340 protein-coding genes, 3 tRNA genes and 4 pseudogenes (2 of these 347 running past the window's edge) are annotated in these 461,373 nt (G+C 43.5%); 169 read left to right on the forward strand and 178 right to left on the reverse strand.

Annotated features, from left to right (window positions below):
- A protein-coding gene (locus H6571_04655; GenBank protein ID MCB9323014.1) for a carboxypeptidase-like regulatory domain-containing protein crosses the window boundary here: on the reverse strand, positions 1–1,043 show its beginning. It extends 1,096 nt beyond the left edge of the window; the window shows 1,043 of its 2,139 coding nt (coding positions 1–1,043); its start codon is at positions 1,041–1,043; its stop codon lies off the left edge, out of view.
- Positions 1,044–1,134: 91 nt separating this feature from the next.
- Complete coding sequence (locus H6571_04660) at positions 1,135–2,829, reverse strand: M14 family metallopeptidase (protein MCB9323015.1); 1,695 nt, start codon at positions 2,827–2,829, stop codon at positions 1,135–1,137.
- A gap of 258 nt (positions 2,830–3,087) precedes the next feature.
- Here H6571_04660 and H6571_04665 point away from each other — a divergent pair, with 258 nt between their 5' ends.
- Positions 3,088–3,282, forward strand: a complete 195-nt coding sequence (locus tag H6571_04665) for a hypothetical protein (protein ID MCB9323016.1) — start codon at positions 3,088–3,090, stop codon at positions 3,280–3,282.
- Positions 3,283–3,350: 68 nt separating this feature from the next.
- On the opposite strand, the gene pnp is transcribed toward H6571_04665, so the two are convergent.
- The 4 genes from pnp to H6571_04685 form a co-directional block, all read right to left on the reverse strand.
- Entirely contained in the window at positions 3,351–5,606 is a 2,256-nt protein-coding gene (gene pnp / locus H6571_04670; GenBank protein MCB9323017.1) for a polyribonucleotide nucleotidyltransferase, read from the reverse strand.
- A gap of 401 nt (positions 5,607–6,007) precedes the next feature.
- Positions 6,008–6,283, reverse strand: coding sequence for a 30S ribosomal protein S15 (gene rpsO / locus H6571_04675; GenBank protein MCB9323018.1), 276 nt, complete (start codon positions 6,281–6,283; stop codon positions 6,008–6,010).
- A gap of 470 nt (positions 6,284–6,753) precedes the next feature.
- Positions 6,754–6,900, reverse strand: a complete 147-nt coding sequence (locus H6571_04680; protein ID MCB9323019.1) for a transposase — start codon at positions 6,898–6,900, stop codon at positions 6,754–6,756.
- Positions 6,897–7,118: a transposase gene (locus H6571_04685; GenBank protein MCB9323020.1), complete on the reverse strand. Its 222-nt coding sequence runs from the start codon at positions 7,116–7,118 to the stop codon at positions 6,897–6,899. Before H6571_04685 ends, H6571_04680 begins: the two co-directional genes overlap by 4 nt.
- 183 nt (positions 7,119–7,301) lie before the next feature.
- On the opposite strand from H6571_04685, the gene H6571_04690 reads away from it, so the two are divergent.
- From H6571_04690 to ppk2, 3 genes are all read left to right on the forward strand, one after another.
- Positions 7,302–10,289 (forward strand): amidohydrolase family protein, encoded by a 2,988-nt coding sequence (locus tag H6571_04690; GenBank protein ID MCB9323021.1) that lies wholly within the window; start codon positions 7,302–7,304, stop codon positions 10,287–10,289.
- A 103-nt stretch (positions 10,290–10,392) separates the two neighbouring features.
- On the forward strand, positions 10,393–11,625 hold the full coding sequence (locus H6571_04695; GenBank protein ID MCB9323022.1) for an amidohydrolase family protein: 1,233 nt from the start codon (positions 10,393–10,395) through the stop codon (positions 11,623–11,625).
- A 160-nt stretch (positions 11,626–11,785) separates the two neighbouring features.
- A complete protein-coding gene (ppk2, locus tag H6571_04700; GenBank protein ID MCB9323023.1) occupies positions 11,786–12,577 on the forward strand; it encodes a polyphosphate kinase 2 in 792 nt (263 codons plus the stop codon).
- Positions 12,578–12,677: 100 nt separating this feature from the next.
- On the opposite strand, the gene H6571_04705 is transcribed toward ppk2, so the two are convergent.
- Positions 12,678–16,019, reverse strand: a complete 3,342-nt coding sequence (locus H6571_04705) for a hypothetical protein (protein ID MCB9323024.1) — start codon at positions 16,017–16,019, stop codon at positions 12,678–12,680.
- 266 nt (positions 16,020–16,285) lie between these two features.
- On the opposite strand from H6571_04705, the gene H6571_04710 reads away from it, so the two are divergent.
- Positions 16,286–17,695 carry a hypothetical protein gene (locus H6571_04710; GenBank protein ID MCB9323025.1) on the forward strand — a complete coding sequence of 470 codons (1,410 nt, stop codon included), beginning with the start codon at positions 16,286–16,288 and terminating at the stop codon, positions 17,693–17,695.
- A 94-nt stretch (positions 17,696–17,789) separates the two neighbouring features.
- On the opposite strand, the gene H6571_04715 is transcribed toward H6571_04710, so the two are convergent.
- Both H6571_04715 and H6571_04720 read right to left on the reverse strand, forming a co-directional pair.
- Positions 17,790–18,746 carry an electron transfer flavoprotein subunit alpha/FixB family protein gene (locus tag H6571_04715; GenBank protein ID MCB9323026.1) on the reverse strand — a complete coding sequence of 319 codons (957 nt, stop codon included), beginning with the start codon at positions 18,744–18,746 and terminating at the stop codon, positions 17,790–17,792.
- A 76-nt stretch (positions 18,747–18,822) separates the two neighbouring features.
- Positions 18,823–19,563: an electron transfer flavoprotein subunit beta/FixA family protein gene (locus H6571_04720; protein MCB9323027.1), complete on the reverse strand. Its 741-nt coding sequence runs from the start codon at positions 19,561–19,563 to the stop codon at positions 18,823–18,825.
- Between the two features lie 313 nt (positions 19,564–19,876).
- Between H6571_04720 and H6571_04725 the strand changes: the two genes are divergently transcribed.
- The 3 genes from H6571_04725 to H6571_04735 all read left to right on the forward strand — a co-directional run bounded on the left by H6571_04725 (position 19,877) and on the right by H6571_04735 (position 22,320).
- Positions 19,877–20,200, forward strand: coding sequence for a tetratricopeptide repeat protein (locus tag H6571_04725; GenBank protein ID MCB9323028.1), 324 nt, complete (start codon positions 19,877–19,879; stop codon positions 20,198–20,200).
- Between the two features lie 101 nt (positions 20,201–20,301).
- Positions 20,302–20,871, forward strand: coding sequence for a bifunctional nuclease family protein (locus tag H6571_04730; GenBank protein MCB9323029.1), 570 nt, complete (start codon positions 20,302–20,304; stop codon positions 20,869–20,871).
- 63 nt (positions 20,872–20,934) lie between these two features.
- On the forward strand, positions 20,935–22,320 hold the full coding sequence (locus H6571_04735) for an aminopeptidase P family protein (GenBank protein ID MCB9323030.1): 1,386 nt from the start codon (positions 20,935–20,937) through the stop codon (positions 22,318–22,320).
- Between the two features lie 37 nt (positions 22,321–22,357).
- Here H6571_04735 and H6571_04740 read toward each other — a convergent pair whose 3' ends face one another.
- Positions 22,358–24,040 (reverse strand): glycosyltransferase family 39 protein, encoded by a 1,683-nt coding sequence (locus tag H6571_04740; protein ID MCB9323031.1) that lies wholly within the window; start codon positions 24,038–24,040, stop codon positions 22,358–22,360.
- A 277-nt stretch (positions 24,041–24,317) separates the two neighbouring features.
- Here H6571_04740 and H6571_04745 point away from each other — a divergent pair, with 277 nt between their 5' ends.
- The gene (locus tag H6571_04745; GenBank protein MCB9323032.1) at positions 24,318–25,421 is read left to right on the forward strand and encodes an OmpA family protein; all 1,104 of its coding nucleotides are present in this window, start codon (positions 24,318–24,320) and stop codon (positions 25,419–25,421) included.
- A 213-nt stretch (positions 25,422–25,634) separates the two neighbouring features.
- On the opposite strand, the gene H6571_04750 is transcribed toward H6571_04745, so the two are convergent.
- The 6 genes from H6571_04750 to H6571_04775 all read right to left on the reverse strand — a co-directional run bounded on the left by H6571_04750 (position 25,635) and on the right by H6571_04775 (position 31,217).
- Complete coding sequence (locus tag H6571_04750; protein MCB9323033.1) at positions 25,635–26,369, reverse strand: RluA family pseudouridine synthase; 735 nt, start codon at positions 26,367–26,369, stop codon at positions 25,635–25,637.
- A 212-nt stretch (positions 26,370–26,581) separates the two neighbouring features.
- Positions 26,582–28,570 (reverse strand): bifunctional riboflavin kinase/FAD synthetase, encoded by a 1,989-nt coding sequence (locus H6571_04755; GenBank protein MCB9323034.1) that lies wholly within the window; start codon positions 28,568–28,570, stop codon positions 26,582–26,584.
- A 53-nt stretch (positions 28,571–28,623) separates the two neighbouring features.
- Positions 28,624–29,112 carry a hypothetical protein gene (locus H6571_04760; GenBank protein MCB9323035.1) on the reverse strand — a complete coding sequence of 163 codons (489 nt, stop codon included), beginning with the start codon at positions 29,110–29,112 and terminating at the stop codon, positions 28,624–28,626.
- A gap of 111 nt (positions 29,113–29,223) precedes the next feature.
- Complete coding sequence (locus tag H6571_04765; GenBank protein ID MCB9323036.1) at positions 29,224–30,168, reverse strand: DUF4340 domain-containing protein; 945 nt, start codon at positions 30,166–30,168, stop codon at positions 29,224–29,226.
- 1 nt (position 30,169) lies between these two features.
- A complete protein-coding gene (locus H6571_04770) occupies positions 30,170–30,751 on the reverse strand; it encodes a non-canonical purine NTP diphosphatase (protein MCB9323037.1) in 582 nt (193 codons plus the stop codon).
- 31 nt (positions 30,752–30,782) lie between these two features.
- Positions 30,783–31,217, reverse strand: coding sequence for a hypothetical protein (locus H6571_04775; protein ID MCB9323038.1), 435 nt, complete (start codon positions 31,215–31,217; stop codon positions 30,783–30,785).
- Positions 31,218–31,355: 138 nt separating this feature from the next.
- Between H6571_04775 and H6571_04780 the strand changes: the two genes are divergently transcribed.
- A complete protein-coding gene (locus tag H6571_04780; protein MCB9323039.1) occupies positions 31,356–32,441 on the forward strand; it encodes a branched-chain amino acid aminotransferase in 1,086 nt (361 codons plus the stop codon).
- Positions 32,442–32,551: 110 nt separating this feature from the next.
- On the opposite strand, the gene H6571_04785 is transcribed toward H6571_04780, so the two are convergent.
- Positions 32,552–32,893: a hypothetical protein gene (locus H6571_04785; protein ID MCB9323040.1), complete on the reverse strand. Its 342-nt coding sequence runs from the start codon at positions 32,891–32,893 to the stop codon at positions 32,552–32,554.
- A 290-nt stretch (positions 32,894–33,183) separates the two neighbouring features.
- Positions 33,184–34,920, reverse strand: a complete 1,737-nt coding sequence (locus H6571_04790; protein ID MCB9323041.1) for a hypothetical protein — start codon at positions 34,918–34,920, stop codon at positions 33,184–33,186.
- 273 nt (positions 34,921–35,193) lie between these two features.
- Between H6571_04790 and H6571_04795 the strand changes: the two genes are divergently transcribed.
- Together H6571_04795 and H6571_04800 are read left to right on the forward strand one after the other, a co-directional pair.
- Positions 35,194–35,781, forward strand: coding sequence for a hypothetical protein (locus H6571_04795; GenBank protein ID MCB9323042.1), 588 nt, complete (start codon positions 35,194–35,196; stop codon positions 35,779–35,781).
- Positions 35,782–35,968: 187 nt separating this feature from the next.
- Positions 35,969–37,324, forward strand: coding sequence for a GTPase (locus H6571_04800; GenBank protein MCB9323043.1), 1,356 nt, complete (start codon positions 35,969–35,971; stop codon positions 37,322–37,324).
- A gap of 232 nt (positions 37,325–37,556) precedes the next feature.
- Here H6571_04800 and H6571_04805 read toward each other — a convergent pair whose 3' ends face one another.
- The 9 genes from H6571_04805 to H6571_04845 all read right to left on the reverse strand — a co-directional run bounded on the left by H6571_04805 (position 37,557) and on the right by H6571_04845 (position 49,144).
- A complete protein-coding gene (locus H6571_04805; protein MCB9323044.1) occupies positions 37,557–40,268 on the reverse strand; it encodes an HYR domain-containing protein in 2,712 nt (903 codons plus the stop codon).
- A complete protein-coding gene (locus H6571_04810; protein ID MCB9323045.1) occupies positions 40,265–40,513 on the reverse strand; it encodes a hypothetical protein in 249 nt (82 codons plus the stop codon). Before H6571_04810 ends, H6571_04805 begins: the two co-directional genes overlap by 4 nt.
- A 995-nt stretch (positions 40,514–41,508) precedes the next feature.
- Complete coding sequence (locus H6571_04815) at positions 41,509–41,844, reverse strand: hypothetical protein (GenBank protein ID MCB9323046.1); 336 nt, start codon at positions 41,842–41,844, stop codon at positions 41,509–41,511.
- Between the two features lie 717 nt (positions 41,845–42,561).
- Positions 42,562–42,768, reverse strand: a complete 207-nt coding sequence (locus H6571_04820) for a hypothetical protein (GenBank protein ID MCB9323047.1) — start codon at positions 42,766–42,768, stop codon at positions 42,562–42,564.
- Complete coding sequence (locus H6571_04825; GenBank protein MCB9323048.1) at positions 42,735–43,085, reverse strand: hypothetical protein; 351 nt, start codon at positions 43,083–43,085, stop codon at positions 42,735–42,737. The genes H6571_04820 and H6571_04825 overlap by 34 nt, the downstream gene beginning before the upstream one ends.
- A gap of 60 nt (positions 43,086–43,145) precedes the next feature.
- Positions 43,146–43,331, reverse strand: a complete 186-nt coding sequence (locus tag H6571_04830) for a hypothetical protein (protein MCB9323049.1) — start codon at positions 43,329–43,331, stop codon at positions 43,146–43,148.
- Between the two features lie 41 nt (positions 43,332–43,372).
- Positions 43,373–45,340 carry an HYR domain-containing protein gene (locus H6571_04835; protein ID MCB9323050.1) on the reverse strand — a complete coding sequence of 656 codons (1,968 nt, stop codon included), beginning with the start codon at positions 45,338–45,340 and terminating at the stop codon, positions 43,373–43,375.
- 622 nt (positions 45,341–45,962) lie between these two features.
- On the reverse strand, positions 45,963–47,366 hold the full coding sequence (locus H6571_04840) for a T9SS type A sorting domain-containing protein (GenBank protein ID MCB9323051.1): 1,404 nt from the start codon (positions 47,364–47,366) through the stop codon (positions 45,963–45,965).
- Complete coding sequence (locus tag H6571_04845) at positions 47,363–49,144, reverse strand: HYR domain-containing protein (GenBank protein ID MCB9323052.1); 1,782 nt, start codon at positions 49,142–49,144, stop codon at positions 47,363–47,365. Before H6571_04845 ends, H6571_04840 begins: the two co-directional genes overlap by 4 nt.
- A 734-nt stretch (positions 49,145–49,878) precedes the next feature.
- On the opposite strand from H6571_04845, the gene H6571_04850 reads away from it, so the two are divergent.
- The gene (locus tag H6571_04850) at positions 49,879–50,322 is read left to right on the forward strand and encodes a cytochrome c (protein MCB9323053.1); all 444 of its coding nucleotides are present in this window, start codon (positions 49,879–49,881) and stop codon (positions 50,320–50,322) included.
- A 164-nt stretch (positions 50,323–50,486) separates the two neighbouring features.
- On the opposite strand, the gene H6571_04855 is transcribed toward H6571_04850, so the two are convergent.
- The 6 genes from H6571_04855 to H6571_04880 all read right to left on the reverse strand — a co-directional run bounded on the left by H6571_04855 (position 50,487) and on the right by H6571_04880 (position 56,853).
- Entirely contained in the window at positions 50,487–51,533 is a 1,047-nt protein-coding gene (locus tag H6571_04855; protein ID MCB9323054.1) for an FAD:protein FMN transferase, read from the reverse strand.
- A gap of 210 nt (positions 51,534–51,743) precedes the next feature.
- Positions 51,744–53,165: a redoxin domain-containing protein gene (locus H6571_04860; GenBank protein ID MCB9323055.1), complete on the reverse strand. Its 1,422-nt coding sequence runs from the start codon at positions 53,163–53,165 to the stop codon at positions 51,744–51,746.
- A gap of 105 nt (positions 53,166–53,270) precedes the next feature.
- Entirely contained in the window at positions 53,271–54,362 is a 1,092-nt protein-coding gene (locus tag H6571_04865) for a hypothetical protein (protein MCB9323056.1), read from the reverse strand.
- On the reverse strand, positions 54,346–55,071 hold the full coding sequence (locus H6571_04870) for an NRDE family protein (GenBank protein ID MCB9323057.1): 726 nt from the start codon (positions 55,069–55,071) through the stop codon (positions 54,346–54,348). The genes H6571_04865 and H6571_04870 overlap by 17 nt, the downstream gene beginning before the upstream one ends.
- A 246-nt stretch (positions 55,072–55,317) precedes the next feature.
- Positions 55,318–55,983: a nitroreductase family protein gene (locus H6571_04875; protein MCB9323058.1), complete on the reverse strand. Its 666-nt coding sequence runs from the start codon at positions 55,981–55,983 to the stop codon at positions 55,318–55,320.
- Between the two features lie 174 nt (positions 55,984–56,157).
- Positions 56,158–56,853 carry an SDR family oxidoreductase gene (locus tag H6571_04880; protein MCB9323059.1) on the reverse strand — a complete coding sequence of 232 codons (696 nt, stop codon included), beginning with the start codon at positions 56,851–56,853 and terminating at the stop codon, positions 56,158–56,160.
- Between the two features lie 263 nt (positions 56,854–57,116).
- On the opposite strand from H6571_04880, the gene H6571_04885 reads away from it, so the two are divergent.
- From H6571_04885 to H6571_04895, 3 genes are all read left to right on the forward strand, one after another.
- A complete protein-coding gene (locus H6571_04885; protein ID MCB9323060.1) occupies positions 57,117–57,863 on the forward strand; it encodes an ABC transporter permease in 747 nt (248 codons plus the stop codon).
- Between the two features lie 54 nt (positions 57,864–57,917).
- Positions 57,918–58,703, forward strand: coding sequence for an ATP-binding cassette domain-containing protein (locus tag H6571_04890; GenBank protein ID MCB9323061.1), 786 nt, complete (start codon positions 57,918–57,920; stop codon positions 58,701–58,703).
- Between the two features lie 340 nt (positions 58,704–59,043).
- A tRNA-Leu gene (locus H6571_04895) sits at positions 59,044–59,127 on the forward strand.
- 268 nt (positions 59,128–59,395) lie between these two features.
- Here the strand turns inward: H6571_04895 and H6571_04900 are convergent.
- A complete protein-coding gene (locus tag H6571_04900) occupies positions 59,396–60,751 on the reverse strand; it encodes an NAD-dependent succinate-semialdehyde dehydrogenase (GenBank protein MCB9323062.1) in 1,356 nt (451 codons plus the stop codon).
- A gap of 673 nt (positions 60,752–61,424) precedes the next feature.
- Here H6571_04900 and H6571_04905 point away from each other — a divergent pair.
- From H6571_04905 to H6571_04935, 7 genes are all read left to right on the forward strand, one after another.
- A complete protein-coding gene (locus H6571_04905) occupies positions 61,425–62,216 on the forward strand; it encodes a serine acetyltransferase (GenBank protein ID MCB9323063.1) in 792 nt (263 codons plus the stop codon).
- A gap of 91 nt (positions 62,217–62,307) precedes the next feature.
- Complete coding sequence (gene cysM, locus H6571_04910) at positions 62,308–63,189, forward strand: cysteine synthase CysM (GenBank protein ID MCB9323064.1); 882 nt, start codon at positions 62,308–62,310, stop codon at positions 63,187–63,189.
- Positions 63,190–63,309: 120 nt separating this feature from the next.
- Positions 63,310–63,732: a transposase gene (locus H6571_04915; GenBank protein ID MCB9323065.1), complete on the forward strand. Its 423-nt coding sequence runs from the start codon at positions 63,310–63,312 to the stop codon at positions 63,730–63,732.
- Positions 63,729–64,613 (forward strand): DDE-type integrase/transposase/recombinase, encoded by an 885-nt coding sequence (locus tag H6571_04920; GenBank protein ID MCB9323066.1) that lies wholly within the window; start codon positions 63,729–63,731, stop codon positions 64,611–64,613. Before H6571_04915 ends, H6571_04920 begins: the two co-directional genes overlap by 4 nt.
- Before the next feature lie 75 nt (positions 64,614–64,688).
- Positions 64,689–65,234 carry a pyridoxamine 5'-phosphate oxidase family protein gene (locus H6571_04925; GenBank protein ID MCB9323067.1) on the forward strand — a complete coding sequence of 182 codons (546 nt, stop codon included), beginning with the start codon at positions 64,689–64,691 and terminating at the stop codon, positions 65,232–65,234.
- A gap of 303 nt (positions 65,235–65,537) precedes the next feature.
- Complete coding sequence (locus tag H6571_04930; GenBank protein MCB9323068.1) at positions 65,538–67,055, forward strand: F0F1 ATP synthase subunit beta; 1,518 nt, start codon at positions 65,538–65,540, stop codon at positions 67,053–67,055.
- Positions 67,056–67,129: 74 nt separating this feature from the next.
- On the forward strand, positions 67,130–67,441 hold the full coding sequence (locus tag H6571_04935) for a F0F1 ATP synthase subunit epsilon (GenBank protein MCB9323069.1): 312 nt from the start codon (positions 67,130–67,132) through the stop codon (positions 67,439–67,441).
- A gap of 65 nt (positions 67,442–67,506) precedes the next feature.
- On the opposite strand, the gene H6571_04940 is transcribed toward H6571_04935, so the two are convergent.
- From H6571_04940 to H6571_04955, 4 genes are all read right to left on the reverse strand, one after another.
- Positions 67,507–68,166 (reverse strand): hypothetical protein, encoded by a 660-nt coding sequence (locus tag H6571_04940; GenBank protein MCB9323070.1) that lies wholly within the window; start codon positions 68,164–68,166, stop codon positions 67,507–67,509.
- Positions 68,167–68,169: 3 nt separating this feature from the next.
- Positions 68,170–68,961, reverse strand: coding sequence for a hypothetical protein (locus H6571_04945; GenBank protein ID MCB9323071.1), 792 nt, complete (start codon positions 68,959–68,961; stop codon positions 68,170–68,172).
- 123 nt (positions 68,962–69,084) lie between these two features.
- On the reverse strand, positions 69,085–69,627 hold the full coding sequence (locus tag H6571_04950) for a hypothetical protein (protein ID MCB9323072.1): 543 nt from the start codon (positions 69,625–69,627) through the stop codon (positions 69,085–69,087).
- Between the two features lie 241 nt (positions 69,628–69,868).
- A complete protein-coding gene (locus H6571_04955) occupies positions 69,869–70,426 on the reverse strand; it encodes a biopolymer transporter ExbD (protein ID MCB9323073.1) in 558 nt (185 codons plus the stop codon).
- Between the two features lie 238 nt (positions 70,427–70,664).
- On the opposite strand from H6571_04955, the gene H6571_04960 reads away from it, so the two are divergent.
- Entirely contained in the window at positions 70,665–71,972 is a 1,308-nt protein-coding gene (locus tag H6571_04960) for an aminopeptidase P N-terminal domain-containing protein (protein MCB9323074.1), read from the forward strand.
- A 376-nt stretch (positions 71,973–72,348) separates the two neighbouring features.
- Entirely contained in the window at positions 72,349–74,907 is a 2,559-nt protein-coding gene (locus tag H6571_04965; protein ID MCB9323075.1) for a T9SS type A sorting domain-containing protein, read from the forward strand.
- Positions 74,908–75,297: 390 nt separating this feature from the next.
- On the opposite strand, the gene H6571_04970 is transcribed toward H6571_04965, so the two are convergent.
- The 4 genes from H6571_04970 to H6571_04985 all read right to left on the reverse strand — a co-directional run bounded on the left by H6571_04970 (position 75,298) and on the right by H6571_04985 (position 79,940).
- Positions 75,298–76,212, reverse strand: coding sequence for a DUF4097 family beta strand repeat protein (locus H6571_04970; protein MCB9323076.1), 915 nt, complete (start codon positions 76,210–76,212; stop codon positions 75,298–75,300).
- A gap of 11 nt (positions 76,213–76,223) precedes the next feature.
- Positions 76,224–76,841 carry a hypothetical protein gene (locus H6571_04975; protein MCB9323077.1) on the reverse strand — a complete coding sequence of 206 codons (618 nt, stop codon included), beginning with the start codon at positions 76,839–76,841 and terminating at the stop codon, positions 76,224–76,226.
- Between the two features lie 65 nt (positions 76,842–76,906).
- Positions 76,907–77,443, reverse strand: coding sequence for an RNA polymerase sigma factor (locus tag H6571_04980; GenBank protein ID MCB9323078.1), 537 nt, complete (start codon positions 77,441–77,443; stop codon positions 76,907–76,909).
- Between the two features lie 103 nt (positions 77,444–77,546).
- Entirely contained in the window at positions 77,547–79,940 is a 2,394-nt protein-coding gene (locus H6571_04985; GenBank protein ID MCB9323079.1) for a Smr/MutS family protein, read from the reverse strand.
- Between the two features lie 167 nt (positions 79,941–80,107).
- On the opposite strand from H6571_04985, the gene ubiE reads away from it, so the two are divergent.
- Both ubiE and H6571_04995 read left to right on the forward strand, forming a co-directional pair.
- Positions 80,108–80,836 (forward strand): bifunctional demethylmenaquinone methyltransferase/2-methoxy-6-polyprenyl-1,4-benzoquinol methylase UbiE, encoded by a 729-nt coding sequence (ubiE, locus tag H6571_04990; GenBank protein ID MCB9323080.1) that lies wholly within the window; start codon positions 80,108–80,110, stop codon positions 80,834–80,836.
- Entirely contained in the window at positions 80,785–81,528 is a 744-nt protein-coding gene (locus tag H6571_04995) for a PorT family protein (GenBank protein MCB9323081.1), read from the forward strand. Before ubiE ends, H6571_04995 begins: the two co-directional genes overlap by 52 nt.
- A 12-nt stretch (positions 81,529–81,540) precedes the next feature.
- Here the strand turns inward: H6571_04995 and H6571_05000 are convergent, their stop codons facing one another.
- Complete coding sequence (locus tag H6571_05000; GenBank protein ID MCB9323082.1) at positions 81,541–82,125, reverse strand: DUF479 domain-containing protein; 585 nt, start codon at positions 82,123–82,125, stop codon at positions 81,541–81,543.
- Positions 82,126–82,204: 79 nt separating this feature from the next.
- Here H6571_05000 and H6571_05005 point away from each other — a divergent pair, with 79 nt between their 5' ends.
- The 7 genes from H6571_05005 (at position 82,205) to H6571_05035 (ending at position 92,840) form a co-directional block, all read left to right on the forward strand.
- Positions 82,205–82,894, forward strand: coding sequence for a DUF4956 domain-containing protein (locus H6571_05005; GenBank protein ID MCB9323083.1), 690 nt, complete (start codon positions 82,205–82,207; stop codon positions 82,892–82,894).
- Positions 82,891–85,917: a CotH kinase family protein gene (locus H6571_05010; protein ID MCB9323084.1), complete on the forward strand. Its 3,027-nt coding sequence runs from the start codon at positions 82,891–82,893 to the stop codon at positions 85,915–85,917. Before H6571_05005 ends, H6571_05010 begins: the two co-directional genes overlap by 4 nt.
- Before the next feature lie 267 nt (positions 85,918–86,184).
- Positions 86,185–88,818 carry an AAA family ATPase gene (locus tag H6571_05015; protein ID MCB9323085.1) on the forward strand — a complete coding sequence of 878 codons (2,634 nt, stop codon included), beginning with the start codon at positions 86,185–86,187 and terminating at the stop codon, positions 88,816–88,818.
- Between the two features lie 133 nt (positions 88,819–88,951).
- The gene (locus H6571_05020) at positions 88,952–89,512 is read left to right on the forward strand and encodes a hypothetical protein (protein ID MCB9323086.1); all 561 of its coding nucleotides are present in this window, start codon (positions 88,952–88,954) and stop codon (positions 89,510–89,512) included.
- 188 nt (positions 89,513–89,700) lie between these two features.
- Positions 89,701–90,747: a ketol-acid reductoisomerase gene (gene ilvC / locus H6571_05025; GenBank protein ID MCB9323087.1), complete on the forward strand. Its 1,047-nt coding sequence runs from the start codon at positions 89,701–89,703 to the stop codon at positions 90,745–90,747.
- Positions 90,748–90,795: 48 nt separating this feature from the next.
- A complete protein-coding gene (gene ilvA, locus H6571_05030; protein MCB9323088.1) occupies positions 90,796–92,067 on the forward strand; it encodes a threonine ammonia-lyase in 1,272 nt (423 codons plus the stop codon).
- A gap of 224 nt (positions 92,068–92,291) precedes the next feature.
- Positions 92,292–92,840 (forward strand): hypothetical protein, encoded by a 549-nt coding sequence (locus H6571_05035; GenBank protein ID MCB9323089.1) that lies wholly within the window; start codon positions 92,292–92,294, stop codon positions 92,838–92,840.
- 50 nt (positions 92,841–92,890) lie between these two features.
- Here the strand turns inward: H6571_05035 and H6571_05040 are convergent, their stop codons facing one another.
- Positions 92,891–94,216 (reverse strand): saccharopine dehydrogenase NADP-binding domain-containing protein, encoded by a 1,326-nt coding sequence (locus H6571_05040; GenBank protein ID MCB9323090.1) that lies wholly within the window; start codon positions 94,214–94,216, stop codon positions 92,891–92,893.
- A 166-nt stretch (positions 94,217–94,382) separates the two neighbouring features.
- On the opposite strand from H6571_05040, the gene cdd reads away from it, so the two are divergent.
- Positions 94,383–94,865 (forward strand): cytidine deaminase, encoded by a 483-nt coding sequence (cdd, locus tag H6571_05045; GenBank protein ID MCB9323091.1) that lies wholly within the window; start codon positions 94,383–94,385, stop codon positions 94,863–94,865.
- Between the two features lie 832 nt (positions 94,866–95,697).
- Here cdd and H6571_05050 read toward each other — a convergent pair.
- Both H6571_05050 and H6571_05055 read right to left on the reverse strand, forming a co-directional pair.
- Positions 95,698–96,141, reverse strand: coding sequence for a 6-carboxytetrahydropterin synthase (locus H6571_05050; protein MCB9323092.1), 444 nt, complete (start codon positions 96,139–96,141; stop codon positions 95,698–95,700).
- Positions 96,142–96,193: 52 nt separating this feature from the next.
- Entirely contained in the window at positions 96,194–96,943 is a 750-nt protein-coding gene (locus tag H6571_05055; GenBank protein ID MCB9323093.1) for a DeoR/GlpR transcriptional regulator, read from the reverse strand.
- 339 nt (positions 96,944–97,282) lie between these two features.
- Here H6571_05055 and H6571_05060 point away from each other — a divergent pair, with 339 nt between their 5' ends.
- From H6571_05060 to H6571_05090, 7 genes are all read left to right on the forward strand, one after another.
- A complete protein-coding gene (locus H6571_05060; protein MCB9323094.1) occupies positions 97,283–100,366 on the forward strand; it encodes a SusC/RagA family TonB-linked outer membrane protein in 3,084 nt (1,027 codons plus the stop codon).
- Positions 100,367–100,385: 19 nt separating this feature from the next.
- Positions 100,386–101,795 (forward strand): SusD/RagB family nutrient-binding outer membrane lipoprotein, encoded by a 1,410-nt coding sequence (locus H6571_05065; protein MCB9323095.1) that lies wholly within the window; start codon positions 100,386–100,388, stop codon positions 101,793–101,795.
- 125 nt (positions 101,796–101,920) lie between these two features.
- Complete coding sequence (locus tag H6571_05070; protein ID MCB9323096.1) at positions 101,921–102,358, forward strand: hypothetical protein; 438 nt, start codon at positions 101,921–101,923, stop codon at positions 102,356–102,358.
- A gap of 230 nt (positions 102,359–102,588) precedes the next feature.
- A complete protein-coding gene (locus tag H6571_05075) occupies positions 102,589–104,001 on the forward strand; it encodes an MBL fold metallo-hydrolase (protein MCB9323097.1) in 1,413 nt (470 codons plus the stop codon).
- A gap of 192 nt (positions 104,002–104,193) precedes the next feature.
- Positions 104,194–105,027: a universal stress protein gene (locus tag H6571_05080; GenBank protein ID MCB9323098.1), complete on the forward strand. Its 834-nt coding sequence runs from the start codon at positions 104,194–104,196 to the stop codon at positions 105,025–105,027.
- Between the two features lie 72 nt (positions 105,028–105,099).
- A complete protein-coding gene (locus H6571_05085) occupies positions 105,100–105,732 on the forward strand; it encodes a DUF3365 domain-containing protein (protein ID MCB9323099.1) in 633 nt (210 codons plus the stop codon).
- A gap of 24 nt (positions 105,733–105,756) precedes the next feature.
- Positions 105,757–105,987, forward strand: a complete 231-nt coding sequence (locus H6571_05090) for a hypothetical protein (protein MCB9323100.1) — start codon at positions 105,757–105,759, stop codon at positions 105,985–105,987.
- 164 nt (positions 105,988–106,151) lie between these two features.
- Here H6571_05090 and H6571_05095 read toward each other — a convergent pair whose 3' ends face one another.
- A complete protein-coding gene (locus H6571_05095; GenBank protein MCB9323101.1) occupies positions 106,152–107,531 on the reverse strand; it encodes a tryptophanase in 1,380 nt (459 codons plus the stop codon).
- Positions 107,532–107,833: 302 nt separating this feature from the next.
- Here H6571_05095 and H6571_05100 point away from each other — a divergent pair, with 302 nt between their 5' ends.
- Entirely contained in the window at positions 107,834–109,249 is a 1,416-nt protein-coding gene (locus H6571_05100) for a peptidoglycan DD-metalloendopeptidase family protein (protein MCB9323102.1), read from the forward strand.
- A gap of 93 nt (positions 109,250–109,342) precedes the next feature.
- Here the strand turns inward: H6571_05100 and H6571_05105 are convergent, their stop codons facing one another.
- From H6571_05105 to folE, 3 genes are all read right to left on the reverse strand, one after another.
- Entirely contained in the window at positions 109,343–109,900 is a 558-nt protein-coding gene (locus tag H6571_05105; protein MCB9323103.1) for a YqgE/AlgH family protein, read from the reverse strand.
- 163 nt (positions 109,901–110,063) lie between these two features.
- The gene (fabD, locus tag H6571_05110) at positions 110,064–110,942 is read right to left on the reverse strand and encodes an ACP S-malonyltransferase (protein ID MCB9323104.1); all 879 of its coding nucleotides are present in this window, start codon (positions 110,940–110,942) and stop codon (positions 110,064–110,066) included.
- 61 nt (positions 110,943–111,003) lie between these two features.
- Positions 111,004–111,600: a GTP cyclohydrolase I FolE gene (gene folE, locus H6571_05115; protein MCB9323105.1), complete on the reverse strand. Its 597-nt coding sequence runs from the start codon at positions 111,598–111,600 to the stop codon at positions 111,004–111,006.
- 158 nt (positions 111,601–111,758) lie between these two features.
- On the opposite strand from folE, the gene H6571_05120 reads away from it, so the two are divergent.
- From H6571_05120 to H6571_05130, 3 genes are all read left to right on the forward strand, one after another.
- Positions 111,759–112,799 carry a histidine kinase gene (locus H6571_05120; GenBank protein ID MCB9323106.1) on the forward strand — a complete coding sequence of 347 codons (1,041 nt, stop codon included), beginning with the start codon at positions 111,759–111,761 and terminating at the stop codon, positions 112,797–112,799.
- A gap of 56 nt (positions 112,800–112,855) precedes the next feature.
- The gene (locus H6571_05125; protein ID MCB9323107.1) at positions 112,856–113,584 is read left to right on the forward strand and encodes a response regulator transcription factor; all 729 of its coding nucleotides are present in this window, start codon (positions 112,856–112,858) and stop codon (positions 113,582–113,584) included.
- 167 nt (positions 113,585–113,751) lie between these two features.
- Entirely contained in the window at positions 113,752–114,618 is an 867-nt protein-coding gene (locus H6571_05130; GenBank protein MCB9323108.1) for a fructosamine kinase family protein, read from the forward strand.
- Positions 114,619–115,760: 1,142 nt separating this feature from the next.
- On the opposite strand, the gene H6571_05135 is transcribed toward H6571_05130, so the two are convergent.
- Genes H6571_05135 through H6571_05145 form a run of 3 tightly spaced genes read right to left on the reverse strand, consistent with a single transcriptional unit; the run spans position 115,761 to position 119,173 of the window.
- Positions 115,761–117,149, reverse strand: coding sequence for a beta-glucosidase (locus tag H6571_05135; GenBank protein MCB9323109.1), 1,389 nt, complete (start codon positions 117,147–117,149; stop codon positions 115,761–115,763).
- Between the two features lie 31 nt (positions 117,150–117,180).
- On the reverse strand, positions 117,181–118,749 hold the full coding sequence (locus H6571_05140) for an FAD-binding protein (protein ID MCB9323110.1): 1,569 nt from the start codon (positions 118,747–118,749) through the stop codon (positions 117,181–117,183).
- Positions 118,742–119,173, reverse strand: a complete 432-nt coding sequence (locus H6571_05145; GenBank protein ID MCB9323111.1) for a hypothetical protein — start codon at positions 119,171–119,173, stop codon at positions 118,742–118,744. Before H6571_05145 ends, H6571_05140 begins: the two co-directional genes overlap by 8 nt.
- A gap of 263 nt (positions 119,174–119,436) precedes the next feature.
- On the opposite strand from H6571_05145, the gene folD reads away from it, so the two are divergent.
- The 5 genes from folD (at position 119,437) to H6571_05170 (ending at position 127,830) form a co-directional block, all read left to right on the forward strand.
- On the forward strand, positions 119,437–120,315 hold the full coding sequence (gene folD / locus H6571_05150; GenBank protein ID MCB9323112.1) for a bifunctional methylenetetrahydrofolate dehydrogenase/methenyltetrahydrofolate cyclohydrolase FolD: 879 nt from the start codon (positions 119,437–119,439) through the stop codon (positions 120,313–120,315).
- Between the two features lie 97 nt (positions 120,316–120,412).
- A complete protein-coding gene (locus H6571_05155; protein MCB9323113.1) occupies positions 120,413–120,925 on the forward strand; it encodes a DinB family protein in 513 nt (170 codons plus the stop codon).
- A 26-nt stretch (positions 120,926–120,951) separates the two neighbouring features.
- Entirely contained in the window at positions 120,952–121,785 is an 834-nt protein-coding gene (prmA, locus tag H6571_05160; GenBank protein MCB9323114.1) for a 50S ribosomal protein L11 methyltransferase, read from the forward strand.
- A 145-nt stretch (positions 121,786–121,930) separates the two neighbouring features.
- Positions 121,931–126,487 (forward strand): hypothetical protein, encoded by a 4,557-nt coding sequence (locus H6571_05165; GenBank protein ID MCB9323115.1) that lies wholly within the window; start codon positions 121,931–121,933, stop codon positions 126,485–126,487.
- Positions 126,488–126,633: 146 nt separating this feature from the next.
- Positions 126,634–127,830, forward strand: coding sequence for a hypothetical protein (locus tag H6571_05170; GenBank protein ID MCB9323116.1), 1,197 nt, complete (start codon positions 126,634–126,636; stop codon positions 127,828–127,830).
- A 67-nt stretch (positions 127,831–127,897) separates the two neighbouring features.
- Here the strand turns inward: H6571_05170 and H6571_05175 are convergent, their stop codons facing one another.
- Positions 127,898–130,195, reverse strand: coding sequence for a TonB-dependent receptor (locus H6571_05175; protein MCB9323117.1), 2,298 nt, complete (start codon positions 130,193–130,195; stop codon positions 127,898–127,900).
- Positions 130,196–130,440: 245 nt separating this feature from the next.
- Between H6571_05175 and H6571_05180 the strand changes: the two genes are divergently transcribed.
- The 4 genes from H6571_05180 (at position 130,441) to H6571_05195 (ending at position 134,164) form a co-directional block, all read left to right on the forward strand.
- Complete coding sequence (locus H6571_05180) at positions 130,441–131,247, forward strand: T9SS type A sorting domain-containing protein (protein MCB9323118.1); 807 nt, start codon at positions 130,441–130,443, stop codon at positions 131,245–131,247.
- A 233-nt stretch (positions 131,248–131,480) separates the two neighbouring features.
- Positions 131,481–131,897 carry an acyl-CoA thioesterase gene (locus H6571_05185; protein ID MCB9323119.1) on the forward strand — a complete coding sequence of 139 codons (417 nt, stop codon included), beginning with the start codon at positions 131,481–131,483 and terminating at the stop codon, positions 131,895–131,897.
- Positions 131,893–132,894: a YihY/virulence factor BrkB family protein gene (locus H6571_05190; protein ID MCB9323120.1), complete on the forward strand. Its 1,002-nt coding sequence runs from the start codon at positions 131,893–131,895 to the stop codon at positions 132,892–132,894. Before H6571_05185 ends, H6571_05190 begins: the two co-directional genes overlap by 5 nt.
- Before the next feature lie 181 nt (positions 132,895–133,075).
- A complete protein-coding gene (locus H6571_05195) occupies positions 133,076–134,164 on the forward strand; it encodes a PorV/PorQ family protein (GenBank protein MCB9323121.1) in 1,089 nt (362 codons plus the stop codon).
- A 12-nt stretch (positions 134,165–134,176) separates the two neighbouring features.
- On the opposite strand, the gene H6571_05200 is transcribed toward H6571_05195, so the two are convergent.
- From H6571_05200 to H6571_05220, 5 genes are all read right to left on the reverse strand, one after another.
- Positions 134,177–140,176, reverse strand: coding sequence for a carboxypeptidase-like regulatory domain-containing protein (locus H6571_05200; protein ID MCB9323122.1), 6,000 nt, complete (start codon positions 140,174–140,176; stop codon positions 134,177–134,179).
- A 171-nt stretch (positions 140,177–140,347) separates the two neighbouring features.
- A complete protein-coding gene (locus H6571_05205; GenBank protein ID MCB9323123.1) occupies positions 140,348–140,686 on the reverse strand; it encodes a hypothetical protein in 339 nt (112 codons plus the stop codon).
- A 9-nt stretch (positions 140,687–140,695) separates the two neighbouring features.
- Entirely contained in the window at positions 140,696–141,340 is a 645-nt protein-coding gene (locus H6571_05210; protein ID MCB9323124.1) for a TerB family tellurite resistance protein, read from the reverse strand.
- A gap of 251 nt (positions 141,341–141,591) precedes the next feature.
- Positions 141,592–142,659, reverse strand: a complete 1,068-nt coding sequence (locus tag H6571_05215) for a beta-lactamase family protein (protein MCB9323125.1) — start codon at positions 142,657–142,659, stop codon at positions 141,592–141,594.
- Positions 142,660–142,772: 113 nt separating this feature from the next.
- Complete coding sequence (locus H6571_05220) at positions 142,773–144,989, reverse strand: NADP-dependent isocitrate dehydrogenase (GenBank protein MCB9323126.1); 2,217 nt, start codon at positions 144,987–144,989, stop codon at positions 142,773–142,775.
- 788 nt (positions 144,990–145,777) lie between these two features.
- Between H6571_05220 and H6571_05225 the strand changes: the two genes are divergently transcribed.
- Both H6571_05225 and H6571_05230 read left to right on the forward strand, forming a co-directional pair.
- Complete coding sequence (locus tag H6571_05225) at positions 145,778–146,380, forward strand: hypothetical protein (protein MCB9323127.1); 603 nt, start codon at positions 145,778–145,780, stop codon at positions 146,378–146,380.
- Positions 146,381–146,614: 234 nt separating this feature from the next.
- On the forward strand, positions 146,615–147,910 hold the full coding sequence (locus tag H6571_05230) for an AAA family ATPase (protein MCB9323128.1): 1,296 nt from the start codon (positions 146,615–146,617) through the stop codon (positions 147,908–147,910).
- Between the two features lie 62 nt (positions 147,911–147,972).
- On the opposite strand, the gene secDF is transcribed toward H6571_05230, so the two are convergent.
- Positions 147,973–151,077 carry a protein translocase subunit SecDF gene (secDF, locus tag H6571_05235; GenBank protein MCB9323129.1) on the reverse strand — a complete coding sequence of 1,035 codons (3,105 nt, stop codon included), beginning with the start codon at positions 151,075–151,077 and terminating at the stop codon, positions 147,973–147,975.
- Between the two features lie 699 nt (positions 151,078–151,776).
- Here secDF and H6571_05240 point away from each other — a divergent pair.
- From H6571_05240 to H6571_05250, 3 genes are all read left to right on the forward strand, one after another.
- Positions 151,777–154,170: an immune inhibitor A gene (locus H6571_05240; protein ID MCB9323130.1), complete on the forward strand. Its 2,394-nt coding sequence runs from the start codon at positions 151,777–151,779 to the stop codon at positions 154,168–154,170.
- Between the two features lie 77 nt (positions 154,171–154,247).
- Positions 154,248–154,320, forward strand: a tRNA-Met gene (locus tag H6571_05245).
- A 756-nt stretch (positions 154,321–155,076) separates the two neighbouring features.
- Positions 155,077–155,565, forward strand: coding sequence for a hypothetical protein (locus H6571_05250; protein ID MCB9323131.1), 489 nt, complete (start codon positions 155,077–155,079; stop codon positions 155,563–155,565).
- Between the two features lie 63 nt (positions 155,566–155,628).
- Here the strand turns inward: H6571_05250 and H6571_05255 are convergent, their stop codons facing one another.
- Complete coding sequence (locus H6571_05255; GenBank protein MCB9323132.1) at positions 155,629–158,745, reverse strand: T9SS type A sorting domain-containing protein; 3,117 nt, start codon at positions 158,743–158,745, stop codon at positions 155,629–155,631.
- Positions 158,746–159,259: 514 nt separating this feature from the next.
- Between H6571_05255 and trxB the strand changes: the two genes are divergently transcribed.
- Both trxB and fbaA read left to right on the forward strand, forming a co-directional pair.
- Positions 159,260–160,204, forward strand: coding sequence for a thioredoxin-disulfide reductase (trxB, locus tag H6571_05260; GenBank protein ID MCB9323133.1), 945 nt, complete (start codon positions 159,260–159,262; stop codon positions 160,202–160,204).
- A 200-nt stretch (positions 160,205–160,404) separates the two neighbouring features.
- Positions 160,405–161,481, forward strand: a complete 1,077-nt coding sequence (gene fbaA, locus H6571_05265; protein ID MCB9323134.1) for a class II fructose-bisphosphate aldolase — start codon at positions 160,405–160,407, stop codon at positions 161,479–161,481.
- Between the two features lie 351 nt (positions 161,482–161,832).
- Here fbaA and H6571_05270 read toward each other — a convergent pair whose 3' ends face one another.
- Both H6571_05270 and H6571_05275 read right to left on the reverse strand, forming a co-directional pair.
- Positions 161,833–163,896 carry a DNA primase gene (locus tag H6571_05270; GenBank protein ID MCB9323135.1) on the reverse strand — a complete coding sequence of 688 codons (2,064 nt, stop codon included), beginning with the start codon at positions 163,894–163,896 and terminating at the stop codon, positions 161,833–161,835.
- A gap of 147 nt (positions 163,897–164,043) precedes the next feature.
- Complete coding sequence (locus H6571_05275) at positions 164,044–164,733, reverse strand: ATP-binding cassette domain-containing protein (GenBank protein MCB9323136.1); 690 nt, start codon at positions 164,731–164,733, stop codon at positions 164,044–164,046.
- A gap of 225 nt (positions 164,734–164,958) precedes the next feature.
- Here H6571_05275 and H6571_05280 point away from each other — a divergent pair, with 225 nt between their 5' ends.
- From H6571_05280 to H6571_05290, 3 genes are read left to right on the forward strand one after another with little or no spacing between them, the layout of a single operon-like run.
- The gene (locus tag H6571_05280) at positions 164,959–165,744 is read left to right on the forward strand and encodes a DUF2520 domain-containing protein (GenBank protein MCB9323137.1); all 786 of its coding nucleotides are present in this window, start codon (positions 164,959–164,961) and stop codon (positions 165,742–165,744) included.
- 14 nt (positions 165,745–165,758) lie between these two features.
- Positions 165,759–166,289 carry a GNAT family N-acetyltransferase gene (locus tag H6571_05285; protein ID MCB9323138.1) on the forward strand — a complete coding sequence of 177 codons (531 nt, stop codon included), beginning with the start codon at positions 165,759–165,761 and terminating at the stop codon, positions 166,287–166,289.
- A gap of 54 nt (positions 166,290–166,343) precedes the next feature.
- Positions 166,344–167,696 (forward strand): RNA methyltransferase, encoded by a 1,353-nt coding sequence (locus H6571_05290; GenBank protein ID MCB9323139.1) that lies wholly within the window; start codon positions 166,344–166,346, stop codon positions 167,694–167,696.
- A gap of 86 nt (positions 167,697–167,782) precedes the next feature.
- On the opposite strand, the gene H6571_05295 is transcribed toward H6571_05290, so the two are convergent.
- The 3 genes from H6571_05295 to H6571_05305 all read right to left on the reverse strand — a co-directional run bounded on the left by H6571_05295 (position 167,783) and on the right by H6571_05305 (position 172,376).
- The gene (locus H6571_05295; protein MCB9323140.1) at positions 167,783–168,463 is read right to left on the reverse strand and encodes a Crp/Fnr family transcriptional regulator; all 681 of its coding nucleotides are present in this window, start codon (positions 168,461–168,463) and stop codon (positions 167,783–167,785) included.
- Between the two features lie 311 nt (positions 168,464–168,774).
- Positions 168,775–169,692 carry a DUF4249 domain-containing protein gene (locus H6571_05300; protein MCB9323141.1) on the reverse strand — a complete coding sequence of 306 codons (918 nt, stop codon included), beginning with the start codon at positions 169,690–169,692 and terminating at the stop codon, positions 168,775–168,777.
- 29 nt (positions 169,693–169,721) lie between these two features.
- Positions 169,722–172,376: a TonB-dependent receptor gene (locus H6571_05305; GenBank protein ID MCB9323142.1), complete on the reverse strand. Its 2,655-nt coding sequence runs from the start codon at positions 172,374–172,376 to the stop codon at positions 169,722–169,724.
- 443 nt (positions 172,377–172,819) lie between these two features.
- Between H6571_05305 and H6571_05310 the strand changes: the two genes are divergently transcribed.
- Both H6571_05310 and H6571_05315 read left to right on the forward strand, forming a co-directional pair.
- On the forward strand, positions 172,820–174,346 hold the full coding sequence (locus H6571_05310; protein MCB9323143.1) for a S8 family serine peptidase: 1,527 nt from the start codon (positions 172,820–172,822) through the stop codon (positions 174,344–174,346).
- Positions 174,347–174,715: 369 nt separating this feature from the next.
- Complete coding sequence (locus tag H6571_05315) at positions 174,716–175,651, forward strand: DUF368 domain-containing protein (protein ID MCB9323144.1); 936 nt, start codon at positions 174,716–174,718, stop codon at positions 175,649–175,651.
- 94 nt (positions 175,652–175,745) lie between these two features.
- Here H6571_05315 and coaD read toward each other — a convergent pair whose 3' ends face one another.
- From coaD to H6571_05330, 3 genes are all read right to left on the reverse strand, one after another.
- Positions 175,746–176,204 (reverse strand): pantetheine-phosphate adenylyltransferase, encoded by a 459-nt coding sequence (gene coaD / locus H6571_05320; GenBank protein ID MCB9323145.1) that lies wholly within the window; start codon positions 176,202–176,204, stop codon positions 175,746–175,748.
- Between the two features lie 246 nt (positions 176,205–176,450).
- Positions 176,451–179,297, reverse strand: coding sequence for a M4 family metallopeptidase (locus tag H6571_05325; protein MCB9323146.1), 2,847 nt, complete (start codon positions 179,295–179,297; stop codon positions 176,451–176,453).
- A 308-nt stretch (positions 179,298–179,605) separates the two neighbouring features.
- Entirely contained in the window at positions 179,606–181,117 is a 1,512-nt protein-coding gene (locus H6571_05330) for a DASS family sodium-coupled anion symporter (protein MCB9323147.1), read from the reverse strand.
- 110 nt (positions 181,118–181,227) lie between these two features.
- On the opposite strand from H6571_05330, the gene H6571_05335 reads away from it, so the two are divergent.
- The 3 genes from H6571_05335 (at position 181,228) to H6571_05345 (ending at position 186,315) form a co-directional block, all read left to right on the forward strand.
- On the forward strand, positions 181,228–182,688 hold the full coding sequence (locus tag H6571_05335) for a CoA-acylating methylmalonate-semialdehyde dehydrogenase (GenBank protein ID MCB9323148.1): 1,461 nt from the start codon (positions 181,228–181,230) through the stop codon (positions 182,686–182,688).
- 230 nt (positions 182,689–182,918) lie between these two features.
- A complete protein-coding gene (locus H6571_05340; protein ID MCB9323149.1) occupies positions 182,919–184,268 on the forward strand; it encodes an aminotransferase class III-fold pyridoxal phosphate-dependent enzyme in 1,350 nt (449 codons plus the stop codon).
- Between the two features lie 295 nt (positions 184,269–184,563).
- Positions 184,564–186,315: an NCS1 family nucleobase:cation symporter-1 gene (locus H6571_05345; GenBank protein ID MCB9323150.1), complete on the forward strand. Its 1,752-nt coding sequence runs from the start codon at positions 184,564–184,566 to the stop codon at positions 186,313–186,315.
- A 59-nt stretch (positions 186,316–186,374) separates the two neighbouring features.
- Here H6571_05345 and H6571_05350 read toward each other — a convergent pair whose 3' ends face one another.
- The 5 genes from H6571_05350 to H6571_05370 all read right to left on the reverse strand — a co-directional run bounded on the left by H6571_05350 (position 186,375) and on the right by H6571_05370 (position 191,180).
- On the reverse strand, positions 186,375–187,868 hold the full coding sequence (locus tag H6571_05350; protein MCB9323151.1) for a tetratricopeptide repeat protein: 1,494 nt from the start codon (positions 187,866–187,868) through the stop codon (positions 186,375–186,377).
- A 297-nt stretch (positions 187,869–188,165) separates the two neighbouring features.
- Positions 188,166–189,212, reverse strand: coding sequence for a hypothetical protein (locus tag H6571_05355; GenBank protein ID MCB9323152.1), 1,047 nt, complete (start codon positions 189,210–189,212; stop codon positions 188,166–188,168).
- Positions 189,205–189,831, reverse strand: a complete 627-nt coding sequence (locus H6571_05360; GenBank protein ID MCB9323153.1) for a hypothetical protein — start codon at positions 189,829–189,831, stop codon at positions 189,205–189,207. Before H6571_05360 ends, H6571_05355 begins: the two co-directional genes overlap by 8 nt.
- A gap of 142 nt (positions 189,832–189,973) precedes the next feature.
- Complete coding sequence (locus H6571_05365) at positions 189,974–190,783, reverse strand: arsenite methyltransferase (GenBank protein ID MCB9323154.1); 810 nt, start codon at positions 190,781–190,783, stop codon at positions 189,974–189,976.
- Positions 190,784–190,859: 76 nt separating this feature from the next.
- Positions 190,860–191,180, reverse strand: coding sequence for a winged helix-turn-helix transcriptional regulator (locus tag H6571_05370; GenBank protein ID MCB9323155.1), 321 nt, complete (start codon positions 191,178–191,180; stop codon positions 190,860–190,862).
- A 179-nt stretch (positions 191,181–191,359) separates the two neighbouring features.
- Here H6571_05370 and hydA point away from each other — a divergent pair, with 179 nt between their 5' ends.
- From hydA to H6571_05405, 7 genes are all read left to right on the forward strand, one after another.
- Positions 191,360–192,742 (forward strand): dihydropyrimidinase, encoded by a 1,383-nt coding sequence (gene hydA / locus H6571_05375; GenBank protein MCB9323156.1) that lies wholly within the window; start codon positions 191,360–191,362, stop codon positions 192,740–192,742.
- Between the two features lie 77 nt (positions 192,743–192,819).
- Positions 192,820–193,686, forward strand: a complete 867-nt coding sequence (locus tag H6571_05380) for an acyltransferase (GenBank protein MCB9323157.1) — start codon at positions 192,820–192,822, stop codon at positions 193,684–193,686.
- Positions 193,687–193,701: 15 nt separating this feature from the next.
- Positions 193,702–195,024 carry an FAD-dependent oxidoreductase gene (locus H6571_05385; GenBank protein ID MCB9323158.1) on the forward strand — a complete coding sequence of 441 codons (1,323 nt, stop codon included), beginning with the start codon at positions 193,702–193,704 and terminating at the stop codon, positions 195,022–195,024.
- A 238-nt stretch (positions 195,025–195,262) separates the two neighbouring features.
- Positions 195,263–196,840: an OmpA family protein gene (locus tag H6571_05390; protein ID MCB9323159.1), complete on the forward strand. Its 1,578-nt coding sequence runs from the start codon at positions 195,263–195,265 to the stop codon at positions 196,838–196,840.
- 282 nt (positions 196,841–197,122) lie between these two features.
- Positions 197,123–198,451: an NAD-dependent dihydropyrimidine dehydrogenase subunit PreA gene (gene preA, locus H6571_05395; GenBank protein ID MCB9323160.1), complete on the forward strand. Its 1,329-nt coding sequence runs from the start codon at positions 197,123–197,125 to the stop codon at positions 198,449–198,451.
- Positions 198,452–198,475: 24 nt separating this feature from the next.
- On the forward strand, positions 198,476–198,838 hold the full coding sequence (locus H6571_05400) for a hypothetical protein (protein MCB9323161.1): 363 nt from the start codon (positions 198,476–198,478) through the stop codon (positions 198,836–198,838).
- Between the two features lie 115 nt (positions 198,839–198,953).
- Entirely contained in the window at positions 198,954–199,334 is a 381-nt protein-coding gene (locus H6571_05405) for a glyoxalase/bleomycin resistance/extradiol dioxygenase family protein (protein MCB9323162.1), read from the forward strand.
- Between the two features lie 97 nt (positions 199,335–199,431).
- On the opposite strand, the gene H6571_05410 is transcribed toward H6571_05405, so the two are convergent.
- From H6571_05410 to H6571_05440, 7 genes are all read right to left on the reverse strand, one after another.
- Positions 199,432–200,982 (reverse strand): hypothetical protein, encoded by a 1,551-nt coding sequence (locus H6571_05410; protein ID MCB9323163.1) that lies wholly within the window; start codon positions 200,980–200,982, stop codon positions 199,432–199,434.
- Between the two features lie 334 nt (positions 200,983–201,316).
- Positions 201,317–202,819, reverse strand: coding sequence for a DUF1566 domain-containing protein (locus H6571_05415; protein MCB9323164.1), 1,503 nt, complete (start codon positions 202,817–202,819; stop codon positions 201,317–201,319).
- 59 nt (positions 202,820–202,878) lie between these two features.
- The gene (locus H6571_05420) at positions 202,879–203,403 is read right to left on the reverse strand and encodes a T9SS type A sorting domain-containing protein (GenBank protein MCB9323165.1); all 525 of its coding nucleotides are present in this window, start codon (positions 203,401–203,403) and stop codon (positions 202,879–202,881) included.
- Positions 203,404–203,715: 312 nt separating this feature from the next.
- Positions 203,716–204,471, reverse strand: coding sequence for a response regulator transcription factor (locus H6571_05425; protein ID MCB9323166.1), 756 nt, complete (start codon positions 204,469–204,471; stop codon positions 203,716–203,718).
- A 12-nt stretch (positions 204,472–204,483) separates the two neighbouring features.
- Positions 204,484–206,331, reverse strand: a complete 1,848-nt coding sequence (locus tag H6571_05430) for a histidine kinase (GenBank protein ID MCB9323167.1) — start codon at positions 206,329–206,331, stop codon at positions 204,484–204,486.
- 3 nt (positions 206,332–206,334) lie between these two features.
- Positions 206,335–207,534 (reverse strand): histidine kinase, encoded by a 1,200-nt coding sequence (locus H6571_05435; protein MCB9323168.1) that lies wholly within the window; start codon positions 207,532–207,534, stop codon positions 206,335–206,337.
- A 180-nt stretch (positions 207,535–207,714) separates the two neighbouring features.
- Positions 207,715–208,485 carry a hypothetical protein gene (locus H6571_05440; GenBank protein MCB9323169.1) on the reverse strand — a complete coding sequence of 257 codons (771 nt, stop codon included), beginning with the start codon at positions 208,483–208,485 and terminating at the stop codon, positions 207,715–207,717.
- Positions 208,486–208,762: 277 nt separating this feature from the next.
- Here H6571_05440 and H6571_05445 point away from each other — a divergent pair, with 277 nt between their 5' ends.
- The gene (locus H6571_05445; GenBank protein ID MCB9323170.1) at positions 208,763–209,200 is read left to right on the forward strand and encodes a nucleoside deaminase; all 438 of its coding nucleotides are present in this window, start codon (positions 208,763–208,765) and stop codon (positions 209,198–209,200) included.
- Between the two features lie 186 nt (positions 209,201–209,386).
- On the opposite strand, the gene H6571_05450 is transcribed toward H6571_05445, so the two are convergent.
- Positions 209,387–211,657, reverse strand: coding sequence for an ATP-dependent Clp protease ATP-binding subunit (locus H6571_05450; GenBank protein MCB9323171.1), 2,271 nt, complete (start codon positions 211,655–211,657; stop codon positions 209,387–209,389).
- A 166-nt stretch (positions 211,658–211,823) separates the two neighbouring features.
- On the opposite strand from H6571_05450, the gene H6571_05455 reads away from it, so the two are divergent.
- The gene (locus tag H6571_05455) at positions 211,824–212,654 is read left to right on the forward strand and encodes a GntR family transcriptional regulator (protein ID MCB9323172.1); all 831 of its coding nucleotides are present in this window, start codon (positions 211,824–211,826) and stop codon (positions 212,652–212,654) included.
- A gap of 131 nt (positions 212,655–212,785) precedes the next feature.
- Here H6571_05455 and H6571_05460 read toward each other — a convergent pair whose 3' ends face one another.
- The 3 genes from H6571_05460 to H6571_05470 all read right to left on the reverse strand — a co-directional run bounded on the left by H6571_05460 (position 212,786) and on the right by H6571_05470 (position 219,188).
- Positions 212,786–213,829, reverse strand: coding sequence for a PorP/SprF family type IX secretion system membrane protein (locus H6571_05460; GenBank protein ID MCB9323173.1), 1,044 nt, complete (start codon positions 213,827–213,829; stop codon positions 212,786–212,788).
- Positions 213,830–213,975: 146 nt separating this feature from the next.
- Positions 213,976–218,805 carry a proprotein convertase P-domain-containing protein gene (locus H6571_05465; protein ID MCB9323174.1) on the reverse strand — a complete coding sequence of 1,610 codons (4,830 nt, stop codon included), beginning with the start codon at positions 218,803–218,805 and terminating at the stop codon, positions 213,976–213,978.
- The gene (locus H6571_05470; protein ID MCB9323175.1) at positions 218,805–219,188 is read right to left on the reverse strand and encodes a hypothetical protein; all 384 of its coding nucleotides are present in this window, start codon (positions 219,186–219,188) and stop codon (positions 218,805–218,807) included. Before H6571_05470 ends, H6571_05465 begins: the two co-directional genes overlap by 1 nt.
- Before the next feature lie 98 nt (positions 219,189–219,286).
- Here H6571_05470 and H6571_05475 point away from each other — a divergent pair, with 98 nt between their 5' ends.
- From H6571_05475 to H6571_05500, 6 genes are all read left to right on the forward strand, one after another.
- The gene (locus tag H6571_05475; protein MCB9323176.1) at positions 219,287–220,240 is read left to right on the forward strand and encodes a threonylcarbamoyl-AMP synthase; all 954 of its coding nucleotides are present in this window, start codon (positions 219,287–219,289) and stop codon (positions 220,238–220,240) included.
- A 243-nt stretch (positions 220,241–220,483) separates the two neighbouring features.
- Positions 220,484–220,573 (forward strand) — tRNA-Ser (locus tag H6571_05480).
- A gap of 631 nt (positions 220,574–221,204) precedes the next feature.
- The gene (locus H6571_05485) at positions 221,205–222,779 is read left to right on the forward strand and encodes a hypothetical protein (protein MCB9323177.1); all 1,575 of its coding nucleotides are present in this window, start codon (positions 221,205–221,207) and stop codon (positions 222,777–222,779) included.
- 507 nt (positions 222,780–223,286) lie between these two features.
- Positions 223,287–224,300 carry a glycosyltransferase gene (locus H6571_05490; GenBank protein ID MCB9323178.1) on the forward strand — a complete coding sequence of 338 codons (1,014 nt, stop codon included), beginning with the start codon at positions 223,287–223,289 and terminating at the stop codon, positions 224,298–224,300.
- 7 nt (positions 224,301–224,307) lie between these two features.
- Entirely contained in the window at positions 224,308–225,411 is a 1,104-nt protein-coding gene (locus tag H6571_05495; GenBank protein ID MCB9323179.1) for a radical SAM protein, read from the forward strand.
- A gap of 31 nt (positions 225,412–225,442) precedes the next feature.
- Entirely contained in the window at positions 225,443–226,060 is a 618-nt protein-coding gene (locus tag H6571_05500; protein MCB9323180.1) for a GrpB family protein, read from the forward strand.
- Between the two features lie 232 nt (positions 226,061–226,292).
- Here the strand turns inward: H6571_05500 and H6571_05505 are convergent, their stop codons facing one another.
- Entirely contained in the window at positions 226,293–226,841 is a 549-nt protein-coding gene (locus H6571_05505) for a 5-formyltetrahydrofolate cyclo-ligase (GenBank protein ID MCB9323181.1), read from the reverse strand.
- Positions 226,842–226,927: 86 nt separating this feature from the next.
- On the opposite strand from H6571_05505, the gene H6571_05510 reads away from it, so the two are divergent.
- The 6 genes from H6571_05510 (at position 226,928) to H6571_05535 (ending at position 233,804) form a co-directional block, all read left to right on the forward strand.
- Positions 226,928–227,362: an Rrf2 family transcriptional regulator gene (locus H6571_05510; GenBank protein ID MCB9323182.1), complete on the forward strand. Its 435-nt coding sequence runs from the start codon at positions 226,928–226,930 to the stop codon at positions 227,360–227,362.
- A 26-nt stretch (positions 227,363–227,388) separates the two neighbouring features.
- Complete coding sequence (gene ric, locus H6571_05515; GenBank protein MCB9323183.1) at positions 227,389–228,105, forward strand: iron-sulfur cluster repair di-iron protein; 717 nt, start codon at positions 227,389–227,391, stop codon at positions 228,103–228,105.
- A 980-nt stretch (positions 228,106–229,085) separates the two neighbouring features.
- On the forward strand, positions 229,086–230,267 hold the full coding sequence (locus H6571_05520) for an alpha/beta hydrolase (protein MCB9323184.1): 1,182 nt from the start codon (positions 229,086–229,088) through the stop codon (positions 230,265–230,267).
- A gap of 299 nt (positions 230,268–230,566) precedes the next feature.
- Entirely contained in the window at positions 230,567–231,736 is a 1,170-nt protein-coding gene (locus H6571_05525) for a serine hydrolase (GenBank protein ID MCB9323185.1), read from the forward strand.
- 533 nt (positions 231,737–232,269) lie between these two features.
- Complete coding sequence (locus H6571_05530) at positions 232,270–233,121, forward strand: hypothetical protein (GenBank protein ID MCB9323186.1); 852 nt, start codon at positions 232,270–232,272, stop codon at positions 233,119–233,121.
- 176 nt (positions 233,122–233,297) lie between these two features.
- Positions 233,298–233,804, forward strand: coding sequence for a hypothetical protein (locus H6571_05535; GenBank protein ID MCB9323187.1), 507 nt, complete (start codon positions 233,298–233,300; stop codon positions 233,802–233,804).
- A 237-nt stretch (positions 233,805–234,041) separates the two neighbouring features.
- Here H6571_05535 and H6571_05540 read toward each other — a convergent pair whose 3' ends face one another.
- Complete coding sequence (locus H6571_05540) at positions 234,042–234,290, reverse strand: transposase (protein MCB9323188.1); 249 nt, start codon at positions 234,288–234,290, stop codon at positions 234,042–234,044.
- On the reverse strand, positions 234,238–234,492 hold the full coding sequence (locus tag H6571_05545) for a hypothetical protein (GenBank protein MCB9323189.1): 255 nt from the start codon (positions 234,490–234,492) through the stop codon (positions 234,238–234,240). Before H6571_05545 ends, H6571_05540 begins: the two co-directional genes overlap by 53 nt.
- Before the next feature lie 184 nt (positions 234,493–234,676).
- Here H6571_05545 and H6571_05550 point away from each other — a divergent pair, with 184 nt between their 5' ends.
- The 8 genes from H6571_05550 (at position 234,677) to H6571_05585 (ending at position 241,745) form a co-directional block, all read left to right on the forward strand.
- On the forward strand, positions 234,677–235,741 hold the full coding sequence (locus tag H6571_05550; GenBank protein MCB9323190.1) for a diguanylate cyclase: 1,065 nt from the start codon (positions 234,677–234,679) through the stop codon (positions 235,739–235,741).
- A gap of 93 nt (positions 235,742–235,834) precedes the next feature.
- The gene (locus H6571_05555) at positions 235,835–237,088 is read left to right on the forward strand and encodes an alpha/beta hydrolase (GenBank protein ID MCB9323191.1); all 1,254 of its coding nucleotides are present in this window, start codon (positions 235,835–235,837) and stop codon (positions 237,086–237,088) included.
- A 152-nt stretch (positions 237,089–237,240) separates the two neighbouring features.
- Complete coding sequence (locus H6571_05560; GenBank protein ID MCB9323192.1) at positions 237,241–237,528, forward strand: hypothetical protein; 288 nt, start codon at positions 237,241–237,243, stop codon at positions 237,526–237,528.
- Between the two features lie 35 nt (positions 237,529–237,563).
- Complete coding sequence (locus H6571_05565) at positions 237,564–238,043, forward strand: RNA polymerase sigma factor (GenBank protein MCB9323193.1); 480 nt, start codon at positions 237,564–237,566, stop codon at positions 238,041–238,043.
- Positions 238,043–238,771 (forward strand): hypothetical protein, encoded by a 729-nt coding sequence (locus H6571_05570; GenBank protein ID MCB9323194.1) that lies wholly within the window; start codon positions 238,043–238,045, stop codon positions 238,769–238,771. Before H6571_05565 ends, H6571_05570 begins: the two co-directional genes overlap by 1 nt.
- 535 nt (positions 238,772–239,306) lie before the next feature.
- A complete protein-coding gene (locus tag H6571_05575; protein ID MCB9323195.1) occupies positions 239,307–240,035 on the forward strand; it encodes a helix-turn-helix transcriptional regulator in 729 nt (242 codons plus the stop codon).
- A gap of 61 nt (positions 240,036–240,096) precedes the next feature.
- A complete protein-coding gene (locus H6571_05580) occupies positions 240,097–240,678 on the forward strand; it encodes a hypothetical protein (GenBank protein ID MCB9323196.1) in 582 nt (193 codons plus the stop codon).
- Between the two features lie 5 nt (positions 240,679–240,683).
- Positions 240,684–241,745, forward strand: coding sequence for an alpha/beta hydrolase (locus H6571_05585; GenBank protein MCB9323197.1), 1,062 nt, complete (start codon positions 240,684–240,686; stop codon positions 241,743–241,745).
- 300 nt (positions 241,746–242,045) lie between these two features.
- Here the strand turns inward: H6571_05585 and H6571_05590 are convergent.
- Positions 242,046–242,559: pseudogene (locus H6571_05590) on the reverse strand (transposase zinc-binding domain-containing protein).
- A gap of 246 nt (positions 242,560–242,805) precedes the next feature.
- Between H6571_05590 and H6571_05595 the strand changes: the two are divergent.
- Positions 242,806–243,255 carry a GNAT family N-acetyltransferase gene (locus tag H6571_05595; protein ID MCB9323198.1) on the forward strand — a complete coding sequence of 150 codons (450 nt, stop codon included), beginning with the start codon at positions 242,806–242,808 and terminating at the stop codon, positions 243,253–243,255.
- 320 nt (positions 243,256–243,575) lie between these two features.
- On the opposite strand, the gene H6571_05600 is transcribed toward H6571_05595, so the two are convergent.
- Complete coding sequence (locus tag H6571_05600) at positions 243,576–243,752, reverse strand: hypothetical protein (protein MCB9323199.1); 177 nt, start codon at positions 243,750–243,752, stop codon at positions 243,576–243,578.
- A gap of 385 nt (positions 243,753–244,137) precedes the next feature.
- Between H6571_05600 and H6571_05605 the strand changes: the two are divergent.
- A pseudogene (locus tag H6571_05605) lies at positions 244,138–245,513 on the forward strand (DUF4435 domain-containing protein).
- 357 nt (positions 245,514–245,870) lie between these two features.
- On the opposite strand, the gene H6571_05610 reads toward H6571_05605, so the two are convergent.
- Positions 245,871–246,149 carry a hypothetical protein gene (locus H6571_05610; GenBank protein ID MCB9323200.1) on the reverse strand — a complete coding sequence of 93 codons (279 nt, stop codon included), beginning with the start codon at positions 246,147–246,149 and terminating at the stop codon, positions 245,871–245,873.
- Between the two features lie 527 nt (positions 246,150–246,676).
- Here H6571_05610 and H6571_05615 point away from each other — a divergent pair.
- Together H6571_05615 and H6571_05620 are read left to right on the forward strand one after the other, a co-directional pair.
- Complete coding sequence (locus H6571_05615) at positions 246,677–247,192, forward strand: VOC family protein (GenBank protein ID MCB9323201.1); 516 nt, start codon at positions 246,677–246,679, stop codon at positions 247,190–247,192.
- A gap of 393 nt (positions 247,193–247,585) precedes the next feature.
- Complete coding sequence (locus H6571_05620) at positions 247,586–249,448, forward strand: gliding motility-associated C-terminal domain-containing protein (GenBank protein MCB9323202.1); 1,863 nt, start codon at positions 247,586–247,588, stop codon at positions 249,446–249,448.
- Here H6571_05620 and H6571_05625 read toward each other — a convergent pair.
- Positions 249,445–249,666 (reverse strand): hypothetical protein, encoded by a 222-nt coding sequence (locus H6571_05625; protein ID MCB9323203.1) that lies wholly within the window; start codon positions 249,664–249,666, stop codon positions 249,445–249,447. The two genes, H6571_05620 and H6571_05625, sit on opposite strands and share 4 nt — an antisense overlap.
- A gap of 117 nt (positions 249,667–249,783) precedes the next feature.
- Complete coding sequence (locus tag H6571_05630) at positions 249,784–250,272, reverse strand: asparaginase (protein MCB9323204.1); 489 nt, start codon at positions 250,270–250,272, stop codon at positions 249,784–249,786.
- A 189-nt stretch (positions 250,273–250,461) separates the two neighbouring features.
- On the opposite strand from H6571_05630, the gene H6571_05635 reads away from it, so the two are divergent.
- From H6571_05635 to H6571_05645, 3 genes are all read left to right on the forward strand, one after another.
- Complete coding sequence (locus H6571_05635) at positions 250,462–251,103, forward strand: response regulator transcription factor (GenBank protein MCB9323205.1); 642 nt, start codon at positions 250,462–250,464, stop codon at positions 251,101–251,103.
- Positions 251,104–251,374: 271 nt separating this feature from the next.
- Complete coding sequence (locus tag H6571_05640; protein ID MCB9323206.1) at positions 251,375–253,237, forward strand: LysM peptidoglycan-binding domain-containing protein; 1,863 nt, start codon at positions 251,375–251,377, stop codon at positions 253,235–253,237.
- 333 nt (positions 253,238–253,570) lie between these two features.
- Positions 253,571–255,232, forward strand: coding sequence for an FAD-dependent oxidoreductase (locus H6571_05645; protein MCB9323207.1), 1,662 nt, complete (start codon positions 253,571–253,573; stop codon positions 255,230–255,232).
- A 186-nt stretch (positions 255,233–255,418) separates the two neighbouring features.
- Here H6571_05645 and H6571_05650 read toward each other — a convergent pair whose 3' ends face one another.
- Together H6571_05650 and H6571_05655 are read right to left on the reverse strand one after the other, a co-directional pair.
- Positions 255,419–255,841 (reverse strand): hypothetical protein, encoded by a 423-nt coding sequence (locus tag H6571_05650; protein MCB9323208.1) that lies wholly within the window; start codon positions 255,839–255,841, stop codon positions 255,419–255,421.
- A gap of 344 nt (positions 255,842–256,185) precedes the next feature.
- Entirely contained in the window at positions 256,186–257,271 is a 1,086-nt protein-coding gene (locus H6571_05655) for a DUF3810 domain-containing protein (protein ID MCB9323209.1), read from the reverse strand.
- 98 nt (positions 257,272–257,369) lie between these two features.
- Between H6571_05655 and trxA the strand changes: the two genes are divergently transcribed.
- From trxA to H6571_05690, 7 genes are all read left to right on the forward strand, one after another.
- Positions 257,370–257,687 (forward strand): thioredoxin, encoded by a 318-nt coding sequence (trxA, locus tag H6571_05660; protein ID MCB9323210.1) that lies wholly within the window; start codon positions 257,370–257,372, stop codon positions 257,685–257,687.
- Positions 257,688–257,929: 242 nt separating this feature from the next.
- A complete protein-coding gene (locus H6571_05665) occupies positions 257,930–258,859 on the forward strand; it encodes a DUF58 domain-containing protein (protein MCB9323211.1) in 930 nt (309 codons plus the stop codon).
- Between the two features lie 45 nt (positions 258,860–258,904).
- Positions 258,905–259,642, forward strand: a complete 738-nt coding sequence (locus tag H6571_05670) for a polyphosphate kinase (GenBank protein ID MCB9323212.1) — start codon at positions 258,905–258,907, stop codon at positions 259,640–259,642.
- 2 nt (positions 259,643–259,644) lie between these two features.
- Entirely contained in the window at positions 259,645–260,040 is a 396-nt protein-coding gene (locus H6571_05675; protein MCB9323213.1) for an RNA-binding S4 domain-containing protein, read from the forward strand.
- Positions 260,041–260,249: 209 nt separating this feature from the next.
- A complete protein-coding gene (locus H6571_05680) occupies positions 260,250–265,313 on the forward strand; it encodes a hypothetical protein (protein MCB9323214.1) in 5,064 nt (1,687 codons plus the stop codon).
- Between the two features lie 17 nt (positions 265,314–265,330).
- Positions 265,331–266,038, forward strand: coding sequence for a mechanosensitive ion channel (locus H6571_05685; GenBank protein MCB9323215.1), 708 nt, complete (start codon positions 265,331–265,333; stop codon positions 266,036–266,038).
- Between the two features lie 191 nt (positions 266,039–266,229).
- Positions 266,230–267,306, forward strand: coding sequence for a DUF2891 domain-containing protein (locus H6571_05690; GenBank protein ID MCB9323216.1), 1,077 nt, complete (start codon positions 266,230–266,232; stop codon positions 267,304–267,306).
- Positions 267,307–267,712: 406 nt separating this feature from the next.
- Here H6571_05690 and H6571_05695 read toward each other — a convergent pair whose 3' ends face one another.
- On the reverse strand, positions 267,713–268,600 hold the full coding sequence (locus tag H6571_05695; protein MCB9323217.1) for a 3-hydroxybutyryl-CoA dehydrogenase: 888 nt from the start codon (positions 268,598–268,600) through the stop codon (positions 267,713–267,715).
- Between the two features lie 243 nt (positions 268,601–268,843).
- Between H6571_05695 and H6571_05700 the strand changes: the two genes are divergently transcribed.
- The 6 genes from H6571_05700 (at position 268,844) to H6571_05725 (ending at position 277,219) form a co-directional block, all read left to right on the forward strand.
- Positions 268,844–269,797, forward strand: a complete 954-nt coding sequence (locus H6571_05700) for a hypothetical protein (GenBank protein MCB9323218.1) — start codon at positions 268,844–268,846, stop codon at positions 269,795–269,797.
- Positions 269,798–269,873: 76 nt separating this feature from the next.
- A complete protein-coding gene (locus tag H6571_05705) occupies positions 269,874–271,505 on the forward strand; it encodes an NAD(P)H-dependent oxidoreductase subunit E (protein MCB9323219.1) in 1,632 nt (543 codons plus the stop codon).
- A 133-nt stretch (positions 271,506–271,638) separates the two neighbouring features.
- Positions 271,639–272,019 carry a GxxExxY protein gene (locus H6571_05710; protein MCB9323220.1) on the forward strand — a complete coding sequence of 127 codons (381 nt, stop codon included), beginning with the start codon at positions 271,639–271,641 and terminating at the stop codon, positions 272,017–272,019.
- A 197-nt stretch (positions 272,020–272,216) separates the two neighbouring features.
- Positions 272,217–274,952: a formate dehydrogenase subunit alpha gene (fdhF, locus tag H6571_05715; protein ID MCB9323221.1), complete on the forward strand. Its 2,736-nt coding sequence runs from the start codon at positions 272,217–272,219 to the stop codon at positions 274,950–274,952.
- A 198-nt stretch (positions 274,953–275,150) separates the two neighbouring features.
- Entirely contained in the window at positions 275,151–276,236 is a 1,086-nt protein-coding gene (locus H6571_05720; protein ID MCB9323222.1) for an aminotransferase class V-fold PLP-dependent enzyme, read from the forward strand.
- Between the two features lie 47 nt (positions 276,237–276,283).
- Positions 276,284–277,219 carry a phosphoribosylaminoimidazolesuccinocarboxamide synthase gene (locus tag H6571_05725; GenBank protein MCB9323223.1) on the forward strand — a complete coding sequence of 312 codons (936 nt, stop codon included), beginning with the start codon at positions 276,284–276,286 and terminating at the stop codon, positions 277,217–277,219.
- A 46-nt stretch (positions 277,220–277,265) separates the two neighbouring features.
- Here H6571_05725 and H6571_05730 read toward each other — a convergent pair whose 3' ends face one another.
- The 3 genes from H6571_05730 to gatC all read right to left on the reverse strand — a co-directional run bounded on the left by H6571_05730 (position 277,266) and on the right by gatC (position 279,110).
- A complete protein-coding gene (locus tag H6571_05730) occupies positions 277,266–277,823 on the reverse strand; it encodes a cob(I)yrinic acid a,c-diamide adenosyltransferase (GenBank protein MCB9323224.1) in 558 nt (185 codons plus the stop codon).
- A gap of 124 nt (positions 277,824–277,947) precedes the next feature.
- Positions 277,948–278,643 carry an ABC transporter ATP-binding protein gene (locus H6571_05735; GenBank protein ID MCB9323225.1) on the reverse strand — a complete coding sequence of 232 codons (696 nt, stop codon included), beginning with the start codon at positions 278,641–278,643 and terminating at the stop codon, positions 277,948–277,950.
- A gap of 176 nt (positions 278,644–278,819) precedes the next feature.
- The gene (gene gatC / locus H6571_05740) at positions 278,820–279,110 is read right to left on the reverse strand and encodes an Asp-tRNA(Asn)/Glu-tRNA(Gln) amidotransferase subunit GatC (GenBank protein ID MCB9323226.1); all 291 of its coding nucleotides are present in this window, start codon (positions 279,108–279,110) and stop codon (positions 278,820–278,822) included.
- 318 nt (positions 279,111–279,428) lie between these two features.
- Between gatC and H6571_05745 the strand changes: the two genes are divergently transcribed.
- Positions 279,429–280,067, forward strand: coding sequence for a deoxynucleoside kinase (locus H6571_05745; GenBank protein MCB9323227.1), 639 nt, complete (start codon positions 279,429–279,431; stop codon positions 280,065–280,067).
- Positions 280,068–280,162: 95 nt separating this feature from the next.
- Here the strand turns inward: H6571_05745 and H6571_05750 are convergent, their stop codons facing one another.
- The 4 genes from H6571_05750 to H6571_05765 form a co-directional block, all read right to left on the reverse strand.
- Positions 280,163–280,420 (reverse strand): HypC/HybG/HupF family hydrogenase formation chaperone, encoded by a 258-nt coding sequence (locus tag H6571_05750; GenBank protein ID MCB9323228.1) that lies wholly within the window; start codon positions 280,418–280,420, stop codon positions 280,163–280,165.
- Positions 280,421–280,506: 86 nt separating this feature from the next.
- A complete protein-coding gene (hypB, locus tag H6571_05755) occupies positions 280,507–281,385 on the reverse strand; it encodes a hydrogenase nickel incorporation protein HypB (GenBank protein MCB9323229.1) in 879 nt (292 codons plus the stop codon).
- A gap of 127 nt (positions 281,386–281,512) precedes the next feature.
- Positions 281,513–281,854: a hydrogenase maturation nickel metallochaperone HypA gene (gene hypA, locus H6571_05760; protein MCB9323230.1), complete on the reverse strand. Its 342-nt coding sequence runs from the start codon at positions 281,852–281,854 to the stop codon at positions 281,513–281,515.
- A 2-nt stretch (positions 281,855–281,856) separates the two neighbouring features.
- Positions 281,857–282,036: a hypothetical protein gene (locus H6571_05765; protein ID MCB9323231.1), complete on the reverse strand. Its 180-nt coding sequence runs from the start codon at positions 282,034–282,036 to the stop codon at positions 281,857–281,859.
- Positions 282,037–282,228: 192 nt separating this feature from the next.
- On the opposite strand from H6571_05765, the gene H6571_05770 reads away from it, so the two are divergent.
- The 6 genes from H6571_05770 to hypD all read left to right on the forward strand — a co-directional run bounded on the left by H6571_05770 (position 282,229) and on the right by hypD (position 290,204).
- Positions 282,229–283,356 (forward strand): hydrogenase small subunit, encoded by a 1,128-nt coding sequence (locus tag H6571_05770; protein MCB9323232.1) that lies wholly within the window; start codon positions 282,229–282,231, stop codon positions 283,354–283,356.
- A gap of 104 nt (positions 283,357–283,460) precedes the next feature.
- Positions 283,461–285,194 carry a nickel-dependent hydrogenase large subunit gene (locus H6571_05775; protein ID MCB9323233.1) on the forward strand — a complete coding sequence of 578 codons (1,734 nt, stop codon included), beginning with the start codon at positions 283,461–283,463 and terminating at the stop codon, positions 285,192–285,194.
- A 161-nt stretch (positions 285,195–285,355) separates the two neighbouring features.
- Positions 285,356–286,123: a Ni/Fe-hydrogenase, b-type cytochrome subunit gene (gene cybH / locus H6571_05780; GenBank protein ID MCB9323234.1), complete on the forward strand. Its 768-nt coding sequence runs from the start codon at positions 285,356–285,358 to the stop codon at positions 286,121–286,123.
- 87 nt (positions 286,124–286,210) lie between these two features.
- Entirely contained in the window at positions 286,211–286,747 is a 537-nt protein-coding gene (locus H6571_05785; protein ID MCB9323235.1) for a hydrogenase maturation protease, read from the forward strand.
- Positions 286,744–289,044, forward strand: a complete 2,301-nt coding sequence (hypF, locus tag H6571_05790; GenBank protein MCB9323236.1) for a carbamoyltransferase HypF — start codon at positions 286,744–286,746, stop codon at positions 289,042–289,044. Before H6571_05785 ends, hypF begins: the two co-directional genes overlap by 4 nt.
- Positions 289,045–289,112: 68 nt before the next feature.
- Positions 289,113–290,204: a hydrogenase formation protein HypD gene (hypD, locus tag H6571_05795; protein MCB9323237.1), complete on the forward strand. Its 1,092-nt coding sequence runs from the start codon at positions 289,113–289,115 to the stop codon at positions 290,202–290,204.
- A 65-nt stretch (positions 290,205–290,269) separates the two neighbouring features.
- On the opposite strand, the gene H6571_05800 is transcribed toward hypD, so the two are convergent.
- Both H6571_05800 and H6571_05805 read right to left on the reverse strand, forming a co-directional pair.
- Positions 290,270–292,003, reverse strand: coding sequence for a tetratricopeptide repeat protein (locus H6571_05800; protein ID MCB9323238.1), 1,734 nt, complete (start codon positions 292,001–292,003; stop codon positions 290,270–290,272).
- 57 nt (positions 292,004–292,060) lie between these two features.
- Positions 292,061–292,747 carry a leucyl/phenylalanyl-tRNA--protein transferase gene (locus tag H6571_05805; protein MCB9323239.1) on the reverse strand — a complete coding sequence of 229 codons (687 nt, stop codon included), beginning with the start codon at positions 292,745–292,747 and terminating at the stop codon, positions 292,061–292,063.
- A 307-nt stretch (positions 292,748–293,054) separates the two neighbouring features.
- On the opposite strand from H6571_05805, the gene hypE reads away from it, so the two are divergent.
- Positions 293,055–294,074 carry a hydrogenase expression/formation protein HypE gene (gene hypE / locus H6571_05810; GenBank protein MCB9323240.1) on the forward strand — a complete coding sequence of 340 codons (1,020 nt, stop codon included), beginning with the start codon at positions 293,055–293,057 and terminating at the stop codon, positions 294,072–294,074.
- An 88-nt stretch (positions 294,075–294,162) separates the two neighbouring features.
- On the opposite strand, the gene H6571_05815 is transcribed toward hypE, so the two are convergent.
- A complete protein-coding gene (locus tag H6571_05815; GenBank protein MCB9323241.1) occupies positions 294,163–297,165 on the reverse strand; it encodes a glycoside hydrolase family 3 C-terminal domain-containing protein in 3,003 nt (1,000 codons plus the stop codon).
- An 88-nt stretch (positions 297,166–297,253) separates the two neighbouring features.
- On the opposite strand from H6571_05815, the gene H6571_05820 reads away from it, so the two are divergent.
- Positions 297,254–298,231: a hypothetical protein gene (locus tag H6571_05820; GenBank protein MCB9323242.1), complete on the forward strand. Its 978-nt coding sequence runs from the start codon at positions 297,254–297,256 to the stop codon at positions 298,229–298,231.
- Between the two features lie 173 nt (positions 298,232–298,404).
- On the opposite strand, the gene H6571_05825 is transcribed toward H6571_05820, so the two are convergent.
- A complete protein-coding gene (locus tag H6571_05825; GenBank protein MCB9323243.1) occupies positions 298,405–304,800 on the reverse strand; it encodes a DUF3494 domain-containing protein in 6,396 nt (2,131 codons plus the stop codon).
- A 607-nt stretch (positions 304,801–305,407) separates the two neighbouring features.
- Positions 305,408–305,626, reverse strand: coding sequence for a hypothetical protein (locus H6571_05830; protein MCB9323244.1), 219 nt, complete (start codon positions 305,624–305,626; stop codon positions 305,408–305,410).
- A gap of 110 nt (positions 305,627–305,736) precedes the next feature.
- Here H6571_05830 and H6571_05835 point away from each other — a divergent pair, with 110 nt between their 5' ends.
- Complete coding sequence (locus tag H6571_05835) at positions 305,737–306,390, forward strand: YggS family pyridoxal phosphate-dependent enzyme (protein MCB9323245.1); 654 nt, start codon at positions 305,737–305,739, stop codon at positions 306,388–306,390.
- A gap of 314 nt (positions 306,391–306,704) precedes the next feature.
- Here the strand turns inward: H6571_05835 and H6571_05840 are convergent, their stop codons facing one another.
- Positions 306,705–307,232 (reverse strand): DUF3575 domain-containing protein, encoded by a 528-nt coding sequence (locus H6571_05840; GenBank protein MCB9323246.1) that lies wholly within the window; start codon positions 307,230–307,232, stop codon positions 306,705–306,707.
- Positions 307,233–307,444: 212 nt separating this feature from the next.
- Here H6571_05840 and H6571_05845 point away from each other — a divergent pair, with 212 nt between their 5' ends.
- A complete protein-coding gene (locus tag H6571_05845) occupies positions 307,445–308,158 on the forward strand; it encodes a hypothetical protein (protein MCB9323247.1) in 714 nt (237 codons plus the stop codon).
- A gap of 110 nt (positions 308,159–308,268) precedes the next feature.
- Here H6571_05845 and H6571_05850 read toward each other — a convergent pair whose 3' ends face one another.
- From H6571_05850 to H6571_05905, 12 genes are all read right to left on the reverse strand, one after another.
- A complete protein-coding gene (locus H6571_05850; GenBank protein MCB9323248.1) occupies positions 308,269–309,735 on the reverse strand; it encodes a RagB/SusD family nutrient uptake outer membrane protein in 1,467 nt (488 codons plus the stop codon).
- A 34-nt stretch (positions 309,736–309,769) separates the two neighbouring features.
- On the reverse strand, positions 309,770–312,760 hold the full coding sequence (locus H6571_05855) for a TonB-dependent receptor (protein MCB9323249.1): 2,991 nt from the start codon (positions 312,758–312,760) through the stop codon (positions 309,770–309,772).
- A gap of 38 nt (positions 312,761–312,798) precedes the next feature.
- Positions 312,799–315,000, reverse strand: a complete 2,202-nt coding sequence (gene bglX / locus H6571_05860) for a beta-glucosidase BglX (GenBank protein MCB9323250.1) — start codon at positions 314,998–315,000, stop codon at positions 312,799–312,801.
- A gap of 49 nt (positions 315,001–315,049) precedes the next feature.
- Complete coding sequence (locus H6571_05865) at positions 315,050–316,459, reverse strand: Tat pathway signal protein (protein MCB9323251.1); 1,410 nt, start codon at positions 316,457–316,459, stop codon at positions 315,050–315,052.
- 199 nt (positions 316,460–316,658) lie between these two features.
- Positions 316,659–319,370: a T9SS type A sorting domain-containing protein gene (locus tag H6571_05870; GenBank protein MCB9323252.1), complete on the reverse strand. Its 2,712-nt coding sequence runs from the start codon at positions 319,368–319,370 to the stop codon at positions 316,659–316,661.
- A gap of 66 nt (positions 319,371–319,436) precedes the next feature.
- Positions 319,437–321,305, reverse strand: coding sequence for a DUF3131 domain-containing protein (locus H6571_05875; protein ID MCB9323253.1), 1,869 nt, complete (start codon positions 321,303–321,305; stop codon positions 319,437–319,439).
- Between the two features lie 97 nt (positions 321,306–321,402).
- A complete protein-coding gene (locus tag H6571_05880) occupies positions 321,403–324,189 on the reverse strand; it encodes a hypothetical protein (protein MCB9323254.1) in 2,787 nt (928 codons plus the stop codon).
- Between the two features lie 14 nt (positions 324,190–324,203).
- Positions 324,204–325,091 (reverse strand): aldehyde dehydrogenase family protein, encoded by an 888-nt coding sequence (locus H6571_05885; GenBank protein ID MCB9323255.1) that lies wholly within the window; start codon positions 325,089–325,091, stop codon positions 324,204–324,206.
- Between the two features lie 160 nt (positions 325,092–325,251).
- A complete protein-coding gene (locus H6571_05890; GenBank protein ID MCB9323256.1) occupies positions 325,252–326,706 on the reverse strand; it encodes an aldehyde dehydrogenase family protein in 1,455 nt (484 codons plus the stop codon).
- A 136-nt stretch (positions 326,707–326,842) separates the two neighbouring features.
- Entirely contained in the window at positions 326,843–327,748 is a 906-nt protein-coding gene (deoC, locus tag H6571_05895; GenBank protein ID MCB9323257.1) for a deoxyribose-phosphate aldolase, read from the reverse strand.
- A 33-nt stretch (positions 327,749–327,781) separates the two neighbouring features.
- The gene (locus H6571_05900) at positions 327,782–328,264 is read right to left on the reverse strand and encodes a hypothetical protein (GenBank protein ID MCB9323258.1); all 483 of its coding nucleotides are present in this window, start codon (positions 328,262–328,264) and stop codon (positions 327,782–327,784) included.
- An 11-nt stretch (positions 328,265–328,275) separates the two neighbouring features.
- On the reverse strand, positions 328,276–331,500 hold the full coding sequence (locus H6571_05905; protein MCB9323259.1) for a PD40 domain-containing protein: 3,225 nt from the start codon (positions 331,498–331,500) through the stop codon (positions 328,276–328,278).
- A gap of 158 nt (positions 331,501–331,658) precedes the next feature.
- On the opposite strand from H6571_05905, the gene H6571_05910 reads away from it, so the two are divergent.
- Together H6571_05910 and H6571_05915 are read left to right on the forward strand one after the other, a co-directional pair.
- Positions 331,659–332,510, forward strand: coding sequence for a hydroxymethylglutaryl-CoA lyase (locus H6571_05910; protein ID MCB9323260.1), 852 nt, complete (start codon positions 331,659–331,661; stop codon positions 332,508–332,510).
- 47 nt (positions 332,511–332,557) lie between these two features.
- Complete coding sequence (locus tag H6571_05915) at positions 332,558–333,607, forward strand: isoaspartyl peptidase/L-asparaginase (protein ID MCB9323261.1); 1,050 nt, start codon at positions 332,558–332,560, stop codon at positions 333,605–333,607.
- A 57-nt stretch (positions 333,608–333,664) separates the two neighbouring features.
- Here the strand turns inward: H6571_05915 and H6571_05920 are convergent, their stop codons facing one another.
- The 7 genes from H6571_05920 to H6571_05950 all read right to left on the reverse strand — a co-directional run bounded on the left by H6571_05920 (position 333,665) and on the right by H6571_05950 (position 345,993).
- On the reverse strand, positions 333,665–334,420 hold the full coding sequence (locus tag H6571_05920) for a T9SS type A sorting domain-containing protein (GenBank protein MCB9323262.1): 756 nt from the start codon (positions 334,418–334,420) through the stop codon (positions 333,665–333,667).
- An 11-nt stretch (positions 334,421–334,431) separates the two neighbouring features.
- Positions 334,432–335,841 carry a DUF1501 domain-containing protein gene (locus tag H6571_05925; GenBank protein MCB9323263.1) on the reverse strand — a complete coding sequence of 470 codons (1,410 nt, stop codon included), beginning with the start codon at positions 335,839–335,841 and terminating at the stop codon, positions 334,432–334,434.
- A gap of 27 nt (positions 335,842–335,868) precedes the next feature.
- Positions 335,869–337,689, reverse strand: coding sequence for a DUF1800 family protein (locus tag H6571_05930; GenBank protein MCB9323264.1), 1,821 nt, complete (start codon positions 337,687–337,689; stop codon positions 335,869–335,871).
- Between the two features lie 480 nt (positions 337,690–338,169).
- Positions 338,170–339,288 (reverse strand): aminopeptidase, encoded by a 1,119-nt coding sequence (locus tag H6571_05935; GenBank protein ID MCB9323265.1) that lies wholly within the window; start codon positions 339,286–339,288, stop codon positions 338,170–338,172.
- A 106-nt stretch (positions 339,289–339,394) separates the two neighbouring features.
- Entirely contained in the window at positions 339,395–343,255 is a 3,861-nt protein-coding gene (locus H6571_05940; protein ID MCB9323266.1) for a gliding motility-associated C-terminal domain-containing protein, read from the reverse strand.
- A gap of 79 nt (positions 343,256–343,334) precedes the next feature.
- On the reverse strand, positions 343,335–344,402 hold the full coding sequence (locus H6571_05945; GenBank protein MCB9323267.1) for a CoA transferase: 1,068 nt from the start codon (positions 344,400–344,402) through the stop codon (positions 343,335–343,337).
- A 25-nt stretch (positions 344,403–344,427) separates the two neighbouring features.
- Positions 344,428–345,993, reverse strand: a complete 1,566-nt coding sequence (locus tag H6571_05950) for a hypothetical protein (protein ID MCB9323268.1) — start codon at positions 345,991–345,993, stop codon at positions 344,428–344,430.
- Between the two features lie 199 nt (positions 345,994–346,192).
- Between H6571_05950 and H6571_05955 the strand changes: the two genes are divergently transcribed.
- The 5 genes from H6571_05955 to leuB all read left to right on the forward strand — a co-directional run bounded on the left by H6571_05955 (position 346,193) and on the right by leuB (position 351,394).
- Positions 346,193–347,356 (forward strand): 2-isopropylmalate synthase, encoded by a 1,164-nt coding sequence (locus H6571_05955; protein MCB9323269.1) that lies wholly within the window; start codon positions 346,193–346,195, stop codon positions 347,354–347,356.
- A gap of 56 nt (positions 347,357–347,412) precedes the next feature.
- Positions 347,413–348,798 carry a 3-isopropylmalate dehydratase large subunit gene (leuC, locus tag H6571_05960; GenBank protein MCB9323270.1) on the forward strand — a complete coding sequence of 462 codons (1,386 nt, stop codon included), beginning with the start codon at positions 347,413–347,415 and terminating at the stop codon, positions 348,796–348,798.
- 70 nt (positions 348,799–348,868) lie between these two features.
- Entirely contained in the window at positions 348,869–349,459 is a 591-nt protein-coding gene (gene leuD / locus H6571_05965; GenBank protein ID MCB9323271.1) for a 3-isopropylmalate dehydratase small subunit, read from the forward strand.
- Positions 349,460–349,500: 41 nt separating this feature from the next.
- Positions 349,501–349,878 (forward strand): GxxExxY protein, encoded by a 378-nt coding sequence (locus H6571_05970; protein MCB9323272.1) that lies wholly within the window; start codon positions 349,501–349,503, stop codon positions 349,876–349,878.
- Positions 349,879–350,341: 463 nt separating this feature from the next.
- Positions 350,342–351,394, forward strand: a complete 1,053-nt coding sequence (leuB, locus tag H6571_05975; protein ID MCB9323273.1) for a 3-isopropylmalate dehydrogenase — start codon at positions 350,342–350,344, stop codon at positions 351,392–351,394.
- A 30-nt stretch (positions 351,395–351,424) separates the two neighbouring features.
- Here the strand turns inward: leuB and H6571_05980 are convergent, their stop codons facing one another.
- Complete coding sequence (locus H6571_05980; protein MCB9323274.1) at positions 351,425–352,258, reverse strand: hypothetical protein; 834 nt, start codon at positions 352,256–352,258, stop codon at positions 351,425–351,427.
- 129 nt (positions 352,259–352,387) lie between these two features.
- On the opposite strand from H6571_05980, the gene H6571_05985 reads away from it, so the two are divergent.
- The 3 genes from H6571_05985 (at position 352,388) to H6571_05995 (ending at position 356,163) form a co-directional block, all read left to right on the forward strand.
- Complete coding sequence (locus tag H6571_05985; GenBank protein MCB9323275.1) at positions 352,388–353,620, forward strand: 1-acyl-sn-glycerol-3-phosphate acyltransferase; 1,233 nt, start codon at positions 352,388–352,390, stop codon at positions 353,618–353,620.
- 250 nt (positions 353,621–353,870) lie between these two features.
- Positions 353,871–355,277: an RtcB family protein gene (locus tag H6571_05990; GenBank protein MCB9323276.1), complete on the forward strand. Its 1,407-nt coding sequence runs from the start codon at positions 353,871–353,873 to the stop codon at positions 355,275–355,277.
- A 166-nt stretch (positions 355,278–355,443) separates the two neighbouring features.
- Entirely contained in the window at positions 355,444–356,163 is a 720-nt protein-coding gene (locus H6571_05995; protein ID MCB9323277.1) for a peptide chain release factor H, read from the forward strand.
- Here the strand turns inward: H6571_05995 and H6571_06000 are convergent.
- Positions 356,138–356,392: a Txe/YoeB family addiction module toxin gene (locus tag H6571_06000; protein ID MCB9323278.1), complete on the reverse strand. Its 255-nt coding sequence runs from the start codon at positions 356,390–356,392 to the stop codon at positions 356,138–356,140. The genes H6571_05995 and H6571_06000 overlap by 26 nt on opposite strands.
- Positions 356,389–356,640: a type II toxin-antitoxin system Phd/YefM family antitoxin gene (locus tag H6571_06005; GenBank protein ID MCB9323279.1), complete on the reverse strand. Its 252-nt coding sequence runs from the start codon at positions 356,638–356,640 to the stop codon at positions 356,389–356,391. The genes H6571_06000 and H6571_06005 overlap by 4 nt, the downstream gene beginning before the upstream one ends.
- A 231-nt stretch (positions 356,641–356,871) precedes the next feature.
- Between H6571_06005 and H6571_06010 the strand changes: the two genes are divergently transcribed.
- From H6571_06010 to H6571_06025, 4 genes are all read left to right on the forward strand, one after another.
- The gene (locus H6571_06010) at positions 356,872–358,515 is read left to right on the forward strand and encodes an AarF/ABC1/UbiB kinase family protein (protein MCB9323280.1); all 1,644 of its coding nucleotides are present in this window, start codon (positions 356,872–356,874) and stop codon (positions 358,513–358,515) included.
- Between the two features lie 20 nt (positions 358,516–358,535).
- Positions 358,536–360,446: a RecQ family ATP-dependent DNA helicase gene (locus tag H6571_06015; GenBank protein MCB9323281.1), complete on the forward strand. Its 1,911-nt coding sequence runs from the start codon at positions 358,536–358,538 to the stop codon at positions 360,444–360,446.
- Positions 360,447–360,504: 58 nt separating this feature from the next.
- Positions 360,505–360,870 carry a hypothetical protein gene (locus H6571_06020; GenBank protein MCB9323282.1) on the forward strand — a complete coding sequence of 122 codons (366 nt, stop codon included), beginning with the start codon at positions 360,505–360,507 and terminating at the stop codon, positions 360,868–360,870.
- Positions 360,871–361,254: 384 nt separating this feature from the next.
- The gene (locus tag H6571_06025; GenBank protein ID MCB9323283.1) at positions 361,255–362,193 is read left to right on the forward strand and encodes a septum formation inhibitor Maf; all 939 of its coding nucleotides are present in this window, start codon (positions 361,255–361,257) and stop codon (positions 362,191–362,193) included.
- Between the two features lie 366 nt (positions 362,194–362,559).
- Here H6571_06025 and H6571_06030 read toward each other — a convergent pair whose 3' ends face one another.
- Entirely contained in the window at positions 362,560–363,444 is an 885-nt protein-coding gene (locus H6571_06030) for a DMT family transporter (protein MCB9323284.1), read from the reverse strand.
- Between the two features lie 188 nt (positions 363,445–363,632).
- On the opposite strand from H6571_06030, the gene H6571_06035 reads away from it, so the two are divergent.
- Positions 363,633–366,233, forward strand: coding sequence for a T9SS type A sorting domain-containing protein (locus H6571_06035; GenBank protein ID MCB9323285.1), 2,601 nt, complete (start codon positions 363,633–363,635; stop codon positions 366,231–366,233).
- A gap of 89 nt (positions 366,234–366,322) precedes the next feature.
- Here the strand turns inward: H6571_06035 and H6571_06040 are convergent, their stop codons facing one another.
- From H6571_06040 to H6571_06130, 19 genes are all read right to left on the reverse strand, one after another.
- Positions 366,323–366,763: a hypothetical protein gene (locus tag H6571_06040; protein MCB9323286.1), complete on the reverse strand. Its 441-nt coding sequence runs from the start codon at positions 366,761–366,763 to the stop codon at positions 366,323–366,325.
- A 29-nt stretch (positions 366,764–366,792) separates the two neighbouring features.
- Positions 366,793–367,410, reverse strand: coding sequence for a lysine transporter LysE (locus H6571_06045; GenBank protein ID MCB9323287.1), 618 nt, complete (start codon positions 367,408–367,410; stop codon positions 366,793–366,795).
- Positions 367,411–367,996: 586 nt separating this feature from the next.
- On the reverse strand, positions 367,997–369,454 hold the full coding sequence (gene ftsZ, locus H6571_06050; GenBank protein ID MCB9323288.1) for a cell division protein FtsZ: 1,458 nt from the start codon (positions 369,452–369,454) through the stop codon (positions 367,997–367,999).
- A gap of 71 nt (positions 369,455–369,525) precedes the next feature.
- Positions 369,526–370,845: a cell division protein FtsA gene (gene ftsA / locus H6571_06055; GenBank protein ID MCB9323289.1), complete on the reverse strand. Its 1,320-nt coding sequence runs from the start codon at positions 370,843–370,845 to the stop codon at positions 369,526–369,528.
- Between the two features lie 87 nt (positions 370,846–370,932).
- On the reverse strand, positions 370,933–371,712 hold the full coding sequence (locus tag H6571_06060; GenBank protein MCB9323290.1) for a hypothetical protein: 780 nt from the start codon (positions 371,710–371,712) through the stop codon (positions 370,933–370,935).
- Between the two features lie 4 nt (positions 371,713–371,716).
- Positions 371,717–373,090, reverse strand: a complete 1,374-nt coding sequence (locus H6571_06065; GenBank protein MCB9323291.1) for a UDP-N-acetylmuramate--L-alanine ligase — start codon at positions 373,088–373,090, stop codon at positions 371,717–371,719.
- A 13-nt stretch (positions 373,091–373,103) separates the two neighbouring features.
- Complete coding sequence (gene murG / locus H6571_06070; GenBank protein ID MCB9323292.1) at positions 373,104–374,201, reverse strand: undecaprenyldiphospho-muramoylpentapeptide beta-N-acetylglucosaminyltransferase; 1,098 nt, start codon at positions 374,199–374,201, stop codon at positions 373,104–373,106.
- Positions 374,202–374,223: 22 nt separating this feature from the next.
- Positions 374,224–375,363 carry an FtsW/RodA/SpoVE family cell cycle protein gene (locus H6571_06075; GenBank protein ID MCB9323293.1) on the reverse strand — a complete coding sequence of 380 codons (1,140 nt, stop codon included), beginning with the start codon at positions 375,361–375,363 and terminating at the stop codon, positions 374,224–374,226.
- Between the two features lie 17 nt (positions 375,364–375,380).
- Positions 375,381–376,700 (reverse strand): UDP-N-acetylmuramoyl-L-alanine--D-glutamate ligase, encoded by a 1,320-nt coding sequence (murD, locus tag H6571_06080; GenBank protein ID MCB9323294.1) that lies wholly within the window; start codon positions 376,698–376,700, stop codon positions 375,381–375,383.
- A gap of 51 nt (positions 376,701–376,751) precedes the next feature.
- Positions 376,752–378,008 carry a phospho-N-acetylmuramoyl-pentapeptide-transferase gene (locus H6571_06085; protein MCB9323295.1) on the reverse strand — a complete coding sequence of 419 codons (1,257 nt, stop codon included), beginning with the start codon at positions 378,006–378,008 and terminating at the stop codon, positions 376,752–376,754.
- Positions 378,009–378,067: 59 nt separating this feature from the next.
- Positions 378,068–379,525, reverse strand: a complete 1,458-nt coding sequence (locus H6571_06090; protein MCB9323296.1) for a UDP-N-acetylmuramoyl-L-alanyl-D-glutamate--2,6-diaminopimelate ligase — start codon at positions 379,523–379,525, stop codon at positions 378,068–378,070.
- 18 nt (positions 379,526–379,543) lie between these two features.
- Positions 379,544–381,706 (reverse strand): transpeptidase family protein, encoded by a 2,163-nt coding sequence (locus H6571_06095; protein MCB9323297.1) that lies wholly within the window; start codon positions 381,704–381,706, stop codon positions 379,544–379,546.
- 9 nt (positions 381,707–381,715) lie between these two features.
- Positions 381,716–382,030: a hypothetical protein gene (locus H6571_06100; protein ID MCB9323298.1), complete on the reverse strand. Its 315-nt coding sequence runs from the start codon at positions 382,028–382,030 to the stop codon at positions 381,716–381,718.
- Positions 382,031–382,066: 36 nt separating this feature from the next.
- On the reverse strand, positions 382,067–382,966 hold the full coding sequence (rsmH, locus tag H6571_06105) for a 16S rRNA (cytosine(1402)-N(4))-methyltransferase RsmH (GenBank protein ID MCB9323299.1): 900 nt from the start codon (positions 382,964–382,966) through the stop codon (positions 382,067–382,069).
- Positions 382,966–383,430 (reverse strand): division/cell wall cluster transcriptional repressor MraZ, encoded by a 465-nt coding sequence (mraZ, locus tag H6571_06110; GenBank protein ID MCB9323300.1) that lies wholly within the window; start codon positions 383,428–383,430, stop codon positions 382,966–382,968. The genes rsmH and mraZ overlap by 1 nt, the downstream gene beginning before the upstream one ends.
- A gap of 689 nt (positions 383,431–384,119) precedes the next feature.
- On the reverse strand, positions 384,120–384,755 hold the full coding sequence (gene queE / locus H6571_06115; protein ID MCB9323301.1) for a 7-carboxy-7-deazaguanine synthase: 636 nt from the start codon (positions 384,753–384,755) through the stop codon (positions 384,120–384,122).
- A gap of 126 nt (positions 384,756–384,881) precedes the next feature.
- Positions 384,882–385,139, reverse strand: a complete 258-nt coding sequence (locus H6571_06120) for a hypothetical protein (protein ID MCB9323302.1) — start codon at positions 385,137–385,139, stop codon at positions 384,882–384,884.
- A 233-nt stretch (positions 385,140–385,372) separates the two neighbouring features.
- A complete protein-coding gene (locus tag H6571_06125) occupies positions 385,373–385,933 on the reverse strand; it encodes a hypothetical protein (GenBank protein MCB9323303.1) in 561 nt (186 codons plus the stop codon).
- A 99-nt stretch (positions 385,934–386,032) separates the two neighbouring features.
- Positions 386,033–387,100, reverse strand: coding sequence for a ketoacyl-ACP synthase III (locus H6571_06130; GenBank protein MCB9323304.1), 1,068 nt, complete (start codon positions 387,098–387,100; stop codon positions 386,033–386,035).
- Positions 387,101–387,513: 413 nt separating this feature from the next.
- Here H6571_06130 and H6571_06135 point away from each other — a divergent pair, with 413 nt between their 5' ends.
- The 9 genes from H6571_06135 (at position 387,514) to recQ (ending at position 399,827) form a co-directional block, all read left to right on the forward strand.
- The gene (locus H6571_06135; GenBank protein ID MCB9323305.1) at positions 387,514–388,140 is read left to right on the forward strand and encodes a response regulator transcription factor; all 627 of its coding nucleotides are present in this window, start codon (positions 387,514–387,516) and stop codon (positions 388,138–388,140) included.
- Positions 388,127–391,270: a hypothetical protein gene (locus tag H6571_06140; protein MCB9323306.1), complete on the forward strand. Its 3,144-nt coding sequence runs from the start codon at positions 388,127–388,129 to the stop codon at positions 391,268–391,270. Before H6571_06135 ends, H6571_06140 begins: the two co-directional genes overlap by 14 nt.
- Positions 391,271–391,856: 586 nt before the next feature.
- Positions 391,857–392,441 (forward strand): Crp/Fnr family transcriptional regulator, encoded by a 585-nt coding sequence (locus H6571_06145; GenBank protein MCB9323307.1) that lies wholly within the window; start codon positions 391,857–391,859, stop codon positions 392,439–392,441.
- Positions 392,442–394,022, forward strand: a complete 1,581-nt coding sequence (locus H6571_06150; protein ID MCB9323308.1) for an amidase — start codon at positions 392,442–392,444, stop codon at positions 394,020–394,022.
- A gap of 190 nt (positions 394,023–394,212) precedes the next feature.
- The gene (locus H6571_06155; protein MCB9323309.1) at positions 394,213–394,794 is read left to right on the forward strand and encodes a Crp/Fnr family transcriptional regulator; all 582 of its coding nucleotides are present in this window, start codon (positions 394,213–394,215) and stop codon (positions 394,792–394,794) included.
- Between the two features lie 89 nt (positions 394,795–394,883).
- Positions 394,884–395,516: a hypothetical protein gene (locus tag H6571_06160; GenBank protein MCB9323310.1), complete on the forward strand. Its 633-nt coding sequence runs from the start codon at positions 394,884–394,886 to the stop codon at positions 395,514–395,516.
- 131 nt (positions 395,517–395,647) lie between these two features.
- Positions 395,648–396,037, forward strand: coding sequence for a hypothetical protein (locus H6571_06165; protein MCB9323311.1), 390 nt, complete (start codon positions 395,648–395,650; stop codon positions 396,035–396,037).
- Positions 396,038–396,931: 894 nt separating this feature from the next.
- On the forward strand, positions 396,932–397,576 hold the full coding sequence (locus H6571_06170) for a class I SAM-dependent methyltransferase (protein ID MCB9323312.1): 645 nt from the start codon (positions 396,932–396,934) through the stop codon (positions 397,574–397,576).
- 133 nt (positions 397,577–397,709) lie between these two features.
- Positions 397,710–399,827 carry a DNA helicase RecQ gene (gene recQ, locus H6571_06175; protein ID MCB9323313.1) on the forward strand — a complete coding sequence of 706 codons (2,118 nt, stop codon included), beginning with the start codon at positions 397,710–397,712 and terminating at the stop codon, positions 399,825–399,827.
- An 88-nt stretch (positions 399,828–399,915) separates the two neighbouring features.
- On the opposite strand, the gene H6571_06180 is transcribed toward recQ, so the two are convergent.
- From H6571_06180 to H6571_06205, 6 genes are all read right to left on the reverse strand, one after another.
- A complete protein-coding gene (locus tag H6571_06180; protein MCB9323314.1) occupies positions 399,916–405,993 on the reverse strand; it encodes a T9SS type A sorting domain-containing protein in 6,078 nt (2,025 codons plus the stop codon).
- Positions 405,994–407,140: 1,147 nt separating this feature from the next.
- Positions 407,141–408,256, reverse strand: coding sequence for a cytochrome C peroxidase (locus H6571_06185; GenBank protein ID MCB9323315.1), 1,116 nt, complete (start codon positions 408,254–408,256; stop codon positions 407,141–407,143).
- 47 nt (positions 408,257–408,303) lie between these two features.
- Positions 408,304–409,362 carry a cytochrome-c peroxidase gene (locus tag H6571_06190; GenBank protein MCB9323316.1) on the reverse strand — a complete coding sequence of 353 codons (1,059 nt, stop codon included), beginning with the start codon at positions 409,360–409,362 and terminating at the stop codon, positions 408,304–408,306.
- A 164-nt stretch (positions 409,363–409,526) separates the two neighbouring features.
- Positions 409,527–410,270, reverse strand: coding sequence for a hypothetical protein (locus tag H6571_06195; GenBank protein MCB9323317.1), 744 nt, complete (start codon positions 410,268–410,270; stop codon positions 409,527–409,529).
- A gap of 89 nt (positions 410,271–410,359) precedes the next feature.
- On the reverse strand, positions 410,360–411,307 hold the full coding sequence (locus tag H6571_06200) for a hypothetical protein (protein MCB9323318.1): 948 nt from the start codon (positions 411,305–411,307) through the stop codon (positions 410,360–410,362).
- An 83-nt stretch (positions 411,308–411,390) separates the two neighbouring features.
- The gene (locus tag H6571_06205) at positions 411,391–412,224 is read right to left on the reverse strand and encodes a 3'-5' exonuclease (GenBank protein MCB9323319.1); all 834 of its coding nucleotides are present in this window, start codon (positions 412,222–412,224) and stop codon (positions 411,391–411,393) included.
- A gap of 230 nt (positions 412,225–412,454) precedes the next feature.
- Between H6571_06205 and gcvP the strand changes: the two genes are divergently transcribed.
- On the forward strand, positions 412,455–415,331 hold the full coding sequence (gene gcvP, locus H6571_06210; GenBank protein ID MCB9323320.1) for an aminomethyl-transferring glycine dehydrogenase: 2,877 nt from the start codon (positions 412,455–412,457) through the stop codon (positions 415,329–415,331).
- Positions 415,332–415,438: 107 nt separating this feature from the next.
- Here gcvP and H6571_06215 read toward each other — a convergent pair whose 3' ends face one another.
- Together H6571_06215 and H6571_06220 are read right to left on the reverse strand one after the other, a co-directional pair.
- Positions 415,439–416,359, reverse strand: coding sequence for a hypothetical protein (locus tag H6571_06215; protein MCB9323321.1), 921 nt, complete (start codon positions 416,357–416,359; stop codon positions 415,439–415,441).
- A 212-nt stretch (positions 416,360–416,571) separates the two neighbouring features.
- Positions 416,572–416,856 carry a hypothetical protein gene (locus tag H6571_06220; GenBank protein ID MCB9323322.1) on the reverse strand — a complete coding sequence of 95 codons (285 nt, stop codon included), beginning with the start codon at positions 416,854–416,856 and terminating at the stop codon, positions 416,572–416,574.
- A 178-nt stretch (positions 416,857–417,034) separates the two neighbouring features.
- Here H6571_06220 and H6571_06225 point away from each other — a divergent pair, with 178 nt between their 5' ends.
- Positions 417,035–418,813: a tetratricopeptide repeat protein gene (locus H6571_06225; protein MCB9323323.1), complete on the forward strand. Its 1,779-nt coding sequence runs from the start codon at positions 417,035–417,037 to the stop codon at positions 418,811–418,813.
- A 96-nt stretch (positions 418,814–418,909) separates the two neighbouring features.
- Here H6571_06225 and H6571_06230 read toward each other — a convergent pair whose 3' ends face one another.
- The gene (locus tag H6571_06230; GenBank protein ID MCB9323324.1) at positions 418,910–419,482 is read right to left on the reverse strand and encodes a dihydrofolate reductase family protein; all 573 of its coding nucleotides are present in this window, start codon (positions 419,480–419,482) and stop codon (positions 418,910–418,912) included.
- Between the two features lie 578 nt (positions 419,483–420,060).
- Positions 420,061–420,675, reverse strand: coding sequence for a threonylcarbamoyl-AMP synthase (locus tag H6571_06235; protein ID MCB9323325.1), 615 nt, complete (start codon positions 420,673–420,675; stop codon positions 420,061–420,063).
- Between the two features lie 198 nt (positions 420,676–420,873).
- Here H6571_06235 and H6571_06240 point away from each other — a divergent pair, with 198 nt between their 5' ends.
- Both H6571_06240 and H6571_06245 read left to right on the forward strand, forming a co-directional pair.
- Complete coding sequence (locus H6571_06240) at positions 420,874–421,617, forward strand: hypothetical protein (protein MCB9323326.1); 744 nt, start codon at positions 420,874–420,876, stop codon at positions 421,615–421,617.
- Positions 421,618–422,019: 402 nt separating this feature from the next.
- Entirely contained in the window at positions 422,020–424,140 is a 2,121-nt protein-coding gene (locus H6571_06245) for an alkaline phosphatase family protein (protein MCB9323327.1), read from the forward strand.
- A gap of 10 nt (positions 424,141–424,150) precedes the next feature.
- On the opposite strand, the gene H6571_06250 is transcribed toward H6571_06245, so the two are convergent.
- Complete coding sequence (locus tag H6571_06250; GenBank protein MCB9323328.1) at positions 424,151–424,966, reverse strand: hypothetical protein; 816 nt, start codon at positions 424,964–424,966, stop codon at positions 424,151–424,153.
- A 723-nt stretch (positions 424,967–425,689) separates the two neighbouring features.
- Here H6571_06250 and H6571_06255 point away from each other — a divergent pair.
- Positions 425,690–426,619, forward strand: coding sequence for a glyoxylate/hydroxypyruvate reductase A (locus H6571_06255; protein MCB9323329.1), 930 nt, complete (start codon positions 425,690–425,692; stop codon positions 426,617–426,619).
- A gap of 435 nt (positions 426,620–427,054) precedes the next feature.
- On the opposite strand, the gene H6571_06260 is transcribed toward H6571_06255, so the two are convergent.
- Complete coding sequence (locus H6571_06260; protein MCB9323330.1) at positions 427,055–428,233, reverse strand: acetyl-CoA C-acyltransferase; 1,179 nt, start codon at positions 428,231–428,233, stop codon at positions 427,055–427,057.
- Between the two features lie 280 nt (positions 428,234–428,513).
- Here H6571_06260 and fabG point away from each other — a divergent pair, with 280 nt between their 5' ends.
- Entirely contained in the window at positions 428,514–429,257 is a 744-nt protein-coding gene (gene fabG, locus H6571_06265) for a 3-oxoacyl-[acyl-carrier-protein] reductase (protein ID MCB9323331.1), read from the forward strand.
- A gap of 209 nt (positions 429,258–429,466) precedes the next feature.
- Positions 429,467–430,234, forward strand: coding sequence for an IS5 family transposase (locus H6571_06270; protein MCB9323332.1), 768 nt, complete (start codon positions 429,467–429,469; stop codon positions 430,232–430,234).
- A gap of 133 nt (positions 430,235–430,367) precedes the next feature.
- Here the strand turns inward: H6571_06270 and H6571_06275 are convergent, their stop codons facing one another.
- The 9 genes from H6571_06275 to H6571_06315 all read right to left on the reverse strand — a co-directional run bounded on the left by H6571_06275 (position 430,368) and on the right by H6571_06315 (position 442,271).
- Positions 430,368–432,263: a propionyl-CoA synthetase gene (locus H6571_06275; GenBank protein ID MCB9323333.1), complete on the reverse strand. Its 1,896-nt coding sequence runs from the start codon at positions 432,261–432,263 to the stop codon at positions 430,368–430,370.
- Between the two features lie 253 nt (positions 432,264–432,516).
- Complete coding sequence (acs, locus tag H6571_06280) at positions 432,517–434,418, reverse strand: acetate--CoA ligase (GenBank protein ID MCB9323334.1); 1,902 nt, start codon at positions 434,416–434,418, stop codon at positions 432,517–432,519.
- Between the two features lie 60 nt (positions 434,419–434,478).
- On the reverse strand, positions 434,479–434,865 hold the full coding sequence (locus H6571_06285; GenBank protein ID MCB9323335.1) for a response regulator: 387 nt from the start codon (positions 434,863–434,865) through the stop codon (positions 434,479–434,481).
- A 108-nt stretch (positions 434,866–434,973) separates the two neighbouring features.
- Entirely contained in the window at positions 434,974–437,700 is a 2,727-nt protein-coding gene (locus H6571_06290) for a histidine kinase (GenBank protein MCB9323336.1), read from the reverse strand.
- Between the two features lie 268 nt (positions 437,701–437,968).
- Positions 437,969–438,190: a hypothetical protein gene (locus H6571_06295; GenBank protein MCB9323337.1), complete on the reverse strand. Its 222-nt coding sequence runs from the start codon at positions 438,188–438,190 to the stop codon at positions 437,969–437,971.
- A gap of 138 nt (positions 438,191–438,328) precedes the next feature.
- Positions 438,329–440,017 carry a cation acetate symporter gene (locus H6571_06300; protein ID MCB9323338.1) on the reverse strand — a complete coding sequence of 563 codons (1,689 nt, stop codon included), beginning with the start codon at positions 440,015–440,017 and terminating at the stop codon, positions 438,329–438,331.
- Positions 440,018–440,062: 45 nt separating this feature from the next.
- A complete protein-coding gene (locus H6571_06305) occupies positions 440,063–440,317 on the reverse strand; it encodes a DUF4212 domain-containing protein (protein MCB9323339.1) in 255 nt (84 codons plus the stop codon).
- A gap of 70 nt (positions 440,318–440,387) precedes the next feature.
- Positions 440,388–441,656 carry a porin gene (locus tag H6571_06310; GenBank protein ID MCB9323340.1) on the reverse strand — a complete coding sequence of 423 codons (1,269 nt, stop codon included), beginning with the start codon at positions 441,654–441,656 and terminating at the stop codon, positions 440,388–440,390.
- A gap of 324 nt (positions 441,657–441,980) precedes the next feature.
- Positions 441,981–442,271 carry a helix-turn-helix transcriptional regulator gene (locus tag H6571_06315; protein MCB9323341.1) on the reverse strand — a complete coding sequence of 97 codons (291 nt, stop codon included), beginning with the start codon at positions 442,269–442,271 and terminating at the stop codon, positions 441,981–441,983.
- Positions 442,272–442,330: 59 nt separating this feature from the next.
- On the opposite strand from H6571_06315, the gene H6571_06320 reads away from it, so the two are divergent.
- The 7 genes and pseudogenes from H6571_06320 (at position 442,331) to H6571_06350 (ending at position 450,743) form a co-directional block, all read left to right on the forward strand.
- The gene (locus H6571_06320; protein ID MCB9323342.1) at positions 442,331–444,265 is read left to right on the forward strand and encodes a CBS domain-containing protein; all 1,935 of its coding nucleotides are present in this window, start codon (positions 442,331–442,333) and stop codon (positions 444,263–444,265) included.
- A gap of 59 nt (positions 444,266–444,324) precedes the next feature.
- A complete protein-coding gene (locus tag H6571_06325) occupies positions 444,325–445,017 on the forward strand; it encodes a 3'-5' exonuclease (GenBank protein MCB9323343.1) in 693 nt (230 codons plus the stop codon).
- Positions 445,018–445,118: 101 nt separating this feature from the next.
- Positions 445,119–448,037 (forward strand): CotH kinase family protein, encoded by a 2,919-nt coding sequence (locus tag H6571_06330; protein MCB9323344.1) that lies wholly within the window; start codon positions 445,119–445,121, stop codon positions 448,035–448,037.
- Positions 448,038–448,130: 93 nt separating this feature from the next.
- Positions 448,131–448,772, forward strand: coding sequence for a polyphosphate polymerase domain-containing protein (locus H6571_06335; protein MCB9323345.1), 642 nt, complete (start codon positions 448,131–448,133; stop codon positions 448,770–448,772).
- A 103-nt stretch (positions 448,773–448,875) separates the two neighbouring features.
- Positions 448,876–449,436 (forward strand): annotated as a pseudogene (locus H6571_06340) (DUF4956 domain-containing protein).
- A gap of 105 nt (positions 449,437–449,541) precedes the next feature.
- Positions 449,542–449,784: pseudogene (locus tag H6571_06345) on the forward strand (hypothetical protein).
- Positions 449,785–450,056: 272 nt separating this feature from the next.
- Positions 450,057–450,743: a hypothetical protein gene (locus H6571_06350; GenBank protein ID MCB9323346.1), complete on the forward strand. Its 687-nt coding sequence runs from the start codon at positions 450,057–450,059 to the stop codon at positions 450,741–450,743.
- A gap of 307 nt (positions 450,744–451,050) precedes the next feature.
- Here the strand turns inward: H6571_06350 and H6571_06355 are convergent, their stop codons facing one another.
- From H6571_06355 to H6571_06380, 6 genes are all read right to left on the reverse strand, one after another.
- Positions 451,051–451,866: an oxidoreductase gene (locus tag H6571_06355; GenBank protein MCB9323347.1), complete on the reverse strand. Its 816-nt coding sequence runs from the start codon at positions 451,864–451,866 to the stop codon at positions 451,051–451,053.
- A 60-nt stretch (positions 451,867–451,926) separates the two neighbouring features.
- On the reverse strand, positions 451,927–452,448 hold the full coding sequence (locus H6571_06360; GenBank protein MCB9323348.1) for a TetR/AcrR family transcriptional regulator: 522 nt from the start codon (positions 452,446–452,448) through the stop codon (positions 451,927–451,929).
- Positions 452,449–452,630: 182 nt separating this feature from the next.
- Positions 452,631–454,304: a T9SS type A sorting domain-containing protein gene (locus H6571_06365; protein MCB9323349.1), complete on the reverse strand. Its 1,674-nt coding sequence runs from the start codon at positions 454,302–454,304 to the stop codon at positions 452,631–452,633.
- Positions 454,305–454,557: 253 nt separating this feature from the next.
- Positions 454,558–456,309, reverse strand: coding sequence for a DEAD/DEAH box helicase (locus H6571_06370; protein ID MCB9323350.1), 1,752 nt, complete (start codon positions 456,307–456,309; stop codon positions 454,558–454,560).
- A gap of 719 nt (positions 456,310–457,028) precedes the next feature.
- Positions 457,029–458,450: an L-serine ammonia-lyase gene (locus tag H6571_06375; GenBank protein ID MCB9323351.1), complete on the reverse strand. Its 1,422-nt coding sequence runs from the start codon at positions 458,448–458,450 to the stop codon at positions 457,029–457,031.
- Between the two features lie 161 nt (positions 458,451–458,611).
- The gene (locus H6571_06380; protein MCB9323352.1) at positions 458,612–459,694 is read right to left on the reverse strand and encodes a substrate-binding domain-containing protein; all 1,083 of its coding nucleotides are present in this window, start codon (positions 459,692–459,694) and stop codon (positions 458,612–458,614) included.
- Positions 459,695–459,926: 232 nt separating this feature from the next.
- On the opposite strand from H6571_06380, the gene nagB reads away from it, so the two are divergent.
- Positions 459,927–461,373: the 5' portion of a glucosamine-6-phosphate deaminase gene (gene nagB, locus H6571_06385; protein ID MCB9323353.1), read on the forward strand. 497 nt of this gene lie beyond the right edge of the window; the window shows 1,447 of its 1,944 coding nt (coding positions 1–1,447); its start codon is at positions 459,927–459,929; its stop codon lies beyond the right edge, outside the window.

The raw sequence follows: 461,373 nt of genomic DNA on the forward strand, positions 1-461,373 counted from the left end.
GTATTGTTGCTTTTTGATTGCCACAGGAGTTTTCCTTTACTATCTATCAGGCTGACCACTGCGTTGGGAATGGGAGTCCCTCTTTCATTTTTCACCACGACGGAATAACGCTTTCCCGGATCCATGTTCCAGATGGATTCCATTGCAGAAAGGTCTTCATTGACCGTATTTTTCCAATCCTCCCAATTGAGGAGGTCGCTCCATTCACCGGCGGTCAGCTGCCCGGCCGACAGGCTTTCCTCTAAAGGTTCTGTCATCTCATCTTTCTCCATCAGGGCAACGGGTTCTTCCATATCTGCGACATCATCAAAAACAGCCGGCTTTTCCTCCCTGGTTTTCGACGCATCTCCAGACTCGCTGCTGGAAGTTCCTGTCAGGATTTCACTCGACTTGGCGACCTTTTTGGATTCAGTTTCGCCAATAATCATCCCCCCATCAATAACATGAACTGCTGACTCCACTCTGCTTCCTCTAACCTCAACGGTTTCCACTTTGCTCGCGGAAATAGATATCCCGGCAACTTTTCCGCTTAAAGCATCCGAAACAGGAACCGACATAGTCTTTAATTCATCGGACTTAATGGCTCCAGCCGGCGATGGTGGCGATGGCCTAACGGATCTTTCCGATTCCACGGAAACTGGCGCATCCGCTATTTTAGATTTAGCAGAAGAACGATTTTTTTCTTTTTTTGCACGTCTATCCGAACCAAGTGACGTAACAACGATTTCTTCAAGGGCGCTGGCGTTTTCTTCAAGCACAATATTATTGTCCCGCCCGGCACAAACTTCAAATTCCTTGCTAATATAGCCCACATAAGAAACAACAAGCACAAGGCAGGAATCCTCAGACGGCAACGAAAAATGGCCGTCAAAATCGGTTACTGTCCCTTTTTTGGTATCTTTAACGACAAGCGCGGCCCCAATAATGGGTTCCCCGCTTGAGTCGGTAAGGGTTCCTTTAATGGTATATTTTTCAAAATGGGTCTGGTTGGTGGCTGCCATGATGGCAACGACCGTGATAAATAGTAAAATCACTTTTTTCATGTTCAATAAGTTTTAGTTAACAGCACCAATTAATTGGCCTTTGGAATGATTTTACTTCCTAGATGCAAAAGCTGGGTGGATTACATAAAGATTATTGCTTTTTTATCTCCATTATCCGCCCCACAGGATAAAGCCGGTATGTGGGTTCATGCCAGGGCGAATTCATATAGATAAATTCAAGCTGTTTATCGGCAGAGCGGGCGAAATCTTCATCCGCTGCCTTTTTTTCGTCGAGTTGTTGTTTTAATTCCGGGTGCTGTTTCAGATAATCTGCCGCAAGGTCTTCGAACACATAATCGGAGAAATACTCTTTTTGCTGGAGGATTCCATCGAAAAAATTCCAGGCGAACCAGGAATCAGGAGCTTGTGGTTCCAGGGTTTCCATGATGTACCGATTGGCTGCCTGGTCGGTAGGGATGATATAATCTCCTCTGTGGTAAGTCCATTTTTTCAGTTCCTTCTCTACCTGAACCTTTGTATGAAGATAATGCCCTTCATAAGCATCCCTCGTTTCGAAATCAATGATCCGGTACATTTCCACCTCCAATTCCGTTTCGGCTTTCAAGCGCTCCATCTTCACTCCATTTGACTGCATTTTTTCAATGATGGAACCATAAGCCTGCGGAATGATATATGCGACGGGCTTTTCAATGCTCAGGGAAGGTTTGTAATACCGAAACCAGGGAATTTCCTTTTCATAGGGCGCCTCCCTGTCGTAATACAGCCGATCCAGTCCTGATACTTCACTGGGCTTATATTTAGCTTCATATCCTTTGAAGCTCCATTTATCCTGGCGGGAAAAATCCAGTTCCCAATTGAGCTCAAAAGTGGATTTTTCCATCGTGGCGGCAATGGCTTTTTGCCTTGCTATTTTCAAAGCCGCCCCGTCCTCGTAAATGGCTTTGATGATACTTTCAGAGAATGCTTTTGTACTGGCCACCCTATCCTTAAAAGGTTTAAGCATGTGAGTTTCAGGCATAAAAGAAATCGTATTAAAAAGTGCAGCATAACCGGATGAAAAACGCGGCAAGTCAAGGAATGCGGCAATGCCCTCATCAGGGGTGTTGCGGGCATAAACATAGGGGGTCATTTCCCAATTCCTGGTTTTCATATCTTCAAATAAAGCCGGCAGCAGCCGCGCACGCATATAAGTGGCAATATTGGGATCAACCTTGTCTTCCTGGGTAGGAATAAGCGTTATGGTATATTGGTAATCGGCACCATTCGAAGTATGATTATCGATAAAAACATCCGGTTGCCATAGGGTAAAGATCTCGTTGAAAGTCTGGGCATTACGCGAATCGCATTTAATGAAATCACGGTTGAGGTCGAGGTTCCGGGCATTTCCTCTAAAGCCATAAGCTTCGGGACCGTTCTGGTTGGTACGGGTGGTGCTGTTGCGGTTGAGTGCTCCACCGATATTGTACATCGGAATGACGATGATGACGAGATTCTCCAGGTATTTATGCAATGCCTTATTTTCAAGGTATTCTCTCAACAGCAACATACTGGCTTCAACGCCGCAGGACTCCCCGGGATGAATAGCGTTGTTGATCATCAGGATATATTTTCCCTTATCGCGCAAAGACTTGGGATCAAAATCTCCATCCATGGAAAGCACGGCCAGGTTTAGGGGAAATCCGCTGTCGGTAGAGCCATAGGATAAAAGTTCCAACTGGGTATATTTTTCATCCAGCTGCCTGTAAAAATTTATCGTTTCCAGGTAAGTGGAAGAATAATTAGGATGCTCTTCAAAGGGAATTTTCAATGTATCATCATTTTTCATAGTGGAGGATGTTTGGCTAAAGCCCGGAACAATAGCGATCAAAAGCCATAAAAAGGGTGCTACAAGTCTCATAACAATTGGATGAATTTATTTTTCAGCGAAAAAGTGTTTGTAAAAACCAATACCGTATTCCAAATCTAAACATACTATCCCTCATTCAGGTAAGAATAAAATAAGAAATTACATGGTGCGCAATCAAAAGTCATAAATGGGCGCTTTTTTACCGAAAATCGTACTTTTGACACTAAAATAAACAAGATGTGTAAAAAAGTTTTCTTTTCCCTCCTTCTATTGGTCTGGTCAGGGATTTTGATTTTTGCCCAGGAAGCCATTGTGGATACGACTGACGTCCGTTACAAAGTGGGTTATAAAATCGGCACCTATCTGCCCATTTCGATCATCCTTTTGATGGCCATCTTTTTTATCCGGAGAGCCTATAAATTCAAGGAATAAAAAAATAAGCGATACCGGTATGACCGATATCGCTTATTGTATTCTTAAAATTTATATCCTAAGGCTTATTAACGCTTATTGCGATCGTTACCCCGGTTATCTCTTCCGCCATGACGATCTCCTCCTCTTCCACGATTGTCTCCTCTGTCACGGCTATCGCTGTCGTCCCGGTCTCTGCGCTCACGCTCAACGTAACCTTCAGGTTTGTCCATCAGGGCTTTACGTGACAAACGCATTTTTCCGGTTCTGTTGTCAATTTCCACTAATTTAACCTTCACTTTATCCCCTTCCGCAAACACCTCTTCGACATTATCGATTCTCGTGTAGGAAATTTCAGAAATGTGCAACAATCCACTCTTGCCATTGAAATCCACAAATGCACCATAAGGCATGATGGTTTTCACAACAGCATCGTACACATCCCCTACTTCAGGAGTAAAGGTAATCTTATTGATCCAGGCCATAGCCTCATCTATGGATTCCTTATTTGAACTGGAGATGCTGACAATACCTTTATTGCCTTCTTCTTCAATGTTAATAATGGTTCCGGTAACCTGCTGCATCTCCTGGATAACCTTTCCACCAGGTCCGATAACGGCACCGATGTAACTTTTATCGATATACATTTTGACCATCCTTGGAGCATGTGGCTTGAGATCCTCTCTTGGTTCAGCAATGGATTCCGCCATTTTATCGAGGATATGAAGACGGCCTTCACGAGCCTGAGCCAACGCTTTTTCCAGCGTTTCATAAGGCAAACCATCAATTTTGATATCCATCTGGCAACCGGTAATTCCTTTTGCTGTTCCGGTCACTTTAAAGTCCATATCACCGAGTGCATCCTCATCACCGAGAATATCGGTAAGAATAGCCACACGATCTCCTTCAGCGATCATCCCCATTGCAATACCTGAAACGGGAGCCGTGATTTGGATACCGGCATCCATCAATGCCAGGGAACCGGCACAAACAGTAGCCATAGAAGAAGAACCATTGGATTCCAGAATATCTGAAACAATTCTGATGGTATAGGGAGAATCTTCAGGAAATACCTGCTTGAGGGAACGTCCGGCGAGGTTGGCATGCCCCACTTCCCGGCGACCAGGTCCTCTATTCGGCTTAGCTTCGCCTACAGAAAAACCAGGGAAATTATAATGGAGGATGAACTTCTCGTAATAATTTTCCAAAGCATTATCGATCATCTGTGAATCGAGCTTGGTACCCAGGGTTAAAGAAACCAAAGCCTGGGTTTCTCCCCTGTTGAAGATGGCCGAACCGTGTGCTGCCGGCAGGTAATCAATTTCCGTCCAGATAGGGCGAACTTCATCCAGCTTACGGCCATCAAGACGTAACTTGTCCTCCAATACCATATTACGGATAACACTCTTCTTGAGTTTATCGATGTAACGGTCAGCGATCTCAGCATTCTCCGCCATATATTCTTCCCCCTTTTCTTCGAGCAGGGTGGCAAGCGTACTCTCTTTTATTTCTGACAGGCGATCCTTACGGTCGTGTTTAGCGAGGAAAGCTTTGGCAACTTCGAGAATTTTAGCCGCAGCCAATGCTTCGATTCGCTTTTTCAGTTCTTCATTTTCGGGTAAAGGAGTCACCTCTCTTTTTACGGTGGCCTTCTCTCCTACCTTTTTCGCCAAATCCAATTGTGCCTCAATTTGCACTTTTATGGCTTCGTGGCCCACTTTGATCGCATCAACGAGGTCTTTCTCCTGCACTTCCTTCATTTCTCCTTCCACCATCATCACATCAGCCATAGTAGCAGCTACAATAATGTCAAGGTCTGCTTCTTTTATGGCCGAGCGCGTTGGGTTGATGACAAATTTACCATCAATCCTTGCCACCCGTACTTCAGAGATCGGACCTGCAAAAGCGATATCAGAAACGGCAAGGGCTGCCGAAGCTGCCAAAGCGGCAAACGCATCGGGCATCGTTTCTGAATCCCCGGAAATCAAATTGATGATCACCTGGGTTTCATTCATATATCCATCCGGAAATAAAGGACGGATAGCTCTATCTACCAGGCGACAGATCAGGACTTCATAATCTGATAGCCGTGCTTCTCTTTTGAAAAAGTTACCTGGAATACGACCTGCTGCAGCAAATTTTTCCTGGTAGTCCACAGAAAGCGGAAAAAATCCTTGCCCTTCTCTCGCTTCTTTAGCAGAAACTACAGAAGCAAATAACATGGTATTTCCCATGCGCACAACAACAGAACCGTCAGCCTGGGTGGCCAGTTTACCGGTTTCGATGGTTACTTCCCTACCATCAGGTAGATTGAAGGAAGTAGAAATTGGAATCTTTTGTCCCATTTTTAATTTGTTTAAGAGTTTGTAGAAAAGGTTTCCACCGGCACCTCCCTCCGGAAAGTTCGATCAGCAATAGCAGTGGGAAAAATTTTGAAATGAATTTCTGATTCTGTCTTGATGCTAAAAATTGCTAACAGTGCGGCGAAAAAAGCTTGTTGCCTTTTCTGATTTAAATATAATTACGCTACTTTTTTTTCTTTTTTTCAACAACGGCATAATACTTATCCCATGCCGTAAAATATGCCTTTTCTTTGCCAACAATTTTCAAATACTAAGGAAAGTAATGATCAGAAAAACGATTCTCAGGCTGAGAAAGTTTTGTGATGTTTATTAGCCATTGATTTACACGGGGTTAAAAATAAGATCGGGGAAGCATTTTATAATAAAATACTTCCCCGAAATTTTTATTTACGAAGACCAAGTTTCTGGATGAGATCACGATACTTCTGGATATCTTTTTTCATGAGATACTGAAGTAAGCTTTTTCTCTTTCCAACCAGCGTCAATAAAGTCCGACGGCAGGAATGATCCTTTTTGTTACTTTGTAAATGATCGGACAACATTTGAATCCGATAAGTGAACAGTGCAATCTGTCCTTCTGTTGATCCGGTATTTTTTCCCGAGCCACCGTACTCGTTGAAGATTTCTTCTTTCTTCTCTTTAGTTAAATAAACTGCCATGATGTTTTTTTTACCATTAGTGATTAATAATATCAGTTATAGCGGGCGCAAAGGTAATAAATAAAGTTTAAAGAGAAAAGACTAAAGGTTAAAATAGTTTTGATATTTTTTTGAGCGATTTTCAGTTTCTATCGAACAACACGGAGCCGTTACCACCTCAAAAGGATTATATTCGTGGGCGATAATATTATAACAAAACAGGGTATTGGCAATTTCGTAAACAGTTATTTTATGCAAGGCTTGTAAGTGGTAAAACACAAAAGGAAGTGGCCAGGATGATCGGGTGTGATGCTTCGAATTTGAGGATGATTGAATTGGGAGAGAAAACCGGGAGCCATGAGTTTGATTAAAATTCCGGGATTTATTGATAAAATAAAGATTGGATATTTCGTGGAACACGAACTTCGCTTCACCAATATTTTTGACCCCATGCCCCATTAAGAGTATGTCTAAAAATTTAAATTTGTAGATCATTCCAAGCGATATAAAATTGTTTGGCAATTCTGCCAAAGTACCCACGCTTCGGAACTTTCTGTTGTTTTTTCGTGATCCTTGTCCAATCGGCGAAAGTCTTTGAACCGCCCGAAGGTCTGTTCGGTAACCCAGCGCCACTTCACAGGAACAAACCCTTTTGCCATTTTTGAAAATAATAATATACACTTTTCCAGGGAGGAAATTCTCCCGGAAGATTTCTCCATTGGCTGCCAATTCTTAATATCCAAAAAATTGCGTCTACCACATCTCGCAAATCATATTTGCGTTTTCTTTTGATAGGTAAATATTCTTTTATAATTTCCCACTGGGAATCAGTTAGTCGCTCATATTGAGTTTGCATAGACTTGGGTTTTAGTCTACCACAAGTTTAATAACTGGTTCCCATTTTTCCAAAGACTTCAATTTTTAGACATACTCTTAATCAATTGCACAATAATTTATTTTATTTAATTTTATTCGGCCTTGGCAAACGAACCCGTTTTTTTAATTTCCATTTGACCGGCAATACAATAAAAAATTTACAATGAAAAAATTAAGACTAGTATTCATTTGGAGTGCTCTTTTTATCCTGCACTCTGTCTTTATCAGTGCGCAGGAAACCTTTCCACGCAATGGCGTTTACGATGAACGTGAAGGTTGTTATGCATTCGTATACGCGACTATTTATCAGACTTTCAATGAAAAGTCAGACCAGTCCACCCTCATCATCCGGGATGGAAAAATTGAAGCCGTTGGTTCCAAAATCCCTATTCCGAAAGATGCCGTTGTTATTGATCTTAACGGAAAATTCATTTACCCTTCTTTCATTGACATGTACACAGATTATGGCCTTCCCAAAAGCAAACCCGCGGAAAGGTCAGGAAGAAGCCGTGAAAATGTACAGGACCTCACCAATAAGGAGGGTGCCTATGCCTGGAACCAGGCCTTAAAACCGGAAAACAGGGCCCATGAACATTTTTCGGCGGATGAAAAATCTGCTGCTGAATTTTTAAAACAGGGATTCGGCCTGGTGCTCACCCATGAGCAGGATGGCATTTCCAGGGGAACCTCTACGCTGGTCAGCCTCGGAAAAGGCAACGCGCATGAGCTCATTATTACAGAAAAAGCTGCCCACCAATTATCATTTGACAAAGGCTCTTCTTCTCAATCCTATCCCTCTTCCCTGATGGGGAGCATTGCCCTGATCCGACAAACTTACCTGGATGGAGAATGGTATCAAAAACAAAATGAAGAGGTAAACATTTCCCTCGAAGCCTGGAATAAGATCCAGGATCTTCCACAGATTTTTGAAACAAGGGATCACCTTGAAGCCCTGAGAGCCTATAAAATTGCCTCCGAATTTGGTAAAAAATATATCATCAAGGGAAATGGAACTGAATATCGCCGGCTTGAAGCCATCAAAGCTACGGGCCAGCCCTTTATCCTCCCCCTTGATTTCCCCGATGCTTTTGATGTCGAAGATCCTTATGATGCCTTGGTGGTTTCGCTCACACAGTTGAAACATTGGGAACTCGCCCCGGAAAATCCCGGACGAATGGCAAAAGCCGGCATTGAGATCGCTTTGACTTCAGACGGGCTGGCTAAAAGAAGTGATTTCCTGAAAATGCTCCGCAAAGCAGTCGAAAACGGTCTGTCCAAAGAAGACGCTTTAAAAGCACTCACCTTCACTCCGGCCAATATGTTGGGCGTCTATGACAAAACCGGCAGTCTTTCCCCTGGCAAAATGGCCAATTTTATCATTACTGATGGTGATATTTTCAAGGATAAAACAACTATCCTACACAATTGGGTACAGGGGAAATCCAATATTTTCAAAGACCTTTCGCCTGCCCTTACTCAAGGTAAATACACCCTGAATATCGATGGGAAGATATTTGATCTCCTGGTGGGGGAAAAGGATAACGTTGAAATTATTTTAAATGACACCACTAAAATTAAGGTCAAAAGTACTTTCAGTAATGATGCCGTTACGCTGGCCTTCAGCCTGCCTGATCAAAAGGAAAAAATTCGACTTTCCGGGATTACGGAAGGAAATAAATGGTCTGGAAAAGGCCAGCTGGAAGATGGCCGCTGGGTAAATTGGGAATCAGCATTTAAAGTCTCCGAGCCCCCTTCTGAATCAAAGGAAGGGCGCAAGGAAAAGGAAAAAGAAGCTTCCAAAGAAGTCGGTCCCGTCATTTATCCTTTTGTGGCTCATGGCTGGGAAACGGCTCCTAAAGCTAAAAATTACCTGATCAGAAATACGACCGTGTGGACCAATGAAGCAGAAGGCATTTTACCTGATACTGATGTTTTGATAGAAAACGGGAAAATTGCCAAAATCGGGAAAAACCTGAAAGCGGCCGGGCATGAAATCATTGACGGCACCGGAAAACATCTGACGGCCGGAATCATTGATGAACATACCCACATTGCAATCACAAGAGGGGGCAATGAAGGCACACAAGCCAGCTCTGCCGAAGTGAGAATCGGAGATATCATCAATTCCGAAGACATCAATATCTATCGCCAGCTGGCAGGGGGCGTTACGACGGCACAGGTGCTGCATGGCTCAGCCAACCCAATCGGAGGACAAAGTGGTCTCATAAAATTGCGCTGGGGATATGAACCTGAGCAAATGAAATTTGAAGGCGCTGACGGTTTTATCAAATTTGCCCTGGGAGAAAATGTCAAACAATCCAACTGGGGAGACAACTTCACTTCCAGGTTTCCCCAGACCAGGATGGGCGTGGAACAGGTATTTGTGGATCATTTCAACCGGGCCCGGGAATACGGCATAAAAAAAGCTTCAGGCAAATTGTACCGAAAGGATCTCGAGATGGAAGCCCTGTTGGAGATCATCAACGGTCAACGATTCATCACCTGCCATTCCTACCGTCAAAGTGAGATCAATATGCTGATGAAGGTGGCCGATCAATTCGGGTTCCGGGTCAATACTTTTACCCATATCCTTGAAGGGTACAAAGTGGCAGAAAAAATGAAGGACCATGGAGTGGCCGGATCGACATTCTCAGACTGGTGGGCCTACAAACATGAAGTATTGGAAGCCATTCCCTACAATGCCGCCATTATGCATGAACAAGGCGTACTCGTAGCCATAAATTCTGACGACGCGGAAATGGGCCGCAGGTTAAACCAGGAAGCCGGAAAAACCGTGCTTTATGGCAACGTTCCTGAGGAAGAAGCCTTGAAATTTGTCACCCTAAATCCTGCGAAAATGCTGTATATTGACAACAGGGTCGGCAGTATAAAAGCTGGCAAGGACGCCGACATAGTCCTTTGGTCGGATCATCCTTTATCTATTTACGCTACGGCAGATAAGACTTTCGTGGATGGTATCCTTTTCTTTGACCGGGAGACCGACAAGGCCACTCAGGTTTCCATCGCAGCAGAGACGAATCGCATCATACAAAAAATGTTGAACGAAAAACAGGAAGGTAAACCTACGCGCCCCGTTGCAGGAAGAAGTGAGAACAAACTTTATCATTGCGATGACCTTGAGGAAGAATAAAGGGTATTACCTGAATGATTTTACTTTGATTTAAAAACAAAATAATATGAACCATTTCAAAATAGCCTTAACGGCCACCATCATATTTTTCACTTTTAGCCTTATGGCTCAAAACCCGGTACCCGCGCCTGCCCAGCCAAACCCCATTTGCATTGTCGGAGCAACGGCCCACCTGGGGAACGGACGTGTAATAGAAAACTGCCTGATTGCCTTTGATAAGGGGAAAATTACCCGCGTGGAAGCCAACAAGGGCACCGAAAACCTGGACGCATATGAGGTGATTGAAGCAACCGGGAAACATGTTTATCCGGGTTTTATTGCGGCCAATACAGACCTGGGGCTCGTTGAGATCGGAGCTGTTCGTTCCACAAGGGATTCCCGGGAAGTCGGTGATCTGAATCCTAATGTTCGTTCGATCATTGCCTATAATACCGATTCAGAAATAATTCCTACGGTTCGCAATCATGGTGTGTTAACGGCCCAGATTTGCCCGGAAGGCGGGTTGATTTCAGGGAGTTCCTCGGTGGTCCACCTGGATGCATGGAACTGGGAAGATGCCGCCCTAAAGACTGACGATGGCATTCATTTGAACTGGCCGCGTCCGTTCTCCTTTAACTTCAGGGCCGGAACCGTAAAAAAGGATGAAAAATACGGAGAGCAATTATCCGCTTTGGAAAGCCTTTTTGCAGAAGCCAAAGCTTATGCTCAGAAAACGGCCCATGATCCTCAAAATTTAAAATTTGAAGCGATGCGGGGGCTTTTTAACAAAAGTCAGTCCTTATTTATCCATACTGACGATGCGCAGTCCATTTCACTGGCCGTTTTATTTGCAAAGAAATACGGTCTAAACGCAGTCATTGTCGGAGGATACGAAGCCTGGCGGGTGACTGATCTGCTCAAAGAAAATAATGTTCCCGTCATACTGGATCTGCCCCATAGTCTGCCGCAGAGAGCTGATGACAACATAGACCAGCCCTTCAAAAACCCTGCCATGCTGGAAAAGGCAGGCGTTTTGTTTTGCCTAAGCATTGGAGGTGACTGGCAAGTTCGCAATCTGAGTTACCAGGCTGGCCAGGCCGTTGCTTTCGGACTCGACTATGAAAAAGCCCTTCAGTCCATAACGCTGAATGCTGCCCGCATTTTAGGGGTCGAAAACCGATTGGGGACCATTGAGGTCCGGAAAGATGCCACCCTTTTCATCAGTTCGGGTGACGCGCTGGATATGCGCACCAGCGAGGTGGAAAAGGCCTTTATCCAGGGCCGTCAGATCAGTCTGGAAGACAAGCAAAAATACCTCTACCGGAAGTTTAGCGAAAAATACGAACGAGGAAAATAGTTAGCCCCTTGATTTATCATATAAAAACCGGGGGATCTTAAACTTATATGCTCCTCCGGTTTTTATTTTTATTGATTCTAAATTTCTCTGTATTTTTTTATCCCAACCTTCTATTCCTTATCTTTGATATTTGTAAAATACAGAAACAGACCAATCAACAATGAATACAAAAAAGAAAACACTGGCAAAGAGAGTTTACGAAAAGGAATTGGCAAATCTCCAAATAGAATTGGTAAAACTTCAACAGTGGGTCCATGAAAAAGGGCTTCGGGTGGTCGTGCTTTTTGAGGGCAGGGATGCTGCAGGAAAAGGGGGCACCATCACCCGGATTACACAAAATCTGAATCCCAGGGTTTGCAGAGTGGTTGCCCTGGCCACACCTACTGAGAGAGAGAAGACACAATGGTATTTCCAACGTTATGTGGCTCATTTGCCTGCCGCCGGCGAAATGGTGCTTTTCGACAGGAGTTGGTACAACAGAGCCGGCGTGGAACGGGTTATGGGATACTGCACCAATGAGGAATACTGGGATTTTTTAAGAGCCTGCCCCAAATTTGAAAGGATGCTGATCCATTCCGGGATCATCATCATCAAATACTGGTTTTCAGTCAGCGAAAAAGAACAGGAAAAGCGATTCCAAAGCAGATTAAAAGACCCGACCAAAAGATGGAAATTAAGCAACATGGATATTGAATCCAGGAAAAGATGGGTCGAATATTCCCAGGCGAAAGACGAAATGTTCTCTTATACTGACACCAAATATTGCCCATGGTACGTCGTCGAGGCCGATGATAAAAAGAGAGCCCGGCTGAATTGCATCGCCCACCTCCTGAGCCAGGTTCCCTATAAGGATGTGAAACAGAAAATCGTCGAACTTCCTCCACGGGAGAAAGGCAAAGGTTACGTGCGTACACCGATCGAGGAACAGAATTTCGTTCCTGAGGTGTATTGAATGGAGTGTTGTTGCAGCTTAATTCGTTTAAAATAGGACATCCCGAATTTCATCTTATCAGATAAAATTCGGGATGTCTCATGTTTCCAACCTGCCAAAGTTAGTGGACCAATAATTTTCCTATAAATCCTTTGCGCCCGTCTATAATGACTTCATACAAATAGGCCCCTTCTTCCAGTCCTCCTCTGACTAAGGTAAAATACTCAGTATCAAAAGATTCCTTTCGCAACAGGATTCCCAGGGTATTGTAAATGAAAATTTCACCTTTTTGAAAATCCATCCCCGAGAATTCGAAAATCGTTGATTCAGAAACCGGGTTTGGTGCAACGGTGACCTTTAATCCGGGAATCATCAGCTCCGGAACAGCAACCACTTCCAGGTAATTTTCTCCCAACTTATGGGTTACGGTGTTGGTGATGACGGCTTCATTAAAATCAAAAAATATGGCCGCCGTGTTTTCAATCACCGTTCCCAAAGGCAGGCCAGGTTTTTGGCTGACCCGAAATTTAAGGAATCCATGTGACCCGGGTTCATTGGCGGAACTATCCGGAAGAAGTATATTGTTAAAGGTGAACTCCAGGGTGTCAACTCCATGAATTTCAAGGCTATACGGATGACTACTTGAACCTAGCCTCAAACTAGAGATATCCAATTCAGGGGCTAAAACGTCCTCTACGACAACGGTAAATGCTGTATCCGTTCCGGTATTTTGAAAGCGTACGTGGTACTCAATGTCCTGCCCTCTCTCGATGTAGTGTTCCTCCCCTACTCCCTTGGGATAGCCGTGTTTGTCATTAGGATCGTAAGAACCAATCACCTCCTGACAATCGATGGACAAAAACGGGGCATGGTCATCCTCTGGAAACTGTGTTGCATATCCTGTACTGAAGGCTCCCTCTTCATTGGTTCCGCAGGCTTCTATAAAAGCGGAAGGCATGAAACTCACAGGATGATTGTCCACCTGGGTAGCCTGGCAAATATAAGTCGAGCCGTTGGCTTCAAAACTTATCTGAAAATCCTCCCCACTTGGCAGGGAAAACGGTTCCGGTTCCGAAAACAAAATGATGCCGTCTTCAATAACGATATAGGTTTCATCCATGAGCATATCTCCGGTTCCTGTGTTTTTAATGGTAAACTGAACCTCATTCCCTTCACAGCTTCCCTTCACCTCAACCGTGGCGCCCGACCAGGAAGGGGCTATTTCCTGACACAAAGAATCCGGAAAGATATGCGCCTCAGCACAGATCGTCTGATCCAGGACCGCATCACAGGACAAAGTGTAATAAATGTAAAACGAACCACATTCATTGACCCCCACATCCCCCAAATTGAAAGTAACAGTATTGCCCACCTGGCTAGTGATATTGATCGAGGAGGAATCTATGGTGACCAAATCATCAAAGGTCACTTCTACATAAGCATCTGCTGCGACCAAAGTTCCAGTGTTGCAATAATTCACTACGGAAGTATTGTTAAAACATCGCCTCACAAAAGGACTGGAAATATCTACCGTTAGATACGGACAATCAATGAGTGCCTCAGGAAAAAAATCGATGGTCTCAAGTTGAACTTCACCTGTAATGAATACAGGCGCCACCCCGGTACAGCTTTCTTGCCAATACGGCCCCCCGGGCAACACCTCTACCCCGTAAGCCCCCGGCGCCGGGTAAATTTCATAACGCCCATCAACATCTGTCCACCCAAAATAGTCCCCGTTCGGAGCACCGGCTTTGACCATCCTGTTCTGAAGCAATATTTCTGAAGGCTCCCCAAGGCAATTTTGGTTTTCATCGTAGATCACATGGCCGGTGATGGAGTAATCGCAGTTTCCGGCGCCTAAGGTGCAAAAGGCTTCAAAATCCCCTCCTCCCGGCAAACCCGGGTTTCCAATGATATTGAGACTCCGGCCTGGAGCGCAAAACACCTCATACTCAGGCGGAAAACAACCTGTAAATTGATTATTAGCCAAGACAAGTAAAAAAAGGTTGGGCATATTGGCCAACTCTGGCGGCAAAGGGCCCGATAGTAGGTTGTTGCCTATTTGCAACTGAGATAAAAACTCCAGGCTGCATAATTCTACCGGTATGTTCCCAGTCAAGTGGTTGGTGTTTAACAACAGGTATTGTAATTGTGTAAGGTTGCCGAGTTCAGGAGGGATGGACCCCGTCAGGTCGTTATTGGTCAAAAAAAGCTGGGACAAGTTTGATAGATTCCCCAATTCAGTAGGAATACTCCCGGTCAGATTATTGTAGCTCAAAAAAAGCACCGAAAGATTGGTCAGGTTACCCAGTTCCGGCGGGATCGTTCCTGAAAATGAATTATGGCTGATCCGAAGCTCCGACAGGTTGCTTAGGTTGGCCAGCTCAACGGGAATAGGCCCGTAAAGATGGTTATTGTAAATATTAAGTTCATGCAGTAATTCGAGGTTACCCAGTTCCGGCGGCAAAGTTCCCGTCAATGGATTTGCGGAAAGATCGAGCCGTTGTAAAGTATTCAGGCTACCTATTACCGGGGGAATAATCCCCGTCAGTTCGTTTCCTTTGAGGTCCAGCACTTTTATATTGGACAGGTTACCAATTTCTACTGGAATTTCCCCTGTAAGTAAATTATACCCCAGGTTCAATTGACGCAGATGAGTAAGGTTCCCCACGGAGGCAGGAATCGTTCCTGTAAAATCATTTTCTCCAAGCAGCAAAAATTCAAGATTGGTCAATTCCCATATTCCCGCAGGAATATCTCCTGTCATATTGTTAATGGACAAATCCAGCGATTTCAAGTTCATAATGCTGGACAGATCCTCAGGAATCGTTCCGGTGAGTTCATTATCGGACAACAAAAGGTCCGTGAGGTTTTCAAAATTCCATATCGCCTGAGGAATTTCCCCCTGGAAACCATTTTTTGCTAAATTCAAATAAACCAATTCAGATAGAGTTCCCAGCCCGTCAGGTAACATCCCATTGAACTGGTTCTCGCCCAGGCACAAATGAGTCAGGCTGGTGAGACCGGCAATGGCTTCGGGAATCTGCCCCGTCAACAGATTTCCGCAAAGACTTAACTCGGTCAATTGAGGGAGTTCCCAAATGGATGCAGGAATGGTGCCGGTCAGCTGGTTATGTCCGAGGTTCAAGACCCTCAGCTCCGATAAATTACCCAGTCCTTCGGGAATGAATCCCTGCATAGTGTTGTATACCAGGTTGAGTTCCGTCACACACCCTTCTTCATTAACCGTCACGCCCTCCCACTGGCTGATTGGCGCAATAGGATCCAGCCAATTGGAATTAATCGTCCAAAAGTTGCCATTGGTGGCGTAATAAAATTCAACCAAAACCAGGGAATCCGCCTCTGGATTACATTGTGTCCTCGCTTTCATTGGCAAAAGCAGAGTCACCATGAAAAAGAACCATGTTAAAACACCTTTTAGCGCTTGTGTAAGTATAGTCATATTTATTACTTTTTTGCTCGAGATTCTTTACCGGCTCCACCACCCTTCCTGGCGGAAGAACCTGATTTCTTATTTTGTCTGAACAAAAATTGGGCTAAAATACGAAGCATACAAGAACATTATTTTTAATTTGTACAATTAAAATAATATTTTTTTGTCAATAAATAAGTATATAATAATGTATAAATAATTGAAATAATATATTTTATGAAAATTTTAATTTACTTTCATAAATCATTTTGTACAACACAAACCGATACATTTAGATGAAAAAATCACTCGTCTGGGATATTTATGCTTGTTTGTCAAAAAAAGAACTGAAATCATTTGAGCAATTCCTTGCCTCTCCTTTTTTCAACTCCCGTCAGGACCTCATGCTTTTGAATAAGGTGTTGACCCGGTCAATCCAACAATCAGTGGAGGCTCCAATTAAGGAAGATATTTTCAAGGCAGTATTTCCGGAAGGACCTTTTGATGATCAACACTGGCGACTTACGCTCAGCCGGTTGTATAAACAACTGGAGACTTTCCTGGCCGTAACCAGCCTTCAAAATAGCGACGAGTCTGAAAAGCTTTTGATCACTACATTCAGGGCAAAAAAGCTCGATCGAAATTTCACCAGAAGCCTGAAGAAGGTCAACCTGCAAATGGAGCAACAAACTATTCGAAATCCCGACTATTATTTCACGAGATTTCAAATGGAGTATCAACAATACCTTTCCCTTTCAGAGACGGGGCGATCAAAAGCCCTGAATCTTGAAAAAGTCGAACAATACCTCGATATTGCCTACATCAGCACCAAACTGCGACAGGCTTGTTTCACCCTTTCCCACCAGGCCGTTTATAACGTAGTTTACGATTCCATTCTTTTCGATGATATTATGGCCCTGGCTCAAAAGGAACCTTACAAAAGTATTCCTCCGATCAAGTTGTATTTTAGTTTTATTATTCTTTTCAAAACAGGAGGCATTCGGGAACTTGAGCACTTCAAAAAACAGCTATTCCATCAGAGCAGTCATTTTACACGGGAGGAGTTCAGAGACATTTACCTTTTGTCCCTCAATTTTTGTATTAAAAAAATCAATGAAAACCAACCGGCCTTTTTCCTCGAAACCCTTGATATGTACAAAAAAGGACTGGAAATGGAACTGCTTTTTGAAAATGGAAAATTGTCCCGGTTTACATACAACAATATCGTAGCCATTGCCTTACGAAAGGACGACCTGTTGTGGGTAGAGCACTTTATTCATCATTATAAAGACTACCTGGATCCTTCCTACCGGACTGCCGCTTTCAGTCTGAATATGGCTCGTCTGGCATTTTTCAAAAAAGATTTCAAAACAGCTTTATCGCATCTTCAAAATGCCGATTACGAAGACCTCATCAGCCATATGACCGCAAAGATCCTGCAATTGAAGGTCTATTTCGAACTAAAGGAATCTGACAGTCTTGATTCTCTCCTCCAATCTATGCGTGTATTTATCCAACGCAAAAAAAGGATAGGCTATCATTACCAGATATGGAAAAACATCCTTTTTTATGTTCACAAGATTCACAAGATCAACCCTTATGATAAAAAAGCCGTAAAAATCCTTGGCGAGGAAATCCAAAAAGAAACGGTGTTACCCGAGCGCGAATGGCTATTGGAAAAAGTAAGGGAAATAGAAAATTATTAGACCATTTTGATCGTTGAGAAAAACCGGGTCGTTAAGTTAATGAAGCTTAAGAAGATTCAAAAAACTTGATTGACGACCCGGTCTCACTTATTGGTTAAGCCTTGAATTTTTTGAAGGCTGCTGTTAATTTGGGGACCACTTCAAACAAATCGCCCACCACGCCATAATCAGCGGCTTTAAAGAAAGGCGCTTCAGGATCCTTGTTGATCACCACGATTGTTTTGGAGTTGTTGACTCCTGCGAGGTGCTGTATGGCTCCGGAAATGCCGACGGCGATATACAAATTCGGGCGAATAGCCAGGCCGGTTTGTCCAACGTGCTCATGGTGAGGGCGCCAGTCAGAATCCGACACCGGGCGGGAGCAGGCGGTGGTAGCACCGATCACTTCAGCGAGTTCTTCGATGATTCCCCAGTTTTCAGGGCCTTTCATTCCTCTGCCGGCGGAAACCACCAGGGAAGCTTCTGGCAGCGGCACCTGACCGCCGTCCATCATACTGATTTCTTTTAAAGTAACTTTGGATACCGGAACCGGTACATCCAGGGGCTCCACAACACCTGCACTACCGGATACTTCCACCGGAATCGAATTGCCCGTTACAGAGATCAGTTTGATAGCTGTTTTGATTTCAAAATCGGCAAATGCCTTGGCAGAATAAACGGATTTTTTCACTTTAAATCCACCGTCCACCACAGGAAGCGCAATAGCCCCTGCTACCGAGCCGGCATTGAACCTTGCAGCAAGCCTGCCAAGCAATGCTTTTCCGGTAGAATTGTGGCTCATTATGACCACATCGGCGCCCAGCTTTTCAACCGCCGCCGCAATGATCGCTGCATCGGCCTGGCTATCCACTCTTTCAGCAGAAACCCCTGCTACATTATATATTTTTGATGCACCGTACAATCCCAGTTCTCCTCCATTATCATTATCGCCCAGGGTGAGTGCTACACAGTCCGTTCCCAACAATTGGGCAGTTTTATATCCATAGGTTACCGCCTCAAAAGCGGTTTTTTTGAATATTCCTTTCTGGCTCTCCGCGAATACTAATACCATTATTCAGATTTTTAATTTTTTGAAATAATTACCTGCCACCAGGCGTGTGTTCTCCGGCTCCTCTTTTATCGCTTCATCAGATCACTTTAGCTTCTTCATGAAGCAGGCGAACCAATTCATCCATATTTTCCGGATCTACCAGCTTCACGGCTGATTTTTCAGGAGGCAATTCGTAATGAACAGCCTGAACGGGATCCTGAAAATCCACCGGGGGAACCACTTTTAAAGGTTTGCTTTTTGCCATCATGATGCCACGCATATTGGGAATGCGCTGTTCTGCCATACCTTTTGCGGCGCTGATCACAAAAGGCGTAGATACTTCGACGATTTCAGTTCCGCCCTCAATATCCCGCTCAATGGTTGCTGTATTTCCGGCAAAATCCATTTTTACTCCAAAAGAAATAAAAGGCATGTCCAGGTATTCTGCCACCATAGGACCTACCTCAGAGGCATTGTAATCAATGGATTCTTTCCCAAGAAAAATGAGATCATAATTTTCATTGTCCGCATAAGCAGCGATCTGCTTGGCCACGTAAAGACTGGAATTCGGCTCGGCATCGATACGCACCGCATCATTGGCCCCAATGGCAAGTCCTTTTCTGATCACGGCATCATTAGCTGCCGGGCCTACATTGAGGAGAGTGACCGTACCTCCGGCAGCTTCCGTAAGTTCCAGGGCTCTGACCAATGCATACCACTCGTCGTAGGGATTCATGATAAACTGAACTCCACTGGAATCAAAAGCCGTCCCCTCTGCATTGAAGGAAATCCTGGCTGTAGTGTCCGGCGTCTTACTAATACAAACTAATATTTTCATTTATAGTAATTATTATGAATGGTTAGAACTTTGTGTGCAAAGATAAGTAAATCCAAAACAAAAAAAAACCTCATTAGCGAAAATTCGCTAATGCATTTCAACATCAACATTCTATTTGTCGGATAGAAGCAGAAGTAACATTTTTAGCAAGGCTTTTTATGTGTACGACAACCTAAAAGAAATTCATGTGTTTTTTTTTAAAAAGTTTTTCCTTTATTGCGAAAGGAAATCGAAACACTTTCTTTTTTGATCAAATTTCCTAAAATCAGTTAGAATCAATGATATTCTTTTTACCAATTTAAAAATCTGACTTATGGCACGCCTTGAACAATTACTCGATCTGTTGGAGCAAAACCCTAAAGATTCCTTTGTTCGTTTTGCATTGGCGAAAGAATATGAAAACGCTGGAGAGGTAGAGAAAGCACTGGAATATTATTCCACTCTCCTGCAAAATAATCCTGATTATGTAGGAGCTTATTTCCATCTGGCCCAACTCCATGCCGACAGACATCAAAATGAGGAAGCATTCAGAGTTTATGATCTCGGTATAGCCGTCGCCAAAAAACTGGGAGATCAGCACGCGCTGAGCGAACTGTCCTCTGCCAGAATGAATTTGGAAATGGAGGATCTGCTTTAACGGGTATCAATGAGTTTGGCTGACCTTTAATTGAGTAAAAAGTTTCATTTTCCACAGAACCTTTGTATCTTCAAGTCTCAAGGTAATCAACCTCATTTCTGATGGATAAAATCTTACTCAACATTGCTGCCATAGCAACCAGTGAAATCCAAACCAACAGTTTTGTGATTATTCTGAAAGAAGAAAAGGGAAATCGCCAGTTGCCCATTGTTATTGGTGCTTTCGAAGCCCAGGCTATCGCCATTGCTATCGAAAACATCCCTCACCACAGGCCGCTTACCCATGATCTTTTTCGGGATTTCATTCTTAAATTGGGAGCAACTTTAACAGAAATCATCATATCCGACATCAGGGATGGTGTATTCCACGCTACCGTTTATTGTGAAACCAGGGACGGCAATTCCTTCACCATTGATTCCAGGACTTCCGATGCTATAGCATTGGCGGTGAGATTCAAATGTCCTATTTATGCCATCCCCAAAGTAATGGACGAAGCCGGTATTGTTTTTAACCCTATGCCGGAAACCACAGAGGATCGACCCGGACGAACAATGGGGCTTTCCAACCTTCCCATCAGTAAACTTCAGGAAATGCTTGATAAGGCCCTTGAGCATGAAGAATATGAAAGGGCTGCCTTGATCAGGGATGAATTAAAAAAAAGGCAGGGATAATTTGCTTTACAGAAACCACTATTTACCATAATAGATATTCAATAACTTAACCAATTAATAGAAATGTTCAAGACACAGACCTATACAACGCGCAGAGAAAGGTTGGCGAAAGAGGTACAATCCGGACTCATTTTAATCCTGGGAAACGAGGAAAGCAGCATCAATTTCAAGGACAATGTTTATCCATTTCGCCAAGACAGTAATTTCCTTTATTTTTTCGGAATTGACCGACCGGATTTGGCCGCTATCATTGATATTGACGAACAAAAAACGACTATTTTCGGTGATGACCTCAGCGTGGAGCATATCGTCTGGATGGGAGCTCACCCAGCCCTTGCCGACCAGGCCGCTGCGGTGGGAGTAAGTCATACTGCCGCTTATTCCGCTTTAAAGCCTTATCTCGCCGAAGCTTCCAAAAAAGAACGCAAAGTACACTACCTGCCTCCTTACCGGCCTGAAAATATTATCAAATTGCACCAATGGCTGAATATTGACCTGAACCAGGTAACCGATAAGGCGTCCGTAGTGCTGATTAAAGCCGTTGTCGCCCAGGCTTCCATCAAAAACGAAGAAGAGATCCACGAATTGGAAAAGGCAGTGAATGTCACTGGTGCCATGCATGTTGCGGCCATCAAAGCCGCCCGGCCGGGGATCAAGGAAGCCCGGCTCGCAGGCATCGTGGAAGGCATCGCCTCGGCTTTTGAAATGAGAACAGCTTACCCGGTGATCCTTAGCGTAAACGGTCAAATCCTTCACAATCATTATCACGGGAATACCCTTCAACCCGGCCAGTTGGTGTTGGGTGATTTCGGCGCTGAATCAAAAATGCACTATGCCGGCGATCTGACCAGAACCTTCCCGGTAGACAAAAAATTCACCGCCCTGCAAAAAGAGGTGTACAATATTGTATTGGAGGCCGAAGTCAATTCCATCGCTTCCCTTAAACCCGGCGTTAAATATATGGACACTCATTTATCCGCTGCAAAAATAATCGCTGACGGCTTGAAAAACATGGGCATTATGAAAGGAGATATGGATGAAGCGGTAGCTGCCGGGGCTCATGCACTTTTCTTCCCACACGGGCTGGGGCATATGCTCGGACTCGATGTGCACGACATGGAAGATCTCGGCGAAAATTATGTAGGCTATGCCGAAGGCCAAAAAAGAAGCGAACAATTCGGTTTACGTTCCCTCAGGCTGGCCAAAGCGCTTGAACCCGGGTATGTCCTCACCGTGGAGCCGGGCATCTATTTTATTCCTGAGCTGATTGATATGTGGGAGTCGGATAAAAAACATGCCGCATTCATCAATTACGATAAGCTCAAGGCGCTCCGGAGTTTCGGAGGTATAAGAGTTGAGGACAATGTACTCATCACCCATGATGGTCACCGGGTGCTCGGCGATCCTGTTCCCAAAACGGTGGAGGAGATCGAAGCGCTGAGAGGCTGAGACAAAAGAAAGAGATGAGCCGGAAAGGGCCGCAAAATTACTTTACCGCACTTCTCTTATAGAAAACAAAACCATTTTTATGCCCGATCAGGACGATATCGTCCCTGACGGGCATAAATTTTTTCTTGTGAATTTTGGTGATAAAATAAACGTCTTTATCAATATCTCCTTCCAGCAACCAGTTTTCATCATTGCTTTTAGGGTTAACGGGTACTTTTTTTCTAGTGTAAAACAACTGGGCATAGGATTTATAGGCAAAATTGTGCACATAACAATCCTCCCCTATTTTATCTTCAAAAAATGAAATGGCGGCCCTTTGGGAATATCCTTCAATTCTGCCCACGAAAAAAATAAGCATAGAAAAAACAAAAACGGAGGTTCCGCCAAAGAGAATCTTAAAGGCCAACTCTTTTCTTTTTTGACCCCAAAGCACAAAAAAAGCAATCACCACTGCCATCAGGATAACGCCGGGTAAAACCTCCCACCCTGTCCAATAAACATCCGCCTCAAGATTTCCCAGGGCAAAAGGATCATCGATTAAAGGTCTTATTATCTGTAAATTTCTGCCCAGGTATGGCAAAAAGAAGGTTGCCGCAATATATGGAAGGGCTACCAGGGCGATTCCCGCCTTCATGCCTTTGCCAAACCTGACTTCTCCATTGAGCAGTTTATCCACCACCACTGCAGCGAGATAAGTTATCGGGAAATAGGCCAGGGAAGAATAATGGACAATTTTGGATTTTACAATCGTAAAAAGAAGGACCACCACCCAAAACAGGATTTTCATCCAAAGCCGGTAATTCTCCTGTGCGGGGGATTCTTTTTCTTTGGGCAGTTTAAAAAAGGCGCGGAAGGCAAAAACAGAGGCCGGAAAACACCCCACCAGTAAAACGATAAAATGATAGCCGGGAAATCCTCCATGTCCTGCATCGGGGGTACTGAATAGCCTGTATTGGTATTTCACAAAAGCCTGGACGAACCAGGGGCCGTTCTTTATGGTTTCCGGTCCGAACCAAAGCCCGAGAGTGAGTACCGCCACCCCACAAACGGCAAGAAATTGCAAAGGGGTCACAAAAAACCTGAACCGCACGAATAACCAGTAAACCCCCAGGCAAAGAGACAATATTATGAATGCCGCAGGGCCTTTTGTCAGCATAGCCAGGCCTATAAAAAACCCCGCCAGCAATAAATATTTCCACCCTTTTTTTTGAGTTTGGACTTCCTCCTTTGGGTCACGTTGCCATGATCCTTTGATAAAATAATGCAAACTCAAAAAGATCAGCAGGTTAAACAACGGATCAATGATTCCTGATTTAAAATAAAGGAAGGGAAGCACACTGCCAAAATAGGCGACGGCCCAAATAAACCCAAACCGGGCATCCTTAAGGCGTTTACCGATATTAAATAAGATGAGTAAAGTCGCGATACCGATCAGGGCATTAGGTAACCTTGCAGAAAATTCATTGACCCCGAATGCCGCCATGGAAAGAGACTGCAACCAGAAAAACAAGGGAGGTTTTTCCCAAAAAGGAAGAAAATTGAGCTTTATCCGGAAATATTCCCCGGTCAGCAACATTTCCCTGCTTATTTCAGCAAAATTGATCTCATCCCAGTCAAACAGATGCACACCTCCCAAAAAGGGAATAAAAAAAACAGCCCCAAGTATCGCCAAAACCAGGAAATAATACCAATTTTTCTGCTGATGCGTCTGTTCAATCATGTTTCAATTTATACTAAAAACTATTGCTGCAAAGATAATAGCCCTGAAATATCAATGGCTAATTTTTAAAAAAATTATGATATCCTTGGCATTCTTTAATTTGAATATTAACTTTGCATTGCATTTTGAGTCATCACTTTATGATGGCTATCCCAACCTTACATTATTGCACCTTACTCATAAGAACATTTCACCTGATTTGCCATAAAATCCATATTAAAGATTATTTATTCAATCTTTATTAAATAAAAAATTTTAATCAAATCAAAAACGTAATATGAAGAAATTAGTGATTTTAGTCTTGATCCTATTGGGAGCAGGGATGGTAGCAACTGCCCAGGATCTGCCCTCTAACCCTCAGGAAAACTCTTGTTGGGTTCGGTGCGTAACTCCCGACGTTTTTAAAACAGAAGAAGTTTCTGTAATGGTCAGACCAGCCTACAAGCGCCTGACTATCGTACCGGCAGAATATAAAGAGGTCAAAGAAAGAGTTATGGTAAAGGAAGCTTCTGTTCGTTACGAATTTTCCCCTGCTGAGTATAAAACAGAGTACGTGGATTATGATTCAAAAGACGGTTTCAATAAACTTGCCATCACCCCTGCTTCCTTTAAAGACGGGGAAGAAGTGATTGAGATTTATCCAAAGGTAACCCGCTGGGAATCTCAGGTATTCGAAGGCTGTGAATCTGACAATCCCGCCGATTGTCAGGTATGGTGTTTCAGAGCATATGATCCTCAATCTACTACCGTAGGCATCAGAACCCTCGCCAAAGATGCGTCTACCAACCCTACTCCGGTAAAGAAAGAAACAGCAAGATACGCCAGACAAGTCATTGTAAAACCTGCAGAGGTCAAGGAGATTCCCATTCCCGCCGAATATAAGGAAATCACAAAAACGGTTCTGGTTAAAGATGAAACTGTTGTCGAAGAAACGGTAGCCGCTGAATATACCACCGTATCAAAAACGGTTCTCGTTACTAAAGGCGGAACTACAGAATACAAACCCATTGATTGTGAATTGTTGGAGTACAACGTCCTTCCTATCAACTTTGATTTAGGTAGTGCAGCCCTTACCTCAACTGCCCGATCAATCATCGATACAAAGTTACTGAAATTGATGGTTGATAACCCCGGTACAAAAATCGAACTCAACGCACATACGGATTCAAGAGGTAGTGCAGCTTCCAATAAAGACCTTTCTGAAAGAAGGGCTAAATCAGTGGTAAACTACCTGATCAGCAAAGGAATTTCTCCTGACCGTCTTGTTTCCAAAGGTTATGGTGAAGAAAGACTTAAGAACAACTGCTCTGACGGAGTTGAATGTACAGAAGCCCAGCATGCCATTAACCGTCGTGTTGAATTCAGGGTTTTGAATTATTAATCCCGTTAATAATAAAATATACCTGAATTATTGCTGAAGCATAAAAAAAGCCGTTAACCTAAGGTCAACGGCTTTTTTTATGCTTATCCCAAGAGAAAACGCCTTCTTTTAAATCTCCAAAAAAGGCCCGTTTTGGTTTTGTAACAACATCGCCCTCAGGATATTCCCATTATTTATTTACAATTCCTCCCATCCAGTCCGTACTTCGGCGCATCAAACTCTTTTGACACCCCATTTTCTGAGCTGATTCATAACTGCCCTGAAATCTTTGGGCATCGGGGCCTCAAAAGTCATTTCATTTCCTGTAGTCGGGTGAAACAAGGTCAATTTTGCTGCATGCAGGGTATTGCGCTGCATCAAAGGCCGCACCTCCTCCTCCTGGCCCGGACGGTATCCACGTGTCTTAATATCGGAAAGGAAAAGCGCATCTCTTTTTCCATACAGGCTGTCGACCACCAGTGGATGGCCTATAGACTGAAAATGAATCCTGATCTGGTGGGTACGTCCTGTTTTGATGTCTGCCTCCAAATAAGTGAAGTTCCTGAACCGCTCCACTACCTTGTAGAAGGTCAGTGCCTCTTTGCCTTTTGGTGCGATGGTCATTTTTCCGGCAATGGTTTTATGCTGGCCTATAGGTTTGTTGATCTCTCCTTCATCCTGATCAAGGTTCCCTTCTACCAACACCTGGTAGATCTTTTTCACTCTTCTTTCCTGGAACTGCATGGAAAGATTCTGGTGGGCTTCTTTGGTTTTTGCAAAACAAACCACCCCACTGGTAAGTTGATCAAGCCTGTGTACCGTGTAACATTTTTCGAATTCGCTATTCAACAACTCCAGTAAACTATCTCCTGCCTCAAGAGACCTGCCGGGGATAGTCAGCGTTCCCGCTGGCTTATTCACCACCACCATATCTTCGTCCTGGTAAATAATGTCTGCTTTTTTTTGCATATAATTTTAAAATTTAACCCTCTGCAGGCGACTGATTATTGAAACCTTCTTAGAGCTTGTCTAAATTTCCATGATTGAGCGAAAGTGAGCAAATTTTATTCTGATCAAGGCAAAAAACGCAGGCATACCTGGAAGGTAAGGCGAGGCTTTTTAACGCAGAGCAGGATGAAATTTGCCGCTTGCAGCCAATTGTTGGAATTTTAGACAAGCTCTTAAAATAATTCTGAGAACTTCTTTTTGTTCCGGAAATAAAAATTCCATATCACACTTCCCCGATAAAGCCCTTTTTTGTTCCAGGTTCCTATCCTTACTTTTTCAATTAACGCCTTGTATTGTTTTCTTTTTCGAAAAAGGTTCGGAAACTGCGAATAAAATTTTAAATGAGCCTTAATGATCATCCAGATAAAATTAAATTTCCCCTGGGTGAGAAATAAAAAACCTGCGGCAGCATCCAGTATCAGCCGGAAGAAAACGATCCAAAACAGGTTCCTTTTTGATTCGTTTTTAAAGAGGGTGTAAAGCGAATTTCTAAAATTTAGATAAGTCTTCAAGGGACTCACATAATTGAGGGTGCCTCCCCCAACATGATACACTACCGATTGAGGAACCACGGCAATTCCGTATCCTGCTTTTTTAAGCCTCCAACAAAGATCAATTTCCTCAAAATGAGCAAAATAGTCGCCATCAAATTCCCCTATATCATGGAACAGTTTTGCACGAATAACCATCGCTGCTCCGGTAGCCCAAAAAATTTCATGGGCATCATCGTATTGTCCTTCGTCTTTTTCCAAAGCATTCAGTATCCGCCCCCGGCAAAAAGGATACCCCATAATATCCATCCACCCGCCGCTGGCTCCGGCGTGTTCAAAAGAGGATCGGTTGGCATAAGCCCTTATTTTAGGCTGACAGGCCGCCACTTTCGGATGTTCCTCCATATAAGTAAGGATAGGCTCAAGCCATCCGTTAGGAGTTTCCACATCTGAATTCAATAATACATAATAGTCCGCTTCCTCTTCCCGAAGCGCCAGGTTATACCCTTGTGCAAACCCATGGTTTTTATTCAGTTCCAGGCAGCTTACCCTTGGGAAATTTGTCTTCACAAATTCAATGGAGTCGTCCTCAGAAGCATTATCCGCCACGACGATCCTCGAGCCGGGCGGAGCATTACTCACCACCCCGGGCAGGAATTGTTGCAGGTACTTTTGGGTGTTATAATTTAGGATGACGATGGAAATGTTCGGCAGTTTTTTTTTTACTGCCTCCCGCTCTTCTTCAATGAGGCATTCCAGACTGGCTTGTTTATCCTTTTCCAGTTGTTTTTTCAGCCCGTCAAGGTCTTTGAATTTGGCGTCTTCCCTGATAAAATCGACCAGTTCAATTTCGAGAGAATGACCATATATATTTTCGTCAAAATCAAAAATGTTGACTTCTATGGTCGTTTCGCCTTTTTCGGTGATGGTCGGCCGGTTTCCAATATACAACATCCCCTTATACTTCCTCAGCTCGTGCCACACATAAACGGCGTAGATCCCAATGGGCGGGATGATCTTCGCTTTCTCTTCAATCTGGATATTGGCGGTCGGAAATCCCATTTTGGTGCCCGTTTTATGGCCGTGAACCACCTTTCCGGTAAGCAAAAAATGGTACCCCAGCAATTCCGTAGCCCCTGTAACATCCCCTGCTTTTATCGCATTCCTGATCTTGGTGGAACTGATGGAAATATCCTTTATGGTTTGTTTTTTAATCTCAATAAGGTCATAACCCGCCGCTGCGGAATGATATTTCAAATAATTGAAATCCCCCAGTCGATTCAGGCCGAATCGGTGATCATACCCAATGACAATTGCAGCAGGGTGAAATTTTTCGATCAGGAATTTATGGATATATTCATCCGCGCTGAGCTGGGCAAATTCAATGGTAAAAGGAACCACCACTACATGGTCCAACCCTATTCGTTCAAACAGCCTGATCTTCTCCTCAATGGTGTTGATCAGCTCCAGCGTATTGTCTTTCGGATAGATAATCTGGCGTGGATGAGGATGAAAAGTAATGACCACACTTTCGCCACCGATGTTTTCGGCTACCTGGCAAACTTTCTCAATGATTTTCTGATGTCCACAATGCACGCCGTCAAAGGAACCTATAGTTATTACCGCCTTATTGAATTTGGGCAAATCCTTTAAATCTCTATATACTTTCATGGTGGTGCAAAATTAAACTTTGCCGGGAATAAATAGGTCAGGGAAGGATATTTTTATTCTTTTTCCACTTTACCAGTCGTCAAAGACTTCATTCTCATAAAAATTTGATCAATATCGTAGTTTTCTTCACTCAAAACATGAATTTTTCCGTGGCTTTCTTCCAGGAACAACATTCTGACACTCTTCGTGGAAGTTCCCGGGTTCAACAATGATTGCTGCTTATTTAAATCAATATAAGCCTTGTTAATGTTTTTAAACTCCGCATTGCCGTAAGGTGTCGTAATACTTTGCTCATAAACATAAACCGGTCCTGTTTTACGCAGACTCCAAAAACTAAAAAAAGCCGTCACTGCAGACATGATCATTGCAAAAAACACAAGCATCGCCAGCAACATTTGACGGCGGTAGGCATCTCCTGCACTCTTCTTCCTCAGCAAATAAAACAAGGCTGCGGCAGCAATCAGTACGATAATAAAACTTCCCCAAAAAGTCATCTGGTCGGAAGAATGAGTCGGCAAAAAAGTATAAAGAGGATCACCCATGATAATTGATTAATTTTTTAAACATGATTACCGGTAACAAAATAAAGGATCTAATTTAACTTATAGTGTTTGGTATAAAAGCCTTGGAATTGAGATTAGGTGCGCTGTGCATTATTGACCAATATTTAGCAATTGTTCCAATTTTGAAAAAACTATTTTATACAAACCCGCAGCATCGCTTTCAAACCATGACTCATGGTTATAACCGGAGCACAAAATAAACGTCTTTTCCCGGGTGGTATCCCGGTAACAGTTTATGGTCAGGGGAACAGAATCAGTATTTCCTTTAAAAACAAGGCTTTTATAAAGCAGTTCATTCCCTTTTGTTTCATCAAAATCGTCGGCAAAATTTTCACTGGAAAGATCTTTTAACCCATTGAGGTAGTTGACCATCCCGATCGAATCAAGGGTGAAATCGTCTCCCAGCTTCCAGGTTCCTGATGATGCCGTCAAAACAAAGGTCGTGTCGGGTGTTAGGAGGGATATTTCCTCTACTGCCTCAATTTCGGGCCACAACAGGAATTGTTTGCTCCGATAATACTCAAAAGCAGGTAAGGTAAAAGCAGCCTGATCCTTTTTTACGGCATAGATTTCTTTTTGATCAAAAAGCCTTATGTAATCCGCTGCCCCACCCTTGCTGGCAGGGGAAACCATCATTCCCAGAACAAAATCCTCCAGTTTTTCCTGGTTGGCAAACACCTCGACTCTCACCCCTTGTTCTTTTCCCACGCCGTATTCCAGCCATTGCCCGGGAAGATCGGAAACGATCTTATCCACCCGTATCCGGGCCAGGTAACTTAATAAATGATCCATGGAACCTGGTTTGGCTTTTACGCTTAAGTACCCCTGTGAAACGATCCAGGCATTCGCTTCCCTGACAAAGATCAAGGGGTAATCTGCCGCAGGAAAGGAAATATTAATGGCATCAATTCCAGAAGTGTCAATATGGATCAAGGTCGTATCGAAGAGATCGGTTTTGGCCCTTTTTACCCCCCTGTCGATACCAAACAACACGGCCAGAATCAATAATATCCAAATGACGGTCTTCTTTTTCATATTACATCTGCTCTAAAAAAGCAATCAGTTTTTTTACGGCTTTACCTCTATGGCTGATCTGGTTTTTTTCGACAGGGGGCATCTCTGCGAAAGAAAGGTCATAACCTTCAGGAATAAATACCGGATCATAACCAAATCCTCCTGCCCCCCGCTTAACCTCGCTGATATGTCCGTTAGCTATTCCTTCGAAGAGGTGTTCTTTACCGTTCATGATTAACGCAATGACGGTACGAAAACGCGCCTTCCTGTTCATTTTGCCTTCCATATTTTTAAGCAACAGAACGATATTATCCTCAGGCGTACAATTTTCTCCGGCATAACGCGCTGTATAAACACCCGGATCCCCATTCAGGACGTCCACCTCCAATCCCGTATCCTCGGAAAAACATTCCACGCCATAATTTTCATAAACATAACGTGCTTTTTCCAGGGCATTGCCTTCCAGTGTAGGAGAGGTTTCAGGAAGCTCCTCCAAACAATTAATGTCCTTCAATCCCACAATAGCAATAACATCCGGCAAAACCTGATTCACCTCTCTTACCTTATGAGGGTTACCGGTAGCGAAAACTATTCTTTTCATTATTCAATTTTAAAAAATTATCCCACCAGGGAAATCAGAAAACCAAAAAAGACTTCAGCGCCACCCACAATTGTTTGGCTTTGGGACGAGTGCCTCCTTTTGCCTTTTCTTCCATAAATAATTCTACTCCATCCACAAACATTATCTGTTTTTTACTTATATTTAAAGGATGATATAATTTTGCCTGGACCTGAAGCCCGATTTGCAATGGGGTTAACCCAAACAAAACTAGATTATTGAAGTCGTAATTTTGACATAATTCTGTAAAACTAAGTGCTGGTTTGAGTGTTATTAATAGGAAGACATCTTGTTCCTGAAGGCCAAGCGGAGAGAGTACATTTCGTAAAAATTCAAGATCGTTTTCTACGTCATTCTCATTGGCTATGACCATGACCTTTTTTTTTCCATCTCCATGGAAAACAAGGCTTGAATCGTTGACATCGGGCAAATTATATAGCGAAAAATCCATAAACCCCGAGTCCGTTTTTAATTTATCGTACGGCATATTATTTTACACTTTAAATAAAGATCAAAATTTACAACCGAAACGTTGGTTTGATTTTGGTAAATTCAAAATTTTTTGTAAACTTTGCAAAAAACATGACTTATGAATTACAACATCAAAGTTACTAAAACTAAAGACTCCCGCCTATCTTCCGCTGATTTTAATAATATTCCTTTCGGAAAAATTTTCTCTGATCACATGTTCGTCGCAGACTATGAAGACGGAGCGTGGAAAAATCCAAGGGTCGTTCCCTATGGTCCCATTACAATGAATCCGGCTGCTATGGTTTTGCATTACGGGCAAGCCATTTTTGAAGGCATGAAAGCATCGAAATACCACGATGGTACTCCTATGCTGCTCAGACCGGAATTACATGCCAAACGATTGAACCTGTCTGCAGACAGGTTGTGCATGCCTAATGTCCCGGAAGATTTGTTTTTGCAGGCCCTGAATACTTTGATAGATATTGATAAAGCATGGATTCCTCCCCAGGCAGGAAGTGCCCTTTATATACGCCCTTTTATGATCGCTACCGATGAGTTCATCGGGGTGGGCGAATCCTCAAAATATAAGTTCATTATCATGACCGGCCCGGTCGGTCCTTATTATCCAAAACCGATTCGTTTATTGGCTGAACAGCATTATGTAAGAGCCATTAAAGGAGGTACCGGAGAAGCTAAAGCTGCCGGTAATTACGCCGGCTCACTGCTACCCGCCAGAATCGCCAAACAAAAAGGATTCGATCAGGTCATGTGGATGGACGGTCATGAATTCCGTTACATCCAGGAAGTTGGTACCATGAATATCTTTTTCGTGATCAACGGAAAAGTGATCACTCCTGCTACGGACGGGGCTATTCTCAAAGGCATTACCCGGAAATGCATCATCGAATTACTCCAGGACAAAGGGTACGACGTTGAAGTCCGGCCACTGGACATTGCTGAGGTGGTCGAAGCTTATGACAATGGCACGCTGGAAGAAATTTTCGGAGCAGGCACCGCGGTGGTCGTCGCCCATATTTCTGAACTTGGTTACAAAGACAGGATTCTTACCCTTCCTGCTATCGAAGACAGAAAGATTGGCCCGATGATCAAAGCAGAAATCGACAGCCTTCGGGTTGGTGACATTGAAGATAAAAAAGGTTGGTTTGTTCCGGTAAAAGCTCCGGAATTTGTCAATGCTGACTAAAAAAAAACAGGGTTTTATACAGCCCTTAAAAAGATCCGTTTCGAACCGTTTGACCCGTTTGATCAGTGTTCTATCCTTCCCCCAGTAAGATAGAACACTGATGGAACGAATTAGACGGATTGAAACGGATTTTTTTTTGACCACTCCTGTTTTCGCCAATGGGACACCCTAAAAAAAACTCCGTATAATTCGGTAGAGCTCTGCTTGTTGGTCATCCGACACTTTGATTGCGCTGTCAACCGCTCAAGCTCTTCTTGCGCAATATAAAGAAGCCGTTGAAGTTCCTGCTCTGTTTTTCCACTCCCGATGGTGGTGATAACTTTATACTTACCTCGTGCTTTGGAGATGATTTGGACCGATTGGCTTCCTGATTTATTTTTCTTTTTCCGGATAAACATGGTCAAATTTAACCACGGGACACCCAGTTTCAAAATAAAAGTCAGTAAAAACAAGGCCTACAGCCTTTTTTTTGGGAGGGTGGCGAAAACAGGAAAAAGGTTGGTTTGTTCCGGTAAAAGCTCCGGAATTTGTCAATGCTGACTAAAAAAAAAACAGGGTTTTATATAGCCTTTAAAAAGATCCGTTTCGAACCGTTTGACCCGTTTGATCAGTGTTCTATCCTTCCCCCAGTAAGATAGAACACTGATGGAACGAATTGGACGGATTGAAACGGATTTTTTTTTGACCACTCTGGTAAAGATCCGTTTGGAATCGTTTTATCCGTTTGATCCGTGTTCTATTATTAGTATCTCCAGCTCTTTAGATCAGCCCCTTCGGGGGCCCTGTTTTTTACTTCTTCTGCCCATTTTGGAATAAACATTCTATGGTACCTGAGCCTTGAAATATGATTGGGTTGAGTAGGATCCCCATTCCAGCAATGTTCGGCCCGGTCCCCATAGGCAACTTCTCCGTCATAAGTCGGATTATCGAGAGACTTCAGAACTTCTTCGGCCAGGTAAACCGCATTATTCAGGTAGTAATTGTCCATATCGCCACAGTAAATATGAATCTTGCCTTTCCACTGTGCTCCGTTTTTTGCCCAGTCCCTTTTCATGATGTAACTCAGATCATAATTTTCTTTCCAGAAAGCCGCCACTTCAGGATTAATCTCTCCTGTTTGTTTATCCCATATTCGTTTGGGGTATCCGTCATCCCCAACCGGAGAATAAACGGCCTCCCAAATGTCCCACTGTTGTCCGGAACGGCTTTTGGTGCCCAGGGCGAGTTCCCGAAGATTCATCTCCTTCAAAGTGGCGGACACGTTGCCCAGGTGATCTCTATGCCCGGGGCGGTACGTCTTTTTGAAATCACTTTCCAGGGAATAGGCATTTTTATTTTCATATAAATTGACCAGGCAATAAGCCCTGAAATCAATGGGATCCGGACAGGCAGCAAAACAACCGTTGTATTGGTCAGGATACTTTACCTGCACCGCCAGGGCTTCCCACCCTCCTGTCGACCCGCCATAGGTGAACCTCGCCCAGCCTTCGCCTATGCCCCGGAATTGCTTCTCAATATAAGGAATCAGTTCATAGGTGATGGCATCCCCGTAAGGCCCCAGGTTTTCAGAATTTACCGCGTAAGAATCATCGTAAAAAGGATTGGCATGTTGAATTTTGATGGCCAGCACGCGTGGAAAATCAGGTCCCGTCCATGTTTTGTAAAAATCGTATGCTTCCTGTTGAACGATCCTGTTGTAGCCCTTTACCTTAAATCGATCGCTGTAATCAGGTTCCAGGTTGGGGTCGGGTGGAGTCATCCTGAATTCTTCAAAATCCGTTGGGAAATGGCCGTGCATAATGGCCAGGGGGTATTTCACCTCAGGATGCTCCTCAAATCCTTCGGGCAACAGGACATGAGCTCCCAGATAAACGGGGCGTCCCCAAAACTCAGAGAGCCGTTCGCTTTTAATTTTTATGTGTTTGATATACTTTGTATCCTCCGGTTCGGGAATGGGGGGGATGGCTTTATCCAATGTCAAGCCATAAATCCCTTTGCCTATTGTCAATTTTAACGGCTCGGAAAAAAGATTGCCCGGGGCTTTATTCCACTGCTGCCCCTCTCCCCTGTCCATGGGCATTTTTACGGTATGTCCGTCGGCACGGGTAAACGTTTCATACTGGTGAAAAAGAGCCTGCACAAAATACTCGCCCTGTGGAATATCTTTCAGGCTTTCCAAAGGATAACCATAAACCTCATTGCCGGAAAAAATGATCTTCCCATCAGCAGCCTTCCAGTCCTCCACGTCCATCCCGAAGATCAATTGGGTTTCAGGGCCGTCCGCTATCTGAAAACGGGGTTCGGCCTTTTCGTTTTTTGACAACATGACAAAAACGCGGCCGTCTTTTATACTGTCTTCAAATGTTTTGTCAATGGTCAGTTCAAAAACAGGACCGCTTTCCTCCGCGGCAGGCCTGGTTTCACATGAAAAAAATGCAAAAAGAACCAGGATAACCATCAAAAACATACCATTTTTCATATTTATTTATTTTTAGGTGCCGTGAAAATAACCACCAGAGCTTTTGTTCCAAAATATTGATAACCAGTATTTTAAATTTATCATTTTCCCCAGGTGTAGCCAATTTAAAGATTTGTCTAAGCAAAATAACAAAAAATTTGAACTGCTCCGATATCCGGCGGCCTGCCCGATGCAATTAATAATGTCTCAAATTAGTATCTCCAACTGGCGCGCTGGCCGGTTTAAAGGCCAATTAAATACGCCTATTCCGAAAAAGAACTTACCTTTAAGCTCATGATGGAATTATCGGACAAAGAACTATCAGTCATTGAAAACACATCGTTTTTGTTGACCAAAAGAAAGGTAACGGAAAAAATCCAACAACTTCTGGGACAGACTCGCCTGGATCTTAAGGCACTTTTGAGTCGTAATGTTTTTGAATTCCCTGAAGGATCTGATCTGATCACGGGGAAAATTTCCAAAGGAGAAAACTATCAAAACCTCCCCTACCTCGTGCTGGATTATCCCCGCTTGTTTACCCAAAAAGATATTTTTGCCTATAGAACCATGTTTTGGTGGGGAAATTTTTTTAGCGCCACCCTGCATCTACAAGGGCAATCACTGGATAAGCATCGGTCTGCATTGATAAAAAATCTCCCCGGCTTAATCGATCAGGATATTTACATAGGGGTAGGCTCCTCCCCCTGGCAATATCATTATGAAACGGACAATTACATTCCAGTCTCAGAGATCGATGCTGATTTTATCAGGCAATGTGAATTTTTAAAGCTCAGTAAAAAAATCCCGTTAAGCCAATGGTCCCAAGTTCCCCAATTCAGTACGGATTTTTTAGCCTTTTTGATCGCGTTGCTTGGAGCTTAAAAGCAAAACATTCTTCGTTTTTTTATGCATTTTTGAACAAATTTTAGTATATTTGTTTGCATCATGACACTGCGGTGCTACAGACCGCTGGATTACACTTTTTGAACATCCTTGACGAATCGGATTGATATCCGGCATGAATTCCTGCCGGGTTCGCCCATAAGATTTTTAAATAAAACCTTAAATTATGTCAAGAGAGAAAGTAATCATACTCGGTGCGGCTGGTCGCGATTTTCACAATTTCAACACCCATTTCAGGAACAATAATGCCTACGAGGTAGTGGCCTTTACGGCGGCTCAAATCCCTGATATTGACGGTCGGAAATATCCTGCCGAACTGGCCGGCTATCTTTATCCGGAGGGCATCCCTATCCTTCCCGAAGCACAACTGGCGGAACTTATCCGATCTTTTAAGGCCGACACCTGTGTCTTTTCCTATAGCGATGTAAGTTATCAAAAGGTGATGACGATGAACGCTTTGGTCAATAGCGCCGGAGCCAATTTCTTATTATTAGGCACAGAGGCCACCATGATCAAAAGCCATAAGCCGGTCATTTCCGTTTGTGCGGTCCGGACCGGAGTCGGAAAAAGCCAGACCTCCCGCAGCGTTATTGAGCACCTCATGGAACACGGTTTAAAGGTAGTGGCCATCCGGCATCCCATGCCTTATGGAAACCTCGCCGAGCAAAAGGTACAGCGGTTCGCCGAGCTCGCAGATCTAAAGAAACACAAGTGTACCATTGAAGAAATGGAAGAATACGAACCACATATCGTTCGCGGCAATATCATCTATTCCGGAGTGGATTACGAAGCCATCGTCAGGGCGGCAGAAAATGATCCCGCCGGTTGTGATGTTATCGTTTGGGATGGCGGAAACAATGACTTTTCCTTCTACCAAAGCGACCTGTACATTACCCTCATGGATCCGCTTCGCCCCGGGCATGAATTGAACTATTACCCCGGTGGCATCAACGTGAGGCTGGCAGATGCCATCATCATCAATAAGATCGATTCAGCCACCCCGGAAGGCATCCAGATGGTCAGAGATAATATTGAAAAACTCAATCCCAGGGCGACCGTGATTGATGCAGCCTCTCCCATAAAGGTGGATAACCCGGCCGTAATCAAAGATAAAAAAGTATTGGTTGTCGAAGACGGCCCGACCCTGACTCACGGGGGTATGAAGATTGGTGCCGGCACCGTGGCCGCCAAAAAATACGGCGCCCGTGAAATGGTGGATCCCCGGCCTTTCCTCACCGGAAAATTGGCCGAAACGTTCGAGATCTATCCGGAAATTGGCCAGCTTTTGCCTGCCATGGGATACGGTGCCCAGCAATTGGCAGATCTTGAAACCACCATCAATAATACAGATTGCGAAGCGGTAATTGTCGGCACGCCTATTGACCTGAGCCGTGTGATCAACATCAAACACCCCTTCACCAGGGTTTATTACGACCTGCAATGCATCGGGGAACCGACCTTAAAAATGGTCATTGATGAATTTGTAAAAACCAAAGTGGAACAGATGGCCTCCGTTTTTTAAATTGGCCATCCTCATTTCGCCTTTCACCTGGGAAAATTTTAGTGGTCTAAAATGTCCCGTATGAAATAAGAAGCATTCAAAAAATGGTTGAAAATGAGTCCGGGAGAAAGCAACCGCTGTGCGGTCTTTTTTCCGGGCTTTTTTTATAAAAAAACCCCCGATCCACAAAAAAGTGAACCGGGGGATCATATCGGCCCTAAAAAAGACCTCAAAGATTAATTCTAATTAATTTTTATTTACTCAATACGATTTGCTTGCTCACACTTACTCCATCTGCCGTGAGGTTCAGGTAATAAAGGCCATTTGCAAAACGGCTGTCTCCCAAATCTATGTTTATGGTCGACTGCTCCAGGGTTTCAATATGCTTGAACCATACCTGCTCTCCCAGAATATTGTACACCGCCAGTTCAATGGATTTACCAATGTAATCCTCTACTGTAATATTCACTACTCCTGAAGATGGGTTAGGGAATACCGTCAGATTAGCCAATCTCTCTGTTGGTGTATCCAGAGATTCCGGAGTTGGGTTAACCGCTGCTGCCAATGGTACATTGTCGCCACCATTACAGGAACTGACTGGTGCATAACGCCAGGCCACGCCCGCTGCTATTCCAAATACATTATAACCACTTGGTGGATTTTGATCCCGATAAGTTACCATACCCACAATCACATTGCCATTTGGCACAAACTGAACTGTTGGAATATTTCCTGTTACCCCTCCAATTAATGGCATAAGTGTACTTGAAGTATTAGCACTTCCGGCAATTACCTCTGATAGGGGTTTTGAATATCCGCTCATCTGGTCAATTGCACACCCTACTCCTAGCTGAGCTCCTACCATCACCTGACCGGGGGCTGCATCAACGGGACCGTCCTGCACCCCTGTCGCTAAAGAACCATTAGCGCAGCTAACGATCACGGAATTGCCTAAGGTTCCATTTGCATTAAGTTGTTTACACCTCAGGCTAAACTGGCTGATCACCTCAGTTCCATAAGAATTTCCTGTAAGCCCTTCATACCCCACCACGACGTATCCCGGAGGACAATCGCAGGTAGTAGAAGGTGGAGGATTCGTTGAGCAAAAACCTGACACACCCTTTGTTATTGGAGCAAGTGATCCACCCACTGCGCCAACAGCAACACAATTGCTGCCGCCATTATCCAGGTCACCGCAATTCAGGTTCCAGCCCCAAACCACGTTATCCCCGGAAGTCAGGTCATCCGAGATGAACAATCCGTTCATGTAGGTGGTCAGGTAAGCGCCTGAGTCCCCTACTTTGAGGCCTTCCGGTGCATAAATATCCACCCAAACGATTGATCCCTGGCCTACAGAAGCATTGTCGCCTACGTAAACCACTACCGATGGACCTCCTTCCACATTCACATTACACAACGGCCCGACATTCATTTTCGCCCTGATCTTCAGGTTACAATCCTCATTGAAATTGAGCGTTGATCCTTTGGCCATCGTCAGGCTCTTCATGTACATCTCTCCGTTGCCGATAGTCAGCGTAGCGCCACTCTTAACATAAACATTTCCGTAGTTCGTGCCCGAAAGGGTTACGTTTCCTGTTATGATCTGGTTATTATTATCCAGGTAAGGGTTGGACATAAAAGCAGGAAGATTCACCGGTGAATCCGAATTGATATAATTCGCCACCGTACTGCTGCCGTCAATCTGTGCTGCTGCTGACCTCATGAAGGTCATGATATTGGAATTGTGTTGTACAGAAACTTCATCGCCATCCTGTACACCAACGCCACCACTGACTACGGTTGATTCATCCATATCCAGCTGGTCATCCACGATGATCGTATGCGCTGACAATAAGGTCGACAGGTCATAATTCACAACCTTAGATACGGTTGTAGAACAACCATTGTCATCTGTTACGATCACTGTATAAGTGCCGTTGGCCGTCACCAAAAGCTCCTGTCCATCACCTAAAAAGTCCATCCCCTGGTACCATTCAAAGCTGAGTGGTTCCGCGAGAGCTGCTATGTTGGTCACTTTGGCAAATAAAACCTTCACCCCCTGACACCATTCCGGTACATTAGACGGGTCGATCTCTACTTGTGGTAGCGGGTTGATGGTGATCTTGAAGGAACAGGAAGCTTCCAGCCCTGCACCATCTGTAAAGGTGTATTCTACATTGTGCTCGCCTACACCAAAGAAATCGCCGGGGTTGGCATTGTTTACGGTTGAAACAATACCGCAATTATCCGCTGCGGCGGGTTCTGTCCATGAAACATTCCGAGCACCACAGAGCGTGATGTTAGCAGGACATTCAGTAGTCAGCCATGGTGACTGAGTATCATTCACCGTCACATTAACCGTACAGCTGGAGACCGCTCCATTGATATCCGTAACGGTCAGTGTTACCGGAACACTGCCTACATTTGAACAATCAAAGCTAAGTGGAGAGGCAACCATAGAAGCCAACCCACAATCAGCAGTTGATCCGTTATTGATGTCTGCTGTCGTAATTGATCCATTGCCATCAGTATCCAATTCAACTGTCGTTGTTTGGCATATTGCATTTGGCGGATCACATGAAACGGGACAAATTATCGTAATAGTACCTGAACTGGCAGTAGTATTTTCATCATCGAGTAAAAATAAATAAGTTGTTCCTCCGATCAAACTAAGTGTATTTGTAGCTCCGGAGGTGTAAATATCATCGACGTATGACCACCCTGTACCACTACAAGCACTTGATTTATAAAATAAGTCCACATAACCGCTGCTCGAGCTTACGGCAATATCGTAGGAGCCTGTCGTAGGTGCGGTAAAGGAAAACACCTGTTCATTTCCCGGTGTACTATATGGACCTCCTAAATTATCCCATACACCCGATCCTACTGCGAGTGAATAATTTTCAGTACTTCCACAGGAAAGATTCGTAACAGAACTACAAGGATCGGTTATTGGGCAAGTCACAGAAATAGAAAATTTTGTAGTAGCTGTAGTATTTTCATCATCGATAATGAATAAATAAGGGTAGTCCCGCCGGTCAAACTAAGTGTATTTGTAGCTCCGGAGGTGTTAATATCATCGACGTAAGACCACCCTGTACCACTACAAGCACTTGATTTATAAAATAAGTCCACATAACCGCTGCTCGAGCTTACGGCAATATCGTAGGAGCCTGTCGAAGGTGCGGTAAAAAGAAAACACCTGTTCATTTCCCAGGTACTATATGGACCCTCCCTAAATTATCCCATACACCATATCCTATCAGAGTGAATAATTTTCTTAGTACTTCCAGACAGGAAAGATTCGTAACAGAACTACAAGGATCCCCGGCAGCTGAGCTACAGGTAACCCTCAAAGTCATTACAAAGTATTTTCAGAAAGGCATGGATATTCATCCACTAAAACCCGGACTCCACCAGTATAACCTGCACCGTGAAGGGTTACCGAGGACTGAGCACCGCAAAATCATCATTATACCCCCAGCATGGTACCGTCTGGCCTGGAATAAACAGTGATCTGGGTATCAAAATCGGTATCGCCGCAGGTGGAGACAGTATACTGTGTGCTCAAAGTGACGTAAAGCAAATTGTATTCTCCTCCATAAAATACAGGAGGCCATTACTCCTGGGCACCGGTACAAGCAGGGAGTCGTGCTGAGATACATGGTAGTGAGGTTAATATCAGGCATTGCCCAAAAACGTTGCTGGAACTCCCAGTATCAGGGTAAAAAGGCAATAAAAGCCAAATGCTTCATAGCCAAAAATCGAATACGTAAATAATTTTTTTCCATAATAAATCGACTTAAGTAATTGGTTAATAAAAATTAAATTAGTTCATATCAATACCTTCTCCGTCTTACCGCATAAGCATGCAATAATGGAAAAGGGAAATTGCCTTCCCCGACCTGCGGCACGGGAACCTGTCCTGCCACATACAAATGATTGATTTCGCTGCGCTCAACCTGTCACCGTTTGGAAATTAGATAAATAGCCTTAAAGGTTGCCCGGAGGCAAAACTGCTGTGTTGATTGGAAAGTATGTAAACAGAGGGGATCAAAAAAAAACTTAATTGCTTTTGTTTACGTAAAAGTAAAAAAAAGGTTGCGTAATTGTCAAAAAAAAAAATGCAACCCGGTAAAAATAAATTATACTTGGCCTCCGCCCTTGGCCCTTTAGTGGAGCGCCTGTGGCGCAGAAAATGTAAATTAATTTGAACCATTCTGCTTTTTTTCCTTTGCAGGAGCAATCCAAAATCTGGTATTAAAGTGCCTCGGCCTTTCCTGGTTTCCCGCTTTTTCGCCTATAAAAGCACCCCGATCCACATAATGTGAACCGGGGTGAATTTGGGCATCAATGCCAAATATACTTAACGTGATTTCTACCAATACGATTTGCTTGCCCACACTTACTCCATCTGCCGTGAGGTTCAGGTAATAAAGGCCATTTGCAAAACGGCTGTCTCCCAAATCTATGTTTATGGTCGACTGCTCCAGGGTTTCAATATGCTTGAACCATACCTGCTCTCCCAGAATATTGTACACCGCCAGTTCAAATGGATTTTACCAATGTAATCCTCTACTGTAATATTCCACTACTCCCTGAAGATGGGTTAGGGAATACCGGTCAGATTAGCCAATCTCTGTTGGTGGCAACAGAGATCTCGGCGTTGGTTAACACGCTGCGCGCCAATGGTATATTGTCGCACCATTACAGGAACTGGATTGGTACATACGTGAAGCCGCCCGCTGCGAATTCACGTTAATCAACATTATAACCATCTGGTGGATTTGATCCCGATAAGTTACCATACCCACAATCACATATCAAGCATCTTATACAAACTGAACTATTTGAGTATTTCCTGTTACCCCTCCAATTAATGGCATAAGTGTAATCGGAAGTATTAGCACCTGGCAATTACCTCTCATAGGTTTTGATCTCATCTGCTCTCATCTGGTCAATTTACGGCATCACCTGAGCTCCTACCATCAATTGAGGTTGCATCAACGGGACCGTCCTGCACCCTGCTTGTCGTTAAAGACCAATAATTGCGTAGCCCAACCATCCTTGAAGATCGCCTGGCTAGTTCCATTTGCATTAAGTTACGTTACACCTCAGGCTTAAACTGGTTGATCACCTCAGTTCCATAAATCTCCCTATTAGCTTCATGCTCCTAATTAACGACGTATCTTATGGATAATTGCAGGTAGTAGAAGGTGAGAGAGTTCGATTGAGCAAAAACCACTTAATGCACCCTTTCATATTGGAGTATGATCCACCCACTGCAGCCAATAGCAAACACAATTGCTGCCGCCATTATCCAGGTCACCGCAATTCAGGTTCCAGCCCCAAACCACGTTATCCCCGGAAGTCAGGTCATCCGAGATGAACAATCCGTTCATGTAGGTGGTCAGGTAAGCGCCTGAGTCCCCTACTTTGAGGCCTTCCGGTGCATAAATATCCACCCAAACGATTGATCCCTCACCACAGGTAGCATTAGAAGCATTGTGTCGCCTACGTAAACCACTACCGATGGACCTCCTTCCACATTCACATTACACAACGGCCCGATATTCATTTTCGCCCTGATCTTCAGGTTACAATCCTCATTGAAATTGAGCGTTGATCCTTTGGCCATCGTCAGGCTCTTCATGTACATCTCTCCGTTGCCGATAGTCAGCGTAGCGCCACTCTTAACATAAACATTTCCGTAGTTCGTGCCCGAAAGGGTTACGTTTCCTGTTATGATCTGGTTATTATTATCCAGGTAAGGGTTGGACATAAAAGCAGGAAGATTCACCGGTGAATCCGAATTGATAATTCGCCACCGTACCAGCTGCCGTCAATGGTGAAAAGCTGTTGCTGACCTCATGAAGGTCATGATATTGGAATTGTGTTGTACAGAAACTTCATCGCCATCCTGTACACCAACGCCACCACTGACTACGGTTGATTCATCCATATCCAGCTGGTCATCCACGATGATCGTATGCGCTGACAATAAGGTCGACAGGTCATGCAATTTCATAACCTTAGATACGGCTAAACAACCATTGTCATCTGTTACGATCACTGTATAAGTGCTGGCTGGCCGTCACCAAAAAGCTCCTGTCCATCACCTAAAAAGTCCATCCCCTGGTACCATTCAAAGCTGAGTGGTTCCGCGAGAGCTGCTATGTTGGTCACTTTGGCAAATAAAACCTTCACCCCCTGACACCATTCCGGCACATTAGACGGATCGATCTCTACTTGAGGTAGCGGATTGATGGTGATCTTGAAGGAACAGGAAGCTTTCAGCCCTGCACCATCTGTAAAGGTGTATTCTACATTGTGCTCGCCTACACCAAAGAAATCGCCGGGGTTGGCATTGTTTACGGTTGAAACAATACCGCAATTATCCGCTGCGGCGGGTTCTGTCCATGAAACATTCTGAGCACCACAGAGCGTGATGTTAGCAGGACATTCAGTAGTCAGCCATGGTGACTGAGTATCATTCACCGTCACATTAACCGTACAGCTGGAGACCGCTCCATTGATATCCGTAACGGTCAGTGTTACCGGAACACTGCCTACATTTGAACAATCAAAGCTAAGTGGAGAGGCAACCATAGAAGCCAACCCACAATCAGCAGTTGATCCGTTATTGATGTCTGCCGTCGTAATTGATCCATTGCCATCAGTATCCAATTCAACTGTCGTTGTTTGGCATATTGCATTTGGCGGATCACATAAAACGGGACAAATTATCGTAATAGTACCTGAACTGGTAGTAGTATTTTCATCATCGAGTAAAAATAAATAAGTTGTTCCTCCGATCAAACTAAGTGTATTTGTAGCTCCGGAGGTGTAAATATCATCGACGTAAGACCACCCTGTACCACTACAAGCACTTGATTTATAATACAGGTCAATAAAATAGTCATTATTGGTCACCGTTATATTGTAGAATCCTGTCGTAGGAGCGGTAAAGGAAAACACCTGTTCATTTCCCGGTGTACCATATGTGCCTAAATCATCCCATACACCCGTTCCTGCGAGTGAATAATTTTCAGTACCTCCACAAGTAATACTCATAACAGAATTACACGGATCTGCTACGACAGCAGGACAGGAAATTGAAATAGTACCTGAACTGGAAGAAGTATTTTCATCATCGAGTAAAAATAAATAAGTTGTTCCTCCGATCAAACTAAGTGTATTTGTAGCTCCGGAGGTGTAAATATCATCGACGTAAGACCACCCTGTACCACTACAAGCACTTGATTTATAAAATAAGTCCACATAACCGCTGATCGAACTTACGGCAATATCGTAGGAGCCTGTCGTAGGTGCGGTAAAGGAAAACACCTGTTCATTTCCCGGTGTACTATACGGACCTCCTAAATTATTCCAGGAACCAGTTCCTCCCGCTAGCGAGAAATTTGTTGCATCTCCACAGGAAAGGCTAATAACAGAACTACAAGGATCGGTTATTGGGCAAGTCACAGAAATAGTACCTGTAGTAGCCGTAGTATTTTCATCATCGATAAGGAATAAATAGGTAGTCCCGCCGGTAAAGGTTAAAGTATTAGCTGCTGATGTTATAATATCATCGACGTAAGACCACCCTGTACCGCTACAAGCACCTGATTTATAAAATAAGTCCACATAACCGCTGCTCGAGCTTATGGCAATATTGTAGGAGCCTGTCGTAGGTGCGGTAAAGGAAAACACCTGTTCATTTCCCGGAGTACCATACGGGCCTAAATTATCCCAGGAACCAGTTCCTGCTGCGAGTGAATAATTTTCAGTACCTCCGCAAGTAATATTCACAACAGAATTACACGGATCCACGCCAAAATCACAATATAGCGCTGCTTCACTGGCACAAGTAGCATCCCATGCATTTTGACAACAGAATGGGTCTATAGCACATACCGTAGCCTCGCAACCTGAATCAGAGCACCCTACTCCGGCGTGGGCATCTAAACAATTGCCCTGTGCCTGTAGGCTTTGTGACATAAAAGTCATCAACACCATCATTAAGACAGTATTCACAACACTTAAACAAATTCGTAAATAATTTTTTTCCATAATAAATTGACTTAAGTAATTGGTTAATAAAAATTAAATTAGTTCATATCAATACCTTCTCCGTCTTACTGCATAAGACTTGCAGCAATGGAAAAGGGAAATTGCCTTCCCCGACCTGTGGCACGGGAACCTGTGCCGCACATAAAATGTTGGGATTTCGCTGCGCTCAACCTGTCACCGTTTGGAAATTAGATAAATAGCCTTAAAGGTTGCCCGGAGGCAAAACTGTTGTGTTGATTGGAAAGTATGTAAACAGAGGGGATCAAAAAAAAACTTAATTGCTTTTGTTTACGTAAAAGTAAAAAAAAGGTTGCGTAATTGTCAAAAAAAAAATGCAACCCGGTAAAAATAAATTATACTTTGGCCTCCGCCCCGGCCCTTTAGTGGAGTCGGCGCAGAAAAATGTAAATTAATTTTGAACCATTCCTGTTTTTTTGCCCCCTGCAGGAGCATCCAAAATCTGGTATTAAAGTGCCTCGACCCTTTCCTGGTTTCCGCTTTTTTTCGCCACAAAAAAGCACCCCGATCCACATAATGTGAACCGGGGTGAATTTGGGCATCAAATGCCAAATATACTTAACGTGATTTATTTACTCAATACGATTTGCTTGCTCACACTTACTCCATCTGCCGTGAGGTTCAGGTAATAAAGGCCATTTGCAAAACGGCTGTCTCCCAAATCTATGTTTATGGTCGACTGCTCCAGGGTTTCAATATGCTTGAACCATACCTGCTCTCCCAGAATATTGTACACCGCCAGTTCAATGGATTTACCAATGTAATCCTCTACTGTAATATTCACTACTCCCGAAGATGGGTTAGGGAATACCGTCAGATTAGCCAATCTCTCTGTTGGTGTATCCAGAGATTCCGGAGTTGGGTTAACCGCTGCTGCCAATGGTAAATTGTCGCCACCATTACAGGAACTGACTGGTGCATAACGCCAGGCCACGCCCGCTGCTATTCCAAATACATTAAAACCACTTGGTGGATTTTGATCCCGATAAGTTACCATACCCACAATCACATTACCAGTTGGCGCAAACTGAGCAGGCTGAGCAGATCCTGCTGCTCCTCCAATTAATGGCATAAGTGTGCTTGAAGTATTAGGACTTCCGGCAATTACCTCTGATAGGGGTTTTGAATATCCGCTAACCCGGTCAATTGCACATCCTATTCGTAACTCAGCTCCTACCATTACCTGGCCAGCGGCTGCATCAACGGGACCGTCCTGCACCCCTTCCGCTAAAGAACCATTAGCGCAGGTGACGATCACGGAATTGCCTAAGGTTCCGTTTGCATTAAGTTGTTTACACCTCAGGCTAAACTGGCTGATTACCTCAGTTCCATAATTATTCCCTTCAAGCCCTTGATAACCCACCACTACGTATCCCGGAGGACAATCGCAGGTAGTAGAAGGTGGAGGATTAGTCCCGCAAAAGCCGGTCACAGATTTTGTTATTGGAGCAAGTGATCCACCCACTGCGCCAACAGCAACACAATTGCTGCCGCCATTATCCAGGTCACCGCAATTCAGGTTCCAGCCCCAAACCACGTTATCCCCGGAAGTCAGGTCATCCGAGATGAACAATCCGTTCATGTAGGTGGTCAGATAAGCGCCTGAGTCCCCTGCTTTGAGGCCTTCCGGTGCATAAATATCCACCCAAACGATTGATCCCTGGCCTACAGAAGCATTATCGCCTACGTAAACCACTACCGATGGACCTCCTTCCACATTCACATTACACAACGGCCCGATATTCATTTTCGCCCTGATCTTCAGGTTACAATCCTCATTGAAATTGAGCGTTGATCCTTTGGCCATCGTCAGGCTCTTCATGTACATCTCTCCGTTGCCGATAGTCAGCGTAGCGCCACTCTTAACATAAACATTTCCGTAGTTCGTGCCCGAAAGGGTTACGTTTCCTGTTATGATCTGGTTATTATTATCCAGGTAAGGTTTGACACCAAAAGCAGCAGGAAGATTCACCGGTGAATTGAATTGATATAATTCGCCACCGTACTGCTGCCGTCAATCTGTGCTGCTGCTGACCTCATGAAGGTCATGATATTGGAATTGTGTTGTACAGAAACTTCATCGCCATCCTGTACACCAACGCCACCACTGACTACGGTTGATTCATCCATATCCAGCTGGTCATCCACGATGATCGTATGCGCGGACAATAAGGTCGACAGATCATAATTCACAACCGTAGATACGGTTGTAGAACAACCATTGTCATCTGTTACGATCACTGTATAAGTGCCGTTGGCCGTCACCAAAAGCTCCTGTCCATCGCCTAAAAAGTTTTCTCCCTGGTACCATTCAAAGCTGAGTGGTTCCGCAAGAGCTGCTATGTTGGTCACTTTGGCAAATAAAACCTTCACCCCCTGACACCATTCCGGTACATTAGACGGGTCGATCTCTACTTGTGGTAGCGGATTGATGGTGATCTTGAAGGAACAGGTAGCTTCCAGCCCTGCACCATCTGTAAAGGTGTAAACCACATTGTGCTCGCCTACACCAAAGAAATCGCCACTATTGTAATTGCTGCTTACCGTAGGCTCCACACAGTTATCAGTGGCTGTTGGAGTTTGCCAGTATACGTTCTGTGCACCACAGAGATCTTGTCCTTCAGGACAGGAAGTAACTATAGGGCCTTCGGCTGCGTCGTCGCAGACGCCTTCGCAGCTCAGGCTCAGTTCAAAATTCCCTGTAGATGTACCAAATCCGTGGACCAGGAAGAAATACTGGACTCCGAGAACAGAGGTAAAGGTAACTGTAGATCTTAAGGAACTAAAACTGCAATTGAAATCATCATCACTCCCGCCCACGCAGGACAATACTTCACAATTCCCGGAGAATACGGAGAGTTTGGTGTCATAATTGGTACCTGCGTTACAGGTGGAAATCGTAACCTGGGTTCCATCACCGGTCCACTTGTACCAGACGCCGGGAGCAGTATTGCCCGTACCGCAGAATTCCATATTATCGGGAGTAGCACCCACAGTAGATCCTGTCACGCTTGCACCGCATTCAATAGACAATGCACCGCAGGAATCGTCATTGGATAACCCTTCGGCACAGCTAGTCAGGCTCAGTTCAAAATTCCCTGTATTAGAACTAAATCCGTGAACCAGGAAATAATACTGGACGCCGGAAGTAGAGTTAAAGGTAACTGTAGATCTAGTGGAACCAAAACTGCAATTGAAATCATCATCACCCCCCCCCACACAGGACAATACTTCACAATTCCCGGAGAATACGGAGAGTTTGGTGTCATAATTGGTACCCGCGTTACAGGTGGAAACCGTAACCTGAGCGCCGTCACCGGTCCACTTGTACCAGACGCCGGGAGCAGTATTGCTCGTACCGCAAGATCCCACATCGTCAAAAGTAGCCCCTTGAGTCGTACCGGATTGATTGGTGCCGCAATCGATGGCCAGGGCACTGCATACGTCATCATTGACGACGCCACCACCACATGGTACACAATCAGGTCCGCCACAATCGACACCAGTTTCGTTTCCATTCTGGATGCCGTCATCGCAGGTCGGTTGCGCGCCGCCACAGAGTTGCGCTGCTTCACTGGCACAAACACTATCCCATGAATTATTACAACAGAATGGGTCTACAGCACATACCGTAGCCTCGCAAGCTGGATCAGAGCAACCTAATCCGCCGTGGGGAACTAAACAATCGCCCTGTGCCTGCAGGCTTTGTGACATAAAAGTCATCAATACCACCATTAAGACAGTATTCACAACACTTAAACAAATTCGTAAATAATTTTTTTCCATAATAAATCGACTTAAGTAATTGGTTAATAAAAATTAAATTAGTTCATATCAATACCTTCTCCGTCTTACCGCATAAGACTTGCAGCAATGGAAAAGGGAAATTGCCTTCCCCTACCTGTGGCACGGGAACCTGTGCCGCACATAAAATGTTGGGATTTCGCTGCGCTCAACCTGTCACCGTTTGGAAATTTAATAAATAGCCTTTCAGATTGCCCGGAGGCAAAACTGCTGTTTTGATTGGAAAGTATGCGTGTATGTGAGTTCAAAAAATAAGTTTCAAAAAGAAACCAGCTCCTATTTATTTTATCAACAGGAGATTTTTTGTTTCAGAGAAAAGCGCTAAGACGTTTAACAAATATCAGAAATTAAATTATAAAATAAAATTAATTTTAAAACATTCTTACTTTTTTAATTATTGAAATCTTTTTATTGGAAAAAATGTCTGTGTCCAAATCTTTCAAGTAAAATAAAACTTTTCTCCAAACCATTAATCCACTTGTATTATTTTCCTTTTTCAGCCGTTAGGAACCCTTGATTATTGCTTTTTACGTATAGCAATTTAAAAGGTTGCATTTTTTTAAAGAAAAAAAACATCAATCCTTCATTTCGATGACAATTATCATCCCAAATGGTAATGTTTATCAATATAGATTATGGAATAATCATTTAAATTGCTTGAAGTATAAAAAATTATTGATATGAAAAAACTGACATTATCCACGAAAAAGCTTAGAAGCTTCCTGATTATGCTGGCTTCGACATTTATTTTGGCTGCCTTTTTCACTTCCTGCGAGTCGCCTCCGCCTGAAAATTCAAGGGCCACCCAGATTCAAAAAGGCAAGGCCACTTTTGACAAATACTGTGTTTCATGCCATGCAGACCGGGGCAATGGTCCGGCATCAGATACCCTTAAGGTAAAACCTGCGGATCTGACCCAGATCGTTGCACGGAGAAAAAGCAAGGAATTTCCTGTCATGGAAATCGCCCGTTACATTGACGGCAGACAATTCGTCGCTGCCCACGGCACCCGCGAGATGCCTATTTGGGGGGATGTTTTTGCCAGCCAGCAAGAGATGGACGAAACGGATATAAAAGGTACGCTGGGTGAGTTGATCGCCTACCTGATCAGCATTCAGGAATAGTAGTTTTGAGCCTTTACCGCTCATCAAATAAAATCATGAACAGAGTTATCCCGAATTTTACCTAATGGTAAAGTTCGGGATATTTCTTGTAATCTATTGATTATCAATTCTCTTGGTATTTATTTTCCGGAATAAGCTTCGGTAAGGAACTTACGGGATTCGTATTATTGGGCAGTTTCAAGATACTTCGCTGCCCCTGGAGTGTATTTAACGCCCATGCTGCCATCTTCTTTGCCATAAATGAAAAAAGCTTCGATCTCCGGCATTTCAGCAGCCAGGGCATAGGCTTTTTCCAGTCCCATAACCATAAAAGCGGTGGCATACGCATCCGCCGTCATACAATCAGGTGCAAAGACCGTGGCGCTGAGCAGGTCATTTTTTTCAGGAAAGCCCGTTTTGGGGTTGATCGTGTGTCCATATTTGTACCCTTCAGTCTGATAATAGTTACGATGATTTCCGGAAGTGGCAATGGCGGCATCCGACAAACTGACTACGGTGTGTACTTCATCCACGGCTGCATCCTCCCGGGGGACGCTAATGCCCACCTTCCAGTCTTGACCACGCGGGCTCTTTCCGTGAGCGACCAGTTCCCCTCCAATATCCACCAGGTAATCTTTAATGCCTTTGGACTGAAAAAAGGCACCAACGGCATCCACTCCCCCACCCTTGGCACAGGCACTGAAATCCAGGGCCACCCCGGGATCCTGCTTGAACACGATGATGTCGTCGCCCTGTTGCTCCAGGCGCACCTTGTCAAATCCCACGTATTGTTTTAAAGAATCCACTTTTTTTTGATCGATTTCCGTCACGGCCCTTTTTATGGAAGTGCCAAATCCCCAGTAATTTACCAAAGGCATTACGGTAGGGTCAAAACTGCCCCGGGTTTTTTCATAAACCTTTTTCGCCAATTTGAAATTCGACGCAAAATAATCATTGGGCAACCCGGTCAATCGAATGGAATCCCCTGCATTATTGACCCGGGTTATGGTGGATCCTTTTTCATAGGTGGATACCTCATTGTTTACAACCCTTAACAAATCATCCACTTCCCCCTGGAAATTGCGATTTTCCGGATCATTGTAGGTAATGTTATAGGTAGTCCCCATTGTATTTCCGTGCAGCCGTAGGTAAGACACCGTTTGCTCCACCCCTTCATTCCCTGAACAGGCTGATAAAACCAGAAAGCTCAATATTGGCAGGAGGTTTTTCATAGCGTTGATCTTTGATTGATGACGATTTTTTTTCGTTAAAGAATGGTTCAAGTTGAGCGCAGCGAAATACCGACATTTCATGTACGGCACAGGTCCCCGTACCGTTAGATCTGAAACAATTTTGGAACGAAATCAAACAAATTGAAACTATTGCTGTGTGGCACCTGGTTTCACATTACATCATTGATTTCCCGGCAATTCATCCCTTTATCACTTTTCCTCCGATTCCTCCTTATTCATTTCGATGATCTTGTCCATGACTTCTTCCAATTGTTCGGCTCCAATTCTTTTGGTAATGATCTCTTTATTTCTATCGAGCACAAAAATCTGTGGAGTGGATTTAATATTGTACAATTTCATGGATCTGAAATAGGGATCATAGGTATGTATCCAGTCCTGGATCTCATTTTCATCCACATACTTCCAGCATTCAGGTATTTCATCTTTGCTTTTGGTACAAACCGCCACAATTTTCACTCCTTTATCCTTATATTTATCATAAAAATCCTTCATGAACGGAGATGATTTTTTGCAATGTCCGCAATCATACCTCCAAAAGTAAAGGATGGTGTACTCCGATTCAATTTCACTCAACTTAACCATTCCGCCGCTTCTTTTTTCGAGCAGCAGATCGGGAGCTGTCTTTCCGATCAGGGTAGGTTTGAGGTCCTTCACATTTTCCAGGATTTTAGCCAGCTGCTCTTCGTCCACCCAGGGAGCTTTGCCGGTAGCATAATATTTCTCAGCCAGGTCAACATAAACAGCATCCATCCCCACAATTTTGGAGGTGGCAAATTCATTCAAAAAATGGATGACATAAAATTTGAAGGTCTCCGGGGCGGGTTCCATGGCATCCAGAACCTGCTCAATGGCCTTGAAAATGGTATCCGGATGCTGAACCTGCAATTTATTAACGAAATAATCCACCCGCTGGAAAAGGAAAGGGGTTCGCAACATACAGGGATTGGCCAGGTCGAGGTTGTCAAAATAGTGCTTTTGCATATAGCGCCATTGTTTCACCTGAACTTCTTCATCGGTGCCCTCAAACTCCGGCATATCCACCCTTAATGTGGATTGAATGATCTGGGCGGTAAGCGTACCGGCATGTTTTTCCAGCACATTTAACTGGTAAGATTCTACCTCTTTATTCAGATCGTCCAGTTTTTGCTGAATCTTGTTTTTTGCCGCGTCGTCCGTGGCTGCTTCTTTCTCTTTATTCAGTGCTTCTGCTTTTGGGGAACGTTCGTTCAGGAAATTCAGGTATTTAAAAAACATTGAATTTTCCTCAGAACCCTCTATTTTGGCATGGCCGACCAAATCATCCATATCTGTTGTCAGCGTGAATCGCTGTTCCTGGTCGTTGATCAGCAACTGAAAAAATTTATTGTCAGGTTTCAATACAACGAGGTAAACCCCGCAATCCATCGCCTCTTCCCCTTTAAACTGAAAAAAGCCTTTGGCATCCACTTCTACCGTATCCCGTATATATTGTTTGTCGCCCAAATGATAAGCAAGCAACAATTCTTTTTCTTCATATCCTTTGATTTTGATCTTAAAATCGTATCCGTCGGCGGCAAAAATATTGATGACGAAAAAACTCAAAACGACGAATAAAAAAATTTTCTTAAGCATATTTATAGTTTTGATTTAACAAAAGTTGGGTAAATATCAGATTTATCCCGGCAAAACAACCAACAGAAAAATCCATTATGTTTTCTTTAACAAAAAGTCAGCGGGTCATGTTGTTCCCTCTTGCGTTAATAAGTCGTTAATACGGTTGATATTTTTAATATACCTCCGGTGTTCCAGCAGTGTTTTGATCATTTTTGCAATTCCAAAATAAGGCACTCCATGGCGATGATTGATGCTGGCTAATTTCCAGATAATGGTCCAATGCCTCCCAATGGTGCTGATGGCTCCCAGAAAACTTATGTGTTTGGGATCGTAAATATGCGTTGGCTCTGCCCCTATGCCGTTGATTTCTATCACTTTGATGCCATGCCCTGTTTTCAGATCTTCGAACGCCTCACACTTGAGATCAAACCGACAAAAATGAATCCCATTCAACTGATCGACGATCTTGGTGTAAGTCACCTCCATCTCCTCATCGATCATATCATTTCCATTGATAAAAGTCGTTCCTTTTGAATGATTGCCAATGGTTCCGAGTGGCACCGCCTCCCCCAATCCGGGGACCGTTTCAAGTAGTGTTCCGTAAGATGCTTTTAATCGGTCAATTTGCAGCAATGCCCGATCGCTGTTTTTTACCAGTTCCATTACCGTTGAAGATCCGTCCCCCGTCACAGAGAGGTACTTTTTAAGGGTAACGGAAGTGATTTTTCCTTTTTCCTGGCCGGGGAATCGGTGAAAATGAACGCCTGCCTCCCTGGAAAGGGCAATATATTCCTGTATAAGAAAATCAAGAGGAAATTGCTCCAGGTAGGCTTTAAGATCGGTATCGTTTTTTATCTTTTTTACAAGCAGCCCCCGGTAACCGATATCCGGCTTCGCGATAACAGGATAGGTCAGCCCTTCCGCGTCCATTTTATTCCTGATTTGATCAAAATCCTCACCCACTTCCGCCAATACAGTCTTGGGACGCAGGGCCTCTGGCAACATCATGATGGTTTCGTATTTGGATTCCATGCCCGTTCCTCCTGTAAAAATTCCGGGATTGGTGGCGGTCATAAAAAATGGATGCCTGGCGCGAATGGCGAGGAAAATATAGTAAAAAAAAAGTGGCCCGTAGAAAGTGAAGATGGGCCAGTATTCCCACTGGGTCAGCCGGGTGTATCGATTCCTCCAGGTAATGTTATTCAGCCAGTTCACTATTTAAATCCAGTTTTGTTTGTTGATTCGTTTCATTGAGCAAATCGAAATAGGTCATTTCAATTGCTGTCGACTTTTTCTCCACACGGGTAATTCCTATAGTCTGGACCTTTCCGTCCCTGTTCATCACCACATCATTCCTGATATCGCCGTCTCCTGCCGTTTGGTGGAACTCCAGGATATGTCCGAAAGGATCCTCTTTGTATTGCTGCTTCCAGGTTTCAAACCAGGTTAACCGTTTTTGTTGTGCCGTTTCATCATACAAAGTCCAAGATGCCCAAAGGTGGAATTCTGCTGCATTAAGAGACGTGATAATGGTATTTTCTTCATCCCATCGTAATTCCCACAACTTTCCGTACTCGGCGATCACAAAAGTAAAAGGCTCCATGCCTTCAAAGTCATATTGTTCGAAAAAAGATTCGGCATTGGGGAAATTGAAAAAATTGAGCACCATAATGCCCCGGCTGCGTTTGTAGGGCGGACGATGTTTGTGTTTTTTATACGACCCGTTGAGGAGACAAACGACCCTGTTGGAGGAAGCCATAGCGATCCAGGTACCTCCCGCCCCTTTATCTCTTGGAAAGGTGATCCTGACGGTCCCTATCTCCAGCACTCCGAAATCATCGGCCGAGCGGCCCGGGGCCTCATCCCTGTTGGAGGTAAGTACAAAGTTGTTCCCGCTGTCCGGAATGTAAGTTACTGTACACATTTTGCTTGATGAATGTTGATTGTTGATATTGGTGTATGGGGGTTAAATGGTTTCAGGTGGTTTCAGATGGTTCTCAGGTGGTTTCAGATGGTCCCGGCACTGGGTGCACGAGGATCTCCCTTCAGTCGATTTCAGAATGGTTTTACTGGGTAAAACAACAACTTTGAAACAATTTGAAACAACTTTGAAACAAACTGAACCATTTTAATAAAAATTTTCATTTCACCCAGCCCCAGATTGCTCTATTCATTCCCAGAAAACACTGATTTCCTCCAGTGGTTTTCTCGTCAGATCCGGAACTTTTGGATGGTCTGCCGGAAAGCCGACAGGAATCAGTAAAAAAGGCCTTTCGTTTTCGGGGCGATTGAGTATTTTCTGCAAAAACCGCATGGGACTGGGCGTATGGGTTAAGGCGACCAATCCTGCGTTATGAATGGCGGTCAGCAATACCCCGGTAGCCAGGCCAACGGATTCATTGACATAATAATTCTTCATTTTTGCTCCTTCCACCTCGTCATAAGCCTTTTTAAAAACCACGATAAGCCAGGGGGCTGTTTCCAGGAATTCTTTTTGTTCATTGGTTTCAAAAACTTTAAGGTCTTCAAGCCATTCCTCAGACATTCGGCCATGGTAATTTTCAAATTCTTCCTGTTCCGCCGCTTTTCGGATCTCCTTTTTTATTTCAGGGTTGCTGACAGCACAAAAGACCCAGGGTTGTTTGTGCGCACCGGACGGAGCGGTGGAAGCTGTTTTGATGATATTTTCAATTATGATCCTGTCAACCGGTTTGGAGGAAAATTCGCGAACCGTCCTGCGCCGGTCCATGAACCGGTAGTATTCCTCGCTTTTTTCTCTGGCTTCTTGTTCCGTCAAACGAAGTACATGATAAGGGACGTAGTTTGATGTATGCATGGCTAATAAAGGTTGAAGTTAAATTGATCCGTCCAATCGGTAATCTCTCATTTCATTGGGAGACTTCTTCGGGGCAATTAGCTGGCCCAATTGGGCGGTTACGGAGGAAATTCCAGAACGATATTTAACCCAATTTGTTAATTTTGAACATTGACTTTTTCGGGTTTACCCGGCTCAAGGGGTGGATAAGGCCACGGGCAAAATTTTTCCATTAAAAAACCGGTGTCCGTACTCCGCAAAATAAGCGACAAAGGCTGCCATTTCCTCACTACTCACCGGAGCCTCGTAACCGGGAAAGGCTTCGGCCAGCATTTCTGTCTGCACTGCCCCCAATGCCAGGCAATTCACGGCTATATTTTTTTCCCTGAACTCTTCGGCCAGACATTCGGTCAGGCTTGCCAGGGCCGCTTTGCTGGAACTATAAGCTGCCAGGCCAGGAAATTTGGAAGCCCCTTGAAATCCGCCCATACTACTGATATTCAACACATGAGCCCGGGCGCTTTTTTCCAGCCAGGGCAGGCAAGTTCTGATCAATTCCGCCGGTCCAAAAACATTAACCCCATAAACCTCCTTCCAGTTTTCCGAGGAAAGTTCAATAAAGGGTTTGTTGACCAGTTTACCGGCATTGTTGATGATGACATCCACTTTATCCCATGATTCCAGTTTTTGAACTAGCCCGGTGCTGTCCGGATTGAGCAAATCAAAAGGCAGGAACTCTATATTATGATGCAAAACTTCCTCTTTAAGGAGTTCGAGTTGCCGGGTATTTCGGGAAAGGAGCAATAATTGGTGACGCTTATTTTGTGCCAGCAAAACCGCTGTTTCCAACCCGATTCCCCTGCTGGCCCCGGTAATGATAATGTTCATAATGTTTGAATTTGGGCGAAAATTACAAAATATGAACGTGCCTGTAGAATTAATATCCTTGTTTTTTGAGTCAAGCCTTTTTTCACCTGATGATTTCAGTGCCAATAGAGCAGGCAGTATGGCTGGAGAATCGCACAAAATGTCTGAATTTATCCCTATTATTCATCAATTGATCTATTAAGGACAAATAAGCGGAAGAACAAACCCTTAAAATTTATATTTTTCCATAGATTTGCCGTCGCTTTATTTATGGACAACCATATAATATGATTATAACGAAACTCCTATATCATGTCGGTCGGTATTTCCTGATGCTCAAGACGGCTTTTTCGAGGCCTGAAAAAGCCATCATGTACTACCGCGAAACCATCCGCCAGATGCATGATATCGGCATTGGCTCCCTTATCATTGTTGGCCTGATCTCTATTTTCATCGGTGCGGTTACGGCAGTTCAGTTCGCTTACCAGCTGGATGGAACGCTGGTACCAAAGTATTATATCGGTTATGTCGTCCGCGACATTACCATTATTGAACTGGCTCCTACCATTACGTGCCTGGTATTGGCCGGCAAGGTAGGTTCAAATATTGCGGCAGAGATTGGAGGGATGCGCCAGAAAGAACACATCGACGCCATGGAGATCATGGGAGTCAACACGGCTGCTTACCTCATCATGCCCAAGATCATCGCCGCAGTGATCATCATTCCCGTTTTGGTGGCCCTTGCTGCTTTTGTCGGGATCATTGGCGGATATATGGCTTCTGTTTTTACAGGCATGTTATCCAACGCTGAATACATCCAGGGCCTGCGTTCTTTTTTTGTAGAAAAAAACATGACACTGCTTTTTGTAAAAGCAACCGTTTTCGCTTTCCTGCTGACCAGCGTATCATCTTATATGGGTTTTTATGTCAAAGGGGGAAGTATTGAACTCGGGAAAGCCAGCACCAATGCGGTGGTCATGAGTGATATCCTGATCCTGCTGGCAGATTATATCATCGCTGTAATGTTCACTTAATAATAGTGCCCTGTCACACGTCAAAAATACCATTACACAACCCAAGAGAAATTCATGATACGGACCGAAAATTTATTTAAATCATTCGACGATACGGAAGTGCTCAAGGGCATCACCACTGAATTTTATCCCGGTAAGACCAATCTCATTATCGGACGAAGCGGTGCCGGAAAAACCGTGCTGCTGAAATTGCTCATCGGACTGATCAATCCTACCCAGGGCAAGGTCTGGTATGATAATGTGGACTTTTATGCTTTAAAATCCCAGGAAATAAGAAATATCAGAATGAAAGTGGGCATGCTCTTCCAGGCCTCGGCCCTCTTTGATTCCATGACGGTTGAACAAAACGTAAGGTTTCCCCTGGATATGTTCACCAACATGACGGCCAAAGAAAAACTCAACCGAATCAACTACTGCCTGGATCGGGTGAGCCTTGAAGGGGTCAACGATAAATACCCTTCTGAAACCAGTGGAGGTATGCAAAAAAGAATCGGAATCGCACGAGCCATCGTATTGGAACCCAAATACCTGTTTTGTGACGAACCCAACTCCGGCCTCGACCCCAAAACGGCACTGCTCATCGATGAATTGATCCGCGACATCACCATCGAAAACAATATTACCACCGTAATCAATACGCACGATATGAACTCAGTTATGGAAATCGGGGATAATGTCATTTTGTTGTACAAAGGTCAAATCGCCTGGCGCGGCAGCAATGAAGAGGTCCTGGAAAGTGATAATGATATCCTGCAGGATTTTATGTTTGCTTCCCCTTTCCTCCAGCGGTTGCGTGATGCAGCCATGAAGGAAGGAGTTTCGCTTAAGCGGAATCAATAGAGGGTTCAAGTCTGTTCAATTTGTTCAAATTGTTCAAATTGTTCCAGGTTCTTTTTTGAAGAATCGTTGTTTTGTTTGATGTTGTTTGGACGTTTTTCGGTTTTCATTTTTTCATTCTTTCTTTTACCCTTGGCTCCCGCCTCTGAAGGCCATGTTTTGCGGTTCCTTCCCATTTGGTTTGGTTTTCCCTAAAATTCAATGCTTTTCATGATAGCAGAAAATTACTTTTAAATTTTGCATTTTAAATTTTACATTTTAAATTTATTTGGTTTACCTTTGCGAAGCTTTTTTAAAAACCTCTGATAAATTACTTTTATAAGGAGTAATTTATTCCAACTTTGCCCAGGTGGTGGAATTGGTAGACACGCCAGCTTGAGGGGCTGGTGCTCGCAAGGGCGTGCAGGTTCGACTCCTGTTCTGGGCACTACCAAGAAAAAAATCCCGAATTTTATCTGATTAGATGAAGTTCGGGATTTTTCTTTGATAAAAAGAGGTAAACGCAAATGGAAACAGGTTCAACGTTTGTGAAATCCCTTACCGACAGGTCGGGATGACCTCCTATAACAGGGTGTCCGGAATAAATCAGTTTTTGGGCCATAGATTAGGTGTTTTGAGACAAAAAATTACTTTTTCTCCCCCACCCCCCTTTTCCCCACTAGCCTCCCAGGCTCGTATTCTCATTCCATTTATGGCTATTTCAAATAGACTGTTTTTCTGTTAACAAACTCCATAATACCCTCTTTGGCCAATTCACGGCCATAACCGGACTTTTTAGTACCGCCAAAAGGCAATCTCGGGTCCGACTTTACCAATTCGTTTATAAAATAAGCCCCATCGCTAACCCTATCCGCATATTCCAGTGCCAATGCAATATTTGAAGTGCAAACCGTTACGCCAAGTCCGTATTTCGATTGTTCGGAAAGGTCAAAAGCGTGATCTATGTCTTTAGCCTTAATCATGGCGGCGAGGGGGCCAAAGGTTTCTTCATGAAATGCCGGCATCCCTGGATGTACATTACCTAAAATAGTAGGCCCATGATAACAACCTTGCTGATGGCCTCCAAGCAACAATTGCGCCCCTTGCTTTACAGATTCCTTTACCTGACGATTGAGCTGGTCTGCCAGATCTTTACGCGCCAGGGGTCCAACCTGAGTGGTTTCGTCCATCGGATCGCCAGATTTTAATTTACTCACGGCCAGCGTAAATTTGGAAACAAATTCATCATAAATGCCTTCCACTAAAATAAAGCGTTTTGCCGCGATACAGCTTTGTCCGCAATTGAGCATCCTGGCGGTAAGGGCCGTTTTTACAGTTTTATCAATATCCGCATCGTCCAAAACAATGAAAGCATTGTTCCCGCCAAGTTCTAAAACCGACTTTTTGATATGCCTTCCGGCAATTTCGGCCACCGCGGAACCTGCTCTTTCACTGCCGGTCAACGTAACTGCCCTTACCCCATCATGGGAGATAATCTGTTCGGTCAGGTCGTGATGAACTATAAGATTTTGAAATACCCCGGGTGGATATCCTGCTTTTTCAAAAACTCCTTCAATGTGTCTGGCACACCCAAAAACGTTTGGGGCATGTTTTAATAGTCCCGTGTTTCCGGCAGTCAAAGTTGGAGCCGCAAACCTGAAAACCTGCCAAAACGGAAAATTCCAGGGCATGATGGCCAGCACTGTACCTAAAGGGTCATGCCTTACAAAACTCTGTTGGGCATCGGTCGCAATGAGTTCATCAACAAGGAAAGCCACCGCATTTTCAGCATAATAATCGCATACCCAGGCACATTTATTGACTTCCGCTCTGGACTCTGAAATAGGTTTGCCCATTTCCAGGGTAATCGTTTTAGCGTATTCTTCCACATTATCCCGTAATACCTGGCCTGCTTTTTTAATAAGACTCACCCGTTTGGAAAGGGGCTCTTTACTCCAGGTTTTAAAAGCATTTTGTGCGTTATTGAGTTTTGTGGCTGTTTCCTCTTTTGACAGTGCAGTATAAGAACCAACTTCTTTGTTATTGTAGGGATTTATACTTTTGAACTCCATTTATTTTGAAATTTTAATTTGTAAGACTTCCACTCAGCAAGGTTTTCGTTCATAAAACTTTTCATTTTCCAATGTTCAGACAAAAACTGACCTAATAATTGGTTCATTAATTCTTCAGAAGAATACTTAAAAAAAGCAGGGCTTTTTCAAACGTTTGAGACCTAAAATAATGTTTATCATTTTGATCCATTTTTAGAGTAGATTCAGGCATGCAATTTAAGGATAATTTCACTTTCTTTTTTCTAAAGATGGGCTGTGCCAGATATTTTACCCTTTTTCAGCCAAAGTCAAAACCTCCCTCGTTTTCTACAGATGGTTCATAGACGATCAGCTTGAACTTAGCATTAAAGACGAATTTGGCAGTATCTGGCATAGGTCCCCTGACAGCAGGATCCTACCTGCTCATGATGCATTACGAAAGCCTGCCTATGGAGGTGAAAAATATTTCCAACCGACCTAAAAAAGTCGGATATCCATGAAGCGGCCTGAAATGGTCAAAGAATGCTGGTTCTTTCACATCCAACTCTTTATAAAGGCCTCTTGATGAAAAGTTAAAAATATTATCCATTCTGAAAGAAGTTAATTTTTTTGTTTTTCTCCCGAGTTCGACAACCTTTTTAAGGCTCAAACCATTCTCTTAAAATACTTGTTTCCGTTTAAAGCAATTTGACCAATGGAAGAAAAATTCATTCAGGCTCTCTTTAAAGAACATCAACAGGGACACCACCGGCTGCCCCCGGAGTTGGTGTACCATTGGATCGATGAAATGCTCGAATTTATCTTCCCGGAACTCAGCAACAGCCATTTTGAGAACTACAGGGCTTTCCAGCTTCATTACAAGGAATTACAACTCAACCTGTTTAATCTGCTCAACCGGCTTCCTGAGCCTTGCCGAATGTCCACTGAAGAGGTGGAAAGCCGTTTTTTCGACCAGCTCCCGGAGATCAAAAACATGTTGCTGGAAGACGCCCAGGCCATACTTGAAGGAGATCCGGCCTCTGTCAACCTTGCTGAAGTCATCCAGACGTATCCCGGGTTTTACGCCATTGCCATTCATCGTTTTGCCCATACTTTCCTTCAATTGGGAATTCCGGCCATCCCACGCATCCTGACAGAATATGCCCACCGTAAAACCGGCATCGATATTCACCCCGGTGCCACTATCGGCCGACGTTTTTGTATGGACCACGGCACCGGAATCGTTATCGGGGAAACCGTTGAAATCGGTGATGATGTAAAAATTTACCAGGGGGTAACCCTTGGAGCACTGAGCGTGCAAAAAGAATATGCCAAAACCAAACGCCACCCGACTATTGAAAACAAGGTGGTTATCTACTCCGGAGCAACAATTCTCGGAGGAGACACGGTGATCGGCGAAAACAGCATTATTGGGGGTAATGTGTGGATCACCAAAAGTGTACCAGCCAACTCAAAAGTATATTACCAGGGTGACCTAAAAAGATAAATCCTTTTAACTGCCCAGCAAAAAGAACCAAGTAACCAGTAACCAGCAACAAGTAACCAGCAACAAGTAACAAGTAACCAGCATCAAGAACATGTCTTCAATCCTTAACATTATCGGAAACACCCCATTGGTTGAAATCAAACATCTGGTCGCCAAAAAAGGGGTAAAAATCTACGCCAAACTCGAAGGACAAAACCCGGGCGGCAGTGTCAAAGACCGCGCTGCCTATGGAATGATCAAAGGTGCGCTAGACAAGGGCATTATCACGAGCGACACCCATCTGGTGGAAGCTACTAGCGGTAATACAGGCATTGCACTGGCCATGATCGCCAGGTTATTTGACATTCCCATCACCCTGGTCATGACAGAAAATTCGACAAAAGAACGCGTACAAACAATGAAGGCCTATGGAGCCGAAGTAATACTGACACCGGAAGAAAAAACCATCGAATATTCCCGCGAATACGCAGAGGAACTGGCCAGCCAGGACGGATGGCACATGCTGAACCAGTTTGCCAATGACGACAACTGGCGCATGCATTACAAAACCACCGGCCCTGAAATATGGCGTGATACAGAAGGTAAGATCACCCATTTTGTTTCGGCCATGGGCACTACCGGCACCATCATGGGCGTATCAAGATATCTTAAGGACCAAAATCCCGCCGTCGAAATTGTAGGCGTCCAACCCACGGCAGAAGGCGGGATTCCCGGCATCCGCCGCTGGAGTCCGGAATTTTTACCCGAAATTTTCGACCCCGCCCGGGTGGATCGAACGATAGATGTTTCCAGTGAGGAAGCCTCCCAAACCATGAAAGCACTCGCAAAGGAAGAAGCTATTTTTGCGGGTATGAGCAGCGGTGGGGCGGTGGCGGCTGTCAAAAAACTTGTTGAACAGATCGACTCAGGAGTAGTGGTTTGCATCATTTGCGACCGGGGAGATCGTTATCTCTCTTCAGGAATTTTCGGCTAAATGGCCTGGAAATTCGTTGCAAAGTCCAACGGCCAGAACCCTTCAAAACCAGTAACCAGCAACAAGTAACCAGCAACATGTCATTGCCTAAAATAGCTTGACCAAAAAAGTCAACTAAACATGGCAAACAAAAATAACAAAAAGTTTCAAAAACAACCAAATAGCAATAGGACTTTCAGTGAATCCTTTAAAAGGAGCAAAGTTAAAGACCTGGTTTCAAGACGAATAAAGGTACGAGATATATGTGAGCTATATGAAGTATCACGAACAAGTATATATAAATGGATATATTTGTATTCTGACAGTACAAAAGAAGTAAAGACAGTAGTACAAATGGAAAGTGAAGCACAAAAGACGAAAATATTAATGCAACGATTGTCCGAATATGAACGCATAATCGGACAAAAACAGATGACAATAGATCTCTTGGAGAAGGGGTACGAGTTTGCGAGTGAAGATCTGGGTTATGATGAAAAAAAAAAGTACGTACTCCAACCCTGGAATGGTTCCGAAAACACCCTGACGAACACGGATATAAAATGAAGACATTATACAGTTTATCGGGGATCAGCAAACAAGGGCATATGGATGCCCTGAAACGGGAACGAGAGCAATTATTAAAAGCTCCCCTTTACATAGGTTTTATTGAGGAGATTAGGGAGATGCATCCGGGGATGGGCCTGCGCAAGATATATGAACAGTTCGAACCAGAAGGCATTGGACGGGATGCTTTTATAATATTAGGTTTACGCGAAGGCTATCGTTTACGGGCCTTAGAAAGTCCCTATAAGACTACTTACAGCGATAAGGGAAGTCAATATGGTAATGTACTGATAGGAAAGAGGTTTACAAATGTCAACCAATTATGGGTTAGTGACCTTTTTTATTTTCCATTAGGGGGACAGCATTATTACGTTGTATTAATAATGGATGTTTATTCTCGACGGATCATAGGATATTCGGTTTCTGACAATATGCGGTCAGAGAATAATATTGCTGCATTAACAATGGCACTCAACCTCAGAGGCATTGATGATTATAATAATGAGTTGATTCATCATTCTGACAGAGGTTCGCAATATACGAGTACTGATTATACGAACTTACTTAAATCCTATGGCATAAGGATCAGTATGTGTACTAACGTACTTGAAAATGCACATTGCGAGCGGGCAAATGGAACCATAAAAAATGAATACCTCAAAAGGTGGAGTATCCAAAATTTTGGACAGTTAAAGAAACGAGTAGCCATGGCTGTTGAAAACTACAACAACCGTTTACACAATTCTTTAAAGATGACACCAATGGTTTATGAAACATATATCAAAGACCTAAAGGAAAAAGAAAGACCCGAAATGGAAGTCTTTACAATAAACAAAATGTTAGATAATCCAATGCAACTTGAATTACAATTTGATTTATAATTAATTAAAATTGGTCAAGCTATTTTAGGCATTGACAACAAGTCAACAAGTAACCAGTAACAAGCAACAAGCATCATGGGCAAACGATTTGACAAAATAACCGATGAACACAAAAAATTCATCGCCGGACAGAAAATCTTTTTCACCGGTACAGCCGCCACCGAAGGCAGGGTAAATGTATCCCCCAAAGGGTTGGACAGCCTGCGGGTCGTGGATGATCACACCGTAGTCTGGCTCAACCTCACCGGCAGCGGCAACGAAACGGCCGCACATCTTCAGGAGCATAACAGGATGACCCTTATGTTCTGTGCCTTTGAAGGTAATCCCTATATCCTGAGACTTTACGGACAGGCTGAAATTTTACCTCCTGACCATCCGGAACGAGCATCATTAATGCAACTGTTTCCCAAAATGAACGGCATTCGGCAAGTCATTCTCATGAAGGTTGACCTGGTTCAAAAATCTTGTGGTTATGCGGTCCCGCTTTATGATTTTGTAGAAAGCCGGGATGTTTTAACCAAATGGACGGACAAAAAAAGCGATACGGATTTGGAACAATATTGGTCCGAAAAAAACGCCCTCAGCCTTGACGGAAAGCCCATAGACAAACCTGGCAATTAAACCGGGAGTCGTTCTTCCAATCCCACTAAATAACGAATTCCCAATCCCCCGGTCAGCCTCCCTGATCTTTAAATTTCGTGGCATTCTCCCGGGCATTGGTTTGCCATCCCAAAAAGGTTCAAAAAAAGCCTGATATTCCTTTTTATTCTCGGTTCAAAAGTCTAAATTTGCGGCGATTTTAGAATACTCATTAAAAGAATAAAGGCGAAAACGGAGATTTTTTTAATAATTATCCGGCGAAAACTAACTCCATTAATATTGGATTTATGCCTTGTTTCTTTACACATTAAACTATAATTTGTTATGGCAAACATCGGTCACGTTAAGCAGGTTATCGGACCAGTAGTCGACGTAAGTTTCTCAAAGGAAGGCTCTGTGCTCCCGGAAATTTACAATGCTCTTGAAATTACAAGGCCCAATGGACAAAAACTCGTTCTGGAAGTTCAGCAACACCTCGGTGAAGATGGCGTTCGTACGGTTGCAATGGATGCAACGGACGGCCTTACCCGCGGAACTGAAGTGGTAGATACGGGGGCTCCTATTTCCATGCCGGTCGGAGAAGCGATCAAAGGTCGTCTTTTCAACGTTATCGGAGAAGCTATTGATGGAATTGGTCCTGTTCCCAAAGATGAGAACGCATATGTCATTCACCGCAGACCTCCTCTTTATGAGAACCTTTCTACTGAAAAAGAGGTACTCTTTACAGGAATCAAGGTAATCGACCTCATTGAGCCATACATGAAAGGTGGAAAAATCGGACTCTTTGGTGGAGCCGGTGTAGGCAAGACCGTACTGATCATGGAGCTCGTAAATAATATTGCGAAAGCTTACGAGGGTATTTCCGTATTCGCAGGTGTGGGAGAACGTACCAGGGAAGGAAATGACCTGTTGAGAGAATTCCTCGAATCAGACGTTATCAACTACGGAAAGGAATTCAAACACTCCATGGAATCCGGAGGATGGGATTTGTCCAAAGTGGATATGGAGGCGCTTAAAACCAGTAAAGCAACTCTTGTTTTCGGACAGATGAATGAGCCTCCCGGAGCACGTGCCCGTGTGGCCCTTTCAGGTTTGACAATGGCTGAATACTACCGCGACGGTGATCAAAGCGATCCAAATGGCGGCCGTGATATCCTCTTCTTCATCGATAACATTTTCCGTTTTACCCAGGCAGGCTCTGAGGTATCAGCTTTGTTGGGTCGTATGCCTTCAGCGGTAGGTTACCAGCCTACCCTCGCCACGGAAATGGGTATCATGCAGGAACGTATTACTTCAACCAAGCGGGGGTCAATTACTTCTGTACAGGCGGTTTATGTACCTGCGGATGACTTGACTGACCCTGCTCCGGCAACAACATTTGCCCACCTTGATGCCACAACGGTATTGAGTCGTAAGATCGCTTCCCTGGGGATTTACCCTGCTGTGGATCCATTGGATTCTACTTCACGTATCCTTGATGCAGCAATCATTGGCGAAGAACACTACCGTTGCGCAGAGGATGTAAAGATGATTCTTCAGCGTTACAACGAATTACAGGATATCATCGCCATCCTCGGTATGGATGAATTGTCAGAAGAAGACAAAAAGGTAGTATCCAGAGCTCGTAGGGTCCAGCGTTTCCTCTCCCAGCCGTTCCACGTTGCGGAGCAATTTACAGGGATGCCGGGTGTTTTGGTTCCTATTGACGAAACCATTCGTGGATTTAACATGATCCTCAATGGAGAAGTGGATCAATATCCTGAAGCAGCATTTAACCTTAAAGGAACGATTGACGATGTGATCGCTGCCGGTAAGAAAATGATGGCTGACGTTGAAGCATAAAACGGTTCATGGGTAATTTTGCGATGTAGAAAGCAAAACCTATCCATGATCGAGTATAAAATTAAAGGTAAAACATGGATTTAACAGTTCTGACACCAGATAAAGAAGTTTTCCTTGGTCCCATCAAATCGGTAAAAGTACCGGGGTCCAGTGGTCAGTTTCAGGTTTTAAATAACCACGCTCCTATCGTTTCTTCTTTGGAGGAAGGCGATATTTTTATTGTGACAGGAGAAGAGGAATTCCGTTTATTCAACGATGAGTCCAAAGGACTTGAAGCGATGAAAGAGGCCGGAAAAACCATTTCTTTTCACGTAAGTGGCGGCTTTATCGAAGTCTTAAACAATAAAGTTTCACTCCTCGTTAGCGGAGTTAGAAATATCACGTAATCCTTTCGGATAAAACAAATCGAAAAAAATTAAGGGGCAAACGACATATTGACGTTTGTCCCTTTTTATTTTAGGATATACCCGAGGTGAAAGCGGATCAAAAAATCGACAAAACCCGCCGGATCCCCTGGCTGCAGTATCCTTAAAATCTGAAAGTCAGGCCGGATGTACTCGCTGTTCGCGGGAATACCTGTTGATTTTTGAGCTTGAAATCCGCGACCTAACAAAAGTCCGAAACCCAACGTTACCCTTTCTGACAACTGGACTTCCTTGCCCATGCAAAGATTCAGCGATACCCTGTGCTGTTTAAGATTATAGTTAATTTTTTGCTGATAAGCATATTGGTCTCTCCAAAAAGTCCCCGTGCGATCTGCACTCCAAAAAATGTATCGCGCGCTGATTCCAAGGTAAAAATTATTGTACAGGGAAGCCCTTGATTTGCTCATATAAAAACGGAACTCCGATAAAAGCCTTACCCCGTTTAATCGATGAAGGTAAGCGGAAGAGCTGTTTAAATTGAATACATACCCGAGTTCATTATGCCAGGCATTATTGGGCCGGAACCTGTATTCCAGTCCAAATTGAACCGCAGGTGAGTTAAAACTAGCCAGGGCTTCAGGGCAAAATTTTACCACAAGCTCAGGATAATCCGTAATGGCCGGCCCCTGCCCGTTCACTGTCGACAAAAGAGGAATCATCCCAAACAGCAGCAGCAATTTTTTCATGGTTTACTCCCCGATATTTATGATGGATAACCGTTTAATATTATTGAGATCCGAGTAATCAAACTGGTGCACGCTTTCGGGGCCGACCACCAGCAACAACCCGTTGAGGGGGATGACATCATAAGGGACAAAATCATCAAAATGAGCGATCATCTGGATCGCCAGGGGATCGCTTACATCGAAAATCTTCAATCCTGCTTCATTGTCGCAAACAAACAGGGTATGCCCGTCAAGCCCTATTCCTTTTGGATTGACCATCGGGTATTCTGCTATCAAAACAGGGTTGGTAAAATTGGATACATCGAAAATTTCCAGCCCGTTGACCTCATTAATCACCGTTCCCGCACCGCAAACAAAAGATCTGAAATCAGAATTGAGGGTCACGTAGGCAAAACTGTCATTCGCCACCACGGGATCACAGGGATAAATAGGAAAAATATCATAAGAAAAAGTGGCCGAGAATTCCGGGATCCCCATCGCGTTGATGGTATACAAATGTAAGCCGGTACCCGAACCGATAAACAGCCGGTTGTCCAGGTTGAAAATAGATTCAATACGATCGCCGATCTGTTGATCATTGATCAATTGCGGCACATCCGGATTGGCCAGGCTCAGCGTCCTGATATTGACTTCATCAATGAGGTATAAAAATTGACCGACGATCATCGAGCGTGCATAGGAACCGGCCACTCCAGTATCCGAGCTTCCGGGAGAAAAGGATTCACTTTTGGTACACTGATAAAACACGGTTCCGATCAACAAAAAACATGAAATGCGAAAAATTATCTTTGACATGGTTATTTCTTCTTATGGTTAAGGAACGATAAAAAAATTGACATTCTTAATCTTGTAAATCACTGGAAACCAGTACTTTTAAATTATTAATTTATCATTTTAAATTTTAAATTTCCCTAAGGGTTATTTCCAACATTCAGGGTTCATCAAAACGGCTTCTTCCCATCCCACAACAATCCCTAAACTGTTGTTTACACATTCAAAATACCCCTCATAAGCTTCGGGATAAGCCTGCGCTGCCTTCGGGTAAATATCTTTCAACCGGCTCAGAACGGTAATATTATTCAGGTCACTTATATCCAGGGTAACCAGGTCGGTGTAATTATCCGCATAAAGCCGGTCGCCTTTTATGGAAATGTCTTTATTTCCAACAATTTCAATGAATTTAATTTTTTCAGGATGGGTCGGATCCGAATTGTCAATGATATGAACTCCTTTGAATTTTTCATTGACGAACAACAACCCGTTTTTGTAATAGATCTTACCGGGCTTTACCATCGGTACGGGTTCTTTAGCAGTGATAAGCTGCCAATCGGAAGAGGAGGAATAAATGGGTTTCATACCATTCACTTCTCCAACATCTACAATTTGGTTGTTAAATTCAGGATCTCCCGGGCAAGCCCAAAAAATCATACTGCCCAAAAGTAAATAAAATATTTTTTTCATCTGTTAATGATATTTTGATATGACGATCTTTAAAGGGTAAGAGGGTCTAAATGGCTTTGAAGGTTGGTCAATACAACGCTTTTTTGAGTTTACCAGGGTAAAAAATTAATCAGGCCATAAAATTACAAAGAAAGAGGCAAAGCAAGGCGGTGATCCCCGGTATAAATTTATGAATCCGGCGATTCCCAACCCTGCCCTGCCTGTTCTGCATGCAGAAAAAAATCTACTCCTGAATAATGACCTAATCCAAATGTCCCAAAGTGATATTATCGGTAGGTTCGGCTTCAGAAATGGTCATCGGAATTTCGGTCCTGATCACTTTTTTATTTTGTTCCGATAAAAGGTCGTAAGATTTTCCAAAAGTTTTTCTGGCGTGGTCTTCCCATAATTCATTATAAGCCAAAACCAATTGGTCATACACCTCCAGGTAGGCTTCATAGTTAGTACTGCGGTCATTTTGCAGGGAAATGGCTGCATTTTTAGGGCTTTCAGGCCTATTTAGTGCCCCTTCCGGATTGAGGATAAATGCTTTAGCAGCTTCTGTTAACTCCCCCATCGACATGATTTCCCCTTCGACCATCAAGTCATTTTGGGCGTTTACCTTTACGGTGAAAACATTTCGGTTATTGACTATTGCCTTAGGAGGGTATTTCTCCCAAACGGGTAATTTTACCCGGATGCCACTGTCCTCCATAATCGTAGTGGTGACCAGGAAAAAAATCAACAAAAGAAAGGCGATATCCGCCATGGAACCGGCATTCACTTCGGAGGGCTTCCTTCGTTTTTTTAAATCATTCATAATTTTGTTTATTTTAAAAAAAATACCGGCAGTAATATCGACTTACCTTAGAAGATGAAAGAAAAGGTAGTTTTGACGTTTAAGTGCTCTTTTTAGGGCTTATTTTATGTGCTTGTGCCTGGAAAATTTGCAACTTTGTATCTTGTATTTAAAATACCTTCCCGTATCGGCTCACACCTGATAACCGGCATGAGTTCGAGGCACTATAACGGGCCGTTAAGGCTAAAAAAGAATAATGATGAAGTACGAACCAATCAATCCGCAACTATTCAAAATCAATCGTGAGCGTTTTATGCGCAAAATGCTTCCCGATTCCATCGCCATTTTCAATTCCAATGATCTCATGCCGAGAAACGGAGATACTTATTTCCCTTTCCGTCAGAATTCCGACCTGTTTTATTTATCTGGGCTGGATCAGGAGGAAACGATCCTGGTTTTATTTCCTGACACCATTAAGGAAGGATTTGATGAGGTTGCTTTCATCAAGCGCACCAACGAATACATTGCCCAATGGGAAGGACATAAATACACCAAGGAGGAAGCCCGTCAGATTTCCGGTATTGAAAAAATATTCTGGCTGGATGAAATGGATCCTATTCTCAATGAGCTCATCCTGCTTTCCAAAAGGATATTTGTCAACACCAACGAAAATGACAAATTCAACTCAGAGGTGGAATCCCGTGACCTCAGGTTTGCCAGGAAACTCAGGGATCGATACCCTGTTCACAAATACCACCGCTCCCAGCCCATCATGAAAAAACTCGGCATGATAAAATCGAGTTATGAAGTGGAGGTGATGCAGAAGGCCATTAACATCACCGCGTCGGCCTACAACCGTGTGCTTGATTTCGTGCGCCCGGGTGTTATGGAATACGAGGTGGAAGCAGAAATCACGGCCGAATTTATTAAAAACCGTGCCAACGGCCACGCTTACGAACCCATTATCGCTTCCGGAAAAAATGCCTGCGTCCTTCATTACATTGCCAACAACCAGGAGTGTAAGGACGGTGACCTCTTACTTATGGATTTCGGTGCCGAATATGCCAATTACGCCTCTGATCTCACCAGGACCATTCCCGTCAACGGGCAATTTTCGCCGCGACAGGCAGCCGTTTATAACTCAGTACTCAAGGTGATGAAAGAAGCTACCAGTATGCTTGTCCCCGGTGCAACACTCGACGAATTCAATAAGGAAGTCGGCAAGATCATGGAAAGCGAACTGCTTGATCTGAAGCTCATCGACAAAACAGACATTAAAAACCAGGATCCTAAATGGCCTGCCTATAAAAAATATTTCATGCACGGCACTTCTCATCATTTAGGACTTGACGTGCACGATCTGTCCAATCGCTACGCTCCGTTCCTTTCCGGAATGGTATTTACCTGTGAGCCGGGTATTTACATCCCTGAAGAAAAAATTGGTGTCAGAATTGAAAATGACATCCTGATTACCGATTTCGAACCGGTGGACCTGATGTCCCATATTCCAAGAGAGGTGGAAGAAATAGAAACACTCATGAATGCAAAAGTGGATATGGAATTGTAGGAAAAATCCAGGGTACCATTTGGATTGGATTCCTTTGAATTTGTAAAAAAAATTCGCTGCCGTACACTTTTTTGTATCACGTTGATTCCGCTGATTTTCGCTGATCATTTTCGGTTATTTTGTTTTGTTTTTCCGACTGAAGTACCAAATGTCATTCCATTTCATCTGCGTTTATCTGCGTTTTCTGCGAGAACCAACCATGCATTTTCAGGACTTTCCCCAAAAGTGTATGGTAGAAAAAAAAATGGTTGTCGGAGGCAAGAGGTGCCGTTCTTAAGAAACTCAAAACGTTTTTTTGAGAAAGGAAACTTTTATCTCCCCGGACAAGGTAAACCACAACGTTGATAAAAGAAAATCGTCAATACATAAACCTGTTATGAAAAAATTACTCTTACTACTAGTCTGCACAGGATGGTTTTTCCAATGCTCAGATGAATCAATGCGCTCCAAAACCAATGAGGCAAATAGCCTGAAACACCATGATGTTGCTGATTATTTCTACCTGCAGAGAAGCTGGCCGGATGGGAAGCTGGACTTCAACGCTTATGACCGGGCCATTAAAACCGCACAGGCACAAAGGCTTGAAAAAAATGACCTCCCGGGTTTTGATAAGCCCTGGGTGCAAAGAGGCCCTGGTAACATCGGCGCCAGGATCAATACCATCGCCGTGCATCCTGTCAACAAACAGATCATTTACGTAGGGTTTGCCGTGGGAGGGGTTTTTAAAACTACCGATGGCGGACAGACCTGGTTTCCCGTTTTTGATGACAATCCCTACCTTGCCATTGGAGATATAACCATTGATCCCACCCATCCGGAACGGGTTTACGTAGGAACAGGCGACCCCAGTATTTCAGGATATCCGTTTTTAGGCGATGGCGTTTACAAAAGTGAAAACGGCGGTCAGACCTGGGAGCACCTCGGTCTTGAAGCCGAAAGAATCGTATCCAGAATCATTGTCGACCCGGATCACCCCGCAAATATTTATGCAGCCTGCATGGGACTGCCCTTCGAACGCACCCCGGAGAGAGGACTCTACAAATCGACCAATAGCGGCCAAAGCTGGACTCAGATTTTATACGTTGACGAACAGGCAGGCATCATTGATATCGCCATGGATCCTTTTGATCCGGGAATCCTCTATGCGGCCGCCTGGGACAGGATACGAAACAACCAGGAATCGGTAGTGGACGGCCCCAACGCCAAAATCTTCAAGACGACTGATGGCGGATTGAACTGGACAGAGCTTTCTGGCGGTCTGCCGGGCGGGGACATGGGCAGGATAGGGTTGACCGTCTCCCCTACCCAACCGAATTTAGTTTACGCTTTATACGTCAATACCGACAGTCAACTGGACAATATTTATAAAAGCACAAATGGCGGGCAGACCTGGCAACCGATAATCAATTGGGACGATGAAAACCTCGGCCTTCCTACGGGTATTTTAGGCGGATTCGGGTGGTATTTCAGCAAGGTAAGCCTCAACCCAAACAACCCTGATGAAATATATATTTTAGGCGTTGACCTTTGGAAAACGGAAGATGGCGGTACCCACTGGGCCGAAGCAGCGCCCCCGTGGTGGGAATACAGTGTACATGCCGATAAGCATGATTTGGTGTTTTACGGCCAGGATTCCATTCTTTTGGCCACCGACGGTGGGCTTTACCTGGGCACCGACCAACAAACGGTCTGGCAGGACATGGAAAACATTCCAGCGACCCAATTTTACCGGGTGGCCTACAACCCTCACAAACCGGATCATTATTACGGCGGAGCCCAGGACAATGGCTCCTCTGGCGGAACCAGCCCTGAAGAGGACTGGGAACGATTTTTTGGCGGAGACGGCTTCCAGATGCGTTTTCATCCCCTGGATACGGGTATTGTTTTTGTGGAAACCCAAAATGGGAACATTGCCGTCACGGTTGACGGATTATATTCAGGATGGTGGGATTCGGGCACCTATGGTATCGATGATGCTGACCGGAGAAACTGGGACATGCCCTACATTTTTAGCCCTCAAAATCCCGATGTCATGTACACAGGAACCTACAGGGTGTATAAAAATACCACCGGAGCTTTTACTTCCTGGGAACCTATCAGCGAAGGCCTGACCGACAGTGTTACTTTTGGCAATAATTTCCACACCATAAGCGCTATTGATCAGTCGCCCCTGGCAGAAGGGTTGGTTTATGTAGGGACGACAGATGGTAATGTAAAAAGAACGGATAATGACGGCGGGCAATGGCTGGATATTTCGGTAGGATTACCCGATCGCTATATTACAGATATTAAAGCCTCTCCTCAATTTCTCAACCGGGTTTACGTAAGTGTCTCCGGTTATAAATACAACGATTTTGACCCGCACATCTTCCGATCCGATGATCGTGGTGTGAGCTGGTATAATATTGCAGGTGACCTGCCGGATCTTGCGATAAACGACCTTTACGTGCTGCCCGGCCACATGGATTCTGTGATTTTCGCCGCCACCGACGGCGGGGTTTTTGGCACCCTAAACAGAGGAGAACAGTGGCATCGCCTGGGGAACAATATGCCCGTTATTCCGGTTTATGACCTGGAACTCAACGTAGCCAGAAACGAACTGGTGGCCGGAACCCACGCCCGCTCCATTATGAGTTACAATCTTGATTCACTCCTGGTAATGCCGGTGATTAACCAGATAACTCCTCTCCTGGTCAATGAAAGCCTGCATATTTATCCTTCCCCGGCAAGGGACGAAATAAATATTGAAATAGCCCGAATGACTCCTTTGGAAAAATTTGAACTTCGTATTATCAATGTCAGAGGAGAAGTTGTTTTTGAAAACAAAAATCAGTCGCGACAAGCCATTGATGTAAGCGCTCTGCCTGGCGGACTTTATTTTGTGAGTATTGAAGCGGGCAACAAACGCTGGAAAGGAAAGTTTATAAAGCAATAACGCAAAGAGCCGGGTTTCAGCTAGATTTTAGCCATTTTCTGATCCCATAACATTTGGACAATATTGTCGATTCTTGGCATGAAAATTCAAAAATAAGATCGGGAGTAATTGGGATTCCTTGCGTTAATCCTTATCTTTTTGTTCTTCTTCCTGGCATCGCCTCATGCCGGCTGGGCACATACTTTTTTCCAGCCAAAAAAGTATGCCAAAAGGCCTGAAAATACAAGGCGGCAAGACTTTGCCTCGCTTTTTCGAAAGGGAAAATTAGGGTTTTACTACAACTGCTTCGGTTGATGAAAACTCCATTTTCCCGACGGACCAGCTTGGCTCACCCCACCAAAATTGTGCCCGCGGCTAATAGGGCTGCCAAAAGTATCATCCTCGCCCTACTTATTGCTTCTTCGCCACCGTAATATTCCCGAAAGAAACCCGGATGGTAATATTCTGGTAATACTCCTGTTCCATGGGCCGCACCTCAACCTGTTTGAGTACCTGGGTGTTCTGCACTTCCCTTACGGAAAAGGATTTTGGTAAATTGATTTTCCCTTGTATGGAAGTGAGATCGTAACCAAACATGGAAGGATTGTTGGAATAAAGAAAAACATCCGCCTTTTCAGCATCGATCTTGAGGTCCAGCAGATCATCATCGGAATAAATCTTCACCAATCCATAATAAGCCTGGATATCATAGGACCCACGTATATCTGACAACATGACATCGGATCTCCGGGCATTGACGCTCATCCGGCCATTGAGTCTTTCCCCGATGAGATCGCCAAATCGGGTGGTCACTTCTATCAATCCCTGGATGTTCACCAGGTCAATTTTGCTGAACTGGCTGTTCACTTTCAGGCTGTTGGTCAAATTGCTGATAGAAGCCGTTCCAAAGTGATTCTTCAAATAAACCGGGCAGGTTTCAGGCAGGTAAATGGTGTATTTCACTGCCAGTTTTGATTGAACCCGTGGCTGCCCTTCCACTTCCCGGATGTAATTCCTGAGATAAATTTTATTTTTAACCCGCCGGGCTTCATAGGTGATGCGGGGCAAATCTTTTTCCGCAACCGCTTTTTCCTCATGCTTGGCGATCAATTCAATTTTTATAAAAATTTGCTGTTTTTTCCAGCTTTCAATGCTCACTTCTGCCTTTTCCCCTTCAATATTAATTTCATCTCCCTTTTGATAATCAAAGCGTTTTTCCACACTCTTGGTAACGACCTGCAGGGTCGTTTGACCAACCAAGGGCAAGCCTCCCAGGAAAGTGAAGAATATGAGCACTAAATGCAATTGATTATTTCTGTTCAACATCTTGATTTTAATTAAATGAATGCGGCTAATTTTTTAATGATATCCGTCCGCTCCAACTCTATTTCCCTGATATTTCCGACCAATTTTTCGTCCGTACCGTATTGCTCCATCATCGACTCCACTTCCATTTTAGCATCGTTCAATTCTTCCAGTTCAAATTTCAGCTGCTGGATTTCCGGAATTTGTGTTAAATATTCGCTCTCTTCCAATGCGGCGAGCACGACTTCAAAATCTTCTTCATCCGCATTCCAGTCATTTACAAAAGTGGCTTCATTCACTACTTCCTCAGCATAACTGATTTGTTCAACAGGCTGGTTATTGCGAATCATAAAGAAGCTCACTATGATCCCTGCCGCCACAGCAGCATAGGCCATAAAACGTCTGACTCCCAGAGGGATAACCCGCCCTATTTTCTCCTGTTTCGGTATTTCCAGTGCCTCTTCGATCTTTTCCCATAAGAAAGCAGGCGGATCGTACTGGTGAAGTTCGGAAATCACCTCTGAAATTTGCTCTTCCTGGTCCGCAACAAGCAGCCCCTGTTCCACCCTTTCCCATATTTGGGGAGGCGGGGCATATTCCGGTAATTGCCGGATCGCCTGTTGAAGCGTATGTCTGTTGATTTCTTTCATGACCGAATTGACTTAAATTATTATTTTTTATCCAATAAAATCACCCCAAAAAAATGGGAGTGACTCTATTCACCCATTAATTTTCCTATGTTCTCCCTCAATCTTTTTTTTGCATAAAACAACTGAGACTTTGAGGTACCCACCGATATTTCCAATAGATCGGCCACTTCCTTGTGCGCATAACCTTCCACTTCGATCAGCACAAAAACAGCACGATACCCTTCCGGCAGGGCTTTTATGGCCTTTTCAAGGTATTCCACATCCAGACTGGTTCCCCAATCCACAGTAGTTTCCTCAGCACGGTAATCAATAGGTTCTGTATGTCGTTGTTTCTTGATGTGTGTCAGGGCTGTTCTGACCACAATGGTTTTGATCCAGGCCCCGAGCGTAGATTCCTGCCTGAAACGTGGCAGGGCGCGAAAGACTTTGACAAAAGCTTCCTGCAGTACATCATTTGCCGACTCAAATTCGCCTGTTATGCGGTAGGCAACGTTATACATTGCCTTGCTGTACCGATGATACAAATTCTTTTGTGCCAAACGGTCTTCCGCAATGCAGGCCTCAATTAGTTCCGCTTCTGTCATTCTAATAGTTAAGGGCATGGCAATTTCAAAAGTCCAAAATCTATTTTTACACGCTAAAAAATTGTCTTTGAACTAAAGTGTATTTACCAGGCATAATGGTTGTATAAGATGTGTATAAAAATTACATCAATTCCACCTCTGTGACGCCGTCTCCGCCTGCATCGTGAGCAGGGTGGCCTATGTTCATGGGAACATTGTATTCCCTTAGTTTTTTTCGTACCACGTTTCTCAGGGCGCCCGTTCCTTTTCCATGAACTATCCTGAGGTGTGCCGCATTAGACATGAGTGCCTGGTCTACAAAAGCCTCCACTACCCCCATAGCTTCTTCTATGGTCATGCCCCGGATATCCAGTTTACTGTCAAAGCCCCCGGAAAGATTGGAGGTAGACGTCTGCACACTTCTTGAAGACCTGATATCCATCGGTTCATTGGCTTGCTGCAGATCCCTGAGATGAATCATCATGCGCATATCCCCGATCTGGACTACCGCTTTTTTCTTATCAACGGATTCAACGACGCCGGTTGCTCCCCCTGTTTTAAGTTTTACAAAATCGCCTTCCACAATTTCACGGTCTTTGGCGGTTCCGGCCGCCGGAGGCTGGTAATAGATTTCCTCCTGGAGTTGTCTGACTTCTTTGGCCAGTCCGTGGCGTTCCTCCTTGATTTCTGCGGCCATTTTTTTGGCTTTTTCGAGGTTCTTCTCTTCTTTTAATTCCCGGACCAGGCGTTCGAATTCTTTATTGGTTTGTGCCGCATTTTGCAGGGCATTTTCCTTGGTTTCGAGTTTCATCTTTTTACGCCTAAACTCCAGATCCCGGTGGAGACTATCATAATTTTTGATAAGTTTTTCCAGATTTTTCTGCTTTTCTTCCAGGCTCTTAATGTGATCCTCGGCTTCTTTTTTTTCCTGCTGCAGATCGACCAGCAGGTCATCCACGGCTTTTTCATTTTCCCCGGCCCTGTGCCGCGCATAACTCAAAACCTTTTTATCCAGTCCGCTCTTTTGGGCAATCTCAAAAGCATAGGAACTTCCGGGGCGGCCAATCTTTAGATTGTAGGTTGGAGAAAGGGTATCTTTATCAAAAGCCATGGCTGCATTGAGCAACCCAATCGTTTTAAAAGCAAATATCTTGAGGTTGGAATAGTGGGTGGTGATGACCCCGAATACTTTTTGAAAATTGATCTCCCGGAGCACCGCTTCTGCAATGGCTCCTCCTATCTTGGGATCGGTGCCGGAACCAAATTCATCGATGAGAATTAAGGTTTGTTTATTGGCTTTTTCAATAAAAAGCCGGGCATTGGCAAGTCGGGAACTATAGGTACTCAAATCATCTTCCAGCGACTGCTGGTCGCCGATATCGGCAAAAATTTGTTGAAAAATGCCCATTTCTGATTCAGGACTTACCGGGACAAGCAAGCCCGATTGTACCATTAACTGTAATAACCCGGCAGATTTCATGGTGATCGATTTGCCCCCCGCATTGGGTCCGCTGAGCACCAGGATCCGGTTGGGCGGAAATAAAGACATATCAAAAGGGATGGTTTCCTTTCCGAGGTCTTTATTTTTCAGGTAAAGCAAAGGGTGGAAAGCCCTGACCAACCCGAAGTGAGGTTTGGAGAGAATCTTTGGTTTGTTCGCCTTCATCATCACAGCCACTCCTGACTTGGCCTGGATGGTATCAAAGTGTACCATGGCCTCCAGGTAAACGTGCATATGACCGGCATAAGGACGGAGCACCTGGCTCAATTCCTTCAGGATGCGGTAAATTTCTTTTTTCTCTTCAGTTTCCAGGTCAAAGATATCGTTGTTGATCTCGATGACGCCATCGGGTTCGATAAATGCCGTTTTACCGGTCGTGGACTCGTCATGAATGATGCCTCGGAGTTTTCTTTTATGCTCTACCGGCACACTCAGTACCCTCCTGCCGTTCCTGAAACTTTCCACATTATCCGTCAGCCAACCCTTTTTCTTGAAATCATTGATGATGATCCTGAAGTTGCGGTCCAGTTCTTTTTGTTTGGAAATTTGCATCCGTTTAATACGCATCAGCTCAGGAGAAGCATTGGGCAGGATATTGCCTTCTTCATCCACCACCTTATCGATGGCCGTAATAAGGTCCTGGTCAAAATTGATCTTCCTGATAATATCGTACATCACCGGGTAAGCGGCCTGTCTGCCTTTATTAAAAAACCGGAAAGCCCCCCGCATAAAAGACAAAACCCTGTGAATCCGCTGAAGCCCTTCAATCGGCAAGACAAAGTTTTCAACGCTGAGCATTTTCAGGTCTGAAGTAATATCTTCATAGGAATGGATCGGAAAGTGATCGTTATTCGACAAGGCAATACTATATTCATTGACCTCATCCAATCTTCTTTCGATCGTTTCCACGTCAGTCATCGGGGCAATCGCCATGACCTGCTCTTCTCCGAGCCATCCCAAACATCTTTTGGCTACCAGTTCGAGTACTTTGTCAAATTCGAGACTGGAATATATATCTTTTGGTTCTAACCTCACCATCTTTTTCAAATTCCTAAAATTTTGGCGAAAATACGACTATTTGTAAACAAATTGAAGGACAATGAGTTCCATCAACAGTATATTTCGTTTTAAATTTTTCATTTATTATTTATCATTTTCAATTTCTATAACCATTCCTCCTATATTTGCGAAAATTTTCGACCATGGCAGAATCTGTAAAACCATATTCACAAGAAGGCAGTAAGAAAGGGCAGGTATCCAAAATGTTCAATACTATTGCTCCTTACTATGACTTTCTGAACCATTTGCTTTCCGGTGGAATCGACATCATTTGGCGCAAAAAAGCCATTGACTATCTGAAAGAAAGCAAACCCAAACTCCTCCTTGATGTGGCTACAGGAACCGGGGACGTGGCGATTACCGCTGCCAACAGATTGCATCCGGACAAGATCACGGGCGTGGATATTTCCACCAAAATGCTGGAGATTGGACGCCAGAAAATCGCCAAAAAAGGGCTGGAGAAAGTCATTACCATGGAAGAAGGCAGCGCAGAAAATTTACCTTACGCAGACAATACGTTTGATGCTATTACCGTTGCATTTGGTGTACGAAATTTCGAAGATCTGAACAAAGGTTTGGCAGAAATGAACAGGGTGCTGAAAACCGGGGGAACATTAGTGGTTTTGGAATTTTCACAACCCAGGCTTTTTCCGTTCAAACAGGTTTTTAACATGTACTTTAAATATATGCTGCCACTCATCGGCCGCATTACCTCGAAGGACCCAAAAGCATATCAGTATCTTTACGAATCAGTGCAGGCATTTCCTGCTGGAAATGACTTTATTAATTATTTACAGAACAACGGATATAAATCAAATAAATGGATACCGCTAACGCTCGGAATTTGCTCAATTTACCTGGGAAAAAAATAAGCCTGATCCTCATCTTATGTGTGTCGATGATGCCGCTTTTCGGTCAGATAGGCGGCAAGGGCAATTATAATTTCTATGATTTTCAGCAAAAACATTATTATTTTGGGATCACTCTTGGATTAAACTCTTCCAGTTTTATCCCTTTCAGATCGAAGGATTACATTTACAGCGACAGCATTAATGTGGTGGAATCGCTGAGCGGCCCCGGGTTCAACCTTGGCATTGTTACCAATCTGAAGATCGGTCAATACTTCGATTTCCGGTTTCTGCCTACCTTGTCTTTTTCTGAACGAAACCTCGAATATTCCAGGTCAAGCCGCGTGATTCCGATTACCCAGCGGAAAGTTGAATCTGTTTTTGTGGAGATGCCTTTTCAGTTCAGGTACAAATCCGCTCCTTATAAAGATAAACGGGTTTTCGTGATCGCCGGGGTAAAATATACTTTTGATGTGGCCAGCGACGCCCGGGCAAAAAGAAATGAATCTATCGTAAAGATCTCCCCGCATGACTTTGCCCTGGAGTACGGCGCGGGCATCCAGTTTTTCTTTCCTTATTTCATTTTTTCACCGGAGATCAAAATATCCCACGGTCTCGGCAATACGCTGCTCTTCAACCCGAATCTTGCAGAATCGACCGTGCTGGAAAAAGTATTGGCGCGAACGTTTACCATTTCCTTCCATTTTGAGGGGTAGGGAATATTGAATTTACTTTGTCGGGATTTCCGGTTTGATGTGTTCGATGATCTCTGGAAAAAACCGGTTAAATTCTTCGTTCAATAGTTCCAAATCCGTCGTGAGACTGTCGATGGCTCCTTCGAGTAATTCAGGTTTGCTGGCCCGTTGGGTCATTCTCGTAATGGCATATTGGATACCGTCGAGTGTGGCATAACTGATCAGCCAGTTGCCCTGAGTCATGCCCAGCAATCTTTTTTGAACCCTTTCCGGCATCAAATCAATATTGCTCATGAGGGCGGCATAAATTTTATCGGCAAAAGATTGCAGGGATTCATCGGAATATTTATCCCAATTGATACACAGCAGGTAATCATAATAAATATCGATCAGGACCGAAGCATATTTGGAGTGTCGCTCATACAACCGGCGCACCCCTTTCAATACATCGGGATGATCATCGGTAAAAGTATCGATCTTTCTGTGGATAAAAACACCTTTTCGAATGCCTTCAGGATAGGTTTTTACTTCCTGGTTGGAGATCATATCCCCCAGGAAATTCCCGGTGATGATATCCTTATTGCCAAAGGACAAAAACATGTGTGCCAGATAATTCATACCGCAAGATAAAAATTATCCCCCAATCTGTATGAAAGTGGTCTATGAGTAACTACTTTTACACCAAAGAATTTCATGTATGACACTCCTTGAAAAGTTACAGGAAAAATATATTCAGGAATTTTCGGAGAATATTCCCCTCGATGAATTCCTCTTAAATATTCTGATCACCGCATTGCTCGTCGCCCTGCTGCGCCTGTTTTATATCCATTATGGCAATGCCATTGCCAACCGAAGGCGATTTGCCGCCAATTTTCTTCCGCTGGCCCTGGGTACTTTATTGATCATCATGATCGTCAAATCCTCCATCGCGCTTTCCCTGGGCCTTGTGGGTGCCTTGTCGATTGTCCGGTTCAGGGCCGCTATAAAGGAACCTGAGGAGCTGACTTATTTATTCATCGCTATTGGTTTGGGACTTGCCGGCGGTGCCAATCAGCCAATCCTCGCTATAGTAGCCTTCAGTGTGATCATCGTTCTGTTATTCCTTGGCAAAAAAATAACACGCAAGACCACTTCCACGAGAGAAAACCGGATTTTCATCAATATCCAAACCGATATCGATGACCTGGACAGGATATCAAAAATCCTGACGGATGAACTGACTTACGTAAAATTAAAGCGGATGGATACCCTGGAAAAAGGACTGGACCTCAGTTTTGCCTGCCAGGCAGATTCCATCACCCAGCTCAGCAATGTCAAAAAGGCCATAAAAGCTTTATCGGATCATACCAGCCTTTCCATAATTGATCAACCCGAATTATTTGCATGATAATTTCCGAAAAAAAAGACAATACTTCTGCCCGCCGGGAAAAAGGGATCATAGCGGCCGGGGTGGTGTTTTTATCTGCCTTTGTCTTTTGGTTTGTATTGTTCTCAAACAGGAAGACAGCGGATGTTCCACCACAAGGCATTATCTTTTGCAATGCGGAAAAAGTAAAGGGTGATCTTTTCATCCAGGGGGATTTTGAATTTTCAGGAGGACATTTACAGAGCGATGAAAAATCCAGGTCAGGCAATTATTCCTGCAAAGTGGGTACCGGAAAGGGCATCCAATATGGTTTTGGGTATAAGCTCAAAGGGGGGAAGCCCGGCGAAGTCTATAAAATATCGGTCTGGCGGTACAAAACACCCCAAAAGGAAGGCAGACTGGTCGTGCAAAACTCCGGAGGTTCGGCTTTTTATCAAATGGAAGAAATACCGGTAACGGAGGAAGCTTCCGGCTGGGAACAACTATCCACCACCTTCGTCATCCCTTTCGGGGATGCGCCTGATTTTTATAACATCTATGTTTATGCCAGCGGTTTTCATAATGTTTTTTTTGATGATCTCACCATTGAAAAAACGGGAACCTGGCCCGAGAATGCGATGAATCCCCAGGCATTACAAATAAGAGTGGAGCCCAAGGGCCTTGAAAAACTTGAAAGAAAACGGGAAAAAGCCCTGACCGACGGCCTGCTTCAGACTTCCGACAATGACTGGGTCAAGGCAGTACTTTCTGACAGCACAGGAAATGAGATTCCGGCACAGGTAAGATTAAAAGGAGACTGGACGGATCACCTGGAAGGGGACAAATGGTCGTTCAGGGTAAAAGTCAAAGCCCCTTACAGCTGGAAATATTCCAAAAATGCAGCCCAGGGTTTGATCACTTTTTCCGTCCATACACCGGCTACCCGCTACTTTTTGCACGAATGGCTGGTCCACCAATGCTGGATGGACGAAGGGATTCTCACCCCCAGGTATGATTTTACAGCCGTTTCTCTCAATGGAAAATCATTGGGTATCTATGCTATTGAAGAACATTTTGACAAACAGCTCGTAGAAAGCCAGCAGCGGAGGGAAGGCCCCATCCTCAAATTCTCAGAAGAAGGCATGTGGTCGGGCATCGAAAGGCAACTCCAAAACCAGGGATATATTCATAACGATTACCGCTCTACCGTCGGGGACTGGGAGAATGCCGAAGCGGAGGCTTTTGGGCAGCAGGACTTCCTATCGGATACACTGCTTAGCGAACAATATGAAAAGGCACGCCAGTTGATGTATGATTTTAAAAATGATCTGCTTCCTGCAAAACAGGTATTCGACCTGGAAAAACTGGCCCGGTTTTATGCCATTGCCGATGTCTTTAATGCTTACCACGGTATCATTTGGCACAACCAAAGATTTTATTACAACCCCGTGATAGGCAAACTGGAACCCATTGGCTATGATGCTTTTGGAGGCAAACCACCCCGACGATACACCATCCTGGCAGAAGGAGCACTCAATCCGGAGGAAAATGAAGCCAACCGGCTGTTTGGTTATCTGCTTCAAGACAAAGACTTTAATGAATTGTATTTCAAATTCTTATACCATTACAGCTCAAGAGAATTCTTAAGCAATTTCCTGGAAAAACACGAAATTGCCTGGAATGAAAAATTAGCCCTTTTGCAAATGGAATTCCCGGAATACCAGCCCAATTATAAGGAGTTTCTGGAAGACGGACTATTTGTGCATTCCATGATCCTGCCCTATAACGACCAAAGCATCAAAGCTTTTACCCAGCAGGTGGCCGGTGGCAAAAAAAACCTTTCTATTCAGAATACGCATCAATTGCCGGTAGAGATTATCGGGACCGGATACAGCCGCAGCAAGATGGACACCCCACTGAAAAGCCCTCTCCTGCTCCCCTCTCACGTGCGAAGGAGGTATCTTTCAAGGATATTGAGAGACAGCCTCATCAGTGATTTCAATGCCACCAAATTCCTCCATTCAGAAGCCCTGGTTTTACAGAGCAAGGGAGAAATCAAACCTCTTGAGGTCATTGAAAATGCCCGCTTTCTTTTCTTCCGGGTTCCGGGGATCGATTCTGTTTTTACCAGCCAGATCTTTGAATGGCCACGACCTGAGATCGTCGAAATGCTCCCCTTCAACAAAGAGCAGGCCTCCCCTGTACTCAAAGAAAATACCCTCTATGTGGTCAAAGGCAAACAAATCCTTTTCCGCCAAGGAAAACATATCCTGGATCAGCCACTGGTCATCCCTCCCGACTACGAGGTTTTTATCCCGGAAGGCACGGAGATCGATTTAAAAAACGGTGCCTATATCATGTCCTATGGCCCCATGCAGGTTTCAGGATCCGAGGAACATCCGGTCCTGGTGATTTCCTCTGATAAAACCGGCCGGGGGCTCTCCCTCCTGCAATCCTCCAAACCCTCCGCTTTCCAATACGTTGTATTTGAACAGTTAGGCACACTCAGTAATAATGGGCAACAACTGACCGGAGCAGTTACCGGTTATGAGATCGATGTCCGGTTTTATAAATGCTCCTTCCGGAACAACCATTGCGAAGATGCGCTCAATTTGGTCCGCTCTGATTTCGTACTCGAAAACTGCCTCTTTTCCGGAATTAGCAGTGATGCCTTTGACAGTGACTTTAGCAAAGGCGAGGTAAAAAATTGCACCTTTAACAACATTTTGAATGACGCCATGGATTTTTCGGGAAGCACCGTCAATATTTTCAATTGTTACACAAAAAACACCGGCGACAAAGGAATCAGTTGCGGGGAGGAAAGCGATATTGCCGTTTTTGAAACCACCATCGACACCTCTCCCATTGCCGTGGCTTCTAAAGATCTTTCGGTCTTGTTTTTAAGAGATATTACCTTAAAAAACTGCACACAGGGTTTTGTCGCTTTTCAGAAAAAACCGGAATTCGGCCCCGGAAAGATCATTGTCGAGAGCTATACCGATATAAACATTGACAAACTTTTCAATATCGGCGAAGGATCATTTTTACAAATGAATGAAAAATAAGATTAAAACCACCTGAATTTCTCCTTCATATTTTCCGAATAAACTCAACTTTTCATCAACAAACTTTTTATCTTTGAAACCGAGCCATAGGAATTTACGTTATGCAAATGGGAATAAATTCAGGCGATTAATAAATTAAACGTCAAAATGAATATTTTCACCTTCATCTTGAACGTTTGACTTCAATACTTAACGTGGGATAATTTTTTTTAATCATTTTTCACCCCGTGTCATGTATTGGCACAACGACAAAATAATTTGGGCAATATGCAACAGGAACTTCAAAAAACTACTCCGAAGTTATACAAATTCAAGGATCTCAAGGTATATACTTCAACTGAGTGGCTGGCAGATAATCGAAAGAAATATCGCCAGGTTTTTGATCGTTATGAAACGGCCTATGTTTATGCTGAGCTTTCCTTTTATAACAAACTGTTCGACCAGGAAGACTGGGACATCAATGTGCAAATGCACTGCTTTGATGCCCAAAACAAAAAAAAGGTATGCGAATTATCCTTTGACAGGAAGGTCAACAAATACGACTCAGTAGTTTACATCCGGGAAGGATGGGGAAATAAAACAGAGGGGTCCTTCTGGAAAAGGGGTACCTATTACTGGAAAGCCTGGATCAACGAAGAAAAAGTGGCCACCAAATTTTTCTATATTGAAGATGCGGGAGAAATTTCAGACGAAGAAGACAATCCGTATGTAGATATCCAGGGCGTTAAACTTTACGAAGGCCCTTATGACGATGTAAATGCCGATGACCGGGTGTACATGAAAAGCTTCAGCAGTGAAGAAACCCGATACGTGTATGTAGAACTCAACCTGAAAAACCTATACACCATCAATCCCTGGCATTGCGAATTATTTATCAAATTTTATAACGGTTCCAAAGAACTCAAGGGACAACTTGTACGCTTACAAAGCGTAGAAAAAGACGCTGAAGAGATCCATATCACTGCCGGCTGGGGTTCCGATGTAAAAGAATCCTGGAGAATCGATCATTACACCGCAGAGATCATTTTCATGGACAGGTTACTGGCCACGGTGCCTTTCAGGGTTGGGGAAGAATTTGAAGAAGGCATTGCCGGAGTCATTTTGCCCCAACAACAAGCGCCTGTTATTCTCACTCCTGACCTGCTCGAAGACCGAATGACTTTTGAAGAGGTGATGTCCAGGATGGACAATCTCATTGGGTTGAAAGAGATCAAAAACCAGGTAAGGAATCATGCCAAATACATCAAATTTTTACAGCTCAGGAAACAAAGAGGATTCGAGGAAAAGGAAAACATCAACGTTCATTCTGTGTTTATTGGCAATCCAGGCACAGGAAAAACGACTGTAGCTTCCATGATGGGCAAGCTGTATAAAAAAATGGGGCTGCTTACCAAAGGTCATGTCCATGAAGTAGATCGTGTGGATCTCGTAGGGGAATACATTGGCCAAACGGCCCCCAAAGTGAAGGAAGCTATTGAAAAGGCACGCGGAGGGGTTTTGTTCATTGATGAAGCCTATTCCCTCGCCCGTTCAAGAGAAGACAATAAAGACTTTGGCCGTGAGGTGATCGAGATACTGGTAAAAGAGATGTCGGACGGAAAAGGAGACATGGCGGTTATCGTTGCCGGTTATCCCCGGGAAATGAAACTTTTTCTCGACACCAACCCCGGGCTGAAATCCAGGTTCAAATTGTTCTTTGAATTCTCTGATTATCTGCCCCAGGAACTTTCACAGATCGCGGAATATGCCTGCAAGGAAAAGGATGTGGTGCTGACCCTTGCCGCGAAGAAAAAGATAGACAAGATGATCGTAAGGGCTTACCGTTCCAGGGGAAGGTCCTTTGGTAATGCCCGTTTCGTGTATGACCTCATTGAAAAATCAAAGATCAACCTGGGCCTCAGGATCATGGCGATGGAAAGCCACCACGACCTGGAAAAAGCAGAACTGGCCACCATTCAATTGCAGGATGTCGATAAAATTGAAATCGAAGAGCGTTTTGAATTACCGGATATTCCGATTGACGAAGCGTTGCTCACGGAAGCGCTTGCTGAATTAAACAGCCTGATCGGGATGGAAAAGGTCAAGATCCAGATCAATGAAATGGTCAGCCTGGTGCGTTATTACCGGCAAACGGAAAAAGATGTCCTCAATAAATTTTTCCTGCATACCGTTTTTATCGGCAATCCCGGAACGGGCAAGACTACTGTAGCCCGTATCCTCACTAAAATTTATAAAGCGCTCGGCGTACTGGAACGCGGCCATATGATAGAAACGGATCGGCAAGGGCTGGTGGCCGGTTATGTAGGCCAGACCGCCATAAAGACTGCCGAAAAAATTGAAGAATCCATGGGTGGCGTCCTGTTTATCGATGAGGCTTATTCCCTGATGGAAGGCATGTCCGGCGGCCGTGGCGGATTTGGCGATGAAGCGATACAGACCTTGCTGAAACGTATGGAAGACCATCGCGGACAATTCTTCGTTTTTGTAGCCGGATACCCCGACAATATGGAAGCCTTCCTCAAAGCCAACCCGGGACTCAATTCAAGGTTTGACAAAACCCTGCGTTTCGACGATTATTCTCCCCAGGATCTTTACCAAATCGGGATGCATATGCTAACGGAAGAAAAACTCATCGCAGACTCCAATGCGGAAAAACACCTGGAGAACTATTTCGCCTTCCTTCATAATTACCGGGACAAATATTTTGGGAATGCCCGTACGGTGAGAAACGTCATCCAGGAAGTCATCAAGGCACACAACCTGCGCCTCGCGGCCATGGATCCCGAAGAAAGAGCAAAGATACCCGCAGACATTATTACCATCGAAGACGCTTCCACGCTTAAAACAGACAAAAGCGATTTCGTCTTCAACAAAAAAACCATGGGCTTTGGGAAGGGCTAGTACCCACCGGGAGCCAGGCGGACCATTCTGTATTTGAAAATAAAATAAATTTGAGGCATTACTAATTACTAAACCAACAAGTAACCAGTAACCAGCAACAAGTAACCAGTAACCAGCAACAAGTAACCAGAAAATGTTATTTAGATTCCTATTCATTCTCGCATGCATTGTCGTTTTTATCAACAGTTGTAATAGTGTGGTATCCCTCAATTTCGGAACACACAAATTACGTTCCTTCACCATGGATGAAATTGAAGCCAACGGCCTGGGGGACGCTGATTTTATCGAAATAACCGATGCCCAGTTATCAGGAGACTTCATCCACGCCCCGGGCACCAAAGAAAAAGATGGTGGACTCGTGCTTTATCCCGTATTGAGCAAAAAAGGCCTCGAAGCCTACGAGAAAGGAGAAAAACCCATGGCTCCAATAGTCGCCTGGACCGATAGTTTTATCTGGGAATGCCTGGAAGCAAATAACTGTGCCCCAAAAGGAGAAACCACCCTCCGTGGAGTGATAAGAAAAATGGAACCTGAGAAGGATAAAAGCCAGTCTTTAAAGGTTCAGCTTCCTGAACTCCCCGTTTACCTCGAAGTCGGAAGAGTACCTACCCCATGGTATTGGCATGCCCTGCTCATGTTGGTGGCAGGTGGCAGCGTTTTATTTTTGGAAATCCGCAGGCTGAAACATAAATAAAAAGAGCCTATCCTGTCCTAACCAGGCGCTTTTTAATCCTTTACAAATCGGAAAAAACCCATTTTTTAAATTCCCTGCCGTCTTTTTATTAATGAGGTAAAAACTAACTTTGCATGCCTTTGCAAATAAGGTACAGGTATTATCTACCTGAAATTTTCTATTACAGCATAAGAAAAAAATGTTAAATCATGGCAAAACTGAATTTTGGAGGTGTTGAAGAAAATGTGGTCATGCGGGATGAGTTTCCACTCGAAAAAGCGCATGAAGTATTAAAAGACGAAATCATTGCGATCATAGGTTATGGTGTACAGGGCCCGGGCCAGGCACAAAACCTGCGCGATAACGGGTTTAAAGTCATTATCGGGCAACGCCAGCCTTCCAAATCATGGGATAAAGCCGTTGCTGACGGATGGGTTCCCGGGGAAACCTTGTTCCCTATTGAGGAAGCCGCTGAAAAAGCGACCATTATCATGTACCTGCTTTCAGACGCCGCTCAAATTGCCGCATGGCCTACCATCAAGCCTTATCTCACCGCAGGAAAAGCCCTTTATTTTTCACATGGATTTGGGGTGACTTACAAAGAAAGAACAAACATCATTCCTCCGACTGATATTGATGTATTTTTGGTAGCTCCTAAGGGTTCAGGAACCAGCCTCAGACGTATGTTCGTCGAAGGTCGTGGATTGAATTCCAGTTACGCCATTTTCCAGGATGCTACTGGACGCGCCAAAGACCGTACCATTGCCATCGGAATCGGAATTGGTTCAGGTTATTTGTTTGAAACCACTTTTAAAAGTGAAGTTTATAGTGACCTTACCGGTGAACGCGGTTCATTGATGGGGGCGGTTCAGGGAATTTTCGAGGCGCAATACAGTGTACTCAGAGAGCGCGGCCACAGCCCGAGTGAGGCCTTTAATGAAACCGTGGAAGAACTGACCCAAAGTTTGATGCCCCTGGTGGCAGAAAATGGCATGGACTGGATGTACGCCAATTGTTCCACTACGGCTCAGCGTGGTGCCCTGGACTGGAAAAACAAATTCAGAGATGCGGTAAAACCCGTTTTCAATGATCTGTATGACAGCGTAGCCTCAGGCGAGGAAGCCCAGCGTTCCATCGATTCCAACAGTCAGCCGGATTACCGTGAAAAGCTGGAAGAAGAACTCCGCGAATTGCGCGAAAGCGAAATGTGGCAGACAGGAAAAGTGGTGCGTAGCCTTCGCCCGGAAAGGAATTGATTTTATGATGAATATCATATTGAACATTCGTAAATGACCATTGACGATATGTCAGCAAATGCCAAACCTTTATCGGAATTGATTTCCGTGGAAGGATTATACAAGGCGAAAGTCAGGATCAAAGGGGTTGCAGAGCATACCCCTTTGATGTTTAATCACAACCTTTCGGAACACTTCGGGTGCAGAATCCTGCTCAAGCGGGAGGATCTGCAGGTGGTACGCTCTTACAAAATTCGTGGGGCCTACAACATGATGGCCGGAATGGGTAAGGAAGCCCTGAAAAATGGTATCGTCTGTGCAAGTGCCGGCAACCATGCCCAGGGCGTGGCTTTTGCCTGTCATAAACTGAAAGTAAAGGGCAAAATATTTATGCCCGAAGTTACCCCAAAACAAAAGGTCAATAAAGTCAAACTTTTTGGAAAGGAACACGTAGAGATCATCCTTTTTGGCGATACTTTTGACGATGCCAATACCCGCGCCCTCGCCGAAGCCGAAACCCAAAACATGGTATTCGTACCTCCTTTTGACCACCGGAAGATCATCGAAGGACAGGGTACGGTTGGACTGGAAATACTCGAGGATTGCCCGGACATCATTGACTACCTGTTTTTGCCCATTGGCGGTGGCGGGTTGATATCGGGTGTGGGCAGTTGTTTCAAGCAATTGAGCCCCGATACAAAGATCATAGGCGTCGAACCGGAAGGAGCGCCCGCCATGAAAAGATCGCTGGAAGCCGGAGAGAATATCATCCTCGATAAAATAGACAGTTTCGTGGACGGGGCAGCGGTCCGGCAAGTAGGCAAACACACTCTCGCCATAGCGCAGAAAGTAGTAGATGACATCATTCTCGTTCCTGAAGGAAAAGTTTGCAGCACCATTTTACAATTGTACAATGAGGAAGGTATTGTCGTAGAACCCGCCGGAGCCCTCACCATTGCCGCCCTCGATTTTTACGCTGATAAGATCAAAGGTAAAAACGTAGTCTGCGTGCTCAGTGGTAGCAACAACGATATCACGCGCACCCAGGAGATTCGCGAACGGTCCTTATTTTATGAAGGCCTCAAGCACTACTTCGTCATCAAGTTCCCACAACGCGCCGGCGCGCTGCGCGATTTCCTCAACGATGTCCTCGGCCCCACCGACGACATCACCCATTTTGAATACACCAAAAAGCACAACAGGGAAGCAGGCCCGGCACTCGTTGGTATACAGGTACAAAAAAAGGAAGACTACGAAGGTCTCATCGCCCGCATGGAGGCACATAAGATCAACTACCAGACGTTGAACGACCAGAAAATGTTGTTTGATTTGTTGGTGTGATGGCTCACCGTGTATCCTTTTGCACACCATAATCCATTCCTCTATTCTAAGGCTTTACCTTCAAATGTTATAGTGTTATTATTTTGAACGACTCTAAATTGTTCTGTTTATTGCCGAAGACCACTTCCGGCAATAAAATAATTTGTAAATTCGGTGTTTTGGACAAGGGAAGATTTCCCTAAAATCGGAATGAAAAAATTTATCATACTTAAAACCTCTAAACAATGAAATTACCACTCCTGAAAATCTCCCTGTTTGCATTAATCGCCATTCTTGTTTCCACAGCCTGCCACAAGGACGAATCTAATGAACTGGCCATGGGCAGTATCGTGTTTAAAATTGATGGGGTAAGTTTTGAAAGCGTTGGCGCGGCAGGTGTCATTGACACCTCCTTTGACGATGTACAATTCTTTATCATCACGGGGGTAAAAAACACGGGGTTAACCCGTGCTCAAACCATAGCAATTGAATTCAGCCACCCTGATTCCCTGACAATCGGTGAAACCACTTATAGTTTTGATGAAAATGACTGGGACTGTAATGGTTTCGATAAGATTTGCGGTGGTCTTGAATATGCTGATGTCTATTTCCTGAATCCTAATTCCAGCAAGACCTATGATTCCGGACTAGGAAACTCAGCCATTACCTTTACCTCTCTGGATTATCAAAAAGGAGGCAGTGCCAAGGGCACCTTTTCCGGTACGCTAAATGATGGCAATGGGGGCACAGCCTCCCTGACCGACGGAGAATTCTATGTGATGATCGCAGAATAAAATTCAGTCCGAATGCACGGAAGAAATTTCATGCATTCGGAAGCATTCCCCTACCCTTCCACCTCCTCAAAAACAACTCCAAACTCCCGCAGTTCGGACAATACCGGATCATATGCCTCCTTCATCACAGGAATAAGCACCCCAGGCTGATTAAACTTACCCGTCATCACCAGTTTTACGAAAATAGCCATTGGGAGGCCCACCAGTTTGGCCATGGCCGTATTTACCTGGTCTTCACCTTTCATGACCAGGGTGGAAGACAGGTGTTTTTCCTGACCATCCAGTGCGTACTCAAACTCGTGTTTCATGATGATCATATCCTTGTCCTCGGGTTGGAGCGCCCATTTATCGAGGAGCAGGTGCTCGAGGATGGTGGCCGGGGAAGCGTTCTTACGAGTTATCCTTTCATTTTCAAACAATCCTGCCCAGCGCAGTTGATCCATCACTTTTGAATCTTTGGAAACGCCGGCCAGTTCGGCAATACGATCTTCAAGGCTTGCCTCACCCGGACGGGCAAAGGCTTCCAGCAATTCCCGGTAAGTCATTTTGTCTGAATGCTCTATGTTAAACCCTTCATCGGTGAGTCCTATTTTCACCAGGGCGTTCCAGGCGTCGCAAAAACCGCGTGTCCGCATGGTGCCCCTGTAAATGGTGGGAATGTCCTCCAAATCATAAATGGAACGGTAAGAAAGCGAATCGCGATTGGGGTAAATTTCATAGGTGCCCAAACCAGGTACCTCGGTCAGCAGGTATTCCTGGAACAGCCGGTCGTAGGGCATGAATTTAATCTTTCCCTTTTCGAGATACTGAGCGGTCGTTTGTCCGGCAACAATGACATTTCTGGGGTTCCAGGTGAATTTATAGTGCCAGGGATTATCGTCGGATTCAGGTGCCACCAGTCCGCCGGTGTAGGAATAAAAAGCGTTGAGCTTTCCTCCCTTTGCCTTTATGCCATCGATCATCTGCATGGCCGACATGTGGTCGATGCCCGGATCCAGGCCGATCTCACTCATGAAAATGAGGTTGTTTTTTCTGGCTTCTTCCCCCAGTTCCCTCATTTCATTGGAGACGTAGGAAGCAGTAATCAAATGTTTTTTAAAGGCCAAGCAATCCCGGGCTACCTCGATATGTAAAAAAGCCGGAAGCATGGAGACAACTAGGTCAGCCTCCTGAATAAACTTTTGCCTGTTTTCAATGTTATGAATATCCAGTTCAACCGCCACTGCATTGGGATGATGGCCAGCTTTTTTCTGAGCCAGTTGAAGATCGGTGTCGGCCAGAACGATGGACCACTGATGAAGAACGGACTGTTCCAGGAGATAATTGATGAGCGCGGTAGCCGAACGACCGGCCCCAATGATTAAAATTTTATTCATGGTTTTACCTGTTTTATTGGTTGAAGGCATGCTAATAATTTAGCAGGCGCAATTTAAATTTTAGGCCTCTAATTCTTTAATTTAAACCATGATTTTTTCAGAAAAAACCGGGAATTAGGTTTGATGCACCACAAGCCTTATTTTTACAGGATAAATAAATAAATTTATGAAGAATATTTCCCTGACCACTTCCATAGCAGTATATCCCTCCATAGAGGAATTGCCCGAAACATTGAAAGTGCTTTTGCAAAAGGCAAAAGATGGACTGGTCAAGAGTTACTCCCCCTATTCTGAATTTAGAGTAAGCGCAGCCCTGCTTCTTGAAAATGGCGAGATTCTCACCGGGGCCAACCAGGAAAACGCCGCCTATTCCATGTGCCTTTGTGCCGAACGGGTAGCTCTCGCCGCTGCCACAAGCGAATTTCCTGAGGTGGCTGTAAGAGCCATAGCGATAACCGTAAAAAATAAGAACAACCCCGTCACTATACCTGCCGCTCCCTGTGGCGCCTGCCGACAAGTGCTTTCTGAAACAGAAGATCGCTTTAAGAATAAGATAAAAATCCTGATGCAAGGGGAAAGCGGTGACATTTATGTATTGGAAACGGCCAAGGATTTGCTGCCACTTTTCTTCGACGGAAGCTTCTTATAGTCCTTAAATGGGGATTTTAAAAGGGAGGACCAATAATTTAGAGCAGGTGAAGTACCGGAGCGAAGTAATTGATTTCCGAAATGATTTCCCGTGTGGGTATTCGGAAGGGCTTCACATAATTCTAAAATCATAATTGCGAATGAAATCAGTCTTTCTTACAAATCATAGATCTATTGAGTCATAATTTTTTCATTTGATGATTAAAATAAAGGTCACATTCAGCAGCCTGTATTTATTAAAGAAATGAAATCCTAAAACGTGACATTTTTGGGCGTTTTTTATCCACTTACATTGGATATTTGAAATTCTGCGGGCTGCATCGCCTGCCGGCAAGTCAGCGGGTTGGAATTTTGGAAGGTAAAATTTATAACGGCTAAATCAGAGCAACAGAACAGCAGAATAACGAATGTCCAGTTTCCAATGTAGAAGGCCTTTTTTAGGAAAATTGGAACATCCCGAAGCCCTTGGGTAAATTAACCTGAAACTTCCAAAAAAAGATTTTTTCAAAAAAAACTACTATGTGACAGGCATCACAGACCACCACTAATTCCCCCCTTATCTTTGCATCGTAATTAAGCAGGGAACCTTATTATTGCTTAAACAAACACAAACAAATAAGCATACAATTAGTATAAAATAAATAAGATTTAGGGTTTTGGTTAGTTTGAAAATTAGTACCGGCAGTGAAATTCACTGCCGTTTTTTTTTTGCCCAAAATAAAATGCTTCCCTAAACTCAACCCCCCTCCTCTCTCCCTTTTACATTTTACATCCCGACACTGCGTGTTTACCTTTCGGCGGGATCTCCCTTCGGTCGATTTTACATTTACAATTTATCCCCGGTTATCCGCGGCATACCACTCGGCATAACTGGTAGCGGTCTCCCGCAACAAGGCATTATGCAGTTTGATCTCTTCCGGCAGGTTTGCTTTGAGGATCGAGACAATTTCCAGCAGCATATTTTCACAGGTAGGCTGGTAATCGACATATCTTATCCTTGGGTTAGTATCCTCCAGGCCTTTGAACCGGGAATCGTTTCTCAGTATAAGATAATGATCAAAAACAGAAAGGATGTGTTTTTTGACGATTTGTTTGAGGTCTGCAAAATCGATGACCATCCCGCAGGTAGGATTTTCTTTATTATTTATAGGTGTGCCAATAGTTGTTATACGCAAGTGATAAGAATGCCCGTGAATATCCTTGCATTTACCTCCATAACCGTCCAGGGCATGGGCCGCCTCAAAATCGAACTCTTTTGTAAGTCTGACAATATTCATTACGATCCGTTATTTTTTCGGCACAAAGATAAACAATTACGAAATATCAAGACTACATTATCTCAAGACCGGCTTTTTTATACGGAAGCAAAAGTTCATGATCACCATCCAGTTCGGTGATCAGCAGATCTAATTTATCGAGAGGGGCAATGGTCAGTCTCTGGGAAGTATTCAGTTTTTCCGAAATAGACAACAGCGCAACTTTACCGGCGGCTTCGATCATGGCCTTTTTAACGATGACCACTTCCCAATCTGAATCCGTCACCCCCAATTGGGCATCAATGGCATTGGTACCAATAAAACAAAGATCGGCGCGAATGCCACTAAGTTGGTTCATGACGTCCCCTCCTATGCTTATTCCCGCTGTTTTAGAAAGACGGCCTCCAATAAAGATGGTTTCACAATTCGGATGGTCCTGTAATTGCATTGCCGTCGTTAAGCTGACGGTTACAAAAGTAGCCTTCATTTCTTTTGGTAATAACCGTGCAATTTCCAGGTTCGTGGATCCTCCGCTGATGAGAATAAGCATCCCATCCCTGATGAGGCTGATGGCTTTCTGCGCAATGATCGTCTTTTCTTCATAGGCATAAATATCATGCTCTTTATAGGAATATAGCGGGTAAGATTTCGACAACGCCCCTCCCCTTACCTTAATGATTTTATCGGCATCTGAAAGCTCCTGCAGATCGCGACGCACAGTATCGCCGGAAACGTTGAACTTGGAACTAATATCTGTCAACAATACCTTATTGTGAATGTTCACCTCCCTGAGAATGAGCGATTGTCTTTCTTTTTTTAGCATATTCGTGACCTTACCATAGAAATTTTAAGCTTGGCGCTCTATGGGTATTTACATATAATAGCCTATAAATTTAGGCAAATTATTGCTAACCCCTTCAATTATTTGCCATTTTTTGCATATTAAAATGCAATAATCTGCAACTTTTAATCTAACTTTGATCAACTGTAAGTTAATTCAATGATCAAATTCCCTGTAAAGGATTTCGGGTTGATAAATTCAAACAGGAAATAATCCCTGATCATACAAACAAAACCATTTCATTTTTAACACAAAAAAGGATCGTGAACCACCATGATCCGGGTTATCTATATTATTATTCATTCACTAAAAAATCCTATTATGACAAACAGTTACAAAGCGCTTTCGCTATTCCTGCTGGCATTTTGCTTTATGGCAATGCAGGCAGTTGCGCAAGACTTGAAAGTGACAGGCACCATAACATCAGCTGCTGATGGGGAGCCACTCATCGGTGTCAACATCACCGTTAAAGGAACCACTACCGGAGCCATCTCCGATTTTGATGGAAAATATTATCTGGATGTTCCTGCAGATGCGACCTTGGTTTTTTCTTACGTCGGATTCAGCAATCAGGAAGTTGCCGTCAACGGTCGAAGCGTCGTTGATGTTCAATTGATTGAAGGAGAGGCATTGGGCGAAGTGGTGGTAACCGCTCTCGGTATTTCCCGCGACAAGAAAGCGCTGGGATATTCCGTTGAGCAGGTCAGTGCTGAAGAAATTTCAGAAACCGGCCAAACCAACCTCGTAAGCGCCCTGCAGGGAAAAGTTCCAGGGGTAGCCATTCAAACTTCCAGTGGTACTCCGGGAGCCGGAGCAGATATTGTCATTCGCGGTATCAACTCTCTGGATCCGAGCCGGAGCACACGCCCCCTCTATATTATTGACGGGGTCGAAATGGGAGATGGAGCGGATGTTTTACCGATCAGTCCAAGTTCAGGCTCCAATGCCGTTTCCTCACGTACACAGGCTACCGTAAGCAACAGGGCCATAGATTTAAATATCGATGATATTGCTTCTGTAAACATTCTGAAAGGCGCAGCAGCCACCGCCCTTTATGGTATCCGTGCCGCCAACGGAGCCATCATTATCACCACTAAAAAAGGGGAAGCCGGCAAACCTAAAGTAAATGTACATTATAGTACCGGTTGGGAAAATGTAAACAAAACACCTAATGTACAAACCACCTTTATTGACGGCCATCGTACCACCACGGAAATTACCTCCTACATTTTTTACAATTTCGGAGCAAAAGTTTTCGACGGTCAGCCTAACCCGACCAGCAATATTTATGAAGACTTTTTTGAAACCGGCCATCAGCAGAGTTATGGCGCTTCCGTTTCCAACGGAAACGACAAATTTACTTACCGCATTTCTGCCAACCAGTTTGATCATAAAGGGATCACCCCTTTTTCTGAATGGGGAAAAACGAACTTTAGCCTCAGCTCAGGCATGCAGTTGACCAAAAAACTCAACGTGGAAGCCAGTGTAAGATATACCAAATCCGGTGGCAATAAACCTCACGTCGGGGATAAATCTATTATGAGTACCTTATCTTATGTACCCAATGTAGTGGACATGAAGTCCTATGCCAAGCCGTATTATTTTCAGTCAAACTATGCTGAAGGTATCATTGACCACCCGCTTTACCTGGCAGAAAATGATAAATATACCGATGATGTGAATCGTTTTATCACTACGGTGAATGCGAGTTACAAGATCAATGACAATATTTCATTGAATTACATCATCGGGCAGGATTCCTATAATGATACCCGTACCCGGACCGTCGATAAAGAAACTGACGAAGGATTCCAGGTAAAAGGTTTCCTGGTGGAACAAAGCCTGAACACTAAAAAAGTGACCTCTAACCTGTTTGCCAAATTCAATTACCGACTGGGAAATGATATTTCGCTGACCGCACTTGCCGGTAACTATATCTATGCTGAAGATACCAAATGGGTCAGCGTTCGCGGAGAAGAATTTGCCATTCAGAATTTCTTCAACCTGAACAACGCCAAATTCTTCTTCCAAAGCAACGGTTTCAGCCAATACCGCAACTACGCTTTTTACGGAGATGTTTCATTGGGATATCAGGATTGGCTTTACCTGGGCGTGACAGTGAGAAATGACCATTCTTCCGCCCTGCCTACGGCCAATAATTCTTATTTCTTCCCGGCCTTTACCATGTCATGGATTTTATCGGATATGGTGGAAATGCCTGACTTTATCAACCTGTTTAAGCTCCGTGGTTCTTACGCCACGGTAGGTAAAGACACCGGACCATACCAGTTGGGTAAGTATTACACCAAAGCCAGCAATTTCCCATTCGGAGACGTGCTTGGATTTACGCTGCAAACGACTATTGGCGATGTAAACCTCAGCCCGGAGTTTTCCAAAGATGTTGAAGTGGGGGCAGAATTGAGTTTCTTAAAGAACCGCGTGGGGATCGATTTCTCTTATTACACCTCCAATGCAACGGATATGATTTTGTCTGTTCCGGTGAGTAATACTACCGGGTTTGCGAGATACGTGACCAATGCCGGGGAGATCAAAACACAAGGCATCGAATTGCTGTTGGATTTCGTGCCTGTCCGCACCAAAAACTTCACCTGGAACAGCACCGTTAACTGGTCCAAAAACAGCGGGGAAGTCATCAGTATAGCCGAGGGCATCGGAGAAATACCGCTTTATGAACAGCAGGGAATCACCAACAAATACGTCGAAGGAGGCAAAGTTGGGGACTTATATGGTTATGCTTATGCCCGGACAGCTGACGATCAGCTCATCATTGATGGCAATGGATATCCTTTTGTTGTGTACGATTCCTTAAAACTCGTTGGGAATGCGTTGCCTGACTGGACGGCCAGCTGGTACAACAATTTTACGTTCAAAGGACTGACCTTCTCCATGCTTTGGGAATGGAGAAAAGGTGGAGATATCTATGATGTTGGTAAACGTAACAGCATCAGGGGCGGGCAATTGGAAGAAACCGTCAGAAGATGGGAGGAAGTTGTCTTTACCGGAGTGGTTGAAGTTAAAGATAATGAAGGAAATGTTATTGGTTATGAACCTAACACCAAGTCGGTTGAACTGACGCCAAACGATTTTTACCGCTCTTCAGGTCGTTATAACGGGGCCGCAGATGTCCTGCTGGAAGAATCTTCCTGGATCAGGTTGAGAAATGTGAGCCTGAGTTACCAGTTGCCTAAGCAATTGCTGGATAAAACATTCATTGAAGATATCCGCCTGACGCTGACGGCCAATAACCTATACCTGAATACGCCTTTCAGGGGATTTGATCCGGAGATCAATTACTTTGGAGCGGGTTCCAACATCTATGGTTATACCGGATTGAATACTCCGGCAACCAGGAGTTATAACTTCACGGTAAACCTTACCTTTTAATTATTAAACATTGAAGAAAATGAAAAAATTAAAATATATATCCATTCCTCTTTTGGCATTTATCATGCTTTTCACTACGAGTTGTGAAGAGTTTCTGAATGTCAATGAGAACCCGACTCAAATCAGGGAAGCCAACCTGGAATCCCTGCTGCCTACGATTCTTGAATCGACCAGCGACCTGCATAACAAAACGGCGCTGACGGCAGGAAGAGTGACGCATCAACTCGACCATGTTTTTGGTTATTATTCAGAATTCAGGATGGAAAGTACCTGGGAAGAGATTTATCTCAAGATTTTGAATAATGCCGATGTGGTAAATGAATTGGCTACTGAACTTAAATCACCTCACTACGCCGGCATCGCCCACGTGATCCAGGCGGTCAGTATTGCCATGCTGGCTGATGTTTACGAGGATGCCCCGTTTAGCAATGCTTTGGCAGGTTCCGAGATATTGAAACCTACCTACGACACCCAGGAATCATTGTATAATGCTGCTATGAGTTACCTCAATGATGGTATTCAGTTCCTGGAATCAGAAAACACCGGCTACGAACCAGGTTCGGATGATATGATTTATGGCGGAGGTATCGATAAATGGGTGCGCCTGGCTCACTCTCTTAAAGCCCGTTACATGATCCACTTGTCCAATAAATCCTCTGTAAACTGGAACGCTATTTTGACAGAAGTGGATTTGGGAATGACCTCCAACGATGATAACTTTTCTTTTTACTATAATGGGGGCGAAAATAAAAACCCACTTCACACCGGGGTTGCCCTGGCCAATTTGACGGGTAACTTTACCTATACTCACGGCAAATTCCTGATCGACCTGATGAATGGGGCTTCTTATGGGGTCACTGATCCAAGATTGCCTTTTATCGCGGGGCTGGAGGCTGGAGAAACCGAATATATGGGACTGGCGAGTTATGATGAGGAGGCTCCTGCATATACCACGGCTATAGACCAAAACACCTGGTATGGAAAAGCGGATGCCCCCGTCGTCATGATGTCTTTTGCTGAATTAAAATTGATCGAAGCCGAAGCAGCTCTAAATGTTGACGCAGGGAGAGCTTACACTGCTTACATGGATGCCATCAGCGCAAATATGGATATGCTTGGGGTTTCCTCAGGAGATAAAACGGCTTATATGGAAGACCCTGCGGTAGCTCTTGGCGGAACCACCGACCTGGAGCATATCATGAAAGAAAAAATGATCGCGCTATTTATGAATGCTGAGTCCTGGACCGATATTCGCCGGCACCATTTTGATGATACTATTTTTAAAGGATTTGTCATCATGGAATACCTCGGCCGCACAGAGCCTGGTCAAAGGGCATTACACCCGACTACGGAGCTCACCCGGAATAAGGAAAATGAAGCCGCTTTTTCCAAGGACTTCACCGAAGTCATGTGGAGAGACAAGCAGTAAAATGTAAAATGTAAAATGTAAAATGTAAAATGTAAAAGTGGCATTTGGTCTAAAGAAGGAATTTAGCAGATTTTAAAATTGCACATTTTTATTTTCTATTATTAACAATGATTTTAACTCAGATTATGAAAAATATAAAAATTTTGGTGCTCCTGGTTACTGTAAGTATAAGCCTGAGCTCATGTTATAAAGAAACTTACTGGCTGGATGATAATGTCACCTCAGAAGGAAAACATTATCCCGTAATCCAGTCCACCTACATCAACAATACGCCGGACAGTGGCAAATTTGCCGAAGGCGCCGTTGTAGAATTCGGTATCCGCTATTGGTCAATCGATCCGATCAAGGAATTCCAGCTTTTTGCGTCCATTGACGGAACCGAAACGCTCGCTTCCACCACGCCGTATTCCCTTAGTTATAGTCAGGAAACTTCAGCAGAAGACCGGATCATTAACTATACGATTCCGGCAGGAAGTTCTGGAAAAACGATTAGTCTGAAATGTGTGGTAGTAAATGACAATGGCCTTACCAGAACAGCCAGCAGAAATATTTCTGTTGAATAATTAGTTTGGAATAATTTGGCTATCTAAATAATTTAAGCCGTGCTTCATGCAAATGAAGTCACGGCTTTTTTTATTCCCCTGTAAAATTCGAAAAAATGACAAAAATCACTCCCCTGGGTGATCCAGGTCACCAACACTTTGAGAGAGTTCATTTACTTTTGACTCACTAAACATGAATAACCTTTCATATATTCATATTAATTCTTAACCATATAAATTTTTTTTTAACTATGAAAGTAGAACAAATTTATACAGGCTGCCTGGCAGAAGCAGCTTATTACATCGAAAGTAATGGGGAAGCAGCGGTAATTGATCCTTTAAGAGATATTGAGGATTACCTTAAAAGAGCACAGGAGGGCAATGCGAAGATCAAATACATTTTCCTCTCTCACTTCCATGCAGATTTCATGGCTGGGCATCAGGATTTGGCGGCAAAAACCGGAGGTACCATTGTGATTGGGCCTACCGAAGCTCCTATCGGATATGATGCTCACATCGGGAAAGATAACGAAATATTCAAACTGGGGGATGCGAAATTAAAACTCCTTCACACCCCTGGCCATACCACAGAAAGTATGTGCCTGCTGCTTTCTGATGAAAAAGGAAAAGAGGTGGGTTTGTTTAGCGGAGACACTTTGTTTATTGGTGATGTGGGAAGACCTGACTTGGCTCAAAAGGTGGTCGCTGACCTGACCCAGGATAAACTTGCCCGGATGTTGTACCATTCACTCAGAGAAAAAATAATGCCTTTGGCCGATGATATCATCGTATATCCAAACCACGGTGCCGGCAGCCCATGTGGAAAAAATATGAGTTCTGAAACCACAGATACCCTTGGCAATCAGAAAAAGACGAATTACGCCCTCAGACCTGACCAGACTGAAGATGAGTTTGTAAAAGAATTATTGACTGGGCTCAAAGAGCCCCCCTCTTATTTTCCAAGCATGGTCATCGGTAATATAAAAGGCACCGACAGTATCTATGACGTAAGAAAGCGGGAAAACAACCCAATGTCAGCCAATGCCTTTGAGGCGAAAGCGGCCGAGGATCACGTGGTTATTGTGGATACAAGAACTTCCACCGAGTTTGTCAAAGGGTTTATTCCAAATTCCATTAACATTGACATTGAGAGCAACTTTGCAGTTTGGGTGGGAACCATTTTGAGAGATGTAGATACCAAATTATTGATCGTAACTTATCCAGGCAGAGTGGAAGAAGTGCTCGACAGGTTAGCAAGAGTTGGTTTTGACAATGTATTGGGATATCTCAATGGAGGTTTTGAGGCCTGGAAAAAAGAAGGGAAAGCCATTGACACCATTCAGTCAGTTACCCCTGAAGAAGTGGCTCAACTGGAAAACGTGAACTTCCTCGATGTGAGAAGAGAAAGTGAATACGACAGCGAGCACATTCTTAATGCGATTAACGCACCGCTCGATTATCACTGGGAAGCTCCCGGAAAGATCGATAAATCAAAAACGTACCATGTATATTGCAGAACCGGAAACAGGTCCGTCATTTTTGCTTCCATTTTAAAAGCCCAGGGTTTTAACAATCTCATTGATGTTGCCGGGGGAATTGAAGAAATGAAAAAGACCAACAAGTTTAAAATTTCCGAGTACGTCTGTCCTTCAACCTTGTTATAACTTGAACAGGTGATAACAAAAAATAAACACGACATTATTAGTTCGGTATAAATTGTTCGATTTTCATTGGTGGAGGTTAATCCCTGATCGGGATTAGCCTCTTTTTTTCAAACGAACATTTTTTGAAATGCCGATTTTAGGCCCCATCCTTTGAAAGTTTTCAATTTTTGACCATTACAATTTCTACTACGAATGAAAAAAATTCTTATTCCCAGTGATTTGACTGAATTGACCGACTTTGCGTATGATATCGCATTGAAAATTGCGAAAAAATGCGATGCCGGCATCGAAATGTTATCCATCGTTCCGGCACCCAATAATGCCTCTTTTGACAAAGAAGGAAACATCAAAACCGATACGGGGGCCGACCTGACAGGGCTTTACCAGCAATTGGAATCCCAGCAGGAAAAACTGGAAGCATGGGCCAAAGGAAAAGACCGCATCACGGGAACGACCACCAAAATAGGCCATATTGACGATACCATTTTACGGTTTATCAAAGAAAATAATATCCACCTCGTGACCATGGGCACCTCAGGAGCCTATGGGGTGAAACGATGGTTATCCAACTCTCACGCGGCAAAGATTACCCGGCACGCCAAGGTGCCTGTTTTGACCCTGAAATGCGACAGGTCAGACATGAAAATCGAAGACCTTCTTTTTGTTTCCGATTTTCATAAACCCGAAAAAATGAACCTGGATCCTGTAAAAACCATCATCGAGGCCCTCGGTGTTCATTTACATTTCCTGAAAGTCAATACACAAAGGGATTTCCTGCCCAACAGAACCATTAGAATCGCCATGGAAAAGTTCGCAGAACTCAATGAACTGGAAAATGTAACCTTTCATATCTATTGTGATGAAACCGTAGAAAAAGGAATCACCAACTTCAGCGCTGATACAGGGATTGAGGTGGTGGCTATAGGAACCCACCAAAGATCCGGGTATAGCAAAATGTTCCATTCCAGCATTTCCGAAAACGTAGTAAATCATATATGGCAACCCATTCTGACATTTCGTATTTAATGATAGCAGAAATCACATTCCATAAAATCATTAATTCTTATATTCGCCCCTGGAAATATTAAAAATGTCATTATGAAAATTCGAATCATTGTTACCTTTATTCTCGTCCCACTATTATTTGGTTCATGCAAACAGGGTACCCAGAAAAACCAGGCGACCCAGGTAGCGGAACCGCAACCAGTCGATTGGGAAGGCCTGAAAATAAAAGGTACGGACATTGCTACCACTAGTTTTTTTGCCCTGAGTGGAAAACTAAAAGCTGCTCTTGAGCAAGGAGGAGTACCCAATGCCCTGGAATATTGTAAAATTTCGGCCTATCCTCTTATCGACAGCCTGTCTGAATTACACCATGCGACCATTCGAAGGACCAGTTTAAAACTTAGAAATAGCAACAACGCTCCTTCCCCCAGGGAAAGTGCTGTGTTGAAACAATTCGAATCCTCTTTCGGCCTGAGCCTGGAGGTGGAACCCTTTGTGGAGGATTTAGGAGAGGCAGGGGTGAATTATTATGGTCCTATATGGGTCCAGAATAACTGTCTCCAATGCCATGGCGTGGTGGGCGAAACGCTAACCACCGCAAACAACGACCTCATCAGAACACTGTATCCCAATGACACCGCCACAGGTTACAGCGAAGGTGATTTTAGGGGTATGTGGGTCGTTAACTTCGAAAAAGGTTATAGTCCTAACACCATTAAACAATAACAAAACAATTAAACCTGACACAAAATGAGTACGAAAACACAACCCTGGAATAGTTTCGCCTTTATCCTGCTTGCCTGCCTGACCCTTGGCCTGGCTCCTTTTTATCCGGAACCACACATTTGGGGAAAAATCAGATGGATCCTGGGGGGAGCCAAAGGCATGGGACCCATCGATTGGTTTGATTTTATTTTTCACGGCATTCCGTGGGTTTTACTGATCAGGTACTTTTCTTTAAAGGTATCCGGGAAATTATAATTTCAACGATTGTCTTTAATCAAGATTTCTTTTATGCTTAAATTAGCTACCGTACACTTTTTTGTATCACGCTGATGGAGCAAGGCGACATACCATACCTTTGGTCAGTATTCCGTTGATTTTTGATAATCATTTTCGGTAATACCATTTCAACCCTACCCCATCTATTTCACATGCTCAAAATGAGCCGTAAAATGTCGGAGAAAAGGAGGTTCACGGACGATCTTAAAACCTTTGACCAGGTGTTTCGTTTCCCTTAATTCTTTAAATGCTTCGACTACATAGTCCATATGGCTTTGGGTGTAAACCCTTCTAGGAATAGCCAATCGGACCAGTTCCATTGCAGCGGATACGAATTCCCCTTTTTCATCATAATGGCCAAACATTACGGAGCCTATCTCACAGGCACGAATCCCTGAAATTTTGTACAATTCACAAGCCAGTGCCTGCCCTGGGAATTGTTCGGGAGGAATATGGTCATAGAATGATTTAGCATCCACATAAACAGCATGCCCGCCAATGGGCTTAATGACCGGAATGCCCAGTTCTGAAAGTTTTTCGCCCACATAAGTGGTACTTTTTATCCTGTAATTCAAATAAGCGGGATCAAAAACCTCTCTCAAACCCACTGCAATCGCCTCCATATCACGGCCGGCCAATCCTCCATACGTTGAATAACCTTCTGTGATGATCAAAACGGTCCGGCAGGAAACGGCAAGATCCTCATCTTTCAGCGCGAGAAAACCGCCCATATTGACCAACCCGTCTTTTTTGGCACTCATGATACAGCCGTCCGCCAGGCCAAACATCTCCCGGGCAATTTCGCGATAAGTTTTTTCAGCGTATTCAGGTTCCCGATGTTTAATAAAATAAGCATTCTCGGCTACCCGGCAGGCATCGAGAATAAAGCGAAGGCCGTTTTCTTTACAAACCGAGGCAATTTCTTTGGCATTTTGCATGCTGGCAGGCTGCCCTCCCCCACTGTTATTGGTCACGGTAAGAATGATGGCACCTATATTTTCAGGACCATACTGTTTTATCGTATCTTTCAGTTTATCAATATCCATATTCCCTTTGAAAGGGTGATCCACCGTTGGATGAAGCGCTTCCGGAACCGGACAATCAATGGCTTTGGCTCCTGAATATTCAATATTTGCCCGGGTGGTATCAAAGTGGGTATTGGAAATAAACACTTTTCCTTTTCCGCCCAACTGGCTGTATAACAAATGTTCAGCCGCCCGGCCCTGGTGAGTAGGCATGACGAAAGGAAATCCGGTCAGATCTTCAATTTCGGCCTTCAATAACTCCCAACTCCTTGCCCCGGCATAACTTTCATCTCCACGCATTATTCCGGCCCATTGCTCGGCGCTCATCGCTGAAGTGCCGCTATCCGTCAGCAAGTCGATAATCACCTGCCTTGCGGTAAGCAGGAAAGGATTGTAATGCGCCTTTTCCAGAAAAGCAATGCGCTCTTCTTCTGTGGTCAGTTCAATTTGCTCGACCACCTTGATTCTGAATGGTTCTATTGTTATTTTTGAATGCATTTGTCTGTTTTTTATTCGGGTGAAGGTAATTTAATACCCTGTGCATTTTCCTGACGAATATCATTGTGGAAGGTGATTTTCACTACCCCGGGAATATTCGGAAAAAAACGGCTTAGGCAAAAAAACACACTGTTGGAAAATTTAACACAAAATTTTTGGCCAGCCGCTACCATAAAGTTACATTTGCTGCCGACATAGATAATGTGTCGTAAACTTTGAGAGCGTATTACTTAAACTCTGGCCTTAGTACTGGTAAAGAACTACACAGGCTAAAAGCCAATTCCTAACCCAAAATTGAGATTGTGGAAATTCCTCAGCTGTTCACTAAAAAGTGGAATAACATTAAACTTTATAATAAACGCACCAAGACGCTACTTTTTTCAAGTCTGTTTATCGCAGTTTCTGCGTTAAGTCTTATGGCTGCTTTTTATAAATCCCCAACTGCTTTTTCCGATAAAAAACAGATCAATAAAAATATAAAACTCGGTGCCTTTCCCGTTGATATTCCAACGGTAAAATACGGTTTTGCCCTCGACACTTTTAATGTAACTGAAGGCAAAATTGAATCAGGCACTTTTCTCGGAGATATCCTACATGCGCAAAAAATGGATTTTCAATCCATAGATCAGCTGGTCAAAAATGCCGCTGATGTTTTTGATGTGCGTAAATTCCGCGAAGACCGTCCTTATACCATTCTTTCCCGCGACACTTCCCAAACAGCGGATTATTTCATTTACGAACCCAGTGTTTTCGAATATATCGTTTTTCATCTTAAGGGAGACCTGAAAGTGGAAAGGATAGAAAGGGAAGTGATCACTGAAACCAAAACGGCAGCAGGACTGTTGGAATCAACGCTTTGGCAGGCTATGACTGATAACGGGATGAGCTTTGAGCTGGCGGACAAAATGGAGGATGCCCTGCAATGGTCCATTGACTTTCACCATCTCCAAAAAAACGACGAATTCAAACTCGTTTACGAAGAAAAATACATTGACGGAGAAGTTGTGGGAGTTGGAATGGTTAAAGCCGCTTATTATAAAACAGAAAATAACGAATATTATTCCCTGTTTTATAAAGGAGAGAAAGAAGAAGGCTATTACGATCTTGAGGGCAGACCAATGAAAAGTACCTTCCTTAAATCTCCGGTCAAATTTTCCCGCATCTCTTCTCATTACAACCTCAACAGGTTCCACCCAATTCTAAAAAGAACTCGTCCTCACTTCGGTACGGACTATGCAGCACCATATGGAACGCCGATTCTGGCGGTAGGTAATGGTGTAGTATCTATGGCTTCCTATACCAATGGCAATGGTAATTTCGTCAAGATCAGACACGATAAGGTGTATGAAACACAATACCTGCATATGCAAAAATTTGCTCCGGGCATCCATCCCGGCGCACAGGTAAAGCAAGGGCAGGTCATAGGTTATGTAGGTTCTACAGGACTTGCAACCGGTCCTCATGTATGTTTCAGATTCTGGAAAAACGGGAAACAGGTCAACCACCTGAATTTAAAATTCCCTCCATCGCTGCCACTTCCTGAAGCGGAATTGCCTGCTTATTATGATTACCGTGATCACTACCTGGAATTGTTGAACAACGTAGCGATTCCGGTTCATGTAACAGAAGCATTTTCAGCTACAGACACCATAAAAATTACCGGAGAGCTTGTCGATCCTGCCTCTGAAGGTTCAGGTGAAAAGAAAGGCAATCCATAAAAATCCCCGGTCAAAACAAACCGAAAAAGACAAAGGCCACCGAATTACATTTCGATGGCCTTTTTTTATGGTTACTGTTCAATTTCTAAAAAATCAATTCCAGCTCGCGGCATCAGGCATTTGGGCGATAACCGTATAAGGGTTTCCCTTATTGTACATCACCGTGTTCCACAGATTATCCGATTCCATTTTAAAGATGTAATTTGCATCCAGATCTGCGGTAACCCATGAGCCGTAAACCATTTCATTTTTTAGCTGCCCTTCGGACCAACCGGTATAACCGATAAAAAAACGGATATTGTTCGGCATGACCAGTTTGGAAGAAATGAGAAACTTGAGTTTTTCAAAATTCCCTCCCCAGTAAACTCCTTCAGCTACTTTGACGCTATCTTCCAGCAATTCTCCAATATTGTGAATGTAATGAATGGTATCGGTTTGCACAGGACCTCCAAAATAAACACTAGCTTCAAACTCAGGAAAATCCTGAACCAGGCGATCAATGGTCGTATCTTCAATAGGTTTATTCAAGACAAACCCAAGACTTCCCTCGTCATTATGTTCGCAAAGCAATACTACCGCTCGTTTAAAATTGGTATCTCTCATAAACGGCTCGGCAAGTAATATCTTCCCTTTCCCTAATTCCTTAGCCATCTAAATAAATTTTTAATCATCCTGCTCATGAAATTCAGTCACAATTTGTGCCCTTCCGGAATAAAAAGCAAATTTAAGTGATCCATTGTTCGTTAATGTTTTCCTAAAACCGCTTCGGAAAACACACAAAACAATGCAAATCAATTACTTAAAATAAAATTCATCACAGAGCTCTCGTAGGAAAACGGCGGTCAATTTTCTTGACAAATCCCTGTAATACCTTACCGTTGCCCCCTACTTCGACAATTTCAGAAACCCCGGCCTCCAGCATGTTCACCATGGTTTGGGTCCAGCGCACCGGGGAAGTCAATTGAGCGATCAGCAGTTTTTTGATCTCCTCAGGGTCCTGATGCGGCATAGCATCAACATTTTGATAAACCGGACATTGGGGAACAACAAATTCAGTATTCTCGATAGCTTTTTGTAACTCTTCCTGGGCCGGCATCATCAGTGGGGAATGGAAAGCTCCCCCAACCTGTAACATAATGGCACGAAGGGCTCCAGCCTCAGTCAGCTTTTCAACCGCCTTTTCCACTCCCGGCACAGAACCCGAGATGACCAGCTGTCCCGGACAATTATAATTCGCGGCAACGACCACTTCTCCAATGCTTTCGCAAATCTGCTCTACGACCTCATCCTCCAGTCCCAAAATCGCGGCCATCGTACCTTCCACCATTTCACAGGCCTTCTGCATGGCCATGGCGCGCTGGTAAACCAGTTTAAGCCCATCTTCAAAATCAAGTACTCCCGCTGCCACCAGGGCAGAAAACTCTCCCAAAGAATGTCCGGCAACAGCATCGGGTCTGAAATCAGCTCCCGCCATTTTTGCTTTGACAATGGAATGTATGAAAACCGCTGGTTGAGTTACTTTTGTCTGCTTCAGATCTTCAGCACTCCCGTCAAACATAATATCCGAAATGCGAAACCCTAAAACATCATTGGCTTTTTCGAACCATTGCCTGGCCATTTCAGAACTTTCATAAAGATCCTTGCCCATTCCTTCAAATTGAGATCCCTGACCGGGAAAAACATATGCGTTCATTTCCTGTTTTGTTTTTCGTTTAATAAATTCAACTGTTTCAGCTATGGAAACACTCCATTCACTAATGCAATTTATGAGAAATCAGGTTTAAAAATTCGTTTCTGGTTTCAAAATTCTCAAATGCCCCTGTAAAGGCTGAAGTAGTCGTCACCGAATTTTGCTTTTGCACCCCGCGCATCATCATACACATATGCCGGGCTTCAATAACAATGGCCACCCCAAGTGGCTTTAATGTTTTGTCGATGCAGTGCAATATTTCATCTGTCAAACGTTCCTGCACCTGTAATCTCCTGGCGTAAACATCGATGACCCTTGGTATTTTACTCAATCCCACGATATAACCATTGGGAATATAAGCCACATGAGCCTTGCCGAAAAATGGAAGCATATGGTGTTCGCAAAGGGAATAGATCTCAATATCCTTCACGATAACCATTTCACTGTAACTCTCCTTAAACATAGCCGACCGCAGGACTTCCTCCCCGTCGAGATGGTACCCTTCTGTGAGAAACTGCATGGCCTTAGCCACCCGCTCCGGTGTTTTTACAAGTCCCTCTCTGTCAATATTCTCCCCCAGTCCTTTCAGGATAAGCTCATAATTTTCAATCAAGCCTTTTGTCACTTCATCGAGTTCCCCCATTTTTTCTTTGTCTTCCATAGTTTTATTTTTACAACAGACAAAAGTAAAAATAAATGTGTTCACATAAGGACTTTACACGGACAAAAGCACTACTTGTCAAAAATTCGTTGGCTTTTATCTAAGTTCTTCGTTATTTTACCGCCATAGTTATTTTTTGCGTGTTGAAATTAAAATGAATGGAAAAAGTAATCGGTAAAGCATATCATTTTCTATCCAAAAAGATTGTGTATCATTCTGCTTTTTGGATGGCTTTACTTATTTTGTTGACCCTCGTGGAAGGCGTTGGCAAGGGATTGCTTTTTACTTTTGGCAATGAAATAATCAACCTGTTCTTTTATGCAGCCATCGTTTATTTCAATTTGTTCTACCTCATTCCCAATTACCTGTCCAGGAACAAATTTTCTTCCTATTTGGGGCTGTTAGTCCTTTCGACGATCATTATTACTCCACTGAAAATTTTTACGCTATATTTTAAATTACACGAACACCCGAATCTTCAGACGGAATTGATTAATAATCAATTGAATTTTTTTGTGTTGACTTTTTTCATTGCTGGCTCATCCACCATTGGCAAAATCGTTTCTGACTGGATCCGACATATGCGGGAGAAACAAGAGCTGGAGAATGAAACGATGCAGTCTGAATTGCGGTTCTTAAAATCCCAAATCAATCCCCACTTTTTATTCAATACCCTGAATAATTTATACGCCCTCACGTTGAAAAAATCCGATAGCGCTCCGGATATTGTGATCAAATTGTCGGAAATGATGCGTTACATGCTTTATGAATGTAATGAAAAAAGGGTATTTTTAAGCAACGAGGTGAATTACATTCAAAATTATCTGGACCTCGAAAAATTGCGACAGGGAAAAAATATAGAAATAAACTTTGTAGTGGAAGGAAATGTAGGAAGTCAAAAAATAGCCCCTCTGATGTTTACCCCGTTTTTGGAAAATAGTTTCAAACACGGGTTGAGCAATCACATATCAAAAGGTTTTGTAAATATACACCTGAAAGCTGACGAAAATTCCGTACATTTCCATATTGAAAACAGTAAACCGGAAACAAAACCGTTACAAATACATCCTCGAAGCGGAGGCATAGGGCTCGTTAACCTGAAACGAAGGCTCGAACTGGTGTACCCCAACAAGTATAAACTTCATCTGGAGGATAACCCCAATACCTATGCCGTAAGCATGGATATTGAGCTGGACTAAATTTGAAAATATCTCAAAATTTTATTTGATAAAACAAAAGCACTAAATTTTTCAATATGAATGTTATAATTGTTGATGATGAGCCTTTGGCACAGGATGTGCTGGAAACTTACATTGAAAAAATTCCCGAATTCAACCTGGTAAAAAAATGCAGCAATGCTTTTGAAGCCAATGAAGTCCTGCAACACCAATCGGTGGATCTCATGTTTCTTGATATCCAGATGCCACAACTAACCGGAACCGATTTTTTGAAAACTTTATCAAAACCTCCCCTTGTCATTTTTACCACTGCTTATCCTAATTATGCCGTGGAGGGATTTGAACTCAATGCGCTGGACTACCTTCTTAAGCCCATTTCAATGGATCGTTTTTTGAAGGCAGCCAATAAGGCCCTTGAACAATACAACCTCGAACATGCTGAAGCCGGTAGCACCGGTTCACACACCAATGAGGAAGAAGAATTTTTCTTTGTCAAAGCAGACAAAAAACTGATCAAGGTCAATTACGAAGATATTCTTTACATTGAAGGGTTGAAAGATTACGTCATTATCAGGATGGAACATGACCGGGTCATTACGCTGCAAACCATGAAAAGCCTGGAGGATAAAATGCCCGTCCCGAAATTTAAAAGGATTCACCGGTCCTTCATCGTGAATACATCGAGGATCAATGCCATTGTAGGCAATATGGTAGAAATTACCGAAAAAAATCAAACCAAACACCTGCCCATCGGAAAGAATTACCGGGAAGAATTACTGGAACTCATCAATAAAAACAGACTTTAAGCGATATTTTTCCGGATTTCACTTTTGTTAAATCAGGAGCCATTCCGACAACGGGAATTAGTTTATGAACGGATCATATAAATTTCCCGTTGTCGGTAATATTTTGCCGGGATACTTTTGAAGCTCAGGCCTTCCCTAATGGGTGCTAATGAATGATTTGAAAGGTTATGCATTTACCTCCTGCCATAAAAGAAGCAATTGAGAGAGAACTTTCAACTACCATTCTAAAAGTTTCTCCCCTTAGCGGAGGTGATATCAATATTGCAGGTTTGCTCCATACCAGCCATGGAAATTTCTTTGTGAAAATTAATGATAGCCCCGATTCAGAAAGGATACTTCAAACCGAAGCAAAAGGGTTAAAACTGCTTAAAAAAAGCAATAAGATTGGCGTTGCAAAAGTGATGGGGCAAGGGAATACCGCCACGTCGGCATGGTTGCTTTTGGATTACATCCCTCAAGGGACTCCTTCTCCAAAATTCTGGGAACTTTTCGGCCATGCCTTGGCTAATCTTCACCGGCAGACCAACAATCATTACGGCCTGGATCACCATAATTTTATAGGAAGCCTGCCCCAGTACAATGACGCAAAAGCAGATGGAATCGACTTCCTCATCCACCAAAGATTGTATCCTCAATTGGAAATGGCCCTGAATTCCGCCCAACTAAACAGCAGGGACGCGGAACATTTTGAGCACTTGTTTAAGCAATTTCCTGACATGATTCCGAATGAGCCCCCTTCCCTGATTCATGGAGACCTCTGGAGCGGCAACTTTATCTGTTCTGAAAAAGGACAAAGCATTTTGATCGATCCTGCGGTGAGTTTTGCTCACCGGGAAATGGACCTTGCCATGAGCAGGCTCTTCGGAGGGTTTGCGCAGCGGTTTTATGCCGCTTATGAGGAATCTTATCCAACAGCACCCGGCCTTGAACAAAGGATTGGCATTTATCAGCTTTATTACCTGTTGGTACATGTCAATATATTTGGAAGGGGATATGTGGGCCAGGTAAGATCCGTTTTATCACAATATTTCTAAAAGGTAGGTCGTAGATTTGTATTATAGACAAAAAAAAAGAAGGGGACAGCACTCAGCCATTCCCTTCCCTTACAAACAAAACCAACTACAAACCAATATAAATTATCAGTTTATTGGTAGTATAACGGCTGAAAAGTGAAAACGCTGTCTGTATTTTTAAAATGTTCAAAAAAGTTCACCCAATTCAGGAGTTGAATTGGATCAGAAACTGTTGAATCGAATGAATATCCACCACCCCTAAAGGAACATAATATATTGATTTACAAACACTTAAAATATTTTATTTGCCAAAAAAAATATTTTTACCATCCGTACCCAATATCAAAAGGCTTGCTGAAATTTTTTCCGGAATATTAAACGTAGAGAAATGTTTTTTCCCTGGAACATCCTTACCACCGTTTTATATTCATCCAGCACCAAAAAGGCAGCCTTTTCTTTAGGGGAGCCCGGAAGGGACTGATGATTGGCACTTATCATTACTTTTGAATGTTTTACGTTCAAAAAAAGGTCCGGATGAAAAGCAACTGTACCCGGATGAAATTATATCTTTTTTGAAAAAATTTCTTCGAGATGAATATCAATAATACCGCTGGCCGGACGGCCAATTGCATGGTAAAAAGAAAATGGAGAAAAATTCAGACAAGTTAATTGTCCCCCTTCAACGGCCGTAAAACCATTCCCATCAATTTTAAAATGATGAGCCTGAACCTTTTCTCCATTTTCAAAAAAAACATCTTTCAACACTCCTTAAGGAGTGCCCATCGCCTTAAATTGCATAATGTGTGTAGTTTTTTCACGAACAATACTCCGGTAAAAACCCGGAATTATCGTACAATGTGACCCCATTTCACATAAGAAAGTGTTTGTCCTGCTTCTTAAAGCAGTATGATCATGCAAAAGGCGAATGCATTGATGTTGGGTATTATGTGTGACTCATAATGTAACGGCGTAAAGATAGGGAGATTTTAGTTACCAGTCAAAGTAAATACCGTAAAAATTCAAAACAGTACCGTTTCTTTGTCTTAATTGCACTTTTTTTCAAAAGACAGCCTTTTGAATTTCGAGATTGAAAAATGTTTTTTTTAAAGGATTACTTGTTTCTCATAACAGTGCCTTGAGTAGATCAATCCGCTAATTTTCATTTAAAAGCCACCTTTTTTAATGGCTGCAGCATACCAAAGGGCTGATGATTTAGCGGTTCTTTCCAGGGTTTCAAAATCAACATGATAAAGGCCGAATCTTTTGCTGTATCCAGAGGCCCATTCAAAATTATCGAAAAATGACCAGGCAAAATATCCTTTTAAATTCACCCCATTGTTTATTGCAGCATGACATTGCTCAAGATAGGAGGCGTAAAACTTTACCCGATCCGGATCCTCCACTTTGCCCGCCACGATCTTATCCTCGAAAGCACAACCATTTTCGGTGATGATGATCTCCGGGTGGTCGTATCTTTGATCGATCCATTCCAGTAATTTCCTACATCCCCATGGCACTATACTCCAATGCATGGCAGTCTTTTCCCATGAAGCATCCATGGAAAGGTTAACATCCTGATCCTCAGAAAGTCCGCCGTTTCCATAAATATTCTGCTTTCCGGCCATCCCCTTTGCTTCTGAAGCGTACATGGTAGTATAATGGTTTAACCCAAAAAAGTCAGAAGAGCCCTTTATCCTTTCAATTTCTTCGGCGGTAAATTGAGGAAGCCTCTCTCCAAGCCTTTCGACCATTACAGCAGGGTAATGCCCTTTATAAACAGGATCAGCGAACCAGGCGAGAAAAAATTCAAGCGCTCGCTCGGCAGCGGCATGATCTTCACTCTTTCCTGTCAGCGGCTCACGCCAGTCACCATTATTGGTGATGCCGATTCGGCCTTGTTGACCAGGCTGATATTTTATCCGATATACTTCAACGGCTTTGGCGTGGGCTTTGATCAGGTTATGGCCGGCCAGATAGGGTTCTGTATTGGATATGCGGCCGGGGGCAAAGACCCCTTGCCCGTACCCAAGCATGGCCACCACCCAGGGTTCATTGAGGGTGATCCAGTTTTTTACCCTGTCTCCAAAATGCTGGAAGCAAATATCTGCATACCGGGCAAAGTGGTCTGCAATAGTTGGCCCAATCCAACCGTCGTCTTCAAACTGCAAGGCAAGGGGGAGATCCCAATGATAAAGCGTTACCCAGGGTTCAATATCGTTCTCCAGCAAAAGATCGATTAGCCTGGAGTAAAAAGCAATGCCTTCCGGATTGGCCGCTCCTTTTCCTGTAGGCTGAATCCTTGGCCACGAGATAGAAAACCTGTAGGCTTTGAGTCCTGTTGCTTTCATCAAAGCCACATCTTCTTCCAGCCGGTGGTAGTGATCGCAGGCTACCCTACCCGATTGGTTTTGGTGTACTTTTCCGGGAATCTGGCAAAAAGCATCCCAGATGGACGGTCCCTTACCCCCTTCATTCCAGGCCCCTTCAATTTGGTAGGAGGAAGTAGCTGCGCCCCACACAAAATCATCGGGGAATTGTATTTTTTTATCCATGATCAAAGTCTCTTATTTTTTTTGGAAAATGCTAGGCCTTCAATCCGTAAAATAATGCGACGGCCTGTGCTACATTTTGTCCGTCCATAGCCGCTGAAATGATCCCCCCCGCATAACCGGCCCCTTCCCCACAGGGAAAAAGCCCGGAAACATCCTGGTGCATATAGGTTTCCCGGTTCCGGGGTATCCTGATGGGACTGCTGGTTCGGCTTTCTGTGGCCACTACATTGGCTTCTTCCGTATAATATCCTTTCATTTTTTTGCCGAAAGTTTTTACCGCTGATTGCAGACGGTTGTAAATGAAATCGGGAAGTAATTCATGCAATGGAGCAGATACAAGCCCCGGAATGTAGGAGGTATCGACCAGGGAAGCCGAAGTCTTTTTTTTCACGAAATCCGTCAGACGCTGGGCCGGAGCTTTCTGACTATTGTCACCGGCCAGGTTAAACATGGATCGTTCCACACTGCTCTGGAATTCGAGGCCTGCAAAAACGCCATGGTGTTCAAAACCTTTGAGATCTTCGAGTTCAACGGCCACCACAGTTCCTGAATTGGCGTAAGGAGAATCCCTTCGTGACAAAGACATGCCATTGACCACTATTTCCCCGGGGGATGTTGCTGCCGGGACGATCAGTCCTCCCGGGCACATACAAAAAGAAAAAACGCCCCGGTTTTCCATCTGGCAAACCAATTTATAACTCGCTGCAGGCAGATTTTCTTCCCTTGACTCTTGATTGTACTGAATATGGTCTATCAATGATTGAGGATGTTCAATACGAACGCCCAGGGCAAAAGGCTTAGCCTCTATATGAATCCCCTTTTGGGCCAGCAACCTGTAAATGTCGCGGGCGGAATGCCCTGTGGCCAGAATAACACCCTCTGCCCTGTATTCCTTTTGTCCGTTGACGACGACTCCTTTCATCTCCCCACCAGAGACCAGGAAATCGGTCACATGGCTTCCAAAATGAACCTCCCCGCCAAAATGCAAAATGGTTTCCCTGATATTAGCCACCACGCCTGGCAACTTGTTGGAACCAATGTGGGGATGAGCATCCAAAAGGATCTCAGGGTTGGCTCCGTGCTCCACCAGAAGCCGCAGGGCCTTGATGATACTTCCTCTTTTATGAGATCGGGTATATAGTTTTCCGTCTGAATAGGTCCCTGCCCCACCCTCTCCAAAGCAATAATTGGAATGAGGATCGACAATACCAAATTGTTGAATGGCCCTCAAGTCACGGCGTCTGGTTTGCACATCCTTGCCTCTGTCCAGCACAATGGGTTTCAACCCTAATTCAATCAATTCCAAAGCAGCAAAATACCCGGCAGGACCTGCGCCAACTACAATGACAGGAGGTTTGTCTTCTACCTGCTGTAAGCTATCCAGGATAGCAGGCTCCTCGACGATTTCTTCTCCTGAAAATACAGCCGCCAGGATCCGAAACCAGGGTTTCCCTCCCCTTGCATCAATCGAACGACGCAAAACTTTCACTTCGGTGACAGCGGCCTTAGGGATACCACTTTTATGGATGGCTTCCCGTTTGATGTGTTCTTCATCATTGATTAAGGCAGGGCGGATTTTTATCTCGACTTCCTTAATCATGGTTACCATTTTCTTCAATCGCCCTGGAGAAGGTATTTTCACCGGTCAGGATAAAATCTTCGGGAATATACAGGACCTGGCTGACTTGCTCGAAGCATTCCACGCCTGAAGATTTGATCACTTTTCGCACCGGATCCAATGCCCTGAGCACTAGTTTATCTGAAACTTCTTTTGCCTCCACTTCATAACGGCCCTGTTCTGTGAAAAAATCCAGAATGGCTGAGGTGGCGTCGTATAAAACGATTTTGGTCTGGAGCATTATGGTGTTTCCCGCCCAGGGTTTATAATCATAATTACCTACCAGGTTCAACTCAATCACCTGCACACTATCGCTCATCTCAAATACCTGATGAAAAGATTTTTGCACCTGTGCCTGTAGACCAAAGGGCAGGCACACCATAAAAATCAGGATATATCTTATCATAAATATCATTTTAATGCAGGGAATACCCTATCCCCCGATTCAAGTCCACAAAGATAACGAAGTAAACTATTGAAACCATACATTGCGTGTCTTCTTTACCTTAAAATACCTTTAGCAAAAAGTAATTCCCTACAATTTTCACCAAAGGGGGAATGTTTTCCCCGCCCGGTTTTTGACTTAAGTTGGAGCTAATATTTACGAAATTAACATTTAAATATTACCTTTGCCTTTCTTGAATTTCAAAGCAAAAACAATCCATACTTATGCAAATAATTGACGGAAATGAACTGTCAAAAATCATCAGACAGGAGATCGCCGCTGAGGTGGTAAAAATAAAATCTACAGGAAAAAGAGCTCCTCACCTCGCTGCCGTTTTAGTCGGGGAAGATCCGGCGAGCCAGGTTTACGTGCGCAACAAAGTCCGTTCCTGCGAGGAGGTAGGTTTTTCTTCCACCCTCATCCGTCGTCCAGCAGATACAAGCGAAGCTGAAGTGTTGAAGATTGTCCGGGAGTTGAATGAAGACCCTGAGATCGACGGATTTATTGTACAATTACCTCTTCCACGCCATATTGATGAAAACAAGATCACTTTGGCCATCGATGCCAAAAAGGATGTGGATGGTTTTCATCCGGTAAATTTCGGCCTCATGATGCAGGGATTGCCCTGTTATCTGCCGGCAACCCCTTATGGAATAATGGAGATGCTTTCCCGTTATAAAATTGAAACCGCCGGAAAAGAAGTCGTCGTCGTTGGGAGAAGTAATATTGTCGGTACACCAATGGCGGTGCTGCTTTCCCGAAAAGACTACCCGGGAGATTCAACGGTCACGATATGCCACAGCCGTACTAAGGACCTTGCCGCCCACACCCGAAGGGCAGATATCATTGTTGCGGCCATTGGCCGTGCGGATTTCATTACAGGAGACATGGTAAAAGAAGGAGTTGTGGTGATCGATGTCGGAATCAACCGCGTGGATGATGCTTCCGCCAAAAGAGGATACCGGTTAAAAGGAGATGTTGAATTCGCCAGTGTTGCCCCCAAATCCAGCTACATTACCCCGGTGCCGGGTGGTGTCGGGCCCATGACAGTTGTATCACTTTTACAGAATACGCTGAAAGCTTTTAAAAAAGAAGTGTTTTAATTATGTTACTGAGAAGTTGGCCAGCAGGAATCGTTTTGAATCATTGAAAACGAAACCCCTCCGGATACTTCCCTGATAAAATTAAAAATAACATAAGATGGATTTTAAACAAGGTTCAACACAAATGATAAGCCAGATCAATGGTTTGCTTCAAAATATTACCCCGGAACAATATTCCCAAAGCCTTCCTATTTTCAAAGGCTCGACCCTTGGTCAACATTTCAGGCATATTCTTGATTTTTATCTTGTTCTGCTGAAAGACTATCCAAAAGGACTGGTGGATTACACTTTACGGGAAAGAGACCCAAAGCTGGAAACTGACCCGGTTTATGCACGCAAAACTTTTGAATCGGTTTTATCCGAATTAGCATCACTTGACGAACAAACTTTGCTTAAAGTCAAAGCTGATATCCTTTACTGCCAGGAAGGAGAACGCCCGCTGATTCCCACTTCTATCGGCCGTGAACTCATGTACGCTTACGAACATGCCGTTCACCATTTGGCCATTATCAGAATTGGTATTGAAAATGCTTTCCCTGAGCTGCAAATGGCCAGCGAACTGGGCATTGCCCCCGCTACCATAAAATACAGGGCCTCCATTGAAAGCTAGGTCAATATTAATCACATTAAATAAATATGAGCCCGACAAAAACACATACGTGTTACCATATACACACCACTCCTGAACTTACGGAAATATTACCTGCTTATCTGGAAGGAATGCCATTTAATGCTTTTGAAGAAACAGAGACAGGGTTAAAAGCGTACCTCGAACAACATGCTATCGAATCTGCCGTGGAAGCTGACCTTGAGGCCCTCCGGGAAAAATTCGAATTCACTTTTTATAAAGAAGTCATAAAAAATGAAAACTGGAATGCTATCTGGGAGGCTGGTTTCCAACCGGTTCTAGTGGAGCACTTTTGCGGGATACGGGCCAATTTTCATCCGTCCTTTGAAAACGTAAAACACGAAATCATCATCCATCCCAAAATGGCATTCGGTACCGGCCATCACGCCACTACCTACATGATGATGTCAATGATAGAAACTACAGAACTTAAAGATAAAACGGTCTTTGATTATGGATGCGGTACAGGTATCTTAGCTATCCTAGCTTCTAAAGAAGGAGCTGCCGCCGTGGATGCCGTGGACATAGAATCCGAGTCTTATGAAAGTACGATTGAGAATGCTGCCGTTAATCAGGTAAACAACATTACCACCTATCACGGAACCCTGGATGATGTCCCCGAAAAAAAATATGACGTCATTCTTGCCAACATCAACAGAAATGTAATTTTAGATTCACTTGACACGTTATATAGCAGGCTCAAGCAAGAAAGCATCCTGTTGGTGTCGGGAATACTCCACATGGATGAAGAAATGGTAATCAAGACCGCAAAAGACTGTGGTTTTAATTACCAGGAAGGCATCCGTAAAGGGGATTGGTCTTGCCTGAAATTCAAAAAGTAATTGAAGTGAAATCATTCCATTCGTTCATTTCGCTCTTTTAATGGACAAATGGGATAAAAGTAACTTGTTTAAGCATGAGCTTGCTACTGTTTTTCCCGGAATATGCGGGAGAAATCGAGTACGTTTATGTGAAAATACGAAAATAATGAAGAGATTTTTTCTATTGTTTTTTGCCCTGTCAGGGGTTTTAACACAAATCAATGCGCAGCGATTAGAAAAGTTTTCAGAAGATCCTGCTGAATTCACCGTTCAGTTGGAAGAAATGATGACTGCCAGTAAAAATAAAAACCTGGAGGAAACCTTTTTTAATTTCCAGGCCTTATTTATGGGCGGTGGTTTTACCCAGGAAGAAGCGACCATGGTGATCAACACCTCAAACGGGATGCTCGCCAATGGATTAAGGGCCAATCCCAATTTTTATGACTACCTCAACGGGCTTATTGCCCTCAAAAAAAGGGAAAATGCCCCTGATTTGCTCAAACAATGGCACGCGGTTCTGGATCAGATGATCCTGTCCATGGAAACGCAAAAAGCCAAACCCATAAAGGCATACCTTGAATTTTCCAAAGATCTCTTCGAAAGCAATGCCCTACGTCAAAGTTCCGCCGGAGGAACCACATGGGTGGCCCTTTCCAACGATTTCCAACTGGCCTATGAAAATGATGAAGCGATCATCAAGTATGAAAATACCGATATTAAGGCCAGCCGCCTGAAGGATTCAATAATGATACTGGGAACTTCGGGCGTTTTTTATCCTGATAAGCAATTGTGGAAAGGAAATGGGGGAAAAGTCGACTGGTCCCGCTTTGAATATGAGGGGGCCATTTATGCAGAATTAGGAGATTATGAAATTGAGACCATAAAAAGTATTTACGAAACACCAAATGCCAAAATGCACCATCCCCTTTACTTCGGCGGAACAGCAGTTGCAGGAAAATTTACCGATAAACTGGGCTCCTACTCCGCAGAAGATGGTGGCAGCTACCCTCGTTTCGAATCTGATGGCAAAAAATTAAATATCAACAATGTAGGTGAAGGAGTTAAATTCCTGGGAGGATTCAAGCTTTACGGAACCACCGTGTATGGTTATGGCGACAAGGCCAATAAGTCTCAGATCGTCATCAGTAACAACCGGGGACGGACTATTCTGAAGGGGAATTCTGAACAGTTTACCATCCGCCGCGGAGAAAGAATATCCGGTGAGAATGTGGAAACGGTGCTCTATTACGGTAAAGACTCCATTTACCATCCTTCAGTGAATCTAAGGTATGATATCGCACAACAGAAAATACAACTCGTCCGGGGGGATCGAGGAAGCGATCGAAATCCTTTTTACGATTCATACAGGGATTTTAATATCAATACTGAAAACATTGATGTTTATATTGATTCAGATTCCCTGATCATTGGCAAACCTACGGTTAGTATCGCCAGGAAAGGGGCTGTGGAATTTGAATCGCTTCAATTTTTCAATTCAGCAGATTACAACCGGATTCAAAGCATCGCTACATCTAACCCGCTGGCCATCATGAAAGCCACCGTAGAACAGGAAGGCACCAACTTCATCAACGCCAACCTGCTGGCCAGCAGGATCAATTCAAAATTTACCGTTAAAAATATTGAATCCCTGTTGTACGACCTGGTCGCAAGAGGATTTGTCAATTACGATCCCGATGAACAGATCATTGAAGTAAAACCAAAGGTCATGCATTATGTAAATGCTGACCAGGAATTCGTGGACTTTGATCACCTGAAGATCGTTTCCGACACCAAAGGCGTTAATGCGGCGATGAAAATGGGGCAGCTCGACATGGTGGTCAACGGAGTGGAACGGGTCATTCTTAGCCAGAAAAACCGGGTGGCCATGAAACCTTTAGGCAACCAGCTGCTGATGAAAAAATTCAGAAACTTCGATGCTGATGGTAAAGTTTTTTCAGGTTTCGCTTCCATGGAAGGGAAAGATTTTCATTTTGACTACGATAAATTTAATATCAGAGCCGATTCCATCCGGTTTTTCGATCTTTTTATCCCCACAGGAGGCCTCGACAAAAACCAGCAGCCGGTTGCCTACTCTATCGGTTCCAGGATTGAACATGCTGAAGGCACATTATTGATTGATGCACAGGATAATAAGTCAGGAAAAGAAGACATTGAAATGTTCCCGTCCTTCCAAAGCAAAGGGAAGTCCTATGTATATTATTTTAGGGACAGCACCCAGCACTTTGCCTACCCACGGGATTCTTTTTACTTTGAGCTGAATCCTTTCAGCCTGAACAAACTCGATAAAATTACCGCCGGTGACCTCGAATTCAAAGGCACCCTGCTTTCTTCCGAAATTTTTCCCGACATAAAAGAAACTATTCTTTTACGTCAGGACCAGTCCCTTGGTTTTATACATAAAACTTCAGAAAAAGGGCTCCCTGTTTATACAGGAAAAGGGAATTACACGGGTGAAATTGACCTGAGTAATGCCGGTCTTCAAGGGCGTGGCACATTAAAATATCTCGGCGCCACGATCAATTCTGAGGACATTGTTTTTAAACCCAAACAGCTCACTGGAAGTGCTAGACAATTTAAACTCAAGGAAGACCGAACCGGAACCCCCCAAATCCCCAACGCAGAGGGCGTTGACGTGACGATCAATTGGAAGCCCTACCGCGACAGTATGTACGTAAAGTCTGAAGAAGCAGCTTTTAAGATTTTTAACGACAATAACCATACGCTGGATGGTACTCTTATCCTTACTCCGGGCGGGTTAAAAGCAAATGGTTTGCTCGATTGGGACAAGGCGAGTATGCGGTCCCACCTGCTTTCCTTCGGAGGATATTCTGTTAAGGCAGATACCACCAATTTATCCATAAAATCATTTGATTCTGATGAACTGGCTCTTAAAACCAGCAATGTAAAAGGTGACGTGGATTTCGAAAAACAAGTAGGAAACTTCCTGGCGAATGACGATTTTTTGATCACGGAACTTCCGTACAACAAATATATCACCTCCATGAATGAGTTTTCCTGGAATATGAAAAAAGGCACCATTCAGTTTAAATCCGATCTGAATAAACCCGGAAATTTCACCTCTGTCCATCCGGACCAGGATTCACTTCATTTCGAGGGAAAAGATGCCTTTTATGATATCAATTCCAGTGAACTGGCCATCAGCGGTGTGCCTTATATCATCACAGCAGACGCTTTTGTTTATCCAGATAGCGGACTGGTGAATATTCAAAAAGGCGGGTTAATGACTAAGCTGGAAAATGCAAAAATCATCGCAGATACCGTAAATCGCTACCATGTCATCAACCGGGCCAACGTGGAAATATTGGGTAAAAAATACTACACCGCCAATGGTTTTTATGAATACAACATCCCCGGAAAGGAACAGGAAATTGAATTCCAGAACATAGTAGGCCAACGGGTGGGAAAAGGAAAAATGTCAGAAAAAAGAACGGTAACCCGTGCGACAGGCACCATTTCCGAAGAGCAGGAGTTCTATATCGATAAAAAAACGACCTTTCAGGGAACCATTAGTTTGAATGCCGAATCGAAAGCCCTCAAATTTGATGGCTTCGCCAGGCTGGAAGCCGAAAATCTGCCCGCTAAACTCTGGTTTAATATCAGTTGCGAAGGAGATAAAAAGGACCTTGCCATACAATACGATAAACCCAAAAGTATTGACGGGGAGCCCGTTCAGACAGGTTTGTATCTGAGCAAAGAAACTGCACGGATATACCCCAGGGTCATGATGCCCCTTTATTTCAGAAAAGACCGGGCCGTATTTCCCACAAAAGGGGTATTCAAGTACAATGAACAAAAAGATGAATTCGCATTTGGTGATTCAACCAAAGTGATCAGCAATGACCTGACCGGCAACATTTTCACTTTCAAGAACAGGGATGGCAGTGTGCTTGCTGAAGGAAAATTCAACCTTTGTTCAGCCTTGAATTACATTAAAGTGGATGCCGCCGGAATTGGGCAGACGAAATTCCCTCCACCAGCTCCTGAAGTTGATCCGAACATGGTCACCTTGGATGATACCCTTTCCACCGTGGCTGCTGCTCCGCTTGAGTTTCCCGTAACTGCAGAATTGATGTGCGGGATTCAACTCATCGTACCAGATGCCGTGATGAAAGTCATGATCAATGATTTTAATGCTTCCTCTTTTGATGCGAGGATCATCAGTTACCTTACGGATATCGGTTTTTACCGAAAAGCAGCCTTTGAACTCTTCCCGAACAATAAAGATATTCAAACGGCTGTTAACGGAATGAGTTCCGGATATTTTGATGTCCCCAAAAAGTACAATCCCTATACTTTCCTGTTCAGCAGGCTCAACCTAAAATGGGATGCCGACTACCAGTCCTTTGTAACCACTGAAAAATCAACAGGACTGGCCACACTAAATGGAGAAAACATCAACAGACGGGTGGAAGCCTACATTGAATTTAAAATGCCCAGCAATGATGATGACCGATTGTATATTTATATAAAATCCCCCAGTGAATTGTACTACTTTTTTGGATATAAACAGGGTATTTTAAACGTAGTGTCCAACAACCCCGCTTTTATGGAAGCGCTCAAAGGGTTGAAAGCAAAAGATAAGATCACCAAAATGGGCGACGGAAACACCTATGAAATACAAGAGGTGGAACCCGAAACAGCTCAAAGATTCCTGCGAAGAATTCAGGCGGTAAATAACTAATGCCGGAAAACAGCCATGAGTAGCCGTATGCAGTCAGCTTAAAGTGTTGATTGCTAATTGATTTGACAACTATTTAATTTGTAAATTTTAGTATTTTAAACGATCATTAATTTCAATAACAAACAAAAAAATCAGCCATAACGGAAATGAAGCGAATAGTTTTTGGATTAGCATGTCTCTTTATCATTACAGTGGCTTCGGCTCAACCCGCAGAACCCATTGAATCCACCGATCAATACCTGAGGAACAGGGTGCTGGATGATATTCAGGAAAATCTTAACCGCAAAACCATAGCCCTCGACTCTACAATCCATCATTTGGATCAAAAAGTCAATGAACTCGACAACTCCATCAAAGCAACCGAAAACGCTTCGGTAAAAGTGGATAAACTGCTGGAGCGGGTGAAAGCCCTGGAAGAAATCCAGGCCACCATCGAAGAAAACGAATTGAATGTTTACCAGGCCAACTATCAATCGGCGATGATCAACCTGGTTTCAATGGAAAGAGAGATCAAACCATTGCTCCTCTTCAATACGACAAAAAATTTCTTCGGAGCGCTGAGTGAAACAGCCAATCCAACCACCTACGCCGGTTACAAACAGTGGTATAAGCAATTTTATGGGTTTATTCAGAAGGAGAAAGACAAAGATGCCCGCTTGAGTGTATTGAACAATATGCTTTCCCTGACAGGGAACCTGGCGAATGGTACGCCCCTGAGCGGCCCCATCACGGAATCTTTTTTCACCGGGATCAGTCTGTTTATCAACTCTTTGGGACGAAATCAAAAAGAACTACGGGACGAAAGTGAAAAGATGTTCATTTTGACGGTTAAGGTTTCTCAATTCACTCATGATAAGGATATGATCGAGGATCAATGGGAATCCATTACGGAGGAGCTTAAAACGCTGGAAAGTTATTACGATAAAACGCTGGCCCAAAACTTTGAACTGCTGGGCATTTCGAAAAATGAATTTGAAAACCGTTTTTCAAATGAAAGTGATGCCAAAAAGCGCTATGATTACCTGACCTACCTCAAGCAAAAAGTGGCAGAGGAAGTGGCTAATGAAAAAATGAAGAACGCTTCCGAATGGAAAGAGAAGATTTATTACCAATTGATGGACGTACAGGCGCTGAAACTCCGCTTTGGCAATATTACCTTCAAGATTAGCGAAAACATCAGTCAATACGGTTCCCTGATCAATAAGTACAAAAATGACGATCAGATCGGCAGTAAAGTGGCCAACCTGGAAAGCAAACTGACGGACCTGAAAAATACTTTTGACGGCGCTTTTGATCCTGCTGAATACATCAATTCTGCGACCCGGATGTATAAAGTAGATTGATTTTATTAACACAAAGGCACATAGTCCATAAAGTATTTTTTCGTTATGAACTATGTGCCTACGTATTTTAGAATTTAAAATCCAGCCTTACGGTCAAATTCCTTGGCGCTTCCATCAAACCTGGCCGCTGGGTGTAAAGAATATTCGTAATATTCCCCAGCAGTACATTCAATTTTAAAGTTTCCGTAAAATTAAAGGCAGCCCTTGCATTCATAAGCAAATACCCTTCATTGTGCTCTTCACGGAATTTGCCTATTCCCGGCAGGAAAACTACAAAAAAGGCATCTACTGCCTCCTGGTAACTGTTATAAAAAGCAGCATAACCAACGGTAAACCTTTTGTAATTGGCCTCAAGGTCAAACTTGGCCGAATGCCTGGATCGGTATTTTAAGATATTATCGTCTGAAGAGGAGTTATTGGCATTGGTCTGCCCAATAGTTTCTGCTTCCCCCGGGCCGGGCCGGGAAGTATCAAACTCCAAAAACCGGGGATCGATATAGGTGTACCCCGTAAGAAACTGGAGGCCAACGTTGCCCAGCTTTCCTTTACCGGCTACGGTTACCTCCCAACCTTTGGTAGAGGTGTCCCCGATATTCACGGCCCTGAATCCGGCCCCCACCGAGTTGAACTCCATCATATTCTGATAGTTCATCATAAAGGCCGCCAGGTCGACAAAACCATTCAGCCCTCCAAGACGGAATCCCTGGCGCAACCCCAGTTCAGCGGACCATCCTGTTTCAGAAGTAAGGGTCGGGTTAGGCAGGATGAAAAAGCCTCCAACATCCGTGACGATAAACTTTTCGGCCACCGTCGGAAATCGGTATCCCTGTCCGATGGAAGCCCTGAAAAAGGTACCCTCGGTGGCTTTGTAACTGGCTCCAAAACGGAAGACAGGATGGGATTCTTCCTCTTTTGAAGGTTCCACAATGCCCTGGGCATATTCAAAACCCGGGTTGTTCAAAATATTATATTCATACCGGAATCCTCCCGACAAATTCAGGCGGTCCCCAAATTTTTTATCCAATTGCACATAAGCGGCAATATTTTTAGAATTAAAAGTGGTATCCCCATACAATTCGGCATCCACCGTAGTGCCGGAAGAGACAACGCCTGCAGTGGTTACTATCCCCCATTTTTTCATTTTACGCTGGAATTGATATTCCCCATAAAAAAGGCTTGATTTATTGGATTGATTGCTGTCATTGTCGTTATCGACATGATAAAAACGGCCCATGACCCGATGCCTGTTGTCTTTTTTGTCGAAATAAGTCACCGTGGGATCAATATTGTACCGGTTGCGTTGACGGTTGGTGATCGTCGAGGGCGTTCCTTCAAAAAGGTTGTCTGCCCCTTTCCAATAGAAAAATGAACCCGCCCGGCCCAGGTTGATATTGGCATTCATGCCTAATACCAAACGATCCGTCATTCGATGACGAAGGCTCACATTCATCCTTCCATATTCCTTATAGGTATCCTTATTGTAACTTTCCTGCTTGGTATAAAAACCGCCCAAAACGAGATCCGTTTTGCCAATTTTTCGTTTATGGGAAATACTGGCTGCCACCTGGTATGGGGATAAGGTATCTCCCCACCATTTAAGGCTTTCATCCTTTGGCGAAAGGTAACTGGTATAAAAAGCGGCGACTTTTGTTTCAGGTTCCGCCCGGGCATAAGCCGTTCTGACGTTGACGATCCCGTTAAGGGCCGACGAACCGTATAAGGCTGAGGCAGCCCCTTTCATTACTTCGATCTGTTCGATATTTTCCACCGGCACATCATCCCAGTTGGGATAACCGGCATCGGCCTGTAAAATAGGCACGTCATCCATTAACAATAAAACCCGGCTACCAGCTCCCTGTGAAAATCCTGATCCACCCCGGATATTGGCCTGCCCGTCAATAATAGTCACCCCCGGAATCTTTTCGAGAAACTGATCGACGGATGATTTACTCGTTGATTCAAGCAGATCGGGCTTTAATACCGAAAGAGATACGGTAACTTCTCCAAGAGGCATTTCGTACTTACCGCTCGTCACTGTGGCAGTTTGCAGTAAGGTCACCTCGCCGCCTAATTTTACATCCACCTTCAATTGCTGGCCCGCCGTGAGTGAAATACTTTGTTTAAAGGATTCAAACCCCAGGTAAGCCACTGTCAACTCATAATTACCCGGAGCGGTTTCCAGAGTGTAGGTGCCATCAACATCAGTTGTCGTCCCAGCACCTGAATTGAGCAATACGGTAGCACCAATCAGAGATTCCGCCGTTGCTCCATCGGTAATTTTACCGAAAACAGTCGCATTCTGACCGAAGGAAGTCAGAGAAATGAGCAGAGCAAAGCTCCATAAAAATGTTTTTTGTACAAACATCAACTTGATTTTAATTCATTGAAAAATAAGTGATTCTCAAGTACAGAAACCTGAGTAAAGGCGTGTTAAAACTCAGCAGTAATAGTAAAAAAAGGAGTCAGAAAGTAGTTGTTGCTTTGGCAAAAATAAGACAATGACTGAAAAAATTAAATTTTTTTCAATTTGAAGTTGTAATTTTACCCCAATTCTAATTAATGACAAGCTGCAAGTTTGTTTTTTATTTATCACAAAACGTTCTTTTTACTATGAAGAAATTATTATTACTTCTTTTCGTCGGAGTGCTTGCTTTACCATTAACCGGACAAACATGTACTCCTGATCCTACCCTTCCGGACAGTATTGTTATTTCGCCTCTTCCTTTTGTGGCGGATGTTCCGGGTACCGGAATTATGGATACTGCCTGTGTCAACAGCTATTATGAAACCACCCTTTATTTTAATATTCCGAATACCATAGTAGTTTTCGGGACTGAAGTGCCTTTATCTTCGGTGGCCATGGCACAAACTGGTGCTGTAATCAATCTTCCTGAGGCCTACAGTTACGCATGTAATCCGCCCAACTGTACTTTCCAGGCGGATAGTTCGGGATGTATTTCCATCTATGGAACAGGAACAGCAGCAGATGAAGGCGTTCACGATCTGAAAGTGGCCGTCACCATTGTAGCCGGCGGATTTTCACTGGATCGCGAATTACCTGACGGATTGCTCGTTTCAGGCAATTATTACTTCCACGTAAAACCTGAAGGATCTGCAAACTGTACGATCGTTAGTGGTACCGAGGATGTTTCTATCGACAACTTTACTGTATCAAACAGTCCAAACCCGTTTTATGGTACCACTGAAGTGAAAATAAACTCCAAAACCAATGGCACTTACGATCTCACGGTCCAGGATATGGTAGGAAATGTACTTCAGCGTTCAAAACTGTACATTTACGAAGGAGAAAATACCTATACTTTTGATGGGTCACAGCTTCCTTCAGGAATGTATATTTACACCATCAGTGATGGCCGCAAAAGCATTTCCAACAAAATGCTGATCGGAAACCGGTAGCAAGAAAAGCCTTTTGTGATATTAAAATACCCTTTTTTAAAAGTGATAAGTAAAAAGACTAAAGATTAAAGTCTTATTTACTTGGCTTTTATTATTTTTCAAGAGCCGTTCGAATATGGATTCGGGCGGCTCTTCTAATTTCGGGATGTACTTGCCTTAAATTAAGGTTTTATTTTTTACTTTTATGATTGAAAAGGAGATCCTTCACATCGATCATTAATTAACAGGCCAGCATGTATTCATTTGATTTCCAAAAAAGAGTTAGATACGGAGAAACCGACCAGATGGGATATTTGTATTATGGGAATTATGCCCAGTTTTATGAAATCGGTCGTGTGGAGATGCTGCGCTCCCTGGGATTTACGTATAAAGCCCTCGAAGAAGAACATCATGTTTTTATGCCGGTGGTATCAATGCAAGTCAAATACCTTCGGCCTGCCTTTTATGACGAGCTATTGAACATTCGTACCACACTTCGGGAATTACCGGATAAATACATTACCTTTCATATGGAAATTTTCAAGGAGAACGGAAAGTTATGTAATGCAGGAAGTGTTAAGTTGTGTTTTGTGGACAAAATGACGATGAAGACCATTCCTCCCCCTGAAATCATGCTCAAAAAATTGAGACCGCATTTTGAAAAAAATTAGTTTGGCACGAATTCAGGAATTTTGGAATAATATTCCCGAACTCCCGGTGGTACGCGGTCTGATCGCGTGGTCCAAGGAACGGTCATTGCCCGGATTCTTCAAAATCCCCATTTACGATGTAACGGTTTTCGTATTCAACGAGATCAGGCGGTTTGATTTGTTTACCCGGGCCAATTCTATAGCTTACAGTTTTTTCATTTCTCTTTTTCCTTCTTTGCTGACCTTATTCACCCTCCTCCCCTTTTTAAATCGCTACCTGCTGCGGTTTATCACAAAAGGCGACAACTTTAACCAGGTACTTCAAACCGAAATTCACAAGATAATGCCTGGTTCTGTTGGGGATCAGCTTTTTCTTTTCATCAAGGATATTACGGAAGTGGAGCGGGTCGGCATGCTTTCTTTCGGGTTTCTGCTGTCGATTTTTTTCTCCTCTAATGGCATGCTCGCCATGATGCGCGGGTTTGAAAAAAGTTATTCAAAAACTTTTAAAAATCGTTCGGTCATTCGAAAAAGATTGGTTGCCATTGGGTTAACCGGTTTGTTGAGTTTCCTGCTCATCGCCTCCATTGTATTCATCATCCTTGGAAAGTCAATTATCGGATGGCTTTCGGGTTATATCGCTCTCGCCGGCTTTTCGACCGTCGGGGTGGATATTTTAAGGTGGCTGGCCATTATCTTTTTATTTTATTTCGGCATCTCGGTTATTTATCGTTACGGGGCTTCCACCTACCGCCGGTTCAGTTTTTTCTCCGCAGGAGCTACTCTAGCTACCGTACTTTCCCTGCTTGCCTCCCTGGCTTTCTCCTTTTACGTGGATGACCTGGGGCGCGCAAGCACCTACAATAAATTTTACGGATCCATTGCAACGCTTATCATTCTGATGTTATGGATACAGTTCAACTCACTGATCATTCTCATCGGCTATGAACTCAATGCCAGCATTGCGGTTAATCGCGACCTTATACCTAAAATTGAGGAGGAGGAATCCATTGATTAACGCAGGTGGCGATGCAACTTGGATCAATTAAATAATTTTTTGGCATTTCAAAAGTCGAATTCCCTGAGTGGATTCCTGTTTTGTCGGCAAAGAATGCCTAATGCAAATATCTTCCGACCTACAAATAAAAAAATTTATCTTGCGTTTGAATAAATGATTCACGGTTTTAATCAATTAAGCAATGAACTTAAATTTACGAAGCTTTCTCACTCTTTTTATATCAATCATCCTTACCCAGGCTGCTCTTGGCCAAAAATACAGCAACGAATTTTTGAGTATTGGCGTCGGAGCGAATGCTCTTGGCCTGGGCAATGCTGTGGTGGCTAATACGGCTGATGTAACTTCAGGATACTGGAATCCTGCCGGACTTGCCGGTATTTCGGCGGACGAAGGCGTTTTGTTGGGCGCCATGCACTCGGAATGGTTTGCCGGAATCACCAAAATGGATTTTATCGGTTTTAGCCTGCCCATGGCTCAGCCGGACAGAAGAATGGGCTTTTCCGTCATTCGTTTTGGTGTGGACGGAATTCCCAATACACTGAGTCTTTACAATAGTGACGGCACCGTAAATTTTGATAATGTGACAGAATTTTCGGCAGCGGATTATGCTTTCCTTTTTTCCTATGGTCAAAAAATGAAAGTCAAAAAAGGAACGCTGCAAATGGGGGCCAACCTGAAAATAGTGCACAGAAAAATAGGTCCTTTTGCCAATTCATGGGGTTTCGGATTGGATTTTGGGGCCCAGTACCAGATCAATAAATGGAAATTAGGCCTGATGGCCAGCGATGTCACCACCACCTTCAATGCCTGGAGTTTCAGCTTTACTGACGACCAGAAAGACGTCCTTGAAGCATCCGGTGGCGAGGTGCCCATCAAAAGTCTTGAAATCACCAAACCCCATCTTACCCTTGGCGTTAGCCGCAGTTTTGAGGTCAAAGAAATATCCCTGCGCCCGGAGCTGGATATTTTTGTTACCACAGACGGAAGAAGAAACACCCTTCTTTCTGCCAACCCTTTCAGTATTGATCTTTCCCTGGGACTGGAAGCCGGGTACCACGATTTCCTGTTCCTGCGTGCCGGTGTCAGCCAGTTTCAAAAGCAGGAAAATTTTGACAACTCGGAAACCCTGGTCGTCAGACCTTCTTTGGGAGTGGGCCTTAAATTGGGCAAGTTAACCGTTGATTACGCTTATACCAACCCCAGTGACGGGCAAAACCGGTTTGCCCATATTGTTTCGTTGCAGTATAATGTAAGGCCGAAGGGGAAGTAAGCCATTAAGGCTCTACTTATTTATCACCTTCACTTTCTTCAACTCATTATTTCCATTAAAAACCGGAAAATACATCAGTTCCACCTTAGCTGGGTTTAAGGTGTAAATACCTGAATACCTTGGCATTAAATCGATTTCGAATACATAATTTCCTCTTGGCAGGTCTTCACAAAAAATGGCCGTTTCATTTTTGAAATGCTCCCGGTGAGACTCCATCCATGTTTTATGACTTTTATCGCCATAGGAGCATCCGGCCGGTATCGGCACATTGATCATTACATAGGATGCATCCTTTTTCACCTCCAGGTTTACGACCAATTTCGCCGAATTTCCTGCACTCAACACACCGGGAGTATCCGTATCAAATTTGGTGTCAATCACAAAGTCTCCCATTTTCTCTGTTGGAGTGCTTTCCCAATAACTCTGAGCACTTGAAAAATATACCGGAAAATTTCCGGATTTGGTTATTTCAATTTCCTGGTCGGGATCAACGGTCATGGAAAACGGGAACGTTTTGACCTGTTTTTTCACCGCTCCGTTGATGGTAAGATCAGGAGGCGCCAACGCCTTTTTTGTTCCAAGGAAATCGGGCAAAATCGTTTCAACGATCTTTGCGGATTCATAAGTATTTCCCCAACGACCGCGGCTCCTTTTTTCCAAAAAGTAATTACGCATCTTACTCAAAATTTCATCATGGCTGACCGAATCTGCTTTCAATATTTTATAGGCTAACAGTGTATTTTGAAGCTCATTCACCAGCAAGCCGGAAGTTGCGTTTTGCTCTCCGAAATAAACATTTCCAAACAGGGTATTTTGCTGATAATGATCAAGCGTATCCAAATTGTACTCCAGGTGGTAAAGTTGTTTCAAATGTAAAATCTGTAACAAACCATTCAACCTTAAATGGGGTTGTTTTTCGAGATCTGCAATGTAAATATCAGGGGCGATGGCCGCCTTAAGCACATTTAAAATTTTGAGAATTCTCACCCGGTTATAAAAATCCGTATCGGTTTCAAGTTCCCAAACAAGATGTTCGCTTAGTTGATTTTTGTTGACCCCTACACGGTAACCCTGCCTTGCGGCCTCAGTCAGGGCTTCCAGCACATGCAGACTGATCCATTTATTATCCTTACTATCCTTCCACCAACCCCAAAGGTTATTTTCATTCTGGTTCTTTTCCAATAAGCCAATAATTTTTACAATTTCTTTTTCCTTATCGAACATTTTCCCCTGGTCCCGGGTGATGCTTTTCCAGGCAAGCAGTGCTTTTAGTTTGGAAGCCAACTGCTCGTTACAGCTATATTTGTATTCGATCAGGTAATGAATTTCATTCTCGATCACATGCAGCACATTAGCGGTAGCCGTCAAATTGACCTTACCTAATGCAGGGTCAAATTCCAGTTTCACAGTAGTATCTTTATCCAGCACGTAGAACTTACCCTCCGTTTTTTCAAGGCCCGCCGGAAATACCGGGATTTGCCTTTGCTCACCATCAAAATATCCGTCTGTCTTTTCCAGAAAATATTTAATGGAAAGGGTATCAGGCCCAGCCACCAATAACAATGTATCAATGCTTGCGTTTTGGACAAACTGAGATTCCATTGACAGGCTTTGATCATTCACCTCAAAATGAGTAGTGACTTCGACAGAATCCACAGTATAATTAAGGGTTTTACCAATGGCATAAGTTGTATCGCCCTGTACCAAAAACCTGGGCACTGCCAATTGTGCCATCAGTGGTTTATAGGATTTTATCTGTTCGGAGGTCTGTCCTGATTGCCTTCTACCATTCATGGCCAGGTAGTGGGTATCCCAACTGGTTACATCATCAGGAAAAGTGACCGTAAAACTCGCCTTGCCTTCTATATCTGTTACCAGGCGAGGCTGCCAGAAAGCATAATCGGAAAAATTATTTCTGATAGAACTCGCTTTTGAAACGGATTCCAAAAAAGTATCATCGTAATGGGCGCCCTTATTTTCCAAAGACATCGTTGTTCTTATCGCTCCGTTTTTTGATTGGATGAGCACAACGCCATTGACGGCTCTGCTTCCATAAATAGCTATTGCTTCAGCACCTCTGATCACTTCCATCTTTTCAATCAAGGCGGGATCAATAGCGGTAATATCTCCGGTGAATACAGCTCCGTCAATGATGTACAGCGGTTGTTTATCAAACTTCAGGGTTTGTGCGCCCCGTATTGAAATTTCTACGCCTCCCCCGGGTTGGATATTTTCCGAAATCACCGTTATTCCAGCGACTTTCCCAGCCAGGCTATTAAACATCCTTCCTTCAATAGCTGGGATGCCACCCAATAAATTTTGTGACTCAACAATTGACCCAGCCACTGACATGTTTTGTTTGATCATAGGCAATGCAGAAGCCGAAACCACAACCTCATCCAAAAGAACAGCCCCCTCAGCCATCCCCAGGTTAACCAGCCCACTTTGATCTACCCTTACATTTTGAGATTGAAAACCAGTATAAGAAAAAACCAACTCGTCTTTGTCCGTAGGAACGTTTATGGCGTAATGGCCGTTGACATCCGTAATGGTTCCATATGAAGTGCCTTTAACCACGACGGTAACCCCTATCATGGGTTCTCCTGACTCTTCGTCAAAGACATATCCTTCAATAAGATCCCCAATGCCGGTGAATTTAAATTCCTCCCGGTGAAGATCCTGGATCTTTTCGAGCTCACTTCTGTCAGGGTAATAATAGCCGTGTTTGAACAGGTGCTCCTTGATTATTTCGTCTACCTGCTCACTGAAAGCATCTTTTTTTAATATCTCCGGTTGATCGGCTTCAAAATAATTCAGTCCGTCCGGTTGAATGTAAATGGAGTCCTGAATGTGATATCTTCCTTCCGGATAAATAAAAATCAATTTGTAATAACCTTCCTGCAATCCATGAATAAGCGTCGTTTTACCAGAATAGATCCTTAAGAAATCAGGATGGTCATACTGAAATACCAACATATCCAGGGGCGTATTTTGGATGAGGATTTGCGTTTTGTTGAGTTTTATCAACAGCCGACCCTCTCCTGAAAAAGAAGCATTAGGGTAGAAGTTTCTTACCGTGTTGTATCTTTTTGTATTAAGAAAATCCTGCCATTGTTTTTTAATACTCTCCCGGGTAAGCGCAACATCTTCCAGGGAAGTTTTTAAAGGAAACCGGTCTAATTTATCAGGGTATTGCCTTAATTCAAGGCTCCGCATTTTTAACAATTGAGGGGAAAATTCATACGTAAAAAACGGCTCGTGTTTAAACGAAGTAGAAAAGCCGTCCATTAAATAAAAAGTCCAGTTTCCGGCAACCGGCCCGGCAAGATAGGCTTTATCCCAAACCAGATATTGAGGTTTGAGCAATTGAATATTTTCTCCCTGATCGATATAGGCCAATTGATCACCAAAGGAATAGGAATAAGGGAAAATATATTTATATAAAATTTCCTTTTCAAAGCCGCTCAAAGCCGGTTCAGCCTTTTCAATGCTTACATTTTTTATTCGGGTATCTGTGTTCAAGCTGAAAATCAGCTTTTTGCCTTCAGGACAATAAAGACTATCAATGGTGAATTGCCGGGAATTGGTTCTCAGTTTCACCTGGTGATACCCGCTTTTTACCCTGAATGAGTAAGGCTGGGTATTCGTTGACCAACTGAAATAAACGGGTTTGGTGTCCACATAAATCACATGAACAGGTTCCAATGCTCCGTTGTTAACAACAAAAGGGGCAAATTGGGTCAATTTATCCTCTGTTATATATTCAAATCGGTAAATGCCCTTACCTGGATAAATGAATTTATAATATTCAATGGAATCAAGCCCCGATAATTGTTTCCAGGCCTCGTAATCCAAAGGCAACCCCTGAAAATTTTCAGAGCGCTCTTCTTCGAATTGAAAATTATTAATAACGGTCTTGTTTTTTCGCTGCTTTCCCAGATAGGGCACCGTGGGGGCTGTATAATCGAATTTACTGGTTAGACCATATGCGGTCAAATCGACCCCCTCTACGGGTTTTCCTTTTGCATCCGTCACCAAAATATCCACCGGGGATTGCTGACCGGGATAAACCAATTTGGGTTGTTGAACCGCAATTTTCAATTGTTTGTCAAAATAAGGAATGCGGTAGTCTTCCTCTATTATTTCCCCTCCCCAAAGATAACGGAGGGAAATAAAATAGTTTTTGCTGGAAGTGCCTCGCTTATAAAAATCCAAAGTTTCCCCATAGCCGGTCGAAACCAGCTTATTCTTTTTATAGATGCTGTAACTGAAGGGAATTTTCCTTGGATTTTCCACCAAAATGATCAGCGAATCTGCGGACCTGTCCGAAAAACACCTCAACAAAGAAGATTCGTTTGATAAATCAAAGTCCTTGGTCAGGTCATCCGTCTCTGCAGAATAGAGTAAATAATATGGACTCATTTTGAGGGTACAAGGGGGGTGGCCTGAGTAAACAAGACTCTTGTTTCCAAAATTATCCACTCCAAATATTTCAACCATTTTATCTGTTTCCAAACCATTTTCCCTCAAGCTGAAACGCAAGGAATCCGTGAACAATTCAATGTCAAAATCTTCTGACTGATGAAAAAACCGGAGTCTTTTGGTTTCAGAAACCACCTCATTATCTGCCGTTAACAGCCTGACCGAAACATTATAGTTTATATTCACCCTGGGAAAGATAGAATCGGGAATTATTATTTCGGTATTCCCTGTGGGTTCGAGTTTTTGTTCATGAAAAAGCAAGGTATCGGGAACGAATAATTGGGGTTCAAAATATTTTAAAATGGCCTGGGGAGTTACCATGATTTCCAGTCTGCCATCCATCAGATTCAGATCATTTTCATCCGTTCCCCTGACGAACAGCTTTAGATCTCTGTTCCTGAATTGCTGGTCAGTGTCTGTCCATAACTCCAGGTTTACCTTTGAAAGTTCATAGTCTTCATACTTGAAATTTCCCTTGATATAAGTTCTGCTTCCATGGAGTTCCAATCCAACAGAATAGGATCGGTCAAGCTTCATCTGCATGGAATCGTGGAGCACAAATTCATAATTATATCCTCCTGCCGTGTAGGGTTTGAGTTGTGCCAAATTAATGCGTGTTCCCCATCCACTAAGTACTGCATTGACTACCCCGTCAATGGGTTTGCCCTTTTTGTTGACCACAAAGGCTTTGAACTTTACCGTATCCCCTGGTAAGTATTTAGGTTTATTAAATACAAAGTACCCCTTATGGCTGTTTCCGAAAAACCGCTCGTCGAATTTTTCACATTGATAATCATCAAAAATACAGGCGACCTTTAAATAAGATTTTTCGAAGAAAGTTTTACTCCTGTTAATAGCCCCAACCGGCCACCTCTGCTTAATGGACCGAATACCATCAATCGGCAGATGAATGATAAAATTCACCGGGCGCCATACGTATTTTAATGGCGTACTGTACACCACTTTCCTGGCCACTCTTTCAGGAACGGAATTATTGTAATCTCTTTCAAGGTGGTAAAAGGTCGTAAAACCATTATGGGCTACTTTGAGCAGTCCTTTTTGATTGGATTTTTTGTCAATATAAGCCTGCCTCGTTGGATCAAACCGCAATTTTTTCCAGCGAATCCGCAAATCTGCATCCTCAATAACATTCCCTTCCGGGTTGAAAACCTGGACAACAAGGTCTGTGTTGTTGTTCAAAATAAAAACATCAAAATCCTGAACCGTTGTAATGGAAAACTTTTGCCGATTCTTTTCGGCATAGGTTTTTAAATAATGCCCTTGTGGCAAATTGCCCGAATACAGGCTGCCCGTAACAAAAGAATCCACCAGGGTATGAAAGAAGGAAGTGTCCACTTCATAAATGCTTTTTTTGTAAATGGCTTTGGCTTCCCGATCATTGATCTTGTAGATATAGGTATAATAACTGGCCTGCCGGCTTTCCAGAAGATTCTGGCCGTTGACGTTGCGATAAAAGAAGCAAAAAAGACCCGCAAAAAAGGCCATTAGAAGGTGCTGGTACCGCTTCATCTTTTTGAGGTTTAAAGGAAGGACACCCGGCATTTTATTTTGCCGAACTTCCCAATTTTATTTTATAATCCCGTTCACAAGTTAAGTTTTCCAGGGGAATCCTCCCAATAATATTTTCGGAATACAGTGCAAAATCATTGATAAATACCCCACCAGGGCCTTTCAACTTTCCTATTTCATTTCGAATTCACAACCTCCTATTGCGGCAAGTTTATAGGAACTCCCTTTTTTTATATAAAGTAATGCAGAACTGTGATGTTTTTTATTCCCGTTAGTTTCATAATCAAACTCTATAGAGACATCAGTCATCCCCTGCAGACCAATATCAACAATTTCACCAACCAGAACATTGGTGATTGTTGATCCTCTCGGAATGCTATCGCAAATCCCTGTTGCCATTTTGGAGGTTACGTCACCGATAATCTGATCGTTAAACGAAGTTCCTTCGCATTGGAATAGAAAAAAACTTATTAGGCCAATTATTAAAACCCTAAATTTTATATTGTTCATTTTTATTTTTTAATTTTTTGAGTAGGCTGAATTTTGTGGCTCAAACATTTCGGCTAAAATACCTTTCAAATGAGAGGCTGACATTTCCATTGTTTTTGCCATTTCATTGATCAATATCATTTCAGATTCATCAATACTACCATCTGCTGCTGCAACCGAAACGGCACATTTGATAATGATTTCCTTCCCATGTTCATTCAGTGAAGGGGTAACCCTTTTCAAATAGGTAGTAATATCTTCCGGGTTCTTTTGAACCTTTTCTACATAATCCGAAAGTTGGCCAAGAGTGATGTCATGGTGCCCAAATTTATTGATGATCTTTTGAACCACCAACATTTCATTTTCATCAATTACGCCATCTGCCAACATGATAAGCACCATACTGTGTTTCATGGCTTTTTCATACTCCGACTGAAAATCATTTTGATGGTTACTTTTACTATAATCCAGTACTCTTGGAATAAAGGTTCCCTTGCAACCCTGGCATTCTACAAATTCGCCAGCACTGCCCAACGGAATAAGAGGAATAAAATAAAGGGTAAAAAAACGGGTTACTTTTTTGTGCTTGTACTTTTGATTGTTGGCACACTGCGGGCATAAAAACTGCCCTTCTTTAATGGTGGATTTTACACCTCTTGTTCCAAAAATGATCATAACATGTATTTTAAAATTGATTAATTGTTTAGGTTAGGAACACACCAATGCACCAAAAAATTATTGTCCCACCAAAACGGAAGACAGATTTAATGATCCTGCAGTATGTTAACCTACCTTAGTTGAAAAATGAGTGAGAAAAGAAAAAGAAAGGTGTTTGTTTTCATTCGATTTCTTTTGCTGGCCGAAAAATACAAATTTTATTCTAAAGAAACAAGAAGGTCTTATTAAAGCATACTTCGCGTTCGATTTCACTCCCGGAAACTTTCCACCAACTCAAATGGCAACATACCATAATTGACACCGGACATATTGCTGATGATGACCACCACAATTTCCTGTTCCGGGTCAAATACAAAAGCCGTGGAGCCTCCGACAGAACCGCCCCCGTGTCCGTAAAATTTGGTGCCGTCTTCCATTGGGTAAATCGCCCATCCAATCCCGTAATTGGTCAACTCACCGGAAGAAGTCTTTTGTGAAGTAAAAAATACATCCATCGTCTCCTTGTCCAGGTACCCGGGTTTCATTTGTGCCTGGGCAAACTTTATGATGTCTTCAGAGGTGGAAAGAAATCCGCCCCCGGCCCATTTACAGCTATTATCCACGTAAGGAGCATTTACCAGCTTGCCCGACGAGTCTTTCTGGTAAAAACGCGTCCGTCCTTCAATGATCTGTTCGTTTTTATCAGGAACGGTGTTGATCATTCCCAGGGTATCAAAAACCACCCTGCTCATAAACGATAAAAATTCCTCCCCTGCTGCAGATTCAATGGCTGCACTCACCAGATTCCATCCATAACTTGAATAGACATAAGCGGTGCCGGGTTCATTGATCAGCGGGTCATCCTTGAAAATATCAAGCGCTTCCAATACACTGTTGTATTTTTTGGCACTCAGGAACTCAGAGTTCTTGTAATGACGGATACCGCCCAGGTGCCCTCCGACTTCCCGAACGGTAATTTCATATTGCTTCAGTGGAAAAGAAGGAACATAAACCTGGATCGCCGTATCGATATCGATCATGTTATGCTCATATAAAACGGCCAGTGCGGCGGCGGAAAATGATTTGGACACACTGCCTATCCTGAATTTGGAATGAGCAGGATCCACGGGAACTTTATTCTCGAGATCCGCATATCCAAACCCTTCTGAAAGCAAAATTTTTCCTCTTTTGGCAATAGTCACACTGAGGCCGGGTAATTCATTGGCATTAAAAAAAGACTCCACTTTTATCCGGGCCTGTTCAATGGCCAGAGAATCCTGGGCGAAAAGGGAGCCCAACAGGAATATAAAAAAAGTAAATGCGAAAAATCGTTTCATGGTAAATTTTTAAGGACAAAAGAACTAAAAAACTAAAGATAAAAAAAGGCACAGCATCCTCCATGGACCTGCGCCTTTATTTTTAGCGTATTTGGAGTCCGGCCAGCCCGAACTTAGATTGCGTCAATAATAGCATTCAAAGTAGCACTTGGCCTCATAGCATCCTCCGCTTTGGCAGGACTAGGATAATAGTAACCATCGATGTCCATAGCCGCACCTTGAACGGCGTTTAACTCCCCGACGATTTTTGCTTCGTTGCGAGCCAAAGCATCCGCAACAGGAGCAAATTTAGCCCGTAAATCCGCATCAGCTGTTTGCTTAGCCAGTTCTTGTGCCCAGTACAACGCCAAGTAGAAATGACTGCCCCTGTTGTCTATCTCTTTTACTTTTCTCGATGGAGACTTACCATTCTGAAGTAAAGAAACTGTAGCGTTATCCAATGCGTCAGCCAATACTTTTGCTTTAGGATTGTTGTTCCGCTCTGCTTCGTGTTCAAAAGAAACAGCTAAGGCCAGGAATTCACCTAAAGAATCCCATCTTAAGTGGTTTTCTTTGTTGAACTGTTGTACATGCTTAGGAGCAGATCCCCCCGCACCCGTTTCAAATAAACCACCACCATTCATCAATGGAACGATAGACAACATCTTTGCACTGGTCCCTAACTCCAGGATAGGGAAAAGATCTGTGTTGTAGTCTCTCAATACATTACCCGTAACAGAAATCGTATCCTGACCATCTTTCATTCGTTTGACAGAAACTTTAGCAGCCTCTTCGGGAGGAAGGATTCTGATGTCTAAACCAGTAGTATCGTGATTTAGTAAATAAGTTTTTACTTTTTTGATTAATTGAGCATCATGCGCTCTGTTTTCATCCAACCAGAAGATCGTAGGAGCACCCGTTGCCTTTGCTCTATTGACAGCCAATTTAACCCAATCCTGAATAGGAAGGTCTTTTACCTGGCACATTCTCCAGATATCCCCTTCTTCAACCTCATGCTCGATCAATACAGTGCCCGTATTATCAACCACTTGTACTTTACCTGACGCAGGAATTTCGAATGTCTTATCATGCGAACCATATTCCTCCGCTTGCTGAGCCATTAAACCAACATTAGGGACAGTACCCATTGTTCTGGGGTCAAAAGCACCATTTTCTTTACAGAAGTCAATCGTTGCCTGGTAAATGCCCGCGTAAGCACTATCAGGAATTACGGCTTTAGTATCTTGAGACTTCCCGTCTTTGTTCCACATTTGACCAGAGTTTCTGATCATAGCAGGCATTGAAGCATCAATGATCACGTCACTTGGTACGTGCAGGTTCGTAATCCCTTTGTCTGAATCAACCATTGCCAGATCCGGACCTTCGGCTAAACATTTTTGTATTTCAGCTTCCACCCCTGTTTTCACAGCAGGAGAAAGCTTATCTAAGTTACCCAAAAGGTTCCCCAGACCATTGTTTACATTGATGCCGGCTTCGTCCAGTTCTTTTCCATATTTTTCGAAAACAGACTTGAAAAATACTTTTACACCATGACCGAAAATGATCGGGTCAGAAACCTTCATCATTGTAGCCTTCATGTGCAGGGAGAATAATACCCCTTTGGCTTTAGCATCTGCGATTTGTTCTTCCAGGAAAGCAACCAATGCTTTTTTGCTCATGAATGTACCATCGATAATCTCCCCCTCAAGAACAGGAACAGATTCTTTTAAGACCGTTGTACCGTTAGCACCCAATAATTGTATTTTTACGCTCCCTGCCTGTGCGATGGTTACTGATTTTTCATTGGAAAAAAAATCTCCTGATTCCATAGTAGATACATGAGTAGCAGAGTCCGCAGACCATTTACCCATAGAGTGTGGATTTTGCCTGGCATAAGCCTTGACCGGCTTAGGGGCTCTTCTGTCTGAGTTACCTTCTCTTAAGACAGGATTTACAGCACTACCTTTTATTTTGTCGTAAATTGCTTTTATGTTTTTTTCTTCATCATTAGCAGGCGTGTCGGGATAGTTGGGCACCGGAAACCCATCACCTTGCAACTCTTCGATAGCTGCTTTTAGCTGAGGCGAAGAAGCTGAAATGTTCGGCAATTTGATGATGTTTGCTTCTGGCTTCTTAACTAATTCACCCAATTCAGCCAATGCATCGGCTACTTGTTGTGCCGGTTTCAAATAAGAAGAAAAGTTAGCAAGGATTCTGCCTGCAAGGGAAATATCTTTTGTTTCCATTTCAATTCCACATTGTCTGGCAAATGCCTGAACAATAGGAAAAAGAGATTTTGTTGCTAAAGCTGGAGCTTCGTCAGTATCCGTATAAATAATCTTAGAAGACATGTGTTATTGTTTAAAAACCGAAGGATCGGTCATAGTGAACGATAATTTGTTTGAGTCGCCAAATATACCATTTTGAATGAAATTTCTTCAACTAAATGCCTTTGAATCTTATATAGGAAATGTAAAATTTAAAATGATAAATTTAAAATTTAAAATTACTGATTTTGAGTGATTTCCAAGATTAAGGGATGGTTCAAAAATAAATTTACATTTTACTGCGCTGACTCCACTTAGGGCCGGAGCGGAGGTGTGGCAAAAGTGTAAATTTATTTTTACCGCGTTATTAAGTGCCGTGTAACAAATGTTTTTTTATTTTTTAATAAGTCCCCAAACACAAATTTTTCACTCAGATGGAACAACCTGACATATCCTACCTCTGGTCGGTATTCCGTAGATGGAACACCCCGTACCAATGGTCGGGGCAAAACGCAGAATAAAAGGATTTTTCCTAAATATTTCAGCGATAATCTGCGAAATCAGCGTGACAAAAAAGTATCGGAATAGAACATTTAAACTATATAAATAAACTTTCGTTACAGTGTATTAAGAATGTCACTTTGTTTTTTTCGTTCCTATGTCGCGTAGGATTATTTTATCCCCCAAAAGCAATCCCTGACAGTACAGCTTTTTAATATCTTTTCTAAATGCATTACAAGGGGCTTATTGTGTGCTGTGTTCTTTTTTATTACTTTTGATACTAATGGAAGTACTGGTTTTTTATCAGGCCGAAAAGAGCAAGGATTTTTATCCGGATTCGCCTCCATTTTTAATACAAAAACGCGTAAGCAATGAAGCTTTTACCCATTTTTACCATTTGCCTGTTATTAAGCTTATTCCAAAGCGCCTGCAGAACCGGGAAGCCTGGCGCTAATAATGGCCAATGCTCTCAAACTGGAACCGTTAAGGACTTTGCCGGACTGGACGGCTGCGGAATACTTATCATTCTGAAAAATGGACAAAAACTCCTCCCAATAAGCCTTCCGGACGAAAACGTAGAACTGAAAGACGGGCAAAAAATTCGGTTTGACTATAAAGAAACCGATGGCATGAGTATTTGCATGGCAGAAGATATGATTGTCGAGGTCACCTGCCTGGAAGTGTTGGATACCCCGAAGGCAACCCTTTCTGAATGTCAGGAAATTACCATTCCGATGAGTGTGGACTGGATGAAAAATTCTATTGAGAAATATAAACCTGCTCAAGTGATCAGTTATCCTTCCGGAAAAAGTGAATGGATCTATTTATTCAAAGGCAATGGCGTTCAACTGTTTGATTGTCGTGGAGTAATGATCTGTGATTCCAAAGGAAGTACTTCAGAACTTTGTATGAACCGGATTCCGCAGGATGTCCGGGGCAGGATCATTTGGCAGGATGAATGGATGAAGGACTAAAAGGCAAAGTGGACATAAGGGTTGAAAGAATTATTAGGCGCAGGGAGCGGAGCTCCGGTGCTTCCCATGAGATCGTTCGCCTATAAATGATTGATAATCAACAACAATCCCGACAATTTTATCGAGGATGTCGCATTGCTCCATTTGAAATTTGAACCTGGAACTTTGAACACTACCCTGCCCATTTATGTTTTTCGATCTTTGATTAACAAACCAAGAACAACAGCATAAAACATGCACGAAAAAAAACCATTGGAATTAAACAGCGACTTCAAATATGCGCTTGACCTGGCCGAGAAAGAGGGTCGAAACCTGTTTATCACCGGAAAAGCCGGAACGGGAAAGTCTACGCTGCTTCAATTGTTTCGCAACACTACCAAAAAAAATGCCATCGTGTTGGCTCCAACAGGGATCGCGGCCCTCAACGTCAAGGGTCAGACCATACATTCTTTTTTTAAGTTCCCGGCCAAACCCATTGCCCGCCACGAAATAAAAAAGCTCCGGAGCAGAAAGATCTACGAAAAAGCTGAAGTGCTCATCATCGATGAAATTTCGATGGTTAGGGCTGACCTGCTGGATAATATTGATCAATTCCTGCGCAAGAACCGCGAAAATCCTGAACCTTTCGGCGGTATCCAGGTCATTTTCTTTGGCGACCTTTTTCAATTGCCTCCCGTGGTTTCCTCTGAGGCAGAACAACAATTGTTTAGTGGTTTTTATGATTCTCCCTACTTTTTTTCTGCAAAAGTCTTCGAAGACGGTTTTGAAATGAGTATGCTGGAATTGAAAAAGGTGTACCGGCAGGATAACCGTTTTTTTCTCCGGCTGCTGGACAGCGTCAGGCTCAACAGGGCGGATTTTGATGATCTTGAGGATCTCAATGAACGGTATAGGCCTGATTTTCAACCTGAAGATTTTTTCATCACCCTTTCCGCCCGAAACTATTCTGTGGATCACATCAACCAAAGAAAGATCGATTCCATCCCGTTGCCGGCACAAACATATATGGCCAAAATTACCGGTGACTTTCCTGCTTCCCGCTACCCGACCGAAGCCGTACTGAACTTAAAACTGGACGCTCAGGTTATGTTCATCAAAAATGACCCGGAGAAACAATTCGTCAACGGCACCATCGGCAAGATCGTCAAACTGGAGGACAACAACATCACGGTAATGGTCGAGGACGATCAAAACAAACCGAGGTATATCGAGGTTGGCAAGATGGAATGGGAGGTACTCAAATATGAAATCAATCCCGGTAATCCCGAAAAAATTGAAACAGAAACCCTCGGAACCTTCACTCAATATCCCCTGAAGCTGGCCTGGGCGATCACTATCCACAAATCCCAGGGAAAAACCTTTGACAAAGTGGTCATCGACCTGGGAACCGGGGCTTTTGAATACGGGCAGACTTACGTGGCCCTCAGTCGTTGCCGAACCCTTGAAGGGATTGTACTCAAACAACCGATACGTGCAACGGATATCAAAACGGATGAAAGGATCGTGGAGTTTTACGAGCGGTATTTTTAAAAGAAAAAAGCCCTCCAGGGAAAATCCTTGAAGGGCTTTTTTTTATACTAAATTTCTATGCTTTAAGCATCTGCTTTAGCCTTCTTGGAAAAGCCTGGTTTACTTTCTGATGCATCAACAGCTTTCATATCTCCCGTCAAATCCGCCATAATAGGCGTTGCAATGAAGATAGATGAATAGGTACCGACTACGATACCCACCAACAATGCAAAGGCGAAACCTTTGATGCTGGAACCACCAAATGCAAACAATACAGCAACCACGAACAAGGTAGTCATAGAGGTAATAACCGTACGGGAAATCGTACTGTTAATCGCTCCGTTGATCACTTCTGCCTTGGTTTTCCTGGTGTATTTGTTGAAATACTCCCTTACACGGTCAAAAACTACCACCGTATCGTTGATAGAATAGCCGATCACCGTAAGGATGGCCGCAATGAATGCCTGGTCGATCTCCATGGTAAACTTAAACAATCCATGGAACATGGAGAATACAGCCAGCGTTATCAATGTATCGTGGAACAAAGCTGCTACCGCTCCTAAACTGTACTGCCACTTGCTAAAACGCAGGAAGATGTAAAGGAAGATCAGCAACAAGGCAAAAACCGTCGCATAAAAGGCACTACGCTGAATGTCATCCGCAATGGTCGGCCCTACCTGGCTGGAACTTGTTACGTTGGTTCCCACTCCGTCAGGAAGTTTGAACTGCTCGAAGTCAAGATTTCCTCCAACCATACCGTTAACGCCTTCAAACAATTTTGCCATGACAATATCAGAAGGCTTGGTCACTACTCCCGTCGTTTCATCTTTTTCCTCAACAGCATCGATCATATAATCGGTCACTACGTTGAAGGTATTTGCAGCATCTACGGCCTTCACGATAGGCGTATTGCCCTCGAAAACAGTCGTAAGCGATTCTCTCAGTGCCTGAGCATCGATTGGTTCTGTTTGATCAAAAGTGATATTGTAAGAATATCCTCCTTTGAAATCGACGCCCAATTCAAAACCTCTGGTAAAGAAAGAAATCAGACCAAGTAAAATGACGGTTCCAGAAATGATATACGCGTATTTACGTTTGCCCAACCAATCAATATTAAGTTTTGACAAAGCATCTTTGGAAACCGAAGTGGAGAAAGAAATCTGTCTGTCCTTTTTGGTCCATTGATCAATAATCAAACGTCCAACTAATACAGCCGTGAACAAAGAAGATAACACACCAATGATCAATACCACCGCAAATCCTTTGATCGGACCAAGTCCGAAGTAAGCCAGGACGAAAGCAGTAAGGATAGTGGTTACGTTGGCATCGATGATAGCCGAATAGGAGTGTTTGAAACCATCGCTGATAGCCATCAAAAGAGACTTGCCATCTCGTAACTCTTCCCTGATTCGTTCGTATATGATTACGTTGGCATCCACCGACATACCAATGGTGAGTACGATACCCGCAATACCGGGTAAAGTCAGTACCGTACCATAGGAAGCCAGCGCCCCAAAGATAAAGAACAGGTTCAGCAACAGGGTAATAACGGAAACAATACCCCCTCCACCGTAGTAAAAGAGCATGAATGCAAAAACCAGTGCAAAACCAATGATCAGGGCCTTCATACTTCGGGCAATATTTTCCTTACCAAGGGAAGGTCCTACCAGAGATTCCTGAATGATTTTCGTTTCCGCAGGCAACTTACCAATCTCGAGGATATTCGCAAGGTCATTGGCCTCCTGTATGCTGAATCCACCGGTAATTTGTGTATTTCCGGAAGGAATCGGGTTGATCACACGAGGAGCCGAAACCACTTCGTCATCCAAAAGGATGGCAACTTCCCGGTTGTTATCATTGGCGGCAACGGTGGTCATTCTATTCCAGATTCTTGTACCGGTACCATCCATTGATAATGAAACGGCAATCTCACCTGTTTGAGGGTCAGGACTTGTCCCTGCAGTAGTAATATGCTCTCCTGTCAAAGGAGATTTACCATCACGTTCAAGCTTAACTGCGTATAAACGATACATATCCTTATCATTGTCCACACCCGCATCTGGGCCAAAATCTATTGGGTTTTTATCCCAACGGAACATCACCTCTCCCGGAAACATGGAAGCAATATCAGGTCTGTTCAATAATTTGGACAGGGTATCGCGCTTGGTTCTTTCTGCAATTCCCATAGCTGCCAGACCGAAGCCTCCCTGGCTGTTCACCTGGAAAACATCAAATAACGGTCCTGCTGCTGTATTCATTACCACCTGGGAAGTATCATAGGTAATAATCTGATTCCCTAAAGAATCCAGGGTGGTGATCGTATCAATTCTCATTTCAGGAGCCTGGTCTTCCAGACCGGCTTCAGCTCTGAGTTTTTCATTAACGTCAACAAAAAACTGTACCACTCCCGGATCATTGATGCGGTAGAGGTTCCAGAATTCGAGTTTCGCAGCAGCCTGAAGGTTTTCACGTGCACGTTCAGGGTTATCGATACCCGGAAGCTCAACGACGATCAGGTCACGCTCTTTATCCAATGAAACGTTCGGCTGGGTCACCCCCAGTTTGTCAATACGCTGTTTCAACAGCTTAAAGGTCAGGTCAACGGTCTCGTTCGATTTCTCTCTGAGTAATGCAATGATCTCGGCGTCCGAGGTATTAAAAGTTACCTGGTCACGCATGGCTTCATTACGCTGAAATATAGGAGCGAGCTTTTCGTCTGCACTCTTTAATTTGGCGTATTGTTGTCCGAATAACGTTACAAAATCTGTTTGTTCAGATTGTTGGGCCTTAGCTGCTTTTTCTAACGCTTCTAAAAAAGTAGGATCTTTGCTATCATTGGCCAATGATCTGATGAACTCACGGAGGTCTACCTGTAAGACGACACTCATACCCCCTTTAAGGTCAAGTCCCAGTGCTAACTGGCGGGATTTGAGCTCCTGATAGGTATAAGATTTCAATAGAGGCAACTTAAATACCTCTTCCGTGGACATTGAGTCCAGGAATTTCGCACGCGCCTGCTTATAAACAGCCACCGCTCTCACTTCGTTCGCCGCTTGTTTTGACAACTTCATCGCATAGTCATCAGCATCTTTTTCTACCCGCTGTGTTGGCAGGATAAAAATGTACTGAATTAATGTGACCAATGTCATCACAACAAGGAAGAACTTCACAATTCCTTTTCCTTGCATAACGTAAAAATTTACTTTTTTAGAAATTAATAAAATAAGCGTTAGAGGGTTCCTTTGGAGAACCCTTTAAAAAAACTCCGCAAATATAAGTCTTTTACACAATAATCGGAGTGTAATTGGAAAAAATTAGAAAACGGGGCAATTCATGGCTCTTTCAACCTGCTAATTCAAGGTTTTAGAAACTCAAAGAAACAGTTAATTGACCACTCTTGCTTCTAATTTTTATATTTAATCAGTAAGTGCTGGAACAGTATTAAACAACCAATAAAAATTAGAATTATTAAGAACACTGCTGACTTCTACACCTCCCTTCCTGCAGTCAGCAGGCGGGTTAGATATTCTACATTCTGCGGTTCTATCGCATTGCTATCAGAACCGCAGAATGTAGAACCTGCCTTACTGCGACAGCAGGCAAGGTATCCAATATCGAATGTCGAAGGCGTGATGTGCCCTGAAACAACCTTGAAACCATTTTGAAACAATATTGAAACCACTTTGAAACAACCCTGAAATCGACCGAAGGGAGATCCTCGTGCACGAAGTGCCGGGACCATTTTGAAACCACAAAACTTCAACAGAGTGAAAATTAAATGTATCCGCCAGTTGACAGAGCGCTATTTATTGCTTTCCATTATTGGGCGATTAGGATACAGGTATTAATTTGCAGCTTTTCCAGACCGCCACCTAATTATGAGCAAAATGAAAAACATCCTGACTGTTTTATTCCTTTCCCTGGTTTCCGTTGGCTTTGCCCAGGAAGCTTCCCTATCCTATTCGAAGGTAAAGGTGTTTTTGAATGAAATTCAAACCCTGGAGGAACTTGCAGCAATTCACTTAGCGGTGGACCACGGCACTTACGCCAAAGGAAGGTATTTCATTACAGATCTTTCCACTTATGAGATCGAACAGTTGTCTGCTGCAGGATTCGAATATGAAATATTGATCCCCGACGTGGAGGCCTGGTATGCTGATCCTTCCCGACAACCAACTGATTACAGGGGCCCGGAAGATTGTCAGGAGAATGTAGCCGCCCCAAAATTTCCCACTCCGGAAAATTTCGAGTTGGGCAATATGGCAGGATTTTTCACCTGGCAGGAAATGCTGTCCATCCTGGATGATATGAAAGAAAAATTCCCTGACCTGATCTCCACCAAATCACCCCTGACAGAAGAACTCACCTACGAAGGACGCCCCATTCACTGGGTACGTATCTCTGATCACCCTGAAATGGATGAAAATGAGCCGGAGATCCTCTATACGGCTTTGCACCATTCCCGCGAACCGGCCAGCCTTTCTCAACTGATCTATTATATGTGGTACCTGCTGGAAAATTACGACAGTGATGAACAAATCCGGTACCTGATCGATCATACAGAAATGTATTTTATCCCCTGTATCAATCCCGACGGTTATGTTTACAACCAAATCAACAATCCGGATGGAGGCGGATTGTGGCGCAAAAACCGGGTAGAAAACGGGGATGGTTCTCATGGAGTGGACATCAACCGGAACTATGGCCATGAATGGGGATACGACAATGAAGGTTCCTCTGAAAATCCACTGTCGGAAACCTATAGAGGTACGGAAGCTTTTTCGGAACCTGAAACCAGGGCGGTTCGTGACTTCTGCAATGCCCACCAGTTTCAAATAGCGCTGAATTATCATACCCACGGGGACTTGCTCATCCATCCCTGGGGATTTTCGGACTCTTATACCCCTGACCAGGAAACCTTTTCCAATATGGCAGACGTTTTGGTGGCCGATAATCATTTCATTTCGGGCATAGGTTCCGAAACGGTAGGTTATGTAGTCAATGGAGATTCTGATGACTGGATGTACGGTGAACAAAACACAAAACCTTCCATTTTTTCTTTTACTCCTGAAGTAGGCTCCAGCGGAGGATTCTGGCCTACCGAAGACCAGATCATTCCCAATTGTCGTAATACCATGCTGATGAACCTGAATGCGGCATCACTTTTACATCGGTTCGGACTGTTAAAAGATATAAACTCAGGGGTTACCAACAGCCTTGAATCAACCTTTTATTACAGTTTAAAAAGAATTGGACTCCAGGAAGGATCTCTTGAGGTCAGTTTAACCCCGGTGAGTGATAATATTTTGGAGGTAGGTGCCTCATCCTCTCATTGGCTGGAAATGAATGAGTCCGTGGATGGCTCCATCCCGTTTACCCTGAATCCGGAGATTCAAAACGGCGATGTAATAAAATTTTACCTTTCCCTGTCCAATGGAGATTATATCCAGGGAGATACCATTAGCAAAATATTTATCGACAACCCACCCGTGTTCTCAGATACAGAAGCATCCCTTGACCATTGGGAAATTATCTCCGGCCCCTGGAACCAGACTGATAATATGTTTTATTCTCCCCCGTCGAGCATCACCGATTCACCTGCCGGAGTTTATGCAAATAATATATCCAACCATATCCATCTTCAAAACCCGGTTTCCCTCAATACGGGATTTGAAAAAGCCTACCTGAATTTTTGGGCCAAATGGGATATTGAACCACAATACGATTACGCCCAGGTCTCTTTGTCGGTAAACGGAGGAGCTTATTTCCCCCTATGCGGAAAATTTTCAAGTCTGGGTACTCAATTCCAGGATGAAGGCAATCCCGTTTACGACGGAAATCAAAAAGGCTGGGTGGAAGAAATCATTGATATCACCCCGTTCGTAAACCAGAACGACGAGATCAGCATTCAGTTTTCAATGGTATCTGACGGGTACTTACAGGAAGATGGTTTTTATTTCGACGATGTCCGCATCTTCCTGACGGCGAATAACACAGGAGTAACAAAAATTCCTGAACCGGAAACGAAATGGTCCCTCTCCCCTAACCCTTCCGGCGACAAAGTTTTTTTAGCAATAAGCCCGGTAAACGATGAGGCAAAACTCACCGAAATTGTTTTCTACAATGTGCTGGGGGTAAAAATGACGGAGATTCTCAAAGAAGTCTCCGGGCCTGAAAAAATTGAATTCGACACAAGCCTTTGGATGCCAGGTATTTATTTTTGCAAATTCAAGCAGGAACAAAAAAATTCCCCCTTTAAACGGTTGTTAGTCATTCACTAACCAAACAAAAATAAAAATAAACCTTTCGAAAGTCTTGTTTTCGAAATAATATATTTTATCTTTGCAGTCCTAAATATCGCGGGGTGGAGCAGTTGGTAGCTCGTCGGGCTCATAACCCGAAGGTCGTAGGTTCAAGTCCTGCCCCCGCTACTAAGAAAAAAAGCCTGTCAGCAATGACGGGCTTTTTTCGTTTATGCCTATCTTGTGAAAAAAGAAATCAAATGGATACAAAACTCAAAGGGGACATTGCCGAACAAGCCGTTGTTTTGAAAGCATTAAAACTTGGTTTTGAAGTATAAAATTTTAATCGAAACCAAAAAATGTCAAAGGAATCCAAAATCTGTTTATTTTAGAGAGACCTGAAATCTTATCCTAAAAAAGGACAAAATTAAATGAATAAGACTTCTGCAGTCTGAATTATACACCTGTCTACTGACGCAACGCTACCGTATATACATAAATTTTTAGGGTACAATAAAATACAACCCATTTCAGGGTTGCCTGCAGATATTGTTTTAACACAGCATTTCATACTGTGTTAATTGAGATTCATCCCCGTTGGGGATTTTTTTTACAGAATAATCCAATTAATTCGTTTCTCATTACTAAAATCTATTCCCGAAAGGGAATCAATATTAATGGCAATGGATGAAATCCATTGTTTAATAAAATAAATTTGGCAACTCTGAAAGAGTTGAATAATATCTACCTAAAAGTAACATTTATGTATATACGGTAGCTGACGCAACGTCGGCAGGTTCTGAGGTTCCAAAAGTACTAGACAGAACCGCAAAATATCGAATATCGAATATCGAATAACGAAGTTTTTGGGAGTTCAAATTTCAAAAAATGACTTTTAAAAGGATCCACTTTCTAAATTCTACCCACTAACAAATATACTATCCCATGTCCCACAACCCAATTCTATTCTTAGACTTCGACGGTGTCCTGCAAATCGACAAATTCGATAATGCCTGGAGGAAAGGCTTAGAACCCTTATTGCATGGATACCGGGACCGGGATCGGTTTGGTTTTTTATTTGATGCGGGCTGTGTAAAAAACCTGGAACAAATAATCGATACCACCGGAGCTGATGTTGTGATCAGTTCTTCCTGGCGTTATCTGGGCGTTGAAGTGATGCAGGAGATGTGGGAAGCACGAGCCTTACCTGGCAAGGTGGTAGGTATCACGCATTTTGATGAGGAGCTTTTGTATATGATTTCACGTGGTAAGGAAATACAAGACTGGCTGGATATCCACAAGGTAACCAACTATGTCATTTTTGATGATGTAGATGACCTCCTGCCCCATCAGAAAAAGCGTTTTATTCAAACACATTATGAAACGGGGCTTACCCGGGAACAGGCTGCAATGGCCATTCAAATGCTTGGTTAGATAAAAAAAATCCCCGAACCAAAGCCCGGGGATTCATATTTAAAAAACCATTAATTATAAAGGCTAATATTTTAATATCTTTTCATTCGCCAGCCGTTCGTTATCGCTATTGATCAGGGTAATGAAATAAACCCCCTGGTCCAGTCCTTCAAGCCCAATCCTTGCGGCATTGTTTTCAAAGGTTATCATTTCCTGACGAACGATCTTGCCATCCACGGCAACAAGCTGCAACGTCAACTGGCCAATATACGGAAGATGCACAAACACCTCATCATGCGCCGGGTTGGGGAACACTTTGGTGTCCTGGAACAAATCCACCCCGCTGCAATCCTCATCGATGTTGTTATCCGGATTTTCTGAAGCCAGCGGGTTGACCAGCGGATTGTTGTCATCACAATCCAGGTTGTTTTCGACATAACCATCCGGTGCCCAAAGCTGACAAGCTTCAATGGCTACCGTGGCATCTCCGAAATGGTCACCGTCATTGTCCTTGTAATAAGTTATGACCGGTACGCCATCGTCTGCAAGACCGTTACAGTTGTTGTCTTTACCATCACAAGCCTCCTCAGCTCCCGGATTGATCTCTGAATTATTGTCATCACAATCCTGGTTATTGGCGACATACCCTTCAGGAGCTCCATCCACACAGACCTCGACTGAGTTGGCAGCATCCCCATAGGAATCGCCGTCTTTGTCCCGGTAGTAAGTGGTGATCGGAAGTCCTTCATCCGTCGAAGCATTACAGTTGTTGTCCATTCCGTCGCATACCTCCGGTGAATCAGGATTGATGGAACCATCGGCATCATTACAGTCCATGGCGTTGGTAACATACCCTGCCGGAGCCGTATTGTCACAGGTTTGTATCCATGTGCCCGCATCACCATAATTGTCCTCATCATTATCCCGATAATAGGTGAATTGTTCCAATCCTTCATCCTCATAACCATTGCAGTTGTTATCGCTTCCGTCGCAAACTTCAGCCATGGCAGGGTTTACATTGGCATTGGTATCATCACAATCCAGGTCATTGCTCACATAACCGGGAGGTGCGGTGGCTTCACAGATTTCAACCCAGTCTCCCCCGTCACCATAGGTATCATTGTCATTGTCCCGGTAATAAGTATAATAGGTAATTGCATCATCCGCGATCAGGTTACAATCATTGTCCAGTCCATCACAAATTTCCGAAGCTCCGGGATGGATATCCGGGTTGTTATCATCGCAATCGATATTGGAGGTATAACCATCTCCATCTTCATCCCGGTAGAAGAATTTTTCGGCAAAAGCGAAACTTGAATGCCCTATTCTGTATCCTATGAGGCGTCCTGGAATATCATCGCAAGGCGGGTGAATGCCTCCCCATATCCTCGAAAGGCTGCACTGGTCAGAAGCGTCCTGATAGGTAGCCCATTGAAGGGTAATGGTTTCAGAGGGTCCGTCTTCAAAGACAAGAAATTCATTCTGGGGAGCAGGAAATACACCCATTCCTCCCGGGAAGAAATTATCCCCCGTGAGTTGTGTCAGTATTTCAGCAGCAGCCCTGGAATAAGTGGAGTGTCCTGAAATATATCCAGCAAAAGGAGGCGTCACAAACGATGGCCTTTGGTAGGGCCACCAATCCTGTGCAAGGATCCAGCCTACCCCGGCGACATCTGTTGCCGGATCATTTACATAATCCGGCCCACGCCATGCTTTTAGTTTTATTTCACCCACATGCTGGTCATCATTCCCTGCAAGCGGATCACCAATATTTACCAATTCGATGGCTCCTTCCACAAGTGGAATCCCCGCCGGATCATAACTTGGCAAAAACGGAGAGGAAGATTGTCCTCGAGCGGCCATGGATCGAATGGCGGATACGGGTCGAAGGTAATCGTACCATCCCTTAATCCCCCATGCAGAAATAGCCACATCGTGCATCGTTCCCCCTAAAAGGAGGTATGCTTTGACATCCCATTCCAGGTCATCGATTATTTCCCCCTGACCCCTGAATTTTTTCACCAAATCAGGATGATCATTGACATAATTGAGAATGGTAAACCAGTGGCCCGGAGGTGTTTCGGAATTAGGACCGTCCGCCCAGAATTCTGCCAAAACGCGGCCATAATCTCCCCGTTTTACAATTTGAGGTTCGTAAGGCATCCCCGTTTTGGGATTGAGGTCATACCCATGACCAATATCACCGCCATCCTGGTAATTATAAAAATCCCTTAACCCCTGTATGGTAGTTGGATAAGCATCCAAAGGAATATTACCAATGGCGCCAGGAGAAATATCCCACATCGTATTATCATTTGGATCAAGGTGCCCGGACCAAACGGCCACCAAGGAAAAATTCCACATATATTCCTGTGACAGTCCTCCCCCATCATCCTGGATGTAAGGCGGTGGTCCCGGATCATCATATACCCAATACAAATGGCCATCCCGATTGTGAATGGTTGCATCATCAATGGATAGAGAAAATGGCGTGACATTGCCCCATTCCGGGCTTAAAAAAGCCGGTGTATTAAAAGGGATTACATTCCCAGACTGATCGATAAACACATCAAGGGTTAGTGGTTGCCACCGATTCGGGTCCTCCATTACATTGGGCTCATCGGATAGCATGACCAAAGGGGCATTGACCGGCGCATAGTACTGATTGGCATAACCGTTCAATTCATTGGACCCATCCTGAAAACCAAAATTGATGAGCTGGTTAGCGATATAGTTCCCCAGGCAGGCAGGCTGCCCTGTCGCATAATTCTGCGAAGTAAACGTTTTATCATACCCCAACTGATCCATTAAATTATCATAAAGCCCGTACAGGTAAGCCGCTCCGGGTGAATTCTGGAACCTATGTCTCATCAGGCGATAAGCCGCATAACTAATGGCTTCTTCCCTGGCGGCCTGTACGTCCGCTGGTGTCGGAACACCATTAAAATTGCAGGTGTAATTACCCACTGTACGCCCCAGGAAAAATGGCCTTGCTTCCTCATCATAAGCCGCCCAGGCATCATACATAGCGGCCGAAACGTGGAAGAGGTTACGGGCATGAACCGTAGGTCTGGCAAAGTCATTTCGAATGGACTCCAGCAATAATTCGTTCCATTCACGTGCCACAGAATGCTGTGCAAACACAACACTTTGCATCCCGGTCAACAAAAACAATAATAAAAAGTAAAATTTAAATTTCATACGCATTTTTTTATCGTTACCAAGATCAAATGGATTTCCGGAAAAAATAACAAATCCCGGGAATAATGAGTCCAGCAACTATAAATACAGCTACTTAAAACACCTTTGCTTACCCGGAAAGTGAAATTTTGTGTTTTTTTGATTAGAGTCTGCAGAGTAGCCTTATTAACCACAAATTTTAAAAAAAGAAAGCAAAAAAGATTACTCTGAAATTTTTTACGGGAGATTTGCTTAATTGTTCCCTTTTCAGCACTTTATTTGCACTGAACTGCATATTTAATGATTACTTTGGCAAAAATGAAATGAAATGGTAAAAAATCCTGCCATTAACAAAAGCTTTAACAATTTTGCTTTGCAGATTCTCTAAAAAACTCGCAAAAGACGTAAACAAAAACCACTTAAAAACATTTAATTCTATTCAATCTCCTCCTCTTTTGTGATCTAAATAACACATCCCTAAACCCAGAATTACTATTTTTGCAAATAATTTAAATAAAACAATAAATAAGATATAATGGCAGACGCAACAGAACATGTAAAATGTTTGATAATCGGATCAGGACCTGCAGGTTATACCGCGGCAATTTATGCTGCGCGCGCCAATATGGGACCGGTTGTATATACGGGAAAAGATCCCGGCGGACAATTAATTATCACTACAGAAGTGGACAATTATCCCGGTTATCCTGATGGAGTTATGGGTCCTCAAATGATGGAGGATTTCCGCAAGCAGGCAGAGCGCTTCGGCACCCAGGTAAGATACGATATGATCAATAAAGTTGATTTTACCGGCCCGGTGCATAAAGTATGGACCGAGGGCGGTGTTGAGGTTCATGCCGATACGGTAATCATTTCAACAGGCGCCAGTGCCAAATGGCTTGGTATCGAATCCGAGCAAAAATTAATGAACAAAGGGGTATCTGCCTGTGCTGTTTGTGATGGATTTTTCTTCCGTGGCCAGGAAGTAGTGATCGTCGGTGGCGGGGACACCGCTTGTGAAGAGGCTTCCTACCTGGCAAAATTATGCCCGAAAGTACATATGCTCGTCAGACGTGATGAATTGCGCGCTTCGAAGATTATGCAAAAGCGTGTGATGAATATGGAAAACATTGAGATTCACTGGAATACTGAAGCATTGGAGGTCCTTGGAGAAGAAGAAGTAGAAGGAGTAAAAGTCTTTAATAACAAGACCAAAGAAACTTCTGAAATTGCCGCCAGTGGTTTTTTTGTCGCCATAGGCCACCAACCGAATACAGGAATTTTTGCTGAATGGCTGGACAGGGATGAAATCGGTTACCTCAAAGTAAAACCCGGAACCACTCATACCAAAATTGAAGGCGTATTCGTAGCAGGAGATGCACAGGACAAGGTCTACCGCCAGGCGGTCACTGCCGCCGGCACCGGATGTATGGCAGCCCTGGATGCAGAAAGGTATCTTACGGAGAATGAAATCATTTAATTTCCAAATTCCCATTTACAAGGGATGAAATAGTTTTATATAAAACTGATTTCCAGCGATTTAAATGCATTCTATTTATGCTATTTAAATTCGTTTTTTATTGGTCAACTTTTTTTAAAAGACCGCTGATTTCATGTACATTTTTTTTACATTTGTACGAATTGAAATTAGAGGTCTTTTTTAAATTTAAAACAGATATTATGTCTAAAAATACCAAATTCCGTAAAGGAGTTTTACATGGTGACGAAGTAACAGAGTTATTAAACTATGCGAATGAGCATAATTTTGCAATACCTGCAGTCAATTGCATCGGTACGGACACTGTCAATGCCGCTATGGAAACGGCGGCCGCGGTTAACTCTCCTGTAATCATTCAATTATCCAATGGCGGTGGCGTATTTTACGCCGGTAAAGGCCTGAGTAACGAAAACCAGCAAGCAGCCGTTCTCGGATGCGTTTCAGCGGCAAAACATGTTCATGAACTGGCTGAAGCCTATGGCGTAACCGTTATCATGCACACTGACCACTGTGCCAGGAAATTGCTTCCATGGATTGATGGATTGATCACTGAAGGTGAAAAATTTTATGCCAAGAAAGGTTATCCATTATACAGCTCTCACATGATCGATCTTTCTGAAGAACCTATCGAGGAAAACGTCGAAACCTGTGTTGAATACTTAAAACGTATGGATAAAATAGGCATGACCCTCGAGATCGAGCTGGGGGTTACAGGTGGTGAAGAAGATGGTGTTGACAATTCTGATGTCGATAGCTCACGCCTTTATACTCAGCCGGAAGAAGTAGCCTATGCTTATGAAAAACTGTCTGCTGTAAGCAACCGTTTTACCATTGCTGCAGCATTCGGTAACGTACACGGCGTCTATAAGCCAGGGAATGTAACCCTGCGTCCCATTATCCTGAAAAATTCACAGGACTATGCCCAGAAGAAATTTAATACAGCACCCAATCCAATCAACTTCGTATTCCACGGAGGCTCAGGCTCTTCCCAGGAAGAAATTCGCGAGGCAGTTGAGTACGGCGCTGTAAAAATGAATATAGATACCGACACACAGTGGGCCTTCTGGGATGGTGTAAGGGAATATGAAGCCAAAAATCACGCTTACCTCCAGGGCCAGATCGGGAATCCTGACGGTGATGATAAGCCAAACAAAAAATATTATGACCCACGTGCCTGGTTGCGCGCGGGAGAAAATACTTTTGTGGCAAGGTTGAAACAGGCTTTCGAAGACCTGAACTGTATCAACAGAAATGCATAATTGAACTCTTTTTAGCTTTTCAAAAAAGTAACCCCGAATTTCGCCTGAGTGAAATTCGGGGTTCTTTTTGGGGGTTCCCCAATATCAATTACCAAATGTAGAATTTTGAAGTATTTCAACCTTCCTCTTTTTTAAAAAATCGTCCATATAATCATTGAAATAAAATCAGGATACTTTATCTCCTGATATGATGCGCATTGCAGTGAAAATTTCATTATGAACGTGGAGGTCATCTTCCTATAAAAAAGGAATAATATATTGATTATGATATAATTATGATATAAAACAGGTTGAAAAACACTTCCGGTATTCAAAAAATCCGGCGTTTTTATTTGACCATTTTCAACCCTGTTATTTCACGACTACAATTCCGAGGGATTTGGCTAATTCTGTCCGGATTTTATCCAGTTTCAATTGTACGTGCAAATATTTGACTGATTCATCGTGTTGCCCGGAATCGCTGAGTTCTTTGATCTTTTTTCTGTTCTTTTCACAAATTCGGGTAATTTTCCTCAAACGAAAATGCATCAGGACTTTGGAACTTTCTTCAATAAAATTCGCATCGGGTTGTTTTTGGTTCAAAAAAATTTCAAACCTGTTTCCCCAATTTTCACTAAATTCATAAGGAGAAGACATTAAATTAACGCTGAGCACCTGAATTTTAGGGTTCTCATGGTTGATAAAAACCTGGGAAGTGATCGGTTTATTTTTTGCCAGCATTTCCTGGCATTCATGGGCAATAAGCTTATAGAGCTGATTGTCAAATTCATCGATCACATCCTCTATATTATGAAGCAGGTATTCGGCTACGGTAATGTTCTCTTCCTTGTCAAATATTTCCCCCCCTGAAGAGATGAGGAGCCGCACAATGTCCTTCTCCTGGAATTCATCTCCTACTATCCCCTCCTTCCTCTTTTGCTCCGGGATGAAAACAGGAGGTTCCTCCCCCATTCCAAACCCTTCTTCATAACCATATCCCGGGTCTTCAGATGGAAATCCGGGCTCCATGGTTGGAAAACTTCCATCATCGGGAGGGGGAGTTTCTGTTGGGGCCTGCCGGTCGGCCTGCCGTTGTTCCCGACGTCTGTCCAGCTCCCTTTCCTGTTGGCGTCGTTTCATCTGAGAAGATACCGTTTTATTGGTTTCATTGATGAGGAGATTTTCATCCACTTCAAACAACCGGGAACACTCTTTTACAAATAGGGAACGCTTCAACGGATCGGGGACGCGTGCGATGCTATGCACAATTTCTTTGATCAACCCTGCTCTTTTAATCGGATCGTTCCCTGCTTCTTTCAATAACAGGTCTGCTTTGAAAAGAATAAAATCCTTGGCTTCCGGTCCGTTGATGTAATCCAAAAAGGCTGTAGTTCCGGCTTTTTTCAGGTAGGAATCCGGATCTTCTCCCTCGGGAAGGATGACCACCCGAATATTCAGATCCTGCTCCAGCAACATATCCACGCCTCTTAGAGCTGCCTTTATTCCGGCATTATCCCCGTCAAAAAGTATTTTGACATTGGGGCTATATCTTTTGATCAAACGAATCTGCTCCACCGTCAGGGAAGTTCCTGAGGAAGCCACCACATTTTCTATGCCGGCCTGGTGCAGAGAAATCACATCGGTATAACCTTCCACCAAAATGCATTCATCCTGTTTACGGATGGCCGTTTTGGCAAAATAAGCGCCGTATAGAACGTTACTCTTGTGATAAATTTCAGTCTCCGGAGAGTTAATGTATTTAGGTGCCTTGACATCCTTTGCCATTATTCGTCCGGCCAGAGCCACCACCTTTCCCGAAAGATTGTGGATGGTAAACATCACCCTGTTTCGGAAAAAATCACCGCCATATTGAGTGCTCAGTCCCAGTTTTTTCAACAATTCAAGATTGTACGAAGCATTGACTGCCGTTAAAGTAAACTGATCCTTGCTGTCAGGAGCATATCCCAATCCGAATTTTTTGATCGTTTCCTCGCGAAAACCACGTTCCTTGAAGTAACTCAGGCCAATGCTTTTGCCCATATCGGTTTCAAAGAGTTGATTTTGATAAAAGTCTTTGGCAAACTGGTTGACGAGGAACAAACTGTCTGCTTGTTGTTGCTTAAGCCTTTCCTCAGGGGATACTTCTGTTTCCTCGATCTCGATGCCATACTTGCCGGCCAGATGACGCAAGGCCTCGGGAAAGGTAAATTGTTCGTGCTCCATCAAAAACTGAACAGGGTTACCTCCTTTGCCGCAACCGAAACATTTATAAATATTTTTGGCCGGGGAAACGGTGAAGGAAGGGGTCTTTTCATTGTGAAACGGACACAAGCCAATCATGTTGACGCCGCGACGCTTCAAACTTACATAATCCTGGATCACTTCCTCTATTTTAGCGGTCTCCAGGATTTCCTGTACTGTCTTTTCTGATATCAAATTTTATATGTTTACAAAAACCAAACGTTTATGGAACGCGGATGGAACGGGTTTTACGGGTTTCAACGGATTTTTATCTGTTTCTATCCGTCCTATCCGTTTCATCAGTGTTCTATCCTCTTCAACCAGCAACCAGCAACCAGCCCCCTAAAGCCTCACCTCCTCTTCATTAATAATTCTTCCGTTGATACATCGAATGATGGCAGCCGGAAAATTTTCCAGAATGCGGTAATCATGCGTGGCAAACAAAATGGCTGTATTCTGTTCTTCAGCCAGTTTTCTCATCAGGATCAGCAGTTCATCGGAGGTTTCCGGATCCAGGTTCCCGGTAGGCTCATCGGCAATAATCAGTTCAGGGTTATTGAGCAATGCCCTGGCGATCACCACCCGCTGCTGCTCTCCCCCTGACAATTGATGCGGCATTTTGTCTATTTTATCCTGTAACCCAACATAACTCAACGCCTCATCCACCTTGGAGTTCATCTCCCATTTGTCTTGCCAATCTGTCGCGCGCAGCACAAAAAGTAAATTTTCCGCCACGGTCCTGTCGGACAATAAATTAAAGTCCTGGAAAACGATTCCGAGTTTCCTTCTCAAAAAAGGAATATTGTGGCGGTCCAGCTTACTCAGGTCAAAACCGGCAACCTGCCCTCGGCCTTCTGTCAAAGGCAAGTCCCCGTATAACGTTTTTAGCAAACTGGATTTACCACTCCCCGTTTTTCCAATGAGGTATGCAAATTCCCCCTTTGAGATGCGCAGGTTGACTTCCCCAAGCACCTTCTGGCCTTTCTGGTAGATATTCGCATTGTCCAATTGTACGATCAGATTGTGTTGCATTTTTTTTGATTGCTTCTATAGCCGACGAAATCTATTTCAAACAGGATTTCATTCAGGAAAAAAGATCTTATGGAGATTTTTTTATTACTTCGCTTTTTTTAACCTGATAGATTTTAATTTCTAAAACAAAGATTTTCCACAAAGTTATTCCTTACGGTCTCAAAAATAGGGAAACTGAATGAGAATTACTAAATTTCGACTTTGGATAAAAGTTATGCCCGAATCATGCAGCAAAAAATCGTTTTAATCGGCGCAGGAAATATGGGATATCACCTGGGGAACCAGCTCTACAAATGTAATGCAGGGTTATGCCAGATTTACAGCCGCACCCGGGAAAAGGCCCGTCGGCTTTCTGAGCAAACGGAGAACATTCCTTATGTAACGAGCCTGGAAGATATCAGGAACGATGCCGATCTTTACATCGTAGCCGTTAAAGACGATGCCATTATTGAGGTGGCAGCGCAACTGGAAGTTCTTGGGGCATCGGGCAAGTTGATCGTACATACTTCCGGAGTGACTTCTTCCGATGTTTTTGCCCCCTGGTTTTCCAGGTATGGAGCCTTTTATCCTTTTCAAAGTTTCTCCATTGACAGGAAGCTGTCTTTTTCCGAGATTCCCATATGTTATTACGCCAATAATGAGCAGGATACCCTCTTTTTGAAATCCATTGGTGAGCAGTTAAACTGCAAAACTTATCCCATCAACGACAGAGAAAGGGCCATCCTCCATGTCAACGGGGTTTTTGTCAATAACTTCACGAACTATTTATACCAAATATCCTGGGACATTACCGAAAAAGAAGGGATTCCATTCGAATTATTGCGTCCTTTGATCCTGGAAACGGCACAAAAGGTAATGGATCACCCCCCCGGGCCTATGCAAACCGGACCGGCCATAAGGGGAGATAAAAAAAGTATGCACTTTCACCTCGATTACCTAAAACAATGGCCCGATTATAAAAAGGTTTACGAAGTATTGTCGGAAGGTATTTCTAAAACAAAAAATATTTAAAACTTCATTAAAAAATGAACAACACAATTGATTCAGAAAATCTGACTTTAATTTGCGGCACTCGTGAAATTTTGGGGGAAGCCCTGAAAGGGGATGACTATTTAGCGGCAATCCTTCAGGCAAAAGTTCCGAAAAAATGGACCGAATTCGGAATGGTGGTGATCGGTTATGCGCTGGATATTATTTCTGAGAATCCTTTGGAAGACAAATGGTGGACCTGGTTACCCATTCACAAAAAAGACAAAATTCTGATAGGAAGTTGCGGTTACAAAGGAAGTCCGGAAGACGGCATGGTGGAGATCGGGTATGAAATTATTGAGTCTTACCGGGAAAATGGTTATGGAACCGAAATTGCACAGGTATTAATCAAAAATGCCTTTGACTACCCGGAAGTTAACATGGTTCAGGCCCATACCCTGGCGGAAAAAAATGCCTCAACCCGTATTTTGACCAAATGCGGATTGAAATGGGTGGAAGAAATTGAAGATGAAGAGGATGGATGGATATGGAGATGGATCATTGAAAGATCAGATTTTAAAGGTTAAAAAGGCGTCCGTTTCGAATGAGAAAATTTTCCACACCACCGCTACTTTAATACCATTATGCAATTACCTGAATCGTTTATATCACAATTACGACAGCAGCTGGGCGAATCGCTCGAAGCCTTCCAGGACGCCCTGGATACCCCTGCTCCTGTAAGCCTGCATTTCAATCCTTTTAAAACGAATTTATCCAAAAAAGAAAATTATGAAGGAGTAAAATGGTATTCCAACGGAGTATATTTACCGGAACGGCCGGTTTTTACCCTTGATCCATTGTTCCATGGAGGGCAGTATTATGTGCAGGAAGCCTCCTCCATGTTCCTGACAGAGGCGGTCAGACAATGTGTGGATTTAAACAAACCGCTGCGCGTTCTCGATCTGGCAGCTGCCCCGGGAGGAAAAAGTACTTTACTGGTGTCTATCCTCCACCCGGAAAGTTTTATTCTCTGCAATGAAGTCATCCGGAGCCGGTTTAAAATACTGGAATACAATCTGATTAAGTGGGGAACCCCCAACACCTATCTCAGCAACCATGATAGTGAGGATTTCAGCAAACTGGAAGGGTTCTTCGACCTGATCCTCCTGGATGCCCCCTGCTCAGGGGAAGGATTGTTCAGAAAAGATGAGGATGCGGTAGGTCATTGGTCGGAAGATCATGTAAATTTCTGCTCCCTCAGGCAACAACGCATCTTGAAAAACACCGTACCACTGCTCAGTCCCGGTGGCACCTTGATCTATTCAACCTGTACCTACAATGAACAGGAAAACGAATCCCATGGCCTGTGGCTGGAAGCAGAATACGGCCTGGAGCATTACCCGCTTGAAATTCCTGAAACCTGGAATATCCTCCATCGAAACCGCGGGGTTCAATTTTATCCACACAAAGTGAAAGGAGAGGGATTTTATATTGCCTGTTATAAAAACAATGGTGGCCGGGAAATCAGTTTCAGGAGCAAACATACACCAAGGGTCAATGGGCTGACAGCGGTAGAAAAAACTGAATTAAGCCGCTGGCTGGTTCAACCCGAAGAGTATGATTATTTCAAAGATCACCATGAAGGAGTGAGGGCCATTTTAAAATCACATGCTGAAATACATCAATGGGTCCAAAAAAGCCTGGCCCGATATATCCCGGGTACCTTTTTAGGCACATTTAAAAGAGAGCAGTTTATTCCAAGTGCTGACCTGGCCCTGAGTATCATGGTTTCCCGGGATCTGCCTTCCGTAACACTTGAAAAAGAACAGGCGCTGCGTTTTCTTAAAAAAGAGCCCCCCGATTTGGATGAAATCCCTGATGGCTGGGCTTTGGTTACCTATCAAAATTTGCCCCTGGGCTGGATTAAAGGGATCCAGAACAGGGTAAATAATTACTATCCCAAAGAATGGCGTATCCGGATGAATATTGACTAAATAAAAAAGAGCATTCCAACCAAATCTCGTTTGATCAGAATGCCCTTCATATTAATATTCATTAACCTAACTAACTCTATTGATCTTTATGCCAAACTGGCCATATCACGTACGAGGATACGCCCCCGGTTGAAATAAATGAGATCGGATTTTTTCAACTCATTTAAAACAAGTGTAACCGTTTGGCGGGAGGTACAAGTAATATTTGCAATATCCTGGTGGGTCAGGGAGTGCTTCAGCAACATTTCATACCCGACCCTTCTTCCTCTATGCTCGATTGCATCTTTGATGAAATCAACGATACGGGTACGTGCATCCTTAAAAATGAGGGATTCCAGCTTTCCCTCGGCTTTCATCAGCCTGCTTCCAAAGAGCGCCATCACCTGGTTGCACAATTCAAAATTAAAGCTCATCAGTTTTTTCAGATCACTCACCTGAAGTACAAAAAGGTTTACTTCTTCCTTCAGGGCCTGAGCAAAATCATTTCTGTGGGTTTCCCCGATAAGACCCAATTCGCCAAACATTGCGGTGGGATGGATTAATGATTTAATCACTTCTCTTCCGTCATTGGAATGGGTCCCAATTTTTACGGTTCCTTTTGCGAGTAAAAAGACTGAATCCGAAGATTCGTCCGGTAAATAAATAAAACTGTAACGCTTTACTTTCCTCGCCTCCATTACCTCTGCTAGTCCATATTTTTCATCCGCGGAAAGACAGTCAAAAATGGGAAACTGCCCTAAAAAATTGATTTTGGATTCAGTACTCATGTCCTTATATTTCTGTTTTATTTATTTGAACGTTGAAATCTATAAAAAAACTTTCAACGCTGCAATAAGCTCTCAGGATTAAAAGACACCATTGTCTCACCCCTCCCCCACGCGAAACAGAATTTTTTTTCTTTCGCGTTAAGAGGTAGATAATTAAGGTATTGCCCTCCTTTCAAAACATAATATCAATATTAAATTATTTATTGCAGAATATTTAATATAAATTTTGTTTCGACGGCGGATTTATACTTTTGATTAGGAAAATAAATTTATCAGGCGAGAAAAAAAACAGTGAAAAAATATTTTTTCACTTAATCAATAATGGAAAGAGAATCCAAAACGGCACTGTACCCGGCGAAGATGCCGTGGCCGCCTTCTACATTATTGTAGATAAAAACAGGCTCGGTCAAAATGCCCCCAGGACTTTTCTTTTGACGAGTGACAGAGGAGTAAAACTGATAGTATTCACGGGAAACCGTCCTGAATTCAATATATAATTTTCCCAGTGACTCGGTGACCGGGTTGATCTCATAGGCCACACGGAAGGAATAATTACCGTTCAGGGGATCGTCCTCAAGCAATAATCCCCCGGAAATATTGGCTAAAATATCATTAGCATCATTATTGTCAGAGAATTCAAAAGGGATAAGGTCAACGTGTTCGTCATCGCCTCCCGTTAAAGGATGGGTATATACTTGTTGAAACAGGTTGAGGTGATAAAAATCTTCCTGGTCAGGAGTATCGTTAAACTGCAGGTTCACCGTATAAGAATAATTGATTCGGTTGCCCGTTGTATTTTGAATAACCACATCTGAAATGGAGATTTCGGAAAAATGCCTCGGTACCGGAATCCTGCTTTGGGCCACTACGGGATCAAACCCGTCGAGTTCGGCTCTGATATAATATTTTTTGCCGATTTCAGGAGAAAATCCCGCGGTGGAATAATAAGGCATCATCCTCCCTCCTGGTATTTTAAAACCAAGTTGCTGGATCAGGTATTCTTCTTCAAACAATTCTACCTTTACATCCGAAAGGAACTCCTCAGGGGCTTCATCAAGCACAAACCGACTTGAATTCAATTGCACATGAATATCCTGGTTGTCGGTAAAGGATGCATAAATGACCAGTCTTTGGGGCGGCTCAGGCAATTGTAAATCCACTTCCCGCTCACAGGTAGAGGCGGAAAAAACCACGAAAACAAAGAGGATCACAACATATCGCCAAAACATAATCAATGTAATTTCATTCTACAAAGATATTAAAATTTTACAGAATAACTTAAAGATGGTACAATGGGTAACAAAAGTACCTGAACAAACTTATTCGTTTCCTTTACTTTATCTTCTTCAATATTTAATTCTCGGCGCAACTGGTAATAAAGGGGATTCTTTTTGTTATAAGCGTTATTTACCCCGATACTAAGCTGATGGTTTGAGTGTTTTCCCGGAATATAAACATTCAAATTCAGATCCAGCCTATGGTAGTCTGGCATCCGGTTTTGATTTTTTGTTCCAAAATCAATAATGGGGGCCGGATCGATTTGCAAAAAATTGGACAATTGAATGTTGTATTTTTCAAGCGGCAGATTGTAGGCAAATCCCGTGCTGTAGATCCAATTGGCCGTCAACTCAAACCTGGCATTAAAGCGATGAGCCAGTATTATTTTAAAATCATGCCGCCTGTCGTATTTAAAAGGATAGGTATTGCCAAAATTGATTCGGTCAAATTGCCTGTCGGTAAAAGAAAGGGTATAGGCAATCCAGCCCGTAGTTTTTCCTTTATTTTTTTTAATAAAAAATTCTGCCCCGTAAGAACTTCCTTTGCCTTGAGTAACATTATTCCTCCAATCATTGTAAAGGGAAGCCCCTTCGGAAAAACTCAACAAATTATGCATGATTTTGTAATAGGCTTCCACATTAAGGGAATAATTTTTGCCGGGCTCTACCGTAGCGCCCACCACTACCTGAGAAGCGGTTTGTGGCGCTATTTTATCGGTAGAAGGCACCCACAAATCGGTAGGCAAGCCTATGCCTGAGCTGGATAACAGGTGTAAAAACTGGGAAGTCCTGCTATAGGCAGCCTTGAAATTCCATTTTGGAAACGCCTGCCATCGGATGGAGAGCCGCGGTTCGATAATCCGGTAATTCCTTTTGATGACGCTCTGCACATTGGCCCTGAGTCCGGCATTGATGGTCCATTTACCCAAAACGAACTCATCTTCCACATAAGCATTGTATTCCACTGCCCTCACAAGAGGGTTGTCGGCACCGGTATTTGGGGGACTGTCTGAGTAATCCCGATAAATAACGGCTCCCGGCCTAAAATTTTTGTTGTGTACTGAAAACCCAAAACGTACATAATGCAAAGCACTGGGCACAAGGTCAAAATCGAGATGAACGCCCAGGTCTTCTATTCCCGTAAAATAACTTCCGCGAGCATAACTATGGAGCAATGCTTCCTCACTTTCATCCTGGAACAAAGAATCCAATGTGGTAAATTCAAAACCAACTGCAAGTTTACTATAGGTCACTGAGGTATTTCCAAATAGTTTATCACTAAACAGGTGATTCCATCTCATAGCAGCCACCTTATTATCCCATTGCAGGGACTGCTGGTAGCCGTAATGATACTGGAAGGTCACCGGGTCTCCTTCATTTTCAAATGCATAGTATTTTTTTTCATCTCCCTGATCCAGAAAAACATCGCCACCCGTATAAAAACTAAGGTACAGCTTATCCTCATCGGAAAATGCATAGTTGATTTTGGCGTTGAGGTCGAAAAAATCATAGGTGGTTTCTCCTTTTTCTCCAATCTCCTTTTTCAAACTGGCTGAATAAGGTTTTAAATACATATCGAGATAGGACAACCTTCCCGAAAGAAAAAAGGAGCTTTTATTTTTCACCAGGGGCCCCTCGAGCCCGGCACTTCCCGTCAGTAACCCCAGGTTGGCCCAACCTTTGATTTCTTTCATATTCCCCTCCTTGGTACGTATATCCAGAACGGAGGAAATTCTCCCCCCGTAACGTGCCGGAAAACCTCCCTTTACCAACTTTGCCGTACGTATAGCTTCCGTGTTAAAAATGGAAAACAACCCTACAGCATGAGCAATGTAATATACAGGCACCCCGTCTATAAGAATAAGGTTCTGACCGGCATTGCCTCCCCTGACATAAATACCTCCTACCCCATCCGTTCCTGTTTGCACCCCTGGCAACAAATGGGTCGTCCGCAAAATATCTTTCTCTCCTCCCAGAGCCGGCAACCTTTTAATATCGGAAGTATTGATCACATCAATGCTTACGTCATTGGCCAATACGGTTGTACTATCTGTTGCAAAAACCATCACTTCTTTAAGCGTCAGATCACTTTCCAAGGATAGATTCACCCTAATGTCCTTAGTCAGATCAACACTTAATGCTATGGCTTCAAAACCGATATAAGAAAAAACCAAATCCACCCCTCCAGTATTCAGGGTAAGACTGTAAAAACCATAAGCATTGGAAACGGTGCCTTTTCGGCTTTTTTTATCAAAAATACTGGCACCGATCAGTTTTTCTCCTGTTTCCTTATCTTCCAGGAAACCGCTAATCGTATATTTGCTGGGCTGTGGAGCCGGCTTTACCACCAGAACCACCTGTCGTCCCACAGCTTCAAAACCTATATTCGTGCCTGCCAGGATAGCTTCCAGCGCTGTTTTGAGCGCAACCTCTTTTAATTGCAGGTTTATATTGCGCTCGGGCAGGATTTTATTATTGAAAATGAGCTTGACATTGTGTTGGTCGATCAGCTGATAAAGCACTTCCTCCAGGCTGACATTTTTTGCATCGACACTGACCAACTGCTCAAGAGGGGATTGAGCCAACAAGGTTGTCGAAAAAATCATCATTACCAGAAAGAAATATATTTTCTTCATTGATCTGAAAAGTTACTGGACATCAATCGGGATTCGGGAGGCTGTTGCAACTGCAAATTCTTCAATGAAGCAACAGCATTTCATTTCAGGCTTATTTCTTTGATTTTCAATAAATTAAAAATAATTTTAATAATGAAATTCTGCGTATCTCTGCATTTTTCACAGGAACCCTGCTTTTAGAAAGCCTTCGCAACCCTTTGGCATGTCATAATAACGTTTTAAATATGTTCTTTGCAACAAAATAAAGTAATAAATCTTCAATTGTCATTCAAACAACCTTTTTTTTATCCTCGGCGATGATTGAAAAACCACGAAAAAACAGCAGGATGTGGCCTGACAAGCCCGGTTCAGCAAAATTTTCAACCCGTTCGTCTTTCTAATTTGCGCAATTGAACGTAAATGCTTAGTTTGTTGTTGAGAATAATAGTGTTCACAGATAATAGATTAACATGCTATATTCAATTAGTTTTTTTGCAGCCTTGGTCTTACTGGGCGTTTGGTTTTACAATAAAAAGAACGAGAATGTCACCAAACTTATTCCCGCTCTCCTGGGGTTAAGCCTGTTGACTTATGCCGGTAGTGTGGCTTTCGCCTCTGCCGGGATTCCAGATAAATTATTTACTGCCTTCCGCGACCTCATGGTGCTTGGAGCTACCAGCTTGCTGTTCCAGGTATTTTCCAGAAGTAAAATAACCTTCCTTCCGGTAATGCTGGTCAGTCTGCTGCTCTACATGTGGTATAATGGTAAATTCATGAGCCACACCTTTGATGCGCCAACTGAAGCCATAAGTGTGGCCAATAATGCAGAATTACTGATTGAAATTAATGAAAACGAAACGCCCGCGTCCCTTCAAAAAATAATAGATCGATACCACCTTACGCTTAACCGCGCTTTCCAGCCGGAAGACGGCACCATTACAGACCTCGATGACTATTACACTGTGGATATCCCTGAGGCTTTCGAAAATAAAAGACCGGAAATCGAGCGGGCGCTCAACAAATCAGGCTTCATCGATTGGGTGGAAGCCAATGAGGTGATACAAATTGATCCCATGACTCCCGCCAAACGTCTGCCGGAAGTCAATAAAAAATTCGGGCTCAACGATCCGGGCATTGAACACCTTTGGGCCTTTGAAGCCATGGAGATGGATAAATTGTATAATTACCTGGAAAAGAACAAAGTAAAACCTCAGAAAAAGGCCCTCGTCGCCATCCTCGATACCGGCGTGGATGCCGAACATGAAGATATAAAAGGTAATTTCAAATCCATTGAAAGCCAATACAATAATGATCCACAGGGACACGGAACACACTGTGCCGGCATTGCCGGGGCCGTTTCCAATAACGGTGTCGGAACGGCCTCCTATTCCCGCGACAACAGCTTCACACAGATCAGCAGCATCAAGGTACTCAATGCCAATGGCATGGGCACACAGCAATCCATCATCAGCGGTATCCTCAAGGCGGCCGATAAAGGAGCGGATGTCATTTCCCTCTCCCTTGGGGGGCCCTCAAATCAAAGCCGTCAGCGGGCCTATAAACAGGCCGTCGCATATGCCAATAAAAAAGGCGCCATTGTTGTCGTTGCAGCAGGCAACTCGAACCGCAATGCCAAAAATTATTCCCCAGCCAATGCCCCCGGTGTAATCGCCGTAAGTGCGGTGGACAATGAACTCAACCGGGCGGTTTTTTCCAATTACGTACATGATATCGATATGGGCGTTGCCGCTCCGGGAGTGGATATCTATTCAACAATCCCTTCCAACAAATACGCAAGTTACAACGGTACTTCCATGGCAACCCCATATGTAGCCGGCCTGCTCGGACTCATGAAAAGCATCAACCCTAAACTGACTACAAAAGAGGCCTATAACCTTCTCAAAAACAATGGCAAAAACACCCGGGATACCAAATCTACCGGAAAATTCATACAGCCTGCGAATGCGGTGAAAGCGTTGGTGGAGGGGTAACTGGTTACTTGTTGCTGGTTTTAGATTATTTCAATAGTAAAAAGGTATCTGATTACGAAGGAATAACCAATCATGTTAATCGTGTAATCCTGAAAATCCTGATCCTGACAAAAAGGCTCGTTGCGCGTTGCCGGTTACTTTTATGAAAACCCGTTAAATCCGCGTTCCTTTTTTCCTCAACGGGAGGAATAGAACACAGATGGAACAGATAAAACGGATGAAAACGAATTTTTTACATGATGAGACATCTTCGTGTGATGGTTCGTGCGTGGAGCAAAAGGAGTTTTCTAATACTTGCAACTAAAACAGATCATTTCTCATTCCTGCAATTATTTCCCGATTCAAGATAATTTTCTGACATTTGCGGTCATGAAAAAAACACCACTAGTCCTGAAAGGCATGGCCATGGGCATCGCGGAAGTGATTCCCGGCGTATCGGGCGGTACCATCGCCTTTATTACAGGCATATACGAGAGACTCATCAATGCCATTAAGGTCATTTTGAACCCGTCCATCATCGGCACTTTAAAAAAGGAGGGCATGAAAGCCACCTGGCAAAAAGCCGACGGCACCTTTCTGTTTTTTGTAATGGTCGGAATGGTCACCGGACTGGTGGGCGGCATTTTTACCATCACCCATTTGCTGGAAACTTACCCTACCCTGGTCTGGGGTTTTTTCTTCGGACTCATCGCCGCTTCCATTGTTTATGTGGGCAGGCAGGTAAAAAAATGGAACTGGATAAGCGTTACAGCCTTTATCATCGGAACAGCGGTGGCCTATTATATCACTGTGGTGAACCCGGGACAGGGCAGCGAATCCCTTCCCTTTGTTTTTCTTTCAGGAGCACTGGCCATTTGCGCGCTGATCTTGCCAGGCATTTCGGGTAGTTTCATTTTATTGCTGCTCGGCATGTACACCATCATTATTCCCACTGTCAAAGATGCTTTAAAAACTTTCCACATGGAAAGCCTCCTCATCACCGGTGTTTTCGGGCTGGGATGTTTGTTGGGGCTTGCATTGTTCTCAAGGTTACTTTCGTGGACTTTTGCCCGATACCACGATCAGACCATGGCTGTGCTCACCGGATTTATGCTTGGCTCCCTTAACAAAATATGGCCCTGGCGTAATGTTTTGGAATACAGAATCAATAGCAAAGGGGAAGAAGTGCCTTTTATTGAAAAAAATGTGATGCCGGCGGCTTATGAAGGCAATGCCCTTGTTTTTGGAGTGATTATAGCTATAGTGCTTGGACTGGTGGCTGTTTACCTGCTTTCAAGGTATGAGAAGCCAGAGGAGAAAATATAGGCTTATTTTGGTGAAATTAATTTAACCGCAAGGCGCGTAAAGGAGGCGCAGTGTACGCGATGACTACCCGGCGAAATTTGTCGTAAAATTCGTATTAAATCTTTATCTCCTTTGGCAAAAAAGGCGCTGCATCTCCCCCACCCTTGATGATCTCGCGAACGATGGTGGAGCTGATATGGGAATATTCGGGCTTGCTGATGAGGAAGATCGTTTCCAGCCCTTTCCCGAGGATGTTATTGAGTTGGGAAATGGTTTTTTCGTAATCAAAATCCGAAGCATTTCTCAGACCACGAACCAGGTAGCGCGCACCGATCTTATGACAAAAATCGACGGTCAGCTTTTCAAAAAAATCCACTTTGATAGTCGGCTCATCTTCAAAAACTTCTTCGAGCCAGGCCATTCTCTGTTCAAGGCTGAATAAGGTGTTCTTTTGCGAATTCACTCCAACTGCCACTACGATCTCATCAAATAAAGGCATGGCTCTTATGATCAGGTCATAGTGGCCAATAGTGATCGGGTCAAATGACCCGGGGAAAACCGCGATTTTTTTCATACTGATAATGCGTTCGGTGTTCTACAATTGGATGTAAAGATTATAAATCTCTGCAGCAATACAAATAATATCCATAAGGAATACCAATTATTTTACCCCGCTTTTCCCGGGCCCCAGGTAACCGGGCCTCCTTTGACTCCGTGTTTTATCCTTACCATTTATATGGATTCCGGCACAAATTTGATCAATAAACAGGTAATGATTCTGTTACATACTTGTTTAAACCCAATTTAGCGATGCCATTTCCTAATCAATTACCAGCCGCTGAACTGCATAAACATTTTCTCCTTTTAACCGGACAAAATACAAACCGGAAGGCCATGAACTCACTTCTATTGGTTGCAGCAGTGCATCCGATTCCCTGGCTTGCCAAACCACTTTGCCGTTTAGATCAATAATGGTGCACTCGAAATCTCCTCCGAAAGTTCCATTCAAATGAAGGTTGATCCTGTCTTGGGCTGGGTTGGGAACGATCGTAAAGCCAGTTCCCGCATCATTGCCTATGGAAACGGCCACTACCTCGGAAAACATCTTTCGTCCGTCAAAATCCAATTGCAGCAACCGGTAATAATACGTTTTTCCATTTTGAAGGGTTTCATCCTGGAATTGATAGGTATGGGGCTGTTGACTGGTGCCGTTGCCTTCCACCCAACCAATAGACTCAAAAAGCTCCTCACCCTCCATCTTTCTCTGCACCTCAAATCCTGAATTGTTGAATTCCGATTCCGTTTTCCAATCCAGCAACACATCATTGCCACGGCCCCGGGCCCTAAAATCGACCAAAGTCACAGGGAGGGAAGCTTCGCAACTACACACCACAATGTCATCGAGATACCAACCGTCCCAGCCATTACAGCCATCGGTTCCCAGCTCCCACCGCAGGCGGAGATTATCTCCGGCATGAACACCCAACTGGGTCAGGTTGATCTGGCTCTGTCCCCAGCTTCCGGAAACAGATCCTTCATCCGCTCCGGTAAAAGCAGGTTCACCCCCCATGGGATTATCATTATCCCCGCCATTTAAACTGCCATTGTACGGGTTGAAAATAAAAGCCGAAGCAGGCACCACGGTCCAGGGACCATTATTGAGTTTGTATTTAATGTTGCCCCCGTCCCAGTTCAGTTCCATGGAAGCATAATGGTCAAAAGCCAGCAGAACAGGATCAGAGGTAGTGACGGGAATGCTGATGAGCGGGCTTCGCAATCGGATGATGCCATTTTCCAGGTCGGAATAGCAGTCTCCGATAATCAGATCCGCGCCGTAAATTCCGGCTCCGGGTCTGTTCTCCGGTAAATTGGTGATGATTTCCCAATCATGGTTTTCCCAGGTAGAGCTATTTTCAGGGAGCTGAACCACCGACCAACTGCCGAGCCCGGATTCAAAATCCTGAGTTGCAATGTCGTACTGGAATTTCCCGTCAGGGCATAATTTTGGAGGATTGGACGCCAACATATTGGCAAATCCACAAGGAGGCGCCTGCCTGAATTCAACCGCCACATTCACCTCAGCCACTTCATTACAATCGGCCACCGTAATGATCTGACCGGAAAGTCCGGCCGGGGATACTCCGGTCGATAATCCTTCCAGATTTATGCCAACCAGGTCACTGCATGCCATTTCCAAGGCATCAGCCTGGGCACTGAAATCACTTGTGCTGGTCAGGTAAACGCTTTGGGCCCGCCAGAATATGTGTGCGGTTTTGGTTAATCCAAGGGCCGAAATACTCTGTCCGTTATAATTGCCGCCATCCACCAATAAAGCATAAGCATGGTTGTTGACCCCGGAATTGGTATGCACTCCTCCGCTATCTCCTGAACCGCAGTTGTATTGATTATCTGTGACCTTTCCTGGATCGGATTTGCAATTCGGATTCCACATATCCCGGATGGCTCCTCCAAAAGCGGATGCGTCCTCTCCTATCATCCATTTGTCGGAACTGTTGCATGAAGTACGGTTAGACAGGTTTTCACCCGCGTCCTGGTATCCGTTGAGCAGATCCACCGTTTCCCCCCAAATATCTGAATAGGATTCGTTGAGGGCACCCGATTGCCAGGCGTAGATCAGTCCGCTGGTGTAACTGGTGTAAGCATGTCCCCATTCGTGTGCCACCACATCATCGGCGGCCGTTCCGTTGCAAAAATTGGTAGTACTGCCGTTCCAGTTGGCATTGGGGCAGGAAATATTGGGATTATTGTTGATCGTTCTCATTGTTGCGCCTGCATTGTTATAAGAATCAAAACCAAAGGCATGAGCAAAAAAGTAGTAGGCATGGCCTGCGGCCTGAACTTCATTCTGCTGCCAGATGCTCAGGCTACCCGGGAAAGCATTCCCTTCGTTCCAGACCTGATTCCCGGTATTGTCCTCATAAACTCTTCTCGATAGAATAGCATGTATCCCGGTAAACTGTTCGACAATAGTTCCTTTGATCGCATCCACATAAACATATTCCAATACATCATTTTTGTTGCCAACCTCCAGTTCATATACCAGGTGATTAGCTCCCGGAGCCCCTTGCACCAGTCCTTTGCGAAAAAGATATATTTTCGAATGTTGTATTTCCAGGGGAACCCCTGAAACATTCAAATCCTGATTTCCAACATAATCCAGGGCTATTGATGCCGCCACGTCTTCACTTAACAGAGGGAATATTCCCGCTTCAATGTTGGGAACATATACCCCATTGACCGCTGAAAGTCTCGACTGTTCATCAAAATGAAACCGGAGATCGCCTCCAAAGACGGGAATACCGTGATAAATTTGTTTGTAATACAAGTGGCGATGCCCCAGGAAATCTGTTTCCGTTTTAAAAAATTGCAAGGCAGTATCCGGATCCGATATACCGAAAATACGTCCATATTGTTGGAGAAAAAAAGACACTTTTTCCTCCAGGCTGTTGCCCTGTATTACCAATCGATCTTCCCTGGAGAAGCGGACAAAACCTGCGGCTCCTGTGGCCTTGTTAAAGCTAATGGTGGCCTTGGTTTGGCTTATAAATGAATTAATATCGACACTGTTGATCGTTTGTGCGGATATGGGAATCCATAAACCTAAGAGGCAGCATATTAAAATGCCGGGGATAAATTTTAATTTCATGTTGAAGGGTAGTTGCTATGGGGCGACAAATTAAAAACATTTTTGGTTATCAAATACTACTCCCCTCCGGTTTTTTTGACGTTCGGCAGTCAGAAACTCAATGAACTGTTTTTTAGGTAATTAATTCTGAGGTTAAATAATTGATTTAGGGCTTGGGTTAAGTTGTCCCGGCACTGCGTGCACGAGGATCTCCCTTCGGTCGATTTCAAAATGGTTTCAGTAAGTTCGCAGCCACTTCGTTGTTCGATATCGGGTGCCTGCTGGCTGAGGCAGGAAAAATAAACCTTGATTCGCATCTGGTATAAAGGTCAATTCATCCAATCAGGCACCACGGAAATATCGATTCCAAGAATAAGTTGCCCCAGAACCAGGAATACGGTGGTGACCAATATGATCCCGAGCACATTAAACCAAATACCTGCCATCATCATCTTCCTGATAGGGACATAACCCGAACCAAAAACGATAGCTTGTGTCGGGGAAGCGATGGGCATCATAAAAGCACAACTGGCTGAAAGCGTAGCGGGTATCATCAATATCCTCGGATCGATCTGCAGGGAAACGGCGGCTTCCCCTAAAACGGGCAGAATGAGGTTGGTCATGGCTGTATTGGAAGTTATTTCGGTCAGAAAAGTGAGAATGGTATTGATGAAAGCCACGGCCACTATCGGAGAAGAGACATTCAAGGTGGAGAAAGCTGCTCCGACCACATCGTTTAAGCCTGATTGCTCAAAACCAAATGCCATGGCAAACCCTCCGCCAAACAACAGCAAAATACCCCAGGGCACTTTTTCCGTCATTCGCCATTCCAGCAAGTATTGGCCTTCCCTGTCTTTGGAAGGAATCATAAACAAGATGGATGCCATCAAAATGGCCACCCCGGCATCACCAAGGCCTTCCACGCCCAATAAAGAACGCCACCCGTGAAGGGTAAAAGATTCAAACTTAATATCAGACCCAGTCATCCATAACAGCGCCGTAACGGCGAAGATCAATCCGGCAAATATTTCATCCCGCCTCAAGCCCCCCAGGGCAACCAGCTGGTCATTAATGGCCTCGCTGCCGCCAAAGGTATTTTTTTCCCTGACAGGAAAAATAACCTTCACCAGCAACCACCATCCCGACGCCATAAAAACAATAGATATGGGCAAACCCATCAACATCCAATCAATAAAACTCACCTCAGGCGCTTTCGGGAACATTTCATGGAACATTTCTATAAAAACCAGGTTGGGAGGCGTCCCTACTATAGTGGCCATCCCCCCTATATCGGCAGCATAGGCCATCCCAAGCATAACACCCAGACCGAAATTCTGAAGATTTTTTCCTTCTAATCCGTGTGCCTCTGCCTGGTTTAAAACAGACAATCCCACCGGCAGCATTACCATAACTGAAGCTGTATTGGAGATCCACATACTCAAAAATCCTGTGGCGATCATAAATCCTAAAACGATCCTGGCAGGTTTAGTACCTATTTTGTGAACTATATGCAAGGCGATTCGTTTATGAATACCGGACTTTTGCAAGCCCAGGGCCAGGAGAAACCCTCCCAGGAAAAGGAATACGATAGACCTGGCATAATAAGGCGAAACCTCATTGATCGAAGCGACTCCGATCAGCGGCAGGAAAAATAACGGAATGAGAGAAGTCACGGGAATGGGAATAGCCTCTGTGATCCATAAAACGGCCATTAAGGTGATCATGGAAGCGGTAAGCTTAGCCTGATTCGAGCCTTCACCAGGCATCAGAAAATAAACGAGTAGGGAAATTAATCCGGCAATCAATAGCTGGAAGTAGGTATTATTAAAATATCTTTTCATTTTATTTCCAAGTTGGTTAGGACAAATTTTCGTCTTTAAACTAGTCAAGCTTAAGATAGGCCAAATTCCTGTTTTTTTATTATCTTGCCTGAAAGAAAAACTAAAAAGTCATGAATTCAACCTACCCAAAGATAAAAAATTACATAGGGGGCCATTTTGTAGATGATGATCAGCCTACGCTGGACGTAATCAATCCACGTGACGGTCGAACCATCACTACCGTTCCATTGTCGGAAGCAGACAGCGTGGATAAGGCGGTTGCCGCCGCAAAAAAGGCTTTCCCGGGATGGTCAGCCCTGACCTTGCGGGAGCGCGTGCAGGTATTTTACAAATTCAGGACCCTTCTGGAAGAAAATATCGACGGCCTGAGTCGCCTGGTGGTGGAAGAAAACGGGAAAATTTATGATGAGGCCAAAGCGGAGGTGCTAAAAGGTATCGAATTGTGTGAATTTGCCTGTTCCCTGCCCCAATTAATCAACGATGAGATACAGGAAGTCAGCCAGGGAGTGGAGTGCAGAACCTCCCATGTGCCTTTAGGGATAGTGGCTTCCATAACCCCTTTCAACTTTCCTCACATGGTTCCCTTATGGACCCTTCCTAATGCCCTTGCTCTCGGCAATTGCATGATCATGAAACCTTCCGAAATGGTGCCGTTAAGCACTATTCGCATTGCCGAATTGCTCAAAGAAGCCGGTCTTCCGGATGGGGTATTCAATATTGTCAACGGAGACAGGATCATCGTCGAAGCCATCTGTGATCACCCGGGAATCGAAGCGGTATCCTTTGTCGGTTCCACCCGGGTTGCCAAAATCGTTTACGCCAGAGCAACCTCCCACCTCAAGCGGTGCCTTGCCCTGGGAGGAGCTAAAAATCACCTGATCGTGCTGCCCGACGCCCATACCGATATGGCCGCCACTAATATCGCTGCCTCCATGTCGGGTTGTGCCGGTCAACGGTGCATGGCAGCCTCTGCAATGGTTGCCGTAGGCAAAGTGGACCACATCATCCAGCGTCTGTGCGAAGAGGCACGAAAGATCGTCCCGGGAGAAAACCTGGGAAGTGTCATTTCCCGTGAAGCCAAAGAACGCATTGAGCGTTACATCGACGAGGCCGAAGCGGCAGGGGCGAAAGTGTTGGTGGACGGCAGAAATGCTACCGTCCCCGGACTGGAAGGCGGATACTACGTCGCCCCAACAGTAATTGATTTTGTACGACCCGATATGAAAATTGCCAAAGAAGAAGTTTTCGGCCCTGTGCTGGCCATTATGCGCACCGATAATGTGGATGAAGCCATCGCTATTGAAAACAGTTCTCCCTATGGCAACGCCTCTTCTGTTTTTACCCAAAACGGCAGCATGGCCCGTTACGTCATGGACAGGGTCAGTGCCGGCATGACTGGCGTGAATATCGGTGTTCCTGTACCCAGGGAACCATTCTCCTTCGGCGGATGGAACGAATCGCGCTTCGGGGTCGGGGACATCACAGGAAAAAGCTCTATTAATTTCTGGACCAAGTTAAAAAAGACCACCACCAAATGGAACCCGGAAGACTGGAAAGACTGGACATCATAGGCCTTTAAAAGCTAAAAGACTAAAGATTAAAGGCTAAAGTGAACAACACCGACCAGGCGGCACGGGATTTTACCGCGCTCAACTTAACATGAACCCTTTAAACTACTTGAACAACTGAAAAGAAAACGATTAACACCATCCATGAAGGATTATTTTTTAGTGCATGCCATGAAAAAGAAAAAACAGACGCCTTCCAGATCCTTTTAAGAATGGGAAAAAAATAAAGAAACATGGAAAAACAAACCGAAGCGGAAGCCATTCTGCAAAACAATCTCGATTACACCTTTTTTTCCTGGACCAAACAAGCAGGGCTCAACCCCATTAATGTTGAAAGGGCAAAGGGCGTATATCTTTATGACCGTAGCGGAAAACGATACATTGATTTTTCCTCACAATTAATCAATGTGAATATCGGGCACGGCAGACACGAAGTGACAGAAGCCGTGGTCAAACAGATGCAGCAACTGAGTTATGTCGCGCCAGGTTTTGCGACAAAAGTCAGGGGCGATCTCGGGAAAAAACTGGCGGAGATCACTCCGGGCAACCTTTCCAAAACCTTTTTTACCCTGGGAGGGGCTGAAGCCATTGAAAATGCCATCAAACTGGCGCGATTATACACCGGCCGTCATAAGATCATCACTCAATACAGGGCTTATCACGGGGCTACTTACAGCGCCATGTCTGCAGGAGGGGATCCCAGGAAATTACTCGTCGACAGCCAGCAGGTACCCAACATCATTCATGTTGAAAATCCTTATTCCTACCGGTGCCCATGGTATTCTTCCAGCCCTGCAGAGTGCGGAGAGCGAGCCATTGAAAACCTGCATAATGTCCTAAAATACGAAGGCCCCGAAAACGTGGCAGCCATTTTGATGGAAGGCGAATCAGGCACTTCGGGCTGCATTAAATACCCTCCTTTTTATTTAAAAAAGGTGAAAGCCCTTTGCGAACAATACGGAATCCTTTTTATTTCCGACGAGGTGATGAGCGGCTTCGGGCGAACAGGCAAATGGTTTGGCGTGGATCATCATGAAATCACCCCGGATATCCTCGTCATGGCAAAAGGCCTGACTTCCGGTTATCTGCCCCTGGGCGGGATCATTACCACGGATACCATCGCCCGTCAATACGATGAAAACTATCTGCCATTGGGCCTGACCTATTCAGCGCATCCTGTTTCCGTGGCTGCCGCATTGGCAGTACTCGACATTTATGAAAAAGAAGATCTCATCAATCGGACCGCCCGAATGGAGGGATATGTAAACCAAAGTGTGGCGAAGCTCATAGAAAAACACCCTTCCATTGGAGACTGGCGCAATACCGGATTGCTCGGCTGTATGGAACTGGTCAAAAACAGGAAAACCAAAGAGCCTATGGCTCCTTACAACGCCACTCCTTCAGAGATGGGCGCCATGAGTAAGGTGGCAGCGAAGATAAGATCCCTGGGAATGTTTACTTTTGTGAGGTGGAACTTCATTTTCGTATGCCCGCCACTGACGGTTACGGAAGCCGAGGTGGACGAAGGGATGGCGATTTTGAGCGAAGCCATTGCTCTGGCGGATGAGGCTGTAATGCTATGATGCTAAAATGCTGCGATGATTTGATCCTAAAATACTGCAATGTTGCGATCCTAAAATGCTGGAATGATTTGATGCTGCGATACTGCAATGATTTGATGCTATAATGTTGCGATGCTGATACCCGGCAATAAACAACGAGCCAACCAGTATCAAGTAACCAGCAACAAGTATCAAGTAAGCAGTAACCAGCAACAAGTATCAAGTATCAAGTATCAAGTAACCAGCAACCAGCAACAAGTATCAAGTAACCAGCAACCAGTATCGAGCAACAAGAAACAAGCAAACCCACTTTGACATGAAAGAAGAAATCATCAACCTGACGCAGGATGTCTCCTCGTCGCCGCTTTATAATGAAGATTTTGCCCCTATTCCGAAAGAAAAACGGACCTGGGGGCTTTGGGATATGACGGCTATCTGGATCGGGATGGCGGTGTGCATTCCCACCTACCTGCTGGCTTCCTATATGATGAAAGCAGGGTTAAGCTGGGTGGAGGCCCTGGTGATCATCATTTTAGGCAATTTCATCATCACCATCCCTATGGTACTCAACGGCCACGCGGGGGTGAAGTACGGGATACCTTTTCCCGTGATCGGGCGTGCCGCTTTTGGCATACGGGGTGTTCATATTGCCTCGGTGGTAAGGGGCATTGTAGCCTGTGGATGGTTTGGAATACAAACCTGGATCGGTGGACTGGCCATCTATGCCATCTGGAACGCGATGACAGGTGCAGAAGCTTCCAACGGCCTCGACATCGGAAAATTCATTGGTTTTGGGGTGTTTTGGCTCATTAATGTGTATTTCATTGTAAAAGGCACGGAAAGTATCAAAAAGCTGGAGAAATATTCGGCCCCCATATTGATCGGCATCGGGATTTTGCTCATCGTTTGGGGTACGGTTCAGGCGGGTGGATTTACCACCGTGCTAAAACAGAGCAAACAACTGGGCATACCTACTGCCGAATTATTCAAAACGGAAAATGGGTTGTTTCTGAGACTCAATCCATTGAAAGATAAAGAAGGAAATATTAAGGCTAAATTCTGTCGGCTGACCGTTCCGCTGACCGATAGCAAATCCTATCAAACGCCATGGATCCCCACCAGCGGCAATATCACAAACATTCCCGTCAAAAATTTAAATAAGGACACTGACCTGGAAGGATTGTCCTCCGGTATCGAAAAGCTGCAGGTAGAATTCAGGGCACCGGACGGGGACCGTTTTTTTACCTCCTCCCTGGTGACCGTACCACTGGCAAAACAGGAGCAAAAAGGATTTGGATCAAAGCTATTTACCTACCTTTTGTGGCTCACGGCTATGGTCGGATTCTGGGCCACGATGGCTATAAGCATTGCCGACATCACCCGGTACACCGCCACACAAAAAAACCAGGTTCGCGGACAATTCCTCGGGCTTCCCGGCACGATGGCCTTGTATTCCTTTGTCGGAATTTTCGTTACCTGTGCAGCTCTGATCAATTTCGGAGATGTCCTGATTGCTGATGATGCCCCCTGGGATCCCGTTTCCCTTTTGGGAAAATTTCAAAGTCCGGCCGTGGTCATCATCGCCCAAATATTTATGCTCATCGCTACCTTGAGTACCAATATTGCAGCCAATGTTATCGCACCTGCAAACGCCTTTTCGAACTTAGCTCCCAAACGAATCAGTTTTACCCGTGGCGGTATTATCACTGCCCTCATCGGGATCATTATTTGTCCGTGGTTATTGTTGGATGAGATCAGCAGTTTACTACTGTTTGTCAGCAGTTTCCTGGGGCCCGTACTGGGAATTTTGATCTGTGATTATTTTTCTGTCCGCAGGAAAAAGATGAACCTGGATCAGCTATTCACCGTAGGAGGCATTTACAGTTATAAAAAGACAGGATTCAATACGGCGGCAATGGTGGCCCTGGCCGCCGGGGTCTTTACGGCCTTGCTCGGATTATGGGTCCCCCCTCTGGACTTCCTGTATACCCTGTCCTGGTTTACAGGGTTTGGGGTGTCGTATTTTGTTTATTATTTGATGATGAAGGGGCGGAAAGTTGCTGTTTAAGAATGAACACAGTCCTCATCCGGGATATCTGAAGAATGAGGACTGTATTTTTTAATGCATTATGTTTTTGTCTGCTTGGCCAGCATTTCTTCGTAATGTTTATAGGTCATAACCCCTTTGCGGGTATATTCTTCGGCCTCTTCTTTTTTATTGAGTTTCTCATAGACATCCGCCAGCTGAATGTACAGCATTGAACGTCTTTTTAAGCTCAGGGGACTGTTTGAGGTGGTGTAAGTCAACCCCGTATCATAAATTTCGACAGCCTTTTTATATTTTTTCAAGCCGGCATAACTGTCTCCGAGATTTCTGTACAATTGGGCGATTGTAGCAGATCCTTCTTCATTGTTCCCAAGAGCACTTTTGATGGCCTCTGCCTTATTCAACCACAATAAAGCTTCTTCATAACCTTCCCTGGATTCTTTTTCATTAAGGCAATTCCCCAGGTTGTTGTATGCCGCTAATAAACCTTTTCTTTCTTTTGATAAATCAAAGTATTCAATGGCTTTGTGGTAAGACTGGATGGCCTTATCCTGTAATTCCTGCTGGTGCTGGATCTCTGCGATCTCGAAATAAGCCCAGGCAATATTCTTGTTATCTTCCGCGGCTTCGGAAACTTTCAAGGAAACATTTGCAAATCCCATAGCTTCATTCAACTTGTCGCCTCCGGCTTTGAGGTCAAGCACCCGCTGGCGAACCATTTCCGCAACTTTGGGGAAGTCTTCTTTTTTGTAACTGTTCAGGTATTTTCTGAAACTGGAAAAATCATTCAGGTTGCTTAATAAAAGTTCTTCGACATCTTCCTTGGTGGAAGGAGCCCCCCCGTCAATCCAGGTGGCATATACTTCCGCCAACTGCCAGTTGAGGCCCTGGTATTTTCGGGGCAGGTACTGGACGTATCTCAAAAAACTTCTGATATCAGAAACCTCCGAAACCTTCATGGCCTGGAAAAGATCCATCCCGGCGAACCGGCCGCTAACCACCTTCGGCGACTCCATCCCTTGCCTGACCATTTCTTCTGCCACGAATTTTGCTTCTTTCAGCATGGCTTCCATTATGGCGTTTTCTTTACTGGGACTGTCATGCTGCAAAATGTCGTCCAGAGTATAAAAAGGTTGCCCGTTTAGAATGTCGAACAGGTAAATATCATTTTTAACCAGATCATAAAAAACACCACGGTAACCTTCCGCAGCCACCTTTACAGGCAACGCGACGACACCTTCCAATTGCTGAAAAATCCGCCGGCCATCGGAGGAGGAGCTCAACCTGATGGAGAGTCCTGAAGTCCCCTGGTCAATTGAATTGACAGAAGCCGTTCCATGGGATTGAAAGGGTTCGGTCACAAATTCGGAATACAACGGATAAACAGGTCCTTCGGCAAAAGTCTCCGGAACGAGGCTCCCGTGGGAAAAATACCCCTGGTAAGGTTCTGAGGCCTCTTCACTGAAAAAAAATCGGAAAAAAAACGTATCCGTCCTGGTTTCATACGGATAACGTTGGGCACTGACATCGGAAAAAATAAGGAGCAATGTCAACACAGGAAAAAATTTTCTCATGGTATTATTAAGCACTTGTTATGATTTTAGCGTTTTAACCAATACAATATTTAAGCAACCTCAAGGGGGGACCAGAGGGGGGAAGGCTTAATGCGGATTTTGGAAAAACGTAGAATAGTTCCCGATCTTTGGAGATGAATTATTTTCTTCTATGCAAGTGTTTAAGCATAGGTTTTGCTGATGGATAAAAATAGAACAAAACCTATATAGGGTGTTTATCCTGTTAACGTTATTTTGTAAAAAATGTTTCTTTTTCCTGTAAAATGATATAAATAATAACCTTTTAAGTCCCAAAAATCACCTTTTTCGGCTACTCCGGACGCGCTTGATGATCCTGTAAATAAGGAAAATCAAAACCATACCAATTAACAGGGGAATTCCATAAATGGCTAAAAAAAAAATCATCCCGACGAACCAGTTACCGGCTTCGGAAATGTCAAAAGGGGAACCAAACTGAACAGGCGCTCCCACTGCAACTTCACTTTCCATTTTCGAAAAGGACTCAATATTTTTAAAAAGGTTCTCGCTGTGGGCAATCACTTGTTCAAAATCAAAACCATCCACCCGATGTCCATAAGTGATGACCAGGTTGTCTTCATGATCAGGGGCCAGGTCGCTAAAATCCCATGCGAGATATGCCCCATCTTCAACTTCATGGAAAATGGAAGCCGGGGAGACTCCCATGATATCCTTTTGGGTCAACCCGTCCATCAATTGCACCCGAATGTGGCCTGCTCCAATGGGAGGCTTCCAGCTCGCTCCGGTCTCAAGCACGTAAATAAAGCCATTGAATGATTCTTTGCTGTATCCTTTACTTACGGTCGAATCATTCGTGTTGACTATAAAAAAAACTTCAATAACCGTTTCACCGGGTTTATAGGTAGTTGTCCAGATATACCATTGGGCATTTTCATCGTAGTCCATCGATTGAATCCCTGGGTTGTTCCCCTGGAATTCCACTTGCTGAAAAGGCATATTGGTTCCATCCACCGAGACTTTTAGCTGGTACAATTTGTCAAAGAAAATTTCAGCCAGGTCTGAGGCATTTTTTGTTGAACTATAAAAAGCGTTTATGGGATACCCGGTTTTCATAGTGATCTCCTCCCCCGTACCATTGAACATCTGGTAAGTGCCCTTAATCACGGCAAATCCAGGATACAACTGAATACAAACCTGTTCATGCCTCATCTGAACCTTTCCGTACGCTGTGCTGTCTTCAGGAAAAAGCAGGGTAAATCCTGCGGCACCTCCTGCGGTTCGAATGCCGGGTTGGGCAGCATTGGGCCTGAGGGAGACAGCAAAGGCCAGCAGAAACAGACTAATAATGGTGATTTTTTTAATCATCTTTGTAGTTTTGCCCGGCAATTGTTTCTAATTTTTCCATCACCGATTTGCCAAAAAGCGTTTTATACATCTCCATGTTTTGAGGTTCAAAATCGATGAACTTCCATGAATCGTACCCTGGCTTTTTTACGGCCAGAATCGTTTTATGCGGCGCTACCAAAATGGCACTTTTTTCTTTGTCAAGGCTTACCTCCGTTTCTCCATATTGACTTTTAAAACTCGTCTCCATAAATTGTAAAAAAGAATCAAAATCTGCCGGATCCTGATATTCAGACCGTTGAAAACCAAACTCCATGATAAATTCGTAATCCACCAGGGCATAGGAGCTTTCCTCTGATTGTAGGGCATTCTGGATTTCCTGCATTTTCATATCCCTGAATCTAACCTTAAAATTCGCATTATCAACCAACTCTTCCATTTGGGATTTGAGGAACTCACGAGAAAACATCTCGACAAATTCCGGAATCAGCATATTGATCAGGCTGTCCATCTGATTCTTTTCGTTGTATTGAAAATATTGGCTCACATCTTTCCTGATTTCCTCCTCATTAAATTCCTGGGCGGAAAGGGAGTTAGATGAAAAGACCACAATGGTCAAAAACAATAATATTCGCTTCATAAAAGATTTTTTTCAAAAGTATAAAATTTTGGTGGTTTATGAAAAATCCAGCGCAGCTAATCTATATTTTCAACCATTTCAAACAGGCGAATCCACCATAAAAAAAGGGGAAGAACATGACTGCTTTTCCCCTTCAAAAAAATTATTTTTTTCCTAAAACAGATATACTATAAATCCCGATGCCCGAAGTTTTGTATTTTTCGAAGCCTTCCGGGGTGAGGTAATTTTTGAGAATTTCATCCGGCAGGTTGATTTCTTTTTCTTTTTGAACTTCCACATGATTGAAGCCCGCCTGGTTGATGATGTCAAGGTATTCCTGCTGCTGTACTGCCCCGGCCACGCAACCTGCATACATTTCGGCATCGTTTTTCAACCCGTCAGGCAACTCGCCTCGTAATACCACATCCGAAATACTGAAATGTCCGCCGGGTTTCAGAATTCGATGGGTTTCTCTGAACGCCTGTAATTTATCGGGGACGAGGTTGAATACACAATTGCTCACCACCACATCAGCCGTATTATCTTCCAAAGGAATGTTTTCCAGCTCACCCAGGATAAATTCTACATTGTCAAAACCCACTTTAGCTGCATTCGCTCTCGCTTTTTCAATCATGGTTTCCGTCATATCAATGCCGATGATCCTTCCTGTTGCTCCCGCTTCCGCACGTGCAATGAAACAGTCATTTCCGGCCCCGCTTCCCAGGTCAACAACCGTATCGCCTGCTTTAATTTTAGCATATTGAGTAGGTAAACCACATCCGAGGCCAAGGTCCGCATCTTCATTGTAACCTTGCAATTGGGTGTAATCATCCGAAAATATGGTATAATCCATGGTCTCCGGGCCACAACAGGTAGACCCACAGCAGGAACTTTCGTTCTCTACCTTCGTTTGGGTGGCAATAGCACCATATTTTTCCTTTACCAGGTCTTTGATCTCCTTTGCATTTTTCATGTTTGAATCATTTATTTAATCGTAAAATTACGATCAATTTGGTTAAAAAAATAGTTTTACTTCTGTTTTACTACTTTCAGCAGCAACTTTTGATTTTTGTAAAAAACTTAGTCAGCATGCCAAGCCCTTCGTTCCAGGCTTTTTCATCCATGCAATAACACACCCGGGTTCCTTCGATGGAGCCTTTTATGATGCCGGCTTTTTTGAGTTCTTTAAGATGTTGGGAAACGGTGGATTGCGAAAGCGGCAGCTCTTCCACCAAATCCCCACAAACACAAGCATTCACCTTCAGTAAGTGCTGAATGATAGCGATCCGTGCGGGGTGGCCAAATGCTTTGGCAAATTCTGCCAGCTTATTTTGTTCGGAAGTAAATTTCTCATTTTTGGAAAGTCCCATAATTATTATTTAATCGCAATATTACGATTAATATAATTCTGATGCAAATTTTGTTCATCAAAATTTTGCAATTGCCCAAAAAAACGTCATTTTGGGGGAACCATTTTTTCAATACAGTTGATTTCAGTCTCCCGACCCTGTCGCGGGATATCGATTCACTCCATTTAAACTTTCGATATATGTCGATCTTAATAAAAAACGGAACCATTATCACAGCGGCTTCATCATTCCAGGCCGATGTTTACATCTCAGGGGAAACCATTTCCGCTATTGGTTATAATCTTCCGCTCCAGGCGGACGAAACCATCGATGCAACAGGAAAACTGGTTTTCCCGGGGGGGATTGATCCGCATGTTCATCTGGACATGCCGTTCATGGGCACTTTTTCGAGTGACAATTACGAAACGGGTACCCTGGCTGCCTTGCACGGCGGCACCACCATGGTCATCGATTTCATCCTGCAGACCCAGGGGAAATCATTGCACCACGCCCTGGAACAATGGCAGGGACGGTCAAACGGCAATGCCTATGGTGATTATTCATTCCACATGGCCGTCACTGACTTTAATGAAGATACCCAAAAGGAAATTGTTCAGATGATCGAAACGGAAGGAATTACTTCTTTCAAAACCTTTATGGCTTACAAAGGAGCTTTGATGATCGATGACGGGCAAATGATAGGATTGATGAAGGAAGTCAATAAACATGGCGGCATGGTCACCGTCCACGCCACCAACGGGGATATGATCGATGCCCTGATTGCCAAAAACAGGAAAGAAGGTAACCTGTCTCCTTTGTATCATTATCTTTCCCAGCCGGAAGTTACAGAATCGGAAGCCTCGGGCCGTTTTTGTGATATGGCCGAATACACGGATGTTCCGGCCTATATTGTCCACCTGACGTGCGAAGGCGCCCTGAATGCCGTTCGCGATGCTTCTAAAAGAAATCAAAAGGTCTTTGTGGAAACCTGTATTCAATATCTTCTGCTGGACGCCTCCCTTTATGAAAAAGATTTTGAGGGAGCCAAATGGGTCATGAGTCCCCCACTCCGCCAAAAAAAGGACCAGGAAACCCTTTGGGCGGGATTGAACCAGGGTCTTGTTCAGGTGGTTGGGACGGATCATTGCCCTTTCAAATGGGAGCAAAAACTGATGGGAAAAGATGATTTTTCAAAAATACCCAATGGACACCCGGCTATTGAACATAGAATGGAACTTTTATATTCGGAAGGCGTTGCGAAAGGAAGGATCAGCCCAACTAAATACGTCGAAGTAACGGCTACTAATCCTGCCAAAATTTTCGGCATGTATCCCAAAAAAGGATGCATTGCCATTGGCTCGGATGCAGATATTGTCATTTTTGATCCCAATAAAAAGCATACCTTATCTGTGGATACCCACCACATGAACGTCGATTATTCCGGCTACGAAGGGTGGGAAGTGACCGGAAAGGTAGAAACCGTTATCTTGCGGGGGAAAACTGCCATTGATAAAGGCGTCGTGAAAATAAATAAAGGATACGGGGAGTTTGTGAAAAGGAATAAAGTTTCGAAGATTATTTAATTTGTTGCTGGTTTCTCGTTGCTGGTTTCTCGTTTTTTCCCAGCAACAAGCAACAAGCAACAAGCAACAAGCAAATTATGGCACGAACAATTAAATCCGGATTAATCCAGATGAGCCTTCCTCTGACAGAAGGCGAAGGAACTATTGAAGAAATTAAAGAGGCGATGCTGCAAAAGCACCTCCCTTATATAGAAGAAGCCGGTAAACAAGGGGTACAGATCCTTTGCTTACAGGAAATTTTCAATACCCCTTATTTCTGTCCGGGCCAGGATCCGAAGTGGTATGCTTCTGCAGAATCCATCCCTGGTCCAACCACTGACCTGATGGCCGAATACGCCAAAAAATACAATATGGTGATCATCGTTCCCATTTACGAAAGGGAACAGGCTGGTGTGTTGTACAATACGGCAGCGGTGATCGATGCAGACGGCACTTTATTAGGAAAATATCGTAAGAATCATATTCCCCACACTTCAGGGTTTTATGAAAAATTCTTTTTCAAACCCGGCAACCTGGGCTATCCTGTTTTTAAAACCAGGTATGCTACTATTGGTGTTTATATCTGTTATGACCGCCATTTTCCAGACGGCGCCAGGATCCTGGGGTTGAACGGGGCAGAGATCGTTTACAATCCGTCGGCGACTACCACAGGATTATCGCAATACCTCTGGGAACTGGAACAACCTGCCCATGCTGCGGCAAACGGCTACTTCATGGGATGCATCAACCGGGTGGGAACCGAAGCCCCCTGGAACGTAGGTAAATTTTACGGCAGTTCTTATTTTGTAGATCCCCGCGGGCAGATCTTCGCCAGGGCTTCTGAAGACCAGGATGAATTGCTGGTGGCTGAATTCGACCTGGAGATGATTGATGAAGTGAGGAACATCTGGCAATTTTTCAGAGACCGCAGACCGGAAACCTATTCCAGATTAACAGACTTGTAATTTACATTAATAACCATGGCTGAATACACTCAACCTGTCACGCTCGAAGACGTTGACCGTAATTTTGAACAGATCAAACCCTTAATGAACCAGACAGAAGCCTTTTACGAAAGCGGGCGCTGCCTGTTTTGTTATGATGCTCCCTGCGTTAAAGCGTGCCCCACGGGCATCGATATTCCTCTTTTCATCAAACAGATTAACACCCACAATCTCAATGGATCTGCCAAAACTATTTACAGCGCTAATTACTTTGGAAATACATGTGGAAAAGTTTGCCCCACAGAAGTGTTATGCGAAGGGGCTTGTGTATTCAACGAGCAAAATGTAAAACCCATTGAGATCGGGCGTTTGCAGTCCTACGCTACCACACAGGCTATAAAAAAGGCCATGCCGCTCCATAAAAAGAACAGCCCTAATCATAAAAAGATAGCCATCATCGGTGCCGGGCCGGCAGGCATTTCCTGTGCTTGTGAATTGAGGTCACTGGGTTATGCTGTAGATATCTTTGAAGCACAAAACCTTCCATCAGGTCTTATCGTCCATGGAGTGGCCCCCTACAAAATCAACAATAACGATGCACTGGAAGAGGTAGATTACCTGCAAAAACAATTTGGGTTTAAGATCAAATTTAATGCCCCAGTCACCACCAAAGAACAACTTTTAGTCCTGGAAACGGAATACGATGCCATTTTCCTGGGCATTGGCCTGGGGAAAACAGCCTCTCTCCTGATCGACGGAGAGGAACTCGAACATTGTATCGGGGCAACGGAATTCATACAACAGGTAAAATTATCCCCGCTAAAAACCCATGTTGGCAAAAAGGTGGTGGTCATCGGTGGCGGAAATACGGCCATGGATGCAGCCTCCGAATGTGCCCGCCTTGGCGCAGAAGAAGTTACCCTGGCCTACCGGCGCTCCAGGGAAGAAAAAGGAGCCTATGATTTTGAATACGACCTCGCCAAAGGTGTGGGGGTGAAGGGCCTTTTTAACGTTTCTCCGGTGGCCATACTGGGAGAGGGCAAAGTGGAGAAGGTACGCTTTGTGAGAACCAAAGTTGAGAATGGAAGGGTAATCACGCTTCCTGACAGTGAATTTGAAATCGAATGCGATATGACCATTCGTGCCACAGGGCAATCCAAAATGATTGAATTACTGGAACGGATCGAAGGCCTGGAACTCGATCGAAAAGGCAATATCATTACCCACCCGGAAACATTTCAAACAGGTCACCCAAAATACTTTGCGGCAGGGGACGCCGTCAACGGTGGCGCGGAGGTCGTGAATGCAGCAGCGGAAGGGAAAAAAGCCGCACAAGGCATCCACAAACTACTTTCCTGAAAGGAAATCAATTTTTTATGTTGAGAATTAATTTGTATATTGTTTTTTTAAATTAGCCAAGCCCGGTAAATAATTTAACTTTCAATTGATTTTCATTTACACGAAAATTAATTGTTACTCTTTTCAATAAAACACGTCTACATTTACAAATATACTTTTGGCTATTTACATTCCTTTGAGCCGGACCTCATGGTCCTTTAATCCTTATTTTGTTTTACTCTAAACCTATTTTTTGAACATGAAAAAATTATACTTTTTAGCGATTTTCCTGCTGGCCATTAACATTTCTTCCCAGGCACAGGATAAATGGGAAGCTGGCATTTTCCTGGGAGGGTCTTCTTATTTCGGTGACCTGGTCCATTCCGATTTTTTCCCGTATCTTGATCAAACCCGTTTCGCCTACGGGGCCAATGTACGTTATTCCTTCCTGCCTGTTTTTTCGGCTCAATTGAATTTTCTGCATTCAGGACTCAAGGGAGATGATGCCATCCGTGCCGACAAAGGATATGAGGTGCCCAACAGAAATATAAGTTTCACTTCCGGGGTCAACCAGATTGGATTATTATTTAGATATGAACCCCTCGCCAACAAGCGTTACGCCGACGGGGCATTTAAGCGATTGATCTCACCTTATATTACCGCTGGAGTAGCCTACGACTTCATGAAAGTGGAGGCCGATTATTCAAAAGCGGCAGGGGGTTATGTCGCGTTGGGCCAGCAGGATCAGACGGCTCTTAATGATAAAAATTCCCATTTAAATTTACCCATTGGCGGCGGTATTCGCTTTGATCTGAATGAAAAAGTGGGCCTTGATCTTGGATTTACCGTAAACAGGGCCTCTTCGGATTTGCTGGACGGGGTCAGCCTCAGCGGCAACCCGGACAACAATGACTGGTACCTGGCAGGAGGTTTAACCCTTGCCATGAAACTGAGCGGCAAAAAAGATACGGATAAAGATGGGATTGCCGATAAAGATGATGCCTGTCCGGATATGGCTGGAACCGCTGGTACTAAAGGTTGTCCGGATACTGACGGAGACGGAGTCGCCGATAAAGACGACAACTGTCCATTGGAAAAAGGTATCCTATTTGGTTGCCCGGATTCCGATAATGACGGCATATCCGATAAAGATGAAGGATTGATGGGGACTGACCCTAAAAATCCGGATACGGATAGCGATGGGATCATGGACGGAAAGGAAAACCTCAACGGGAATGCAACGGTTGATGCAGGAGAAAGCAATCCCCTTGATGCCTGTGACCCCGATAAAAATAATGCAAACTGTGACTTAGATGGCGACGGTTTAATCAATGCTATCGATCAATGTCCTACGGTCTTTGGAGAAAAATTATTAGAAGGCTGTCCGGATGCGGATGGTGATGGCATTCCTGATAAAGATGATAAATGTCCTAACGAAGTAGGACCGAAAAGCAACAATGGCTGTTCGGAATTACAGGATAATGAAAAAGAAGTGTTGACGGTTGCCATAAAAAATATCCAGTTTGAAACGGCTCAGGCAGTGCTGAAACAGGTTTCTATTCCTGTCCTCAAACAAATTGCGGATATCATGAAAAAATATCCTTATTACTCTCTTAAGATCAGCGGCCATACGGATAACGTGGGAGATCCCAACAAAAACCAAAATCTTTCTGAACTCCGGGCCGAGGCCTGCATGATCTGGTTAAATGCCAATGGAATTGCAAAGTCAAGGATGGAAAGCAAAGGGTACGGGGAAAGCAAACCCATCGCGACCAATAACACGGAAGAAGGCAGAGCTCAAAACAGAAGAGTTGAATTTGATTTGATTATAAAATGATCTTGAAAGCTTTTGCTTTTTAAAAACAAAAGTTGCCCCGAATTCAGTGTCAAATACCTGGATTCGGGGTTTTTTATTTCATAATTTTTGTATTTTGACCTCCAAAACCAAAAACCCAAAAAGCCAGCAGTTCAGGTCTGCCGTTTTTTTTTATCTTTAAATCCTTTGAACACTCCCGACCTGCGGCATGATGTCACTGCGCTCCATTTGAACAATTTGAACAATTTGAACAATCTATACCCCAAAACCAACACTCTTACATTCTTACAAAAAAAATAAACCATGCCAAACCTAACCGCCAACCTCGCAGGAATAAAATCGCCCAATCCTTTTTGGCTGGCCTCGGCCCCACCCACCAATTCCGGTTACCAGATCATGAAAGCCTTTGAAGCCGGCTGGGGAGGAGCTGTCTGGAAAACGTTGGGGATTCCAGTGATCAATGTATCCAGCCGTTACGGAGCGGTCAATTATCGCGACAAACGAATGATGGGATTTAACAATATAGAACTCATCTCCGACAGACCGTTGAGTGATAACCTACGGGAGATGGAAGAAGTCAAAAAGTACTTTCCCAACCATGCAGTTATCGCTTCTTTGATGGTTCAATCGAAAGCGGAATGGCACCAGATCGTCCAGGATGTACAAAATGCGGGGGCGGATGGCATTGAACTCAACTTCGGCTGTCCGCATGGGATGTGTGAGCGGGGCATGGGCTCCGCCGTTGGCCAGGAACCGGAAGTCATCAAAACGCTGGTAGGCTGGGTGATGGAAGTAGCTAAAGTCCCTGTCATCGTAAAACTTACGCCCAATATTACGGATGTTACGCAACCAGCGATGGCTTCCCAGATCGGGGGCGCTGATGCTATCTCTCTTATCAATACCATCCAAAGCCTGGTAGGCGTGGATCTCGACCATTTTGCCCCCTACCCCATTGTGGACGGGAAAAGTACCAATGGCGGTTATTGTGGCCCGGCGGTAAAACCTATTGCCCTGAATATGGTCAAAAACTGCGCCGTCCACCCTGAATTCAAGCTCCCCATTTCCGGCATTGGCGGAATTGAAACCTGGCGTGACGCCGTAGAACACATCATGCTGGGAGCTTCCAATGTACAGGTCTGTACAGCGGTGATGCACTATGGTTTTGGCATCGTCCGCGAAATGATCAGCGGGCTGGAAGAATACATGATCGAAAAGGGATTTGAAACCATTGACGAAATGGTTGGAAAGGCCCTGCCCAACGTTATGGACTGGGAACACCTCAATATGAAATACGAAGTCAAAGCAAAAATTGACTCCACCAAATGCATCGGCTGCGACTTATGTTACATTGCCTGTGAAGACGGTGCCCACCAGGCCATCCGTATTCCGGAACATTCCACCAACCGCATCCCGGAGATCATCGATGAAAATTGCGTGGGATGTAATTTATGCTCACTGGTCTGCCCGGTGGAACAATGCATCACCATGGTCAGAACGGATGATGGCACCGAACATGAAACCTGGAAAGATTATACCTTGAATGGCAAAGCCCCGGAAAGTTTTGACGATGAACGGGCAGGTGGCCGGGGCCATCATATTCCGGCTCCTGCCGATGCGTTAAGGAAAAAGTGACATGGATGATTTAAGCCAATAAGCATGAAAGAAGATGTTCTGGACGAACCTTATGAGGAAAAAGATTTTAAATATGCAAAACGATCCTTTCGGTTATTCCTTTGGACTTTAGGAATTTTTGGCCTGCTCTTCCTCTTTACATTATTCCCATTATCATGGATTGGCCGATTACCGGAATTGGGTCGGGATCTTTTGTTTGGCTTTCCTGTTTTTATCATGCTGATCACCAGTGCAGGAGGGTTTAAGCAGGCGATAGTAAGCCTGAGTAAAAAGGAACCGTGGCAATACCAAAAAATCGTTGGCCTGATCGGTAACGCTATTTTCATCCTGTTATTTATCCTTATGATCCTCTCCAATGTATTGGAAGTGCTGGCAGTCATGTCCTAAGATGTGTTGTTTTAAAAATGAATGCCCGAAACCTCCAATAGATTTTTTATATTTGAACGCTATGATTTCCGCTTCTTATAAAAAAAAGAATCAAAACAAATCAATATCACCCAACATGAAAGAAGCTACTCAGTTCCTCGGCATCGTTCCGGTCTTACCGTCAGAAGATATTTCACGAGATGTTATCTGGTATAAAAAACATCTTGGTTTCGAATGTCTTTTCAACGATGGAATGTATGCCATCCTCAAAAGAGACCTCCTATTCATCCATCTTCAATGGCATTCCGGCACCAAAGAGGATCCGGTTAATGGGGGCACCGTGATTCGCATCTTTGTAAAAAAAATCCACCCTTTATTTCAGGAATTTGTAATAAAGGGAAGCATTGATGAAGACAAACTTCGCCTTGAAACGGCCTGGAACACCAATGAGTTTGGCCTTTTTGATTTGAATAATAATGCCATTTTTTTTGTAGAAAATATTGACTTGAAAATTTAGCCCTGTGTAACAAAAAAATAGACAAAAAAAGATGACACCTTTAAGCAAAGCCTATTTGCAAAAAAGTGTCACCTGGCGGAAAAAATAAATTTTATTATCAGGGTTGTTTTATGAATTTATAAGCCCCGATGTTTGTCACCAACACATAACATCCCACAGGTAAACCGGCTACATCGATCACATGACCGGCATGCTGTTGGTCAACTGATTTTACATAGGCACTTAAATCCTGGTTCAGCATATTAAAAACCTTGAAATAGGTGATTTTTTCTGAAGACTCGGCAATATTAATTTGAGCAGAACCGGCATTGAATGACATCATGCTTGTTGTACCGGTACTGCTGCTGGAGGGTATCTTAACCTTCGAGATTGCTGAATAGACAAAATTTCCATCAGAATTAACCTGTTTCAACCGGTAGTAGGTTATCCTTGAAAAAGGATTGGCATCATTGAGGATATAATTGGTTGCCCCTCCTGTCGGACTGGCTTCCGGGGTTATTGAGCCTACGATCTCCCAATTTACACCCTCCGCAGAATGCTGTATTTCGTAATAATCAATTTCAGTTTCAAAATCAGCAGACCAACTACATTCAACATATCCACCGCCGGCAGCATTGCCATACTTGTATTGATAGTTTGGAGGCAGAAGAAAGGGCAATAAATATGGATTGATGGTTCCTGCATAACAACCAAATGTATTATGCAATGCATCGGCCACCTTGTTCCAGCCATTGATATCATTCCTGAGTCTCATCTTTTCCTGCTCCATATGGATGAACCTTCCATCTGTTAAAGTCGCATTGTCTTCACAAATATCCACGCTGGAATTGATTAACCTCCCCTGGGTATTGGTAAAACCAATGAGCCTGTCCCACATAAGATCCTGATGTGCAATTTTGAAAGTGAGCACCGGATCGATAGCATTTAATTCATCCGCCAAAATATCGATATAATCTACTGCTGGCGTTACTCTTGTTCCATTGCTAAGAATCACATAAGGGTCACTTACTTTTTTACCAAAAGCATGTAAGGAAATAAAATAAGAATCACTGAAATGAGTAAACAACTTACCGGTGGTAGCCTGAAAAACAGAAGTGGTGGTATGCCCCATATCCGACATTTTATGAGGAACTAATGCCCCCTGTCCGGGAATTTCATTGCAGGATTGGGTCAATCCGTCACAAGAGGATTCCTGAACCCTGTTGCAGCGGTGAGCTCCTGACATCTGGAAGAACATGGCTTTAATTTCACGGAATACATGGATTCCTTCCTTGTCGGTTCTGAAATCGAAAATGGGGTGAGGCACCTGGATTACAATCCGGTTGCAATAATAGGGGTTAAATATATACGTTCCCCAATAATTGGTTCCCGCATTCCGCAACATAAAATAGACATCCCCCTGGTCATCCGTAAATTCTACCAATTCATAATCAAGTCCCGCTGCAATCTGAGCAGCTCCATCATAATCCTTATCAAACAACAACGTCAGAACATTATTCCATTGATCTAACTGTTCGTCTGTTGGGTCCTGATACTCCCCCCCTTCAATACCCGGCATATCATTGGAGACATCTACAACTTCATCAAAAATATCGCCTGCTTCAATAATGACCTGTGCCTTTACCAGGGAACCTGTCAACAGTGCCATTACAAATACGATTAAAAAAAATGTTCTTAACAAAATGTTCGGTGTTTTTCCTGTACCTTTTTCCATGATTAGTTTATAATTTTTGTTTAATGATGAGACAAATTTAAGGCGGAGAGTAAGGCAGGAAAAGCCCAAATTGATAGATGGATGGTTTCGGTTGATGGATGGTAAGCAGCAGAAAATAGTAAGATCGGAAGTATTGTTTTAGTGGATAAAAAATGGTGATTCCGAAAAAAATCAAACCGGACTTTAACCCTATTGGCTAAAGTCCGGCTGAATTCAGATCATCACAATGCTCCCATACAATGAATTTATGTCGGTTTAGAAATGATCCTTAAAAAACACGGATAGCACGAATGTTTATGGTAAATGTTTTAGCAATGCCTATTTGACTACCTCCACTAAAATCCTGGAACCACTGAAAACTATCGTTTTGAGGCGTGACGCTCCAGTAGTAATCATTCAGAAATCCTCCGATCTGTGTTTTGGACAGAAACATCAAATTAAGTTCATATTTTGTAGGAATTCTCCAGTCCTTGAAATTTTTCCCGATGGTGTTGTGACTGGCGGGATCGCTAACCTTATTTTGTGCTTCATAATAAGTGGCAACACCCTGATCCTGTGTTGCCGCAACAAGCCCATGTTTACCATTCGGAGTCACATAAAACACATAACCTCCCAATTCAGGATGCAACCCTATGGTATAAGTCGGCTCCCTGTCCACCCAGCTGTAATGACCTGAGCCATCGGTGACAAGCACCTGACCATTGGTTCCTCCCACTGGCAATTCTATTTCGTTGGTGGGATCGGCATCTGCGTCATTTACTGCATCCGTAAAAGTTCCTCCACCTTTTGAAAGAGTGACCAGATTACCGGATTTGCTGATGGTTTGCAATTCATTGCTGGCACTCCAATCGCCATCCGCTATTACGTGTGCATTGGCGGTTGCCAAAGCAGTTGCCGCATCTGAAGCGGCCTGGCTTGCCTTGGCCAGGGCAGTGGCGACTTCAGCAGATTCATCAAGACTACTGAGATCAATAACATGAGTGGTCCCGGCCTCCGTAATTCTTAAATAAGTACCGTTGAAATTGGTTCCGGTTATAAGCTCATTGGTTGGACTCATATCGCCATCTGCCGCAACGTGTGCATTGATCAGGTTCTTGATCGTCAAAAGGACTACGTCAACATAATTTTTCGTGGCAGCATCCTGCATATCAACGGGATCCTTGAGGTTTTTGATGCTATTCTTACTCATCCATAAATCTCCGCCGGCCAATAAACGCATCCGCTCCATGTAATTGGTTTTGAATACCAGGTCATTGGCATCCACAGTGCCCAGGAATTGGTATAGTGAGTTTACCCCGTCGTTGCCATTGGTTTTCCAATAAGGACCGGCAAGTTTTTCGGTCGGGTTATCCCCCACCAGTACTCCGGCAGTAGCAGCATGAAAGGCGTAAGGAACCGTCAGCAACCTGGTGGTAGCTAACGAAACAAATTCGTCATTTTGATCCTGAGCCAGGGCAATATCCATCCAGACTTCGCTATTGCCCCATGGAATTTGATCGAATTCACCGATTCCCGCCAATCCTTCTCCAATGACAATATTGAACAGGCCCAATGGGCTGGTGGTCACGTCATGTATCTCACTGTACAATAATTTCCCTTCAGGCTTATCGGCCAGAAGAGAGATCTTTAAACTAATAGCCTGATCGGCCAATACCAAACCTTTGGCATCCCTGGCCATCGCCTGGTAGTTAATTCCCCGGGGAACATTTTGGGCAGATAACATGGCGAGTATCAAAAGACTAAATCCCAAAACAGATATTATTTTTTTCATAATTTCTGGCTTTTTTTAAAATTGGAAATCAAATTTTAAGTAAAAAAATCGGGCAAAATTCACTCCGCGGTAGCTTTCAAAATTTTAATGTTGACATCCACTTCTCCCTGCCTGGCCCAAAGCCTGACAATGTATAATCCGTCCGGGAGTTGTTCCATGTCCAACCTCCACTGTTGAACGCCGGCAGGAAAAGATGTTGTTAGCATCAATTTGCCGGTAAAATCTAAAACGCTGATGTACCCGACACCTTCAATCGGGCGATTCAATGTCAAATTCAGGTAATTCCCCGCCGGAATTGGAAAGGCGGCCAATTCAAAGGTTTCACTTTGGGAAAAAAGATCGGGATGAGTGTCGGAAAGATTTTGTTGATCCGCAAAAATTCCGGGTTGAATAACCCCCTCTGTCAGCAGGCCGAATAGGGTTGAATGATACCCGATACAAGGCTCACCCACTGACCATTCCAACTGGAATTCACTTCCTGAAACATTCCCACCGTTTGTTCCCGCAAGACGCAAATCGACAGATTGGGCCGTTATAGAACAAACCGTATAAATGCTCAAGGAAAGCATAATAAAATACTTCATATGATCACATTTTAGGATTAAAAAATCAATTTTTCCTAACCATGTCAATTGAGGTATCCTAAAGAATATTGAACCTTTGTGAAGGGGAGGGTAATAGGGTAGTCAATGAGATATTCAGACTTATGAAAATGCCATGAACCAGGCATTTGCTTTTGAATTGTCGTGATTGGAAAGATTGGTAACAATCTCTAATAAGCCGATAATGTCAGAAAAAATTATCTGCAAAAAACTGACCAAGATCACTGTTTTGATATGATTTTTATCACCTGTTTTGACAACAAGCAAAAGTATCACTTCCTTTGGAAAATTTTGCTATTTGAGTATCAGGGACATGATATTCAGGAATTCGTCTTTTTTCCCTCTGGAGATGCTCACCATATCGTCATTATTCATGATAATGTAACCGCCGTCAGATCTGACAAATCTTTTCACTTCTTTTAAATTGATCAAAAAGCTGTTGTGGACCCTCATAAAACGCTGATCTGCAAGCAAGGTCTCATATTCTTTCAGGTGTTTACTGACCAAAACGGGCGGGCTGTTTTTCAGGACAAAGGTGGTGTAGGATCCGTTGGCCTTGCAATATATGATCTGTTCCACATCGACAAATTCAATCCCGTCTGCTGTAGCCAGACAAATTTTATTCAACTCGGGTTGCTGTTTCAAATTGTTGAGCAGGGTCTCCAGCTGTTGTTTGTAAATTTCCTGGTTCTTCCTTTTTCTGGCCTTGTCAACTGCTTGTTGTAATTCTTCAACATCAATGGGTTTGAGCAGGTAATCCAGGGAACTGAATTTCACAGCCTTGATCGCATATTGCTCAAAGGCTGTAGTAAAAATGACATCAAAATTCAGATCTTTGAGTTGAGTCAGCACATCAAATCCTGTTCCCGGCTGGAGCTCAATGTCAAGAAAAACAAGATCAGGTAATGCGGCAGAAATGATGGAAAGGGCTTCCTTGACGGAACCCGCCATCCCGACAACTTCAACATCCGAACAAAATTCCTGCACCAGGTTCTTTAATGTTTCCCTGCTGTGCATTTCATCATCCACTATAACGGCTTTTAAACTCATGGTCTGTAATTTTTAATCTAATGGAATTTTAATGATCACCCTTGTCCCCAAAGCATTGCCCTGATCATCTTTTTTATCTATAATCTCAATGTTTTTCATATTTCTTTGGCTGAGGGCCTGCAATCGCTTCTCGGTAACTTCAATGCCCCTGGATTTCCTGGAAGATTTTAATATGGAATGTTCGCTGGAAGCTGCGTGTCTGCCGACCCCGTTGTCCTCCACCTCACAAACAAGTTGGTTGTTCACTTGCCGAAAACGTATGTTTAATATTTTATCCGCTCCCTGTTTATTCAATAAACCATGAATAATGGCGTTCTCGACAAAAGGTTGCACGATCAAAGCCGGCACCTCCACCGCATCCACATCCAATGCATCATCCACCTGTATGTCGTATTTGAAAGTTCCGTCAAATCGCAGGGATTCCAGTTCCAGGTAGGTGTCCAGTGTTTTTATTTCTTCAGACAGGACAACAGTCGTTTCAATGGAACTTTCCAGCAAATTTCTCATCAGTCGGCTGAATTTAGTCAGGTAATTCAGTGCGGAAGCTTTATTGTTCATACTGATCAGGTGTTGAATGGAGCTCAGCGAATTAAAAATGAAATGTGGATTCATCTGCGCCCTCAGAGCACTCAATTTGTTATCAAATGCCTCTTTTTTGATCATTATCTTTTCTTCGTTATCCTTTTTGAATTTATAACTCAGCCCAAGCCCGAACAACAGCAATTCAAGGGTACAGCCCAAAATCATATAATTATTATTGTTGGTAAACAACATCCCAAGGGATCCTGCCGTAAACGAAAGAGAACCGACGATAATAAAATACACCAGTAAATTTTTGGCATAAATAAAAAGATAAACAACCCCGCCTACCGCAAAAAACGACATGACTAACCGGTGAATGTTTATGACCGAATGCTGGCCTTCAAAATAAAAATTATAAACGAAAATCCCATCCAGTACCGTTGACACCATTAAAAACACCGCCAGTACATTGATGGCTAAGTCCAGTTTGGGATAATTTATTTTGGTCTGTAAATAATACTTGGCAAAAAGGATATAGGTCAGGTTGATAAAATACTGCAATTGATAATGCAAACCTGTGCCAAACAATCCATAATTCCGGTATAGATAATCGTAAATCCTAAACCCACTGAATCCAAGGTACATCAGGAGACAAAGGATATACAGGGCATAAAACAAATAATCCGGTCTCCACGAACTCAAATAGAGGATCAGGGTAAAAATAAAAATAAGGACAAATGCCCCAATGAACAAATATCTTGGAGCGAGAAAAAGAAAGTCGTCCCAGGAATAGTAGTTGGCCTTGAGGTTAAAATCTTGTGCCGAGATCAGTGAACATTTGAATTCGTTTATTTTTTGATGGTACCGGTATCTTTTTAGCTTTAGAAACAGAAACCGCCCGTCTATCAGATCGGATTCTTTAAAGAAGACCCCAGTGCTTTCATGATCCTCTCCCTTAATACTTAAAGGGGTGAGCCTACCATATTCCTTTGGGGAAATCCCTTCCTCACTTTGAAGAAAACAGGTGGCCAGGTCAAAATTCCCTGTATAAAAAAACCACAGGCTGTCTTCCCCTATCAGAGGAATCAGTGATTCAAAATCTGCTTTTATCCAGTAATTTTCTTTGGGTTGGGTACGCCCGGGAAAGCTATCCAGTGGATAAAATGTAACGCCCTGCTCCATGACCTGACGGATCGTCAGGGAGTCGTCCGTCGTTTTTAACATTAAAAAAGGAACCAGGGTCTCCCGGATAGCAGAAGTAGATTGCGCCTTACTGGCAAAGGGCAAAAGGATTGTTAAAAGTAAAAGGTGAAAAATGTATTTCTGATCTTTTGGCATCGTTTAGCTTAAGTTAGGTAATCTAAGGACGATACTTTCACTTTTTAATCCTGCACTCTCTTTCTTAAAGATCTTTTTTTCGATGCCGTACCCCTTCGCGGTATTGAGTAAATCAATTTGATCCTGCCACTGTATCATGCGTTCCCTGTATTCCGGGGTGTACTTTCTGTCCATCACAATGTTGGAATCATAGGTATAGGAAATATCGACCAATACAGCATCCGATTCAATACTGAAAACCGTTCTCATGACACAATTCGAATATTGGTTACAGGTAATTTCCTCGATGATATTTTCAAACAAAGTCTGCAGGATGAAGGAAGGAATACAGGCTTCCATTCCCTTCTTTCTATCGTCTGTTTCAATTTCATATTCAAACTGGTCGTTGTACCTCAGTTTTTGCAGTTTTAAATAGGCGTTCAGCATATCGATTTCATCTTTCAGTCCCACGGTTTCCTTATCAAGGTGCTTGAGATAAAATCGGATCAGTTTACTGAAAACGGAAAAATAACCCAGGGCTAATTTTTTATTGCCTGAGGTGATGAAAAACTGGATGGCATTCAGGGCATTAAAAACAAAGTGGGGGTTCATTTGCGAATTGAAGGCTTTTAGTTTCAATTCAATCATTTCCTGTTTTATTTTTAAAAGATTTTCCTGTTTTTCCATCAACAACTTATCTGCCCTCACCTTATTGATCTTAATGGCACAAATGGAAGCAATGGCCGTAAGCATCTTCAAATGCTGTGAAGTAAAAAAGTCTTTTTCCGGATGCTCACAATCGATCACCCCATAAACCATTTCATCGGTAGCGATGGGAACCGTAATTTCGGAAAGCCTGACTTCATCATCCACAATGTATCGGGGATCTTTCGAGGTATCGGGGATCATTTCGGCTGTTCCGGTCATGGCAACGGTGCCTGATATTCCCTTGCCCAAAGTAATTCTGACGGGATTATAAACACTCCTGTCTTTTGGATTTTTAGGACCATAAGCCGCCTTTTGGATCAGGCATTCGTGTTCATGGTCAACCAAATAAATAACACAATCGACAAAGCCCAGTTTAGATATGCAATTTTTGGCCAGATCCCATAAAATATCTTCTTCCGTATCATTACCAATAAATGTTTTTGAAAAATAGATCAGGATGTCTTCAAACTCCTCCATATTTATAGGCTGCCGTTTCTGAGAATTATTTGCGCTCATGAGCCTGAATTGTGCTTTTGAAAAATAGGTCCGTAACGTTTTCCTTAGGAAAAGATCGGTAACAAAAAACATAATACAACCACAAAGTTAACCTTTGCAGCTGTATTATGAAAAAATGTTCTTATCGGGATAAGCGCCTCCCCCGTGAGGAGTCGGGGAAGGACTCTCCCTTTTCAACGACTATTTATAACATAATTCATAGGTGTAATCACAACTGCCACATGGATTCACCGGTGATTTTTTGCAAAAAATATGGACAGCCACCACATCTTCCCACTCACCGGACAATTTCTGGAATTGTGGCTGTGCAGGAGCCGCACCCAGTTCGTAGTCCTGGAAAATACCTACAGGGCCTTCGATCTCCACTTTCATATCATGGGCACCTGTCAAGTTGATTTCCAGGTCAATATCTCTTTTGGAGGCAGCCTGCCACAGGGTTACTTTTTCCCAAAGGCAATCAGCATCCTGGTCTGGTTCGCTCTTGACATCACCGTTCATACAAACGGTCCCTGCAGAAAGCCAGCTGGAGGCATTAAAGCCATTGTCTGTATCTGTTGGAACGTACACCGCCTGGAAAATGAGATGGCTGTTACCTGAAGCCGGAGGAAAAAGCACTTTGGCTTTCATGGCCACCAGTTGGGGGTATTCCTCACTCATGGCCTCTCCCGGCTGTATCAGACGTTCGAATTTTCTTGTGTTTCCGGTTGCATCTGCAACGACCTCTACATTGATCACTATCGGGGCATCACTTGACGATTGCATGTTGACGACGGCATTACTTGGTTTTGCCGGTGCCAGCAGCGTGGTATAAGCCTCTCCCAGATCAAAGGTCTTTGTTGTTGAAGAGGTCTGCAGGGTGTCGTCGATGGCAGGATCTTTTTCACAATTGGTAAAGAAGAAAACCATCAAAGTAAATACAGGGATTAAAAAGAATGATTTTGAATAGTTCATGACATTAATTTTTTTAAGTTGAAAATTATTTTTTAATTATTTGATGATGCAAACTTAAGGCTGGAAACATCGCAAGTAAAGCGCTGATTGATGGATGGTCCATTCCAATTGATGAATGGTAAGTCTTATTTGAATTTTAAAATACGAGCGTTCAAAAGTTAAATAAACAGGCCTCCCGGAGCCTTTTTATCACACAACCATCGTTATTACCACAGGTACGCCTTAGATTTGCTATAAGAGCAGCACCCTTTTTTAATAACCAATTCAACAACAAACAATGGATCAATTTATGCAAGCAGCCATAGACGAAGCAAAAAAAGGATTAGCCGAGGGAGGGATTCCTATAGGCAGTGTTTTGGTACACAACGGCAAAATCATCGGCAGGGGCCACAACCGCCGCGTACAAAAAGGCAGCTGCATCCTACATGGAGAAATGGATGCCCTGGAAAATGCCGGCCGATTGCCCGCTTCGGTATATCGGGAATGTACCATTTACACTACCTTATCGCCTTGTTCCATGTGCTCGGGAGCCATTTTGTTGTATGGCATTCCCAAAGTGGTGATCGGGGAAAATCAGACTTTTGTAGGGGAAGAAAAATTGCTGGAAGACCGTGGACTGGAAATCGTTGTGTTAAACGACCCACAGTGTATAGAAATGATGAAATCCTTTATCCGGGATAGACCGGAGTTGTGGCATGAGGATATTGGGGTTTGACTTTTTGATGGTATGATTATTTGATGCGGGGATGCGGGGATGCGGGGATGCTTTTGGAACAGATGTCAGGGATTGTTCATTTAACTGTATCTGGAAGTCTATAAATCCTTGATAATCAATAACAATTTGAACCTGCCTCCTGATGTTGTCAGGCAGGCTTTGAACCTGGAACTTTGAACAGTCCGGTTAACTTAAAGTGCTAATATTCAGTTTTTTATCAAAATCGATGACCAATTTACAAGAATCTACCTCCGGATGATTCAGTAACCATTTGGCCAACGGGCTTATCAGTACCTGGTCAATGGCCCTCTGTAAGGGCCTGGCTCCAAATTTTTCATCAAAACCCACCCTGGACAGGTGATCGATCAGTTTGTCTGTGAAATGAAGCTCCAGCTTTCTTTTGACAAAACCATCCCTGGAGTTCAACTCACCCAGTTCCTTAAGGGTGATCTGCCGAATGGCTTCCCGGGAAAGGGGCTTGAATAAAACGATTGAATCGATACGATTAATAAACTCGGGCTTGAAGAATTTGCTGATGGCCGAAGTGTATTTGCTGTCCTCTCCCATTGTTTTGTTAAAGGCCATCATGGTCCTCTCCGAGGCGCCCACATTGGAGGCCATGATGATGATGGTATTCCGGAAATTGGTCACCCGACCGAAGGCATCCACGAGCAATCCTTCGTCCAGCAAAGTCAGTAAGGCATCAAAAATAGCAGGATGCGCCTTTTCGATTTCATCAAACAACACCACTGCAAAAGGTTTCTCCCGAACTTCCTTGACCAACTGCCCGACTTCCCTACCCGATCCAACGAGGCGCGCCAACTGCCCGGGATGTTGAAATTCACTCATATCAATCCGGATCAGCGGTTGTTTCTTTTGGCCTTGCCCGAAGAAATAACCGGCCAGGACTTTAGCGGAAGCCGTTTTTCCCACCCCGGTAGGTCCTGCAAACAACAAGGTCTGGATAGGCTTACGGGGGTCGTTGAGCCGTGCTTTGAATATTTTAACGAGACTGCTCAGCTTTTCCACAGCATCTTCCTGTCCGATGATCCGTGAACTGAAATAACGCTCCAGCGCCGCCGGGTCAAGCATCATTTCATCCCTGAGGAAAAGCGCCGGCAATCCGGTCTGGTCAATGAATTGTTGGATGACCACTTCGCTGTCCACGATTTTTTTTTGATGGTACTGCACTTCGTTGACACACTTGCTCAAAAACTTGATTCCTTTACCCGGAAAATGCTCATAAGGAATGTAGCGTTTCAATAACCGGAAGCTCAGGTTGAGGGCATCCTGGTTGATGACCACGCCCAGTCGGGTGGCACTGTGATCCGTAAATTTAGATAGTATTTTGTGGACCTGATCCTCGGCCAGGTCATTGATGGGGAGCGTCCTGAACGACTGCACAAAACCCGGAAGCAATTGCCGCATTTTATCCAGCTCCCTTACGGTCACCTCCCCAATAATTTGTATTTTTCGTTGTTCCATAAAGGGCAAAAAGAAGGCCGCCACGCTACTCTCTGCACTTTCTCCCCCGCTCGACAACAATTGCATAATATTTTCCACCCATAAAATCCCGTTGTCGATACTGAGTTCCTCCACCAATGTCTCACAGGTTTCCTGCCAGTCGCCCAGGTACTTAGCAGAAGAAGTGATTCGGTCTGGCAACATATTCCAGAAGTTAAATCCAATATCCTGTTTTTTGTTGTTGTTCTTTATGGTTCGGATGGCCGCTCTCAGCACGGCGCTTTTTCCGGCCCCCGGCTCTCCGACCAGCAATACATTGGCACGCGAGCTAATGAGTTCATTTACGAGGTCCGCCACTTCTCTTTCCCGCTCCCAGGCAGCATCAGGAAAAAGACTTTTACGCTTTTTGGTATTTTGTGGATTAGGATATTCTTCTGCCAGTTTGGGTAAAACAGTAAAAGTCTTATTGTAATTAAAGGCTCCCCAGTCAGGCTCCCTGTCGAGATTAACTTTCAGGCTGACCATTTCCAGTTTGGGGGTGGAATAGGTTAACATTCTGAAAATCTTTTCCGGTTCCAATTGTCCGAGTACGTGTGTGGCGAAATGCTGCGCAAGGGTGACCAGCTGATCCTTACGGTAATAACTGAACCTGCGCTGCAATAAAGGCAAATAACACTCAAACCCTGCACCGGAAGTCGATCCGAAAACAATAGGCACGGGCACCCGGTAAGATTTAAACAAAGGGAAAGAGGAATCTTCCGTCTGATAAGAAGGCCGGACGGGAACATAAATAACTTTTAAACGCGGCTGTTCCATTTCGAAAAAGGGATAATCGCCATGTTTTTTATATTCCTTGAATAAATATTTTCCCAGGATGGACTTAACCGTTTCAACATCCTTTTCAATCACACTCAGGCCCGTACCGACCAGTATGCCCAGTACAGCATCGGTTTTGATATCAAAAGTCAGTAAAGGATAGTTGATTATTTCCATTTGTATTCCTTATTCCTCCGGGAGGTGAAAGTAGCGAAAAAAATGAAGATGGAAAATGAAATGAACAGAAATTGCTACTTTTGCAGGGAATGATTGTAGTGTAGCCAAAGTTTGGAAGAAACAAATCGTCCAAATGCATCAGCGCACTTTAGAAAATATAACGGCCATGGTTGAAATAGGAAAAATGAATACCCTCGATATTGTAAAAGAGGTGGATTTTGGATTGTATCTTGATGGCGGGCCAAAGGGGGAAATCCTGTTGCCCAAAAGGTACGTTCCGGAAACTTATGAAATTGGGGGTCCCATTGATGTTTTTATCTATACGGATTCCGAGGATCGCATCATCGCGACTACCGAAAAGCCCCTGGCCATGGTAGGTGACCTGGCTTTTTTGCAGGTCGTTTCCGTCAACCAGATCGGGGCCTTTCTCGACTGGGGGCTGGCCAAAGACCTGCTCGTTCCATTCCGGGAACAACGCGCAAAAATGGTGGTGGGAGAATGGCACATGGTGGCCGTTTACCTGGATGAAGAAAGTGAACGGGTGGCCGCATCTGCCAAGCTCGATGAATTCCTCGACCAGACCCCGGGAAATTTCCATATCGGTCAGGAGGTGAATCTCCAGATCTGGAGCCAGACCCCGATCGGGTTTAAAGTCATTATCAATGACGCACACCTGGGCATGTTGTACAAAGATGAAGTTTTCCAAAAACTGGATCGCGGACAACGCATGACAGGTTATATCAAAAAAGTTCGGGAAGATAATAAAATTGACCTTTCTCTTCAAAGACCAGGTTTGGGTAAAGTCGACCAACTCAGCCACGAGATACTGGAGAAATTAAAAAAAGAAGGCGGTTACCTCGCCATGACAGACAAAAGCCATGCAGAATTGATCTATAGCGTTTTTGGAGAAAGTAAAAAGACCTTCAAAAAAGCCATAGGAGCATTATACAAGCAGCGCCTGATCCTCCTTGAAAAAGACGGGATTAGGCTGGCCTGATAAAATCAGGATGTTCCTGGTGGTAAATTCCGTCTTAATAAAAGCGTAACCTGCCACCAGGAACAAATCCAGTTTCAATATATTTCATTGATAATCATCCCATTAAAAAAAACATCTGGGGAAAAGGATATTTAAAACCTCGGGCAATCCACCCTTGCCCTTCTGTCTCTCGGGCGATGGATGTACACGAAAGACACCTCGAATGCTCCCCTGGAGTTATCTGCTTCCGACAAAACGGAAGTGGTAATATCGTAACTCAACCCGATATTCATCCCTTCAAATTCAATGATGGCAGAAACCGTCATGGCATCCATGTGCACTTCCTTATCCAGTTTATTGGAAATATGGCTCCAAAGCCCGGCCCGGATGGCTACCTCCTGCCACTCCCGACGTGAATAGCGCAAATTAGCCCCAAAAGTAGTGCTCATGGAAGGTCCCTGGCTCATAAAAGCGATGGCAGGCAACAAACTGACATTATCAGACACAGGGAATTCCCCTCCCCCATGCAATACATAATTCGATGGAAGTCTTTCATCCGCATTTTCCAAAAAGGAAATGTTCGGTTCATTCAAATGATGGATGGATCCCCCAAAATACAAACTTTGGTTGACCCCGAAAACAGCATAATAAAGAATGCCGGCACTAAAGTCAACATAAAGGTCTGTGGTGTTGGTGGCAAAATCTTCCCCACTATCCATGCCCTGGTCCACGTTATAAGTATTCAGGTCAAATTGCTGGGTGAACCATAATTTATCCCATTCAAAACCTCGTTGCCCCAGGCCCAGTCGGGCACCGGCCACGAGGAACTGGTTGCTCTTATTGTAACGACTCCCCCCCATTTGCTTTTGGTAAGAAGCACTCAGGCTAAAATCGGTACGGTTGAAGCCCGAAATACCGGCTTCATCTCTCAAAGCGGAGATACCAAATCCGGCGTGGTCATATCTTCCTACATTGGTTCTCATATCAAAACTCGCCGCCAAAGTACGGAACGGATGGGCACCGAGTATGCTGGTATATAATTCGCGGTAATTGGCGACTCCCCGAAACTGACCTTCAAACACACCCGTCAGAGCAGGGTTTAATTGTAAAGGAGCATAATAGAATTGTGCAAAACGGGCATCCTGGGCGTTACTCTCCGGAATACCCAAAAAGCTGATGCCTGCAACCCATACCATGTTTAGCAAAATAAATTTTAATGAAGTAGAGATTTGTCCCATAATAGTTGTTAATGATTGTGAATGAGTTTATGGTCAACTGGTCCAGGAGAATCGGTCATTGTTTTCCTTCCAAAACAATGACCGATTCTTCGAAACCCTGTTTTTTATCTTATCAATGTCGTTTCTCCCGTAAAATCGGCAGTTTCCTTATCGTATGGATATTCTACTACCATACTCCACAGGTAAACCCCACCTTCCATGGGTTGTCCTTTAAATTCGCCATTCCAGCCCATCCCTGAGTTCACTTCGAAATCGTGGGCTTCAAAAAGCAATTCCCCCCATCGGTCATAAACCCTGAAAGTCCTGACAATGGTGCCGGGCAAGCCATGCACCTGCAAGATATCATTAACGCCGTCTCCATTGGGAGTAAAACCTGTCGGCACGACTGCAGAACGCGGTTTAGCTACGTTTATGGTCAGCAGGTCAGTATCCTCACATCCGTTTTCATCGACCCCGTAGAGTTCATAAATGATCGTACTTTGCGGAAAGAAGAATGGAGCAATACATTCCACACAACTCATGGTGCTGTCGTAGGGTGGATACCAAACGTACATCACCTCCCCTACTCCATTTTCTGAAGTAGCTTCGATCTGAATGGTCTGCCCGAGATTGATGGTTACATCAGGGCCTGCATCTACCATGAAATCGTCTGGCTCGGAAATTACCGCATCCGTAATGAACATACAGTCATTGGCATCTTTCATAAAAACATTGTAATGCCCGGCAGTAAGTCCGATCAGGGTGGAAGAACCAAAATAATCGCTATTATTCAGGCTAAACCGATAGGGAGGCACCCCGCCTTGCGGGGCGGCAAAAATGGTACCGTTCCTGTCTCCGTAACAGGTGACATCTGCCACGGTAATATCGGCATACAAAGCATCCGGCTGCGTAATTTCGATCGGTATTTCTTTAACACAGTCACTTCCATCTGTTATGGTCAACTGATAAATCCCCGCCGGAAGGCCTGTCAGCCCGGGAGTTTCCTGCTGGTTGGGCCACGCATAGGAATAACCAGGTGTGCCCCCGGTGACCAATGTTTCAATGATCCCGGTCGCATCCCCATAACATTCATTATCGACTGTAGTATAGGTTATTCTAAGTTCTGTGGGCTGATTGACGGTCACAGAACCGTTCGCCGTACAACCATTTTCATCCGTAAGGGTAACGCTGTAGGAGCCGCTGGATAAATTACCGGCCACGAGGGTCTGCTGGCTTCCTGCCAATGGATCCCACAAAATGGATACATCGCCCTGGTTTCCGACAATATTAAAAACAGATGCACTTCCGTCACTGGCCTGGTAACAATGAGCATCTTCCCCCAGTAAGGCAAATTCCAAAGGATCCGGATCGGACAGGAATCTTGACACTACGGTTGAACAGCCGTTAGCATCTTCAATCGTTACGTAGTAGGTTGCCCCACCCAAAACATTATCGGCCACAACTCCGTTATCCCCATTACTCCAGGTAAAATTGTAATCAGCTTCCTCTCCGTCCTGGCCGGCACCTCCGCCAAAATTATTGACACCAAGACTCCCGTCAGGATAACCATGACAGGTGGGTTCGCTAATAATAATATCTCCGTATAATAATTCGAGATCTGTCAGATCGACATTCCCTTCTGCCGTACATCCGTTTTGATCCGTTACGGTAACACTGAGGGTTCCCGGGCTCAAATTAATAGCCGTGGCACCCTGCTGGGCATTACTCCACAGGTAAGTATAACCAGGTCCGGTTCCTCCTGCCCCTACGGCGGTGGCTTCATTATCATTTTCTCCGTTACAGCCATTAAAGGATTGGGCAACCGTAAGCGTAACGGCTGTTGCCGGCTGACCAATAGTCACACTGGTTGTTTCGACACAACCATTGGCATCTGTTACCTCTACCAGGTGTGTTCCGGCCCCCAGGTTGGAAACCGTCTGGGTAATCTCGCCGTTATCCCACATATAATCAAAAGGAAGGGTTCCTCCTGCAGGATTAACGGTTCCGGTTCCATCCAGTACTCCAAAACAACTGGCATCCTCGCTTTCGGCGGTCAATGTCAGGAGTTGAGGTTCCGTGACGATCACCTGAACTTCCGTCATGCAATAAACATTATCGACCACGGTAACGGTATAGGTTCCTGCCGTCAGGAAGGCGGCTGTAGCCAGAATTTGCTGTCCCGGATCATTCCAGGCATAGGTATAAGGCTCATGCCCATTCGAAACATAAACAGTGGCCGTGCCGGAATCCGTCCCGAAACAGGCGACCTGGTTCACCACCACCGAATCGACCAGAATCTCATCATTCACCCCGCATTCACTGTAAATACAGGAAGAAGTTCCGGTAGCCACTGTACAGGTTTGCCCGGTATTCGTTGAATTGACCTGTATTTCCATGGTTACCTCATCCCCAAAACTCAGCCCGCTTACAATATAAGGGTTATCGGTCACCCCGGTTTGCCAACCTAAAGGCGCGTTATTGATCGTGATATTAATATTGTAAGAACTCACGCCCGGATTGACCGGCCATGAAAACGACATCTGCCCGTTGCCAATGGAAGCGCAAGACACATTGGGTGCCGGAACTTCGGAGACAACGTCCACCTGGATGGTATCGAGGTTGATACAACCATATTGATCCTCGGCCTCGACGATATAACTTGTCGAAGTTGACGGATAAACCTCCGGATCAGGGCAATTGGTACAGGAAATAGAAGTAGGTGGTGACCAGCTGTAGGAAATTGAATTCATGGAGTTGAAGGTAATCGACCATGAATTTAAAATTCCCAGTTCATTAATCCCGAACTGATCCCCTACCAGCAAGGTCCAGGGGCCCGTCATGTCTGCCCCATTCAGCACGGCCCAGCTTCCTTCAGGTTGAAAATTACCGGTAAAAGGAGCCGTACCCGAATTGATAGGCGTAGCGGCCGAAGGCGTAAAACAGGTATTGATGTAGTCATCTCCGCTTCCCCCGTTTCCGGTGGTCAATTCCAGCATTTCTCCGGTTGGAGCCTGAAGAAATACCTGTATATCCCCATCGTAATCCGTTTCAAGGTTAAAACAAACAGATTCGATTTGGGCTGTGGCGTTGGCAATTTGTGCCGGTGCCACACTATTGACATTTATGGTTGAATTAAATGGATTGCTCGGCGGATGGTTTGAAAAACCCAATGCATAATAAGGCACCGATTCAAAAGTCACCTCAGTTTCGAGTTCAAGGGCCGTACTTATATCAAACTGGAGGGTATCCCCCGCACAAATGACCTCATCATTAGGAATACTTACGTTTTCTTCACAATTATGACAATCAGGGTGCGTCGGAGGCAGCACCTCTACTGAAAGTGGCACTTCATAACGGCATCCAAAGGAATCCTGTACAAAAAACGTAAACGCCGCGGTTCCCGCATTTTCTGGAGAAGTAACAATGGAATCTAATGGAGGCAGATGAACCTGTTCAAAAATCAAAGGGTTAAAAGCCCATCCGAAAGTATCGATCCCGGGCGTATAGGTTTCAATGTCAGGGAAAAGGTGGTCCGCAAATTCAACTCCCCAGCAAAAGATATATCCGTTATCTGCGCCCCAAAGGTCTTCCACTGAAATGGACCAGTTTCCATTCAGAGGACATCCAAGGAAGTCCGAAAGGTTTCCGGCAGCTTCATAATCCTGGGAAGGCAAAGTGCCCACTCCTGTAGCATTGGCATATTCTATCCAGGTACCGTTCGTAGAATTGGGGGTCCAGAAATAATCCCACCCGACTCCGGGAGAAGGATTGGCTCCCGTATCGGTTTCATTGGGAATCCCGCAAAAAACTTCTCCACCAAAATTCCCGGGGTGATCATGCAAGATAACATTGGTTCCATCCGGACAGGTGAGCGAAATTTCCAGGTCGCGCATCCAGGAATGTTCCATATTGACAAAAATGCTGAGCAAATCGTTGATATTGGTCAATATGGATCCCGGCGCAAATTGAGTATAATTAATGGTTGAAATATAAGCGACCCCCGTTCCGTCAGGAAGCGGCAGCGAATCACAAACGATCGGGTCTTTCACAAAGGTTCCCTCGACCGGAATGGCCGACACATTGTGCCCGAAGTGATGTATTGTATCCACCGTTCCCCCAAGATTTATGGTATCGCCCAAACAAACGGGCGGAATGGTTTGTAGTCGAAAATCAGGAGTCGTGGATACCCGTATCCTTTGATTGATGGAATTGAGGTTCCTGCAGCCAAACTGGTCGATAATGGTCAGTTGTACGGTAAAACCTTCTTCGCTGCTGTAAATATGGCTGGCCGTGGGCCCTACGGAAGTAGCTCCGTCTCCAAAATCCCAATGAAATTCAGAAGTAAAATCAGAATGCTGGTAGGCAATGCCATTTTGAGGGTATTGCCCCTGGGCAGCAAAATAAACTCTTTCCCCCTGGCAGACATCCATCCACCCCGTATCTACGGGCATGATGGCAGGTTCTGTACTGGTGAGTTCTGCAAAAATATTCTGGCAGGAAGCAATACAATTAATATCAGCACCCCAACCGGAAGATTCTCCTGCTCCATCAGAGGTAAACACCAGTGTCAAACAGCCTCCAGGGTTGGCCGCGGTGGCCTGGATAATATAGGATTCTCCGTTTCCAAAAACACTGGCACAGCCCAAAGATGGGGCCGTGGCATCCATCCCGTCAAAAAAACACAGGTCATCTCCTGGTCCAAATTGTGGATTTAAAAAAATGAGCTGAACATGGGTTCCTGAACTGCCATTGGAACAGAGCGTCATCGTAATATTCTCGTTGGGGCCATAATTGCCATTGGCGCCCCCTGAATCAAAAAAAATTCCCCCGCAGGTATTCACAGTAGTATTGGACATGATAACATCCTGGGCATTGGAATTTATCGTTATGGTCATAAATATCAACCCCAGGAAGAACGGTAGCAGGGATACTCCTTTTTTTGTTATTTTTTTCATCAATACGGATGATTTTGGTGTGTAATTTTTGTGATAAAAAAAGCCTCAGGTAAAAACATATTTGTAAAATTAGTTTTCAAAATTAGTTCCGGGGAAAAATCCTCCATTCGATTCACCACGCTTTGCCTTGCTCCAAATTCAGACAGCCATTTTTGAGCAAATTCGTAATTTATTCTATCGAGATTATCCATTCCTCCGAATTGCTGCCTCACGGTTTTTAATGCCCGCAAGGGTGGACTTACATTTGTGTGGGCCAAATCCGAAGTTTTGTTTTGAAGGTAGTAGTTTAAAGAAAAAAATAAAATTTCTTTTAAGGAGATGTTCGTGGATGCCTGAGCAAATATAACGACAATGATCAAAGAATACCAAAATAATTTCCTCATAAAAAATTCTATTTGAACGAAATTATTTCTTTTAACTTAAAAAACTCAAAACAAAACCCCCATTTTTGCATTTTTATCGGATACATTACAAACCATTCATGATAGGGAACGATATTCAGCAGGCAAAATTTTTATTAAGAAAAGGAGAGGTAGTGGGCATTCCCACAGAAACTGTTTATGGACTCGCCGCCAATGCTTTTGATGAAATGGCCGTCGCCAAAATTTTCGCGGTCAAAAACCGCCCTTCCTTTGACCCGCTCATCCTCCACACCTCAAGCCTGGAATCGATGGACGAATTTGTAATGGAAATTCCGGAAAAAGCCAGACGGCTTGCCGCATCCTTTATGCCCGGACCGCTTACCCTGCTTCTGCCGAAGAAAGCCATTGTTCCTGATATAGTCACCTCAGGGTTGCCAAGGGTTGCCATAAGGATCCCCTTTCATCCGCTCACGCTTGAGCTTTTAAGGACCCTCGATTTTCCACTGGCAGCGCCAAGCGCCAACCCTTTCGGTTATATCAGTCCCACCACTGCCCAACACGTGGCGGATCAACTCGGACACAAGATACCTTATATTTTAGACGGCGGCCCTTGCCATGTAGGCATGGAAAGTACCATTTTAGGATTTGAAGAAGGAGTCCCTACCATTTTCCGCAAAGGGGGATTAGCCATCGAAGCCATTGAAAAAATCATAGGTCCGGTCCAGGTCAAGGAACATTCCAGTTCCAATCCTGCCAGTCCGGGGATGCTTGAAAGTCATTATGCTCCGGGCTGCCCGGTTTTTATCGGCAACCTTCCGGAACTGATTGAACAACATAAAGGAAAAAGGATGGGGGTCATCACTTTCAAGGATCATTATGCTGAAATCGGGAAAGACCTGCTCATCGTCCTCTCTGAAAAGGGAGATTTTACCGAAGCTGCGCGCCACCTGTTTTCAGGCATGAGGCAACTCGACCGGCAAAAACCAGACATCATCCTGGCGGAATTGCTGCCGGAAAAAGAACTGGGCCGTGCCATCAATGATCGGCTGAGGAGGGCAGCGTCGGGAGGATAGTTTGTTTCAGGGGGGTCAAGGGGTTCAAGGGGTGACTTTATTTAAATGCCGAAGGCTTATTCACCAGGTAAAAAGCATGATTCTGGTTTATCCCGATTATCCATTTGCTTCAAAATACCGGCTGGCCACCCGTGTTTTGGTCTTGAAAAGGGTGAGAAAAAAAAGTGAACTTTTTTTTCATTCATTTACTTTTATATTAATAAAAAGCAATGTACTTTTGCACTCGCTTAAAAGCACACTCCCGGAGGAGTGGCAGAGTGGTTGAATGCACCGGTCTTGAAAACCGACGTACGTGTGAGCGTACCGGGGGTTCGAATCCCTCCTCCTCCGCCAAAAAGGCTTGCCAACTGGCAGGCCTTTTTACTTCTACATTGATTATGGGGTGTACTGGGTTCGATATTCTGCTCATTTTATTCCCTCTACAATGGCAACCTCCACCACCACATTAGTTTATACAAAAAATTTAGGAGCTTCCTCCGTAACCGCCCAATTTATTGAGCCTGTAAATATTGCGTATAATTGTTGCCCGGAAAATGCTCCCAATGATTGAAATTTATAAAATAACCGCAGAAAATTATAATAGGTGCAGCGCACCGCAACATTCTTTCGATGTTTTCGCTACCGTACACTTTTTTGTGTCACGCTGATTCCGCTGATTTTCGCTGATCATTTTCGAAAATTTTGCCTTGTTTTTCCGACTAAAGTACGGAATGTCATTATATTCCATCTGCGTTTATCTGCGTTTTCTGCGAGGACCAACCATGCATTTTCAGGACTTCCCGCAAAAGTGTACGGTAGAGAATCGATGTTCGAAGATTTAGGTTGCGGTGCGCTGCACCTTGAATCTCCTTAATCTGTGTTTGCCAACACAGATTAAGGAGCTCTGCACCTATCAGTTTCCATGAAAATTGAAATAGAAAAATACAATCCCGGGTGGATTCATTCTTTCGACAAGTTTAAAAAAATGAAAATCAATCCTCTTATCCTGATATTATTGACAGGTGCCCTGGCACAATGTACCTCAAGTGGAATCCCGGTGAAGGCCCAAAGGTATAATGCTTTAACGGTGAATACGACTATTGCACCAACGTTAGTGGTGAATGGAGAAAATACCCATGACATTGTCAAAGCCTACCGTATCGCCATTGGAGATATCATGGGAAACATCCAGTATCACCAATCGGGGATCTTAAAAGAGAAAACGCCTTGTTTGTACGCAGGGCTCCTTTACGGGAAACCCTGGACACGGGATGCGGCCATTAATATCTGGAATGGGTTCGGGCTGCTTTCGCCTGATGTTTCAAAAAATACCCTGCTGGCTCAAATAGAAAAGGATGACACCGGAAAAAATATGATCGCCGGTCAATACTGGGATAAGATCATCTGGACGCTTGGCGCATGGAATGATTACCTCTATTCGGGCGACAGGGAATTTTTGAAGTTTGCCTACCAGGCCACACAAAACACGCTTCAGCAACTGGAAACGGAGGAGTTTTCCCAGGAATCAGGATTGTTTCGGGGGCCGGCCGTTTATGGGGACGGGGTGGCCGCATATCCTGCAATATACACGCATCATCAGTCGGAAGACCAAACAGGTTCCTATTCGGGTATTGATCAATGGGCGGAAGTCAACGAGGATTTAAAATATCCCAAAGGACATGGATTGCCCATGCAGGTGTTGTCCACCAATGCCGTTTATTATCAGGCATACCGATTGCTGACGAGGATGGCTCATGAGCTAAAAGAGAAACCTGAAAAAGAATGGGAAGAGAAAGCCGAAAATTTGCGTAAATCCATCAATCACCATTTTTGGAATGAAAGCAAGCATAATTATGACTACCTGATCGATTCTTTTGGGCATTGTGATGCCCAGGAAAGTCTGGGCATTGCGTTTTGCCTCCTGTTTGATATTGCCGATGAAGAAAAAGTGGCTGATATTTTTAAAACCACAGTAGTTGAACCGGCGGGTGTTCCTTGTGTTTACCCCACCTTTGAAAGATACCGCAACGATACGCTTGACAGCTATGGGCGGCACAGCGGAACGGTTTGGCCACATATCCAGGGGTTTTGGGCCGATGGTGCCATGAAATATCAATACCATGATATTTTTTTGCATGAATTCAATGCCCTGACAAGGCATGCCCTGCGGGATTTTCAATTTGTGGAAATATACCATCCTACCCGAGAAACACCCTATGGAGGCATCCAGGAACCCTATTTGAAAGAATGGACGGAATGGTTTTGCGCCGAGCGCCAGACATGGAGCGCTACGGCTTATCTCCGGATGATCTTTCAGGACATGGTCGGGATGAAATTTTCAGAGCAGGGAATAACGTTTAAGCCTTTTCTTCCGGACGGAATAAACAGCATGTCCCTGTTGGGATTGAGGTACAGGAATTCCACCCTTGATATTCATATTACCGGAACGGGAACAACCATTGAGCACTTTTTTGTGAATGGCCTGGAAACCGGTAATTTTTTTATTCCCGCTGATTCCAACGGCAAAATTGCCATTGAAATCAACCTTGCCGGAGGTTAACCAATAAATGGAGCCTTGGGGGGGCTACTAATTTCCGAAAAAGAAGGCCTGCCGTTGAATTGGCCGACACATTTAGCCACAGCATAAAAATAAAAGAGCTTCAATTTTGCCAGCGCTCTGACAGAAATGGAAAGAGTAATTGACATTGAAACAATATATTGACAACTTGGACAAAAGATTTAGCACAAAAAGGCCTTGCCGGGCACTTTTTTTATTTTGAAAACCAGGAACAAAAACATTAGCCCTCCCATCGGCTTGGAGACGCTTTGCCATCTGAGGCCGGTTTGTATGAAAATGGCAAAATAGAATTGATTTCAAAAGGTTTTAATCGTTTACAGCCGAATGTTATCGGGATGGACCTGATGTCTTTCCCGTCATGATTTCTTTAATGAAAACTATCCAGACAGCCTTATTTTCATGTATATGAATGGGCTGTAAGGAGTTTTTTGTGCTTCACCATTTTTCTGTATTTATTGGAAATGGAGGAGCCGTTATGCTTAATTCAACATGGATAAAACTTCTGAACCAATAAGAATAGTTGTCCCTGTCTACAATGCCGATAAAACTATTGAAAAATGCATTGAATCCATCTACCGGGCCGCCGGCAATATGGAGCATTGGGAGCTTATTGTTGTGGATAACGGCATGAACGATAATTTAGAAAAACTACTCCATAAATACCCTGTTCAAATCATTCGGGATCATAAAGTTGCCAGTGCGGCTTATGCACGGAACGTTGGAGCAGCGTTATTCTCTCATGGCATATTGGTCTTCATAGATAGTGATGTAATCGTGGAAGCCCGGTGCCTGAACCGGCTTGTCAAACCCATTATGGATAAAACGGAGGTGGCGACCATCGGGAATTATTCTACGGACGTAGAGGGATTGAATTTTGCTCAGCGATACAAACAATTGTACATCCACCACATCTACAGCAATAATGATACCCTCATAAAAAATGACTTCTGGACTGCCATTTCGGCAATAGATGCTACTGTTTTTCATCAACTCAACGGGTTTAACTGTTCCTTCCTGGGAGCCAACGGGGAAGACCAGGAATTTGGCATCAGGCTGACGCAAAACGATTATTCGGTTGCCTCCATTCCAAATGCCAATGGAAAGCATATCAATCCGTATACCATTAAAAAACTGATCCGCAATGATTTCAAAAAAGGCGTGAAGGCCATGTCTAACTGTCTGGAGAACCAGGTCCCGCTGAAAGACAACAGGCATGCAAAACTCAGATCCATTTATGCCGTTTTTTTTGCTTTTTCGTTCGCCTTTTCAATCATTATATCCGGGTTTAACCTGACCATTCTATGGGGCTCCCTGCTGCTATTCGCCATTTGGTTCATGCTCAGGCTAAACCTTGTAATGGTATACCTGGAAAGTCAAAGTCCCCTTTTTACCATAAAATCGATTGCCCTGACTTATCTTTTAGATCTGGTTCGATTTTCAACCGTTCTTATCGGAGTATTTAAAAATGTTTTCGCCGGCAGGTATAATTATCAAAGTCAATAAATAACCCATGAATAAATCCATTGTAAAGAAAATAGCTGCGTCAAAAAAACTATTTGCCCCGGGGGCCCAGAAACCAATATACCTGTTAAACTTTGTGACCAACAGTTGCAATGCCGCCTGCGAACATTGTTTTTATTGGGAAGCCCTGAACACCCAAAAGCGGGAGGAACTGTCTGTCGAAGAACATAGTAAGATTGCCCAATCACTCGGTTCCATGATGCAGATTACCTTTACGGGCGGAAGTCCTGAATTAAGAAAGGATTTACCTGAATTGGTGTATGAATATTATAAATATTGCCGGCCGGGCAATATGACTTTTTGTATGCTTGGCTACAATACAAAACGCATCCTGGAGCATACCGAAAAAATGCTAAAAGCATGCCCGGGGCAGCAAATCACCATTGGCATATCGCTGGATGGTCTTTTTGAAGAACACGATAAGTACCGAAAACTAGATGGTCTTTTTGACAGAGTGATCAATACCGTCAATGAATTACACCGGCTGAGAAAGTCATATGCCAATTTGAGGATTGATATCGGGATGGTAGTGCATGGGTTGAATATTGAAAAAGTTGAAAATGCTGCCATTTGGGTAAGAGAAAATCTTCCGATCGACAAATTAAAACCCATCCTGGTCAGGGGCAATCCCTTGAATCCCGACACATTGGACAAAAATTGTATTAACCTTTATGATAAAATCGTGGACCGTGACAGGCAGTGGCTGATGTCAAGAACCCAGGAAAAATTAACCGCCATTGACAAAGTTATCCGTGCCAAGGAAAATGTACAACGTGATCTGATAAAAAAAATAAGTCAAAACAACTCATCCCCTATAACATGCAGCGGAGGGAGAGAGACGGCCGTAATGTACCCCAACGGGGATGTTGCCGGATGCGAAATGAGAGATGATATTCTGGGTAATGTCAGGCAAAATCAATTTGACTTTGGCAAAATATGGTTTTCACAAAACGCCGTAGATTTTAGAAATACGGTGGGCAAGGTGGAAGCATGTGTGGGATGTTATCATCATTGTTTCATTAGTCCGGCCATTTTCAGAACACCAAAAATGTGGCCCAAATTGGCATTATCCATCTTAAAATTGAATAACTAACCCACAATGCCTAAACGGACCTTCTGCCTCCATGAAAATTGAAATAGAAAAATACAATCCCGGCTGGATCCATGTCTTCCACCAGTTAAAAATGGAGCTGCTGACCCTCCTGGCACCATTGAACCCCAGGGTGGAGCATATTGGAAGTACTTCCGTTCCTGGGTTGGCGGCCAAACCCGTGATCGATATCGCCGTTGGGATCGAAAAGGTTCAGGATCTCGACAGGACCATTGAACCCATGTTGCGGCAACATTATATTTATTATGAAGTGTACAATTCCGCCATGCCACTGAGAAGACTATTTGTTGGATTGAAAGACAAAAAGAACCATGTGCTGTTTAAACACACCTATAAGGAAGGAGATTCCATACCACACGAAAGCATTCTGGCGCACAGGTTGTGTCATGTTCATATTTGGCAATTTGGCACTTCAGAGTGGATTCGACACATTGCTTTCCGGGATTATTTAAAGGAAAATGATACTTTAAAATCCCAATATGAAGCCCTCAAAAAGCAATTAAGTGAAAAAACATGGAGTGATGGGAATGAATACAATCAGGGCAAAAATAGTTTCATAAAAACCATTGAAGCAAAGGCCGTCGCCTGGTATAATGAAAAACAAAAAGCGATTCAACAGCGGTTGTTGTAAATGGTTAATGTTTGGGCTTTCCTGGGCCAGGGTTCGGGAGGGGAGGGACTGCTTTAATGGGTTGTTTTACAGCTGTTTGAATAGGTCATGACGGGGTGGATTTCGATTTATGGGTTTTTTCTGTAAATTTGGAAATGGTTATTCGGAGATAAAAAGGTTGGCTGCAATTAAAGGAAACGAAAATCCGTTTTGAAGGTAGAATCCAGCAAAAACCTCATTTCGAAACAATAAGCTATTTATCCCATAAAACTTCATCTAATCTAACATCGTGCTCCTCCAATGGAATCCATTCCATTTTTTGATACGGATAGCATATTCCTATTTTGCAGGCTTTTGTATGCTGGCCTAAAAAATTGTCATAATACCCGCCACCATAACCGAGTCTAAAATTAGAATGATCAAATGCTAACCCCGGCACAATAATTAAATCATACTGCCCTAAATATTCTTCTGAACGGGCAGGGTGACATGTTCCAAAAACGCCTTTCTCCAAATCATCAAGAGAATTCAAAACGAGATTTTGTAGTTTTCGTTTTGGTAGAGTTTTAGGGGTTATAACTGTTATTTTTTCCTTCAACATTTTTTCAATCAGAGGACTTATATTTATTTCCGTACCCATTGGAAGATAACAATGGATGTTTTTAACCCCTTTATCCTCTATGGTTTCCCAAAGGGACTGGCAAACCCAATGGTCGTATTTCGTCTTTTTTTGTTGGTCCAACTTTGCTCGTTGGAGCAACATCTGTTTCCTCAATTTCTTTTTTTGATCTGTTATTGTCATAAAGTTGTAATATATTTTTTATATCGGACAAATTTATCCATTATTATTAAAAACCCCTTATATTTGTCAAAAAAAATAACGATTCAATGTTTTCAAAAGCGTGCGAATACGGAATTAGAGCAACCATTCATATTTCACACCAATCGCAAAAAGGCGAACGAGTGAGTTTAAAAGCAGTGGCCAAAGCCATCGATTCACCTGTTGCCTTTACAGCGAAGATATTACAGTCGTTAGCAAATAATAATATCATAGTTTCATCCAAAGGACCAACTGGCGGATATGAAATACCTGAAAATAATGGCTTTCAGATTATGCTTTCTCACATAGTAGAGGCTATCGATGGGGATAAAATTTATAATGGTTGTGGTTTAGGATTAAAGCAATGCAATGAGCAAAAACCCTGCCCCATTCATTTTCAATTCAAAGCCATTCGTGACGATTTGAAAACGATGTTGGAAACTACAACTATTGAAGAATTGACCAACGGATTGCATAACGGTTTATCTTTTTTGAAGCGATAAAATTTTTTAAACTAAAATAAATTATCATGAATATTACCAAAGAAAATATCGTAGGAAAAGTAGTCGCACAAGATTACAGAACAGCCTCTGTTTTTAAATCACATAGCATCGACTTTTGCTGTAAAGGCAACAGAAGCATTGCTGAAGTTTGTGAGAAAGAACAAATAGATGAGAATAAATTAATTCAGGAATTGAATCAGGCCGCTATTACATCCGACGCTGATACAACAGATTTTAAATCCTGGGACATGGATTTATTAGCGGATTACATTGAAAAAAAACATCACAGATATGTGGATAAAAAAATTCCTGAAATAAAAGCATTTTTGAATAAAGTAGCTAAAGTTCATGGAGAGCGACATCCTGAATTGATTGAAATTGAGCAATTGTTTACGGATTCTGCCCATGAACTTTTAGCGCACATGGAAAAGGAGGAAAAAATATTATTCCCTTATGTTCGGGAAATGGCAGCTGACTCAACCCTTCAACAACCTCATTTTGGAACCGTAAAAAACCCGATTCAAATGATGATGCAGGAGCATGATACGGAGGGCGAACGATTTAGAAAAATCGCATTATTAAGCAACAACTATACTCCACCATTTGATGCTTGTACTACCTATAAAGTAGCGTTTGCATTGGTTAAAGAGTTTGAAGAAGATTTGCATTTGCATATTCATCTGGAAAACAATATCCTGTTTCCGAAGGCTATTGAAACAGAAAAAAAATTAAATTATGCCTAACCCAAAAAAACGTCATTAATCTTTACAACCAATAAGAGTCATCCCGAATTTTGCCTACAGGCAAAGTTTGGGATTTTTTTCAATAAACTGATTGTCAGATAATTATAACTTTTTATGGTTTTTTAAATTTGAAACAGGTTACATTCAACTCTTTCAGAGTTGTCTACCGGCGATGCCAGGTAGAGTTGGTTTTTGTCCCTTTTTTGGCAGTATTTCATACTGCGTTATTGATATTAATCCCCATTCGGGGATAAATTTAATCTTCTTTTAAAAAATTAACTCTATTCTTAATCCATTTCCCGAAGGGAATTAACCTGCCGGCAGGCAGGTATTAATGACAATGGATGTAATCCATTGGAAATCAAACAAAAACAATCTCAACCCTGAAGGAGTTGAATATATTGCAGATAAATATTGTTTATATATTTTCAGCATCCATTTGAATTAAAAAAATTCGGGATGATTCATGTTTTGTTTGGGTAAATACAAGAAGGATTCATACTCAACATTTCCTCCGATCGGATAAAAAAATATACCGCCTGGCTTTGGGAATACCCTTTGCAATCACATTCAATCACATTTTGAATTTGGGGAAAGAGATATTTTTTCTATATTGGGTAATGAAAATAGGATAATCAAAAGAGCTTCACGGGAGCGTCGGCGGTTAAAGAGGTTATTTACCTCATCGCAAAAATGAAAGGAACCTATCATTAATAGAATTAGAACTGATAGCTCATATTCGATTGAAGAGAGAGTGTAAATTAAGCTTTGCCACTAACAATCCATGGCAGCTCAGTAGCTCAATTCGTCGCCACCGCCTTTTATGGGTTATTCTATGAATACAAAAAAATACCATTACATAGAATGGTTTACCGGGGACCCTAAAACCGGAACCAGGGGTGAACAGAAAAATACAGAGTTGTTTGATGGTGAAAAGGCCCCCAACGAGACGATTAACCAATCATATATAAATCAACAGAATGAGTAAAAACATCATTGTCGTACTATTTTTCCTAATTGGAATGAATCAATTAAAATCACAAGAGGCCGGCCAAATTGTAATCGGCACGAAGCATATACTCCACTCCAATATTTTGAATGAAGATAGAGCATATTGGGTGAGCCTTCCTGAATCTTACAACAACGAAGGATCATCCTATAAGAGCTATCCGGTGCTAATCATACTGGATGGGAATGCACATTTTAGGGCTATAACAGGTATGGTAAACTATATGAGCTCCGGATACAATGGAAATAGGAAAATTCCGGAAATGATTGTAGTAGCGATTCAAAATGTTGATAGAAGACGAGACTTCACACCTGACAAAATCATAACCGTAAGAGAGAATAATTCTGGCGGTGGAGAAAACTTTTTAAGCTTTTTGGAAGATGAACTGATACCTGAACTGGATCAGGAATATAGAACAGCGCCTTATAGAATACTTTTTGGACATTCTTTAGGTGGATTACTTGCCACGCATGCCTATATGAAAGAAAAGACTCTTTTCAACGCATTTATTGCCGTTGACCCAAGTTTTGGCACCTGGGATGCTGAAACTATGGACAAAAAATTAGATGTCGTAACCAAGAAATCATTTGAAAGATTCATTTACCTAGCCACCGCGAACTGGGGCAAAAGAAATATTAGCAATCGGGATCGCCATGTACGATTGTACGAGGCATTGAATAGTAAATGTGAAGGGGATTTTCCTGCAAAACTGGAATATTTCGAGCATGAAAATCATGGTTCGGTCCCACCTGTTGCTTTTTACAATGGAATCTCTGCCATTTTTGAAGGTTATGGGATTTCCTACAGAGATGTGGAAAGCCAAGAGCAACTCATTCAACATTTCCAATCTCTTTCCCAGCGACTTTCATGGGAATTTAAACCGCCGGAAGCTCTGGTGAACCAAATAGGATATAGAATGCTACAAAGCAGGAATGAAGAGGATCAATCAAAGGCATTATCATTTTTCAAACTGAATACAGAAAATTTCCCGAATTCATTCAATGCTTTTGATAGTCTGGGGGAAGCTTATGAAGCTTTAAGCGATGCGGAAAATTCAATTAAAAATTATAAAAAATCGCTTGAGCTTAATGCTAATAATGAACACGCCAGAATGAAAATAGAAAGCTTAAAAAAGAACGAATACTCTGAATAGTATTTATTATTTCAAGCAAGACCTCTTTGGCATTCGTACCGCAGATTTTGATTAGCACCATTACCTGATACAGTTCAGGAACAAATCAATGAAGCGATTGGATATGGATAGGACGGTATATTTGTTTACCCAGACCAGGATAGGTAGCCAGCTTTTTCCCGTCGCAGGCATGTTGCCTCAAATGGCGCACTGCTTGCTGCTGCCTTGTGCCTTCCCGGGCAACCAATTTTTTTTTGTATATTTAACCGATATCAATCAGATTAATAATGCTCTGATGAGAAAAAAAACAAACTTAGATCATGCGAATAATTCATAACTTTCAGATTCTATCAGTTATCGTTTTGGCCTTTTTGCTGACCCTGGGTTGTTCCGCCCTTTCTCAAAGAAAATCTACCCCGGATTCACTTTCAAAAAACGCACCTCAACAGAAACAGGAAGAACATGAAGTGCCGAAGGGGAGCAAAGTACACGAGCTTCCACAGGGATTGCCCATTGCAGCATTTAGTGCAGGTGGAGCAAAAGAAAAAGCATTGGAAGATTTTATAAAGGAACAGAAAGTAGCCGGCTTCCTCGTTTTACAAGATGGAAAGATCAGGTTGGAACGCTATGCGCTTGGGCACAGCGCATCGAACCTATGGTCGTCCTTGTCTGTGGCAAAGTCAGTAACGAGTACCCTCGTGGGGGCTGCCATTAAGGATGGTTACATCAAAACGGTGGACGACTACGTAACGGACTACATCCCTGATTTAAAAGGGAGTGCCTATGATAGCGTGACCATCCGCCATCTTATCACCATGACCTCCGGTATACGATGGAATGAGGATTATAATGATCCGAATGGCGATATTGCCAGGTTTTCTACTGATTCAATTGAACCGGGCATGAATGCAACAGTAAGTTATATGCGACGTTTACCGGCCGAGGCAGCACCGGGTAAGAAATGGGGGTATAGTACCGGAGAAACCCACCTGCTGGGTGTCCTTGTCAGCGCAGCTACTCATCAAACCTTATCCCACTATCTTTCTTCCAAGATCTGGATTCCTTACGGTATGGAACAGACGGCCACCTGGAGACTGGATCGAACCGGCCAGGAAATGGCAGGCTGTTGCCTCCAGATGCCGCTCCGTGATTTCGCAAGGTTCGGACAATTTGTTCTCGAAGACGGACGTATCAACGGGGAATCCATTGTTCCTGAGGATTGGTTCAAGACAGCAACCCAAATTCAGGTGCCGCTTTGGCCCGGTGGAGGTTATGGATTCGGATGGTGGATCTTTAATAGCAATAGTTTCGAAGCATTGGGCATCCATGGCCAAATGATCCATATCGACCCTTCAAGGGAACTTGTGATAGCCGTCAACAGTGCATGGCCGGAAGCCGATAGTAACGAACGACATTTCGCAGTCTCTAATTTTATAAAATCCATTACTGACGAAATTGATAAAGAGAAAAAAGCATCGTCTGGCAAATAATTAACTTGCTACCCATGTGGCGCACTGATTGCCACCGTGGGCCTGCCCGGATTGGCTCTTTGCTTATTGATAATTAACAAGCTATTTATTCATTTGTTTAAAATTTATTAATGGCTTGAACCTGTCTGCCGCCAGGTTCGCCTAAACTTTTTTAATCATAAGGGAATGGTATGTCTGCCTGGCAGCAGACAGCCTTAATAAAGTTTATGCTCATTTCATCTTACTCTTCTTATACTAACCGCTACGCATCTACTTTGCCGCGCCGATTCTGTCCCTGGTGGATATTTCGCAGGATACCCTGTATACCGAAACCCTTTGCCATCCACTTGCCAGAAAAAGGCACAGATGCTAGGAAAATTCAGGAATTATTATGACATTCGGATATCAAGACCACTTTAATTTATCCCCATGTGATCCACCGAATCATCCGGAATGTAAAAAGTCCGTTAGATGATTTGGGTCTGGGAGACGAAAAAGGTACATGAAAAGGTGGGAATGTTCGTATATAACTTAGTTAGCTGCAATAAAACAAAATGAAAAAAAAAGCAAATTTAACCTTCTTACTTCTTTTCCTTTATTGTTGTTTTAGTTATAGCCAATCAATGATTATTGACCTGCTTCTGCAACAAGACCCATTTGAATTAAGAGACACAATAGGGATTGATGAAATTATTGAAACAAAAATATTTTACGATAATAACGGGGAATCAGATACTCTTATAGTCAAGACTATTTTCGACGCCCGATTTCAGATAATTAGACAAGAAACAACAAACGATACTGGCAATGATATTTATGATTTCGAAAGAGAGGATGGAAAAATTTCAACCATTACAATTAAGAATTTTGATGAGAGCCATTCTCTGAAACGCAAGACTGAAAAAAAACATTATTATGATGTTGACGGTAGATTAGAAAAAGTGGAGGAAGAGACAATTATCGCCAAGGGAAAAATAAAAAATTATGGTCGAAACTACTATGAAAAATTAATAAAATGTGATACAAATGGTTTTCCTATTGAAGCAATAGAAAAATCAACTTATTCTATAGAGAGGCATGAAAAGGCGAAATATAATTTTGAAGAGAATACTGTTCTAATTGAACATTATTCGGGTAACAACAGCTATATCTACTCAAAAGAATATAGTATAAGCACTGAGCCTAATAAAATAAAACCAAACGATTTAAGATTCTACAATAGTAACGGGCATCTAACTTTTGAAAAAATAGATCACTGGAAATTCAACCATTATGATTATAGGTATGATTTAAAAGGAAATTGGATTGAAAAAACTGTTTTTCTCATAAATCTTGGCGTATCTAATTCTGAAGTTCAAAATTATGTCACTGACAAAATATTCAGAGAAATTATTTACTCAAAATAATCAACTAGCAGCTAACATACGCTACCACGATCATGCCTTGCCGCAGGCGCAACACAAGGCACGCCGGGTAGCAAAACCGTTGGGCACCATTTGAAATGAAGAACGATACAACAAGAAAAATCATACTAACTATACTTTCTATAGTTTCAGCATTTGTTGTACTCCGACATGAAATCTTGAATTTAAACAAGACAGAATGGTTCATTTTTGACAGCTTCGAAACACTTTTTTGGTACGGACTTGGAATTCTAATAGCTATTCCTACGACCGTAAATGCCGTGAAATCTTATAAAAGGTCAAACTCGAAAACCTATATCATTCCCGTCATTATTTTAAGCTTTGCGACTATTTTGAACTTAGGACTTCAATTCGTTCAATCCGAAAATGATAGTCCTGTGATTTTATGGGCGCATTATGATGGTGACACGAACGGACTAACCTTGAAATTAAGAGAAGATAAAACTTATAGGCTTGAAAATTACAGCATTTTAGGAGGCGACTTTATCGAAGGAAACTATAGAATCGAGAACGATACAATTTACATGGATAGAAAAGAACCAATTGGAAATGACTTCATGAATGACAAATTGGTCATTACTAAGGACAAGGTGTTATTTCATCTTGACAATAATGGAGAATATGAAACAGGATTCTTTTCTATGAGACTAATTGAAAAAAAATAAAAACCGGTGGCTAATATTAAAGGCTGAATAGTCTGGTGCAACCGACTATTCGGACTTTGTTGAACGAAGCGTAGCCGGAAGTGAAAGAAAAATTCTTTATGGGTTTTCGATTCAAGGCAGGAATTTTATAGAGGAAGGTTTATAGAGATTTATTGGGATTACTTGCCCTGTTGGGGTTAAAAAGAGTGGTTTATCATTAAATATTAGAGAAAGTTATTTACAAAATACAGCACTTTTTTAAGCCTTTTGCCTGTGATTTCTGCCAGGTAAACATAAATGAGAATACCGGGCGAGGTATTTAACCACATGTTGAACTCCGGCAAAAGGCTTTTTGGTGTGTACCACCCAATCCTTAGCATAAAGGTTTTCTTTCCAGGGATGATAGCGGGCAGGCTTGGAAGGAAAGTCCGGGGGTAATATTAAAAGGCCCTGCTCAAGTGCCAATCGCATTTGTTTGAGGAAAAAAGCTTTGAATACTTTTTTCAATGATTGAGTTTGTGGGAACACTACCTCGAACGATGCAGTCTTCCGGTCGTTTGTTCAGGTGCAGCATTAAATCACTAAGGCCGCGAAGGTAATTTTGCCGGGTAGCCCAGGCATTATTGGCAAGAGCCATATGGTTATCCATGCGCTGGAGCGCGTCATCAAATTCAGTTACGCCCGTGGGCTTCCAGGTTTTTTTTAACAATCATAATTGATTACTTTAGTGAAACAATGAAAAGAAAATAGTAATTTAATCGGTGCAAAGCAAGTGGGGAGGGATTAGTTGCTCCGTAGGAGCTTTGTTCAACAATGTGCAAAACGGAAAGTGAGGCTATGCGCCTCACCTGCGTTTGCACCAAACGTTGTGCGTCATATTAGAAAAACCCGAAATGGACAAAAAGTTAAAATTGACATATCTAATACTCATATTGACACTGACCTTTTCCTGCGTTGAGAAGAAACCAACAGAAAAGGAAACTTATAAGCCAGAATTGGTAACGACTTCAAAAACCGACACCTTAAAATTCACTTCAGGAATTCGCGCTATCTTTCAGGACAGTAAAGGAAATTATTGGATTGGTAGTCACCAAGAAGGTGCATGCGTATTTGATGGAAAATCATTTGAATACTTTACAACTAATGAAGGGTTACCTGATAATCAAGTCCGTTCAATACAAGAAGATAAAAATGGAAACATCTGGTTTGGAACAGCAAACGGAGTTAGTAGTTATGATGGTAACAAAATCACAAATCATACCCCAATAACAGATGATTATTTACAAAATGAATGGAGAAAAAAAGTCAATTGCCTTTGGTTTAATGCTGGAAACAACGCAGGCGTATATAGAAATGATGGTCAAATATTGAATTATTTAGCATTCCCTATACAAAAAGGGGAAAATATTAATAACTCATACGGAGTAACAGGTATTTCAAAAGGTCAAGATGGTAAAGTATGGGTAGCAACTTATGCAGCCTTATTCAATTTCGATGGCAAAGTAATAAATCTTTTTGATAAAAGTAAATTGGCTCTTAAAGAGAGTGAAGTGTTGCATATAAGAAGTGTCTTCGCAGATTCCCAAGGACGAATTTGGGTAGGGAATAATGGAATTGGAGTTTTGCTTATTCAAGAAGATTCAACAACAAATTTCTCCGAAAATAACGGGCTTATCCACCCTAACAGTAGTAAAAATGGTAACCCATCACCAACAGGTACTTTAGAACACATTTTTGCCATACAAGAAGATTCAGAAGGAAATATTTGGTTTGGAGATAGAGATACTGGACCTTGGAAATTTGACGGAAAGACTATGAAAAACTTCACTATAGACAATAAACTTACTACACCGATGATTTGGTGTATCTATAATGACAACAACAACAATTTACTTTTTGGTATGGCTGGTGGCGGAGTTTATAAATTTAATGGGAAATCATTTAGTAAAATGTTTTGAAAAGAAATACGAACGCACAATAGCTATAGCGCATTGAAACGCGCCATAGCCAAACCGTTAGTGACAATACTAGCCTAATCAAGACTTAACATTATGAGAAAAAAATTATTATTATTTATCCTAATAGCCTTCATTCTGACAAATTGCCAGCAAAAGGAAGATGCTGTAAATCTCGAAAAACCAACAACCCAAATAGTTATTGGTCACATTGACTCACTCAAATCTGATATTCTTGGAGAAACCAGAAAAATATGGGTGTATGTTCCAGAAAACTATGAGGAAGGCAAAAAGTATCCCGTCTTATATCTACTAGATGGTAACGGCCATTTTCATTCGGTAACAGGTTTGATTAAACAATTGAGCACCGCTGGCACAAGGGTTCTTCCGGAAATGATTGTTATTGCTATTCCAAATACAAATAGAAGTCGTGATTTAATACCTACTCATGCTGATGTTGATTATCGCACCGGTAATGAACTTCAATATGACAGTGGTGGAGGTAATTCTTTTCTTGATTTTATTGAGGATGAGTTGATTCCCTATGTTGATAGAACATATCCAACAACCTCTTTTCGTACTTATGTTGGACATTCATTTGGTGGACTTAGTGTGATAAATGCATTAACAACCAGAAGTCATCTTTTCAACAATTATGTGGCGATTGATGTAAGCCTTTGGTGGGATAATATGGCATATCTGGAAACTGTAGACTCCTTGTTATCAGTTAATGATTATACTAATAAGGGTCTTTTTTTAGGTATTGCAAATACAATGATTAAAGGGCAAAACATTTCCAATGTAGAAGAGGATACCTTAGCAAGTTCAACACTTATAAGATCACAATTGAAATTTGTAAAATCATTAGTAAAGAAGGACAATGGATTAAATTTTGAATGGAAATACTACCAGAACGACAATCATTTTAGTGTTCCACTAATTACAACATATGATGGCTTACGATTTCTATTTGACTGGTATAGATTCGAGTCAAGGGATGAGCTCTATTGGAGTCCCGACGATGAGTCTTTGGAATTGTTGAAATCGCACTATAAAAATGTATCACAAAAAATGGGATACGAAAATAAGCCTAATGAGGCGTTGATCAATGGCCTTGGCAATCGCTACCTACGTGACAAAAAGTTTGACCTGGCAGCTGCCTGCTTCGATCTTAATATTGCCAATTTTCCATATAGTCATAATGTCTACGATTCAAGGGGAGATTGTTACCTCGCTGCTGGGGACTCCCTGAAGGCACTAGAGTTTTATAAAAAAGCACTTGAAACTGGCGATAATAATTATACTCAACCAAAAATAGATATGTTGAAGGAAAAACTACTAAAGAAATAAGAGTAAAAAGTCACTAACAAAAAATAAACGGCATTGAAACGACCGTTTATTAAGACCGTTGTGTGCAACTTTGAAAAAACTGAGTGAAGTGTAGTTAATTTGAAATTTGACATACTAACTGAATAAACAGTTAATTTAAAATAGAATTTCAAATGGGAAATTTAAGTCAAAATCAATCAAAAATTATTAAGGGAGCAGGCTGGTTATTAGGAATTTTGCTCTCAGTTGTAGGTGCTCTGGTAGTATTTACCTTATCTGATAGTTTTGCTGCGGCTATTTCAGCTGCTTTACCAATTGGTGTTTTTGCAGGAATTAGTTTAGAGCAAAAATTTCAAAGAGAAAATATGCAAGTTGACACTAATAAAACTAAAATGATGATTAGCTCTTTATTATTTGGTTTTATCATTTTCATTGCAATTTATATCATTCTACACCTTTAAAAATTCTTTTTAACTGCGTGCAAAATCAAATAGAAATAGAAAAAGAGTTTGTAAAACGAATCCAAAAGCATCAAGGGATTTTGCATAAGATTTGCTTTGTCTATTCAAATAACAACGCAGATAAGGAAGATTTATATCAAGAAATTGTTTTGCAATTATGGAAGTCGTACCCATCATTCCGAAAAGAAGCAAAATTTTCAACTTGGATGTATCGGGTTGCTCTTAATACTGCAATCACATTAAACAAGAAAGCTGCCTTATTTGAAAATCACAAAACACAACTAAGTGATGAATATGCTATTTCAGAAGTCATTGACTATTCCGAAGACATTAAAATTCTTTACAAAGCAATTTCAAAACTTAGCAAAATAGAAAAGGCGATTATAATGCTCTGGCTTGAAGAAAAAGCATATAGTGAGATTGCTGAAATTGTTGGAATATCGGAAAAAAACGTAAGCGTAAAATTAGTGAGAAGCAAAAACAAGCTCGCACAAATAATCAAAAAGATAAGCTGATGGAAAATTTAGATTTAAATAAATATCAATTAGCTTGGAAAAAAGAAAAATCATTTCAAGCAGAAAAACTTTCTGAAATTGAGATTCAAAATTTTATGAAATCTGCTTCAAAAATTGTGGGGCATTACAAAAGGTCTTTACTTTTCGATATAGGATTTAAAGGTATATTACTCATTTCATTTCTTGTATTAATTTTTCTTCTAAAAAATCAATCAAATGCCATTATTACTAATTCATTTATTGTATTCATAACTACCATTGGAATAATTTGGCAGACAAAAGTTTACAAAAGAGTTGATAAAATATGTGTTACAAAAGAACATTTAAAAGATTTACTAAGAGCATATATTGACTTTTACAATGGGGAATATGTTAAATCCATATTTGTGAGTGCCTTGTCGAGTACTTTATTTTTTCTTAGCGGCTCTCTTTTTTATGTGTACTTCAAATACAGGCAAATCCCGTCTTTTGAATTAGATGATTTTATTGTTTTAACCGTAGGAATTATTTTGAGTTATGGCGTTAGTGCTTTTGCTCAAATAAAACAAAATGATTATCAAATTAATCAATTGGAAAGTTGTTTAGTTGAAATTGAAGAAAATACAATAGACGCATCAAGCATTAAAAAATATCAAGCTAACAGGATAAAAAATATAGTCACAATTGGAGTAGCATTGATTATTGGAGTGATTATTTTTTTGTATCTGATTTTTGGATTAAATAATTAAATGGAGATTAAAATGAAAAATCTATGTTATTTATTGTTTTCGTTTGGAATCATTTCAGCAGCGATAGCAATTTATCAGTTTACTCAAGGGACTACTCTTTGGGGAAGTTTAAGTGTTGTATATTCAGTGATATTTTTTATATCTGGTTGGTTAAACTATAAAAATGTGAAAATTGACAAATAAGAGACTTTTAGTTATCGGACAATTTACTTTGCTTCTTGGCTTTGTCGGATTTTGGACTAATTACTTATATTTCGACAATTTGATAATTTACTTTTTTGTTGGTGTTTTAATTGGACTGTCTTTGTTATTCAACTTAGTTTATTTGATTAAAAATAGGAAATAAAAGTATTGTCATTATTGATTTAATAAAAAAAGCAGCACACAACACCTATACGCAATGCCCTTCGGGACACTGCGCATAGCTTAACCGTTACCACACATTTAAGAAATGGAATGGAATTACAATGAAATAAAACCAAAAAGTACTTTGTCTGAATATATAGACTGCATCTGGTGGGAAAATTACTCAGATATGAACCCTCACAATAATAAGCATCTGCTTATTCCAGACAATTCAATTGAGTTAATTTTTACTAATTCTGATATTCAAAGGTATTTTCCTTTATCTGAGGAATACAAAATAAGAAAAAGTCATTTAGCAGGACTTCGAACAACTCCTCAAAGTTGCACTGTAGATAAGAGTCCAATTATTAGCGTAAGATTTAATCCAAAAAAGTTCTATATACTTTGCAAAACTGAAGTAATCAAAACCATCAATAATAATTTAGAACCCAAAGAATGCTTTGGTCAATCAGTTTTGGATTTAGAAAAAGACATTTTTAAGGCTTCCTCACAACAAGATAGAATCCATCTAATTGAATCTTATTTTGAGAAATACTTAATCTCTCAAAGCAATTGTAGTGATGATGTTTTCGAAAAAATTGTAAGCTATATAGATAGTTGCAAGGGAGATTGTACTATTCGTGATTTTTCCTCTCTATTTCACACTTCCACTAGTACCATTGAAAGAAAATTTAAAAAAAACTTAGGGTTAACCCCTAAAAAATACAGCATGTTAGTAAGGTTTGTGAATCAAACTTTTACTAAAAAAATAGAATTTAAGAATTATATTAACAATACTGGTTTTAACTATTATGACCAAGCTCATTTTATTAAAGAGATGAGTAAATTCTCCGGCTTAACGCCCAAACAGTTGACTTCACTAAATATTGGAATTCAAGAAGTGTCTTTTAAAAAATAGCAACTTGACGATTTTTTACAATTATCATCAGTTTTGATACAATATTTTTGTATTAAAAAATATGAGAATATTATCATTATTGGTTTTTTCGTTAATTGTTTCAAATTGTATGGCACAATTGAAGACTATTGAATCGATTAATCTTTCGTATTACGGAGAAATGATTACCCACCCGGGTATGAAAATAAGTGCTGATTTCAATATTAGAGAATGGGATAAAATAAAGTCGTCTAAACACGACTCTTCCAAAACAATTAACAAGAGCTTACTTATTAGTCCTGCTTTAGGATTTTTTTACCATAGAAGAAATCAAACGGGATTATTCTTTATACCAGAAGTTAAATATAAAAGACAAAACCCAAAAGGAGGCTTTTATGAAGTTGGGATTGGAATAGGCTACCTCCGGACTTTTATCCCAAATACTTATGAAGTAAATAGAAGTGGTGAGGTAAATAAAACTGTAGCAGGTCATAATTATTTTGCAACAAATTATTTTATTTCGTTTGGAAAGGATTTAAACATCAAAAAAAATCTTCCTATTGCCTACTTCTTAAAACCTCAGTTTATGTATGCCGTTCCAAATTTTCCCAATGGCATTGGGTATTTTGTACTTGAATTAGGTATTAAATACACATTAAACTAATTGATATGAAACAGATTAGATATATACTATACATAGCTCTTATATCGATTTTAAGTTCTTGCGAAAAGATTGAACTTGAACCAAACTCAGATATCTTCTTTCACGCGAAAATTGATGGTACGGAATTACCCGTTTGGGTTAAAGGGAATACAGCTTCCTCAAAATTTATAATTTATATTAACGGTGGACCTGGTTCTACAAGTATTGATGTAGCAAAGTCAGATATGTTCAACTGGTCGGAAGGACTTGAAGAAAACTTTGCTATGGTTTACTATGACCAACGAGGTTGCGGTAATGCACAAGGAAATTTTGATGAAAGCTTATTGACAGTCGCCCAGTTTGTACAAGACTTAGATGCTATAATTTCAGTTTTAAGTGCAAAATATCAAAATCCTGATATTTATTTAATGGGGGCAAGTTTTGGTGGATTTATTGGGGTAAACTATTTGCTAACCTCTGATTACCAAAATAAAATAAGCGGTTGGATTTCGGTTGACGGAGCTTACAATTTCGATTATGATTTAAGTTGGCAATACCGTAGAACATTTTTATTAAACATTGCAAACGAAGAAATTTCAAAAGGCAACATGATTGAGCATTGGACTGATGCTCTTGAATGGACAAATAATAATCCAATTATAACAACTCGAGAACAAAAAAACGAATGGAGAAATTTTGTAGGTTGGCCTGGTGAATTAATTATACCAGAAGAATTAGCAACGCTTTCGGCTCGTCAATATATTGAAATTGGATTTTTCTCAAGTTACAATCCTTTCCCTGCTTATGTTTCATCAAATCTGGAAATAGTGAATGACAGATTAAATCAAGATGCGGAAGGTAAGAATCTGATTGCAGAAGTTTCTGATGTGACTATCCCTTCGTTACTAATTTGGGGTAGGTACGATGATTTAATTGTACCAGAGGAAGGTTTGGATGTGTTTAATAATTTCGGCACTTCAGTTAACGACAAATATTATAAGATTTTGCCAAATTCGAGCCATGAACCTTATATAAGTGACCCTGATAATTTTAAAAAGGAGATTATTGAATTTGTGAAAAAGTACTAATTAAAAACGTGTGGCTAACAAATAAGCCCCAAAGCGAGGCGGAGGCGCAGCCGACGGCCGTAGCTTTTGGGCTATGCCTGTCTGCCGCTAACCCCGGAGCAGGCAGGTTGGAAGCACCCGCCCTTTCAGCAGGATATTATGGGCATTGAAAAAGTTGGTTGATTTGGGTAAAGGACCAAATGGGAAAAAGCAACGGCCTGCATTAGCTTGTTTTTATAGGCAACTTTTACATTCGTTCTTTGAAAACCGCATTAATAAGGAGTTGTATTTATGGTTTGTGGCTTTTCAGGTGTAGCCAGGCATGAAAATGGCCCGAAAGACAACGCTCATCGCTTTGACAGGAAACAAAAAACCGGACTTTCGTTTGGGTGCTTGCCATTTCCCTTGTTTGTTTATTCCTCCACCGGGGACAATGGCATGTACATGGGGGTGTAAACTCAGGCTTTGTCCCCAGGTATGCAGTACCATTGTAGCGCCGGTAGCTGCTCCGAGGTATTTTGGATCGACGGCGAAGTTTTGTAAAGTCTGCCATGCAGCCCGAAAAGAGTAAATCGTAGCAAAAATTGGAATTGTAGATACACCAGCTATTGAGCTGTTCAGGAATGGTGAACACGACATGGTAGTAAGTTACGGGCAAGAGTTCCTGTTCGCGAGCTTGTATCCACAGCTCGCGCTCCAACCCTCCGCACTTGGGACAGTGTCGGTTGCGGCAAGAGTTGTAACTCACTCGTAAAACTTGTTCACAAGCAGAACAATAGTCGATGTGGCCGCCAAGCGCGGTTGTTCGGCACTGCTCCAAAGCCTATAACGTTCTGGAGGCAGTGGGGGGATACAGATGATCGGCGAGTTGGTCTAATGCCTCTTGTAGTTCAGCCCGATGGAAACTATTGCTTTTTTTGACATGATAAACAGTTTTAGTGAATTGGAAAGATAGGTCAAAAAGTGTTATCTTGGAGGAGATTTGAAGAGTTCCTATCGCGTAAGCGGGTTCAGTCAACAAAACCTACACCGGCTATGCTGACACGCAACGCACGGCGTGTAGGTAACCGCTGCCAGTAATTTGAGAGAAACCGAAATGGGAATTATAATTAGAAATGCAGAAATAAAAGACTCGGAATCAATAACGGAACTTTCAAATCAATTGGGTTATGAGGCACTAAATTCAGATCTTCAAAATCGACTGAAAACAATTTTAGAGCATCCTGATAATTGCATTTACGTTGCAACCGTAAATGGAAAAGTAATTGGTTGGATTCACGGATTTTATTCAATGAGAGTGGAATCGGACTTTTTTGTGGAGATAGGAGGTTTAGTTGTTAGAGAAAATTCACGAAAAAATGGAATCGGTAAATTGTTAGTGGATAAATTAATAGAATGGACTGAATTGAAAAATTGCCGAAAAGTCAGAGTAAGATGCAATGTGATAAGAACGGAAAGTCATAAATTTTATGAGAAAATCGGATTTGAAATAAATAAAGAACAGAAAATATTTAACAAACGACTGAATTAAAAACTACTGGCAATATTAAAGGCTGAATAGTCTGGTGCAACCGACTATTCGGACTTTGTTGGACCTGTCTTCAGACGAAGCGTAGCCGGAAGTGAAAGAAAAATTCTTTATGGGTTTTCGATTCAAGGCAGGAATTTTATAGAGGAAGGTTTATAGAGATTTATTGGGATTACTTGCCCTGTTGGGGTTAAAAAGAGTGGTTTATCATTAAATATTAGAGAAAGTTATTTACAAAATACAGCACTTTTTTAAGCCTTTTGCCTGTGATTTCTGCCAGGTAAACATAAATGAGAATACCGGGCGAGGTATTTAACCACATGTTAAACTCCGGCAAAAGGCTTTTTGGTGTGTACCACCCAATCCTTAGCATAAAGGTTTTTCTTTCCACGGATGATAGCGGGCAGGCTTGGAAGGAAAGTCCGGGGTAATATTAAAAGGTCCTGCTCAAGTGCCAATCGCATTTGTTTGAGGGAAAAAGCTTTGAATACTTTTTTCAATGATTGAGTTTGTGGGAACACTACCTCGAACGATGCAGTCTTCCGGTCGTTTGTCCAGGTGCAGCATTAAATCACTAAGGCCGCGAAGGTAATTTTGCCGGGTAGCCCAGGCATTATTGGCAAGAGCCATATGGTTATCCATGCGCTGGAGCGCGTCATCAAATCCAGTTACGCCCGTGGGCTTTCAGGTTTTTTTTAACAATCATGATTGATTACTTTAGTGAAACAATGGAGAGAAAATAGTAATTTAATCGGTGCAAAGCAAGTGGGGAGGGATTAGTTGCTCCGTAGGAGCTTTGTTCAACAAAGGCTATGATGTCCATGCCTCCTAAACGTCGGCACGGCACATAGCCAAACCGTTGTGTGTCATTAAAAAAATGAGTAAATGAAAATAAACCTCCCAACAAAAAAAGGAACTCCGAATACAAATCCTGAATTGGAACTTGACCAATTGGTGGTCATTGGTGCTAATGGTTCAGGAAAAACAAGGTTTGGAGCAAAAATTGAAGAGAATAATCATTTAAAAACTCATAGAATATCGGCACAAAAATCCTTGACAATGCCCAAGCTTGTTAGGCCAACAGCTTTAGAGGTAGCTAAAAATGAGTTCTTTATTGGAAGTAATCATCCCAAGCAAAATATAAATGAAAGTCTTGATTATAAAAAAAATAATAGATGGGGTAGTAATATAAATACTCACTTACTCAATGACTTTGAAAAACTTTTAGTTCTGTTACATACAGAAGAGTATGAATCTCTCTCTGATTCAAAAGAAAAGAAAATTCTTTCTCCCAAAACAAAAATTGATACAGTTAGAGAAATTTGGGAAAAAGTATTACCACATAGGCAGTTGAGAATTAAGGCAGGAGTTATTGAAACTTTGCCAATCGGTCAAGAAGCAAATAAGTACAACGCCTCTGAGATGAGTGATGGCGAAAGAGTGATTTTTATTTGATTGCAGAAGTTGTTTGTTCCCCTGAAAATTCTATTGTAATTATAGATGAACCAGAAATGCACATTCACAAGTCTTTAGTAAAAAGCTTATTTGACCTTATCGAAAATGAACGCAAGGATTGTGCTTTTATTTATTTAACCCACGATATCGATTTTGCATTTTCAAGACAAAAGGCACGCAAAGTTTGGGCAAAATCTTATGAAGGCTCCAATGTATGGGATTATGAATTACTAGAAGACAATACCCCAATTCCCGAACAATTATATTTAGAAATCTTAGGTAGCAGAAAACCAATTTTGTTTATAGAAGGGGATAGTTCAAAAAGTATAGACGAAAAACTTTTAGAACTTATATTCCCTGATTACACTGTAAAATCTTTAGGTAGTTGTCAAAAAGTGTTTTCTACAACAAAAGCATTTAATGAGCAAAGTGATTTCCATCATATAGAATCTGTTGGGCTAATAGATAGAGATAGGAGGACTAATGAAGAGGTCTCTCATATTCAAAATCCAAATATTTGGGTTGCACGGGTAGCTGAAATTGAAAATTTTCTACTTCTAGAGGAGATTGTAAAAGAGGTGGCTTCAAATATGATGAAAAATGCAGATGATGTATTTGAAAATGTCAAATCTAATATTATTTCATTTTTTGACTCGCAAAAGGAGAAACAGGCTTTAGAGCACGCATTGGCACGTGTTGAACGTCTCTTTAAAAATGTAACTAATAATTCTGATGTCAAAACGATTTCGGAATTCCAAACAAGTTTATCCTCCTTTTGGTCCGGTTTTAATGTAGAAGAAATATAGTAGTGATTTTCAAAAATTAAACCTAAAAGACTATTGGATTTTAAAAGTATTTAATAATAAAGGAATTGTTCCAAACTTAAACAACATAATATTTAAACGGACGAATGAATCATATCTTTAATTATCAAATTGGTCTATTTAAACAGAAGGGAGGACTTTCAGATAGAATTAAACTTAAAATCAGTCATGGAAAAAACAGGAAATAACGATTTACGAAATAAAAAGGCAGAATTAAAAGGAGTCAACAACTGAATAAATTAAAAAACCTGCACAACGAAGGTATATTAAAGGCTGAACTCACTGGTGCAATTCCAGGATTTCGGACTTTATAGAGGAAGGTATAGAGATTTATTGGGATTACTTGCCCTGATGGTGTTGATGATAGTGGTTTATCATCAGAAGTCGCTTAGAGAAAGCCTGACCAAAATACAGCACTTTTACCGGTCTCGTAGAGAGTTGAAGAACCAGTGGTTGGCGCATAAATGAGAATATCAGGCGCCAAAAATTTAACCACATGTTAAACTCAGGAAAAGGCTTTTTGGTGTGTACCACCCAATCGCGGGTTGGGAATTTTCCACGGATGATAGGGGCAGGCTTGAATGGAAAGTCCGCAATAATATTAAAGACACTGCTCATGCCAATCGATTTGTTTGAAGAAAAACTGAGCTGTTGGTGATCCTTTTTTCAAAAATTGTGTTTGTGGGAACACTACATCGAACGATGCAGTCTTCTGGTCGTTTGTCCAGGTGCAGCATTAAATCACTAAGGCCACGAAGGTAATTTTGCCGGGTAGCCCAGGCATTATTGGCAAGAGCCATATGGTTATCCATGCGCTGGAGCGCGTCATCAAATCCAGTTACGCCCGTGGGCTTTCAGGTTTTTTTTAACAATCATGATTGATTACTTTAGTGAAACAATGGAGAGAAAATAGTAATTTAATCGGTGCAAAGCAAGTCTGGAGTTAGTTGCTCCGTAGGAGCTTTGTTCAACAACATTTTGCTGTCCATGCCGCCGAACAGCAAGCCAAACGTTAGCGGTCATTGTAACAGACGACATAGCAGACATAAAAGAAACAGAATATGAAACAGACAATCATCTATTTTGCGTTGACAATTTTTGTATTGACTTCGTGCAACATCAAAACGGAAAATACAAGTAACAATATGGCTACAACAACAAGCGACATTAACAAAACGATTAATAATAAAAATATGATTACTCAAAAAATAACACCCTCAATTTGGGTTGAAACGAAAGATGCAAAAGCGGTAGCAGATTATTACCTTTCTATTTTCAAAGACGGCAAACTTAAAGAGCATCATAAATATAAAAATCCACCGGAAGCAGGCGGAGAAGACTTTGAGACCGCAATTATTGAAATTAATGGAGTAGAATTCAATATTTTAGCCGCAGGACCTTTTTTCAAATTTAATGAATCTGTTTCATTTGTTATCAATTGCATAGACCAATCCGAAGTAGATTATTATTGGAGTGCATTGACAGCAAACGGAGGACAAGAAAGTTCTTGTGGTTGGTGCAAAGACAAATATGGTTTATCATGGCAAGTTGTTCCAGTTGAATATTTTGACCTAATAAACAGTGATGACCCTAAAGTCAGAGAAAAGGCAATTAAGAATACACTTAAACAGAAAAAAATAATTCTCTCTGAACTTAAATAAAAACAAAGAACCGCTAACAGCACCTACAAAAAAGGCGGGGTTTCGTGCTCCATAGGTAAATTTGTGCAAGCCGAAAGTTTTGTTCTCCAAATGAAATATATGAAAGCCCTGACAATAAAAATTACGAAATGGTCGGAATTAATCCTGATTTCAAAATTGATTATGAAAAGGGTGGTTTTTCGTTTTACAAGCAATTAATTAATGAAATGGATACCAGAGATATTGCCATTGAAAAAGCTATTAAGCTAGGTAATAATTTGAATTCGACGGTTCTTTTAAACAATTAGGAAGAGCAATAGCAATTAAAGGAAAATGTAATTAAAAACTACTTACAATAAATAGAATAATACCTGCGGGTGCAAGGGGTTTTCGAGCGTTTGTGTCTTGTAAAAAATGAGGTGCAAACTGATAGGAAACTGCCTCGTAACGCACGCCCCCACGCCACAAAAACAGTTTCATGTTTTGAACTTTTCCTCTATCTTTACCTTCTATAAATGGCTAAATCCACATGCTCCACCAAGTTGCCTTTTGACTATGAAAACCCACGTGCTGATCTCTTTTTTCATCTTAATGACCCAGGTCACCTTTGCCCAGGTCATCATAGACTCCTGCTTCATGAGCGTGCCTCCCGGAACGGATTTCACGTCCAGTCCGGATCTGGCCAACAATACTTCTATTGAAGCTGACCTGCTGGAGTGGTCGGGCACCAGTTGGATCGGCGGCTGGCCGACGGTCAATGTGACCATTCCGCCGCCCAATGCGGGCGTAGGGTGCAGAGCCTTGTTTATCGGCAGTGCCACGTCATGGACTACAGGGGGGGAAGGTTTCGGCCTTCGGTTGAGTTCACCGCTCATTGCCGGACAATCTTATTCTTTTGACATTTCCTATGTAAGTGACGGGGTGGGAAGCGACGGTAATTTTGCCCCTGCTTTTTTTACAAATAATGCCCCGACTATTTTCACCGGCACTTTAGTGGGCAACCTGCCACCGGTTGGTTTTGCCTGGGAAACCCATACCATTACTTTTACGGCAACAGCCGCCCAGGCCGGACACAACTGGATACTGATCCACTCCGGGCCTGATGGCAGTTCGGGCCTGATCAACTCCTTTTGTAGCTCCTGCCAGGATTGCTCTTCCTTTCCGGGGAGTTTCAACTTTGGCAATGATGTCACCCTTTGCGCCGGGCAAACCCTGTCACTGGAGGCTGCCATTGGGAATTCAACTTATCTTTGGCAGGATGGCAGCACGAACCCAACGTTTACGGTTTCCCAGCCGGGGACCTATTGGGTGGAAATATCAAACGACTGCGGTATTTTATCCGATACCCTGAATGTTAATTACACCTCACCGCCTGACCCTATCGACCTCGGGGCAGATACGACCCTTTGTGAGGGAGCCTCTTTTCTCATTGAGGTTACAACGCCAAACGTAACCTACCTTTGGCAAAATAATACCACCGCGCCAACCTTCACTGTCAATCAACCGGGAACTTATTGGGTACAACTGTCCAATAACTGCGGTGCTGTGAGGGATTCCCTTGTGGTAAGTTATGAAACTCCGCCCAATATAAACCTTGGAAATGATTTAACCCTGTGTGAAGGAAGCACTACCCTACTCGACGCCACGACACCCCATGCTGATTACCTCTGGCAGGACGGTTCCTCCGGCCCTACCCTGCTCGTTTCCGGAGAAGGCACTTACCGGGCGCAGGTCACTAACCTGTGTGGAACAGATACCGATACGATACGAATTTTTCACCTTTCCCCGCCGGAGGTTGAGCTGGGGCAGGACACCATACTTTGTCAGGGAGAATCCCTGCTGCTGAATGCCACCCAACCGGGGGCAAACTACCTTTGGCAGGACAATTCCAACAGCCCCTCCTACCTGGTCATCCAACCTGGCATCTATTCGGTGGTGGTCACCAACGATTGTGGAACGGATAATTCAGCCATTAATATAGATTTTGACAACTGCGTGTATTGCGACCTGTATATTCCGAATGCTTTCAGTCCCAATCGAGATGGAATAAATGATGCTTTTATGCCGGTTTCCAATTGTGGTTTTGAAAAATATAACCTGTTGGTCTTCAGCCGTTGGGGAGAGCAACTTTTTGAAACCGACCTCCCGGAAGAAGGCTGGGACGGAGTGTTCCGGGGAGAAGAACTGCCTGCCGGAGTTTACGTTTACCAGGTCACTTTTCAGTTTTTGGACGGCGTTGTCAAGACAAAATCGGGAAGTGTGACTTTAGTTCGCTAAAAAAACAACTGCTTCAGATGCAAGGCAATATTGACCAGCATTATTGCGGCAAGAGCGAGCGATAAGATACGCATCCAGCCGGCATTGGCCTGGCGAAAGGCATCGGCTCTTTCCTGTGCTTCTTTGGTTTTAGCCTTTAACCTGCCGGTTGAAAACATATACAGGTAAACCGCAAAGGCCAAAATCAACAATTCAAAAAATAATCCCAAATATTCCATGGTAGAAAGTTTAAAGATTAAAGGCTAAAGATTAAAGTGAATTTCATGGTTACAGGATGACGCCTTTTACAACTTCCCGGCCAAGCCGTTTCCTCCTGATCCGGTAACCGATTTCCATCAAATTTCTTCAAAAAATCCTGTCTTCCGGTTTTTACGCACCTTATCCCAGGCAAAATACCGTCCATTCATGGCTACATATACCCCGGGAGGTAAAACCTGCGCGAAAGCCAAAGCCGCACCAAGGTTAAAAAAACCGTCTGAAGAACTTCCAAAGGCATAGGGAATCATGGCGCCTGTCAAAATGATCGTTTTTGTGTCCAGGTCTTTTCCGGCAAGGTATTCAGCAGTTTCGGCCATCGTATCCGTCCCATGAGTGATCAGGATATCTTTTGCGAGCGTTCTTTTACAATTGTGATAAATGATTTCCCGGTCACCATCCTTCATTTCCATACTGTCAATCATCATCAACGTCTTCAGGTCAATGTCCAGCGTACACCTTCCCAAATCAAACATTTTAGCGAGGTGGGTGTCTTTAAAATACAATTCCCCGGTAATATAATTGTATTCTTTATCAAAGGTACCCCCTGTTACAAAAACCTGAATCATCAGCAATATTTTAGGTAAATCGATCTAAAAACCGGAAAAACATACCCGGTCCAATCAAATAATGGCTTAAATCGTAATTAATATGCAAAGGTAAACAAATCTGCCTTTTTCACTACTTAGAATAATTCTAAATAAGTTGGAAATGCCAGTTTTGCGGTGTATCTTCGTGGGGAGATTAAATCAATCATTATGAACGCGGTACGTGTCATATTAGCCGACAACCAATATTTAACCCGGTTCGGATTAAAGTGCCTGCTGGGAAGCCAGGAAAATATTGAAATCATCGGAGAGGCTGAGAATGAGGCAGAACTTCTGGATTTGGTCAATATAGAAAGGCCTCACCTTGTTATTATCGATTATTTCCAGCAGGATCATTTTTCTGTTTCGACCCTGCGCAAATTACAAAGCCTGTCGCCTTCCATAAAATTAATGGTAATTACTGCCGACAACAACAAGCACCGGATTTATAACGTCATTGAGAAGGGCGTTTCCGGTTTTCTCACCAAGACCTGCGAGAAGAAAGAAATTCTAGATGCCATTTTTTCCATCACGCAGGGACAGCGGTCTTTTTGCAATAAAATACTGGAACTCATTCTGGAGCGTTCTTTTGCCAAACCGGGGGATGAATGCGCCCCTACCCCATTGAGTGATCGTGAAATTGAGGTCGTCAAACTCATTTCCAGGGGGCTCATCGCCAAGGAAATTGCCGGCCTTTTGAACCTCAGTACCCACACCATTTATACCCACAGGAAGAACATCATGAAAAAATTAAATTTAGGTTCTTCCTCAGAATTAGTGCTTTATGCCGTAAATAGTGGTATATTGCAATAAGTTTGGATACAATCTTTTGTAAAAAAGTGCGTTTCCTTATAAAAACAACAACCCGGAAGAATAACAGATTGCTTCCAGGTTGTCGATAAAATCGACTTTGCGAACAGATAGTTTTTTAAATTAACAAAGTCATTTAACTCTTTATCAGAGTGGTCTATCTATTGCTGCTGAACTAAAAAATAATTGATTTTCAGCAGTTTATAAACCATTCGGATAAAACTACTAACTCTGGTTAAGTGAACATTTTGTTTTATTTTCAAAATTAATTACCATGAAAGCAAAGTACCTTTCCTTACTTGTCCTCCTATCCATTTTATTTTTAGCCATTGAGGTCAATGCAGAAAATTTATACATTCTTTATGATGAGCAATGTATGGACAAATTGGAATATGACCATCCTGACAAGGGTGATTATATGGTTTATCGCATCAATACAGGAGCTGGAGAATCCATAATTTTAGAGGTTGGCGTTCAAAGCAATATCGGACAGGATGAACTGCCACGTCCTTTCATCGGCTGTTATAACGGCTCCTTTGATATGCTGCTCGTCAATCGCATCAATGCACGTCCAGATGAAGTGTATATGGTAGTACCCAAAGGAAAAAAGTATTATGTCACCCCCATCAAAAATGCTATCTCCTATAAACATGACGGCGATGTGATCACCTACGTTTCCCCACAGTACAGCTTTAAATTCGATCTGAAAAACGGGGTAATCAACGAAAACATTTCTTACAAAAACCTTAAGGCAAAAGTTTACTTTGACGGCAGGCTGGATAATGAATGTAGCGGGATTTACCTGTTCAGGCAAACGACCCGTAACTCCACTGGCGCCTACGCCTCGCTGAAATTCGTCCCGGAAATCGGGGTCATTGAAGAGAAAATCAATGTATCTCCGGGCAACCCTGGGGAAACGGTGCTGAGCCTTTCCACCATCAATGACAAGCGTTATGATAAATACCTTGAAAGTCTTTGCGCCAAGGCATCGGATCAATCTCTTTCTTTTGACGCGACTTACAAACCCGAAGCCTATAATGTCACTCCAGTTTCGCCAACGGCCAATCCGCCTCAATTCATTGTAAAGACCGGAACGGATGAATATACCACCAAAGGGGTCCCTGAAGAAAAGGTCGCCAGATTTCACATCGTTAAAAAAGGAGAAACCCTCTATGGCATTGCCAGAAAATATGGCATTACTGTCAGCGAGATCAAAGCGTGGAACGACAAAAAAGGGAATGTTATTTACTCCGGAGAAAAATACCTGGTAAGCGCTCCCGTGGCGGAAGTTTCAACACCCGCTGTGATGGAAGATAACCTGACCGCAAAATCCGGAATTGTTTGGGAGGCTGGAAAACAAACTTCCTCAACAGCAGCATGGGATAAAAATAATACCGGCATTCATATTGCCCAAAGTGGCGAGACCATTGCTTCCATAGCCATGAAGTACGGCTATACTGAAGCCCGTTTCAGACAAATGAATAACCTGGGCCAAAATGAGTACGCCAAAATCGGTCAATCATACATCACTAATGATTGTAATTGTCCGACCACAACCAATACATTAACGGCCAGGACCATTGAGGGGTACCCAATTGTTTCTTCGGGTAATAGCCTGCCCTTCGTTGATGATCCGGCCACTCCCACCAGAACACTTGAACCGGCCCCTTATGACACCAGGATAGCTGCCCCGACAGGATACGACGCCAGACCTTACGATCCTTTTACGGCTACCGATGCTTCGAAGACGGCAAAATCCCCTTCAACCTCTGTTGCTAACCAGGTGCAGCATTACGATACGCCTGTCAATACTGGAAATTATTACAGGACACAGCCCACCACTTATGGTCAGCCACAGCCGCTTCCCGAGCCGATATCCTACCCTTCTGCCAAGGCAGAAGACGATTTTGCTCCCGGGGAGTTTACTTCCAAAGGGATTCAGAGTTTCGATACCGCAACGCCGGCTTCCTACGAATCCGCTACGAAACCCAAAAGGTTGATGCACACGGTACAGGAGGGCGACAATCTTTACAGGATTGCGCGCCAATATGGCGTAACGGTAGAATATCTCCGCGCCATCAACAACCTGGAACTCAACGAAATCATCATCCCTTACCAGAAAATTTACATCAACTAAGTGAAAATGCTAACTTACTGATAAAAAAACAGCAGGCCGGAAAACATTTTCCGGCCTGTTTTATTTTTATATTCGCAGCTTGTCAAAAGTGGGTTGTCGTTCAAAAGATGATTTCTATATTTTGAACGCAATGAACGCAGAGCATTTTTCGACAATTTGAGGTTCATTTTGCTAAACAATCTGAAACCCATTGAACAACTTGAACAATTTGAACAACTTGAACAACTAGAACAATTTGAACCCTCCCGACCTGCGGTACGGGATGTCACTACGCTCCATTTGAACAAACTAAACCCACATATCCATTAAAATCACCAACCAAGCACTTGAAACATGAATACGCGTTCCGCCTTAAACAGAGAAGCAACCCTATCAAAACTCGGTAATGAAACCTTTGATCTGGCCATCATCGGCGGAGGCATCACGGGAGCCGGGATTGCCCTCGATGCAGCCTCCAGAGGCATGAAAGTGGCCCTCGTGGAACAGAAGGATTTCGCCAACGGCACCAGCAGTAAATCCACCAAACTCATCCATGGCGGACTGCGGTATCTCAAAAACCTTGAGATCGGCCTGGTCAGGGAAGTAGGCCATGAAAGGGCTGTAGTCCACCAGATAGCTCCACACATGGTCATCCCTCAGAAAATGTTGCTCCCTTTTTACAAAAAAGGTACTTTCGGTCCGATGGCCACTTCCATCGCCCTTTGGGTTTATGACCGACTGGCCAAGGTGCACGACCGGGACCGCCGCAAAATGCTGAGCCGTCAACAAACCCTTGATAAGGAGCCCTTACTGAAGCAGGACGGACTTAAAGGTTCCGGCTACTACGCTGAATACCGCGCCGATGACGCCCGGCTTACCATTGAAAATATTAAGTCCGCAGTAGATCACGGCGCTATCTGCCTCAATTATGTGTCGGCTGAAAAATTCCTTTATGGGGCTAATGAAAAGATCTCGGGCATGATCTGCAGGGACGTTTTAGCCGATGAAACTTTTGAACTTAAAGCCACTTTTGTTGTCAATGCCACGGGCCCATGGACGGATAAACTTCGTAAAAAAGACGATGGCAGTGCACATGATAAATTATTCCTCTCCAAAGGCGTGCATATTGTGATCGCCAAAGAAAAATTACCCCTCAGGCAGGCAGTTTATTTTGATGTCCCGGACGGAAGGATGATTTTCGCCATTCCACATCACCGGGCCACCTATATCGGCACTACAGACACAAAATATACCGGTGATATCGAGCATGTGAAAGTCACCCGGGAGGATGCGCTTTATCTTTTGGACGCTACCAATAATATGTTCCCCGGCCTCGACCTCAAAACGGAGGACATAGAATCCAGCTGGGCGGGATTGCGGCCTCTCATTTACAAAGGAGGGAAATCGGCGGGGGAATTATCACGCAAGGATGAAATTTTCATTTCCAAACATGACCTCATCACCATCACCGGTGGAAAACTGACCGGCTACCGAAAAATGGCCCAAGATGTGGTGGACCTGGTCGCCCGACGTTTTGAGCATGACCATCAAAAGACATTCAGGGAAGTAAAAACCAAGGACATTGTCCTAAATGGTGGCCCTTTTAATGAGCAGCTGAAGCTGGAGGATTATAAAAAGACCTTGACCGAAAGGCTCAAAGCCGCGGGGCTGGAAGGGCATTGGCCGGATTATATGCTGGAGAACTACGGCCGTCAAAGCGATGCCATTCTGGAAAAGATTCCCTATTATGACCGGAATACTCCGGAAGAAGCCCTGATCCGCGGGGAAGTCTGGTTTGCCGTCATTCACGAACTTGCCCAAACGCCTGTTGATTTTTTCGGACATCGCACCGGGCGGTTGTTTTATGATTTACCGGGAATTGAGACGGTGAAAAATGTAGCCCTGGAGGATTTTGAAACCTACTTTGACTGGGAGGAAGAAGAATTGAAAAATGCAGCACTGGAGCTGGATCGGGCCATTCAATCGATGACCGACTTTGGAGAAAAGGATCTTTGAGCATCGTGGCAAATAGTTTCAGCTCACCCCGATGGAACACGGATGGAACGAATTTTCCGGATTTTAACGGGTTTTGTTTTTATGAGAATGCCCTGCTTGCGCCTTAAACCGACCTATCGGCATACTACAAGTATTCACCGTCAACCAAAGCGACATGCTTCATCAATCAGGAGTTTGTCATATTTATCAATTGGTTTCTTTCCATTTGCGGAACCTTTCATCATCTACCCATTTGCTAAGTTGTTCCATTTCTTCTTTCAGTTTTTCTAAATTTACATTCCTTTTATTCAAACTATTGTAAAAAAGTGCAATAACAACAAAAATACCTGTTCTAGTGTTTAGATCAATTCCATTTGCGGCACAAAAACCCTCTAATTCATTTATACAAATTGAATCTTTCAATACAATGGCAAAGCCTTCGTAAAATATTTCCGGAAATTTATCATAGTTTACAATTGCAGAGTCCCTTGAAGAGTTTTTAAATTGGTATATGATTTCTTTGTCAACTACAACATCTTCCAATTTACTATAAAATGAATCTAAAGGGATAGTTGTTTTTTTACATAAAAAGCTTATCAGTACTAGAAAAAAAATGATTAACTTCTTCATCCCAGCTTATTAGTTATTTTAATCTAAAGGTATTGCTTTCTTGTTTTTAGCTAATTCTTGAGTCCCCTCGATAGCCAAAGCATGCCCCAAAAAACAAATAAGTCCATGGTCGCTATTTTTTCTAAGGGATGGTTCAAAAATAAATTGAACTATTTTGGGGCAGACTCCTCTTGATGGTTGGGGCTAGCGTGGGCAATTGTTCAGTTTATTTTTACCGCGTTACTAAGACCACATACGCTCTTCACAATACCCAACAAAAAACCATGGCTTTGTAGAGTGTTCAATTAAATGCGCATCAGCGTCTATTAATCAATAACAACTTAACCTTGAACCTTGAACAGTTGTCATTCCCTCCTCTCTTTCCATCCTCTCACCAGCATAATGACCCGGTTATAATTTTTGATGCCCTCATCAATGCCCTGAGCTTTTAGATAAGAGTCATACGCATAATACCTGAGTTTTGGCATGATATCGGGATACGCTAACAGGTTTTCATTGATGGCATCGAGATCGGCGATGATGCCCGGTGGCAACGTTTCACGAAAGGCGAAATATTTGTCACGGTCGTAGGCAATGTTGTTGGCCGCCAACGTGCGCCAATAGGCCAGTCTGCCCATATAGGCAATGGCGGGATCAGCCGAACGGGAGCAGGCCCACCAGGCTAAAAAATTACAGGTTCCTTCATCGCCAAATCCGTAGCCGTGTCCCATTTCGTGGGTAATGACGTAGGGCCATTGCAAGGGGTGAAGCCCTCCATCGACCTGGCCTTGCCCGGTGTAGGGAAAATACAACCCGGAAGAACTGAAACGCAGGAAGATGCCTTTGGGATAGATAAAAGGCGCCCTTACCGTCCCGGTCGCCGGCAACTGTTCACGGTGTAATGCCCCGACGAGGTTGGTACGCAAATGGTCCTCCAGGTTCGGAGGCAGGAAATCGGCGGTCAGGGCGCTATCTGTTACCCCCGGTATCATCTTTCTCAGGCGTATGATCTCAGCGGTCTCCTCTTGAAGTTCCTCCCAAAGGGCTTCTTTACTAACTGGTTTAACGGTAATGCCAAGACTATCCTCCAGGGGCACGCGTCCGTAATTGAATCCCCACATCAGCAGGAATAAAAAAATGCCGCCAAAAACAAATGCGGCCAAGGAAGAGAAAGCAGAAATGGCCTTTTTCCCTCGCGGAGCACTCCATTTCCAAAAGTCGCGAAAAGTTTTGATGCCCCACCAAATCATCAGGGGCACAAATAAATACAACAAAGGAAAAGGCAACCAGCCGAAAATACCATCAATAACCCATCGGACGATTTTGAAAAAGCCCCGGCTATAATACTGTTCTATCCATCCAGGACTCAGAAAGGTTTTCAATCCCATAGATACCAGGCCCAAACAGATCCAAACTATTTTTTTTGCTGTCATATGTCTAAGATAGGACATTTTATCCGCTATTATCCCTATATTTGTAAACCAAATAAAAATTGAAGTGTTTAGTCAGAGTTATCACAATATTCATTAAAATAAAAAACTAATTGATAATGGCTTTTGAATTCACTGATGCGAACTTTCAGGAAACCGCAATTGATAAAGGAGGCGTTGTGCTCATCGACTTTTGGGCTGCATGGTGCGGACCTTGTCGTATGATCGCTCCTATCGTAGAAGAATTGGCTGAAGAGTACGAAGGAAAAGTACTCATTGGCAAAGTTGACGTAGACCAAAATCCTGAGGTTGCCATGAAATACGGCATTCGCAGCATTCCGACGCTCCTCGTTTTAAAAAACGGAGAGGTAGTGGATAAACATATAGGCACGGCTTCCAAGCAGGTGCTCGCTGGAAAATTGGAATCACAATTCTAAAAATATTTTTTAGCTTGACAGGAAAAGCCCTTATCTTGGTATCCGGGATAAGGGCTTTGGTGTTTTTTGATGAAATGTAAAATAATAAACTTTAAATTTTAAAGTTCAAATTACGTAAGGGATGGTTCAAAAATAAATTTACATTTTTCTGCGTTGACTCCACTTTAGGGCAGGGGCAGAGGTATGGCAAAAGTGTAAATTTATTTTTACCGCGTTACGTAAGCCCGAAAAAAATAAATTACATGAGTTTACTGGATAACATTAAAGTACGCAGTTTCAGCAACCTGGAATTACTGGCACGCCAGGTGGTGGAAGGATTCATCATCGGGTTGCATAAAAGCCCTTTCCATGGTTTTTCCGTGGAATTTGCGGAACACAGGTTGTACAACCAGGGAGAATCGACCAGGAATATCGACTGGAAGGTGTATGCCCGTACCGATAAATTATTCAGCAAGCGCTTTGAAGAAGAAACCAACCTGAGATGCCAGATCGTGATCGATGTATCTTCTTCCATGTATTTCCCCGATCCGGATGAAAGCCCGGAAAGCGGCAACAACAAGATCAGTTTTTCGGCTCTGGCCGCCGCCGCTTTGATGAATTTACTCAAAAAACAAAGAGATGCTTTCGGGCTCAGCTTTTTCGATGATGAGGTGCACCTGCATACTCGTTGTAAGGTCAATACAAAACACTACAGGTTATTGTTGAGTTATCTCGAAAAACAACTCGATGACAAAACGCTGAATAAAGGCACTTCGGCAGCCAATGCCCTTCACCAGATTGCCGATAGCATTCATAAACGCTCACTCATCGTCATCTTCAGCGATATGTTTGAACAGACGCAGGATACCGATAAATTGTTTGCCGCACTGCAACATCTAAGACACGCAAAACACGAGGTGGTTCTTTTTCATGTGGTCGATAAGGCCAAGGAACTGGATTTTGACTTTGAAAACCGCCCCTACGAATTTATCGACATGGAGAGCGGTGAGCGCGTAAAACTCCAACCCAACCAGGTGAAGGAAAACTACCTGACACAAATCGGAGCGTTTAAAGAGCAACTAAAACTCAAATGCCTCCAATATCATATTGATTTCGTCGAGGCGGATATCAACCAGGGATTTCGACCCATTTTACAGGCCTATCTGGTAAAAAGAAGCCGTATGGGAGCTTAACAAAAGGAAAAATTAAAATTTTAAAGGCAAAATTTAAGGAATTTTATGATCAAAATAAAAGACTTGCCAACAGATCCCCCGGTGGATTTAAGCAAAAAAGACATACAGGCAGAAACCAAAGCCCTCACCAAAAGACTGGCTGAATTACAATATTTGCTCGCTGCAGAGAAAAAGCATTCCGTTTTGGTCATTCTCCAGGGCATGGATGGAAGCGGTAAGGATGGAGCCGCTACCAAGGTATTCAAATATTGCCAACCTTCAGGCATCCATACTTACTCCTTCAAAAAACCTTCGGAAGAAGAATTTGCCCATGATTTCCTTTGGCGTGTACACAAACAGGCTCCTGAAAAAGGAATCATCAAGATTTTTAACCGTTCTCATTACGAGGATATTCTCATCCAGCGCGTGCATAAATGGATCACAGAAGAAAAGGTTGAAAAGCGGATGATAGCCATCAATGCTTTCGAGGAATTACTGGCTTTTGACAACAATACCCTCATCCTCAAATTTTTTCTGAATATTTCTTACGAACAGCAGGAAATTGAACTCCAGCAACGCATTGATGATCCCACCAAACAATGGAAACACAATGACAATGACTGGAAAGAAAGGGAGCAATGGGAGGAATATATGACTTGTTATCAATATATTCTCAATGAAAGCACCTTACCATGGACCATTGTTCCTGTCGATTCACGGTGGTACCGTGATTATATCATTGCCAAAAAAATGGTTGAATCCCTGGAAGCGCTCAATATGCAGTTTCCCGTTTTGAAAAGGTAATCATGTTGACAAAAGTAAGAATAGACAAATGGTTATGGAGCGTCCGGATCTTTAAATCCCGGACATTGTCCTCTGATGCCTGTAAATCCGGCAAAGTCAAAATCGGCGGCAAAAACGTTAAACCCTCTTATATGGTAGAGTTGGGCGAAGAGGTTTACGTCTTAAAAGATGGCTTCAACCTGCATTTCAAAATTCTCGAACTTCTTCAAAAAAGAGTCGGTGCACCTATCGCACAAACATGTTACGAAAATCTGACTTCTGAAGAGGAAATGAACAAGTACAAAGAATGGTTTGTCGGCAAAGGCGTAAGCGAACAAAGGGAAAAAGGCGCCGGGCGTCCGACCAAAAAGGAAAGACGCGAGATCGACGACTTTAAGGGGGATGTTTTCGATTTTTGAGTTGCTCATCCGGAGTTCCTTAAGCCTTTACCCTCCGAACCAGGGTGCAGTTCTAAAATGCACCTAAAGTAAAAATCCTTTGAGCCGCACCAGCCAAAATTTTCCCTTTTTCCCAACAAAAAAATTTAAGCCCTTCTTTAGTATTCCGTAATTAACCTCTTACATTGCAGGGCATTCTAATTGTTTTTGTTGCGCTAATTTTTTAGAAAATGCCGAAATCAGGAAAATTTGGAACTTTTGGGGGAGTTTTCACCCCTTCACTTTTGACCATTCTGGGGGTCATCATGTATTTGAGGATCGGATGGGTAGTCGGGAATGCCGGCACCCTCACTACGGTCATCCTGATTATTTTGATGGCACATGTCGTTTCTATAACCACAGGGCTCAGTGTTTCTTCCATAGCCACGGATAAAAAAATCCAGGCTGGAGGGATTTACTATATGTTGTCCAGAAGTTTGGGGTTCCCGATTGGCGGAGCGATAGGCCTGACGATTTTTGTCGCAACAGCCATGAGTATTTCCCTGTATTTAATAGGTTTTAGCGAAAGCGCATTATTGGTTTTAAAGGGCCCATTGGGGATTGAAGAAATAACCATCAACCACCTCCGGATTGTAGGGTCACTGGCTTTACTTCTTATTGTTACGATCGCTTTTATCAGTACCAGTATTGCCATCAAAACACAGTATTTCATTTTAGGGGCCATTGCCCTTTCATTGATTTCCATATTTTTTGGAACCTCAGAAGGAAAGGGCTTTGATTTTTCGGAAGTATCTCCAAGTGGCGTTAGTTTTTCCACTTTATTTGGCATCTTTTTCCCTGCGGTGACAGGCTTCACGGCAGGAGTTGCTATGTCCGGCGACCTAAAAGATCCCAAAAAATCTATCCCTTGGGGAACGACACTCGCCATAGCAGCAGGATTAATCGTGTACATGGGGTTGGCTTTTTTTATTTTTTATTCGATCCCGGCGGCCGAACTACGAAATAATAATAATGCCCTGGTGGAATTTGGCTGGATCCCCCAATTGGTCATTGCCGGTATTTGGGGCGCGACCCTGTCTTCGGCATTGGGAGGCATTTTGGGTGCTCCCAGAATTTTACAGGCCATGTCGCTCGACCGTATCACGCCTTTTTTCTTGGCAAAAGGCGTTGGCAAAGAAAACGAACCCAGGAATGCACTCATTCTTACTTTCATCCTGGCAGAAACAGGCATTTTAATCGGGGAACTTGATGTCATTGCACAAATCGTGGCCATGTTCTATATGTCTGCTTATATGTTCATCAATTTATCCTGCTTCCTGGAACAATGGGCCAGCCCGGATTTCAGACCTTCCTTTAAGATCAATATTTTCATCCCGCTGCTCGGAGCCATAGCCACGTTTCTGCTCATGATCCAGCTCAATATTGCGGCCACCATTGCCTCCATCTTTATTATACTCCTTATTTTCCTTTGGCTTACCCGAAAACGTTTGGAATTGGGTTCGGGCGATGTCTGGCAAAGTGTATGGAGTTCTATCGTCAAATTCGGGTTAAAAAACCTCAACAAAGGGGATGTGCACAAAAGGAATTGGGAACCCAATATTTTACTATTCAGCGGAGGTACCCATGCCAGGCCTCATTTGCTGGAATTCAGTACCTCCATCGCCGGCAGAAATGGGATGATTTCCAACTTCGACCTCATTGAGGATAAATCGGCTAAAATTTTGTTCCCCAAACAGCAACAATCCATTCTAAGCGAAGACCTCAATGATAATTCTATTTTTTTCAGAAGAAAAACCTGCAATGATATTTATGAAGGCATAGAAACGATCGCCGGCACCTACGGTTTTTCTGGCGTGGAACCCAATACCGTACTCATGGGATGGGCCAGAAATACCGAACATCCGGCGAAGTTTTCAAACATGATCAATGTTTTACATCAACTGGATTATAATATCCTTTTCCTGGATTACGACAAAAAAAGAGGTTTCGGAAAAAAGCAAAAAATTGATATCTGGTGGCGGGATTTGAGCCAGATCAGCTACTTTACCGTTCAACTGGTCAAATTGATGAACGCCTCTTCCGACTGGATGAATGCCTCCGTACGCTTTTTATATTACGATATTGAAAACAATGATAAAACAGTCATCGAAAAGGAAATGAGGAAACGGGTCAGTGAGCTTAGGAAAAGTGTAGAAATCAAAGTGATCCATAACCCAATTAAAAAACAACCTTTTTACGAAATCGTCAAAGCCAATTCTTTTGAGGCAGACCTGATCATCATGGATTTACCTGATTTGGGGGTAAAAAAAGCCAAAGGCTTTGTCGAAAAAACCAATGAATTGCTGAATATCCTCGGCACCACCCTTATTGTGAAAGCCTCCTCCAATTTTTATGAGGCAAGCCAATTCAACTCCGCCCTGGAAAAAATTTATGCTTCAAATAACACCTCCCCTTTTGATTCTGAACCAAGCCCTGCCAATGAAACACCTCTTGGTTCCTGTTCCTTTGATTTAATTGACCATGAAATCAAACACCTGGATGAACATATTCATCAACTGAATATCCAATTAGGCGGTGAGGTATATGCCAAATATGCAGAAATATTTAATACCCTTGCTACTTTGTTAAAAAGACAAAACCAAGGTTCCAAAAGTCTCTCCGGTGAAAAGCCGTCTCATAAAAAGGATGCTCATACCGCGCCTATTCCGGATATTTATGGCCTGGTGGCTGATTTGATAGAGGATTTAAAAGAAAACCGCCTCAGTATCTTGTCCAATACACTTACCACTGCAATGAATGCCCAGTTCGGTGGGATGGAACATTATATCGAACGGATGCCTGAAAAAATTATCCGCTCTTATCCGCCAAAACAATTAATTCCTCAATTTGAAGATACTGAATCAGTGAGGCGATTTAAAAAGGCCATTACCCGGCTGCCAGGAAACCCAAAATCAACTCTTTTTATAAAAAAAATTACCCGCAGCCACCTGCAGCAAACTTACCTGTTTCATTTTGAAAAAGTACTTCACCAATTTGGAGAAAGCGCCCTTTTGATCAATAATATTTTCCAAAAATGGTTCCTGTCTATGGGAGAGGCGGCAACAAGAGATGAAATGAACCTTAAAATAGATCAATTACAATCGCAAATCAAGGCCACCTTACTCCATGAAAACAGTCGATTCGTTGAAAGTCTGGATCATCTCGGACGCAAATTTTGCAATACGATATTAAAGGAAGTTGATTATACAAACAATGACGAACTCCCGGCACTTGAAGTGGAAAAACGACGGCCTTCCATGGTAAAAAGAATACGGGACAATGTCGTCCAGTATCCCCAGTATTGGCAACAAAATACCTTTTTGCTCAACAACCAACTGCTTTTGGATTTGCATTTGCAAAATCTTAAAAAGGAACTGTGGCCAATCCTCCTTGAAGTTAAAGAAAACCTTGTCAATGAAATGATCCTCCCGGGGAAAAAATTACTGGCAGGTATCTCTAAAAAAATAAATCATTTGACGGCCCACGAAATTGAAGCCCAGGAGAATAAGCTGATAGAGTTGGGAGCTGGCCTGGATATTGATGAAGTCATCAACAATTTAATGGCTAAAATTGATGCCCGGATCGCGATTTTTTGCAAAGAAACCAAAATCATCCCCCCTGCTCAAATAGAGCATTTCGACACTATGCAATTGGGGATAATCCCTGAAAGTATTGATGTTAAAAAGGTAACCGAATTCCTTATTGAATCCGAAATCGTTTCCAAACTAAAATCTGACTTGAAATCTGACTTTAACGCCATAAAATCGGAGTTACTGGTCATTGAAAATGCCTTGCGACTGGTTAAGTTCAGCCTTACTTCCAATCGTTCGGAAAACAATATTTTGCAGGAGGAAGTTAAAACCAGGATTGGGACACAATTCAAAGAAAGCGAGCAGCAATTGAAAAAAATCAGGTCACGGCTGAATGTACAAATGAATGACCTACGGCTCCAACTCGACAACCTTCTCTCAGGAGAAATCGTCATAAGTCGTGCCGGGCAGATGAATGGGATTATCCGGAAAGATAGAGCTCGTCGCGGCTTTAATCGATACGCCGGCCAAATCAGCCGTTTTTTTGAAAAGGCCAACAATCAATTGGATGACTGGATGATAAAACTCAGCGATTTATGGACCATTTCCGATCACCAATACAGAGTCAAATCGCTCCAAAACCCACACACCCGGCTAGCCAATTTTATCGACAAAATTGCTTTGTCCAAAAACCTGGAAACACAAATTCCACTTATTTACCATCAATTGTTCAGCGGAAAACAAAACGCTCCTTTAAAACCTTTGACCAATCGAAAACCTGAACTCGACGCCGCCGCAAAAGCCATTCATCGTTTCGAAAATGGAAGCGGCGGGGCTATTTTATTTACAGGAGAACCCCTTTCAGGCATCACCTACCTCATCGAAAATGTGTCCAATGTATTGGTAAAAAAGCAGATCATCCATATGCTTCCTCCAGGCAATCAAAACAAAAAATCTGAACAACTCATTCACGAAGCTCTGGTATTTTCAACGGGTATCCACCAGGAAACAGAACTGATTCTCAGCAAATTGCCTGAAGGAAGCGTGATCATTTTTGAAGACCTGGAACTTTGGTGGATCCGTAAATCAGGAGGCACTGATTTTTTAATTTACCTCAATAATTTAATCACGGAGTTCGGACAAAGGATTCTATTTTTACTCAGTTGCAATATTTATTTTTATCAACACATACGACAATACATAAACCTGGATGATAACCTGCTGGATACCATAATGGTAAACCCATTAAGTACCCAGGAGCTCAAACACATCATCCTGAAAAGGCATCAAAGCTGCGGAGTCACTTTTTACTGGAAACAAAAATCAGAAAACAACCTTGGCATTCGTGGACTGAACAAGCTTTTCAAAAGAATCACCACAGCATCCGGTGGAAATATTGGAACAGCACTACACCTTTGGCTCGGTAATGTAACCCGGGCCGAGGAAAATAATTTATACCTCGGGCCGGTAGAACTCGGTGAAATCCCCCCTGTTTTATCCACGGAATGGGAAACCATGCTCCTTCAGTTTTTACTGCACAAACAACTGACCCTCACAAAACTTTTCCAGGTTTATGACCATCAGGAGGAAGAAAAAACCAAAGGAATTTTAATGAGCCTTTTGAGGGCTAATTTTGTAGTAGAATCTTCAGGGAAAATCCTAAAAATAAATCCTCCTCTTATACCCTATCTGATTCGGTATTTCAGAAGAAAGGAACTGATTTGATAAAAAAATTGACTCATATGGACTTTAATAACATACCGACAAGCCTGCTGATCTTATTGCTTATCCGAGCATTTTGGATCGTAGCCTTCTTTGGATTCATCCAACACATTCTCCTCAAAGCCATCAGGAATGAACGGCTCCATGATTTTGTGGCATTTTACACCCCCCTTTTTAAAAATGTTGCCTGGATTTTATTCACCATTAATATGATTTATACCCTGGCAAAAGTAAACCCGATAGTATCCATGGCCGTAATCGGATCCTTACTGGCATTAGGCTGGCAACCCGCCCGGGATTTTATCCAGGGAACGATATTCCGTTTTCAAAACGGAGATATTTCCGGACAGCTTTTAAAAATAAAACACTTTAGCGGAGTGGTCAGTAAAATGAATAATACAAAAATAGAACTTCGTATCAAAAATGGTGAGATCGTACAAATCCCATACAGCAGGATCGTTTCAGCATTCACCACAAAACCTGCCGCTTCTGGAAGGCAAAAAACGGGCAATATTATCATAGACCTCTCCCCGTCGGATCATTTTGAATCGAAAAAGAAAGAATTAAAAGAAAAATTGTTGAATATGCCCTGGGTGGTTTCCTCCAAAGGGATAACCATCGAAAAACTCGAAAGCCGGGATGAAAAAAGACAATTGAAAATTTCTTTTTCAACCGCTGACGCTGATCATGTGGATCGGGTTTTGGAGGGGTTAAAAGGCAAGGATTGAGAAAAATATTTTATTTTTGAAAAAAGTTCTTTACGATCTGTATTAGATATTTAATAAAAATAAATTGACCTATTTGCCACCACTCCACCCCGTCCCTAAAGAGGAGTCATCCCCAAAATAGGTCAATCTAATTTCAAAGTGTTCCTTAGCCCCATTGCCGCCATCATTATTATGTAAACCATAACCAGACTATGAAAAAGTCCATCATCTTTTTTATCGCAACCCTCCTAATCCTCTCCTGTGGACAGGAAAAATCAAACCCACCTGTGAAAAGATTACAATTAACCCTTGACCTCGCCAACGAACTGGCAGAGTTGCCCATCAAGTGCATGGAACAGGAATACCCGAACAAACTGGGGCAGGTACTTGCTTCCGATGAAAACCTGGGCGCACCGCGCGAACTTCACCCTGCCTTTTATGGCTGCTTTGACTGGCATTCATCCGTACATGGTCATTGGATGTTGGTGAAATTGTTAAAAACTTTCCCTGATCTCGACAAAAGGGATACCATCCGGCAGAAACTTGCCGCCAATCTTACAGCTGAAAACATAAAAAGAGAAGTGGATTATTTCCAGCTTCCTGATGAAAAAAGTTACGAAAGAACCTATGGCTGGGCCTGGTTGCTTAAGCTGGCCGAAGAATTGTACACCTGGGACGATCCTCAAGCCAAAGAGTGGTCTTCCAACCTACAACCCCTTACCGACCTCATCGTAGAGCGATATCTCGATTTTTTACCGAAACTCCTCTACCCCATCCGCGTGGGGGAGCATCCCAATACGGGGTTCGGACTGAGTTTTGCTTATGATTATGCAAAAACGACAGGGAATGGAGTGTTGCTGGCCCTTATCGAAGAACGTGCCCGCACCTATTTCCTAAACGATACGAATTGTCCATTGAGCTGGGAACCTTCCGGTTTTGACTTTTTATCTCCCTGTCTTGAAGAAGCAGATATCATGAGAAGGGTTTTGTCCCAGGAAGAATTTAAAACATGGTTTGATGGGTTCCTGCCACAGCTAAAGAAAAAAGATGCCATGTTTGCGCCGGGACAGGTATCAGACCGTTCGGATGGAAAATTAGTCCACCTGGATGGCGTCAATTTGAGCCGTGCCTGGTGTCTTTACGGCATCGCAGAAGCTATTCCTGAATATGCCCATCTGAAGGCCATAGCCAATGAACACATGAACTTCACCCTCAAAAATATCAAAGACGACGATTACGCCGGCGGACACTGGCTGGCTTCCTTTGCCATTTATGCACTGACGGAATGATTTTTTGATGGTTTGATTTTTTGATGCTGCGATAGTTTGATATTGCGATAGTTTGATGCTATGATAGTTTGATAAGTTTCATCAAAAAAACGCCCCAATCCTGTAAATCCCAAAATCCTAAAAATCCTGATCCTGACAAGGAAAATGTATAATTTTTTGAGCGCTTAAATATTCTAATATCCAGATGCCTAATGTCCTTAGGAAGTCCATCGTAGCATTATAGCATTGTATCATCGTAGCATTGTATCATCGTAGCATTGTATCATCGTAGCATTGTATCATCGTACCATTGTATCATCGTACCATTGTATCATCGTACCATTGTATCATTATTTCATCGTAGCATTATAGCATTGTATCATCGCAGCATTGTATCATCGTAGCATTATATCATCGTAGCATTATCTCATTTAAACCCATCCGCCACAACCAAATCCTTGCTTCCCGGCGTATAAGCATAAAACCCTTCTCCCGATTTACTGCCCAGTTTACCGGCCATCACCATGTTCACCAAAAGCGGACACGGGGCATATTTCGGATTACCGAAACCGTGGTAAAGGACTTCGAGAATAGACAAACATACATCCAGCCCGATAAAGTCGGCCAGCTGCAGCGGGCCCATCGGATGAGCCATGCCCAACTTCATTACCGTATCGATCTCTTCCACTCCTGCAACGCCTTCAAATAGCGTATAAATGGCCTCATTGATCATAGGCATCAATATCCTGTTGGCCACGAATCCCGGGTAATCATTGACTTCTACCGGTACTTTGCCGAGGTTTCGTGAAAGCTCCATGATGATCCGGGTGACTTCGTCTGTGGTACTGTATCCGCGGATGACTTCGACGAGTTTCATGACAGGCACCGGATTCATAAAGTGCATGCCGATCACCTTATCCGGGCGGTGGGTCGCGGCAGCTATTTTAGTAATGGAGATAGAGGAGGTATTGGAAGCGAGAATGGCTCCGTCAGGCGCATATTGATCCATTTGGCCAAATATTTTGAGCTTCAGATCAACGTTTTCGGTAGCGGCCTCCACCACGAGATCCGCATGGCTGATGCCTTCAACCATATCTGTAAAAGTCGTGATATTGGCCAGCGTTTCGGATTTATCTGCTTCCGAAATTTTTTCCTTACTGACCATCCTGTCCAGGTTCCGGGAAATGGTGCTAATAGCCTTTTGGAGGGCATCAGGGGAAATATCAATGAGATGGACTTTGTATCCTTTCATGGCAAAAACATGCGCAATACCGTTTCCCATTGTTCCTGCTCCAATGACAGATATATTTTTCATATTATTAAAATTTTACTGGTTAGGCTAAAGCAAAAAGGTACTCTATATAGAAAAAAGGAGTCCTGATCGTTTTCGCAAAAGTACGCTTAAAAGCTATATTTTAAAAACCCTGTAAGCTTTTTGAAGGAAAGAAAACAAAAGAAAAGAATAACTCCCTTAACATAGAAAGAAATTTTTAACTGAGTAAAATTATTTTACAAAATAAAGGATAAATTAACTAAGTTTATCCAATAAATTCAAACCATGAGGTACGTCCCTGTTATTTTGATCCTTTTAAGTTTTTGTTTTACCCGGAACTCCCATGCTCAAACGCCTGACACAAATGCCTACAAAGGAGTCGCCGCCGTCGTCTTTCTTGATTCATTTGTTGTTTCTGCCAAACGGCAAGGCTTCAACCCGGAAGAATTTATCCAATACGTACTGGAGGACGAGAGTTTTTACAGGGCCTTTAAGAACCTTCGGCGAGTGGGTTACGAAGCCGAAAACAGCATTGTGGTATTGGATAAAAAAGGAAAGACAAAAGCCTCCTATACCAGTTCAACCCAGCAATTTTCGGATGGCCGGTGCAGGAGCATGGAAGTCATTACCGAAAAATCATCCGGAAAATTTTTTAAAGGGAAAGAAAGGGAATATCGCTATTATACTGCAAAACTATTTGACCATATTTTTTTCACCCACGGTACCGTTTGTGAGGCTAACGAGTTAAAAAATGCCCGCATTGCTGATATGGAGCCGCCAAAGGGTAAGGTAGAAAAACACATTTTCGAACTAAAAAAATTGATTTTCCAGCCGGGCATGAAAGCTGATGTACCCATCATCGGCGGCCGGACAGCCATTTTTTCTGAAAAAATGCGCCCGTTTTATAATTATTCTTTACTGTCTAAAAATTACGAAGGAACAGATTGCTATGCCTTCATTGCGTCTCCGAAGCACGATTTTTCGATGGACGATACAATCATTAAATACATGGAAACCTATTTTGAAAAATCAAATTTCCAGGTCGTTGCCCGAAATTACTGGCTTCAATATTCCGGGGCACTTTTTAGTTTTGATGTAAAAATGAAAATCAGGCTTACCAAAAAAGAAGATCTCTACCTGCCTTCAAATGTGGAATATGATGGCTATTGGAATGTTGCGCTAAAAACGGCCGAACGAGCCCGGTTTGTCACTTCCTTTTCGACGTTCAAATTACCATAATTCAAAAACTAAAATATCTGGCTGTTCAATTTATCAAAATTGCTTATCTTGGTACCTCAATAGAACCAAATTCAGTATGTCTAAAAATATAAGCTCACTCTCCGGGCGCCAGGGGCTGGAGAACAACCTTTTTGACCGCATCAGCGAACGCCCTTCCCGCGAAGCTCTTGGCAAGCTGGCCGAGGAATTTTTGATCGGGAAAGCCAATACTTTCGGGGCGGTCACCTTTTATGATTTCCTTAAACCTGAAAACCAGGGCAAAGCCGTTTATGTCTGCAATGGTACCGCCTGTATGTGCGCCGGAACGCAGGAAAATTTGAATACTGAACTCGAAAAACATATTCCAGCTGAGGCCATCGGCCACATGACCTGCCTCGGACGCTGCCATGAAAACGGAGCGTTCCAATACAACGGCAAGAATTATTCGAACCTGAGTGAATCCGAGATAGCCAATTTGTTCAGCCAAAAGGAATTGGAAAAAGCAGATCACTACCATGTACAACATCTCGGCACTCCTGTGCTTACCAAAAGTTATGATCCGGACACACTACACAGCATTATTTCTGATTTCCTAAAAAAAGACCCCACAGCAGTTCTTGAAGAGATCATTGCTTCGGGGGTTCGGGGCCGTGGAGGAGCGGGTTTTCCAATGGGCATAAAATTCGAATCCTGCAGAAAAGCTGAGGGCCATCAAAAATTCATTGTCTGCAATGCTGACGAGGGTGATCCCGGGGCTTATTCCGATCGTTATCTTTTGGAACAACAGCCGGACCTGGTGCTTATAGGCATGATGGCGGCGGGATATGTTTGCGGCGCATCATGGGGGGTAATCTATATCCGTGGTGAATATCCGGAATCGGTAACGGCCATTCAAAATGCCATTGAGCAGCTTTCCAACGCAGGTTTACTCGGGGAAAATATCAACGGCAGCGGATTTTCATTCCGGTTCAAAGTAATTAAGGCTCAGGGGGCTTATATCTGTGGAGAAGAGACGGCTTTGTTATCTTCCATTGAAGGACAACGTCCGGAGGTAAGAGTGCGTCCTCCCTACCCTGTCCATGAAGGATTGTTCCGCCAGCCAACTGTGGTCAATAATGTGGAAACGCTGGCGGCCGTGCCTTTCATTTTACAAAACGGAGGCGCTGCTTATAAAAAACTTGGGCCGGAAAAATCCAGCGGTACCAAGCTGGTTTCCCTGGACAGTTTTTTTAACAGACCGGGCATGTACGAAGTGGAAATGGGGACTCCGCTGAAAACGGTGGTAAATGAATTGGGAGGAGGCTTTAAATCCAAGGTCAAAGCCTTACACATCGGAGGGCCTCTTGGAGGAATGGTTCCCGTTTCTAAAATCAACGACTTAACAATCGATTTTGAATCCTTCAGCCAAAACGGATTCCTGCTCGGTCACGCTTCTGTAGTTTGTATTCCGGAAGATTTTCCGATGGTAAAATATATCGAGCACCTTTTCGAATTTACGGCTGCCGAAAGTTGCGGCAAATGTTTCCCCTGCCGTTTGGGTTCTGTCCGCGGACAGGAGATGTTCGAAAAGGCGCAAAATTCCGATTACAAAATTGACCGACATTTACTGAATGATTTATTGGAAACGCTGGAACAGGGTTCATTGTGTGCCCTGGGCGGAGGGGTACCGCTTCCGATAAAGAATGCGTTGCAATATTTTGGAGAGGAGTTGAAGGTTTTTTTGGAATAGGGGTACAAAAAACAAGAACTCGGATTTTAACTGATTAAACAGGTTGTGACGGATTATTTTTTTGCTCAATATACGTTTTAGTTGTCCAAACAAGTGTATCATCTGTTAATTCCTATTTTAAAATTTAAACCAAATGAAACTACTACACCTGGAAATCACCGAAACAATTATCAAGGCTTTTTACAAGGTTTACAAAACACTAGGATATGGATTCCTTGAAAAAGTCTATGAAAATGCCATGATCATTGAATTGAATAAGGCCAATTTGAATTGTAGAAATCAGGTGGCGATAAATGTCTCCTATGAAGACAAATTGGTAGGGAATTATTACGCTGACATTTTAGTAGAAAATAAAGTTATTCTCGAGTTAAAGGCAGCAGCAGCATTATGTGAAGAACATGAAGCTCAGTTGATTAACTACTTGAAAACCACAGACAAAGAAGTGGGATTGTTATTAAATTTTGGTAAAGATCCGCAATTTGTAAGAAAAATTTTTGAAAACCAATACAAATAGATTGGAACACTGATTTGAACTGATTAAACTGATACGAACTGATTTTTGATCCGTTTTGATCCGCTTAATCCGCGTTCCTCTTTTATCCGTTGGAACACTGATTTGAACTGATTAAACTGATTTTTTTATCCGTTTTGATCCGTTTGATCCGCTTAATCCGCGTTCCATAAATTTTGAATATTCGATATATCAACACCATGAAAAAAGCATATATAAACAACCGGCCGTACGAAATTAACAAGGGCGAAACCATCCTGAGTTTTCTTAAAAGATACATGGGAGACAAGCCCGTCCCCACCCTTTGTGATGCCCCCAACCTCGAACCTTTTGGTTCCTGTAGGGTATGCAGTGTGGAGGTTGCCCTGGAAGCCGGAGGAAAGACCAAAACGGTAGCTTCCTGCCATACGCCGGTGCAGGAAAATTTTCATATTTATACAGATACTGAGTCCGTAAAACGACTGAGAAAAAACATCGTTGAACTGGTGTTGACCGACCACCCGCTGGATTGCCTGACCTGCGAAGTCAACGGCAATTGCGAATTGCAGGATGTAGCCGCAAAAGTGGGCATACGTTCCGTGCGCTATCCTGCCGGAAAAACCCATCTCGACCGAAAAAAAGACCTGAGCCACGCTTATATGACTTCCGACCTGTCCAAATGCATCAACTGTTACCGTTGCGTAAGGGCCTGTGATGAGGTTCAGGGACAATTTGTACTGAGCATGGCCGGACGTGGTTTTGAAAGCCGGATTATTAAAGGCATGGATACTTCCTTTGCAGAATCGGAATGCGTAAGTTGCGGAGCCTGCGCCCAGGCCTGTCCGACTTCGGCTATTTCGGATATTTTTGAATCAAAATCAGTGGTTTCCACCGAAAAGACCAGGACCGTTTGTACCTACTGCGGAGTGGGCTGTAATCTTGAGGTTTCTTCTTCCAACGGAAACATCAAAAGCATCCGGGCACCGTATGATGCGGAAGTGAATAGCGGCCACACCTGCCTGAAAGGGAGATACGCTTTCTCTTTCTACGATCACCCGGAACGGTTAAGGGATCCGATGATCAAGAAAAACGGAACCTTCGAAAAAGTTTCCTGGGACGAAGCCTATGACTTCATCACCAGCCGGTTCAATAAAATAATAGCCGAAAACGGACCGGATGCCATTGCCGGAATTTCCTCTTCCCGTTGTACCAACGAGGAAAACTACCTCATGCAGAAATTCATCCGCGCCGTGGTGGGAACCAATAATATTGACGGTTGTGCACGTGTTTGCCACTCTCCTACCGCCTTGGGGATGCAAAGAGCTTTCGGTACCGGTGCAGCTACCAATTCGGTGGAGGACATGAAATGGACCAACTGTATGATGGTCATTGGGGCGAACCCAACTGCTGCACATCCGGTCACAGGAGCCAAGATCAAACAACATGCGATGAAAGGCACTACCCTCATCGTCATCGATCCACGCAAAACAGAATTGGCCAAATATGCCGACTTCCATCTTGCTCTTCGTCCCGGGACCAACGTAGCCGTCCTCAATATGATGATGCATTACATCCTGAAAGAAAACCTGCAGGACCAGTCGTTTTTGGAGAACAGAACGGAAGGGCTGGAAGATTTCAAAAAAGACATTCTCAACCTGGATATCGATAAAATGGAAGCCATCTCAGGCGTTGACCGCGAGTTGGTCAGAGCCGCTGCCATTGCCTATGCTACAGCTGAAAATGCCATGTCATTCCATGGATTAGGGGTCACAGAACACAGCCAGGGCACTTATACCGTACAGCAGATCGCCGACCTGGCGATGCTCACCGGAAACATAGGCCGCCGCGGAGTAGGCGTCAATCCTCTCAGGGGCCAAAACAACGTCCAGGGATCCGCGGATATGGGCGTACAGCCGCACCAGGGAGCCGGTTATATGGATATTACCAAACCCGAAGTCAACCAGGCATATACCAAATTCTATGGCGTCAATGTTCCGGATAAAATCGGCTACAAGATTCCTGAAATGTTCGAGGCTGCCCTTGCCGGGAAACTGAAAGCCATCTGGATCATCGGAGAAGATGTCGTACAAACGGATCCTAATACTCAAAAGGTCATCCGGGCATTGGAAAATACGGATCTCGTTATTGTCCAGGAGTTATTCATGACCGAAACGGCCAAATATGCTGACGTCATCCTGCCAGGGGCTTCATTTCTCGAAAAAAGCGGAACTTTCACCAATGGGGAACGCCGCGTACAAAGGGTCAATGCAGTCGTAAAACCCGTCGGCAATGCAAAAGTTGACGGACAGATCATCATTGATGTTATGAATCGAATGGGCTACAAACAAGCCGATTATACGCCCGACGGGATGCTGGAAGAGATCTCACAAATCGTACCGTTCTTTAAAGGGATAACGTGGTCAAGACTTGGCAAAAATGGCCTGCAGTGGCCGGTAGCTGAAGACGGTATGGATACCAAAATCCTGCACCTGGATACCTTTAAACGAGGGCTCGGAAAACTCGACTTCTTCCCGTTTGAAGAGTCCAGTGAACTTCTTGACAATCAAAAAGAGTATCCGTTTATACTGACCACCAACCGGAACCTGGAGCATTACAACTGCGGCGCTATGACACGCCGTACCAATAATGTAGAAATCAGCACCGAAGATGTCCTATGGATACATCCGGATGACGCGGCGGCAAAAGGCATTCAAGACGGCGAAATGGTCTGTGTGCAATCACCACGAGGCAAGGTCGACGTAAAAGCCTTTGTGACCGATGGAGTGAAACCCGGTGTACTGAGTACCACTTTTCACTTCCCGGAAATAATGGTGAATAACCTGACTTCGGATGTTCATGACTCCCAGGCCAAATGCCCGGAATATAAGGTTGTTGCCGTGGATATCAGAAAGGCCAAAAATACGGCATTTAGGAAAGCAGGAGAACTAATACAATAGGCTTTAAACCAAAAAATGGAATAATGTCTGAAAATTTAGCAGGGAAGTTAAATCCTATACAAATTGAGCTACTGAAACTGTTTTCAACAAATGTTTCTGAACAAGATACCCTGAAATCATTATTGGATGAATAAATTAGATTGCCAGGCCCACCTCTTTGATTTATCCGAAGACGTGCACTACCTCAATGCAGCATACATGTCTCCCCTACTCAAAAGTGTGGAAGCCATCGGGCATGAAATGGTTGCCTTAAAATCTAGGCCCTATGAAATAACTCCGGCTGATTTTTTTTCTACCGTTTTAAAAACGAAAGCTGCCTTTGCCGGGCTAATTCATTCTTCTGAACCGGAAAGAGTGGCCATCATTCCTTCAGTTTCTTATGGCATGGCCAATGTTACCAGGAATATTGATTTACAAAAAGGCGAAAAAATCGTCATTCCATACGAGCAATTTCCGAGCAATTATTACCCATGGAAGCGACTTGCCGATGAAACCGGGGGAGTCATAAATACGATTATGCCCCCCACTGCTCAACAAAAAACAAAAGGTTGGAACGAGGCGATCCTCGAAGCCATTGATGAACAAACCAAAGTAGTGGCCATAAGCCATACCCATTGGGCAGATGGCACCTTATTTGAACTGGAAAATATTGGCAAACGATGCAGGGAAGTGGGAGCTTTCCTCATAATAGATGGAACTCAATCCATCGGTGCATTGCCGTTTGATCAACAAAAAATTCAGGCGGATGCCATCATTTGTGCCGGTTACAAATGGCTTTTGGGTCCCTACAGCAGCGGAGTCGCCTGGTACGGACCACGCTTTGATGACGGGGTACCTGTGGAAGAAAACTGGATCAACCGTTACGAAAGTGAAAACTTCAAAAATCTCGTCAATTACCAGGATCAATACAAACCTTTTGCTGCCCGGTATTCTGTTGGGGAGCAGAGTAATTTCATCCTTACCGCCATGCAACTGGGTGCTTTTGAACAGCTGCTCGACTGGGGCATTCCCAACATCCAGGATTATTGCCAAAAGCTGACGGAGGAACCTCTTGAAAAACTTCGCGATCTGGGAGTTGGCGTAGAAGATGTTTCCGTTCGTGCTCATCATTTGTTCGGGTTATATCCTGATGAACGTTATGACCTTGAAAAACTACAGGAAATATTTGCGGCCAACCGAATTTATGTTTCCTTTCGCGGCCGAGCGATAAGGGTAGCGCCGCATGTTTATAATACCCAAAAAGATTTGGACGCATTAGTCGGCTGTTTTGAAAAATTGAGGTAATTTTGCGGCTTCAAAATTCTTCAATCACCATTCATCATTCTACAAGCATGGCCATCGCTGAAACAAACTTCAATTTTCCGGGACAAACCCATTTTTACAGAGGAAAAGTAAGAGATGTTTACACCATCAATGACAATCTGATCATGGTAGCTTCCGACCGGATTTCGGCCTTTGACCATGTGCTGCCTAAACCTATTCCTTACAAAGGCCAGGTGCTCAACCAGTTGGCCACCCACTTTCTCAATGCCACGAGAGATATTTGTCCCAATTGGCTGTTAGCCACCCCTGACCCTAATGTAGCTGTTGGAATAGCCTGCGAGCCCTTCAGGATCGAGATGGTCATCCGCGCCTACCTTGTCGGACATGCCTGGAGAGAGTACAAAGCTGGCAAAAGAGAAATCTGCGGAGTGTCCATGCCGGAAGGATTGAAAGAAAATGACCCCTTCCCTACCCCGATCATCACCCCGGCCACCAAAGCCGAAGAAGGTCATGATGAGGATATTTCCAGGGAAAATATCATTGCCCAAAATATTTTGAGCGAGGAAGATTATGCTTTACTGGAAAAATATACGAGAGCCCTGTTCCAAAGAGGAACGGAAATGGCTGCTGCCCAGGGGCTTATCCTTGTAGACACCAAATACGAATTCGGTAAAAAAGACGGAAAAATCTACCTCATTGACGAAATTCATACTCCGGACAGTTCCCGATATTTCTATAAGGAGGGTTATGAAACAAGGCAAAAAGCAGGAGAACGCCAGAAGCAACTGTCCAAAGAGTTCGTCAGGGAATGGCTCATGGCCCATGGATTTCAGGGGCTGGAAGGACAACTCATGCCTGTCATGCCAGATTCATTTGTCAATGAAATCACCGATCGTTATGTGGAACTTTACGAAAAGGTGACAGGCAAAACCTTCCACAAGGACGAAAGTGAAGATGCGGAAAAAAGGATTCATGAAAATGTAACCGCCTGGCTGAAAAAGTAGGTGAACCAACTATAATCTTTAGCCTTTAACCTTTTGTCTTTAACCTTTAACCTTTATTCTTCCTGTCACTCTTCCACTCTACCTCACTCACCCCGAGGTTTTGTCCGATTTTTCGTGCCAAAACAAACAGGTAATCCGAGAGGCGATTGAGGTACCGTATGACGATCTCTTCTACCGGTTCTTCTGATGCCAGCCCTACTGTTCTGCGCTCCGCCCTGCGGCATACACACCTGGCCAGGTGGCAAAAAGAAACCACGGTATGTCCTCCCGGCAGGATAAAGTTTTTCAGGGGCTGAAGGGTAGCTTCCATTTCATCAATGGCCTGCTCCAGCAAGGTAATATCCGACTCCGCCAACACGAGATAATCAGGTTTTTTACCCGGGGCGCTTGCCAGAATGCCCCCGATGGTAAATAAGGTATCCTGTATTTTCTTGAGTAATTCCCGAATCTCCGGATCTTCCAGGTTATCCCTGACCAGGCCAATATAAGCATTCAATTCATCAACTGTGCCATAAGACTCAATGCGCAAATGATGCTTGGACAATCTTTTTCCACCAAACAAGGAAGTTTCTCCGGTATCCCCGGTTTTAGTATATATTTTCAAAACGAATTATTTTTTATTGGTAAACCTATTTGACCTGAAAAAGTTGCGGGTTACGAATTACAGGGCAAAATAAAAACCCGGAACTCGTAACCCGCAATTATGCTGAAATGTTTTTTTTAGCGTTTTATCCTCTTGCCGCAGCTCTTTCCTTGGTCGTGTCAGACTCTATCAGGCCGTCCCTCAACCATACGACTCTCCTGGCTTTTTCGGCAATATCCGGTTCGTGTGTTACCAAAATAACCGTATTTCCGGCTGCATGAATTTTATCAAAAATTTCCATGATCTCAATGGAAGTTTTGGTATCCAGGTTGCCGGTAGGCTCATCCGCGAGGATGATAGACGGGTTATTGACCAAAGCTCTGGCAATAGCCACCCTTTGGCGCTGACCGCCGGAAAGTTCGTTGGGTTTATGAGTCACCCGGTCACCCAATCCAACAGAATCCAGTACTTCCTGCGCCTTGGCCAAACGTTGTTTGCGGGGAACACCGGCATAAACAAGAGGTAAAGCAACATTTTCAAGAGCAGTCAATCGGGGCAACAGGTTAAAGGTCTGGAAAACAAAACCAATCTCCTTGTTTCTAACATGAGCCAACTCATCGTCGGTCATGGTACTCACTTCTATATCGTTCAGCCAATAGGTACCGCTGGTGGGAGTATCGAGGCAGCCGATCAAATTCATCAACGTTGACTTCCCTGATCCTGAAGGTCCCATTAGTGCGACGTACTCATTTTTGAAAACATCCAGGGTAATATCCTGCAAGGCATTCACCTGGGTTTTTCCCATGATATACATCTTTCTCAAATGTTCTACGGAAATAATTGGCTTCATTATAATATTTGTTTTTAATAGATAATTTTTTTCAAGTTGAGCGCAGCGAAATACCGACATTTCATGTACGGCACAGGTTCCCGTACCGCCAGGTCGGGAGGGTTCAACAACACCCTAGGTAGTTTTTGTCCGGCGTCAACCGTCAACCGTTCTCCGTCAACCTGAAATTACTTAATCACCTTCGGTACCTTAAAATAAACTCCATCCTGATCCGGTGCATTTTTAAGAGCCTCTTCCCTGGAAATCGTCGATACAATTTTATCCTCTCTCCACTCATTGACCTCCGCTTCATTTACATAAACCAAAGGTTCAACTCCCGTGGTATCGAGGTCATTGAGCTTTTCAACCATTTTCAGAATTTCATTCAAATCATGGCGAATCTTTTTCCTTTCGGTTTCGTCAAGTTCCAACCTCGCCAGGTTTTCAAGTTTTGAAATTAACTTATTATCTATTACCATATTAAATTATTAGAAGTTCGCACCTATTTCCTCGCTTAACCGCCGGTTTTGGGTTATTTTTGAAGGCTAATTTAAAAAGCGACCATCCTTCATGAACTCTGTTTCAAAGTAACTTTGAATAAAATATTATTTTATCGGACTATATGTTCGCAACAAATGGTATCTTCTCACGCAAAACTATCAAAAAAACAACTTTTATCATTTAAACTGTCCTTTTGAATTAAAAATTAACGGCAGAAATTTTATTTTCGCATGTCCACTTTTTTTTGTTAGTACATTAAACCTGTAATATTTTAATATTCCTCCATTTAAACAACTATGAGCGAAGAAAAAAAAGTAATCAAACATATTGCCATCGCAGGAAATATCGGAGCAGGCAAAACGACTTTGTGCACCCAGCTTGGAAAACAGTTTAACTGGGATGTCCATTATGAGTCAACCGATAATAATCCCTACCTCAGTGATTTTTATAACGATATGCAACGCTGGTCCTTTAATCTTCAGATTTTCTTTCTCAACAACAGGTATCAGCAAGTCTTAAAGATTCTCCAGGGTGACAAAACCGTTATCCAGGACCGAACCATTTATGAAGATGCCTACATTTTCGCCCCCAACCTTCATGATATGGGATTGATGTCGTCCCGCGATTTTGAAAATTATTTCAGTCTTTTTAAAACGATGTCTTCGCAAATCCAGCCACCAGACCTGCTCATTTACCTGAAGGCCGGGATCCCCACCCTCGTAGACCATATCCAAACCCGTGGAAGAGATTATGAAGGCAGCATGAGCCTTGATTACCTGAAACGCTTGAATGACCGTTACGACAATTGGATCGACACCTACGATGAAGGAAAATTACTCGTCATTCATGCCGATGATATAGACTTTAAGAATAATCCTGAAGACGTGGGCACTGTGGTGGATATGGTGAATGCGGAATTGCACGGGTTGTTTTAGGAACAGATTGCTGGTTGCCCCTCTATACCGGAAATAAACCCGTTTTACATTCTACATTTTACATTTTACATTCTACATTTTACATTTTACATTTATCAAGGTACCTCCTGTTCCAGCTCCCCCAACTCTCCGAGTTGCATGAGCAGGTCAAATGTCTTTTGGGCCTCCTCTTCATCCACAATACTGATGGCTGCACCGACGTGCACCAGGACATAATCTCCAATTTTAGCCTCTGGCACCATCGTCAGGTTGACATCTTTTTTAATGCCTCCGAAAGAAACTTTCCCGATTCTGAAAATGTCGTCCAGCTGAGCGGATATTTCGATTAATTTTCCAGGTATTGCCAAGCACATAATGGATATTTTTTTGTGATCCATAATGCTACCCGGATAGCCATCCGGGCAGATTATGTTTTTTCAAATTATAGGGATTTTTTCAATCAACTTTTTAGTTTACTTTTCAACCAGGCATACCATTCTTCCATGCCTTCTCCCGAAGTGGCTGAAACTTCAAAAAACTGCAAATTCGGGTTGACCCGACGGGCGTAATCCTTCGTTTTTTCGACATCAAATTTCAAATAGGGCAACAAGTCTATTTTATTGATGAGGCATACCTGTGAACTCATGAACATATCCGGATACTTGATGGGTTTATCCTCCCCTTCCGTGACACTGATGATCACTACACGGGTATCTTCCCCAAGGTCAAACATGGAAGGACATACCAGGTTCCCCACATTTTCTATCATCAAAACAGAGTGATCCTTAGGTGTGAGTTTCTTTACGGCCCTGTTAACCATATCGCTGTCCAGATGACATCCCTTACCTGTGTTGATCTGTACCACGGGGATATTGAGGTCATCAATGCGCTGGGCGTCATTAAAAGTCTGCTGATCCCCTTCTATGACAAAAAAATCGATCTCCTCTTTCAGATCGGAGAGGGTTTTTTCCAAAATACTGGTTTTTCCTGAACCGGGAGAGCTTACCAGGTTGATGGCAAAAATATTTTTGGCTTCAAAATATCCACGGTTACGCTCAGCCACCAATTGGTTGTTCTGGAGAATATCCCTTTCCAGTTCAATGACCGTTTTATGTGTATGGCTGTGCCCGTGGTCATGTTCGTGTTCATGACCATGATGATGGTGATGCTCATGACCATGTTCGTGTTCGTGGCCATGATGGTGGTGATGCTCATGACCGTGTTCGTGGTGATGTTCATGACCATTTTCGTGAGAATGATCGTGCATTTCGATTTTTTCTCCTGGTTTTAAAATGCTTACTTCATTTTCGGCGTCTCCGCAACCGCATGTTGTACACATAGTAGAAAATTAAAAGTTTAAAAGCAAAATTTTAAAAGCAAAGCGGACAAAAAACATGAGTCATCCCTGCATTTCATATCGGGGAATGATTCCCGAATTTTTCCGATGACTCATGTTCCTTTTTTCTTTATTCAACTTCCAAAGCTTTGACCCTCATTTCACGGCCGGACAAAATATTCTTAAAATAGCTGCCACACTCCGGACAGATATCGTAATGATGCTCCAATCCGAATTCGGTGTCACAATCTACGCAAACGGCCCGGGCAGAAATGATATCAATTTTTCGTTCTGCGTGTTCCAAAACCGAATCTTTTACCGCCATCGGCCAAACGAACTCCAACGAATCGATCTCTATTCCGGAAAGCTTTCCGATTTCAAGCTCAATGAGGGTTACGGATTTGGCTTTAGCCTTTTGCGTTTCATTTTCAGCTATTCTGACAATGCCCATCGCTATGGAAAGTTCATGCATCTCTATTTCGCCGTTACCTTTTTATAAATAAAAAATACTCCGATCGCCACAACAGCAATCACAGGGAGGATATGCATGGGAGAAGCAAGATAATGACTCAAAGATCCACCATTGAATACACCGTGACCTTCATGTGCTTCTGCCAAAAAAGGCAAACAAAGAATCAAAGAGGCAAACGAAATTTTTAATTTATTCAACATAATGACATTAAATTTTATAGACAAAAAAATTAAATAAACTTTCTATACAAAGTTGCTCATTTTTTTTGAAAAATGAAAGAAACTTCATACATTTAGAGAATAAAATTTTTAGAACACCAACCATGGCAAAATTATTTATTTAGATTAAATAAAAATAACATAAAATTTTGCCTAATGTTTCCTACAAAACAACGAGATACCTACTATGAACGTATCTTAAAAAGCGGCTATTCACGTCGTGACTTCATGAAATTTGCCACTTTTATGGCGGCTTACATGGGGTTAGAAACGACGGCTATCGGCCAAATTGCACAAAAACTGCAAAACACCCCTCGTGTACCCGTTATCTGGGAACATTTTCAGGAGTGTACCTGCTGCAGTGAATCTTTCATCCGCTCAGACCACCCTATCGTGGCGGACATCATTCTCGACCATATTTCCCTGGATTACACCATGACCCTCATGGCAGCTTCAGGCCACCAGGCGGAGGCAGCCAAACGTGACACCATGGAAAAATACAAGGGACAGTATATTCTATGTGTCGAGGGCTCCGTTCCACTGGGTGATGACGGCAACTACTGTACTATTGCAGGCAGGACGTCCATCGAAATCCTGAAAGAAGCAGCAGAAGGAGCAGCAGCCATCATTGCATGGGGCAGCTGTGCCAGCAACGGATGTGTCCAGGCGGCTCACCCGAACCCAACCAATGCGGTTCCCATTCACAAAATCATTAAAAATAAACCTATCATTCGCGTTCCTGGCTGTCCCCCGATCGGAGAGGTCATGGCAGGGGTAATTGTTCACTACGTAACTTTTGGCCGGCTACCGGAAACAGACCGGCTGGGCCGACCTAAAGCCTTTTACGCCAAACGTGTACACGATAGCTGCTACAGAAGACCTTATTACGATGCTGGTCTTTTCGTAGAGACTTTCGATGATGAGAATGCAAAAGAAGGTTACTGCTTATATAAGGTAGGCTGTCGTGGCCCAATGACTTATAATGCCTGCGGTACCATAAAGTGGAATAATGGCGTAAGTTATCCTATCCAGTCAGGCCATGGTTGTATCGGTTGCAGCGAAGAAAATTTCTGGGACAACGGACCTTTCTATGAAAGACTGACCAATACCCCTGGTTTTGGCATCGAAACCGGTGCCGACAAGGTGGGTAAAATTGCTGCAGTGGCAGTGGGTGCTGGTTTGGTAGCCCACGGTATTGCTGCTAATGTCAGTAAACGTAAATTCCTGGCCCAGAGAATTAAAAGCGGTAAAGAAAATCTCGAACACCTTGATGAAGGTAAATAGGACCATCGAATCCTTTTAATTCTTCTTTTTATCAATAAAAATTCACCCCTTGTAGAGCTCGTAATTTGAAGTCCTAAAAGGGAAGCATTCAAAATCTTAAAAAAATGGCTGAAAGAATAGTAGTCGATCCTATAACCCGTATTGAAGGGCATTTGCGTATTGAGGCAGAAGTGAAAGACGGGGTAATTACCGACGCATGGAGTTCAAGCACCATGGTCAGAGGTATAGAGAATATCGTCCGGGGTCGCGACCCGAGAGATGTCTGGGCCTTTGTCCAGAGAACCTGCGGTGTATGTACCACCGTACATGCACTCGCCTCGGTCCGGGCCGTGGAAGATGCACTGGATATTGTGGTCCCGCCCAACGCAGAACTGGTGCGCAATATCATGGTGGCTGCATTATACATGCATGACCACGTAGTACACTTTTATCACCTGCATGCCCTGGACTGGGTGGATGTGGTCAATGCGCTGAAAGCTGACCCCAAAGCAACCTCCGAGCTCGCACAAAGCATCTCTAACTGGCCGAAAAGCTCTCCCGGGTATTTTTCCGATATCAAAAAACGTTTGACAAAATTTGTTGAAAGCGGTCAACTGGGCATCTTCGCCAATGGCTATTGGGGACATCCACAAATGAAATTGCCTGCTGAAGCTAACCTGATGGCTGTAGCTCACTACCTTGAAGCCCTGGAATGGCAGAAGGAAATGGTAAAAGTCCATACCATTTTTGGTGGAAAGAACCCTCACCCCAACTACCTGGTAGGGGGCATGGCCTGCGCCATCAACACAGAGAGCCCCGGCGGACTCAATGCTGAAAGGCTCGCCTATGTGGGAAGGTTAATGGAGCAAGGCAAGCAGTTTGTAGAACAGGTTTATATTCCTGACCTGCTGGCAATTGCTTCTTTTTACAAAGACTGGGGCGCCATTGGAAAAGGATTCGGAAATTACATGTCTTACGGTGAATATCCAACCAACGGCTACAGGGATGTTTCTTCCTTCAAATTCCCTCAGGGCGTGATTCTCGACCGTGACCTCTCAAAAGTTCATGATGTGAACCATCGCGATAATGAAGAGATCAAGGAATTTATCAATAATTCCTGGTATGATTATCCGGGCGGCGACAACGAATCGCTCCACCCATGGGACGGGGAAACCAATATCAACTACACCGGCCCTAAACCGCCATACGATTTCCTTGATGTGGATAAAAAATATAGCTTCATCAAAACGCCGAGGTGGAAAGGTTTACCAATGGAAGTAGGGCCTTTATCCAGAATTTTGGTTGGATATGCTTCTGGAGACAAAGAAATTCAGGAAGAAGTTGGTGCCGTACTGAGTTACCTCAACGTGCCTGCGGAAGCCCTGTTCTCTACCCTTGGAAGAACAGCTGCCCGTGGTCTATGCGCTAAACTTTCTGCGCGCTGGGGTTGGGAATTCTACCAGCAACTGCTCGACAACATCAAAAACGGGGATTCCAGAATGGCAAATATGGAGCGTTGGGAACCTTCTTCATGGCCGGCAGAGGCAAAGGGCGTAGGTTATATGGAAGCGCCACGGGGAGGACTCGCCCACTGGATCAGGATCAAGGATGGAAAAACGGCCAACTACCAGCAGGTAGTGCCCACCACCTGGAATGGTTCTCCAAGAGATCCCAGCGGACAACGATCCCCGTATGAGTCTACCCTGATCGGTACTCCGGTAGCCGATACAGAACTTCCACTGGAAATCATCAGAACGATCCATTCATTCGACCCTTGCCTGGCATGCTCTGTTCACCTATATGACGAACACGGCCGGCATATTTCCCAGGTTCAGAATGTATCGGCCTGTGATGTTTGAAAAGATTGATTTGACTAGATGTTTAGAGGTTTAAATTTTCAATCCATTATAAATAATAGAAAACGGAAAAAAGGTCAATTTTTCGATCAGTAAATATTCCTTTTTTTACTCCACAGTCGAAAAATTGAGCTTTTTTCCAACCTCTTCAAAATAAGAAAAAAATGTCTACAAATAATTTTAAAAGAGTCTTTGTATGGGAAATGCCGGTACGGGTCTTTCACTGGATTACCGTTGCGACCGTTACCGCCTTGGCCATCACGGGATTCATAATAGCCAATCCGCCTGCGATACAATCCTCTGTCGAGGCGACCAATAGTTATTGGTTCGGCATCGTCCGATATATTCACTTCCTTTCAGCATACCTCTTCTTTGTCAATATGATCATGCGAATTTACTGGTCATTTGCTGGAAACAAATTTGCGCATTGGTCCAATTTCTGGCCTTTCAGCAAGAAAAGACTCAAAAATGTGATGCATGTCTTAAAGGTCGATGTCTTGTTGATGAATGAAGATGAACATGACCTGACCAACCTTAGTGTGGGCCACAATGCAGTGGCTGGTTTTTCTTATGCCATTTTGTTTCTGCTGGCGCTCGTTCAGGTATTTACCGGATTTGGGTTGTATTCAGATATGGCCGGATGGTGGTTACCCAAAATGTTCGCCTGGGTGGTTCCTGCACTTGGAGGAGACTTCGCCGCAAGGAGCTGGCACCATATCACCATGTGGATCATGATCGTCTTTGTGATGATCCATGTTTATCTTGTTTTCTTCCACGACTGGCTGGAAGGCAGGGGGGAAACCTCCTCCATGATCAGCGGCTATAAATTTGTACGGAAGGAAAGGATTCAGGATCACGAAAGTATCACCGAACAGGCGATAAGAGCGATAGACAAGCTGGAAAAGAAAGAAGAATTGGAGAACCAAAAATAAAGAACAGTTGGTTGAAAATAATTACTTTACAGCGGGTTAAATCCTGAAAGTTTTTGTTTTCAACCAACTGTATGATATCTTTATAACATGAGTGAACACATTCCAATTGAAGGCAGACCCGGCATAGGGTATTTTCCATATGAACAGGATAATAAAAACCGTATCCTGGTCATGGGCATCGGTAATTTTCTCATGGGAGATGAGGGTATCGGGGTACATTTGGCGCAAAAACTCGAAAAAAAAGGATGTCCGCCAAACGTTGACGTTATTGATGGCGGCACGGGAGGTTTTTCCCTTATGGGCTACTTTGATGATTATCCCGTGATCATTTTCATTGATGCCACGATGGACGGCAAACCGCCCGGATCGGTTTCACTGATCCAGCCCAAATTTGCGGCGGATTTCCCAAAAACCCTCAGCGTGCACGATGTCGGACTGAAGGATATGGTCGAGGCCGTATATATTACAGGAAAAGTACCCAAAATGTATCTCTTCACCATTTCAATAACCGAAATCAAACCCATGACCATGGAACTGAGCCGGGAAGTAGAAGCCAGCATTCCCGTCCTAATGGAACAAATAGAAAAACTGGCCGCCAACGAAACCTTTAACCACGACCATTGAGCACCAATTCAACTTTTCATATCCACTTCACCGGCATCGTCCAGGGGGTGGGATTTCGTCCTTTCGTTTATAAAACAGCCATTGCAGCAGGCCTGAACGGATGGGTAAACAATACCGTGGACGGGGTGCATATTGAGATCAATGCTTCCGAACACGAGGCGCATGATTTTTATAACAAACTGAAAGAAAAGGCTCCCCGTCTTTCCAATATCATCCATTCTTCTATCAAAAAAACTTCAGATCAACTCTTTGATGATTTTCAGATCGTTTACAGTCAGGCGGATGGCCAGCCCAACCTTTTGATGACCCCCGATTTTGCCATGTGCCCGGATTGCGCAAAAGACCTTTACGAAAAAGAAAACAAACGTTTCCGCTATCCTTTTACCACCTGTACGAATTGCGGGCCGAGGTTTTCAATCATCAAGGCTCTCCCTTATGACCGGGAAAATACCACCATGGATATTTTTAAAATGTGCCCGGATTGTCAAAAGGAATACAACAACCCGCTGGATAGAAGACACTACTCCCAGACAAATTCCTGCCCCACATGCCGGATTACAATGCAGTTGACCGACTCGAACGGCTCCCTTATCAGTGAGGACGACGAAACCATTATCAGGCAAACCATTACCTTTTGGGAACAAGGAAAAATCGTGGCCATCAAAGGCATCGGCGGTTACTTGCTGACTTGTGATGCCACAAACAGCGAGGCCATAAAGAGACTTAGAAAACTTAAAAATCGCCCCACCAAACCCTTTGCCCTCATGCACCATGACGTGTTGATTCTTTCCGAAGACACCGATCTGCACGCCGGCATCATGCTGGAAATGCAAGGGCCGGAAGCGCCCATCATGCTGCTAAGGGTCATTGATGATCCCCTTTCCGGCATCCAAACGAAAGATATCGCTCCCGGGTTGGGGCAAATAGGTGTCATGCTGCCTTATACCCCTTTGTACCACTTACTTTTGACGGGATTCAAACGCCCCATCATTGCCACCAGCGGAAACATCAGCAATTCACCGATCATTTTTCAGGACGACGAAGCTCAGCGGGAATTGTCCACCATTGCAGATTACCTGCTCCTCAACAATCGCAACATTACGCTGCCCCAGGACGACAGCGTGGTAACCTTCAGCCCAATAAAATATAAAAAGATCATCCTTCGGCGCTCGCGGGGAATGTCCCCGACGTATGTAAACCCAACGCTGAAAGTTCCTGAAACCCGGGTGCTGGCCATGGGCGCCATGCTTAAAAGTACCTTTACTTTCCTAAACCAAAAAAACATCTACATCAGCCAGTATCTTGGGGATACCGACAGTTTTAATACACAACGGAGTTTTAAACACAGCCTGGAGCATTTTTTCAACATTTTAAAAAGTACTCCCCAGGTCATACTGACCGATAAACATGAAGGATATTTTTCTACCCGGTACGGACAGCAGTTGGCGGACCGGTTTGAGGTTCCGGTTTATAAAGTCCAGCACCACGAAGCGCATTTTTACGCTGTAATGGCTGAAAATGATCTTTTTAATAGTCCGGAGCCGGTAATGGGTGTCATTTGGGACGGAACAGGTCTTGGAGACGATGGGCAAATCTGGGGCGGTGAATTTTTTGTTTACCATGATAAAAAGATGGAGCGGTTGCACTACCTGGACTATTTTGATTTCATTCTTGGAGATAAAATGCCCAAAGAACCACGCGTTTCTGCTCTAGCGATTTGTTTTAAGCTGACCAACAGCGAATCAATCCTCAAAGCAAAATTTTCGGACACGGAATGGAACATCTACCGAAAATTGCTAAAAAATGGTTCAAAGCTTAAAAGTTCGAGTATTGGAAGGTTGTTTGATGCCGCAAGTTCCATCATTCTCGGCATCGACAAACAATCCTACGAAGGAGAGGCCGCTATGTTGCTGGAACACCAGGCCTACAAATACTTCCGGAAGAATGCTCCGGGAATGCGCATTTCATACCTTTGGGAAAAGGAACTTCCTGAGAACTTCACCAGGTTTATCATGGAAAATCTTCTGAAAGACATAAACGACGGACTGGACCAGGAACTACTTGCCGCAAAATTCCATATCACGCTGATCGATTATATCGGCGGTATTGCCGAAAGGCACCAGGTGAATAAACTTGCCTTTAGCGGTGGTGTTTTCCAAAATGCATGGCTCGTTGACCTGCTGCTTTTATTTCTGGGCAAAAAGCACGAACTTTACTTTCATAAAGAGTTGTCGCCCAATGATGAATGTGTTTCCTTTGGGCAATTAGCCTGGTATTTGAGGAATGTGGATTATTGATCGAAGAATTTCCACCGGTTCCTTGCGGTTAAATTTTATTTATGTACTGTAAAAAATAAAGCAAACCCATGAAGCACCTGTCTGAATACCGAAACCTGGAAGCCGTACAAACTGTATTGGCTGAGATCAAAAAGGTCGTGACCCAACCATGGACCATCATGGAGGTTTGTGGTGGGCAAACCCACAGCCTGGTCAAAAATGGCATACTGGAGATGCTTCCGGCTGAGGTTACCATGGTACACGGCCCGGGTTGCCCGGTATGTGTGACGCCCCTTAATCTCATCGACAAGGCCATTTTTCTGGCCGAACAGGAAAAAGTGATTCTATGTACTTTTGGCGATATGGTTCGCGTGCCGGGCTCTCAAAAAAGCTTACTCGAAAGCAAAGCTGCAGGAGCTGATATCCGCATCCTCTATTCCCCTCTCGAGGCTGTTAATATTGCAAAGGATAACCCGGATCGGCAGGTAGTGTTTTTTGCCGTGGGCTTTGAAACCACTGCACCGGCCAACGCTTTATCCGTGATTCATGCCCACAAGCTGGGATTGACCAACTATTCCATCCTGGCCTCTCATGTGCTCGTCCCTCCCGCTATCGAAGCGGTCATGGATGACGAACTGACCAGCATCCAGGGATTTCTTGCCGCCGGGCACGTGTGTACCATCATGGGATACGAAGAATACCATCCTTTGGCAGAAAAATACAACATTCCGCTGGTCGTCACCGGTTTTGAACCCCTGGACCTCGTTCAGGGCATCCTGATGGTCGTAAAACAACTGGAAAAAGGCGAGGCCAAAGTGGAAAATCAATATTCCCGGATGGTGAAGGAAGCCGGCAACATGAGTGCCAAAGAGATCATCTTTGAGGTTTTCGAAGTGAAGGACCGAACCTGGCGCGGAATAGGCCTCATCGGGAACAGTGGTTATGAAGTGAAGGAAAAATATGCCCTTTACGACGCCAAAAGGAAGTTCAATATCAACATCCCTGAAGCTCCTGAAAACCCGGAATGCATTTCAGGAGATATTATGAAGGGAATCAAAAAACCGTTTGATTGTCCTAATTTCGGCAAAGCCTGTACCCCGATCAATCCATTGGGAGCCCCGATGGTTTCTTCAGAAGGGGCCTGTGCGGCTTATTATCATTTTTCGAAGGTGACAATGTAAGCAGGTGGTTATAAAAATCGAAGATAAAGCCAGCGGATCATTCTCTCCATTCACTCATTGCTTCCTTAACCCCACAGCCCATACAGCCGAAGTTTTTGGATATCCATATCCATCTGCTCCCTAACCTTGTGTTTTTCAAGATCTGTGGAACACCCCGTCATTATTTCGTCCAGGATGCTCAGCGCTTCATTTTCGGCCTTGTCGATCATCCCCAGGTAATAAAGATTCATTTTTACCCAATAAGCGCCCGGGTTCAGTTCCATCCCTTTTTCAGCATAAATCCTGGCCTTTTTAAAATCCTTCAGCCGGATGCTCAACCAGGACAAATTGCCATATTCTGTCGAAAGCTCTTCGGTCAAGGGTTGATGGTGTGGATATTCCGTTTTTTGCGCTTCCAGAAGTTCAATGATCTGCTGTTGAAAAATGATCTTTTCCGCAGGGTCTATGGTTGAGTTGATCTCCTCAGTCAGCGCATTGCAACGGCGCAGCACATTGGCTATGCTTAATGCTTCGGTGGTTACATTTTCGAAAAAATCCACAAAATATTCGTGATCGCTCCAAAGGCTCTGCACCACGGGTTCATCGCGGTTTAATTTTTCCAGTCTTCTGCTCACATCTGCCAAAAGTTCTTTTGCTTTTTCTCTGAAGATCGGTTCCTGGTCTTTTTCAAGAAATTGCTGATAGAGTGTTACCAGGTTCATGGCTGTTACGCAAACATCCCTGTCGAAAGCCCCCGGGTATTGAGCGGCCAGCTCATCTCTCAGGTAAAGTGCCTTGTGATAAGCCGCTTCTGCCTGATCCAGTTCCCCTTTTTCATCGAGCAGTATGGCAAGATTGTGGATAGAAGTGGCGAGGTAAGGATTAAAATCAACGGGGGCCCTTGAAGCCAGCCGCTGATAGATCTCGATCGCCCGGTTGTAATACACCAGTGCTTCATCCTTATCAAACATCTCCGAAAACAGGATCCCCATGCTGTTGAGCGTAGCCGCTTTATAAGGCAAAAAGGCTTCCGGATTTTCTTCAGCAAGCCGTTGGTAAAGATCCAGGGTTTCTTCGTAAAACAACACCGCCTTATCCTGTTGTTTGGTCTCCTTGCTCGCCACTGCGAGATTGTTCAACGTGGCGGCCAGGTAAGGGCCAAAGATATCAAAACGAATGTCCGCAAGTTTCCTGTAAACAGGCAAGGCCTTTTCGAAATAAATCTCTGCATTATTGTAGTCATGCTCTTCCACATAACTATTGCCCAGGCTGATGAGCGTATTCGCCAGGTAGGCATCAAAATTGATCGGATCCGCATCAGCGAGGGGTTTAAAAATTTCATATGCCTGCTGCAAATGTTTCCGACTTTGGTAAAAATCCGGTTTTTTACCCAACAAATTTGCCAGGTTGTAGTGGGTGGTTGCCACATAAGGCTTATACAATTCAGGGGCCTTTTCAGCCAGTTTTTCGTAAATTTCCAGGGATTCTTTAAATTTTTCCGTTGCCGCCTGGTCTTCATTTTCCTCTTCGTACAAAATCCCCAGGTTATTGGTCACCGCAGCGATAACAGGAAAATACGCGCCTTCTTCTCCCTCCCCTTCAAGTGTTCTGAAAATGGCAATGGCCGAGGCATAGTGATCCTTTGACTTTTCTTTCTCGCCAAAGTGGTTGTACAATTCCGCCAGGGCGCTTAAAAGTTCTGCTTCTGCGCTTTTGGGGTAACCGTAACCGAGGGCTTCTGTGTATAAATCCACAAGGGTTTCATACTGTCCCTGGGCGAGTAATTCATCTGCGCGTTGTTGTAATGCCTGGTAATCCATAATTTGATGTTGTGATGCTGTGATGCTGTGATGCTAAAAGGTTCTGGTTTTGTGATTTTATGAGGAAGAGGTTAGTTTCCAGGGATGGGGCAGATCCTGTTTTTCCTTGTTTTTTGTTATTAAATCCAGAAATTCCAGCCGGGATATTTCCGAAATCTCAATTTCACCAAGATCTTCGGTAATTTTTTGAAGATCAATGAATATGAAATGGTTTTTTTTCAGCCAAAGGGCTAAATTTTGAAGGGCATAAGTATCAGCCAAAATATCTTTCCCCAGTAAATATTCTGCAAAAAATAATCGCCCGACGCTAATGCCAAAAACGCCACCGATCAGGTTTTCGCCTTCCCATACCTCCGCCGAATGGGCCTTGCCCTGTTCGAACAATCCCAGGTAAGAACCTGCCATTTCTTCGGTGATCCAGTATTCATTCATCGGTTTTTTGTTTTGCACCTCCTGACAGGCCCGCATCAATGGCTCAAACCATTCATCCAAAGTGAAATGTCGCTGATTTTCAGTGTCCAATTCGCTTTCCAATACATCGGCCGTAAACAACACTACCCGCGGATCGGGCGACCACCATTTGATGAGATCCATCGGGCCAAACCAAAAGTAAATGCCGCTGCCATAGGCATTGATCAGTCTTTCCGGGGAAAGGTCACCTCCAACCGCGATCATGCCTTCCTGATCCGCAAAATGAGCGGGAGGAAAATTTTTATCGGTTTCTGACAATTGAAAAAATGGCATGATCTCGTCTTTTTAGTTAAAAAACTGAAACACTAAAGTACAAAAAGGAATCCACAAAAGGGTAGAAACGTTTCCTAAATTCAGGGAGCTGAACCACCAAAATAAAAGGCCTCTTTTGTTCCTGTTTAGCCTTTTTTTGGTAAATTTGAGGAAACCAAAATTAGAACACTGATCTGAACAGATTTTACAGTACGAAACGAATTTCTATCCGAAAAAATACTGGAACGCGTTCTAATTTAAGTCTTCATTAGAACACCGATAACTACAAAAAATGGCTGACAAAATAAACATGCAACTCTCCTGCCCTATGCCTAAGATGGATTTCGACATCATCACCCTCGGACACGGCAGTGGCGGACTTTTGAGCAATAAATTGCTGGACAGCGGCGTATTTGACTTGTTGTCTAATGAAGCCCTGGATCAAAGACACGACGGTGCCATTTTCGACCTCAAAGGTAAAGTGGCTTTTTCAACGGATAGTTTTGTCATCTCCCCTGTTTTTTTCCCCGGAGGAGACATTGGAGAACTCGCCATTAACGGCACTGTAAATGACGTTGCCATGTGCGGGGGCATTCCCCAATACCTGTCGCTGAGTTTTATTCTGGAAGAAGGACTTAAAATGGAAGACTTCTGGAAAATTCTGGTTTCCATTAAATGGGCCAGTGAGCAAGCAGGCGTGAAGATCGTGACCGGCGATACTAAAGTCGTGGAAAAGGGAAAAGGGGATCAGATTTTCATCAATACCACCGGAATCGGCCCCATCCATGAGAAGGCTGACATCAATATCAAAAATGTGCAACCCGGTGACAAAATTATCATCAACGGCAATATAGCGGCTCACGGCATGGCCATTATGTCTGTCAGGGAAGGACTCGAATTTGAAACAACCATAGAAAGTGATACCCGCAACCTGAATTTCGACATCCAGCAACTGCTCGATAAATTCGGCAAGGATATTCACCTGCTCAAAGACCCCACCCGTGGCGGCGTGGCCACTGTGCTGACCGAGATCGCCCGCGACAGCAAACTGGGTATCGAGATGCATCAAAAAGACATTCCCCTGGATTCCCAGGTGGAGGCAGCTTGTGAAATCATGGGGTTTGACCCTTTATACGTGGCCAACGAAGGCCTTTTCATCGCCACCGTTAAAAAGGACATTGCGGAAGCGGTACTGGAAGAAATACGCAGCATGGAGTACGGAGAGAATGCAGCGATCATTGGTGAAGTGGTGGAAAACCACAAAGGAGAAGTGGTGCTGACCTCCTCCATTGGCGGAAAAAGGGTAGTGAATATGCTCGTTGGGGAGCAACTGCCGAGGATTTGTTGATGGGGATATGATGCGCACCTTAGCGCTAATTATAGCGGACGACCCAGAACCAAATAAATTAGAAGTCTATATAGTTTTTGAAATACGCCTAATCCTTGATGATCTTTTTAAAATGCCGATTCATAGGGTCTTTTATTTCTATAAAATACGTTCCTTTCGGTAAATTTGGATTAAGAGAAAAAGTGAATCGATTGGATCCAAAAGCTATGTCTCCGTTATGAAATTCTTGTACTGTTTTACCAGTAAGATCAATTAATTTGATGGTAACATCTTGACTATGGTTGGCTGAAAATTCAACATTTAGTAATTCCTTTACAGGGTTGGGATAAACTTCAATATGGTGAATGACAGAAGATTCATTTTGAACGGAAGTACTAAGCAATTCAAAATCATAATAGTTAATATTAAACCCAGCTGATTGCGCATGTACTTGCAGGGTGTAAAATCCTTCTTCTAAAAAGATGTTGGTGGTGAAATCCGCCCAGTTTTGCCAACCATTAGTAGGACTGTAATCAACCTCCGTTTGAATGGAATCATTGAAAGTAAGCAATAAGGTCCCGCCTTCAAAACCAGCCATTCTATTTACGACCTTGTATAATCCGGATTGGGTTACCTGAACATTGTATTTCATCCAGTCTCCCCCTTCGATATATCCAACATTTTCTCCGCCTCCGACATCTGTACAGGGTTCGGTTTGGATGCCGCTCATTTCAAAAAAATCTTCCGCCTGAATTCTTCCGGGAATGGTATGTATGGAGTTACTGCTATTTACAGCATTGTATACAAAATAATTAGTTAAACTATCTAACACCAAACCTGAAGAAGCGATATGCTCTCCAAAATAGGATATGGTAATATCTTGCTCTTCCTGAATGGGCGTATTCAATGAAAACAGTAAAATACTCTCATCAAAACCGGCAATACCAACATCACTAATAAGGTTGGGCATTGTCACCCCATTAACCTTTATTTCAAAATCGGAATTGGAGGCTTCCATCATGGTTATTTCATCAGAAAGGGCAAGTACAATGGTAGTACCTAGCTTGTTAGTCGTTGCGGCATAAGGTAATAATTTATCAAAAGAATCTACAGTTGGAAACTGGACGATCCCATGTTTATACCCGAATAAAGGATCATAATTACTATCCTCAACATTGATCGGAACCTGCGACATTTTTTTGGGCCAGGAATGAGTTAGCTTTCCGGAAGGTTGATAATCCCCAAAAAGCACCTCTGCTATGCCGTCACCTTCTGTTCCGGGATACCAAACAGCAAACATGGCATCTGAATAAGGTAACAGCTCGCCAAAAACCATAGGCCGTCCGGAAACCAATAAAGCAACGGTAGGTATGCCTGCTTCTTTGAGATTTTTTAATAAGGCAACATCTGTTTCATTTAAAACAAGGGAAGCTCGATCTCCTGCTCCCTCTGCATAAGGAGTCTTTTCGCCAATAACTACAACAGCCACATCCACCGGACCGTTATAATCACCATTGGGAGAATAAATCACTTCACTGGATTCTGCCAGATTTTCAATACCCGTCAAAATATCAATACCTGGAGTAATATCGCCATTGGAACCTTGCCATGAAATTGTCCAGCCCCCACACTGAGCCCCTAAGTCGGCTCCCAATTCACCAGCAACCAGTATGGTTTGATTGTTTTTTTCAAGCGGCAGGATATCGTTTTTTGCATTCAATAATACCATCGATTCTCTCACCACTTGCCTTGATAAGTCTCTATGTTCTTGAGAGCCAAAAGAGGCTGCCAGTGAACTATCCGTATAAGGCTCCTCAAAAAGATTTAATATAAATTTTTGTTTCAATATTCTTCTTACAGCATCATCAATTCTTTCTTCACTGACTTCATTGTCATTTACCAAACTTATTAAATGTCCAATAAAAACCTCGTATCTATCCGGTACCATTACCATATCAACACCAGCATTAACTGCTCTTTTGACAGCCGTTCTATAATCTTCATCAATTTGATCCACCCCTTTCCAATCGGAAATAATAAAACCTTCAAATCCTAGTTCCGTTTTCAACACATCTGTAAGCAAATAATCATGCCCATGAAGTTTTTCCCCATTCCAACTATTATAAGATGCCATAATCGTACCGACTCCAGCGTCAATAGCATCAAGATACCCTTGCATATGGATCGAACGAAGGTCTTGCTCTGAAAGGATGGTATTGCCTTGATCAATACCGTCTATGGTTCCCCCATCACCCACAAAATGCTTCGCGCATGCCAAAATGGTTTCATTTGAACTTAAATCACTTCCTTGTAACCCGCGAACGGATGCATCTGCCATGATCTTTTGAATCTCCGCCGTTTCACCAAACCCTTCATAAGTTCTGCCCCAGCGTTCGTTTCGAGGCACCGCAATACAAGGAGAAAAAGTCCAGTCTATACCCGTAGCAGCCACTTCTTTAGCTACGATTTGATTAGCTGTTTCAATCAAATCAGGATTCCAGGTGCACCCCATTCCAATATTGTGTGGAAAGATAACTGCCCCATAAACATTATTGTGTCCATGTACAGCATCAATGGCATATAATAATGGAATCCCTAAGTTGCTCTCCAGTGCCTTGCTTTGAAAAGTATCATACATGTCAGACCAACTGGTTACCGTATTTGGAAAAGGCGCTGAGCCACCACCACTCAATATGGATCCGATGCCATAAGCAGCAATATGTTCAATATCTTCTATTTCACTTCTTTCTACCTGTGTCATTTGACCAACTTTCTCCTCAAGGGTCATTAGCATCAACAAACTATCCACTTTTTGATCAATGGTCTGACAGATTAAGTTCGAGATAAAAAAAACGTTTATTAAAACTGTAGTTATATATTTCATTTGTTTTAAAATTAATTTCGGTTTTAGCCAATTTTGTTTTTGCCTTGATTGGAATGTAATAATAGTAAAAAAAAGAAACAGGACCCATGGATAGTTCACTAAACTTGAATATCCTGGATTACTTATATTGTAGTCCGAAAAGAAGTTGGTTAAATTCGCTAATGCTTTTATACCAGACTTCTCGTCTTCAATAATCGATCTTGCTAAATTTGTAAATCTTAAATTCAAGGCTGCCTATCCATAATAATCCTTATATTTATTTGTAAAATCCCTATTTTAATCAAATTGCAATAGAAATACGGTATAAATTCACTTTATGAAAGACCAGCAAGAATTAATTCAGAAAGTAAAAGATCTCATCCGATCCAATCGAACAGAAAAAGCACTCGAGCTTTTAGCCAAAGAACAATTGTCCTCTCTTGATAAAGAATTAATCATTATCAGTGGAAGATTTAACAAGGTAAAAGAGGACCAGATTCTTGGAGTAATTGATGACAATGAAGCTCGCAAAGAACTGAATAAAATCAATCTGGCAATTCTTGGTCTGTCTGAAAAAATAATAAAAAAACCTGGAAAATCCACCATGATACCTGCCGCTCATGAGGCCGGTATCATGAACAATAAAGTTAGAAACTACCTGCTCATTTTTTTAGGGGTAATCATTGTAGGATCTCTTATCTTTTGGATGGCCAGGGAACCAAAAAACATAGAAGAGCAACCTGATCCAATTAAAAAAGAGCAGGAAAAACAAGACAGCTTAGCCCAAATTAAAAGAGATCAGGTGGAACGGGACAGCTTAGCCCAAATTGAAATAGATAAAGAAGAACAAAGGAAGTTTGAGAATTCTAACAGGCAGATAAAAGTTACTCTTGTCAGACTGGTATGTGAAATGTCTGATGATGAAGGAGCAGGTAATGATGCTGACATGGACAGGTTTAATTTTATACTAAAGGCAAGCCAAACTGGATGTAATGAACAAAAAGACAAAGAAATAACAGGCAATGGCCTGGTCATATACAATTACAGTGGGGGCGAAATTACCACTCCGGCAGGTTATGTTTGGATGGATACAAATAAGTCTGTTAACATTACTTTTGACAACGAACATTGTAAAAATCTAAATTTATCCATAGAGGGTTATGCCAGAGAATCCGACAATACTGCGGATGAAGAAGCTCGGAATGCTTACTCAGTTCCGGGCAATAATATTTTTGGGGATCACTCTTTTAAGCTTAGTTCCTCAGATTTTGTTTACCGATGCGAATTCAAAATTGAAAAGGTCGGAAATTGGTAAAAGCTACACTTTCCAATTACCCCTAGCCTGCTGCGCGCCGGAAGCAGGTTTTGCGGTTTATCTCTTTTTATAAAAAAAAAGTCCCGAATTTCATCAAAACAGATGAAATTCGGGACTCATGTTTTAAATTTATATTCAAACCCTTCTCCGGGAAGTTTGATTATTTCTGCCGATTAGTGAGTCACAATAAATTTACTTTCCACAGGTTTTTGATTTTCCTGTCTAACGAAGACAGAATACAACCCGTCCGGATAGTTGGAAGTATTGATCAATAAAACACTAACAGGGATTTCAACGAACACCATCCTTTCAATAATCTGACCGTAGATGTTGGTTATAAAAACCTCGACCTTTTCTTGCCTGTCAAACCCTTCAAATCCCAAATAGATAATGTCATTGGCAGGATTTGGCGCGAGCTTGATTTTACCATTATTTAAGGTAAGGGTCTCTGGTACTGAACCTTCGGCGACGTCAAAGTGGGTTTCGCTATTTTCCCCGTACTTTTTCATACATTCGATGGTAATGGTACAATAGGTTTCACAGCCGTTAACATCCGTAACCGTAACCCCAAATGTCATAGGGGTTAATCCTGAAATATAGGTTACGGTTTCCGTCCAGAAACCAGCGGTGATGATCCCGTCACAATCAATCAGCGACCAGTCATAAGTATAGGGTCCAAAGCCACCTTCTACTACTACCGTTAACGTATTATTGAAACTCTGGCAGTAAATATAATCAGGCGCATCAGGGAAACTGCAACTAATTTCAGTTTCCAGTAAGGTAATAGTCTGGGTCTCTACTGCTGTATTTCCACAGGCATCCACCGCTTTCCACGTTCTGATAACGATCGTTTTTATTGGAGAAATAACTATGGTGTCAACAGTCATACCAAACTCCAGGTCACTGCAATTGTCAAAAGCGGCAACATCATCTGCAACAGGTAATGGTCCTTCATAACAGTACAATGTCAGATCATCAGGTACAAAGAAGATGCCTGGAGCATCAATATCCTTCGTTTCGAAAGTTAATGTTATACTGGTACTGTTGCCACAAACATCTGTGGCTGTCCAAGTATAATTATATTTTTCGAAATACCCAAGGATCGAACAATCTCCTGAGTTGAGTAACACAATATCCAGTTGAATATCAATGTCATCGGTGCAATTGTCCGTAGCGGTGATGTCGGTAGCGAGGAAGTTCAGATCAATGCAATCAAAGGATAGAAGGTCTCCATCAACGGCACCAGCTAAATCCGGGTGATTGAAACTAATTTGCGGTGCCTCACTATCTTCATTGAAGAAGTACTGTGATTCAGAGGTTGCATTACCACACGCATCGGTTGCTGTCCATGTTCTGACAGTCGTTGACCCACAAGGCCCATTTTCAATCGTTTCCGTAAGGGTGATTTGTGGGGCTGTTCCGGAACATTCGTCATAAGCCGTTACATCGGGTAACTCGCCTGGAAGTCCGCATGCATCATCAGGGACGTCAACTAGCACCGGCCCGGTATTGTCATTGAAATGAATTACCTGGTCAAATGTAGTTGAATTACCACATTCATCCGTTGCCGTCCAAACTCTTACGAGTGGTGTACCATCAGAGCAGAGATCATAGTCTGCATTTTGCGTCACTTCTACAGTCACTTCAGAACAACCATCTTCTGCGGTGAGTTCAGGTAGAGCCTCGTTACAGGAGAGGTAAAGTACAGCAACGGCATTGAGAAATACAGGAGCTTCAGTATCCACTATGTTAACCACATATTGGAGGATTGTATGGTTTCCACACCCATCCTTAGCTTCGATAACCATTTTATACTGCTTCAAATAACCGTCTGTAATGCAATCTCCCTCTGACATCAACTCGTAGGATAGATTTACGAACATTCCGATGGAACAATCATCTGTCAGTTCAATGTAAGACTCAAGGTCAGGTACCAAGGAAGTATTATTGCAATTTGCTTTAAGGAGCACTGTTCCTCCGTCAGGAACGCCATCAAAGGCCTCGTGACTGATGGAAATCGTTGGTCCTGTTTCATCACCAATGATGATCAACTGCACTGCGGTACTCGTGTTGCCACAGTCATCCGTTGCAATCCAATGCCTTTCAATAACATTTCCGTCGTCGCAGGCTTCCATTGGAAACTCAACGAATTCAATAACAACGGTACTACAATGGTCAATGGCTTTGGCTAGACCTGCCGCGGGTATATTGCCGAGGCTCGTACAAACATTCGTCGGAATGAATGTGAATACTGGCGGCGTATTATCAACGGCCAAAATCGTCAGGGAAAATACAGCGCTATTACCACAATCATCGGTTGCAGTCCATGTTGTTATTACCTTGGTGAACCACCCGTCTGCATCGCAATTCCCGCTGTTGAAAATTTGAAAATCATAAGTGACTTCAGGGGAGTAATCGCAATTATCAATTCCAAAGGCTGCTCCTTCATTGAACAGGTAAGTATTCAGGTCGTCACAATCGACGTAGATCACCTGCCCATTGGTATAGCCTTCCATTTCAGGTTCGTGGAAATATATTGTCGGAGGCTCCTCGTCAATCAAATGGATGGTCTGAGTATAAGTAGAAGCGTTTCCACAATAATCAGTAGCGGTCCAGACACGTATAATAAAGACTTCTCCTGCACATTCTCCCGGCAACTCCGAATCGACGAAAGTCAATTCCACATTTGAGCAATTATCAGTGGCTTCCACCATGTCAAAATATGGAATGTCATAACAAGTACCGACAAGATCTCCAGGGGTATTGGTAAATATCGGTGGTGTTTCATCAATAACGGTCATTGTGAATGAATACTCAGCGCTATTACCACACGCATCGGTGGCTATCCACATAAGTTTCCAGCGACTAACGAAACCAAGATAAACGCCATCTTCCACACAACCTTCTTCGACCAAAACTTCCGTCATCGTAATCGTTACGGAGGAACATTCATCAGTAGCTGTCACATCATTTTCATCGAAAATAAATGGATCCCAATCCGGATCAAGAATCTGACATTCTACCGTAATATTACTTCCGTTTGGAATGTTTACCAGATCAGGATGTACAGGCAGAATAACCGGAGGTGTATTATCTGTAACTTTGATATTTTGTACACAAGAGCCTGTATTATTACAATTATCTGTGGCAGTCCAGGTCCTGTGGATCTCAAATTCACCTTCACAGTCTCCATTAACAATCACGTCGGTATAGGTAGCTGCCAGTCCGGAAGTACAATAGTCAGTTACAGTGGGCCATCCACCTGTATTGGAAGGATTTGTAGATGCTGTACATTCAATGGCAATATCTGCAGGACAGGTGAGAACAGGTAGTACATCATCCTCTTGCCAGGTAACCGTTACATAACAAAGCCCGGATTCATTACCACATTGATCAACGGCTTTGTACCTATAGGTTTGCGAATATTCACATCCATTCACAATGATATCAGCATTCCCTACGACTACAACTTCAGCACTGCAGTTATCTGATGCTGTCACAGTACCGTTTTCGATGAGATTCTGAGCTGTTGGAATTGTTCCAGGGTTACATCCCAGGGGTTCAACAATACCACACACTATTTCAGGAGCATCTGTATCTTCTGTCCAGCTTACCATAATATTGCATTGTTCAAGTGCCATATTACCGCAGTCATCAAATGCTGTAAATTTGTAAGTTTGGTTGAAACTGCATTCACTATTTGCAACAGGTGCATCCAATAAAATTATGGTATAATTACAATTATCACTTACAGAAACATAGTTGTCCATAATAAACTGAACACTTGGCAGCGAAGTCGGGTTACATCCCAAATCAAGGGTAGTTTCACCATCACCATTACCACATGTTATTACCGGGGCTTCATCATCTGCTGTTACAGTGAAAGTAGCTGAACAATTCACATCTGGATTACAAAGATCATTCGTTGCTGAAAAATCTATTGTAACACTACCGCCACAAGTAAGCGGTGCTGAGAACTGCGTCAAATCCGTTACCACTGCATCACAGCCAGGGCTCGTCACTATAAATTGATTGCGCCATGAAAGGAAGGCGGCATCTACATCTGCCTGACTCATACAAGAACCTATCGTCATATCGCCTGGGCAACTCACGGCCAAAGCCGGTGCATCTGTTATGGTAAACGTCGCGGAACAATTCACATCTGGATTACAAAGATCATTCGTCGCAGCAAATACTATCGTCACACTTCCTCCACAGATTTGGGGTGCTGAGAACTGCGTCAAATCCGTAAATGTTGGATTACCACAACCAAGGCTCGTTACTACAAACTGATTGCGCCATGCAAGGAACGCGGCATCTACATCAGCCTGGCTCATACAAGAACCTATCGTCATATCGCCTGGACAACTCACGGCCAAAGCGGGTGCTTCTGTTATGGGAAAAGTCGCGGAACAACTCACATCTGGTTGACATGAATCATTCGTTGCAGCATATACTATTGTTACACTTCCTCCACAGGATTGTGGTGGTGCGAACTGCGTCAGGTCCGTTACTGTTGGATTACTACAACCAGAGCTCGTTACTACAAACTGATTGCGCCATACAAGGAAGGCGGCATCTACGTCTGTCTGGCTCATACAAGAACCTATCGTCATATCACCTGGACAACTCACTGCCAAAGCCGGTGCATCTGTTATGGTAAACGTCGCGAAACAATTTACATCTGGATTACAAAGATCATTCGTTGCAGCATATACTATCGTCACACTTCCTCCACAGTTTTGCGGAGCTGCGAACTGCGTCAGATCCGTTACTGTTGGATTGCTACAACCAGAGCTCGTGACTACAAACTGATTGCGCCATGCAAGGAACGCGGCATCTACATCAGCCTGGCTCATACAGGAACCTATCGTCATATCACCTGGACAACTCACTGTCAAAGCAGGTGCATCTGTTACGGTAAACGTCGAGGAACAACTCACGTCTGGTTGACATAGATCATTCGTTGCTGCATATACTATTGTTACACTTCCTCCACAGGATTGCGGTGATAAAAACTGCGTCAGATCCGTAGCTGTTGGGGCACAACCAGAGCTCGTTATCACAAATTTATTGCGCCATGCAAGGAAGGCGGCATCTACGTCTGTCTGGCTCATACAAGAACCTATCGTCATATCGCCTGGACAACTCACTGTCAAAGCTGGTGCATCTGTTACGGTAAACGTCGCGGAACAATTTACATCTGGATTACAAAGATCATTCGTTGCTAAAAAATCTATTGTTACACTTCCTCCACAGATTTGGGGTGGTGCGAACTGCGTCAGATCCGTTACTGTTGGATTACTACAACCAGAGCTCGTTACTACAAACTGATTGCGCCATGCAAGGAAGGCGGCATCTACGTCTGTCTGGCTCATACAGGAACCTATCGTCATATCACCTGGACAACTCACTGCCAAAGCCGGTGCATCTGTTACGGTAAACGTCGCGGAACAACTCACATCTGGTTGACATGAATCATTCGTCGCAGCATATACTATCGTCACACTTCCTCCACAGTTTTGCGGAGCTGCGAACTGCGTCAGATCCGATACTGTTGGAGCAGATCCAGGGCTCGTTACTATAAATTGGTTGCGCCATGCAAGGAAGGCGGCATTTACGTCTGTCTGGCTCAAACAAGAACCTATCGTCAAATCGCCAGGACAACTCACTGCCAAAGCGGGTGCTTCTGTTACTAATATGTGATTTGAAGTCACGCTTCCACAACCAGTTGTATTGGTTACAAAATAGTCACCGGCTGTAGTTACGGTTATGGATGGTGTTGTCGATCCGTCACTCCAGGTTCCTCCATTATTACCAGAAAGGATAACATTATCCCCTGCACATAATATTGTTGAGCCGCCCGCCGAAATTATTGATGCGGTTGGCTCCATTTCTGCGGTGACCATATTATTATGTAAGGAAATAGCGCCTGCAGTGGAAAGACCCCTGCCAAAAAGAGAGGAACCTTCCAATAAGCTGATCGCTCCATTAGCAATTACAGTACCCCTGAAAACTGAAAAATCGCCTAATTCGAATGCTCCATTGACTCGCCAATAAACATTGCATAAAGAGGCTGAATTAATCAAAAAAACGTTTGAGAATGTGCTTGTCGATAAAGCGCCATCTATTATGAAAATAAATATAGCGTTTGGATCACCTTCCCCATCTAAAGTTAAATTTCCATTTAAAGTTGAGGCAGCTCCCAGACAGTAAATATTCGGGGTAAGCACCTGGTTGTTTCCTAATGTAGTTCCCAGAACAGACCCGCAGGTAAGTGTGCTTAATTCGCCAAATGCAATAGCTACATCTATAGCAGCTTGGGCCGAAACAGCATCTGTCACATGGATTTGTCCAATTATTATTCCCGGAGGAAAGTCGTTAAATGCTCCTCCATTTGTGCCAACATCGCCTGTTACCAATGTTGGTCCGGTATTACTAACTTCTCCCGCAGCAGTAAATATGGCAAAACTGGAAGTAGCCCCTAAATTAGGAGCCTGTGCAAAATTTAGAATTGAAATTAAAAGCAATAAAACTGTGGTTAATGCTTTTAGTAAATTTTTTTTCATGATTAAATATTTTAAATTAAGAGGGAATCGAACAAAACATGAAAGAATTGTCTCAATACAAAGTTGTATACTTCTGTGATGTAGAGTGTTATATAATGTTTAAAATAAGTTACATAATTCCCACATATGGGGGAAAAAATTGCGAAATAAGGTGAGTTCGGCCTATGGACTTAAGAGCATGTTGCTCGACAAAAGAATATAGATGCTGAAAGGGTTCGATATTGCACCATTTGGTAGAATAGCGGATCAATCAGATTCTTTGCTCTCCTTTGAAAAATTTGGTTGGTAAATCCTACTAAAGCCAACACATAGTATCGTCAATACGGGTTCCGGGGTTTTCGAAGGCTTGTGGTTCGGAAAAGAAGTCTGCGTAAACGGGTAGGGAATATCCTTAGAAGGATGAATTCAAATCTTCGCAGGCAAGATATGGGTACAGGCAAAAGGTGTCTCCTGGTAGAAGCAAAAAAAAACAGGAGCAGAGCAGTTTTACCTGCCCCGCTCCGTTTCAACCTAAGGATTCAAGAAAATCTATAGCGGAAGGATTTCTCCGCCTTATTATGTAGTTTTACTCTTAATATTTAGCGGGTCATAAAACACTGCATGAGAATTAAGGGCGAAGGGCAACTTCGTCGTTTTTGTCTTTTGCCTGATCGGAATTTTGCTCCCAGCCCAGGAGGCTTTTCACTTTATCGGGAACCAGATCAGCCACAGAACCCTTTCCATAAGAGGAAATTCCGCCGATCAGAATTACATGAAGGGCAACAGTCAAAAAAAATGCTTTGGTCTTATTGATACGGGCGGCTCTTTCGAATTTGTCATTTGTCATGGTCTGATTTTTTTTTCGTATTGGTTAATACGCAATGGACTAAAAACTTGATCCTTAAAACGGGAGAAAAATCTCGATATTTTAATAGATTTGTTAAAATCCTTATAAAAATGTTCAACACTATAATTGCAGCACTAAAACCCTATCAGGCCAAACTTGTCGCCGTTTCCAAAACAAAGTCCGAAAAAGAGATCATGAAGCTGTATGATCAGGGACAAAGGATCTTTGGTGAAAACCGTGTCCAGGAACTTTTACAAAAGACTGAAAACCTTCCGAAAGACATCGAATGGCACGAAATTGGCCATCTTCAGACCAACAAAATCAGCTATATCGCCCCTTTCATTGACACCGTTCACGCCGTGGACAGTTTAAAAGTCCTGAAAGAAATTAACAAAGAGGCGCAAAAACACCTCCGGGTCATCAAATGCTTACTTCAATTCAAAATTGCCCAGGAAGAAACAAAATTCGGGCTTGACGAAGCGGAAGGCAATGCCATTTTGCTTTTCCTTAAAGAAAATCCCATGGAGCATGTTCGCATCGTTGGGGTGATGGGGATGGCTACTTTCACAGATGATATGGAACAAGTAAGGCAGGAGTTCAAAAAGCTTAAGGGCATTTTTGACCAACTCAAGGCAAATTGGTTTGCCGGGGACGAAGCATTTTGTGAAATTTCGATGGGCATGTCAGGCGATTATGAAATTGCCCTGGAGGAGGGAGCTACCATGGTGAGGATCGGTACGCTGCTGTTTGGCGAAAGGGAATAAAACATGAGGCATCCCGAATTTTCAAAAACTGTCTGAAATAGAAATTTTTTGATTATTTGAAGTATTTTTTAAATGTAAAACCTGCCTGCTGACGCAGGAAGGCAGGTGTAAAAGTGAGTGGGCAAAAGGTTTGGGTTTTGGAAAAAAGTCATTTTTTGTCGCAAAACACCTAACCCACGACCCAAACACTTCTAAATTTTGCGGTTACTTGTTTTAAATTTTGCGGTTTATTTCTTTTGTGAAATAAAAATCCCGAATTTAATCTGATTAGATGAAATTCGGGATGACTCATGATTATTATCATTTAAACTCGATTAAAACCTATATCCCATCCCTATCGTAAGGGAAGGCATGGCTTCACCGTTTTCAGATTCGACTCCTAGCCCTACGGAAGTACTCAGCATCAAATGCTCGGTGAAGTTTGCCTGGAATCCCAAAACCCCTCCAAATCCGAAAACGGAATCCTCTCCGGGAGTGGGGAAAGACACCCGTTCATTGCCCTGCTTTAAAACAGATGAAAAATTGGAATAGGACATCCTGGCTCCTACAAAAAACCCTTTTAACCCTTGCCTCGGAAAAAATCTGATTTCAGGTTCAAATTTCAAGGACCGTGTAATGATATCCGAATTCACGGCAATTACCTGATGATCTTTGAGATATCCGATATTGAGATTTAAGCTAAAGTGGTTTCCCATATTGGCCTCCACCGAAGCGTTCGGTCCGAAAAACGTTTCCCCTATATGAGGATAAAAAACGCCCTGGTACCCGAGTCGTACATTACTTTGGGCGAAAACAGTAAAAGAGAGCAGCGAAAAAAGGGTAATTAAAAAAAAGTTTTTCATGATCAGAAGTTTTAGGTGATTTAGTATTTAGTCCGAAAATAAGCGGATTTACCCTTTCTTTCAAAAAAAATTACCGGAATAACAATAGATTAACTGAAACGTTAAGGAAATGAAAAAGAGCAATACGGACGTTTGATAAAATCAAATATCCAACCTTTTTTATCTAAAAGGGGTCTTACGGGTTAGGAAGCATCACAACAAAATTAATTAGAATGAGATACCTCTTTTTTTTCATCTTAGCTGTATTTATTAGCTCCTGTACCAAATTGTCAACGGAAACATTTGTTCCCACGGATACTTTGACCGTGTTCAACGATAATCCCATCATGTTTTGTGGGTTGGAAGTGGGGCAAAAAAGTGCCTATGTATTACTCCAGGGAAACCAATATTTTAATAACCAGGCCAATGATGATTACCAATATCTCCATGATACATTAATCGCAGAAATTGTAGCACAAGATGAAAATGGTTTTTTGGTAAAGGAATACCTGACCCCGGGTTCTGATCCATTACCTGATGGCGTTTATTATATGGCTGATAGTACCTACCAGTACTATTTAAAAACCCACCTCGACTCCATCAAAATTTATCACCCTGAAGCTGAATATGGCATCCTGAGTTTACTCTACTGGCACAACGATCAGACTCTGGCACTTAGCAACTTCACCAACCAGGAGGCAGATATTGTGGGCTGGAAAACTTCCCTTTCTTATTGTGAATGTGATCAAACGGCTTATGACCCTTTTTATGAACTGTTTGGTACCCCCTACGAAAACCTAAACATCTCTATCCTGAATGCTTTCATGCAGGTAGATGGGCCTGGTTCCACCTACATCTATTCTAATTTAAATGGCATGATCCGCACCTCACACTACGGCTGGTGGACACAAAGTGGTTTTGGCTGGGATTTGTTGGGCAGTGAATGATATTTAATGTTGTAAAATAAAGAATCGAAAAAAGAGCCGTGAATACACAAATCGTTTTTATTAAATTATTCGTGCATTCACAGCTCTTGTTGATTTTTAATGGACGGAAATCAATATCCCGGATTCTGTGATAAAACTCCTCCACTCAGATCAATTTCTGATTGAGGAATGGGAAGCAATTCATGTTTACCTTCCACAAAGGCCTTGCCCACTCCCTGCATGACAGCCGCCGCCCGCTGCTGGCGTTGTATATCAAACCAGCGTTGCTGTTCCATCCCCAGTTCGGCTCTTCTTTCGCGCCAGATACGCTGACGGAGGGCGTCTTTACCGGTTTCAGTAATATCAGGCAAAATAAAACTGTTGCTGCCCCGGGCACGGGCCCTCACCTTGTTCAGCAAAACGAGTGCCTCTTCGGGTTTGTTGTTTTCATTCAACGCTTCGGCTGCGATCAACATAACATCGGCATACCTGAGGATTCGGATATTACCCTGTCCGTTTTCCTGGAATCCGGGGTGTGGACCTACCCAGGCTTTTTGGTTGTAGCGTTCGTTGAACAATGCCGGATTATCCTGCACCACAGAAGAGCCGTCGGGCAATATTTCCCCTACGTATAAGACAGTCGCTTCCCTCCTGGGATCCCCTGGCTCATAAGAAGTCACCAGGTTGTCTGAAGGTCTGTTGAATCCCCAGCCCAGGTTCGGGGAACCTCTCACCCCTTGCACCTGGTTGAACTGTGTACTTCCCCCACCCTCTTCATAGGCGGCCACCTGCACTTCAAAAAGGGATTCGCTGCTGTTTTCTCCGATTTGGCGAAAGATCTCAGCATAATTGGGATAGAGCATATACTGGCCGGAATTGATGACTTCCATGGCGTATTTCTCAGCATTTACATAATCTCCCAACGTAAGATAAACTTTGGCCAACATCCCGCGTGCGGCCCCTTTGGTCACTCTGCCGAGATCACTGGAGGAATATTGGGATTTTTCAGGCAACTTATCCACGGCTGCCAATAAATCGGCAATGATAAAATCGTAAACTTCGGTGGCCGTTGCCCGGGTCTGGGAATATTCACTGGATTCCAGGGGGTGGTCAATCAAAGGTACGCCACCAAACCATCGGACGAGATTGAAATACCCATACCCTCTCAGGAATCGGGCCTCATGCAAAAGACGCTCCTTAAGGCCTTCGTCCATTTCAATATCCGGCACATTTTCAAGCACGAGATTGGCTCTGTAGATGAGCCTGTAATATCCTGACCATACACTTAAAAAAGCAGTATTGGAAGCATCAAAGGTGAGGTTATCGACTTCAGTCAAAAAATTGGCATCATTGGGCAGACTCCCCTTGTCGGAATCGTCGGAAATTATATCCGTAAGCCCAATATAAGCGAATACGTGTACATCCCAGTCTCTCAACTGGTTGTAAATAGCATTGGTGGCCCAGAGGGCATGATTTTCGGTCTGAAAATAAGTATCAGAAGAAAGTTCAGCCGGTTTTTTCTTATCCAGGATATCATCCACACAAGAGGAAAATATCAGGAGGACCAAAAGACTTAATATTATTTTTGTAAGTTTCATTTTACTTAATTTAAAGGTGAAGAGGCCACTGTGATCAAAAATCTGCACTTATTCCAAAAGTGTAGGTCTTGGCCAAAGGAAATACTCCCTGATCTACCCCGTTGCTCAATACAGATTCAGAAACGATCTCTGGCGTATAACCGCTGTATTTACTCCAGGTCATCAGGTTGGTGCCACTAACATAAAAACGGATTTTTTTGAATCTCAGTTTTTGGATCAATGCTTCCGGCAAAGTATATCCCAACTGCACATTTCTCAGTTTGATATAGGAGGCGTCTTCGAGGAACCACTCGGATTCCAGGTAGTTGTGTCCACCGTTGGTCACCCTGGGTTCTGTATTGCTCGTACCTTCACCGGTCCAGCGATCCAGGTAAGAAACCTCATAATTATAGGTCCCAAACCGTGCAGCTTTCTTGGCATTGGCCACCATATTTCCCGTTTGTCCGTTGAAATCGATGCTAAAATCAAGGCCTTTATAACTTGCCCCCATGCTAAAGCCGAAAATAAAATCAGGGATGGAACTGCCCAGGTAGGCTTTATCGCCATCTGCCGTGATCACCCCGTCTCCGTTCAGGTCTCTGAATTTAAAATCACCGGGTTTCTCATCCCCGATGGTCGGACTGTTTTCGATCTCCTGCTGATTCTGAAAAATGCCTTCAATTTCATAACCGTAAAATGCGCCGATCGGCAGCCCGGGAATAGTACGGGTAATCCGTTTTCCTCCTACGCCAAGATCACCGCCCAGCAGGAATTCCTTTCCTTCTCCCAGCGACAATACCTCATTGTATACGGTTGAGGCTACCACCCCGAAATTGTAGGAAAAAATTCCGGTTTCTCTCCAGTTTACGGAGATGTCAAATCCGCGATTCAGTACATCCGCGGCATTCAGCACGGGAGGTTCTTCAGCCCCGACGTATTGGGGGATATCTACCCTGATCAGAACGCCGCTGGTGACTTTATTATAAAAATCGACTTCGGTGGTCAGGCGGTTGGCAAAAAAACCGGCTTCCACTCCAGCATTAAACTGACGGGAGGCCTCCCATTTCAAATCGGGATTCGCCAAAGCAAGCAGCGTAGCTCCATAATTGAGCACTTCACCGGTTCCAAAAACAGCATCCTGGCCGGCCGAAACAGTTGCCTGGCTGGGGTACAATCCAAAAATATCGGTTTTATCATTGCCGATGGCTCCGTAACCAGCTCTGAATTTCAAGCGGGAAAACATTTCCGAGGTCGGGAAAAAGGCTTCATTGGATGCGATCCAACCCAAAGAAAAGGAAGGGAAATGGCCGTAACGATTGTTGGCTCCGAACTTTGAAGAACCATCCACCCGGTAATTCACGGTGGCCAGGTAACGGTCGTTCAAACTGTAATTTACCCGCGCCAGGTAAGAGAACAACCCCCAACTGGAAGCCCCGTTGTAATTGGTCTGAAAATCCTGCGGTCCCGCATCCAGGTAAAAAAACTCTTCCGTATCTCCGGGAATATTTTTTCGGGAGCCTCCTAGTGATTCTCCGTAAAATTCCTGCATAGATACTCCTCCCATCACCGAGAGGTTACTGTGTTTATAGGATTTGCTGAAGGTCACCGTATTGTCCCATACGATATTCTTACCCCGGTAAGTGCCAATGGAAATCTGGTTTTCGGGATTCTGCTGACTTGGAGATACATAAAATTCCGGCGTAAACCGTCGGGAATTCAAATAAACCAGGTCAACCCCCAAACTGCTTTTGAAAGTGAAATTTTTGAGGAAATCTATCGTAGCATAAACGTTTCCTGAAAGGCGCTGCTTCTTTTCATTGTTGTTGTTGAATTCAAATTGAGCTTCAGGATTGCCCACAGGGGCCGTATCTGAAAGGTTGCCGCTGGAGTCCCGTGGCGAATAAATAGGATAAGCCCGGTAAGCATTTCCCAAAACACCCGGGTCTCTCACATTGCCACTCAGCATAAAAGATAAATTATGCCCAAAACGAACGTTATCGGTCAACAGGTACTCATTATTCATCCTGAAAGTAAAACGATCGAATTCCGACTGACGTATGATCCCGTTCTGCCGGATATAATTCCCGCTCAGGTTAAAGATCAACTTATCAGAACCTCCGGAGGCACTAAGCTGGTAACTCTGTATCGGAGCCCGTTGAAAAATGACATCCTGCCAATCGGTGCCTTCACCGTATTGCTCAGGGTTATCATAGAGGGGAGAAACCCCTTCATTGACGGCAGTCTCATTCGCCAAAATGGCAAAATCCGTTCCATTGACCAGGTCGATCTTTTTGACCACATCCTGCACTCCGTAATAGGTAGAGAACTGGAAACGGGTTTCAGAATTCGCCTTTCCTTTTTTTGTCGAGACGATGATAACCCCGTTTGCCCCCCTTGAGCCATAAATGGCCGTAGCAGAAGCGTCCTTGAGTACGTCGATGGACTCTACATCATTCATATTCAAAAAACCAATGTCATCCAGGATGACTCCGTCCACAACGTAAATGGGCGATGCAGTATTCAGGGTACCGACTCCCCGGATTCTTACCACAGCATTGGCTCCCGGTTCTCCTGATGAGGGAGTTACCTGCACGCCGGCTACTTTGCCCTGCAATGCCTGGTCAACCGATGTGGTAGGAATTTTTTGAATCTCTTCAGATTTCACCCTTGTAATGGCCCCGGTCACATCACTTTTTCGCTGGATACCGTATCCGACGACGACCACCTCGTCAAGCAATTCCGAAGAAGAGCTCATTATTACGTCGATCAGGGAACGGCCGTTAACCGGAACATTCTGAGTATCGAACCCCAGGTAGGAAAAAACAAGGGTATCGTTGACGGCAATATTTTTCAACTCAAATTTTCCGTCAAAATCGGTGATTGTTCCGTCCCCGGAACTTTTTACTAAAATATTGACCCCATACAATGGCTCACCGTTATCTTCTGTAACGAGACCATTAACTGAAATCATTTGACCAAAAAGGCCTGTCCCTGTGCATAATGCCAAAAGGGAAAATAGTATTCTGTTAAAGATTGAATTTTTCATAAGCAAGTATTTTTAGAGCATAAAAACATCAAAGATGTTTAATCTACCAATTTAATTTTTTTGGAAAGGCTGGCATCCGAATTGGTGCCCACAAAAATTTCAAAATCCCCCGGTTCGGTCGTATATTTCATATCGATGTCAAAGAATTTGAAGTCTTCCGCAGTAAGCACAAAAGAAACGGTTTTTGATTTTCCTTTTTCTATAAAAACCTTTTCAAATGCCTTCAACTCCCGCACGGGCCTGGTGACGCTGCCTACCAAATCCCGGATATACAACTGAACGACCTCTTCTCCGTCATAATTCCCCGTGTTGGTCACTTTGACACTAACCGTTATTTCATCTGAAACTTTAAATACGGGTTTATTCACTTTTAGATCTGTGTAATTAAAAGTGGTATAACTCAATCCAAATCCAAAAGGATAAAGCGGCGAATTATCCACGTCGAGGTACTTGCTGGTGTATTTGTCATTCGGATCCATCGGGCGACCCGTATTTTTCATGTAATAAAAAATGGGCACCTGCCCTACATTCCTTGGAAAGGTCACCGGCAATTTCCCGGAAGGATTGTATGCCCCAAAAAGTACGTCAGCAATGGCATTTCCTGCCTGGGAACCCAGGAACCAGGTTTCAAGTATTCCATCCGCATTTTCAGCCAGCCACGGAATAGCCATGGGCCTTCCATTCATCAAAATGACGATAACGGGTTTGCCGGTTTTTATCATTTCCTTTGCCAACTCCAACTGTACCCCCGGCAGACCGATCTCGGAGCGACTGGCGGCTTCCCCGCTCATATCGGCCCCTTCTCCTATGGCCAGAACAACAATATCCGCCGCGTTGGCTGCCTCCGTCGCTTCAGCAAAACCAGAGCGGTCCTCACTGTTCAGGTCACATCCTTTCACGTAGGTTATTTCAGCAGTGGTCTGTGCCTGGAGGCCTGTGAGGGGCGTCACGCAATCTTTGGCATCGCCCGCCCCGTGCCATGAGCCCAATAATTCATACTGGGCATTGCCCAGGGGCCCAATCAGCGCAATTTTTTTATTCCTGTCCACGGGAAGCACTTTATTCTTATTTTTTAGCAACACGATGGATTTCCGGGCCACTTCCCTGGCAAATGCGAGGTTTTTATCCGACAATAAGGTGGCCGCCTGCCTTGAGGGATGGCAATATCTGTAAGGATCGTCGAACAATCCAAGCGCTTCTTTTATGGTGAGAATTCTCCTGACTGCCCGGTCTATCTGTTCCACTGTTACCTTTCCTTCTGCCACAGATTGAGCAAGGTAATTGTAATAAACGGCCCCTTGCATATCCATATCCACCCCGGAGGTAAAGGACAGTTCACCGGCTTCTTTTTCATCCGCCACGTTTCCGTGATCCACCATTTCATTGATGGAGGTATAATCCGTTACCACAAAACCATCAAAACCCCATTCGTCGCGGAGGATATCGGTTAGCAACATTTTATTTCCCGAGGCCGGTACGCCATTCAATTCATTGAAAGAAGTCATAAAAGTCTTCACCCCTGCCTCTTGTGCAGCTTTGAACGGAGGGAGATAAATCTCTCTCAGCGTTCTTTCAGAAATATCCACTGTATGATAATCCCTCCCTGCCTGGGCAGCTCCATAGGCGGCGTAGTGTTTGGCACAGGCGATTACCGTATTCGGAGCCCTTAGATCATTCCCCTGGAATCCCCTGACCCTGGCTTCAGCGACGAGTTTTGCGTAATAAACGTCCTCGCCGGCTCCTTCTGAAACCCTTCCCCACCGGGGATCCCTGGCAATATCAACCATAGGGGCAAAAGTCCAGTGCAACCCGGCAGAAGAAGCTTCATCCGCTGCAACCCTGGCCGATTTCTCAATGGATTTCAAATCCCAGCTGGCAGCCTCTCCCAAAGAGATCGGGAAAATAGTTTTGTAGCCGTGAATGACATCATAACCGAAAAGTAAGGGAATACCCAGCCGGGTTTCCTCAACAGAGATGCGCTGCAATTCACAGGTATAATCTGCTGTATGGGCATTAAAGATGGAACCTACCCTACCGGATTTAATGTCTTCCTTATAACTATCTCTCATCGTCGGACCTGTAACGACCCAGTCACTGGTAAAAAGGGTCAACTGGCCGATTTTTTCATCCAATGTCATCAAATGTAGCAGGGAATCTACCCGCCCCATCCCATTCCCCTCCGGAACAACCGCTTGGCTGACCTTGCACCCAAGAATGGAAAGGAAAGCCGTAAGAACCATTCCAAAAGTGAAAAACAGTGTTATTTTAATCTTCATAATATAAAATTTTCTATTGAACATCTTCCAGCCAGCCTCCGGTAAACCCGGCTTTTTTGAGCCCCTGTACGATGTAAGGATTATTTTTCATTACATTCCAAATCAATGCTGATTGATAGTTTTCTATTTGGATCAGGATGGGCCCCTGGTCTATGCCCAGGTAGTCATCATCGAACCACCCCTGCTTTCCGGTTTTATCGTCCGTCCAGGTTAGGTTAAAAGCATCTTTAAAGCCATAAGGTCCTACCAGATCATCATAGTAGGTTTCCCACATAAAGGCTAAAGCAGGCAAACATATTTCGGGGGCAAAAGGCATGGAGCCACCTGCTGCAGTAGGGGCAATAGTTCCGTCATCGGTAGTATAAACGGATGAGGCGCCACGCGCTGAATATCCCAGGAACAGCCATTTTTGACCGTTGACTTCGGCTTCTTTGTATCCGGGTCCGTCACAAGCGGTTAGGCCCCAGTTATTCTCAGCGTATCCAACGCAGGACCTGGGGTTTTCCAGGCAGTAATTTTTGTTGGCAAGGGTAGCCCTTCTGGAATTTTCAAAATAATCGATCCCTTTTTCTTTCATGTAGGCATCCTGAATTCCCTTGAAATCAATGTACATATGGGAATACTGGTGGACGAATAATGGAGAATAATTAACAAAAGTCTGCCCCTGGAAAGTATCCCATGGGTAGGTTTTTGTCCAGTTGGTCCAGGCATCAGCAGGAATGGAATGAGTGGGCGACCCCAAAGCCAGGATATAAAGTATCATGCCTTCAGAATAACCGGTCCAGTTGTAATTGATCTTACCACTCTCCGGTTTCCATCCCATAGACATGACTCCTTCATCCGTCATAAACCAGTCCCATTCCACACGCCGGTACAGCGCATCCACCATATTCCTGATTTTTTCCTCTGTTGGATCATCCTGGTTGAAATAAGATTGAACACTGAGCATTCCGGCCATCAACAAAGCCGTATCGATAGTAGAAAGTTCTACGTTTTTGTAGCGGGTTGCCTTTTCATAAGTCAGAAAATGATAAAAAAATCCTTTGTATCCCGACTTTCCGGCTTCCTGGTCTCCTTGCGGCAATTCAAAAAGTACTTTTAACGTATTGAGTACCCTTGCCGCCGCATCTTCTCTGGAAACATAACCCTTTTCAACCCCTACGATATAAGAAGTCAGGCCAAAACCCGTAGCCGCAATACTCGAAAAAGTCTTTTGGGGATACCTGTCAGGAATTTGAAAATTGGAAGTATCTGCCAGTTCCCAAAAATAATCAAAGGTCCTGTTCTGTAGTTCGTCGAGGCTAAAAGGAACCGCTTCGACCAGATTAGTCTCTGTTGGATTATGCTGAACATCACAGGCCGATACCAGCAGAAAAATAAAAACGGGCAGACCGATTTTGGTAAAAAAAATGGATTTTGGCATTTGACTGGTTTTACAAAAAATGAAAGGTTGGGATGCTGTTGATAAGTATTCCAAAGAGGAAACGAGATAAAAATCGTCATGCCGCCAGGTTTCCCTGGCGACAAAACGATTACCATAAAATTCGATAAATCTACTTATCAATATAAACTTTTGGAGCATCCGTGAGTTTCGGGCGAGATTCCCGGCTCAAGCATGTATTTTACTCCTTTACAAATTTTGCTTTACCTATCAAAGCTCCCTGGGTATCCAGCAGTGAAAGGAAATACATTCCTTTCTCAAGGTTGGCTACGTCAATGGAAAGGTTATGGTTTCCGTTGGTAAATACCGTCCGGACCACTTGTTGTCCTATTGCATTAAAAATCAATATGGTTCCTACTTCCTGGTCTGCCTCAACGGTTAATTGATCCTGAACCGGGTTTGGAGCAACGCTCAGGGAAGGAACTTCAGCAGGTTCAAAAACCCCTACTGTACCGCAGCTGTAATCACCAATTACAATATCATCAAAATAAGAAGTCACATCCTCTCCCGTTGCATCAATGAGCAAATCGAAGAAAATAGTCAGCGTCCTAAATTGGGAATCGTCCGGAATAGAAGAAAAATCAAAAATCAATTCTTCCCATTCATTGGTCACTGTATTTTCCACCGGAAGTTCAATATTCTCAGCACCAGTGGCAGAATTTTCCAGTTTAAGGGCAAAATTTCCGATATGGTTCATCCATACTTTGGCCTTGGCAATTTTGGTGGGACCAAAATCCATAGGAGCGTCCAGTGCGGCAAAAGCACCTGCCCATGGATCGGAATCAGAAGCTTTGGTAAATTTGCCAACCATTGTACTTGTATTAATGCCTCCAGGAACAGGATTTTCAACTATTTTCAATTGGTTGTCTTCCTGCTCAAGGTGACCGTTGGCAAAATAGATAAAATTGGAAATAGTGGTATTTACAGTTTCATTATCTGCAACACATCCGCTATAATTGGCACGCTTCCATTTTACATCGTCCACGTAATAGTTATATTGTTCGGGTTGAATATTTCCCGGATTGAAAAACACGACGATCCTGGCATGGTCTTCAGCAGCCTGATCACTAAAATCTACGGTATATTCCACCCATTCCCCGGCAGTCGTGTTTCCATCTAACCATACTTCTTTTTGTGGAGATGATCCACCTTCCAGTTTGAACAACAAAGGCACTTCCGCAGGAGACCATATTTTAATCGTAAACTGGTTGTAAACAGAAAGGTCCCATGCCCCCCCGCTTTCAAATCCCAGTGCTGACCATTCATCAAATGGATCCACATATTCACCCACTTTCAAACTAGGATTAGCGGCAGAAACATCTGGATTGTCAATGACGGAAAGCAGATCGGCTCCTCCCCCGTAAACAACGTTACGCTGGCATTCGAAGTCGTCGAGTATGTTAGGAATGGCCACCACTCCTTCACAAGGATCTATGGTGCTTTGGGACTGCGCCAGGTTGTCGAAGAAATACATGGTTCCTGCATTATCCGTACCTCCGTCAAAAATGAGACTCACACTTTCAAAATCAGTAATGCTGCTGAATGCGTCAAAGTTAAATTCCAGCGTTACCCACTGCTCTGTGGCAGTAATATCGCGGGAAACTTCCTTATTTCCTTCCAAAGGGCTAAACAATTTCATGATAACACTTTGAGAACCCGCAGGGGCCCAAACATCCAGGTTCAACTGTGGATTGACGGACAAGTCAAGACCGGCAGGAAGAATGGCTGTCAAAGTACTCCATACAGAAAGTCCTTTGGTGTATTTTCCAACATTCGGGCTGTCGTTGACGCCTGAAGCATCCGGATTGGCGATAACCCCACCAAATGTACCATTGTTTTCGGTATCTCCTCCAAAAGGCATCCATCCCAGGCTTTGTCCGTCTTCAAAATCTTCCAAAGCTTCAGGAGCAGGAGCTGGTTCCATCCTCATATCGTCGATATAATAAATATCGCCCTCTACGCCATCCTGACCTCCGTTGAAGAAAATCGCCAATCTCTTATGGTTTGCATTGGCCTGATCGCTGAAATCTATAGTGTATTCCACCCAGGTATTGATTTCAGTAATATCCTGCCATATTTCCTTCTGAGGAGATACGCCGGCTTCAAGTTTGAACAGGAATTGGCAAACTTTAGGAGACCAGATTTTAATTTTGAATTGATTGTTGGTGGACAAGTCAATAGGATTATTATAGTCAATGGCCAAAGCAGACCAAGGCTCTCCTACCAAATCCGTAAATTCTCCAACCATCGAACTGGTATTGATTCCACTGGCATCAGGATTGGTAATGGCTTCCAAATATTGCCATCCGCCGCCATAAGAGACATTGCGCTGACATTCAAAATCGTCCATCAGGCCCGGTTGTGGTACTGTTCCGGCACAAACGCCTGCAGGATAGGCCACAATATTGTCAAACAAATAAGTATCGGTACTTTCCGTCACCCCCGGATCGAAGAAAATGATGATCTTGGAAATGGTAGTCATTCCGGCAGCACCACTGAAATCAAAAACATACTCACGCCAGACATTGGCGGTCGCAATATTTTTAGTCGCTTCAATAAACTCTCCGTCTCCTTCCAGTTTAAAGAGTACCTGTGTAGCCACGGGGGCATTGATCATTAAGTGAAATTCGTTGTTAACAGAGAGATCAATCGGTGCATCCAACACGGCAATCAACAATGAATAAGAATGTTCACCTGATTTGGTATAGGAACCACATTTGGCAGAGCTGTTAATACCCGCCACGTCAGGGTTATCAACGACCCCGTTGAATACCCCGTCTCCAAAGGGATTCCAGGTTAAAGGAGTTCCCTCAAAATCTTCGTAAACGACTTGAGCGTTTACGGAAAAGGCCAAAGTAAGCATGGCCAGCATAGTAAGTAAATAATTCCTCATGATAATAGTTTTAAAAAGATAGTAAGTAAAATTTATACTTTCCATCAGAGTTAAGAAATTGGAGTTTTACTCCACGATAATCGGTTGTGCCGTCCTCCATTTTTCCGTCTGAACGACGATAAAACAGAGTCCTTTTGTGTCTTTTTCTATATTGAGTTTAAATTGTTGTGTTCCGGATTGCACCTCACGGTTTAGCATAAAATCTTTGATCCTAATGCCTGCAGCGTTAAAAAGGATGATGCTCAGGTTTTCTTTTTGCTCGAGGTTCATTTCCAGGACTACCGTTTCTGAAGCCGGATTGGGAGAAAGGCTCATTCCGATCGTTTTTGCTTCAATAGTTTCCAGGCTGACGTTGGTACTGTCGGGTACAAAACCGATGGCCTCCAGGGCGGGAGCGATCTCTTCGTTGTTCATAAAATTGTCCCACAATAATCCGGTTCGGTAATTTTCGATCATACAAATGATGGGCCCCTGGTCGATGGCCAGGTACGAAGAGGCAAACCAGTTCTGATCCAGGTTAAAAGCATCATAAAACCCATACTTTCCCCACAAACGGTCTCCGTGATCCCGGTAAAAGTGCTTCAAAGCCTGGATGGAGAACTGTGGCGTATAGGGCATGGAAGACAAAGCCGCCGTCGGGGTAATGGTCCCGTTATCTCTTGAGGCAGTAGGTTCCTGGGCCAGGTATCCCCATGGATTGTCACTGGCCGTCAGTCCCCAGCATACATCAGAATATCCTTCGTGGTTTTCAGGATTATCAATGCAATAGGCCCTGTTGACCAACGTTTGGAAATAATTCCGGTTATAATAATTGGTATAAGCATCCTTGATGCCCCGCGGATCAAAGCCCAGGTAAGAATAATGAGCAAAAAACAGTGGCCCTCCAAATGCCGGTCCTACCTCCAACGGGTAACCGTAATAAGTGCCATTGTTGGTATAATTGCCTCCTGCCCATCCATTGGCATACAAACTTGCCGGCACAAAATTGGTTGGGGAGGCAATGGCCAGGAGATAGACGATATGGGTTTCATTGAATCCGCGAATAGCAAAATTGATCTGCCAGCCATAATTAGGCGACCAATGCCAATAGAGCACATTCTGTGTTTGTTTGCGGTACCAGCGCCAGTCCATGGCTTCCCATAATTGGGTGATCTTATCGTACAATCCTGTTTCTTCTTCGCTGGCCCCGTTAAAATATTGACGGGCCGTCAACAATCCCTGCAACAAAAACGCAGTTTCCACTATATCTCCGCCATCATCATACTGACTAAAGGGAATGGTTTCTCCTGTGCCGCCATTCATCCAGTGCGGCCAGGCTCCGTGAAAACGATCCGCCTGCTCCAGGAAGTTGACGATCTTGATCATCCTTTCCAGACCTTGTTCATAAGTGATAAATCCTCGGTCCACTGCTACTACAATGGCCATAATGCCAAAACCCGAACCGCCGGAGGTTACTATACTCGTTGTATTGCGCTCCCTGGCCATCCCGCTGACAGGATGTGCGAAATCCCAAAAATACCTGAAAGTGTATTGCTGCACCATGGTCAGCAATTCATCATCTGTCATTTCAAAGGTGGAAGCGGTGACGGGTGCCGAATCTGCACTTTCTAATCCTAAAAAGTCTACCGCCCTTAAGGTGTATTCAACGGACATATCCTGCCTTCCTGTAAAATCGATATAATCGGTAGAAAAAACGCCCACATAACCCGCCTGCTCCTGAAGTCCGTCAGGCAATATTCTTTTGTAAATGCGGAAGCCACTGACAGAAGGATCAGAGGTTGGATTCCATTTTAGTTCAAGATGACTATCATATCCTTGGACAGAAAGCCCACTGGGAGCATCCGGCTGAGCATAAAACAGAAAAGGTAAAAAAACAAAAAACAGCGCAGTCGACCATTTTCTGAGAATAAATATGGAGGTGCTTGTTTCAAACATGATTTTATTTACAGTTAGTATTCGTAAATATACTCAAATTTAACCTCACTTCCTATTTTAACACCTCACCACGACTACGCCAATTGAATTTTACTGATTAAAAACGGATCATAAACTCTGTCAGGTTTTCCGAGGCCGGAAGCCCGATTTTCATCCGGAGGCGGTATCGTTTATTCTCTACGCCACGAATGGAAATATTGAGCAGAGGGGCGATTTCCTTTGAAGTCAGATTCATCTTGAGATAGGCTGCTAATTTCAAATCCCCGGGAGTCAGATCAGGGAATTCTTCTTTTAATTTTTTAAAAAAATGTTCGTGGACCTGGTTGAAATTAGTCTCAAAGATTTCCCAATCCTGTTCCGAGGTGAGATTCACATCGATGAGATGCAATATTTTTTGATAATCTCTTCCTTCAACCCTGGAGGGTTTTTCTTTCCGGATTTTGATCAATTCATTTTTCACCTGTTGGAGGGTTTCATTTTTACGGATCAGCCCTATGGTGGAATTGGCCAGTTCTTTTGTTTTGTTTACAAGTTTCAAACTGAGCTTTTCGTTGTTTGATTTTATTTCCTGTTCGCGCAGGACACGTTCCCGCTCGGCTTCAAAAATTTGCCTTTCTTTCTTGAGCCTCCGAAGGTGCATCTGATAAAAGATGATTCCAAACAGAGACAAGGCCCCCAAATAAACCAACAAAATCCAGGCACTTTTATACCATTTCTGCCGGATAGAAAAGGAAAAGGAATCTTCCTGCTGGGTGAGAAGTGATTTGATCCTGAAAACGTATTTTCCCGCCGGCAAATTCGTAAATTCCTTAAACGAGCGTGCTTCGGCATCGTACCACTGGGCATCATAGCCTTCCAACTGGTACATCAATTCGGGGATTTGGGTAAAAACCGGTTGAAAAAAATAGAACCGCAGATTATTTTCCTGCGCAGAAAACGTAATAACTTCCGTGAAGGGATTCGCTTCCATGCGCCTGATCTTTTTTCCGAAAACTTCAACCGCCTCAATGGCCGGTCCGGGAAAAGGATACCGGGTATTCAATTCCTTTTTATCCAACAGGGCAAAACCATCATCAAGGCATAACATAAAAAAGTCAGGCTCCAGTTGCAAAATAGTTTCATATCGTGGGACCAAAGTCAAGTTAAACGTTTTGGCCTGCTTCCCATCGGAGTATTCCACCTTGTTTTTAAATATTTTAAAATAATCATTCTCCCCAAACTGTCTGACTTTAAATCCCCCGGTATCAAAGGGAGGTTCCGCAAAAACCTTAAAGGCTTGGAAGAGGCTGTCAAAAATATGATATCTGTCCCCCGATTTAAACAATAAGGTATCATTGAATGAAGTAATATCTACATTGAAATTATCCGGCAAACCATCGGCTTCCGCAAAAGATTTAATAGAGGTAATACGCTGCAAATCTTCAGAGAGCACAAGCCTGTGCAGTCCCTGGATTGGATTGGCCACCCACAAGTTGCCCCCGACATCCAGAAACAAACTTTTAACAGGCTCAAGAAAACCCTCCATACGATGATCAAAAACCCATTGTCCTGATTTGTCTTTTGTGAAAACAACCACTCCGGTATAAGTGCCCTGTAGTAAAAAATCTTTCTTCCCGGGAACCTCAATGGCCGCAAACCCTCCCGTAACGTTGGAGATTTTTTTTATTTTTTCGTCCTGAACCAAAAAAGTACCCTCATTATGCCCACAAACCAACTGGCCGTCAAAGACCCTGAGTTCCCAAACCTGCCCCTGACTCCCCTCCACAATCCTAAAATTTCCCCGGGAAGAAAAATCATTAAGAGCATCCCATTTTTTGACAAAAAGCCCCTGGTTGGTGCCAAGGTATAAGCGGTCTCCGTATTTACAGGCTGCATAAACGGTACCTTCCACCCCCGTTTTGTCAATAAAATATTTTAGCGGGGTATTCAATTCTACGAGGTCAATCCCTTTATCCAGACCACACCACAGATTGTGCCGGTGGTCTTCAAAAAGAGCCAGAACCGTATTGTTCTGAAAGGCGGATTTTTGATTGATATGAGTGAGAATCTCCCCGTTTTTATCGAGGATATAGAGTCCGTCAAGGATCGTTCCGAAAGCAAGCTGCCCGCTGGAAAGCGTAATTCCTTTATTGAGCTGATAATCCTTGAAGGCTTGCTGCGCCTCATTTTCCCAAACCGAAAACCTGCCATTCCGGAACTGGTACACTCCTCCATTGGCTGTCGCGACCAAAAAATCCCCGTCCCCTAAAGGCATGATACTCATCACTTTTTTATCCGATAAAAACATTGAAGAAGGGATCAACTCAAAATTCCCCTCGTGCGAAAAACGATAGATCCCGCTATCGATCACCTGCACCAGAAAAGTCCCGTTCACCTCAAAGGCATACATGATGTTTCCCGGAGGTTTGAGCACCTTAACTGTTTGGTAATCATACACAAAAATGGAAGAAAAAGACTGAAAAAATACAAAATGCTCATTGCAAAAGATGTGCCATATCTCCTCCTTCCGCGCTTCTTCCAGAATCAGGGAATCGATCAGGGAATGGTAATTCAAAAGCCCGGATTCATCGGCTTCCCAATACCCGAAATCGCCAAAGGCTCCGGTAAAAATACGGCCTTTTTCATCACAGAACACAGCTCTTATCGCCTGATGATGAGGCAGTTGAAAAAGTTTCCAGACCAGCCCGTCATATTGCAGTAAGCCTTCTGTATTGCCAAAATACATCTTCTGCTCCGGCGACTGGGCGATCATCCAGTTTTGATTGTGCGCCCTGTAGTTTTCCTTGGTAAAATTGAGGGTTCGCGGAAGGAGTTGAGCCCAGGCTGGCGAGCCGATCAATAGACATAGTACAAGTAAAATTAAAGGCCGGACACTCCTGATCATAAGCCGTTTTGAAATTAGTAACCTGGGGCTGAACCACCAATCCTTTCAATGGGATGCCAGGTGGTTTTTATTTCCTGGAGATCGGTAACATAATATAAACTTTGGGCTTCCTGATCCATCCAGTCTTTATCGTAAACCCGGATACGTTTGACATTTGAGGTGGATTTTTCTTCCAGCATCTTTATGTGTTCTTTATTGCTCCCGCAATAAACGATTGCATTTACATCCATATGTACCCCGGCATGGCTAATGATTTCACCGATTTCTCCTGTCAGGATATTAACCACCCCTCCCGGCACATCCGAATCATTCAATACTTCAGCAAAAGTGATGGACGAAAGCGGCTTTTCCGTCGAGGCCAGCACAATGCAGGTATTGCCTCCCGCTATGGTAGCCGCCACCGCAGATACCAGCCCAATCAGGGAAGTTTCCTGATCGGCAAAAATCGTCACAACCCCCATGGGCTCAGGAACCGAAAAATTAAAATGATCACTGGCCACCGGATTAATCGTTCCGGCCACCTGTTGGTATTTGTCGCACCACCCTGCATAATAAATGAGCCGGTCAATAGCCTGCAATACTTCCTGTCCGGCTGCTTTTTGAGTCGCGCCCTGCCGAACCAGCTCGGTTTCGAACTGCATTTTCCGGTCTTCCAGGATCTCCCCGATCCGGTAAAGGATCTGGCTCCGGTTATAAGCCGTAAGGCTGCTCCATTTACCAAATGCCGCCCTGGCGGCAACCACCGCATTGCGAAAATCCTTCCGCGAAGCCAAACATACATTCGCCAGGATCACGCCGTTTTTATCCTTAGGCGCATAATAACGTCCGGATTCCGTGCGGGGAAATTTTCCGGCGATGTACAATTTATAGGTCTTCAATACTTCAATGCGTTTTTTTTCCATGATGTGTGTTTTTGAACTCTTTCGTTTTTTAAGGTAAGGTCCTTTCCGAAATATTTAACCGCAAAGGACGCAAAGTCAAATAGGTTAATAAGTTAAAAAAAATACTATGCGTTCTTGGCGGAAACCTCTGCGATCTTTGCGTTTAAGGTCAAAGAAAAACCTACCCAAACCTCAAATACGGCTCCAACCCATGCAATCCCCCTTCCCGGCCATAACCACTTTCTTTATACCCTCCAAAAGGAGAAGTCGGATCAAACCTGTTATAGGTATTCGCCCAGACCACCCCAGCCCTCATTTGGGACGTCAGGTTAAAGATCTTGGACCCTTTATCCGTCCACACACCGGCCGACAACCCATATTCTGTATTATTGGCCTTGCTGATCACCTCATCGATCGTCCGGAAGGTCTGCACGGCCAGCACAGGACCGAAAATTTCCTCCCGGGCCAGCACACTGGACTGAGCCACATCGAGGAATAACGTCGGCCTGCACCAATATCCTTTTTCTGGAAGAGCGCAGGTATTTTGGTAAAACTCGTTTCCTTCCTCTTTTCCCACCTTTAGATAATGCTCAATGGTTTCCAGCTGGCTGGCTGAATTGATGGCCCCCACATCGGTATTTTTATCCAACGGATTGCCCACAATGAGCGATTCCATTCGGTGCTTCAACTTATCGATCACCTCCTCATAAACCGATTCCTGCACAAAAAGGCGGGAGCCGGCACAACAAACGTGTCCCTGGTTAAAGAAAATACCATTGACGATCCCTTCCACCGCCTGGTTGATCGCCGCATCCTCAAAGATGATATTGGCAGCCTTGCCCCCGAGTTCCAGCGTCAGCTTTTTTCCTGAACCGGCAATGGAACGCTGAATGATTTTCCCCACTTCCGTCGAGCCGGTAAAGGCAATTTTATCGATATCAGGATGTTGCACAATGGCCGCACCCGTTTCTCCGGCTCCGGTCACCACATTCACCACGCCCTCCGGCAGGCCGGACTCCTGGATGAGTTCAGCGAGTTTCAACACCGTCAGGGAGGTCGTTTCCGCAGGTTTGATGACCACCGTATTACCGGTAGCCAGGGCCGGCGCGATCTTCCAGGCAGCCATCAACAACGGGAAATTCCACGGGATGATCTGCCCTGCCACCCCGATGGAGCGATGTTTCCTGTTCGGAAAAGCATAGTCGAGCTTATCCGCCCAGCCGGCATAATAGAAAAAGTGAGCCGCCACCAATGGAATATCCACATCCCTCGATTCCCGGATGGGCTTGCCGCCGTCCATGGACTCCAGCACGGCAAATTCACGAGCCCGCTCCTGGATCAGTCGTGCAATCCGGTAAATGTATTTTGCGCGCTCGCTGCCCGGCATTTTAGACCATACCTTCTCATAAGCATTCCGTGCAGCCTTTACCGCCAGATCCACATCCTTCGGCCCTGCCAGGGCAATCCGGGTAATTTTTTCCTCGGTAGCAGGATTAATGCTGTCAAAATATTTTCCCTCCACCGGCGGAACAAATGCCCCGTTGATAAAAAGCCCGTATTCAGGTTTTATCTGAACATGCCCGGTACTTTCAGGCGCGGGAGAAAGCTCCCATGTATTGTTTTTTTTCTTACTCATGTCTTTTATTTTGGGCCATGCTTGCGTTTCACTTAGCACCGGGCTATCCACTCCGCTCCACTTCGTTCCTATCCCTTGTCCTGCTCATCCTTGCGCCGACCTGCGCTTAACGCTCCGGCCTGCCCGGGTCAAATCCTCAATCCAGAGCAAAATAATCTGCCGACTGGTACGCTCCTGTTTTCTGTTTCACCAGCTGCATCAACACATCATTGGCCAGGCTCGAAGCCCCAAAACGGAACCAGTGATTGTCCAGCCACGGCTCGCCAAGCACCTCTTTGACCATGATGAGGTAATGTAGGGCCAGTTTCGATTTCGAAATACCACCGGCAGGTTTCATGCCTATCATCGTTCCTGTTTTCATGTAATGATCACGGATAGCTTCAAGCATCACCAGGGTTACAGGCATCGTCGCCGCCGGACTTATTTTTCCGGTCGAAGTCTTGATAAAATCCGCCCCGGCCAAAATGGCAATATCACTTGCCCGGCGCACCTTGTCGAATGATCCCAGCTCTCCCGTTTCCAGGATAACCTTGAGCCTCGCCTTACCGCAGGCTTCCTTGACCGCTGCGATCTCATCAAAAACATAATTATACTCTCCCGCATGGAACTTTCCCCGCGAAATGACCATGTCCACTTCATCGGCCCCTTCTCCCACAGCATACGCGGTCTCCTCCAGTTTGATATGCAGAGCCGACTGCCCGCTTGGAAAAGCCGTCGCCACGGAGGCTACTCCGATATCCGTTCCTTCCAGCTCCTTTTTCGCCACCCTCACCAGGGAAGGATAAACACAAACTGCCGCCACCGTAGGAAGCCCCTCATAAGCATCGTGCAGATGTTTGGCTTTATAAGCCATCTGACGCACTTTCCCGGGCGAATCCTTACCTTCCAGGGTCGTCAGATCTATCATATTGAGGACCATTTTAAGCCCTTCCACCTTTGTTTCGTTTTTAATGCTGCGCGTCTGGAAACGGGCGGCACGTTCAATGATGCCCACCTGGTCCACTCGCGGACTCAGGAGGAAATCGACTTTTGTTTTCAACATAACTTTTGATGCCATAACTTTTGTCCGTTAAATTTACACCAGCCAAAAAAACAATACGGCCAGTGCCGCAATGAAAAGAACCTCCAAAACATTGCCCCAGAATTCACTTTTCACCTTAAGGTTGATCAGGGAAATAATCGAAGCGATCACGCCAACCAGCACATAGAATCCGACCGACCGGAAATTGATACTGAGATCAAGGGCCGTATCATTCTTTAATGCCGAAATGATCTGCAAGGCAAGCAAATGAAAAACAATTCCTAATCCCGACACCAACAGTCCGGTCAATAACAACCATAAGCCGCCGATATGCTTCCTGATCTTTGCCACACTTCTCAAGGTACCGGTCACTACCACCCAGAAAATGACCAGCTTGATCCCCAAAAGCACCTTTTCCGCCTGGATAATACTCGAGACAAAAAGGTGTAACAGGGTCAGTAAGATAGCCAAAATTATGCTACTGATCAATACCGTTCTCAGCACGACACTTTGGTTTACCTTTGCTTTCTGTTCCATAAATTAATGATCTAATGATTATTAGCAATTTGTTCCATTAAAACTTCAACAGCTTTTTTCAACTGTTCATCCTTGCCGTTAGCCTTGGCGTCCGGGGTATTTTCCACAATCACATCAGGTACTGCAGGACCGTGTTCCATATTCTTTTCAGTCGCCTTTACAAACCAGGCGCGGAAGGGCATTCTAACATAACTGCCATCGACCAATCTATAGGATCCTGTAGAGATCACGGCACCGAAGGTAGGCTTTCCGACCAGGGTACCTATCCCAAGATTTTTATAAGCATGGCTAAATATCTCTGCGTTGGAATAACTGCTTTCATTGCACAATGCAACAGAAGGCACCATGAGCGGCGGGAAGGGCAGGCGTTCTCCATAAGGATAGTGATTCTTGAATTTTTCATGTTCTTTAAGCGATTTGGCCGCCCCGCGGGGAATGGTGTAGGCATGCTGCCTTGCGGTAAGCACCGCCATGAGCATATCGGTGGTCCAGCCGCCGCCATTATAACGTACATCAATCACAATGCCTTTTTTGCCATAACCGCTGGCCATGAGCTCCCGTTCGAAACGCTCAAAACTTTCCCACCCCATGGCACGGATGTGAATATAACCCAGCTGACCATTGGAATAAAGGTCGGTAAGACGTTTTTGTTCCAGCACCCATGCTTCATAATTTTCCGTATTCAGGGAGGCCGCCGGTCGAATCACCACCTCCCTCGAAGTGCCATCCGATGCTTTTACCGTCAATAAGGTCCTTTCATTTGCGGTACCGTCGAACAAGGCATAAAAATTGTCATTACCATCAACCGAAGTTCCGTTGACAGCGGTAATGATCTCCCCAACGGCTAATTTGCTGGTTTCATGAGCTGCAGGACTGTTGGGAACGATATGGGTGATCTGTACCCCCTGCCTTCCCAGTGGTTTGATCTCGACACCCAGCAAGCCGGTCTGATCCCGCTGTAATTCTTCAGGATCGGAACCGTACATCCCCATGTGGCTGGCATTGAGTTGCCCCAGCATTTCATTGAACATCACCCTAAAATCCTGGCTGGTGGAGGCGGCCATGGCATATTTTTTGTATTTTACTTTCAGGGCATTCCAGTCTTTCCCATGAAAGTCAGGGTCGTAAAACCCATCGCGTAAGGCACGCCAGCCGTCCTCAAAGATCTGTTCCTTTTCCTTAGGATGATCGATCTCCAGTTTGGCAGAAAAGGGCTGAGGTTCAGCTTTTTTCCCGGAAATCATCAATTTATTTAATTTACTCCCGGAAAGGAAGTAAAGGTTTTGGTATTTTTCATCCCACTGAAGGTTGTTCAGGGATTTATCATCCAACATCACTTTGGGGTCGGTACCATCCCATTTGATGCTCATAAAATTTTGCTTGGTACTGTTTCCGTTGCGGCCACTGCCGTTAGCAGAAAAATAAAAGGTTTCCCCATCTTTTGAAATTTCAAGATCCCCTTCATTGCCCGGATAAGCCGTTACCTGCTGCAACCGGTCGTAAATGCCTTCAAAATCTATCTGAATGGTCTGTACCTCAGTCGAGTCTTTTTTCGCTCTGCCATTTTTACCATGCTCTTTGGAATCCTGATCGTCTTTTTCCTCTTCCCAATCGAGTTTGGTTTTTTCCCAATCCTCCTTCTTCAGCCAGGCAAACCAAATGTCTGCATCGGCATTATTTCTTTCCGATACGAAACCCAATTTACTTCCATCAGCACTCCATACCGGTGATCCGTCAGGACGGGGATGCATACTTACATTGACAGGTGGTTTACTGTTGTCGGCCGCATGGATAAAAATTTCAGCATTGAAATCGAGATCCTCGGACGCATAAGCCAGCCATTTGCCGTCAGGGCTCCAGGTCACTCCGGAAGGGGTATCCCAGCCATCAAGCAAAACGATTTCATTGGATAAAGCCCCTGCTGCGTCTATATCAGCAGTAAGCAATAAACCACGGCCTCGCTGAATGGCAATTTTTTTACGGTCAGGAGAAAGAACAAAACGACTTTCATCTTCCGGGGTACTGGTGACGGGGGTAATATCCATTTTAAAGGTCTTGAATAAATTCACCTCAGCAGTATCCAGCGACCTGATCATAAAAATGTCTTTATTGCCCTTCCTGTCGGAGACAAAAAGTAAGGTAGTATCATTGAGCCATTGCGGCAACTGATCAAGGGCCGGGCTGGTGGTGAGCACTTTAGTGCGTTCCTTTTCTTTATCATTTTGTTTTACCACAATTTCACCCCGAACATTCAGGGCGACCCATTTTCCATTGGGAGAAACATTGTACCCCCTCACGTTGTCGGAAAAGGTCTTTTTTTCGACCGGATCAAAGCGATAATCATTACTCACCGTGATGTCTATTTTAGCAGGTTTATCTTTACCGCTGGTATTCATCAGGTAAATATCCATCCCCCGCTCCATAACTGTTTTTTGGCCATCTGCCGAAACGTCGAAGTACCGGATGCCGTCGTCTTTGAAATTAGTCAGTCGTTGGGGCTGGCCGTTTACGGCACCATCCATAATATCAACGGAAAAAAGATTGTACTTTCCGGAACGGGCACTCAGGAAATACAATTTTCCATCCTTCCCCCAATCAGGGTAAATGTCCTGAAATTCAGAGTCGGTAACCTGAATATACTTTCCATTTTTGTTGTCATAGAGCCATATATCCCTGTTTGCCGGCCCGTTATAAGCTTCCCGCTCCATACGGCAGGAACCCCGTTCAAAAGCAATATATCGCCCGTCGGGAGAAGGTGCCGGGTTGGATCCCAGGGCATCAAGAACCCGTTCTGGTGTACCGCCGTTCGCACTTATTTTGTGTATTTCGGATTCTCTTTCCACCTGAGCAAAACCCCTGCGGGTCATGAAATAAATCTCGCCATCTGGCCCCCAATTGGCCCTGCCGTCATTGGCTGAGTGGTAAGTCAGCCGTTGGGGAGCTCCTCCCTGCGTACCCGTGACAAACAAATCATAATTGCCAAAGCGGTTACTCAGGAAACAAATGGAATGTCCATCAGGACTCCATTGGGGGGCCGCCTCATAGGCTTCATGAATGGTCAGTCTTCTCGCTTCGCCTCCTCGTGAAGGAGCCGTCCAGATATCCCCCTGCCAGGAAAAGGCTACCTGGGAACCGTCAGCATTGAGGGAAGGGTGTCTTAATAATAAATCCGAGGACTGGGCAAAAAGGGAAGAAAAGACAAGAAATGTCAGGTGAATCAGGAAAAATTTCTTCATTTTGATATGTGTTGATAGATAAATTGCCGACAAGATACAAAATGAGATGAAAGAAAGAAAAAGGCAGGATTGGAATGTTTAATCAAAAAATGAGCAGCCAAATCCTGCGGATTAAAAATCGTATTTTGTACATTTGGAAAAATGCTTAATTTCAAAAAATGATAAAACTTATTGAATGCCCGAGAGATGCCATGCAGGGCATTAAAACATTCATCCCGACAACGACAAAAGCCGCCTATATCAACCAGTTGTTAAAGGTAGGATTTGACACCATTGATTTTGGTAGTTTTGTTTCCCCGAAGGCCATTCCACAAATGAGAGATACCGCCGAAGTACTTGAGAGGCTTGATTTAGACCAAACCACCTCTAAACTATTGGCTATCGTAGCCAATAGCCGTGGAGCCATCGATGCCGCCCAATTTGAAAAAATTTCCTACCTGGGTTACCCCTTTTCCATTTCAGAAACTTTCCAGCTGCGTAATACCAACGCCACTATTGCGGAATCCCTTGACAGGGTAAAGGCGGTTCAGGATATTTGTTTACAGTCCAATAAGCAGATGGTCGTTTACATCTCCATGGGGTTCGGCAATCCCTACGGAGATCCGTGGACCGTGGAAACGGTGCAGCGCTGGGTGGATGAGCTTTATTCCCTCGGCATCACCATTCTCCAGCTTTCAGACACCATCGGAGTAGCGCGACCGGATAGTATCGAGTATCTCTTCAGCCATCTCATTCCCGCTTATCCGGAAATTGAATTTGGAGCACATTTTCACACTACCCCACAAAAATGGAAGGAAAAAGTAGAAACCGCCTACCAAAACGGATGCAACCGATTTGATGGCGCCATCAGGGGGTTTGGCGGATGCCCAATGGCAAAGGATGACCTGACCGGTAATATGCCTATGGAGAACATGGTTTATTATTTTGAAGATCATAATGTTTTGGGTAACCTTGATCTCGAAGCCTTCAGGACAGCTTATGACATGGCACAGGAGGTTTTCCCGCACTGATAAATAACGACGAATTCAAATAATGACATTAACGAAAAATAACCATCATGAGATCCTTTATTCTTATCCTTTTCATAACGTTGATTTCCGGCTGTTCCCAACCGGAGGATCAACACATTCATGAATCCAACACCGGAAATATGGCGTGTAAAGATAAACCGGCCTATGCGATGGTCATCCACGGAGGGGCAGGAACCATCCTGCGGGAAAATATGACCCCGGAAAATGAAAAAGCCGTTCGTGAGGTGCTCAATGCAGCCCTGGATGCAGGGGAAAGTATCCTTAAAAATGGAGGCAGCAGCCTCGATGCGGTACAGGCCACCATCAATGTCATGGAAAATTCCGAACATTTTAATGCCGGCAAAGGAGCTGTTTTCACCCATGAGGGCATCAATGAACTGGACGCTTCCATCATGAATGGCAAGACACTGGAAGCCGGGGCAGTAGGCGGCGTCACCATTGTCAAAAATCCGATCAACGCCGCCCGTGCGGTCATGGAAAAATCGCCCCATGTACTGCTCACCGGCAAGGGAGCGAACCAATTTGCCATCGAACAGGGATTAGATACCGTTAGCGGAGATTATTTTTTTACCCAAAGGAGGTACGATGGGTTGCAGGAAGAACTCAAAAAAGAAAACAAGACTACCGGAAGTCTTAACGAATGGCCGGATTATAAATTCGGAACCGTGGGCTGTGTGGCCCTTGATAAGGAAGGCAACATCGTGGCAGGCACCTCTACCGGCGGCATGACCAATAAACGATGGAACCGCATTGGCGACAGCCCGATCATCGGGGCCGGCACTTATGCCAACAACAAAACCTGCGGAGTTTCCTGTACCGGCCATGGGGAGTTTTTTATCCGCTATGCCGTAGCCTACGATATGTCGGCACTGATGGAATACAAAAATATTTCGGTGGAAGAAGCCGGCGATGAAATCATTCACCACAAATTATTGGATGCCGGCGGCTCAGGCGGGTTGATCGCTTTGGACAAATGTGGGAATATCGTCATGCCTTTTAATACTCCTGGAATGTACCGGGGTTATGCCAAACCGGGAGAGCGAAAGGTGGAGATCTATGAGGAATCTCAAAATTAAAACATAAGACATCCCGGCATTTCATGCCGGGATGTCTTATGTTTTCTTTAATGGGAGTCAATTCCCGATTTTTACGAGCCGGTGCTGGCTGATCATACTGCCTTGCCTAACCGAGAGAAAATAAACCCCGGCAGCCATATTTTTGTCAGAAAATTCAAGATTTACTGAACTTCCGGTCATTTTTTGCTCCGGAACAATCACTTGTCCTAACGCATCGCGGATCCCATAATAAACTTCTTCATCACACCGGGAGGTGATCTTCAATTGCGTACGGGTCACAAAAGGATTCGGAAACATATGTACCGTCAGGCAAGCATCCGATGCTTCAGGTTCCTCCGTTGAAACAACAGCCGTGCCTTCCACTCTAATTCTTATCTCGCTCAGCCCGTAACAATTTCCGCCAAAATTGTCGATGGCAGTGATGAGGACATACTGAGCTTCTATCCCTGCAAAATCAGGACCGTCAAAGCCTTCGTAGGTACTTCTTCCCGGGGCCTGTTCAAAACTAAATGTGCCCAGTTCTGTCCAGCTATTTCCATCCAAAGAATAATCGATGACCACCGTCCGTAATCCCCAATCCAAATATTCAATATCATTGGCATTCCAAACATGCATCTGACCCATTTTATAAACGTAGCCAAAGTCATACATCAGCCAGTGAGAAAGTCCCCGCTCCGTATTCGGATTGTCACTGGCCACACAGGAAACCCACCCGTCATACCAGGTGGTGTTGTGCCTGTCGGGAAAACATTGTGCTCCCAGGTGGAATGATAAGGCGAACGATATTATGGTTAGTAATACAAATTTTTTCATGTTAACAAGTTTTAAAAATTCATAAACCCTACCGGCGGAATGGCCCCCGGACTGTAAAAATTGGTAATATTCGGAAATACAAGGGACAGATCTGAAGGGGATACCCCAAACCACAGGGCCAATTCAGCAAAATACTCATCCGTTGATATTCCGGGAACGAGCACTCCCCTACTGCCCACCACAGCCGCACTGTCGAGTTCCAGTGAAGGATAGGTTCCGAAAAAATCTCCTCCATTGACGGCCCCACCACTCACCAGCACGTTTCCGCCCCAGGCATGGTCGCTACCATTGCCATTGGAAGTCAGGGTGCGGCTGAATTCAGAAGCGGTAAAGGTGGTCACCTGGTTTGCCATATCGATCTCGTTCATAACGGAATTGAATTGCTGCAGGGCATTGCTCATGACCGTAAACATGCCTTCCTGTTTTTCCAACAGGTCGTCATGGTGATCCCAGCCGCCAAAATTCACAAAAAAGATTTGTCGTTTGAACCCGAGAGCTTCCTGGGCTTTAACAATTTTGGCAATCATTTTGAAACTGTTGGAAATGTTATTATCACTGAAAACCGTCTGAAATTCACCTACCCCTTCAATGGCTTCCTGAAATTCCAGGTGTGCATCCCGGGAACTTTTTATGATATTGATATAACTGTCTTTATAGATATCGTCATAACCCCAGGATAACAAACTGTCTATCATTCCATTACGCAAATTATCAAAACTATTGGTCTGATCATAGCGCGTAATGCCGGTGCTCCCGTTTTCCGGATCAACAGAGTATTCATAAACCTGGTTCCCGTATTGAAAAACATTGGTTCCCGACAGGGAAATGTTCATCGAAATGGTTTGACTTTCATTCATGGATTGCATTAAGTCGGCAATTTTACCGCCCCATCCTACAGAAGAACGAATCGCCGGGCTCGCCGTTTGCCAATGTTTGATCTGGTCCGCATGGGAAAAAAGCCCTAAAGGCAGCGGTACATTACCCGCGAGGTAATCAGCTTTAGTGGTCGGTTGGACCAACATCCCTACATTGGGCAAAAAGGCAAGATTCCCCTGGTCAAACAGCTGTTTCACTCCATACATGGAAGGATGAACACCGTATTGTTTCCCATCATTGGTAGCAGGAGTTATGGCATGCATACTGCTTTGTGGGATCGCCAGGTTCGATCGGGTGACAGCGTATTCCGCATATTCCGTGTTGCCCCTTGGCATCAACAAATTAAATGAGTCTGCACCCCCGGACTGGAACAGGCAGATCAGCGCTTTGTACTCTCCGTCCAAAGTGGCGGAATGGCTCAGTGCCGCTGCATTCAGCGTTTGAAATTTAAAAAGAGAGGAAGGCAGGGTGGATGCTCCCAGGGCTGCCAGTGTGGCTTTTTGGAGGAATTTTCTTCTTGATATTTCCCGGCTTTTTTTCATCATTTTGATCTTTTTTATCAGGTGCACACCTTATTTGAAAATAGCATAATCCGGACTCAACAGGAAAATGAACATTGCTGCTTTGGTTCTGTTGGTCAACTCTGAAATTTCGGAACTGGAAATGTAAGCAGACAACTGCTCTCTCAATAAATCCCTCGTCCTGTCCGTCAACAGCCCGTGGGTAAGCAACAGGTCCAGTTTATTCAACAAAACCTCCGGCTTACGTGAATCCGGCATATATTCCAAAATATCCGTATTGATGATGCGGTCTGTATAATCGAGTGGCCCCTGCCAGTGGTACAACAATCGTTCTGAAACAGTCCAGTTGTAGGCTTCATTGATAAAACCGATACTGGTTTTGGTGTTATGGATTTGAAATTCCGGCGCTACCAGATCTGCAGCGGCGATGGGGCCGTTAGGTTGAAAATCGGGGAGGTAAAAACTAAAAACAGAAGGCGAATGCAGCGGATGTTGCCCTGCATTGGCCAGGATGTAATTGCCTGTATTCCAGTAACGACCATCAGCGTTGAATGAGTTGATGGCTTTGGCAAACTGGGTGTAACGAATAATGGGCTCCTTCAATTTACCATTGTGAGGATCCATCATGGCATCACATTCTCTTGCTTCAGGGTGTAGTAAAATGGCCTTGACCACTGCTTTCATATCTCCTCGAACGCCGTTTCCATTATCATTGAAGGCCGCGGTTACATCGGCAATATATTCCGGGGAAGGGTTTGACTTTACCAGTCGCTGAATGAGTAACCTGCCGATAAAAGGCCCAACATTGGGGTGGTTGAACAGGATTTCCATAGCGTCTTCAACATCCTCCATTCCGGATTGTCCGGCTGGAATGACCTGATCTCCGAACAAAACCTTTTCTCCCTGCTCATGCCAGTTTTCATACATGGCCATGGGCGTCGTCATATCAATATGGCGAATTTCCAGCCAAAAAGCCGGTTCGTAGGCCGTTCCGCATTCCGACAATGCTCCGGCTCCCAATCCGGTCATCACACGAGCCATTTCGGTGATGTCCCGGTTATCGTAGGTGGGAATGAAATTCCCTTCATTGTCCAGTTTTCGGCTGCCGTCCTCATTCAATTCGAAAAGGCCGATAGAGAATAACTGCATGACCTCCCTGGCAAAATTTTCATCGGGGAAAATATTTTCTTCCGGAATCGATTTCGGGTTATTGAGATGACTGAGGTATTTGCCCATCACGGGGTGGCGGGCGACATCCAATAGTATGTCTTTGTAATTGCCAAAAGCATGACGGATGAAAATATCATAAAAACTGGCCACACCATAACCATAATCGCGAACATCAGAATTTTCCTTGGAAATCACCAGAATTTCACTCAACGCCAGGGCTATCCGGTGCCGCAGCAAATCCTCATTGGTCATGGTCATCTGCCACCAGGCATAATTGGACTCCACCCAGTCCGGCCGGCAGGAAAAGTTATTCGGATCGTTGCCCCCCTGAATATAGAATTGATACACTTCATCATAAACGTCCTCCATAACATCCAGATAGTAGGTCACAGGAGCTTCAAATTGTTCCTCAATCCATGCTTCAATGCCAATATCGGCTACATGATGAATGGTGGCCAGATCGGCTCCCAAAGCAGCCTGACCTAAAAACCGGGAAGCTTCTACTAATTTCCCTTCAAGACCGTCACCAGAGATCGTTTTCCGGGCTGCTGCAACCTCATCCCAACTATTGAACTGGTATTCACTGCTGCTAAAAACGGTTACGCCTTCATCGTGCCCCGCACCGATGTAATCATCATAAACCTGGGCCGGCAATTTCAAACAAAGCAAAAATAACAGGAGAAAAATAGGCAGGCGATGCATAATGGTAAATTTTATTCCACAAAAAATCACCGTCCCAATATAGTGAAAAATGTTTGATATAAAAACCCGGATGCAAAACTTAAAATAAACATGAGTTCATCCCGAATTTTCAAAAACTGTCTGAAATAGAAATTTTTTGATTATTTGAAGTATTTTTTAAATGTAAAACCTGCCTGCAGACGCAGGAAGGCAGGTGTAAAACAAGGAATTTAAAACCTGCCTGCAGACGCAGGAAGGCAGGTGTAAAAGTGAGTGGGCAAAAGGTTTGGGTTTTGGAAAAAAGTCATTTTTTGTCGCAAAATACCTAACCCACGACCCAAACACTTCTAAATTTTGCGGTTACTTGTTTTAAACCTTGCCTGCTGCCGCGACGGAAGGCAGGTTTTGCGGTTTATTTCTTTTGTAAAAGAAAAATCCCGAATTTCATCTGATTAGATGAAATTCGGGATGAACTCATGTTTAAAACCAGTATCCGGGGCTTTACAGCCCGAGTTTGGTTTTCAGATCTGCCGGAATGGCATCCTTGTGAACCATTATAGCAATGGTCTTTAATCTGAAATAAGCAGGAGATACATAAACAAATCCTTCGTAAAAATTGGATGTTCCCCAGGAATTTTTTGTACGATAAAAAGTTTTTCCTTCGTTATTTTTAGAAGTTCCTACAATATGCATCAAGTGATCATCGGTAGTATGGAAATTCTCAAACTCTTGTTGGCGCAGCTCCTGATCCACAGAAACTTCTTCGTAAAATCTTCCACTTTCTATAGTTTCCTTAAAAATTGAATCCATTGTTATGGAATCTTTTGGCACAAAGGCGATGCCCGGTTTGAACATAAAAAATGGTTCACTGACATCCGCATCCCAGGCGATGGTGTACCCGGTGTTGATTGCATTATCTGTAATACGCACCAAATCATCCAAAGGCACATTATAATAAAAACCATTTGAATAGTTATCCGGAATCTCCAGGATGAATTTTGAATAAAAAGGATGATGGGTAAAGGAAGTCAGGGTAATGTAGTCATCAGGATTTAAACCCAGTGTTTTGGTGAAAGTTTCAGCAGTTAGGCTTTTTCCAGCGTATTCGAAGGAAGAATGTACAGGTCCGAGGTTTTCATCCAGAATCTCATTGACCTTATCTCTCCAGTCTTCAGGGACCTCCCCCTTTGAAATCAACCCGTCCAGATAATTTTTCAGTTCCCTTTCCAAGCGGCTGTGGTTGTGTTGAATTCGGCCTTCTGTTAAACCTGAATAAGCAGATTCAGGAACAGCACCAGCCATTTTATAGGCCCTGATCACATCGTGTGAAAGACCGCCCTGTCCGAAATTGGCTTTCCCCTGGCGAAGCAGATAATTCTGCGCTTTGTCCATATAAATGGTTCGTACGGTGTACATCTCTGAAAGATCCAGTTTGGGTTTACCCATGCGAATCAATTCAGATTCCAGAAACGAAGTGGTGGAATAGCTCCAGCAGGTTCCTGTTTTATCCTGGCTTTTAACCTCCGTACACTGGTTATCTTTTGTGTCGGTAAAAATATATTGGCTAAAAGATACTTGCTGCATCATGGCCAAAATCAGAATGATGAATAGTTTTTTCATGTTTTATATTTTTGTTATTAGTTTATTAAACATTGAATGTTTAAGTCCCAACGTAAAAAAGCGGTGCAAAGGTACTTAAGGAAATGATAAATTTAAAATCAGATTCCTATTTTACTAAAGTTATGTTTCCTTTTTTCAAAAACGTTTTTCCGTCATCACATTTGACCTCCAGGTAAAACCCGAAAGCTTCCGTTGACAATTCCTTGCCATTGTAAGTCCCGTCCCAGGTTTCCGATTGATCAAAACTCTCAAAAACGAGCTCTCCCCAACGATTGTAAATGATAAGGTGCATTTCGGCAATATTGTTCCCGTACACTTCCAGCACATCATTCAACCCATCTCCATCAGGCGTAAAACCGGAAGGGATAAAAATATAGGGTTCTGCACACTCCAGGTTCAACACAAAAACCGTCACCAGGGCCTGGTTGATACACCCGTTTTCATCACGGATGGTGACCTCATAAGTAGTGGTTTCCTCCGGGGATGCCACTACATCGGGCAGGGTATAAAAATTTAAGGTGCCCGATGGCTGCCATAAATAGGTGTATGTTGCATCATTGGTTGCAGTCAACAAACTGCTTTCTCCGCCAATGATGGTATCAGGATCTGCGGAGGCCAGCAATGGAGGTGTAAAATTGAAAATATTTACCATAATGGAGGTATCCAGGGTACATCCGTACTCATTCTGAATCGCCACGTTGAAAATGGTAGATACTTCGGGATTAACCAAGGGGGTTGCTGTATTTTCTCCCTCAACAATATCAGCAACGGGGCTCCAAATGTAAGTCAGGGTGCCCGGGAGTAAATTGATGACCTCCAATGAAATCGTATCCCCAATGCAAAGGGAAACCTCTCCGTCAAGGGAAACATTAATTCCATTTCCCTGCACATTCACCATATCCTGAACCGTACACCCAAATTCGTCCGTCATCCGGATGTAATAGGATGATTCCAAACCGCCCAATGGCACCAGAAATTCCTGGTCTTCACTCAGTAATATGGAAAAATCAGAACTGGTGGACCAGGCGTACTGAACGGCTTCATCACTATTCGCGTACAGAAGGAATTCAGCGTCGCAAATGGAGGTATCAGGAGAAAGTTCGTAAGTAATCATCGGGGTAACAAAAGCTGTTATGGTTTGGTCAATGGAACATAAATTTTCCAGGGAACTTATTGCGGCGGTGTATGTGGTCGTTTGCGGGGGTGAAGCCCAGGGATTGGAGGACAAGGGATTGGACAAGCCTTCTCCCGGTGACCACAAGTATTCATAATCGCCCATTAATATAGGGTTGAGCTGAACCGAATCTCCCGGGCAAACCCAAACGGTATCCTGCAGGGTTTCCTCCACCAATTCCAGCGTGACCGGTATAACAATAGAATCGACGCAGCCGTCCGAAGAGGTAAGGGTGAGACTGACTTCCCATGTTCCGGAGTTAAAAAACTCCACCTGGGGATTTTGATCTTCAGAAAATATGCCGTTGCTAAAATCCCAACTCCAACCGGTAATGCTACTTTGGTCGTTCTGAGAAAGATCAGTAAATTGTATGACCGCGGTATCACTGCAACTTTCATACGCCCAGGTAAAATCTACCGCAATCTGTGAATCACCTACAATCACCTCATAGTACAAAGTATCCTGGCAGTTTAATCCGAAAGGAAGGGTAATCCCCACTTCGTAGGTTCCTGGCCCCGAATAGGTAAAGGAGGCCTCAGCCCCGGTGGCCGTCTGTCCCGGGGGAGCCGCCGGATCAAAAAAATGCCAGGTATAAAAAGGGGCATTTACGCTCGTTGAAGCAAACTGAACCGTAAATCCACTGCATTGGGTTGAAGTTAAAAAAGCCTCCTGGGAAGTGGTATCGATCATATAAACCACCACCGAATCCGAAACCATACAATCAAACTGGTTGACCGCATGTACAAAAAAGGTAGTAGGCCCCAAATTTGCCGGGTTGACGACAATAGTATCCCCGGTATTGCCAGAAAGGATCTGGTCTATTGGTTCCCATTCGTAATTCAGCATATCCGCAGGGTCTACGTTGAGCACCCACACGGCTGGGGTTTCCCCCAAACAGGCAATGATGGTGTCCGGTTTCAAAAGATTCACCCCGTTGCTTTCCACGGTTACGCTATCTGTTGTCGGGCATTCGTTTCCGTCCAAAACGCGGACATAATAAGTCATGGCCCCTAAAGGAGAAACCACCACTGAAGGTTCGTTCCCAATAATCGCCGTAAAACCAGCATCAGCCGACCATTCCCAATATTCAGCTCCTGCCGCGGCAGCTTCTAAAAGTATATCCGGATCGCAAAGGACAGTATCAGGAGGCATTACCAAATCCAGGGCAGGGGGAACGACCACCGTTACCGATCTTTCGATATGACAAAAACCATCCATATCTGAAATGGTCACGGTATAAGTGGTGGTCTCGACAGGTGCCACAACAGGATTGGGCTGGGCCGGGTCTGAAAAGTTATCGGGAGGGGACCACTCATATTGGTAAGCCAATGAAAAGTCATCATTCAGGGCTGCAGTTTCGCCCAGGCATATCTGCAAAGTATCGGCAACGAGTTCCTCCTCCACCATATTGACGAACACGATTTGATCTATGGTTTTTTCACACCCGTTTTCTGCCATTACGGTGAGCCTGATGGTATAAATCCCCGTCTGCGTGGCATAAAACAAAGGGTTTTGAACCGTTGACGTTTGGCTCCCCGGCAGGAACTGCCAGTACCATTCTGTAATATCAAACAAGGTGTCGATTGAAAGATCGGTCACCTGAATGGTCATCGAATCCGTACAGGATTCAAAAGCAATCCCGAAATTCGGAAAAAGTGAATTGTATTGAAGATAAATTTCCTGCTGGAAAGTATCGACACATGGATTGTCCGGACCAGCGATCAGGGTGACCAGGTAACTGCCGGTATCCGGATAAGTGTAGATTGGTGAATGTTCCGTCGATTGAAAATCTGGGTTGGAAGGATCCCCAAAGGTCCAGATAAACTCATCCGTACCGATACTCATATTGTCAAAAGTCACTTCCAGTCCTTCGCATTGGATTTCAGGCGCAAAAAAGGAAGCCACCCATTGCCCACAAACCCCCACATTGTATTGAAAATCGCGGCGGGTAGTGGAAATCAGGACACCATTCCTGTATTCTTCAATGCAAATGCCCACCACAAACTGTCCTACCGTATTGGGCAGTCCTGTCAACAATCCCGTTTCCGAATCAATCTGCAAAGGAGCTCCTCCCGGAATACCGTTGAGCATATTATTCACCCCGTAAGGAGGATCTACCCAGGTGACCGGATCGTAAGGCGGCGGATTAGGGGGCTGAGGTTGTGGAACATTCGGATCGGCTCCCTGCAACGGGGCACACAATCGGTAAACGATAGAATCCCCGTCGGCATCAATGGCCGACTGGTCAAACACAATGGGTTCATTTACACAGATGTATAAAGGGGGCCATTGGACAAATTGCGGGCTGCTGTTGCATTCCAAAAGGGCCTGTTCGGAAATGGTAAGTCCGTAGGTCGCCCCGGTACCCAGGGGATCAATAATATTGGCAATGGTCTGATTCCGACAACAACGCTGGTAGGCCAGCTGGTATCCGCCAATCACCGGAGGCAAGGTCACAATGGTCGTATAAGTCGTGGTATGCACACAAACATCAGGAGGCACGACAAAACACTCTCCGCTCAGTGTTGGCACCAGGGTGTCATTATTCATCAAAGGAATCTGTATTTCCTGGAGCAACAGATTATTTACATCAAAAACGCCGATAGAAGCCGGATTGTCAAACCAGGCATTAGGGTTCCCGTAAAAACAATCCCTGAAAATGGTAAGCGTGATTTCATATTGGTTGTTTCCCAGGCAAGTATAATTCATTTCCCCACCTACAATATGCGTGGCTCTGGCGGCATAAAAATTCAACATTAAAAAGAGTGTGGAAAGTATTACTCTGGGTTTCAATTTGATGTTTTGGTTTTAAAGTTATAGAATATTTTCAAAATCCCGGCGGACTTTATGGAGTTTGTTGGAAAAACACCTGCTATTTTAAATCAAAAGCAATGGTTCTTACACTCCTGCACACCGTTCCGTCTTCCTTGGTTTCTTCCAAAATCATTTGGCGGGCGGCGGGAATTTCAAAAACCTCCTCCATATTTCTGACTCTGCCGGCAGGTACCCCTTTTTGATTCAATGAGTCCATCAAAGCTGCCCGGGAATATTTATTGAATCCGGGTCGCAAAAATTCCACCAGGATGATCCGGTTTCGTACCCTTTCATGATTCGTTCGAAAACGATTATCTGTGGCGAGGTGCGGCAACTCCAGGCAATCGCACAGTTTACGAAACTGCTCGTCGGTCCCTACGGCAATGACGATGGGTTTATCATCTTTGGCATAAAAAATATCTCCATAAGGAGCAATATTGGGATGCCCGGTACCCATCGGCTGGGGAATATGCCCGGCCATGAGCCAGTTGGTCGCCTGGTTGGCCAAAGAAGCCACAGCAGATTCAAACAATGAACTGGAAACGTAACTGCCTTCACCCGTTTGCATCCTTTTGATCAGCCCCACCAGGATCCCTTCTTTAAGCTGATGAGCCGCCAGGATATCAATCAGGGCCACAGGCATTTTTACGGGTGGCCTATCCGGCTCGCCTGACATATAAAGAAACCCTGCTTCGGCCTGCAACACTACATCAAAGGCCGGCAGGTTGGAGTCTTCACCAAAACCAGTAAGCTGCGCAAAAATGATGGACGGATTATAGGATTTAAACGTTTCATAATCCATGCCCATCTTTTGGGCAGAAGCCGGCTTAAAATTACTCACCACAATATCAACGTCGGGCAAAAGATCGTACAGGCGTTTACGGTCAAGAGGTTCATCCAGATCCAAAAACAAAACCGTTTTGTTCCAATTGACGCTGGCATAATAAGCCGAGGTGGCTTCGGGGTTTTCCGACGGCAATTTCCATTTCCTGGTCACATCACCTGATGTCCTTTTGTTTTCGATTTTCAAAACTTCGGCCCCCAGTTCCGCAAAAAAGGCTCCGACGGCAGGGCCTGCCAGTACGCTGGCCAATTCAATTATTTTTAGTCCTTTGAAAAACTCCATAAATCCACGATTTTTTGCCCTGGGATCATTTGATATCCGTGGACCTGGTATGCCGGCTGTCAAATTTCGCCCTGATAATTTCGCCCACCGGTTTGTTTTCGATTTTGCTTTCCAGCCATGAAATGATATCCAGGTAAAGGAACGGCCTTCTTTCAAAAGGATCGGATTCCAGTTTTTCCAGTTGAGATTTCAATCGGATGAATTCATTGCGGGTGGCTGATTTCTGAATTTTTGGAGTCTTGCGGAGAAAACGGAAGATTTCTTTTTGCACCTCATGCAGGTCTTCCATTTTTGACAAAAACCGGTAAACCGATTTGACCTGGTATTCCACCAGGCGCATATTCCCAAGTTCATAATGGGCAATGAGGTTGAGAATCCGTGCAAAACACTGAATATCTTCGCGATACTCCGGATTCTTTTGGTTGATAATAAGATTGAGGTAGTGGATAGCATTTTCATTATCCCCGCTGCTAAAATACATACAGGCCATCAGGTAATAAAATACCAGTATGCGATGGTCATCCAGGTTATACTCATCGGATTCAATGAACTTATCCAACTCAGGCATCAGCTTCAACCCTTCGTCAAAGGATCCTTCCATGAAGTGCTTTTGAATATTATGGATGAAGCCAAAAGTTTTGAACAACCCTTCAATGTTATTGTCCTGACCGAAATCTATTTCTTTGGGCAATCGGTTGAACTGCTCCAGCACAGTGATAAATTTATCATACTGCACAACGTTATATAACGATCCAAGCAGGTTATGGAGCCCTTTGATGTACAAAGGAAGATTGGCTTGTTTCATATGGGGTTCGTCCTCAAAAACATCGATCCATTTCTGGGCATACCGATAGTTCATCGGGAAATCCTGCAGCATATGATAATACCAGCCAAACGCCTGACAATAGAATATTTTTCCCCAAAACGAAAGCTTTTCAATAGGTACCTCAGGTAATTTCGATTTAAAAAATTCTTTGATAAAAAAATATTCCTTTTGATTGCGCACATATCCCACCTTGAGATTAAGGGCATACATCTGGAGGGCAAGGTTTGAAAACCTGTTATTGTTGTACAGGATGGTTGAGAGCTCCATACTTTGGCGGGTCAATTCCTCTGCCCTACCCTCTATGCTACCCGTGATGTGTTGTCCTTCAATCAATTTTTCAAACTCAATCAACTCCATGGCGAGCGCATTGTAATTCCCCAAAAAGGCCCTGTGACCTGCTTTTTCAAGAATTTCCAGGCTTTGTCGATACAATCCTTTGTTATAAAGCACCCTGGCATAATCGAGCAATTCCCTCAACTGGATTTCTTCAATATAATTTTTATTCAACAGTCTAAGGCTGGTGAGCAATTGTTTATACAAATGACCTTTCAGATTGGAAAGCTGTCTCTTTTTTATGGCAGGTATTTTCTTTAGAATCTGAACTTCATCATATTCCTGATGCTTGTCTAAAAAATCAAAAAGCTGCAGAAAGAGAATATCCTCCGAAGCCTGGTTTCTTCGGACAAAAAGCCTGAAATGACGCTTTTCTGCTCGGGTCAATGATTTAATCAACTGAATTAGATCGTCTGTTTTCTGTTTGGGCATTGTAAGAATATTTTTTACAACAATATGATTTACAAACACTTAACACATAGCTTTGCGTCTTCGCAGTTTGGATTTTTCGACTAATTTGATTCCATTAATGAGCATTTGAAAAATACCTTTGAAAGGTTTTTGAGTTACGAATTACATTGAGTATCATTCATTTGGTAAACATAATCAGTTTTTACTAAAAAATTAAATTATGGCAAACGATAAAGTATATATCTTCGATACAAGCCTCCGCGACGGCGAACAAGTTCCGGGTTGCAAACTAAAAAGAGAGGAAAAAGTTGAAATTGCAAAGCAACTTGAATTGCTGGGGGTTGACATTATAGAAGCGGGGTTTCCCATCAGCAGCCCCGGTGATTTTCAGTCGGTGATGGAAATCGCCAAAGCGGTAAAATACCCCACCGTTTGCGGATTATCCCGGGCTATTGAAAATGATATAAAAACGGCTGCAGAGGCCCTTCAATATGCAAAACGTCCCAGAATCCATACCGGCATCGGCACCTCGGATTCCCATATTAAATATAAACTGAATTCTACCCAGGATAAGATCATGGAGCGGGCCATTGCTGCCGTAAAATATGCCAAATCCTTCGTTGAGGATGTTGAATTTTATGCAGAAGATGCCGGCCGTACGGATAATGTTTACCTGGCAAGGGTCATTGAAGCGGTAATCGCTGCAGGGGCAACCGTAGTAAATATCCCGGACACCACAGGATATTGCCTGCCCGAAGAATACGGCGCCAAGATCAGGTTTTTGATGGAAAATGTTCCTAATATCCATAAGGCTACCGTCTCCACCCATTGCCATAATGACCTGGGATTGGCTACCGCCAACTCCATTGCAGGAATACAGGCAGGAGCCAGGCAGATCGAATGTACCATAAACGGGATTGGAGAACGCGCCGGCAACACTTCTCTGGAAGAAGTCGTCATGATCATGAGCCAGCACCCGTATTTAAACTTATATACCGATATTAAGACCAAAATGTTAACGGAAACCAGTCACCTGGTATCCGACAGGATGGGAATGTTTGTTCAGGCCAATAAAGCAATTGTGGGAGCGAATGCCTTTGCTCACTCCTCAGGAATTCATCAGGATGGTGTGATTAAAAGACGTGATACTTATGAGATCATCGACCCGCTTGAAGTAGGAGTTGATCATTCCAAAATCGTACTTACTGCCCGAAGCGGCCGTGCTGCTCTCGCCTACAGATTTAAAAATATAGGCTTTGATCTGACCAAAGAAGAACTCGACAAAGTGTATATCGAATTCCTTAAAGTTGCCGATGCCAAGAAAGAAGTGAACGATGAAGATCTCAGTGAAATCATCAAACTCGAAAGAAAACAAGTAGCCTAACCATTTACAGTTGCTGGTTGCTTGTTTTTCGAAATAACCAGTATCAAGTATCAAGTATGACATTATTCGATAAAATTTGGGATGCCCATATTGTCAAAGAATTACCCGGCAGTATGCAGGTTTTATATATTGACAAGCACCTCATCCACGAAGTTACCAGCCCTCAGGCTTTTGACGGTTTAAAACAAAGAGGCATCAAACTGTTCCGACCGGAACAAACCGTTGCCACTGCCGACCATAATGTTCCCACCAAGGATCAAAATCTTCCCATCCGCGAAGCACTTTCCCGTTTTCAGGTGGATAAACTCACGGAGAATTGCAAGGAATTTGGTGTTGAACTTTACGGCCTTGGTCATCCCAACCAGGGAATTGTTCATGTTATCGGTCCTGAATTGGGGATCACATTGCCCGGCATGACCATGGTTTGCGGAGACAGCCATACCTCAACCCACGGAGCATTTGGCACCATTGCTTTTGGCATTGGCACCAGCCAGGTGGAACAGGTCTTCGCTACTCAATGCCTGCTCCAGACAAGGCCCAAAAAAATGCGTATTACCATAGATGGAGAATTGCATCCCGGCGTCCTGGCCAAAGACATCATCCTTTACATCATATCAAAATTGAGCGTAAGCGGCGCTACCGGTTACTTCGTGGAATATGCAGGTTCCGCCATCCGGTCGCTGTCGATGGAAGGTCGCATGACCATCTGTAACATGAGTATTGAGATGGGAGCACGTGGTGGGCTCATCGCTCCTGATGAAACGACTTTTGCCTACATCAAGGGACGGCCCTTTGCTCCCCAGGGAGAAGATTTTGAAAAAGCAGTGGCTTATTGGAAGACATTACCTTCCGACGAGCACGCTATTTTTGATAAGGAATATCATTACAAGGCCGAAGACATCCAGCCAATGGTAACCTACGGAACCAACCCGGGAATGGGAATTGGTGTTTCGGAGTCCATTCCACTTCCGGAAAGTATGGATAGCCCAGTCAATTTTAGAAAATCACTCGATTATATGGGCCTTTCGGGTCAGAAAAGCCTACAAGGACAACCCATTGACTATGTTTTTATCGGTAGTTGTACCAATTCCCGTATAGAAGATCTTCGCATGGCTGCGCAATTTGTTAAAGGGAAAAAGAAATCAGATAAGGTAACCGTTTGGGTGGTTCCCGGAAGTAAACAGGTGGAAGCTCAGGCCATTGAAGAGGGGTTGGATAAAATTTTTGCCGAAGCAGGTTTTGATTTCAGAGAGCCCGGATGTTCGGCATGTCTTGGAATGAATGAAGATAAGATCCCGGAAGGAAAATATTGCATTTCAACCTCAAACAGGAATTTTGAAGGAAGACAGGGACCCGGTGCCCGAACCATCCTGGCAAGTCCGCTGATGGCTGCAGCAGCAGCCATCGCAGGAGAAATCGTCGATGTAAGAGACCTGGTTTAAATAAAACGTATTTATTTCCCAATGAAGTTCGAAATACATTTTTAGAAAAATAATTGCCATTCCAAATTATATGGAAAAATTTATAAAATTAACCTCCCCGGCAGTACCATTGCCCGTTGAAGACATTGATACGGATCAGATCATTCCGGCCCGTTTTTTAAAAGCAACCACTCGTGAAGGATTTGGAAACAACCTCTTCATTGACTGGCGCCAGAAGTCAGACGGCAGTTCAAAAGAGGACTTTATATTAAATAATCCCCGGTACCACGGGAAAATCCTGGTGGCCGGCAAAAATTTCGGCTGCGGATCCAGCAGGGAACATGCCGCCTGGGCCATTTACGATTATGGTTTCAGAGTGGTCGTGTCCAGCTTTTTTGCAGATATTTTCAAAGGCAATGCGTTGAATAACGGACTGCTTCCTGTCCAGGTATCCGATGAATTCCTGGATAAAATATTCAGTGCCATCGAAAAAGATCCGGATACCCAATTTGAAGTGGACCTGGTTAACCAGCATTTCACTATTATGACTACGGGGGAGCAAGCTACCTTTGAGATATCTGCCTATAAAAAAGACTGCATGATCAATGGCTTTGATGATATTGACTATCTTTTGAGCCTGAAAAAAGATATTGAAGCTTATGAACTAAAAAAGGCTATTTAGGGTTAGGTACTTTATTACTTAAACCCTAAAATTTTAAGCCCATGCATGAAAATGAAATTTCTTTTGGTATCAGAGGTGCTATTTTTGAGGTATATAATGCCTTGGGGCCCGGTTTGTTGGAATCCATTTATGAGGCAGCTTTAGTAAAGGAGCTAAAAAGCCGGGGAATCAACGTAGTACGACAAAAACCTATTCCTGTTTTTTACAAAGGTGAGGAATTGGGAATGGGTTTCAGATCAGACCTTTTCGTCGAAGATAAAGTCATTGTGGAAATAAAATCAGTTGAACAACTTCACAAGGTTTTCTTTAAAATTCTCCTGAGTTATTTGAGGCTATCCGACATAAAATTGGGTATTCTTGTAAATTTTAACGTGGATAAAATAGAAGATGGGATGCATAGAATGGTAAACAACCTATGATTCTTGCGCATACTTCTTTTATTTAATCATCCAATGGATTCCTTTGCAGATTTGAATTCCTGATGCGTATTTTTCGCGCTGACAACTAGGATCTACGAGGATTTGGGGTAGCTTCCTCTCTGCGATAATCTGCGAAATCTGCGTGCGTATGTCGCGCTGATACCGCTGATCTACGCGGATTTTGCGTAGCTTATTATCTGCGATAATCTGCGAAATCTGCGTGCGCATGTCGCGCTGATACCGCTGATCTACGCGGATTTGGGGTAGCTTAATCTCTGCGACAATCTGCGAAATCTGCGTGCGCACGTCGCGCTGATACCGCTGACCTACGCGGATTTTGCGTAGCTTATTATCTGCGATAATCTGCGAAATCTGCGTGCGTATGTCGCGCTGATACCGCTGATCTACGAGGATCGAATTTTTTTTCTATTAATTGCTCTGCAAAAAACTCAAAATACTTTTTATGAATTTAAAATTGGCAGTGCTTGCCGGAGACGGTATCGGCCCGGAAGTTACAAAACAGGCAATCAAGGTACTTGATGCCATTGGCAGGAAATTCGGACATCAATTTGAATATACGGAAGCTCCTGTCGGAGCGACGGCTATCGATCAAACAGGGAATCCCTTGCCCAAGGAAACACTCGACTTATGTCTCGCTTCCGATGCCATCCTTTTCGGGGCTATCGGACACCCCAAATACGATAACGACCCCAATGCCAAAGTACGCCCCGAACAGGGTCTCCTGGCTCTGAGAAAAGAGCTGGGATTGTTCGCCAACATACGCCCGGTAAGTGCCTACGATAATTTATTACATCTTTCTCCTTTACAAAAAGACCGTATTCAGGGAGTGGACATACTCATCCTGAGGGAACTCACAGGAGGTATCTATTTTGGTGAAAAAGGACGAAAAAATGATGGAAAAACAGCTTACGATGTTTGTACTTACCACGAATTTGAGATCGAGCGTATTGCCAAACTGGCCTTCGAATATGCCTTGCAAAGAAGAAAAAAAGTGACCCTGGTCGACAAAGCCAATGTACTGGAAACTTCCCGCCTCTGGCGCGATAAAGTCGGCAAAATGGCCGCTGATTACCCGGAAGTGACCCTGGACTTCATGTTTGTCGATAATGCCGCCATGCAGCTCATCCAACATCCCAACCATTTTGATGTCATGCTCACCAGCAATATGTTTGGAGACATTTTATCAGATGAAGCCAGCGTGATCGCCGGATCTATGGGACTATTGCCCTCAGCTTCCATCGGGGTACACACCTCCATGTTCGAACCCATTCACGGCTCTTACCCCCAGGCAACAGGGAAAGATATTGCCAACCCAATGGCGGCTATTCTTTCGGCAGGAATGCTGCTGGACGCATTTAATCTGACCGTTGAAGGGGATGCCATCAGAACAGCCGTCCGTGAAATCCTGGAAGCGGGCATCGGAACAGAGGAACTGCACCCAGAAAAGGTTTGCGGTTGTGAAGAAATCGGCGATCTGATCGCAGCTAAAATATAACTAATAGAAGGGCCGTTTTACGGCCTTTTCTTATTGTCGTTCCCGGGTATCTTCAAGATCACTGGCTGGTTCATCTGCTTCGGCCAGCATGTCAAAAGTCGGTTTTTGAACCTCATACATGGCCAGGGTTGCAGCAACTCCGCCAAAAATTGGCGCAATAATTGATCCTGCGACAGGGATCAACATCAAAAGATATGCAACGCCGCCAATGGCAATGGATACTCCTGCAAATTGACGGGTCAGTTTTTCGCTTTCTTTGATCTTCAATTTTAAAATTTCATTATAATTATCAATGAAAACAAAACCCAGGAAATAGGCCTGAACCACCAACACCAATAAGACTTTAAAAAATTCCAGATTAAGAATACCAAGTACGACTCCTATCAGCACAGAAAAAACGGTCTCCATAAAATAACTTATCACAACCACCTTGATCATCCTGATCTCGGCCGCAACAAACCCTTTATAAGTGGCTTTTATCTCCTGCCCTGTTTTTATTTCCAGGGTGCGTCGGACAAAATGAAAAATAATGATCTCGAAGAAAATCAGCACAAGGTATTTCATCCCGCCAAAAAAGAGCAGGTTATAACTTTCCTTTGCCACATCTTTCACCATACTCATCGTGGTGGTCAGTCCCATCTGGGTAATGCCCTGGGACTGAACCGCATTCTGCATCATATTCAAAATCTTCATCCCCAGAACCAACCCGATTATAACGAGCAAGATAATGATGGCTTTATACCGGGTCATACCTTCCCATAAACGGTTCGCCCGAATAAACTCATAGGCTCTTTTATACGAAAATAATCCGAGGAATAAATCTCTGACAAAGGTGGAACGATGTGGTTTGTCTTCACTCTTCATTGTATGGGTTTCTGAATGAAAATTAAAATAAAATTGCCATTTTTTATGGTAAAATAAAAGTCCCGGAGCGCTCAAAGTACGTTTCCTTGAACAAAATTTTTAGCTTTGCGAGCACACACGTTACTTATCATGAGGCAAAACGAATACAGGATCAGGAAACGCTACCGGCTATTAGTAGATGTGGGGCTTTTTATTTTCAATAAAATATTCAGGGTCAATGGCCATCTAAGTGAGGAGGTAAAAAAGCTCGACGGGCCATATTTGTTACTATCAAACCATATTGGCACTTATGATCCGTTTATCATCAGTTATTTCCTGAAGAAGAAGCCCCATTTTATCTCCTCGGATGCCATCTTTCGGGATCCGTTTTTCGGCTACTTTCTGAAACGTTTAGGGGTCATTCCGAAGAAAAAAAATGTGCGCGACACCCAGGTGATCAGGGATATGGTTGCTGTGGCAAATGCTGGCGGCGCTCTGGGATTATTTCCTGAAGGCACCAGGAGCTGGACGGGCACAACCCTTCATATAGAACCCTCCATTGCCAAACTGGTTAAATTGCTGGAACTGCCCGTAGTGACGGCCAAAATGAAAGGAATGCATCTCACCAATCCCAGGTGGGCCTTTAAACTCCGAAAATCTGCCATCCAAATCGATTATTCCCTGACCTTATCGAAAGATGACATCCTGAAAGCTTCCTCCCCGGAAGTGCTGGAAAAAATCAGAGCCGCTATTTTTCATGACGAAGTGGAGTATCAAAGGGATAAATGCAACAAAATTCGTGGCAATTCCCGCGCAGAATACCTGAGTTACGTACTTTTCCACTGTCCGGCCTGCAAAAGTATCGGTAAAATCGAATCCACAGGCAATGATTTTGTTTGTACCGCCTGTGGACAAAAACACCATGTGAATCCCTTTGGCTTTTTTGAAAAAACGGAAGGTAAAGGCGATTCTTTTGACAATATCCGCGATTGGTTTGATTGGCAAAGAACCACCTTTGAAAATTTTATACAGGAGCAGTTTCGCAGAAAGACGTATGCGCCCTTGTTTACAGATGAATCTATGGAAGTGTACCGGGCAAACCACGAAAAAATGGAACACCTTGGGTCCGCTACGATCAGTTTTTATATCAACCGGCTGCTCATACGTTTTGAGAACGGAAAACAAATGGAAATGCCCATCGAACATATTCAGACCCTTAATCCTCAGCTTCGGGAAAGGATAGAGATTATTTTCAAAGACCATCATTACCGCATCACCAGCCATAAGCCCGGTATTTCGGGACTTAAATGGGAAATCGCCGTCAATGCCATCTGGCAATTAACCGGCCAGGGCTTTAAACAATCTACCTATCTCGTCAGATAACTTCACTTTTTTTTCAAACAATGGAACTTTATTAAATCGCTTGTGGTTAAGGCAGCAAAGAATACTATTATGCGTGTCCTGAAATTACATATCGCCTAACCGACCGGAAAATTCTTTTATCTCATTCCGGTCCATTTTCGATAGCATGTACTTGCTGTCGGCATTTTCCTATTCAATTAATTATTGTTGAAACCTTTACGGTCTCTCTGCGTGAGTGGTCGAAATGGATTTAGCTGAACATATGTATATAATGGACAATTCAAAATTAAAAGGTAAAGACCTTAATAAAATAAATTTCACTTCAGACCAGGCGAAAAGTATGGCCATCGATATTATGAGCAAATACTTTAAGCACACAGACAAGGAGGAGAAATTAACCCTTCTGGAACAGGTATTTATCAACCCTGAAGCCTACCTGGAGCATCCGCAACTTTCCAGGTTAGCCAAAGTTTTGTTTGAGTCACCGGAGGAACCCCAGGGAACCTCCTACGCACTGAATGCCTTACCGGAAGACTATAAGATTTTTGGGAAGCAATTCATCACTGAAAATACCATCAAACAAATGGACACAGCGATGCGCCTTCCCATTACCGTCAAAGGAGCATTGATGCCGGATGCGCATTCCGGGTATGGACTACCGATCGGCGGAGTGCTGGCGACAGAAAATGCGGTCATTCCCTTTGGAGTCGGATTGGATATTGGTTGCCGGATGTCTTTGAGCCTCTACGATGTACCTGCAGATTTCATTAAACACAATCACTACCAGGTTAAGATCGCTTTAAAGGAACAGACGCACTTTGGTATTGGCACCAAACAAGATACCTATGAAGCGCATGAAGTGTTGGACAGGCCGGAATTCAGGGAGATTGGTATCCTGAAGAAACTGCATGGCAAGGCAAAATCGCAGATCGGGACTTCGGGCTCAGGCAATCATTTTGTTGAAGTGGGCGTAGTGGAACTTGATGAACAAAACAAATTCCAGATGCCTGCAGGGCAATATGTTGGTATCCTGGCGCATTCAGGTTCGAGGGGACTGGGTGCTGGGATTGCTAACCATTATACCAGTATTGCTATTGAAAAGTGCTGGCTGCCCCAGGGTGCAAAGCACCTTGCATGGCTCGACCTGGATTCCGAAGAAGGGCAGGAATACTGGCTGGCGATGAACCTCGCAGGAGATTACGCCAAAGCCTGTCACGATGTGATCCATCGAAAAATGGCCAAAGCATTGGGCATTCGTCCGGTAGCAAAAGTGGAAAACCACCACAATTTTGCCTGGAAGGAAAAACAGCCGGATGGACGGGAGCTGATTGTTCACCGCAAAGGAGCTACCCCCGCACAGGAGGGCGTTTTGGGAATCATCCCCGCCAATATGTGCGACCCGGGCTATATTGTTTCCGGAAAAGGGAATGATTTTTCATTGAACTCCGCTTCCCATGGAGCGGGAAGGAAAATGAGCCGAAATATGGTCAAGCAATCCATAACGGGGAGCGAGGTGCAAAAACAGTTGCGACAAATGGGAATTACGCTAATCGGCGGCGGTATCGATGAAGCGCCCCTGGCTTATAAGAACATGGAAGAAGTGATGAACAGCCAAAAGGATCTGGTAAAGATCGAAGGCACCTTTTATCCGAAAATCGTAAGAATGGATCGTGGGTAAGGGCTGGTTGCCCACTCGTTGCTTACTGGTTGGCTTGTTACTGGTTGCTTGAGGTGACATCTTCGCCGGGCAGGCCTCGTGGGGTGAAAAAGGTGTCATCTCGTTGCCCAATGGACTTAACTTTAAAAACAACGGGATTATAATAATCCTCAAAAAGATTAAAACAATGGAAAAAATAATTCAAATATCATCTGGAAAAGGGCCCGAAGAGTGTCAATGGGTCGTGGCAAAAGTGCTGAAGATGTTCCTTGCAGAAGCGAGGGACAAGGGGCTGACCTGTACCGTTTTACAACGCGAGGAAGGTGTTTTGAACAACACCTTAAAATCGGCGACTGTCCAGCTGGAAGGTCCTGAAACCGGGAATTACTTAAAACTTTGGAAAGGCACCGTTCAGTGGGTCGGGCAAAGTGAATTCCGGAAACAGCACAAACGTAAAAACTGGTTCATCGGTATTTATGAACTGGACCTCTCCAGCGAAAAATTTGACCTTGCAGACAAGGATTTCAAATACGAACCTACCCGTTCCGGAGGGCCCGGCGGACAGCATGTAAACAAAGTAAGCACAGCCATCCGGGCCATACATTTGCCCACAGGCCTGGCCGTGTTGGCATCGGACAGCCGCTCGCAAATGCAGAACAAAAAAATGGCAAAAGAAAGGCTGATCAATATGCTCAAAGCCCGGCAGTTCCAGGAGAAAAAGGCAAGTGCACGGTCACAATGGCAAAATCACTTTGAACTGGAGAGAGGCAACCCGGTACGAATTTTAAAAGGCAGCGATTTTAAATCTGAGTTTGTTAGCAAAAGTTATAAATCTGAGCGACTGAAAAATAAAAAAATAATAGCGACCAAATTATTTAAGGTCAATAATGAAACCGACATGAAATAATGAGCAGGGAATCCTCCTCATAAGAATACACCAATCTATGTTCACTATCAATTCGTCTGGACCAAAAACCCTGTAATTCATGTTTCAATGGCTCTGGGTTACCCAATCCTTCAAATGGATCTCTAAGGGTGGCTTTTACCAGATCATTTATCCGTTTCAGCTTGTTTTTATCTTTTGACTGCCAGTAAAGATAATCTTTCCAGGCAGTCATGGTCCAGATTATTTTCATTCTTCAATAAGGTCTTGTTCTTTGGTTTTCCCGCTTTTAGCCTCATCTAAAGACTTCAGTAAAATCTCCCGGTTTTTTCCCGACAACAAATAATTCGTTTCCTTCAGGGAATTGTACTCTTCCAGAGAAATCAAAACCAAATCCTTATTATCTTTTCTTTTGATAATAACTTCTTCAACATCGTTGATTACTAAATCCAGCCATTTTTTCAGGTTCAACCTTAAATCGGTATAATTGACAATTTTCATTTATTCATCATTTTAAATGGAGTGATTGCTAAATTTTCAAAAAATCGTAACCACTTGGTTTCTGTTCAGCCTCAGGCAAGATTAAAACATTTTTATTTTTATAAAGTTATTAAAAAAGTACGTAAAAAAGGCTTTTTTTGATAACTTTTAATAATAAATTATTATCCTTTTGGTAAACTAACTCGCACGTTTTAATGATAATGGACTAAATTTATCCTCAAATAGTAAACCATGCAACACCGAAAACGAGCCCGGAAAGCCTATTTCCTAACCATTGGCATTCTTTTGAGATACTTATGGCTGTTTTTGGTCAGTAAGATTGTCGGACAAAAGTACTGGGACAAAAGAGTAGAAAAGCTCCACCATTATGCTGCAGGTAAAATAAAAACCGGCCTGCTTGAACTCAATGGACTATTCATCAAAGTGGGGCAACTCATCTCCATCCTTTCGAATGTATTGCCCGAGGCTTTCCGGGAACCCCTGGAGTCCTTGCAGGATCAATTACCCCCAAGAAATTTCGATGAAATCAAACAGACCATAGCGGCCGAATTCGGACAACCGGTGGAAAACATTTTCAAAAATATCGAAGCCACGCCTCTGGCCTGTGCCTCCATCGGACAAACCCACCGCGCCACCCTTAAAGAGGGCACAGAAGTGGTCGTTAAAGTCCAACACAAAGACATCGAACAAATCGCCAAAACAGATCTTTCGGTCATCCAAAACCTGGTGCGGCTGATCACGCGTTTTTTTTCTATTGGCGGGATGGAATATATGTATACCCAGGTTCGTAAGATGATTGATGAGGAACTCGATTACGCTATGGAAGCCCGGTCGATGATGATCATTGCAGAAAATCTTGAAGAAGAAGATCGCGTGCACGTGCCTAAGGTTTTTGAGGAGTACAGCACCAAGAAAGTCATTACCAGTGCTTATGTGGATGGAGTCAAAATATCCAATACCAAACAGCTGGATCTATGGCATATCGATAGAAAAGACCTGGCAGAGAGGTTTTTGAGGTTGTATTGCAAAATGATTTTTGAAACCGATGTTTTCCATGCAGACCCCCATCCCGGCAATATTTTCATTACCCAAAACGGAGACATCTGCCTGCTTGATTTTGGAGCAGTCACCCGGCTGAGCCCCGAAATGAAAACAGGTCTGCCTGAAATGGCCATCGCCTTCACCAAAAACGATACGGAGGGCATCGTAAACGCTATGAAAAAGATGGGGTTTGTAGGGTCAGGAAAAGAAGCCCAAAAACTGGCAGAGAAACTCATTGAGATCGGTCAGCATTTTCTTCAGCATGAAATACAAATTGACAGCCTTAACCTGGAAGGCATTAAAATCGATCCACATTCCCATATCATTAGCAAATTGCTCAGCGCCATAAATTTCAGAGAAATTTCCCATACCTTCCAGGTCCCCAAAGACTGGATATTATTGCAGCGTGTCATGCTGCTGGTACTTGGCATCAGCAACGAACTCGACCCAAAACTGAATCCACTTGATGTCGTTCAGCCTTATATCCGGAAAATCGTCCTGGGGCAAAAAGGCGGCTTTACCAATTTCATTCTCGAATCCATCAAAAGCCAGGCGGCTACCCTTCTGGCTATGCCTAACGATATAAAGAAAGCCCTCAAAAGAGTCAACAAAGATGGGATCGAGGTAAACTTCGAATCACTGGAGCATAGCAACAGACTTATTTCCAATGCGTTACAGCAACTGGTATTCGTGATTCTCACCATTGCCGGGGTATTTTTTGCCAACTATTACCAAACCCTCGGGCAGGTTTCTGCATTTAATATTTCAGTAGGAGGAGCCATTGTATTTTTTGTGTTATTTTTGAGACATTATCTGGTTAGAAAAAAACAATAACCGCTTAGGTAAATAATTGCATGCAAAACAGCCCGCACCACATACTCAAACAATACTGGGGTTACGATCAGTTCCGACCGTTGCAGGAGGAGATTATCATGTCGGTGCTGGAAGGAAAAGACACGCTGGCGCTATTGCCCACCGGTGGGGGAAAATCGATTTGTTTCCAGGTGCCTGCTTTGTGTAAAGAAGGTACCTGCCTGGTCATTTCACCTTTAATTGCCTTGATGAAAGACCAGGTCTCCAACCTCCGAAAAGTCGGTGTTTCTGCGGCGGCGATTTTTTCAGGAATGTCCTATAAGGATATTGATATTACCCTGGACAATGCGGCTCACGGGCATTACAAGTTTCTTTATGTGTCTCCGGAACGCCTGAAAACGGAACTCATGCAGGAACGGCTCAAACGCATGAACATAAACCTGCTTGCTGTCGATGAAGCCCACTGTATCTCCCAGTGGGGATATGATTTCCGGCCTTCGTACCTGGAGATCGCCAGCATCAGGGAGTGGGTACCTGACACCCCGGTCATCGCGCTTACCGCAACAGCAACCCTAGAAGTAGTAGAGGATATCCAGGAAAGACTGCTCTTCAAATCTAAAAATGTATTTGAACAAAGTTTCGAACGTAAAAACCTGGCCTATGCCGTTTTACAGGATGAAGGCAAAGAGGAAAAATTGTTGGACATCCTGAAAAAGGTACCCGGAACGGCCATCGTTTACGTCCGAAGCAGAAGGCGTACCAAGGAACTGGCCTGGGTTTTGGGACGAAATAAAATAAGCGCCGATTATTACCATGCCGGTTTGTCCCCTGAGGAAAGAGAAAAAAAACAGGAAGCGTGGAAAGAGGGCAAAACCCGTGTCATGATCAGCACCAATGCCTTTGGGATGGGGATCGACAAAGCCAATGTTCGGCTGGTGGTTCATACGGATTTACCGGAAAGTCTGGAAGCTTATTTCCAGGAAGCAGGCCGGGCCGGAAGGGATGGCCAAAAGGCTTATGCTGTATTATTGTACGATCAAAATGACCGGAAAAGGCTTGAAAAAAATTATAAAAATGCCTTCCCCCCCATTGCTGACGTTAAATCGGTTTACCAGGCACTGGGGAGCTATTTCCAGTTGGCCACTGGAGCCGGAGAAGGCAATAGTTACGATTTTGATGTCATCGATTTTTCCAAAAATTACCAGTTCGAGCCTTTGAAAACTTTTAATTGCCTTAAAATTCTCGAACAGTCAGGATGGATTGTTTTAACAGAGGCTATTTTTATCCCTTCTACCTTGAAGATACTCGTCTCCAAAGAAAAACTTTACGATTACCAGATCCGTAATCCTAAAATGGAGATCATTCTCAAGAGCATTTTACGATCCTACCAGGGGGCTTTTATGCATTTCATCAAGATCAGGGAAAAACAACTGGCAAAATTTCTCAAAATTCCTGTTGATGAATTGATCAAAGCGTTGGAATTATTACAACAGGAAAGCATCCTTCAATACAACCCCCAAAAAGATCAGCCCCAGATCATTTTCGTCCGTGAAAGGGCTAATACCGGCAACCTTGACATCGACCAAAAGCTGTACAATTTTAGAAAAAAGCAACATAAAAAGCGAATGGAAATTGCCATTCAATATGCTGAAAAACCTATTTGTCGAAGCAAACAACTGCTCGCATGGTTTGGACAAAAAGACGCTCATCAATGCGGTATCTGCGATGTTTGTACGGGGCGGACCAAAACGGATCTGGAGCAGGAAGATTTTGAAAGGTACAGGCAAAAAATTGAAATCATGCTGAACCGGGAACATCTTAGCCTGGAAGAGATTGTGGAATCTTTCAATCCCAGGAGAGAGGCGGCTGTTTTGAAATCCATAGAATACCTTATGGACGAGGGGTTTATTGAAAAAGATAACGGCAAACTCAAATGGAAGTTTTCGGATTGAAAATAATTATTTTAAAATTAAACCATTCATAATTAGTCATTTATAATAAATACCATCCATGTCAAAAGTTTCAAATTTCTTAATGATCATTTTTTTATCAATCATTTTCACGCATTGCACCAATGAAAACAAGGCCCAACTCCTAGGTGAATGGCAAGGATTGTCATGGGTTGTTGAAGGACAACAATCTTCCCGGAATGCCGAAGCAGTACAATTTTCTTTCCTGGAAAACGGTGAATATTCGGGTAGCTGGGGAGATAAAACAGAAAAAGGCGTTTTCAGCCTGGATGCCGATAAATTATTCACGACGGAGGAAGGAAAATTGAAAAAAATGGTCAAAATTGAATTCACAGGGTCAGATACCCTGGTTTTCCATATGAACAGAATGGGCACCGAGGAACAATTGATTTTAGTGAGAAAATAATGGTTTTTAAGTCATTTTGGGTTCCGTCACGGCACTTATATTTATTCATTTGAAGTGAGTAGCCAGGAAAAAGAATTCCCCGTTTCATTCAAATCTTAAAATAAAATCCTATATTTGTTATTATTTAAAATCATTCTAAATAAGGAAAATTTTTAAATGAATCTTTCGTCGGCCAATAAAACAACAGCAAATCACAAAAGCGGTGGGTTCTCCACCTTTTTTGAGCTACCTGTCGTGCAGGAAAAGAAAAAGAAAAAATGCTGTAAAAAGTATAAAGACGGTAAAAGGTGCAAAAAGTGCCCTAAAAAGGAATTGTAAAAACCTTTAGGGTTATCGGTTTGTTTAAATTTCTTATCATTGAACAACCATTCAAACTTTTCGACCATGAAAAATTTAATCCTTTGGGGATCCCTTCTTATTGCCATTATTGGTGTCCTCGCTTACACTAATTCCAATTCAAGCAACACGCCCGTTGTCAAGGTGGAAGAAACGGATCCCATAGCGACACAGGAAACATCTTCCGAATTCAACCAATACTGGTATGCAGGCGATGCTGAAATCACTTCTTATGAGCTCGAACAAGCCCGATATGGCGAAATGCATTCAGGAAAGGCCGTTTTGATCTTTGTGACCGAACCTTTTTCCCGAGACAAGCAAGTCAAAACCGATAATCCTGGCAAAACCGACGTTTCGGTAATGAAGCTGAATTTTACCAAAAATTTCAATACAGGGATTTATCCTTATTCAATGATGAACTCGAGCTTTGTCCCGGTAAAAGAAAAAAACGGCCATGCGCTCAAAATCACCAGCTCATCACAGGATTGGTGTGGTCATACTTACACCCAACTCAACGACAGAAACGGAAAATTCGAAATTGAATCCCATTCGTATTTTGAAGGAGAAGGTGATGAGTCCTTTACCTTGTCCAAAACGATACTCGAAGACGAATTATGGACCCGGATCAGGCTAAATCCGGAGGACCTGCCAGTTGGAGCACAGGAAGTGATCCCTTCTTTTTTCCACCTAAGATTACTGCACCAGGCCTTGAAACCTTATAGCGTTCGAATTGAAAAGAAATCCCTTGCCGATAATCAAACAGCGTATATATTAAAATATCCCGACCTCAACCGTCAGTTGAAAATAGTCTACAACAATACATTTCCCTACGAAATCACCGGTTGGGAAGAAACCTTTACCAGTGGATGGGGAGCCTCTGCCAAAACACTGACCACTAAAGCCACAAAGATAAAAACTATAAAGACTGATTATTGGACCAAACACAATAATGAAGACCTTCCACTCAGGGATGAACTTGGGTTATAGGTGTTTAATTTTTACCCGTTGTTTCAGTACTTAGACATAATGAAACGACAAAAATGGGAGACTAAATAATTTGGACAACTTCGAAGTTCAATATTCGATATTCTGCGGTTCTGGCTGGGCCCTGTCGGAACCGCAGAATATCGAACCTGCCTGCAGACGCAGGATGGCAGGTGCAGGAAATAAAAAAAACAAAGCTACAGGGCTTTCAGCCCTTTCTCATGGTCGTTTTTTGGTAAGGCCTAAAGGCCTGGGGTTCTTGAGGATATTTTACCCAGCGCTAAAGCACTGGGCAATCGAAATTTTATTAAAAGCGATTATTTTTGTTACACGGTACTAAATGATTCAAGGAGTGGTTTCAATCTTCCTTCAATCCCGGCTGAGATACAATCCGTAGAGGATCATTCCGGCACTAATAAAATGAAAAACAGATAAAGTTTCCCCATCCATCATACCCCACCCCATAGCGATCAGGGGAATGATATAGGCCACGGACGAGGCAAAAACAGGATTGGTCCAATGGACGAGCTGAAAGAACAAAAGAGAGGCCAGCACGGTCCCTGCAATGGCTAGTAACACTACGTAAAAAAAAGCTTCATAACCCTGCTCATTCACCGTAAGTACTTCGACAAAGTCGGTGGTAAAAAGGAAGAGCAGGGCCGGAAATCCTATCATTACAAACGACACGGCACTGATGGTCAGCGAACTCAGCTTACTGAGGTGGCTTCCTACGGTATTAACACTCGTGCCATAACAAATGGTGGCCAATACGGCGACTAAACTAAACCACATATTACTCCCCTGCAGTTCAGACGCGTTTCCGGCAAGGATGAGCACGGTTGCTCCCACAAGCCCGATAAACACCCCAACGAGTTTCATGAGGCGAAACTTTCTTCCAAAAAACATCAATCCCAGCAACAGGGTAAACAAAGGCGTGAGGGAGTTCAGCACCCCCGACACCGATGAACTGATATGCATTTGGGCAATGGGAAACAGAAAAGCCGGAATCCCGCTTCCGCAAAGGCCAACCAGGAGCAGCCATTTCCATTTGGACCAATCCACCCGACGGGCCTGAAGTAAAAAAAAAGGTAAAAAGACCAATGCGGAAACACCCAGCCTGATCGCTCCTACCTGATAGGGAGAATACACCGTCAATCCTTTTTTTATCAGGATAAAGGAACTGCCCCAAACCAGCCCCAGCAACCCGAGAGTAAACCAGTATTTCAGGCTCTTGATCTCCGTTATTTTTGTCATCTTGCTATCCAACGATGTAGTTTTTTTACGGGGCGAAGTTAAATAAAAAGACGGGGATTTTATCCCTCAAAAATTATTTGTACTTTGATGGCTGTTTTAGAAAAAATCGTTTCGGAAAACCCATTTGCCTTTAAAAATCGGACCCTTGGATTTCCCGAACCTGCTATTTACTTAATAAAAATTTAGTTATGAAAAAAAAACAACTTATGCTTTTCCTGGCTTTATTCGGATTTATGAGCAGCCAGGCCCAAATCACTTATGTCAAACATGACGCTACCGGGTCAAATAACGGAAGCTCCTGGTCCAATGCTTACACTGACCTCTCAGTCGCCCTGGGTACAGTAACCGCCGGAGAAATCTGGGTTGCGGCCGGCACCTACAAACCCGGCAGCGGTGCCATCGACACCTTTGCACGTTTTGACATTGGTTATGACATCAGTCTTTACGGCGGATTCGCCGGTAACGAAACGTCCCTGGCGGAACGGGACTACGAAAACAATGTCACCTACCTGGATGGAGACCTGGCCGGAGATGATGTGGACGGTGATTTTGATAATAACAAAAATGATAATGCCTTACACGTAGTATACGTGGACAGCCTTTTAAGCAACGTAATTGTTGACGGCTTCACCATCAGGGGGGGGCACAACAATGTGTTCAATGCCAATATCGACATTTATTTAAGAGGAGGAGGAGGGCTGTTTACCTACAGCCCGGTCACGGTAATGAATTGTAATTTCAGGCAAAACTTTTCAGCCGCCGGAGCCGCGATCATTACCAACGGAATATCTACCGGGGGATCAGTAATCTCCAATTGTATTTTTGAAGAAAACCTCGCCACAAGTTCCGCTGTTGTTTACTTGTTTAATCAAGCCAATACCACCGTGGAGTTTTGCGAATTCAATAACAATACGACCAACCGGGGCGCACTGTATCCTTCTTATTGCGCCAATATTGCCGTTTCGGATTGTATTTTTAATTCAAATGAAAACCCGTTTGGCTACTCCAGTGCCATGTGGAGCTGGCAAAATATCGGGCTTACCGTAACCAATTGTAACTTCACAGGAAATTCAGGAACCAACGCAGGGGCTATTTATGTGGATGGGCGTGAAAACGCAACGCCATTGGCTACAGATATTATTTTTTCCAATTGCAACTTTACAGATAATACCGCCAGCATTGGGGGAGCTGCCGGATGGGGAGGCGCTGCTCATTTTTGGAATACAGGTTTTACCCTGACAGGATGTACTTTTGAAGGCAATACAGCCCTCAATGCCGGAGCCGTTTACATTGATCAAAGAGATACAGATCCTTACCAGAACGATATTGCTATCATTGAAGATTGTAATTTTTATAATAACGGAGCCAGCCTCGGCGCTTCAGACTCTGGCCGTGGAGGAGCCCTTCGCTCCTGGAAAGCCAGCTTTACAGCCACTGGAACTACATTTGGCGGGAATACTGCCAATAGTGTCGGAGGGGCGTTTTATGGAGAAGGAATAGCCAAATCATATCATTTCGAAGATTGTGTGTTCGAACAAAATAGCGCTACCTGGAGCGGAGCTATGACCAATTACGGCGATTCCACTTTTGTGGACATCGTCGATTGCACTTTCCAGGGCAACATCGCAGAAAACGGCGGTGGAGCCATAAGCAACGGCTTCAAAACGGCTGCCACGATTACCGGGACGCTGTTCACTGAAAACAATGCCGGATGGGGAGGTGCCATTTTTAATCAGAACGACACTACAGCCCTTACTGTTACCAATTGTGAATTTTATGGCAACCTGGTTAACTCGACCGGTGGCGGTGTTTATTCCACTGGAAAAATAATCACCAATATTTCCAATTCTATCTTCGAAGGCAACCAGTCTGATTTTGGAGGAGGAATCGCAGTAGCCGAAGGCGACGCCGATGGAGGGGTACTGAATGTAACGGATTGCAAATTCAACCTCAACACAGCTACCCAGGGAGCAGGCATGAACATTTCTAATGTGGATGCCAATATTACCAGCAGTCTTTTCAGCACAAATATTGCCGATGACCCCGGGACGGGAGGAGCTATTTCAACCAATGCTACGGACAGTACTGACCTGGTGGTCAATATTACCAACTCTACTTTTGTTTTTAATTTTGGCAACCTTTCAGGAGGCATTGCTTCCTGGGAAGGTGGAGATGCCGCCAATTCGGTACTCAACCTTCAAAACAATATTTTCTACAACACCGGGTATAATAATTTTGCCATAGAAGATGGAAACCCTGAGATCGTATCCTTGGGTGGAAATATAAGTACTGACGAAACCTTGTCGCCCTACCTGACTCATGCACAGGATATTTCAGGAAATGGCAATAATCCTTTGTTTGTGGATGAAGATAATGAGGATTATCACCTCGCGGCAGGAAGCCCTTGTATCAATGCCGGCGTCAATGACGGAGCTCCGGAATTTGATCTCGACGGCAACCCAAGATTCGGAAATGTGGATATGGGTGCCTATGAATTCGATCCGACTTCTTCTGTAAAGGAAACGGTGGTCGACAATAACGGTCAATTGCGTGTTTCGCCCAATCCGGCGGTAAGCAATATGGAAGTTTCACTCGACAATGAGTGGAAAGGAATCCTTAAAATGACTATTGTTGATGCAAAAGGACAGGTAATCAGCAGTATGACCTCAGTGAAACTGGATGACCTGCAAAAGCAGACTATCGACGTTTCGAAACTTCCGGCAGGAAGTTATGAACTGATCGTTCATGACGGAACTCGTGTACTGACCACTACTTTTGTGAAACTTTAGGAAGGTCTGAATTACTTAAAACCAACTTCGTTAATCCTTGTTCGGCGATCTGATGTTGAACAAGGATTAACGATTTTTAAAGCAGGTGCCTAAAAAGGTGAGGTCAACAATCTCCTGTCCGGCTCCACCCAAATGGCTCTTGCCCGGGTAGAAAAAAGCACTTCTTTGGAGTAGAATTTCAACAGCATATTCCGATCCGAAAATTCCGTTTTCAGAAAAGCATTGCATAGATCGGTTAATGGCATGCCTTCATTGGCTTTCAAAAATTTATCAATCATCCATATCCACAACAAGGTGATGGTTTCATGATAACCTGAGATTTCTGTATTTTTCCCGCCAAGGGAAACATTTAATTCAATGATTCCACTCCTCAGCAAACAAGTCGCTTCGTATCGGTCGTAATGACTTAAAAACCAAATGCCTACCGCCAGGTGGGCTTCATGGGTCCATTGAGATTCTAGCAGGTTTTTATTTCTAAATCCATCCACCAACTCCAGGATACTGGCTTCATTTTCAAAAAAATCATTCATTGGTTTAAAAATTTATTAATGTTTTGATCCTAAAAAATTTTGATCAGGGTAATGAAAAAAAGCAGTAAACTCAATCCACTCAGGATATAGTTGATATTCCTGGCAATATAACCTGCCCTTTTTTGAATTAATTTGGCAAACCGGATATATACCAAAAGTAACCCAAAGGTTCCCAAGGCGGCACCCGTCACAAAAAGGACAATAAACGGCTGTTCCACCCTGATCCATCCTTCCACATCGAGCATGGTACTCACGGCACAATAAAAAGGAATGGCCAGTACATTAAGCGTAGATAACAGCGCCCCAAAGGCCAGGTCGCTGGCTCTTTTCCGGCTGTTGGATCCCTTTTTTTTCTGTTGACTACGGGCCTGGTAAAAGAAAAATACCGTCAAACCCAGGAAAATCACCAGGGCTGCTTTTTGCAAAGTTTCAATAAAACCAGGATAGTTGCTTATATACTTTGTAAAAGCCAGGGCAATATAGGCTTGAAAAAGAACAACAACAGATGCTCCTGCCGAGAACCGGAGGGCCGCGCCACGATCCTTCTCAAGGGTCGTCCGCGCCGCCGTCATATTTAACATGCTCGGAGGCAGCAATCCGACAAAGGCAGCGAGGACTCCAAGAATAAAATTTAACAGGTAAAACATAGGAAAATAATAAATTATTGATTACCAGCTCTCTATTAGAGCATCCTCCGCAAAATCCCCAACGGGGATCAATATAAAAAACGTAGCATGGAATGCTGCGTAAAAGTAAAATAAGCGGTCCAACCCATAAATGGGTTGAATTTCATTCCTTAAAACAAATAGTATTCTTCTTATCCAAGGATTTACTTTTGATAACAGCTTTAATTCAACCCACTTCAGCGTTGCCAATGCTTACTTTCTTATCAATGGATTTCATCCATTGTTATTCCTATTGATTCCCTTCGGGAATATCTCAGGAATTTAAAAGAGACTCTTTTTAGATTGGCTAAAGTCCCGCTAAGAAAACAATAAAAGCTTAGCCAAAGCTAACAAAGAAATTCTTTTTATAAGGGAAAAATTAATTTGGAGTAAGGAATATGATGATTCCATCAAAAAAATCATGGGTACACCTACCCGGCCCAAAAAAAAGAAAGAGGCCTCCCTACCGGGAGAACCTCTTTGACTTGCAAACAGATAGTAATTTATATAAGTTTAAAGACTAAAAGTTAAAGATAAAAGGCTATTAAGATGCCTTAATCAAAAACCATTAATCGACATTATCGTGGAGGAAAGAATTCCCATTTTCCTGGATGTCGGCCTCTTCCCCATCTGACAAAGACCAGGTGGAGTAAGTATTTTCAGAGGAGGTAGGCACATCATCCAGGCGTACCCCGCGACGCATATAAGCAGGTTCACTTTCCAGCTCATTAATCGTTTGCGGATTGTTCAGTTTTAATTCACTTCGATCGCGCATCAGGTTTTCATGACGTCTTTTCTCCCGTTCAATGCGGAGATTGCGTTCCTGAATGGACCGGGCCTTTTCTTCATCATTTACATAAGGTTCATCATAGGAATATGATTTCCTGTGTGCTTTCTTGACGGCTTCCCGCAAGTCATCAAACTCAAAGGTATTGGAGGCGTTACCCTCATTACCGGTTTCTATCCCCAGGTCTGATAAACGTGGTGTTTTTTTTACCTCATTTCGTGGTGTATCATCATCAAGGGATACGACGATACGTTCATCACCGGTAATTTTTTTGATATTTGAATGTTCTTCAAATCCGGTAGCGATGACAGTTACACATAATTTTTCTCCGAGGGTTTCATCGTAACAATTTCCCCAGATGAGGTCTGTACCGTAACCGGCTTCCTCCTGAACAAATTCAGTAATCTCAAAGATTTCATCCATGGTCACTTCACGGGTTCCGGAAGTGATATTGAGCAAAATATGCTTGGAACCTTTGATATTGTTGTCTTCAAGAAGTGGTGAATGCAAAGCTTCATCCACGGCACGACGTGCGCGGTCATCTCCTTCCGCCACGGCAGTACCCATGATGGCTACTCCGCTTTCACGCATAACGGTGTTGACGTCCTCAAAATCGACGTTTACATATCCCGGAACGGTGATGATCTCAGCGATCCCTTTAGCCGCTGTTGACAAAATATTGTCCGCATTGGAAAAGGCGTCAGAAAGAGAAAGATTTCCGAAGATGGTGCGCAGCTTATCATTGGAAATGATGATGAGCGTATCGACGTGTTTTTTGAGTTCCATCAAACCCTCACTACCCTGTGAAGTCCGTCTGCGTCCCTCAAAAGTAAACGGCAGGGTTACGATACCCACGGTAAGAATACCCATTTCTTTCGCCACTTTGGCAATGATAGGCGCCGCTCCGGTTCCTGTTCCACCGCCCATTCCGGCGGTAATGAACAACATTTTACATTTATCTTCCAGGTACCTTTTAACATCCTCGATGGATTCTTCACAGGCCGCTTTCCCTTTATTGGGCATGGACCCGGCGCCACGGCCTTCAGTCAGGTTTGGACCCAATTGAATTTTCGTGGGAACGGGGCTCGCTTCCATGGCTTGTGAATCGGTATTGCAAATGGCGAAATCTACCCCGACAATTCCCTGGTTGTACATATGGCTAACGGCATTACTTCCGCCGCCGCCAACTCCTAAAACTTTAATTATAGGACTTTCGTATTTAGGCATATCAAACATCATAATCATTAGAATTTAAAGTTAATGCCGGTTAAAAATAGTATCAGTAAATCAGCTCCGGCAATAAATAGGTTTTAAAATTCGGAGTCCGGTTCTGCTTCAAACCACTCCTTCGTTTTACGGAAGATCTGCTCGTACCATTTATCTCCGGCAACTTCTTCAACCATTTCCTCGACAGGCTCTTCTTCTTTTTCCTTGTCTTTGGTCTCGTACACTACTCTTCCTTTTTCAAAATCTTCGATCCCTTTGAGCAGCAACCCTATGCTTGTCGCAAAAACAGGGCTACTCAGACGCTCACTGTACCCGTGGGCCAGTTTCTCTACCGGAAGACCGATACGTGTACTCATGCCGGTATGGTATTCGCAAAGTTTATCAATATGGCTGAGTAAAGCTCCACCTCCGGTTAAAACGACTCCGGCGATAAGTTTACGTTCATAACCTGATCTGCGAATTTCCCATACGACATAATCCATAATTTCCATCATCCGCGCCTCAATGATTCTGGCGAGGTTCTTTTCAGAAATTTCTTTTGGATCACGACCCCGTAAACCGGGAATAGTGATGATACGGTTGTCAAAGACTTCTTCGGCCAGAGCAGCCCCAAATTTCACTTTGAGCTTTTCTGCCTGATGCGTCATGATGGCGCAACCTTCTTTAATATCTTTGGTAATGATGTTTCCACCAAATGGAATGACAGCGGTATGACGGACGATACCATCCTGGAAGATCGTTATGTCCGTAGTCCCTCCACCAATATCCACCAGTGCCACACCGGCCTCCATCTCTTCATCGTTCAGCACAGATGCAGCGGACGCAATGGGCTCCAAAGTCATATTCGCGACTTTCAGTCCGGTGCGTTCAATGCAGCGCAGGATGTTGTTGGAGGCAGTGATTTGCCCGGTAATAATGTGAAAATTGGCTTCAAGACGAATGCCTGACATTCCGATAGGATCAGTAATCCCCTGTTCATTATCCACCGCGAACTCCTGGGGGATAACGTGCAGGATCTTGTCCCCGGGAGGCAATACCAACTTATGCATATCCTTGATAAGTCGGTCAATGTCTCTCTGGCTGATCTCAGCATGGTCATTGTCACGTGTTAAAATGCCCCGATGTTGGAGGCTTTTTATGTGCTGTCCCGCAATACCGACATGAACTACCTGGAATACTTGTCCTGAAGCAGCTTGCGCACTTTGGACAGCCTCAGAGATAGCTTTAACGGTCTTTTCAATGTTGGATACCACTCCACGAAGCACCCCTTCTGAATTGACCTTGCCATACCCGAGGACCTCGAGTTTGCCGTGTTCATTTTTGCGGCCCGCGATCGCACACACTTTTGTTGTCCCGATGTCCAGGGCAACTACGATTTCAGATCTGTTTGCATAATTTTCCATAATAAATATGTTTTGTCAGGGTTTGTTAATTGATTTTCACATCCCCTTTGGAAAAAAAATTACTTGTTACTGGTTTCTTGTTACTGGTTATTTGGCTACTACCTGACCTTCAAAATTCAGGTTGATGGTACTGTATTTTTGCCAGCCCTCAAAAGGGATGGCTTCTTTGTAAAATATCTTCAGCCGTTTCAATTTATCCTCAACGGAAGTATATCTGCCAAAGAGAATTTTTTGCCGGCCCACTTTAGGTACCATCGTCAATTCTCTTTGATTGTTCACATAAATTTGTTCGATCATTGGGTTCAAAAATTCATCCTCCCGAATGATGTTGGCCAGTTCGAACAATTCATTGAGCATATCCTTCAGGTTGCCTTTATAATCCAGCACATAAGGCGGGATATTGCCTGTAGCCACCAGCACCCGTGCACTGAAGTGTTTGGACAACGGCATTTTAAAGGCATTCTCATCGAGGTAATAATTAGATCCGTTACGGTCAATTATCCTCAATACCGGCTGCCGCTGGATAATTTTGATATTGATCACATTCTCAGCGTCCACAAAAGCATCAGCCTCCAGCACAAAAGGCTCTTCCTTAAGCACCTTTTCCAGTCGTCCAATATCAACCGCCCCTATAGGCATTGTTTCCAGTGGAAAACCAAAACTTCTTTCAATGGTCAGGAGTACATCATCGTTGTTGATCAGGTAATTACTACCTTGCAAAGGTTCGACGTCAATCTTCACTTCCTGCACGATGGTAGCTTCCTTTTTAGCTACCATAGATATGATCAAGGCAATGCCAAAGAAAACCAGTGCCACCCACATCAGGCGTTTCAGCATGGTCGAGAATTCCTGGTTTGGCTTAATCATAATCTTAATTCCGGCTCAATGCCTTGTTTTTTATTGTTAAAAGATCCGCAATAGGATCGATCATTGTATCTATATCTCCGGCACCAAGCGTCATCAAAACCTCAATTTCCCTGCCGGCCAGTGTTTCCAGTAATTTTGCCTTGGGTAATTGTACCTTATTTGATAATTCCATTTTATCAAAAATAATGGCAGAAGTAACCCCCTCCATCGGTAATTCCCGGGCCGGATAAATATCCAGCAGCAGTACTTCATCCAGGCCGTCCAGCGCCACAGCAAATCCTTCCGCGAAATCATGGGTACGCGAAAACAAATGCGGCTGAAAAATTCCTGTCAACTTACGACCGGGGAACAACTCTCTTGCTGCCCCAATGGCTGCTTTTAACTCTGACGGATGGTGGGCATAATCATCGATATAGACCACCTGCTCGTCGCGGTAAATGAAGTCAAACCGTCGCTTTATTCCATTGAATGAAGCCAATGCCTTTTTTATATCCTCCGGGCTTACCCCAAGCTTCAAAGCAATGGTAATAGCCGCTGTGGCATTTTCAATATTGTGCCGTCCCGGGAGGGATACTTTAATATCCCTGATTACTTTCTGACCGCTCTGATAATCGAATACGAAAAAGCCTTCTTCAACGCGAATATTTTCAGCCCTGTAATCTCCGCCTTGCACCCCATAAGATTGCAGACCATTAAACCCATCAAAAAATCCCGTCAGCTGATGCTGAACGATCAGTTCCCCCCCCGGTTTGATCTTTCCGGCAAAAGCCCGGAATCCAGTTTCCAGCATGGTTTCATGATCGCCGTAAATGTCGAGGTGATCGGCATCTAAGGAAGTAATCACTGCAATGTCAGGATCAAGATGAAGGAAGGAACGGTCAAACTCATCCGCCTCCACCACCACCCAGTCACTTTTGCCGGGCACGAAGTTCGAGCCAAAGTTCTGAGCAATGCCCCCTAGGAAAGCTGAACAATCAACGCCCCCCGTTCTCAGCAAGTGAGTAGTGAGAGAAGTCGTGGTTGTTTTCCCGTGTGTTCCGGCAATAGCGATGGTTTTCATGCCACGGCTGATAATACCCAGGGCTGCTGCCCGCTTGATCACCTCATACCCCTGCTCCCGGAAAAAAACCAATTCAGCATGTAATTCCGGAACAGCAGGGGTATAAACAACCACGTCAACTCCGTTGGGGATTTTACTCAAATCTTCATTATAATGTATTGTCATGCCCTCTTTGACCAACGTTTTGGTCAGGCTTGTCTCTGTTTTGTCATATCCATGCACTTCTACTCCTCTTGCACTAAAATATCTCGCCACTGCGCTCATCCCGATCCCTCCGATCCCAATGAAATATATTTTCTTTATCTCGTTTAAATTCATCTCTTCCGGGCTTTTATCTTTTTTGAGCCAGTTTTATAACTTCGTCCGCTATATGGTCTGCTGCATTCGGTTTCCCAAGCTCTTTAATATTTACGGCCAGCTGGGACATCTTACCTTCATCTTCTATAGTATTCAGAACCAGTGCTTTAAAAGCTTCTTTGGCCTCATCATCCCTCACCAGAAAAGCGGCTCCTTTTTCCACCAGGGCCATGGCATTTTTCGTCTGATGATCCCCCGCTGCGTTAGGAAAAGGAATCAGTATGGCAGGTTTCCCCACGATACACAACTCTGAAATGGTCAGCGCTCCGGCTCTGCAAGCCACCAGGTCAGCCATTTTGTAAGCGAGATCCATCCTGTCAATAAATGGCCTGATCTGCACATTCGGGAGTTGAGCAGTTTCGCTTTTGGAAAATTCATCGATGTACAATTTTCCTGCCTGCCACAACACCTGGATTTCAGGATGATTGCTCAGCATTTCTGCCGAGGCTGCCATCGCTTCATTTATCGTCCTTGCCCCAAGACTCCCTCCGAAAACCAACAGATTTTTTTTGCCTTTTTCCAATCCGAAATACTCCAGTGCCTCGGTTTTTGAAGCTTTTATATCCTTGAGGTCTGCCCGTACAGGATTGCCTGTCACTTTGAGCTTTTCTTCAGGAAAATAGCGCTCCATATTATCATAAGCCACACAAATTACATTGGCCTTCCTGGCAAGCAATTTGTTGGTGACTCCTGCGTATGAATTCTGTTCCTGCACCAGGGCAGGAATGCCCTTCCTCGTGGCCATCTCCAGAATCGGACCACTGGCAAATCCTCCAACTCCAACAACAGCGTCCGGTTTGAAACGCTGAATGATGGACCATGATTTTACCAGGCTACTCATCAATTTGATTGGAAAAATCAAATTTCGCAATGTCAACTGACGGTGAAAACCGCTTATCCACAATCCTTTGATCGGGTACCCCGCCTGGGGAACTTTTTCCATTTCAATTTTTCCTTTGGCGCCTACGAATAAAATATCCGCCTCCGGATCTTTCTTTTTAATGGCATCAGCAATCGCTATAGCCGGAAATATATGGCCTCCTGTTCCTCCACCACTAATTAATACTTTCATGTCTCTGGTTTCTGGTTGCTGGTTAGTCGGCAACGGATTCAATATATTTACTTACGCTCAATATAATCCCAAATGCAAGACATGTAAACAACATTGAAGTTCCCCCCATACTAATCATGGGCAGGGTTACCCCGGTTACAGGTACCAGGTGGACAGAAACCGCAATATTTGCAAAAGCCTGCATAACCATACTCAAACTCAATCCTATTGCCATGATTGCCCCAAATGCTTTGGGGCTCTTCGTGACCAACCTGACCACCCTGAAAAAGAGCAACAGGTAAAGTAAAATCACCACAACGCCTCCAATAAGTCCGTATTCCTCACAAATGATGGCGTAAATAAAATCGGAATAAGGGGAGGGCAAAAAATTACGCTGGGTACTATTGCCCGGTCCTCTACCGACCAGTCCTCCATTAGCAATGGCAATTTTAGCCTGTTGCACCTGGTAGCCACCATCCGGTGTATTCATAAATTCTTCCACCCTGTTTGTCCAGGTATCTACCCGGACACTATTGGGATAGAATCTCCCGATTACGATCAGGAAGGCAAAAACCACTATACCCCACAACAATAACACACCAATGTATTTCAACGCCACACGCCCAACAAACATCATGAACAGACAAGTCAAAAACAGCAGCACTGATGTGGACAAATCTGCCGGGGCGATCAATCCGCAGATGATCAACACCGGAACAATAATGGGTAAAAAGGCACTGTTAAAATCCTTTATATAATCCTGTTTTGCAGAAATTGCCCTCGCCACATAAATGATCAGCGCCAGTTTTGCAAAATCGGAAGATTGAATGGTTATACCTACAAAAGGCAATTCTATCCATCTTCTTGCGTCATTGATATCAGACCCGAAAGCCAGCGTGTACAAAAGCAGTGGTACCGAGATCAACAATAACACAGGCGCTATCCGGTTGAATTTGGAGTAATGAAGCATGTGCGCAATGTAGGTGACGAACAATCCTCCCGCCATGATTACGCCGTGTTTGATCAAAAACGCCTCTGTGTTCCCTCCTCTTTCCCTGTATGCCAGGGTTCCTGTTGAACTGTAAACTGCCAAAATAGAGAATATCGCCAACAGGACAAGTATGGCCCAGATGGCCTTGTCGCCTCTCAATTCAGCATAAATTCTGGCAGTTACTGTTGACACTTTATTTAAATTTTATTTTAATTTCTTTCCTTAAGTTTCAATACCTGGTTTCTAAATTGATTGCCCCGGTCTTCATAATTGTTAAACAGGTCAAAACTGGCACAAGCAGGGGACAACAAAACGACATCCCCCTGCTCCGCAAAACCTGTAGCGGCCCTTACCGCTTCCCCCGCGCTTCTCGTTTCCACAATAGGAATGCCAAAGGGTAAAAAAGCGTCGAGCAGCTTATAATTATCCACCCCCATACACACAATGGCTTTCACTTTTTCTTCCACCAGGTCAAACAGTCTGTGATAATCGTTGCCCTTATCCTGTCCTCCCACGATCCAGACCACCGGTTTTTCCATGGCGTGCAGTCCGTAATAAACTGCATCAATATTCGTGGCTTTACTGTCATTCACATACTCAATGCCGTTGATGGTGGCAAAACTCTCGAGCCGATGTGCCAGCGGAACAAAGGTTTTGAGTGCTTTCCCGATTATTTTATCGGCTACACCACATCTTTTTGCGGCATAGGTGGCAAAAGCGGCATTCATCACATTATGAATTCCTCTCAAACTGCTTTCCCCAAGATCAAATTCAGATCCTTCCAAAACAAATTTGTGTCCTTTGACCATTTCCATTGAAATGCCTTTCGCCTGAGCTTTGGAAGGATTGTTTTCCAGATAATCTGTAATGTCCCGGTCATCCATATTATAACAGAAAACATCCTTACTATCCTGGTTCATGGTAATCCTGAACTTGGATCGTATGTAGTTGCTCATTTCATTTTCGTACCGATCCAAGTGATCGGGGGTAATATTCAGCAGAAGGGCGACGTCGGGTCTGAACTCGACAATTCCATCCAACTGAAAGCTACTCAATTCGAGTACCCAGTATTCGGTCATTTTTTCTGTCAAACACCTGGCAAAGCTTTTTCCAATATTCCCGGCTACCGTCACATCCAGTCCTGCTGTTTTCAGCAGGTGCCCAATAAGCAAAGTAGTGGTTGTTTTTCCATTACTACCTGTTATGCCGACGACCGTCCCTTTCACATATCTCGAAGCAAATTCGATCTCAGAAATAACGGGCTTACCCATTCCCAGCAGTTTTTTTACCACTGGTGCTTTTTCAGGTATGCCCGGGCTCTTGATCACCAGGTCTGCCGCGACTATTCTTTCCCAGGTATGCCAGCTTTCCTCGTACGGAATGCTGTTTTTAAGCAGTTCGTTTTTGAACTTCTCCGCTATTTTTCCTTTATCAGAAACAAAAACCTCAAATCCTTTTTTTTTGGCCAGTAAAGCTGCTCCTACCCCACTTTCTCCACCACCCAGGATTACTATTTTTTTGCCTTCCATTTTTCTTATTCTTTTCAAATCCGGTCAAAATTCCGGCCATTTGTAAATTTATTACCTGATCTTCAGGGTTATGATGGTCAATACCGCCAGCAATATCCCTACGATCCAGAATCGGGTGACAATCTTTGTTTCAGCCATCCCTAGTTTTTGGTAGTGATGGTGCAGTGGCGCCATTTGAAATATCCTGCGTCCTTCACCATACCTCTTTTTGGTGTACTTGAAATAAGCCACCTGGAGCATTACTGAAATATTTTCCATCAGGAAGACCCCGCATAAAATGGGAATCAACAATTCTTTTCTCAGCACTATCGCCATGGCCGCTATAATTCCCCCGAGTGTCAGACTCCCCGTGTCACCCATAAAAATGGACGCCGGAAAAGAGTTGTACCACAAAAAGCCAATGGTTGCTCCAACAAAACAAGCCGCATAAATCACCAATTCGCCTGCTCCCGGCAAATGGAGAATATTGAGATAATTAGCCGCAATCGCATTCCCCGACACATAAGCCAAAATACCCAATGTTGCGCCAATGATCCCGGAGATTCCGGTAGCCAGTCCGTCTAAACCATCTGTCAAATTAGCTCCGTTGGAAACGCCCATCACGATAACTACTACCAGCGGTACAAAGATCAACCAGGCCCACCATCCCATTCCACTGCTACTTTTAGACAGTATTTTGGAATAATCGAGGTTGTTCCCTTTCACAAAGGGGATATTCGTCAACCCCGTTTTATAATTACCCTTACTTTCAATTACTTTTCCATCCACCACTACGTCACTGACTTTCGAGTCGCTGATACCCAATTCCATCGCTTCCTGGGTAGACATTTCAACGACAATATCTCTATGCATCAACATGGTCACAGCGATGATCAGTCCAAGTCCCAGCTGCCCCAAAAGTTTGGTTCTTCCCTTGAGGCCTTTTTTATTCTTTTTGAAGACCTTAATATAGTCGTCCATGAAACCGATAAAACCCATCCAAACGGTGGCCAGCAACATCAAAATGATGTAAACATTATCCAGTTTTGCCATGATCAGGCTCGGAACAAGGATCGCCAGGATGATGATCAGCCCCCCCATGGTAGGTGTACCTTCTTTTTCTTTCTGCCCTTCCAGTCCGAGTTCTCTAACGGTTTCTCCGACCTGAAGGCGTCTCAACTTTTCAATGATCTTTTTGCCGAATAACATGGAAATAATGAGGGATAAAACCATGGCAACTCCGGCTCGAAATGAAATATAATTCAGCATTCCCGTTCCCGGCAATTTTCCGAATACTTCATTTAACCAATCCGTAATTTCTATTAACATCGTTTTTCGTTAGTGTTCAAAAAAATTTTCAGTAACTCCCTCTTTATTTTTTGTTGTTCTTAAAAATCCATAAATGCTTCCTTGAGTATCTTTTTGTCATCAAACGGGTATTTCACCCCTTTAATCTCCTGATATTTTTCGTGCCCTTTTCCCGCGATCAACACGATATCTCCCTTTTGTGCAAGGCGGCAAGCTGTTTTAATTGCGTTTTTCCGATCTTCAATACTGAGGGCTTTGTGTTTTCCGTAAGCGGGTAACCCTTCCTCCATTTCCCTGATGATCGCAGCCGGTTCTTCAGACCGGGGATTATCGGAGGTCAGGATCACCTGATCGCTGTAATCTGCAGCCACCTTGGCCATTTTTGGTCGTTTAGTCCGATCCCTGTCTCCTCCACACCCGAATACGGTAATGATCTTTACGTCATTCTGCCGCAACTCGAAAATAGTATGGAGTACTTTTTCCAGGGCATCAGGGGTATGGGCATAATCAACGATCCCTATCCGGTCTCCTTTTTCGTCCATGACGTAATCGAAGCGTCCCTCAGCTGTTTTCAAATTACTCAGAGCCTGCATCACCTCCAATTTATCAAATCCAAGCAGACGGGCCGTTCCATAAACAGCCAACAGGTTATAGGCATTAAAATCGCCTATCAGCCTGCTGAAAAATTCCGTATTGTCAAGTTCGAGATGTAACCCCTTTAGGCTATTCTCTATGATTTTTGCTTTAAAATCCACCAGGTTATGCAAACTATAGCGGTAAATTTTAGCCGCAGTATTTTGCACCATCACATTCCCTCTCTTATCATCTACATTGACCAACGCAAAGGCTGATTTGGGTAAATCGTCAAAAAACTTCTTCTTCGCCTCTATATAGGCCTTAAAAGTTTTGTGATAATCCAGGTGGTCATGAGTCAGATTCGTAAAAATGGCTCCTGTGAATGTTACCCCTGCGATCCTCGATTGCCAAATGGCATGTGAACTGACTTCCATAAAAGCATAATCACAACCTGCTTCTACCATTTCCGACAACAAAGCATTAAGCGCGACAGCATCGGGAGTCGTATGGGTTGCATCCAACACCATCGCCCCTATTTTATTTTCAATGGTGGAAAGCAGCCCGGTTTTATATCCCATGTCCGAAAAAAGCCTGTACAACAAAGTAGCTACGGTGGTTTTTCCGTTGGTACCGGTAACACCGACCAGCTTCAACTTTTTGGACGGATGCCCGTAAAATGCAGCAGCGAGTCGGCCTAAAGCGGCTGCACTGTTGCCAACAATGATCCAGGTTACCTTTGGGTCCCTTTTTTCCATTATCCGCTCCGCAACAATAACCTCCGCACCATTTTTAATGGCTTTTTCAATAAAATCGTGCCCATCTGCATTCACTCCTTTCACCGCCACGAACAGGCTTTCCCGTCCGGCTTTTCGAGAATCAAACTCGATATTTAGTATTTCTTTATCTGTTGCGCCTTCCACTTTGACTCCCGGCAGATCGCGCAGCAATTCCTGCAATTTCATTTATTTTATTTTGAGCGATCAATTCAATGTCAGTATTACCGTTTGTCCTTTGGGTTTGGTTCCCGGAATAATGGACTGTTGAACGACTTTTCCGACTCCATTGATATTTACTTTCAACCCGAGATTTTCCATAACATACAAAGCGTCTCTCAATCCCATTCCCACAACATTCGGCACCAAATCATCACGGATGGTTCTTCTTTCAAATAACAAACTGTCCCGCCTGGCCTGTAAGGCTACCATTTGAGTTTCAGGATCGCCATAAAAAGGCATTTTCAAATAATTAAACACCTTTTTCATATCTTCCTTTTCTCCGATACTTCTGGTAGGCAGCAAGTTTACACTCAACACCGGCTTGGGGCCTTTATTCATCGGCTCATACAATTCGATGAGTGAATCGAAACACTTGTCAGCTATCTCCCTGAATATTGGGAGCGCCACATCACTGCCGTAGATCCCGCCTTTCCGGGGTTTGTTGATTACCACTATGCAGGAATAAACAGGATTTTCGGCTGGGAAATACCCGGCAAATGAAGCCTGGTAACCTCTGACCCTTGTTCCTTTACTGGAACGGTTGTAATCGACCTGGGCCGTACCCGTTTTTCCCGCAAAATTGTAGCGGTCAGACTTCCATTTATAAGCGGTGCCTCTTTTGACAACGCCTTCCAAAAGCTGATGAACCTGTTCGATGGTTTTCCGGGAGGCGATTTCCTGTTTCACCACGGTGGGTTTAAATTTTTCCACAGGTGCTCCAAAACGCTGAATTTCCCTGACCAACATTGGTCGCATTAATTTGCCGTTGTTCGCCACAGCATTGTAAAATGTCAACAATTGAAGGGGCGTAACTTTAACCTCGTAACCTGTTGACATCCAAGGCAATGTAATTCCACTCCATTGACTACTGTCGCTATAGGCTTCCTTTACAAAGGGGTTTGCCTCTCCTTCAATTTCTATGCCCGTTGGCAGGTGCAAATTGAATTGCTTTATTTTTTCAATGAACAGTTCTGCTCCTTTATTATCATTGGCGGGGGTACGCTCCCCGTAAAATTTTTCAACCAGCTTCGCCATCCCGACATTTGAAGACATTTCAAAAGCTTTCCTTACGGTAATGGTATCCAGCTTGGTACTTTGGTGCGAGGCATCTTCCATGACAATGTCGTAAAAAGACGTCGTTCCATTTTCAATGTCTATTGAATCTTCCAGGGTTACGAAACCATCTTCCAGGAGAGCCATGATGGTGGCAAGTTTAAAGGTTGATCCTGGTTCAGTAGCACGGCCTATTGCGTAATTGTAAAGCTCGTACCATTCCATTTTATCGTCTATTTTCCCGAGATTGGCAATGCCTTTTATTTCCCCGGTCTTAACGTCCATGACAATGGCTGTCCCCCATTCCGCCTCGTAATTCTTCATCCCTTTCAACAAGGCCCTTTCGGCAATATCCTGGATATTCACATCAATAGTGGTCAGAATATCATCACCGCTTTTAGGCTCGATTTCCGTAAGGTCCTCTACCGGCATCCACAGATCACGCTTCCGGTCCACCCTGATCATTACCTGTTTACCCGGTTTTCCGCCCAAAGCCTCATCATAATACCCTTCTAGTCCTACATCCTGGGCCGTTTCCCGGACGTAACCAACGGTACGGCGGGCGAGAATGCCAAAGGGTCTTTTCCGTTCGCTTCGTTTTTCAGCGATTAACCCGCTTTTATACCGACCAAGGTTAAACAAAGGAAAGGTCTCTATACTTCGCTTTTCGTAGTAGGACACTTTGGATTTCAGTAAAACATGCCTGTTGGAATTAACGGTAGTATCCCTGAGATCCTTCAAAAATTCTTTAAAACCACCCACCGTTAAGGTATTGTCCACGTAATTGGCCAGACAATGTGCAAGGGTGTCGAGATTATTGAAATAATCTTCCTTGGATGCCGTAAACGGATCGAAATATATGTCAAAGAACGGTACTGAAGTAGCCAGAAGGCTGCCGTCACCGGCCATTATATTACCTCTTTCAGCTTCAATTTCTCTTTCGTCAATGTAGTTGTCTTCTCCAATGGCCACCCAATGTTCAGCTTCCTGAATACTGATCTGGTATGTTTTAAAAACCAGCATAAGAGCCATTGGCACCATGAGGCCAAACAGTACAATATAAACCCTGTATAAGACTTCATTTTTGTTGTCCATACTATTGTGCTATTTGGATACTACAATTTTCTTAACCACGCCCCGCTGCAATTTCAATCCTTCATCCTCCACCTTATCCACTACTTCCGATTGCATACTGTTGACCATATTCTCAGATTGGAGCGACATATAGAACCACCTCAGCTCTTTCATTTCTTTGTGCAGTTCCTGAATTTTTCGCACGTTTCGCTCTGCATAATGAGAGTTGGCGATATAGACCACTGCCAAAAAACCCAAAAACACCAAAAAGGGCAGATTCTTCAAAATGAAGTCCACCGGCATAGCGCTCAATTCCGCAAATGAAAATCCTTTCCTTTTGGCCATTTTCTGACATTTTGTTTTTGGAAACCGGGGAGACTTTTAGCCCATTTCCCCGATTCGCAATTTTGCACTTCTTGAACGCGGATTGCGTTTAATTTCTTCGGGAGTGGGCACGATTGCCTTTTTGGTCATTACCTTAAAAGGCTTATTGATATTTCCATAAAAATCCTTTTCCACCGTTCCTTCCACGTTCCCTGTTTTAAGCAATCTTTTTGTTAGTCGATCTTCGATTGAATGGTATGTGATCACAACTAACCGTCCTCCGGGGTTTAATACTTCTCCTGCCTGTTGGAAAAAATCAGCCAGCGCCCCCATTTCATCATTGACAGCAATACGCAATGCCTGAAAAACCTGGGCGAGGTATCTGTTCCGCTGGCCCCTGATTAAAGGATCCAGGACGGCAAGGAAGTCCCCAATTGTTCTTATAGAAGAAGCTTGTCTTTTGGCGACAATGGCACTGGCCAGCATTTTAGAATTGCGCACCTCACCGTAAAGGCTGAAGAGGTTTTGCAATGCTTCTGCATTCAGTGTATTCAATAAATCAGCGGCGTTTTCACCGGACTGCTGATTCATCCTCATGTCGAGTTTAGCATCAAATCGATAGGAAAAGCCACGCTCTGCTTCGTCGAGCTGGTGGGAAGAAACCCCAAGGTCTGCGAGGATGCCATCTACTTTACGAATACCATGGAGTTTCAGGAATCGTTTTAAGAACCTGAAATTATGGTGTACAAAAGTAAACCGGTCATCATCTATCACGTTTGCAAGTGCGTCTTCATCCTGATCAAATCCAATCAAGCGACTATCTGTGTCTAATTTATCAAGTATCAATTTTGAATGCCCTCCGCCCCCGAAGGTAGCATCCACATAAACCCCTTTAGGTTTTATATTGAGTGCGTCAATACTTTCTTTTGCCAATACCGGAATGTGATAAGGTATCATTATGCCTCCTCTTCATTTGCTGCATTACCCAGCACATCGTTGGCCAGATCTGAAAAATCAGCTGGCTCTTCATCCAGAAGATTATCGTATTCGTCTTTGGTCCAAATCTCAATCCTGCCATTGTAAGCCGAAAGCACGACATCTTTATCAATGCCTGCATATTCGAGCAACCTTTTGGGCAGTAAAATCCTTTCAGCACCGTCCATCATCAACTCTTGGGCTCCGCGGTAAAAATACCGTACAAAGTCCCTGTTTTTTTTGTTGTACAAATTGAGTTGATCCACTTCCGCCGATATCTTGGTCCAAACCGCTTCCGGGTATAACATCAAACACTTCTCAAAACCACGGTTGATGACAAACTTATGTTTTTCACCTTCCCCCAGCTGAGCGATCAAACCACTCGGTAACCGCATGCGCCCTTTGGCGTCCAGTTTGCAGTCGTATTCTCCAAGAAGTTGTTTGATTTGCACGATTAAAGTTTATTTTGATTCCAAATGTACATACTTTTTACACATTTTACCACTTTTACCCACTTTTAGGTAAAAAAAGTTTTCCACACATATCACAATTTGAGATAATGGTTCATTTTTATAATCAAATAAATGACAAAAACAAGATTTTTTTAATTTTTTCCAATTTAAAATTTCCCACAAAAAGAAATTTTTTCCCACCAAGAGGTGTTTTTTTGAAAGAAAATAATCTTTAAAAACCATTGAATGGAAGAAAGAGGAGGGATCTTTGTCCGAAAATTCAGTAAAAATGGCTGGCCAGAACTGTTAATTTGCAGGGAAGTGGGAATGCTGTATTACTCTTCATTCAGGTAAACAAAGAATTTTTTCAACCATCGGCCAAATGAAAAATTAATCTTTTTAGGCAAACGGGAAAATTGAAGGGAAGGAATTGAAGAAGAGTTGGTTTTAAAAAAACCAACTAAAAATGCACGTAAACACTTTACTGGTTAATTTTTATGCTATGAGAGTTGTGAATTCCATATAAATGTTATATTTTTCGGTCGAATTCAAGAATGAAATTATTTACTTCGATATAAATAATTAAGATTTAACATCAGAGAGAGCGCGTTTTTGGGACTCTGCACCATTAGTGGATGCAGAGTCTTCTTTTTCAGAAAAGATTAAAAATGGACCGGGCGAAATTATTCAATACCCAATATTTTATGAACCTGTATGCTCATGTTCCACTGCGGGTGCTCCAGGCAATATGCTAAAGTCAATTGGGTATTTTCAACAAGATCTGGGCCGTCCATTGGCTGAAGATAGAACCTGGAAAATTGAAGATGGGTAAATTGATCCGGTTGGGCTTCTTGCTCTTTCTGGGGAAACACCAGCTTGAGTTCATCTCCGGAGGTGATGACCAGTGCTGCCCCGGCTTTTGGACTTACGCAAAGCCAGTCGATCCCGCGAGGTGGTTTTACCGTGCCATTGGTCTCTACCGCTACTTCTATATTTTTTTCATGGAAAGCATTGATCAAAGTTTCATCCAGTTGCAGCAGGGGTTCTCCGCCCGTGCAAATCACCAAAGGTTTACCGGCCCGGCCAACAGGCCAAAGCGACAATACCTTTTGCACCAGAGCCGCTGCTTCGTACTGCCCCCCGTTATTTCCGTCAATACCTACGAAGTTCGTATCACAAAACCGGCAAACAGCCTTGTGGCGGTCGGCTTCCCTCCCACTCCACAGGTTGCATCCCGTAAAGCGGCAAAAAACGGCCGGCCGGCCGGCCTGTGCGCCTTCCCCCTGCAGACTATAGAATATTTCTTTGACCTTATACAACGATTAAAGACTTATTTTAATGGCATGAAAAAAAAGGCAGCGTATGGGCAAAATTGAATCATTATTTTTTTGCCCATACCCTGCCTTCACCTAACATATGGTTATCAAAAGTGTTTAGACAACCACTTAATTTATTATTTGTTTTCTTTCATCTTCCTGGTTCGGGGTGGAGTAAATAATCTGTTCGTATTTTCTCAATAAATTGGCTTGTTTCTCTGCAATTTTATTTAATAGCACCAAATCCTGTTCTAAAATTTCTTCCTTTTTTTTGCTGTTTTTAAAAAATGACAGGTTTTTTCGTTTTTTGTTTATTTCCAATATTTTATGAACAGTTTGGCTTAGTGCATATTTGGTACGCAGAAATTTTTTCTTAATTGGTTGCATAGTTGGTTAGGTATTTTAGTCGGGTGTAAATGGTCTTTGATCTTCAAAACAAATAAACAAAAAAGAAATATAATAACAAAACTTAAATTCCTGAAATAACCATGGAAAACTTCGACATATTAACAAAAACCAGGGAATACTGGTTGAATTAAAATGCATTTTTTTTAATACCCCAAGATCTGGTTACTCACACTTTAAATGAAGGAGAAGCCCCCCACCCCATTCACGGGTTATTATCTATCCTTGTGATTCCCCCCTTTTTCCTTGAGTTTTGCCACTTCTTCAGGGGTCAGTTTCCTGGTCTGCTCGGAAATTACCTTTTGTTTGCTTTTCTCTTCCGCAACTTCTTTTTCTTTTTGTGCCTCAAAATAATCCAAAAGATTTTTGATCTCCAAAGGTTTCCTGTTCAAATTACGGTGGTAAGTAATGATGACAAACTTAGTCATAATATCAGGGTCATACAGGCCGAGAGTGTTGAGGTATTTGGAAAAACGTGATCCCCCATAAAAACCCCAATTGTGCATGATCCACCTTCCCAAGCTGAAATGTAATTTAACGGCCGCCGCCTCTTCGGGCATACTCCTGAATTTGGCTTTCGAATCGTCATCGATCAGTTTATTCAATTGAATAAAGGCATCCGTCAAATCTTCGGGAATATAAACCCCGAACAGCATTTCCTGGGAGACCCTCCGCTTATAGGCTTCTTCAAAATCTTTCTCCCCGGAAGGAGGTTGAGCCCACAAAGAGGTTAGATTCACCAGGGCAAGGAAAAAAAACAAAAATGTTCTGATCATATAGGGATCTTGTTGTTAAAAGCTTTTGAATAAAAAAGGCTTCGGGCATAAAACTCAATATTTCACGCCTTTATTATAAAGAGCATTCAAATTTTTTAACTACCACCTCAACAAGGCAGACCCCCAGGTAAACCCACTTCCGAAAGCAGCCAGGCAAACCAGGTCTCCTCTCTTGACGGCATCGGATTCGACGGCCTCCGCCAGAGCAATAGGGATGGAAGCTGCCGTAGTATTTCCGTATTTCTGGATATTGTTCCATATTTTTTCATCAGGCAGTTTGAGTCTTCTTTGAACAAAAGTGCTTATCCTCAAATTAGCCTGGTGGGGAATGAGCATATCGATGTCTTCGGTAGTCAGATTGACCTTGGTCAAGGCCTCATTGATCACTTCCGGGAACTTGGTTACCGCAAATTTGAATACAAACTGGCCATCCATATCCGGATAAAGCAGGCCTTTATCCAACATATTCTGGTTCATAAAAATTTCACCATACTCCGCATCAGAAAAATCATAATCTATTGGCGCTTCCAGTTTATCATTGTGATAACCGCCATGAGCCCCCGGGCTGATAAAAGCGAGTTTTTCGGCATAGGTGCCATCAGAATGCAAGTGGGTAGTCAAAATACCCTGGTTTTCCGCTTCAGTGGGCTGAAGGATTACAGCACCGGCCCCATCGCCAAAAATCACGGTGACGTTTCTGCCTCGGGTAGAAAAATCCAATCCCATTGAATGCACCTCAGCTCCTACTACCAAAATATTTTTGTACATCCCTGTTTTGACGAATTGATCCCCCACGGATAATCCATAGATAAAACCGGAACATTGGTTACGAATATCCAGTGCTCCAGCCTCCATCCCGGTAATACCAAGTTCTCTTTGCATCAGCACACCACATCCCGGGAAAAAATAATCCGGACTGAGGGTAGCAAAAATGATAAAGTCAATATCCTCTTTCTGAATTCCGGCATTTTCAATGGCTTTTCGTGCCGCCTTGGCTCCTATGGAAGCTGTGGTTTCCTTATGCTTTTCAGCATACCTGCGCTCTCTGATGCCAGTACGTTCCTGTATCCATTCATCTGAAGTATCCATCACCTTTGCCAGGTCGTCATTGGTGACTACCTTTTCCGGCACGTAATACCCTATTCCCGCAATTTTAGTTCGCAACATATTCTTAGCTTTAAAGAAATTATTCAACGGGGATTTGAATCCCAACACCTTTCGGAGAACGGGCCCACTAAATAATCTCGGTTAGGTAAAAACACAAAATCAATACTCTCTTTCAGCCTGCACAAAATCAGGAATTTAACCCGGTTTTCAAAATCAAAGTCTTTTTTATTCTTAGAAAATTGCGATTGAAGTCAAACATCCCTATTTTGCAGAAAATTTAGCATTTGCTATCCCTTTTCTACCGATTATCAATCTCCGTATTACTCAACCTCAGTTTTATTTTTACATCGATTTCAGTTATCAGGCAAAACATACGATTTACCTTTGGTAATCGTTTTTATTCAATGCCATGCAATCTTCCCAAGTCGCCACGAAATTGGAAGATAACAGATTGTATGATTAAATAAACAAAAATGATTCATTTGGGTATTATTGAAGACGAAACCTCGGTCAGGGAAAATCTTCAAATATTTTTCAACGAGCAAGATGATATGGACGTCGTTCAGACTGCCGGATCGGTAGAAGAATTCCTCGAATCTTTCCCTGCCGGATCAACGCTGAACACCCTTTTGCTCGACATCAGACTTCCCGGAGTTTCGGGCCTGGAAGGAATGCGCAATATCAAATCTATCGCCCCTGATGTTGATATTATAATTCTATCCGCATATGATGATTCGGATACCATTTTTAAGGCGATTTGTGCAGGGGCCATATCCTATATTTCCAAAAGGACGGAACTCCCCAAGATCAAGGATGCCATTATTACGGTAAACCGTGGCGGTGCTTATATGTCCCCCAGTATTGCCAGGAAGGTTTTTGATCACCTGGGGCCACAGCCTAAAAAGGAAGGGGATGTGCTCACCCCAAGGCAACAACAAATCGTCCAGGGCCTGGTAGACGGGCTCAGTTATAAAATGATCGCCGACAAGTACATCATTTCCGTGGAAACCGTAAGAGACCACATCAAAAAAATCTATAAAAAACTCCAGGTAAACAGCAAGGCAGAGGTTATCCGAAAGAAACTTGATGGAGAATTTTAGCATGAATAACTTCAAAAAAATATTGACTTTCAGCCTTTGCTGGCTCATGTTAACCACGGCATTGTCCGCCCAGGTAACTACGCTGGAGAGTGAATACTTTTCAGTCAATGACGGATTATCCGAGCGGCAGATCAATGATATATTGCTCAGCAGGTATGGGCTCATCTGGCTGGCGACCGATCGTGGGCTCAACATGTTCGACGGTTATTCCTTCCAGACTTTCATCTCCAACGAAAATGACTCCACCGCTCTGTCCATCTCTGCCAACCAGGTCGAACGGCTGGTGGAAAGTGAAGATGGAAACATTTTCATTCTTTACAAAAACAATATTTCCTTTTTTGACGTCTTCAATCCGCGTAGTCTTAAAAATAAAAAGGTTGAGTTGCACCCCAAACGAGGCATTAAAGGAGTACCAAAGGCCATTACTTTCAATGCAAACGGTAGAATTTTCATACTCACCAGCAATGAAATTTTTGATCATATCTACACCTACGAAACCGAGACGGATTCCTTTAAACTCGTTACACGGCTAAAAGGCCTGAAAAGTCCGGAAGAGCAGGGAGCCACCATCCAGATGCTTCCCATGGTAAACGGTTTCTTTTTCATTAACAACAGTTCAGGTGGCCTCAAACTCTATGATTCCGGAGGTAATGTGATCAAAAAATTCAACCTTGAAGATTTTCACGGTTTAGACATAAATGCTCTTTATCCCAGGCATACCTACTTTATCCACCAGGATAAACAATCCAGGGTCTGGCTTTCCTTCAGCAACAATCCCGGCGTTTTTATTTTCAATCCCATTGAGCTGGATTTCAACTTGGTGGGTCAACTGCCCGAAGGCAAATTTTTTACCAAAATATGGGAAGACCAGCTTGGCAATGTGTTACTGGCCCAGACAGCCTCCGCCGGCAATCTTCCCACCGTGGAAAGATTATTTTGTATCAACGCCTCCGGCAACCTCGTCGATTTTTCCCACCTCACAAGTGCGAGCAACAATATTATCAGTTGTGCCGCAAAAGATTTTTTTAAGACGGTCTTCTTTGGCATTGATACGGGATTAAAAATTGTACGGAACAGCCGGACAAAGATCAAAACTTTCCTCGCCAAAAACCTGGACCAGGACAGGCGGGGAGCTATTATGAGAGGAATTACTTCTGACGGCGAGAATTACGTTTATTTTGCCAATGAACTCAATCACTGGTATGCTTTGGATTTGAATACCGAAAAATTAGACACGCTGCAGCTTACCGATGAAATCACCGGGAAAGCCATTTCGTTTTCTTTTGCTAATAACCTGATTTACGACAAAAGAGGTTTTCTGTGGGGAGGAGGTATTAACAATGAAAAGGGGATCTTATTGAAATACGATATTGAAAATTGTACCACCAGAAAATACGAATACCCGGACGATATCAAGAGCCTGATGATGGATTCAACCGGCATTTTGTGGATAGGATGCCAGGACAAAAAAGGGACGGGATCGCTGATCAGATTTCTCCCGGAAGAAGGACGTTTTATTGGTTTTTGGGACCTGGAAGGGAAAAATCCGTTTGAAGACAATTTTCCCAGGTTCATCACCAAAGCCCGCAATGGAACCTTATGGATCGGAACCAACAAAGGATTGTTTAATATCAATGAAACCGATCTCACTGTAAAGGGGTATAATTCAATTGGCGGAGAAAATAAATTAACCCTGAATAATGACGTGGTGCTGGTGATCCATGAGGATACCCTTGGAAAGATCTGGATCGGAACTCAAAAAGGGTTAAATATTCTGGACCCTGTTAATGAAACCATTACCTATTACACCCAGGAAAACGGACTGGCCAGTGATATTGTCTGCGGTATCATCCCGGACGACTTGGGAAATTACTGGATCAGTACTTTCAACGGGCTATCCTATTTTGACACCAGGGAAAAATCATTCAGAAGTTTTTTCGGAGCCGACGGTTTCAGTAATGACGAATTCAATATTTTCTCTTACTTCAAGGACCATAAAGGTCGGTATTATCTCGGAGGAGTTAACGGTATGAACGCCTTTTATCCCAATGACCTGCTGATCGAAAAAGACATCCCCAAACCGGTACTCACCAAAATCACCCGATACAACTCCTGGGATGACAGCCTCTACACCATGGTAGCGGATATTTTCGATCTGAACGAACTTGTTATTAGTCCCTATGATAATTACTTCAGTTTTGATTTTGCCTTGCCCATTTACGACAACAGCCGGAAGAATCAGTTCAAATACTTCATGGAAAATTATGATAAAGACTGGATTTTCGCAAGCACCAATCACACCAGCCGTTATAATAAATTACCCGCCGGAAAATATATTTTCCATGTTAAAGGCGCTGACCCCAATGGCAACTGGAGCAAAGAAAGCACTCAGATCAATATAGTAGTCAAGCAAATTTTTTATAAAAAAATCTTGTTTATTGTTACGATATTCCTGCTCTTTGTCCTGGCTACTTATCGGATATTCCAATATCAGGTGGAGCAGAAGCTAAGGGTTGAGCGACTCAGGGCTAAGCTCTCAAGTGACCTTCATGATGAATTGAGCGGCCTCCTGACCGGCATTGCCATGCAAACGGATATGTTATCCCTGGGGATTAAAGAAACGAACCTAAAAGACCGCCTCAAAAAAATAGGCTCAGACAGTCGGACTGCCCTTTCGCGTATGAATGACGTCATTTGGTCGGTGGATTCCAGGAAAGACAAGGTTGAAGAACTCATCATCCGTATGCGGGAACATGCCGATGAAATCCTGCTGCCCATCGAGATCAGTTACAAGATCAGTACGCATAAACTGGACCTCAATCAAAAAATGAAGGGGCGAATCCGGCAAGATCTCTATTTTATATACAAAGAGATCATCAATAATGTAGCAAAACACTCCAATGCTTCCCAGGTAAAGATTGACCTGCGCAATAACGGACAAATATTCAAAATGGTGATCAGCGATAACGGGCAGGGCCGCGGCAATAGTAAAGCAGCTCCGAAAAGCGGGCAAGGGATGAAGAATCTTAAGATGAGGGCCCAGCATCTCAACGCCCAGCTGACTTTTTTGGAAGACAACGGGTTTACGGTTATCCTTTCTATGCAGAAATTTTTAAAATCATTAAACTAACCGCGTTGCACCGATGCCCTATCCCACCCTATTCAAAATCCGGAATCTGCCAAATTCATGCCGGAATCTAAATAAACACTTCCTTTCCTTTTTTAAAAAAACCATCCCTGGAAAATAAAAAATTTAAATACCCCATCTTTATGGGGTTTGATGCCCCCTATACTCCACTTATCTTTGTGTTGCATTGTAGAGAAAACGGATTGTTTTTTCATTCTGTTTTTTCTCTCTCATGGTTAACACCAAAGTATAGGATTGAATAAAGCTAAACTCCAGATTTTGCCCGGTCTACGCCGGGCATTTTTTTTTGTGCCTAAGTCAACTCCTTTAGAGCTTTTCTAAATTTACAAATTACCCGTAATCACAAGTTTATCGAAAATTGATTGGCTTTTTCGTTTTGAAATAATGAAAACTTTTGATTTTAAACAACAGAAATATAAATTAGACCTACTCTAATTTTACCCACTTTGAATAGACGAATTACCCCGAGTATAAAAAGTCGGAAGGAGGATGAAGGGCTGGAAGATAAAAAAGTAAATAAAAATGTAAAATATTCCCATATAACTACGCTACCTGTAAACAAGGCTAAATGATGACAGAACAAATAGCTAATGAAATTAATAAGGTGTTGAATCTTTCTCCATCTTTACTGAATGGTTTTTGGGAAAAACTAAAACCATTGACAATACAAAAAGGGAGTTTTTTCTTAACTGAAGGTGAATCCTGTAGAAATATAGCCCTGATAATTAAGGGGGCATTTTATTCCTATTACCTAAAAGATGGAAACGAAATTATTGAAGACTTTTGTTTTGAAGGATGTTTCCTTGCCGACTACCCTGCATTTATCAACAGTACAGAATCACATAAAAACTTCAGAGCATTGGAAGATTCGCAACTTCTTATTATTTCAAAGGAAGAATTGGAAATGCTATATCAATCAAACCCGAATTATGAACGAGCAGGCCGATTAATTGCAGAATATTTATTTACCAACTGGGAATCAAAACTAAGAGATACGATTTTTTTATCACCTACTGAACGATATAAAAATTTGCTCAAAACACGTCCTGATATTTTACAAAGAGCACCTCAATATCATATTGCAGCCTACCTTAATATTACTCCTCAGTATTTAAGTCAAATCAGAAAAAAAATCATTTCTGAAACTAGTTGAATGAAATTGGATAAATCTGTTTCTAATTTTGCATTTTATTTTAAAGCATTTCAGATGAAACAGGTTTATTTAATTTTATTATCAACCCTTTTTACCGGACAAATTATGGCGCAAAATTCAATTATATTTTGTTCAGCAACAGAATTAGCTGAAAAAATAAAAACCAGAGAACTAAGCTCTTTTGAAGTAGTTGCTGCATTTATTGCACAAATCGAAAACCAAAATCCAACCTACAATGCCATTGTTTTATTGAACAAGGAAAATGCTCTTGAAAAGGCAAAACAAGCTGATTTAGCTATTGCAAGTGGTGAGTACTGGGGAAAACTTCACGGCGTTCCAATTACCGTAAAGGACAATTACAAAACAAAAGGATTGACAACTACTTCCGGATACCTTTCGTTAAAAGAGAACGTGCCTGGAGAGGATGCCGAAATAGTAAAATTGCTCTTGTCCGAGGGCGCAATAATCATAGGAAAAACAAACCTTTCTGTATTAGCAATGGATATGCAGGCCGATAATCCTATTTTTGGCAAAACCAACAATCCCTGGGATACAACCAAAACCAGTGGCGGTAGCAGTGGTGGCTGTGCAACAGCTTTGGCAACAGGAATGACACCATTATCTTTTGGGAATGACCTGGCTGGTTCAATCAGAATTCCTGCGGCTTATTGTGGCGTGTATGGGTTTAAACCCTCATTTGGTGTTGTTTCTATTCGGGGAATTCAAACAGATCCTAAAGAGAAAGTAAACGGCTTACATTCACTTGCTGTTGGCGGTCCATTAGCCCGGAATATTAATGATCTGGAATTGGCTCTACAAATCATTGCACAAACTACAAATGAAGACAGAAGGCTTATCCCATTAAAAGAACATTCTGATGCGATTGAAATAAAAAGTTCAAAAATTGCATGGACGGATGAATTTGGTGAGGTACCCGTTGATGATGAAATTAAAAAAGCAATAAAAGAGTATGTTGATAAATTAGAAAAAGCGGGAGCTACGGTAGTGAAGACTACACCTGAATTAGGCTTTTTCCAGGCGTGGAAAACATGGGGTAGCTTTGTTGGAATGCAAGGTGGGTATAATACTTCAAATTTTACCAAGGGGATGGGCTTACCTTTCACAAAAGGTGTACTGAAAAATGTTCCCATGCACCAAAATATCGTTAAACCGACTTCAGTAGAAAAGTATATGATAGCCCTGAACACTCAGGATAAAATGATTACTGAAATGGAAAATTTCCTGAATGATTACGATGTTTTTATTTGTCCGGTAAGTGCGATAACAGCTTTTAATCACCATAAGCCAAGTAAATCATACGGTAACTTTAATATTTATAATACACCTTTAAAAGTCAACGATACTGATATTCATTACTATATGGCTACACAAGCTTATACAACACCTTTTACTTTAACTGAAAGCCCCGTTTTGTCCATCCCAATAGGATTGAGTGAACAACAGTTGCCTATAAGCATTCAGGTAGTAGGCAAAAGATACGAGGATTTTATATTATTGCAAATGGGAAAAATTTTAAATAAATATATTGACAAAATTGATTACCCGTTAAATAAGAATTAAAAAACGATACAAAATAATTGAATGCCAGCGGATTGGTTTATTAAATGCGAGTTTCGGTGGTTATCGAAGGTTTATGACTCGTAAAAAGATCGGTGCAAACTTGGAAATCGTCCCGTAATCCCGTACAAAACCATCCCATAAACCGTTATGGGAAACATTAAACCGCACACAACTGAATAGCTAAAAGACAATGGACGACTTTAAAATATTCAAGGACTTCCTGAAAGATGTTTCCTTTCTCACTGAAAAGGACTGTTCATTATTTGAACCGTATCTGAAAACAAAAAACTACCTATCCAAAGACTATTTTTTGAGCGAAGGAAAGGTCTGTCACGAAATAGGGTTTGTAAACAAGGGGTGTTTCAGAACCTTTTATCTTTCAGACGGGAAAGAAATCAATACGCATTTCACTTTTGAAAATGAATTCGTAACAGACTATGACAGTTTTTTACAAAGTAAGTCAAGTCGATATTTCATTCAGGCACTGGAAGACGCTGAAATTGTAACATTCAATTTAACTGCTCTGCAAGATGCTTATAACCAATCGCAAAATTGGGAACGCTTTGGCAGAATGATAGCAGAACAATCGTATAAGCTAACGACCCAACGAGTTGAAAGTTTTTTATTCTTAGACGGTCAACAACGCTATCTTGACTTACTAAATAAACAACCTCACATTCTCGACCGAATACCGCTCTACCATATTGCTTCCTATCTGGGACTTGAAAGGGAAAGCTTAAGCCGGCTAAGAAAAAAAATTGCCCGCAAATGATGATTGTAACATTTATCAATTTTTTTCCCTTATTGTAAGCGGAACTTTGCAGTATAAAATTAATTATTTCACTAAAAAAAAGTTTCAAAATGAAAGAGGTAATTTTTTCTGTTACTGCAATAGCTATAATGATCATGACAGGTTGCCGTTCTTCAAAACAGGTAATCGTTCCGCTTAACCAATCCATTGAATTGGACGATACCTACACCATTATTTGGAATGGTATCAGTGAGGCCTACCGATACGAAAACGGACAATGGTTACGTGCCGAAAGTTACGACTACCAATTTGACGTCGTTCAAAAACGCTACGATAAGCATTGGAAATCTGTTAAATCACTTCATCGTATCCACCCAGACTATGATGGCAAGGCGGGCGACAGAGACCAGACTATGTATTTTGAAGTTGATTACAAAAATCTGGTTGACCAAAAAGTAGAAGCAGTAATCAATTCATCATTGGGTAATGGAACGGGAACAACAGATAACGAGTTTCGTCAATCCGTTTTGACAATGTATGTTCCAAATGCAAGTAAATTTATGCCATATAACAAATTCAGAATTACTCAACACTACAATTACGAAGAAGGTTTGTTGACGGAAACCGTTGAACTAATAAAAGAAAAAGACGGTAAGGACATTCCATTTATGAAGAACCAAGAAACGGCTTTGATTTTCATTAAAAGTAAATTAGAAAGAGCTCCTACAACTTATAAACAATAATTGTTTTGACAAACGAAGCGAGAAAAATAAGCGGTTACAAGACCTGCATTAAAAAGAATTTCTTATCAATAATACTTCCCTTGAATTATGGGCAATCAGAAGCAACAGAATTATTAATCAAAATAAAAATTATGAACTTTTTCAAAAAAACAATTTTACCGATTTTACTGGCTACAATCTGGATAAGTATATCTGAATTTGTGAGGAATGAATTTTTAGGAAAAGGATATTGGACAACCCATTACGAAAACCTTGGACTTACATTTCCTTCTGAACCAATAAACGGTGCTCTTTGGGGAATTTGGTCTTTGCTTTTTGCAATAACTATTTTCATTATTTCGAGGAAATTTTCATTAATCCAGACAACTTTTCTTTCCTGGTTTGTTGGTTTTGTCTTAATGTGGGTGGTGGTTGGAAATATGGGCGTTTTACCGTTGGTACTTTTATATATTGCGGTTCCTTTAAGTTTATTAGAAGCGTTTTTAGCCACATTAATTATCAGCAAATTATCAGCAAATTAGTAATATTGTATTCAAAACGGACAAATTATATTGAATAAGAACTGAAAATTGATAGCGATAATGCTCAATTATTTGCAGACCCGTTTGATTTGAAAAATTGAAACAAAGGAGATTATTTTTGTTACATGGTATTAATGGTAGAAGGTCTGTTTATAAATTGGCACTTAAAAGTAGTTTCAGAGCTTGTCTAAAATTCCATCAATTGGCTGCAAGCGGCAAATTTCATCCTGCTCTGCGTTAAAAAGCCTCGCCTTACCTTCCAGGTATGCCTGCGTTTTTTGCCTTGATCAGAATAAAATTTGCTCACTTTCGCTCAATCATGGAAATTTAGACAAGCTCTCAAGGATGGTAATCTATTTCAACTTCATCTTAAGTTGAAAAATTGTGCTTCGAAATCGCCTTCATTTTCATAGCCAATCGGCTAGCAGTCATTTTAACAAAATTCATTGTAATAGTAGGCATTAATACTTTTTTGAAAAAAATATCTAAAATATTTTGGTGATAAAAGAATTGCATTTAATATTGTAAACTAAACATTATGTATATGTAGTTAATATATGTTCTCTTTTATATTCAAAAGTAATTCTGGGACTGGCTTTTATCTCAGATAAAATCAGGCAAGGAGAAACAAAATATATCACTGCAAAGATTATTTCGGAATTACTGGATATTAAAAGCAAAAGACCTGATGAACCTAAAAATGGGGTAACAAAGACACTTAATATTGTTAAAGACATAATGAAAACAGTTTTGAATAAAACAACCTTAAAAAATATTCTGGATAAGAGTAATTTTTTTGGTCATATCTAAATATACGAAATATATAGTTTGTAGGTTTGTAGGTTTGTATGTTTTAGGATTTATATAACAATAGTCACAATTAAAGTACAAAATATGTCCATTTTTTTAAAAGCAACCCAAAGCGGATGGTATCCTGAATTTCTCTATCCAGTGGTAGATTCAGTTTTGGCCAATCCAGAGTACAAACTAGTTTTAGACATTGGAACCGGGCCGGGAACACTCCCACAAATGTTGATAAGCAAAGATTCTGGTTTACGTATAACCGGCATCGACATAAGCAGGGCCATGATAGATGAGGCACGAAGAAGTGTTTCACACAAAAATGTATCGTTCGAATATCAACAGGCCAAAAAGCCGCTTCCGTATGCAAGCCAGCAATTTGATGCAGTGACTTTTTGTTCCGTTCTGTTCCTGGTTGACGACAGCATTAAAACCATTTTAATGAACGAAGCCATGCGCGTTTTAAAACCCGGCGGAAAAATAATCATCCTAACTCCATCAGGAATGAAGCCAATCTTATCTTCTTTTATCGAAATGTGGGATTATCGTTTTTCAATTTACAATTTTACTTTCCCGATTTGGAAACTAGCCACCACAGGAGGAGCCAGAAAATGGCAACGACAAAAGTGGTCGGAAAAATATGCTAAAGAAAATCAATTGAATTACAGAACAACGCTTACGTTCAATAACAATGCAACCATAGAAATAATTTCAAAAAGTTTTACAACTGGGATTTGACCCCTTCCTCATGCTTTTTCTTCTTCTCAACCGTTTACAACCGGCTACAACCGTTTACAAACGACATTAATCGGCTATTATACGGATAGTCGTGCGGCACTCCTTATCTTTGTGATGAAATTAAACATCGCACATGCAATCTTCACCAAAAGACATATTAAAAAAATACTTCGGCTACGATCAGTTTCGTCCCCTGCAAAAAAAAATTATCGATACGGTTTATGAAGGGAAAGACGCCCTTGTACTCATGCCTACCGGAGGAGGTAAGTCGATCTGTTACCAGATTCCTTCTATTGGATTACCGGGAACAGGCATTGTGGTTTCGCCCCTGATTTCTTTGATGAAAAACCAGGTGGACGGGCTGCTGGCCAATGGAGTGAAAGCTGCTTATTTAAACAGTTCTCTCAGCATGCCAGAACAAAGATCGGTGGAAGATGATTTTTTTAACGGCAACCTGGACCTGCTTTATGTGTCGCCTGAAAAGATGATCTCTGCGGATATGAATAACCTGTTGAGCAACGTAAAGATCAACCTTTTTGCCATAGATGAGGCCCATTGTATTTCTTCCTGGGGGCATGATTTCCGTCCGGATTATACCATGCTGAGTTTTATCAAAAAGCGTTTTCCTCAAATTCCGGTGCTTGCCCTCACCGCTACGGCCGACAAGATCACTCGCAACGATATCATTAAATTACTCGCCATTCCGGACGCGGCACAATTTATCGATTCTTTTGATCGCCCCAACATCAGGCTGGAAGTACGCCCGGGGCAGCGGAGGCGCGAACAAATCATCCAGTTTATAAAAGAAAGGCCCAGCGAATCAGGTATCCTTTACTGCCTGAGCCGGAAAAGCACGGAAGAGTTAGCCAATAAGCTCCGACAGTCAGGGATCAATGCAGCACCTTATCATGCCGGCTTAAGCGCTGCCGAACGCACCCGGGTCCAGGAGGAATTCATCAAAGATGAAATCCCCGTTATTTGCGCCACCATAGCCTTCGGTATGGGCATCGACAAATCAAATGTCCGGTGGGTCATCCATTACAATATGCCCAAGAATATCGAAGGCTACTACCAGGAGATCGGCCGTTCCGGGCGGGATGGTACCGATGCACGTGCTTTATTGTTTTACAGTTATTCGGATGTGATGATGCTTCAGGATATTATCACCCAAAACGGCAGCGAAAACGAGGATATACAACTCTCAAAACTGGACCGAATGCGCCAATATGCGGAAGCCCAGGCCTGCCGGCGAAGGATACTGCTCAATTATTTCAATGAAAGCCTGACCACCGATTGCGGCAATTGTGATGTCTGTGAAAATCCTCCGCAGCGGATTGACGGTACGGAGATCGTTCAGAAAGCACTTTCGGCTGTTTACCGGTTAAAGGAAAGTGTCGGTATGGGCATGCTCATTGACGTACTGAGGGGCAGCGGAAAAAAAGAAATCTTCCAAAAAGGCTTCAATCAAATCAAAACTTATGGAGCCGGGCGGGAAATCCCCTATCCACAGTGGCAAAATTTTCTGCTCCAGATCCTCAACCTCGGTTTTATTGAAATCGCTGCCGATCAAAACAACGTGGTTAAACTGACCCCTTCGAGCCACAAAGTGTTATTCGATGGAGAAAAAGTGGAGCTGGTACATCTCCAAACCATTAAAAAAATGCAGGAAGACCAAAAAAGACAAGCCAAAGAACCTACCAAAAGACAAAGGGCCAGAAACGAGCTTTTTGAAGTTTTGCGGCTGTTGCGCCGAGATATTGCCCTCAAAAAAGGGCTGCCTCCCTATCTTGTATTCACCGATGCTACGCTTGAAGAAATGGCTGCCACCTATCCGGTCAACACGATGCAAATGGAGCAAATATCAGGAGTGGGCGAGCAAAAGCTCAACTTATACGGAGATATTTTCCTTGATGCCATCCGGGATTTCATCAATCAAAACGCAACTTCTTTTACAGGCTCAACGACCCTACTCACCCTGGAACTTTTCAACCAGGGCCATGATATAGCTTATATTGCAGAAAAAAGAGGGCTTAGTGAAGCCACCATCGAGAATCATCTTTCCAAAATCATAGAAGAAGGCGAGGCCATTGATACCAGTCGGCTCATCACCGCAAAGGAAATAGATCGGGTAAAAAAGGCCAAAACCTATGTAGAAGACCCCGGCTTGAAACCTATTTATGAATACCTGGAGGAACAGATCAATTACAGTAAAATAAAAATCGCGCTGGCCATCCTTGCCAGGGAGTCTTAAAAAAAGAACCACCTGCCGGTTAAGCAGGTGGTTCATGTAATCCCATTCTAAAGGTAGCGCCCGAACTTGTCGGGTCACTACAATATTTCTAGTATTTTAAAACTTTGATGGTTTTTACATCGGTTTTTCCGTAACGTAATCTCAGGAAGTAAGTTCCTGCCGGTAAATTATGGAAATCCAGTGTTTGAGAATCGGCACCCTGTTCAACATTCACAGATTGAAGCATCATACCCGTTGAAGTGATCAGCTGAATGGTCACTTCTTCGTTATAGGTATCATACAATTCAACGACCAACTCATCTGTTACCGGGTTAGGATAAACGGTAGCGAGGTTAGACAGTTCTGCAAAAGTAACCCGTGCAATGTCAGAATACAATTCAGTGCCATCCGTCGGATTCACCACATGTACCTGGTAGTAATTATGCCCTGTTTTGGGGGCTACTGTATAGTATTCGAAATACTGAACATTACCCGTCACATGATCCGGTATGGCCGTTCCCAATGCTTCAAAATTATTTCCGTCACGGGAATAAAGCACTTCGTAAACATAATCCGGTGTAAAAGTGGTCATCTGCCAGCTTACCATTACTTCCCGGGTTGCATCATCCATAGGAGAGGCATCAATCACCATACCTTGTCCACATAAAACAGGATCATTGGTCACCGTGATGTGCTGGAAGTCAGTAGAGGTACATCCGTTTTCGGTAACATTCAATTGGATGTTATAATTTCCGAAAGAAGGGAAAGTTACCTGAACCGGTGTTCCCGAAGCGGATGCTGGAACAGCCCCGGGGCCAAAACTCCATTGAATAACCGCGCCCGGGCCATTACCCACTGCATAATAAGTGGTTGGAGTATCCTCACAAATGTAGGAGGGACCCGTGATTTGAGCCACCGCAACACTTCCCACTTCAATGGTAATCACATTGGAAGTTTCGATAAAAGTGCTGCAACCTACCCTACGTGCACAACGAGCATAATAAGTGGTTTCAAAAAGCGGTCCGGGATCGTAGGAAGCTACATTCGAATTCGGGATCGGCAACCAGATTTGAGGATTAAAAGGAATAGGCTCCGTGCTCATCATCCACAGGTATTCAAGTTCACCAACACCCCCTGAAGCATCTACAATGCTCAAAATCGGGTCGGGATCCACACCTGGGCCACAGATGAACTGGTTAGGTCCTATTTGCCCTGGATTTGTGATGTTTTCACATGGAGAATAAAACCCTGCGTCTAATGTCAAATCCTGCTCATATGGCGCCAATGTGGTCACGTGGGTCATAAAAGTAACCGGATCCATATCGCTATCCACGGCATCATTGCTGCCTGCATTTTGCGGAGATGGAATCAAGTTTGCCGGTGCTACGAAAGTGACTTTATAACTTCCCGGGGGTACCAGGAACATATACATACCGGTATTATCGGTAAATGTCATATCCATATAATCATTTTCTGCCTCATCAACTCCGGTTACAATGACTTTTACACCAGGAATACCGGTCTCACCCGCATCTTGTATTCCATCATGATCCGAGTCAAACCATACAAAATCCCCTAACTTGGCGGAACAATCATTTTCAATGACGAATTGAACCTTGATGGTGGCTTCGCATTCCCCCTCATCAAAAGGTACCAATTGAACAACAAGTTCATAATCACCTGTTCCCAACTGGTAAGGGTCAATCCCGTCAATTGGTTCTCCGTTGAGGAAGAAAAATATTTCCCCGGGAACATCAGGATTTACTTGAAAAACGTAATCATCATCCCAAATACAAAGATTAGCGGGAGGTAATTCAAACAAATTAATATTCGGATACTTGCAAATATTACTCAAGGACAATAGATCTATTCCATTGGAAAATGAAGCGGAATATTGCATATCATCCACTAATCTGAATTTCAGCTGGTAAACTCCGGGAGCTACTTCGGGAAACACCATTCCCGTTGTGGCCGGAATAGGAGCCGCAGGGGGCTCAGGACTATTCACCAAAAATAAATTTACCGGATCGACCAATGTCCAGGTCTCACCAGGGTAACTAAAGATGGTCAACTCCTCACTAAACTGGCCATCTTCTTCTGTGGTAGAGTTGTTCAAACAGAAACAAGGGTCAGTTCCGTCTACCGTAGGCATTTCATAAATACCGGCATCCCAGGTGAAATCAATTTCTCCACTCACCAAAGTGGTATTAATCGTCATTCCCATCATGGAAGCATCCGCATCACTATCTACCGCATCGTCACTTCCCTGGTCAGCCAGAGTAAATGTCCAGGGATAAACCACGATAAACTGAACAGAATAAACCCCTGGTATCAACCCGAGGAAGCTATAAAAACCATTGGCATCAGTGGTCGTAGTGGCAATCACTATACCATTTTCATCTTTCAAGTTCACCGTAAGATTAGCCACAGGAGGTTCATTATCATCCTGAATGCCATCCTTATCAATATCTTCCCATACATAATTTCCGATACCAGCCCATCCGAAGAGTGTGGCCTGACAAGTAGTACTACAACCGTTTGCATCGGTAACGACGACAGTATATGTTCCTCCTGACAACCCGGAAACGATTTGGGTTGAAGCTCCGTTACTCCAGGCATAGGTATAAGGCCCTGTACCTCCCGATGGAATTACCTGTAAAATACCGTCATTCCCCATGAAAGCCTCCTGAACTACCTCAACGGTACAGGACGGCTGTGGGAAATTATTTATGCTTACGTTTGCGGTGGCCGTACAGTTGTTCGCGTCAGTAACGACGACAGTATGTGTGCCTGCTCCTAAGTTTGTCGCAATAGGGGCCGTGACTCCATTACTCCACAAATAACTGTATGGTGGTGTACCTCCTCCAGCAACGACGGTAGCCGTTCCTGTTGAACTGCCTTGACAGGTCATGGTAGTTCCACTAACGTTTACCGTCAATGTAGGAGGCTGATTTATCGTTACCATGGCCGTTGCCACACAATCATTTGCATCAGTCACCTGGATGGTATAGGTACCCGCGCCCAATCCGGTCGCTTGTGCGGTAGTCTGCCCTGAACTCCATAAATAGGCGTATGGAGGAGTTCCCCCCATGGCCGTTACGGAAGCAGAACCGTCATTATTACCCGCACAGGTAGCATTAGCAAATGAAGTTTGAAGGCTGACGGCTGGTGGAGCTGTTATGGTGACACTAGCCTGACCGGAACATTCATTGACGTCGGTAACAACAACCGTATAAGTTCCTGGAGCCAAACCGGTGATCGCAGCCGTGGCAGCCCCGGTACTCCATGAATAATCAAAAGGCGCAGTGCCTCCGGAAACAATGGCCATTGCGGTTCCATTATTGAATCCGGCGCAGGTAATATTGGTGGAAGTGGCCCCCACAGAAAGATTCGGGGTCTGGTTAACAGTAGTCATTCCAGTGCCTTCACAACCATTGGCGTCAGTCACTGTTAGTGAATACGTTCCTGCGGCCAGGCCTGAAATAGTACTGGTGGTCATTCCGTTGCTCCATAAGTAGGAATAAGGGCCTGTACCTCCGGTCACCATTGCGGTGATGATCCCTACATTCTGGTTGGAACAGCTTATATCCGTTACGTTAAAAGTGATTTCTATTTCCGGTAATTCCTGCACACTGATGGTATTGGCAGAAACTTCACAGCCTTTTGCATCCGTTACGGTTACCCCGTAAATACCGGCAGCAATGCCTGAAATGGTTTGGGTAACGCCTCCATTTGACCAGGCATAGGTATAAGGTAAAGTACCTCCTGATGGGATGGCCGTTGCACTTCCAGAGGCCGTGCCTGCACAAACAATGATGGGCGCACTGACGGTAAGTCCCATTTCAAGGGGGTTGATCAAGGTTACCTGTCCTGTGGCGGTACAGAAATTGGCATCAGTAATGGTAACCGTGTAGGTACCGGCAGCAAGGCCCGTCAATTCCGGTCCTTCTCCTTCATTACTCCAATTAAAGGTGTAAGGCATAGTTCCCCCGTTGGCAAAAGCAGAAGCCGTACCTGAGCTTTCGCCAAAACAATCAGGATTGGTTCCCGTGACTCCAATGGTAAGTAAAGGCGGTTGGTTAATGATAATGGTTTCAACAATGGAACAGCTGTTGGCTTCTGTTACCGTTACCGTATAACTGCCAGCTGTCAGGTTGGTAATTTCCATTCCTGTCATGCCATTATCCCATGAATAAGTATAAGGTTCTTGTCCCCCCGAAGCGGTTACCAGGATACTTCCGTCATTTCCTCCAAAACACAAAACATCCCTGGGCACCACGGAAATAGCGAAATCATCGATAATATGAATGGTAAATTCAGCGACCCCGGTACATCCCAAAGCGTCGGTAACGATAATGCTATAAGTACCTTCTTCTAAGTTTTCCACAAATGTACCCGTTGAACCGTTACTCCACATATAAGAATAAGGTTGCATCCCTCCATTGACTAAAACGGCTGCGGATCCCATATTTTCAGTTCCACAGACCACTTCTGTCGCATTGACGGAAACATTCAGTCCCGGAGCTTCAATGATGGTTGCACTGGCTGAAGCCTGGCAACCATTGGCATCCGATACCAAAACAGAATAGGTACCTGCCGGGAGTCCTGTAATGGTTGCAGTAGAAGCACCAGTACTCCAGGTATAAACAAATGGAGGCGTTCCGCCTGTGACAATTGCCGTGGCCACCCCATCATTTTGTCCTTCACAAACTGTAGGAGATGCATTGATTCCTACAAAAACATTTGGCGGGACGGTAATGAATACGCTCCCTGTTTGCACACAGTTAGCGCCATTGGTAACGGTTACACTGTAGAGCAAACCACCTGTCAATCCGCTAATGGACTGAGTGGTCGCTCCTGTATTCCATAAGAAAGAAAAAGGCCCGGTACCTGCCAGAATAGTTGCCGTGGCAACCCCATCGGCGGCCCCGCAAGTAGTCACGTTGGCTCCGGTAACATTGATATTGAAATCAGGAGCAGGATTAACGATGGCCGTAGCATTTCCCGAACAACCCACAGCATCGGTCACAATAAGGCTATATACACCCGGTGCCACTCCGGTGACTACCTGGGTGGTAGATCCCTGGCTCCATAAATAGGTGTATGGTGGCACCCCTCCTGAAACGTTGGCCGTGAGAAACCCGTTGTTGAAATCTTCACAGGTTTCCGGTGTTCCGAGAGCTCCAACGCTAAGGTTGGATTGATTATTTAAGGTAATTTGAGTGGAAACGGGGCAGTTATGGGCATCAACTACCGTTACGGAGTAGGTCCCTGGTCCCAGGTTACTCAAAAAAGAAGTGGTTGCCCCCGTATTCCATACATAGGCATAAGGAGGAGTGCCTCCGCTCACGGAAAGGGTAATGCTACCATTGTTATCTCCCAAACATATTGGATTGCTAACTGCCGGATTCAAAATAATTTGCGGAGCATTGCTAACAAAGCCGGTTGCACTGGCTGTACAACCGTTGGCATCCGTCAAAGTTACGGTATAAGCTCCCGAACTCAGTCCGGAGATGGATTGGCCTGAAGCTCCATTACTCCAGGCATAAGAATAAGGCGAAGTTCCCCCTGCAGGGAAAGCAGTAATAGATCCGTCACTTCCGTTAAAACAATTGACGCTGTTGGCCACCACCCCTACGGACAACGGCGTCCCTTCGAGGGTAATACAATCTACTGCACCACAACCGTTTGAATCAGTAAGCGTAACGCAATAATTTCCGGCCGGTAAATTTGAAATGGTGGAAGAAGACTGCCCCGTACTCCAGTGGTAAGTATAAGGACCAACGCCACCGCCGCCAATTACCGTAACAGAAAAAGGAATTTGACATTCATCTGCATTAAATGTAACTGTCACCAGTGATGGTTGAGTCACCTGTACACTTTGACTGACCGTAGTAAAAGTTGCATCGGTAACCGTCACGGTATAGGTACCGCCCGGAATCCCTGAAAGGGTTTGACCAGAGGCTCCGGTGCTCCAATTATAAACAAAAGGAGCTGTGCCCCCAATTGGAATAGCCGTTACGCTTCCATTGGGCAAGCCAAAACAATCGGGTTCATTAATATTAAATGAAATGGAAAATTGTGCATGGACAATTTGAAAAGACAAAAACATGATCAGGGGGAAAAATATCATTTTCCTCCAGGGAACATTTTTTGAAATTTGGACAGAGGATAAAACTCTTTTCATAGTGGATGTATAATTTGTTTGTTAGCAATATTTCTATATCAAACCAACGTACCGATTATTAAGACCACATATGAAAAGCAATGTCACTTATTTATGTATTCCTATTTGACGTTTGCATTTCCTGTTTAGGCCGTCTTTTGTAATATCAAAAAACAATCGGTCAGGTCAATTAAGCATACCCGGAAACCAATGAACTGCCCCGACCAGGGCAATCTCAAATTTGTTTCTGAACATGAATTTTAATTTAAATCAATTCAATTTAAATTCCCAAATACAGATGTCAACATAGAAAAACCCTAAGAAAAAATACTTTCTTAGGAAGAAGGGGAAGGGGTTTAAAAGTTCCTTTAACATTAAAACAGCGGTGGAGCCTGAAAAGAATTTTGGGTAATTTCCTTTTCTTATAGCAAAGTAAGCATTTTTTTTTGACACTTACAATCACCGTTCAAAAAAAAATATTCGGATTCATTTAGAAAAAGGTCCTTTTCAGCAAGGAAAGGTGCAAAAAAAGAGCCGTATTACAGATGTAATACGACTTACTATCAACAAAAATAATCCCATAATTCTTTTTGTTTCAATAGTGATAGGAATAGTATAACTGAATATAAGCACCGAATATTACGATAAGGGGCAAAAAAATAAGTCGCACTATCCTCCCCAGGTAGTACGACTTATTCAAGTAATAACAAATTATAATCCCATGAACATTTTCAAAACTGAAAACGGGCAACTTAATGCCTATATATCTTTTAATCTTTTTTCTTTAGAATCCCTGGTAAATATTTGCAATAGGAAGTCAGCTAATCCCCATTAAACTGACTTCCTATTCACAAATTAATATCCCAAGTACATATTCAAATTTTTGTTCGGTCAATTCTTTTACTGACCATTTCTTTTGTTTGACGATACAAATATGCAAACACTTATAAAGGAAAAAAAAGACAAAAAACAATCGTTGTGAAAACATTAAATCACTTTATTTAATTTATTTAAAATCACAAAATAATGATTTTTAATTAATTAAGTAAATTTAAAATTTGCGCAAAAAATATTTATGTGAAAAAAATCATTTTTTTATTTTCGAAAAAAAGCGAAATTATTTTCTCTAAACCTGATCCTTTTCCGTTATTAAACGAAAAAAATACGTTTAAAAAGGGCTTTTGAAGCCCGGTTGATTCAAAAAAGTGGTATCGGTAAGGGTTTTCAGGAAGGAAATCATGTCCTGTTTTTGCATCTCGGTCAAAGAAAAAGGCCTGATGTTTGGATCTTCATTCACCACATCATGCCCTCCGGCGCTGTAATGATCCAAAACTTCTTCAAGCGTTTCGAAGCGGCCGTCATGCATATACGGTGCAGTCATTTCAATATTCCTAAGGGTGGGCACTTTAAATTTTCCATTATCGTACAAATCCCCGGTCACACCTCCCCTTCCGGGATCGGGAAAGTCAGATAAGGTTGGCGGACCATCCAGTCCGTTATTGCGATAGGAATTATCCGTAAAATATTTGGCAATATGACAATGGGAACACCCCGGGTGTTCAACAACTTGTGAATCTTCCTTAAAAAAAAATGCACGGCCTCTTTCTTCTTCATTGAGAAACCATCCCTGGTTTTCCCAGACTACTTTATCATATCTCGAATCAAAACTTACCAGCGTTCGTTCAAATTGGGCAATAGCACTGGCAACGAGCTCGGCCGTAATCTCACTTTTCTTTTCTATCCCGAAAGCATTTCTGAATAAAACCGGGTACAAATCGTCCATGGCCAGCCTTGAGGTCACTTTCTCCCAATCGGCATTTAACATATAAGGATCTTCCACGGCCATCAAAACCTGGGATTCAAGCGTAGCGGCCCGTCCATCCCACATTAATCCATCTTCATTAAATCCAAGATTCACCAGGGAAGGAGCACTACGCTTCCCCTGGAGGCCGTTGTCCCCGACATTAAAGGCTGTGCCGCTGGAAAAGAAAAGCGCCGGCTGGTGGCAACTACTGCAAGACAGGGTTCCACTAGCGGATAACACCGGATCATAAAACAACCTCCGTCCGAGGGCTATTCCTTCTTCGGACATGGGATTGTACTCGGGTATGTCAAAAACGGGTAACCAGCCGGGAAACTGAAAAGTAAAAGGCGTTGGGTTGTAAATCCCTTCAATCGTATCATCAATGATACAGCCATCACAGGGTTTATCCGGGCAGGAAAGGAGCCAGACAGAAAAGAAAAGCCCTATGATGATTAATTTGGAAGGGTGTGTATTTTTCATAGCCTGAAAATTGTCGTTTTCATTAGTGTGAACATCATTGGAGCATATCAATCAAACGGATTTTTAAACGCCTGATTGTTTATGAAGGATGTATCGGTCAATGTTTTGAGAAAAGCCAACAGGCTGCTTTTTTCCTGCTCGGTCAAATGAATTCCCCCCTGGGCAATCTTTTTCATGAGGGGGTCGATGGTAGGTGAATGAACCAGTCCTTCACTGTAATGGTCGATGACTTCTTCCAGGGTGGCAAATCTTCCATCGTGCATGTAAGGAGCGGTAAGTTCAATATTCCGCAAGGTGGGCGTTTTAAATAATCCCTTATCCAACGGATCGCCGGTTACTTCCTCTAAACCGATATCAAGAAAAGTGGCATCTAACCCATTATTGTGAAATAAATTATCGGTAAAAAGGATTCCTCCGTGACAATGAAAACAATCGCCAAGCTCTGTATTGAAGATCTCAAACCCTTCCTGCTCTGCATCGGTAAAAAATCCCTCGTTCCGCTCCACGATGGCATCGTAACGAGAGTTGGAGGAGATCATGGTACGCTCAAACTGGGCGATGGCTTTCACCACCTGTTCTTTCGTGATCTGATCTTCCCCGAAAGCTGCATAAAAAAGATCGGGATAAGTCTGGTGAGTCATCAGTTTATTGACCACATTGTCCCAGGTATCCTTCATTTCGATCGGGTTCTCCACCGGGCCGAGTGCCTGGGCTTCCACGCCTTTTGCCCGGCCGTCCCAGAACAGGTCGGTCATCCATCCTATATTCACGATGTGCATGGCCTGACGTGTACCGACAGAGCCGTCAATACCTATGCTAAACTGCCTTTCATCTGAAAAGGAGTAATTTGCTTTATGACATCCTGCACACGACAAGGTGCTGTCGCCGGATAAAATTGGATCGTAAAACAGCATTCTGCCCAAAGTAACCCCTTCTTCTGTCATGAGGTTGTCTTCCGGCAAATCCATAATCGGCATATAAGCCGGAAACTCCAGATTATAGGGTGTGGGGGCATAGCCCGGATGATCAATGATGGTGGGGCCGTCATCGTCACATGACACCGCTAAAAAAAGGAAGGATAAGAAAATAAACGTCAGAAATCTCATCAGCACGTCTGGTTTGCACCGTTGTAACCAACACGGTAATACAATATTTTTTTGAACAGATTTACAGGTTGAGGGTTAACTTAATCCCCCCACAACCTGTAACTCTGCTCCACTGAAGTGGATAAACGGTCAACTAATTTTTGGCAAAAAAACCAAAGAAGTCCTTACTGCTGGACCACCTTATCTACCGACCACACATCAGCCCCGTTAGCTTTTAACACTAATTGAGCGTTTTGGTTCATCATGATGGCCTGACCGAATTCGGCAAAATCGTAAACATTCGGATTTTGCAACCATTCCATCATATCCATCATCATATCGACCTCCCATGAATTTTTATCTATAGTAATAGGCGAAGGCAGATTAATGGTGAACGGGATATAATTTTGATTGCCCTGGGTAGCCCCGGTATGTAGATTAAAATTCTTGATCACTCCCGTAGCCAGGGAATCATAACGACCTTCGAATTTCATATAATGGTATCCCTGGTCTCCCGGAATCGGCCATTCCATATTGATATTGGTCAGGGTGTTTTCCAAACCGCCATCAACATTAATATTTTCATCCAGTCCATAAATAAAGGAAATTCTGTCATAAGTACCTGCAGGTACTTTTTCCAGGGTCAGTGTTTTGGTCTCGTCCACCCCTTCTTCCCGGTAATGAACAATATCCGTATCATAACTCGTGCCGTCGGTATTGTGGAGGCTGATGTTGGATACATAATATTTCAATCGAGACACCAAAAAGGGATGCCCTGCGGGGGAAGTGTAGATCATATTATCAAATTGCAAAGCCTGGTTGCCTACCTTTTGCTCGAAATTTAATACCACCGTTCCCGGTTCCGGATCTTCCTTACAAGCGGTCATCAACAAAATTACCAAAACACATAATCCAATAATTTTTTTCATTTTTAATTAATTTATTTGAGAGAAATTTCGGCCTTTCAAACCTGGTACGCATCGCCGCAAGCGCACCTTTCAATTTAAGTATAAAAATATCAATTATTCACGGTAACCTCAAGTACAATAAACGATTCTGACATTTTACTTACAATATTGGGAATTAACTGTTCATCGGGCTGCAACCTGACATCCGCATTGGAAAACCATGAAGGGGCATCAATGAGCAGGGTGACCTGAATATCAAAGCCTTCCGGCAACAAAAGGCTTTCCGGAAACGCCAGCTCCACTTCTTTTGGCCCGTTGAACATTCCAATTTTCAGGAGCCTAGGAACCGTGTCTATGGCAGTGGTATCTTTATAAATTTCGAGGTTTCCCAATAAATAGTAACCGTTTTGAAAATCGAACATACTGCTGTCCTGGTTGACGGCCAGCACATGATTATCGGGTAATGTGGAGGGGTCAACGCCTTCCAGCGCGCTGTCGAGTCCAAGAGAAAAGCGCACTTTATCATAGGTTTTAATGGTGGAAAAAGTGCCGGCGGTCAAAAAAGAACTGAATGTGCCATTGATCAATAAAAAATCATCCGTAAAGGCCTGCTTTCCTGAAGGAGTTTGAATGTCTATGGTTTCATTGACCCGGGCTTCAGTCCCATCTGTGGCCACCATTCGGATATTGGAAATGTAATATTTCAGGCTTTTGATTCTAAAAGGCTGGCCCACCCCGTCGACATAAGTCGAATCTGAATACCCGATCAAATAATTGGCCTCAGGGGTTACGTTTCTGTGTAGGAATTTTATTTTGAGCAAAGGATATTCACAACAATCCAAACAGGCAATATCGCCTTCCAGGTCGAAATTCGTAGCCCTGATGTCCAAACAGGTTTCCTTTTTCTCATAACAGGAAGGAAGGAGGAAAAAAGTAAAAAGACTAAAGGCTAAAGGGAAAAGGGTGCGAAATGGAATTCCAGGGAGTTTTACCCATGAGTAAGACGAAAATCCTTTACGGAAATGAAGGAACCAAATCTGGAAAATGGATTTCGACATTTTTTGAGGGTGTTTTTTCACATTAAAAAGTATGTTTAACGGAGTAGGCTGAGATTCTTTATCGGGTGAAAAGAAATTCAAGCTTACCCTTTACCTTGAATATTATGGTCTCTCTCGTAATCTTTGACCAGTTGTTTAACGATTTGTTTCAATTGAGAGGAAAATTCCTTGTTCATAATCCAGCCGTAATACTGTTTGTCTTTCACCAGGGTTTCTGCTGCGGGTTTGCCAATGTATTTGCCAAAATTAAATACAACCACGCCGTTGTGGTCCACTTTCAATCGCTGGGTGGCATCCAGGAAACGTAAGTCATTGGTAAATTCATGCAAGCTTTGAATATCCGGGCGAACGGGAATTTTAGAAATGTTCCCCTCTTCATCAACGTAATCGACGCCTTTGTATTTTTCGAGTTGCCCGTTAAAAACATCTATTGTCGCCCTGACGTCTTCCAGGGCATCGTGGGCATTTTCCATATCCTTACCCGTGTAAAATTGGAGGGCCGCTCTGAGGGTACGAGGCTCCATTTTATAAAACACCCGCTGTACGTCGATGGTCCGACGGTTGTCCATACTGAATTCAATGCCTACACGGGCAAATTCCTCCATGAGCAAAGGGACATCAAACCTGTTGGAGTTATAACCGGCCAGGTCAGCATCCCCGATGAAGTCATATATTTTTTGTGCTACCTGTTGAAAAGTAGGCTTATTGGCCAACATTTTGGGGGTGATTCCATGAACCCCCATAGCCTCTTCGCTGATCGGGATGCCGGGATTGATCAGCATAGACAATTCGTCAGCCGGGCTCTTGTCGGCACGATATTTTATGATAGCAATCTGAACGATCCTGTCTCGTACCACATTTAATCCTGTTGACTCCAAATCGAAAAAGCAAAGATCCTTCTTGAGGTTGATATTCATTTTAGCGTATTTTTAATTCGCCCGCAAGATAAATCATTATTTATAAAATGATTAGTTTTTAATTATTAGCATGGAAAATTTCAGGGAAGAAGTTATCTTGCGGCGAATTTTAAAAAGGGCGTTTTGTGTGTGTTTTGTTAAGCTTTCTTGAGCCCCCAAACCACCTGTCTTTTTTTTAAAATTTAAGATTTTGACTTACGGGTCAATAACCAAAATAAAATCAAAGTCCTATGAAAAAAGTGACTCCCATCCGCTCTTTTGAAAGCCGCCATCTCGGCATCAACGATAGTGATTTGCAGGAAATGCTGGAAGCAATAGGAGTTGATTCACTGGATCAACTTATTTATGAGACCATTCCTGATGATATACGTTTAAAATCAGAATTAACATTACCCAAAGCCCTTGCTGAGAATGAGTACCTTGAAAATGTAAAACAAATTGGTGCTCAAAATAAGCTTTTCAAAAGTTTCATCGGCATGGGGTACTACGGCACCCTTACCCCATCTGTCATTTTGAGAAATATTTTCCAGAATCCGGGATGGTACACTCAATACACGCCTTACCAGGCGGAAATTTCCCAGGGCAGGCTGGAGGCTTTATTGAATTTCCAGACCGTAGTTTCTGAACTGACGGGCTTGCCCCTGGCCAATGCTTCGCTCCTCGATGAGGGAACTGCGGCAGCGGAAGCCATGACCATGTTTTTTAACCTGAAAAACAAAAAGGCCAAACAGGAACCGGTCAACGAATTCCTGGTTTCCAATAAAGTTTTTCCTCATACCATCGATGTACTCAAAACGAGGGCCGCGGCTCACGGGATAAAGATCATCATTGGGGAATGGACTCAATTTGAACTAACAGACAAAACCTTCGGAATTTTATTGCAATACCCATCCATGGATGGCGGCGTCGAAGATTACAGCGGATTAGTGGAAAATGCTGCGGCGGCCGAAATATATACCGTAGTGGCTGCCGACCTGCTCAGTCTCACCCTACTCAAACCACCTGGAGAATGGGGCGCTGATGTAGTGGTGGGCAATACACAGCGTTTTGGTGTACCTATGGGTTTTGGAGGACCTCATGCCGCCTATTTTGCGGCTAAAGACGACTTCAAGCGCCAACTGCCCGGCAGAATCATCGGCGTTTCCCTCGATCAGCAAAACCGCCCTGCCTACCGTATGGCACTGCAAACACGAGAGCAACATATTCGCCGTGAAAAGGCTACTTCCAATATCTGTACTGCACAGGCATTGCTGGCCATTATGGCCGGAACATACGCTGTTTATCATGGTCCGCAAGGACTGAAAAATATTGCCCTGCGCATCCACCAGCTGACGCAAATCCTGGATGCCAAATTACTGGGACTCGGCTATTCTCAATGTAATGATACCTTTTTCGATACCTTATGCATTGAAGTAGATCCTGAGTTATCGGCAACGATCCGTAAAATTGCCCTGGATAATCATTTAAATTTCTTCTACGGCAAAAAAGGCATAGGCATCAGCCTGGACGAAACGACCAAACCGGAAGATGTGGAAGCCATTGCCGCTGTTTTTGCCGAAGCAAAAGGCCTAACCGACATTCCGGCTGCCGAATGCACGGATGCCATGAACGTTCCCGATCAGCTGATCCGTGAAAGCGAATACCTCACTCATGCGGTTTTCCAGGACAACCAAACGGAAACGAAGCTGATGCGTTATTTGAAAAGGCTCGAAAATAAGGACCTTTCCCTCATGCACTCCATGATTCCTTTGGGCTCCTGTACCATGAAACTCAATGCGGCTACCGAATTATTCCCCGTTAGCTGGCCGGAATTTTCAGGGCTGCACCCTTTTGTCGATGAGGACCAATCCCTGGGATACCGGAAAATTTTTGAGGAACTGGAAGGCTGGCTCAGTGAAATTACGGGTTTTGAAGCCTGTTCCCTACAACCTAATTCAGGGGCTCAGGGTGAATTTGCAGGCCTTGCCGTCATCAGCGCCTACCATCAGGCCAATAATCAAAGCCACCGAAATATTGCCCTCATCCCTTCATCGGCGCACGGAACCAATCCTGCGAGTGCCGTGATGGCGGGTATGGAGGTTATTGTCACCAAATGCGACGACCACGGCAACATCGACATTGAAGACCTTAAAGCTAAAGCTGAACAGCACAAAGACAACCTGGCGGCGCTCATGGTGACGTATCCATCGACTCATGGGGTTTTTGAATCCGGTATCAAGGAAATTTGCCAAATCATACACGACAACGGCGGACTCGTTTATATGGATGGCGCCAATATGAATGCACAGGTTGGATTTACCAGCCCTGGTGCTATCGGAGCAGACGTATGCCACCTGAATCTTCATAAAACTTTTGCCATTCCTCACGGCGGCGGCGGCCCGGGTGTAGGTCCCATTTGTGTAAATAATAAATTAAAACCTTTCCTGCCCGGACATAAAATCGTCAAAACAGGTGGAAAAAAGGCCATTTCAGCCATTTCATCTGCCCCATGGGGCAGCGCCAGTGTCGTTTTGGTTTCTCATGCCTACATCCGTATGATGGGCACTGAAGGGTTAAAAATGGCGACAGAGATTGCCATTTTGAATGCCAATTACATCAAAGCACGCCTGGAAAAAGAATACCCGATCCTTTATGCAGGAGAAATGGGCCGTTGTGCCCACGAACTGATCGTCGATCTTCGTCCGTTTAAAGACTTTGTGGCGGCAGAAGATGTAGCCAAACGATTGATGGATTATGGTTTCCATGCGCCTACCCTTTCCTTCCCGGTATCCGGCACCATTATGATCGAGCCAACGGAAAGTGAAAGCAAGGAAGAGCTGGATCGCTTCTGTGATGCCCTTTTGGAGATCAGGAAAGAAATCCAGGAGATCGCCGACGGCAAAGCCAACCACGATTCCAATGTACTGACCAACGCGCCCCATACGGCCCAGGTCATTGCTTCGGACAACTGGCCTTATGACTATCCAAGGGAAAAAGCGGCCTACCCGCTTCCGTATCTTAGAGAATATTTCAAATTCTGGCCCGCCAGCGGACGCATCAACAATGCTTATGGCGACAGACACCTCGTTTGTACCTGCGCCCCTATTGAGGCGTATATGGAGGATTAAGAGGAAATCAGAAGCCGGTTTTCCAAACAGGAAAACCGCTCGGAACAATAGCAAAAAAAGGGCGATGTCGTTGTGAAACGCATCGCCTTTTTGTTTTTTAATAGTCTTTATTTATTCACCCGGGCGACCAGGTCATTCACATCAACCTCCCCAATATCCGCTCCCTCCATGGAAAAGGCCACATACGTTCGTTTATCCGTCTCGGGTAAAGCAAGGTTATCTGCTTCGGACTTATTCATTTTGGCAGCCCTTACTTTCGCTGCGGTAAAGTCGGACATATAAAAGTAATCTGTGATCTTTGAAAAATCCCTTTCTTCCGGGAAAGCCGGGGGAAAATAGAAGTTAATCTGCCCCGTATTGGGATCCTCATAATAAACGGCAGCGGCGAACACCCCTTTGATCTGTTTCTTACCGAGGTATTTGTATTCCCATTCCAGGTCAATATCGTAACCGGCCACCGGAGTACCGTGGGGGAAGCCAATGACCACCAGTTTGTATCCGGGCTCGGCCAGGTAAAAATTCATATCGACATCTGCCGGGGGATCGTAATATTCGATGACCAGATTACCGTTCAGGCCGTTGTTTCCGGCAAAAGTACCCGATTTGATCTTCCAGTCAACAGGGATTTGCAAAATGACTGGGTCGGAGCAATCCACTTTCCATTGTATCCCGGGAATACAGGCTACTTTATATTTAAGCGTATGCACCTCGCTCCTCACTACATTTTCGGAACTACCATCAGAGTTTTGTACTTTTCTCGTTACATTGGCGATTACATCACATTCTGCGATGGTCACGGGGTTGCCGTAACCGACCTGTTCGCATACTTCGGGGGTAATGGTGCCTTGAGTTTTGAATTCGGCCCCGGAAACGACCTCCACTTTCAGGATGGCCGTGCCGCCGTCTCCCTTGATACTAGCCTCTGCATGTGATTTAAAATCACAACCAATGGCCAGAAGGACTAAAAATACAGGAACAAAAAGGGCTATTTTTATTATTGGATTTTGAATGAGTTTAAGATTTTTCATGGTAATGGATTTAATGTTTTTTTAATAAATCGTGAATCTGGCATTTGGATACGGGGAGTCGGCATTAACCCAAAAAACTTATGGAAACACCTGGAACAATTTGAACACTCCCGACCTGCGGTGCGGGATGTCGCTGCGCTCCACTGGAACAATTTGAACAACCCCAAGGGATTTTGCTGCGCTCAACTTGAACAAGTCACCCGTCGGGAGTTTTACGGATCCAGTTTAAACGGATCGGTTTCAAAGCGGGTATTCGTCGACCAGAGTCTGCCGTATAAAATCACATCATTGTCTTCGAGGGTTTCGACATCAGCTTTTGCAAATCCGATGACGAGTTCCATGGTTCCGTCGTTGTCAATATCCATCATCTGGGTAAAAACCGGTTTGGCATTATCGGTAAGTTCCGGTTGTGGTGCATTTTTTTCGCAACTCACAGCAAAGAAGGCTAAAGTCGAGGCGAAAAGCGCAGTGGAAAAAATTTTGTGCAGTTTCATCATTAAAAAGTTTTGGTTAAATAATTTTCAATGATATCAGGTGATTCTGAAAAATGTTACCCGGGGATTTCTTGGCAATAAAGCTCCTGCCGCATCTTTTTTTACCGGATGAATTATTTTTTATTATTTTTGGAATCCAAACAGGCCGAATAAATAATTATCACCTTTAACGCGTCAAAACATGACCCTTTCAGATCTGCCAAGACTTCAGGCATTTAAACAGGAACTTGCCGAAAATGAAATTGAAAATGTACTGGATGAACTGACGATTTTCCTGGAAAGCAGCAGTCCCTACCACCTCGACGAGGTGATCCAGCATTCCGGCCGTTATGAAAGTCTGGCCAAATCACAACGACTCGGCACCATTTCCTTTGAAAATGCCAGCATAGAAATCAACCAGATCCGGAATGGTATCCTTGCCTTTATTACCCAATTGGAAAAAACCATTCGCAAAAAAAGAGAAAATACCATTTTCAACCCTCAGCCAGTCCTTAAAAACAGTACAGTAAGCAGCGAAACCGGGCATGGCAGCCAGAGCAACGTGAACAACGAGGCCAAAATGCTCAATGATGAAGGCTTGAAGTGCCTGGATGTATCCGACTGGACCGGGGCACTGGACTTTTTCAACCGGGCCCTGGAGGCCGACCCTACTTATGGAGCGGCTTATTCCAATCGCGGGTTGGTAAAAGTAGATTTAGGTGATTTTGAAGGAGCGGCAAGGGATTACGATAGTGCCATTGCTCATTTCCCAACCCTGGCGCGGGCCTGGAACAACCGAAGTGTCCTCAAACTTGAAGTCCTCAACGATCTCCGGGGTGCTTTTGACGATATCAACCAGGCCATTTTACTGGATGATAAAGATGCGACCACCTTTATCAACCGGGGCAATGCTTTTCTTCAACTCGAGGAATTCAGCAAAGCCATTCATGATTTTACCGCTGCCGTTGACCTGAGTCCAGGCTGGCACGAACCCTATTTGAACCGGGGTATTACCTACCAAAGGATGGATGAATACGATATGTCCATTCCTGATTTCAACAAAGCTATCCTGATTCAACCCGACGTGCCGTTACCTTATCACCACAGAGGATTGTCTTTTTACCAGTTAAAGCTTTACAGGGAAGCCATCACCGATTTCACCCGGTCATTGGAGATTGACCCGGTCACCCCCTGGGGTTATTCACTGAGGGGGTTATGTTATTTCTTCCTCGGCGATTATCAAACGGCCCTGGAGGATCACAAAAGAGCCATAGAAGTGGATCCACAGGAGGCCCTCAACTATACCAATTGCGGATCGTGCAGAAACCTGCTGGGTTTCTTTGACGAGGCATTGCAAAACTATCTTACGGCCATAAAATTAGACCCCTCCTCCCCCACCAATTACCTTGGGCTGGCCACTAGCCACCACAATCTGGGGCAATACGAGGCAGGCATCGAAGCGGCCTCTAAGGCAATTGAACTCAATCCCGATTATTACACGGCCCTGCAATTGAGGGGGATCATGCATTACAATCAAGGAAACTACCACGAATCCATCCGCGACCTCGAAAAAGTGATGAATGGCCCTGAAGCGGATGAGGATACCTTCCTGTTTGAGGCTTTGTGTTACTACAAACTGAATATGCTGCACGAGGCCCTGGCCTATACGGCAAAAAGTTTGGAAATATTGCCCAGCTATGGTGTATGCTGGTACTGGCAGGGCGTTTTCCAACACGACCTGAACCTTTCGGCAGAGGCCAAAATATCTTACCAGAAAGCCATTTTATACGCCCCGGAACTTTGGACTCCCTACAATAACCTGGGCATCATTTATTTGGATGAAGAACAATTCGATCAGGCGATTAGCCTTTTTGAAAAAGCCGTTGCTGCCGACCCCGAAGCCACACTGGCCCAGGAAAATCTGAAAATCGCCAGGGACAGAAAAAAGAACTCGGGAGGATTGTGGGGGTTGTTTAAATAAAATCATGTTTAGTATAAAAAATGGGACATTAACCAAAAAACTGTCTTTGGAACACGAAAACCCGCTTTAGGGGTAGATGCTGCTAGCGGCTCGTTGTTATTGTCTTTCTACTGTATAATTCAACTCTGTTACACCGCAAGTAAATTGCCGAGTAGTCAATAGGTTTAGTTTAATTTTATCTTTGATGTCTACAAACAATGGAATGCCTTGTCCAAGAATAATTGGATTAACAAATAGCCAGTAGCCGTCAATTAAATTCTGTTGAATAAGTGAATGTGTTGCTGTCGGGCTACCAAAAAGCAAAATGTCTTCACCTGCCTGTTGTTTTATTTCATTTATTCTGTCCAAAAGGTTGTCACTAATAATTTTTGTGTTAGTTAAATCCACGTCTTTCATTGTTTTTGATAAAACAACTTTTTGAACGTTGCTATACCACTTAGCGTGTTCAATGTCGTGCTTGGTCGCTGTCGGCTTGTCTCCTGCGGTAGGCCAGTAATTTTCCATCATTTGATAAGTTACTCGTCCATATAATGCAGTGTCGCCTTCGCTTATCCGCTTACCGACATAATCAAAAATTTCTTCATCAACTTTAATCCAGTCCATTTCTCCGTTCAGCCCTGCTACAAAACCGTCAAGCGATATGTGCATAAATGAAATTATTTTTCTCATATAGTTTAATTTTTTTTGTCTATGGTTTGTTATTGTCTTTTACAAAGATCACCCACGAAAAAGCTACCCGTCTTGCATTGTGTTGCGCACCGATCTTCGGGGACAGAGTTTACAATATTGAATAGGACATAAGGTTAGCCATATTTTCTCCATAGCCTATTTAATAGGTTATTATCAGTCTCGCAAAGACGGCACCTTCTGAACCAGCATAACTTAATGTCCAACCACACAGCATCAAATAATCGTAGCATTGAAACATTGAAGCATCGTAGCATTGAAACATTGAATCATCGTAGCATTGAATCATCGTAGCATCGTAGCATTGAAACATCGTAGCATTGAAGCATTGAAGCATCGTAGCATTGAAACATTGAATCATCGTAGCATTGTAGCATCGTAGCATTGAAACATTGAAGCATCGTAGCATTGAAACATTGAAGCATCGTAGCATTGAAACATTGAAGCATCGTAGCATTGAATCATCGTAGCATTGAAACATTGAATCATCGTAGCATTGAAACATTGAATCATCGTAGCATTGTAGCATCGTAGCATTGAAGCATTGAAACATCGTAGCATCAAACCATCAACTCCCCTGCCCCTTCGCGTATGATTTCCACATCGGCTTCCGTACAATCCACTACCGTTGAATGTATATTTCCCCCTATTCCACCATCGATGACGAGATCGACGCGTTTTTTGAAATCCTCGTAAATGTCGATAGGATCGGTAAAATATTCCAGCAGTTCATCATCTGATTTTAAAGAAGAAGTCATCATAGGATGACCCAGTTCTTCGATGATGGCAGTCACAATATTGTTTTTAGGAATACGGATGCCTATCGTCTTTTTATTGTTCTTGAAGATCTTCGGCAGCTTATTGCCTGACTTCAAAACAAAAGTGAACGGCCCGGGAAGATTTTTCTTAAGCAATTTGAAAGTCTGATTATCGATTTGCGTAGTATATTCCGAAATATCGGCAATATCCTTACAAATAAAAGAAAGCCTTGCTTTTTCAGGATTAATGCCCCTCAGATGACAGATGCGATCTACTGCTTTTTGCTGAAAAATATCGCATCCCAATCCATAAACGGTATCGGTGGGATAAATGATCACTCCTCCTTGCCGGAGGACTTCTACCACCTGTTTTATTTTACGCCCCTCAGGATTATCGGGGTTAATTCTCAACAACATATTCCAATGTTTTTATTTATGGCAATATTTATTGGATCCAGTTTTATTATAGGGCTGAAATTAATTTAATCCCAATATTTATTCAGTGATTCTGCGGGTTTTATCCAAATAAATTTTGTGACGAAATTTTTATTATTTTTCATGGATCGGCTATAAAATTACTACTTTTAGGCATTATTTTACCACAATACCATAAACATGAGAAAATTTGTTTTGCTTTTACTTAGTACCGGCATGTTGTTCCTGACGAGCTGCTTTGACATTGTTGAAGAAGTGTATCTCAACAAGGATGGATCCGGTACCTATACGACGAAGATAGATGCCAGTGGATTATTTTCCAATCCGTTCATGAAATCTGCACTGGAGGAAGCCGCTAAAGAAGAAGGTGGAGAAGCCGTTAACATGGAGCAGGATAGCCTGATGTACTACCGGGACATGGAAGGATTTTCAGACCTTTCTGATGGCGAAAAAGCCAAAGTAAAAGACCTGAATATGCGCATACAGATGAGTGAATCAAAAAGTGAATTCCTGATCACCAGCAGCATTCCTTTTAATTCTTTTGAAGAACTTGCTGAATTACACGAGATCATCAATAAGGTTCAGTCAAAAAATGAATCTGGAGGAGGTTTGATGGGCGGTAGCAATCCTTTTACAGGTACCTCGCCACTTTTCAAGCAAGGAAAAAGGGAATTGATCCGGCTTGCTGAAAAAACGGGTTCAGATTCAGATACGGATATGGACGATGAGACGATGGATATGGCAAAAATGTTTATGGCAGATGCACACATGACCACCATTTATCATCTTCCCGGCAAGGTCAAAAAATGCGATATACCTAATGCTGAGGTAAACGGTTCTACTGTTACCATCAAAAACAGCCTGCTGGACATGATGGATAAAAAAGTTACCCAGGAAGGTTCTATAAAATATGGCCGTAAGTAATATTTTGCCTTTGTAACAGGCATAATATTTTAGATTGTTCTATGACATTAGACATCCCAAATTTTGGTTAACACCAAAATTTGGGATTTTTGTGTGGCTTGAGTCTATCAAATGAGGTAAAATTGTAGATGGAGCCTGAGGTAAAAAACCGGAAGTGCGCTTTTTTTCTATCGAATTACTCACAAATGCTAAACAATGCGCGAAAAAATCAGAAAATCAATTATTCCGCCATTGTGCCAGAAGGATTGATACTGCCAGGCCTCAAAAAATATTTTGAATTTTGCCGCCAGGCAAAATTCGGGATGACTCATATTTTTTTCAAAAAGGCTTGTAGGGTAATCTTATGCTCATCTGCCTCCCCGCTCCATCCAATGAATACAATCAATTTTCTAAAATTAAGTAATGATGAAATATTTCATTCCTGTATTCCTGTCATTGATTTCTTTCATTGCAGCGGCGCAGCAAAGACAAAAGGTCGTCATCATCGGAATTGACGGCTGTCGGCCTGATGCGATGGCATTGGCCAACACCCCCAATTTAGATGCGCTTATCGCAAATGGTATTTTCAGCCCTGATGCGTTAAACGATGATATTACCATCAGTGGCCCTGGCTGGTCAGCCATCCTTTGTGGAGTATGGTCTGCAAAACATCTGGTCACCGGCAATAATTTTACCGGCAATAATTATGATAATTATCCCCCATTGTTTTATCACCTCAATTTATTTAATCCTGCCTTTAATACAGCCTCCATTTGCCATTGGGCGCCTATCAATGATTACATCGTGCAGGATTACGCCGATTATAAATTAAATGTTTCCACCGACCAGGAAGTCAGTACCCAGGCTTCCAACTATATAACGCAAAATGATCCAGACCTTTTATTTCTGCATTTCGATGATGTGGATCATGCCGGCCACAGCTCTGGTTTTACCCCTGATAGCCCAAACTACATTGCAGCAATAGAAGGCGTTGATAATTTTATTGGGCCTGTTTTGTTATCTATCGAACAAAGGCCTGATTATGCCAATGAAGACTGGTTGATCATCGTCACTACTGACCATGGAGGCAATGGATTTGGGCATGGCGGCAATACCATTGAAGAACAGAATGTTTTTGTGATCGCCAGCGGAAACGATATTCCCTCCAGCGTAATCACCAAGGAATCTATGGTAATTGACAACAATATTTTTAATTGCCTGGGCGAAAGCGAAGCCCTTCGGTTTGACGGAGCAGGCGATTACGTCCAGATCCCTGCTGATCCATCTTTCAATTTCGGAGCCAGCCAGGATTTTACTATAGAATGCAGGGTACTGACCAGTGTTAGTGCTGATGTGGCCATTGTCGGAAACAAAAACTGGGCCTCCGGGTTAAACAAAGGTTTTGTCCTTTCTTTCAAATACCCTTCCGGACCGGAATGGAAGGTAAATATCGGTGACGGCAGCAGTCGGGCCGACCTCAACACGGGAGGGGCCATTGCAGATAATGAGTGGCACACCCTAAGTGTTAGCTTTGACCGCGACGGTTTGATGAAGATGTACCAGGATGGCAATTTGACCGCCTCCACCGACATTTCCTTTGTCGGGGACATTAACACGAACCAGGGATTATTTTTGGGGGCTGATATCAATGGCGCTTTTGGCTACAGCGGTTCGATTGCTGAGGTGCGTGTTTGGAATACAATAGTTGAAGGTAACACCATAAACACTTGGCATTGCAATCCTATTGACAATACCCATCCCAATTTTGCCAACCTGATCGGGTACTGGAGACTAAATGAAGGCACGGGGACCACACAGGCCATCGATCATGCCGGCACTCATCACGGCACCATTCAAGGGGCCGTTTGGAACGACCCGGGCATGACTATTGTAGACGACTACAGCCTAACCCCCAGGTTGACTGACATCCTCCCGACTGCCTTAACCCATTTTTGCGCACCTTTAAAACCCGAATGGAACCTTGATGGATCCAGTTTGATCACTTCCCCTTGTTTATTGCCGGTGACGCTTACCTCTTTTAGGGGATGGCCATTGGATCAATCCGTCCAACTACAATGGAAAACTTCTTCAGAAAAAGCAAACGCCGGATTTTACGTTGAACATAGTCGGGATGGGATAAATTTTTCTGAGGTAGGGTTCGTAAGTGGATTGGGAAATGCTTATACCGAGCATCAATATAAATTTGTCCACCAAACCCCGGATCCGGGTTCAAATTATTATCGATTGAAACAGGTAGATGAGGATGGATTATTTGCTTACAGCGAAATGATCCAACTGTTATTCAACCCAAACGCTACAACATTTCAGGTTTACCCGACGGTGGTTCATGATTATTTAAACATTATTATCCAAAAACAAGCCAAGGAAGAAACATTTCAAATTTTTTATGAAAACGGGGAAATAGCAGAGAAAATAAACTTACAGCAAAACCAAAATAGAATCGATGTATCTCATCTGCCTCCCGGAATTTTCTTCCTCCAGAAAAACGGAACAGATACCGTATTGAAGTTCATTAAATATTAACACCGTCAGCTTATTCCTCCAATTCAATATCCATGAGCCGTAATCCCTGTTCTTCAAGAATCTCCCACTTGCCGTTGAAATCAGGAGTCTCTTGTCCTTCGAGCAGCACTGTTTCATAGTCGCCCTTTTCAAAAACGCCGAGGTACCAGCGGGTTCCTTTTTCTTCAAAATTTTCAAAATCAACTAACCTAAAACCGCTTTTTTGCCTTTGTAATACACTGGTTTTAAACACTTTAAGATCATCCGATGTATAAACGTAGTTACGAGGAGTAGTTACTTTTCCTTTATGAAAAAGGGCTAAAAAAATCAAGGTTTTATTCGGGCTGGAAAATACTTCAACGTTCCGGATGAAAAAATCCTGGCGGGCCATTTCTTCTGTCTTTTGCGCCAGCCCCTCGCGGGAATCGAGCTTCCATATCTTGTGTGGAGTATCCTCTTTCACCCAAACACCTATATAATATTGCTCCTTATCTGAAACAGCGTATGCCGTCACTTTCGTCAACAAAAAACTGTCGGAAGTCATGGCTCTTTTCTTTTCAACGAATGAAGCCCATCCGTAAACGGATTCCACCACAGCCGGAAGATCGCTTTTGATCCAGATTCCCCAAAAGGTCCGGTCACCGGATCCCTTATAAGTTTCAAGATCGTAGAGTCTGTATCCGTTTTGGTTGAGAGAATCGTTTTTATGTTGAAAAGCAGTCCATTTGAGCCCGTGTTCATAAACCATTTCTGCTTCTGAGGCCTGAAAAACCCCGGAAATGATCGACTGGGCATTTAAAAAAAAGATAAAAGAAGATAATATTGTGGTTAAAAATAACTGCTTCATGGATGGTATGTTGATGTTTTTCGTAAACGAACCAGGAGGATTAAATATTTAGTCGCACGATCAAATTTATGGGAACGTGGCCTTTGAACAGTGGTTAATTTTGGAGCAGTTGGTTTTGAATGGCCATCGGTAGGAATGCTCCATAGAAAGGCGTTATTTATTAAAATTTTACGGATTCGGATACGCAGATTTCGCAGATTGGCGCAGAAGAGGAACACGCTTTTTTTGTAACCGGTGATCTGCAAAGCATTAAAGTAATCAAAGGCCTGAAGGCCTGGGTTTTACTGATTACTTCTTACGCCCCGACCTGAAGGTCGGAGTAGCTGAATATAATTCAATATTCGTTTAATTTTGTCCAGGTACTAAATACCGTGTAGCAAATGTTTTTTTATTTTTTTAATAAGTCCCCCAACAGAAATTTTTTCGCGCAGATGGAACAAAGTGACATACCTTACCTCTGGTCGGTATTCTGGAGTTGGAACACCCCGTACCAACAGTCGGGGCAAAGCGCAGAATAAAAGGATTTTTCCTTAATATTTCAGCGATAATCTGCGAAATCAGCGTGACAAAAAAGTATCGGAATAGAACATTTAAACTATATAAATAATCTTTCGTTTCAGTGTACTAAGCACTGGGCAAGCGGAATTTTATTTAAAGCGATTATTTTTGTTTTACAGTACTTAACTTTATCAATGATGACTTATTATTTAAAAAATATCATTAATGCCCATCACTTTTATCAGTCAGACCAAAGCTCCTGAACCGTGGATCGCTGCTCTGAAAGACCTTGATCCTACCCTTGATATCCGCATCTTCGGGCAGGACCCTAACCCTGCAGCGGTCGATTTTGCGCTGACCTGGAATCATCCGGAAGGGGCTTTTGAGCCCTATCCCAATTTGAAGGTCATTTGCTCCATGGGCGCCGGAGTGGATCATTTGATGAAGGATAATAATTTACCCTTGAAGGCTGCCATTGTCCGAATTGTGGATGCCGAACTGGCCACCGCCATGAATGAATTCGTCATTGCCCTCATTATGAATCATTTACGAGGATTAAATGAGTATAAAAATGACCAGCATAAGAAGATCTGGTCTCCACGCCCCTACCTTACCATAAAAGAAACCCGCATTGGAATTATGGGTTTCGGCACATTGGGGCAAAGCCTTTCCAAAGCATTGACCCAACTTGATTTCCAGGTATCCGGCTGGGCTAATTCTCCTAAAGCAGTAAATCAGGTAAAGGTTTTTCAAGGAAAAAATGAATTACCTCTGTTCCTTTCCCAAGCGGATATTTTGATATGCCTTTTGCCCCTGACTACGGCAACAAGAGGGATTTTAAACAAAAGAGTTTTTACTCTTTTACCCAAGGGAGCCTTTTTAATAAACGTCGCCAGGGGGGGCCATTTGGTGGAAGAAGACTTGTTGGAAATGATTGAAACCGGGCATTTGTCGGGCGCTGGTTTGGATGTATTTGACACGGAACCTCTCCCGGAAGATCATCCTTTCTGGACCCATCCGAATATCCATATTACCCCGCATATTGCGAGTATTACTGACCCGGTGAGCGTAGCACCACAAATTTTGGAAAATTATCACCGGATGAAGGCCGGAAAACCACTGTTGAACGAAGTTTCAAGGGAGAAAGGCTATTGAAAACATGGGTCATCCCGGCATTTTCAAAAACTGTCTGAACTGGAAATTATATGATTATTTGAAGTGTTTTTTAAATGTAAAATGTAAAACAAGGAATTTAAAACCTGCCTGCAGACGCAGGAAGGCAGGTGTAAAAGTGAGTGGGTAAAACGTGTGGGTTTTGGAGAAAAAGTCAAATTTTGTCTTAAAACACCTAACCCATAATCCAAACACTTCTAAATTCCCGACACTACGTGATCGAGGATGTCACCCCGACATTTCATGTGCGGGATTTCACTGAGCTCAACTTCGTTCCATTTGCGGTTACTTGTTTTAAACCTTGCCTGCTGCCGCGACGGAAGGCAGGTTTTGCGGTTTATTTCTTTTTGCGAAATAAAAATCCCGAATTTCAGCTAATCAGATAAAATTCGGGATGATTCATGTCCAAGTTGTTTTCTATACCCGCTCGATAATCAAAGCAGAAGCACCGCCGCCGCCGTTGCAGATGGCTGCCAGTCCCTTGCTTCCTTTTTTGTGTTGAAGCACATTGTTGAGCGTGGTGACAATTCTCGCACCGGAAGCACCGAGAGGGTGACCTATGGAGCAAGCGCCGCCAAAGACGTTTACTTTTTCTTCATCGATACCGAGTACGTGGTTGAACGCCATGGTGACCACGGCAAAAGCCTCGTTGACTTCAAAAAAATCGATATCTGATAATTCCAATCCGGCCCTTTTTAATGCCAGGGGAGCTGCCAGGGTTGGCGCTGTGGTGAACCACTCCGGCTCCTGGGCGGCATCGGCAAAACTCAATATTTTGGCCACAGGTTTCAGGCCGAGTTCTTTAACCTTTTCGCCGCTTGCCAAAATCAGTGCAGAAGCGCCGTCATTGATGGTCGACGCATTGGCGGCAGTTACCGTACCTTCTTTAGAAAACACAGGATTGAGTGTTGGAATTTTATCAAAATTCACTTTTTTGTATTCTTCATCTTCAGTGATGACAATGGGGTCTCCTTTCCGTTGAGGGACTATTACAGGTACAATTTCCTCTTTAAAATAACCTTTTTCCGTTGATTCTGCCGACAATTTATATGATCGAATGGCAAAAGCATCCTGAGCTTCCCGCGAAATATTAAACTTTTCCGCCGTAGCGTCGGCACTTGTGCCCATCGCTTTGTGGTTGTAGGCATCTGTCAGACCGTCCTTGGCCAAACCATCAACCAAAACGCCGTCTCCATACTTCAGTCCCCATCTTGATTTGGGCAGGTAATAAGGAATATTGGACATGCTCTCCATCCCGCCGGCAACGATGAGGTCACCGTGGCCTAGCATAATGCTTTGTGCAGCGAGCATGATAGATTTCATGCCTGAGGCGCATACTTTATTTACGGTAGTACATGGTACATTATTTCCGATGCCTGCCCCGAGTGCTGCCTGACGTGCAGGAGCCTGGCCGAGATTGGAAGAAATGACATTTCCCATAAACACCTCATCAACCTGTGAGGCATCTACTCCCGCCTTTCCGAGAGCCCCTTTGATAGCAATTGATCCTAATTCAGTAGCAGCGATTCCGGACAAAACCCCTCCAAAACTTCCTAATGGAGTACGAACTGCTGAAACAATATATACTTCTTTCATAAGTTTGGTATTATTTGATATTAATAGACGCTGCAAAATTAGCAATTAAATCACGAAAAAGCGTCTGATTTACGACAAGCTTAAGGACCAGGTGAAAATTTTGGGTCAAAGTCTACTTTTTAAAACTTAAAACTTTAACAACCAGTATTTTAAACTAAATTAATAAATTATTTCATTCAAAGTCACCTCCAAATATTTTAAAAGCTGTTGACGCTTTTTGAATATAGGTGGAGCCAAAGTTTTAATTTTGAGGAATGATTCACCAGCCAAAATTAGAACCATGCAAAGATTAAAAAACAAAGTGGCCATCATCACAGGAGGCAGCCGGGGTATTGGAAAAACCACGGTAGACAAATTTCTTCAGGAGGGTGCCCGGGTCGCCATTTGGGATATTGACGCAACCCTGGGAGAAGCTCTGACAGAAAGTTACCGGGCAAAAGGACTGGAATGTAAATTCTACAAGGTGAACACCGTAGATTTTACTGCTGTTGAGGCCGCCGCCAAGAGGGTAGCTGAAGAATTCGGCGGCATTGATATTCTCATCAATAATGCGGGGATCACCCGAGACGCTTCGATGAAAAAAATGACCTCAGAGCAATGGCAATCCGTCATTGACGTCAACCTCACAGGGGTGTTCAATTGCACTAAAAATGTATTTCCTTACATGATGGAAAGAGGGGGCGGACGCATCCTCAATGCTTCCTCCATTGTGGGGCTTTACGGCAATTTTGGCCAAAGCAATTATGTCGCCACCAAAGCCGGTCTGATCGGGTTGACCAAAACGTGGGCTCGTGAATTCGGCCGAAAAGGCATCACCGTAAACGCAGTGGCACCGGGGTTCATCAATACCGAAATGATCCAAACCATACCCGAAGAGATCATCGAAGGCATCAAAAAAAGTATTCCGGTTGCCCGTTTGGGCGAACCGGAAGATATCGCCAATGCCTATGCTTTCCTGGCCTCCGACGAAGCGTCGTATATTTCGGGCACCGTACTTAGCGTGGATGGCGGATTGGTTCAATAAAAATGAAGCTATAAAACCAACAACCCAAACCGGGGAAACTTTCAGAGGCTCTAAAAAATGTTCTAAAATTGACTTGGTGAAAATAGTTTTGACTAAAAATGGGTGGATACTTTTAAAAAAAACAGTCCATAAGAGTATGTCTAAAAATTGAAGTCTTTGGAAAAATGGGAACCAGTTATTAAACTTGTGGTAGACTAAAACCCAAGTTTATGCAAACTCAATATGAGCGACTAACTGATTCCCAGTGGGAAATTATAAAAGAATATTTACCTATCAAAAGAAAACGCAAATATGATTTGCGAGATGTGGTAGACGCAATTTTTTGGATATTAAGAATTGGCAGCCAATGGAGAAATCTTCCGGGAGAATTTCCTCCCTGGAAAAGTGTATATTATTATTTTCAAAAATGGCAAAAGGATGGAACACTGCAAAAATTAAATGAAGGATTGAATCGAAAGGAAAGGAAGCGACAGGGTAAAGAAGAAACGCCCAGCATGCTAAGTATTGATAGTCAGTCTGTTAAATCAGGACCATTTGTGAATATAGAAAAAGGAATTGACGGAAACAAGCGTGTTAATGGGCGAAAGCGTCATATCATCACAGATACTTTAGGTTTAGTTTGGGGGATAGTTGTCCATGCGGCTAATCATGCAGACGGAGCAATGGCGCACCAGGTAGTCGAGCCTCTGGTTGGATACTTGCACCGGTTAGAAAAAATACTGGCAGATGCTGCTTATAAAATTATCTTCATGGATTGGGTATATGAGAATCTGTTAGGAGTAGAAGTAGAGCTTTCATCAAAGCCCCCAAGTGCAAAAGGGTTTGTTCCTGTGAAGTGGCGCTGGGTTACCGAACAGACCTTCGGGCGGTTCAATTACTTTCGCCGATTGGACAAGGATCACGAAAAAACAGCAGAAAGTTCCGAAGCGTGGGTACTTTGGCAGAATTGCCAAACAATTTTATATCGCTTGGAATGATCTACAAATTTAAATTTTTAGACATACTCTAAGGATCGTTTTGTCCTAAAGTCCACCCATTTTTTTATCCTCAACCCCTGAAATACCTTAGAGCCGGTTGAAGTCCTTTTAGCTTAAATCCATCATTCTACAATTAAAAGGCCTGCCCTACCTTCTCCCGTTTCATCTTGTCTTCCAACTCACCCAGCACGCTCATATCCTCAATCGTGGAAGGCGGATTAAATTCGGAACCATCCGCGATAGCCCTCATGATCTTTCTCAATATTTTCCCTGAACGCGTCTTGGGCAGTCGGGCCACCACAACAGCCCTTTTGAAGGCCGCCACCGGACCTATTTTTTCCCTTACCATGTTAATGAGTTCCTTTTCCAGGGCATCATAATCCACATTCACCCCGGCCTTGAGCACCACAAAACCTACGGGAACCTGACCTTTCATATCGTCAGCAATGCCAATAACGGAACATTCCGCCACCGCATCGTGGGAGGCTACAATTTCCTCCATTTCTGCCGTAGATAATCTATGGCCGGCAACATTGATGATATCATCTATTCGTCCCGTAATAAAAACATAACCGTCTTCATCCCGGTATCCGCCGTCACCGGCAAAATAATAGCCCGGAAAAATACTGAGGTAAGAATCTTTAAACCTCGCAGTATCCTGCCACAGATTTGGCAGACAACCCGGAGGCAGCGGGTACTTAATAGCTACAACGCCTTCTTCAAGCTGCCCCACCTCTTTTCCATCCTGTCCAAGAATGCGAATATCATAACCACAAACAGGTTTACAGGCTGACCCCGCCTTGACGGGGAGTAATTCCACACCAGCCATATTCGCCAACATAGGCCATCCGGATTCAGTCTGCCACCAGTGGTCGATGACGGGTACTTTCAGCAAATCTTCCAGCCAATGCAACGTGGTTACATCACAACGCTCTCCGGCCAGGAACTGCATCCTGAGGGAAGAGGTATCGTAATTCGCGAGAAGGCTTCCTGTGGGATCTTCCTTTTTGATGGCCCGGAAAGCCGTGGGAGCCGTAAAGAAAACATTCACTTTGTGATCCTGGATCACACGCCAGAAAGTTCCGGCATCCGGTGTTTTAATCGGTTTTCCTTCAAACAAAATAGTAGTACAACCCTGGATCAATGGAGCATAAATGATATAAGAGTGGCCCACCACCCAGCCAACATCTGAAGCGGCCCAGTACACTTCGCCCGGTTTGATGTCATAGATGTATTCCATGCTGAATTTCATGGATACAGCATGCCCGCCGTTGTCCCTTAAAACCCCTTTGGGTTTGCCCGTTGTCCCTGAGGTGTAAAGAATATACAAGGGATCGGTAGCATCCACCTCTACATATTTGGCAGGCTCAGCTTTGGCCCTTAGTTCCGCCCAGTCGATATCCCGGCCCTGATCCAATTCGGCGGTGATGACCTCCCGCTGCAACACGACGACATGTTTCACCTTATGATCCGCCATTTTTATGCCTTCATCTACAATGGGTTTATAGGGAATGACTTTGGAAATCTCTATACCACCTGAGGCTGTTAATAATACATCAGGGGTGGAATCATCGATCCTGATCGCCAGCTCGTGGGCTGCAAAACCTCCAAATACCACCGAATGGACCGCTCCCAGCCTGGCGCAGGCCAGCATAGCGAAAGCAGTTTCCGGAATCATAGGCATGTAAATAATGACCCGGTCTCCTTTTTTCACGCCCAAGGAAACCAGCATTCCGGCGACCAGTTCCACCTCGTGGAGCAATGTTTTAAAAGTATATTTTTTGATCGTATTCGTGACAGGAGAATCGTAGATCAGGGCAACCTGGTCACCTCTTCCGTTTTTTACATGATAATCAAGTGCCAGGTAGGATGTGTTCATTTTTCCACCTTGATACCAATGAAACAAGTCTTCTTCATCTTTGGACAAAATGTTTTTAGGAAACTTAAACCAATCCAATGATTTTGCCTGCTCTTCCCAAAATTTTTCCGGCTCGCGGATGCTGTTTTGATAAAATTCCTGGTAAGTCATTTTTTTAGATTTTTTTAGTGAAAAAATGGCCCTGATCCAGGCAGAGCCTGCATTAATTCCGAAAACAGAAAAACATGAATTGGTAGGTTTTCCTTCCTGAAAGAAAAAAAATCACACTGCTCAACAACCTTGATTATTGTTGAAAAGCCTTCAGAAAATCAATAAAACATAACGTAATCACGCTGTTAAAAGAAGAAAGATGGATGCTGAGTGGATCAACATCCATCCGTCCTCGGTCTGATGCCAAAATTCGTTATGATTTTGCACCTTTTTTCACCGTTTCAACCACTTCCGGATTGAGCAAAGTAGAAATATCTCCCAGGTTGGAAGCATCTCCTGATGCAACCTTCCTCAAAATTCGACGCATGATTTTACCTGAACGTGTTTTTGGTAAACCTGGTACGATCTGGATCTGGTCAGGTTTGGCAATGGGCCCGATCTCTCTGGTCACGACATCCCTGATTTCCCTGATGAATTTTTCTTCATCCATAATGTCGTGAGACGGAATGACATAAGCATAAATGCCCTGACCTTTGATATCGTGCGGGAATCCCACCACGGCACTTTCCACTACGTCAGGGTGCTCGTTGATCGCATTTTCAACTTCCGCAGTACCCATCCTGTGCCCGGAAACATTGATTACATCATCCACACGGCCAATAATTCTCAAACGACCGTCACCATCTCTTCTGGCGCCGTCACCGGTAAAATACAGATCCGGGAAGGAGGAGAAATACACCTGTTGGCATCGCTCATGATCACCATAAGTCGTACGGATAATACTTGGCCAAGGGAACTTGATACACAGCAATCCCTCCACATTATTTTCCGTTAATTCATGGCCTTCAGGATCTACCAGTATGGGTTGAACGCCTGGAAGCGGATAAGAAGCATAACAAGGTTTTGTATCGGTAATGCCCGGCAATGGGGTGATCAGAATGCCTCCGGTTTCTGTCTGCCACCAGGTATCCACAATAGGGCAATTGCCTTTTCCTACCTTTTCATTATACCAGTTCCAGGCTTCCTCGTTGATAGGCTCCCCTACGGATCCAAGCACTTTCAAACTACTCAAATCGTAACCTTTTACGTAATCATCGCCGAAAGCCATCAAGGCACGGATGGCGGTTGGAGCCGTATAAAACTGGTTGACCTTATGCTTTTCGCAAACTTCCCAGAAACGTCCGGCATCAGGATAAGTAGGCACCCCTTCAAACATCATTGTGGTCGCTCCTGCCAAAAGGGGACCGTAAACGATATAAGAGTGGCCGGTGATCCATCCGATATCGGCGGTACACCAGTAAATATCCTCTTCATGGTACTGGAAAACATTTAAAAAAGAGAATGCGGTATAAACCATAAAACCGCCACAGGTATGCACCACACCCTTTGGTTTACCGGTGGAACCTGAAGTATAAAGGATAAACAAGATATCTTCACTGTCCATTTGTTCTGCAGGACAGGTTGCCGGCTGATCATCTATTTCTTCGTGCCACCATTTATCGAGTTTATCGTTCCAGTTAATATCTTCTCCTGTATTGTGATGGACCAAAACCGTTTCCACACTATCACATCCCATGGCAATAGCATCATCCACCACCTGTTTGACAGGGATGGTTTTCTCTCCACGGTGGTTGTAGTCGGAACAGATCACCATTTTACAGGTAGCATCCTTGATTCTGTCAGCAAGGGCATTAGCGGAGAAGCCGGCAAAGACCACAGAGTGGATGGCTCCTATACGAGCACACGCCAACACTCCAATGGCGAGTTCGGGAACCATTGGCATATAAAAACAAACGCGATCGCCTTTGCCCACGCCATTTTTTTTCAAGGCGTTGGCCGTTTTACAAACTTCGGCATGCAGTTCTTTATAGGTATAAGTTATGGCCGGCAATTTAGGATCATTGGGCTCCCACAGGATCGCCACCTTGTCGCCCCGGGTATCCAGGTGCCTGTCCAGACAGTTTTCTGTGATGTTTAATTTTCCTCCGACGAACCAGTTCACATCAGGATCCCTGAAATTCCAGTCCAGTACTTTATCCCATTTTTTACTCCAGGTAAAAGATGACGCCTGTTCTGCCCAAAATCCCTCCGGGTCTTCTACACTCCGTTTATAAGCGGATTTATACTCATCCAGTGATTTAATTTGTAAAAGCATATTTTTAGGTTTTATTTCGAATTAAATTAGTTCCAGGTTTGTGAAACGGCCTTAAAAAAATCAACTCATTTCAAAGATCTCATTGACCGTATTGACCAGTTCATAGTTATCAAAAGGTTTGGTGACATACACTTCTCCCCCACTGCCATAGCCTTTCAATTTATCTTCGGCAGTTCCTTTTGCCGTCAAAAATATGATGCGAATATTATTGTATCGGGAAGATTTCCTTATTTTCATAGCCACTTCGAAGCCATCGATTCCGGGCATCATTACATCAAGAATCACCAGATCGGGATGAAAAGATGCAATGACTTCGAGGGCCTCCTCCCCACTGGTAGCTTTTTCGATGGCGTAACCTTGTTGGTTCATCAGGAATTCGAGCGCCAAAAGGATATTTGGCTCATCATCGACGAGTAAGATTTTGAAGGATTGTCTTTGGTTAGCCATCATTGTTTTATCCTTTTCGGTCTGATCAAAAACAGATTTAAAAGTACAACTAAAAACAGGAAGAAAAGGCAATAAAAATCACCTTTTTTCCGTAAAAAAATCACCTTTTCAAGCCAATGGCAATGCGACCGTAAAAACCGATCCTTTGCCTATCTGGCTCTTTATACTTATCGACCCATTGTGCGTGTCAACAATTTGTTTGCATATAAACAAACCCAATCCGGTTCCTCGCGGTTTCTTCACTCCCGGCGTTTTTACCTGAATAAATTTTTCAAATACTCTTGCCTGGTCTACTTCAGAAATCCCGAAACCGTTGTCCTCGACTTCCAATATAGCCGAGTTCTGACCTGGCTTAATCCTGAGAACCACCTTACCGGTATCAGGGTCACAAAATTTAATGGCATTAGACAACAGGTTGATGATCATCTGAGTAAGTTTATCCCTATCGCCCCTCACCATCAGGGGCTGATCACAGACTTCATATACAGCTTCATAATTCTGTTGTTTCATCAGTTCCTTCACCCCCCTGTATGCCTGTTCTGCGGCATTGCATAAATCAATTATTTCAAAATTCCAGTTTTCAGCCCCTGACTGTACTTTTTGTAAATCGAGTACTTCCGAAACCAACCGGGCAATGCGTTCGCTTTCATCCACAATTATGGCAAGGAACTCATCCTTTTTTTCTGCCGGCAGATCCCGATTGTCGTACAAAATTTTCCCCATGGCCTTGATGGAAGTGATCGGAGTTCTCAATTCATGGGTCACGGTAGAGATGAACTCTGCCTTGAGTTCGTCCAGTTCTTTCAATTGTTCATTCGCCTGTTTGAGTTGCTGGGTCGTTTTTTCCAGCTCGGTTTTCTTTTGTTCCAGTTCTTTACTGTATTGGATGATCTCCTGGGTTTGATCCAACACTTTCAGCATTTCCTCTAATCCAATAGGTTCCTCCCTGATAATAGAAGAAACGATAAGTTTGGCCGATGCGGCACCAATGGAACCGGCAATATGCTTTTCCGTATAGGTGATCAATTCACCATCTGCTTCGCTCAGTTTCTTTATATCGATACCGTGTTTTATTTCGTAATTTTTCAATAGCTTTCGGGCCTTTTTTTCTCCCAAAAATCTTTCCAGCAATGAGATCAGATCAGGCACTTTAGCCTTTCGTCGGAAAACCTCATAATCACTCCCGCCTTCGACATATTTATAGTGATCCACAAAATAATCTGCCTGGGTAATTTCCAAAGCATCCTGACGGGTATTCAGGGATACGATCACAAAAATGAGGGTATTAAACAGAAGACTCCAAAAAGCTGCATTCGAAATATGATCAAACCCCTGCAACCCAAACAATTCATAAGGTTTGAGTAGGTTGATTCCCCATAGACCTTCAGAAATTATTGATGAAGGCATGATCCCTTTTTCGGCAAGAAGAGGAACGATTAAGCTATAAAACCAAATGATAAACCCGGCTAACATGGCAGACATGGCCCCTGCTTTGGTTCCTCTTTTCCAATAAATGCCACCAATGAGTACCGGAGCAAACTGGGCTACCGCCGTAAAAGAGATCAACCCCACGGAAACAAGACTATAACTCATGCCCACGGACCGGAAATAACCATACGAAAGGATCAAAACCACCACTATGATCACCCGGCGTATCCCCAACAACCGTATGCTTACATCATCAATGATTCTTCCGCGAACCATGGCAAACTTCAATAAAAACGGAATCACCAGGTTATTACTGATCATAATACTCAATGCCGTCACGGAAACAATCACCATTCCCGTGGCCGCCGAAAGTCCTCCCAGGTAAACAAAGAGAGCCATCCATTCATGTCCATAGGCCAGGGGAATGTTCAATACAAAAGTATCTGCATCCACTACGCCGCCGGGGAAGGTAAGAAGCCCTCCTATCGCAATAGGCAAAACGAAAATATTGATCAGCAGCAAATAAGCCGGAAAAAGCCAGGAAGCCTTTTCCACGTACCTCACCTTTGTATTTTCAACCACAGCAATGTGGAACTGACGCGGAAGCATCACTATGGCGAACATGGATAATATGATCAACAACATCCAGCTCCATCCGGTCATTCCTTCAGCTTCGAAAGAAAAGATCTGGGCTATGTCTTCATTTTCCAAAGCTTTTGAAAAAATATCCCCAAAACCATTAAAGGCTCCATAGGTCACAAAAATGCCTATGACGAGAAAAGCAACCATTTTAAAAATGGATTCAAAGGCAATCGCTGCGACCAGGCCTTCATGTCTTTCGTTCGGATCCAGCTTTCTGGCTCCGAAAATAAAGGTAAAAAATGCCAGGACAATGGCTATATAAAGCGCCAGGTCATAATAAAAAGGCGTTTCGGGTCCAAATGCGATCACCTGTTTGGATGAATCAGATAACAAAGTTTGAAAACTGATGGCCACAGCTTTGAGCTGAAGAGAGATGTATGGGATCACTCCCAAAACAGCTATAATCGAGGCCACCACTCCCAGCGCCGTACTTTTTCCGTAACGTGAAGAAATGAAATCAGCAATGGAAGTTATACGCTGACCTTTACTGATAAGGATGATCTTACGCAGGACGATCATCCAGATTGGGGCGAAAATGACAGGACCAAGATAAATCGGGAGAAACCCGATACCCGTTTCTGCCGCTCTTCCCACGCTCCCAAAAAATGTCCAGGCGGTGCAATATACAGCCAGAGAGAGAGAATAAGTATAAGGATTATTTACCAGTCTACCCCCTTTTTCGGAATGCTTAGCACCAAAATAGGCAATCAAAAAAAGTAAAAGCACATACGCCAAAGAAGCGATAATGACAACACTTAATGACATTCCTAAGGAGATTTATGAAAACAATGAGTTAACTTTTGTTCTTGCCTTGAATGATCCGATAAGTAATAAAAATGATCCCAACCCAAAGTACCAGCAAATAAATATACAAAAGCGGAACACCCCCTGCAGGAGGTTGATTTCCCAAGATACTTATTATGGGAAAATTTAATAATACAAAAGCTGCAAAAAACAAGCTGAATAATTTTGCCTCTCTATCCGTTGGCATCCAAATATGGTTTTGGCCATTCAACATAAATGGCGGTTTGTATTATTGTTCCTTCCGTGATGGCAAGAGACCAAACCAACTGGGATTGATCAATTTACTTTTCGCCAGGGCCCATAAAAACAACAAGGCAAAGGCCCCCAGGGCAATAGAGATAAGAAACCTCCCTTGTAGCTGAGGCTCTAAAAAAAATCTAAGTAATAATGTCCCGGCTATGTACACCACTACAAATACGTCTGAAGCTTTTCTACCCAATTGCAATTTCATAACGATAAGGATTTTTAAAAAATGGGAAGAACAAATGAAGTATGTTCTTCCCATAAAAGTACAACATTTTGGAATTACAACCTGGGGGAATTCCCCGCCTGGTTTTAAATTTCAGTTAAACCCAGGGAAATTAAGGGCCTAATGCCCGCGTGCCTGACCTGCTCCTCTAGGGATACGGATTTCCTCCACCATAGCCTGAACATCCTCAGGAGGTGCTGCGGTCAACCTGGAAACCACAACGGAAACCACCAGGTTTACAAACATCGCCACGGTACCAAAACCTTCAGGTGAAATACCGAACCACCAATCTTCAGCAGTACCGCCACCAAAACCACCTAATTTATATTTGATCATGTAAAACAACATCAAAACAATCCCCACAATCATTCCTGAAACCGCTCCCTCTTTGTTCATCCGCTTGTCAAACACCCCGAGCACAATGGCCGGAAAGAAGGAGGCTGCGGCCAGTCCGAAGGCGAGTGCCACAACAGCCGCCACGAATCCCGGGGGATGGATGCCGAAGTAACCGGCCACCAAAACAGCAAAGAATGCACCGATACGCGCCCACAACAATTCGCCTTTCTCCGTAATATCTGGTTTGATCTGCTTTTTGATCAAATCATGAGAGATGGAAGTAGAAATGACCAGCAACAACCCTGCTGCTGTCGACAGGGCGGCAGCCAAACCACCCGCGGCCACCAGTGCAATTACCCAATTGGGTAATTTGGCGATCTCAGGATTCGCCAGCACCATGATGTCCCGGTCAATAGTCAATTCATTGGCATCTTTGTCTCCTACGTATTGAACAATCCCGTCGTTGTTCTTATCTTCAAATTTGATCAATCCCGTTCCTTCCCATTTCTTAAACCATTCCGGCATGGACGAATATTGCTGGTTGCTAACTGTATGGATCAAATTGGTCCGTGCAAAAACGGCGATAGCTGGTGCTGTGGTGTAAAGGATAGCGATGAAAATCAATGCCCATCCTGCAGATTTACGTGCATCCACCACTCTTGGTACGGTGAAGAAGCGAACAATTACGTGTGGAAGTCCTGCCGTTCCAACCATCAGGGCAAAGGTGATCGCAAATACGTCGATCATTGACTTTGATCCGGAAGTGTACTCATGGAATCCAAGGTCTTTATGCAACATATCCAGTTTGTCTAGCAGGAAAGTACCATCACTTGCCTTTCCAATGAATCCTAACTGAGGAATGGCCGTTCCTGCCAGCTGCAGGGAAATAAAGATCGCAGGGACCATGAAGGCAAAAATCAGCACACAGTATTGAGCTACCTGAGTATAGGTGATCCCTTTCATACCGCCCAATACGGCATAAAAGAATACTATAGCCATACCAATCACAACACCCAGGTTAATGGGCACCTCAAGGAAACGGGAAAAAACCACGCCAACCCCGCGCATTTGACCTGCTACATAAGTGAAAGAAACAATGATGGCACAAATAACAGCCACTGTCCTGGCGGTATTGGAATAATACCTGTCGCCGATAAAATCGGGCACCGTAAACTTTCCGAATTTCCGTAGATACGGGGCCAGCAAGAGCGCCAGCAAAACATATCCACCCGTCCAGCCCATGAGGAAAACAGCTCCGTCATATCCCATAAACGAGATCAATCCGGCCATCGAAATAAAGGAGGCCGCCGACATCCAGTCCGCAGCGGTGGCCATTCCGTTCATAATAGGAGGAATCCCTCCGCCGGCAATGTAAAACTCTTTGGTGGACCCTGCTCTCGCCCAGATGGCTATACCGATATATAAAGCAAAAGACAGCACCACTAAAACTATAGTCCAAGTTTGAACACTCATAATTTTATTTTTTTGATTATTTTAGATAAAACCCATGACTAAATCCTATTCATGGACATCGTACTCTTTATCCAGTTTGTTCATTCTCCAGATATAGACAAAGATCAGGATCACGAAAACGTAAATAGATCCCTGCTGGGCAAACCAGAAGCCCAGTTTGGCACCTCCTATCTTCATCGAGTTCATACTGTCAACGAAGAAAATACCGAAACCATAAGAAACCAAAAACCAGATGGCCAAAAGAATAACCACCGTGATTAAGTTTTTCTTCCAGTATTCCTTTAAATTTTTTTCAGACATATCAAGTTAGTTTTATTGTTAAGAAATTTTAGCAATGGAAACTTTGGTACTGCCAGGCAGCTTTCTCCCGTTAGAGGAATACATGCAGCTGCAAGCGAATTTGTGCAAGCGCATCAGCCTGGGTCGCAATGGCTCCTTCCCTGATATCACCGGAAATCTTATGATACTCCAGGGTAAGTTTGGCATTGTGGCCATTGATGAAATAGTTCAGACCAACATCAAGGGCATTCACGGGGTCATCATACCCATCGTAGTTCCCTGTATTGAAGGCAACATACGGCATGAGTTTGGCAGATTTAACCAAGTATCCCAATTGGGCGTAAATGGCTGATCCCGTACCGGCCCATCGAGCGACGTAATTCTCGCCATAATTGAATTTCATAAAGGCAGCATAGGCGTTTAACGCTCCATTATCCCCGGCGGGCATATCGAGAAAAGCATCCACGGCAAAATGGAAAACGCTTCCATGTTCACCTGTCGTGGCGTTGAACATGCCATTTGGATGAGCATAGAATCCGGCTCCCACTCCAAATACCTTTTTGGCACCGAGGTAAGTGCCTACCTGATAGGGCAATTTGGTAGATTCGGTATCCCAGAAGTTATAACGGAAATATCCTTCGGCCACCATGTTGCCTGTCAGATCTCCATTGCTGTCAGGATTGGCAACACCGTTGTAAGTCCATCCACTGCTCTTCAAACTGTAATCTCCTGAAATGTTATTCCGCAAAGGTGTATTCAGGGCAATGCGATAATCAAACTTGCCAATTTCTCCCTTTGCGTAAATGCCCAGGTGGCGGGCAAACTGATCGGTGATGCCCAAAGAATGCCAGGCGACAAAAGGACGCGACTGGTCGAGGGTCATGAAGTTGAGGGTACTGGCATTCGACATACGGGTCATGCCTTTCCAGTAATGGAGTCCTCCACCGACATAAAGGCTTTTGTGGAGCTGCACTTCCGCCCAGGCATCATGCAGGAACAACTGTGGCCCGTCGCCATTGTTTCCTAAAGAAGTCAGGTTGGCTGCAGTCAGGCTGTTCAATCCCCAATGAGTAAGAATCAAAAATTTGGGAGAAATCTGTGCAAAAGCCAAAAATCTGGAACGCCTGATGCTGGTACTCAACGAAAATTTGGAATTTTCAGCCTCTAAATTGTTCGATTCCACCCAAATTTGGTGCCACATGATAAAGCGAACATACTTTTTGCCATCCTCGCTTAATTTAAGAGTTAAGGGTTTGTAGGAATGATCCTCTTCGGTCTTTTCCTGTGCGCTAAGGGGAAAACTCATCATTCCCAAAAGCAACAAAATTGCGCTGTATTGAAGTAATTTTTTGATACTCATAAGCACTCTCTTTTTAAAAGTTGGTGAATAATTTGGATTCAAGATTGTCTTTAAGTCGCACTAATGTATATAAATATCTATATTTGTCAAAACTTTTAATCCTTTTTTATTAAAATATGGCAAAATCATGTATTGAGGTAAAGTGTTCACGTGAAATACTATTTGTAGAAGAAGCAATTTGACAATGCTGCGATGCTGAGATGCGGTAATGCTGTAATGGGGAAATGATGCAATGTGGCAATGATTGAATGCTGGATGGCTGGAATACTGCAGGGATACAAAGAGACAATGAAAAAAAGCGGAAATGATTAAAGGACGGAAGGATCAAAGGGTTTTTTTCAGACTTTCGATAATATAGTAATATTCAATATGAGACAAAGAATAAAAACTGTTTTTTCCCTCACGGGAAACCTCTACCAGTCCACAGCTTTTCATGATCCGAAGGTGATGGGAAGCTACTGCCTGTTCGATACCGATCCGGGTGTGGATGGCTTTGACAGACAATTGTTTTTTCTCAAAAAGTAACTCAATGATGGCAATGCGCACAGGATGGGCTATCGCCCGGAGCGTCTCGGTCGCATTTTCAAGAAAGACAATATCAAAATCACTTTTCATATGTCCTGCAAATTTAATAAATTAGCACATAAATAACAATATAGATATTTATATAAAAAATGGAAAATACAATTGCAGTAAGGATTTTTGATTTTTTGAAGAATCATCCTCCTTTTAATTTTATTGAACCATCAGAACTTCTGGGCATTTCCGAAAAAATTGAGGTCCAGTATTTCACCGATGATGAGATCATTTTCAAACAAGGTGATCCGCCTGTGGAAATGTTCTATGTCATTCAGGAAGGAGCGGTAGAGTTATTCCGACAAGTCGAAACCGACCGTGTTTTGATCGACACCTGTGACGAAGGCGATGTTTTTGGCCTGAGGCCCCTGATCGCCTCCCAGGCTTATTCCCTCACTGCCATTGTCAAAGAGGAAGCGTTGATCTATGCTATCCCGACAAAAGTTTTTCTGCCCATCCTTGAGCATAATACAAAGGTCAATCATTTTCTGACCTCAAGTTTCGCCGCAGGAGAAAGAAATCCTTACGCAAAAAACAATAAAGGCAAGCTTTTCTCCGAAAACGATCAGATCTGGCAGTCAGGCACGGAGCTTCTGGAAGTTCAGTCCATTGATCGAAGTAAAAAGCCCGTCACCTGCAAAATTGATCATACCGTAAAGGAAGCTGCCCGGACCATGAGGGATAAAAGAGTGGGATCCATTATCATTGTCAACGACACCTGCCACCCTCTCGGTATCCTCACCGACCGGGATCTCAGAAATAAAATCGTTACCGGGGATCTTCCCCTGGATACCCGGGTCGGCGAGATCATGTCCAGCCCGGTAATTTGTATTCCTCCTTCTTCAGCAGTAGCCGAAGTACAGATCGAAATGATCAGGAAGGGGGTTCACCACCTTTGCGTGACAAAAGACGGAACACCGGAAACAGCCGTTATGGGAGTGCTTTCGGAACACGATTTGCTGGTGGTCCAGGCCAATAACCCGGCGGTATTGATGCGCGAAATTTCCCGCGCCAGGACGGGAGAAGACCTTCGTTTCATTCGGGACAAAGCCGAATTATTGCTCAAAAAATACCTCTTCCAGGAAGTCTCCATTGCATTCATTTCCAATATCATGTCGGAAATCAATGACGCCATTATTTCCAGAGCAATCCAACTGGCGGAATGGAAACTCAACAAGGAGGGAATAACACCCCCAAAAGCCACCTTTTGCTGGCTGGGGTTGGGAAGTGAAGGCCGGGAGGAGCAGCTGCTCAGAACCGACCAGGATAATGCCATTATTTTTGAGGATGTTGCGGCTGAGGATTATAATGTCACCAAAAACTACTACCTGGAGCTCGCTAAAATAACCACTACTATACTCAATGAATGTGGTTTTGAATACTGCCCGGCGGATATGATGGCCAGCAATCCACGGTGGTGCCTTTCTCTTTCTGAATGGAAAAAACAATTCGAGGACTGGATATACAAACCAGGTACCCAGGAAATCATGTTTACTACCATCTTTTTTGACTATCGGCCCATTTACGGAAATAAGGACCTGTCCCGACAATTGACGGATAGCATTTATGAATCGATCAGCAACCAGGATATCTTTCTGTCCTTTTTGGCCAAAAATGCACTGCAAAATCCCTCACCCCTATCCTTTTTCCGCAATTTCATGGTAGAAAGAAGCGGGGAACACAAAGACGACTTCGACATCAAGGCCAGGGCGATGATGCCCCTGACGGATGCTGCACGGCTGCTCATCCTCGAAGCCCGCCAATACGGAAAAAACAATACCTTTCAGCGATTTGATCACCTGGCCAAACTCGAACCCCAAAATGCCGAACTGTACGAGCAGGCCGCCGACGCCTACGAAACGCTAATGAGATTCAGGGCTTTGCAAGGGCTGAAAAACAAAGATTCCGGTCGCTTTTTCAAACCGGAAGAACTCAATAAAATGCAACGAATGATGCTTCGGAATTGCTTTAAACCTATTAAGGATCTCCAGGATTTGATAGAGGTGAGGTTCAGGACGAATATGATGCAATGATGTGAGGATGTGAGGATGTGAGGATGATTTTTTATTTTTTTTAAAATTATCAATTCAATATGGGCGGTTTCAGATCATTATTTTCAGGAAATAAAAAAACCAATGCTCCGGAATTCTGGAAGGAATACCTGAGGTTTTTGGATACGGAGCCTGCCAGGCAGCAACCTATCGAAACCATCCGGTTTGTGGTTTTTGATACCGAGACCACGGGACTGAATCCAAAGACGGACAGGATTCTTTCTGTTGGCGCGGTGAGCCTGGTCTGGAATAAAATAGATTTGGGGCATACCCTGGAATCCTATGTACGCCAGGAGTCGACCAAAAAAGAAGCTGTACTGATCCATGGCATTTTACAAAACGGAAAACAGCAAAAGAAAACGGAAGAAGAGGCCGTCATTGAGTTTGTCCAATACATTAAAGATGCCGTGCTGGTGGGCCATAATGTGGCTTTTGATATCGCCATCGTCAATGAAGCGCTTAAAAAGCTAAATGCAGGACCTTTGAAAAACAAATTGGTCGATACCGCCAAACTGGCCATCCGCGTCGATGCCAGGTCTTCCTCCGAAATGATCAAATCCTCAGATTATACCCTGGATGCGCTGTGCGAAAAATACAACATCAGCATGAGCAACCGGCACACAGCGGCCGGGGATGCCTTTATCACAGCCGTTTTGCTCATGAAACTCCTACCCCGTTTAAAGAAGCGTGGCATCAACAACCTGAGGGATCTTTTGAAGTCCAAGGTCATGTAAACTGAATATTTATGCAAACTATATATTCACTTTGTCGTCCAAAAAAATGGAACGGTTGGAATAATTGTCTTTTCTTTGTGCATTAGATCAAAATTTTCTGGATGATTCTTTCTGATAATAAAAAAAAGGCGGTCTCAACCGACAGAAGTTTGTGGTTTTTGGGCGTTTTGATGGTAATTTTGATTGGTTTCCTGCTTTCTGGTCGAAATTGGACAAAAAAAAGCGAACCCAAAATTACAGGCATATCCTGTAGTGCGGAACAGGTGGAAGGAGATTACTTTATCGAAAACGGACTGAAATTTGGCGGTGCCAAAGGCCAGGATAAACGTCATGCCCGCTCGGGAACCTACTCCTGCCAGCTGAAACCTGACCACCGCTTTGGCCTTATTTACGAAACGACTGACTTCATCAAAGGAGCCAAATACCAGGCCTCTGTCTGGAGATTCACCGAAAGTTCCAAAGGTTTCCTGGCGGTGGAAGGCAATGAAGGCTCCAATTTCAGGATTGTGGAGCGCGTAGCCATTGAAGAAAAAGACGGCTTTGAAAAAGTCCAGATCATTTTTAATGTGCCGGAAACCCCCGGTCTGGATACCCTAAGGATATACGCCGGGGTAGATGAAGTTTCCGGAACGGTGTACGTCGACGATCTGAACATCCAGCTTTTACAGACTCAAAACCTCGACTCCGATTTCCGGCCGGATGTGCTGCGTATTGAAATAGCCCAGGAATCCTTACAAAAATTCAGCGACCAAAAGTGGAAAGCCGTCAAGGAAGGCATCCTTTTCAGTACGGATGACGACCGCGCATCCGGTAAGATTTTTTCCAAAAATGAAGGAAAGGAAATCCCTATAAAGCTACGCTTAAAAGGAGACTGGACCGATCACCTGATTGGAGATAAATGGTCATTCAGGATACAAACCAGCGGAGAAAGTTCCTGGAACCGTATGGTTACTTTTTCTATTCAGAACCCCCTGACCCGCGGATATCTTAAGGAATGGATGTTTCACAAACTGCTGTCGGCCGAAGATGTATTAAGTCCGAAATACGATTTCATTGAAGTAAGTCTCAATCAAAAAGACCTCGGTATTTATGCCTTCGAGGAGCATTTTGACAAACAGTTGCCTGAAAGCCAGCAACGCCGTGAAGGCCCCATTATAAAATTGACGGAAGATCTTTTCTGGCTGGGCATGAAACGGCAGTTTGCCTTACAAAAAGACGGTTCAGGGTTGTATAAAAATGCAGAGAATGCTTTTGAAGGTTCAGACATCCGCCCTTTCAAGGAAGGCAAGACCCAGGGGTCGGAAACTTTGGCTGCCGAGTTTAAAACGGCCCAAATTCTCCTCCATCAATTCAAATACAACCTGAAACCCGCCAGCGAAATATTTGACCTCAACCGCATCGCGAAATATTTTGCGATCATGGATGTTTTGGGGGCTTACCACGGAAATTTCTGGCACAACCTTCGTTTTTATTACAACCCGGTCACCTCCCGGCTGGAACCTATAGGATTTGATGGCTTCGGCAATGAAGAAACCCGGCTAGTGGACCAGATCGTGCTGGGATACAAAATTGACACCGAAAACCAGGGAGAAGATCTGACGAAGCTGTTGTTCAACGATCCCGTTTTTTTCAGGGTTTATATGCAACAACTCGATCGAATCACCGAACAAAGTTACCTGCAAGGCTTTTTTGCAGATATTGAGGCAGATATTAAGATTCGGGAGCAATTTTTAAGAAAGGAATTTCCCAATTATACTTTCCAGGAAAATCCTTTTCTCGAAAGAGCCAGAAATATTCACCTGCTCATTGCAGCCTATGGCGATGAAAGCGTCATCGCAAGGATCCAAAACCGCAACAATGGTAAGTCTTTGCTAAAAGTGAGCAATACCCATGCCTTTCCGGTAGAAATTGCAGGGTACGGCCGGAAAAAATCGGAAATGGACCAGGAGTTCCCCGAGCCCGTTTTTGTTTTTTCCAATCCACAACATTCCGTACCAAAATATACAGAGGTAACGGTGCCCGATAAAGCTTCCTGGTTATTTTACCGGGTGGCCGGGCTGGATTCCCTGTATGCTGTGAACATCGTTGACTGGCCCATCGCTGAAGGCATCACGCAACGACAAATGATGTTTTCGGATTCTTTGAAGAGTAATGATGTTTTTGAGGTGTCGGGCAATATGATCCTATTTAAAAAAGGAGCCCATATAACGCGCAACGATATCAGCATACCGGGACAATACAACGTTTTTTTTGAATCAGGTGCCAGCCTGGATTTACAAAAAAATGCGGCCTTCATTTCCAATGCGCCTGTGTTTATGCTGGGCACGGAAGAACTGCCCATTCAAATTTTTTCCAGCGACGGTACCGGAAACGGGTTTTCCGTGATACAAGCCGGGCAACCCTCTAAAATAGAATATACCCGATTCGACCAGCTCAATACGCTGAACAAAGGAGGCTGGATCCTTACGGGGGCTGTCAACTTTTTTGAATCGGAAGTCGAGATTTCAAACGCGTCCTTCACCAACAATCATTGTGAAGACGCCCTGAATATCGTTCATACTTCATTCAAGCTTTCGCACTCCGTTGTTGCCAATACTTTCAGCGATGGTTTTGACGCCGATTTTTGCAAAGGAGAAGTCAGCAACGTCATTTTCAGGGATACGGGGAATGACGGGATGGACTTTTCGGGGAGTGTGATCACTATCTCGGATATCGAAGTGTACAACGCCGGAGATAAGGGGCTGAGTGTGGGAGAAAATGCACAGGTACACCTCATCAGCGGGAAAATGATCGGCGCCAATACAGGAGTGGCTTCCAAGGATCTTTCCAGCCTGGTGATCGACAATTTGATCCTGGAAGACTGTATCAAAGGATTTACGGCTTACCAAAAAAAGCCGGAATACGGGAAAGCAAATATCATTGTAAAAAAATATTCCGCAAAAAATGTAAAACACCTCTACGTGCTGGACAAAGGATCTGTGCTGGACCTGGTGGGTGAGTTGTTTACGGGGGAGATTTGATGCTGCGATGGTTTGATGCTAAGGTGACATCTACGTGCTAAGCCAGGCAGAAAGGCAAAAAGGGGGCTCCTTGAACAATACGAAAAGTGAAATATGGCTCGATTCGAGAGAAAATATAAGATCGAAGGGATGGAAGCGCAGACGGTGCGGGCCAATCTCATGCTGCATCCTGCTGGTTTCCGGGAGTTGCATCCTGACCGGCAGGTGAATAATATCTATTTTGATACGGTGGAACTGACGACTTTTCATCAGAATGTAAGCGGAGAAAATCAGCGCAAAAAATTCAGGATGCGCTGGTATGGGGATGATTTTGACCAACTGCGATCTCCACAGTTTGAAATAAAAATAAAGCACAACGAACTGGGCTGGAAAAAAGTGACCCAATGCCCTGACCTGGCTTTTTCGGAGCTGGAAACCATTACGGCCCTGGCGAATGAACATTCTGAAAATTTTGCCCCATTGTACCCGGTTTTGCTCAATTCGTATGAGCGTTCCTATTTTACTTCGGCTGACGGAAAATTCAGGATAACCATTGACTGGAATCTACGGTATTATTCATTGATGGGTCAAACCGTTTTTTTGGGTTATTTGCAGGAGGAGCCGGGCATCATACTGGAGATAAAATACGAAGAGGAAGATGATCAGCAGGCAGGTTTTGTGCTTCAAAATCTTCCGTACCGGCATACCAAAAGCTCGAAGTATGTGAATGGCGTGTCGATGACGGCCATGTTTTGAGGTTACTGGTTTTGAGGAACTTTGAAACTTAGCCATATTAATAAAATAATCATAAATTTGTGCCCTCTTTTATGGAGGCAGACATCCAAAAAAATCATATTCAATGTCAAAATTTGAAGAATATCTCAATCAATTTTCCAATACGATCAGTTTTGGCGATTTCATGATTGGATTTTTGCTGACGGCTGTCCTGGCCATTTTGATCCGCAATTTTTATGTCAGGTACGGCACGGCCATCTCCAACCGAAAACGATTTGCCAACAACTTCCTGGCGCTTGCCCTCATCGTGATGTTGATCATTACCATTGTAAAATCCTCCCTGGCCCTATCCCTTGGATTGGTGGGAGCCTTGTCAATCGTAAGGTTCAGGGCGGCCATCAAGGATCCTGAAGAGCTGGTCTATTTATTTTTGGTCATCGGCCTGGGGCTGGCCACCGGCGCCGGGCAATTCATCATTGCTTTGGTCGCTATTCCGTTGATTTTATTGCTCTTATGGTTGTATTACAGGTTTACCGGCCACAAAACGACCACCAAAGGCAACAACACCCTCATCCATCTGCGCATCAAGGAAAAAAGCATCCAGAAGATCAGCGATATCTTCCTGAAACACCTGCCTTACGTGGAACTCAAACGCATGGACCTGCTCGCTGACGGGCTCGACCTGACCTACATCTGCCAGGCGGATTCCGTTGGGCAGTTCGATGATCTGAAGGAAGAGTTGACACAGCTGGATAAGGGCATTACCTTTTCGTTAGTGGATAATCCGGGAATGATTGTGTGAGGGGGGGCTGGTTGCTGGTTACTTGTTACTGGTTTCTGGTTGCTCGTTGCTGGTTCTCGCTGTTCTTGGAACGATAAGGTTCAATCCTGTGCATCTGGTAATCCTAAAAATCCTGATCCAGACAAAATGCGGATTGCTGGTTGCTTGTTACTGGTTGCTGGTTACTCGTTACTGGTTCTAGCTGTTCTTGGACCGATAAGGTTCAATCCAGTGCATCCTGAAATCCTGTAAATCCTGATCCTGACAAAATGCTGGTTACTGGTTACTCGTTGTTTGTTACTTGTTATTTTAGTTAAAAGGTCTATTATTACCAGGCAATACTCAATCCTGCAAATCCAGTAATCCGGAAAATCCTGATTCTGACAAGTGGAGGTAGGGATGCGCAAATTTTAAAAGCTTACCCCGGTTCGCCTGAGCCCGTTTAAAATTGCATATATTCTTAAAAATTTGTATCTTAACAAGCCATTAAATCCTTATTAAATAACTTCGTAAAGCCCCTTAAAATGTCCGTAGAAATCTTACAACCAGATATATACATTCTAGGCCTACGCATCGCAGAACCTACTACCACCCTAACCGATGTGATGATTTCCCTGGCCAGTTTTTATGGATTTTATCGATTGAATAAAAGCGGCAGGCAGGAAAATTCGATCCGTTTTCTTAAGTTATACTTCATCCTGATGGCCATCGCCACTGCCCTGGCAGGAATCATCGGCCACGGATTTTTGTATTTTTTTGGCCTGGCGTGGAAAGTCCCCGGTTGGTTTTTCAGTATGGTAGCCATCATGTTCATCGAAAGATCGTCCATTGAACATGCCAAAAACCTGATCGGCAAAAAAACGGGGAAATTCTTTCTCACGGCTAATTTATGGGAACTGGGCATCATGATGACCCTCGCTGCCGTCACCCTCAATTTTTTATTTGTCGAGATCCATAGTGCTTATGGGGTTCTCGGAACAGTTTTCGCCTTTCATCTTTTCGTATACCGAAAAACAAAAGATATCGGAAGCAGGTATATGTTATGGGGGGTGGCCGTACTCACGGTTGCTACCTTTATTTTCAATTACCCCATCATCCTCAACAAATGGTTCAACCATTCAGATTTTGCGCATACGCTGATGACGATCACAACGATCCTCTTTATGTATGGGGGGTTGAATTTTGGAAAAAGGCTGGAAACCTCCGCATAGGTATTATAGTTTTTGAATTAGAAGTGCTCAGAAAAGCATTTTTAACACTTTTTTAGAGAATTAACTGAGAAATTCAATCAGGACCAAAAGTATGAAGTCAGATTTTTTTAAAACGCAAGGTGCGCTAAGGCTGCGCAATGGTCGCAAGTGGAACATACCCCACCAGCGGTCGGGAGTGTTCGTTGCGCACCTTGCGAATCCCTGGCGAACTTTGCGTTTAAATTCTTGCAGATAAATTTTTCTGAACAGTACTTATGAGACAGCCGCCAATGGCACAATCCAGAGACCACCCGTATTTTAAATTCCCCTACCCCATTTTCAAAATCATCCAGTCAAACATCCTGTCACTCAAATATTTACGGAGGAATATTACGGGCTTGGCCATCTTTCCGGCGACGTATCTTGTTTTCGGCTTATTGGCCTTTACTGCTTTGGAAATGACCTTTGCAATAACTTCAGGGGAAGAAGCCCCGCCTTTTTCGTAAGTGTCCTCGGTTGCTTTTGCCATTTTATGGGCCATTGCGGAATAAGGGCCTTCTCCGGACCTGTCCAGCATGGGTTGAGTCATGACCTCTCCAAATTCGGTTTTAATGGCACCAGGCTCAATGATCACCACATCAATTCCAAAGGGCGCCAACTCCAGTCGCAGGCAATCGGACCAGCCTTCCAGGGCATGTTTGGTGGCGTGGTACCAGGAACCCATCGGCGTGTAAATCTTACCGCCCATGGAAGAAATGTTTATTATGGTCCCTGATCCCTTTTCCCTCATGTAGGGCAATACCAGCTGGGTCATCCTGGCCAGCCCGAAGATATTTACCTCAAACTGTCGCCGGGCATCCTCCATACTCGTATCTTCCATGGCACCGTAAATGGCGTAGCCGGCGTTGTTTACCAAAATATCAACTCCACCGTGCTGATCCTGTATCATTTTGACACAGTTGACCATTTCAGATTCTTCCGTTACATCCATTTTAACGGCTATGGCGCCAAGAGCCTCCAGGTCCTTCATCTTTTCAATTCTCCTGGCGGCTACATAAACGATTAACCCATCGGACAATAATTGTTTCGCGGTGGCTTTTCCAATTCCGGAGGAGGCCCCGGTTACGAGTGCAACTTTTTTCATTATGAATAAGATTATAAATAAAACGTAAGCACTTACTTACTATATGGTTTAAAAAAATAGTTATACATTATATTTTTCATGCAAAAAGTCCCGCATTGCCTTTCCGTCCGGCAATTGTCCCCTGAGCATTGCTCCTGCGATTCCGTCAAAGAAATGAAGCAAAAAATCAGTCTCCATTTCCGGATCGCTATAACCTAACCTGGAAAATGCATTGACCAAAGTTATTTTCAGGGGCTCCATTTTATCATTAGAATACCTGTTGGTTTCCCATTTTAGCTTGAATTGCAGGCGCCAAAATTCATGCTCCGACTCAGGAATTACAAAGGGAAGGTCTATTGTTTTGGCAATAACCTGCTTAGGGTCGACCTCTAGCACAATATTGGCAAATACCATTTTGGCACGCTCCTCCCCTTCTTTAAGAATGGCATCCAACAACCCATCCTTATTCCCAAAATGTCTAAAGATTAACCCCTCGGACACCCCGGCAGCTTTGGCAATCCTGCTGGTGGACGTTGAGCCAAACCCTTCTTCCGAAAAGAGTTGTAACGCGGCTTTTAATATATTTTCTTTTTTATCTGTCATTAAAAAAGTGAGTAATTACTTACAAATATAAATGCTTTTTGTATCCCAGCAAATTTTTGTCTCTTTTTTTCGCCAACGAACAGAAAAAAGTAAAAAAATCCCGAATTCTATGGGGTATAAAATTCGGGATCATTCACGTTAAAATTTGGGTTCAGGCTATTTCGAATGATTCTTTTCCTGGGTTATTTTGCCACCACCAATTTCCTCGTCTCACGGAAATCTTCTCCCCTTAACTCCACCAGGTACAGGCCCGGAGATAAGTTAAACCGGGCAAGATCCACGGTAAAACGTTGGTCGGTTTCAGCCTGGCATTTGCCTTTATTTATTTGGGTGATTGTTTTGCCTGTCGCATCTTTTAGGCTGAGGCTCACCTCCTGCGTTTCCTTGACGGCAAATCCAATTTCAAATTCCGTTGTAGCAGGATTGGGAAAAATCTCGATCTTTTCAATCTGCCCTTGCGTTGCCAATGGTTCCTCAACGGCATTCACTACATCGGATTTAAAAACGTAATGAACTGGAATAAAATACTCTGCAAGGGTTTGGGTCTGAGTGGTATTCATGACCTGGAAACGAATTTCATCCACCACTACATCTTCATTATTGATGGTAAAAAAATCATCCCCGGAACCGGAACCTGTTGCATAGGTTGGAGAGCCGCTGGCGGCATAACCCGGCGATAAGTTCCCCGCGGTAAAAGGCCTTACAAAAATAAGGGCATCCATGCCTTCATCATTGTACAAACCAAAATTAATATTGACCCGTTCTCCCGGCTGAAGTCTCGCCGGGGAAGGAGGACACAGCTGAATGGCTTCGACCAGGAAATTCCCAAAGGTATAATCCACCGGACTCAAAAATTCGAGTAAGACTTCTGTCTGGTCAGGGTTTAGCACCTGGAACCGCATATGATCCACCCGTTGATTGCCGGAAGAAATGGTAAAATCGCAGGAAGAACTTCCTGTGCCTGTGTAAACGGTTGACCCACATGCTGAATAGGCAGGGGTAAGTCCGCCACGTGTCCAGGGCCGGGGAAAGATACGAACCCCGCCAGCTTCCGTTGTTTCGTAATCATAACTAATGGTTCTGTCTTCGGCGCTGAAGGGGAAGTTCCCGCCCGACGCCACTATATTGTCGATTTTAACCGTGCTGAAGTAAAGGTTTACGGGGATATAAAACGTCAAAAGATCCTGGCTCTGATCCGGGTTGACTACCGATACGCGCAGGGCATCCACATGAACATTTTTTCCGCTTGAAATGGTAAAAAAGACAGTTGTGCTGCCGCCTCCCGTAAAAATGCCTGATCCGCTGGCGCTATATCCCGGAGTAAGATTGCCGCCGGTCATCGGACGCACAAAAATACGCACGCCACCAGGCACATCAATTTTGTAATCAAAGGAGATGTTGAATGCTTCATCCAGCAGCAGGGAAGCCAGATGCTCGTCGTGAGAGAAGGAAAAATGGTGAACGCCTATTTGTCCATAGTGGTATTGCACGGGCACCCAAAATTCACGCAGCAACACGGACTGGTCTGCATTCAGGATCTGGAAACGGATCTCATCCACCACTCCCGTTCCTCCGGAAATATTGTAAAACACCTCTGTACTTCCTGAACCGGTAAACAAGGCAGAGCCACTTGCTCCATAACCCGGAGTAAGATTTCCATTGGAAAATGGCCGGGCAAAAATACGCACGCCGCCCGGTTCATCCACGCTGTAATCAAAAGTGATATTAACATTTTCGGAATTACTGAAAGCAGCATTACGGGTTCCGGCAGCGAATTCGACATGGCAAATATCAGCCTGTGCAAATGCCCACAAACCGGATAAAACAAACATCAGTGTAAACAATAAACTTTTCATAAGGATGGATTTTATGGTTTTAAAAAATTGAAATTTCCTTTTGACGAAAATCTTAAGGATATCAATTAACTCACCTTTTTATCCATCGAAGAGGGAAAATGGTTACTGAAAAGATTAAAAAAATAAAAAAAGCCACGGATGCAACGATCTAAATAATCATTCGTGCATTCGTGGCTTTCCTAAAATCACTAAGGCCGAAATGCGTTAATTAAAAATGAATAACGCAATCCATATAAGGTATAATTAAAGGATACTATTCCCTCCATTTTTTTCCACTTCTTCGTGGGCTGCCACCTTTACCCCGGTGGCTTGACTCTGGTTTTGAGCTTCTTCTTTTACTAAAGTTTCCAGAGGCAGTTTTAGGTGTTTTGGGTTTCACATAACCGGTAGGGGCACCTCCTGACTTTTCATTGGAAATCTCTACATTCAGTGAAACTCCTTCAAAAGTTTCTCCGACGAGGGCCCGCATCAACGGAACCTGAGATTTTTCGTCTATTTCAAAGAAAGAGAAGTTTTTCAATATCTCGATTTTGCCAATCTCCGCAGCACTGGAATCCAGCCCCTGGTTGATCAGTCCCAACAAACGAGCCGGGGTCAGATTGTTGTTTGCCCCGACATTGATGAACATCCGGGAGAAAGAAGTTTGTCTTCTTTCCCTCGGGCTCTTCCTTTCGCGTTCCCCTACGTTAATATCTCTTGAATTTTTATAGTAGGCCAGGAATCGGTTAAACTCAGCGGAGACGAAATGTTTGATCAGTTCTTCCCTGCTCAGCCAGTCGAGCTTTTGGTAAATTTCGGCCAAAAAAGGTTCGATCTGTTTCTCATCCACTTCTACCTTTTCAATTTTATCAATAAGGGTAAGCAGCTGTCTCTGACAAATTTCTTTGCCTGTGGGCGCGAGTTCTTTGCTAAATTTAATTCCTGACTTGCGTTCAATTTCTCTGATTCTTCCTGTTTCCCGCGTATGAATGATCGCGATCGAAATACCGCTCTTGCCGGCCCTTCCTGTCCTGCCGCTTCTGTGCACATACACTTCATCGTCATCAGGCAGGCTAAAATTGATGACATGGGTGAGGTCATCCACATCCAATCCTCTGGCGGCAACATCGGTAGCGACGAGAATTTGTAATTGTCCAACCCTGAAACGGCCCATCACTTCGTCGCGCTGCGCCTGGGAGAGATCCCCGTGAATGGCATCAGCATTGTAACCATCGTGCATGAGTTTGTTGGCGATCTCCGTGGTCTCGCGACGCGTACGACAAAATACAATACCATAAATGTCAGGATTCAAATCCGCAACCCGTTTAAGTAATTCGTACTTGTCTCTGGCCTGTACCTGGTAGAAAATATGCTTTACGTTTTCTGCCCCGATATTCATGCGTGCCACTGCCATTTCAACAGGATTACGCATATATTTTTTAGTAACTGTAATGACCTTTTTCGACATGGTGGCAGAAAACAGGAGGGTTTGTCTTTCTTCCGGAACTTCAGAAAGTATGGCATCCAGATCATCCTTAAATCCCATGTTGAGCATCTCATCGGCCTCATCCAGTACCACCCGCACCACATTTCCTAGGTTCAACCTTTTGCGATTGACCAAATCCTTCACCCGTCCCGGAGTTCCCACAACAATCTGGGCTTCTTTCTTCAACGCACGGATCTGCGTTTCGATGCTGGCTCCGCCGTAAACGGCCACGATGCCAAGTCCTTTTATGAATTTTGAATATTGTGTCAGATCATTAGTAATTTGCAAACAAAGTTCGCGTGTCGGGCAAAGAACCAATGTTTGTGTACTTTTATCCTGAACATTGGTGAGATGCACCGCCGGCAATCCGAAAGCCGCTGTTTTTCCTGTTCCCGTTTGGGCAAAAGCAAGTAAATCCTGGGAAGTATTTAATAAATGAGGGATGGCTTTGGCCTGGATCGGAGTAGGTTTTTCAAAGCCCAATTCTTTAATGGCTTCCAATATCTTATCTTGTAAGCCTGTCTCTGAGAATGCGTTCATATGTAGTTGATATCAATTTAACTGCAAGAATAGGACTTTTAATCGTGGTATTTACTTAAATAGCTGATTCTTTACCTATTAAGGGCAAAAAGAAGGGTAAAGGAGCACCCAAAAGCATGTTTTGAGGTAAAATTTACGCCCAAGGAGATTTTCCCCTCTCCCTGGCTTAATTCTCCCATGGATTGGCAAAAGGCATTTTTTATAAAATTTGCTTTACCAAATTTTGGAAATCTTCCAGGTACAAAACCTGCCTTTAATCGAAAAAAATCAACAGGGCTCCATATTTGTATTAAAAGGAAGGTTTCTATTTTTTTCTGTGCCTCTCACCAAGATGTCATTGTTGAAATACAATAATCCACTATCTCAATCTCCATCTATCTCAATCTCAATCTCCATCCATCTATCTCCATTTCCATCTATCTATCTCAATCTCCATCTATCTCCATTTCCATCTATCTCAATCTCCATCCATCTATCTCTATTTCCATCTATCTATCTCAATCTCCATCTATCTCCATTTCCATCTATCTATCTCAATCTCCATCTATCTCAATCTCCATCCATCTATCTCTATTTCCATCTATCAATCTCAATCTCCATCTATCTATCTCAATCTCCATCTATCTCCATTTCCATCTATCCATCTCAATCTCCATCCCAGCAAAAAACAGAACATTATTCATCGCTTCAAGCCATCACCTTCTCCCTACTGAAAAAAATTAACACCCTGTAATATTGACCGCTACCGCCAGTCCTCCCGTTGAAGTTTCCTTGTATTTGTGGTGCATATCCTTGGCCGTTTCCCACATAGTGGAGATCACTTTATCCAGGGGCACAAGGGTTTCCTTGGGGTTGGTATCCAGGGCTATCTCGGCAGCATTGATGGCTTTGACCGCTCCCATGGCATTTCGTTCTATACAGGGAATCTGGACGAGCCCGGCCACCGGATCACAGGTAAGTCCCAGGTGGTGCTCCATAGCGATTTCTGCCGCGACGAGCGCCTGTTCCGGGCTTCCGCCGAGCAATTCCGTCAGAGCACCCGCAGCCATGGCCGAAGAAACACCGATCTCCGCCTGGCATCCGCCGAGCGCGGCAGAAATAGTAGCTCCTTTTTTAAAGATGCTACCAATTTCGCCGGCAGTAAGAAGGAACTTTTGAATCTCCTTTTCCGTAGCGAATTTATCTACGAAACAAATATAATACATCAATACTGCCGGGATTACGCCCGCACTGCCATTGGTTGGTGCGGTAACGACTCTGCCCAGGGAAGCATTTACCTCATTTACTCCCAGGGCAAAACTGCTGATCCATCGAAATATCTCGTTAAATTTGACATCGAGTTTTCGAATCGTCCGTACCCATTCCAAAGGATTATCGTAGTCATGATCGCCGATCAGATTTTTGTGCATTCCAAAAGATCTTCTTTTCACCCTGAGTTCGCCTGGCAAGATTCCCGGGGTATGGCAACCGATGAACATACACTCCAGCATAACGTCCCATATTTTCATCAGCTCCTCCCCTATTTTATCGTCGGTCCGGCAAGATCTTTCGTTTTCGAGGACTATGTCGGAAATGTTCTTTCCCTCCCTAAGGCAATGGTCGATCAACTCTACGGCATTGTTTATAGGAAAAGGGTATTTTGGCGGTACGCAATCCAGTGAAACCGTAGTTTCGCCCTCTTTGACCACAAAACCACCTCCAATCGAATAATAAGTCTCAACCACCATGCGATGATCATTGGTAATGCCTTCAAAACGAATGCCATTAGGATTGAAAGGAAGAAAATCCTGTTCAAAAATAAAATCGATGGCCGGATCAAAATCAATCGTTCTCCTTCCTCCGAAATTTATTTTCTTTTGGGTACGGATATCCTCAATGATGGCGGAGATTCGGGAAACGTCAATTTTTACAGGATCCTCCCCGTTCAACCCAAGCATGAGCGCCAGATCCGTGGCATGTCCTTTGCCCGTCAGGGAGATAGAGCCAAATAGTCTAATTTTTATTTTAATGATTTTCTCAAAATCTCCTTGTTGCTTCAACTCGGCAATCCATGTTTCAGCAGCTCTCCATGGACCTAAAGTATGAGAACTGGAAGGCCCTACTCCTATTTTAAGCATATCAAATACGCTAATCTGCTCCATTATTTGAAAATTTACTTTGGTTAAGATACCAGATCCCAAAAGGCGGATTCCCTGGGAAGACAACGATACCCCGGGAATCGCAAGAGTAACCAGGCATGATGCAAATGTCAGGCCTTAAAAGGACATTTGCCAGTCTTTCTTAAAAGTTTATAAAAAATAAATTACCCGGCCAGTTGGAAGGTTTCCTGCTTTTGGAGGTAATAACTGTAATTTTCCAACACCACGATATCCAGAGGCAGATACTGCGTCTTCTCCACGGGCAGTTTCAGAATGAAATGATTAAAAAGATTCATCACACCATAATATCCCTGCTGGGCAGCATTTTGGTTGATCAGGAAATTGATTTCTTCTTTTTCAAGACATTGGAGGTTGGAAGGCACCAGATCGAATCCAACGATCTTTACATGATTTATTTGCGAGGGGCTAATAGCTTCCGCAAGGCGGTATGCCCTTGAATTAGTAACGAACATCCCCACAAGGTCTGGGTGCAGGGTCAACAAGGCATCCACAAAAGATTTGAGTTTTCTTTCGTCGTCAAAATCTTCGAAATCGTATTTTTCGATGGCTATGTTGTTATTGCCGATTTTACGAAAATATTCCCTGAAGCCTTTTTCTTTATCAATAAGGTGCTGCGCATTGTAGCTGGCCTTTTCGAGATTCAAAATAATGACCGTAGAATTTTCATCCAGACCGAAGTTAAGCAACCTTGCTGCCAGGACACCGCTTTGGTAAGAATCCTGCCCGATGTAACAGAGAGATTCATCATTTTTTATCCGGGTATTGATCATTACATTGGGAATACCCTGATCTTTACATTTGTCCAAAAGGATTTTTGCCTCTTTAATAAATAAGGGAGAGAAAAGAATGGCGTCCGGATGATCTCCAAGGAGTTCATCAGCTTTGTTTAAAAAACTATCCGGGTCGAACAGGTCAAACAAATAAAAATTGACCACTACCCCATAATGCTGAACCGCCTTAAACGCTTTTTCAACCCCGGATATTGGATCTTCCCAGTACGGATCAAGTGCCGGATCCGGTAAAAGAGCACCTATAGTGAAGGTTTTATTATAGGCCAGGGCGCTGGCTATGATATTTCTTTCATAGCCCAACTCTTCCATTATGTCCAGGATTTTCTGCTCTGCTTTTTTGGAAACATTCCCTCGTTTGTGAATAACCCTGTCCACCGTTCCCGTGGAAACCCCTGCCCTTTTGGCAATATCTTTAATTCTAATTGGTTTTTTCATGATATCCATAAAATAATTAGGTTGATCTTCAACCTCTTGAAATAACATGGTTGGCTTTGTCGGCTTTGGCAAATTTAACAAAAAACTGTGTGCGCGCACAGTTTTTTAAAAAAAAAATTGTGCCCGCACACAGTTTTGGAAATATTTTTCTAATTTTACATCACATAAGAGAAAAGCAAAACCAACCTCAACCACTATAAGTAAATTTTTTACGGAAAATTTTTTAGCCATTATGACTAACATCGTAAAACCATTTAATTCTCCTGACTTAAAATATCAACTCAAAACTTTTGAGAAATTACCGGTTTCCATCTGGGAAGATTCCAAAGACGCCTCCATTCATGTGGCGAAATCCATTGCATTGGCCATTCGTCAAAAACAGCAGGATGGTGAACAACTGATTCTCGGACTGGCAACCGGTTCCTCCCCTATCAAGATTTATGATGAGTTGGTGAGAATGCATAAGGAAGAGGAATTGAGTTTTCACAACGTAGTCACCTTCAACCTGGATGAATATTTTCCAATGTCCCCTGAATCTCATCAGAGTTATGTTTATTTCATGAACGAATATTTATTCAATCATGTAGACATTAAACGGGAGAATGTGCACATCCCGGACGGAACAATCCCTATGGAAGAGTGGGAATCCTATTGTGAATCTTATGAAAAGAAGATCGCCATGGCAGGAGGCCTTGACATCCAGATATTGGGGATTGGCCGAACCGGGCACATCGGGTTTAACGAGCCCGGTTCATGGGAGGACTCCAAGACCCGGTTGGTTAAACTGGATGCCATCACCCGCAGAGATGCCGCTTCTGATTTTATGGGGGAAGAAAATGTGCCCTATCGCGCTATTACCATGGGAATTGCCAGCATCATGAAAGCCAAAGCCATTTACCTGCTGGCCTGGGGGCAACATAAAGCCTCAGTCCTAAAAGAAGCCGTTGAAGGCCCCATAACCTCTACCATTCCGGCTTCCTTTCTTCAAAAACACCCCAATGTTAAAATTCTTGCCGACAAGGGGGCCGCGGAGGAACTCAGCCGGATCAAAACACCGTGGACAGTGGGTATCTGCAACTGGACGGACGGGCTGATATGCAAAGCAGTCGTTTGGCTTTCTCAAAAAGTAAATAAACCCATTCTTAAATTAACCGACGAAGATTACAGCGAAAACGGACTGAGCGACCTCATCATTGAATACGCTTCCAGTTATAGTATAAACATACAGATCTTCAACCGTTTACAACATACCATCACCGGATGGCCGGGCGGCAAAGCCAATGCCGATGACACCCATCGCCCGGAAAGAGCAAAACCTGATAAAAAACGGGTAATCATCTTCAGTCCACACCCCGATGACGATGTCATTTCCATGGGGGGAACTTTCCTCCGGCTGGTGGAACAAGGCCATGAGGTGCATGTGGTTTACCAGACTTCGGGAAATATTGCTGTACATGACCACGATGCTTTGCGGTATATTGAATTTATGAAGGAATTTGTGGACAACCAATCTATTGATTGTAAAGAAGTGGATAATATTTTTATGCACACCACCGATTTCTTACAGAAAAAACTGTTCGATCAGGTTGATACGCCTCAATTAAGAGCGATAAAAGGGCTGATAAGAAGAGGCGAAGCCCGTGCCGGGGCCCGCTTTTGCGGATTGGACGACTCCCATA

The sequence above is a fragment of the Lewinellaceae bacterium genome (genome assembly GCA_020636105.1).
Taxonomy (GTDB): domain Bacteria; phylum Bacteroidota; class Bacteroidia; order Chitinophagales; family Saprospiraceae; genus BCD1.

What these genes read in the sequence shown, in the direction of transcription:
- H6571_04660 (MCB9323015.1), bottom strand. Translation starts at nt 2,829, where the DNA reads ATGAAAAATGATGATACATTGAAAATTCCCTTTGAAGAGCATCCTAAT.
- H6571_04665 (MCB9323016.1), top strand. Translation starts at nt 3,088, where the DNA reads ATGTGTAAAAAAGTTTTCTTTTCCCTCCTTCTATTGGTCTGGTCAGGG.
- pnp (MCB9323017.1), bottom strand. Translation starts at nt 5,606, where the DNA reads ATGGGACAAAAGATTCCAATTTCTACTTCCTTCAATCTACCTGATGGT.
- rpsO (MCB9323018.1), bottom strand. Translation starts at nt 6,283, where the DNA reads ATGGCAGTTTATTTAACTAAAGAGAAGAAAGAAGAAATCTTCAACGAG.
- H6571_04685 (MCB9323020.1), bottom strand. Translation starts at nt 7,118, where the DNA reads ATGCAAACTCAATATGAGCGACTAACTGATTCCCAGTGGGAAATTATA.
- H6571_04690 (MCB9323021.1), top strand. Translation starts at nt 7,302, where the DNA reads ATGAAAAAATTAAGACTAGTATTCATTTGGAGTGCTCTTTTTATCCTG.
- H6571_04695 (MCB9323022.1), top strand. Translation starts at nt 10,393, where the DNA reads ATGGCTCAAAACCCGGTACCCGCGCCTGCCCAGCCAAACCCCATTTGC.
- ppk2 (MCB9323023.1), top strand. Translation starts at nt 11,786, where the DNA reads ATGAATACAAAAAAGAAAACACTGGCAAAGAGAGTTTACGAAAAGGAA.
- H6571_04705 (MCB9323024.1), bottom strand. Translation starts at nt 16,019, where the DNA reads ATGACTATACTTACACAAGCGCTAAAAGGTGTTTTAACATGGTTCTTT.
- H6571_04710 (MCB9323025.1), top strand. Translation starts at nt 16,286, where the DNA reads ATGAAAAAATCACTCGTCTGGGATATTTATGCTTGTTTGTCAAAAAAA.
- H6571_04715 (MCB9323026.1), bottom strand. Translation starts at nt 18,746, where the DNA reads ATGGTATTAGTATTCGCGGAGAGCCAGAAAGGAATATTCAAAAAAACC.
- H6571_04720 (MCB9323027.1), bottom strand. Translation starts at nt 19,563, where the DNA reads ATGAAAATATTAGTTTGTATTAGTAAGACGCCGGACACTACAGCCAGG.
- H6571_04725 (MCB9323028.1), top strand. Translation starts at nt 19,877, where the DNA reads ATGGCACGCCTTGAACAATTACTCGATCTGTTGGAGCAAAACCCTAAA.
- H6571_04730 (MCB9323029.1), top strand. Translation starts at nt 20,302, where the DNA reads ATGGATAAAATCTTACTCAACATTGCTGCCATAGCAACCAGTGAAATC.
- H6571_04735 (MCB9323030.1), top strand. Translation starts at nt 20,935, where the DNA reads ATGTTCAAGACACAGACCTATACAACGCGCAGAGAAAGGTTGGCGAAA.
- H6571_04740 (MCB9323031.1), bottom strand. Translation starts at nt 24,040, where the DNA reads ATGATTGAACAGACGCATCAGCAGAAAAATTGGTATTATTTCCTGGTT.
- H6571_04745 (MCB9323032.1), top strand. Translation starts at nt 24,318, where the DNA reads ATGAAGAAATTAGTGATTTTAGTCTTGATCCTATTGGGAGCAGGGATG.
- H6571_04750 (MCB9323033.1), bottom strand. Translation starts at nt 26,369, where the DNA reads ATGCAAAAAAAAGCAGACATTATTTACCAGGACGAAGATATGGTGGTG.
- H6571_04755 (MCB9323034.1), bottom strand. Translation starts at nt 28,570, where the DNA reads ATGAAAGTATATAGAGATTTAAAGGATTTGCCCAAATTCAATAAGGCG.
- H6571_04760 (MCB9323035.1), bottom strand. Translation starts at nt 29,112, where the DNA reads ATGGGTGATCCTCTTTATACTTTTTTGCCGACTCATTCTTCCGACCAG.
- H6571_04765 (MCB9323036.1), bottom strand. Translation starts at nt 30,168, where the DNA reads ATGAAAAAGAAGACCGTCATTTGGATATTATTGATTCTGGCCGTGTTG.
- H6571_04775 (MCB9323038.1), bottom strand. Translation starts at nt 31,217, where the DNA reads ATGGATTTTTCGCTATATAATTTGCCCGATGTCAACGATTCAAGCCTT.
- H6571_04780 (MCB9323039.1), top strand. Translation starts at nt 31,356, where the DNA reads ATGAATTACAACATCAAAGTTACTAAAACTAAAGACTCCCGCCTATCT.
- H6571_04790 (MCB9323041.1), bottom strand. Translation starts at nt 34,920, where the DNA reads ATGAAAAATGGTATGTTTTTGATGGTTATCCTGGTTCTTTTTGCATTT.
- H6571_04795 (MCB9323042.1), top strand. Translation starts at nt 35,194, where the DNA reads ATGATGGAATTATCGGACAAAGAACTATCAGTCATTGAAAACACATCG.
- H6571_04800 (MCB9323043.1), top strand. Translation starts at nt 35,969, where the DNA reads ATGTCAAGAGAGAAAGTAATCATACTCGGTGCGGCTGGTCGCGATTTT.
- H6571_04810 (MCB9323045.1), bottom strand. Translation starts at nt 40,513, where the DNA reads ATGAACAGGTGTTTTCTTTTTACCGCACCTTCGACAGGCTCCTACGAT.
- H6571_04825 (MCB9323048.1), bottom strand. Translation starts at nt 43,085, where the DNA reads ATGTCCAACCCTTACCTGGATAATAATAACCAGATCATAACAGGAAAC.
- H6571_04830 (MCB9323049.1), bottom strand. Translation starts at nt 43,331, where the DNA reads ATGAAATTGCATGACCTGTCGACCTTATTGTCAGCGCATACGATCATC.
- H6571_04850 (MCB9323053.1), top strand. Translation starts at nt 49,879, where the DNA reads ATGAAAAAACTGACATTATCCACGAAAAAGCTTAGAAGCTTCCTGATT.
- H6571_04855 (MCB9323054.1), bottom strand. Translation starts at nt 51,533, where the DNA reads ATGAAAAACCTCCTGCCAATATTGAGCTTTCTGGTTTTATCAGCCTGT.
- H6571_04860 (MCB9323055.1), bottom strand. Translation starts at nt 53,165, where the DNA reads ATGCTTAAGAAAATTTTTTTATTCGTCGTTTTGAGTTTTTTCGTCATC.
- H6571_04870 (MCB9323057.1), bottom strand. Translation starts at nt 55,071, where the DNA reads ATGTGTACAGTAACTTACATTCCGGACAGCGGGAACAACTTTGTACTT.
- H6571_04875 (MCB9323058.1), bottom strand. Translation starts at nt 55,983, where the DNA reads ATGCATACATCAAACTACGTCCCTTATCATGTACTTCGTTTGACGGAA.
- H6571_04885 (MCB9323060.1), top strand. Translation starts at nt 57,117, where the DNA reads ATGATTATAACGAAACTCCTATATCATGTCGGTCGGTATTTCCTGATG.
- H6571_04890 (MCB9323061.1), top strand. Translation starts at nt 57,918, where the DNA reads ATGATACGGACCGAAAATTTATTTAAATCATTCGACGATACGGAAGTG.
- H6571_04900 (MCB9323062.1), bottom strand. Translation starts at nt 60,751, where the DNA reads ATGGAGTTCAAAAGTATAAATCCCTACAATAACAAAGAAGTTGGTTCT.
- H6571_04905 (MCB9323063.1), top strand. Translation starts at nt 61,425, where the DNA reads ATGGAAGAAAAATTCATTCAGGCTCTCTTTAAAGAACATCAACAGGGA.
- cysM (MCB9323064.1), top strand. Translation starts at nt 62,308, where the DNA reads ATGTCTTCAATCCTTAACATTATCGGAAACACCCCATTGGTTGAAATC.
- H6571_04915 (MCB9323065.1), top strand. Translation starts at nt 63,310, where the DNA reads ATGGCAAACAAAAATAACAAAAAGTTTCAAAAACAACCAAATAGCAAT.
- H6571_04920 (MCB9323066.1), top strand. Translation starts at nt 63,729, where the DNA reads ATGAAGACATTATACAGTTTATCGGGGATCAGCAAACAAGGGCATATG.
- H6571_04925 (MCB9323067.1), top strand. Translation starts at nt 64,689, where the DNA reads ATGGGCAAACGATTTGACAAAATAACCGATGAACACAAAAAATTCATC.
- H6571_04930 (MCB9323068.1), top strand. Translation starts at nt 65,538, where the DNA reads ATGGCAAACATCGGTCACGTTAAGCAGGTTATCGGACCAGTAGTCGAC.
- H6571_04935 (MCB9323069.1), top strand. Translation starts at nt 67,130, where the DNA reads ATGGATTTAACAGTTCTGACACCAGATAAAGAAGTTTTCCTTGGTCCC.
- H6571_04940 (MCB9323070.1), bottom strand. Translation starts at nt 68,166, where the DNA reads ATGAAAAAATTGCTGCTGCTGTTTGGGATGATTCCTCTTTTGTCGACA.
- H6571_04945 (MCB9323071.1), bottom strand. Translation starts at nt 68,961, where the DNA reads ATGTCAAAGATAATTTTTCGCATTTCATGTTTTTTGTTGATCGGAACC.
- H6571_04950 (MCB9323072.1), bottom strand. Translation starts at nt 69,627, where the DNA reads ATGAAAAAAATATTTTATTTACTTTTGGGCAGTATGATTTTTTGGGCT.
- H6571_04955 (MCB9323073.1), bottom strand. Translation starts at nt 70,426, where the DNA reads ATGAATGATTTAAAAAAACGAAGGAAGCCCTCCGAAGTGAATGCCGGT.
- H6571_04960 (MCB9323074.1), top strand. Translation starts at nt 70,665, where the DNA reads ATGAAGTACGAACCAATCAATCCGCAACTATTCAAAATCAATCGTGAG.
- H6571_04965 (MCB9323075.1), top strand. Translation starts at nt 72,349, where the DNA reads ATGAAAAAATTACTCTTACTACTAGTCTGCACAGGATGGTTTTTCCAA.
- H6571_04970 (MCB9323076.1), bottom strand. Translation starts at nt 76,212, where the DNA reads ATGTTGAACAGAAATAATCAATTGCATTTAGTGCTCATATTCTTCACT.
- H6571_04975 (MCB9323077.1), bottom strand. Translation starts at nt 76,841, where the DNA reads ATGAAAGAAATCAACAGACATACGCTTCAACAGGCGATCCGGCAATTA.
- H6571_04980 (MCB9323078.1), bottom strand. Translation starts at nt 77,443, where the DNA reads ATGCCCTTAACTATTAGAATGACAGAAGCGGAACTAATTGAGGCCTGC.
- ubiE (MCB9323080.1), top strand. Translation starts at nt 80,108, where the DNA reads ATGGCAGAATCTGTAAAACCATATTCACAAGAAGGCAGTAAGAAAGGG.
- H6571_04995 (MCB9323081.1), top strand. Translation starts at nt 80,785, where the DNA reads ATGGATACCGCTAACGCTCGGAATTTGCTCAATTTACCTGGGAAAAAA.
- H6571_05000 (MCB9323082.1), bottom strand. Translation starts at nt 82,125, where the DNA reads ATGAATTATCTGGCACACATGTTTTTGTCCTTTGGCAATAAGGATATC.
- H6571_05005 (MCB9323083.1), top strand. Translation starts at nt 82,205, where the DNA reads ATGACACTCCTTGAAAAGTTACAGGAAAAATATATTCAGGAATTTTCG.
- H6571_05010 (MCB9323084.1), top strand. Translation starts at nt 82,891, where the DNA reads ATGATAATTTCCGAAAAAAAAGACAATACTTCTGCCCGCCGGGAAAAA.
- H6571_05015 (MCB9323085.1), top strand. Translation starts at nt 86,185, where the DNA reads ATGCAACAGGAACTTCAAAAAACTACTCCGAAGTTATACAAATTCAAG.
- H6571_05020 (MCB9323086.1), top strand. Translation starts at nt 88,952, where the DNA reads ATGTTATTTAGATTCCTATTCATTCTCGCATGCATTGTCGTTTTTATC.
- ilvC (MCB9323087.1), top strand. Translation starts at nt 89,701, where the DNA reads ATGGCAAAACTGAATTTTGGAGGTGTTGAAGAAAATGTGGTCATGCGG.
- ilvA (MCB9323088.1), top strand. Translation starts at nt 90,796, where the DNA reads ATGTCAGCAAATGCCAAACCTTTATCGGAATTGATTTCCGTGGAAGGA.
- H6571_05035 (MCB9323089.1), top strand. Translation starts at nt 92,292, where the DNA reads ATGAAATTACCACTCCTGAAAATCTCCCTGTTTGCATTAATCGCCATT.
- H6571_05040 (MCB9323090.1), bottom strand. Translation starts at nt 94,216, where the DNA reads ATGAATAAAATTTTAATCATTGGGGCCGGTCGTTCGGCTACCGCGCTC.
- cdd (MCB9323091.1), top strand. Translation starts at nt 94,383, where the DNA reads ATGAAGAATATTTCCCTGACCACTTCCATAGCAGTATATCCCTCCATA.
- H6571_05050 (MCB9323092.1), bottom strand. Translation starts at nt 96,141, where the DNA reads ATGAATATTGTCAGACTTACAAAAGAGTTCGATTTTGAGGCGGCCCAT.
- H6571_05055 (MCB9323093.1), bottom strand. Translation starts at nt 96,943, where the DNA reads ATGCTAAAAAAAGAAAGACAATCGCTCATTCTCAGGGAGGTGAACATT.
- H6571_05060 (MCB9323094.1), top strand. Translation starts at nt 97,283, where the DNA reads ATGACAAACAGTTACAAAGCGCTTTCGCTATTCCTGCTGGCATTTTGC.
- H6571_05065 (MCB9323095.1), top strand. Translation starts at nt 100,386, where the DNA reads ATGAAAAAATTAAAATATATATCCATTCCTCTTTTGGCATTTATCATG.
- H6571_05070 (MCB9323096.1), top strand. Translation starts at nt 101,921, where the DNA reads ATGAAAAATATAAAAATTTTGGTGCTCCTGGTTACTGTAAGTATAAGC.
- H6571_05075 (MCB9323097.1), top strand. Translation starts at nt 102,589, where the DNA reads ATGAAAGTAGAACAAATTTATACAGGCTGCCTGGCAGAAGCAGCTTAT.
- H6571_05080 (MCB9323098.1), top strand. Translation starts at nt 104,194, where the DNA reads ATGAAAAAAATTCTTATTCCCAGTGATTTGACTGAATTGACCGACTTT.
- H6571_05085 (MCB9323099.1), top strand. Translation starts at nt 105,100, where the DNA reads ATGAAAATTCGAATCATTGTTACCTTTATTCTCGTCCCACTATTATTT.
- H6571_05090 (MCB9323100.1), top strand. Translation starts at nt 105,757, where the DNA reads ATGAGTACGAAAACACAACCCTGGAATAGTTTCGCCTTTATCCTGCTT.
- H6571_05095 (MCB9323101.1), bottom strand. Translation starts at nt 107,531, where the DNA reads ATGCATTCAAAAATAACAATAGAACCATTCAGAATCAAGGTGGTCGAG.
- H6571_05105 (MCB9323103.1), bottom strand. Translation starts at nt 109,900, where the DNA reads ATGGCTAAGGAATTAGGGAAAGGGAAGATATTACTTGCCGAGCCGTTT.
- fabD (MCB9323104.1), bottom strand. Translation starts at nt 110,942, where the DNA reads ATGAACGCATATGTTTTTCCCGGTCAGGGATCTCAATTTGAAGGAATG.
- folE (MCB9323105.1), bottom strand. Translation starts at nt 111,600, where the DNA reads ATGGAAGACAAAGAAAAAATGGGGGAACTCGATGAAGTGACAAAAGGC.
- H6571_05120 (MCB9323106.1), top strand. Translation starts at nt 111,759, where the DNA reads ATGGAAAAAGTAATCGGTAAAGCATATCATTTTCTATCCAAAAAGATT.
- H6571_05125 (MCB9323107.1), top strand. Translation starts at nt 112,856, where the DNA reads ATGAATGTTATAATTGTTGATGATGAGCCTTTGGCACAGGATGTGCTG.
- H6571_05130 (MCB9323108.1), top strand. Translation starts at nt 113,752, where the DNA reads ATGCATTTACCTCCTGCCATAAAAGAAGCAATTGAGAGAGAACTTTCA.
- H6571_05135 (MCB9323109.1), bottom strand. Translation starts at nt 117,149, where the DNA reads ATGGATAAAAAAATACAATTCCCCGATGATTTTGTGTGGGGCGCAGCT.
- H6571_05140 (MCB9323110.1), bottom strand. Translation starts at nt 118,749, where the DNA reads ATGATTAAGGAAGTCGAGATAAAAATCCGCCCTGCCTTAATCAATGAT.
- H6571_05145 (MCB9323111.1), bottom strand. Translation starts at nt 119,173, where the DNA reads ATGATAAGATATATCCTGATTTTTATGGTGTGCCTGCCCTTTGGTCTA.
- folD (MCB9323112.1), top strand. Translation starts at nt 119,437, where the DNA reads ATGCAAATAATTGACGGAAATGAACTGTCAAAAATCATCAGACAGGAG.
- H6571_05155 (MCB9323113.1), top strand. Translation starts at nt 120,413, where the DNA reads ATGGATTTTAAACAAGGTTCAACACAAATGATAAGCCAGATCAATGGT.
- prmA (MCB9323114.1), top strand. Translation starts at nt 120,952, where the DNA reads ATGAGCCCGACAAAAACACATACGTGTTACCATATACACACCACTCCT.
- H6571_05165 (MCB9323115.1), top strand. Translation starts at nt 121,931, where the DNA reads ATGAAGAGATTTTTTCTATTGTTTTTTGCCCTGTCAGGGGTTTTAACA.
- H6571_05170 (MCB9323116.1), top strand. Translation starts at nt 126,634, where the DNA reads ATGAAGCGAATAGTTTTTGGATTAGCATGTCTCTTTATCATTACAGTG.
- H6571_05175 (MCB9323117.1), bottom strand. Translation starts at nt 130,195, where the DNA reads ATGTTTGTACAAAAAACATTTTTATGGAGCTTTGCTCTGCTCATTTCT.
- H6571_05180 (MCB9323118.1), top strand. Translation starts at nt 130,441, where the DNA reads ATGAAGAAATTATTATTACTTCTTTTCGTCGGAGTGCTTGCTTTACCA.
- H6571_05185 (MCB9323119.1), top strand. Translation starts at nt 131,481, where the DNA reads ATGTATTCATTTGATTTCCAAAAAAGAGTTAGATACGGAGAAACCGAC.
- H6571_05195 (MCB9323121.1), top strand. Translation starts at nt 133,076, where the DNA reads ATGAACTTAAATTTACGAAGCTTTCTCACTCTTTTTATATCAATCATC.
- H6571_05200 (MCB9323122.1), bottom strand. Translation starts at nt 140,176, where the DNA reads ATGAAGCGGTACCAGCACCTTCTAATGGCCTTTTTTGCGGGTCTTTTT.
- H6571_05205 (MCB9323123.1), bottom strand. Translation starts at nt 140,686, where the DNA reads ATGAACAATATAAAATTTAGGGTTTTAATAATTGGCCTAATAAGTTTT.
- H6571_05210 (MCB9323124.1), bottom strand. Translation starts at nt 141,340, where the DNA reads ATGATCATTTTTGGAACAAGAGGTGTAAAATCCACCATTAAAGAAGGG.
- H6571_05215 (MCB9323125.1), bottom strand. Translation starts at nt 142,659, where the DNA reads ATGAAACGATTTTTCGCATTTACTTTTTTTATATTCCTGTTGGGCTCC.
- H6571_05220 (MCB9323126.1), bottom strand. Translation starts at nt 144,989, where the DNA reads ATGTCTTCTAAGATTATTTATACGGATACTGACGAAGCTCCAGCTTTA.
- H6571_05225 (MCB9323127.1), top strand. Translation starts at nt 145,778, where the DNA reads ATGAAGCTTTTACCCATTTTTACCATTTGCCTGTTATTAAGCTTATTC.
- H6571_05230 (MCB9323128.1), top strand. Translation starts at nt 146,615, where the DNA reads ATGCACGAAAAAAAACCATTGGAATTAAACAGCGACTTCAAATATGCG.
- secDF (MCB9323129.1), bottom strand. Translation starts at nt 151,077, where the DNA reads ATGCAAGGAAAAGGAATTGTGAAGTTCTTCCTTGTTGTGATGACATTG.
- H6571_05240 (MCB9323130.1), top strand. Translation starts at nt 151,777, where the DNA reads ATGAAAAACATCCTGACTGTTTTATTCCTTTCCCTGGTTTCCGTTGGC.
- H6571_05250 (MCB9323131.1), top strand. Translation starts at nt 155,077, where the DNA reads ATGTCCCACAACCCAATTCTATTCTTAGACTTCGACGGTGTCCTGCAA.
- H6571_05255 (MCB9323132.1), bottom strand. Translation starts at nt 158,745, where the DNA reads ATGAAATTTAAATTTTACTTTTTATTATTGTTTTTGTTGACCGGGATG.
- trxB (MCB9323133.1), top strand. Translation starts at nt 159,260, where the DNA reads ATGGCAGACGCAACAGAACATGTAAAATGTTTGATAATCGGATCAGGA.
- fbaA (MCB9323134.1), top strand. Translation starts at nt 160,405, where the DNA reads ATGTCTAAAAATACCAAATTCCGTAAAGGAGTTTTACATGGTGACGAA.
- H6571_05275 (MCB9323136.1), bottom strand. Translation starts at nt 164,733, where the DNA reads ATGCAACACAATCTGATCGTACAATTGGACAATGCGAATATCTACCAG.
- H6571_05280 (MCB9323137.1), top strand. Translation starts at nt 164,959, where the DNA reads ATGCAGCAAAAAATCGTTTTAATCGGCGCAGGAAATATGGGATATCAC.
- H6571_05285 (MCB9323138.1), top strand. Translation starts at nt 165,759, where the DNA reads ATGAACAACACAATTGATTCAGAAAATCTGACTTTAATTTGCGGCACT.
- H6571_05295 (MCB9323140.1), bottom strand. Translation starts at nt 168,463, where the DNA reads ATGAGTACTGAATCCAAAATCAATTTTTTAGGGCAGTTTCCCATTTTT.
- H6571_05300 (MCB9323141.1), bottom strand. Translation starts at nt 169,692, where the DNA reads ATGTTTTGGCGATATGTTGTGATCCTCTTTGTTTTCGTGGTTTTTTCC.
- H6571_05305 (MCB9323142.1), bottom strand. Translation starts at nt 172,376, where the DNA reads ATGAAGAAAATATATTTCTTTCTGGTAATGATGATTTTTTCGACAACC.
- H6571_05315 (MCB9323144.1), top strand. Translation starts at nt 174,716, where the DNA reads ATGAAAAAAACACCACTAGTCCTGAAAGGCATGGCCATGGGCATCGCG.
- coaD (MCB9323145.1), bottom strand. Translation starts at nt 176,204, where the DNA reads ATGAAAAAAATCGCGGTTTTCCCCGGGTCATTTGACCCGATCACTATT.
- H6571_05325 (MCB9323146.1), bottom strand. Translation starts at nt 179,297, where the DNA reads ATGAAATTAAAATTTATCCCCGGCATTTTAATATGCTGCCTCTTAGGT.
- H6571_05330 (MCB9323147.1), bottom strand. Translation starts at nt 181,117, where the DNA reads ATGAAAAGATATTTTAATAATACCTACTTCCAGCTATTGATTGCCGGA.
- H6571_05335 (MCB9323148.1), top strand. Translation starts at nt 181,228, where the DNA reads ATGAATTCAACCTACCCAAAGATAAAAAATTACATAGGGGGCCATTTT.
- H6571_05340 (MCB9323149.1), top strand. Translation starts at nt 182,919, where the DNA reads ATGGAAAAACAAACCGAAGCGGAAGCCATTCTGCAAAACAATCTCGAT.
- H6571_05345 (MCB9323150.1), top strand. Translation starts at nt 184,564, where the DNA reads ATGAAAGAAGAAATCATCAACCTGACGCAGGATGTCTCCTCGTCGCCG.
- H6571_05350 (MCB9323151.1), bottom strand. Translation starts at nt 187,868, where the DNA reads ATGAGAAAATTTTTTCCTGTGTTGACATTGCTCCTTATTTTTTCCGAT.
- H6571_05355 (MCB9323152.1), bottom strand. Translation starts at nt 189,212, where the DNA reads ATGATTAAAAAAATCACCATTATTAGTCTGTTTCTGCTGGCCTTTGCT.
- H6571_05360 (MCB9323153.1), bottom strand. Translation starts at nt 189,831, where the DNA reads ATGAAGCGAATATTATTGTTTTTGACCATTGTGGTCTTTTCATCTAAC.
- H6571_05365 (MCB9323154.1), bottom strand. Translation starts at nt 190,783, where the DNA reads ATGAAAAATGCAAAGGAGATCAAAGACCTGGTAAAGGAAAAATATGGT.
- H6571_05370 (MCB9323155.1), bottom strand. Translation starts at nt 191,180, where the DNA reads ATGGGACTTTCCAAAAATGAGAAATTTACTTCCGAACAAAATAAGCTG.
- hydA (MCB9323156.1), top strand. Translation starts at nt 191,360, where the DNA reads ATGTCGATCTTAATAAAAAACGGAACCATTATCACAGCGGCTTCATCA.
- H6571_05380 (MCB9323157.1), top strand. Translation starts at nt 192,820, where the DNA reads ATGGCACGAACAATTAAATCCGGATTAATCCAGATGAGCCTTCCTCTG.
- H6571_05385 (MCB9323158.1), top strand. Translation starts at nt 193,702, where the DNA reads ATGGCTGAATACACTCAACCTGTCACGCTCGAAGACGTTGACCGTAAT.
- H6571_05390 (MCB9323159.1), top strand. Translation starts at nt 195,263, where the DNA reads ATGAAAAAATTATACTTTTTAGCGATTTTCCTGCTGGCCATTAACATT.
- preA (MCB9323160.1), top strand. Translation starts at nt 197,123, where the DNA reads ATGCCAAACCTAACCGCCAACCTCGCAGGAATAAAATCGCCCAATCCT.
- H6571_05400 (MCB9323161.1), top strand. Translation starts at nt 198,476, where the DNA reads ATGAAAGAAGATGTTCTGGACGAACCTTATGAGGAAAAAGATTTTAAA.
- H6571_05405 (MCB9323162.1), top strand. Translation starts at nt 198,954, where the DNA reads ATGAAAGAAGCTACTCAGTTCCTCGGCATCGTTCCGGTCTTACCGTCA.
- H6571_05410 (MCB9323163.1), bottom strand. Translation starts at nt 200,982, where the DNA reads ATGGCACTGTTGACAGGTTCCCTGGTAAAGGCACAGGTCATTATTGAA.
- H6571_05415 (MCB9323164.1), bottom strand. Translation starts at nt 202,819, where the DNA reads ATGAAAAAAATAATATCTGTTTTGGGATTTAGTCTTTTGATACTCGCC.
- H6571_05420 (MCB9323165.1), bottom strand. Translation starts at nt 203,403, where the DNA reads ATGAAGTATTTTATTATGCTTTCCTTGAGCATTTATACGGTTTGTTCT.
- H6571_05425 (MCB9323166.1), bottom strand. Translation starts at nt 204,471, where the DNA reads ATGAGTTTAAAAGCCGTTATAGTGGATGATGAAATGCACAGCAGGGAA.
- H6571_05430 (MCB9323167.1), bottom strand. Translation starts at nt 206,331, where the DNA reads ATGCCAAAAGATCAGAAATACATTTTTCACCTTTTACTTTTAACAATC.
- H6571_05435 (MCB9323168.1), bottom strand. Translation starts at nt 207,534, where the DNA reads ATGAGCGCAAATAATTCTCAGAAACGGCAGCCTATAAATATGGAGGAG.
- H6571_05440 (MCB9323169.1), bottom strand. Translation starts at nt 208,485, where the DNA reads ATGAACTATTCAAAATCATTCTTTTTAATCCCTGTATTTACTTTGATG.
- H6571_05445 (MCB9323170.1), top strand. Translation starts at nt 208,763, where the DNA reads ATGGATCAATTTATGCAAGCAGCCATAGACGAAGCAAAAAAAGGATTA.
- H6571_05450 (MCB9323171.1), bottom strand. Translation starts at nt 211,657, where the DNA reads ATGGAAATAATCAACTATCCTTTACTGACTTTTGATATCAAAACCGAT.
- H6571_05455 (MCB9323172.1), top strand. Translation starts at nt 211,824, where the DNA reads ATGGTTGAAATAGGAAAAATGAATACCCTCGATATTGTAAAAGAGGTG.
- H6571_05460 (MCB9323173.1), bottom strand. Translation starts at nt 213,829, where the DNA reads ATGGTATGGGTTGCAGGCATCAGCTTTTTGGGTATTCCGGAGAGTAAC.
- H6571_05465 (MCB9323174.1), bottom strand. Translation starts at nt 218,805, where the DNA reads ATGAAAAAAATAACAAAAAAAGGAGTATCCCTGCTACCGTTCTTCCTG.
- H6571_05470 (MCB9323175.1), bottom strand. Translation starts at nt 219,188, where the DNA reads ATGAGGAAATTATTTTGGTATTCTTTGATCATTGTCGTTATATTTGCT.
- H6571_05475 (MCB9323176.1), top strand. Translation starts at nt 219,287, where the DNA reads ATGATAGGGAACGATATTCAGCAGGCAAAATTTTTATTAAGAAAAGGA.
- H6571_05485 (MCB9323177.1), top strand. Translation starts at nt 221,205, where the DNA reads ATGAAAATCAATCCTCTTATCCTGATATTATTGACAGGTGCCCTGGCA.
- H6571_05490 (MCB9323178.1), top strand. Translation starts at nt 223,287, where the DNA reads ATGGATAAAACTTCTGAACCAATAAGAATAGTTGTCCCTGTCTACAAT.
- H6571_05495 (MCB9323179.1), top strand. Translation starts at nt 224,308, where the DNA reads ATGAATAAATCCATTGTAAAGAAAATAGCTGCGTCAAAAAAACTATTT.
- H6571_05500 (MCB9323180.1), top strand. Translation starts at nt 225,443, where the DNA reads ATGAAAATTGAAATAGAAAAATACAATCCCGGCTGGATCCATGTCTTC.
- H6571_05505 (MCB9323181.1), bottom strand. Translation starts at nt 226,841, where the DNA reads ATGACAATAACAGATCAAAAAAAGAAATTGAGGAAACAGATGTTGCTC.
- H6571_05510 (MCB9323182.1), top strand. Translation starts at nt 226,928, where the DNA reads ATGTTTTCAAAAGCGTGCGAATACGGAATTAGAGCAACCATTCATATT.
- ric (MCB9323183.1), top strand. Translation starts at nt 227,389, where the DNA reads ATGAATATTACCAAAGAAAATATCGTAGGAAAAGTAGTCGCACAAGAT.
- H6571_05520 (MCB9323184.1), top strand. Translation starts at nt 229,086, where the DNA reads ATGAGTAAAAACATCATTGTCGTACTATTTTTCCTAATTGGAATGAAT.
- H6571_05525 (MCB9323185.1), top strand. Translation starts at nt 230,567, where the DNA reads ATGCGAATAATTCATAACTTTCAGATTCTATCAGTTATCGTTTTGGCC.
- H6571_05530 (MCB9323186.1), top strand. Translation starts at nt 232,270, where the DNA reads ATGAAAAAAAAAGCAAATTTAACCTTCTTACTTCTTTTCCTTTATTGT.
- H6571_05550 (MCB9323190.1), top strand. Translation starts at nt 234,677, where the DNA reads ATGGACAAAAAGTTAAAATTGACATATCTAATACTCATATTGACACTG.
- H6571_05555 (MCB9323191.1), top strand. Translation starts at nt 235,835, where the DNA reads ATGAGAAAAAAATTATTATTATTTATCCTAATAGCCTTCATTCTGACA.
- H6571_05560 (MCB9323192.1), top strand. Translation starts at nt 237,241, where the DNA reads ATGGGAAATTTAAGTCAAAATCAATCAAAAATTATTAAGGGAGCAGGC.
- H6571_05570 (MCB9323194.1), top strand. Translation starts at nt 238,043, where the DNA reads ATGGAAAATTTAGATTTAAATAAATATCAATTAGCTTGGAAAAAAGAA.
- H6571_05575 (MCB9323195.1), top strand. Translation starts at nt 239,307, where the DNA reads ATGAACCCTCACAATAATAAGCATCTGCTTATTCCAGACAATTCAATT.
- H6571_05580 (MCB9323196.1), top strand. Translation starts at nt 240,097, where the DNA reads ATGAGAATATTATCATTATTGGTTTTTTCGTTAATTGTTTCAAATTGT.
- H6571_05585 (MCB9323197.1), top strand. Translation starts at nt 240,684, where the DNA reads ATGAAACAGATTAGATATATACTATACATAGCTCTTATATCGATTTTA.
- H6571_05610 (MCB9323200.1), bottom strand. Translation starts at nt 246,149, where the DNA reads ATGAGCAGTGTCTTTAATATTATTGCGGACTTTCCATTCAAGCCTGCC.
- H6571_05615 (MCB9323201.1), top strand. Translation starts at nt 246,677, where the DNA reads ATGGCTACAACAACAAGCGACATTAACAAAACGATTAATAATAAAAAT.
- H6571_05620 (MCB9323202.1), top strand. Translation starts at nt 247,586, where the DNA reads ATGAGGTGCAAACTGATAGGAAACTGCCTCGTAACGCACGCCCCCACG.
- H6571_05625 (MCB9323203.1), bottom strand. Translation starts at nt 249,666, where the DNA reads ATGGAATATTTGGGATTATTTTTTGAATTGTTGATTTTGGCCTTTGCG.
- H6571_05630 (MCB9323204.1), bottom strand. Translation starts at nt 250,272, where the DNA reads ATGATTCAGGTTTTTGTAACAGGGGGTACCTTTGATAAAGAATACAAT.
- H6571_05635 (MCB9323205.1), top strand. Translation starts at nt 250,462, where the DNA reads ATGAACGCGGTACGTGTCATATTAGCCGACAACCAATATTTAACCCGG.
- H6571_05640 (MCB9323206.1), top strand. Translation starts at nt 251,375, where the DNA reads ATGAAAGCAAAGTACCTTTCCTTACTTGTCCTCCTATCCATTTTATTT.
- H6571_05645 (MCB9323207.1), top strand. Translation starts at nt 253,571, where the DNA reads ATGAATACGCGTTCCGCCTTAAACAGAGAAGCAACCCTATCAAAACTC.
- H6571_05650 (MCB9323208.1), bottom strand. Translation starts at nt 255,841, where the DNA reads ATGAAGAAGTTAATCATTTTTTTTCTAGTACTGATAAGCTTTTTATGT.
- H6571_05655 (MCB9323209.1), bottom strand. Translation starts at nt 257,271, where the DNA reads ATGTCCTATCTTAGACATATGACAGCAAAAAAAATAGTTTGGATCTGT.
- trxA (MCB9323210.1), top strand. Translation starts at nt 257,370, where the DNA reads ATGGCTTTTGAATTCACTGATGCGAACTTTCAGGAAACCGCAATTGAT.
- H6571_05665 (MCB9323211.1), top strand. Translation starts at nt 257,930, where the DNA reads ATGAGTTTACTGGATAACATTAAAGTACGCAGTTTCAGCAACCTGGAA.
- H6571_05670 (MCB9323212.1), top strand. Translation starts at nt 258,905, where the DNA reads ATGATCAAAATAAAAGACTTGCCAACAGATCCCCCGGTGGATTTAAGC.
- H6571_05675 (MCB9323213.1), top strand. Translation starts at nt 259,645, where the DNA reads ATGTTGACAAAAGTAAGAATAGACAAATGGTTATGGAGCGTCCGGATC.
- H6571_05680 (MCB9323214.1), top strand. Translation starts at nt 260,250, where the DNA reads ATGCCGAAATCAGGAAAATTTGGAACTTTTGGGGGAGTTTTCACCCCT.
- H6571_05685 (MCB9323215.1), top strand. Translation starts at nt 265,331, where the DNA reads ATGGACTTTAATAACATACCGACAAGCCTGCTGATCTTATTGCTTATC.
- H6571_05690 (MCB9323216.1), top strand. Translation starts at nt 266,230, where the DNA reads ATGAAAAAGTCCATCATCTTTTTTATCGCAACCCTCCTAATCCTCTCC.
- H6571_05695 (MCB9323217.1), bottom strand. Translation starts at nt 268,600, where the DNA reads ATGAAAAATATATCTGTCATTGGAGCAGGAACAATGGGAAACGGTATT.
- H6571_05700 (MCB9323218.1), top strand. Translation starts at nt 268,844, where the DNA reads ATGAGGTACGTCCCTGTTATTTTGATCCTTTTAAGTTTTTGTTTTACC.
- H6571_05705 (MCB9323219.1), top strand. Translation starts at nt 269,874, where the DNA reads ATGTCTAAAAATATAAGCTCACTCTCCGGGCGCCAGGGGCTGGAGAAC.
- H6571_05710 (MCB9323220.1), top strand. Translation starts at nt 271,639, where the DNA reads ATGAAACTACTACACCTGGAAATCACCGAAACAATTATCAAGGCTTTT.
- fdhF (MCB9323221.1), top strand. Translation starts at nt 272,217, where the DNA reads ATGAAAAAAGCATATATAAACAACCGGCCGTACGAAATTAACAAGGGC.
- H6571_05720 (MCB9323222.1), top strand. Translation starts at nt 275,151, where the DNA reads ATGTCTCCCCTACTCAAAAGTGTGGAAGCCATCGGGCATGAAATGGTT.
- H6571_05725 (MCB9323223.1), top strand. Translation starts at nt 276,284, where the DNA reads ATGGCCATCGCTGAAACAAACTTCAATTTTCCGGGACAAACCCATTTT.
- gatC (MCB9323226.1), bottom strand. Translation starts at nt 279,110, where the DNA reads ATGGTAATAGATAATAAGTTAATTTCAAAACTTGAAAACCTGGCGAGG.
- H6571_05745 (MCB9323227.1), top strand. Translation starts at nt 279,429, where the DNA reads ATGAGCGAAGAAAAAAAAGTAATCAAACATATTGCCATCGCAGGAAAT.
- H6571_05750 (MCB9323228.1), bottom strand. Translation starts at nt 280,420, where the DNA reads ATGTGCTTGGCAATACCTGGAAAATTAATCGAAATATCCGCTCAGCTG.
- hypB (MCB9323229.1), bottom strand. Translation starts at nt 281,385, where the DNA reads ATGTGTACAACATGCGGTTGCGGAGACGCCGAAAATGAAGTAAGCATT.
- hypA (MCB9323230.1), bottom strand. Translation starts at nt 281,854, where the DNA reads ATGCATGAACTTTCCATAGCGATGGGCATTGTCAGAATAGCTGAAAAT.
- H6571_05770 (MCB9323232.1), top strand. Translation starts at nt 282,229, where the DNA reads ATGTTTCCTACAAAACAACGAGATACCTACTATGAACGTATCTTAAAA.
- H6571_05775 (MCB9323233.1), top strand. Translation starts at nt 283,461, where the DNA reads ATGGCTGAAAGAATAGTAGTCGATCCTATAACCCGTATTGAAGGGCAT.
- cybH (MCB9323234.1), top strand. Translation starts at nt 285,356, where the DNA reads ATGTCTACAAATAATTTTAAAAGAGTCTTTGTATGGGAAATGCCGGTA.
- H6571_05785 (MCB9323235.1), top strand. Translation starts at nt 286,211, where the DNA reads ATGAGTGAACACATTCCAATTGAAGGCAGACCCGGCATAGGGTATTTT.
- hypD (MCB9323237.1), top strand. Translation starts at nt 289,113, where the DNA reads ATGAAGCACCTGTCTGAATACCGAAACCTGGAAGCCGTACAAACTGTA.
- H6571_05800 (MCB9323238.1), bottom strand. Translation starts at nt 292,003, where the DNA reads ATGGATTACCAGGCATTACAACAACGCGCAGATGAATTACTCGCCCAG.
- H6571_05805 (MCB9323239.1), bottom strand. Translation starts at nt 292,747, where the DNA reads ATGCCATTTTTTCAATTGTCAGAAACCGATAAAAATTTTCCTCCCGCT.
- hypE (MCB9323240.1), top strand. Translation starts at nt 293,055, where the DNA reads ATGCCTAAGATGGATTTCGACATCATCACCCTCGGACACGGCAGTGGC.
- H6571_05820 (MCB9323242.1), top strand. Translation starts at nt 297,254, where the DNA reads ATGAAAGACCAGCAAGAATTAATTCAGAAAGTAAAAGATCTCATCCGA.
- H6571_05825 (MCB9323243.1), bottom strand. Translation starts at nt 304,800, where the DNA reads ATGAAAAAAAATTTACTAAAAGCATTAACCACAGTTTTATTGCTTTTA.
- H6571_05830 (MCB9323244.1), bottom strand. Translation starts at nt 305,626, where the DNA reads ATGACAAATGACAAATTCGAAAGAGCCGCCCGTATCAATAAGACCAAA.
- H6571_05835 (MCB9323245.1), top strand. Translation starts at nt 305,737, where the DNA reads ATGTTCAACACTATAATTGCAGCACTAAAACCCTATCAGGCCAAACTT.
- H6571_05840 (MCB9323246.1), bottom strand. Translation starts at nt 307,232, where the DNA reads ATGAAAAACTTTTTTTTAATTACCCTTTTTTCGCTGCTCTCTTTTACT.
- H6571_05845 (MCB9323247.1), top strand. Translation starts at nt 307,445, where the DNA reads ATGAGATACCTCTTTTTTTTCATCTTAGCTGTATTTATTAGCTCCTGT.
- H6571_05850 (MCB9323248.1), bottom strand. Translation starts at nt 309,735, where the DNA reads ATGAAACTTACAAAAATAATATTAAGTCTTTTGGTCCTCCTGATATTT.
- H6571_05855 (MCB9323249.1), bottom strand. Translation starts at nt 312,760, where the DNA reads ATGAAAAATTCAATCTTTAACAGAATACTATTTTCCCTTTTGGCATTA.
- bglX (MCB9323250.1), bottom strand. Translation starts at nt 315,000, where the DNA reads ATGGTTCTTACGGCTTTCCTTTCCATTCTTGGGTGCAAGGTCAGCCAA.
- H6571_05865 (MCB9323251.1), bottom strand. Translation starts at nt 316,459, where the DNA reads ATGCCAAAATCCATTTTTTTTACCAAAATCGGTCTGCCCGTTTTTATT.
- H6571_05870 (MCB9323252.1), bottom strand. Translation starts at nt 319,370, where the DNA reads ATGAGGAATTATTTACTTACTATGCTGGCCATGCTTACTTTGGCCTTT.
- H6571_05875 (MCB9323253.1), bottom strand. Translation starts at nt 321,305, where the DNA reads ATGTTTGAAACAAGCACCTCCATATTTATTCTCAGAAAATGGTCGACT.
- H6571_05880 (MCB9323254.1), bottom strand. Translation starts at nt 324,189, where the DNA reads ATGATCAGGAGTGTCCGGCCTTTAATTTTACTTGTACTATGTCTATTG.
- H6571_05885 (MCB9323255.1), bottom strand. Translation starts at nt 325,091, where the DNA reads ATGGAAAAAAAACGCATTGAAGTATTGAAGACCTATAAATTGTACATC.
- H6571_05890 (MCB9323256.1), bottom strand. Translation starts at nt 326,706, where the DNA reads ATGAGTAAGAAAAAAAACAATACATGGGAGCTTTCTCCCGCGCCTGAA.
- deoC (MCB9323257.1), bottom strand. Translation starts at nt 327,748, where the DNA reads ATGTTGAAAACAAAAGTCGATTTCCTCCTGAGTCCGCGAGTGGACCAG.
- H6571_05900 (MCB9323258.1), bottom strand. Translation starts at nt 328,264, where the DNA reads ATGGAACAGAAAGCAAAGGTAAACCAAAGTGTCGTGCTGAGAACGGTA.
- H6571_05905 (MCB9323259.1), bottom strand. Translation starts at nt 331,500, where the DNA reads ATGAAGAAATTTTTCCTGATTCACCTGACATTTCTTGTCTTTTCTTCC.
- H6571_05910 (MCB9323260.1), top strand. Translation starts at nt 331,659, where the DNA reads ATGATAAAACTTATTGAATGCCCGAGAGATGCCATGCAGGGCATTAAA.
- H6571_05915 (MCB9323261.1), top strand. Translation starts at nt 332,558, where the DNA reads ATGAGATCCTTTATTCTTATCCTTTTCATAACGTTGATTTCCGGCTGT.
- H6571_05920 (MCB9323262.1), bottom strand. Translation starts at nt 334,420, where the DNA reads ATGAAAAAATTTGTATTACTAACCATAATATCGTTCGCCTTATCATTC.
- H6571_05925 (MCB9323263.1), bottom strand. Translation starts at nt 335,841, where the DNA reads ATGATGAAAAAAAGCCGGGAAATATCAAGAAGAAAATTCCTCCAAAAA.
- H6571_05930 (MCB9323264.1), bottom strand. Translation starts at nt 337,689, where the DNA reads ATGCATCGCCTGCCTATTTTTCTCCTGTTATTTTTGCTTTGTTTGAAA.
- H6571_05935 (MCB9323265.1), bottom strand. Translation starts at nt 339,288, where the DNA reads ATGAAAAAACTATTCATCATTCTGATTTTGGCCATGATGCAGCAAGTA.
- H6571_05945 (MCB9323267.1), bottom strand. Translation starts at nt 344,402, where the DNA reads ATGGAGTTTTTCAAAGGACTAAAAATAATTGAATTGGCCAGCGTACTG.
- H6571_05950 (MCB9323268.1), bottom strand. Translation starts at nt 345,993, where the DNA reads ATGCCCAAACAGAAAACAGACGATCTAATTCAGTTGATTAAATCATTG.
- H6571_05955 (MCB9323269.1), top strand. Translation starts at nt 346,193, where the DNA reads ATGGCAAACGATAAAGTATATATCTTCGATACAAGCCTCCGCGACGGC.
- leuC (MCB9323270.1), top strand. Translation starts at nt 347,413, where the DNA reads ATGACATTATTCGATAAAATTTGGGATGCCCATATTGTCAAAGAATTA.
- leuD (MCB9323271.1), top strand. Translation starts at nt 348,869, where the DNA reads ATGGAAAAATTTATAAAATTAACCTCCCCGGCAGTACCATTGCCCGTT.
- H6571_05970 (MCB9323272.1), top strand. Translation starts at nt 349,501, where the DNA reads ATGCATGAAAATGAAATTTCTTTTGGTATCAGAGGTGCTATTTTTGAG.
- leuB (MCB9323273.1), top strand. Translation starts at nt 350,342, where the DNA reads ATGAATTTAAAATTGGCAGTGCTTGCCGGAGACGGTATCGGCCCGGAA.
- H6571_05980 (MCB9323274.1), bottom strand. Translation starts at nt 352,258, where the DNA reads ATGAAGAGTGAAGACAAACCACATCGTTCCACCTTTGTCAGAGATTTA.
- H6571_05985 (MCB9323275.1), top strand. Translation starts at nt 352,388, where the DNA reads ATGAGGCAAAACGAATACAGGATCAGGAAACGCTACCGGCTATTAGTA.
- H6571_05990 (MCB9323276.1), top strand. Translation starts at nt 353,871, where the DNA reads ATGGACAATTCAAAATTAAAAGGTAAAGACCTTAATAAAATAAATTTC.
- H6571_05995 (MCB9323277.1), top strand. Translation starts at nt 355,444, where the DNA reads ATGGAAAAAATAATTCAAATATCATCTGGAAAAGGGCCCGAAGAGTGT.
- H6571_06000 (MCB9323278.1), bottom strand. Translation starts at nt 356,392, where the DNA reads ATGAAAATAATCTGGACCATGACTGCCTGGAAAGATTATCTTTACTGG.
- H6571_06005 (MCB9323279.1), bottom strand. Translation starts at nt 356,640, where the DNA reads ATGAAAATTGTCAATTATACCGATTTAAGGTTGAACCTGAAAAAATGG.
- H6571_06010 (MCB9323280.1), top strand. Translation starts at nt 356,872, where the DNA reads ATGCAACACCGAAAACGAGCCCGGAAAGCCTATTTCCTAACCATTGGC.
- H6571_06015 (MCB9323281.1), top strand. Translation starts at nt 358,536, where the DNA reads ATGCAAAACAGCCCGCACCACATACTCAAACAATACTGGGGTTACGAT.
- H6571_06020 (MCB9323282.1), top strand. Translation starts at nt 360,505, where the DNA reads ATGTCAAAAGTTTCAAATTTCTTAATGATCATTTTTTTATCAATCATT.
- H6571_06025 (MCB9323283.1), top strand. Translation starts at nt 361,255, where the DNA reads ATGAAAAATTTAATCCTTTGGGGATCCCTTCTTATTGCCATTATTGGT.
- H6571_06030 (MCB9323284.1), bottom strand. Translation starts at nt 363,444, where the DNA reads ATGACAAAAATAACGGAGATCAAGAGCCTGAAATACTGGTTTACTCTC.
- H6571_06035 (MCB9323285.1), top strand. Translation starts at nt 363,633, where the DNA reads ATGAAAAAAAAACAACTTATGCTTTTCCTGGCTTTATTCGGATTTATG.
- H6571_06040 (MCB9323286.1), bottom strand. Translation starts at nt 366,763, where the DNA reads ATGAATGATTTTTTTGAAAATGAAGCCAGTATCCTGGAGTTGGTGGAT.
- H6571_06045 (MCB9323287.1), bottom strand. Translation starts at nt 367,410, where the DNA reads ATGTTTTACCTGTTAAATTTTATTCTTGGAGTCCTCGCTGCCTTTGTC.
- ftsZ (MCB9323288.1), bottom strand. Translation starts at nt 369,454, where the DNA reads ATGATGTTTGATATGCCTAAATACGAAAGTCCTATAATTAAAGTTTTA.
- ftsA (MCB9323289.1), bottom strand. Translation starts at nt 370,845, where the DNA reads ATGGAAAATTATGCAAACAGATCTGAAATCGTAGTTGCCCTGGACATC.
- H6571_06060 (MCB9323290.1), bottom strand. Translation starts at nt 371,712, where the DNA reads ATGATTAAGCCAAACCAGGAATTCTCGACCATGCTGAAACGCCTGATG.
- H6571_06065 (MCB9323291.1), bottom strand. Translation starts at nt 373,090, where the DNA reads ATGAATTTAAACGAGATAAAGAAAATATATTTCATTGGGATCGGAGGG.
- murG (MCB9323292.1), bottom strand. Translation starts at nt 374,201, where the DNA reads ATGAAAGTATTAATTAGTGGTGGAGGAACAGGAGGCCATATATTTCCG.
- murD (MCB9323294.1), bottom strand. Translation starts at nt 376,700, where the DNA reads ATGGAAGGCAAAAAAATAGTAATCCTGGGTGGTGGAGAAAGTGGGGTA.
- H6571_06085 (MCB9323295.1), bottom strand. Translation starts at nt 378,008, where the DNA reads ATGTTAATAGAAATTACGGATTGGTTAAATGAAGTATTCGGAAAATTG.
- H6571_06090 (MCB9323296.1), bottom strand. Translation starts at nt 379,525, where the DNA reads ATGAAATTGCAGGAATTGCTGCGCGATCTGCCGGGAGTCAAAGTGGAA.
- H6571_06095 (MCB9323297.1), bottom strand. Translation starts at nt 381,706, where the DNA reads ATGGACAACAAAAATGAAGTCTTATACAGGGTTTATATTGTACTGTTT.
- H6571_06100 (MCB9323298.1), bottom strand. Translation starts at nt 382,030, where the DNA reads ATGGCCAAAAGGAAAGGATTTTCATTTGCGGAATTGAGCGCTATGCCG.
- rsmH (MCB9323299.1), bottom strand. Translation starts at nt 382,966, where the DNA reads ATGATACCTTATCACATTCCGGTATTGGCAAAAGAAAGTATTGACGCA.
- H6571_06120 (MCB9323302.1), bottom strand. Translation starts at nt 385,139, where the DNA reads ATGCAACCAATTAAGAAAAAATTTCTGCGTACCAAATATGCACTAAGC.
- H6571_06125 (MCB9323303.1), bottom strand. Translation starts at nt 385,933, where the DNA reads ATGATCAGAACATTTTTGTTTTTTTTCCTTGCCCTGGTGAATCTAACC.
- H6571_06130 (MCB9323304.1), bottom strand. Translation starts at nt 387,100, where the DNA reads ATGTTGCGAACTAAAATTGCGGGAATAGGGTATTACGTGCCGGAAAAG.
- H6571_06135 (MCB9323305.1), top strand. Translation starts at nt 387,514, where the DNA reads ATGATTCATTTGGGTATTATTGAAGACGAAACCTCGGTCAGGGAAAAT.
- H6571_06140 (MCB9323306.1), top strand. Translation starts at nt 388,127, where the DNA reads ATGGAGAATTTTAGCATGAATAACTTCAAAAAAATATTGACTTTCAGC.
- H6571_06145 (MCB9323307.1), top strand. Translation starts at nt 391,857, where the DNA reads ATGATGACAGAACAAATAGCTAATGAAATTAATAAGGTGTTGAATCTT.
- H6571_06150 (MCB9323308.1), top strand. Translation starts at nt 392,442, where the DNA reads ATGAAATTGGATAAATCTGTTTCTAATTTTGCATTTTATTTTAAAGCA.
- H6571_06155 (MCB9323309.1), top strand. Translation starts at nt 394,213, where the DNA reads ATGGACGACTTTAAAATATTCAAGGACTTCCTGAAAGATGTTTCCTTT.
- H6571_06160 (MCB9323310.1), top strand. Translation starts at nt 394,884, where the DNA reads ATGAAAGAGGTAATTTTTTCTGTTACTGCAATAGCTATAATGATCATG.
- H6571_06165 (MCB9323311.1), top strand. Translation starts at nt 395,648, where the DNA reads ATGAACTTTTTCAAAAAAACAATTTTACCGATTTTACTGGCTACAATC.
- H6571_06170 (MCB9323312.1), top strand. Translation starts at nt 396,932, where the DNA reads ATGTCCATTTTTTTAAAAGCAACCCAAAGCGGATGGTATCCTGAATTT.
- recQ (MCB9323313.1), top strand. Translation starts at nt 397,710, where the DNA reads ATGCAATCTTCACCAAAAGACATATTAAAAAAATACTTCGGCTACGAT.
- H6571_06180 (MCB9323314.1), bottom strand. Translation starts at nt 405,993, where the DNA reads ATGAAAAGAGTTTTATCCTCTGTCCAAATTTCAAAAAATGTTCCCTGG.
- H6571_06185 (MCB9323315.1), bottom strand. Translation starts at nt 408,256, where the DNA reads ATGAAAAATACACACCCTTCCAAATTAATCATCATAGGGCTTTTCTTT.
- H6571_06190 (MCB9323316.1), bottom strand. Translation starts at nt 409,362, where the DNA reads ATGAGATTTCTGACGTTTATTTTCTTATCCTTCCTTTTTTTAGCGGTG.
- H6571_06195 (MCB9323317.1), bottom strand. Translation starts at nt 410,270, where the DNA reads ATGAAAAAAATTATTGGATTATGTGTTTTGGTAATTTTGTTGATGACC.
- H6571_06200 (MCB9323318.1), bottom strand. Translation starts at nt 411,307, where the DNA reads ATGTCGAAATCCATTTTCCAGATTTGGTTCCTTCATTTCCGTAAAGGA.
- H6571_06205 (MCB9323319.1), bottom strand. Translation starts at nt 412,224, where the DNA reads ATGAATATCAACCTCAAGAAGGATCTTTGCTTTTTCGATTTGGAGTCA.
- gcvP (MCB9323320.1), top strand. Translation starts at nt 412,455, where the DNA reads ATGAAAAAAGTGACTCCCATCCGCTCTTTTGAAAGCCGCCATCTCGGC.
- H6571_06215 (MCB9323321.1), bottom strand. Translation starts at nt 416,359, where the DNA reads ATGAAAAATCTTAAACTCATTCAAAATCCAATAATAAAAATAGCCCTT.
- H6571_06220 (MCB9323322.1), bottom strand. Translation starts at nt 416,856, where the DNA reads ATGATGAAACTGCACAAAATTTTTTCCACTGCGCTTTTCGCCTCGACT.
- H6571_06225 (MCB9323323.1), top strand. Translation starts at nt 417,035, where the DNA reads ATGACCCTTTCAGATCTGCCAAGACTTCAGGCATTTAAACAGGAACTT.
- H6571_06230 (MCB9323324.1), bottom strand. Translation starts at nt 419,482, where the DNA reads ATGAGAAAAATAATTTCATTTATGCACATATCGCTTGACGGTTTTGTA.
- H6571_06235 (MCB9323325.1), bottom strand. Translation starts at nt 420,675, where the DNA reads ATGTTGTTGAGAATTAACCCCGATAATCCTGAGGGGCGTAAAATAAAA.
- H6571_06240 (MCB9323326.1), top strand. Translation starts at nt 420,874, where the DNA reads ATGAGAAAATTTGTTTTGCTTTTACTTAGTACCGGCATGTTGTTCCTG.
- H6571_06245 (MCB9323327.1), top strand. Translation starts at nt 422,020, where the DNA reads ATGATGAAATATTTCATTCCTGTATTCCTGTCATTGATTTCTTTCATT.
- H6571_06250 (MCB9323328.1), bottom strand. Translation starts at nt 424,966, where the DNA reads ATGAAGCAGTTATTTTTAACCACAATATTATCTTCTTTTATCTTTTTT.
- H6571_06255 (MCB9323329.1), top strand. Translation starts at nt 425,690, where the DNA reads ATGCCCATCACTTTTATCAGTCAGACCAAAGCTCCTGAACCGTGGATC.
- H6571_06260 (MCB9323330.1), bottom strand. Translation starts at nt 428,233, where the DNA reads ATGAAAGAAGTATATATTGTTTCAGCAGTTCGTACTCCATTAGGAAGT.
- fabG (MCB9323331.1), top strand. Translation starts at nt 428,514, where the DNA reads ATGCAAAGATTAAAAAACAAAGTGGCCATCATCACAGGAGGCAGCCGG.
- H6571_06270 (MCB9323332.1), top strand. Translation starts at nt 429,467, where the DNA reads ATGCAAACTCAATATGAGCGACTAACTGATTCCCAGTGGGAAATTATA.
- H6571_06275 (MCB9323333.1), bottom strand. Translation starts at nt 432,263, where the DNA reads ATGACTTACCAGGAATTTTATCAAAACAGCATCCGCGAGCCGGAAAAA.
- acs (MCB9323334.1), bottom strand. Translation starts at nt 434,418, where the DNA reads ATGCTTTTACAAATTAAATCACTGGATGAGTATAAATCCGCTTATAAA.
- H6571_06285 (MCB9323335.1), bottom strand. Translation starts at nt 434,865, where the DNA reads ATGGCTAACCAAAGACAATCCTTCAAAATCTTACTCGTCGATGATGAG.
- H6571_06290 (MCB9323336.1), bottom strand. Translation starts at nt 437,700, where the DNA reads ATGTCATTAAGTGTTGTCATTATCGCTTCTTTGGCGTATGTGCTTTTA.
- H6571_06295 (MCB9323337.1), bottom strand. Translation starts at nt 438,190, where the DNA reads ATGAAATTGCAATTGGGTAGAAAAGCTTCAGACGTATTTGTAGTGGTG.
- H6571_06300 (MCB9323338.1), bottom strand. Translation starts at nt 440,017, where the DNA reads ATGAGTGTTCAAACTTGGACTATAGTTTTAGTGGTGCTGTCTTTTGCT.
- H6571_06305 (MCB9323339.1), bottom strand. Translation starts at nt 440,317, where the DNA reads ATGTCTGAAAAAAATTTAAAGGAATACTGGAAGAAAAACTTAATCACG.
- H6571_06310 (MCB9323340.1), bottom strand. Translation starts at nt 441,656, where the DNA reads ATGAGTATCAAAAAATTACTTCAATACAGCGCAATTTTGTTGCTTTTG.
- H6571_06315 (MCB9323341.1), bottom strand. Translation starts at nt 442,271, where the DNA reads ATGAAAAGTGATTTTGATATTGTCTTTCTTGAAAATGCGACCGAGACG.
- H6571_06320 (MCB9323342.1), top strand. Translation starts at nt 442,331, where the DNA reads ATGGAAAATACAATTGCAGTAAGGATTTTTGATTTTTTGAAGAATCAT.
- H6571_06325 (MCB9323343.1), top strand. Translation starts at nt 444,325, where the DNA reads ATGGGCGGTTTCAGATCATTATTTTCAGGAAATAAAAAAACCAATGCT.
- H6571_06330 (MCB9323344.1), top strand. Translation starts at nt 445,119, where the DNA reads ATGATTCTTTCTGATAATAAAAAAAAGGCGGTCTCAACCGACAGAAGT.
- H6571_06335 (MCB9323345.1), top strand. Translation starts at nt 448,131, where the DNA reads ATGGCTCGATTCGAGAGAAAATATAAGATCGAAGGGATGGAAGCGCAG.
- H6571_06350 (MCB9323346.1), top strand. Translation starts at nt 450,057, where the DNA reads ATGTCCGTAGAAATCTTACAACCAGATATATACATTCTAGGCCTACGC.
- H6571_06355 (MCB9323347.1), bottom strand. Translation starts at nt 451,866, where the DNA reads ATGAAAAAAGTTGCACTCGTAACCGGGGCCTCCTCCGGAATTGGAAAA.
- H6571_06360 (MCB9323348.1), bottom strand. Translation starts at nt 452,448, where the DNA reads ATGACAGATAAAAAAGAAAATATATTAAAAGCCGCGTTACAACTCTTT.
- H6571_06365 (MCB9323349.1), bottom strand. Translation starts at nt 454,304, where the DNA reads ATGAAAAGTTTATTGTTTACACTGATGTTTGTTTTATCCGGTTTGTGG.
- H6571_06370 (MCB9323350.1), bottom strand. Translation starts at nt 456,309, where the DNA reads ATGAACGCATTCTCAGAGACAGGCTTACAAGATAAGATATTGGAAGCC.
- H6571_06375 (MCB9323351.1), bottom strand. Translation starts at nt 458,450, where the DNA reads ATGGAGCAGATTAGCGTATTTGATATGCTTAAAATAGGAGTAGGGCCT.
- H6571_06380 (MCB9323352.1), bottom strand. Translation starts at nt 459,694, where the DNA reads ATGAAAAAACCAATTAGAATTAAAGATATTGCCAAAAGGGCAGGGGTT.